Origin of the sequence: Micromonospora sp. NPDC049175 (genome assembly GCF_043197345.1) — a bacterium.
In the GTDB taxonomy this organism is placed as follows: Bacteria; Actinomycetota; Actinomycetes; order Mycobacteriales; family Micromonosporaceae; genus Micromonospora.
In genome coordinates, this window is the sequence record NZ_JBICSY010000002.1 from 946038 (window position 1) to 1407410 (window position 461373).

Consider the following 461373-nt stretch of genomic DNA (forward strand, 5'->3'; position numbering starts at 1 on the left):
GAGTTGACGCCGCTCGCCGACTACCTGGGCAGCGTGCTGCGCAGGTTGCGCGCGCTGCCGCCACTCGACCTCGACCTCACCCAGGCGCACGGCAACGTCCTCGCCGAGGACGTCGTCGCGCCGCACGCCTTCCCGGCCTTCGACCAGGCTGCCGTGGACGGCTACGCGGCCCGCTGGGAGGACATTTCCGGAGGGGGCCGGGGCCCGAGTTACGTCCCGGCCCCCTCCGGCACGCCCGGCGGGCGGACCATCCGGCTCAACGTCGTCGGCGATCTGGGGGCGGCGAGCTGGCGGCCGGTGCGACTCACCCCGGGCTCGTGCTTCTCGGTGGCCGCCGGGGCGCCGCTGCCGGTCGCCGCCGACGTGGTGGTCCCGGTCGAGTGGACCGACCAGGGCATGGCCGCGGTGGAGATCTTCCGCACCCCCAAGCGGGGGTACGGGGTCCGCCGCGCCGGTGCGGAACTGCCCGCCGGCACCCTGCTCGCCCGCGCCGGCACGTACGTCTCCCCGGCCCTGGTCGCGGTCTTCGCCGCCACCGGCATCGGGCACGTGGTGGTCCGGCCCAGCCCACGGGTGGTCATCGTGGCCACCGGCGACGAACTTGTCGACGTGGGTCGGGGCAGTCAGCCGGGGCAGGTGGTGGACGCCAACTCGCACGCGCTGACCGCGGCGGCGGCCGAGGTGGGCGCACTGGCGTACCGGGTGGGGATCTGCGACGACGACCCGGAGGGGCTGCGCGGGCTGCTGGAGGACCAGACCCTGCGCGCCGACCTCATCATCACCACCGGGGGCACCGGCACCGGCCCCGGAGACATGGTGCGCCGGATCCTGTCCCGCCGCGAGGGTGGCCGGGTCGGGCCGGTCACGTTCACCGACGTGGCGCTCTATCCCGGCACCGCGCTCGGGTTCGGCACGGTCGGCGCCGAGGAGGTGCCGGTGGTCTGCCTGCCCGGCGACCCGGGTGCCGCGTTGATCGGGTTCGAGGTGCTGGCTCGTCCCGCCATCCAACTGCTCGCCGGCGCCGAGCCGGTTTTCCGCCCCAGCGTGCGGGCGCACCTGCTGGAGACCGTTTCGTCCCCGGCGGGGTTGCGTGAGTTCCGGCCGGCGCACGTCGCCGAGCGGCGCGGGGGCGGATACACGGTGCAGCCGCTCAGCGGTGGGCCGTTCACCCTCTCCGGGCTGGCCGAGGCGAACGGCCTGCTGGTGCTCGGTGAGCGGGTCAACACGGCCGCGGCCGGGTCCACCGTGGATGTCCTGCTGCTGGACCGCCGCCGGTGACGGTGTCCCGGCCGGACGGTTGTCGGGTCCTGGCGGGTCCACTTGCGCGCGTCACCGCCGCGCGCGGGAGACTGTAGGGGTGAGTCTCTTCGGACCCCCGCGGGCACCGGGCTGGCCGGTGGAGCTGGCGGACGGCCCGGTGTTGTTGCGGCCCTACCGGCGCTCCGACGCGGCGCCGTGGTCGGAGATCCGGCGGGCCAACCGGGCCTGGTTGGCGCCCTGGGAGTCGTCGCTGCCCGGCGGTTGGGACGAACTGAACTCACCTGCCGCGTTCCGCTGGGTGCTGCGTGACCAGCGGCGCTCGGCCCGCGAGGGTGACGGGATGCCCTTCGCGGTCTGCCTGCGCGAGGCCAACCGGGACCGGCTGGTCGGGCACATCAACGTGGGCAGCATCGTGCGACGGGCGCTCTGCTCCGGCTACGTCGGCTACTGGGTGGACGCCCGGGTCGCCGGCCAGGGCGTGATCCCGACGGCGCTCGCGCTCGCCGTGGACCACGCGTTCGGCCCGGGTGGGCTGCACCGGGTGGAGGTCAACATCCGTCCGGAGAATCGGCCGTCGCGGCGGGTGGTGGAGAAGTTGGGTTTCCGCGAGGAGTCGTACCACGTGCGCTACATGCACATCGACGGCGCGTGGCGTGACCACATCGGATACGCGCTGACGAGTGAGGAGATCGCCGCCGAGGGCGGTCTGCTGGCCCGCTGGCACCGGGTACGCGCCTCCGCACGCTGAGAGGCTGTCCCACGGACGGGATCGGCGCGGCGCGACGGCTTCCTGGTCGGCGCGCCGTAACCTCAAGTAACTGCAAGTTGCGGCGAGCGCTCTCCGGCCGGACGATCCACGCACCTAGGCGCGATCGGTGGAAGATCCTGCGGTGGGGTGGCGGTTGCTCCGAATTCGGTGACGGGAGGGGTGAGGGTGCCGACCTCGGTGCTCCTCGCCGTCCTCGCCGCCGCCGGCCTGCTCGCCCTGGCCCCGGCGTTGGTTCGCCGGTACGACGCCACCGAGCGGCTGGTGGCGGAGCGGGCGCAGTCGACGGCGCGGGTGCTCCAGCGCCGCCGGCGACGCCGTACTGTCCCGGGACGGCGTCCGGTCCACCCGCCGCGCTCACTCGTCGTCACGCTCAGTGAGGATGCGACTACCGGAACGTTGACCGCGCCGGTTTCCGCGCCTCCGGCCGGCCGCCGCTCCGGTCGCCTGCGCGCCGTGCCACCCGCACCGAAGCGGTCCCGCCGCCGCCCGCCGTCCCGTCGTCAGCACACCCCGGCCGTGTACCGGCGTCGCCGGGTGCTCGCCGCCCTACTGCTGCTCAACGTCGTCGAGCTGATCGGCGTGCTGTTCGCCAGCCCCGGCTTCTGGATCGGGTTCGCGGTCACCTTCCTGCTCCTGGCCGTGTACGTCGTCCACCTGCGCGGTCGCGCCCTCGCGGGACGCCGTCGCCGCCGCGCCCGAGCCCGGGAGGCCGCCTGGCTGGCCGCCCGGCAGGCCGAGGTGCGCCGCGAACAGGCCCGTCGCGCCGCGGCCCGTCGGGAGGCGCAGCGCCGCCTGGCCGCCCAGCGCGAGGGGGTACGCCGAGCCGCCATGGGCCTGGACCGCCCCGGAGACCTCCCAGCGGCGGTCAACGGGGGCTCGGTCTCGTACCGGCGGGCCGGCGGGCTACGCGGCCGCCCCTACGAGGCCGGCCGAGGCGCCTGACCCTCGGCGTCCCGTGCCGGCCGGCGGCTTGATCGACTCGGTTTCCCGGAAGGTGGGGTGTCGCGGCGTCCCGGATGCCCCGGTTTCCCGGAAGCCGAGTGGATCTCCGGGCCCGGTGGAGCGCCGTACCGGGGGCGGATTCGCGGTACGGGCCGGCGACCTGTTAGCCTTGCTGCCGGCCCGCCCGGTGTTAGCCGGGTGGGACCGAAGCCGGTTCGCCGGCGGGGGGCTGTGGCGCAGACTGGTAGCGCACCTCGTTCGCATCGAGGGGGTCAGGGGTTCAAATCCCCTCAGCTCCACCACGAAACAGCAGGTCAGGGCGGGTTCTCGGATGATCGAGAGCTCGCCCTTCGCTGTTTGTCCGTTTCGGCCACCGGCACGCGGCAGGCCCCTGTCGCGCTGGACCTTGCCCCTGGGGTAAGCCCCAGCATCGTCGGTGCCGGGCACAGCCGGCGTGAGCCGACTGGAGGTCAGGGGCATGGGAGCGCCGACGACGACGGCGGCAACCGACAGCGCCGGGGGACGCCGACCAGGCGCGTATCTGGTGGACCGGCGGCCGCTGGGCATCCCCGCGTACCGGCGGCTGTGGGTCGCGTCGTTGATCGCCGCGGTGGGTGGTTCGTTCGGTGTGCTGGCCATCCCCACGCAACTGTTCACGTTGACCGGATCGTCCACGTCCGTTGGCGTCTCGGCGGCGGTGTCGCTGGCCGCGCTCGTGGTCTCGGCGTTGTGGTGTGGCGCCCTCGCCGACGTCACGGACCGGCGTCGACTGCTCCTCGTCGCACACGGGTGCCTGGCTCTGACGTACGCGGGGCTGTGGGCGCAGGCGGCGCTGGACCTGCGGTCGGTGCCGGTGTTGATGGGACTTGTCGCCTGCCAGGGCCTCAGCTACGGCGCGGTCATGGTGACGATGGGGGCGGCGGTGCCGCGCGTGGTGCCGGCCGATCTGCTGGCCGCCGCGAACGGATTGAGCTCGCTGGTCCGGTATACCGGGTCGATCGTGGGCCCGCTGCTGGCCGGGGTGCTGATCCCGGTGCTGGGACTCGGTGCGTTGTACCTGTTGGACGCGCTGGCGCTGGTGGTTGTCCTGTGGTCCGTGTTCCGGCTGCCCCGGCTCCCGCCGCGATCACCGGCACCAACGCCTGCCGCGAGCGCCGTGCCACGTCGGTCGACGGTCGGCCAACTGCTGGACGGCTTCCGGTATCTCTTCTCCCGGCCGCTGCTGGTCGGGCTGATCGGGGTGGACCTGGCGGCGATGGTGTTCGGGGCACCCTGGGCGCTCTACCCGGAGCTTGCCCAGCGCGAGTTCGGCGGCCCGGCCGGGGGTGGGTTCGCGCTCGGTGTGCTGTACGCCAGCTACCCGGCAGGTGTGTTCGCGGTCGGGATGGTGTCGGGCGTGTTCACCCGTGCGCGGCGGCACGGCGTGCTGATGGTGTCCGCGGCTGTCGCCTGGGGCGTGACAGTCGTCCTGCTGGGGCTCGCGCCCGGGCTTTGGGTCGCCGTCGCGGCGCTGCTGGTGGGCGGTGGCGTGAACTTCGTGCTCAGCATGTTTCGGCGGGCCATCAGCCAGGCGAGTACCGACGACACGCTGCGCGGCAGGATCGAGGGCTCGATGATCGTCGTCACGATGGGCGGCCCACAGGTCGGCAACCTCCTGCATGGTGTGACGGGTGCGGCGTGGGGACCGCGCCTGGCGATTTCGGTGGGAGGGGTGCTCACCATCCTGTCCGTGGCAGGCATCGTCCGGGCGGTGCCGCAACTGTGGCGGTACGACGCGGCGGCCGACAGCTAACTGAACCGCTCGGTCGTCACGGGTATCAGACCGTGCCGTCGCAGGACTGTCGTCAGGTCGGACAGGGTCGAACCCACCGCGTCGTCGGCGGCGGCGCCCAGCAGGACTGTCACGTCGAGGGCCCAGGCGCGGGTGTGGCCGACCCGCCGTAGCTCCCAGCCGAACCGGTCGCCGCCCCTCTCCAGGTGACCGCTCGCGCTCGTGGCGTCGACAGGCGTGCGCCAGCTCGCCCGGAGGCTCGTCACCTGGTCCGGGTGGAGGTCCTTGGCGAAGAGGACGCGGTAGACGCGCCGCTCGTGCCAGCCGTCCGGCGGCTGTGCGGGGCCGAGCCGCAGCGGCGCGGCGGTCGCGATCGGCTGGTGGGCGAGGAAGTACGAGCGCAGCACCGTCTCGTCGGGCAGTTGCCCGCCACCGAGGGCACGGTAGTGTCCCTCGGCCTCGGCGCGAGAGGTGGGGAGCACCCGGGCCACCATGTCCGGGTCGGTGCGGATGCTTCGGCTGAGGGCCGCGGAACTCCACCAGCCGGCGGCTGGCGTCCAGCCCGCGCTGTCCAGACCCGTGCTGACGTGGTCGCGTTCCCGGGTGAACTCCTCGACGACGAGCCCCGCGACCGCGCGTGTCGTGTCGGGGTCGTCGGGTCGAGGCAGGACCAGGTGATAGTCCAGCGAGGACGGTGACTGGTGCACCGTGGTGACCGCCGGACGAGGCGCGGCGCGCACGAGGTTGGCAGCCATCGGTGACATCTTTCGTCGTGCTTCCGTCGCGGACCCGGCAACCGTAGCGCCTGGCGGCCGGGTGGTGCCCGGCCGCCAGGCCGGACGGGTCAGGAGCGGGTGAGCCTGACGGTCGAGGTGTCGGTCACGAAGACGTACTCGTCGTGCGGGGTGTCGTAGCCGATGGCCCGGGTGATGGCCTCGGCCAGACCCTTGCCGAACGGGGTGGTGCCGGTCGGGACGGCCGCGGCCGTCCACGGGGTTGGGCTGCCCGGGGTGCAGGCCACCCCGGTGGAGAAGACGCCCCGAACAATCACCTTCCTGACGATCTGGGTGACCGTCCCGTCCAGCGTCACCGAGACGGGCTTGTTGCAGGTCACCGTGCCGTGCAGGACCGCGTTGCCGTTCACCCGGTGGGCGATGCCGTCGGTCGCCACGGCGAGGGCGAGCTCCAGCCGCTCGGGTGGCGGCGGGTTGGCGATGTGCACCTCGCCGCGAGCAGCCGCCGTCGCGCCGTTGCAGTACTGCTCGAAGGTGGCGTCCAAGGTCTGCACGTACCCGTTGAAGCCGAACACCGCGTTGCTGATCGTGAAGGTGCCGGTCGCATCGTCGCAGCCCCGCCCGTTGCCGGACAGGTCGAGGCCGGGGCCCGCCCCGTTGTACGGGTATCGGTTCGTCGTCTCGTAGGTGCCGGGAACCAGAGCCGCGCTGCCGGGTGCGTCGAAGGTGAGGGACCACTGGTCGCCGTTGTAACCGCTGATGCTGACCGTCACGCGGCTGTTGTCGCGTGGGCTGTCCGCCGTGAGTTGGTCGCTGTCGTCGGTGGAGTACGAGTAGGAGCCGCCGCCGGTGATGTAGTCACCGGGGTCGCCGCTGAAGGAGACCGAACCGGATTCCACGGTCTGCGCCTGTGCGGGTGCCGCCAGGGCCATCCCGCCCGACACACCGACGATCGACAGGGCGGCCGCGAGTGCCGCCGTACGCCAGGATCCTTGCATCCCCGTTCCTCTCTGAAGCGTGACAGCCGTACGGGCGGTTGCCCGACGGTTACTGTCAGCTCATTACGGCACGGATTGATGGTCATAATCGGCCGGTGCGACAAGCCGTACAAAGAGGAGTGTCCGCCACCAGTCGTGGCGTACGACCCGAATCCGGCCAGAGGCCACGTGACCTGGGCACCGTAGGCCAGCCCGATTTTTTTGTTGTCTTTTCTCCGGCACGCCGCAACCGGGCGACCCGCTCGAGGGTGACTCAAGTAGTAATCGGCGCCCGGGATCAGCCGGGCTCACACGGGGAGTGAAGATGACTCACACCGCTCGACGCACGCTGGCCGGCCTCACCGCCGCCGGCCTGCTGACCACCGCTCTCGGCGTCGCTGTCTCCGCACCGGCGACCGCCGCGCCCAGGGGCACCGCCCTGGACACCTGCACGATCAGCACACTGCCGTACCCGACCGACACCTACCGGGCCGACGCGTACGTCATCGACCCGTCCGGCCGCTACATCGCCGGCGACGGGCTGCGCAAGACGGAGAGCGGCAACCAGTACCTGCTGCTGTTCTGGGACCGGAATCGGCTCACCGAGGTCGAGGCGCCGAGCATGGCGACCCCCGTCGACGTCAACGCGGACGGCGTCGTGATCGGCAACGGCTGGGGCAACAGCGGCCAGCCGTGGCGGTACCGCGACGGCAGGATCGAGCAACTGCCACTGGTGCCGTCCGCCTACGGCCTCTTCGTCACCGCCATCAACAAGGCCGGCGACATCGTCGGCCTCGGTAGTGACACCGACACCGGGGAGTACTTCGCGGTGCGCTGGCCGGCGGCGCGGCCGGGCACGGTCGAGGTGCTCGACGCCCCGGCCAATGCCCAGCCGACCGGAATCACCGACAACGGGACCATCGTCGTCACCGCCGGTGAGTTTGGCTCTTGGACCGGTTGGGTCCGCCGGCCGAACGGCCGGTACGACGCACTCACGGTCCCCGGCGCCCAGACGGCCCAGGTCAACGCGGCGACGGGTCACTGGGCGATCGGCCACGTCGACCTGCCGGACAGCCCCTGGGTCGCGGTGCGGTGGAACCTCCGGGACGGCTCGTACACGACGCTCGACCAGCAGTTGCCGTTGTTGGATGACGTCAACGCCAAGGGCGTCGTCGTGGGCGGCGACCGGGTCGGGCGCGGTACCACCTCCCGGGAGCTGCCGGGAGGCGGCGACGGGGTGGGCATCGGCGCGCGCTCCATCTCCGACACCGGCACCATCGTCGGATTCCGCAACGGGGAGCGACTCACCCCGGTGCGCTGGACGGGCTGCTGACCCGGCCGGCAACGGCACCTGATCGTCACTGAGGCGGGCGAGCATCCGAACCGGATGCTCGCCCGCTTCGCGTGCGGCGGTGGGGGCGTTACGAGGTCCAGGAGCCGGTGGCTCCGATCGCGTTGGCGCTTGTGTGGTCGGGCCGGTTGGTGCCGATGACGACCGCCACGATGCCGCCCGCGCAGCAGAGCAGGGTGAGCACCGCCGCGCTGACCGCGACGACCACGGCCGTCGTCTTGGCGGCGTTCGTCCGCTCGGTCGCGGGTGGGACGAGCGGATAACCCGGCATGCCCGTCACCGGGAACGCGCCGCCAGCTGTCGGGTACGCGGCGCCGGAGAACGGTGGCTGCGGTGTCGCCGCGAACGGATGGGTGGGCGCCGCGTTCGGCTGCTGGCGATGGTGCGGCCCGACGGAGGGCTGGGGGTGGGTCACCGTACTCCTTGACGCCTCGGTACGTGCGGTTCGAGAACTCCATCGACGCTACCGTGCGTGGCCGACGGCCCGGCCGTCGCGCCGGATCGTGCCGACGAAGCGCCCCTCCGGCCAGCGTGGACGGTGACGGCCGGGCGAAGCGCCACCATGGACTGCCGGCCCACTTGTCGCGGTGGGTGACCTCGCAGGTCAGCGGAGGGGCAGCACGGCGGCGGTGCGGACCAACCCGTCGGCGACCACGAAACGTCCGCCTATCGAGGCCGGCGGGTCGTCGATCTCGGCCTCGTCCACGCGGGCCGGCGCGATCCGGGCCGTGAACGTGCCCGCGTCCGGATCGATGTCGAGCCGGGCGTCGTGGAAATCCAACCAGCTCCCGACGACCGGATGCCAGACCTTGTAGACGGTCTCCTTGGCACTGAACAGCACGATCGGCCAGAGGATGTCGCCGGGCAGCCGCGCCACGTCGGCCTCCTCCTCGGGCAGCAGCACGAGTCGGCGTACTCCCGGGCTGATCTCGCGGTGCTGCTCGGCGTCCATGCCGACGGACCGGATGTCGGTGGCGTGCGCCGCCGCTGCGGCGCAGTAGCCGTCGGTGTGCGTGATGCTGCCGACCACCCCCGCCGGCCAGATCGGCGCGCGGTCGGCGGCGGCCGGCACGGCGGTGGGTGGCAGGCCAAGCCCGGTCAGTGCCCGGCGGGCGCAGACCCGCCCGGCGGTGAAGTCCCTCCGACGGGTCGGTACGGCCCGTTCGCTGAGGCACGCCCGCTCGGCAGCGAGCAGCTCGCCGACCCAGTCGTCCGGCCCGGCGACGGCGACCGCGACCGTCGCCGGCAACAGGTCACGCATCGCGCTGGCTTACCCGCCGGTAGGAATGACGCATCGGGTCAACAGTCAAATTTCCGACTCCCACAACCGGAGAAGGTACCGCAAGGATGTAACACCGGAGGGCCGCGCATCGCCCTCTCTGATGGCTCCGGGGGGACCACCATCGAACCCTGGCCGGGCACCGCTGCTGGCCAGACCCGTGGACATCTGGAAGGACGTGCGATGACCGACAGTGCCGAACGGTCGGGGGTGCGAGCCGATGATCACGCCCCGAAGACCCCCTGCTGGAGCTGCGTATCGTGCGGTGACGAGTGGCCCTGTGCGACGAAACGCAGCCGGTTGTTGGCCGAGTACGGCAGCGACCGGGCAATGCTCAGCGTCTATCTGGGTTCCTGCCTCGCCGCCGCCACGGAGGATCTGCGTACCGCCCCGGTGATGTCTCTCCAGGACCGTTTCATCGGCTGGCTGCCCCGCGGCCCTCGACGCGGCTGAACCGCTGGTGGCCCCACCGTCGGGCGGGGCCACCAGCGGGGCCGGGCGTCGTTCAGCGGCGCCGGGGCCGCCGGGTCATCGTGAAACCCAGCACGCCGGCCACCGCGGCGAGCACGCCGCCGATGCCGGTCCAGACCCAACGCGAGCCGAGGTCCGGCAACCAGTCCGCGAGCGGGTCGCTCTCGTCGTCGGCAGCCGGCTCGTCCGGGGGTACGGCGGTGAGCACCGTGCCCGCCTTGGTGTTCGGCACCAGCGGTGCGGCCAACTCGCCGTCGTCGGCCGAGGCGCCCCGATCGGCGATCGTGCCAACCAGCAGGTCCACGTCGATCGGCGCGCCCAGATCCGGCTCCGGCAGGTCGATCACCGAGAGCCGGACGACGTACGTGCCGGGCAGCGGGTCGGCCGACCAGGGCTCGGCCCACGGCCGTACCTCGCGCAGCGTGCAGCCGAGCGCCACGTTCGTCGCCGCGGCGTCCACGGTCGGGGTCTGCGCCCCCGCCGTGCACGCCTGACGCCGACGCAGCCCGTCGAAGACGTCGACCGTCCAGGTGGATGCTCCGCTGCGCCCCTTCGGGAAGGTGACGGTGGCGCTGATCTCCTGCACCTGACCGGCGGTAGCCGGGAACGACCAGTAGAGGTGGTCGCCGATCGAGGCGTCCACCCGCACCGGTTGTCCGGCGGCGATCGGGGTGGCGCTGAGGAACGACGTGCCGGCCCGGTTCACCGGCGTGGCTCCGGGGGAGGGGCTCGGCGCGGCGACGGCCGCGGCCGGGAGCAGCGCGGCCCCGCCGGCGGCGAGCAGCGCCGCCAGCGAACGCGACAGTGGGGTACGCATCAGTTCTCCCTCCAGGTGGCGACCCACCAGCGGCTGAGTAGGCCGACGAGCAGCCCGGTGAGCAACCCGGCGATGGTGAGCAGGGCGAGCAGGACCCAGCCCCGGCCGAGGTCCGGTCCGTTGGGCGTGGGCGCGGCGGCGACCACGTCGATGGTCAACTCCACGGGCATGCCCGGAGTCGCCGCGGTGCCGGGTCGCGGGGCGAACGAGTTGCTCACCACCAGGCAGACGGTGGTGGGCTCGACGACCGGGTTGGCGCTCTCCTCGGCTCTCGGTGCGTCCTCGTCGTCGGCGGTGGCGGACCAGCGCAGCCCGGCGGAGAGCACGTCGGCTCGCCCGCTGCCGGCGTCCGCGCCCCGGACCAGTTCCCGGCCGTCCGCCGCGGTGGCCCGCAGCAGCACCCCGTAGTCCCGGTTGACCGCCCGGTCCAGCGCCATGCTCACCGACGCCCGCAGCTCCTGCCCGGGGCGTACCGGCACCCGGTAGTAGCGGTGCTCGGAGAACGCCTCCCGGTCGGCGTAGACGCCGGGGGCGAGCAGTGGCGCCGAGGCGCAGGCGTTCGCGCCGCCGACGACCGTCGGCGCCCGGGTGTTGGTGGCGCCGGCCCGCTCGACGAGCTGCTTGATCCGGCCGGTCAGCTCCTCGGCGCTCTGGGCGGCGGTGTAGGTGCCGCCGGTCGCGCTGGCGATGCAGAGCAGTTGCCGGCGGACCTTCTCGTCGGGGGCCAGGCCGAGGGTGTCGACGACCAGGCTGGTGCCCTGGGCGGCCAACTCGCGGGCCACCTCGCACGGGTCCGGCGGGGCGCAGGTGTCCTCCCCGTCGGTGATCAGCACGATCCGTCGGGTGGTGGCCCCGGTGCCCAGGTCCTGTGCGGCCGAGCGCAGTGCGAGGCCGACAGGTGTGAACCCGGTCGGTCGCAGCGTCGCCACCGCGGCCTTGGCCGCGGAGCGGTCCACCGGACCGACCGGGACGATCTGCTGGGTGTCCTGGCAGCCGACCTTCTTGTCCTTGCCGTGGTAGGTCGCGCCGAGCACCCGGATGCCGAGCTGGGTGTCCTCCGGCAGGGCGTCCACCACCTCGTTGAAGGCCTGCTGGGCGACCGAGATCCGGCTGCGTCCGTCGATGTCGGCGGCGCGCATCGAGCCGCTGACGTCGAGCACGAGCTCGACCCGGGGAGGCTCGGGCACCTGCTCCTCGTCGGCCTGCGCCGGGACCGGCCCGGCCAGCGCGGTGGTCGCCAACAGTCCGAGAAGGACAGCCGCCGATCGTTTGAAGTTGATCACGGTCCGCAGTGTAGTGAGATCCACTTTGGATGATCACTGGGGTTGGTGCGGGTTTCCGGCCTGCCGTTCCCGGCCGAGTCGACGAGCACCGCTGGTCGGCCGCCTTCGTGCGCTGGGTCCACGCCAGGTCATCCTCGGTCAACTGCTCGATGGCAAGCATCGGTTCGGCCGCCATCGGTCGGAAATCTGACTTAAGTTGACCCGTTGTGCCGGTGGTGCACGGTGGTTAAGCTCTTCATGCGCGCCCCAATCGCCCGCTTCCCCCGTGGCAGGCGATCGGGGCGCGCGTCTATGTCAGAAGGGCCCGCACGCTTCGGCGTGCGGGCCCTTCTCCGTCGCGCTGTGCGGCGCGTCGCCTGTCGGTGCTTATATCCACCGGCCGTCGAGCCACATTCGGGACAACCAGTCCGAATACGCGATGCTCTTGCCGACGAAGATCGGGTAGAAGTACGCGAAGCAGAGCGCCACCAGCAGCACGTACGCCCCGGCCGCGATGCCGCCCACGAACCGGCGCTCGTAACTCGGGTCGCCGGGCACCAACGGCGCCACCGTGCCCACCTCACTCCCGGCGGGGGCGATCAGCGCGCCGAGCACGTACACCACGGCCAGCACCAGGAAGGGCAGCGCCGGCGCGGCGTAGAACGAGAACATCGTCCGGCCGTCGAGGGCGAACCAGAACCACGGCAGCAGCCCGGCGGCCACGGTGAGCAGGATCGCGCCGGCCCGCCAGTCGCGACGGGCCACGCCCAGCCAGGCCAGCGCCGCCAGGGCGGGCAGGAACGACCACCAGAGCAACGGGGTGCCCAGCAGCAGGATCTCCGAGGCCCAGTTGGTGCCGTCGCCGGCCCAGTGGAACGCCACCGGGCGGCCGAGCAGCAGCCACTGCCACGGCCACGACTGGTACTTGTGCGCGTCGTCGAGCTGGGCGTGGAAGCCGTACGCCGCCTTGTGGTACTCGAAGAGGTTGATCAGCGGGCCGATCACCGGGCGGTCACTGAGGTGGGCGGCCGGGTAGGCGGACGCGAGCCGGTAGTAGCCGTCATCGGTGATCAGCCAACCCGACCAGGTGGCGAGATAGGTGCCGATCATGAGCACGCCGGCCAGCAGCAGCCAGGGCAGCTCGTCGAGCAGGGCGTCCCGCCAGGGCCGGCGGGCCCCCGCCGAGCGGCGGACGCCGACCTCCCAGAGGACGACGAGCAGCGCGAAGGCCGGGACGAAATACAGTGCGCTCCACTTCACCGCGCAGGCGCAGCCGATCAGCACCCCGGCGGCCAGCCGCCACCACGGCCAGGTGCGCCAACCGGTCGGCGGTCGGCCGGCCCGACCCGGCTGACTCGGGTCGAGCCCGTCGTCCAGGGCCCGCGCCCAGCGGCGACGGCGGGCGTCCCGATCGAGCACCAACGCGCCGAACGCGGCCAGCACGAAGAAGAGCAGGAAGATGTCGAGCAGGGCCGCCCGGGACAGCACCAGGTGGAAGCCGTCCAGGGCGAGCAGCAGGCCGGCGGCGCAGCCGAGCACCGTCGAGTGGAACATCCGCCGACCGATGCGCACCAGCAGCAACACCGACAGCGTGCCGATCACGGCCGCCGAGAACCGCCAGCCGAACTCCGGCGCGGTGGTCATCAGGTGCCCGGGGACCGAGACCTTCGAGTCGGCGTCCTGATAGCCGAACGCCCACTCGCCGAGGCCGATCAGCCACTTGCCCAGCGGCGGGTGCACGACGTACGACGGGCCGTTGTCCTTGTAGTTCCATTCGACGCCCCGGCTGATCAGCCCGTAGCCGTCCTTGGCGTAGTACGTCTCGTCGAAGATCTTGCCCTTGATGTCGGAGAGCCCGACGAAGCGCAGGATCGCCGCGATGGCCACGACCACAGCCGTGGCCGCCCAGGAGAACCGGTCCAGTTGGCTTTCGACGGTGGCGAACCGTCGTCGGACCTGGGCGGGCGCGCCGCCCGCACCGGCGGGCGGCGCCGTCGGCTCCTGGTGGGGGCTGGGCTCGCCCGTCACCTCGACCATCTTGGCAGGATCGGCGCTCGGGCTCTGCGCAGTCGACGCACTCGTCACCCGGCGATCGTAGGCTGCCAAGGTGCTCGGTGGCGCCCGTCGTCCCCGATACCGGTACTCGCTGTCGATGAAGGAGACGAATTCGTGGGTGAAATGTCCGAAGCTGGGCGCCTGATCCTGCTCGGTGCCCCGCTCGGCAACCCCGCCGACGCCTCGGCCCGACTCCGGGAGGTGCTGAGCACCGCCGACGTCGTCGCGGCCGAGGACACTCGCCGGCTCACCCGGCTGGCCCGCGATCTCGACATCACCGTCGGCGGTCGCATCGTCTCCTACTTCGAGGGCAACGAGGAGCGGCGTACGCCCGAGCTGGTCGAGGTGATCCTCGGCGGGTACGTGGTGGCCCTGGTCACCGACGGGGGGATGCCGAGCGTCTCCGACCCCGGCTACCGGCTGGTCCGGGCCGCGTTGGACGTCGGGGCGCCGGTCACCGTCGCCCCCGGACCGAGCGCCGTCACCACCGCGCTGGCGGTGTCCGGGCTGCCCTGCGACAGGTTCTGCTTCGAGGGCTTCCTGCCCCGCACCCCGGGCGCCCGCCGATCCCGGCTGCGCGCCCTCGCCGCCGAGGAGCGCACGCTCGTCTTCTTCGAGGCCCCGCACCGGATCGGCGCGGCGCTCACCGACCTGGCCGACACGTTCGGCGCGGATCGTCCGGCCGCGCTCTGCCGCGAGCTCACCAAGACCTACGAGGAGGTGCTCCGGCGTCCCCTCGGCGAGTTGGCCCGGTGGGCCGCCGAGGGCGACCCGCGCGGCGAGATCACCCTGGTGGTGGCCGGGGCGCCGGTGACCGCTCCGGAGCGCCCCGACGACGACACCCTGCGCGCGGCGGTCGCCGAGCGGGAGGCCGGCGGCCGGTCCCGCCGCGACGCCATCACCGACGTCGCCACCGAGTACGCGCTGCGCCGCCGGGACGTCTACACGATCGTGCACAGCTGACCGAAGCCGCGCTGCGGCGCACCGGACGGCGGGTTCACCAGGCGGCGGCCAGGAAGCCGACGGTGATCAGCACCGGGCCGGTGACGGCGACCGCCACGGCCCAGCGGCGGTGCCGGCGGCCGGGCAGCCGGGCCGACCCGGTCCACCGCACGATGCCGGCGACGCAGCCCAGCACCACAAGCAGGCCGGGCAGCCAGCGCAGGTGCTGGACCACCCCGGTGTCCGCGTACGCGGTGCCGCCGTCGGGGCCAGTCATCCGCGCCGGTAGCGGTGTGCCGGTCGCGTCCGCGCCGGCGGGCACGCCGCTGACCCGTACCCCGTGCGCGACGAACCGCCCGTCCTGCGCCGTGAAGATCCCTCGGCACCGCTGGGTGAGCCCGCTGCCGGTGCACTCGGCGATCACCACGGTGCCCGCCCGCGCGTGCCCGACCGCCAGCCAGAACGGGCCGGCGCTGACCCAGGCGAAGAAGGCCGTGACCAGGGCCAGCGCCACAAGCGCGGCGAGCCCGGGCAGGGGATCGGGAGGTGGGACGGCACGGCTCGGAACGCGGCGGCCCGCCGCTCGTGAGCCGCGGTCGCGCTCCGGCGACGGGTCCTCCCGGACCGGGGTGCCGTCCCAGTGCACCTCCTCGATCGGCGCCCAGAAGGCGCCGTCGTCGTCCGGTCGGTCACCGCCGGGCGGGTGGCCCCGCTGCCTGCCGCTCTGCTGCCGGACGGGCACCCGACTCGGCACCGCGTCCACCGGCGCCCCGGTCGTCGGCTCCACCTCGACGGCCTCCGCGCCGACCGGCGGGACCGGCGGGCCGGGTCGGGCCGGGCTGGGCGCGGGCGCCGCCGGGGTCGGACGGACGGGGGTGGGCCGGGCCGGTGCGGCGGCGAGACTCGCGGGGTCGTCGCGCCTCGGCGCGACCGCCCGTCCGGACGGCGCGGGCCGCTGGTCCGCCGGCCGGTCGGCGGCAGGGCCCGGTCGTGGGGCCGGGCTCGGTCGCGCCGCGAAACCCGGGTCGAGGCCCGGCACCGGCCGAGGCTGGGGCGCGACCCCGGCTTCGCGGGGCGCGGCCGGGTCGGGATCGCCGCCGACCGTCGGGCCGGTGGGACGGTCCTCGCGGTCCCGTGCCGCTCGTCTGCCAGTCACGAGGTTCATTGCACACCGCTCGGGAGGGCGGATCGGGCAGTTGAGCCGCGTGTCGGCGACAAATCGGACCATTGGGCGGGTGGTCGGTCCGGTCCGCCGGCCCGGCACCCCCTATTGGTTCGCGGTCGCCCCGGCCGGGTCACTAGGCTTGCTGCTCATGAGTCACGTTCTCGCGGCAGTGGCCTGGCCGTACGCCAACGGCCCCCGCCACATCGGCCACGTCTCCGGTTTCGGCGTTCCCTCCGACGTCTTCGCCCGGTACATGCGGATGGCCGGCCACGACGTGCTCATGGTCTCCGGCACCGACGAGCACGGCACCCCGATCCAGGTGCAGGCCGACGCCGACGGGGTGACCCCGCGCGAGCTGGCCGACCGGTACAACAGGGTGATCGTCGAGGACCTGCACGGCCTCGGCCTCTCCTACGACCTGTTCACCCGCACCACCACCCGCAATCACTACGCGGTGGTGCAGGAGCTGTTCGAGGGGATGTACCGCAACGGCTACATCGTGCCGAAGACCACCATGGGCGCGATCTCGCCGTCCACCGGGCGCACCCTGCCCGACCGCTACATCGAGGGCACCTGCCCGATCTGCGGGTACGACAGCGCGCGCGGCGACCAGTGTGACAACTGCGGCAACCAGCTCGACCCGATCGACCTGATCGACCCGAAGTCGCGGATCAACGGGGAGACCCCGAAGTTCGTCGAGACCGAGCACTTCTTCCTGGACCTGCCGGCCCTGGCCGAGGTGCTGCGGCAGTGGCTGGACACCCGGGACGGGTGGCGGCCAAACGTGCTGCGCTTCTCCCGCAACCTGCTCGACGACCTCCAGCCCCGGGCGATCACCCGGGACCTGGAGTGGGGCGTGCCGATCCCGCTGGACGGCTGGCGGGACCGGTCCGACAAGCGGATCTACGTCTGGTTCGACGCGGTGATCGGCTACCTGTCCGCCTCCATCGAGTGGGCCCGCCGCTCCGGCGACCCGCAGGCGTGGCGCAAGTGGTGGTCGACCGACGGGGAGGGCAAGGACTCCCGCTCCTACTACTTCATGGGCAAGGACAACATCGTCTTCCACTCGGTGATCTGGCCGGCGCTGCTCTCCGGATACTCCGGCGAGGGCTCCCGCGACGGTGAGCCGGGCGAGCTGGGCCGGCTCAACCTGCCCACCGAGGTGGTCTCCAGCGAATACCTGACCATGGAGGGGCGCAAGTTCTCCTCGTCCCGCAAGGTGGTCATCTACGTTCGCGACTTCCTGGAGCGCTACGACGCCGACGCGCTGCGCTACTTCATCGCCGCCGCCGGCCCGGAGAGCAACGACACCGACTTCACCTGGGCCGAGTTCCTCCGCCGCAACAACGACGAGCTGGTCGCCGGCTGGGGCAACCTGGTCAACAGGTGCGTCTCGATGGCGGCGAAGAACTTCGGGGCGATCCCGCCGGTCGACCCGGCCGGGCTCACCGAGGCCGACGAGGCGCTGCTCGCGGTGGCCCGCGCCGGCTTCGCGGGAGTCGGCGACCTGATCGGCCGGCACCGGCAGAAGCAGGCCATCGGCGAGGCCATGAAGGTGGTCGCCGAGGCCAACAAGTACCTCTCCGAGCAGGCGCCCTGGAAGCTCAAGGCCGAGGCGGACAAGCCCCGGATGGGCACCATCCTGCACGTCGCCCTCCAGGTGATCAGCGACGCCAACACGCTGCTCACCCCGTTCCTGCCGCACTCCGCGCAGCAGGTGCACGAGCTGCTCGGTGGCACCGGCGTGCACGCGCCGATGCCGGTCATCGAGCAGGTCGACGACCTGGACGGCGGTCCGGCGTACCCGGTGCTGACCGGGGACTACACGGTCGGCGCGCGCTGGGAGTCGGTGTCGATCGAGGCGGGCCGGCCGCTGGCCACGCCGAAGCCGGTGTTCCGCAAGCTCGACCCGTCGATCGTCGACGAGGAGCTGGCCCGGCTGGCCGACTGAACCGCTCGACACCCCGGGCGGCGGGGCATCCCGCCGCCCGGGACCGTCACATCGCGTACCGGGCGTCCATCACCTGGTCGTCGGTCACCTCGGCACCCGGCGCCCACGCCTCGTAGACCCCCCGTTCGTGGCACTGCGCGCCGGTCGCGACCACCGCGTCCGGGTTCGGGTAGCGCAGCCGCACCCGCAACCAGCCGGCCTCCTCCCGCAGCACCAGGCACGGCACGCCGCGCCACTGGGCGAACCGGACCCGGCGGGCCACCGCGCTCACCGGGTAACGGGCCGCCCGGGTCATCGCCAGCACCCGGAACCCGCCGGGCAGGTCGGCCACCGCCTCGTACTCGGTGTCGCCGTACCAGCCGACAAGCTGGGTGGAGCGCGGCGCGTCGGCGTTCGGCACATACTCCTGGTCCGGGGAGAGGCCGGGCACCGCGGCCAGCAGGTGTCGCCACTGCGGGCCCACCATCCGCAGCCACGCGCGCTGCTCGGCCTGGTAGGTGTAGAGCACCACCTCCACCCCCTCCGGCGGGTAGGCGATCAGGGCGGCGTTCGCCGGCATCGGCAGGTCGGCGAAGTCGCGGGTGACGAACTCCGGGATGAGCTGACCGTTGCTCGGCACGAAGCCCGTGCCCAGCACCGGCGCGCCGAGCCGGTCGCGGGATCCCAGCGCGGTCAGGCCGCGGTGTGCCTCGCCCACCGGCACGTCGTAGTCACCCGGGTCGGACGCCCGCCAGCGCAACGCGTACGCCACCTCCGGACCGTCCCTGCTGACCTCCCCGTCGGTACGCAGCACCGTCGTCGTCGCCGGCGTCCGCAGATGCGCCACGTCGTGCTCGCGGTAGCAGAAGCCGTGCGGCAACCAGCCTCGTACGTACCCGGCGAGCTGCTGGGCGGAGAGCATCTTCACCATCCGGGTGCCCCGCCGGACCACCGCCGACGCGCGTGCCATCGTCAGCGTCGGGTCCGCGGCGGCGGCGGCCGGCTGCTGACTGAGCTGGTGCAGGTACGCCCAACCCCGCTCGCGGTGCGCCGGCACCATCAGCGGCGTCTCCGGCTCGTCGGCCGGCTCCGTGGCCCCGTGCACCGCGGTCACCTCGCTGACGTGCACGAACCGGTGCCACGGCAGCGCGCTGCCCGGTCGGGGCGCCCACTCGAAGCCGGCCACCTCGTCGGCGCTGAACAGCTCGTACGCGGCGCCCCGGGCGATCTCCTCGGCCGGGTAGACACCCCCGCCGAACGCCACGCGCAGCCCGGTGCGTTCGTCGGCCGCGCCGCTCGCGTGGCGTCTCACGCCGCTGCCTCGCTGCGCTCGGCAGCGGCGTGAGACGCCACGCTGCCGCACCTGATGGTTCGCTCGCTGCGCTCGCTCACGCCACCGCCTCGCTGCGCTCGGCAGCGGCGTGAGACGCCGCGCTGCTGTGCCTCATGGTTCGCTCGCTGCGCTCGCTCACGCGGCGACGGTAGAGTCGCGCGGCGTAGCCGAGGTGAACGTCGGGTGGCGGGCAGATGGACAGGCCCGGTGTGTGATGCTGTCGCTGATGAGCGAGCCCACTGAATCCCGTCGAGAGCGTGCCGCCCGGCGGGCCGGAGAGTTTCCGCCCGCCCCCGAGCCGCTGCCCCGGCCGGTGCTGGACAGCCACACCCACCTGGACATCACGGTCAGCGAGGCCGGCGTGCCCGGCGGCGGGCCGGCCGACGACCCGGTTGCCGTGGCGATCGCGTTGGCCACCACTGTCGGCGTGGACCGGCTGGTCCAGGTGGGGGTCGACGTCGCCTCCTCGCGGTGGGGCGCGGACACCGCCGACAAGTATCCCGCCGTGCTGGCCACCGTGGCGCTGCACCCCAACGAGGCGCCTCGCCTCGACGACCTCGACGAGGCGCTGCGGGAGATCGAGTCCCTCGCCGCCCGCGACCGGGTCCGGGGGATCGGCGAGACCGGCATGGACTTCTTCCGGACCGGCGACGAGGGGCGTGCCGCGCAGGAGGCCAGCTTCCGGGCGCACATCGCCATCGCCAAGCGTTACGACAAGGCGCTCGTCATCCACGACCGGGACGCCCACGCCGACGTGCTGCGAATCCTCGACGACGAGGGTGCCCCGGACACGGTCGTGCTGCACTGCTTCTCCGGCGACGCCGAGTTCGCCCGCGAGTGCGTCCGCCGCGGCTACCTGCTCAGCTTCGCCGGCACCGTCACCTTCGGCAGCGCCACCGCGTTGCGCGAGGCCGCCGCGCTCACCCCGCTGGACCAGTTGCTGGTGGAGACCGACGCCCCGTACCTCACGCCGACGCCGCACCGGGGACGGCCGAACGCCTCGTACCTGATCCCGGTCACCGTCCGCGCGCTCGCCGCGACCACCGGCAGTGACCTGGACGAGTTGTGCGCGGCCATCTCCGCCACCGGCGACCGGGCCTTCGGCCCGTGGTGAGCCCGGCCCGCCGGTCGGCGCCGACCCCGTCGTTACGCTGCCAGCCATGACCGGTCTCCTCGGCCCGGCGGAGATCCGGGAACTCGCCGCCCGGCTGGGTGTCGCGCCCACCAAGAAGCTGGGCCAGAACTTCGTGCACGACCCGAACACCGTCCGCCGGATCGTCACCGCCGCCGGGCTGACCCCCGACGACGTGGCCCTGGAGGTCGGCCCCGGGCTCGGTTCGTTGACCCTGGGGCTGCTGCCGGTCGCCGGGCACGTGCACGCCGTGGAGATCGACCCGGTGCTCGCCGGGGCGCTGCCGGAGACCGTCGCCCGGCACGCCGGCGCGGACGCCGGCCGGCTCACCGTGCACCGCGCCGACGCGCTGCGCGTCGACGCCGCCGAGCTGGCCGACCCGCCGCCGACCGCGCTGGTGGCGAACCTGCCCTACAACGTGGCGGTGCCCGTGGTGCTGCACCTGCTCGCCGTGCTGCCCACCCTGCGGCACGGGCTGGTGATGGTGCAGAAGGAGGTCGCCGACCGGCTGGTCGCCGGCCCCGGCTCCAAGGTGTACGGCATCCCGTCGGTAAAGCTCGCCTGGTACGCCCAGGCCCGAGGTGCCGGGCGGGTGCCGCCGAACGTGTTCTGGCCGGTGCCGAACGTCGACTCCGGTCTGGTCGCCTTCAGCTGCCGCCAACCGCCCCGCGCCGACGTACCCCGGGAGCAGGTCTTCGCCGTTGTCGACGCGGCGTTCGCGCAGCGCCGCAAGACGCTGCGCGCCGCCCTGGCCGGCTGGGCCGGCGGCCCGGACCGGGCCGCCGCCGCCCTCACCGCGGCCGGCGTCGACCCCGGCGCCCGGGGGGAGTCGCTGACCGTCGAGCAGTTCGCCGCCATCGCCGCGTCGGCTCCGACCGGTACGCGTACCGCGAAGTAGGCTGACGCCGTGCCCGCCGAGGAGGTGTACGAGTGACCGCGCAGCCGATCGAGCCCGCCGCCCACGGGATGTGGACCCCGGATCCCGTCCGGCAGCGGCTGGCCAACCACACCATCGAGGACGTGCTGGCCCTGCCCGACGACGCCCCCCGCGTCGAGCTACGTGACGGAGTCCTCGTCGTGGTCCCTTCCCCCACCTATGACCACCAGAACATCAGCAGCCTGCTCTGGATGTGGCTGCGACAGCACGCCCCGCTGGATCTGTCGCCAGCTACCGCCATCGGAGTGGCGATCAACCACCGCAACACCCTTGAGCCGGACGTGGTGCTGTTGCGCCGCCCCCTCGTTGGCACCAGCCACTACTTCGATGCTGAGCAGGTCATGCTGGCCGTCGAGGTTGTCTCGCCCGGCACCCGACGGCGGGACCGGCTGGAGAAGCCGGCCGACTACGCCGATGCCGGGATTCCGCACTACTGGCGGATCGAGCAGAATCCGGTGCACGTGTACGCGTACGACCTGGTCGACGGCCGCTACGAGCTGGCCGCCGACTCTGCCGAGGAGCTGATCGTGGCCAAGCCGTTCGACATCCGCCTGCGCGTGCGGGACATCACCCCGTGACCGAGGCCTGGCGACCGGACGGCGAGGACGAGCGGCGTGGGGCCATCGGGCCGGTGAAGGTCCGGGTGCCCGCGAAGGTCAATCTGCACCTCGGGGTGGGCCCGCTGCGCCGCGACGGCTACCACGAGTTGAACACCGTCTACCACGCCATCTCGATCTACGACGAGTTGACGGCCCGCCGGGGCGACACGCTCGCCCTGACCATGGAGGGCGAGGGCACCGGTGAGCTGGCGCTCGACGACAGCAACCTGGTGATCCGCGCCGCGCACGCTCTCGCCGGGTACGCCGGGGTGCTGCCGCACGCCCGACTGCACCTGCGCAAGCAGATCCCGCTCGCCGGTGGGCTGGCCGGTGGCAGCGCCGACGCGGCTGCCGCCCTGGTGGCCTGCGACGCGCTCTGGGGCACCGGGCTGTCCCGCGACGAGTTGGCCGGGATCGCCGCCGACCTGGGCTCCGACGTGCCGTTCCTGATCTACGGCGGCACCGCGCTGGGCACCGGCCGGGGCGAGGCGATCAGCCCGGTGCTGGTCCGCCCCACCTCCTGGCACTGGGTGGTGGCGATCGCCGACGTCGGCCTGTCCACCCCGGCCGCGTACCGGGAGTTGGATCGGCTCCGCGACACCGGCGCCGCCGGTGCCCCGTTGGGCAGCACCGACGGGCTGCTGGGCGCGCTGCGCCAGCGCGACCCCCGGGTGCTGGCCCGGACGCTCGGCAACGACCTCCAGGACGCCGCGCTGGCCATGCGCCCGGCGCTCGCCGACACGCTCAAGGCCGGTGAGGCGGCCGGTGCGCTCACCGGCATCGTCTCCGGTTCCGGGCCCACCTGCGTGTTCCTCGCCGCCGACGCGGCCGACGCGGAGCGGATCGCCGCCGAGCTGACCGCTGCCGGCGTGTGCCGCCAGGCGCGGGTCGCGCACGGTCCGGTCGCCGGCGCCCGCGTCGGCTGACGCGCGTCCCGGCGGCCGCGCGGCGCGGGCAGCGCGGGCATCCGCGTACCCTTGGGTCAGGCGTCCAGGTGCCCGCCGGCACCCGGACGCCTTGATCATGAAGGGTGGAACGTGGCGAACATCGTCAATCTGGACCGGGTGTCCAAGGGGTATGGCGCGGCAGGGCGGCTGCTCACGGACGTCTCGCTCGGCCTGGACGACGCCGACCGGATCGGCGTGGTCGGCCTCAACGGCGCCGGGAAGTCCACCCTGCTGCGGCTTCTCACCAAGCAGGAGGACCCCGACGACGGCCGGGTGACCCACCGCCGTGACCTCCGCGTGCTCTGGCTGCCGCAGCAGCTCACCCTCGCGCCCGACGCCACCGTCCGGGATGTCGTGCTCGGCACCGCCTGGCTCAACGAGGGCATGGGCGCCGAGCACGAGTGGGCCGGCGACGCAGGTGTCCGGGGCATCCTCGACGGCCTCGGCATGCCGCACCTCGGCCTCGACCAGCCGGTCGGCCCGATGTCCGGTGGCGAACGGCGGCGGGTGGCTCTCGCCGCGCTGCTCGTCCGCGACTCCGACCTGCTCATTCTCGACGAGCCCACAAACCACCTCGACGTCGGCGGTGTCGACTGGCTGGCCCGGCACCTGGTGGGGCGCAAGGGCTCGCTGGTCGTGGTCACCCACGACAGGTGGTTCCTCGACGCGGTCTGCACCAACACCTGGGAGGTCGCCGACCAGACCGTCCGCGCCTACGAGGGTGGTTTCGCCGCCTGGACCCTCGCCCGCGCCGAGCGCGAACGCGTCGCCGCCGCGACCGAGGCCCGCCGGCAGAACCTGCTCCGCAAGGAGATCGCCTGGCTGCGCCGTGGGCCGCCGGCCCGGACCTCCAAGCCCCAGTTCCGCATCGACGCCGCGAACGCGCTGATCGCCGACGTGCCACCGGCGCGCGACACCATGTCCCTGCAGCGCATGGCCACCTCCCGGCTCGGCAAGCAGGTGTACGACCTGGAGAACGTCGAGCTGCACGCCGGCCCGAAGGAGATCCTGCGCGACGTCACCTGGCTGGTCGGCCCGGGTGACCGGATCGCCATCCTCGGCGCCAACGGCGCCGGCAAGACCACGCTGCTGCGGATGCTCGCCGGCATCACCCGCCCCGACGGTGGTCGCCTCGGCACCGGCTCGACGGTGCGGCCCGCGTTCCTGTCGCAGGAGCTCACCGAGCTGCCCGGGCACCTGCGGGTGCTCGAAGCCGTCGAGGAGGTCGCCCGTCGGGTGCAGCTCGGCGACCGGGAGGTCTCCGCCGCGCAGCTCGCCGAGGTGTTCGGCTTCGACGACCGCCGGCTCTGGACCCCGGTCAGCGACCTCTCCGGTGGGGAGCGCCGCCGGTTGCAGATGCTGCGGTTGCTCGCCGGCGAGCCCAACGTCCTGCTCTTCGACGAGCCCACGAACGACCTGGACACCGACACCCTCGCCGCGCTGGAGGACCTGCTCGACTCGTGGCCCGGCACGATCATCGTGGCGAGTCACGACCGTTACCTCATCGAGCGGGTCACCGACACCGCGTACGGGATGTTCGGCGACGGCCGGCTGGTGCACCTGCCGGGCGGTGTCGACGAGTACCTCGCCCGGACCGCGGAGCGGGCCGGCTTCTCCCGGGCGGGCGTCACCTCGTCCTCCGCGCCCGCCGCTTCCTCGGGAGGCGGGATGTCCGCCGCCGAGGTCCGCCAGGCCCGCAAGGAGTTGACCCGACTGGAACGGCAGCTCGGCAAGCTCGACCAGCGCGAGACCACCCTGCTCGACCAGCTCGCGGCGGACGCCACCGACTATGCGCGGGTCGCCGACCTGGACGCTCAGCTCAAGGATCTGCGCGCCGAGCGGGAGCGGATCGAGGAGACCTGGATGACGCTCGCCGAGGAGCTTCCGGAGAGCTGACCGGGCCGGACGCACGGGCCCGGGGGCCGTGTGCGGCGTCACACCGCCACATGCGGGACAATCGTCGGCGACACCTACCCCACGGCGTTGGAGACTCAGACATGGCCCACACCCCCGTCAACCACCCCGCGCGGCCGATCTACCGGGCGATCGGCGGGCTGACCGGTCTGTACCTGGTGGTCTTCGGCGTGCTCGGCATCATCGCGAGCACCGGCAACGAGATCCTCGCCCAGGACGACACCCGGGTCCTCGGTCAGGGCACGAACCTCGGCTTCTCGCTGATCAGCGTGCTGCTCGGGATCGTCGTGCTGGTCGGCACCGCGCTCGGCCGCAACATCGACGTGGCGATCAACCAGTGGATGTCGTACGCCCTGATGGTGGTCAGCCTGGCCAGCCTCGCCTTCATCCGGACCGACGCCAACATCCTCAACTTCAGCATCGTCACCGTCATCGTCGTGATGGCCGTCGCCCTGGTGCTGCTCATGGTCGGGATGTACGGCAAGGTCGGGTCGGAGGACGAGGCGGAGGCTTTCCAGAAGGCTCGGCTCGTGCTCTGAGTTTGCTTTTGCTTGCGGTTGTGGTTTTCGCCGGAGCCCGAGTTTGGTCGCGGTAGTGGTTTTCGCCGGAGCCCGAGCTTGGTCGCGGTAGTGGTTTTCGCCGGAGCCCGAGCTGCTCCGGGCGGTCAGGCTTGATCCCTGCGCAGCTCGGGCTCCGGCGAAAACCTGACCTGGTCCAGCCTTCGGCGGACCCCTTCGGCTTTGGGGTTCTTCGGACAGTTGGCTCCTACCTGGGCGACAATCCTCCTGAAATGGTCTAACTCAGGTGGATGGGGTCAGGGGTATGCCGCACTTTCCGGTTAACCATCCGGCACGGCCGCTCTACCGGGTCCTCTCCGGTCTGATCGGCGTCTACATCCTGGTGTTCGGCGTCTGGGGCGTCGCCGAGACGATCGGCGACCCACTCTTCGACCGAAGCAGCACCTGGGCCCTCGGCCTGCGGACCAACCTGGCCTTCTCACTCGCCTCGGTGGTCTTCGGCGTCGTCCTGATCATCGGGGCGTCCCGGCGCACGAACCTCGGCCACTACATGAATCTCACGGCCGGTGTGGTGTTCCTGGTGACCAGCATCCTGATGATGTCGGTGCTGCAGACCGGGGCGAACTTCCTCAACTTCTCGATGTCGACAGTGGTCGTGTCGATGCTGTTCGGCCTGATCCTGCTCGGCACCGGCCTGTACGACAAGGTCGGCCCGGCGGAACACGCCGAGGCGGAGCTGGCGAACCGTAAACACCCGGTGGCCGACGTGCACCGCGGCTGACGAACGGTCAGGAACGCCGGGCGGTGATCAACGTCGGCTTCGCCTCCAGGTGCGACAGCCCGTTCCAGGCCAGGTTGACGAGGTGCGCCGCCACCGTCTCCTTGCGCGGCTTGCGCACCTCCAGCCACCAGCGGCCGGTCAGTGCCACCATGCCGACGAGCGCCTGCGAGTACAGCTCGGCAAGCTTCGGGTCGTACCCCCGGCTCTTGTACTCGGCGCCCAGGATGTGCTCGACCTGGTGTGCGACGTCGTTCATCACGCTGCTGAAGTTGGCCGTGCCGGACATCAGCGGCGACTCGCGGACCAGCACCCGGAAACCGCTGGTCTCCTCCTCGATGTAGGTCAGCAGGGCCAGCGCCGCCTGCTCCAGCAACTCCCGCGGGTGCCCGGCGGTCAACGCCGTGGTGATCCGGTCCAGCAGGGCCCGGACCTCCCGGTCCACCACCACCGCGTAGAGCCCTTCCTTGCCGCCGAAGTGCTCGTAGACGACAGGCTTGGAGACCTTGGCGCGGGCCGCCACCTCCTCGATGGAGGTGGCGTCGAAACCGCGCTCGGCGAAGAGCTGCCGACCGGTCGCGATCAACTGCTCGCGTCGCTGAGCCGCCGACATGCGGATTCGGGAGGTGGGTTTGGGCTTGGGCGTCGGGACCGGCGGTGTCACCCGCCGGCCGCCGACACCGTCACTGACCTCAGGCATGTCGCCGCCTCGCTGGCGCTCGGTGACGCCCTGCCGTGGAATGGTGCCTCCGCTGTGCCCGTTCACGTCGTCGCCTCACTGGCCGGCGGTCCGACCGCTCTGCCGCCCGTCCGACCGTACCCGGATCGGGCCCGGCCCCCGTCTGCCGAGCCGTCCGGTCCCCCGCGTGGCTCGATCATCCGGCCATCCTGCCAGGCGGCAACCCGGCGTACCGCCCGCTTTTAGTGGGGTGCGACGGGCTTCACCAGCTTGGCGGCGAGTCGTTCCGGCTTTGGCCAGCGCACCTGCGTCGCCGCGCCGGTCTTCTCGAACAACCAGATCACCCGCGCCGAGATGTCCACCTGGCCGCGCAGCACGCCGTGCCGGGCGCTGGTCGGGTCGGCGTGGTGCAGGTTGTGCCAGCTCTCGCCGAACGACAGGATCGCCAGCGGCCAGAAGTTCGACGCGCGGTCGCCCTGGCGCATCGCGAACGGACGCTCGCCGTAGACGTGGCAGACCGAGTTGATCGCCCAGGTGACGTGGTGCAGCAGGCCGATCCGGACCAGCCCAGCCCAGAAGAACGCGGTGAGCGCACCCTGCCAGGACCAGGTCACCAGGCCGCCGATCAGCGCCGGGCCGAGCAGCGAGATGACCACCAGCACCGGGAAGAGCCGGTCGACCCGGCTGATGTCCCGGTCGGCGATGAGGTCCGGGGCGAAACGCTCCCGGTTGGACAGCTCCCGGCGGAACAGCCAGCCCACGTGCGCGTGGAACAGCCCCCGGGTCAACGCCCAGAAGCTGGTGCCGAAGCGCCAGGGGGAGTGGGGGTCACCCTCCAGGTCGGAGAACGCGTGGTGGCGCCTGTGGTCGGCGACCCACTGGATGATCTCGCCCTGCACCGCGAGTGACCCCGCGACCGCGAGCGTCACGCGCAGCCAGCGCTTGGCCTTGAACGAGCCGTGCGTGAAGTAGCGGTGGAAGCCGACGGTGATGCCGAGCCCGGAGACGACGTACCAGACCAGGCCGATGACCACGTCGCTCCAGCCCAGCCAGCCACCCCAGGCCACCGGCACGGCGACCAGCAGGGCGACGAAGGGGATCACCACGAAGGCCCAGAGGGCGGCCAGGATGCCGGTGGCCTGACTGCCGTCGGTGAGTGGTTTGGGACCGTTGGCGGCCGGGTTCGGATCGAGCAGGGTGGTGGACATGAGACCTCGCAGGGGGGACGGGGGAATCACGAAGCTACGCCTACGTCACCGTAACTTACGGCACCGTAGATCGCACGGGGAAGTTTCGAACCCTCCTCGCGTAGCCAACCAAAGCCCCAGGTGAGAAGCCCTACAAAGGCGAACCAGGCAGCCCACGCGAGGGCCCATCCCCCGCGCGTTGATCATGGAGTTGTCCGCGCGTGTTGTCGGCGTGTCGGGCGACAACTCCATGATCACCGGGGTGGTGGCAGGCGGGGGCCTGCGCTGGGATGCGCTGGGCGCCGGTGGGGGCTGAGTTGATCTGTGCTTGCGTCGGCGGGGATGAGCGATGGCGTCCGGTGGCGGGGGCGCTAAGGTGTAGCGGCGGGTATTCGTCACCCGCGCGACGTCCTCGCGTCGCTGATCGGCCGTGGTGTAATTGGCAACACCCGGGTCTTTGGTACCCGTATTTCAGGTTCGAACCCTGGCGGCCGAGCTGCCCACGTACGTCCGTTTTCGGCTGGGGTGGGGGTAAGAGGGAGAGGTGCCAGGCCTCGCGGTTAGCATGGCCGCGGAAGTGTCCGCCGTCCCGACGGGAGCCACGTCGTGCCCGAGCCCCACCTTCGTACCGTCGTCGTGCTCGCCGCCGGTGAGGGCAAGCGGATGAAGTCGACACTGCCCAAGGTGCTGCACCCCCTGCTCGGTCGGACGCTGCTCGGTCACGTGCTGAGCGCCGCCGCGCCGTTGGCCGCGGACCGGACCGTCGTCGTGGTGGGGCACGGCGCCGACCAGGTTCGGGGGCACCTGACCGAGATCGCGCCCGACAGCACGCCCGTGCTCCAGGCCGAACAGCTCGGCACCGGACACGCCGTGCGGATCGCGCTGGACGCCGTCCCGGACGGCGTCGGGACGGTTGTGGTGATCAACGGGGACGTGCCGCTGCTGCGGCCCGAGACGGTCGGCGCGCTCGTGACAGCGCACGAGGAGGCGGCTGCGGCCGCCACCGTGCTGGCCGCCGAGGTGCCCGACCCGACCGGGCTCGGGCGGATCGTCCGGGACGCCGACGGCCGCCTGGAGCAGATCGTCGAGGAGCGCGACGCCGACGCGACGCAGCGCGCGATCCGAGAGATCAACGCCGGCATCTACGCGTTCGACGCGGTGCGGCTGCGCGAGGCGCTGAGCAAGCTCTCCACCGACAACGACCAGGGCGAGGAGTACCTGACCGACGTCTTCGGCCTGCTCCGTTCCGCGGGTGAGCCGGTCGCCGTGCACATGGCCGTCGACCACGTCGAGACGTTGGGCTGCAACGACCGGGTGGAGTTGGCGGCGCTGCGCCGGCTGCTGCGCGACCGGGTCAACGAGGCGTGGATGCGTACCGGGGTGAGCCTGCTCGACCCCGTGACCACGTGGATCGACGTGACAGTGGCGCTGGATCGCGACGCGGTGATCGACCAGAACACCCAGTTGCGCGGCGCGACGGTGGTCGGTGCGGGAGCGTCGGTCGGGCCGGACGTCACGCTTGTCGACACGATCGTCGGCCCCGACGCGTCAGTGGTCCGCAGCCACGCCGTCGGCGCCGACGTCGGCGCGGGCGCCAGCGTCGGGCCGTACGCGTACCTGCGGCCCGCCGCGCGGCTCGCCGCCAAGGCGAAGGTCGGCACGTTCGTCGAGGTGAAGAACTCCGAGATCGGCGCCGGCTCGAAGGTGCCGCACCTGACCTACGTGGGTGACGCGACCATCGGCGAGCAGACCAACATCGGCGCGGCGTCGATCTTCGTGAACTACGACGGGGTCAACAAGCACCGCACGGTGATCGGCAGTCACGCCCGGACGGGCGCGGACAACATGTTCGTGGCGCCGGTCGAGGTGGGCGACGGCGCGTACACGGCGGCCGGCTCGGTGATCGTGGACGACGTGCCGGCGGGCGCGATGGGTGTCGCCCGGGCGCGCCAGCGCAACATCGAGGGCTGGGTGGTGAAGCGGCGGGCCGGTACGCCGGCGGCCGAGGCCGCGCAGCGGGCCGGCGACGCGAAGGGTGCGTCGGAGATGGCCGGCGCCGCAAGCGACAGTGAGGCAATGCACGGCGTGGCCGAGACGGTGGGCGGCACATCCGGCGCGGGAGATACTGCAACCGAATAGTCCCCGACCCACCACCACCGGTTCGGGTACCGCCGACATAACGGGAGCAGACGGGCCCATGGGCAGCATCGTCGCCGAAAACCGCAAAAGCCTGATGCTCTTTTCCGGACGTGGCTTTCCGGAGTTGGCCAAGGAGATCGGTGAGGTGCTCGGCGTCGCGCCGACCCCGGCCGACGCCTACGAGTTCGCCAACGGCGAGATCTTCGTACGGTTCAGGGACTCGGTACGTGGATCGGACGCCTTCGTGGTGCAGTCCGTCACGCACGGGGTGAACACCTGGGTCATGGAGACCCTGATCATGGTGGATGCGCTGAAGCGGGGGTCGGCCAAGCGGATCACCGTGGTGCTGCCGTTCTACCCGTACGCGCGACAGGACAAGAAGCACCGCGGTCGGGAGCCGATCTCGGCCCGTCTCGTGGCGGACCTGTTGAAGACCGCCGGCGCGAACCGCATCCTCACCGTCGACCTGCACACCGCGCAGATCCAGGGCTTCTTCGACGGCCCGGTCGACCACCTCTTCGCCATGGACATCCTGGCCGAGTACGTGGAGCACAAGTACGCGGGCCGACCGATGACAGTGGTGGCACCGGATTCCGGCCGGGTACGGGTGGCCGAGCGGTGGACCGACCGGCTGGGCGGTTGCCCGCTGGCGTTCATCCACAAGACCCGTGACCCGATGAAGCCGAACCAGGTCGTGGCCAACCGGGTGGTCGGCGAGGTGGAGGGCCGGGTCTGTCTGATCGTCGACGACATGATCGACACCGGTGGCACGATCGCCAAGGCCGCGGACATCCTCAAGGAGTCGGGCGCGGCGGAGATCGTTGTCGCGTCCACCCACGCGCTGCTGTCCGATCCGGCGACGGAGCGCCTGAAGAACAGCTCGATCAGCGAGATCGTGGTGACCAACACGTTGCCGCTCCCGCCGGAGAAGCAGCTGGACAAGCTCACCGTGCTGTCGATCGCGCCGCTGCTGGCGCGGGCGATCCGGGAGGTCTTCGACGACGGCTCGGTGACCACCCTCTTCGGCGGCCTGAGCTGAGCGCGGCCTGAGCTGAGCGCGGCTTGAGCCCCGTTTCCGCCAGTCGACACGCCGGTGGGTCACCGGACTGACAAACTGGGGGAAACGGGGCTGGCGCGCTGGCGGGAACACCGTCGGCGCGGCGGCTCGGAGCTGTGACCGGGGACTGCCGGAAACCCTGGAAACAGCTCGGGTAGACTGGTGCGGTTGCCACGGCGAGGGTGCCCGGCGGGCCGCTGAAAAGCGCCGCACGGAGGCACCGTCATCGACGCGGTGCTCCGGGCAGTCGTTCATGACGCATGAGCCCCAGCGAGCCCCTCGCCCCAGCACCGCCAGACGACAAGCCGCCGCAGCGAAAAGCATCAGGAGTTTCCCCGTGTCCGAGGTAAAGATCAGCGCCGAGCCCCGCACCGAGTTCGGCAAGGGTGGTGCCCGCCGTACCCGCCGGGCCGGCTTGGTGCCCGCCGTGCTTTACGGCCACGGCGAGAAGCCCAAGCACATCGCGCTGCCGTCGCGGGAGTTCGCCGCCGCGATCCGTAAGGGCGGCGCCAACCAGCTCTTCGCGATCGACATCACCGACGGCACCCAGGTGCTGGCGCTGCCGAAGGCGATCCAGCGGGACCCGATCCGGGACACCTTCGAGCACGTCGACCTGATCCTGGTCCGCCGGGGCGAGAAGGTCACCGTCGACGTTCCGGTGCAGCTGACCGGCGAGGCCGCCCGCGACACCCTGATCGTGCACGACCACGACACCCTCTCGGTGACCGCCGACGCCACAAAGGTTCCGGACCACCTCGAGGCGTCGATCGAGGGCCTGGAGGCGGGCAGCCAGGTGACCGCCGCCGACGTCGAGCTGCCGTCCGGCGTCGAGCTGGTCGCCGACTCGGAGCTGACCGTCGCATCGGTGACCGCTGCCCCGACCGCCGAGCAGCTTGAGGCGACGCTGCCCGAGGTCGAGGCGGCCACCGACGAGGCTGAGGCCGAGGTTGGCGAGACCACCGAGGGCTCCGAGGGTGCGGACACCGCCGAGGGCGGAGAGACCACCGAGGCGCGTACCGAGGCCTGATCGGTTCGTACTCTGCGACAGGCGCTCCCGACGTTCGGGAGCGCCTGTCGGCGTATCGGGTGGGATGAGCGTCGGAAGGGACGGGTCGTGACGGACGAGGTGGCGGGGCCGTGGCTGGTGGTCGGCCTGGGCAACCCGGGTCGGGAGTACGCCGGGAACCGGCACAACGTCGGGTTCATGGTGGTCGACCTGCTGGCCGGGCGACTGGGCGCGCGGTTCGGCCGGCACAAGCGGGCGGTGGCCGAGGTGGCCGAGGCGCGACTGGGATTCGGTGGGCCGAAGCTGGTGCTGGCGAAGCCACTGACGTACATGAACCTCTCCGGTGGCCCGGTGGCCTCTCTGGCCCAGTTCTACAAGGTGCCGACGAGCCAGGTGATCGCGGTGCACGACGAGTTGGACATCGACTTCGGCCAGGTGCGGATCAAGTTCGGCGGCGGCGAGGGCGGGCACAACGGCCTGCGCTCGATGTCGAAGTCGTTGGGCACGAAGGACTACGCTCGGGTCCGGTTCGGCGTCGGTCGACCGCCGGGGCGGCAGGATCCGGCGGATTACGTGCTGTCGGATTTCGGCACGGCAGAGCGCAAGGAAGTGGATTTCCTGGTCGACCGGGCTGCTGACGTGGTGGAGTCGGTGATCGTCAAGGGCGTGGAGCCGACGCAGAACCTCTACCACGGGGGCTGAGCCGGGCGAGGCGTACCGGATCGGAAACGGTTGGCCGGTAGTCTGCGCCTTTCGGCGTGCCGCGACCGGCGACGTGGTCGCGGCGAATCGGTCCGTGCGGGCACGGGTCGCGGCGAGGCGACAGGAGCGGGCAGATGACCAGTCCTCCGATGATCGACGGCGCGTTCGCCCGATGGTTGGCGTCCCGGGCCGGGCAGGCGCTGCTCGACCTGCGCGCCGAGATGGGCTTCGCGGACGGTGGCGCGCTGAAGTCGGCCGGGGACAAGGTGTCGCACGACCTGATCCGCACGGAGTTGGCGAAGTGGCGGCCGGGCGACGCGGTGCTCTCCGAGGAGGACGAGGGATCGCGGTTGGCCTGGGCGGCGGAGGTGAACGCCGGGGCGGTGTCGCGGTTGACCTCGGACCGAGTGTGGATCATCGATCCGCTGGACGGCACCCGCGAGTTCTCCGAGGAGGGCCGCTCGGACTGGGCGGTGCACGTGGCGCTCTGGGCGCGCAGCGCGCCGAGCCCACACGGGCTGGTCGCCGGGGCGGTGGGGCTGCCGGCGCAGCACCGGGTGCTGGGCACGGACTACCCGCCGGCGTACCCGCCGATGACTGTGGAGGCCGCGACGGCCGGCGTGCGGAAGATCCGCCTGGCGGCCAGCCGGAGCCGACCGCCCGTCTTCCTGACCGACCTGGCCGAGGACGTCGGCGCGCATCTGGTGCCGATGGGCTCGGCCGGCGCGAAGATCGCCGCCGTGGTCACCGGCGAGGTCGACGCGTACATCCACGCCGGCGGGCAGTACGAGTGGGATTCGGCGGCGCCGGTTGCTGTGGCGACGGCCACCGGACTGCACGCTTCCCGGATCGATGGATCTGCGCTGAAATACAACGAGGCGGATCCGCGCCTGCCGGACCTGCTGGTCTGTCGCAAGGATCTCGCCAGCCGGTTGCTTGCAGCGTTGCAGAGACATTCCGGGTAGCCTGAGCGCACTTTCTTGACATGTCCGACCGGAAAGGTCTGGAAATCGGATGAGCGAGCGAATCGAGCCGGTGTCATGACCACCCCCGCCGCCTACCGGGTCTCCCACCTGGACGCCCTGGAGGCGGAGAGCATCTTCGTGATGCGCGAGGTGGTCGCCGAGATGGAACGCCCGGTGCTGCTCTTCTCCGGCGGCAAGGATTCGATCGTCATGCTGCGGTTGGCGCAGAAGGCGTTCGCCCCGGCCAGCATTCCCTTCCCCGTCATGCACGTCGACACCGGGCACAACTTCCCCGAGGTGCTGGAATACCGCGACCAGCGGGTCGCCGAGCTGGGGTTGCAACTCGTGGTCGCGAGCGTGCCGGAGGCGCTGGCCAGCGGCATGGTCCGGGAGTCCGGCGACGGGATGCGCAACCGGATCCAGACGCCGGTGCTGCTGGACGCGGTGGAGAAACACCGCTTCGACGCGCTGTTCGGCGGCGCGCGCCGCGACGAGGAGAAGGCGCGGGCCAAGGAGCGGGTGTTCAGCTTCCGCGACGAGTTCGGCCAGTGGGACCCGAAGAACCAGCGACCGGAGCTGTGGTCGCTCTACAACGGCCGCCACCACCCGGGCGAGTCGATCCGGATCTTCCCGCTGTCCAACTGGACCGAGCTGGACGTCTGGCACTACATCGCCCGGGAACGCATTCCGCTGCCCTCGATCTACTACGCGCACGAGCGCGAGGTGATCGAGCGCGACGGCATGGTCTACGCGGTGAACGAGTTCTTCCGCCCCCGCGCGGGTGAGGAGCGGTTCAAGGCGCAGGTGCGCTACCGCACCGTTGGCGACGCCTCCTGCACCGCGGCGGTCCGCTCCGACGCGGACACCGTGGAGAAGGTCATCGAGGAGGTGGCGGCCACCCGGATCACCGAGCGCGGCGCCACCCGCGGTGACGACCGGGTCAGCGAGGCCGCCATGGAGGACCGCAAGCGGGAGGGCTACTTCTGATGAGCACCGAGATCATGGCCCCGGCCGCCGAGGCGCGGGCGATGGACCTGCTGCGCTTCGCCACGGCCGGCAGCGTGGACGACGGCAAGTCGACACTGATCGGCCGGCTGCTCTACGACACCAAGTCGCTCTTCACCGACCAGTTGGCCGCGGTAGAGGCGGTCAGCGCGGCCCGCGGTGACGAGTACACGAACCTGGCACTGCTCACCGACGGTCTGCGGGCCGAGCGGGAGCAGGGCATCACCATCGACGTGGCGTACCGGTACTTCGCCACCCCGCGCCGCAAGTTCATCATCGCCGACACCCCCGGGCACATCCAGTACACCCGCAACATGGTCACCGGGGCGTCCACCGCCGACCTCGCGTTGATCCTGGTGGACGCGCGCAAGGGCCTGGTCGAGCAGTCCCGCCGGCACGCGTTCCTGTGCTCGCTGCTGCGGGTGCCGCACCTGGTCCTCTGTGTCAACAAGATGGACCTGGTGGACTGGTCGCAGGAGGTCTACGAGCAGATCGCCGACGAGTTCACCGCGTTCGCCGCGAAGCTCGACGCACCGGACCTGACAGTGGTGCCGATCTCCGCGCTGCGCGGCGACAACATCGTCGCCCGCTCGGAGAACATGCCCTGGTACGAGGGCCCGTCGCTGCTGCACCACCTGGAGCGGGTGCACATCGCGAGCGACCGCAACCTGGTCGACGTCCGGTTCCCGGTGCAGTACGTGATCCGGCCGCAGTCCACCACTGTCACCGACTACCGCGGCTACGCCGGTCAGGTGGCCTCCGGGGTGCTCAAGCCGGGCGACGAGGTGATGGTGCTGCCGTCCGGCTTCACCAGTCGGATCTCCGCCGTGGAGACCGCCGACGGGCCGGTGCCGGAGGCGTTCCCGCCGATGTCGGTGACGGTACGGCTGGCCGACGAGATCGACATCTCCCGGGGTGACCTGATCTGCCGGCCGAACAACGCGCCGGCGGTGGCCCAGGACATCGAGGCGATGGTCTGCTGGATGGACGAGACGGCCCCACTGCGGGTCGGTGGCCGCTACGCGATCAAGCACACCACCCGGTCGGCACGGGCGATCGTGCGGGGGTTGCACTACCGGTTGGACATCAACTCGCTGCACCGCGACGAGTCGGCCGACGAGCTGCGGCTCAACGAGATCGGCCGGGTGCGGCTGCGGACGACGGTGCCGCTGCTCGCCGACGAGTACCGCCGCAACCGCACCACCGGAGGCTTCGTCATCATCGACGAGACCACGAACCGCACGGTAGGCGCCGCCATGATCGTCGAGGCCACCTGACCCGAGGTCCGGCCCGCCGCCCCGCCGGCGGCCCGCCGCGCGTCGGTCCTCCGGCCGCCGGCAAGATCGCGCCGCCCCGCCGCCAGCCTGCCGCCGCCCGCCGGCCGCCGGCAAGATCGCGCTCGATCCACGAAGTAGTGGCCTCGCCCGTTGGGCGAGGCCACTACTTCCATGTTCGAGCACGATCACCCCGACCCATCTCCCGACGGGGTGGGGGGTCAGGGCAGGCGGGTGGCGCCGGGGGAGGGGAGGACCGTCAGGGTGCCGGGGGCCGTGAAACCTCGCTCGGCGTAGGCGGCCTCGACGGCGGCGGCGGTCTCGTCGGCGCGGTCGGCCTCGATCAGGGCCAGGACACAGCCGCCGAAGCCGCCGCCGGTCATCCGGGCGCCGAGCGCGCCGGCCGCCAACGCCGCCTCGACCGCCGTGTCGATCTCCGGCACGGTGATCTCGAAGTCGTCGCGCATGGAGACGTGCGACGCGGTGAGCAGCGGGCCGATGTCGCGGACCCGGGCCGCGCGCAGCAGCGCCACCGTGTCCAGTACGCGTTGGTCCTCGGTGACCACGTGCCGGACCCGTCGCCGAGTCTCCTCGTCGTCGAGCTGGGCCAGCGCGGTGTCGAGCTGGTCGACACCCACGTCCCGCAGCGCGGCGACGCCGAGCGCGGCGGCCCCGGCCTCGCAGGAGCGGCGGCGGGCCGCGTACTCACCGTCGGCGTGCCGGTGCGGCGCCCGACTGTCGATGACAAGCACCGCCAGACCGGCGGCGTCCAGGTCGAACGGGATCTGCTCGACCGACTCGTCGCGGCAGTCCAGGAAGAGGGCGTGCCCGGCACGGCAGCGGATCACCGCGGACTGGTCCATGATCCCCGTCGGGGCGCCCACGTAGACGTTCTCCGCCCGCTGCGCCAGCCGGGGCTGGAGCTCCGCGGGCAACTCCAGCCCACCCAGGTCGAGCAGGGCAGCCAGCACGGCCGACTCCAACGCGGCCGAGGAGGAGAGCCCGGAGCCCAGCGGCACGTCGGAGGCGATCGCCAGCCGTGCGCCCGGAACCGGATGGCCGGCCTCGCGCAGCGCCCAGACCACCCCGGCGACGTACGCGCCCCAGCCGGTCACCCGGCCGGCCTCGGCGACGTCGTCCGCCCCGAAGGTGATCGTCTCGTCGGACAGCTCGGACCAGACCGTCCACTGCTCCGCGTCCTGCCGGTCGGCGGCGACGACGGTCCGCAACGGCAGCGCGAAGGGCAGCACGAACCCTTCGTTGTAGTCGGTGTGCTCGCCGATCAGGTTGACCCGGCCGGGAGCCGCCCAGCGGCCGGCGGCCTGGCCGCCGTACCGCGTGGTGAAGCCGGCGGCGGCCCGGTCGGCGACGGCACGCGTGGGGTCGGTCACGGCTGCTGCTCCAGGATGTGCGTGCGGTAGAAGGCCCAGGCGTCGCCGACCATGTCGTGCAGGGTCGGCTTCTGCGGCACCCAGCCCAACTCGTCGCGGGCCAACGCGGAGGAGGCGACCAACTCGGCCGGGTCACCCTCGCGGCGCGGGGCCACCTCGACGGGCAGGTGGTGCCCGGTGACCTCGCGGACCACGTCGGCGACCTGGCGGTTGGTGAAGCCGTTGCCGTTGCCCAGGTTGTAGATCCGGTGTTGGCCGCTGGTGGCCGCGTCCAGCGCCAGCAGGTGCGCGCGGGCCAGGTCGGCGACGTGGATGTAGTCGCGGACGCAGGTGCCGTCCAGGGTGGGGTAGTCGTCGCCGAAGAGCTGGAGCTTCTCCCGCCGGCCGGCGGCGACCTCGAGCGCGATCGGGATCAGGTGCGTCTCCGGGTCGTGCCGTTCGCCGAGCGCGACGTCGCCGTCGAGATGGGCGCCCGCCACGTTGAAGTAGCGCAGCGACACGGCGGCCAGCCCGTGCGCGATCGTCTCGGAGGTGAGCACCATGTCGGCGGCGAGCTTCGTGGCGCCGTACGTGTTCGTGGGCGCCTTGACCGCGGTCTCCGGAATCGGCAGCTCGGTGGGGTTGCCGTAGACGGCCGCGGTGGAGGAGAAGACCATGCGGGGCACCCCGGCGGCCCGGACCGCGTCGATCAGGGCGAGCGTGCCGACCGTGTTGTTCTGCCAGTACAGCTCCGGCTTGACCATCGACTCGCCGGCGGCGATCAGGGCCGCGAAGTGCAGCACCCCGTCGAAGCCGGCGTCGGGGGTGAGGACGCGGGCGGCGTCGTGGATGGACGCCTCGACGTGGGTCGCGTCCGGGGCGAGTGACTCGCGGTGCCCGGTGCGCAGGTCGTCGAGGACGACCACCTGGTGACCCGCGTCGAGCAGCATCCGGGTCACTACGCTGCCGATGAAGCCGGCGCCCCCGGTGACGAGCAGTTTCACGTCGTTTGCCTCCTGCCTGGCCCGCCCGGGACGTGGCCTTCGCTGATCACCCTAGGGTGGCGGCCGGTGCCCGAACCGACGGCACCGCCAACCTCATTCCATCATAAACTCTCATGATTAAACAGAGCCGAACATGTCGGGTACGCTCCGCCCGATTCCCGGTGCGGCGAGCAATCGGTGTCTACCATCTCTGTCATGCGGGAAGCGGCCCGTACCGGGCTCCGGCGACGCGTGCGGGTGCGACCCCGCCGCGACCCCGGGCCGCTCGCCCGAGCCGTGGCCCGCGTGCTGGTCCGCACCGCCGACGGCGCTTCCCGACTCGTCACCGACCTGCTCGGAGCCGGTCCGGCGGCCGGCCGGGAGCGCATCACCGAGGCCGAGTTGCGGGACCTGGTGGCGGCGAACACGCTGCTCGACCCGGACGAGCGGCGGATCATCGACGAGGTCCTGGTGGCCGGCGCCAGCCTGATCCGCGAGGTGATGATGCCGCGCACCGAGGTCGTCTTCCTCCCGGCGCGGCTCACCATCACCGAGGCTGCCCGGCTGGTCCGCGCCGAGACGCACACCCGCTACCCGGTCACCGACGGCACCCACGACGACGTGGTCGGCTTCGTGCACCTCCGGGACGTGCTGCTGCGCCCGGACGCCGATCCGTGTGCCACCGTCGGCGAACTGGCCCGGGAGGTGAAGCGACTTCCCGGTAGCAAGCGGGTGTTACCCGCGCTGACCGAGATGCGCCGGGAGGGCCAGCACCTGGCGGTGGTGGTCGACGAGTACGGCGGCACCGCCGGCATCGTCACGCTGGAGGACCTCATCGAGGAGTTGATCGGCGAGATCCGCGACGAGTACGACACCCCGCCGGACCCGGTGCACGCCGGCCTGCCGGCCGTGGTGGACGGCCGCCTCAACCTCGCCGACTTCGCCGAACGGACCGGGGTGGCGCTGCCCGTCGGGCCGTACGAGACGGTCGGCGGGTTCGTGATGGCCGCGCTGGGTCGGCTTCCGGTGACCGGCGACGAGGTGCCGGTGCCCGGTGAGCCGGCCGACGTCGGCGGGCCGGATCCGGCCGACCCGCCGGAGGGCTGGCTGCTGCGGGTCCTCGCGCTGGACGGCCGTCGGGTGGCGCGGCTCGCGGTCTCCGCCGTCCGCGTGCCGGACCAGCGCCGCGAGCAGGACACCGAGCAGCGCCGCGAGCAGGACACCGGGCAGCGCCGCGAGCAGGACACCGAGCAGCGCCGCGAGCACGGTGTCGGGTCGGCGCGGGAGACGGTGGCCGGGCAGCGCCGTGGGTCGCTTGCCGGGCCGACGCGACGGGTCGGTCCGGGCGCGCCACCCGAGGTCAGCGCCCCGACACCGGCGGGCCGTGGCCGACCCGCCGGCCCGTCATGACGGACCCGCTTGCTTGCTGACAGAATTATCGCCATGTCCGACGTTCCCGCCCGTCCCCGCGTCTTCTCCGGCATCCAGCCGACGGCCGACTCGTTCCATCTCGGCAACTATCTGGGCGCGGTGCGGCACTGGGTGGCGTTGCAGGACACCCACGACGCGTTCTACTGCGTGGTGGACCTGCACGCCATCACCGCGGGGCACGACCCGGCGCTGTTGCGGCAGCGGACGCGGGTGGCCGCCGCCCAGCTCTTCGCGGTCGGGCTCGACCCGGACCGCAGCACCCTGTTCGTGCAGTCGCAGGTGCCCGAGCACCCGCAGCTGGCCTGGGTGCTCGGCTGCATCACCGGCTTCGGCGAGGCCAGCCGGATGACCCAGTTCAAGGACAAGTCGCAGAAGCAGGGCAACGAGCGGGCCAGCGTCGGGCTGTTCACCTACCCGGTCCTGCAGGCCGCCGACATCCTGCTCTACCAGGCAAACGCGGTGCCGGTCGGCGAGGACCAGCGCCAGCACCTGGAGCTGTCCCGGGATCTGGCCCAGCGGTTCAACTCGCTGTTCGGCCCGACGTTCACGGTGCCCGCGCCGCACATCGTCAAGGACACCGCGAAGATCACCGACCTTCAGGACCCGACGGCGAAGATGTCCAAGTCGTCGTCCTCGCCGGCCGGCATCATCGACCTGCTGGAGGATCCGGCCCGGTCCGCGAAGAAGATCCGGTCGGCGGTGACGGACACCGGTCGGGAGATCGTCTTCGACGCCGAGACGAAGCCGGGCGTGTCCAATCTGCTGACCATCTACTCGGCGCTCAGTGGCCGCGGGATCGACGACTTGGTGGCCGCGTTCGCGGGCCGCGGCTACGGCGACCTGAAGAAGGAGCTGGCCGAGGTGGTGGCGGAGTTCGTCCGTCCGGTCCAGGAGCGCACCCGCGCCTACCTCGACGACCCGGCGCAGTTGGACAAGCTGCTCGCCGCCGGCGCGGAGAAGGCCCGCGCGGTGGCGGCGGCGACCCTGAAGTCCACGTACGAGCGGGTCGGGTTCTTCCCGCCCGTGCGCGGCGAGTAGCTCCGCGGGACAGGTGAACGGGTCGGTGGCCGGAGGGGCGGCGCGAAGCGTGGATCGCAGTGGCGGGGTGCCGCCGACCGGCGACACCATCCAGATCGGCATCGCTGTGGACATTCCCGAGCCCTGGGGTGCCCAGCTCACCCGGCGGCGGGTCGAGGCCGGCGACTCGCTCGCGGTGCCCGCACACGTGACGTTGCTCGGGCCCACCGAGATCCGGTCGGCCAGCCTGCCCGCCGTCGAGCGGCACCTGGCCGACGTCGCCGCCACACACCTGCCGTTCGCGCTGCACCTGCGGGGCACCGGCACGTTCCGTCCGGTCACCCAGGTCGTGTTCGTCGCGGTGGCCGCCGGCATCAGCGAGTGTGAGTTGCTGGCCGCCGCCATCACCGCGACGCCGGACCTTCACCGCAAGACCCGCTTCCCGTACCATCCGCACGTCACCGTGGCGCAGGACGTGGCACCGGAGACCCTGGACCGGGTGTACGAGGATCTGGCCGACTTCTCAGCGATGTTCGAGGTCGACGCGTTCACCCTCTTCTCACACAGCGGAGAGGCTCGGTGGCAGCCGCGTCGGGACTTCCGCCTCGGCGCCTGACCCGTCGGCGACGCGCCGGTAGGTGCGCATCGGCAGCCGGTTGCCACGACGGCGGTGGGAGATCGGCGAGGATGATCGCGTGAACGTGATCGGCTGGATCGAAGCGGGCATCGACCGCTGGGTGAGCGCCGCGCGCCACCGGTCGGGGCTCTTCGATCACGTGTGGCGCGCCGGCGCCCTGTACGGGGAGGTGCTGGCCGGGCGGCTGGCCGCCGCGATCGCCTACTACGGCTTCTTCGCGGTGTTCGCCCTCGCCCTTGTCGCGTTCTCCATCTTCGGCGCGATCCTGGAGGACAACGACGACGTCAGCGCCGCGGCAGCCGACTTCCTCAAGGAGAACTTGCCCTTCCTGGACGCCGAGCAGATCGCCAACTCCAGCGGCACGGTCGGTGTGGTCGGCCTGGTCATCCTGGTCTTCACCGGCATCGGCTGGGTGGAGGCCATCCGGTCCTCACAGCGGCTGATGTACCACCTCAACCAGCAGCCGGGAAATCTGGTGATCCGGCGGTTGGTCGACCTGGGCGTGATGATCGGCATCTTCGTGCTGCTCGGCGTCTCGGTCGCGGCGGTGGACGCGCTGGAGTCGTTCCTGCGCTTCCTGTTGCGCAGTACCGGGTCGGTGGGTCTCACCACGGTCAGCGCGGTGCTCAGCGTGCTCGTCAACGCGGTCCTCGCCACCGCGTTGCTGCTCGCGGTGCCCCGGCTGCGGATGAGCCGGTCCCGGCTGCGCCCGGTGGTGCTGCTGGTGGCGGTCGGCATCACCCTGCTGAACACGGTGGGGCGGTACTACGTGGTGCGTACCGAGCGTAATCCGGCGTACACGGTGGTGGCCGGTGCCGTCGGTCTGCTGCTCTACCTCTATCTGCTCAACCAACTCGTGCTGTTCGGCGCCGCGCTCCTCGCCACCAGCAGGAACGGGCGGGTGGTGGACCTGGCCGAGGCCGCCGCCCCGGCGGGCGTGGTCGACGAGGACACCGATCCCGGTACGCCAGGTGGCGCGAGTTGAGGACGGAAGGTGTGCGGATGCTGATCTCGGTCGACCCGGACTCGTCGGTGCCCCCGTACGAGCAGGTCAGGGGGCAGCTCGCCGAGCTGATCGGCGACGGTCGGCTGCCGGTCGGGTGCCGACTTCCCACCGTCCGGCAGCTCGCCGCCGACCTCAGCCTGGCCGTGAACACGGTGGCTCGGGCGTACCGGGAGTTGGAGGCCGCGGGGCTGCTGGAGACCCGCGGGCGCAACGGCACCTTCGTCGCCCCTGGCCGGGACGACGCCGTCGATCGGCTCCAGCGGACGGCGGCCGGCTACGCGGCCGAGGCGGCGCGGCTCGGCGTACCGCCGGCCACCGCGCTCGCCCTGGTCCGCGCCGCCCTGGATGCCGTCCGCCCCGGCTGACCGCCGCAGGTACCCACCAGACGGGCGGAAACTGAGCCGAAAGGCGTCGGCGCTCGCGTTAGCGGACCATGATGAGCCGGTGGGCGCACTCATGACACTTGACCTGCCGGCCGACTCGCCGCTCCTCGGGCTGCCCTGGATCATCACCTTCGGTCCGCTCGGTGACCTCGACGAGTGGGAGCCGGTCGTCTGCGGGCCGTACGAGCGGCCGCACGCGTTGGCGCTGGCCGAGGCGGTGGTGGCCGAGGAGCAACTCATGGCGGTGGTGGAGCCGTTGCTGCCGGCGCTGTCCGCCGACGAGATCCGTAGTGAGATCGCCGCCGCCCAGGTCGCCGCCGAGGACGAGGCCCGCCAGGTCGAGGGGGCCGATCTGTACGGCGACTTCGAGGACGTGATCGACGAGGAGTTGGACGCCGCCGCCGACGAGGCTGGCCACGGTGCGCCCGCCGAACCGCCGGACGAGGCCGAGGTACGTGCCGGCCTCACCCGGATCGCGGCGCTGCTCACCGCGAAGTGAACCCGGCGGGCGTCAGCGGGTCGGCGGGCCGTCCAGCACGCAGAACTCGTTGCCCTCCGGGTCGGCGAGCACCGTGAACCCCTCGGTCCCGGTCTGCCCGACGTCGACGTGCCGCGCACCGAGGCTCAGCAGCCGTCGGACCTCGGCCTCGGGGTCAGCGTCCGCGACCAGGTCGAGGTGCAGCCGGTTCTTGCCCCGCTTGGCGGTGGCGGAGCCCTGCAACCACACGGTGGGCGCGGCGGCCGACGACTGCTCCGGCGGCCAGAGCTTGGCGCTGCCGTCGTCGCCCTGCTCGACCTCGTAGCCGAGCGCCGCGGACCAGAACGCGACCATCACGTCCAGGTCTTCGACGTCGAGTGTGCACTGCGCGACCCGTACCCCCATGGGTTCACCTCCGTAGTGACGGTGCCCGATGCGGTACCCGCGACGGCGGCCGGCAACACCACCGGCGGCACACGGACACCGGCGCCACGCGGAGCGGACTCCGCGTGGCGCCGGTGACACCTCACCCCCCACCACAAGGGGCCGGTAGCCCAGTCGCCCGTCGGCGCGGGGCACAACGAACGACCAGGTCGAGAGGTTGTTACCCGCTCAGCGCCGTTGTAACCAGACAGCCGCGTCGACGGGCAGCAACCGGCCGGCGTCCGGCCCGGTGAGCGCGTCGCTGGCGACGAGCGGCAGACCGTACCCGTCGATCGGGACCGGTGCGCCGCTGAGGTTGACCACGCAGGTCAGTGCGCTGTCGCCGGCGTCGCGGGCGAAGGCCAGCACGCCCGGCTCGCTCTCCAGCCAGGTGATCCCGTCGGCCTCGTCGGCCAGCGCCGGGTGCTGGTGCCGGATCCGCAGCGCGGTCCGGTACAGCTCCAACGTCGAGTCGGGCACGCCGGTCTGCGCGGTGACGGACAGGGCCCGCCAGGTTGCCGGGGTGGGCAGCCAGCTCAGCTCGCTGCCGGCCGGGCCGAAGCCGTACGGGGCCAGCTCGCCGCTCCACGGGATGGGCACCCGGCAGCCGTCGCGGCTCTCGCCGGTGCGCAGGAACGCCGGGTCCTGGCGCAGCTCGTCCGGAAGGTCGAGGACCTCCGGCAGGCCCAGTTCCTCGCCCTGGTAGAGGTAGGCGCAGCCGGGCAGGGCGAGCATCAGCAGGCTGGCGGCGCGGGCCCGGCGCAGCCCTTCGACGCCGTCGCCGTAACGGGTGACGTGCCGCTGCTTGTCGTGGTTGGACAGCACCCAGGTGGTCGGCGCCCCGACGACGCTCGCCTCGGCCAGAGCCGTGTCGATCACCTTGCGGAACGAGTCGGCCGACCAGGTGGCGTCGAGGAAGTCGAAGCTGAACGCCTGGTGCAACTCGTCCGGGCCGATGTAGCGCGCCAGGCGCTGGGGTGTCTCGGCCCACGCCTCGGCGACCGCCATCCGACCGCCGGGGTAGCTGTCCAGGATGGGCCGCCAGGCGCGGTAGATCTCGTGCACCTCGTCCTGGTCGAAATACGGGAGGCGGCCCTTGCCGAGCAGTTCGACCTGACGCTGGCCGGTGGTCGTCGTGCTGAAGCCGACGTCCGGCAGCCCCTCGGCCTTGATCATGCCGTGCGCCACGTCGACGCGGAATCCGTCCACGCCCCGGTCCAGCCAGAACCGCAGCACGTCCTCGAATTCGGCGCGGACCTCCGGGTGCCGCCAGTTCAGATCCGGTTGCGTGGGGTCGAACAGGTGCAGGTACCACTGGCCGTCCGCGACCCGGGTCCAGGCGGGGCCGCCGAAGATGCTCTCCCAGTCGTTCGGGGGCAGCTCGCCGTGTGTGCCCTGGCCCTCGGCGAAGAGGTAGCGGGCCCGCTCCGCCGAGCCGGGCCCGGCGGCGAGCGCGGCGGTGAACCACGTGTGTGCGTGGGAGGTGTGGTTGGGCACCAGGTCGACGATGATCCGCAGACCGAGGGCGTGCGCGTCGCCGATCATCGCGTCGAAGTCGGCGAGGGTGCCGAACATCGGGTCGACGTCCCGGTAGTCGGCGACGTCGTACCCGCCGTCGATCATCGGGGAGGTGTAGAAGGGTGTCAGCCAGAGCGCGTCCACCCCGAGGTCGCGCAGGTACGGCAGACGTTGCCGGATGCCCTGGAGATCGCCGGTGCCGTCGCCGTCGCTGTCGGCGAAGCTGCGGACGTACACCTGGTAGACGACCGCCGAGCGCCACCAGTTGTGATCATCGGTGCGGGGTGGGGTGGCGGTGCTGATCATCGGAGCAATATGCCGCCCGGCAGCTGCAAGAGTCAAGCAGATCTTGCGTAAGGCAGACGTGCGGCGCTCGGCACGACGGCGGTGGAGCCGCGCACCACCAGCTCCGGGCGGAACAGGTACTCCGAGTGCGGAGCGCCGTACCCGTTGATCTCGTCCACCAGCGCGCGGACGGCGGCCACCGCCATCGCGGCGACCGGCTGCCGCACGGTGGTCAGCGGCGGGTCGGTGAAGGCCATCAGCGGCGAGTCGTCGTAGCCGACCACGGAGACGTCGGCGGGCACGCGGAGGCCGCGTTGGCGGGCCGCCCGGATCGCGCCGAGCGCCATCAGGTCGGAACCGCAGACGACGCCCGTGACACCCCGGTCGAGCAGTCGGCCGGCGGCCGCCTCGCCACCCTCCACACCGAACAGCGACAACTCGGCGAGTGGGTCGAGGTTGGCCTCCGCGACACCGGCGAGTCGGGTCATCGCGGAGCGCCAGCCGGCCACCTTGCGCCGCACCGGAACGAACCGGTCCGGGCCGGTGATCAGGCCGATCCGTCGGTGCCCGAGCGCGACCAGGTGGGCGACGGCCAGTTCGGCGGCCTCCCGGTCGTCACAGGAGACGAAGGGGGCGCCGACGTCCGGCACGTGTCCATTGATCATCACGATCGGCAGCGGTCGGGCGAGCAGCGCCCGGTAGCGGTCGTGGTTGGCGGCGGTGTCGGCGTGCAGACCGGAGACGAAGACGATGCCGGAGACCTGCCGGTCCAGCAGCATCTCCACGTACTCGTCCTCGGTCACGCCGCCGGCGGTCTGGGTGCAGAGCACCGGGGTGAACCCGCTCTGCGCCAGGGTCGACTCGATGACCTGGGCGAAGGCCGGGAAGATCGGGTTGTCCAGCTCCGGCACCACGAGGCCGACCAGCCCGGCGCTGCGCTTGCGCAGCCGGGCCGGGCGCTCGTAGCCGAGCACGTCAAGTGCGGTGAGGACGGCCTGCCGGGTCTCCGCTGCCACGCCGGGGCGGTCGTTGAGCACCCGCGACACCGTGGCCTCGCTGACTCCGGCCTGCTGGGCGATGTCGGACAGTCGAGCGCGCATGGCGGCACTTTAGCCCACCGGCAAGTTCTTGCGAGGCGCTCTGCAAACCATTGCAACTCCGGCAACAAGTTGCCGGCTGCGGCCTCCCTGGCTCGCCGACACGACTCGCGGCCGGGGCCGGCGGTAGCGCCGAGGGGCGCCGACGCGCCGACCGGTCGGACCCCCTACTACAAAGTGTCGTTGATGGGGGAGGATGAGCGACGTGGAAGCGCTGCGACTCATCCTCCTCTATGTCCACCTGATCGGCTTCGCCCTGCTGCTCGGCGGCTCGATCGCCCAATACATCAGTGGCCGGCTGCGGATCAACCCGGCGATGCTCTGGGGGGCGGTGATCCAGTTGCTGACCGGGCTCGGCCTCTCCGCGCCGCTGCGCGACGGCGACGAGCCGGCACCCGCGAAACTTGTGACGAAGTTGGTCATCGCGTTGCTGATCTTCGTCATGGTCTTCTTCTCGCGGAAGCGGGACGTGGTAAATCGCGGTCATTTCCTCGCGATAGTCGGTCTGACCCTGGTCAACGCGGCGGTCGCGGTCTTTTGGCGGTAACGTCCGAGGGGGGCCGCCGCCCCCGGGAAACGGACCTTACGGACGCCTGGACACGCCGTTACCAGCACCAGGAGTGACGTGCCCCACGCAAGGGTTACACCCGGGTAACAGGCGCTCAACAGTCGTGCACGATTGTCGGCCGGTGGGTGGGCGCGGGCGTACGCTCCCGTCCGTAACGTGGGACAGCCGGCGGCACACCGCAGGTCGGCTGATGGGCTGCCACCGCACTAGGCGCGGTGTGCAATGGGAAGGAGACGTCTTGCGCTCGGTGCGTGGGATGCGGATCGCCTCGATCGTCGCGGTGGGTGGGCTCGCGCTCACCGCCGCCGCTTGTGGCGAGGCCCCCAAGGATGACAACAACGCCGGCAGTGGCGCCAAGAAGTTCAGCGCCTGCATGGTGACCGACGTCGGCGGCATCGACGACAAGTCGTTCAACGCCTCGGCCTGGCAGGGTCTGAAGGACGCCAAGGCTGCCAACGACAACATCGACATCAAGTTCGTCGCGTCGAAGGCGGAGGCCGACTACGAGCCGAACCTGACGCAGTACGTCAACCAGAAGTGTGACTTCATCCTGGCGGTCGGTGGCCTGATGGCCAACGCCACCTCGAAGATCGCCAAGGCGAACCCCAACCAGGAGTTCGGCATCGTCGACGCGAACCCGGGTGACGCCAACGTCTACCCGATGCAGTTCGACACCGCCCAGGCCGCGTTCCAGGCCGGTTACCTGGCCGCCGGGATGACCAAGAGCGGCAAGGTTGCCACCTACGGCGCCCTGCCGATCCCGCCGGTCACCATCTTCATGGACGGCTTCGTCGACGGCGTGACGTACTTCAACACCACCAAGAAGAAGAACGTCCAGGCGCTGGGTTGGAACAAGGAGACCCAGAAGGGCTCCTTCACCAACGACTTCGCCAAGCAGGACGAGGGCAAGAAGGTCTCCGACGCGCTGGTCGCCCAGGGCGCGGACATCATCATGCCGGTCGCCGGCGGCTCCGGCCTCGGCACCACCGCCGCGGCCAAGGCCTCGGGCGGCAAGTACAGCACCATCTGGGTGGACGTCGACGGCTGCCAGAGCACCCCGGACTGCTCGGCGATCATCACCACCGTGGTCAAGAACATCCCGGAGGCCGTCAAGGAGGCCGTGGTCAAGGCCGCTGGCGGTGACAAGCTGCCGGCCAAGCCGGGCTTCGTCGGCACCCTGGCCAACAACGGTGTCTCGCTCGCCCCGTACCACGACTTCGACAGCAAGGTCCCGGCCGAGCTGAAGGCGGAGATCGACAAGATCAAGGCCGACATCGCCGCCGGCACCATCACCGTCACCTCGAAGGCCCAGCCGACCAAGTGACAACCGGCCGGCCCCTCCGGTGAGATCATCGGGGGGTCGGCGGGGACAGGTACGACCGACCGGCCGCTCTGGCCCCGCGGGTGACCGTGGGGTCGGAGCGGCCGATCGCGCACCACGTCAACCAGGCCGCTCCGGTCGGTTCGACGGCAGCTAGGCTGCACCATCGCTCGCACTCCAGGAGGTTGCGCTGAGACTCGAACTGCGCGGCATCACCAAGCGGTTCGGTGATCTGGTCGCCAACGACCACATCGACCTGACGGTGGAGCCTGGAGAGATTCACGCCCTGCTCGGCGAGAACGGCGCGGGCAAGTCGACACTGATGAACGTGCTCTACGGGCTCTACCAGCCCGACGAGGGCGAGATCCTGGTCGACGGCGAGCCGCTGAAGCTGAAGGGCCCGTCCGACGCGATCGGCGCCGGGATCGGCATGGTGCACCAGCACTTCATGCTGGTGCCGGTCTTCACCGTCGCCGAAAACATCATGCTCGGCGCCGAGCAGACCAGGGGCGGCATCGCCGGCTTCCTGGACCGGCGTCGGGCCCGGCGCGAGGTCACCGAGGTGTCCGAGCGCTACAACCTGCGGGTCGACCCGGACGCGGTGATCGAGGACCTGCCGGTCGGCATCCAGCAGCGTGTCGAGATCGTCAAGGCGCTCACCCGCGACGTCGACCTGCTCATCCTGGACGAGCCGACCGCCGTGCTCACCCCGCAGGAGACCGAGGAACTGCTGACGGTCATGCGGTCGCTCAAGGCGGCCGGCAAGTCGATCGTCTTCATCACCCACAAGCTTGGCGAGGTCAAGGCCATCGCCGACCGGATCACGGTGATCCGACGCGGAAAGACCGTGGGCACCGCGTCGCCGGAGGCCAGCCGGGACGAGCTGGCGGCACTGATGGTCGGGCGCAACGTCCGGCTGACGGTGGACAAGGTCCCGGCCACTCCCGGTGAGCCCGTGCTGGAGGTGGCCGGGCTCGTCGTCGACGACGACCGGCAGATCCGCGCGGTCGACGGGGTGGACCTGACCGTGCGCGCCGGTGAGGTGCTCGGCGTGGCGGGCGTACAGGGCAACGGTCAGACCGAACTGATCGAGGCGATCATGGGCCTGCGGCCGGTGCTCGCCGGCACGGTCAGCCTGGTCGGCGACCGGATCGACGGCTGGAAGCCCAAGAAGGTGCTCCGGGCGGGCGTCGGCTACGTGCCCGAGGACCGCAGCGTGGACGGCCTGGTCAAGGAGTTCAGCGTCGCGGAGAACCTGGTGCTGGACATCTACGACCGGCCGCCGTTCGGCGCCGGGCTCGCGCTGAAGCCGGACGCGATCGCCGCCTCGGCGAAGGAGCGGATCGAGCAGTTCGACGTCCGCACCTCATCGGCCGACGCGGCGGTGGGCACCCTCTCCGGCGGCAACCAGCAGAAGGTGATCGTGGCCCGGGAGCTGTCCCGGCCGCTGAAGCTCTTCATCGCCGCCCAGCCGACCCGCGGCGTCGACGTCGGGTCGATCGAGTTCATCCACAGCCAGATCATCCGCGAGCGGGACATCGGCACCGCCGTCATGGTGGTCTCCAGCGAACTCGACGAGGTGATCGGGCTGGCCGACCGGATCGCGGTGATGTACCGCGGTCGGATCATCGGCATCGTCGGCCCGGACACCCCGCGTGAGGAGATCGGCCTGTTGATGGCCGGCATCAGCCCGGACGTGGCCCACGAGCGCAACCCGGACGCCGTGCCCAGCGACGGGCCGGCCACCGACGGGAGCCCGGCGAGCGACCCGGGCTCCGCGAGCGAGGACGAGGCATGACCAACCCCCCCAACCCGCAGTCCGGCTCGCCGGACAAGGAGCCGGCGAGCGAGGCGCAGGCCGCGCAGAACACGCTCGGCAACACCGAACGGGCCGAGGTGGCGACGAAGCCAGGCAGCCCGGCGCCGCAGCAGAAGCCGAGTCTGGGCCGGTTGTTCATGGACAACCTCTGGGCGGCGAACACCTTCACGGTGACCCTGCTGTCGCTGGTGTTGGCGATCGTGGTCGGCGCGGTGCTGATGATCGTTTCAGATCCGACGGTGCTGTCCACCTACTCGTACATCACCTCCCGACCGTCCGACGCGATCAACTCCAGCTGGACGCTTGTCAGCGAGGCGTACGCGAACCTGTTCAAGGGCTCGGTCTTCGACCCCGAGGCGTTCTCCGCCTGGGCGGACGGCACCGGTAGCTGGCAGGCAGTTCTCGCGCCGATCTCCGAGACGCTCACCTACGCCGCGCCGCTCGTCTTCACCGGCCTGTCGGTGGCGCTGGCCTTCCGGGGCGGCCTGTTCAACATCGGCGCCCAGGGTCAGGCCACCATCGGCGTGATCATGGCGGCTCTGGCCGGCTTCCTGCTGCCCCTGCCTCCCGGCCTGCACCTGCTGGTGGCGGTGCTGGCCGGCGCGCTGGGCGGGGCGATCTGGGGTTTCATCCCCGGCATCCTCAAGGCCCGCGCCGGCGCGCACGAGGTGATCAACACGATCATGCTCAACTACGTCGCCACGTACTTCCTCACCTGGTTGATCGTGCAGAACGGGGTGCAGGACCCGAACCGTACCGACGCGATCAGCAAGGTGGTGGACACCTCCGCCCAGCTGCCCCGACTGCTCGGCGACAACCTGCGGGTGCACGCCGGCATCCTGCTCGCCGTGCTGGCTACCTGGGCGGTGGCCTGGCTGCTGAACCGCTCGACGCTCGGCTTCGAGCTGCGCGCGGTCGGCGCCAACCCGGACGCCGCCCGCACCGCGGGTATCAGCGTCACGCGGACGTACATCCTGATCATGGTCTTCGCCGGCATCCTGGCGGGTCTCGGCGGCTCGAACATGGTGCTCGGATCGACCGCCAGCGCGTTGACCCCGCTCGTGGTCGCGCAGATCGGCTTCGACGGCATCCTGGTGGCCCTGCTGGGGCGGGTGAAGCCCTGGGGGGTGCTGCTCGCCGCGTTGCTGTTCGGGGCGCTGCAGGCCGGCGGCAACCGGATGCAGTCGTACTCCGGGATCTCGCTTGAGCTGGTGACCGTGCTGCAGGCGCTGATCGTCATCTTCATCGCCGCGCCGGCCCTGGTGAAGGCGATCTTCCAGCTCCGGGCCGCGCGCGCCGCCCGGTTGCAGACGAGCCTGGCGAAGGGCTGGTAACTCATGTCCACCATGGCTGTCCCCGACATCGCCGTCGCCCCGGTCGACGAGGGCTTCTGGACCCGGAGCCGCAAGGTCGGCCTCACCCTGCTGGGGCTCGGCCTGCTGGCCGCGGTGCTCTTCGGCGCGCTCGCCACCGACCAGCAGGCCCGGTTCACGCTCAGCGACGACGCCGCCGGCGCCGCACTGGAGATCAACGGCACGATCGGGGCGATCCTGTTCGGGATCATCGCCATCGCCGCCGGTGCGGCCCTGCTCGCCGGGGTGCCGAAGCGGTGGTTCCTCCCCGTGCTCGGGGTGGGGCTTGTCGGCTTCGTGCTGTCGTTCCTCTGCTGGCAGGTCTCCGCCGCGCCGGCCGGGCAGAACTTCATGCCGCTTGTCAACATCATCCGGGGCACGTTCATCCTGGCCCTGCCGTTGATCTTCGGCGCGCTCGCCGGGGTGCTCTGCGAACGCTCCGGTGTGGTCAACGTGGCCATCGAGGGTCAGTTGCTGATGGGGGCCTTCAGCGGCGCGCTCTTCGGCAGCATCTCGGGCAGCGTCTGGGTGGGTCTGGTGGCCGCCGCGATCGGCGGCGCGTTCATCTCGCTGCTGCTGGCCGTGTTCGCCATCCGCTACCTGGTCGACCAGGTCGTCATGGGCATCGTGCTGAACCTGCTCGCGGTGGGCGTCACCGGCTTCCTCTACGAGCGGCTGATGCAGACCGACGCGGCGAAATACAACAGCGCGCCCCGGTTCAGCAACTGGGAGATCCCGCTGCTGAAGGACATCCCGGTGCTCGGGCCGGCGCTGTTCCGCGGCAACATCTTCCTCTACCTCGGCCTGCTGCTGGTCCTGGTGATCCACATCGGGTTGTTCCGGACCCGGTGGGGGCTGCGGACCCGTTCGGTGGGCGAACACCCGATCGCCGCCGACACGCTCGGCGTCAAGGTGCTGCGGGTGCGCTACCGCAACGTGCTGCTGGCCGGTGTGGTCGCCGGCATCGGCGGCGCGTCCTACACGCTGGCGCTCTACTCGTTCACCAAGAACATGATCGGCGGCAAGGGCTTCATCGCGCTTGCCGCACTGATCTTCGGCCGATGGAACCCGACGGGTGCGCTGCTCGCCGCGCTCTTCTTCGGGTTCGCCGACCAACTCGCCACCTACCTGGGCGCGATCAGCAGCTCGATCCCCAGCCAGTTCCTGGCCATGCTGCCCTACCTGGCGACCATCCTGGCGGTCGCCGGCCTGGTCGGTCGGGTCCGGGCACCGGCCGCCGACGGCAAGCCGTACATCAAGGGCTGACCGGCACCGTCTGCCATACCTCTCGTGCCGAAGCCGGGTCGGCCGCCAACGGCGGCCGGCCCGGCTTCCACGGTCAGAGAAGCCCGCTGCGGATCAGCGGGTAGGGCACGTCCTGCCGGCGATCCATCCACCACCCACCCTGGTCGGCGGACCACCAGTAGTAGCCCTCGTCGAGCAGGCCGACCCAGATCGCCAGCAGGTCGGTGAGGGACGCCGTGCGAGCGACGCCGACGTCCTCCGGCTCGGCCGACCAGAGGTGGACGGGCGAGTTGCCGTGCGACGACCGGGCGAGGTCGACGAAGACCAGGTTGGCGTCGAAGGCGAACAACGGCAGCCAGGACGGTCGCCAGTAGCCGTCCCAGTCCCGGTCGTCGGCGGGGTAGTGGGTGCGGCCACACACCCCCAGCATCAGGCTGCGTTCGTCCATCGCCTCGGTCAGGCTGAGGAACTCCCAGCCGCCCGGCCCGACCCGGCTCTCCATGCCCAGGCGGGTCCCTGCCTGTAGGCGACGCACCCCGTCGTGCCAGCCCCACAATCGTCGTACCTCGGCCGGCAGGTGCAGGTCCGACGCCGAAAAGACGGCGGCGAGGTGACCGTCGGATTTTCCGGGGGCGAGCCGTTCGGCGATCGGTGCGCCAATTCGACGCCACTGCGATTCGAGTTGCTCGAGAACTCTGGTCAGGTTCTGGTCAGCGTCAGACACTGTCGCACTGTCGCACGGGTGACCATGCCGGTCGGTGAGGTGTCCCGACCGACCGGCGTTCGTCAGTCCGGGCCTTCCTGTTGTGATCAGAGCGGGTGCGGTGGCGCGGCCGAGTTTCCGAAGGGCGCCCGTGCAGCCGGCCCTGCTCGCTTCTGACCTGGGCTCCTTGGGCAGAATGGTGGCATGACCGACATTGACTGGGCGCGGCTGCGCGCCGCCGCAACCGAGGCGATGCGGCACGCGTACGCGCCGTACTCGACGTTTCCGGTCGGCGCGGCCGCGCTTGTCGACGACGGACGCGTGGTGGTCGGCTGCAACGTGGAGAACGCCGCGTACGGGGTAACGCTGTGCGCCGAGTGCGGGGTGGTCTCCAGCCTGCACGCCACAGGTGGCGGTCGACTCGTCGCGCTGTCCTGCGTCGACGCGACAGGTGAACCGCTGATGCCGTGCGGTCGCTGCCGGCAGTTGCTCTGGGAGCACGGCGGGCCGGAGTGCCTGATCGAGAGCAAGACCCGCCCGCTGCGGATGGCCGAGTTGCTGCCGCACGCCTTCGGTGTGGAGGACCTGGAAGCCGTCACCGGGGAGACGCCGGTGCCTGTGGTGCCCGAGCGGCTGGCCGCCTGGCGTGGGCGCGGCACCGTCTTCGTCCACCCGGACATGTCGGCCGGGCAGCAGGTCTGGACCGCGTACTGGGAGCGGTCGGCCGGCGACGACGTCGGCGCCGAGACCGGGGTGCTGGAGGAGGCCCCGAGCTGGGACGACCCGGCCGAGGCGATCACCTGGGGCCTGGCCCGGACACCGCGCGTGGTGGTGGTCGACGCGACCGGCACCATCTTCTGGGCCGGCGAGGGTGAGCCGCCTTTGGAGATCCCGGTTCGCTGGTCTTGATTGTGGTTGCGGTTGGGGGCGGGGGCCGACCGTGCCCGGCTCCGGGCGGTCAGGCTTGATCCCTCCGCCGGGCACGGTCGGCCCCCGCCCCGACCTGGGCACGGGCCGCCGGTCGGTTCCTCCAAATGACTAGGGAAGATCTTTTGATGAGTGGTTTTGCTGCTGTTGACGTTATTCGGGTCAAGCGGGACGGCGGGGTGCTGTCGGACGCGCAGATCGACTGGGTGGTCGACGCGTACACCCGGGGGGTTGTCGCCGACGAGCAGATGTCGGCGCTGGCGATGGCGATCCTGCTCAACGGCATGACCGGCCCGGAGATCGCCAGGTGGACCGCCGCGATGATCGCCAGCGGTGAGCGGCTGGACCTCTCGGCGGTACGCCGGCCGACCGTCGACAAGCACTCCACCGGCGGCGTCGGCGACAAGATCACGCTGCCGCTCACCCCGCTCGTGGCGGCGTGCGGCGCGGCCGTGCCGCAGCTGAGCGGCCGTGGTCTCGGGCACACCGGCGGCACGCTCGACAAGTTGGAGTCCATCCCGGGCTGGCGGGCCACGGTGAGCAACGACGAGTTCATCGCCCAACTGGACGAGGTCGGCGCGGTGATCTGCGCGGCCGGTGCCGGGCTCGCCCCCGCCGACCGCAAGCTGTACGCCCTGCGCGACGTCACCGGCACCGTGGAGGCGATCCCGCTGATCGCCAGCTCGATCATGAGCAAGAAGATCGCCGAGGGCACCGGCGCGTTGGTCCTCGACGTCAAGGTCGGCTCGGGCGCCTTCATGAAGTCCGTCGACCAGGCCCGCGAGCTGGCCCGCACGATGGTCGAGTTGGGCGGGGCGCACGGAGTTCGGACGGTCGCCCTGCTCACCGACATGTCCACCCCGCTCGGCCTGGCCATCGGCAACGCGGTGGAGGTGACCGAGTCGGTCGAGGTGCTGGCCGGTGGTGGCCCCGCCGACGTGGTGGAGCTGACGCTGGCCCTGGCCCGGGAGATGCTCGACGCGGCCGGCCTGCCGGACGCCGACCCGGCGGCGGCGTTGCGGGACGGCCGGGCGATGGACTCCTGGCGGGCGATGATCCGCGCGCAGGGCGGTGACCCGGACGCGCCGATGCCGACCGCCAACGAGGTCGAGGTGGTCCGCGCCGAGCGGGACGGGCACGTCGCCGCCGTCGACGCGTACGCCATGGGGGTTGCGGCGTGGCGGCTCGGCGCGGGCCGGGCCCGCAAGGAGGACCCGGTGAGCGTGCCCGCCGGGGTGGTGTTGCACAAGCGGCCGGGTGACCCGGTGCGGGCCGGTGACCCCCTCTACGAGCTGCGCGCCGAGGACCCGGCGCGGATTCCGGCGGCGCTTGCCGAGGCCGCCGACGCGGTGCGGATCGCGTCGACCGCCGGGGCGGCGACGCCGCTTGTCATCGAGCGCATCGGCTGAGGCGAACCCGGGGTCGGGGTGCCATGGTGCAGGTCCCCTGGGAGCGCTATTGTCGCAGGCCAAGGGGGGACAACCGGCCTTGAGCCGGCGCGAGCAGACAGGAAGACCCGCCGTGACAGTTGCTGCTCCCGACCCACGCGAGGTGCGCGAGGCGAGCCTGGACGAGCTGTCCCGGCTCGGCCTGCCGCTGCCGCCGGCCCAGTTTCCGCTGGTCTGGGAGCCGGGTGACGCGATCGATCTTCGTCCCACTGTGGAGATCGAGGCGCGGATCGCGGTGCTGCACCTGATCCTGGCGCGCTGCTTCGGGATGCCACCGGAGGCGGCGATGAGCTGGCTGCTCGGCTCGCATCTGGTCGAGATGGTCACGCCCCCGGAGTGGCAGTTCGTGATGGGCGGCAAGGGTGACCACCGCTCGTTCGTGCTGCACCACGACGCGCTCTTCGCGCTGGCCTGGGTGCTCGGCTTGAGCAAGCAGCTCGACCCGACGCTGGCCGTCGACGAGCGGCTGGTCGAGCAGTTGCCGCACATCGCCGAGGGCGAGACGTTCCCGCACTGGCGGACCCGGATCCTCACCGCGCCGCAGCACCCGGCCGACGCGGCCGCCCTGCTCGACCTGCACTACTGCCTGGACTGGGCGTACCTGGAGACCGAGCGCGGTGGTCGGCGTGCCCCGGGCCTGATCGACGCGAACGCGATCGGGCAGCGCCGTTGGGCGCTGGAGTGGGCGGTGATCCTGCGCGGGCCGTACCACGACGAGCCGCCGGGCTGGGAAGAGGTAGACCTCTCCACCTGAGTTCAGCGAGGTCGGTACGCGTCCACCCGGACGGCCACGGTCACCCGGACCGGCTCGGGCAGCGCGGCCAACCGGGCGGTGAGCGCTTCGGGGTCGGTGTGCCACGCGTTCGGGCCCATCCCCACCAGGGTGGCGACCTCCGGCCGGGTCAGGGTCAGCTCCGCCCGGTGCACCGCCGAGCTGACCGCGGTGAAGTGCCCGCCCAGGCTGCCGGTCACCCGGTCGGCCTTGTCCGGGTCCACCCGCAGCAGGCCCAGCGCGCCCACCAGCTCACTGAGGTGGTCGGTGTCGGGTGTGACCACCAGCAGGGTGCCGGCCGGGTCGAGCACCCGGTGGAACTCCGGGCCGTTACGCGGGGCGAAGACGTTCAGCAGCACGGCGGTCGAGGCGTCCGCGAGCGGCAGCCGCTGCCAGGTGTCGGCGAGCGCCGCGGCGGCCCGGGGGTGCGCGCGGGCCGCGCGGCGCAGCGCCGGCTTGGACACGTCCAGGGCCAGACCCACGGCGTCCGGCAGCGCCGCCAGCACCGCGCCGAGGTAGCGGCCCGTGCCGGCGCCGGCATCCACCACCAGGGGGTACGCCCCGACGCCGGGCTCCGGAGTTGGGACCGTGGACGTCGCGGCCGAGGCGCGGAGCCGTGCGACGGCCTCCGTCGCGGCGGCGGCGAGGGCGGCCGAGATGACGTCGTAGTGCCCGGCGGCCTGGAAATCCGCACGGGCCGCGACCATCTCGGCGGTGTCACCGACGTGCGGGGCCCGACCGGTGAGCAGGTTGACGTAGCCCTGGCGGGCGATGTCGAAGCTGTGCCGCCGCGGGCAGCGCAGCGCCCCCGTGTCGGTGGCCTGCCCCAGTGGGTCGCCGCAGACCGGGCAGCGCAGCCGGTCGAGGATGCGGGGGTCCACGTCAGGCCGTCGGGCCGCGTCGCGCGCGGACCCTCACCGTGGTGCTCCCATGCCGCCCAGCTTAGTTCGGGCCGGGTCCGGGCAGGCCTTGCGGACCTGTGCCCGGGGCGGCCGATCGGGGACGACGCGGTTCTACCGCACGTAGCTGCTGGCCTGCGATCCCAGGACGTTCAGGAGGGCCAGCGCCTCGGCGCCGGGCGAACCCGGTGGTGCGGTGAAGAGCACAAGGAACTGGTCGCGGTCGGTGAGGGTGAGTGTGTCGCAGTCGACGGTGATCTCGCCGACGGCCGGGTGGCGGAAGGTCTTGGTGAGCATCGGCGCGGCCTGTACGTCGCGTCGTTCCCAGAGCCGGGCGAAGTCGGGGTTCGTGGCGCGGAGGTCGTCGACGAGGCCGGTGATCTCGGGATCCGTGGGGTAGCGGGCGAGGGTGGCGTGGAGCTGCATCACGACGCTGAGCCGGAGATCGGCGGCGTCGGAGACCCCGAACAACCTCGCGTCGCCCTGCCGCGGCCCGGGGAAGGCTCGGCGGGCGAGGTTGCGGTCCTGGGCGGTGAGTGGGGCGAAGTCCTCCATGAGCGCGGCGGCGAGGTCGTTCCAGGCGAGGACCTCGAACGCGGCGGACATCACGAAACCGGCCGTCTGCGGCAGCCGCTCAAGCAGAGTGAGGACGCTGGGGCGGACGTCGCGCCGGTGCAGTCCGGTACGGCTCGGCGCGGTGCCGGCGAGGACGTGGAGGTGGCCGGACTCGGCGTCGCTGAGCCGCAGCGCGCCGGCGATCCCGGCCAGGACGTCACCCGACGGCCGTGGTGCCCGGCCCTGCTCGAGTCGGACGTAGTACTCGGTGGAGACATGGGCGAGAACCGCCACTTCCTCCCGGCGAAGACCTGGCGTCCGGCGCCGCGGGCCGGACGGGAGGCCGACGTCCTGCGGGCGGAGCCGCTCGCGGCGACTGCGGAGAAACGCCCCGAGTTCCTGCCTGTCCATGCGTCAAGTATGCGCAGGTCGGGGCAACGGAGCCTGGTACAGACTGTGCCTGCATCCGGCCGCGATCCCGTCGGATGGTTGGCTCATGACCGACAACACACACATCGCAGACAACGCACCCGGCGGCCTGCTCACCGGCAAGGTCGTCCTCATCACCGGCGCCAGCCGCGGCATCGGCGCGGCCGCCGCCCGGCTCTTCGCCACGGAGGGCGCGGCCGTCGTGCTCGCCGCCCGCAGCGCCAGCGCCCTGGACACCATCGTGACCGAGATCCGCGCCGGCGGCGGTGTCGCCGACGCGGTCGCCCTGGACCTGTCCGACCGGGCCAGCATCCGTGCCGCCGTCGACCGGGTCGAGCGACTGCACGGTCGGCTCGATGGCGCCTTCAACAACGGCGGGGTCGTGCAGCAGCAGGTCGGCCCGCTCGACACCACGAGCGATGAGGACATCGAGCAACAATTCGCCGTCAACTTCCTCGCCCACTGGACCGCCATGAACGCCGAGGCCGCGCTGATGCGCCGCGGCGGCGGCGGAGCGATCGTCAACACCTCCAGCATCGGCAGCCGCCGCGCGAACCCCGCCCTGCCCGCCTACGGCGCCATGAAGCGCGCTCTCAACAGCATCACCGAGACCGCCGCGGTGACCTGGGCGCCCGAGGGCATCCGGGTCAACGGCATCACCCCCGGCGGCACCCTCACCGAGATGATGCGGGAGTGGGAGGCGATCAGCCCCGGCATCATCGAGGCCAGCAGCGCGGCGACCCCGCTCGGCCGGATGGCCGAGCCCCGCGAGGTCGCCGAGGCGGCCGCGTGGCTGCTCAGCGACCGCGCCTCGATGGTGACCGGCGCGATCCTGCCGGTCGACGGCGGCGCCGGCGCCTGAGCGGAGCGGCCAGGACGCAGGTCGACAGCGGCGGCGCACCGAGGTGAGCGACCTCCTACACCCGGTCACACCCGTCGCTGACTAGGGTCTGAGCATGGTCGCAACTATCCGGTACGAGGACATTGTCAAGGTTCCGAAGGCGCTGCTGCACGACCACCTGGACGGCGGGCTGCGGCCGGCGACGATCGTCGACCTGGCCGCGGAGGTGAGCCACGAGCTGCCCACCACCGATCCCGAGGCGCTCGGACGCTGGTTCGTGGACGCCGCCAACTCCGGCTCCCTGGAGCGCTACCTCGAGACGTTCGCGCACACCGTGGCGGTCATGCAGACCCCATCCGCGCTGCGTCGGGTGGCCCGCGAGTGCGCACTGGACCTGGCCGCCGACGGGGTGGTCTACGCCGAGGTGCGCTTCGCCCCGGAGCAGCACCTGGAGCAGGACCTGACCCTGGACGAGGTCGTCGAGGCGGTGCTGGCCGGGTTCGCCGAGGGCACCGCCCAGGCCGTCGAGGCGGGCCTGACCATCCGGGTGGGCACACTGCTCACCGCGATGCGCCACGCCGCCCGTTCGCAGGAGATCGCGGAGCTGGCCGTGCGGCACCGCGACGCCGGGGTGGTCGGCTTCGACATCGCGGGCGCCGAGGCGGGCTTCCCGCCCACCCGGCACCTGGACGCCTTCGAATACCTGCAACGGGAGAACTTCCACTTCACCATCCACGCCGGCGAGGCCTTCGGTCTGCCGTCGATCTGGCAGGCGATCCAGTGGTGCGGGGCGGACCGGCTCGGCCACGGGGTACGGATCGTCGACGACATCGCCTCCGACGGATCGCTCGGTCGGCTGGCCGCGTACGTGCGGGACAAGCGGATCCCGCTGGAGCTGTGCCCCTCGTCGAACGTGCAGACCGGCGCGGTGGCCTCGATCGCCGACCACCCGATCGGCCTGCTGCGGGACCTGCGGTTCCGGGCCACCGTCAACACCGACAACCGGCTGATGAGCGGCACCTCGATGTCGCGGGAGATGTCGCTGCTGGTGGAGACGTTCGGCTACGGCTGGAAGGAGTTGCAGTGGTTCACCATCAACGCGATGAAGAGCGCCTTCATCCCGTTCGACGAGCGGCTGCGGATCATCGATGAGGTGATCAAGCCGGCGTACGCCGAACTGCTGGCCTGACTCCCGCTCAGCCGTGCGGGTGGCCAGCGAGCAGGCCGGCCACCCGACGCAGCACCTCCCGGGCACGGGCCGACTCCGCGCCCAACCCGGTCTGCCGGCGCAGCACCGCGGGCTCGGCCCGCAGCAGCGCCACGCCGCGCCGGACCAGCACCCGGGGTGCCTTGCGCTGCTCGGACAGGTCGCGGACCAGCCGGCGCAGGAAGGTCGCACCGCGCGGCCGGCGCAGCGCGTACGCTCCGGCGAGCAGTCCGAGGCGACGACACTCCTCCACGATCTCGGCGGCGAAAATCCCTTCGGCCACGAAAAGTGGCGATCCGGCGAGATCAAATGACCGGGTGGCCACCCGTCGATCTGCGCCGATCGCATAAACCGGCACATCGGCTCGACCCTCGCGAGCTAGTCGGGCAATGATTTCCACCGCACTCGGGGCGTCCCAGGACTGCGGTGATTCCCAATCCACCTGGTCGTTTCGTCGCGGCAACGTAGGGTCATCGCCGTCTTTGTAGAAGTCGTCCAAGCAGAGCACCGGCAGGCCGGTTTGCTGCGCTATGTACGACTTTCCGGACCCTGATGGACCGGCGAGCAGGACAACGCGGTGCGGATGTTCCATTACCTTCAGTTACTCCGGCCAGACGGACTGCTATCAAATCGCATCAACATCTCATCACACCTTCGGTAGGTGACAACCTGGGCTTTCTTCTTGTCGACGGGCGTGATGGAATCTCGGGGGTCCGACCCGCCGGGTCGGTCGCTGGGCGTTGCCCGGAGGCAACGCGTTCAAGCTGTAAATCGCGAGGGCGGTGACGTGAGCAAACGGCCAAAGACGGCGGGCTCCTTCCTGTCGCGGCTGCGCCGGCCGGCCAGCCGGCTCCGGGACATGCCGATCTGGTCCAAGCTCGGTCTCATCATGATCGTGCCGACCATCGCCACGGTCGTAGTGGGCACCAGTGGTCTTGTCGACCACGTGGAGACGCTCAACAATGCCAATCGAGCCGGCGACCTGGCCAACCTGTCGAGCTATTCGGGTGACCTGGTCGACGCTTTGCAGGACGAGCGGACCGCCGCCGTGCTGCTGCTCGGCGCGGACGGCACGCAGCCGACAGCGCAGTACCAGGAGGCCTACAACCGGGTGAACTCCCGGGTGGATCAAGAGGCGGGTCCCTACCGGCAGCAGCGCACCGAGGTCGAGGACCTGCCGAGCAGCCTCGAGACACTGCTCGACGGCATCGACCAGAACCTGCAGGACCTGTCCGGCATCCGCAGTCAGGTGTTCAACGGCAAGCTCGCGCTCACCGAGACCGTCCAGGCGTACGAGGGTCTGATCAGCGACCTGCTCGCCATCCGCGACTCGGCCACACAGCTCGCCGGCGACAACGACCTGAGCGACCGGATGCGCGCCGCCGCGGCGGTCGCCCGGGAGAAGGAGTTCCTCGCCGCACGCCGGGTCGTGGTGCACCGCGCGCTGGGCGTGAAGGGCGGTCAGCGCCTGACCCCCGCGCTGCGCACCGACTACATCGCCAGCGGCACCGGCCAGCAGCAGGCGCTGCAGAGCTTCAAGGCCGTCGCCACCCCGGACGACGCGAAGTTCCACGACCAGACGGTCGCGGGCGGCGACCGTCGGGAGGCGCAGAACTACACCGGCTGGATCGACGGCAACACCACTGGCGACATGCGCGGCGCGCCGTTCAAGCCGGACCAGTGGGAGGCCGCCATGACGGCCAACGCCCGGCTGATCCGCACCGTCGAGCGGAAGCTCGACGGTGAGGTGGTCACCGGGGCCAACACCCTCCGCGCGGACGTCCAGCGCCAGGTTTTCCTGGAAACCGGCCTGCTGCTCAGCATGCTGCTCCTGGCCATCCTCTTCGCGTACCTGGTCGCCCGCTCGATGGCCCGCTCGCTGCGTGAGCTGCGCCAGGGCGCGCTGTCCGTCGCCCAGTACGGCCTGCCGCAGGCGGTGGCCCGACTGCGCGACCCGCAGGTCGTCGGGCAGCTCTCCCCGGTGCAACTGGCCAACCAGATCGCCGAGCCGCTACCGGTGCGCAGCAGGGACGAATTCGGTCAGGTGACCGAGGCGTTCAACGCCGTCCACCTGGAAGCCGTCCGGACGGCCGCCGAGCAGGCCGCACTGCGTGCCTCCGTCGCGACCATGTTCGTCAACCTGGCCCGCCGTTCACAGATCCTGGTCGACCGCCTCATCGGGCACCTCGACCGGCTGGAGCGCGGCGAGGAGGACCCGGACCGGCTGGCCGAGCTGTTCCAGCTCGACCACCTGGCCACCCGGATGCGCCGCAACGACGAGAACCTGCTGGTGCTCGCCGGTGCCGACTCCACCCGCGTCCAGCGGGAGCCGGCCGCGCTCATCGACGTGCTGCGCGCCGCGCAGTCCGAGGTCGAGCACTACACCCGCATCGAGTTCGGTGTCATCGACCGCGACATCGAGGTCGCCGCTCACGCGGTAAACGACCTGGTGCACCTCGTGGCGGAGCTGTTCGACAACGCCACCGCGTTCTCGCCGCCCGACTCGCAGGTGATGGTCGAGGCCCGCCGGGTCGGTGACCGCTCCTCGCTCTACGTCGAGGACCGCGGCATCGGCATCAGCGCCGAGCAGTTGCAGGATCTCAACGAGCGGCTCGCGACGCCGCCGCAGGTGGACGTGGCGGTGTCCCGGATGATGGGCCTCGTCGTGGTCGCCCGGCTGGCGTCCCGGCACGGTGTCCGGGTCGAACTGCGCCCCGGATCCGACCGCGGCACGGTCGCCGACGTGACCCTGCCCACCTCGGTGCTGGTGCCCCGTGCGCTCTCCGGCCGGGTGCAGCAGCCGCCGGCACTTCCCGCGGCCGGCGGTCCTCAGCACGGTGCGCCCGCGCCGGTCTTCGGCGCGCTGCCCGCGCTGGGCAACCACCCGCGCTCCAGCGAATCCGGCAACCAGGTCACCCTCGGCGGTCGTCCGTTCGAGCCCGCGACGCGCAACGGTGCCGGCACCCCCGCCAACGCCGGTGCGTACGGTTCGATGCCGGCCTGGTCGGATCTGACCGGTGCGGCCGGAACGAACGGCGTCAACGGCGGCGACGGGTTCACCCCGAGGCCGGCCAACGGCCAGCCGATCGATCCGCTGCCGCAGCGCCGCTCCGGGGACGACACCCCGACCACCGGTCAGCAGCCGTCCATTCCCCGGCAGTTGCCGAGCAGCCCCGAGACGTACCCGTACTCGGCGCCGCCGGTCTCCGCGCAGCCCTACTCCGGCGCGCCGGTCTCCGCCTCGCCGGCCTCGGGTCAGCCGTACTCCGGGCAGCCCTACTCGGGTGCGCCGTACGGCGGTCCGCCGGTGTCCGCGGCCCCGGCCTCCGGTCAGCCGTACGCCGGTCCGCCGGTGTCCGCGTCGCCGGCCTCCGGTCAGCCGTACTCGGGTCAGCCGTTCTCGGTGCCACCCGCCTCCAGCCAGTCGTTCAGCGGGTTCGCGCCCCGATCCGCGCCACCCGCGCAGGCGCCGAGCGTCCCCGCGCCGCCGGCCTGGCCGCCGGTGCCGGGCGGCGACCGGGACGCGGTGACCCCGCCGGTGCCGGAGCGGCTCGCCGCCGCCCTGGACATGACGACGGAGCTGCCGCGGGTGCCGCGACCCGGCGAGCAGCCGGCCGCAGCCCAGCCTCCGGTTCCCGCGCCAGCCCCGACGCCGGCGCCGGCACCGCAGACCCGGCCGACGCCGCAGCAATCCCAGGCGCAGAACCGGCAGCGGTACGCGGACGAGACGATGGAGCTGCCGATCTTCCGGGAGCTGGAGTCGGCCTGGTTCCGCACCCGCCGTCCGGGCTCCGAGGAGTCCGCGGCTGATGCCCAGCCGAGCACGAACGGCGACACCGCGACCCAGCAGTTCGCCACGGTCGAGGCTACCGGTCGGACAGTCCACAAGACACCACCCGGGACGACAGGTAACACGCCGATGGCAGACACTCCGATGTCCGGAGGAGCGCCGCGGGACAACGGCTCCACAGCGAGCGAGGGCACCCGCCCCGGCCTCGCCGAGAGCCTGCCGAACCGCCGGCCCCAGCCGCAGCAGAGCAACGGCTGGCAGACCGCAGCCGACGATGGTTGGCGTGCCGCCTCGGCCGCGGCCGGCGCGGTGCCGGTGAGCGAGACCACCACTACCGGCCTGCCGAAGCGCAAGCCGATGGCGCAGCTCGTGCCGGGTGCGGTGGAAAAGCCCACCACCTCGGTCCAGCGCCGTTCTCCGGAGGCGGTCCGTGGACTGCTCTCCGCCTACCACCGGGGCGTGCAGCGAGGGCGTAGCACCTCGGACAACCCGACCAACCCGGAGGCGACTCCGGGAGGGCAATCCTCGCAGTCTGGCTCAGGCCCGGTGGCCGGGAGCGGGCAGAAGGAGCAAGAAGGATGACAACTACGCAGGATCTTGGTTGGCTGCTGGCCAACTTCGCCGACCGGGTGCCCGGCGTCGCGCATGCGGTCGCCGTCTCGGCGGACGGCCTACTCCTCGCGTCGTCACGGGATCTGCCGCGCGACCGGGCGGATCAGCTTGCCGCGATCTCATCGGGTCTGGTCAGCCTGACCCAGGGTGCAGCCCGCTGCTTCGAGGGAGGGGCGGTGTTGCAGACCGTGGTGGAGATGGACAATGGCTTCCTGTTCCTGATGTCCATCTCCGACGGTTCGTCCTTCGCCGTGCTGGCCGCCCGCAGCTCCGACGTGGGCCAGGTTGGCTACGAGATGGCGCTGCTTGTCGACCGGGTGGGCGACGCCCTGACCCCGCAGCCGCGTGCGGCCGCGGGCATGCTTGGCTGACGCCTCGCCGATCGTGAGGTCGGCACGACTGCAACGACGACAACGACGGGTTTCACCGGTGGGAGCCGGTAGCGGGTACGAAGGAGGTGAGCGGCGAGATGGCCGATCGTGACGAACCAACCGGAGCGCTGGTCCGTCCATACGCCGTGACCCGTGGTCGTACCCGTCCTCGGCTCGACATCGCGCTGGAGGCGCTCGTCGAGACGACGGTGCGCGGCCGGGCCGCTGCCAATGGCAACGGCGGCCAGGGCCGCGAACACCAGTACATCGCCGCGCTGTGTGACGGACGCGTGCAATCGCTCGCAGAGATCGCGGCGCGGATGCAGCTCCCGCTCGGTGTGGCCCGGGTGCTCATCGCCGACATGGCGACGGACGGCCTGGTCGCGGTCCACGAGCCGACCATTTTGGACGACTCCGACGACGCGGTGGGCACTGAACTGCTGGAGAGGGTGCTGAGTGGACTTCGCAGGCTCTGACATGTCGCACCGCCCACCGAACCCGAGTGGGCGCGTGACGTCGGCGAAGATCGTTATCGCCGGTGGATTCGGCGTCGGCAAGACGACGCTGGTCGGCTCGGTCTCGGAGATCACGCCGCTGACCACCGAGGCCATCATGACCTCCGCCGGCGTGGGCGTCGACGACAACCGGCAGGTGCCGGGGAAGACGACGACCACGGTGGCTATGGACTTCGGCCGGATCTCGATCGACCGTGACCTGATTCTGTACCTGTTCGGTACGCCGGGTCAGACCCGGTTCTGGTTCATGTGGGACGAACTGGTCCGGGGCGCCATCGGTGCGGTCGTGCTGGTGGACACCCGCCGGCTGGCCGACTGCTTCGCGGCGATCGACTTCTTCGAGCACCGACGCCTCCCGTACCTGGTGGCGATCAACTGCTTCGACGGGATGCAGTACCACGACCCGCAGGACGTTCGGGACGCCTTGGCGATCTCGAGCGACGTGCCGGTGGTGGCGTGCGACGCCCGTAACCGGGAGTCGACGAAGCACGTGCTGATCTCGCTTGTCGAGTACGTGCTCACCATGCGCCGTACGCGCGCGGTGGCCCCGGCCTGATCGGGCACCGCAGGCCCGGTGGTGGCTCCGGCCGCCACCGGGCGTTTCGCCCTGCCCGTCGTGCTGCTGGTGCCGGCGGGCACCCCACGCCGCCTTCTTGAGCTCTGGCGGATGTCTGCCCCGCTCGGGGAACTGACGTCCGGCCTGGGTCTTCGAGGGGCGGCGTTTTCGCGTCGACGTTCCGTCCCGCCGACACGATCGCGCCCCCAGTCGGCTGACTGGGGGCGCGATTCGCGTGTGGTGGGGGAGCTGCTGACGGTCAGGACTGGTAGCCGGCGGAGCGGTACTCGTACTCCCGGTCGTCGTCCCGGTCGCCGTGGTCGCGGCTGAAGTCCCAGCCACCGGCCGCCTCGCGGCCGGGTCGTCCGCCTACCGCGAAACCGCCGATCTCCTGCCCGCGACGCCAACCGCGGAAGTAGCCCGTGGTGTTCTCCGCGAGGCTCGCCGCATCACGCACTATGCGCAATGGGCGCTCCTCGCGTATCGGGGAACCGGGGACCAGATTGGCCTGTGGCACGCGCTTGGGCAGCCCGGCGTTTGTCGCGGCTCCCACCGCGGGGCGGGCTGCCTGCTCGGCGGCCTGCCAGCCGGTGTCGGCGGTGGTCGACCAGTCCAGGTCGGTCTCCTCGGCCTGCCCCACGAACCAGGCCGACTTGGCCTGCGCGAAGATCAGCAGGTCGCCGTCGCCCTCGTCGGCGACAGGTGGTGGCCGGTGCTCGACCGGAGGCGTTCGGCGCTCCAGCGGAGGCGGCCGGTGCTCCAGCGGAGGCGGCCGGTGCTCCACCGGGGGTGGCGGCCGGTGCTCGGCGGCGCGTGCGGCCGCTCGGCCGTTCCGCGCGGCCTGCTCCCGGTCGACCAACCGCAGCGGCGGCGTCTCCAGGTGCGGGTCCGCCTGTGGGCTGAGCCCCTCACGCAGCGCCCGATCAGCGAGTGGCGGTGGCTCCACCAGGCGCAGCATCGGGGGCTCCTGCGGCAGGTCGTCCGCCAACCAGGGCGGGGTGACCCGACCGTCGGCGCGACCCGGGTCGGTCGGAGGGTCGATGCCGCGGCTGCCGCCGTAGGGATAGGCCGCCGGGTTGTTCGGTGGGCTGTCGGCCGGGTCCTCCGGGTTGTTGACAAGCGGCCAGTTGGCGCGGGAGCCGGGCGGTGCCGACTCCTGACCAGGCCGGGGAGTCGGCACCGGAATGCTGAGATCGGTGGCGCTGAACCCGCCCGTCGGCGGCTCGTCGACCGGGCGTTGCAGGTGACTCGGCCGGGGTTCGCCGTTGGTCTTCGGGCGGGGCGGGATGACCGTACGCTGCCGTTCGGCGCGCGCATTGTTGATCGCGGCGGTGGTCAGCGTCGGCCGGAACGGCTCACCGGCCTCGGCCGGAGGCACCATGCCGCGCTGCGCCGGCGCGATCGGGGTGATCCCGGGCGGCGGAGGCGGCGGCGAGGAGACCGGCCGGTTGGTCGGGCCGTCGATCCGGCTGGGGAGCGGCTCGCTGCGACTGGGCAGCGTGGACGCCGGCGGCCCAGCCATCGCCGCCGGAGTCATCGGCGCGGGTGCGACAGGCGGCGGCGTGACCGGGGCGGGTGCGACAGGCGGCGGCCCGAGCGGACGGGGTGACGCCAACGGCGCGTTACCGGGGACCGGCTCGGGACGGCTGCGCCGACCGACGGCGGGTGCCGGGTCGGCGGCTGGCGTGGGGGGTCGGACCGACCGCAACCCGGCGTTGGTGCCGGCGAGACCGGTCAACCCGGCGTTGGCGCCGGTCAATCCCGCGTTGGCGCCGGTCAACCCGGCGTTGGCACCGGCCAGGCCGGTCAGCTCACCGACCGACTCACCACGGCGGGCAGCGGCCCGGCGCCCAGGCGCCTGGGCGGGCGTGCTGACCCGAGAGCTGAGGGCGCTGACCAGCGCCTCACAGCCCGCGTCGCAGGCTCGTACGGAAGCGACGGCCTGGCGGACCGTCTCGGCCACCGCGGACGTGAGAGCCCGGTTGACCGCCGCGCGGCGCGGCGTCTCGGAGATGGCGACCCGCAGTGCGGTGACCGCCTCGTTGATTTCCTCGGCGTCGGCGACCCCGTCGGCGGCGAGGTGCGCGGCGATCGCATCCGCCGCGACCGACACCTCGCGGCCCCGGGCGACGGTGCCGCCGAGCATGCCCGGCTCGGGCAGCGCGTCCAGCACCGCGAGCGAGACCGGCTCGGCCGGGTCCGGGTACGCCCGCAGGGCCGCCGGGTAGAGCTCACGCAACACCTCACGCAGCGCCACGGCGGCGGAGTGTCGACCGCTGGCCAGGGCGGCGTGCGCGGCGAGCACCTGCTTGTAGCCGGCGAGGTCCCGGGGCGCCGGCAGGGTGACCGCGGAGAGCGCGCCCGCCTGCAACGCACGGGCCAGGCCGACGGCCCGTCGTTCGGCCGGAGGCGACTGCATCTCCTCCAGCGAGTCGTCGTCGGCGAACCGCTCGGCGAAGTCGTCCACCGAGTCGTCGTCGGCAATGGCCAAGGGTCGCCCCGCCGCGCTCAGCAGCGAGGTGACCGTGTGGTCGTCACTGTCGGCGGCGATGGCCGCTCCGCTCGGCCCGCCCGACCGCTCCACGAGCAGCGCGACGAGCTGGGCGTAGCCAGCGGCGTCGTCGCTGATCTCGCAGACATGCAGCAGACGGCCTGCGTCGTCGACCACAGCGGACGTCAGCGTCGAACCGGCGGAGGCCGGTCGGTCAGCCGGATCCGCCGAGGCCAGACCGCAGTAAACGCGCACGAGCGCCACGGCGTCGTCCTCCTCCCGGGACAGGTCTTTCCTCTGCCAGCAACTGATGCTCCCCGGTACGGGTCAGTCGCGCCAGTCCACCACCGCAGAGATCTTGCCGACAATGGTGCGCCAACCCAAACTCGCGGTCTGTGCTCCGATCTTCTTCAGCCGCCGTCGACCCAGGAAAGCACCGATTCCGCCGTTGGCGGTGGCCCGCAGCGCCTCGTCCAGGTCGTCGAGGCTGGAGCCGGCGGAGAGCATGTCCAGGACCGCAGGCAGCCGCAATGCGTACGAGATGTCGCGGGCGATCTCGCCGGCCTCGATCAGCAGGGTCGAATCCCAGGTGTCGTGGCCACCGCGCAGGTTCTCCACGACCAGGTCGAGTTCGTAGTTGTCCTCGTCCAGTGGAACGATATCGGCCGGCTCCACCCGTTCGGCCAATTCATTCCAGCTGTCCAGTTGGGACAGATCGTTTGGCGCGCCGGACCGGATGAAACTGACCAACGACTCGGGGGTCTTGAACAGCAGCAGCTTGCCCCGGTGGCTGAGGAAGACCGGCACCTCCTCGTCGTCCGCCTCGTCCGGGACGTCCTCGTCCGCCTCGTCGCCCTCGGCCTCGTCCTCGGCCTTGCCGTCGGCGCGGCGGCGCGTCGACTCGTCCTCGTCGCTCTCGGCGAACTCCTCGGCCAGGTCCTCGTCGAGGATGACGACCGTCTCGTCGTCCTCCTCCTCGACGACCTGGCGGCGGGCGAGGAACGGGTCGTCCTGGTCGCGTTCGGTCACATCGGTCGGGGTCAGCGCGCTGGCCGGCCGGTACGCCCGCAGCGTGAAACCGGTGCCAGCGGGCAGGGAGATCTCCACCGGATCGATGCGCAGCTCGTCCCAGAGCGACCTGTCGATCGAAGCCGACGGGCCGTCGGTCTCCGCGGCCTCCTCTGGCTCGGCCGCGTTCGTGGTGTCGTCGAGCTCGGGCTCGTCGGCGTCGGGCCGTTGGGGCGACTGGCGGGCCACGCTGACCTCCGTGTGCTTCGGGTTGCCCACCCGCCGGGGTCTCTGTCCGACGAGTGACTCTGGGCACATACCCTAGTCGGCGGCGCTGGGTGACCGATGCCCGCACCCCGGTGGCCGGTTGGCGCACGGGTTCGACCTGCTGGTGGCCGACGCTGGCGAACGGGCCGCTCGACAAGTAGCGTAGCTACGTATGAAGGCCCAGTCGTTGCACGGCCATCTCGACGCCCTGCTGCTCGCCGTGCTGGAGCAGGGCGAGCAGCACGGCTACGCCATCATCGAGGCGCTGCGGGAGCGCAGTGATGGCAGCCTGGATCTGCCCACCGGCACCATCTATCCCGCGCTCCGTCGCCTGGAACGCGCGGGGCACGTGGCGAGCACCTGGAGCACTGTCAACGGTCGGGAGCGGCGGACGTACCAGCTCACCGACTCCGGCCGCCGCGCGCTGGCCGGAGAGCGCGCCGGTTGGCACGAGTTCCAACTGACGGTCGGCCGGTTCCTCGACCCCGGCAGCCCGCCCACCCCGGCCTGACCCGGCCGGACCGTGCCCGCCCGCGCCCGCCCGCGAGCGGGCGTGCACGACGCGGGGTCAGCGCCGACACGGCTGGCGCGGGGCAGCAGGGCGGCGTGGGTCAGCGGGCGATGGCCAGCAGCCAGCCGCGCGTCGCGCGGGTCAGCGAGAAGTACGCGCCGCCCACCAACACCCCGCCGATGATCATCGGTGGCCAGCTCAGCGCCGCGTCCCAGAGGTTGAGGGACCAGGTGAAGAGGGCGCATCCGGTCACCATGGCGAGGGCCAGCAGGCCGGTCAGGCCGGCGCCCACCGCGCGTTGCGCCATGACCAGCCCCGGTCGTGCCGAACGGGCGCTCGCCGCCACCACGAGCAGACCGGCCACCGCGAGCAGCAGCGTGCTCATCCAGATCAGGTCGACCGAGTCGGAGAGCAGCAGGTAACCGGCCGGCGGGCGAGGGCCGTCACTCCAGCTCGCCCCACGCCAGGTCAGGTCGCCGGCGGCCATCCCCACCCCGGCGACGGCCAGCATCCGCAGGGACAGGCCCCGCAGCGCGCCCACCGCCAGCTCGGCCTGCCAGGAGGGGAGCAACTGCGCCGGTGAGCCGAACTCGACCACCGCGCGGCGCTGCGCCTCCGTGGGCGGCACACCGCTCTCCTGGTACGCCTCGACGGCGTCCAGCAGCCCGTGCCGGGCCTCGATCAGCAGGTCGGACTTGAGTCGCGCCGGCCCCTGCAACCGGGCGGCCAGGTCCCGCAGGTGCTCGTCGACCAACACATCCTCACAGCGCGGCATGCCACCACCCTGCCACGGACTCCGGAGCCCCGACGTCGGGGAGAACCCTGGTCCGTCCCCGAGCCAGGTCAGGGCGCGAGCGCCAGGTAACCCCGTTCGGCAGCCGCCTGGAGCAGCCACTGGTCGCGGTACCAGCCGTCGGTGGCGACAAGCTCGGCGTGCCGACCGCGCTGGGTCACCCGACCGCCGTCGAGGACGACGATCTCGTCCAGCTCGGCGAGCCCGCTGAGACGGTGGGTGATCAGCAGCACCGAGTGCCCGGTAGGGGTGGCGGCGAGGGCGGACGCGAGCACCGCGTCCGCGGCGGCCGGGTCCAGCCCTTCGGTGGGCTCGTCGAGCACCAGCACCGGCGGCGCGGCGAGCAGGGCCCGAGCGAGCGCCAGCCGCTGCCGTTGGCCGCCGGAGAGCTGCCCGCCCTCCTCGCCGACGAGCGTGTCCCAGCCTGCCGGCTGGGCGCGTACCCACTCCAACAGGCCGGCCGCCGCGGTGGCCGCGGTCAGCTCGTCCTCGCCGGCTCCGGCCCGTCCGAGCAGCAGGTTCTCCCGCACCGTGGCATGGAAGACGTACGCCTCGGCGAGCAGCCCGCCGACCGCGCGGGGCAGGGCCTCCTCGGCGTACGCCGACAGGTCTCGACCGTTGAGGGTGACCCGGCCGGACACCGGCCGGACGGTGCCGGTCAGCACGGCGGCCAGGGTGCTCTTGCCGGCGCCGCTCGGGCCGACCACCGCGATCCTCCGCCCGGCCGGCAGGTCCAGGCTGATGCCGTCCAGGGCGGGGGCCGCGCCGGCCCGGTACCGCACGGTCACGTCGTCGAAGCGCAGCTCCGCCGGGCCGGTCAGGTCGGTGCTGCCGTCCGTGGCCGGGCGGGCCGGCGGGCCGGCGTCGAGCAGGGTGGCCACCCGGGCCAGGCCGGGCCGCAGTTGTGTCCACTGTCGGGCCGCCCCGACAAGCGCCAGGGTCACCTCGACGGCGGCCAGCGCGCCGACGGCCAGGACGCCCACCAGCACGCCGGGTACGTCGGCGGACAGCGCGGCCAGCACCACCGCCGCGGCGGTCGACCCGGCGGTCAGCACCCCGGCCGCGTCCACGGCGAACCCGGTGGCGGCCAGCCGGCGTTCGAGTCGGGCCAGCCGTCGGGCGCGCTCCTCGGCGGCGTGCAGCGCGCCGCCGGTCGCGCCGAACGCGGCCAGGTCGGCGGCGCCGTGGGTGAGGTCGATCGCGTCGGTGGCCAGCGCGCCGCGCAGCGGGGCCACCTCGGCCGAGCTGCGGCGGGTGACCGCCGTGGCCAGCGCGGGCAGCGCCCCGCCGGCGACCAGCAGCCCGACGGCGAGCGCTCCGGCGGCCGGCGGCGAGATCAGCGCGGCCCCGGCGACCGCCAGGACACCGACCAGGGCCGCCGCCGAGCCCGGGACCAGCACTCGCAGCAGCAGGTCCTGGACCGCCTCGACGTCGGAGACCAGCCGACTGAGCACGTCTCCCGAGCGGTGTACGGCGTCGCGACGGGCCGCGAGGGTGGCGAAGACCTGGGCCCGGAGGTCGGTGATCATGCGGAGCACCGCGTCGTGCCCGGCGAGCCGTTCGGTGTAACGCAACACGCCCCGACTGATCGCCAGCGCCCGGACCGCGACGATCGCCACGGTGAGCCGGTCCAGTGGGGGTTGACCGGCGGCGCTCATCAACAGCCAGGTGGCCGTGGCCATCAGGGCCAGCCCGGCGAACTCGGTGGCGGCCGCGAGCAGCCCGGCACCGACCAGGCGGCCCAGGTACGGCCGGGCCAGCCGCAGCACGGCCCGTTCGGCGCCGACCCGCCCCTGCGGTGCCGCGGCGACCGGCCCCGCGCCTGCCAGGCCTGCGCCTGCCGGCCCCGGGTCGACCGGCCCCGGGTCGACCGGCCCCGGGTCGACCGGCCGTGGGTCGACCGGCCCCGGGTCGACCGGCCGTGGGTCGACCGGCCCCGGGTCGACCGGCCGTGGGTCGACCGGGCCCGACCCGTTTGCCGCGCTCATCGGGGTGCCTTTCCGGTCGGTTCGGGCGTCAGCTCGGTGACCCGACCGTCCTCGACGCGCAGGATCCGGTCGGCGTCGGCGAGCAGCGCCGGCCGGTGTGCGACAAGCACCGCGGTCCGGCCGGCGACCAGACGGCGGGTGGCGTCGAGCACCACCGTCTCGGCGGCCGTGTCCAGGCGGGCGGTGGGCTCGTCGAGCAGCACCACAGGTGCGGCGCGCAGGAAGGCTCGGGCCAGGGCGACCCGCTGCCGCTGCCCGCTGGACAGTCCGTGACCGCGTTCGCCGAGCAGGGTGTCCAGACCGTCGGGCAGACCGGCCACCACGTCGTCCAGGGCGGCGTCGCGCACCGCTGCGGCCAGTACGTCGGGCGGGGTGTCCGGAGCGCCGAGCCGGATGTTGTCGGCAAGCGAGGCGGCGAAGAGGTGGGCCCGCTGCGGCACCCAGGCGAGTTGCCGGCGCCAGGCGTCCGGGTCGGCGCTGGCGAGGTCGACCCCGTCCACGGTGACCCGGCCACTTGTCGGCGTCACGAAGCCGAGCAGCAGGCCGAGCAGTGTGCTCTTCCCGGCGCCGCTGGGCCCGATGACGGCGATCCGTTCGCCGGGCCGGATGGTCAGGGTCACGTCCCGCAGCGCGGTGGTCCGCTCGTACGCCACGGTCACCCCCTCGAACCGGATCTCGCGCCGCGCGTCCGGGGTGGTGGCGCCCTCGGCGGCGCGGGGTGCGAGGGGCGCGGCCGAGATGGTCAGCGCCTCGTCCAGCGCGGCGAGCCCCTCCATGCTGGCGTGGAAGCGGCTGCCGGCGGACCGCAGCGGCAGGTACGCCTCCGGGGTGAGCAGCAGCACCAGCAGCGCGGTCTGCAGGGCCAGCCCGCCGCCGAGCAGTCGGATGCCGACCGGCACCGCGACCAGGGCCACCGAGAGGGTGGCGACGAGTTCCAGCACGAGCGCGGAGAGGAAAGCGATGCGCAGCGTCTTCATGGTGGCGACGCGGTGTCCGTCGGCCATCCGGCGTACCACGTCGGTCTGTGCCCGGGCCCGTCCGAACGCGCGCAGGGTGGGTAGCCCGGCGACCATGTCCAGGAAGTGACCGCCGAGCAGCGACAGCCGCCGCCACTGCCGTTCGGTGGCGGCCTGCGCCTGCCAGCCGAGCAGTGCGCCGAAGACCGGGATCAGCGGCAGGGTCAGCGCGATGATCACCGCCGAGCTCCAGTCGGCGAAGACGACCCGGGCCAGCACCGCCAGCGGCACCGTCACGCTCAGCACCAACTGCGGCAGGTACCCGGTGAAGTAGGCGTCCAGCGCGTCCAACCCGCGCCCGGCCAGGGTGGCGAGCTGACCGGCGCGCTGACCGGCCACCCAGCCGGGGCCGTGCCGGCCCACCGCGCCGAGCAGGTCGGCCCGCAGCGTCGCCTTGACCGTGGCGGCCACCCGCGCGGAGACCGTGCCCTGCGCCCAGACCAACGCCGAGCGGGCGGCGACAGCGAGCACGAAGCCGGCCAGCGCCTGTCGATCGAGTCGTCCGTCGACGGCGGTGGCCAGCACGGCCGCGAGTGCCGTGGCCTGCGCCACGATCAACCCGGCGGCGAGCACACCCAGCAGCCCGAGCACGGCAAGATCGCGCCGGGCCGCAGGGACCCGGCGCAGCAGACGCCTGTCGAACGGGCGGCGGCTCACCAGTACACCGGTGCCCTACCGTCGGTTCGTCCTCGGAAAACCCACCAGCACATCGCCTGGAAGCCTAGTAGGGCCGGAAGCAGCGGCAGCGCCACCCAGCCGAGCAGCCGCAGGGTCGGTGCGCTGGCGGCGGCGTCGGCCACCGCGAGCGAGGCGCCCGGGTCGGTCGTGGACACCAGCACGTAGGGCCAGAGGGCGGCGCCGACGAGCACCACCGGCAGCGCCAGGGCCGCGCCGGTGGCGACCAGAGCCCACCCCGGCCGCCGCCGCCCCAGCGCCGCGCGGGCCACCAGCAACGCCGCCACCAGGAGCACCGGCAGGAGTACGGCCAGCGCCGGCCGCTGGACCGCGTCGCGTACCCGGGCGGAGGGCAGGCCCACGACGGTGGCCAGCGCGACAGCGGTGAGCGCCACCGGCACCAGCCGGCGGGCCGTGCGGCCGACCACGGCGGCCTCGGCGGCCGGCAGTCGCAGGGTGAGGAATGTCGCACCGTGCACCGCGACCAGGGCGACCATGGCCAGCCCGGCGGCGGCGGCGAACGGGGTGGCGAGGTGCGACACACCGGCGACGTGCCCGTCGGCCTGACGGGGTACGCCCTGGAGCAGCGCGGCGAGCACCACACCCCAGCCCAGTGCGGCGAGCGCGCTGCCGATCGTCACGATGCGGTCCCAGCGGGCGCGGATCCGCTCGTCGGCGTGCCGGCTGCGCAGTTGCACACCTGCGGTGACCAGGATGACGCCGACCAGGGCACCGGCGACGGCCGGATAGCAGCCGGAAAGCAGCTCACCCTCCAGCACGGGAAACGCGCCGAACAGGATGCCCACGGCGGCCACCAGCCACACCTCGTTGCCGAGGAAGAACGGGCCGAGCGCGGTGAGCGAGGCCCGCCGCCCGGCGGGACTTCCGCCGCGTGCGAGCAGCAGGCCGACGCCGTAGTCGTAGCCGGCGAGCACCAGGTAGCTGGCGAAGAAGAGGCCGAGCAGGGCGTACCAGGCGAGGTCCACGGTCTTCTCCTCAGGTCCTCAGACGAGTGCGGGTTCGGGACGGGCCGGCTCGTCGGGCGGTGTCGGCGGGCGGCCGAGCGCCGGGTCGAGCGCGCCGCGTTTCGCGTACCGGGCGAGCAGCCGCCAGTTGGTGACGGCGAGGGCGCCCAGCAGCAGGCTGAAGCCGACGAGCGAGGCCAGCATCACCGGCGCGCCGACCGGGGAGACCGCCTGCTCGGTGGGGAGCAGCCCGTACGCCACCCAGGGCTGCCGGCCGACCTCCCGGGAGATCCAGCCGAGGATCACCGCGACGAACGGCAGCGGCAGGGCCAGCAGGATCAGCCACAGCGGGAAGCGCAGCCGGATGATCCAGTCGCGGAAGAGCAGGGGCAACAGCAACCAGAGGCAGCCGAGGGTGAGCCCGGTCAGGATCATGAAGCCGAGCCCGACGCTGGCCAGCACCGGCGGGGTGTAGTCGCCGGGGCCGAAGCGCGCGGTCCACTCGGCGATCAGCGCCTGGGCCTCCGGCCCGTCGCCACCGAACTTGGTCGGCTGCACGCTGCCGACCGGGCCGAACTGGGCGAAACCGAAGCCCTGCACCATGCTGATCGCCAACGCCGAGGTGACCAGGCCGATCCGCAGCGACGTGCGGAAGAGCGCGAAGTCCGGGGTACGCCGGATCAGGTGCCACGCGCTGACCGCCGCCATCAGCATCCCGCCGATCAGCAACGCGGCCGACACCACGTGCCCGAACGCCATCCCGAGACTGGGGTTGGTGAGGAGCGCGCCGAAGTCGGTGAGGTGGGCGATCCCGTCGCGGACCTCGTAGCCGACCGGGTTCTGCAACCAGGAGTTGGCCACCATGATCCAGAAGGCCGACGCGTACGCGGTGATCGCCACGCCCCACAGCAGGGCGAGGTGGACCCCCTTGCGGAGCCGGTGCCAGCCGAAGATCCACATCCCGAGGAACGTGGACTCCAGGAAGAACGCCACAAGCGTCTCCAGGGCCAGCGGCGCGCCGAAGACGTTGCCGACGTAGCGCGACAGGCCACTCCAGTTCAGCCCGAACTGGAACTCCATCACGATGCCGGTGGCGATGCCGAGCACGTAATTGATCACGTAGAGCTGGCCCCAGTAACGGGTCAGCCGCTCCCACTTCGGGTTGCCGGTGAGGACCCAGGCGGTCTGCATCCCGACCAGCAGGGTGGCCAGCCCGAGCGTGACGACCACGAACAGGAAGTGGATCGAGGTGGTGGTGGCGAACTGCAGGCGGGCGAGGAGCAGGGTGTCCATGGCCGGCTCTCCGTAGTGTTGGCTCCCTTGTCGTAGCCACCCTACACGTAGTTTCTCTACACGTCTGTCTACTACGCGACGTCGTAGGTAAGTCTACGACATCGCGTAGTAGTTAAGGGTGTCGGCACGATCGCGCTGCCCGACAGGGCGGCGGGCGCGGCGGGCGGGCACGATGGCGACGCGGTGGTGGGCGGGTTTGTGCTGGTCGGGCGGGTGGCGGGTCGCCGGACGGCGTGGCGGTGGGGGCGGGGTCGTGCTGGCCGGACGAGGGCGCGGCGGCCGGGCTGTCGCTCGTGCTGATGGCGGCAGGGGGTCGTGCTGACCGCGCAAGATCGCGCTCGATCCAGGTTGTAGTGGCCTCGTTCAGCCGCGGATGCCACTCGATCCTGGATCGAGCGCGATCTTCAGATCGGGAGGCGGCGCGGCGCGCGGGGACGCGTGCGAGCGCGCGGGCACGGGTCCGTGGGGGGTGCCTGGGGGTGCGCGGGGTGCGTGGGCGCTGGGGTTAGCTCAGGAAGAGCGTGACCGGGAGGGCGACGAGCGTGGTGGCGACCGCGAGGGCGGTGGCGCCGAGCACCCGGGGTGGGCGGTCGCTGACCAGGAGGCGCTGGACCCGTACATCAAGATCGCGGTCGCCCATGCCCAGCGCACCCGCCGGGGTGATGCGGTGGCCAGCGGCGGCGAACCGGCGCAGCGCTCCCGCCAACGGCGCCTCGGCGTGCAGCTCGCGGGCCTTGTCGTCGGCTCGCATCTCGACCAGCAGGGCGACCCGCTCGTGCGCGTCGCGGACCCAGGCGAACCACGGCAACGCGCGGCACAGCGCGGTGAACGGCAGCAGCACCAGGTCGTGCCGTTCGTGGGCATGCGCGCGCTCGTGACTGAGCACGGCGGCCAGCTCGGCCCGATCCAGCAGGCTCAGCGTGCCGGCGCTGACCACCACCTGCGGTTTCACCCCCGGCAGGCAGTACGCGGCGGCACTCGGATGGTCCAGCACCAGCGCGCCGGGGGCGGCCGGATCGTCCCGGGCGACAAGGGAGAGCAGGTCCCGGTGCCGGCGCTGGGCGCGCACGGTGCCGTGGATGCTGCGCACGGTCGTGGTGACCAACACCGCGCCGATGCCGAAGCCCACCCCGACGCCGGCCAGGTGGAAGGTGCTCATCCCGGCCGGCAGTGTGCCGTGGCCGAGGTCGTTGGCGAGGGCGAGCAGTGCGCTTCCGGTCGGCAGGTCGTACGTGCTCAGGCCGAGCGCCATCGGCAGACCCATCGCGGTGAGGCCCAGCGCCAACCCGACGGCCTGCCAGCAGATGATCGCCACTCGGGGGCTGCGCCACGTCCAGGTGGAGCGGGCCAGCACCTGAGCCGTCAGATAGCAGGCCAGCATGGTGGCGGCGAAGTGCACGGCGTAGGCCATGGCGCGCGCCCTACCGCTCCGCTGTCTCGCCGGCAGGTCGCCGGCCCGCCGGCCCGTCCACCCGATCGGTCAGTTCGCCGCCCGACCCGGTCAGGCTCGGCCCGTCTGGCCCGGCGACACCCGTGCCTGTGGTGTCCGGCCCGGTCAGGCCGGCCTCGCTGCCCAGCGCCGCGCGCAGCACCTCGGCCTCGGTGCCGGTGACCGAGCGGGCGAAGCGCACCAGCGCGGCGTCCCGGCTGCCACCCAGGTCGAGGGCGTCGAGCATGAGCTGGGCGATGTGCGCCTCGCGGCTGGCCGCTGGCCGGTATCGCCAGGCCCGACCCTCGCGCTCGCGCGACACCATGCCCTTGCCGGCGAGTCGGTCCAGCACGGTCATCACCGTCGTGTACGCCAGCTCACGGCCGTCGAGCGCGTCGGCCACCTCGCGCACGGTCACACCATCCGACGTGCCGGGGACCACGTCCCACAACACGTCCATCACCGCACGCTCAAGATCGCCCAACCGAGTCACAGCCCAATCCTACCCCCGGTAGTAGACCCCCCACCCACCCCGGACCCCACCCCCTTGCCCCGGACCCCACCCTCTTGCCCCGGACCCCCACCCACCCCGGAACCCCCACCCACCCCGGACCCCACCCTCCTGCCCCGGACCCCCGCCCTCTTGCCCCGACCCCGCCCTCTTGCCCCGACCCCGCCCTCTTGCCCCGGGCCCCGCCCTCCTGTCCCCGACCCCGCCCTCTTGCCCCGGACCCGGCCCACCCCCGGGGTGATCATGAGGTTGGCCGGCCTCAATGAGGCCAGCTGCCCGGCTAACCCCATGATCACCGGCCGAGGTCGCCGAGAGGGTGCAAGATCCGCACAAGAACAGGGATGTTGCTGCCTCCAGCGCCCCGGAGGCAGCAACATCCCTGAAGTTGCGCAGATCTTGGCCGCGACGGCGGCACGGTGGGTAGGTGGATCTTGGGTGGTCGGAGGGATGGCAGCGGGGCGGCGGGGCCACCCCGCTGGTCGGCAACTCGGCGTCAGGCAGGAGTCGCGAGACGAACCCCCGTACGAACCCGGCCCACGTCAGGTTTTCCGGGGGAGCCCGCCCACGCAGGGATCAAGCCTGACCGCCCGGAGTGGGCGGGCTCCCCCGGAAAACCCAAAGGCCGCGCAAACCCAAAGGCCGCGCAAACCCAAAGGCCGCGCAAACCCAAAGGCCGCGCAAACCCAAAGGCCGCGCAAACCCAAAGGCCGAGAACCGAATCACACCCCCTTGGGGTGCCACACCGTCTTCGTCTCCAGCAGAACTGTCATCCGAGCCAGACCCGGGTCGGCCGACCAGTCGTGGTCGGCCGGGGCCGGTCGGAGCACCCGCTTGAGGTTCTCCGCGGCCTTGACCTCCAGCTCGGTGGCGAGCGCGGTGTCGGTCACCCCGGTCAGGTCGATGGCGTTGACGTCCATGTGGGCCGCCAGCGCCGGCGCGGTTTCGGTGATCGCGCCGGTGAGGATGTTGACCACCCCGCCGGGCAGGTCGGAGGTGGCCAGCACCTCGGCCAGCGTCACCGCCGCCAGTGGCTCCGACGGTGACGCCGCCACCACCACCGTGTTTCCGCTGACGATCGCCGGGGCGATGACGCTGACCAGGCCGAGCAGCGCCGGGCGCTCGGGGGCGACCACCGCGACCACGCCTGTCGGCTCCGGGGCGGAGAGGTTGAAGTACGGGCCGGCGACCGGGTTGGCCCCGCCGTACACCTGGGCGAGTTTGTCGGCCCAGCCGGCGTACCAGACCCAGCGGTCCACCGCGGCGTCCACCTCGTCGCCGGGGATGCCCAGGGCGACGAACTGTTCGCGGCGGCCCTCCAGCATCTCGGCGGCCCGGTAGAGGATCTGACCCCTGTTGTACGCGGTCGCGCCGGCCCAGCCCTTCACGGCGGCGCGGGCGGCGACCACCGCGTCCCGGGCGTCCTTGCGGGAGGCCAGTGACACATTCGAGGACTGCACGAGATACGACCGTCCCGACTCGCTGCGCGGGAACTTCCCGCCGATGAAGAGCTTGTACGTCTTGCGTACCGCGACCCGCTCAGACATTGAGGTAGCCCTCCAGCCCGTGCCGGCCGCCCTCGCGACCGTAACCCGACTCCTTGTAGCCACCGAACGGCGAGGTGGGGTCGAACTTGTTGAACGTGTTGGCCCAGACGACGCCGGCGCGCAGCCGGTCGGCCATCCACAGGATCCGGGAGCCCTTGTCGGTCCAGATCCCGGCCGACAGCCCGTACGGCGTGTTGTTGGCCTTCTCCACGGCCTCGGCCGGGGTGCGGAAGGTGAGCACCGACAGCACCGGACCGAAGATCTCCTCGCGGGCGATGCGGTGGGCCTGGGTGACGCCTGTGAAGATCGTCGGCGCGAACCAGAAGCCCCGGTCGGGCAGCTCGCACGGCGGTGACCAGCGGTCGGCGCCCTCGGCGGAGCCGGCGTCGGACAGCTCGCGGATCCGCTCCAACTGGGCCGCCGAGTTGATCGCGCCGACGTCGGTGTTCTTGTCCAGTGGGTCGCCGACCCGGAGTTGGGCCATTCGCCGCTTCAGCGACTCCAGCACCCGGTCGGCCACGTTCTCCTGGACCAGCAGTCGGGAGCCGGCGCAGCAGACGTGCCCCTGGTTGAAGAAGATGCCGTTGACGATGCCCTCGACGGCCTGGTCGATCGGCGCGTCGTCGAAGACGATGTTGGCGGCCTTGCCACCCAGCTCCAGGGTGAGCTTCTTGCGGGTGCCGGCGACGGAGCGGGCGATGGCCCGGCCGACCTCGGTGGAGCCGGTGAAGGCGACCTTGTCGACGCCGGGGTGCTCGACCAGGTCGCGGCCGGTGTCGCCGGCCCCGGTGACGATGTTGACCACGCCGGCCGGCAGGTCGGCCTGCTGGCAGATCTCGGCGAAGAGCAGGGCGGTCAGCGGGGTGGTCTCGGCGGGCTTCAGCACCACCGTGTTGCCCGCGGCGAGCGCCGGGGCGATCTTCCAGGCCAGCATGAGCAGCGGGAAGTTCCACGGGATGACCTGCGCGGCCACGCCGATCGGCTGCGGGTTCGGCCCGAAGCCGGCATGACCCAGCTTGTCGGCCCAGCCCGCGTAGTAGAAGAAGTGCGCGGCGACAAGCGGCAGGTCGACGTCGCGGGACTCGCGGATCGGCTTGCCGTTGTCGAGTGATTCGAGGACGGCCAGTTCGCGGGAGCGTTCCTGGACGAGCCGGGCGATGCGGTACAGGTACTTCGCCCGGTCGCGGCCCGGCATCGGACCCCAGACCTTGTCGTACGCCTTGCGGGCGGCGCGTACCGCGCGCTCCACGTCGGCAGTGCCGGCCTCGGCGATCTCGGCCAGCACCTCCTCGGAGGCGGGGTTGATCGACTTGAAGCTGCCGCCGTCGGTCGGGTCGACGAACGTGCCGTCGATGAACAGCCCGTACGAGGGCTTGAGGTCCACCACCGAGCGGGACTCGGGGGCGGGGGCGTATTCGAACATCGGCTATCAGTCCAGGGTGAAGTAGGTATGGCAGAGATCATAACTAGATCTACCTGCGTCGGCGTAGATCACTCTGACTCCTTGGGGCGCATGTGGGGCACATCGCGCCCGAAGACATCATCGATCGCCTGCCTCGACCGGTCGTCATCGTCCGGCCAAAGGTGACTGTACGTGTTCAGAGTCAGGGTCGCGTCTCGGTGGCCCAGGCGCTCGGCAACGACCTTCGGATTCAGCCCGGCCCGGATGAGCAGGCTGGCGAAGAAGTGCCGCAGGTCATGCTGCGTCGTCTCAGGCAGCCCGACCTGCTCGCGTGCCGGCCGCCACACCGACTCATTGAAGGTGTTCCGGTTGAGCGGCCGTCCTGCGTCGTCGACGAACACGAACCGGGCCATCCGCGTGACCGGCTTCGGCCCGGTGACGTCTAGGACCTCGACCGCCACGGGTGGGTACGCCGCGAGGTGAGCGTCCAGGACCTCGAACATGGCCTTCCCGAGCGGCACAGTCCGGTAGCTGTGCCGGTTCTTCAGCGGGCACACCACCACGCCGCCGCCGGTCGCCGGCTGTAGCTGCCGCTCGACCGTGAGCGTCTTCTCCGTGCGGTCGATGTCGCCGACCTCCACCCCGAAGACCTCGCCCTGGCGCAGCCCCGTTCCGGCGTCGAACTCGACCAGGGCGCGGTATCGCGGCTTCACAGCTCCGGCCAGTGCGGCGACCTCGTCGGTAGTGAGCGGTACGACCTTGACGCGAGGCAGCTCCGGGAGGGTGATGTCCTCGCACGGATCGAACTTGATCAGCCGGTCGCGCTTCGCTGCCGAGTAGATCGACCGGACCGTGCGGAACACCGTCTCGATCGAACTGGGCGACAATGCCGGGGACAGGCCGGTGATGAACGCCTGCATCGTGCTGTGCCTGATCGAGGTCATCTGCCGGCCGCCGATCGCCGGGTAGACGTGCTTGAACAGCAGCGACTTCTTTCGCGCTGCGGTGTTCGGTCGGTGCTGCTGGGCCGCCCGCCAATCTTCGGCGTACTGCTGAAACGTGATCTTTCCGGCCTTCGGGTCGATGTAGCTGCCATCGTTGAGCGAGTGCTCGACCTCGGCCCGGAACCGGTCGGCGTCAGCCTTCCGGGCGAACGACTTCTTGCGGTCCGCACCGGCCTCGTCGCGCCAGCGGACCAGCCAGGGTTTCGGCCGGTCGTCGGTGCGCCTCTTAACGCTCGCCATCGGCGCTCTCGCCCGTCGCCACAACACGCCAGGCGCCGCCGAACTCGTCGGGCGGCGCCAGTTCCGAGGGCGGCACCTCTTCAAAGTAGGAGCGCATGTCGCCCATGGGCAGTTGGCCACGCACCCAGGCCCGTACCACGGCGGGGTACGGCGCGGATCCACCGAGCACCGGATCGGGGCTGCCTGGGCCGTTCGGCACCACCTGATACGGCGTCTTGTCATCGACACCGACCGGCGGGACCAGCAGGTGCACCGGAGCGACGCTGAGGACGAACGAGAGCGCGAGCAACTCCTCCACGGTGACGGTGGCGCGGCGCCCCAGCTCCAGGCTGGCGACGATCGAGCGATCCCACGGGATGCCGGCCTTCTTCATCTCCTGCGCCAGGTGGGCGGCCGACCAACCTCGTTTCTTCCGAAGCTCCTTCATCCTCTCGGCGATCACTCGGTGGGGGGTCAGGGAGGACGGTTGCGTCATGAGCACACATTAGCAGTGCGCTGGACACACGGATAGCTACGTGCCATAGTGCGATCACTACGTAAATCCTGCGCGATGGGAGCGCTGAGAATGAGTGATCGACGCACACTCGCCAACACTGGCCAGGTGGCTGCCTTCCTCGGTGTGCCGCCCAGGACCGTCGAAGACTGGCGCCGCCAGCGCACCGGGCCTCGGTACTCCCACGTGGGCCGGCATGTTCGGTACCGGTGGGCTGACGTCGAGAAGTGGCTCGACGATCAGGCGAAGGTGGCCGCCTGAGATGACCCAGACACACAGCCGCCCCGCGGGCAACGGGGCGGCGGCAGAGCAGGTCGGCGAGACCAGTAGCGATGCTACGCGTCCGGCTGACGTTCCGCACGCCCGCGCCTACGCCGCGCCACCGTGCCGCGGTCGGTCCCTCTGGCTGGTCGTCGTGCTGACGTGCCCGCACTGCTCAACCAGCCACTCACACCGCGTCGGCGAGGTCGCCCGGCTGCTGTCCAACCGCGTCCGCAAGGCGTGCCCGGTCACCGGCCAGTGGTACCGGCTCGGCCCCGTCCAGCGCCGCAGGAACGCAAGGAGCCGAGCGTGACACCCGCTATCGACCGTGTCCTGGACGCGCTGCGCGACACCACCGGCCTGGTCCGCCAGTCCGGTGGTCAGTGGCAGGCGCGTTGCCCGGCGCACGAGGATCGGAACCCGAGCCTGTCCGTCCGGGCGATCGAGGGGTCGGTGCTGCTGCACTGCCACGCCGGCTGCGACACCCTCGACGTGCTGGCCGCGCTCGACATGACGCCGCGCGACCTCTACGACGAGCCCAGCGGCAACGAGCTGGCCCGCTACCAGTACACCGACGCCGCCGGCAGGCCCACCCGCACCGTGCACCGGCTCGACGGCAAGCGGTTCACGCAGTCCGGCGACAAGCGGGTGCCCGAGCTCTACCGGCTGCCCCGGGTCGTCGAGGCCGTCAACGCCGGTCGCGTGGTCTACCTGGTCGAGGGCGAGAAGGACGTTCACGCGGTCGAGTCGCTGGGCGAGGTGGCGACCACCGCTCCGATGGGTGCTGCCAACTTCGGCGAGGTTGACGTCTCCCCGCTGCGCGGCGCCCAGGTCGTCGCCGTCGTCGACCGCGACGCCGCCGGCCAGAAGTGGGCCGCCCAGGTCGTCGACCGGCTGAACGGCTACGCCGGCCAACTGCGGCTGGTCGAGGCTGCGACGGGCAAGGATGCCGCCGACCACATCGCCGCCGGGCACACGCTCGACGAGCTGCGGTCGGTGGACGTGGACGAGCCCTGGCCTACCCCGATTCGTGTTGACGAAATTGACAGAACTCAGCTCCCGGAGGGTGCCGACCGCTACCCGGCGCCGCTCTGGGCGTTCGTGGATGCCGTCACCGAGGCGCTACAGGTGCCCCGCGAGATGCTGTTCCTGCTCGTTCTGTCAGTTTTGTCAACGGCTTCCGGGGCTCGCTGGCGGGTGCGCGTCGCGCCTGACTGGACCGAGACGCTGGCTCTGTACGTCGTGGCCATCATGGAGTCGGGCGAGCGGAAGTCGGCCAGCATCAAGGCCGCCGGCGGTCCGCTGTACCGGTTCGAGGCGGCGGTGCGGGCCGAGCGTGGGCCGATCATCGCCGAGAAACGGGCACTGCGCGACCTGCGCACCGCCGACGTCGAGCGGCTGAAGCGGGAAGCCCTGAAGGGCAAGGTCGACGAGGCCGAGTACATCAAGGCCGTTCAGGCGCTCGACGAGGCCGACGTGCCCGCGGTGCCGCAGCTGCTCGCCGACGACGTCACCCCCGAGAAGCTCGGTGGGTTGATGTCCGAGCAGGGCGGCCGGATGGGCGTCATGTCCGCTGAGGGTGGCGTCTTCGCCATCCTGGCCGGTCGCTACAGCGGCGGACAGCCGAACATCGACCTGTTCCTGAAGTCGCACGCTGGTGACCCGACCCGCGTGGACCGGACCAGCCGGCCACCGCTGGACATCCCCGAGCCATTCCTCGCCGTCGGGCTGACCATCCAGCCGGCGATCCTCGAAGGGTTGGCCGAGACTCGCGTCTTCCGAGGCTCCGGTCTGCTGGCGCGGTTCCTGTACGCCCTGCCCCGGACCATCATGGGCCGGCGCAACCTCGACCCGTCGCCCGTGCCGGTCGACGTCGCCGAGGCGTACGACCGGGCCGTCCAGCGCATCGCTGAGGTGGCGTGGGGGACGGACTACGTCGCCGAGATGACCCTCGACGCGGACGCCGCCGCCGTGCTGCGCGCCTACCGGGAGGAGCACGAGCCCCGCCTCGATCCCGAGTATGGGGACCTGGCCCACGTCGCCGACTGGGGCAGCAAGCTGCCCGGCCACCTGGTGCGTATCGCGGCACTGTTCACCCTGTTCACCAACCCGCACGCTTCGCTGGTCACCGGCGAAGCGATGGCGGCGGCGGTCGAGCTGGAGCCGTACCTCGTCGACCACGCCAAGACGGCGTTCGACACCATCGGCGGCCGACGGGCGAAGGGTGCCCGTCCCGCCAAGATGCTGGCCTGGATCCGGCGTCACGGGATCGAGCGGTTCACCATCCGCGACGCGCTGCGGGGTGTTCAGGGTCAGGTGTGGGCCACCGACGCCGACGCGGTCCGCGAAGTCGTGGCCGACCTGGAGGACTTCGGGTGGGTGCGCCGCGCACCGGAGCCGAAGCGGGCCGGGCGGGGGCGGCCCAGCGAGCGGTACGACGTCAACCCGGCCGCGCACCGCTCGCGCCGCAGCACCCCCGATCGTGCTGACAGAAATGACAAAACCCCGGCCGAACGGCCCTCCACCCCGGTTTCCGTCATTTCTGTCACGCCGATCAGGGGGGTCACCAACGAGCAGAGGCCGCCGGCCCCTCGCGTCCCGACTCGCGAAGAGGAGTGGTCGGCATGAGCCTGCCCGAGCTGATCAGCCAGGCGCACGCCGCCGGCTTGCGCATCCACACCGACGACGGGGTGAAGCTCACGATCCGCGGGCCGCAGGCCGCCGGGGATCTCGCCCGCGCGCTGCTCGACCGCAAGCCCGAGGTACTGGCCGAACTCGCCAAGAGCCCCGGCGCCGGGCACTGGCTCGTCGCGAGCCGCGCTCTCGGGCGGCCCGTTCCGGTGGCTGCGCCGTACCCGCACACCTGCAACGCCGTCGTCACCGGCACGACCTCGGGCCGGCCAGTGCGCCTCGACCGACGGGACTGCGTTGCCTGCCAGGCCGACCCTGCGGCGCCGGACGATGCCCCGGCGCCGGCCCTCGGCCAGGCCGCGCGGCTGGCACCCATCACCCAGCCCGCTCAGCCCTGCGCCGCCGGGGTCACCCCGTGTGGTGTCGAGCCGGCGCGGCTCTACCCGTGCGGGTGGCGCTGCGACCAGCACGCGCCCGAGCGCGCTCAACCGACCCCCGCTGCCGTAACGGCGGTGCCTCCGGCCTCCGTGGTGCCCAGCGCCACGCCGGATCGCCCGGCACCGCTGCCAACCCCGCCGGTGAAGCTCTCGGCCGTCCTGCCGGCCGACTGGACGGATCTCTTCGCCCTCGACGCACCGCGGCTCGACCCGCCGGTCTGCGAGAAGTGCGGCACCCCGAAGGTGCCCGACGCGGAGATGGCCTACTTCCGGCTCTGCCCGTCATGCACCTCCGGGTCGCTGCGCCCAGCCAATCTGGTCGACCACCTGACCCGCCTGCTCCCCGAGCAGCCCACCCAGCAGTGCCCGCACTGCGGCAACGCCAAGGAGTCCGTGCCGCCGGCCGGCTTCTGGTACGCGTGCCGCGCCTGCAACCCCCAGACCTTCCACCGCGACTGAGGAGCACGACGTGATCAGGACGAAAGGCAACTACCGCGCTGCGTACAAGGACACCAGCGGCCCACGCCCCTTCTGGACCCACCGGAAGGTTGAGGCCTGGGACGACAGCGGCATGGCCCTGGTGGTGAACGAGAAGCAGGGCAGGCTGGCCAGGGCCGACGAGTGGACCAACTTCGCGGGCGTGACTGTCGACGATGACTCCGTTGTCGCCGCAGTGCCGGGCGGGGGCTGGCTGGTCGAGTGGACCGCAGACGACGGCACGACTCACACCGAGCCGCTCCTCGCGTGGGCCGTGAACAGCTCGGGCTGGGCAACCCCGATCGACGGCTCTACCGACGGGCTCGCCATGCCGCTGGAAGACGACACGCGGGGCTGGCGGCTCATCCCGCCGACCGCTCCGGGCGTGGCCCAGTGACCCCCACGCTGGCCCTGGAGCGACTGATGCTGCATCCCGACTTTGAGCGGCTCATCGCGCAGGCCCGCCAGAGCCCCCCGACCGCGTTGACCGACCAGCTCGATGCCGCCACCCGCGATGCCTCCACAGTCACCGACCTGGTTGCTGCGTGTGCCGGTGACTACGCTCCCGGCGCCAGTGCACCCCGCGACCTTCCCGGGTGGCTGCGCCTCGGTCTGCTCGACACCCTCGTTCAGTGGGCCGAGGGCAAGGCGTCCACCTGTCGGCACAGTCCGAGCCCTCACCGCCCGGAGCCGGTGCTCGCCGCAGCGTGGAAACCGGGCGTCGTGAGCTGCGTCCGGTGCGCCCACCTGTGGGCGACCAGCCGCGCAGCCAACCGCACATGCGACTCCTGCGGCCGGTTGTGTGCCGGCCCTGATCGCGGTGACGGGGTCTACCCGGGCATGCTCCGGTTCGGTGCGCTGATCTTCCAGTACGGCACCTGCGGCGACTGCCGGCCCTCCACGGCCAGCGGAAACGGTCTCAGCGCCACGCTGCCAGCCGAACAGGACGCTCCGGGGGGTACGGGAAGGGCCAAACCGCGAGGCGGGAGAGGACGCAGGCGCGGGAAGGGCGGTCGGCGGTGAGCACCTGGCGCCCGCTCGCGGCCCCCGGCCCGGTCAGCGCCGAAACCCTCTCTGCCGCCCGGGGTGCCGCTCTCGCGGCCCTGGCCGCGCCCACCGCTGCCGCAGGGCACCACGCCGCCCGGGTGGAGCTGGGTGCGCTCAGCGTCGACGAGCTGCTCGACGTGGCCGCCGTCCTCGCCGGCATGTCCGGTCGGCCCTGCGACACCCTGCTCACCGTCGAGGAGTGGCTGTCGATGGCGGTCGACCCGTGACGCAACCCCTCACCGGCGGGTGGCTGCTCATCGCCCCTGACGACGCCTGCCGGCTCGCGCAGCTCGTCCGGGCCGGCGCGCTGACGTTCCGCCACCGCCGGAACCTCACCACCGGCGAGGGTGCCCTGCTCATGGTCGTTGAGCAGGCCGCCTACGCGGCCCGCAGTTCCGCCATGGGAACCCCGGCTGTTATGGCAGTGGTTGCTCCCGCAGCGTCAACGGTGACGTCCGGCGAAGCGGCCCGGACGCTGCGGGTCAGCGACAGCTACGTCCGCCGGCTCTGCCGCACCGGGGCTCTCGAAGCCCAGCGCAGCGGAACCGAATGGCACATCGACCCCGACAGCCTGGCCGCGTACGCACTCACGAGAGGCGAGACAGCATGAGCACCTACCAGGGACCGTGGAGCCCCAGCGAGCATCCCGCCGACTGGGCGTACCGGACCGGCCGGGTCACCGCCGAGTCCCGGGAGACGTGGCGCGCCATCTACGACAACGACCCCGACGAGGCCGGACGGACGATCGCCGAGCTGTTCCCCGTCCTCGCCGACCCGACCATGGCGAGACTGATCGCCGTCTCGGCCGAGCAGGAGCGGCGCGAGCAGGCACTCGACGACACCGAGTTTGCCGGCCTGTTCCCGCCCACCGTGCACAACGGCGTCGACGACCTGGACGAGTTCCCCGGACTCTTCCCGCCGCGGCGCCGCTGAAGGCAGGCCGGGGTGCAGCAGCGTCAACGTCACCCGAGGTCGACGGTCGGATCTTCCGTCGACAGCGAGCCGGGGCCGAAGGGCGAGAGCGTGACTCCTTTCCGCGCACCGACCGTCCTGCGCGCCACCCCAACGGCCAGCCCACACCGCCCCCTGACGGACAGGAGACAGCCCATGGACACCGACACCACCACCGCCCGGTACGTGGTCATCGCGGCGTACGTGACGGCCCGAGTCGGCAGCAGCGTCATCCCGCACTGGCAGGGACAGGCCGCCGAGTGGACCTCGGTCGGGTTCATGCGCGACACCACGCTGCCCGAGGACGTGCACCCCGAGGACGTCGAGCGCCTGCTCCGCAAGGGCATGGTCCGGGCGGCCACCGAGCCCAACGAGCAGGGCGACGACGCCGCGTGATCGCCGCAATTCCTATCCAGTCAGGGGAATTGACCACGAAGAGTGACGAGAGTGACGTAACGCTCCGTCACGACGAGGCCCGAAAAAATCCAGACCTGAGCAAACCCGGACCACTGGGGCAGGTCGCTAGCTGTCTGGGCAGTTCCTACATCCCAAGATCGTCACAGACCGTAACACCCATTGCTGCCGGTAACTGCCGGTCATCGTCGCAGGAGGTGCCATGCCGAACCCGCCGAAGTTCGACCCGCAGCGCGGTACACGCGGCCGGGGTGGCGTCGCGCTCCCCGCTGGCGGCCGACATGGCGACCCTCCACCGTGGCCGCTGCCTGGTCGCCAGTCGCTTGACGAGCGCCGGGCCTGGGAGCAGCTGTGGGCGACCCCGCAAGCCGTCGCGTGGGAGCAACTGCGCTGGACGCGAACGGTCGCCCGGTACTGCCGGGTGATGATCGCCGCTGAGCAGCCGGACGCCTCGGCCGCGTTACTCGCGCAGGCCACGGTTCTGGAGGACCGCCTGGGCCTGACGCCGAAGTCCATGCGGTTGCTGCTGTGGCATGTGGCCGCCGACGAGGTGGGCGAGCGCCGGCAGGTGCCACGGGACGTGCGGGGTCGCATCCGCGCGCTCGGCAAGGAGGCCTGAACCACAGCCCCTCAGCCCGGCACCGGCCAGCGGTGCCCGATCGGCCAGATCCGCGCCGTATGCCAGCAGGCCGCCGGCGCCAACCAGTGAAGGAGTTGACAGTGACTAGCTTTGACCTTCGGTGTGGACGGAGAGACGACCATGGCTGATCCGTTGTTCATCGATGCGAGCGGGGGTGCGCCCTCCTACACCGCGGCGAAGATGCGGCAGGGGCTGGCCTTGGCGCTGATGTACGACGGCCGGGCGCTCGGAGCCCGCTCTGGCGTGCGGGCGGGTGGCACGGGCCTCACTGCGTCCCTGGCCAGCTCGACGATCACCGTGCAGCCCGGCGTGGGCTGCATCGACCCGGGCCTGTCGACTCCGCAGGGCCCGTACTGGGTGGCGATCCCCGCAGCGGAGACGCACACGCTCGCCGCGGCCGACGCCAGCAACCCCCGCAAGGACATCGTGATCCTGCGGGTCTACGACCACACCGAGGATTCCAGTGGGCTGCGCCTGGCCCGCACCGAGTACATCGCAGGGGTGGCGAACCCTTCACCGGTCAGGCCGACGCTGCTGCCGGGGATGCTCCGGCTGGCGACGATCGACGTGCCGAAGGTCGGCAGCGGCAGCGCGGTCGTCACCAACGATGCGCCCTACACCGTGGCGGCCGGCGGCATCCTGCCGGTGCGCGCGGCCGGTGACATCGCGGCCGGGGTGGCGGGCCGGTGTCGGTACCGCCTCGACACGGGAGTGCTGGAGCAGGACACGGGCACGGTGTGGCGCAGGGTTGACTGGGGCACGGCGTGGGGTCGGGTCACTGGTGAGCGGTACATCGCCGGTGCGACTGCGCAACTGGCGATCAACTCCGCCGCCGAGTCGTACGCCAACGTTGACCCCGGACCGGCCGCCACGATCGCGGGTCGCTCGTATCAAATCAACGTGATCTTGCGGGTCAAGGTTGGCACCGTTGGCGACTACATCTTCCGCATCCGCGACACCAACCTGAGCGGGTCGGTCCGCGGCTACCGAGCCGTGTATTTCCCGAACACCACCAGCACCTACGAGGTGGAGCTGACCGGCTACTACGACGCCGTGGCGGGCGGCACTGTGCAGTGGCAGGTGACCACGGCCGGCGCCGGCTCGGTGACCGTGTACGCCGGTGATGGCGCGGCTACCGCCATCTCCGAGGTGCTCGACGTCGGCTCGACCCCACTCACGAACATCTCGTGACCGGCGCCGCCTGATCGCTCTGCGGTGGACGGCAGCAGCACGAGGAACGGCCCGCCGGGGCGTGATCCTGGCGGGCCGTTCGGTGTGCTGGTTCACCGGGTCCAGGACACGAACCGCTCGTGCAGCTCCTTGGCCGGGGTGTCCGGCATCTCGACGAGGGCGGCGTCCAGCAGCGACGCCAGGTACATCGACAGGCTGACCCGGTTGTCGCCGTACGTCTCGGCGAGACGAACGCGCGCGGGATCGCACGGCCACGGGGTTTCGCAGGTCCCGCAGTCCCACGTCGGCCGGGTGGGTAGGTGCTCACCCTCCAGGCGCTCGCCGAGCGCGTTGACCGACCGCTGTGCCAGGTTGGCCCATGCCACCCGGGCCGTAGTGGGTTCCTCGGACATCACCGCATGTCCCCCTCTCGCCTCAGGAGCGGAGGCGGCCGGTCCGTCCGACACGGCCACCCCTGCCCTCCCTGGCGGGCCGGCGCCGATGGTCGCGAACGCCGTCCCGTGCACGGGACGTTACGGAGCGTCGCGAATGGGGAGGAAGCTCAACGCTGTCCGGGAACAGGTGGCGGACAGGTCACGCGGTGGCGGACACCAGTGCCTGCCGGTACTCCTGCGTCCACTCCGCGTCGCGCTGGTCAGCGGGCAGGCCGGCGAGCCCTGCCCGCAGGTTGTCCACCGCGGCGACCCGGTCGCCGAGTGCCAGGTACGCCAACCCGAGGCCCATCCGGCTGAACGTCGGCGACAGCCAGTACGCGGTAGCCGGCGGTGCGGCCGACTCAGCGGCGGTAGTGAGGTCGCTGGCCTCACCGAGCAGCCGCACGGCGGCGGGTTGGTCGCCCAGCAGCGCGTACCCGTGCGCGGCCTGGACGGCGTCCCCGATCCGCTGCAACAGCGACGCGTCCGGTGTGTGGTACGCGGCCAGGAAGTAGCGGACGATGCCCCTCGGGTTGCCACGCTGGCGCTCCAGGTAGCCGCGGAAGTTCAGCGCCTGCGCGGCCAGCGGCCCGGAGGCGACCGCGTCGGCCTGGGCGGTCGCCTCGTCGAGCACCCTCACCGCGTCGGCGTCGTTGCGGGCCTCCGCGTGCAGCCAGCCCACGAACTGGGTCCACTCGGCGGCCACGGTGTGCAGCTCGGCGGCGGCCGGGCCTCGGGCTGCAGTGGCGAGGGACTGCACGCTGCGCCACTGCGGCACCGACCAGGGCAGCATCATCGGCGCGGGCAGGACGTCGTCGAGGCGACGTTGCGCGGCCAGCACGTCCGCGAGCAGGTGCACGCTGGCCGCGTCGAGGCGGGTCGGGTGCGCGATCACGTGGGCGAGCCGCTGAGCGTCGTCGGGAGTCGTCACCGCGGGCGCGTCGGCGACCAGGGCGACCAGGGCGCCGCCACCGCCAAGGAGGTTGTCGAGCTGCGCGGCCACCTCGACCGTTGGCCGCGTGCGCGCACTCTCCAAGTCACACAGGTAGCTCTTGCTGAAGTGACCCAGCCTGGCCAGGTCGCGCAGCGACAACCCGCGCTCGCTGCGTAGGCGGGCGAGGGCAGCGGGGAACCGTGGGTCAACGATGGTGCGGATGCGGGCTGGCATGGTGTGCTCCCGGTAGAGGACGGGGGCGGGCAACCGGCCTCTACCCCGGCAGCCCGCCACTTCGGACGGTACACCGACCAGGGACAGCGAACGGCCCGCCAGGATCACCCCCGGCGGGCCGTTCGTCGTGCTGGGCTACTTGGCGCCGGCCCACTCGGTGAGGTCGGTGCGGGCGTACAGGTCGGCGTTGCCCCGACTCCCTCGCGGCTCGGGCACCTTCCCGACGCGCCGTTGCATCCGCTTCTTGGCTGCCTCGTACGACCAGGGCAGCACCCCGGCGTCGATGGCGTCCCGCAAGGTCATCATGTCCCCGTCCCCAGGGACATCCCTGCTCAGGCCGTTATCAGGGTCTGCCGGGGACGTGGCGAGGGCGCGTGCCTGTGCGGTCGTCAGGTAGGCCACCTGGACCTCGGTGGCCTGTCCACCGATGACGATCTGCCACCGGCCCAGCGTCCGCGATGCCCGCGGCATGGACGCCTCAGGTACGAGCATTTTCCAGTTGTTCGCCGTGTACCGCGCCAGGCAGCGGATGCCGAAGTTCTCCCGCGCTTCCGGGCCGCCGATAGCCCGCGCGGTGAGCATCTGCGCGATTGCCAGAACGTTGACCTTCGCCGAGCGGCCCATGAACAGCAGGTCGGCGAGAGCGGCGATGGCCGGCGACCGCTTCGGCTCGCCCTTCTCCCGCACCTCGATCCAGTAGTTCGCCAACTGCCCGATGGTGGCGTTGAGTTCCTCGCAGATGACGAGGTCCCGGGGTCCCGGGTCCCAGTCCTCTTCCTCGTGCATGGCCAGGGTGTTCCGCTCGTCCGCCAGGGCGGCCTTCCGCAGGATCGCGTCGTGCATCTGGTCGGGCCGGGCGCAGTAGTCGACGCCAGGCTGCCCGAGGGCCCAGCGGTGCGAGCCCTTCCGGTCGAGGATGGTTACCCGGCCGCCTCGGGCGAGCACCTGCACGGCGATCAGTTGGGCCAGCACCGACTTCCCGGCGCCCGAGCCGGCGCTGACGGCGATGTGCGGCGAGTCCTCGCGTAGGGAGATGACGACGGGCTTGTCGCCCGCGCCCTGCCCGATGTAGAACTCCCAGTCGGGCAGCTTCGGGAAGTGCGCGGCGACCTGGTCGTGGCCGACCTTCGCCGGGGGCCGCTTGCGGACGGTCCACCGGGCGCGGACCTTCGGGCCGATCTGGTGCCACGACTCGACGAGGTCAGCTACGGGAATCTTGCTGCCGATGATCGACGACACGAGCTGCCTCTGTTCCTTCGTCAGGTACGGGGAGTCGATCAGCACCTCGATACGCGGGCCCAGCTCCTCACCGGGGCGGCGGAACACCTCCAGCCGCGACGTGAGCGGCCGGGCCTGCCGCTGGACGGCCCACAGACCGCGCTGTGCCCGTTCGGGCAGCCACCGAAGCACCGGCTCGATGCGCTCGCCGTAGAGCAGCCTGACGGCTTCCTCGGCCGGTGAGAGCGGCTTCGCCAGGCGCGGGGTGAGGTTGCCCAGCGACGGGTCAACGTGGAGTTGTACGCCGGTCTGTAGCCCGAGCGGCGGGATGATCGCGGCGAGGGTCGGCGCGATGTACTCGCGGTGAAACCGCCGCTGCACGAGGCGCTGCCGGCCCCGCCACGCCGCGGCGAGCCCGAGCAGGGACGCTCCGGTGAGGGTCTGCTCGGGCAGGGCCACGGCCACCCCGGCGGCGGTGGGCATCCCGAGGCGGAACGCCTGACGCTGCCAGCCGGCGAGGCGGCCGGCGCCACGGTGGCGATACGGGTAGCCGTCACGCCCGGACAGCGGCCGACCGGCCAGGAATCGGTAGGTCAGGCGCAGAGCGATCCGCCGGCGGTGCAGTCGGCGGACCAGGCGTTCGATGTCATCTGCCATGCTGATCTTTCCTCCTTCGTGGGGGAAGCGGTGCCCGGCCGGGCTGGCAGGCTGTGGGCCGGGCACCGCGCTTGGTTCGGGTCAGTAGCCGTGCCGCCGCAGGGCCTCGTAGGCGGCGGTCTGGTCGGCCGGCGCAGCGGCGCGAAATGCGCGCTCGAACTTGGTCTTGGCGGCGTCGAACTCGGGGCTGTCGATGTCGCGGTCGGCGGCGTCGGTCTCGGCCATGCCGAGCTTGAGCAGGTTCCTCACCACGTCCCGGTTGATCGGCGGTGCGGGCTTCGGCTTGCTGCTGAACAGGCCCATGGCTGGGCTCCCTTCGGTCAGACGGAGATGATCAGGGCGGCGACGAACAGCCACCCGATGTGCCAGGACTGGTCGAGGGCGTACGCCCCGGTGCCGAGCGACGGGTTGTCGTCCCGGTCAGCGCGGGGGGTGCCGAGCTTCCAGAACACCGCCGAGCCGGTGGCCAGGGCCAGCCGGAACAGCGGGGTGCGCCGGTCGGCGATGTAGTGGCTGGCCAGGTTGACGGCCATGCCGAGCACCATCGGGGCCAGCGCCGGCTGCCACCCGGTCACTGCGGCGAGCAGCGCCAGGGCGACGAGCTGCGTCGCGCCATAGGTGACGACGTGCTTGGCGCAGTTCCACTGCCCGATCCACCCGGCGCGCCCCTTGTGGTCGGCCTGGTGCTGCGTCTGGATCCAGTGGTCGGCGACCTGGTGAGCGGCGTAGAGGGCCACGAACACCGCCGCGAACGTCCCGGTCATCAGCTCTGCCCTGCCTTCTGCTGCTGGGCGGCCGACGCCTTGCGGTGCTTGATCGCGGCGTCGCTGAACATGGGCGGTGCGGCCTTCTGCGCCCGACGGGACAGGTCGGCCATCTGCTCGTCCGTGATCGTGTTCGGCACGGTGGTCATCGCTTGGCGTCCTCTCGCACGAGGTGGCCCAGCGCGGCGCCGATGCCGAGCACGACCACCGGCAGGCACGCCACGACCGTCGTGATCTGCCACGGCGCTCCGGTCGTCGGGGTGGCGATCAGGTGATAGGTGATCTGCGCTCCAGCGCCCAGCGACAGCGCGATGAGCGCGGACGTCATGGCGAACTTGCGGGTTTTGCCCGAGGTTCGCCCGGACAGCCACACGTACAGGGCGTACGCCGCGTAGGTCTCCATGCCGATCGGCAGGGTGATCGCCGTGTCGATCGTGACCAGCGGGCCGCCGTCGCGGGTGAACCCGGGGAGCAGGTCCACCGGCCCGAACCCGGTGAGCTTGCCCAGTTCCACCCAGCCCGCCCACACGGCCACGAACGCCGGCAGCATGAGCAGCCACACCGGCCATACGGCGAGCGGCTTGTCCTTCTTGGGCTCGCCCTCCGTGCCCGGGTGACTGACCGGCGCGACCTGCTCGATCGGCTCGGCAACCACCGGCGTAACGACGGGGGTCGGAACCGGCTCGACCACCGGCACGGACTCGGGTACGCAGTGGGTGCAGCCGTTGGTGCTGCCGATGCACATCGGCGGCAGCGGGTCCGGGCCGATCGGCTCCGCGTAGTCCCACGGGTCGACGGCCGGCGCGCCGTGCCGCTGGAGCAGCTCCCGCGCCAACTCCCGGTGGTAGTCGGGCGCGGTCGGGTCCACCTCGATCCGCCGGGCCGCGGCGACCAGGTCGGCGTCCGACGCGCCACCAGTGCCGCCCCGAACCAGGTTGTAGGTCGTGGTGTCCCGGGCCATGATCTCCCGCGCTCGCTCGGCGATCAGGAGGTCGCGCAGCTCCCCGGCCTTCGGTGCACCGATCCGGAACCGGCGCATCAGCTCGTTACGGGCCGGCACCTCGCCCAACTCCTTGGCGATCTCCCGGGCGGCCGGCAGCAGCTCGTCGACGGGCTGCGGGTACTTCGTGCCATTGGCGGCGGGGGCGGTCATCGGTTCTCTCCCAGGATCTCGGCGAGCAGGTCACGGTGGGCGGCGAACACGGTGCCGCCGTGGATGCTGGCCAGGTGGTTGACCAGGTCGGCGTACGTGTCGGCCGGCACCCACTCGGCTCGGCGGGCGTCGTCCATGCCCTTGACGCGCGGCAGGTCGCCCATGCACTTGGTGAGGTTGAAGCGGACAGGGGTGGTGACCATCCACGCCTCGTCGGAGGCGCGCGGGTCGGGCACGTACCGGGCGGGCAACACCTCGTGGTGCTCCCGGGCCGGGTCGATGGTCAGGCCCGTTTCCTCGGCCAGCTCCCGCACAGCGGCGGCCAGAGCCGTCTCGCCCGGGTCGACGTGACCGCCGGGCAGCGCCCACCCGCGATCGTCGTCGCGCTCGACCATGACCAGCCACCGCCACCCGCGCGGAGTGACCGCCGTGACGATCGCGTCGGCCGCCTGCGCCTCGCCCCAGTGGCCCAGCTCGTTGCGCCCGTACCGGATGCCGGTCGGCGCGTACGGGTTGACCGGTCGGCCGTCAACGAGGGGGAACGGGATCGCGGCGGCGGCACGCCGGGTGGCCCAGTCGATGCGGGTGGGGTCCATCTCCGGATCCGCCCAGGACGCCCCAGCGGCGATCCCGTCGATCACGCTCGGGTGGGTGTAGGTGCGGGCGGTCATCGGGCGTCTCCCTTCGTGCAGACCTTCTTGTGGGCTTCCATGGCCCGGGTCAACGCGGCCTGAGAGGTGCCGTCAGGCACGATCAGCAGCCCGCACGCCTTGCACGTCCAGAGCGTCATCGGGCCATCTCCCGGGCTCGCTGGGTGGCCTGCCGCCGGGCCTCGGCGTTGGCCACCTGGAGGTGACCGACCACGCGCGCCTCACGGGCAGCGCGGGGGTTGTCGCGCAGCACCAGGTGGCGGGCGATGACGAACACGGTGGTGGGGACGGCCACGCCGCCGCCCACGATCAGCAGCAGCAGCTCGTACTCGTTCATGACTGGTCACTCCCAACGCGCTCGATCATGTCCGCGACCGTGTTCACGAGCAGCGACGCACGCTCGACCGAGAACGTGATGACCTCGCGGGGCTCGACGTTCACCGCCGGCTGCTGGTCGTCGCGCCACACGGCGATGTGGATGGTGGGTCGGCCGATGGACTCCGGCTTGACGAGCTGCACGGTGATCCGCTCGTCGACGTAGAAGTAGCGAGAGCCGTGCGACCCGGTCCCCTGAGCGGTGACGGTGCACTCGCTCGGGTAGCACCACCTCGGGTGCACGATGGGCCGGCGCATCAGCGGGCCGCCCAGCTCGTCGACACGCACATGCCGCCGGCGCCGGCCTCGTTGCTGGCGCAGGGCTGGCTGGTGTGGTTGTGGGCGAACGCGAGGACGGCCAGGGCCGCGCACACCAGGACGGTGCGCGCGACCAGGCGGTCAACCATGCCGCGCATCAGCGGGTCACCTTCAGCGAGCCGGGCCCCGCGCAGTTGCGGGTGCCGCACGAAGCGGGTCGCGCGGCGTTGCCCCAGACGGTGACGTAGCAGCCGCAGGGCATCAGCACCGTGCGGGACTCGCTACGGCCGCTCATCGGGCGGCCCGAGCGGCACGCACACCGGCGAGGATCGACAGGGCCAGGCGCTCGGCCTCGTCCAGGGTCAGCTTCGCCCCGTACTCGTCGGTGTCGCCGGTGGACAGGTAGATCGACGTCTCCTCGACGTCGTCGTCGATCGGCGAGTGGAACTCCTGGAGCTGCACGAACAGGCGGCGGCGCTCACCGATCGACGAGCCATCGGCGACCTGGTCGTCGACCAGCGTCCGGCTGTGGGAGAACTCGCCCGAGGCGAACTCGTCATCGAACGTGCAGTTTCCCGAGCACCACGCGACCGAGCAGCGGACCAGCGGGCGACCGAGGAAGTTGGTCAGCCCCTCGACACTCTCGGGGATCCGGACCAGCCGCGTCACGCCGGTCGTCCAGCAGAGCAGGTTGTTGCGGGCGTCGACCGCCTGGTCGACCGTGATGCCCAGGTCGGCGGCAACCTCGTCGTACGTGGCGTGCTGGTCGGCCGCGAGCAGGGCCTCCACGCTGCGACCGGCCGCGAGCGACGCTGCGGCGGCGGGCTGGGTGTTCAGGTGCGCCAGCAGCGCCCGGCTGATCCGGGCCTCACTGGTGCCGAAGCACACCGCCAACTGCTTGTCGCTCATCGGCTGCGCGGAGGTGCGGGCCAGCTCCCACGCCCGGCGGCCGAGCGTCAGCAGCTCGTCGTCAGCTCCCGTCGTAACGACGGTGCCTGCCCGCTGGGTCGGGATGTCGGCGCGACCGGCGTACGCCCGGTTCATCGGGAAGCGGGCCGCCCGGACCTCCTGCTCAGCGACACCGAGCCGGAGAGCGACCTCCGCGTCGGTGAGCGGCTGAACGTACGTGCTGTCCAGCTCCTGGATCCGCTGGGCCAGGTCGGCGCGGATCAGGGCCAGATCGGTGGTGGTGGCGCCGTCGAGCCGGTGCTCCGACGGGACGGATGCGGATGCAAGAATCTTCACGGGTCGCCTCCTACTAGGCGATCAAGGGCCGGGATCACAGGAGCGCCAACTCCTGCCCGGCCCGTCTTTAGTTGTGCGTTGAACACACAATAACTGTGTGGGACGTCCAGCACAACCACTGAGAGCAATCTGGGGCGCATTCGGGGCGCACGACAGCACGGAGCACCCCGTAGTAACCCGGGGTGCTCCGTAGTGTTTCGCCTGGTCAGAGGCGCTATGTGGGCCGTTCTCGCAGGTCGGCGAGAACGGCCGCTCAGTCCAGGGTGAAGTAGTCGGGACCGGAGTAGACGCCGGTCGTCAGCTTGGTGCGCTGCATCAGCAGGTCGTTGAGCAGGCTGGACGCGCCGAAGCGGAACCAGTCCGGGTCGAGCCAGTCCGGGCCGACGGTCTCGTTGACCATCACCAGGTACTTGATGGCGTCCTTGGTGGTCTTGATGCCACCGGCGGGCTTCACGCCCACCTGCCGCCCGGTCGCCTCGCGGAAGTCGCGGACCGCTTCCAGCATCACGAGCGTCACCGGCATCGTCGCCGCGACCGGCACCTTGCCGGTGGAGGTCTTGATGAAGTCGCCGCCGGCCAGCATGGCCAGCCAGGAGGCCCGCCGCACGTTGTCGTAGGTGGCCAGCTCGCCGGTCTCCAGGATCACCTTGAGGTGGGCGTCGCCGCAGGCCTCCTTGGTGGCCACGATCTCGTCGTAGACCTCGGAGTACCGCCCGGCCAGGAACGCGCCCCGGTTGATCACCATGTCGATCTCGTCGGCGCCGGCCGTCACGGCGGCCCGGGTGTCGGCGAGCTTGATCTCCAGCGGCGCCTGGCCGGACGGAAATGCCGTCGCCACGCTGGCCAGGTGCACGATGCCGGGTCCGGCCGGCGCCGAGCCGTCCGCCTCGACCGGTCCGCCGGCTGGCCGTCCGGCCCCGGCGGCGCTGCCGCGCAGCACCTCGGCGACGTACGGGACCATCGCCGGGTAGACGCACACGGCGCCGACGTGCGGGCAGGTCGGGTCGGCCGGGTCGGGGCGCAGCGCCTTCGCGGCGAGCGCGCGCACCTTGCCGGGGGTGTCCGCGCCCTCCAGGGTGGTCAGGTCGACCATCCGGATCGCCAGGTCGATCGCCTGGGCCTTGGCGGTGGTCTTGATGGATCGGGTGCCGAGCTGTGCCGCCCGCTGCTCCGCGCCGACCTGGTCCACGCCCGGTAGGCCGTGCAGGAAGGTCCGCAGAGCGGTCTCGGATCGTCCCAGCTCGGAGAGCTCCGACCGGGCCGACGTCGTTGTCGCCGTCATGCCCCGAAGTCTACGCACCGGAACGCCAAGTGATCTTGCTCACAGCGGGCCGCCGGACGTGAGCGGCGTCGCTGGTCCGACCGCACCCGCACCGGCGTGCCGTACGGACCGGTAGGTTGAGCGATCGTGGACGTACACGTCATTGACCACCCGCTGGCCCAGTCGAGACTGACCGCCATGCGGGACGCGCGCACCGATTCCTCGACGTTCCGGGCCGCGCTGCACGAACTGACCACCATGCTGGTGTACGAGGCGGCGCGCACCTTCCCCGTCGAGCGGTACGCGGTGCAGACGCCGGTCACCGGCACCGAGGGCACCCGGCTGGCCAACCCGCCGCTGCTGGTCCCGGTGCTGCGGGCCGGCCTGGGCATGGCGGACGCCGCGCTCGGCCTGCTGCCGGAGTCCTCGATGGGCTTCGTCGGCCTGGCCCGCGACGAGGAGACCTACGAGCCGCGCGCGTACATGGAGTCGCTGCCCCGCGACCTGGCCGGGCTGCCGGTGCTGGTGCTGGACCCGATGTTGGCCACCGGTGGCTCGCTGGAGCACTCCTGTCGGCTGCTGGCCGACCGCGGCTGCACCGACATCACGGTCGTCTGCGTGCTCGCCGCACCGGTCGGCATCGAGCGGCTGGAACGCTCCGGTCTGCCGTTGCGCCTGGTCACGGCCTCGATCGACGAGGGGCTCAACGACCGCATGTTCATCGTCCCCGGGCTCGGGGACGCCGGCGACCGCCAGTTCGGCGGCATGCCCCGGTTCTGAGGGCGGCACAACCGGTCGGTGCCGGGTTCGGCGGGTCCGTGCGCGGTGTGCACGGACCCGCTACCGTCTCCGGCCATGACTTGTGTTGCGCTCGCCGAGGAGTTGCTGCTCCTCGCCTACGACGACACGACCGGCAAGGCGACCATGCCCCGAATCAGCCTGGACCTGGGCATGGCCGCCGCGGTGCTGGTCGAGCTGGCCCTGGCCGGCCGGATCGCGTACGCCGACGGATCGTTGGCAGTGATCGACCCGACGCCCACCGGCGAGCCGGTCGCCGACGAGGTGCTGGGCCGGGTCGCGGCCGACACCCCGCACAGCCCGGCTTCCTGGGTGCAGCGCCTGCGGCACGGCCTGCGGGACCGGATTCTCGGCGACCTGTGCAGCCAGGGTGTGGTCCGCGACGTCGACGAGACCGAGTTGGGCTTCATCCACGTGCACCGCTACCCGGTCGTGGACGCCACCGTGGAGGCGGAGACCCGGCAGCGGCTGGCCGAGGCGCTGACCGGCGCGGCGGCCCCGGACGAGCGGACCGCCGCGCTGGCCACCCTGGTCGTGGTGCTGCGGATGGAGGCCGCGCTCGGGGTGGACGGCGAGACCGCCGCCGACGCGCGCCGCCGGCTGGAGGAGATCGCCACCGGCGCCGGCTTCTCCGGCGAGGTGAGCACCGACGACTCGGTGGTCCGTCCCTCGGTCGGCCTGGTCGTCGCCGCCCTGGGCCGGGCCGTCGACCAGGCCCTCGGCCCCCGCCGCTGACCCCCGCCGGTCACAGCCCCAGAGCTGTGGCGATCTCGCCGCGCAGGGCGGCGACCGCCTGCGCCGCCCTGCCGCGGGCCGTCCGGACGTCACCGTCCACGACCGGCTCCACCACCTCGAGGTACGCCTTGAGCTTCGGCTCGGTCCCGGACGGGCGGATCACCACCCGGGCCACCCCGGTACGCAGGATCACCACGTCCGCCTCGGGTAGCAGGTCCCGGACGCTGTCGACCGGGTGCCCGAGCAGGGTGGTCGGGGTGTCCGCCCGGATCCGGGCCATCGCGTCGGTGATCACCTGGAGGTCGTCCACCCGGGCGGAGAGCTGGTCGGTGTGGTGTACGCCGAATTCGGCGGCCAACTCGTCCAGCCGGTCGGTCAACGTACGGCCCTGCGTCTTCAGGCCGGCGGCCAGCTCGGCCACGGTCAGCGCGGCGGTGATGCCGTCCTTGTCCCGGACGTGCTCGGGCGCCACGCAGTAGCCGAGCGCCTCCTCGTAGCCGAAGACAAGCGGTGCGCTGCCGCCGCCGGCCCGGACGATCCACTTGAAACCGGTGAGCGTCTCGTCGTACGGCAGGCCCCGGGCCGCGCACATCGCCCGCAGCAGTGACGACGACACGATCGTGGTGGCGTAGAGCCCGGTCACCCCACGGCGCATCAGGTGGTCGGCGAGCAGTACGCCCACCTCGTCGCCGCGCAGCATCCGCCAGGCCTGCCCGCCGTCCGCGCTGTCGCGGACGACCACCGCGCAGCGGTCGGCGTCCGGGTCGTTGGCGATGGCGAGGTCCGCGCCCGTGGAGTCGGCCAGCGCGATCAACCGGTCCACCGCCCCCGGCTCCTCCGGGTTGGGAAACGACACAGTCGGAAACGCCGGGTCCGGCTCGGCCTGGTCGGGCACCACACCGGGCACCGGGAAACCGGCGCTGGCGAAGGCCGCGGTGAGCACCGCCGCGCCCACCCCGTGCAGCGGGGTGTACGCCACGGTCAGGTCCCGGGGCCCGTCCGGGTCGATCACGGCGGTGGCCCGTTCCACGTACGAGGCGGCCAGGTCGTCACCGAGCACCTGCCCGGGTGGGCCCAGCGGCACCTGGGTCAGCGGGCCGACCGCCCGGATGGCCGCCTCGATACCGGCGTCGGCGGGCGGCACGATCTGCGCGCCGGCACCCAGCTCACCGCCCAGCTCCGCGCCGAGGTAGACCTTGTAGCCGTTGTCCTGGGGTGGGTTGTGGCTGGCCGTGACCATCACTCCGGCGACCCCGCCGAGTTGGCGCACCGCGTACGCCAGCACCGGGGTGGGCAGGGGGCGGGGCAGCAGCAGCGCCGGGCGGCCCGCCCCGGTGGCCACCTGGGCGGTGCGCTCGGCGAACTGCCGGGAGCCGTGCCGGGCGTCGTACCCGATCACCAGGGGACCGGTGCCACCCTGGGCCGCGAGCCAGCCGACCAGGCCGGCAGCGGCCTGGGTGACCACGGCGAGGTTCATGCCGTTCGGGCCGGCACGCAGCGGGCCGCGCAGGCCCGCCGTGCCGAAGGTCAGCGGACCGGCGAACCGGTCGGCCAGCTCCGGGGCGCTCGCCGGCAGCCGGTCGAGCACCGCCGTCAGCTCGTCCCGGCTGGCCGGGTCGGGGTCGTCGGCCAGCCAGCGCTGGGCTTGCTCGCGAATGTCGTCGATGTCAGTGGTGTCCGCCGCCATGCCTCTTGATAGCACGGCGGCGGATCACCGCTGGCGGTTCCCTCGGCTCAGCCTGTCCCGGTGAGCTTGAACGTCCTGGCCATCTCGTCGAAGATCGGCTTGCTCGCCGCGAACTTGGCGTCCGTCGAGGTGAGGTAGAACGAGTACGCCTTGCCGCCCTCGGCCACGCCACGCCAGACGCCGTGCCGCATGACGTCGCCCTCGCCGCAGGTGTACTCGAATTCGGCGGCCGGCTTGCTGTCCAGTTCCGTCGCAGTGGCGTTGAGCTGCTGGTACGGCTTGACGCAGGAGGTGCTCCTGGTCTGGAGGCCGTTCGCCGCCGTCTCCGCCCAGCGGTTGGAGTCGGTCGACCACTTCTCGGTGATGATGCGGACCTTGCGGCCGCTGTCCTCCGGGTCGATGTAGTCGGTGTACGTGCCGCCGGTGGCCTTCTTCCACCCCTTCGGCACCATGACCTGGATGCCGCGGGCCGCGTGCTGCTCCATCTCGACGGTGGGAGCCGCCGGGGCGGACGCGGGTGGCTGCGCCGCCGGGCTGTTCGGCGAGGGGTCGTCGCCGCTGGTGAGGGCCACCACGGTGAGCAGCAGCACGACGGCCAACCCGCCGGCCGCGGCGAGCTGCACCTTGCGGGGCCAAGCCTTCACCGTGCCGACGAGCTGACCACCTGTGGCGCGGACCCTGCCGAGAGCGCCGCCGGCCGGCGCGGCGGGCGAGGTGGCCCAGGGCTGGCCGGTGCCGGGCACCGACCACTGGTTGCCACCGCCGTAGGTGCCGCCGATGCGTTGGGTTGCCTCCGGCGCGCCGCCGTATCCGACCTGCTGGGTGGCGTCGGCCGAGTTGCCGTAGCTGACCCGCTGGGTGGCGTCCGGGTGCCCGCCGGCGTCCACCCGCTGAGTGGTGTCGGCGCTGCCACCGTAGGTGCGCCCGGAGGACGGCTGGCCCGGGCCGGGCATCGCGCCGGTGGGCGTGTGCAACGGGCCGGCCAACGCGTCGGCGCTCGTCTCGTCGAACCCGGTGGCACCGGCCGGGGTGGCCGGCTGGGGGCGCTCGCCCCGACGCAGCGAGGCCAGCCGGTCGGTCAGGGACTCGTTCGGGGCCAGCATCGCCGGGCCACCGATCTGGTGGTCCGGCTTCGGCTCCGGCGGGGGCGGCGGCGGGAGAACCGGCACCGGGCGTTGCTGCACCGGCACCACCGCGTACGGGTCGGTGACCGAGTGCACCGCGGTGGCGGTGCTGCCGAGCGGGCCGGCGAGCAGCTCGCGCAACATGGCCCGGGAGGTGTGCACGTCCAGTCGCCGGGCCGGGTCCTTCTCCAGCAGGCCCATCAGCACGCGGGTCAGCGGGCCGCTGCGCTGCGGCGGGGCCGGCGGGTCCTCGACCACCGCGTGCATGGTCTCGATCGGGTCACCCTTGTCGAACGGGGGTCGCCCCTCCACCGCCGTGTAGAGCGTCACACCCAGCGAGAAGAGGTCGCTCGGCGGGCCGAACTCCTGGCCCATGGCCCGCTCGGGCGAGATGAAGTGCGGCGACCCGAGCACCATGCCGGGGGTGGTGAGCTGCACGTCGGTGGGCATCCGAGCGACACCGAAGTCGGTGAGCACACACCGCCCGTCGGAGCAGATCAGCACGTTTGCCGGTTTGACGTCGCGGTGCAGCACGCCGATCGCGTGCGCCACCTCCAACGCGCCGAGCAGCGCTATGCCGATCTTGGCGACGGCGCGGGGCGCGACCGGCCCGTCCTCGATCACCATGTCGGCGAGGCTGCGGGCGTCCAGCAGCTCCATCACGATCCACGGCCGACCGGCCTCGGTGACCACGTCGTACACCTGCACCACCGCCGGGTGCTGAATGGCGGCGGCGGCGCGCGCCTCGCGCAGGGTGCGTTCGTACATGGCGTCGCGGTCGCTGGGGGCCAGCCCCGGAGGCAGGACGACCTCCTTCACCGCCACGTCGCGGCGCAGCAGGGTGTCGGTGGCACGCCACACCGTGCCCATGCCGCCGTTGCCCACCGAGGACCGCAGCGCGTACCGGTCACCGATGGTGGTGCCGGGTGCTGCGCGGCCGTTGGCGGGACTGACGGGTCCGCCGCTCCACGTCGGGATCTGAGTCACAGAAAAGCCACCGGGGGAAATCGAGGGGGGCTGGGACACAACTCCCCTATCTTGCTGGTTCCGACGCCCGATGCGAAAGCCGACGCGACGGACGTTTGTCGAACTCGACAGAAAGTGCCTCGTCGTTCACCTCCTGTCGACGGCTCGGAACGGGCTGTGCGGTATCCCTCACCCGACGACGCGCCGGCGCGTCCTACCATCCGGGGATGAACCAACGGCGGTCAAGCGAGTCCGATTTTCCGATCAAGGGCGTCTACACGGGCGCGGACCTTCCGGAGGACCTGGACTCCCGGCTGGGCGCCCCCGGCGAGTTTCCGTACACCCGGGGGGTCTACCCCACCATGTACACCTCCCGTCCGTGGACCATGCGTCAGTACGCCGGCTTCGGCACCGCCACCGAGTCCAACGCGCGGTACCACCAGCTGTTGCGGGCCGGCACGATGGGCCTCTCGGTCGCGTTCGACCTGCCGACCCAGATGGGCTACGACTCCGACGAGCCGATCGCGCACGGCGAGGTCGGCAAGGTGGGCGTCGCCATCGACTCCATCGAGGACATGCGGCTGCTCTTCGCCGACATCCCGCTGGACAAGGTCTCCACCTCGATGACCATCAACGCGCCCGGCTCGGTGCTGCTGCTGCTCTACCAGCTCGTCGCCGAGGAGAACGGGGTGCCCGGCGCGGCGCTCAACGGCACGATCCAGAACGACATCCTCAAGGAGTACATCGCCCGGGGGACGTACATCTTCCCGCCGAAGCCGTCGCTGCGCCTGGTCGCGGACACGTTCGCGTACTGCCGCAAGGAGGTGCCGAAGTGGAACACCATCTCCATCTCCGGCTACCACATGGCCGAGGCCGGCGCGACACCCGTGCAGGAGATCGCGTTCACCCTGGCCAACGGCGTGGAGTACGTGCGGGCGGCGCTGGCCGCCGGGCTCGCGGTGGACGACTTCGCGCCCCGGCTGTCGTTCTTCTTCGTGGCCCGCACCACACTGCTCGAGGAGGTGGCGAAGTTCCGCGCCGCCCGGCGGATCTGGGCCCGACTCATGCACGACGACTTCGGCGCGAAGGATCCGAAGTCGATGATGTTGCGTTTCCACACCCAGACCGCGGGCGTGCAGCTCACCGCGCAGCAGCCGGAGGTCAACCTGGTCCGGGTGGCGGTGCAGGGGCTGGGCGCGGTGCTCGGCGGCACGCAGTCGCTGCACACCAACAGCTTCGACGAGGCGATCGCGCTGCCCACCGAGAAGGCGGCCCGGCTCGCGCTGCGTACCCAGCAGGTGCTGGCGTACGAGACGGACCTGACCGCCACCGTCGACCCGTTCGCCGGGTCGTACGTGGTGGAGGCGATGACCGCCGAGATCGAGGCCGCCGCCCTCGAGTTGATGGAGCGGGTGGCCGATCACGGCTCGGCGGTGGACGCGATCGAGGCCGGGTTCCAGAAGCGGGAGATCGAGCAGTCCGCGTACCGGATCGCGCAGGAGATCGACTCGGGTGAGCGGGTGGTGGTCGGGCTCAACCGGTTCGCCGTGGACGAGGAGGAGCCGTACGAGCCGCTGCGCGTCGACCCGACGATCGAGGCGGCCCAGGCCGAGCGGCTGGCGCGGCTGCGCGCCGAGCGGGACGGCGCGGCCGTGACGCAGGCCCTCGCCGACCTGCGGACCGCCGCGGAGGGCTCGGACAACGTGCTCTACCCGATGAAGGAGGCGCTGCGGGCCCGGGCCACCGTGGGTGAGGTGTGCGGGACGCTGCGCGAGGTGTGGGGGCTGTACCGGCCCACCGATCGCTTCTGAGCGTCCCGGTCGCGGTGTGTCCGTCGCGCTGGGCGGGTACCGGGTGGAGGACCGCTGACGCACACGGTGTGCGCCCGTGGCGGACGGCTCCGTGTGAGCGTCCATCCGGCTCGTCGCGGAGTGTGGTCGGCTAATTGTCGGAGTGTCAGTTCATCACCCCGACTAATGCGACAATTTGCACCAGGATCCGCGCGTGTTCCGCCGGATTCTGAGCCCCGCGATCGGTTACGCGTTGTAGGAGGTGAGGGGCGGATGTCAGCGTTCGACAGCGATCTACCTGCTATCCCACACATCTCCGAGCGCTCCGAACAGGGCATATCTGACGCTGCGCGATCTGATCACTACCGTAACGAGGTTGCGCAGCGTCACCGTCGGAGGTCTAGGCTGTCTGCTGTCCCCGATGATCCATCCATCTCTAGTGATCGAGAATTCGACGTGACGAGTGCGTTGACGTTGCCCACGGGTGGCCAGCTGGCGTCCTGGCTGGAGACGCCGCCCGGGTCCCAGCCGCTGCCGGGTGAACTGGACCACCTCCTCGCCCTCCGGGTTCCGGGGCTGATCGCTACGCGCCGTCACCTCCACTCGCACCCTGAGCTCTCCGGCAACGAGTTCGAGACGGCCGCCCTGATCGCCCGGGAACTCTCGCTGGCCGGGCTCAACCCGCGCCTGCTGCCCAAGGGCAACGGTGTGATCTGTGACGTCAACGGCCGGCCGGACGGCCCCGTGGTCGCGCTGCGCGCCGACATCGACGCCCTGCCCCTCGACGACCTCAAGGACGTGCCCTACCGGTCGACCGTCGAGGGCGTCTGCCACGCCTGCGGGCACGACGTGCACACCACGATCCTGCTGGGCGTCGGCATGCTGCTGGCCCAGCTCGCCGACCTCGGTGAGCTGGACGGGCGGGTCCGACTCATCTTCCAGCCGGCCGAGGAGATCCTGCCCTGCGGCTCGCTGGAGGTCATCGAGGCCGGCGGCCTGGACGACGTGGTGCAGATCTTCGCGCTGCACTGCGACCCGAACCTGCCGGTGGGGCGGGTCGGCCTGCGGGTCGGTCCGATCACCGCGGCCGCCGACAACGTCACCGTCCGGCTCTCCGGCCCGGGTGGGCACACCGCCCGGCCGCACCTGACCGTCGACCTGGTCGACGCGCTCGGCCGGTTGGTCACCGAGGTGCCCGCCCTGGTCAGCCGCCGGGTGCCGGCCAACAGTGGTCTGCTGCTGGTCTTCGGCCACGCCTCGGCCGGCACCCGCTACAACGTCATCCCCTCCGAGGCGAGCGCCTCCGGCACCCTGCGGGTGATGGACCGCGACACCTGGGAGCAGGCACCCAAGATCGTCGCTCAGGTGGTCCGGGACGTGATCGCGCCGACCGGCGCCACCGTCGACCTGGAATACCTGCGCGGCCGGCCGCCGGTCAGCAACGACGCCCGGGCCATCCAGGTGCTGACCGCGGCCACCGCCGCCGCGCTCGGCCCGGAAGGGATCGCCGAGACGCCGCAGAGCATGGGCGGCGAGGACTTCTCCTGGTATCTGGAGTACGTCCCCGGCGCCCTCGCCCGGCTTGGCGTGGGCCGCTCGGGTCCCAACGTCGACCTGCACCGGGCAAGCTTCGACGTGGACGAGCGGGCGATCCCCGCGGGCGTCCGCGTCATGGTGCAGACCGCGCTGCGGGCACTGGCGGCGGCGCGCTGACTCCAGCGGTCGAGATCGGGGCCTTCCTCCGCCGGCGCAGCACCAGCAGCAGCGCCGCCACCGGTACGCCGAACGCCACCAGCCACGGCAGCAGCGCCCCCAGCACGGTGAGCAGGACGGTCAACGAGGCGACGAACGCCTTCCAGCCGCCCTTGAGCCCGACCAGGAAGCCGCTCTCGTCCTTCTCCTCGGTGACCTTCGCCGCCGGCCCGACAAGTGTCACGGTGATCGTGGAGAGGGCGGTCAGGTCGGCCAGTCGCCGCTTCTTGGCCTCCAACGACGCCAGGTCGGCCTCGCGGCGACCCAACTCGTTCTCCAACGACACCAGGTCGCTGATCGAGCTGGCGCGGGCCAGCAACCGGCGGGCGCTCTCCACCCGGGCCCGCTGAGTGGTGATCCGCGCGTCGAGGTCGACGATCGCCTCGGTGGCGTCCTCGGTGCTGATCTCGCGGCTCTGCTGGCGGCCGCGCCTCGCGATCTCGTCCACCACGGCTGTGAACTTCTCCGCCGGCACCCGCAACTGCAACTCGGCCACCGCGTCGGCGTCGGCACTGCGCCGCTGGTCCCCGCCGATGAAGCCACCCGCGCGGGTGACCAGTGCGCTCACCTCCCGGGCTTCGGCGTCCACATCGTCCACCTGCACCCGCATCGCACCGGTGTAGATGATGGCCCGCTGGTCGACGCGCAGGTCCGGCGCCCCGGTGCCGGCCTGCTGGGGTGCCCCGACCCCACCCTTCTGTGGTTCCCCGGGTTTGGCGGCCTCGGGTGCTGCCGCCGCGTTGTCCCGCTGAGCGGCGTCGCCGTTGGCCACCGCGGGGGCGACCGAGTCCGCGGTCCCGCTGTCGTCGGCCCCGCAGCCGGTCAACGCCAGCGCCGCCGCCAGTGCGGTCACCGCCAGCAGTCTGCCGCGGTGTCGTACCACCTGTCCGTCCATCCCCGCTCCCTCGTCGTCGTCCGGTGTGGCGATAGCTCGGACGCGGCGCACACGTCGGCTGGTTCCGGCAGACTGCGCTGAGGACATCACGATTCGATAATCGAGGAGTCACGATGCGGCTCACCAAGTACGCCCACTCCTGCCTCCGGGTGGAACACGACGGGGGAGTGCTCGTCGTCGACCCCGGGGTGTTCAGCGACTCCGCGACGGCGTTGGACGGCGCGGACGCGGTGCTGATCACCCACCTGCACGCCGATCACCTCGACCTGGCCGCGGTGCGCCGGCAACTCGACAGGCAGCCGTTCCCGATCTACGGACCCGCCTCGCTCGCCGAGACCCTGGGCGACGCGGCCGAGGCGTTGCGCCCGGTCACCCCCGGTGAGTCGTTCACCGCCGCCGGGGTCGCCGTCCGGGCGTACGGGGGGCGACACGCCGTGATCCACCCCGACATCCCGGTGGTGGACAACCTCGGCTACCTGATCAACGACGTGGTCTACCACCCGGGCGACTCCCTGGTGGTGCCCGACGAGACACCCGTCGACACGCTCTTCGCGCCGATCCACGCCCCCTGGTCGAAGTTCTCCGAGGTGCTCGACTTCATCCGCGCGGTCGCGCCCCGGCGGGCGTACGCCCTGCACGACGGCCTGCTCAACGACAACGGCCTGCGGGTGCTGAACGGGCAGTACACCGCGCTGTCCGGCACCGAGTACCAGCGGCTGGAGCCCGGTAGCCGGGTGGACGTCTGAGGCGATGCCCGGCCCCTCAGCGGAGCTGGTGCAGCAGCTCTACCGCATCCCACCGGACCGGTTCGTGGCCGCCCGGGACGCCGCCGTGGCCGAGGCGCGCCGTGCCGGCGATCCGGGCGCCGCCCGACAGTTGGCCCGGCTACGTCGCCCGACGGTGGCGGCCTGGCTGGTGAACCTGCTCGCCATCACACGTCCGGAGTTGGTCGCCGACCTGGTCCAGTTGGCCGACGCGCTGCGGACGGCCCAGCGGGAGCTGCGCGGGCCCCGACTGCGGGAGTTGTCCGCGCAGCGCCGGGCGGTGGTCGGCGCCCTGGTCGCCGAGGTCCGCAAGCTCGCCGCGGCGGAGCCGGACGCGCCACCGGCCGGTCGGCTGCCGCTGGCCGAGGTGGAGTCGACACTGAACGCGGCGTTCTCCGACGTCGAGGTCGCCGAGCAGGTCCGGGCGGGCCGCCTGCTCCGGGCGGCCAGCTACGCCGGTTTCGGTGAGGTGCCCCGGCCGCAACTCAGGTTGGTCACCGCCGACGACGAGGAGCCCGAGGAGGAGCGCCCGGCCCGTCGACCGGGTGCCCAGCGAGGTCGTCCCGAGGCGGTGCCCCGCCCGGATCGGGCCGCGGAGCGCGCCGAGCAGGCCGAGCGGACGGCGCAGCGGGCCGCCCGTGCCGAGCGGGACCGGCAACGTCGCGCCCTGGACCGGGAGCTGGCCCAGGCTCGGAAAGACCAGCAACGCGCGGAGGCCGAGCTGGCCGAGGCGGCCGGACAGGAACGGGACGATGCCGCCGTACTCGATGGGATCGAGGCCGAACTGGCCGAGCTGGAGCGGCGGCGGGCGGTCGCCGAGCAGGATCTCAGCCGGGCCAAACTCGCGCGGCGGGCCGCCGAACGGGCGGTCACCGTGGCGCGGCGGCGCGCGGGCGAGGTGGAGGCGGCGGTGGAGGCGTTGGCGGCCGAAGAGGGGAATGCGGACGCCGGCGGTGGCGCGGCAGACTGACAATCGATGGACGACGACGAGTGTGCGGGCCGTCCAGGGCGGGTGCCCCCGGATCGGGGCCTTGCCGTGGTCGACGGATCGGGTTGCCCGAGAGGGTCACTCGGATGACACCGGAGCAGGTCGCTGCCGCCAGCAAGCCGGTCGTGCTCGACCTCGGCGACGCGTTCACCCGGGACCCGGGCACGCTGCGCCGTGCCCGGCTGCTCGGCATCTCCGGCTGGGCGTTCTACATAAGTGGCCGGGCCGGCGCGCTCGGCGACGTGCGGGCCGAGACGGCCGCCGCGGCGCTCGGGTTCATCGCGCCGGACGCGGTCGCCGACGGGTGGGATGCCGCCGCCCGGATCGTCTCGCCGGTCGAGGTGGCCGCAGCGAGCCTCGCCGAGTGTTGCCGGTGGGGCGCGCAGCGGCTCGACGCCCTGCCCGCCACCGAACGCCTGGCGGTGCTCGTCGAGCGGGCGGTGGTGGCGGCGGACGCCAGCGCCATGCCGCTCTTCGCCGCGTGGCGGGCCATGCCGCTGCCGGATCTCTCCGCCGGGGCCCGCAGTGCGGCCGGGCTGCGACTGCTCCGGGAACACTTCACCGGCGCCTACCTGCTGGCGGTACGCGCCGCCGGGATGACCCCGCTGGAGGCCGTGCTGTCCGGGCCGGAGGGGGAGGCCGGGGCGGTGGCCTGCGGCTGGCCGCCGCCCTACCCGCCGATCGGGCCGCTGGTGCGCCGGCGACTCTGGGCGGAGGCGGTGACCAACCGTCTCGTCGCGCCGGCGTTCACGGCCCTCGGCCCGGCTGCCGGCATCGAGCTTGTCGAGTTGCTGCACCGCACCCGGGCCGACCTCGCCGCCGGTGTGTGATTGCCGACCCCGGTCGCACCCGACCCGCGGTCCGGTGCGCGGCGGTAGCAGACTGGGGAGGTGCGATACGCGCTGCTACGCCGACGCGGTGCCGGTGGGGCGGGAGCGCAACTCGGTGACGTAGTCGTCCGGGGCGCCCGCCTTCTCGGCGGCGTTCGCGATCTCGGAGAGATACCACGAGGTCGGCAGGCCGCCCTCGTACCCGTTGAAGACGTAGATCCACGCGGTCACGTCGCCGTCGAGGGTGGAGACCCGGACGTGCAGCTTGCGGTACGTGCCGGCGGTCACTCCCTCGATCTCGTCGAGCTGGCCGGCGTCGTACGGGTGGATGTCGTAGAGCGCGACGAAGACCCGGTCACCGGGCGACTCGACGAGGGTGCTCACCGCGCCCTCCCAGCCGATCACGTCCGCCCCGGCGAAGGTCAGCCGCCAGCCTTCCAGCCAGCCGGTGCCCACCATCGGCGAATGCGGACAGTAGGCGCGCATCCGGGCAGGGTCGAGATTTGAGCCGTAGGCGGCGTGATGACGCACGGCGATGACGATAGCCCGACGGACGGGTGGGGGAGAATACGACAGTGCGTGTCGAATGCGCTCGGGAGAACAAAGTCACTGTGAAATTGGACGAAGGGCGAACGCTGTGAGCCGGATCGTGATCATCGGTGGGGGGCCGGCCGGGTACGAGGCGGCCCTGGTCGCCGCCCAACTGGACGCCGATGTCACAGTCGTGGAGGCCGACGGTGCCGGTGGGGCCTGCGTGCTCTCCGACTGCGTACCGTCGAAGACCTTCATCGCCAGCTCGCAGGTGGTGACCGGTTACCGGGACACCGAGGAGTTCGGGGTGCACTCGGACGGCCTGGAGGCGGTCACCGTCGACGCGCGGGCCGTGCACGAGCGGGTCAAGCGTCTGGCGTTGGCGCAGTCCGCCGACATCCACGCCAAGCTGCTCAAGGCCGGCGTCACATTCGTGGCCGGCACCGCCCGGCTCGGCGAGGACGCCCTCGGGCACACCCACCGGGTCGTCGTGACGCCCGCCGACGGCACGGAGGAATATTCCATCGCGGCGACCACGGTGCTGGTGGCCACCGGCTCGACACCCCGCCAGTTGCCCACCGCCGTACCGGACGGTGAGCGCATCCTGACCTGGCGTCAGGTGTACGACCTGCCGGAGCTGCCCGAGCACCTGATCGTGGTCGGCTCGGGTGTCACCGGAGCGGAGTTCGCGAGCGCGTACCTGGCCATGGGGGTCCAGGTCACCCTGGTGTCCAGCCGGGACCGGGTGATGCCGCACGAGGACGCCGACGCCGCGTCGGCGATCGAGCGGGTGTTCCGCAACCGGGGCATGGAGATCCTCAACAACTCCCGGGCCGACGCGGTCCGGCGTACCGCCGACGGCGTCGAGGTGGAACTGTCCGACGGCCGCCGGGTCACCGGCTCGCACGCGCTGATCACCGTCGGGTCGATCCCGAACACGGCGAACCTGGGCCTGACCGAGTACGGCGTCGAGCTGGGCCGGGGCGGCTACGTCACTGTCGACCGGGCCTCCCGGACCAACGTGCCCGGCATCTACGCCGCCGGTGACTGCACCGGGGTGCTGCTGCTGGCAAGTGTCGCCGCGATGCAGGGCCGGATCGCCATGTGGCACGCGCTCGGCGAGGCGGTGCGTCCGCTGCGGCTGCGTACCGTCGCGGCGAACGTCTTCACCGACCCGGAGCTGGCCACCGTTGGCGTCTCGCAGGACGAGGTGGACGCGGGCAAGACCCCGGCCCGGCAGGTGATGCTGCCGTTGTCCGGCAACGCCCGGGCGAAGATGGACGATCTCTCCGACGGTTTCGTGAAGCTGTTCTGCCGGCCGGCCAGCGGCCAGGTGATCGGCGGTGTGGTGGTCGCGCCGAAGGCCAGCGAGCTGATCCTGCCCATCACCATGGCCGTGGAGAACAACCTGACGGTCAACGAGCTGGCCCAGACCATCACCATCTACCCGAGCCTCTCCGGCTCCATCACGGAAGCGGCCCGCCAGCTCATGCTCCACGAGCTGGAGTAGCTCCCGCCCCCGCCCCCTCGGGTCGATCATGGAGTGGTGGTGGCGGGTTCACACCGTCACGTCCCTCTCGCGGGGCACCACGACTCCATGATCGACGGCTCGGGTCTGGGTGACCGCCACCGTGGCGAGGACCGCTACCTCGGTGAGGATGAGCAGGCGTTCGGCCAGGCCGATGAGCGCCCGGTCGCCGGGGTAGGCGGACCAGACCATGGCCGCCGCCAGGGCCAGGCTGAGCAGGACGAGGGTGCGCAGCGTCCGGGCCGCGGTGGCCAGATCCGGCCGGCGGGCGAGCAGCCAGCCGCCGACCGGCAGCGCCAGGAAGGCGACGACCGAGGCGTACCGGTGCAGGTAGGCCGACGTGGTCATGGCGGTGCCCGGCTCGTTCGTCGGCACCAGCGCGGCCAGCAGCAGCCCGCCCACCCACGCGCCGAGCAGCACCTCGGCGGTCCCGGCGCGCGGTCGGGGTGGGCCGGTGCGGCGCAGCCCCCACAGCAGCGCCACCGTGGCGAGCGCCAGCACCACCATGGCGACGTCGATGACACCGCCCCGGTCGGAGACCGCGAAGTCGCTGACGGTCAGCGCCCACGGGTTGAGGTCGTTGTTGACTTCGAGGTGACCGATCACGGTGAGCAGGGCCGCCAGGGCGATCCCGCCGAGAGCCAGCAGGCCGGTGTTCCGGGTAACGGGCATGCCTCAGCCTGTCGCCGAGGGCACCCGAACCGGATCCGGGAAGCCCACCGACATCGCCCCGAGGGACCACCCCTAGAGGTACGCCAGTCGCGGGCAATCTTGCGGGGCCGACGGGCCGACACTCAGTCGATGGGGACGTCTACCGCGGCGGCGCGGGCATGGCGGGCGCTGACCAGAGTCATCGCCCATCCCGCTGCGGCGAAGCCGGCCGCGGCGGCGGTGGCGATGATGGCCAGCCGCCACGCCGACTCGGTGAGCGCGGTGCCGCCGAGGTGCCCCACCAGCGCGCCGTAGGTGGCCCAGCCCAGCGCGGCGACGGCCTCGTAGAGCACGAACAGCCGGTACGGGTAACGGCTGCGGCCGGCCGAGAAGCAGGCCGCCATCCGGCCGCCGGGCACGAACCGGCAGAGCAGGATGACGAGCGGTCCGGGTTGGCGGAGCCCCTGCGTCACCCGACTGGCCATCCGGCGGGCCCGGCTCAGCTCGGCGTGCCGGGGTGGCCGTCGGTCCGGTGCGACCCGTCCGAGCAGGTAGCAGGCCAGGTCCCCGGCGAAGACACCGAGTGCGCCGACGGCGATGGTGACCGGCAGGTTGAGCCCGCCGTAGACGGTGAGCGCCCCACTGGTGATCATGATGATCTGGGTGGGGATCACCGGAACGAAGGCGTCCGCGATCAGCAGGGCGAGCAGCACCAGGTACGCCCACGTCGGCGATGCGACGTCAGTCAGTAGTTCGGGCACGCCTGCCACCTCGCCGAATGCGGCCGATTGGGTGTCTTGAGCCTGACGGCGTGTCCGGCGTCACCGAGGACGGGCCCGGCCCGTCGTGACGGTCGACACGACGGGGGCCACCCAGGTACAACGAGGTCAACCGATCCCGGGTGACGGGTTCGCCGCCCGTCCCACCCGTCCGGTACCGGTCGGCGGATCGGCGTACGTCGGCGTACCGTTGACGGGCGCGGCCCATGCCCGTCGGGTCCCCCGTTCCTGACGATTCGGGCCGCCAGGGCCGCCGGCGGGTCCCGCGCCGGCGGCCCACCTCTCTGCTCGCCGCCGTAAATCCGGGTGCGTCCCCGGTTGCCCCGCGAGTACGGTCGCCGTATGCGCAGCGCGGTAGTGGTGACCACGACGCCGGGAATCCCCGGCGTGCCGCTCTGACGTAACCACAGTCGACCAGGCCCCGGGGCGATCCGCCCCCGAGGGCCGCGCGCCGAACGGGTCCCAGGTCGCCTCCGGGTCGTACCCGATCCAGGAGCCCGACATGATCGACCACCGTAGGCTCGGCCGTGAGCTGGACCTCTTCGTCTCCGATCCGCTGGCCGGCGCCGGCCTGCCGATCTGGCTGCCGGCCGGCGCCGCCGCCCGGCATGCCGTCGAGGAGTACGTCCGGGAGTTGGAGCGCGTCTCCGGCCACCAGCACGTCTACTCGCCCCCGCTGGGCAAGCGCGAACTCTTCGAGCTCTCCGGGCACCTCGGCTACTTCGCCGACGACATGTTTCCGCCGATGCGGCTGAGCGCCGACGACGAGTTCGTGCTCCGCCCCGCCCTCTGCCCGCACCACGCCCTGGTCTTCCGGGCCCGGGGCCGCTCCTACCGGGAGCTGCCGTTGCGGATCGCGGAGCTGGGCGGCATGTACCGCTCGGAGCGCTCCGGGGTGCTCGGCGGGCTGGCCCGGGTACGGGCCATCTCGCTCAACGACGCGCACACCTTCTGCGCCCCCGAGCAGGTGGGCGGGGAGGTCGTCGAGATCCTCCGGCTGATCCGCGCCGCGCACGCCGCGCTCGGCGTCCGCCCGGCGGGCTTCCGGCTCTCGTTGCGCGGGCCGGGGGAGAAGTACGTCGGCGACGACGCGCAGTGGGCGCACGCGGAGGAGCTGCTCCGGGGCGCGCTGGCCGGGGTGGAGTACGTCGAGGCGCCCGGCGAGGCCGCCTTCTACGGCCCGAAGATCGACATTCAGATCGTCGACGCGGCCGGCCGGGAGTCGACCATCTCCACCATCCAGCTCGACTTCGACAAGCCGGAACGGTTCGACCTGTCGTACACCGACTCGGACGGCAGCCGGCGTCGACCGGTGCTGGTGCACCGCAGCCTGGTCGGCAGCATGGAGCGGCTCTTCGCGTACCTGATCGAGGTGCACGAGGGAGCCTTCCCGGCCTGGTACGCGCCTGTCCAACTGGTGCTGCTGCCGGTCGACGACGGGCAGGCCGACGCGGCGGCCGACCTGGCCCGCCGGGCCGTCGACGCCGGCCTGCGGGTCGAGGTGGACGGCACCGGTTCGTTGGGTGCCCGGATCCGGGACGCGGCCCGCCGTCGCGTCCCGTACCTCGGGGTGTTGGGTGCCCGGGAGGCGGCCGACGGGCGCCTCGCGTTGCGCCTGCGCGGCGGCCGGGCCCTGGACCCGATGCCCGCCGACGCGGCGCTGGCCCTGATCGGCGGGCAGGTCGCCGCCCGCGCCACCGAGCTGCTCCCGGCGGGCTGACCCACCCGCCGAGCCGGGGTGGGTCGCCACCGGTCGCGTGGCGCGCACGGCGGCGACCCGCCTCTCAGACCGACGCCGGCTGGGCGGCGGGGTCGGCCGGTTCCTCGTCGGTCACCCCGCCGGTGAACTGGGAACGGTAGAGCCGGTGGTACGCGCCGTGGGCGGCGAGCAGTTGCTCGTGGGTGCCCTGCTCGACGATCCGGCCGTCCTCCATCATCAGGATCAGGTCGGCGTCGCGGATGGTGGACAGCCGGTGCGCGATGACGAAGCTGGTCCGGTCCGAACGCAGCGCGGCCATCGCCCGTTGCAGCAGCACCTCGGTGCGGGTGTCCACCGAGCTGGTGGCCTCGTCCAGGATCAGCAGCGACGGCTCGGCGAGGAACGCGCGGGCGATGGTGATGAGCTGCTTCTCGCCGGCGCTGACGTTGCTGCCCTCCTCGTCGATGACCGTGTCGTAGCCGTCCGGCAGGCTGCGTACGAACCGGTCCACGAACGTGGCCCGAGCCGCGGCGAGGATCTCCTCCTCGGTGGCGTCCGGCCGCCCGTAGGCGATGTTGTCGCGGATGGTGCCGCCGAAGAGCCAGGTGTCCTGCAGCACCATGCCGATCCGGCCGCGCAGGTCGTCGCGGCGCAACGTCGTGATGTCCACCCCGTCGAGCGTGATCCGGCCGGCGTCCAGCTCGTAGAAGCGCATGACCAGGTTGACGAGTGTGGTCTTGCCGGCGCCGGTCGGGCCGACGATCGCCACCGTGTGCCCCGGCTCGGCGACCAGCGACAGGTCGTCGATCAGCGGCTTGTCCGGCTCGTAGCGGAACGAGACGTGCTCGAACTCGACCCGCCCGTGCGGGTCGGTGACCCGGGCCGGCTCGACCGGGTCGGGGGTCTGCTCGTCGGCGTCGAGCACCGCGAAGACGCGCTCGGCCGAGGCCACCCCGGACTGGAGCAGGTTGGCCATCGAGGCCAGTTGGGTGAGCGGCTGGGTGAACTGCCGGGAGTACTGGATGAACGCCTGCACGTCGCCCAGGCTCATCGTGCCGGAGGCGACCCGCAGCCCACCGACCACGGCGATCGCCACGTAGCTCAGGTTTCCGATGAACATCATCGACGGCATGATGATCCCGGAGACGAACTGCGCCCCGAAGCTCGCCCGGAACAGCTCCTCGTTCTTCGCGTGGAACGAGGCCTCCACCTCACGCTGCCGGCCGAAGACCTTCACCAGCTCATGACCGGTGTACGCCTCCTCGATCTGGCTGTTCAACTCGCCGGTGTGGGTCCACTGGGCGATGAACTGCTTCTGTGAGCGCTTGGCGATGCGCTGGGTGACGAGCACCGACAGTGGCACCGCGACCAGGGCCACCAGGGCCAGCAGCGGTGAGATCCAGAACATCGCGGCCAGCACGCCGATGACGGTCAGCAGCGAGGTGAGCAGCTGGCTCAGCGTCTGCTGGAGGCTCGTCGAGATGTTGTCGATGTCGTTGGTGACCCGACTGAGCAGCTCGCCACGGGGCTGCCTGTCGAAGTACGGCAGCGGCAGCCGGTTGAGCTTCTCCTCCACCTCGGCGCGCAGCCGCAGCACGGTGCGCTGGACCACCCCGTTGAGCAGCCAGCCCTGCCACCAGGCCAGCACGCTCGCGGCCAGGTAGAGCCCGAGCGCCAGCAGCAGCACCCACCCCAGGGCGGTGAAGTCGATGCCCACGCCGGGCACCACGTCCATCCGGGAAAGCATGTCGGCGTAACTGTTGTTGCCGCGGGCCCGTTCCGCGGCGGCGGCCTGCTCGACGGTGGTGCCGGCGGGCAGGGCCCGGCCGATCACCCCCGTGAAGATCAGGTCGGTGGCGTGGCCGAGGATCTTCGGACCGGCCACGCTGAACCCGACGCTCACCACGGCCAACGTGATGATCGCGGCCAGGTGCAGTCGGTGCGAACGCAGTCGGCCGAGCAACCGGCGGGCGGACGGCCCGAAGTTCATCGACTTCTCGGCGGGCATCCCGGCACTCATCCACGGCGGACCACCGCCCGGACGGCCGGGCGGCAGCCGCTTCGGCGTCACCGCGCCGCCGCCGGGCGGCGACGCGTCCCCTCCCGGCGTCCGCTCGTCGCCGGCCGGCTTCTGACTGGGTACGGCCGCGGTCCGCGGCTCGTCGCGCTCGCTCACGCCGCCACCTCCGTCGTCTGCTGGGACGCCACGATCTCGGCGTACGTCGGGCAGGTCTCCAACAGTTCCGCGTGTCGTCCCACTCCGACGACCCCTCCGTTCTCCAGAACGATGATCTGGTCGGCGTCGATGATCGTGGACACCCGCTGGGCCACGATCACCATCGCGGACTGCGCGGTGATCGGCCGCAGGGCGGCTCTGAGTCGCGCGTCGGTGCCCAGGTCGAGCGCCGAGAACGAGTCGTCGAAGAGGTAGATCTCGGGTTGCCGGACCAGCGCCCGCGCGATGGCCAGGCGTTGCCGCTGCCCACCGGAGACGGTGGTGCCGCCCTGGGCGATCGGTGCCTCCAGGCCGCCGGGCATCTGGGCCACGAAGTCCCGGGCCTGGGCGATCTCCAGTGCCGCCCACAGCTCCTCGTCGGTGGCGTCCGGATTGCCGTAGCGCAGGTTGCTGGCGACCGTCCCGGTGAACAGGTACGGCCGCTGCGGCACCAGGCCGATCCGCCGCCACAGCTCGTCCGGCGCCAGCTCACGCACGTCCACCCCGTCGACGAGCACCGCGCCGGCGGTGACGTCGACCAGGCGGGGAATCAGCGACAGCAGGGTCGTCTTGCCGGCGCCGGTGCTGCCGATGATCGCCGTGGTGGTGCCCGGTGTGGCCCGGAAGGAGATGTCGCGCAGCACCGGCTCGACCGCGCCGGGGTACTGGAAGCGCACCCCGCGCAGCTCCAACTCGGCCCGGGTGGCCAGCTCGCTGACCGGCTCGGCGGCGGGGACCACCGAGGAGTCGGTGTCCAGCACCTCGACGATCCGCTCGGCGCAGACCGCGGCCCGGGGCACCATCATCAGCATGAAGGTGGCCATCATCACGGCCATCAGGATCTGCATCAGGTACTGCAGGAAGGCGGTGAGCGCGCCGATCTCGATCGCGCCCGAGTCGACCCGCTGCGCGCCGAACCAGAGGACCGCCACGCTTGACACGTTCAGCACCAGCATGACCACCGGGAAGATCAGCGCCAGCAGCCGGCCGGTCCGCAGCGCGGTGGCGGTCAGGTCGGCGTTGGCGACGCCGAACCGGTCCGTCTCGTACGGCTCGCGGACGAACGCGCGGACGACCCGGATGCCGGTGATCTGCTCGCGCAGCACCCGGTTGACCGTGTCGATGCGGGTCTGCATCAGCCGGAAGCCCGGCACCATCCGGCGGATGATCGCGCCGAGCGTGATGGCCAGGACCGGCACGCTGACAAGCATCAGCCAGGAGAGCCCGACGTCCTCGCGCAGCGCCATCACCACGCCGCCAACGCTCATGATCGGGGCGGCGACCAGCATGGTGCAGCTCATCAGGACGAGCATCTGCACCTGTTGCACGTCGTTCGTGTTGCGGGTGATCAGCGAGGGTGCTCCGAATCGGGCCACCTCGCGGGCGGAGAAGCGGTTGACGTGCCCGAACAGCTTGGCCCGGACGTCCCGGCCGAAGCCCATCGCGGTCCGCGCGCCCAGGTAGACCGCGGCGGTCGCACAGACGATCTGGATCAGGCTGACCAGCAGCATCCAGCCGCCGGTGTGCACGATGTAGTCGGTGTCGCCCCGCGCCACGCCCTTGTCGATGATGTCGGCGTTGAGGCTGGGCAGGTAGAGCGAGGCCATGGTGCCCACGAACTGGAGCAGCACCACCGCCAGCAACGGTCGTTTGTAGGTGCGCAGTTGGCCGCGCAACAGTCGGATCAGCACGCCGGGTCCTTCGGATCGGTAGGGCGGCCGGTCATCCGCGGGTCGTCCCCGCTGCCGATGACCTCTAGCAGGAACTCCCGGATCACCTGGGCCTTCACCGGGTCGGCGTCGACCGAGGTGATGGGGCGTCCGGAGTGGATCATGGCGGTGAGTGTCGCCACCCGTTCCCGGCCGGCGGGGGTGATGGCGAGTCGAATGCTGCGCCTGTCGCTGTCGTCGCGCTGCCGCTCGACCAACCCGTCCCGGGCCAGCGTGTCCACGATGCCGGTCAGGGTCGCCGGGCGGACGAAGCCCATCTCGGCGACCTCACGGTGCGGCAGCTCGCCGTGTCGGGCGAGTGTCATCAGGGTCACCATGCCGGCATGGGTGAGCCCGTGCTCCTCGGCGAGGTAGCGGTTCCACCGCTGTTCGACGAGGTGCCCGGCCACCAGTAGGAGGCGGCCGAGCGGCACGTCCTGGAGGGTCACGAGGTCCACGAGAAGCACCTTAGCCACCTGATAGTCAGGGGCCAAACGAAATAATCGCGGCCGTGACCACGAACACGATCTGCAGGACCGTACGCTGGGCGAGCGGTGTCACCGGACGTCCGGCGAGGGTGAGCTTCCGGCGGGCGGCCGACACGTTGGCGGGAAACATGGCGAGCATGAGCAGGCCCAGCCCGGCCGCGGCCGGCCGTGCTGTCGCCGGGATCAGCAGCCCGACGGCGCCGACGAGTTCGAGGACACCGGTGAGGGTGACCAGCAGATCCGGCCGGGGTAGTCGTGGCGGGACCATCGCGATCAGGTCGGCGCGGCGCGGACCGACGAAGTGCGCGACGCCGGTCAGCACGAACAGCAGGGCCAGCCCGACCCGCAGTGCGGGATGCCAACCATCCAGCGCGGAGATGCCGGCCAGGCCGGCCAGTCGGGCCAGCGCGGTGCCGACGATCAGGGCGATCAGGGGTGCCATCGGAAACCTCCTCGAGCAATCTTGTCGCTGGCAAGATTGCCCGTCGGGGTGGCATCTTGTCAACGACAAGATAGAGTTCGGGCATGACCGAGACGCGCGGCTACCACCACGGCGACCTCCGTCGCGCCCTGCTCGCCGCCGCGCTCGACGCGATCGAGGAGGACGGGCAGGCCACGCTGAGCCTGCGCGACCTGGCCCGTCGGGCCGGTGTCTCGCACGCCGCACCCGCGCACCACTTCGGCGACAAGGCCGGCCTGCGCACCGCGCTCGCCACCCAGGGCTTCGACCTGCTGGCCCAGGAGTTGGCGGCGGCGGGTGACGACCTGCTGGCCGCCGGGGTCGCGTACGTCGACTTCGCCGTCCGACACCGTGCGCACTTCGAGGTGATGTTCCGGCCGGAGCTGTACCGGGCCGACGACCCCGAGCTGATCGCGGCACGGGAGCGCGCCGGCGCGGCACTGCGGTCCCAGGTGGCAACACTGCCCTCCGGCGACACGCCCGCCGACACCGACCGGGACGCGCTCGCCGCCTGGTCGATCGCGCACGGCTTCGCGACCCTCTGGCTGGCCGGCGCTCTCCCCGACCGAGTGGGCGACAACCCCCGGGACGCGGCCCGCGAAGTCCTGAGCCGCCTAGCGCGCGAACCGTTCCAGCCGGACCAGCCGATCGCCGGAAAATGATCACCCACCGAGGGCTCATCGCGCATGATTCCCTCGCTCGCCCCGAGAAACGACAGCCGCTCTGCTCCCGGCATCGGCTCCGGCAGCCACCGGGCGGGCGCCGAGGCGCCCGCCCGTCCGAGCAAGATCAGAGTGTTTGACCGACTCGGTCGACGATGGCGAGAGCCAGCACGGCCGACGATCCCGCCGACCCACCCACCCCGAGGAAGGCGTAGGTCTCGGGATGGAAGACCAGCACGATCTGTCCCGGGCCGCCCGTCGAGGACCAGGTGATCCCGATACCCGATCGGCCCGCGCCGTCCTTGGCGTGCTCCACAGCCCGCAGGCCCGGCGTCGTCGCCGCCGCCTCGTAGAGCGCCGCACGTGATCGGGGGCGTAGGTAGCCCTCGCCGAGGTAGTAGAGGAGGTCCTTGCCGGCAGCATTGGCGTCACCCGGTCCACCGCTGCGATTCTTCGTCAGGAAGGCCCGCATGGCGGCGGCGTCGGTGGGCATGTCGGCACGGTAGGCGGGCGTTGGAGTGCACCGCTCGGTCTCGCCCGGCACCACCTGGTTGCCCCTGGTCACCGCGGACCTTCCGTTCCGGCAGCCGGGCAGGATGGTCTCCGTGCGGCCACCGGTAGCGGTCTCGATGATCAGACCGTCCCGGACTCCGTCCACCGACTGCCAACTTTCCCGGATTTCCGGACCCTGCTGGCTGCGTGAGTAGACAAACTGATGTGGCCGGGGATTGACGTCGGGCAGCTCCAGCGCAGCGGCCGCCGCGTTCCGGAGAACCTGGGCCGCATCGGCCCGGGCGGCCGGGGTGCTGCCACCGAGCCGGTCCGGGGCAAGGACCAGTACGGCAGCCAGCGACGCAGCTACGCTGGCCGCCGCCACCCCGCTGAGCACGAGCCGCCAAACGGGCTGCCGCGAGCGAGGAGGCGCCGGAAGTACGACCGTCGTCACGGGTACGGAGGCCAGGGTGGTCATCGCGGTCGTCAGCCGGGTACGGGCCGGCTCCAACCGCTCGATCGTCGGCAGCCCGGTCTCGCCACCGAGTTGCTGGAGCAGCCGCATCTCATCCATTGCGCAGTGCCTCCTTGATAGTGCCGGCCGGTTCGCCGCCCAACCGCTCACGGAGCAGCCGGCGGGCTCGGTTGAGTCGTGATCGCACGGTGCCGACCGGAATCGTCAGAGCGGCGGCAACCTCGTCGTAGGTCAGGTCCTCCCACGCGACCAGCAGCAACACGTCGCGGTCTCCGTCGGAGAGCACGGCCAACGCGTCCACAAGGAGTCGACGTAGCGATTGCGCGGTCACCACATTGGTGACCCGGTCGGCGTGCTCCGTCTCGCTCGTCGGGGGGACGTACGCCTGCCGTAGCCGGTACTCCCGTTCCTCATTGCGCCAGTGTTGGCTGACGATGTTGGCTGCGATTCCATACAGCCATGGCCGGGCGTTCGCGTGGGTGACGTCGAATCGATCCCGACGACGAAATCCCGCGAGAAACGTCTCAGCAACCAGGTCGTCCGCCACCGGCCCGCCGAGACGACGGGCCAGGTAACGATGGATGTGCGGCGCGTGTCGGTCGAAGATGACCGAGAAGATCTCCGGTTCCTGCACGGACCGGGCGATAATCGCTCCGTCCGCCATCGCACCGACATCGACATCTTTTGCTCGCCGCAGGTGCTTCATATAAAGCCTTTCGCGGAGCGGGATGGGTCACCTGTTATCCGCGTCCGGCGGCCAAACGGTTCATGGGCGGCGCGAGCAGCGCCGGCACGGCGGCGGCCGATGCCGCTCGCCGCGCAGCTCCTCGGCACGCCCGCCCGGGCGTCGTTCATAAAATGGTGGTGGGTTCGCCCCTTGCCGCCCGTCGAACAAGGCGGCGCAACTCCATCGTGACGCAGGCGGGGCCGGGGTCACCAGCTCGTGGGCAGGGGCATTCCTTCGGTGAAGCCGGCGGCGCTCTGCACGCCGACGATCGCCCGCTCGTGGAACTGCGTCAGGTTTCGTGCGCCGGCGTAGGTGAAGGCGCTGCGAACACCGGCGATGATCTCGTCGATCAGGTCCTCGACGCCGGGTCGGACCGGGTCCAGGTACATCCGAGCCGAGGAGATGCCCTCCTCGAACACCGCCTTGCGAGCCCGGTCGTACGGGCTGTCGTCGGCGGTACGGGCACTGACGGCCCGAGCCGAGGCCATCCCGAAGCTCTCCTTGTAGCGCCGGCCGTCCGGCTCGGTGTACAGGTCGCCGGGAGACTCGTAGGTGCCGGCGAACCACGAGCCGATCATCACGTTCGACGCCCCGGCGGCGAGCGCGAGCGCCACGTCCCGGGGGTGCCGCACCCCGCCGTCGGCCCAGACGTGCCGGCCCAGTTGCCGGGCTGCGGCCGCGCAGTCGAGTACGGCGGAGAACTGCGGCCGACCCACGCCGGTCATCATCCGGGTGGTGCACATCGCGCCCGGCCCGACGCCGACCTTGATGATGTCCGCACCCGCCTCGACGAGGTCACGTACTCCCTCAGCGGTGACCACGTTGCCGGCCGCGACGGGGACCCCCGGGTCCAGCTTGCGGACCGCCTGGAGCGCGGAGATCATCCGCGACTGGTGGCCGTGTGCGGTGTCCACGACAAGCGTGTCCACCCCCGCCTCCAGCAGCGCGGCGGCCTTGCCGGTCACGTCGCCGTTGATCCCGACGGCCGCCGCGATGCGCAGCCGGCCCCGGTCGTCCACGGCCGGCGTGTAGAGGGTGGCGCGCAGCGCGCCCTGGCGGGTCAGCACCCCGACCAGCCGACCGTCGGCGTCCACCACCGGTGCGAGTCGACGACGGCCCGCGGAGAGCAGGTCGAAGCCGGTACGCGGGTCGGCGTCCGCCGGGACGGTGTGCAGCTCGGTGGACATCACGTGACGGAGCTGGGCGAACCGATCCACTCCCGTGGTGTCGGCCTCGGTGACCACGCCCAACGGCCGGCCGGCGTCGTCGACCACGATCACCGCGGCGTGCGAGCGCTTGGGCAGCAGGTGGATGGCGTCACCCACGGTCTCCGTCGGGCCCAGGGTGATGGGCGTGTCGTAGACCAGGTGCCGCTGCTTGACCCAGGCGACGACATTCGCCACCACCTCGATCGGGATGTCCTGCGGGATCACCGTGATCGCGCCTCGGCGGGCCACCGTCTCGGCCATCCGCCGGCCGGCGACCGCTGTCATGTTGGACACCACGAGCGGGATGGTGGTGCCGGTGCCGTCACCGGTGGACAGGTCGACGTCGAGCCGGGAGCCCAGGTCGGAGCGGGCCGGCGCCATGAAGACGTCGGTATAGGTCAGGTCGTGCGCGGGGGCCGCGCCGTGAAGGAACCGCACCCGGCCATCATTCCCGGCCAGGGCCGTCCGCGCCCGCCTCGGTGCCGCAAACCACCCCCGCCGGCAGGACGAAGTAGCAGGACCCGGGTCAAAGCCCGTCAGGCGATGGTGCAGATGGGAGCACCGGCGGTGAGCACCGCGCCGACCTCGGCGGTGAGCCCGCTCACCGTGCCCGACTTGTGGGCGTGCAGCGGCTGCTCCATCTTCATCGCCTCCAGCACCACCACCAGGTCCCCCTCGGCCACGGTGTCGCCGTCGGCTACCGCGATCTTGACGATGGTGCCCTGCATGGGTGAGGTGAGCGCGTCGCCGCTGACCGGCGTGCCCCCCTTGGCCGCGCCGCCGCGTCGTCCCGGCTTACGGGTGGCGGGTGCCGCGGTGGTCGTACTCCCGCCGAAGCCGGCGGGGAGGCTGACCTCCAGGCGCTTGCCGCCCACCTCGACCACGACGGTGTCGCGCTCGGCCGGCGCCTCGGCGGCGCCGGCGGCGGCGGCGAACGGCGGCACGGTGTTGTGGAACTCCGTCTCGATCCACCGGGTGTGCACGGTGAACGGTTCGGCGGTGAACGCCTCGTCCCGCACGACCAGCCGGTGGAACGGCAGCGCGGTGGCCATCCCGTCGACGACCATCTCGTCAAGCGCGCGGCGGGCGCGCTCCAGCGCCTCGGTGCGCGTCTCACCGGTGATGATCACCTTGGCCAGCAGCGAGTCGAAGTTGCCGCCGATCACGTCGCCGGCCGAGATGCCGGTGTCCACCCGGACGCCCGGGCCGGTGGGCAGGCGCAACGTGGTGACGGTGCCCGGCGCGGGCAGGAAGTTTCGGCCGGGGTCCTCGCCGTTGATCCGGAACTCGATGGCGTGCCCGCGCGGCGTCGGGTCCTCGGTGCTGCGCAGCTTCTCGCCGTCGGCGATCCGGAACTGCTCGCGGACCAGGTCGATGCCGGCGGTCTCCTCGGTGACCGGGTGCTCGACCTGGAGCCGGGTGTTGACCTCCAGGAAGGAGATGGTGCCGTCCCTGCCGACCAGGTATTCGACAGTGCCGGCGCCGTGGTAGCCGGCCTCCCGGCAGATCGCCTTGGCACTCTCGTGGATCTGTGCCCGCTGGGCGTCGGTGAGGAACGGCGCGGGGGCCTCCTCCACGAGCTTCTGGTGGCGACGTTGCAGCGAGCAGTCCCGGGTGCCCACCACGATCACGTTGCCGTGCTGGTCGGCGAGGACCTGCGCCTCGACGTGGCGGGGCTGGTCCAGGTAGCGCTCGACGAAGCACTCGCCCCGGCCGAACGCCGCGACCGCCTCCCGGGTGGCCGACTCGAAGAGCTGGGGGATCTCCTCCATCGTCCGGGCGACCTTGAGGCCGCGGCCGCCGCCGCCGAAGGCAGCCTTGATGGCGACCGGCAGGCCGTGGTCGACGGCGAACGCCATCACCTCGTCCGGGCTGGCCACCGGGTCCGGCGTGCCGGGGACCAGCGGAGCGCCGGCGCGCTGGGCGATGTGCCGGGCGGTCACCTTGTCGCCCAGGTCGCGGATCGCCTGCGGGGTGGGGCCGATCCAGGTCAGCCCGGCGTCGACGACCGCCTGGGCGAAGTCGGCGTTCTCGGACAGAAAGCCATAACCCGGGTGTACGGCGTCCGCGCCGGCCCGCGCGGCGACGTCGAGCAGCTTGTCGATGCGCAGGTACGTCTCGGTCGCGCTGTCCCCGCCGAGCGCGTACGCCTCGTCCGCGAGGGTGGTGTGCAGGGCGTCCCGGTCGGAGTCCGCGTACACGGCGACGCTGCCCAGGCCGGCGTCGCGGCACGCACGGATCACCCGGACGGCGATCTCGCCGCGGTTGGCGATGAATACCTTGCGCACCTTCGTGGCTCCTCCCCGGCAGGTTACTGACGGGGAGTGTATCGGCCGCCCCGGTCACCCTAACGATCGCTCAGCGTGGAATGCGGCACGCACCATAGTCAAACTTGGCTATTACGCTTGTGCGGTGTCTGCGACTCGAATGATGATCCTCGGTCTGGTGCGGTGGATGCAGCCCGTGCACGGCTACGACGTACGCCGCGAGCTGTTGAGCTGGAGCGCCGACAAGTGGGCGAACGTGCAGCCCGGCTCGATCTACCACGCGTTGCGCAAGCTCACCGAGGAAGGGCTGCTCCGGGCCGTCGCCACCGAGCAGGTCGGAGCCCGCCCGGCTCGGACCACCTACGAGGTGACCGCAAAGGGTGAGGACGAGTTCGAGACGCTGCTGCGCAACCTCTGGTGGAACCTCGGCGAACAGTCCGACCCCTTCGCGGTGGCCTTCTCCTTCCTGCCCGCCATGCCGCGCGCCGAGGCCGCGGCGGCCCTGCGCAATCGGGCCAATCTGCTGCGCGCCGGTGTCGAGTCGATGCGTGCCTCGTTGGAGTCGGACTGGGTGCGTAACCGCAAGCCGGTGCACGTGGGTTGGATGTTCGAGCTGTGGGCGGCGCGGGCGGAGGCGGAGATGGGGTGGTGTGAGCGGATCGCGGAGCGGATCGACTCCGGAGTGTCGTACCTGCCTGCTGAGCTGGAGAGCGCCGAGGGTTGGTCGGGTTTCAGGGACCGTCGGGAGTCGGCGCCGCCGAAGCAAGCGGAATAATCAACGTTGACTAAAAAAGCTATATCGCGTTAGCCTGCTGGCGGCACTGCGGGGGAGTGCGCCGTCCGGCGTCGTCCCCACTCGACGGCCGGCGCGGCCGGCCCGAACGACCAGGAGCAGAAATGATCGAGACCAGGGGGCTACGGAAGTCGTTCCGCTCCCGCGCGGGTCGAGAGACGAAGACGGTGGACGCCGTGCGGGGCGTCGACCTCAAGGTCGCCGAGGGCGAGATCTTCGGCTTCCTCGGCCCGAACGGCGCCGGCAAGACCACCACGCTGCGGATGCTCGCGACGCTCATCGAGCCGGACGGTGGCGACGCCACCATCGCGGGCGCCGACCTGCGCAAGGACCCGGCCGAGGTGCGCCGCCGGATCGGGTACGTCCCGCAGGGCGGCAGCACCTGGGACGAGTCCACCGCCCGCGAGGAGCTGGTGCTGCACGCCCGCATGTATGGCATCGGCAAGGCCGACGCGCAGCGGCGCGCCGTCCGCGCCCTGGACGCCTTCCAACTCACCGAGTACGCCGACCGCGCGTGCAAGACCTACTCCGGCGGCCAGCGTCGGCGGGTCGAGATCGCGCTCGGCATCATCCACGAGCCGAAGATCGTCTTCCTGGACGAGCCGACCACCGGCCTCGACCCGCAGAGCCGCGCGCACATGTGGGACGAGATCCGGCGGCTGCGCGGCGACGGCATGACCGTCTTCATCACCACGCACTACCTGGACGAGGCCGACGCGCTCTGCGACCGGATCGCGATCATGGACAACGGCGAGGTCGTGGCCGAGGGCACCCCGGCCGAGTTGAAGCGCGAGATCTCCGGCGACGTGGTGCTTGTCGGTCTCGACCTGGCCGCCACCCCGCAGGCCGCCCAGGTGCTCGACGGCGAGTCGTACGTCAACAAGCTGGAGGCCATCGACGAGGGCGGGCTGCGCCTCTACGTCGACGAGGGTGCCATCGCCATTCCGCAGGTGCTGCGCAGGCTCGACCACGCCGGGCTGGAGTTGCGCTCGATCGAGCTGCACCGACCCAGCCTGGACGACGTCTTCCTCACCAAGACCGGTCGCTCGCTGCGCGAGTCCTGACAACCCGGAGATCACTCATGAAATTCGCCCGTGACACCTGGCTGATCTTCCAACGCCAGACCCAACTCCTGCTGCGCAACCCGGTCTGGGTCTTCGTCGGCGTGTTCCAGCCGGTCATGTACCTGCTGCTGTTCGCCCCGCTGCTCAAGCCGGCACTGAACGCGCCCACCCAGGCCGCCGCCTACAAGATCTTCGTACCCGGCCTGTTGGTGCTGCTGGCGATCTTCGGCGGGCTGTTCCAGGGCTTCGGCCTGATCGCCGAACTGCGCGCCGGTGTCATCGAACGCTCCCGGGTCACCCCGATCAGCCGGCTCGCCCTGCTGCTCGGCCGCTCGCTGCGTGACGTCGTGTCGCTCGTCGTGCAGGCGATCATCATCACCCTGCTGGCGCTCCTGTTCGACCTGCGGGTGTTCATCGGGGACCTGCTGCTGGCGTACCTGATGCTCGCCCTGATCGCCCTCATGACCTCGGCCGTCTCCTACGGCGTCGCCCTCAAGGTCAAGAGCGAGGACGCGCTGGCTCCCCTGATGAACACGGTGGCGCAGCCGGTGCTGTTGCTGTCCGGCATCCTGCTGCCGCTCACCTTCGCGCCCGGCTGGTTGCAGGGCATCGCCAACTGGAACCCGTTCTCCTGGGCGGTCGACGGCACCCGGGCGCTGTTCGCCGGCGACCTGGCCAGCGACAAGGTCTGGCAGGGCCTCGGCATCACCACGGTGCTCGCCGCGCTTGGCGTCTACTGGGCCGCTCGCCAGTTCGCCCGCAGCGTCCGCTGACGCGAGCTGCCGGCCCGGCGTGATCGGCGCATGGTCGTGGCTTGATCGACTCGGGTTACTGGAAGTCGGGGTGTCCTACCGGTGAGGATGCCGCGACTTCCAGGAACCCGAGTCGATCAGTGTGACCGACGGGCGTCGCCGGTCAACGCACCCGGGCGAGGGTGAGGCCGTCCGCGATCGGCAGCATCACCGGGTCCACCCGTACGTCGGCCAACACCTCATCATTGAAGGCGGCGATCGCCCGGTCGCCCTCGTTCTGCGGCGCCACGATCCGTCCGCCGCGCAGGACGTTGTCGACAGCGATCACGCCACCGGGCCGCATCCGGGGCACCAACTCAGCCCAGTAGACCGGGTAGCCCGTCTTGTCGGCGTCGATGAACGCGAAGTCCAGGTAGCGCTCGTGCGGCAACTCCCGCAATGTCTCCCCGGCCGGGCCGATGCGCAGCTCGATCCGGTCCTGCACGCCGGCCCGCTCCCAGTAACGCCGGGCGATGCCGGTGAACTCCTCGGAGATGTCGAAGCAGGTCAGCCGCCCGCCCTCGGGCAACCCGCGGGCGATCGCCAGCGACGAGAGCCCGGTGAACGTGCCGACCTCGACGGCCTGCCGTACGTCGAGCAGCCGTGTCAGAAACGTCAGAAAGGCGGCCTGCTCCGGTGCCACCTGCATGGTGGCGTGCTCCGGCAGCACCGACCGGGTCTCCTCGGCCAGGTCACGAATGATTTCGTCCGGCGGGGAGCCGTGGGCGACCAGGTAGGAGTGCAGCTCGTCAGTCAGCGGGATCGACTTGGTGGTCATGACCGGACGTTACCGAGTGGCTCGACCGACTGGCCTCCCGGCGCGACCTTCGTCCACAGGTCGGTGATCTGTAGGTCGAGTTCCGCGAGGAGACGGCGCAGCAGCGGCATCGACAACCCCACCACAGTCCCCGGGTCACCCTCGATCCGCTCCACGAACGGCCCACCCAACCCGTCGATCGTGAACGCGCCGGCCACCGCCAGCGGCTCACCACTCGCCACGTACGCGGCGATCTCGTCATCACTGATGTCCGCGAAGTGGACAGTGGTCGAGGCGACCGCCTCCGCGCGCCGCCCGGCGGAAACATCGATCAGGCAGTGCCCGCTGTGCAGGACGCCGCTGCGCCCCCGCATCCGCAGCCAACGCCCGGTGGCGTCCGCCGCGTCCGTGGGCTTGCCGAGGATCTCCCCGTCGAAGGCGAGCACGGAGTCACAGCCGATCACCAACGTCCGCTGGCCGGCGTCCGGACTCAGCCGGGTCAACACCGCCTGCGCCTTGAGGCGCGCCAACTCCAGGCACAACTCCTCAGCCCGCTCGGTCACCACCAACGACTCGTCCACCCCACTGACCAGCACATCCGGCTCAATTCCGGCAGCCTGGAGGGACTTACGACGGGCAGGGCTCGCTGAGGCGAGCACGAGGCGGAGCGGCAGGGTCTCAGACACCCACCCGACGTTACCGGTCAACCATCCCCACAACGACCTCCCGCCACGCACCCGTCCCGACGTCGTCCCGGGCGTGCTCGACCTCCGTCGACCGAGCGCCCAGCCTGATCAACTCGCCGATGCTGAAACCGCGGTATCCCACCGCCTCGGACACCGCAACATCAAGGAACCCGAGTCGATCGCCACATCGCGGACCGATCAGCGACTAATCCTGGGCGGCGGGTCATCCCCGCGCCGACGCCGCCGCGCCACCACCGCCCACCCAACCCCCACAGCCAAGATCACCCCAAGGGTGGCCAGGCCACGCGCCGTCGCGCCACCGTCACCCGGCTGAGCATCGGTCGTCGTCGGGCCAGCACCGGCCGGCGCGCTCACAGATTCAAACCCCAGCGGCGGTACGTCCGCCGTCAGCGCCGCCACCAGATCGATCACGCCATAGCCGTACTCGTCGTCACGCCCAGGCGGGCCCTTGTCGATCGCCGTTGCCGTCAGCCGGTGCGCCACCTCCCGCGCCGGCAGGTACGGGTACTTGGACCGAATCAACGCCGCCGCCCCCGCCACAATCGCCGTGGCGTCAGAGGTTCCAGTGCCCTTGCGGTACTTGCCATCGATGCTCGTGCTGTAGATATCGACAGCTGGCGCAACCACGTCAATCTCAGGGCCGGTAACGGAGATAGCAGCGCGATTCCCATCTCGATCGACCCCGCCGACAGCGATCACCTCTGGATAGCGTGCGGGATAGCCGACTGCCTGGTTCCAAGGCGCATTTCCGGCGGCAGCAACAACTACGATATCAGACTGTGATGCCATCCTGATTGCTTGTTGTAGACGAGAGTTTGCGCCGCCCGAAATTGAAATACTAATAACGTCGGCCCCACTGCTGATGGCATATTCAATGGCGGCCGTTAATGATTCCGAGTCGTCTTTATTGTCAGGTGAAGAGCAGTAGATTGGCAGGATCTTAGCCTGAGGAGCGATGCCGAGGGTGCCCGATTCGCCCTCGCCGTGGGCAGCGATAAGGCCGGCCATTCCCGTGCCGTGGCCATCTTTATCGGTTAGGCCATCGCTGCTACCCCCCGGAATTACGTCAATTCCCGCAAGAAGGCTGCCATTCAGATCCGGATGTTGATCGACGCCGCTGTCAGGAAGTGCAACCTTAATGCCATAGCCCTGGCTGACCTTGTGCGCCTCCGCAACTTTCAGAGAGCTTAAATGCCATTGCCTCGGATTTGCATATTCGCCAGGCAGGTGAAAGTTGGGCGCTAAGGCCCCGCCCGAAACGCTCAGAACCGCGAGGAGCGCGATGCTGATTTGTGATCTCACCGGGGAAGGCCGAGGGCCGGGCCAGGATCGATTGGGCCGTCATCGTCAGGAGGAAGTACCACTGGGGGAACTCCTTCCTCTGTTTTCCAAGGAAAATCTGCGTCCCATCGCGTGGGTTTTACGTCGCCATCATTGGGATTCCGTCGGCCAGGTCGCGTAGGGGCGCCGCTGCTGGTCCAATTGGCCCCATTTCCAGGAGCGCCGCCAAGAGGTGTTGCCCCACTCCCGCCGCCGAGTGCCCGCGGAGCACTAGGCCGTGATCCCGCCCCTCCGGTTGGTGCTGTGCCAGCGCTGCCACCTCCGATGACCCCCCCAATGGGATTGACGCGACGCGGGGAAGGCGACCCATTGCTCGGTTGGCCGACGCCTAGTCCCGGTGCTCCGCCAATGAGTCCGCTTGGCGGCATTGGCTTGGGTGTCGCCATTGGAGTAGTCCCAATCCCTCTAGACTCCGAGGGCTTCGGCCGATCAGTCGCTCCCCGTTTATCAGCCGACGGTCCAACGACTCGCGGCCCGGCGGTTATGTGACCAAGGTTGGCTGGCATCCCTGGGCTGGGCTGGTTGGTATGCGGTAACTGCTGAGGCCGCGGCAAGTCCTGGGCTGGCGTGGTCACTGTGCTTGACCCGCCAAGTACAGGCCCTATTCCGGTTGCATTTGGCACTCGCTCGGTTCGGCGGTTACTCGACGGGTGGCCTATTGGTGAAATTTGCCCTGTTGGCCGAAGGGGGGTCGCAATAATGGGAGGGATTATTGGAGCTGTTTCTGCTGTGGTAGCAGTGACCTTCTCGTCAACGCGAAAGGAGGGCACCACGGGTGGTTTTTGGAGGGTTGCTTGGGCTTGTTGGAGTTCGCCGCTGAGGCTGAACATCGCCGCTCGTGCCTGAGTGTTGAGCCGCTCCAGGTCCGCGTCGGTGACCGGCGCTTTCGTAACCCGATTGCCCATCACCGCCTTCGGGTCGGCGGCCATCGACTCGAACGCCTGCTTCTGTTGGGACTTGGTCGCGTACTCCTCGTGGATCTTGCGGAGCGCGGCGCGGGTGGTGCCGATGGCCTGGGTGGCGGCGGAGAGTGCGGTGTAGTTCGCGGCGGCGGCGTTGTGGGTGCGCTGCACCTTGTCGATCAGCTCGTCGAGTTCGGCCAGGTAGGTGCTGGAGGCGGCGCTGGTTTCGGGTGGCCACGCCTCGGCGAGCCCGCGCCGGTATTCCTGGAGGCGGCTGAGGTGGGTCTGCGCCAGGTCGCAGACCTTGCGCCAGCCGGCGACCTGCTTCCAGTGGTTGTCGGTCTCGTGGTCCTGGAGGCAGGCCCACATGCTGTTGACGTCCATCAGTTGCCAGTCGGTGAGGCCGGAGGTGCGGCCGGTGCCCCGTTCGATCATGGCAGCACCACCGGCCCTTCGGCGTCGGGGCCGGTCGGGTCGGTCAGCATGGGTGTCGGGCCGCCGGGCAGCATGCTGGTCGGGTCGGCGAGGGCCTGTCGCACGTCCACCACGCGGGCGGCGGTGAAGGCGTCGCTGTCGGCGTATCTGGTGGCGACCTGGTCGGCGGCGGCGGCCAGGTGGCCGGTGGCGCCGCGGACGGCGTAGACCATGTCGGCGGTGGCCTGTTGCGTCTCGTGGTGCGCGTGCAGGAACGTGACCAACTCGACGAAGGCGTCGCACGGGTTGGGCAGCCGCGCGGACATGTCCTCGGCGATGTATGGAAGGTGCGGCGCGTAGTTGCTCTCGACCTCGGCGGCGAGCCGGTCGGCGAACTCTCTGAGCTGGCTGATGTCGGCCTCGATGCCGCCGTAGCCGCGCAGCCAGGGCGCTGGCCGGTCCTCTTCGGGGATCACGGGTCCTCCCTAGCTGTCACGACACCGTCTCCCTGAGTGAGGGTAACGGCTGCACGCGCCCCTGGCAGCCCCCGCCGGAGGGTCGGGTCAGCGAGGCAGGCCGGCGGTGCGCCACCCACCGGGACTGACCGGCCGAGCGCTGCGCGCCCAGACGGACGTGGTCGTCGGCGTGGGCGCGGCGGCGGGGCGGGTTCGCACGATGATCGCCCCTACCAGGGCGGCCAACTCCTCCGCGGTGGGCACGCCCCGGACGACCCGGAACAGCGGCTCTTCGGCAGACATGACGCCAGGGTACGCGGCGCGAAGTTGCGGGAAGCGCACAGTGGCGTGCCGGCGGTGTGAGCGTCGGCGGGTCCGGGTACCGTCTCAGCGATGTCGAACGCGCTTCCCCAACTTGTCGCTGACCGATACCGGCTTCTGACGCCGCTCGGCCAGGGTGGCATGGGCAGGGTGTGGAAGGCGCGCGACGAGGTGCTGCACCGGGACGTCGCCATCAAGGAACTGGTGCCGCCGCCGGGTCTCACCGACGAGGAGCGCCGGGAGATGCGCGAGCGCTCCCTGCGGGAGGCGCGGGCCATCGCCCGGCTCAACCACGCGAACGTCGTCCGCATCTTCGACGTGCTGCGCACCGATGGTGATCCGTGGATCGTCATGGAGTACGTGGCGTCGAGGTCGTTGCAGGACACTCTCGCCGAGGACGGCCCCGTGTCGGTGGCCCGCACTGTGGAGATCGGTCTCGGCGTGCTGGGCGCGCTCAGTGCCGCGCACAAGGCGGGCGTCATGCACCGCGACGTCAAGCCCGGCAACGTGCTGCTGGGCGAGGACGGCCGGGTGGTGCTGACCGACTTCGGTCTCGCCACTATCCCGGGCGACCCCAACGTGACCCGCACCGGGATGGTGCTGGGCTCACCCGCGTACATCTCGCCGGAGCGGGCCCGAGACGGCACCGCCGGCCCGGAGGCGGACCTGTGGTCGTTGGGCGCGACGCTCTACGCGGCGGTCGAGGGCAAGTCGCCGTACGCGCGGCCGTCGGCGATCGGCACCCTCGCGGCGCTGGCGACCGAGCCGATTCCGCCGCCGAAGAACGCCGGTCCGCTCAAGGCCGTGCTCAACGGCCTGCTCCGTAAGGATCCGCACGAGCGGATCACCGCCGAGGTGGCGGAACGCCTGTTGCGCCGCGCCGGTGGCAAGCGTGCGCGCGGGATCTCGCTGCTGGATGGCGTACGCCGGCCGGGGCCGAACGGCCCGCGCGAGCCGCGCCCGCCGCACGTCCCCGCCCCGCGGCCGGCCGAGAGTGCCGACCGGCCGGTGTCGCCGCCGCCGGCCGCCGCCGCGACCTCGGTTGTCGCAGCTGCGAGTCCCGCCGCCGATGCCACGCCGACGACAGTCGTTCCCTCCGGCGAGCACTCCGACCCGACCGCACCGGTGCCAGCCGACCCGACGGCGGCGGTCCCGGCCGAGCCGACCGCCACGATCGACCGCCCGTCCGATGCCGACCCGACCGCGAAGGTCACGGCCGCACCCGACACGAGCGGCGACGGTACGACGCACACCGGCGACAGCACGGCGACCATCGACGACGAACCGACTGTGGTCGACGGCCCGCCGGTGGCGCCGGAGCAGCGCAAGCCGACGACGCCGACGTCGCTCATGCCGCCGCTGAGCCCGGCCGGGCGTGCGGCGGTCCCGCCGTCGGACGGCACGAAGCCGAACAACACTCGCCGCAACGTGCTGATCGGGGCGCTTGTGGCCCTGCTGCTGATCGGCCTCGTGGTGATCGTGCCGATGCTCACCAAGGGCGACGACGACGAGACCCCGCAGGCCGGCCCGACGACCGGTGCGGCCGCGACGTCGGCGCCGGCGCAGTCCTCGGCTCCGGCGGCGCCTCCGCCCACCACGGGCGCACCGAGTGCGTCGCCCTCGGCCACGCCGTCGACCGACCCGAACGCGCTGCCGGCGGGCTGGAAGCTGCACGAGGGGCCGATCTTCTCCATCCCGCTTCCACCCGGCTGGAGCGGCCGTCAGACCAGCAAGGACACCTTCGTCTTCAACCAGTCCGGCGGGCCTGGCAAGTTGCTGGTCCAGTGGACCCCCACCCCGGAGAAGGACGCGGTCGCCGACTGGAAGGAGCAGGAACCGTACCGCAAGAGCCTGGTCAAGAACTACCAGTTGGTGGGCAGCATCAAGGGCTGCGACTGGTACCGGACCTGCGCCGACTGGGAGTGGCTGGAGACCCGGGACGGCACCCGCATCCACGTGCGCAACCGGGGCTTCGTAACCGCCACCAACCGGGGTTACGCCATCCGATGGGAGATCGCGGAGAAGGACTGGCAGGCCAACCTCGCCAACTTCGACCAGATCGTCAAGGGCTTCAAGCCCGATCGGATCAACTGACAGGCGTTCCGCACCTGCGCGAACCTGTCTCGCATGTTCTTGCGTCGTTCGGGGTATCTGATCTCCAACGACGGAGGGAGGTGCGACATGGGTTACCGATACAGGAACGCCCGGCCCCGGCTGGCACTGTGGATGCTCGTCGCACTCGGCGATGTGGCACTGCTGCTGATCAGCGTTGGTCTTCCGGTACTCGTCGCGCTGTTCGGCGTCGTTGCCATCACCGCTGGTGCGGTGGGCGTCCGGCGACTCAGCCGGCGGGACGCGCTGGTCCGCGAGGATGCTCCGGTGATGGTGCCGGTGTTGAGCCGACGGCGGGTCTGACCCGTACCCGGTGGGTGGCGGCAGCCGGACCGATTGTCAACCGTGTGGTGACCGTCGATCCCGCTGCCGCCAACGGCCCGATCAGGTGTTGTTGGCCAGCGCGATCAGTCGACTGCGGTCACCGTTCCAGTAGTTGCGGTCCACGTTGCCGCTGATCCCGGAGACGACGCCGGTGCTCGTGTACTGCCAGAAACTCCACACCGGCGCGCCGGCCGGCAGGGTGCCGGGAGCGCTCGACCAGCGGGCCAGCCAGAGCGGGTGGTTCGCCCACGGGCCGGTCCAGCTTCCGGTGCACTGGTTCCACCAGCTCGTGGTGGTGTAGATGACGGCGTACCGGCCGGTGCGGGACCGGTAGGTGTTCAGGAAGTCCTGCACCCAGTTGCGCATTCCGGTCGTGCTGAGCCCGTAGCAGTAGCCGCCGCTGTACGGGTTGGCCTCGATGTCCAGCGCCGCCGGCAGGGTGCGACTGTCCGCCGACCAGGCGCCGCCGTTGGAGGCCAGGTAGTTGGCCTGGGTCGAGCCGGCGGAGATGTTGGGCCGGGCGAAGTGGTACGCCCCGCGGATCACCCCGGCGTTGTACGAGTTGACGTAGTTGGCGTTGAAGTTCGGGTCCTTGAAGGTGGTGCCCTCGGTTGCCTTGATGAAGGCGAACTGGATGCCCGCGTTGCGGACGCTTGTCCAGTTGATGCTGCCCTGGTAGCGGGACACGTCGATGCCGGGTGTGGTGGCGGCGGCCGCCGGTCCGGCGGTCGCGACCAGGGCCGCCGCCGCGGTGGCGAGGACGGTGAGGCCGGCCGCGAACGCGCGGCGCAGCGATGACGAGGTACGGGCCATGAGTGCCTCCAAGGACGTCGCTCTATCGACAACCATCTTTGGAGGTAAGTGCCCTAGATCACAAGGGTGACTGAAAAAAGCTTCATCGACGAGCGTCGGTCGCACAGGTGACCGGAGCGGAACGAATCAGCCCAGAGTGGCCGGGTCGAGCTGCCAGCGGAACGGCTCGGCGACGGTCAACGTCTCGCCGGGCTTGGCCACCTGGTCCTCGACGTAGTGCCCACCGTCGAGCCGGTAGAGCCGCAGCGAGTGACCGTCGCCGTCCTGCTCGACCAGCAGGTACCAGGGGATTCGCGCGATGGCGTAGAGCTGCATCGTGACCAGCCGGTCGGCGGCGGCGTTGCCGGGCGAGACGATTTCGCCGACGAGCACCACCCGGTCGGGGTCGAGGAAAGTGCCATCGTCGTCGACATCGGTCACAACGAGGTCCGGAATGACGACTCGATCGATGCCGAGCCGGACGTTTATCGCGTCGTAGACCGACAGGCCGTGGAGGTCTGCCGCTGCTTCGATGCTGTTCGCCAGTCGGCGCGACACCCGCTGGTGCCGTCGGCTCGGGGCAGGGCTCACCAGAAGGCTCCCGTCGAGCAGTTCGATCCGGTTAGGCGTTTCGCCCAAGGCGAAGTAGTCGGCCTCGGTCCACAGGCCGATGTGCGGCTCCAGGGGCGCTGCGCTCACCCGCGTTCACCTCCCGCTCGACTCGCCACCCGATCAGTCTCCCAGGATACGAGTCGGTGCTCCGGAAGCGACACGGAACGCCGCCGGTAGGCTCGCGCCCCATGATGTCGATCGACGGGCTGGGCGAGATGTGGGACACGCTGTTCGGCGCTCAGCCGGACCCGCCCCCGCTGCTGGTGCTGATCACCGCTGCCGTCGCGCTTGTGGTGGTGTCCACCCGGCTGCCGTGGCGGATCGCCCGCAACGCCATCACCATCGCCCACGAGGGTGGGCACGCGATTGTCGCCCTGCTCACCGGCCGCAAGCTGCGCGGCATCCGGCTGCACTCGGACACGTCGGGGCTCACGCTCTCCGCCGGCCGTCCCACCGGGCCGGGCATGATCCTCACCCTGCTCGCCGGATATGTCGCCCCGCCGCTGGTCGGGCTCGCCGGTGCCTGGCTGCTCGGCGGCAACCGGATCACCCTGCTGCTCTGGGTGGCCGTGGTGCTGCTGCTGGCCATGCTCGTCATGATCCGCAACGTCTTCGGGGTGGTGTCGCTGCTGGTCACCGGCGCACTTGTGTTCGCCGTCTCGTGGTACGCCACGCCGCAGGTGCAGGCCGCGTTCGCGTACGTCGGGGTGTGGTTCCTGCTGCTCGGCGGGGTGCGACCTGTGGTGGAGCTGCAACGGCTGCGGTCGCGGGGCCGGATGCCCGCCTCCGACGCCGACCAGCTCGCCGGGCTCACCCCGTTCCCGCCGCTCTTCTGGGTGGCCTTCTTCGCCCTGGTCAACCTGGCCGCCCTGGTCGCCGGTGCCCTCCTGCTGACCGGCCCCATCCTCACCAGCGCCGGCCTCACGGTCTGATCCAGCGGGCAGAATGAGGCCATGCGATACGTGATCATCGGGGCGGGTGCGGTCGGTGGGACCATCGGCGTACGGCTGGCCCAGGCCGATCGGGACGTGACAGTGGTTGCCCGTGGTGCACACCTGGCTGCGATCCGGGCGCGCGGGTTGACCCTGCGGCAGCCCGACGGCGAGGTCACCGCCCGGCTCGCCGCCGTGGACGGGCCGGACGACCAGCCGCTGCCGGCGGACACGGTGCTGATCCTCACCGTCAAGTCGCAGGACACCGCCGGAGCGCTGGCCGCCTGGGTGGACGCGCCGGTGGCCGGCGGTGGCACGGCGGGCGAGCGGCTGCCGCTGGTGACCGCGCAGAACGGTGTGGCGAACGAGCGGGCCGCGCTGCGGCTCTTCGCCGACGTGCACCCGGTCTGCGTCTGGCTGCCGGCCACCCACCTGGACCCGGGCGTGGTGGTGGCGAACGGCTACCCACATCCGGGGATGCTCCACATCGGGCGATACCCGGAGGGCGCCGACGACACCGACCGGGCGATCGCCGCCGATCTGAGCGCCGCCGGGTTCGTCGCGCCGGTCCGTGCGGACGTGCTGCGCTGGAAGTACGGCAAGCTGCTCAGCAATCTCGGCAACGGTCTCCAGGCGTTGCTCGGCCGGGACATCCCGGACGTGTTTGTCGAGCGGGTACGCGCCGAGGGCGTCGCCGCGCTCGCCGCCGCCGGGATCGCGCACACCTCGCCGGCGGAGGAGAAGGCCGAACGCGGTGACCTGGTGCAGCAGCGCCCGGTCGACGGTGCGGCCCGTTCCGGTGGCTCCACCTGGCAGAGTCTGGCCCGGGGCACCGGTTCGACCGAGGTCGACCACCTCAACGGTGAGATCGCGCTGCTCGGCCGGCTGCACGGCGTACCGACGCCGGTGAACGTCGCGGTCCAGCGGGCTGTCCGCCGGGCGGTCCGGGAGCGGATCGGGGCCGGCGGGTTCCCGCTCGCCGAACTGGAGAAGATGATTCCCTGATCTCGGCAACCGACGACCCGACCCGGCGCGTGTTCCCTGCGACCGACACGGGGAGGTAGCGGGTGCCGGACAGCGACGGGTTCGACGAGTTCTACACGGGGAGCCGGCAACGGCTGCTCGGGTTCGTCTATGCCCTGACCGGCGACCGGGTCGAGGCTCAGGACGCCGTGCAGGAGGCGTACATCCGGGCGTGGCAGCGCTGGTCGACGGTCCGGGGGTACGACGACCCGGAGGCGTGGGTGCGGGTGGTGGCCAGCCGGGTCGCGGTCAGCCGGTGGCGCAGCCTGCGCAGTCGTGCCCGCGCGTACCTGCGGCACGGGGCCACCGAGACCGTTCCCGGCCCGGGCACCGACACCGTCGAGGTGGTCGCCGCCATGCGCCGGCTGCCCGAGGAGCAACGCGTCGCCATCGCCCTCTACTACCTGGTCGGCATGCCGGTCGCCGACGTGGCGCGGGAAACCGCGGCCCCGGTGGGCACCGTCAAGGCCCGCCTCTCCCGGGGGCGCGCCGCGCTCGCCGGTCTGCTCGCCGTCTCTGATCTGGAGGAGGCCACCGATGCGTGATGACCTGCCGTTCGTCGAGCAGATCCACAGTGACCTGCGGGATGTCCGGTGGCCGGCCCCGGAGGAGATCCGCTCCCGGGCCCGCCGTCGCAGCCAGCGCAGGATCGTGGTGGCCACCGTCGTGCTGGCGTTTGCCGGGCTCTCCGCGGTGGCGGTCGCCGCGCCGAGGAAGTCGCCGTCGCCGGCCCTGCCGGCCGCCGCGCCCTCGGCCGCGCCGACCCGGCACGAGATCACCACCGACGCTCTGTTGCCGCCAGCCGAGCTGTCGCAGCAGGTCGAGGTGCAGCTCAGCGACTCCGGGCTCGGTGAGCCGGTCCAACTGGATCACCAGCTCGACTACTGCCGGACGAGCCAGGGGCGCTCGGACGGCCGGAAGATGTCCATCCTGTCCCGCTCGCAGACCCTGGTGCACACGCAGTCTCCGAGCGTTGCCACGCAAAGCAAGGGCGTGTTGACGCAGGATCTCTTCCGAATGGTGCCCGAAGCGGCCACGCAGCTCTTCGCCGAACTGGACGAGTTGGTCGCACCCTGCGCCGAGTGGCGCAGCGTCGGGCAGGTGAAGACGGCGGAGGGCATCCGCACGATGGAGGCGGTCCACCGGTGGGCGGTGGTGCAGCGGGGCTTCGCCGGGGACGACGCCGCCATCCTGCGGGACTCGCTCACCGCCCCCCGGGACGTCCAGACCGGGCAGCCGCTCGCCGACGATCCGTCGCCCATTCTGGTGGCGGTCGTCCGGGTCGGCGACACCGTCTCGGTGCTCCGCCCCTGGGCGGGGGGCACCGAGGCGGACCTCGTGCGGCTCGCCGTGGCGGCGGCGGCCCGGATGTGCGCCGCCGCCAACCCGTCCTGCTGACCCCCGGTCCGCGGAGCGGCCTCAGAGCGGGATGTTGCCGTGCTTCTTCGGCGGCAGGGTCTCCCGCTTGGTACGCAGCACGCGCAGCGCCCGGACGATCTGGGTGCGCGTCTCGTGCGGGGCGATCACCGAGTCGATGTAGCCGCGCTCGGCGGCCACGTACGGGTTGGCCAGGGTGTCCTCGTACTCGGCGATCTTCTCGGCGCGGACCGCCGCCGGGTCCTCCGCGCCGGCCAGCTCGGAGCGGTAGAGGATGTTCACCGCGCCCTGTGCGCCCATCACCGCGATCTGGGCGGTCGGCCACGCGAAGTTCAGGTCCGCGCCCAGGTGCTTGGAACCCATCACGTCGTACGCCCCGCCGTACGCCTTGCGGGTGATCACGGTGACCTTGGGGACGGTGGCCTCGGCGTACGCGTAGATGAGCTTGGCGCCCCGGCGGATGATGCCGTCCCACTCCTGGCCGGTGCCGGGCAGGAAGCCGGGCACGTCCACGAAGGTCAGCACCGGGATGTTGAACGCGTCGCAGGTGCGCACGAACCGGGCGGCCTTCTCCGAGGCGGCGATGTCCAGGGTGCCGGCGAAGTGCATCGGCTGGTTGGCGACGACGCCCACCGGGCGGCCCTCCACCCGGCCGTAGCCGACCACGATGTTCTGCGCGTAGAGCGGCTGGACCTCCAGGAACTCCCCGTCGTCGAGGACGTGCTCGATCACCCGGTGGATGTCGTACGGCTGGTTGGCCGAGTCCGGGATCAGCGTGTCCAACTGCCGGTCCTCGTCGCTGATCTCCAACGAAGCCGGTGCGTCGAAGACCACTGGCTCGTCGAGGTTGTTCGACGGCAGGTACGACAGCAGCGCCTTGACGTAGTCGACCGCGTCGTCTTCGTCGCTGGCGAGGTAGTGCGCGTTGCCGCTGCGGGTGTTGTGCGTGCGGGCCCCGCCCAGCTCCTCCATGCCGACGTCCTCGCCGGTCACCGTCTTGATCACGTCCGGTCCGGTGATGAACATGTGCGAGGTCTGGTCGACCATCACGGTGAAGTCGGTGACCGCCGGGGAGTAGACCGCGCCGCCCGCACAGGGCCCCACGACCAGGGAGATCTGCGGGATCACGCCGGAGGCCCGCACGTTGCGGAAGAAGATCTCGCCGTAGAGGCCGAGCGAGACCACACCCTCCTGGATGCGGGCGCCGCCGGAGTCGTTGATGCCGACCACCGGGCAGCCGATCTTCATGGCCAGATCCATCACCTTGACGATCTTCTCGCCGAAGACCTCGCCGAGCGAACCACCGAAGACCGTGAAGTCCTGCGCGAACACGCACACCTGCCGGCCGTCGACAGTGCCGTAGCCGGTGACCACACCGTCGCCGTACGGGCGGTTGCGCTCCAGCCCGAAGGCCGTGGACCGGTGCCGGGCCAGCTCGTCGAGTTCGACGAAGGAACCCTCGTCGAGCAGCATGTCGATCCGCTCACGGGCGGTCTTCTTGCCGCGCGCGTGCTGCTTCTCGACCGCGCGGGCCGACCCGGCGTGCACCGCCTCGTCGACCCGGCGCTCCAGGTCCGCCAGCTTGCCCGCGGTGCTGTGGATGTTGGTCCCGGTCTCGGTAGTCACCCAGGGAATATAACGATGGTTCAGGTCGGTGCCGCTGTGCAGTACCCCTCAGTGTCGACGCCACCACCGCCGTAGGCTGGCGGAATGTCGGGCTCCCCGTACACCGATCTGGACCGCCCGCCGCTGTCGGCGGCCCGGTTGCGCCGCGCGCTGGTCGCGCCGAACGGGCCGTGGGCCCGACTGGAACTGCGCGCCGAGACCGGCTCCACGAACGCCGACGTGGCCGAGGCGGCCCGGGCCGGCGAACCCGAGGGTCTGGTCGTGGTGGCCGAGCGGCAGACCGCCGGGCGTGGCCGGCGCGGCCGGGTCTGGCAGTCGCCACCCCGGGCCGGCATCGCGACAAGCGTGCTGCTGCGGCCCGGTGTGGCCGTGCCGGACCGCGACTGGCGGCCCGCGCCACCCACCGGGTACGGGTGGCTGCCGTTGCTGGCCGGCGTGGCGCTGGTCGAGGCGGTGGCCCGGCTGGCCGAGCTGGACGCCACCCTGAAGTGGCCCAACGACCTGCTGATCGACGGCGCGAAGTGCGCGGGTGTGTTGGCCGAGGCGGTGCCCGGACGTTCACCGGACCAACCGCCGGCCATCGTGCTGGGCATCGGGCTCAACGTGACGCTGCGCGCCGACGAGCTGCCGGTGAATCCGACCGGGCTGCCGGCCACCTCGTTGCAGTTGGCCGGTGCCACGGCGACAGACCGGGACCCGCTGTTGCGGGCGCTGCTGCGGGCGGTCGCCGACTGGTACGACAGGTGGCGCTCGGCGGGTGGCGACGCGGTGGCCAGCGGCCTGCGCGACGCCTACCTGGCGGCGTGCGCGACGATCGACCGTGAGGTACGCGTCCTGCTCCCCGACGGCGAGACTCTCACCGGCACCGCCACCGGAGTCGACCCGGACGGCCAACTGATGGTCACGACAGCTACCGGAGCGCGCACCCTGGCCGCCGGGGACGTCCTGCACCTCCGCTGACCGCCCTCCCCGCGATCGTGCGGTGCCGGTCGGGCCAGATCGGGTGCGCGCCGCGCGACGACGACCGAGAGTGCAAGATCGCGGAGAGCGGTGGGGGCCGCGTGGCGGATGTCGGCGTGGGGCTTGTGGGGTTTACCGTCGGCGCGTCCCGAAAATGGCGATGGAGGTTGTCGTGGCGTTTCCTGAAGACGTGCTCACCGCGGACGAGCATGTCGTGCTCCATCTGCACCCGCACTGGAAGGCGCTGATCCGGCCGATCCTGGTGCTGGTGCTGGCCATCGCCGCGGTGGTGGTCGGTGTGCTCCTGCTGCCCGAGGGTGGTGGCGGTTCGGTCGCGCTGGCCGTGATCGGAGTGATCGCCATGGTCGGGGTGCTCTGGCTCGGGCTGTGGCCGTTCCTGGTCTGGCGCACCACGCACTACCTGTTCACAAACGAGCGAGTCCTGCTACAGCAGGGTGTCTTCTCCCGCGACCGGCGGGACCTCCCGCTCGCCCGGGTCAACGACCACTCGATGAACCAGCGGTTCGTCGAGCGCCTGCTCGGCTGCGGCACGCTCACCATCGAGTCGGCAGGTGAACGCGGTCAGTCGGTGCTTGCCGACGTGCCGGACGTCGGAAAGGTGCAGACCACCCTGTACGAGTTGGTCGAGGCACAGCACGACAAGCACTCGCTGGGCGATGGCGAGATGCGCGACATGCTCGCCGACATGCAGGACGGCAAGCCGCTGCGGGACACCACGACCTGATCCGGGTCGACTGCGGTCGGGGCCCGCCTCGGCCGCAGTCCGTCGAGGCGGGGTCAGTCGGTCGGTTCGGCCCGCGACGGGCCGTCTCCGGGGCTGATCTCGGCCGAGCCGGCGTCGGGCGGACCACCCGCCGGCTGGCCGGCGTCGGACGATCCGCTCCCGGTCGGGTCAGCCCCGGTCGGGCGCGCCTCGGTCGGTTCGGCCTCGGTCGCTTCGACCCCGCCTGGGCCGGCCCCGCCTGGGCCGGTCTCGGTCGGTTCGGCCCCGCCTGGGCCGGCCTCGGTCGGTTCGGCCTCGGTCGGTCGGACGGCGAACCAGCCACGGAAGCGGGTCCGCAGCACCTCCTGCTCGGGCCGGTCGTCCGGGCCGAGACGCAGCATGGTGCCGGTGAGGCTGACGGTGCCGAGCCCCGGGCGGGCGGTCGACGGTCGGGCGCCCATCACGTCGACCCGGACGGCGAGCCGGTCGCCGGCGCGCACGGGGGCGAGCCAGCGCAGCTCTTCCAGGCCGGGGGACGCGTCCGCGGCCGCCCGGGACAGCAGGTGGTCGACGTACGCGCGCATGAACAGGCTGACCGTGTAGAACCCGCTGGCGATCAGTCCGCCGTGCCGGCTGGCACCGGCCAGGTCGGCATCGACGTGGTACCACTGCGGGTCGAAACGGCGGGCGAAGGCGACCATCTCGTCGCCGTCCACGGTGACCACACCGAGGTCGACGGTGAGCCCCGGGACAAGATCCTCGAAGAACAGCTCGGCGGGTTGCCCGGTGCCGGAGCGAGCGTCGGGCGTCGTCACCGGCGGGGAGCGCGGCGAGTGCTGACCTGCAACTCCGCGGCGAGTTCCGCGTCCAGGTCCGCGGCGGGGCTGACGCTCAACCGGGGGCGGCCCTGGGGCGGCGCGCCGGGCGGTGGTTCGGCGCGTCGCGCGGCCTCCGCCTCCTCCAGCTCCGAGACGGATTCGGCCAGCTCGGCGACCGGGTCCATCTCCGCCATGGTGTCCCACTCGTCGCGTGGAATGTCGTGCCAGGTGGGCTCGGTCTTCGCCTCGTCGTCATCGGTGACGGGCTGGAAGACGAAGGTCCGGTACGACCAGAACCGGAACAGCGTGGCCAGCAGGACGCCCGCGGTCTTGGCCACGTTCAGTGCCAGCAGGCCGTGGACGCCGAGGCCGTACTTGGCCGCCGCCACGGCACCCAACTCGATGATCAGGCCAGCCCCGTTGAACAGGAAGAACAGGACGTACTCCCGGCGCATCGCCGATTTCGGGCGATCCCGGTACGTCCAGTGCCGATTCATGAAGTACGACGTGATCGTGGCGACGACGGTCGCAATCACCGTCGCCTTCAACTGACCATTGACGAAAACGGTCAGTGCAAGGGCGTTGAACACCGCGTAATTGATGACGGTGTTGATGCCACCGACGATGCCGAACTTGAGCGCCTCGTGGATGAACTTCTGCCAGCGCTCAGGCAGCAGGCGGACAAGACGCATGCGAAACACCTTAGGGCAGTCGGTGCGGCCGGCGATCACCGGCCGAACGAGGTGGGCGGCAGGTCACGCCCCGTGATCACGGTCGGGATCCACCTGCGGAAGGGTCGGGGTTCCCGCTTCGACGAAGACGAACCGCCGGTACGACCAGAATCGAAACAGCGTGGCGAAGCCCGTGCCGACGATGTAGCTGGCGAGGTTGTCCGCCAGGCGGGTCTGGAACACCGCCGGCCAGATGGCTCCCAGCCCGTAGTGGCTGAGCGCGAGGCAGGCCACCGTGATGCCGAGACCGACCGCGTTGAAGAAGAAGAACAGCGCGTACTCGCGGGCCGCGTTGTTGCGCTGGCGGTGCCGCCAGGTCCAGAACCGGTTGCCCACGAAGGCGACGGAGGCCGCGATCACTGTCGAGATCGTCTTCGCCGTCACCTGTTCGACGTCCTGCTGACTCAACAGGTAGTTGAAGAGCGTGAAGTCGACGAGGAAGGCGAAACCACCCACCGTGGCGAATTTGCCCATCTCGCGGATCAGGTGACCGAAGCGGTCGAGGAGTATGCCGACGAGACCCCGTCGGGTCTGCCGGGGACCCGGTTGTTCCCCGGTCATCGTGGCGGCCACGAAGGCAGCCTACCGGCTCTGGACCAGTCAGCGGGGTAGCTACGGCAAGCGGGCGTGGTCGCCCGTCGCTACTGATCACCGTGTGCGAAACCGTCGTACGCAGCGTAACCAAATGGGAGGACTGACGCGCCTCGGAACGGGAATCCACGCACCGGTCGGCGGGGCAGGTCCACGGCCCCACCGCGACAAGCGTCCGCCGGGGCGCACAACAAGATTTGCGTGAAACTGCGCGGGAAAGCGGGTATCAGATCGTGATGCCGCAGCGTGGCCGTAGCTTGTGCAGTTCTTCACAACCTGTCCCACTGACTCGGAAGGCTGCCCGGTTTACGCTGAGGCCAATCCCAGGTTTCCACGAAGGCGACGCATCGCGCCGCCGAGTCTCGTGCATCCCATAGATCGGTCAGCGTCGACCACAAGGAGATGTGTCATGGTTGCTCCGGCTGTTGTGCGGGGTATTGATCAGGCCCCGACGTCCCATCCGAAACTGCTCGCCTGGGTCCGTGAGGTCGCGGAACTGACCACCCCCGACCGGGTCGTCTGGGTGGACGGGTCCGACGAGGAGTGGCGCCGCCTCACCGACGAGCTGGTCGAAGCCGGCACGCTGATCCGGCTGAACCCGGAGAAGAAGCCCAACTCGTTCTACGCGCGTACCGACCCGACGGACGTCGCCCGGGTCGAGGAACGCACCTACATCTGCTCCGTCGACGAGGCGGACGCCGGCCCCACCAACAACTGGATGGCGCCGCCGGAGATGAAGCGGACCATGACCGAGTTGTACCGCGGCTCGATGCGGGGCCGGACCATGTACGTCATCCCGTTCGTCATGGGCCCGGTCGAGGCCGAGTCCCCGATGTTCGGTGTCGAGATCACGGACAGCCCCTACGTGGTCGCCTCCATGCGCATCATGACGCGGATGGGCACCCGTGTCCTCGAGGCGCTGGGCGACGACGCGGACTTCGTGCACGCGTTGCACTCGATCGGCGCCCCGCTCGCCCCTGGCCAGCAGGACGTCGCCTGGCCGTGCAACGAGACCAAGTACATCTCGCACTTCCCGGAGACCCGGGAGATCTGGTCGTACGGCTCCGGTTACGGCGGCAACTCGCTGCTCGGCAAGAAGTGCTACTCGTTGCGGATCGCCAGCGTGATGGGTCGCGACGAGGGCTGGCTCGCCGAGCACATGCTGATCCTCAAGATCACCTCGCCGGAGGGCAAGGTCCACCACATCGCCGGCGCGTTCCCCTCGGCCTGCGGTAAGACCAACCTGGCGATGGTGGAGCCGACCATCCCCGGTTGGAAGGTCGAGACCATCGGCGACGACATCGCCTGGATGCGGTTCGGCCCGGACGGCCGCCTCTACGCGGTCAACCCGGAGTACGGCCTGTTCGGTGTCGCGCCCGGCACCGACTGGAAGACGAACGCCAACGCCATGCGCACCCTGGACCGGGGCAACTCCGTCTTCACGAACGTCGGCCTCACCGATGACGGCGACGTCTGGTGGGAGGGCATGGGTGAGCCGCCGGCGCACCTGATCGACTGGAAGGGCAACGACTGGACGCCGGAGAGCGAGGGCCTCTCCTCGCACGCGAACAGCCGGTTCTGCACCCCGATCACCCAGTGCCCGATTCTCGCCGACGAGTACTTCGACCCCAACGGCGTGCCGATCGACGCGATCCTCTTCGGTGGCCGTCGTAAGGACACCATCCCGTTGGTGACCGAGGCCCGCGACTGGGTGCACGGCGTCTACATGGGTGCCACGCTCTCGTCGGAGACGACGGCCGCCGCGTCCGGCGCGGTCGGCGTGGTCCGCCGGGACCCGATGGCGATGCTGCCGTTCATCGGCTACCACGCGGGCGACTACTTCCGGCACTGGATCGAGATGGGCAAGGGCACCGACGGCGACGAGGCGAAGCTGCCGAAGATCTACTACGTCAACTGGTTCCGCAAGGACCCGGACGGCTCGTTCCTCTGGCCCGGCTTCGGGGAGAACTCCCGGGTGCTCAAGTGGGTCGTCGAGCGGATCGAGGGCACGGCCGACGCGGTCGAGACCCCCGTGGGCATGGTGCCGACGCCCGAGTCGCTGGACGTCGAGGGCCTGGACATGACCCCGGAGGACGTCCGGATCGCGCTCAAGGTCGACCCGGACGAGTGGCGCAACGAGCTGCCGATGATCACCGAGTGGTTCGAGAAGTTCGGTGACAAGCTGCCCGGCGTGCTCTGGGCCGAGTTGGACGCGTTGCGCGCCCGCCTGGACGCCGTCCAGCCGCAGCGCTAGGTGTGAAGAGCGCCCCGCGTGGGCAACATCGGATCCCATGAGGACGGCCGCCGAGACCCAGGTCCGGCGGCCGTCCGCCGTCCGGGTGCTCACCATCCTGCTCGCGACGACGGCGGCGGCCACCGTCGTGGTCGAGCTGCTCAATTGGTGGTACGCCCCGGAGCAGGGCTTCGGGTTGGCCGTGCGGACCGGCTGGGCGATGCTGCGCTCGCTCGGCTTCCTGCTGCTGATCGGGCACGTTCGCCGGGGCCGGACGGTGGCCCGCCCGTTCGGGCTGATCCTCGCGGTCACCACGGTTTTCGCGGTCGGCCGGTTGATCGTGCCCCGGCAGGGGGTGCCACCGCTGCCCGGCCTGCTCGGCTTCGCCGTGCTCACCGCGCTCTGCGCCGCGGTGGTCTGGCTGCTGTACCGCTCGTCGGCGCTGGCCGGGCACCTGGTCCGGCACCGACCCCGGCTGGTCCTCGACCGTGCTGGTTTCTCCTGGCGGGAAACCCCGCCGCGCCGGCCGGAGGCGAACGCCTGGCTGTTGACCAGCCGGGTGGCGGCGTTCACCTACAGCCCACTGATGCTGGTGCCGGCCCTGGTGGCCGGCGGCTCCATCCTGGACGGCCGGCTGACCGCGCTACCCGCCGTGGTGTTCTGGTTCGGGGCCGGCATCACGGCCAGCTACGCGGTGTTGTTCTGCACCGCGTTCCTGATGCGCGGCAAGGACTGGGCACGCGGCCTGCTGGTCGGCGTCACACTTGTCGTGCTCGCCGTGGATCTGCCGCTGTGCTGGTGGCTGCTGGGCGTGGACGGCCTGGTCCGCGACGGCGCACCGCTGCTCGCCGCGGCCGGGCTCACCCTCTACGGCCTGCGCCGCGCGTCCCGCGCGGACGACGTCGACCCCGGCTGACGGCAGCACCACCCGCGCCCGGGCGGCTCGCAGCCTCCGTCTCTGGCCAGGTAGTCACAGCCGCTGTAGAGCTGCCCCAGAGGTGGGGCAGGTCTACAGGCGGTTGGACAGGTGGGCGGCCTCCGCAGCGCTGATGTCTCCCGGCATGGGTGGCCTGCTATTCGTCACGCCTGGACTGCTGGTGCCTGCCACGGCAGGAGATCGCCTTTCTGACGGCAGGAAGTCAGCGTCGTGCGGGTGCGGCACGCACGAGCGGGCAGGGGGCAGGATGGCGGGTGGCGTCGGTCACAACGGTCGGCGTGGGAGGCGCAGGTGGATCGTCGGGCGGTGCGGGAACGGCACGGCCGCGCCGCGTTGGTCGGAGGGAGGCGCGGTGAGCGACGAGTTCGACGTGGTGGTGGTGGGAGCGGGGCCGGCCGGGGCGGCCGCGGCGTTGACGGCACGCCGGGCGGGCGCGAGCGTGCTGCTGCTGGACCGGGCCGACTTTCCCCGGGACAAGGCGTGTGGTGACGGGATCGCCGCGCACTCGGTGGACGTGCTCGCCGAGCTGGGGGTGACCGAGGCGGTGGCGGGCTACGCGCCGCTTCCCGCGTTGCGGATGATCGCGCCGGGTGGTGGCGCCGTGGCGCGGGCGCTGCCCCGACCCGCGTACACGGTGCCCCGGGAGGTCTTCGACGCGCGGCTGGTGGCGGCGGCCGTGGCGGCCGGCGCGCAGTTGCGCCGGCACACCGTGCGCCGGGTCGAGCCGCGCGCCGACCGGGTGGTGCTCGACGGGGAGGTGTCCGGCCGGGTGGTGGTGGGCGCCGACGGCGCCGCTTCGGTGGTGCGTCGGGCGCTCGGGCACCCGCAGAATCCCGACCGGCACCTGGCGCTTGCCATCCGGGGGTACGCGCCGGCCCTGCCCGGCCCGTCCGAGCAGCTCATCGTCACCTCGAAGGCGCGCTGGCCGGCGTACGCCTGGTCGTTTCCGATCGGCGACGGTCGGGCGAACGTCGGGTACGGGGAGGTGCTGCGCGGTGAGCCGTTGAGCCGGGCCTACCTGCTGGACCGGCTGGCCGCGCTGCTGCCCGGCACCGACCTGGACACGGTGACCGCGTTGCGCGCCCATCACCTGCCGCTGTCCACCCACCGGCCGACACCGGGCCGTGGCCGCACGTTGCTGGCCGGGGACGCGCTGTCACTGATCAATCCGTTCACCGGGGAGGGAATCTTCTACGCCCTGCTCTCCGGTGCGCTCGCCGGCACGGCGGCGGCCCAGTCTCCCGAAGCGGCAGCCAGCCGCTACGCGCACGGGTTGCGCCGCCGCCTCGGCACCCACCTGCGGCACAGTTCGGTCGCGGCCTGGTTGGCGCGACGCCGCCGGGTGGTGGACGCGGCGGTCCGGGCGGCCCGGCGGGACGACCGGGTGTTCTACGACGTGGTCGAGCTGGGACTGGGTGACGGACGGCTCACCGCCCGTACGCTGGCGATGATCGGCATCGGTCTGCCGGGCCGGGATGGGGCTCCGAGGCGGTGATCTGACCGAAGGGTCGCTACGCTGCTAGGTGATGACGCTGCGGGACCTTATCTACTCCGTGTACGAGCGCCGGCTCACGGCGAAGCTCGCGGGTAAGCCGGTGCCCCGGCACGTCGGGGTGATGTGCGACGGCAACCGCCGCTGGGCGAGGGAGATGGGCTTCGTCGACCCGAACGACGGGCACCGGGTCGGCGCGGCGAAGATCAAGCATGTCCTCGGCTGGTGTGACCAGGCCGGCATCGGGCACGTGACCCTCTACCTGCTGGCCACCGACAACCTGCGCCGACCGGCAAGTGAGCTGGACCCCCTCCTCAAGATCATTGAGGATCTGGTGGTGGAGTTGTCGGAGGAGGGCAACCCCTGGCGGTTGCGCATCGTCGGCGCGCTCGACCTGCTCCCGGCGCAGACCGCGGCGGCGCTCAAGGGCGCCGAGGAACGCACCCGCGAGCGCACCGGCGGCGCGGAGGTCAACATCGCGGTGGGCTACGGCGGTCGTCGGGAGATCACCGACGCGGTCCGCTCGCTGCTGTTGGAGCACGCCGCCTCCGGCGGCACGATCGAGGAGTTGGCCGAGGTGCTGGACGTCGAGCACATCGCCGAGCACCTCTACACCCGTGGCCAGCCCGACCCCGACCTGGTCATCCGCACCAGCGGGGAGCAGCGGCTGTCCGGCTTCATGCTCTGGCAGTCCGCGCACTCGGAGTTCTACTTCTGCGAACTCAACTGGCCGGATTTCCGGCACATCGACTTCCTGCGCGCCCTGCGCTCGTACGCGACGAGACAACGCCGCTACGGCGCCTGAGCCGGCGGCGGGCGACGCCTCTGTCGCCGCGCGGCCGGGTCAGGGCAGGTGGGTCAGCGCCTGGGTGAGGAAGTCGCCCAGGGCGGCCGGTGACTCGATCGTCAGGTCCGCGGCGTTGGCCACCTCGTGGCCGGTCTCCGGGTTGGCCACGGCCACGCAGATGCCGAGGAAGTCCGGATCGGCGGCGGCGCGGGCGCGCAGCGCGGCGAAGGCCTTGATGTCCGAGACGTCGTCACCGAAATACCAGGCCCCGGTGGCGCCCTTGATCGCCTCGCCGATCACCATGCCCTTGTCCCGGTCGACAGGGGGTTTGAGCTCCAGCACCATCCGCCCGGCCTGCACGCGCAGCCCCAGTCGGTCGGCCTGCGCCTGCCCCCACTGCTGCACGGTGGAGCCGAGCTGCGGGGCGGTACGCCAGTGCAGGGCGACGGAGAGCCGCTTGTATTCCACAAGCGTGCCGGGTGGCAGCTCGGCCCGGGCGAGGTCGGCCAGCTCCACCATTGTCGGCACCCAGGGCAGCGCGGCCGGCTCGGTGACGGTCTCCCCGCCGGAGTGGCTGTGCTCCAGCCCGTAGAGGCCGTAGAGGTCCACGCCGGTGAGCCCGCCGAGCTGATCCCGAAGGAACTCGACGGGCCGGGCGGAGACGATCGCGACCCGCTGCACGACCGGGGCCAGGGCCTCGATCGCGGCCAACGCCTTGGGCGCCGGGCGTACCGCGGTCGGATCGTCGTCGACGGGCGCGAGTGTGCCGTCGAAGTCGAAGAAGAGCACGGTCCCGGCCGCCCGGCTGGCGGTGGTCCGCCAGGCCTGGTCGGCGTTCAACGGGGTTCTCGGCTGGTGGTTGCCCAGATTCAACGGCGGCACGCGCGTCAGCGTACCCCGGCGATGAAGGCTCATTCCTGGCCGAGCGGACCCGTTGCGGGTGGGCGATCAGCGTTCGGCGGCTCCCCGTCCACGCCGGCCGAACGGCACCACCGCCGCGTCCTGGCCGTGGCTCAGGAGGTAGCCCTCCACAAACCCGGTGTTGCGATCGCCGGTGTGGTTCTCGATCTCGTTGAGTCGTGCCACCAGGAATTCGGTGAGCGCGCTGATCCGGTCGTTCATGCGCTCGTGCAGTTCGGCGACGACGGCCAGGACGACCGCGGTGCCGGCGGCGATCAGCACGAAGAGGTTGACGAGCAGCGGAAGCTGCCCGCCGTCGACCGCGAGGGTCACCGCGTTGCCGGTCGCCCACAGTGTCATCGACACCGTCGCGACCACGACTGCCAACCACTTCAGGGTCATGGACAGACCCCTCCTTTGTCCCGCAGGGCTGGGTTCGGCCTTGTCCCGTCCCCCCGCCGATGACGAGCCCAAGCAGTACGAGTAGGGACGCTAGCGTGCCCGTTCCGGCCCCGGAGGCAAACGAATAAACCTGACCAGGCGTTCTTTCGCCATCTGAGGAACTACCCTGCTTGATTGCCTCTATTTCGGACATCGACCGGCAACGTTGGGCGGTATGCGAGATATCTGATGGTTTCCCGGATGTGGAACTTCTCCGCGTCCGACACGTTCGGATCGACCAGGCGGCGGAGCAGGGCCTCCACGTCCGGGTCCATCGGAGGGGCGGGCTGGCCGCCGCGGGGGCCGGCCGCGGTGCGGTCCCAGCCGAGCGCGGCGAAGGCGGCCGCCGGATTCAGACCCAGGCCCTCGCAGAAGGCGACCACCCGTTCGGCCTCCGGGTCGCTGGCCCAGTCGCCCCGGACCCACCTGTTGATGGTCTGCCGGGAGACCCCGGTGCGCCGGGACACCTCGGTGCCGCTCCAGGCTCGGGTCGCTCGTGCCTCGTCCAGGGCGCGGCGGACGAAGGTGGCGAAGGCGATCTTCCGCGCATTGGCCGTCTCGGTCACCCCGTGACCGTACGGCCAGCCGCTGGCGAGCGCGCGCCCCGGCTCGCCACTGTCACGCCTACGTGACGGGATCTTCGGATTTCCGGTAAACGAGTCAGTGCCACTGTTGAGGGGTGTCACGCGGGCAGAATAGATGCCCGTAGTGGCGAGCGTAAGCGGACGAAAAGCTGATACTGTCACGCCCATGGGACAATCTACGGTGTGTCACGTGCATGAGACGATTGGTGCTCACATGCGTCACGCCCCCGGTTCGGAGGGGGTGTGGTGACCGAGCTCGCCACCCGCGCCCAGGCCTTCGGGCTGATCGCCGAGGGGGTGGCCGCGGGGCTGACCGCCCCCTGGCGCCTCTACCTCGCCCGAGGCTGCCGCTACCTGTCGCTGAGCGTCGGCGACCGCGCCGAGTGGAACGCCTGGCGTACCCATCTCGGCTGCCCGGAGCTGAGCGTCCGGGTCTACGACGCCGGCGGCGAGATCCGCCGCTCCTCGGTGGCCGAGATCGTGCTGGACGGCTGCCGGATCAGCGTCGAGCTGGTCGAGGAGGTCAGCACCGACGACCTGGACCGGCTGCTCGTCGCCGATCCCACCACGATCGAGCCGGAGGAGCGATGACCGGGCGTCCGAGCCGGGCCGGGGCCGCCCGATGAGCCCGTTCCTCGCGGTGTTCCTCGTCCTGGTGCTCGGCGCGACGAGCTACGCGGCCGGCCGGTTGCACGGGCAGCTCAGCTACCGCATCGGCTACCGCTTCGGCTACCGGCAGGGCTACTTCGACGGTGACCGGGGCGCCTGGAACCGGCGTCGCCGCGACGCCCAGGCCGCGATCGCCTCCGCCCTGTCGGTGTCCCCGGCAGAGGTCGTCCGCTCGGCCAGCACCGTCGCCCGCGCCGGCACCACGTACACCGGCTCGTCGTTCAGCGCGCCGGCCGCCCCGATCACCGGGCGGCACCCGACCGGCACGCTCGTTCGGCGTACCGGTTGAGGTCGGTCGGCGGGCGTGGGCCCGCCGACCGGCACCACCGACGCGGTGCGTCGTCCGCGGCGGACACGCACCGTCGGGGTCACGTCAGACCGGTGACGGTGGCCCCAACCCGGCCGGGGTGCGCGCAGGGGGCATGCATCCCGGCCGGTTCCGCCGCCCCCGCCGCCGGCCTTCCCGGTGGTGCGGGGCCCCGCGAAGCCGTGTTCACACGCCCGTCTAGGTAGATCCACGTTCGCCCCCTAGCCGGGAGGGTCCGGCGGGGCTAGCGTCTAGCTATGGCACGGGGTTCTCCCGGGCCAGCCGGTCCGCCCGGATCTGCGACCTCGCGCATGGGGTTCCGCATCCGACCCCGTGTCCCCGGGCACCGGAGGAGGCGGAACACGGGTGGCGGGTGCCCATCCGTCGGAGCAGGCCTGTGACGACTCGCCGTACCACCGCCGGTGCCGACCAGACCCCGGCCGCGACTGCCACGACCCGCCGTGCCACCAGGAGCCGCCGTACGGCGGCCGCCGCGCCGGCCGACCCGAAGGAGCCACGACCAGCCGGCCAGGCCTTTGTCCTGGACACGTCCGTGTTGCTCTCCGACCCGGCGGCGTTCCACCGGTTCGCGGAGCACGAGGTGGTGCTGCCTCTGGTGGTCATCACCGAACTGGAAGGCAAGCGGCACCATCCGGAGCTGGGCTGGTTCGCCCGGCAGTCGCTGCGGATGTTGGACGACCTACGGGTCCGGCATGGCCGACTCGACCGACCGGTGCCCGCCAACGACGTCGGTGGCACCCTGCGAGTGGAGCTCAACCACACCGACGACGGCGTGCTGCCGCCCGGTTTCCGGACCGAGAGCAACGACGCCCGGATCCTGTCCGTCGCGCTCAACCTCGCCGCCGAGGGGCGGGAGGTCACCCTGGTCAGCAAGGACATGCCGCTGCGGGTCAAGGCGGCCTCGGTGGGCCTGCGCGCCGACGAGTACCGGCACGGCCAGGCCAGTGACCCGACCTGGACGGGCATGTCCGAGCTGGACCTGACCGACGAGCAGATCGGGTCGCTGTACGCCGGCGAGACGCTCGACCTCGACGAGGCGGCCGGTCTGCCCTGCCACACCGGCCTGGTGTTGCACTCGGGGCGGGGCTCCGCGCTCGGCCGGGTGCTGCCGGACAAGTCGGTCCGGCTGGTGCGGGGCGACCGCGAGGCGTTCGGCCTGCACGGCCGCTCCGCCGAGCAGCGCATCGCGCTCGACCTGCTGCTCGACGAGGCGATCGGGATCGTCTCGCTGGGCGGCCGGGCCGGCACCGGCAAGTCGGCGTTGGCGCTCTGCGCCGGGCTGGAGGCGGTGATGGAGCGCCGCCGGCACAAGAAGGTGATCGTGTTCCGCCCGCTGTACGCCGTCGGCGGCCAGGAGCTGGGCTACCTGCCCGGCTCGGAGTCGGAGAAGATGTCGCCGTGGGCCCAGGCGGTCTTCGACACGCTCGGCGCGGTGGTGCACGAGAACGTGCTGGAGGAGGTCACCTCGCGGGGCATCCTGGAGGTGCTGCCGCTCACCCACATCCGGGGGCGCAGCCTGCACGACGCGTACGTGATCGTGGACGAGGCGCAGTCGCTGGAGCGTGGGGTGCTGTTGACGGTGCTGTCCCGCATCGGGCAGGGATCCCGGGTGGTGCTCACGCACGACGTGGCCCAGCGGGACAACCTGCGGGTGGGCCGGCACGACGGCGTGACCGCGGTCATCGAGGCGCTCAAGGGTCACCCGCTCTTCGCCCACGTCACACTCAGCCGGTCGGAGCGGTCGCCGATCGCCGCGATGGTCACGGATCTCCTGGAGGACATCCCGATCTGATGATGTTATGCGGGCTTTTGTCCGCATATTTTATGTGGCACAGATCACAAACAGCGTGGTTGGTTTCCCATCAGCCTCACTGTGCGCAATCGTGTCCCACGAGCGTCCACACACCATGGGCATCGTCGGCTGTCGAACGTCGCGAGACGGGCGATATCGGCGGCGGTCGGTGCGTCGGCGCGACCGGCAAACGGTCGGGGCGCTCGTGGCACGGTTGACGGTCCATTGCTGGCCCGCGCCGCGCCGCGTCCATGCCCCCGACGAAGGGACCGCTTCGTGAGTCGGCTGTGGAGCCGGTTGGGTGCCCGTACGGCTGCTGTGGCACTGCTCTCCGTGGGCGTTGCCGGCGGCTTCTACCTGGGCGAAGACCGGGAAACCCAGCAACAGGGGCTGACCGAGCAGGTCAGCCGCGAGGTCGACCAGGCCGACCTCGCGTACCAGCGCGAGCGGCAGTCCGCCCACCAGGTGCAGTTCTCCAAGCAGCGGGCCGCCGAATACCAGGCCAAGCTGCGGGCGGCGCAGGCCGCGAAGGAGGCCGCCGAACGCGCCCGCCGGGCCGAGGCCGCCGCGGCGTCCCGCAAGCGCGAGCGCGAGGCCGCGAACGCGCCCGCCAAGCCGTACGACGGGCCGATCCCGGCGTCCTGCGAGGAGTTCAGCGGCAACCGCAAGACCGGCTGCGCCCTGATGATCAGCTCGGGCTTCGGCATCTCCGAGTTCCCCTGCCTGGAGAAGCTCTGGACCAAGGAGAGCGGCTGGAACCACAAGGCCGCCAACAACTCGTCCGGCGCGTACGGCATTCCGCAGGCCCTGCCCGGCAGCAAGATGGGTACGGTCGCCGCCGACTGGCGGACCAACCCGGCCACCCAGATCACGTGGGGGCTGGGCTACATCAAGGGCCGGTACAAGTCGCCCTGCGGCGCCTGGACGTTCTTCCAGAACAACAACCACTACTGACGGCTTCCGAAGGCGGGGCCGGGTGGATCTCCACTCGCCCCGCCTTCGCGCGTACTCCGGACGGGACGCGAGTGGCGGTCGGCCGCTTTTGCTGATAGCAGTTGTCAGGTGACCCTGCACCCGTCAAGCGGCGACCCCTTCCGGTTCGGCACCGAGGCGTTCTACGCCTCGCTCGGCCGGGCGTTCGTCGCCATGTGCGCGGTGGTCCCGTTCCTCTTCCTCATCGAGGCCGTCGACCAGGGGCTCGCGTTCGGCCTCGACGCCAACGCCGGCATCATCCCGCAGCGCATCGAAGGGCTGGACGGGGTCTTCTTCTCCCCGTTCCTGCACCACGGCTTCGACCACCTCTACAGCAACAGCATCCCGCTGATCCTGCTGGGCACGTTCGTCCTGGCGGCCGGCGCCCGCCGCTTCCTCTGGTCGACCCTGGTCATCATCCTGGTCAGCGGGCTCGGCGTCTGGTTCACCGGATCGCCCAACTCGGTGGTGGTCGGCGCGAGCGGCGTCATCTTCGGCTACCTGGGCATCCTGCTCACCCGGGGCATCGTCGAACGCAGCTGGTGGAACTTCGCGGTCTTCCTGTTGGTCGGCCTGCTCTACGGCTGGCAACTCGTCGGCATCCTCCCCACCGACGAGCGGATCTCCTGGCAGGGCCACCTGTTCGGCCTGCTCGGCGGGGTGGTGGCGGCGATCCTGTTCCGCCGCCGACGCCCGGCGGTGGACGGGCCGGACTACTCGGGGTCCACGCTGAGCATGCCCTGACCAATTCCCCGGCGCGCCCCTGAGACGTGCTTGCCGGACCGCCGCCACCCGCCTACGGTCGAGATCAGCAAGCGTTGATCCGTAAGCGGAAAGCGACGGTACGCCATGCGTGAGGTCGATGTCGCCGTGATCGGGGCCGGTCCGGCCGGTCTCTTCGCCGCGTACTACGCCGGGTTCCGGGGGCTGTCCGTGGCGGTGATCGACGCGCTGCCCGAGCCCGGCGGTCAGGTCACCGCCATGTACCCGGAAAAGTTGATCCTCGACGTGGCCGGCTTTCCCGCCGTCAAGGGCCGGGACCTGGTGGCCAACCTTGTCGCACAGGCCGCCCCGTTCGATCCGCAGTACCTGCTCAACACCCGTGCCGAGAAACTCTCGTACGCCGACGACCGCCCGGTGCTCGGCCTGGCCGGGGGAGAGCAGCTCGGCTGCGGGGCGGTCGTGGTCACCGGTGGGCTCGGCAGCTTCAGCCCGCGTCCGCTGCCGTGCGCCGACGGCGCTCCCGGCACCGGGATCGTCTACTTCGTCACCGAGCCGACCGAACTGGCCGACCGGGACGTGCTGATCGTCGGTGGTGGCGACTCCGCCTTCGACTGGGCGTTGACGCTGCAACCACTTGCCCGTTCGGTGACCCTGGTGCACCGTCGGGAGAAGTTCCGGGCGCACGCCTCGACGGTCGCCCGAGTGCTGTCCCTGCCGGTGCGGGTGGTGGTCAACGCCGAGGTCAGCCGGCTGATCGGGGATGGCGCGGTGACCGCCGCCGAGGTGACCGTACGCGGTGGTGCCACCGAGACGCTGCCGGTGGACACCGTGGTCGCCGCGCTGGGCTTCACCGCCGACCTGGGCCCGCTCGCCGAGTGGGGGCTGCGTCTGGACCGCCGGCACATCCTGGTGGACAGCGCGATGGCCACAAACCTGCCGCGGGTCTTCGCGGCGGGCGACATCACCGAATACCCGGGCAAGGTGCGGCTGATCGCCACCGGCTTCGGCGAGGCGGCGACGGCTGTCAACAACGCGGCCGTGGCCATCGACCCGAGCGCGCACCTCTTCCCGGGGCACTCCTCCGACGCCGGTTGATGGTCGATATCGGACCCAGACCGACCTGAGTCCGGATCGAGACGGGTCGACCGGACCCTGAGGTGATGACGGGTTCCGAGACACCGCGAGATGGCGCACCCACCACGCTGTCCTGGCTCTGCCATCCCGCCACCGTGATCGCCCTGGTCCTGCTGCTGGTCAACGACCACGTGCTGAAGGCGACCTTCCCCGGCCCGGTGACCGGGAAGCTGAGCGACGTGGCCGGCCTGGTGCTCGCCCCACCGCTGGTCGCGGTCCTGCTGACCCTCCTGGTGCCGCGGTTGCCAGCCCGGGCCGCCGCGCTGGCCGGTCTGGTCGCGGTGGGCGCCGGCTTCGCGCTCGTCAAATCCAGCGGGTACGCCGCCGAGCTGGCCTCGTCGGCCTGGACCGTGCTGGCCGGGCCGTCGCTGGTCCGGGCCGACCGGACCGACCTGCTGACCCTGCCGGCGCTCGGCCTGGCGTGGTGGAGTTGGACCCGGTCGCGCCGCCGGCCGGTGCGCCAACGGACGGCCCGGGTGGTCCGGCTGCTCGTGGTGCTACCGCCAGCGGTGCTGGCGGTGGCCGCGACCAGCCCGGTCTACTATCCGTACGCAGTGGCCACCGCCGTGGTCGACGGTCACCCGGCGATCTCGGTCGGCACCGGCTACAGCACGTCGGACTGGCCGGCGGATCCGTTGGACGGGCAGTGGGCGGTCAGCGAGGACGGCTCGACCCCCTGGCGGCAGGCCACGGAGGATGAGCAGCGGCAACTGTCCCGCCAGGAGTTCGGGCAGCAGCAGGCGTGCGCTTCGAATGAGCCCCGGCGTTGCTACCGGATCGTCACCGGGCACCTACGCGTCGAGGAGAGTGACGACGCCGGCGCGACCTGGCGGGTGGCCTGGGAGGTGCCTGACGGGCAGCGGGAGGAGTTGGCCCGCCGGTCGCCGAACCCGGGCGATGTCCCGCGCCACTTCGCCTCCCGCGATCTCGTCGTCTATCCCCATGCCGGGGGTGGTCACGAGGTGCTGGTCGCCAACGGGCGGGACGGGTTTCTCCGCCGCCTGCCCGACGGTGGGTGGCAGCGCGTCGGGTTCCTCTTCGAGGAGGGGCAGTCCGGCACGTCGTGGGACGGACCGCCCCGACTGGACGGTGGCGGCCCCGGCGACCGCGAGATGGACCTGTTGCTCGCCGTCGCGCTGGCGCTGACTCTCGGCTGCGCGGTCACTGCGCTCGCCGGTCATCTCGCGATCCGCCGTGGTGGAGGTCCGCGCTGGTGGGGGGTCGTCAGCAGTGCGTCGATGCTGGTCGCGGGGATCGTGTTGGCCGCGGCCTGGGGGCGCGACGACGACACCCTGGCGTTCATGGCCGTGCCGTTCGTGCTGGCGGTGGGCGTCCTCACCACGGTGGCCATGATCGTTCGAGCCTCCTACCAGGGCGCTCTGCGGAGCTGGATCGGCCGGGTGCTCACCGGGTTCCTGCTCACCGTGCTCCTGGCTGGCCTGCCGCTCGTCGGTTGGCTGTACGGCACCCCGTCGCGGACCCGGTTCGCGGTGGCGCTCGCCCTGCTGGCCACGGTGCCGGGCGTGCTGCTGGCCACCCGGATCGCGCGGCTGGTGGACCCGGCCCGCGGGTTCGAGCGCCGGTACCCACCGCGCCCGCCCTATCCGCCATACGGGCCCTATCCGCCGCACGGGCCCTATCCGCCTGCGTCATACCCGGCTCGCCCGCCGACGGTGCCTGATCCGCCGTACCCGTCGCAATCACCGCCGCGGTGAACCTCCGACAGGCGGCTGGCCCCTTTGCGGGCGGTTGGTCAGCGGCGGGCCGCTAGGTCAGCGGGCGGGCCGGTGGCGCCAGCGCGGCGATCAGCACCGCCACCATTGTCAGCGCCGCCCCGAGCAGGGTGTTCACACCGGGGTGCGAGGCCGCCGTGGGCAGCACCAGGTCCAGCAGGACCGCCCCCACGATCTGGCCGGCGATGGTGGCCAGGCCCAGCAGCAGCACCCCGGTGAACCGCACGATCGCGGCGGCGATCGCGATGAACACGATGCCGATCGGGCCACCCACGTAGAGCCACGGCTCGCTCGGCAGGTGGCCGGTCGGCCAACCGCGTACCGCGACGTCGATGGCGAACGCGACGAGCAGGGTGGCGGTGCCGACGACGAAGTTGACGAGTGTCGCGGTCAACGCGCTGTCGGCCGCCGCCCGGACCCGCCCGTTGACCGCCTGCTGCCAGGCGGTGCCCACCCCGGCGACCAGCGGCAGCAGCGCCAGCGCCAGCGTGCCCGGACTGCCGAGCCGGTCGCCGACCGCCAGGCCGACCGCGAGCACGGTGAGCACCGCGCCGGCCAGCCGTTGCCGGGTCACCGGCTGCCGGCCGGTCGGGCCGATGCCGGCCCGGTCCACGGCGAGGCTGCTGCCGGACTGGCCGGCGACCACGGCCACGGTGAAGACCGCCACGCCCAACGTGCCGATGGTGAGGCCCTGACACGCCACCAGGAACGCCCCGCACATGCCACCGAGGCACTGCCACGGCCGCAGCGTGCCCGTCGCGAGCGCGCGCCGTACCCCGACCAGGCCACGCCGCCCGGTCGCGGTGGCGGGCACCAGCACCAGGAGCACCAGCAGGCCGAGGCCGAACGAGACGACCGCGGCGGCGAAGCCGTCGTTGAGGCGTACCCCCAACTCGCCGTTGATGCGCGACTGCACCGCCACCGCGAGCCCGGCGACGGACGCCAGCGCGACGCCGCCGATGCGGCGGGCGGCCGACAGGACCTGCGGTGTCTCCGTGTTGGCGGTTGTCACTCCTGCTCGGCCAGCGGACGACCGTCGAAGTCGACAGCGGAGTAGAGCGCCAGCTTCTCCAGCCGGTGGTACGAGTCGATCACCCGGATCGTGCCGCTCTTCGACCGCATCACGATCGACTGCGTGTACGCGCCGCCGGCCCGGTACCGCACCCCGCGCAGCAGATCCCCGGAGGTGACCCCGGTCGCCACGAAGAAGCAGTTGTCGCCGGTGACCAGGTCATCGGTGCCGAGCACCCGGTCCAGGTCGTGCCCGGCGGCGAGCGCCTTCTCCCGTTCCTGCTCGTCGCGCGGCCAGAGCTTGGCCTGCATCGCACCGCCCATGCACTTCAGGGCGCACGCGGAGATGATGCCCTCCGGGGTGCCGCCGATGCCCATCAGCACGTCGACCTCCGACTCGCCCCGCGCGGCCGCGATGGAGCCCGCGATGTCACCGTCGGAGATGAACCGGATGCCCGCCCCGGTCCGGCGGATCTGTGCCACCAGGTCCTCGTGGCGGCTCCGGTCCAGCACACAGACCGTCACCTCGGAGACGTCGGTGCCCTTGACCTTGGCGATCCGCCGCACGTTCTCGGCGACACCGGCGTTGATGTCGATCACGTCGGCGTACGCCGGCCCGACGGCGAGCTTCTCCATGTAGAAGACGGCGCTGGGGTCGAACATCGCACCCCGCTCGGAGACGGCGAGGACCGCGACCGCGTTCGGCATTCCCTTGCTCATCAGGGTGGTGCCGTCGACCGGGTCGACGGCGACGTCCACCTCCGGGCCGGTGCCGTCGCCGACGTGTTCGCCGTTGAAGAGCATCGGGGCGTTGTCCTTCTCGCCCTCGCCGATCACCACCACGCCACGCATCTGGATCGAGTTGATCAGCTTGCGCATGGCGTCGACGGCCGCGCCGTCGCCGCCCTCCTTGTCGCCTCGGCCCACCCACCGACCGGCCGCCATCGCGGCGGCCTCGGTGACCCGGACCAGGTCGAGGGCGAGGTTTCGGTCGAGATCCTGTGGGATCCGCGTCCTGGTGTTGGTCATGACGGCTGCTCCTCCTCGCGACGGTGCGGGGACGACCGGCGGCGGGGCGGTCCCCACTGCCGGCTCTGTCGCTGATCCTCACACGATGGCCGACCGGGCGTTGGCGCGGGGCGGTGATGGCCTGGATACCGCCGGTCGGGCGGCTGCGAAGATAAGGGGGTGGAACCCGCACAGCCAGCCGACCGCGTACCCGCCGACCGCACGCCACCCGACGGTCAGCCGCCGGTCGACGTCCCAGTCGCCGCCGGTGGTGAGCCCACCGGCGACGATCCGACGCCACCGCCGCGGGCGAAGCCCGCCAAGTCCGAGCGGTCGCCGAAGGACATGGCGATCTCGTTGCTGGTGCTGCTCGTCCCGATCGCGCTGCTGCTGGCGTTCTACCGGGGCTTTCTCGGTGGTGACCAGGCCACGACCGTCGATCCGGCCCCGGCCATCGAGCAGGCCCGGTCGGCGAACGTGTTTCCGGTGAGCCAGCCGGAGGGACTCGGCTCCGGCTGGTCGACGGTCAGCGCCCGCTACCAGACGGTCGACGGCGGTGCGAACCTGCGTATCGGCTACCTCACCCCGGAGGGGCGGGGCGTCCAACTCCTCCAGAGCAGCGTGCCGGCCGAGCGGCTGCTCCCCGCCGAGCTGACCGACCAGGGCCAGCCCCAGGGCCCGACCGAGCTGGCCGGGCGGACCTGGCAGCTCTACGCGGCCCGGGGCAACCAGCAGGCGCTGGTCCTGCTGGAACCGACCCGCACGGTGATCGTCGTCGGCGATGCCCGGGACAACGAACTACGCGAGTTGGCCGGCTCGCTGCACTGAACGGACAGAAGGGCGATTGTCCGACCCGACAACAGGGAACAGAGAGGGAGTGATCCGGGCGCGCTGCTCGGCCCGGATCGCGCGGCGCGGCCGACGGTGCTGCCGCGTCGCCCGGTTTCCGGCGCCGCCCAGGTCGTCGGGTGACCCTCTTGGGAGACACGTATGACTGTCCGACGACTCGGCGCCGGCCTGGTAGCCGCCGCTCTGATCACGCCCGCCCTGGCCGCCTGCGGCGACGGTACGACAGGCACCGCCGGATCGACCGCGACCCCGACGGTGACCGCGTCCGCCACGGCCAGCGCGTCCGGCGCCCCGGTGGCAGGCGACGCCAAGCAGGCCCTGCTCGACTCGACCAAGGAGATCAGCAGCGGCAACTTCCGGTTCACCCTCGCGGGTGCCGGCTCCACGGCCGAGGGCCAGGTGCACCAACCGAGCCAGAGCGCGGAGATGAAGATCGCGGTCGGTGGTCCCTCGTCCGACCTGGCGATGAAGCTCGACGTGATCCACTTCAAGCCGGACAGCTGGGTGAAGCTGGAGCTGACCGGCTCGACCGCCAACAGCCTGCCCACCATCAAGCAGCTCAACCTCGGCAAGTACCAGCACCTGGACCAGGCCCGGATCAAGGGCAACCGCAGCCTCGGCTTCGACTTCGACAAGGTCGACCCGGCCGGCAGCGCGGTGCTGACCCAGGGCATCACCGAGGTCCGCAGCACCGGCACCGGCGCGTACGCGGGCACCATCGACGTCACCAAGGCCGCCGAGGCGGGTTCGCTGAACGCCGCCACGATCGCCGCGCTGGGCACCCAGGCGAAGACGGTTCCGTTCACCGCGAAGGTGGACCCGCAGGGCCGGCTCAGTGAGCTGGTGCTGCAGTTGCCGGCCGCCGGGCAGACCGCCGCCCAGGAGATCAAGATGACGTACTCCGACTACGGCGCCGCCGCGGCCGCGCAGAAGCCGCCGGCGGCCCAGGTCGTCGAGGCGCCGGCCGAGCTGTACAGCCTGTTCAACTGACGCGTCCACGTGGGGCGGCTCCGGCCGCCCCACCGGCGGTCGGTCAGGAAGCGGGCTCCTGCCGGGCGGCGTCGATCCGCGCCCGCGCCCCGTCCAGCCAGCGTTGACAGATCACCGCCAGGGCCTCGCCGCGCTCCCACAGCGCCAGCGACTCCTCCAGTGACGTGCCGCCGGCCTCCAGTCGCTCGACCACCGAGGCCAGCTCCGCGCGGGCCTGCTCGTAACTGAGCCGTTCGTCCGGCCCGGCCTTCGTGTCGTCAGTCATCGCACCCATCTCAGCACACCGCTCGCCCGGTCACCGCGTCGCCACTCAGCCGTCGACGGTGGCGGCCAGTTCGCCGTCGGCCAGCCGTACCCGCAACGGGTCGCCCTTGCCGACGTCGGACGCCGCGCGGACCACGTGGCCGTCGGCGCGCTGCACGATCGCGTACCCCCGGTCCAGGGTGGCGGCGGGGGAGAGCGCGCGCAGCCGGGCGAGGGTGTGGCGCAGGTCGTCGTCGGCGGCGACGAGCCGGTGCTCCAGGCAGCGGCCGGCCCGCTGGCGCAGCGCGGTCAGGTCGGTCGCCCGATGCTCCACCATCACCTGCGGCCGGGCCAGCACCGGCCGGGAGCGGAGCCCGTCGAGCCGGTGCGTCTCCCGGTCGACCAGGTTGCGCACCGCCCGTTCCAGGCGGTGCCGGGCCTGGCCGATGAGGCGTACCTCCTCGGTGAGGTCGGGGACGACCCGCTTGGCCGCGTCGGTGGGGGTGGAGGCGCGGACGTCGGCGACGTAGTCGATCAGCGGCGCGTCCGTCTCGTGACCGATCGCGCTGACCACCGGAGTACGGCAGCCGAACACGGCGCGGCAGAGCGCCTCGTCGGAGAAGGGCAGCAGGTCCTCGATGCCGCCGCCGCCCCGGGCGATGATGATCACGTCGATGCTCGGGTCGGCGTCCAGCACCCGGAGCGCGTCGACGATCTGCGGCACCGCCGACGGCCCCTGCACGGCCACGTTCACCGTGCGGAACTCCACCGCCGGCCAGCGTCGCCGGGCGTTCGTCAGCACGTCCCGCTCCGCCGCCGACGCGCGCCCGGTGATGAGCCCGATCCGGCCGGGCAGGAACGGCAGTCGGCGCTTGCGGGCGCGGTCGAAGAGCCCCTCGGCGGCCAGCAGCTTCTTGAGTTTCTCCAGCCGGGCCAGCAACTCCCCGAGCCCCACCTGGCGGATCTCGTCGGCGCGCAGGCTCAGCGTGCCCCGGGCGGCGTAGAACTCCGGCTTGGCGTGCAGCACCACCCGGGCGCCCTCGCGCAGCTCCGGCGCCCCGGAGTCCAGCACGTCCCGGTTCGTGGTGACGGTCAGGCTCAGGTCGGCCGACGGGTCACGCAGGGTGAGGAAGACCGTGCTGGCCCCGGGACGGCGGCTGATCTGCGCGACCTGCCCGTCCACCCACACCCAGCCGAGCTTGGCGATCCAGGCCCCCACCTTCTGGCTGACCACCCGCACCGGCCAAGGCTCCTCGGCGCTGCTACGAGCCCCCTCACTCACCGCCCACCCCCGCTCACCCGCTCACCCACCCATTCACCCGCCCGCCCACCCTACGGACCCCCACGGCCTGCCCCGTTGATCATGAGGTTATTGCCCCTGGTGTCGGCGTGTCGCAGCGATAACCTCATGATCAACGGATCACGGGGTTGGTGGTCTTGGGGGGGACGGCACGTACGATGGGGTCGTGACTGAGGCTGAGGCGACTCCCCGGACCGGCAAGCGCGTGCTCCTGGCGAAGCCCCGCGGTTACTGCGCTGGTGTCGACCGCGCCGTGCAGACCGTCGAGGAAGCACTGAAGCTCTACGGCGCCCCGATCTACGTGCGCAAGCAGATCGTGCACAACAAGCACGTGGTGCAGACGCTGGAGGCCCAGGGCGCGATCTTCGTGGAGGAGAACGAGGAGGTCCCGGAGGGGTCCACCGTCATCTTCTCCGCGCACGGCGTCGCCCCCGAGGTCTACGAGCAGGCCAGGCAGCGCTCGCTGAAGGCGATCGACGCGACCTGCCCACTTGTCACCAAGGTGCACCACGAGGCGAAGCGGTTCGCCGCCGAGGACTACGACATCCTGCTCATCGGCCACGAGGGGCACGAAGAGGTCATCGGCACCGCCGGTGAGGCTCCCGCGCACATCCAACTCGTCGACGGCCCGGACGGCGCCGACAAGATCACCGTACGGGATCCGGAGAAGGTCGTCTGGCTCTCCCAGACCACGCTCTCGGTCGACGAGACGCTGGAGACGGTGGCCCGGCTCAAGCAGCGACTGCCGCTGTTGCAGTCCCCGCCCAGCGACGACATCTGCTACGCCACCTCCAACCGGCAGCACGTGGTCAAGGAGATCGCCGCCGACTGCGACGTGGTGATCGTGGTCGGCTCGACCAACTCCTCCAACTCGGTCCGACTGGTCGAGGTCGCCCTGGACGCGGGCGCGCGCGCCGGCCATCTCGTCGACTTCGCCCACGAGATCGACGACGCCTGGCTGGAGGGGGCCACCACGGTCGGCCTGACCTCCGGCGCGAGCGTCCCGGACGACCTGGTCCAGGAGGTGCTCGCCTACCTCGCGGCGCGGGGCTTCGCCGACGTCGAGGAGATCACCACCGCCAACGAGCGGCTCACGTTCTCCCTCCCGCAGGAGCTGAGGCGGGACATGAAGGCCGCGGCGGCGCGCGGCTGAGCACGGGAACGAACTCGACCCGGCGTACGTCAGATTCGGCATGAGGACCTTTCGGCTCACCGTCTCCGCGCTGACCATCTGCGTGGCGCTGAGCGCCTGCGCCAGCGAGGACGCCGGACCCGGCAACCCCCCGCCGATGCCGACCGGCACGGTGACCAGCCAGCCCACGCCGGACCCGAGCGGCACGCCGTCGATCGTCGACCCCGCGCCGACCAGCACGCCGTCGGTCGTCGACCCCGCGCCGACCGGGATGCCGTCAGGCCCGAAGCCGGGCGGCCCGAGCACGCCTCCGGGGGTCGGCGCCACCACCCTGAGCGGCACGGTGCAGAGCGGTGTGGAGCCCAACTGCGTCCTGCTCGACGGCTACCTGCTGCTCGGGGGGCCGCGGAACGTGCTGACCCCGGGCGCGCGGGTGGAGGTCACCGGCCGGGCCGAGCCCGGCATGATGACCACCTGCCAGCAGGGCACCCCGTTCGTCGTGTCGAACGCCACCCCGTCCTGACCGGCCGAGCTAGCGGGTCGCGACCTCGTCGTCGGCCGGATCGACCAACTCGGGCGCCTGCGGCTGGCGGGGCGTCAACTCGACCTGCGCGGGCGCGGCCAACTCCTCGTCCGACACGCCCAACTCGGCGAGCTTGCGCGCGCTGACCAGCACCCGGGCCTCCAACGAGCCGACCGCCCGGTTGTACGCGGTCACCGCCCCGGCCAGCGACGACCCGAGCTTGCCCACGTGGTCGCCCAGGGTGGAGAGCCGACCGTACAGCTCCCGGGCGAGGGTGTGCACCGCCAGCGCGTTACGGGCCAGAGCCTCCTGCCGCCACGAGTAGGCGACGGTGCGGAGCAGGGCGACGAGCGTGGCCGGCGTGGCCAGCACCACGTTGCGGGTGAAGGCGTGCTCCAGCAGGGTCGGGTCACGCTGGAGCGCGACGTCGAGGAACGGATCGGCGGGGACGAACAGCACCACGAACTCGGGCGAGTTGTCGAACGCCGACCAGTACGACTTGGCGGCCAGGGCATCCACATGCCCCCGCAGGTGCCGGGCGTGCGCGTCGAGGTGGGTGTCGCGGCCACGCTCGTCACGGGACTCCATGGCCGTCAGGTACGCGTCGAACGGCGCCTTGGCGTCCACCACCACGGATCGGCCGCCGTGCAGCCGAACCACCAGATCCGGTCGGACGACCTGCTGGTCGGTGGCGGCGGTGACCTGCTCGGAGAAGTCGCAGTGCTCCAACATTCCGGCCGCCTCGACGATCCGGCGCAACTGGTGCTCGCCCCACCGGCCCCGCACCTGCGGCGCGCGCAGCGCCGCCACCAGTTGTTTGGTCTCGGTGCGCAGCTCACCCGAGACGGCGGTCATCGACCGGACCTGTTCGCGCAGCTCGGCGTACGCGTCGACCCGGTCGTGCTCCAGCTCGGCCACCCGCTGCTCGTAGCGGCGCAGGGTGTCGTGCAGCGGCGCGACCGCCCGGGCCACCGCCTCCTGGGACTGCGCGGTGGCCTCGTAACCCAACGCCCGCATCGACTGCTCCAGCCGGCCCTCGCCCTCCCGGGTGGCGGCCAGCGTGGCATCGAGGCGGGCGATGTCGGCCGCCGAGCGGGACCGGGCCGCGAGCCAACCCACCGCCCCGCCGGCACCGAGGCACACGATCACCAGGAGCAGCGTCGAGACGTCCATCACCGGAGCTTGCCAGACCGGTACGACGTGCGAGCCGGGGGTACGTTCGATGACATGGAACTTGTGTTGTGCCTCGCCGTGGTGGTGGTCGGCGCGTTGGGTGCCGCGGCGCTCGTCCGCGCCCAGGCCGGCGCTCGGCAGCGCACCGCGCTCGGCGACGCTCGCGCGGAAGCGCAGCGGTGGTACGAGCGCCTCGGTGGCCAGTTGATGAACCTGAGCGGCGACGAGCCAGCGGTACGCCAGGCGCTGGCCGATGCCGGTGAGCGGTACAACGCGGCCGGCTCGCAGTTGGAGCAGGCGCGTACGCCGCACCAGTTCGGGCTGGCCCGGGAGACCGCGCTGGAGGGGCTGGCGTACATCCGGGCGGCGCGTACCGCGCTGGGCATCGACCCGGGCCCGGAGGTGCCGACGCTTGCCGCCGCGCGCGGCGTCGGGCAGCTCACCAAGGAGCGCGAGGTCGACGTGCAGGGGCAGACCTTCCGGGCTGGTCCGCAACCCGGCCGGGAAACGCCCTACTACTACCCCGGTGGGCGTTACCAGGGCCGGCCGGTGCCCGCCGGTTGGTATTCGACGCCGTGGTGGAAGACGGCGCTGGGCGCCGGCGCCGGTGTGCTCGGCGGCATCCTGATCGCCGACGCGCTGTTCTCGCCGGCCTTCGCCGACCCCGGGTACGGCTACGACGCCGGCTACCAGGAGGGCTTCGGCGACGGCGTCGACCAAGGCAACGGCGACGGTGGCGACCAGGGCGGCGACTTCGGCGGCGGCGACCAGGGCGGCGACTACGCCGGCGGCGACTACGCCGGCGGTGACTACGCCGGCGGCGACTTCGGCGGCGGCGGGGACTTCGGCGGCGGCGGGGACTTCGGCGGCGACTTCGGTGGCGGCGACTTCGGTGGCGGCGACTTCTGACAGTCGTTCACACCTGCGGAAACGGGCCCCGGTCGCAGCGACCGGGGCCCGTTCTCGTACCTGTTGATCAGCCGGTGTTGCGCATTCCGGCGGCGATGCCGTTGACCGTGGTGAGCAGTGCCCGCTCCAGGGCGGTGCCGTCGCTCGGGGCGCGTCGGCCGCCCGGGGCGGTGGCGATCGCCCGTCCGGCGGCGCCGGACTCCCGGTACTGCCGCAGCAGCGCCACCTGGAGATGGTGCAGCGGCTCCAGATAGGTGTCACGGACGGCGAGGGTGCGCTGGAGCACCGGCGAGTTTTCCAGCAGGGCGGGCGAGGCGGTCACCGCCAGCACCTCCCGCTTGGTCAGCTCGTACTCCTGCTCGATCTGTTCGAAGATCGGGTGCAGCTTCTTCGGGACCAGGGTCTCGACGTACCGGCGGGCGATGCTCAGGTCGGTCTTGGTCACCATCATCTCGACGTTCGACAGGAACGTGCGGAAGAAGTGCCAGTTGCGGTGCATCTCGGCGAGCACGTCCGCCAGGCCGGCCTCGCGGGCGGCGGCCAGACCGGAGCCCACGCCGAACCAACCCGGCACGATCTGCCGGGTCTGCGTCCACCCGAACACCCACGGAATGGCCCGCAGACCGGACAGCCCCGCGCCGGTGTTCGGACGCTTCGCCGGCCGGGAGCCGATGTTGAGCGCGCCGAGCAACTCGGTGGGCGTGGACGCCCAGAAGTACGCCGGCAGGTCCGGGTCCTCGACGAGCGACCGGTAGGACCGGTACGCCGACTCGGAGACCACGTCCATGGTGGCGTCCCAGCGTTCCAACATCTCGGCCGGTTGCCGGGGCGCGGTGTGCAGCAGGGTCGCCTGGAGCACCGCGGCGAGGGTGAGTTCCAGGTTTTCCCGGGCCAGGGACGGCAGGGTGTACTTGTCGGAGATGACCTCACCCTGCTCGGTCACCTTGATCGCGCCGTCCAGCGTGCCGTACGGCTGGGCCAGGATCGCCTCGTGCGTCGGCCCGCCGCCGCGCCCGACCGTGCCGCCCCGGCCGTGGAACAGCCGCAGGTGCACCCCGTGTCGGGCGGCCACGTCACGCAGCGCGCGCTGCGCCCGGTGGATCGACCACTGGCTGGTGGTGATCCCGGCTTCCTTGTTGGAGTCGGAGTAACCGAGCATGACTTCCTGTACGTCGCCTCGGGCGCTCACGAGTGCCCGGTACGCGGGCAGCGACAGCAGGTCGTCGAGGAGTTCGCCGCCGGCGTTCAGCTCGGCCGGGGTCTCCAGCAGCGGCACGAACCCGATCCGCGCCCGCCCGCTGTGCACGTCCACGAGACCTGCCTCGCGGGCCAGCACCACCGCGGCCAGCACGTCGTCGACGCCCATGGTCATCGAGATGATGTACGACTCGATCACCTCGGTGCCGAACCGGTCCTGGGCCTCGCGGATCGTGCCGAACACGTCGAACGTCTTGCGGGCGCTCTCGGTCAGCGGCGTGTCCAGTGTGGACAGCGGTCGACGGCCGGTCAGCTCGTCGGCCAGCAGCTTGGTGCGCTCCAACCGGCTCAACGCCGGATAGTCGGACACCTCGCCGACGGCCCCGTAGAGCTGGGTGAGCACCTCGTGGTGCTTCTCGGCGTGCTCCCGGACATCCATGGTGGCCAGGTGCAGGCCGAACGCGGAGACCGTACGGATGGTGGAGGCCAGCCGGCCGACGGCGGTGAGCTGCCCGGAGTTGCGGGCCAGCGAGGCGCGCAGCAGGTCCAGGTCGGCGATCAGCTCGGCGGAGCCCTGGTAGTCCCGGCCGGGCACGTGGGCGGTGCCCTGGCGCAACCGCTGCCGGGTGTTGGCGAGCTTCGCCTTCACGCAGCGCGCCTTGAGCCGGTACGGCTCCTCGGCGTTGACCCGTCGGAACCGCGTCGCCACCTCGGGCAGTGCGTCCAGGTCGGCGGCGAGGCTGGCGGAGAGATCGAGCGACACCCCGCGCAGCCGACGCGAGACCGAGACCTCGTTGATCAGGTGGTCCATCGCCTTCTCGGTGGCCGCGATGCCGTGTTCGTGCTGAATGGTCAGCACCTCGCGGGTGACCGCCGGGGTGACGAACGGGTTGCCGTCGCGGTCGCCGCCGATCCAGGTGCCGAAGCTCAGCGGCCGGGCCGTCGGCGAGGTCTCCACGCCGAGGGTGCGCAGCGTGTCGGCCAGGTCGTCGAGCACCTGCGGGGCGGCCTCGGCGTACAGGTCGCGCAGGTAGTAGATGGCGTTGCGGGCCTCGTCGGTCGGGTCCGGCCGGTCCAGGCGCAGCTCGTCGGTCTGCCACATCAGGTCCAGCAGCTCGGCCAGGCGACGGTTGGCCGGGCCCTCGTCGCTGGCGCCGTAGAGGATCGCGTTCGCGGTCTCGGTGTCCAACTCGTCGGCGATCGCGCGCAGCTTGGACAGGATCGAGCGGCGGGCCGCCTCGGTCGGGTGGGCGGTGAAGACGGGGCGCACCGCCAGCCGGCGTGCCGCGTTCGCGATCTCCTCGGCCGGCACGCCGCGCTCGGCGATCATCTTGGCCGCCTGGTCCAGCCAGCCGCCCTGCACCGCGCGACGGCGGCGCAGGTCCCGTGCACGGTGCACCTGCTCGGTGATGTTGGCGAGGTGGAAGTAGGTGGAGAAGGCGCGGGCCAGCTTGGTGCCGGTGGTCACGTCGAGCCCGCCGAGGCGTTGGGCGGCCGCGGGGGCGTCGGTGCGGACCTGGGCGCGGATCTCCTCGACGAGGTCGAGCAGCGGCCGACCCTCCTGGCGGGCCAGTGTCTGCCCGAGCAGGGTGCCGAGCCGGCGGATGTCGGCACGCAGCGCGGCGTCGGGGCCGTCGTGGTCGTGCTGGTCAGTCACGGTGCGCTCCCTCACGTGGATACGAAGGACAGCGCTGTCCGACTTACTGGATGGTATCCGCGCGCACCGGGTGTCCGGAGGGCCCCCTGGTGATCCACTGTCTTCGAGGTGGTGTTTTCGGGCGTGATCTCAGCCACCGTGACGGGCGGATCCGGGGCCGTCGGGGGCTGATCCGGGGTCGGGACGGGGCGAGTCGGGGCCGGCGGTGGTGGCCCGGCGACCCCGCACCAGGCTCGCGCTGACCAGGCCGAGCGCGCCGAGGACCGCCCAGAGGGTGAGGGCGATCGCCGGCCAGCCGGCCGATCGCCAGTGGAAGTAGACGGCGGCCTTGGTCAGGTCGTTCGCGAGCCCCGGGATGTTCCAGCGGTGCATGCCGCGCAACAGGCCGGGCAGGAACTCGGGCGCGTAGATGCCGCCGGAGCCCGGGTTGCCGAGCACCACCAGGAGCAGGATGACGAGCGCGGTGCCCGCGACACCGAGCCAGCCCTGGATGGCGCTGGCGAACAGCGCGGCGGCGAAGACGGCAAGCGCGCCGATGGCGGCGATCGTCGGTAGTTCGTGGTGCCAGATGTCCAGCACCGGCCCGACCACTACCGCGCCGGCGATGCCGAGCAGCGCGCTGTAGACGGCCAGGGCGGCGATGCGCAGCCCGGCCCGCCGCGCCGTACGCGGGGTGGTGCCGGCGGATATCCCCAGCACCGTCGAGGCGAGGTAGCCGCCGAGCACGTACCCGACGTTCAGGTAGAAGGGCACCACCCCGCGCGGGTCGGACGAGGTGACCGGCACCTTGTCGACGATCTGTAGCGGGGTGCCGGTGCGGGTGGCGGCGGTGGTGAGCACCTCCCGGATCGCGCTCGTGGCGGAGGGGCCGGAGGCGCTGGCGACGGTGAGGAGCAGGCCGTTGTCGGGGCCGGTGCTGAGCACCGCGTACACGGCGCGGCTGAGCAGGCCGTCCTCGGCGGAGCGGGCGTCGTCGTACCCGATGGGGGTGATGATCGTGGTCTGGCCTCGGATGGCGTCGAGCGTCGCCTGGGCGCGCTGGTCGCCGTTGGCGACACCGACCGGCAGGTCGCGCGGGGTGGGCTGGTGCAGCGCACCGACGTAGGCGGCGATGAACGCGGTGGCCAACGCGAGGGTGCCGAGCAGCAGCCCGATGCTGCGCGGTGCCCAGTCCCGGGCTCGACCCTGCGGGATTCCGTCCATATTGCCAGCGTATGACCCGGTTCGTCATTCGCCGGGCGAAAACCGATTGGCTGGTCGGATAGCTTCTGATCATGGTGTCGCTGCGCTATCCGCCCAAACCACGGCCGGGCGACCGGGTCGCGGTCGTCTCGCCGTCCGCCGGCCTGCCGGCGATCTTCCCCCACGTGTACGAGTTGGGGCTGCGCCGGCTGCGCGAGGAGTTCGGACTGGAGCCGGTGGAGTATCCGACCACCCGGGTCCTGGGGGCCGACCCGCGCGACCGGGCCCGCGACCTGACCGCCGCCTTCGCCGACCCGAGCGTCACTGCCGTGCTCGCCACGGTCGGCGGGAACGACCTGATCACGGTCACCCCGCACCTCGACGACGACGTGGTGCGGGCCAACCCGAAGCCCTACTTCGGCTACTCCGACAACACGAACGTGCTCAACCACCTCTACCGCCTGGGCATCGTCGCCTATCACGGCGGGTCGGTGCTCGTGCACCTCGGCCGGCCGGGCGCGCCGCACCCGCTGACCTTCGACTCGCTGCGCGCGGCCCTGTTCGGCACCGACTGGTACGAGTTGACGCCCGCCCACGAATGGGGTGACCGGCCGAACCCGTGGACCGAGCCCGAGACGCTGGCGTACGAGCCGGAGATGCTGCCCGGCGAGGGCTGGCGCTGGCAGGGCCCACAGCGGGCGGTGCGGGGACGCACCTGGGGCGGCAACCTGGAGATCCTGCACTGGCTGCTGGCCACCGACCGGGTGCCCACGGTCGCCGAGTTGGCCGGATCCGTGCTCGTCGTCGAGACCTCGCAGGAGATGCCCGCCGCGCAGGAGGTGTTCCGGATCGTGCGGAACATGGGGGAGCGGGGGCTGCTCGCTGCCTTCCCGGCGATCGTCGTCGGTCGCCCGAAGGCGTGGGATTTCGACAAACCGCTGTCGGTGCCCGAACGGTCGGCGTGGGGCGAGGCCCAGCGGGAGGCGATCACCCGCGCCCTCACTCCGTACAACCCGGACGCGGTGGTGGTCTTCGACGTCGACCTCGGTCACACCGACCCACAGTTGATCATCCCGTACGGCGGCGAGATCCTTGTCGACGCCGTCGATCGCCGGATCTCGGTGCGCTACTGACGAGACCCGGGCGTGCCGTACGCACCGGCGGGGAGGTGCCACCTCCCCGCCGGTGCGTGCCCGTCGGCGTCAGTCGGTCGGGCAGAACACCGATCGCAGCGCGGCCAGGAAACCCGCGCTCGCCGGAGCCGCCGACAGCCCACGTGCGTCGGCGTCGATGTCGTAGACGTTGGCGGCCAGGACGAGTTGTCGGGAGTTGTCGAGGCTCGTCGCCGTGAGGCTGGTGAAGCCCGGCCCGCCGCCGTCGGTCGTCCACACCGTGGTCGGGCCTCCGGCGCAGGGGAGCGTCCTCCGCTGCACGCCCAGCCCGTACCCGTCCGACCCGTCGTCCGTCGCCACAAGCGTCTCCAACTCACGCTGCTGCGCCGGCGCGAGCAGCCGCCCGCCGAACAGCGCCCGGTGGAACCGTGCCAGGTCCCCCGTCGTCGAGATCATCGCGCCGGCGGTCCAGTCGTACGACGGGCTGAACCGGGTCACATCTCGCCCGGCCAGGTCGTAACCGTGCAGGTGCCGGCCGTGGATCTCCGGGTCGGTGACCGGGAACGAGGTCTGGCTCAGGCCCAGCGGGCCGATGATCCGTCGCCGCACCTCGCTCGCCGCGTCCCGGCCGGTGACCGCCTCGATGATCAGACCGGCGAGCAGGTAGTTCGTGTTGGAGTAGGCCCACGAGGCGCCCGGGGCGAAGTCCGGGCGGTGGGCCACCGCGAGGGCGATCACCGCGCGGGGCGAGATGACCCGGTCCCAGTCGTGCTCGTCGAGGTACGGCGCCCAGAAGCTTCGTTCGCCGGTCGGATCCCAGATGCCGCTCGTGTGGTTGAGCAACTGCCGGACGGTGATCGTCGAACCGTCGTTGCCATTACCCCGGACGACCCCGGGCAGCCACCGCTCGACCGGATCGTCGAGGGTCAGCCGTCCCTCGCCCACCAGTTGCAGCAGCACCGTCGACACGAACGCCTTGGTGTTGCTGGCGATCCGGAACCTGTCGTCCGGCCGGGCCCGCGCACCGGTGGCCCGGTCGGCCACTCCCGCGGCCACCTGCCACCGTCGGCCGTCCACCCGGCCGTACGCCACCGCGCCCGGGAAGCCGTCCCCGACCAGCTGGTCGAGCGCGGCGGCCATCGCCTGGCGTTCCGCCCCGGGCTGGCCGGCACCGGCCGGCAGGGGTGGGACGGCGAGAGTGGCGACCAACGAGCCGACCGACACCACAACGGTCCACAACGGACGCATCATGACCTGCTCCTATCGACGATCCAACGTCTGTCCCCGTCGACCCTGCCGAAGCGCGTGCCGCAGGAGAATGCGGATCTCCCGCCGGCCGGGTGGGGTTAACCCGACAGATCACGACGGGCTGGCCGGCTGGGCGGGCAGCTCGTGCCGCCGGCATGCTGAGCCGGCACCCGGTGCCGGCCCGCGTCCGGCACGATGTCGTCCGGTGTGGCGTCGTCCGGTGCGGTGCGGTGCGGTGCGGTGCGGTGCGGTGTCGTCCGGCAGGTCGGGAGGATCAGATGACGCGTCTCCGGCAGCTCCGCAATCAGGTCGCGTACGTGCTGGTGGGCCTGCCGCTGGCGGTCGTCGGCCTCGCGTACGCCGGTCTCACGGTCGTGGTCGGCGGCATGTTGTCGCTGACGCTGCTCGGCCTGCCACTGCTGTCCACCGGCGTCCTCGGCGCTCGCGGCTGGGGCCGGCTGCACCGTGCTCTCGCCAGCACGACGCTCGGCCTGCGGGTCGCCCCTCCACGCCCGGTCCGCCGAAGGCCCGGCCCGGTGGGGTACGTCCGGACCGGTCTGGGCGACGCCACCGGCTGGCGGGCGATGGCCTACCTGATCGTGAAGCTGCCGCTGGCCCTGCTCGCGGCGGCGGTGGTCGCGGTCTTCCTCTGCTACCCGGTGTTCCTGCTCAGCCATCCCCTCTGGTGGCGGTTCGTCCGGCCGGTCAACACCGACAGCCTGGGCCGGCCGCACCGCGCCGCCCTGCAACTCGGCGACTTCTTCTTCGACACCTGGCCCCGGTCGTTCCTGCTGGCCGGGATCGGTGCCGGGCTGCTTCTCGCCGGTCCCTGGCTGCTGCGCGCCGTCCTGTTCCTCGACGCGCTGCTGATCCGTGGCCTGCTCGGCCCGACCAGCCTGGACGACCGGGTGGACAACCTCGAACGGACCCGGGCCCTGGCCGTCGACGACGCCGCCGCGCTGCTGCGCCGCATCGAGCGCGACCTGCACGACGGCACCCAGGCGCAACTTGTCGCCCTGGCCATGGAGCTGGGGATGGCCAAGGAGAAGCTCGCCGACGGAGCCGGGCCGGAAGCCAGGGCGCTCGTGGAGACCGCGCACCGGGACGCGAAGACCGCCATCACCGACCTTCGGGACCTGGCCCGGGGCATCCACCCGCCCATGCTCGACAACGGGCTGGAGGCGGCGCTGGCCACCCTGGTGGCCCGGGGCGCCGTACCCGTGGGCTTGCGTGTCACCTTGACCGAACGACCGTCGCCGGCCGTGGAGACGATCGTCTACTACTGCGTCGCCGAGCTGCTCACAAACGTCGTCAAACACTCCACGGCCCGGCGGGCGACCGTCGAGGTACACCACGAGGGCGGTCTGCTGCGGGTACGGGTCTCCGACGACGGTGCTGGAGGAGCCAGGATCAGGTCCGCGGCTCACGCGCTACCCGGCGGCGGGTTGGCCGGCCTGCGCGACCGGGCCCGTACCGTGGACGGCACGATGCGGATAGACAGCCCGCCCGGCGGGCCGACAGTTGTCACTGTGGACCTCCCGGTGCGGCCGTGACCGGGCTGCGAGTGGTCCTCGCCGAGGACTCCGGGATCCTGCGCGACGGGCTCACCTACCTGCTCACCGACCGGGGGCACCGCGTGCTCGCCGCGGTGGCCGACCCGGAGGCGCTGCGGGCGGCCGTCGACGAGCACCGGCCGGACATCGCGGTGATCGACATCCGGATGCCGCCGACGTACACCGACGAAGGGCTCCGCGCCGCGCTCGCCGTCCGCGCGGATCATCCCGGCACGCCGGTGCTGCTCTTCTCCCAGTACGTGGAGACCAGGTACGCGGCGCAGTTGCTCGCCGGAGGCGCCGGGGGCGTCGGCTACCTGCTCAAGGACCGGGTGGCCGAGGTCGGCGAGTTCGTCGACGCGCTCACCCGGGTCGCGGGCGGGGCGACAGTGCTCGACCCGGAGGTCGTGACGCAACTACTCGGGGCGGCCCGGGGTGTCGAAGAGCTGGCCGGCCTCTCCGAGCGGGAACGCGGCGTACTGGCCCTGATGGCCCAGGGACGCTCGAACGTGGCGATCGCCGCGGCGCTGTTCCTCAGCGTGGGAGCGGTGGAGAAGCACATCACGAGCATCTTCGGCAAGCTCGGCCTGCCCCCGTCCGAGAGCGACCACCGTCGGGTCATCGCGGTCCTCCGCCACCTCCGGTCCGGGTCCTGACCAGTCGCTTCAGCGATGCTCCCGTGGAGCCAGCGCCGCACGCCGCGTTCCGTCTGCGGAGCTGACTGCTCCGACGCAACCTCCGGCGATCTTGCAGTTTCTGTCGTCGATCTGGGCGGATATGCCACTTGTGTCGGGACAGAAAGTGCAAGATCGCGGGGTGGAGGTGCGGGGAGAAGTCAGTGGGTTACGAGGGCGAAGGCGCGCACCGGGAAGGTGCCCATGCCGGCCACCCTCGGTGGGGCCGCCGTGAACCGGAATCCGCTTGGCGGCAGAGCGTCCAGGCCGGTCAGGTGCTCCACGATCGGGATGCCGGCGGCGAGCAGTGTGCTGTGCGCGGGGCGTACGCCGCCGGCCGTCGGACCCATGTCGTCGATGTTGATCGAGTCGATGCCGACAAGCGCGGCGCCAGCGTCGGCAAGCGCCTGGGCGGCGTCCCCGGTCAGGTACGGCGCTTCCGGGTCCCCGTACCGCTCGGTGCCGAAGTGCACGTCCCACCCCGTGTGCAGCAGCACCGCGCACCCGGCCACCTCGTACGGCGCCAGCATCAGTCGGTCCACGGCCCGCGTGCCGGCCGGCACGCGCACCACCACACCGGGCAGGTCGGCGAGGCGGCTCAGTGACACCCCGGCCAGATCGTCGCCGCCGGCCCAGCGGTGGGCGGGAGTGTCCAGGTACGTGCCGGTGTTGGCGATCATGTCGATCCGGGCCACGTGGAACTCGGTGCCGGGCGCGTAGTTCGCCCGGGACGCCGCGAAGGTCAACCAGTCACTGATCCGCGGCGCCGGCCAGCCCGGCAGCGTGATCATCCCGTCGCTGATCACGTGGCTCAACTCGACCAGCCGACGATCGGAGCCGGACTCCTCGACGGCGACGCCCCGGCCACCCTTGTGCGGCTCCTCGATGATCGTCTTCGCGCTGATCCGGACCTCGGCGACCATCAGCAGCCCGAGGTGCCGGACGAACAACGCCGCCAGGTCGTCGTCGCTGATCTCCGGCCCCGGAATGTCCAGCCGGAACTCCTCGGTGCGCAGCCCGCCGCCGTTGGCGAAACTCACCTGCGCGTCGAACTGTGCCCGCCACTGCCGCATCACAAAACCCGATCACAAACACCATCCATCGGTCAAGATCGCTGCTGCTGCTGCTGCTGCTGCTGCTGCTGCTGCTGCTGCTGCTGCTGCTGCTGCCGCTGCTGCCGCTGCCGCCGCTGCCGCCGCTGCTGCCTACTGGCCCGGTGCGGCCCCGGTCGGCGGCCCTCCGACGCGCCTCGCGCGCGGGGTTCGCACGTCCCGGTGGGGCAAGATCGTGCTCGATCCAGGAAAGAGTGGTATCCCTCGGCTTTGAGGCCACTAAATCCTGGATCGAGCACGATCTTGATGCGTCGTGCGGACCAGCGGCAGCGGCAGCGGCCCTCGCAGGCGGTCACATGGTGCGCTCGCCAGCAAGATCCGCACAACATCGGGGAAACTGCTGCCTCCGATGAGCCGGAAGCAGCAGTTTCGGGGAAGTTGCGCCGATCTTGGGGCGGGCGTGAGGGTGGGGGCGTAGCTGAGCACGAGGCGCCTGGTGGTGCGCGGGGGTGCGCGGGGGTGCGCGGGGGTGCGCGGGGGTGCGCGGGGGTGCGCGGGAGTGCGCGGGAGTGCGCGGGAGTGCGCGGGGCGCGAGGGTGGCGCGCGGGAGTGCGCGGGAGTGCGCGGGAGTGCGCGGGTGGCGCGCGGGGCGCGGGTGCGGTGGCGCTGCTGCGGGGTGGCGCGTGAGGCGAGTTGTCGCACGTGGCGCGGGAGGTGCGGGTGGCGCGGGAGCGCGGGGGACGGGGGTGGCGCGGGGGCGCGGGAGGCGCGACGCGGCGTGGACCTTCGCGGAAGGGGGTGTGTGTCGGTGGACGGGGATAGGCTTGTGTCAGGCACCCCCCGTCCGGCTGGACGAGGGGCCGCCGTCGTGTGCGTCGACTCCCCAGGAAGGTTTCCCTTGCTCACCGGTCTGTTCTCCGCCGCCCTGGCCGACCCGGCTCTGGCCCGGGCGCGTGACCTGGCGCGCTCCGGTGCCGCCCAGGTCGACGGCCTCGACATCACCGCCCCCGCCGCGCTGCGCCCGTTCGCGGTCGCGGCGGTCGCGGCCGACACCGACGGGGCCGGGCGACCCGTGCTGGCGGTGACCGCCACCACCCGCGAGGCCGACGACCTGGCCGCCGCGCTGGGCGGGCTGCTGCCGGCGGATCAGGTGGTGGTCTTCCCCTCCTGGGAGACGCTGCCGCACGAGCGGCTTTCCCCGCGCTCGGACACCGTGGGTCGGCGGCTGGCCGTGTTGCGCCGGCTGGCGCACCCGGAGTCGACCGACGCGCACGGCGGCACCGGGCCGCTGCGGGTGGTCGTGGCCCCGGTCCGTTCGCTGCTCCAGCCGCAGCTCAAGGGGCTCGGTGACCTGGAGCCGGTGCAGCTCGCCGCCGGCGAGGAGGCCGACCTGGAGGAGGTCGCCCACCGCCTTGTCGACATGGCGTACGCCCGGGTCGACCTGGTCACCAAGCGCGGCGAGTTCGCGGTACGCGGCGGCATCCTGGACGTTTTCCCGCCGACCGACGAGCACCCGTCCCGGGTCGAGTTCTGGGGCGACGAGGTGGAGGAGATCCGCACCTTCGCCGTTGCCGACCAGCGGACCATCGAGCAGGTTCCGCTGCTCTGGGCGCCGCCGTGCCGTGAGTTGCTGCTCACCCCCGAGGTCCGCGACCGGGCCGCCGCGCTCGCCGAGCAGCACCCCGAGTTGGCCGAGATCCTGGACAAGCTGGCCGAGGGCATCCCCGTGGAGGGGATGGAGTCCCTTGCCCCGGTGTTGGTCGGCCCCGACTCGCTGGAGTTGGTGCTGGACGCCATGCCGCCCGGCACCCACGTGCTGCTCTGCGATCCGGAGCGGATCCGCACGAGGGCGCACGATCTGGTGCGTACCTCGGAGGAGTTCTTGCAGGCCAGTTGGGCCGCCGCCGCGGTCGGCGGCCAGGCCCCGGTGGACGTCGGCGCCGCCGCCTTCCGGACCCTCGGTGAGGTGCGTGCCACCGCCGGCCAGCTCGGCCAGCCGTGGTGGACGCTGTCCCCGTTCGGTCTCACGGAAGGGGAGACCGCCGAGGCGCGGCAGCCCTGGGAGGACGCGCCGGAGCAGGCCGCCGTCACCCCGGACGACGCCATCGCGGTGACCCTGTCCGCCCAGCCGGCGCCGCTCTATCACGGGGAGACCTCGCGGGTGGTCGAGGACCTCAAGCGCTGGGCCGGCGAGGGTTGGTCGATCGCGCTGGTCTTCGAGGGGCACGGCCCCGCCCAGCGGGCGGTGGAGGTGTTGCGCGACGCCGGCCTGGGCGCCCGGTTTACCGAGGAGGTGCCGACCGCGCCCGTCCCCGGCGAGCTGGTGGTGACCTGTGGCGCGCTGAGCAGCGGGTTCGTCGACGAGGCGTCCCGCTTCGTGCTGCTCACCGGCAACGACGTGACTGGTGGTCGGGGCACCTCGACGCGGGACATGCGCAAGATGCCGAGTCGGCGGCGCAACACCATCGACCCGCTGGAGCTGAAGGCCGGCGACCACGTGGTGCACGAGCAGCACGGCATCGGCCGCTACGTCGAGCTGGTGCAGCGCACCGTCAACGGCGCCAGCCGGGAATACCTGGTGATCGAGTACGCGGCCAGCAAGCGGGGTCAGCCCGGCGACCGCCTGTTCGTGCCGACCGACCAACTCGACCAGCTCTCCCGCTACGTGGGCGGCGAGCAGCCGACCCTGCACAAGATGGGCGGCTCGGACTGGCAGAAGTCCAAGGCCCGGGCCCGCAAGGCGGTCCGGGAGATCGCCGCGCAGCTCATCCAGCTGTACGCCGCCCGCAAGGCGTCCAAGGGCCACTCGTTCGGCCCGGACACCCCGTGGCAGCGCGAGCTGGAGGACGCCTTCCCCTGGCAGGAGACGCCGGACCAGCTCGCCGCGATCGACGAGGTCAAGCGGGACATGGAGCAGACCGTCCCGATGGACCGGCTGATCTGCGGCGACGTCGGCTACGGCAAGACCGAGATCGCGGTACGGGCGGCGTTCAAGGCCGTGCAGGACGGCAAGCAGGTGGCGGTGCTGGTGCCGACGACGCTGCTGGTGCAGCAGCACTACAACACGTTCGCCGAGCGGATGAGCCAGTTCCCGGTGCAGATCCGGCAGTTGTCGCGGTTCCAGACCCCGAAGGAGACCGAGCGGACGCTGGAGATGGTCGCCGACGGCACCGTCGACATCGTCATCGGCACCCACCGGCTGCTGCAGACGGCCACCCGGTTCAAGCAGCTCGGGCTGGTGATCGTCGACGAGGAGCAGCGCTTCGGCGTCGAGCACAAGGAACACCTGAAGACGCTGCGCGCCTCCGTCGACGTGCTGAGCATGTCGGCCACCCCGATCCCACGGACCCTGGAGATGGCGATCACCGGCATCCGGGAGATGTCCACGATCGCCACCCCGCCGGAGGAGCGGCACCCGGTGCTCACCTTCGTGGGCGCGCAGGACGACCGGCAGGTGGCGGCGTCCATCCACCGCGAGTTGCTCCGCGACGGGCAGGTCTTCTACCTGCACAACCGGGTCGAGTCGATCGACCGGGCGGCGCGCCGGCTGCGGGAGCTGGTGCCTGAGGCGCGGGTCGCGGTGGCGCACGGCCAGATGGGCGAGGACGCCCTGGAGAAGGTCATGGTCGGCTTCTGGGAGAAGGAGTTCGACGTCCTGGTCTGCACCACGATCGTCGAGTCGGGCATCGACATCCCGAACGCCAACACGCTGATCGTGGAGCGGGCCGACCTGCTCGGCCTGGCCCAGCTCCACCAGATCCGGGGCCGGGTCGGCCGGGGCCGCGAGCGGGCGTACGCGTACTTCCTCTACCCGCCGGAGAAGCCGCTCACCGAGCACGCCCACGAGCGGCTGGCGACCATCGCCCAGCACACCGAGTTGGGCGCCGGCATGTACGTGGCGATGAAGGACCTGGAGATCCGGGGCGCCGGCAACCTGCTCGGCGGCGAGCAGTCCGGGCACATCGAGGGTGTCGGCTTCGACCTGTACGTGCGGATGGTCGGCGAGGCGGTCTCCGCGTTCAAGGGTGAGCGGTCGGAGGACGAGCCCGACGTCAAGATCGACCTGCCGATCGACGCGCACCTGCCGCACGACTACGTGAGCGTGGAACGGCTGCGCCTGGAGATGTACCGCAAGCTCGCCGAGGCACGGGACTCCGACCGGCTGACCGAGGTGGTCGCCGAGATGACCGACAGGTACGGCGAGCCGCCGGCACCGGTGCAGAACCTGGTGGAGGTGGCCCGGTTCCGCCTGCTGGCCCGCCGCTACGGCCTCACCGACGTGTCCATGCAGGGCAAGCACGTGCGGTTCGGTCCGCTGCCGTTGCCGGATTCGAAGCAGATGCGGCTCAAGCGCTACCACCCGGACGCCGTCTACAAGCTGGCCACCGACCAGGTGAGCGTGCCCCGGCCGAGCACCCGTCGGGTCGGCGGGGAGTCACTGCGGGACCAGGCGCTGTTGCAGTGGTGCGCGCAGTTGCTCTCCGATGTGCTGGGTGCCCCCGCCCCGCTCGCCGTCGCGGCGGGGTGAGGTGGGGGCGGCCGGGACGCGTGGGGCCGGGGTGAGGTGGGGGCCGTTCCAGCACGGACGAGGGCATGAGAGAGTGACGGGCATGCGTGCTCGCCGTGTGATCGCCGCCGCCAGCGTCGCGGCCCTGGGTGTCCTTTCCCTCACCGCCTGCGGCAGGTCCGCGCCGGACGTCGCCGCGTACGTCGGTGACACCACCTATTCGCTGGAGCGGGTCGACGCGATCTACGCCGATGTGCAGGCGAAGTACGGCGATGCGGTCCGGCAGCAGGCGGCCCAGGCGGGTGCGTCGCCGTCGCCGGAGCAGTTGCGCTCCACGGTCACCCGTCAGGACGTGGTCGACCTGCTCGTCAGCCTGGATCTGGCCAAGCGGGTGGTGAAGGCCAAGAACGTGCAGGTGCCCGACGAGATCACCCCGCAGCAGCTCGAAGAGGGCCTGCGGGTGCCGGCCACCACCGAGTACGCCCAGCTCTTCGCCGAGTGGGTCGACCTGTCAGGTGTCCTCAGCCAGCAGCTTCCGCCGGCCGATCTGAGCGACGACTCGATGATGGCCGTCTACGACGCCCTGGTGGAGGTCGAGGCGATCCCGGCCGGGATGTCGACGGCGAACGTCCGTCAGGCGTTCGGCGACGGCGGTTTCGTCCGCAGCGCCACCGCCCTCGGCGTCGCGCTGGGTGAGGAGGCGGACCGGGTCGACGTCTCGATCAACCCGCGCTTCCGGGCGGTCGGGGTGCCGTCGATGGTGAACAAGGGCCAGCAGGTGTTCGTCTACTCGCTGCCGTTCATCGACGAGGACGGCCCGGTCACCGACATCTCCACCCCGGAGGCGGTGCCGTCGACCGGTTCCCCGAGCGCCGAGGGCCCAGCACCGGACCAGGGCACGGCCAGCTGAGCATGACGGCACGGATCGTCCTCCTGGTCACCTCACCCCGGCTGCCGGCCGGCCTGTTGACCTCCGCGGCCTGGGACGTCGTACGCCAGCACCGGGTGTTGACCGGCGCGGAGAGCGAGTTGGCGACGGCCGTGCGCCAGGCGGGCGCCGAGGTGACCGTGGTGGACGGTCCGGCGACGCAGCCGTTGCTGGACGCGGTGGCCGAGCACGGCACTGTGGTGTGGTTGGCCGGCCCCGCGGGCGACGAGGCGTTGGCTCGGGAGTTGGGTCTGCGGTTGGCCCGGCAGCCCGGGTTGGCCGAGATGGAGCTGATGTACGGCTCGTGGGACCCGCCGGGCGCCCGGCTGCTCGACGCGGTGGCCGTGCTGGACCGACTCGCCTCGCCGGGTGGCGACCCGTGGAAGAGGGCGCAGACGCACCGCAGCCTCGCGGGTTATCTGCTGGAGGAGAGCTACGAGGCGTACGACGCGATAAGCGCCGACGACACCGACGCTCTGCGCGAGGAGTTGGGTGACGTCCTGTTGCAGGTGGTCCTGCACGCCCGGCTCGCCGAGGAGTTGCCCGAGGACGAGCGGTGGACCATCGACGACGTGGCGGGTGGCCTGGTCGACAAGATGATCCGGCGCAATCCGCACGTCTTCGCCGGGGCGGAGGCGGGCACGCTCGAGGAGATCACCGAGAACTGGGAGCGGATCAAGCGGGCGGAGAAGGCACGGAATTCGGTGCTGGACGGGGTGGCCCTGAGCCAGCCCGCACTGGCCCTGGCCGCGCAGATCCTGGACCGCGCCGCCCGTGCCGGCCGAGCGGTTCCGCCACCACTCGCTGACACCCTGGTGGACCCCGAGGCGCGCCTCGGCGCCAGCCTCCTGGCAACTGTCGCGGCGGCTCGCGAGGCGAATATCGATCCGGAAGCAGCCCTCCGCCGCGCCACCCTCGCCCACGCCCAGTCCATCCGCGCCGCCGAACCCCCACCCCCAGACCCTCGTTGATCATGAGGTTATTGCCGCTACACGCCGATGCGGATGGCAATAACCTCATGATCGGCGGGACGGGTGGCGGTGCAGGTGGCGGTCGGTAGGGTGGGTTGGGTGGAAGCCTTTGGGGTGCTGGCTGAGCGGGTTGTCGAGGCGTTGCTGGAGTCGCGGCCGGGGGTTGCCACCTCGGCCGGGGACCACCGGTTTGACGATCGGCTACCGGACCTGTCCGCCGATGCCGTGGCCGCCGACCGGTTGATGCTCTCCGACGCGGCCAACGCACTGTCCGAGCTGGACCCAGACTCGCTCGACGTCGACGCGCAGGTCGACCATGCGCTGCTCAGCTCGTTCGTGGATCGGGAGCTGTTCGAGCTGACCGAGATCCGGTCGCACGAGTGGGACCCGCTGGTGCACAATCCCGGCCCGCTGCTGCATGCGCTACTGGCCCGCCCGTACGCCCCCGCGGACGTCCGGCTGACCAGCCTCGCCGGCCGGCTCGCCGCCGTACCGGACGCCCTCGCCACCGCCCGCGCGACGCTGCGGGACATGCCCCGGATCCACGCCGAGACGGCGGTCGGGCAGTTCACCGGCACGGCCGCGCTGATCCGCGACGAGCTGCCGGCACTGCTCGCCCAGGCGCCGAGCACCCTCGACCGGGTCGAGCCGGCGGCCACCGCGGCGATCGCCGCGATCGAGGAGTTCGTCGCCTGGCTGCGCGCCGGCCTGGCCGCCGACGCCGCCCCGGGCCGTGACCCGCGACTGGGCCGACGCCGCTGGGAGGCCCGCCTCTGGCACACCCTCGACACCGAGCTGAGCGCCGCCGAGATCCAGCGCCGCGCCTGGGCCAACCTGGACCGGGTCACCGCCGAGATCCGCGAGGCGGCCGTCGAGCTGGTCGGTGGTCCCGCCGACGACGCGGCCGTACGCCGGGCACTCGACCTGCTCGCCGCCGAGCACCCGAACGACGGGACCATCGTCGACCTGGCCGGCGTCACGCTGGACGAGGCCACCGACTTCGTCCGCGCGCACGACCTGGTCACCCTCGTCGACGACAGGTGCGTGATCCAGGAGATGCCGGAGTTCGCCCGGGGCGTCGCGGTGGCCTACTGCGACTCGCCCGGTCCGCTGGAGACCGCGTCCGTGCCCACGTTCTACTGCATCGCGCCCACCCCGTCGGACTGGTCGGCGCAGCGGGTCGAGTCGTTCTACCGCGAATACAACGACCACATGATCCGCAACCTGACCGTGCACGAGGCGATGCCGGGGCACTTCCTGCAGCTCGCCCACGCCCGCCGCTACGTCGGCGCGACCCGGGTCCGGGCCCTGGCCGAGTCCGGCCCGTTCATCGAGGGCTGGGCGGTGTACGCGGAGGAGGTGATGACGGGGCTTGGCTTCGGTGGCCTCCCGGTGCGGTTGCAGCAGCTCAAGATGCAGCTCCGGATGACCATCAACGCGCTGCTCGACCAGTTGGTGCACGCCGAGGATCTGCCCGAGGCCGAGGCGATGGCGCTGATGACCGAACGCGGCTTCCAGGAGGAGGGCGAGGCGGCCGGCAAGTGGCGCCGGGCGCTGCTCACCTCCACCCAGCTCTCCACCTACTTCGTCGGGTACAGCGAGGTGGCCGAGATCGCCGCGGCCCGCCCGGACGGGGTGTCGGTCCGCGACTGGCACGACGCGATGCTCGCGCACGACTGCCCGCCCCCGCGCCACCTCCGCACCCTGCTGGAGATCTGAGCCAGGCCTCAGGGGGTCGGTCACCAGGGCGTGTGTCGAAGCCCCTGGCCGGCCTGCGGCGGGCTCGACCGAGGACTGTGACACACGCCCTATCCGCCGGGGCGGCGGTCCACGACACCGGCGCCGGCGGGCGGGTCGAACGCGCCCGTGTCGACGGTCGCGGAGTAACCGCTCAGCGCCAGGTCCATCGGCTTACCGTCGACCGGCCCGGTGAAGCTGCCGAGTACGCCCTCGGTGGTCACGCAGGCGGTGAAGTCGCCTGCCGACGAGCCCTGCACCTCGACGCAGGCGGCGTGGTGCCCGGCGACTGTGGTGTCGCTCTGCCTGATGACCGCCTGCGGGTCGAGCGCGGCGGCGGTCAGCAGCCCGACCACGACGGGTGGGGTGGCGAGGCCCTGCTTGTTGGCCTCGCCGAAGAGCGTCACCGTGGGCTTGCTGCCCGGGGTGGGCGGGGCGAGCACCGTGCACTCGGGGCGGGCGCCTGTCGTCGTACACCTGGTGATGGCGTCCGGGGTGACGGTGAGTCGCCCGCCCGGGTAGGTGTACGCGGACCGGGCCGGATCCTGCGCCTGCACGATCGCGGCGCTCTGGCCGCCCGGGAGTTGGTAGTCAGCGGAGTAGGTCAACTCCAGCGCACGGTCGAGGCGGGCGGCGAGGTCGTTGACGAGTTCCGAGCGACCCATGGCGACTCCGGCGTCCTCGAATGTCTGACAGCCGGTGACCGTGAGCGACGCGATGACCGACACGGCGAGCATGCGGAGGGTGGTCGAGGCGGCGGGCATGACGACCAGCCTGGTGGATCTGGTCCGCGCAGCGCAAACCCGTTGCCGGTTGACGCCCGGAAATCCGGGAATGTCCGTCAGTGTGGGGCGACTCGGGTGCGCGGGCGACGCCGTGCCCGTTCGCGCGGCCCGATACGCTGCGTTCAACACCTGCCTCAGCCGCACCGTCGCGGCCCACCCACGGACCGGATCACAACAACGAGGAGCGACTTAGTGGCAACCATCGAGGGAATCGTCGCCCGGGAGATTCTCGACTCGCGGGGCAACCCCACGGTCGAGGTCGAGGTCGGCCTGGACGACGGCACGGTCGCCCGCGCCGCCGTGCCCTCCGGCGCCTCCACCGGCGCCTTCGAGGCGATCGAGCTGCGCGACGGTGACGCCGACCGCTACCAGGGCAAGGGCGTGGAGAAGGCGGTCTCCAACGTCGAGGACAAGATCGTCGACCAGATCATCGGGTACGAGGCCAGCGAGCAGCGGCTGATCGACCAGAAGATGCTCGACATCGACGGCACCGACAGCAAGTCGGAGCTGGGCGCGAACGCCATCCTCGGGGTCTCCCTGGCGGTGGCGAAGGCCGCTGCCGGCAGCGCCGAGCTGAGCCTGTTCCGTTACCTGGGCGGCCCCAACGCCCACCTCCTGCCGGTGCCGATGATGAACATCCTCAACGGTGGCGCGCACGCCGACTCGAACGTCGACATCCAGGAGTTCATGGTCGCGCCGATCGGCGCGCCGACCTTCCGTGAGGCGCTGCGCTCGGGCGCGGAGGTCTACCACGCGCTCAAGTCGGTGCTGAAGAAGAAGGGCCTGTCGACCGGGCTCGGCGACGAGGGTGGCTTCGCGCCGAACCTGCCGACGAACGCGGCGGCCCTGGACCTGATCGCCGAGGCGGTCGAGAAGGCCGGTTACCGGCTCGGCACCGACATCGTGTTCGCGCTCGACGTGGCGGCCACCGAGTTCTTCGACAACGGCACCTACACCTTCGAGGGTGCCGCGAAGTCCGCCGAGGAGATGAGCAACTACTACACGAAGCTGGCCGGCGACTACCCGATCGTGTCGATCGAGGACCCGCTGGCGGAGGACGACTGGAGTGGCTGGCAGACGCTTACCGCCTCGATCGGCGACCGGGTGCAGATCGTCGGTGACGACCTGTTCGTGACCAACCCGCAGCGCATCGCCCGGGGCATCGCGGAGAAGTCGGCGAACGCGGTCCTGGTCAAGGTCAACCAGATCGGTTCGCTCACCGAGACCCTGGACGCGGTGGACCTGGCTCACCGGGCCGGCTTCAAGTGCATGATGAGCCACCGTTCCGGCGAGACCGAGGACACCACGATCGCCGACCTGGCGGTGGCCACCGGCTGCGGTCAGATCAAGACCGGCGCGCCGGCCCGCTCGGACCGCGTCGCGAAGTACAACCAGTTGCTCCGGATCGAGGAGGAGTTGGCCGACGCGGCGCGCTACGCCGGCGCCGGCGCGTTCCCGCGCTACCGTTCGGCCTGAGCGCACGAAGCCTCGGGGGAGGGGTGTGACGATGCAGCAGCGCCGCACACCGGGTGGTCAACGTCCCGCCCGCCGGCCGGGTCAGTCCGGTCGGTCGGGTGGTGGCCGGACCAACCGGGGATCGGTCCGCGAGACCGGCGTACGCGCCGAGCCGCGCGGCACCGCTGGTCGGGCTCCGGGCGCGGCCCGGGGCGCCGAGGGCGTCCGCTCCGCGAATCGTCCGGCCGCCGCTCGGCGTACCGCCGCCGGTGGCGCCGTCAAGCGGCTCACCGCACCCCACCCCCGTCGCTTCACCGGTCGGGCCACCGTGCTGTTCGCGGTCCTGATCGCGCTCGCGCTGGCCTACACCTACCCGGTCCGGGTCTACCTGGACCAGCAGGCCGACATCGAGCGGATGGAGGCGGCCCAGGCCGTGCAGGAGGCGGAGATCGCCAAACTCGCCGCCGAGGCCGCCAACTGGCAGGACGACGAGTACATCAAGACGCAGGCTCGGGAGCGGTTCTTCATGGGTCCGCCGGGCGAGAAGATGATGGTGGTGCTGCACGACGCGGAGGGCGCCGCCCGGGACGCCGGGAAGTCGGCCGGCGCGGCCGCCCCGGCCGGACCATCGACCTGGTACGACACGCTCTGGTCGAGCGTGCAGGCGGCGGACAGCCAACAGCCGGGCAAATGATCCACCGACCAGCACACCAGGAGAGATGGCACCGTGACTGTCGTACCACCGTCGGAGCCGGCGGCGGACTCCGTACCCCTGCCGCAGCGTGAGCCGGCCACCGAGGCGGACCTGGCCGCGGTCGGCGCGCAGCTCGGCCGCACGCCCCGGGGCACCCGGGCGGTGGCACACCGCTGCCCGTGCGGACTCCCGGACGTGGTGGAGACGACTCCCCGTCTCGCCGACGGCACGCCGTTCCCCACGCTCTACTACCTGACCTGCCCCCGGGCCACTGCGGCGTGCAGCCGGCTGGAGTCGGCGGGGCTGATGAAGGAGATGGCGGACCGGCTGGCGACGGATCCCGAGTTGGCCGCCCACTACCGTGCCGCGCACGAGGACTACCTTGCCCGCCGCGAGGCCATCGGCGAGGTGTCGGAGATCGCCGGAATCTCGGCGGGTGGGATGCCGGGCCGGGTGAAGTGCCTGCACGTGCACCTGGGGCACGCGCTGGGCGCCGGCCCCGGGGTGAACCCGTTCGGTGACGAGACGTTGGAGCTGGTCGAGCCCTGGTGGACGGCGGGCCCGTGCGTGGACGTCGCGGCGGGCGAATGAGCGCGCCGGCCGGGTCCTCGGCGCCCGAGAGTCAGATCCTGGTGCGGCGGGCGCGCACCGGGGACGTGCGCGGCATCCGGCGGCTGGTCGACACCTACACGAACGACCGGCGGCTGCTGAGCAAGGCGACAGTCACCCTCTACGAGCAGGTGCAGGAGTTCCGGGTGGCGGTCCGCCCCGCCGACGGCGCCGTGGTCGGTTGCGGCGCGCTGCACGTCATGTGGGAGGACCTGGCCGAGATCCGTACGGTCGCGGTGGATCCGGTCTGTCGGGGCCGGCGGATCGGGCACCGGCTGGTGGGCGAGCTGATCGACGCCGCCCGGGAGTTGGGGGTGGCACGGATCTTCGTGCTCACCTTCGAGACGCGGTTCTTCGGCGCGTTCGGTTTCCAGGAGATCGACGGCGCTCCGGTGCCCCAACAGGTGTACGAGCAGTTGCTGCGCTCGTACGACGAGGGTGTCGCGGAGTTCCTGGACCTGGAGCGGGTCAAGCCGAACACGCTTGGCAACACCCGGATGCTGCTGCGCCTGTAGGTCAGGCGCCCTTGCGGGGGTGCGCCGCGAAGAACTCCCACATCAGGTCGGTGGCCGACAGCCCCGCGGAGGAGGCGGCGAGCGACCCGGTCGTCGCCCCCGGCCAACTGTGACCCATCTCGGGCAGGGTGTAGACGCTCACCTCGCTGCCGTCCGCGCAGCTCGCCACCGTGTGCGTCACGCCCGGCACCCCGGACGCCTTCGGCCTCGGCCGGCAGGACAGCCGCTGCTGCCAGGTCTCCATGCCGGTCTGGAACGTCGAGGCCTGCCGGTCCTGGCCGCCGATGAAGGTGATCACGGACACCGGGCTCTTCGGCACGTAACTCTCGGCCGTGGTCAGTTTTCCGCTGTACCCACCGCTCACCACCCCGATCGCGGCGAACTTGCCGGTGCTCTCCACCGCCGCCCGGAAGCTCATGTCGCCGCCGTTCGAGATGCCGGTGAGGAAGACCCGATTCGGGTCCGCGTGCCAGGTCTGCACCAGGTGGTCGGTGAGGGCGGTGAGAAAACCGACGTCGTCCGCGCTGCCGCAGCAGACCAGCCCGTTGAAGCCGCCGCCCTCCCCGTCGGGGTACGCCACCAGCACGTTGTCCTTGTCGGCCTTCGCGTCCAGGCCGGCCAGCTCCTGCACGCCGGTGGCGCTACCGGGATAGAAGTGCAGCGCGATGACGAGCGCGGGTGACCGGCCCGGGTCGTACCCGGGTGGTGCGTGCAGCAGGTAGGTGCGCTCCTGGCCGTTGTGGTTCAGGGTGAGGTCGTGGTCACCCGCGGTCGGAGTTTCGGTGGACGCGGAGGGCGGGGCCGGCGAAGGCCGCCCCCGCTCACCGCAGGCCGGAGCCACGACAATGAGGCAGAGCCCCGTTAACACCGCCATCATTCGCCGCACGTCGGCCACCCCCCCGTAGACCCGCCGCCCACTCTGGATGTGGCTCGCTGGTGGATCAACCCTTTCGGCCCTGGGCGAAGGGAGGCAGTCTGTCCCTCATGCTTCGTCTCCAGCTCGGGCCGGCCGACCTGTGCCGGGTGCGGTTCGCCGATCGGCTGCATCCGGTGGGCATCGCACTGCTGGCCGGTCAGTGGCTGCGGGACCCGACGGTCGCGGCGTTGGCGCCGGCACTCGCCGAGCGCGCGGCGGCGGTCGAGCGTACGGGCGCCGCGCGGGCCGCCACCGCGACGCTGCGGCACCTGCTTCCCGCCCGGGGGCGGCTGCCGGATTTCGTCACCCCGTGGTCCGGCAATCAGTCGGTCGAGGCCGGCCTGGAGGCGATCCGGGCCACTCCGGCACAGCGGATCCGTGCCGAGGCCACCGCCTCGTACGCGCAGACGGCCGTCACCCCGCTGCGGCGGCGGTTCGCGGCTGCCGACCCGGAGGTGTTGGACCTGTTCGGCGGGGCCGTCCGCACCTGGTTCGACGCGGTCCTGGCCCCGCTCTGGTCCGATCTGACCGCCGCGTACGGCCAGCAGGTGACCTGTGCCAGCCAACGGCTGGCGCAGCACGGTCTGGATGGCCTCTTCGCGGGGTTGCACCCGGAGATCCGGTGGCGGCAGCCGGTGCTGGAGGTGCGGACGTGGTGGAGCGGGAACCTGTCCGGCACCGGCCACGGGCTGATCCTGCTGCCCTCCCCGTTGGCCGGACCCCGTCCGCGGGTGCTGGTACAGCCAGATCGCCCGATCCTGCTCGTCTACCCGACGGTGCTGCCCACACTCGGGGCCACCACCGGGGGTGATTCCCTCGGTCGGCTGCTCGGCGCCACCCGGGCGCTGGTGCTGCGTCGACTGGCGGTCGACGGCGGGATGACCACCACCGTGCTGTCCCAGGCCGTCGGGATCAGTCTCTCCTCGGCCTCGGAGCACGCCACCGCGCTGCGGTCGGCCGGCCTGGTGGCCAGCGAGCGGGAGGGTGGGGCGGTTCGGCATCACCTGACCGCGCTCGGCGCGGAGTTGTCGAGCGGCTCGTCCGGCGGCTCGACCGCCCGGCAAGCTGCGGGGCGCCGGCCCGTCCTGCCGTAAGGTTGCTGCCGTGACGACGCGTGTGGCGGCCATCGACTGCGGGACCAACTCGATCCGACTGCTTGTCGCCGACCTGCCCGAGGAGTCCACCGGGTCGCCGGCACCGCTTGTCGACCTGACCCGGCGGATGGAGATCGTCCGGCTCGGCCAGGGTGTCGACCGCACCGGCCGGTTGGCGCCGGAGGCGATCGAACGGACCCGGGTGGCGCTGGCGTCGTACGCGGCGGACATCGAGAAGCTGGGCGCGGAGCGGGTGCGCATGTGCGCCACCTCGGCCTCCCGGGACGCCGCAAACGCCGACGACTTCACCGAGATGGTGCGGGGCACCCTCGGTGTCGCGCCCGAGGTCGTCACCGGCGACGAGGAGGCCCGGCTGTCGTTCACCGGCGCGGTACGCGGCCTGCCGGCCGACGCGAAGGAGCCGTTCCTGGTCGTCGACATCGGCGGCGGTTCCACCGAGTTCGTGGTCGGTGACCGCGCCACGGGGGTGCGCGCGGCGATCTCGGTGGACATCGGCTGTGTCCGGATGACCGAGCGGCACCTGCCCGGCGACCCGCCGACGTCCGAGCAGGTCGCGGCGGCGGAGGCCGACATCGCCGCCGCCGTGGACCGGGCGCTCGCCGTGGTGCCCGGCCGCGAGGCGGCCACCCTGGTCGGCCTCGCCGGGTCGGTCACCACAGTTGTCGCCATCGCGCAGGACCTGCGGGAGTACGACCCGGAGCGCATCCACCACGCCCGGGTGTCGTACGAGGCGGTGGCCCAGGTGACAGCCGACCTGCTGGGCCAGACCCGTGCGCAGCGGTTGGCGATCCCGGTGATGCACCCGGGCCGGGCCGACGTGATCGGCGCTGGTGCGCTGGTGCTCCGCGTGATCATGGAGCGGGCCGGGATGCCGTCGGTGGTCGCCTCGGAGCACGACATCCTCGACGGCATCGCCTGGAGCCTCCAGCAAACCTCCGCGCGCTAGGCGTTGGTCGACTCGCCTTCCCTAAAGGCGCGGCGTCCGGGTCGTTGGTCGACTCGCCTTCCCTGAAGGCGCGGCATCCGGGTCGTGTTGATGCCCCGCCTTCCTGAAAACCGAGTCGATCATGGGTACGCCTGTCCCTCGGCGCCCGTACCCCTCGGGCGTGTCGGGGCGAAAGCGTTGACGCTACTTCGCATTACACAGTAGTGTGCATTGCGTGGACACCACACAGTTGCTGAAGGGCGTGCTCGACATGGCCGTCCTGGCCGTGCTCCGAGAGGAGGACGGCTACGGTTACGACATCCTGCGCCGGTTGCGGGAGGCCGGCCTGGAAGAGGTCGGCGACGCCTCGGTCTACGGGACTCTGCGCCGCCTCTTCGCCGCCGGCCTGCTCACCACCTACGTCGTGCCGAGCGAATCCGGGCCGCACCGCAAGTACTACTCACTCAACGCCGCGGGGCGTGACCAGCTGACCCGCTCCGGCAAGCTCTGGCGCTCGTTCGCCACCACAATGGACAGTCTGCTCGACGATCGGGGGATGGCGGCATGACCGTCGCGGAGCAGGAGATCACCGACTATGTGGCGCGGGTCCGGGCAGCTCTGGCCGACCTGCCGCCCACGCAACGCGACGAGCTGATCGAGGATCTCGCCGACCATCTCAGCGAGGTGGCCGCGGAGGCCGAGGGCACCCTCGTCGAGCGGCTGGGCGAGCCCGAGACGTACGCGGCCGAGCTGCGCGCCGCGGCCGGCGCCGCCCCGGGCGGCAGTGGGCGCAATCTCGACCAGCGCGTCGCGGCCGCGATGGCCCGGCTCCGCGGCCGGCTGAGCGCGATCGACACCCGCCTCGGACCACCCCTGGGGTATGCGCACGCCAGCGATTTCCTCCGCCTGCTGCGCCCGGCCTGGTGGGTGTTGCGCGGCTATCTGGCCGCGATGCTGCTGAGCACGATCAGCACCGGCGGTGACGCTTACGGGCTGCTGCCTCGGTTTGGTGGCGAGTTGCTCGCGGGCATGGTCATGCTCGTCGGCCTCGTGCTCGCCTCGATCTGGCTCGGTCGCCGCTCCGCGCAGTTGACCCGCTGGCCGCGTTCGGCGCTGCAGGTCGGCAGCGCGGTGCTGGTGATCTTCGCGCTCGGCGCCCTGGTCAATCTCGAGGACCGGATCGACCGTGGCTACTACTACGACCAGACCTCGGTCGACAGCCAGTACAGCCAGGTCCGGGACGTCTTCGTCTACGACAGCGAGGGCCGGTTGGTGGAGAACGCCCGGCTCTTCGACCAGGACGGCAATCCGATCCGCCTCGGCTACCCGGACTGTGACGGTCCGGTCAACGAGTACGGCGCCCCGTTGCTGCGCCCGTACCCGTACTGCCTGGGCCGGGCGCCCTTCGGCCCTCGCGCTCCGGCCGGGCCCAACCCGATCCTGACGCCGGTCGCGCCCAACTCGTCGCCGGCGGAGCCGACCGGCACGCCACCGGCCGGGCCGACCAGCACGCCACCGGCCGGGCCGACCAGCACGCCGACGCCGAGCGGAACGGCGTCCGACGCGCCCTCGGCAGGCCCGCCCGCGACACCGGCCGGCACGCCGAGCCCCACCCCGACGAGCTGAGCCACGGTGTGAACTGGATCATGCGGGCCAGGGTGGGAAATAACTGAACGGACGAGGCGGGCGGGACGACACCGGAAATCAATGATCGTTACGGTGTCGTCTGCTCATCAACCCCTCGGAAGGAACCCCCGTGCCAGAGCAGGTCGCAACGCCCCCCGCCTCCGATGGTGCACCAGCTGAGCCGGCCGTCGAGGCGCCGCAGCCGACCGTCGAGACGCCCCGGTCGGCCGAGCCGAAGGCGGGGGTGTCGCGTCCCGCCGAGCCGAAGTCGACCGAGTCGGAGCTGACCAAGCCGCGTCCGACCGGGTCCGAGTCGACCGAGTCGGGTCTGACCGAGTCGAAGGCGGCCGAGTCGGGTCCGACCGGCTCCGAGCCGGCCGAGCCCAAGTCGGCCGAGTCGCGTCCGGCTGAGCCGAAGTCGACCGAGCCGGAGTCGGGCGAGTCGCCTCCGGCTGAGCCCGAGTCGACCGAGTCGGAGTCGGGCGAGTCGGTTCCGGCCGAGCCGAAGTCGACCGAGCCGCGTCCGACCGGGTCGGACTCGGGCGAGCCGGAGTCGGCCGAGCTGAAGTCCGCCGAGTCGGACTCGGCCGATCCGGAGGTGAAGAAGTCTGGTGCGAAGAAGGCCCTCGGCATCGCCGGCGCGATCCTCGCGGTGCTCGTCGTGGCCGGCCTGAAGTTCGGTGTCGTCTCGGCGATCGGCAACCTCATCAACAAGGACGAGACGGCTGCCGCGAAGGCCGGCGACTGCATCGCCAAGCTGCCCGAGGTCACCGGCACCAAGCAGGAGAAGGTCACGGACGCCCGGATCGTCGAGTGCACCTCCACCGAGGCGGTGTACAACGTGGTCGGTCGGGTCGACAACCAGACCGAGGCCCAGGCCAGGGCCGACACCGCGTGCGAGCAGTACTTCAAGCCGGACGAGGAGGGGTACATCTACTCCAGCATCCTGCCCGGCAAGACGGGCTACGTGCTCTGCCTGACCAAGAAGGCCTGACCACGGAGGCCTGACCAGGAAGGCCTGACCAAGAAGGCCTGATTACAGCGGTAGATCGGCATCGACGGCGGCGGGAGTCCATCCCGCCGCCGTCGGCGTACCCCGGGTCGCCGGCCGGCAAACGGGAGGTGAATGCCACTGTTCCGGCGTCTTCCCGGCGACGGCGCGGCATGGCAGGCTACCGGCACTAGGACCACTGGGCGACCAGCCAACGATGACTGACCGCTAGGAGGACGGCCCATGGGCGAAATGGTGACCTACCGCAGCAACGGGGGTACGAGCGAGGGGTATCTCGCGATACCCGCCAGTGGCATGGCCAGCCCCGCCGTCATCGTCATCCAGGAGTGGTGGGGCCTGGTCCCGCACATCCGGTCGGTTGCGGAGCGGTTCGCCGAGGCCGGCTTCGTCGCTCTGGCCCCGGATTTCTACCACGGTGAGACGACAAGCGAGCCGGACGAGGCGCAGCGGCTGCTGATGGCGATGCGGATGGACGAGGCGGCGAAGGACATCGCCGGCGCGGCCGACTATCTCGCCGGTCGGCCGGAGGTGACCGGTAAGGTCGGTGCCGTGGGCTTCTGCGCCGGTGGCAGCCTTGCTCTGTGGTCCGCCACCGTCTCCGAGCGGATCGTCGCGACAGCCGGTTTCTATCCGGTGCTGCCGTGGGAGTCGATGCGCCCCGACTGGGCCGACTACGCCGGCAAGGCCGCGGTCGTGCACTGCTCCGAAGAGGACGGCACCTCGGCCGCCGAGGGCGTACAGACCGCCCGCCGGGCCATCGAGGAGGCCGGCGGCGACTGCCACCTCTACGACTATCCGGGCACCTCGCACGCCTTCTTCAACGACGACCGGCCGGAGGCGTTCGACCAGCGCGCCGCCGCCAGCGCCTGGGCCCGCACCCTGGAACTCTTCCGGGCCAAGCTTGGCTGAGTCGCGTACCCCCGATCAGGTGGTCGCCCGCGCAGCGCGGGCGACCGACCTGGCCGACCTGGACGCGGCGGTGAGCGACTGTTTTGCCTGCCCGCGGTTGGTGCGGTGGCGGGAGGAGGTGGCCCGCACCCGCCGGGCTGCCTTCCGCGACCAGGAGTACTGGGGTCGCCCGGTGCCGGGCTTCGGCACCGGGGACGCCCGGATCGCCATTCTCGGGCTGGCCCCCGCCGCGCACGGCGGCAACCGCACCGGCCGGATCTTCACAGGTGACCGGTCCGGTGACGTGTTGTTCGCCGCGCTGCACCGGGCCGGGCTGGCCAACCAGCCGACAAGCGTCGCCGCCGACGACGGGCTCACCCTGCGGGACCTGCGGATCTTCTCGGCCGTCCGATGTGCGCCTCCGGACAACAAGCCGACCCCGCCGGAGCGGGACAACTGCGCCCCCTGGCTGCACCGCGAGGTCACGCTGATCCAGCCCACGCTGCGTGTCGTCGTCGCGCTCGGCGCGTTCGCCTGGGCCTCGTGGTGGCCGGTGCTTCGCCAGGTGTACGGGCAGCGCCCGCCCAGCCCGCGACCGGCGTTCGGTCATGGGGCACACTGGTCCGGCACAGCCGCTCCGGACTTGCTGGGCTGCTACCACGTCAGCCAGCAGAACACCTTCACCGGGCGGCTGACACCAAAGATGCTGGACGACGTCTTCGACCAGGCTAAGTACCTGGCCGGGGTGGACTGAGACACGCGGTGGGGTGGTGGCGATGACGGACGGAACACGCGCCCCCGCCCCGTCGCAGGCCGCCGAGCCGGGGGTGTTGCGCCCGGCGCTCGGTCTGCTCCGCCGGTGGTGGCCGGTCGCCGCGGTCGCCGCTCTGCTCGCCGGTGCCGCGCTGGCGTCCGCGCACTCGTCGATCGGGGCCAGCCGGATCCCGCCGGCCGCGGACAACGTCCCGTGGGTGCCCGAATACCCGACCGCCGAGCCGTCGCCGTCCATTCCGATCGAGCCGCGTACTGCCGGTGAGGCCACCCAGGCGCACATACCGCAGTGGATCACCACCGTGGCGATGGCGCTGCTCGGGCTGACCATTCTCGCCGCCCTCGGTTACCTGTCCTGGATTCTGATCCGGGGCGTACTGCGCCGCACCACCCGGGCCCTGCCGGCGCAGCGGTCCCGGCGTACCGCCGAGGGCACCGCCCGCGAGGTGGTCGCCGCCCTCGACGCCGGCCTGGTGGAGCTGGACGACCGGGACACCGACCCGCGGGTGGCGGTGATCGCCTGCTGGGTACGCCTGGAGGAGGCCGCCGCCGCGGCCGGTGTGCCACGGCTCGCCGGGGACACCCCCACCGACCTGGTCAGCCGGCTGCTGCGGGGTGACCCGGAGGCCGGCGTCCCGGCGATCGTCAGCACCGACGTGCTGGCCGAGTTCGCGCACGTCTACCGGGAGGCCCGCTACGCCACCCGCCCGGTCGACGAACGCACCCGCGACCAGGCTCGCGCCGCACTTCGTCGGCTGCGCGGAGAGCTCACGGCGGTGACCCCATGAGCAGCACCAGCATCGACGACCTGCTCGGGTCCGAGGAGGAGGCGGCGCCGAGGGGCCCGCAGGAGTCCCGATCCCGGGTCGGCCCGGTGGTACGCGCCCTCGCGTGGGCCGCCGCGGTCGTCGCGGTGCTGCTCGTCGGCCTCCGCGCGGTCGGCCTGCAGGTCTCGCTGCCCGTCCTCGTCGCCGGGGTGCTCGCCGTGGCGGCGGTCCGGCGGGTCACCGCCCTGCTCGCGCCGCCACCTCCGTCGCCGGCGGGTGGCCGGGCCGGGACGGGCGAGGAAGACGGCAGCTACAACTGGGGTGCCCGGGACGCGTTGCGCACCGCGATCAATCGCTGGGAGTGGCCGCTCGACTGGTCCACGACCCGACCCGAACGTTTCACCGGGGTGGTCCTGCCCCGGATCGCCGAGCTGGCCGACGAGCGGATGCGCCTCAAGCACGGCGTCACCCGCGAGTCGGACCCGGCCCGCGCCCGTGTCCTGCTGGGTGACCGGCTGTGGACGTTCCTGGAGACCCCGCCTCGCCGCACCCCGTCGCCACGCGACCTCGCGGTGATCGTCGCCGAACTGGAGAAGATCTGATGAACGACGTGGACCGGAGCATTGCCCCCGCCGAGGTCGGCCACCTGGCTCGGGCGGTCCTGGACGCCGTCGGCACCGTCGTGGTCGGCAAGCGGGACGCGTTGGAGCTGGTCCTCGCCGGCATCCTGGCGGGCGGTCACGTGCTGCTCGAAGATCTGCCGGGGCTGGGCAAGACGCTCACCGCTCGCTCGTTCGCCCAGGCGCTGGGCCTGGACTTCCGCCGGTTGCAGTTCACCCCCGACCTGCTCCCCGCCGACGTCACCGGCTCGTTCCTCTACGACCAGCGCAACGGCGACTTCACCTTCCGGGCCGGGCCGGTCTTCACGAACCTGCTGCTCGCCGACGAGATCAACCGGACGCCGCCGAAGACGCAGTCCGCGCTGCTGGAGGCCATGCAGGAGAAGCAGGTTTCGGTGGAGGGGGTGACCTACAAGCTGGACGAGCCGTTCCACGTGCTGGCCACCGCCAACCCCATCGAGTACGAGGGCACGTACCCGCTGCCCGAGGCGCAACTGGACCGGTTCCTGCTGCGGGTCTCCTTCGGTTACCCGCAGCACGAGGAGGAGTGGGAGGTGCTCCGCCGCCGGATGAGCCGTCGCCGTGAGGAGGCGGACATCAAGGCGGTGGTCGACGCCGCCACGCTGCGGGCCATGCAGGCCGCCCTGGAGGACGTGGTGGTGGAGGACTCCATCGGCCGCTACATCGTCTCCCTCACCGCGGCCACCCGGGAGCACCCGTCGGTGCTGGTCGGTGCCTCCCCGCGGGGATCGCTGGCGCTGCTGCTGCTGGCCCGGGTCCGCGCGGTGTTCGGCGGACGCGACTACGTGGTGCCGGAGGACGTCAAGGAGGTCGCGGCTCCCGCCCTGGCCCACCGGATCACCCTGCGCCCGGAGATGTGGCTGCGCCGGGTCGACCCGGCGTTCGTGGTCGGCGAGGTGCTGGAGGCCACCCCCGCCCCGGCGAGCGGCGCGCTGCCCAGCTACGCCGCGGGCGGGCCTCGGCACTGATGACCGGACCGACCGAGCCGATGGCCACCGAGCCGGAACCGGCCGCCGGCTGGGCACCCACCCGGGCGCTCGGCCGGGCGGTGCTGCTCGCCGGCCTGCTGCTGGTGGCGGGTGTGCTGCTGGGGCGTGTCGACCTGATCGTGCTGGCCGCCCCGTTCGCGCTGGGCACCGCGTACGCGCTGCGCCGCCGGCCCACGGCGCTGCCGCAGGTGTGGATCACCCAGGGTGCGGACGGGCCGCTTGTCGAGGGCGGCGACCTGACGGCGGCGGTGAGCGTCGGCAATCCGGACACGGTCGACTACGACCTGGTGGTGGTGCGTTCCCGCGTGTCGCCGTGGCTGCGCATCGACCGGGTCGGCTTCGCCCAGGACGGGGACGTGCCCGAGGTGCCGCCCGCCGCCGCGACGCCGGCCAGCGGCGGGGCTCCGGCCAACGGCAGGGGCCGTTCCCTCGCCGACCGGCCGTTCGTGACCGCAGTGCCGACCGGGACGGTGGCGGACCTGGAACTGGCCGGCCACGCCATGCGCTGGGGCCGGCATCCGGTGGGACCGGCCGGTGCCCGGGTCGCCACTGCGGGCGGCCTGCTGGTCTCCCGTGCGGTGCTCACCGAGCCGGTCCGGGTGCGGGTGTACCCGCGTACCGAGCCGTTCGAGGCCGTCGAGGCCATGCCCCGCGCCGCCGGGCTCGTCGGGGCGCACCACTCCCGCCGGCCCGGCGAGGGCGGCGAGTTGGCCGGGGTACGGATCTTCGCCCCGGGGGACCGGCTGCGCCGCATCGACTGGCGGGTGTCGTTGCGCGCCCGGCAGTTGCACGTGGCGGCGACGCTCTCCGACCGCGACGCGGAGGTGGTGGTGCTGCTCGACGTGCTCGCCGAGGCGGGCCGCTCCGGCGGGGTGAGCGGCGCGGCCTCGGTGCTGGACACCACGGTCCGGGCCACGGCCGCGATCGCCGAGCACTACCTGCACCGCGGCGACCGGGTCTCCCTGCTGGAGTACGGGCCGGGAGCTCGCCGGCTGCGTCCGGCCGCCGGGCGGCGGCAGTACCTGACCGTTCTGGAGTGGCTGCTCGACGTGCACGTCCACCCGTCCTCGCACGAGCCGTACGACCAGGTTTTCGGCCCGCAACTGCTCTCCTCGGACGCGCTGGTGGTGGTGTTGACCCCGCTGCTGGACGAACGGTCGGCACAGATGCTCGCCCGGCTGGCCCGCGCCGGGCGGTTCGTGGTGGCCGTCGACACACTGCCGACCGACCTTTCCGCGCCGAAGAACCTGGGCTGGGCCGAGGTGGCGTACCGGCTGTGGCGTCTGGATCGAGACGTCATGATCGGGCAGCTCCGGGAGCACGGCGTACCCGTGGTGCGCTGGGCCGGCGCCGGCAGTCTGGACCAGGTGTTGCGGGACGTGGCCCGGTTGGCGACGGCTCCGAGGGTGGGTGGCAGATGATCGACGCGGTGACCGGGCGGGTGCGGACCGCACAGAGGGCGGTGGCCCGCATCAGCGTCGCCCCGCTGCTGGTTCGGGCCGGGATCTTCGCCGTCGTGTTTGCCGGGTTCGCCCTGGCCTTCCCCGCCGAGGTGTTTTCCGGCCGCCCCCTCCTCTTTCTGGCGGTCGCCGCCCTGTTTCCCGCGTTCGGCCCGCGTCGGGTCTGGGCGGTCTTCACGGCGTTGGTCACGGTCGGCGGTTGGCTGCTCGCCACCGACGGGTACGGCCGCCCGGTCGCCCTCTGGCGGCTGCTCGCCGTCGCCGCCCTGCTCTACCTGGCGCACACCCTCTGCGCGCTTGCCGCGCTGTTGCCTTACGACGCGGTGGTGGACCCCGCGCTGATCAGCCGGTGGTTGCTGCGGGCGGGCGGCGTTCTGCTGGGCACCGCGGTGCTCGGGGTGCTGTTGTTGCAGGCCGCGGGCATGGGTGGCGAGGCCGGATACCAGTGGGTGACCCTGCTGGGGTTGCTGCTGGCCGTGGGGACGGCGGCGTTGCTGGGCTGGCTGCTGCGACGGCGGTGACCGCTGCGACCGGAGGGTTACGCAGGTCACACGGGTTGTGCTCCGTCACAGATGGGGGCCGCGAGCGGCATTACCTGAGCCGGCCGGGGAAAGATAGACAACGTGAATCCGAAGCGGATCCTTGTGGTGGGTGCCGGGCACGTCGGTCTGTACGCGGCGCTGCGCCTGTCGAAGAAGCTCAGCTCCCGTGAGGCTGAGGTCATGGTGGTGGACCCCCAACCGCACATGACCTATCAGCCGTTCCTGCCCGAGGCCGCGGCGGGCAACATCTCCCCACGGCACTCCGTGGTGCCGCTGCGCCGGGAGTTGAAGCGGTGCAAGATGGTGGCCGGCACGGTCACGCGGATCGAGCACGACCGCAAGGTGGCCACCGTTCAGCCGATCAGCGGCCCGGCCCGGGAGATCCCGTACGACCACGTGGTCGTGGCCCCGGGCTCGGTCTCCCGCACCCTGCCGATTCCCGGCCTGCACGAGCAGGGCATCGGGTTCAAGACCATCGGCGAGGCGATCTACCTGCGCAACCACGTCCTGGACCGGCTCGACGTGGCGGCCGCCACGGCGGATGCCGACGTCCGCCGTTCGGCGCTGACCTTCACCTTCGTCGGCGGTGGGTACGCCGGCATCGAGGCGCTCGCCGAGATGGAGGACATGGCTCGCGACGCCCTGCGCTACTACCCGGAGCTGAACCAGGACGAGGTGCGCTGGGTGCTTGTCGAGGCGACCCAGCGGGTGCTGCCCGAGGTCGACCGGGACATGGGTGCCTACACCGTCCAGCAGCTGATGAAGCGCAACATGGACATCCGGCTGGACACCCGGCTCGAGTCCTGCGTCGACGGGGTGGTCAAGCTCTCCGACGGGGACAGCTTCCGGTCCGACACCATCGTGTGGACGGCGGGTGTGAAGCCGTCGCCGATGCTGGACGCGACCGACTTCCCCCGCGACGACCGTCGCCGGATCACCTGCCTGCCCACGCTTCAGGTGGTCGACGGTGACCAGGTGGTCGAGGGCGCGTGGAGCGCCGGCGACTGCGCCGCTGTGCCGGACCTCACCAAGGAGCCGGGCAACTTCTGCTCGCCGAGCGCGCAGCACGCGGTGCGCCAGGCCGCCCGGATGGCCGACAACATCACGGCCGTCATCCGGGGCCGCGAGCCGGTCAACTACAAGCACAAGCACGTCGGCAGCGTCGCGAGCCTCGGTCTGCACAAGGGCGTCGCCCAGGTGTACGGGATCAAGATGACCGGCTGGCCGGCGTGGGTCATGCACCGGACGTACCACATGAGCCGGATCCCGTCGTTCAACCGCAAGGTCCGGGTGGTGGTGGACTGGTCCCTGGCGTTCTTCCTCAAGCGTGAGGTGGTCGCCCTGGGGCAGCTGCACGACCCGCGCGAGGAGTTCGTCGAGGCGTCCCAGCCGGTCGGTGCCCCCCGCGTCTGACCCAGAGACACCCAAGAGGGCCCCTGCTCACCGGTTCCGGCGAGCAGGGGCCCTTCTCCGTGCGACGGCGGTGGTCAGACCCGCCAGATCCAGGCGTCGGCCAGCCGGGTCGCGGGGCCGTAGAGCTGCTCCAGGATGATGCGCAGGCTCTCCACGTGGGGGGCGTCGTCGGCCAGCACCACGCAGGAGGCACCCCAGAAGTCCGCGTCCCAGGCGGCCTGCTGGCGCTGCTCGTCGCCGATGGTCGGCTGGCCGCCCCGCCGGGCGACGTCCGCCAGCAGAGCGGAAGTGGGCTGCTTGAAGGTGCCCATCGCCGCGGTGCCGCGCCTCCCGTACGGGCCGATGAAGAACCCCTCGGGCAGGCTGAAGGCGGCGTCGGCGGCGGTGGCCCAGCGCATCGGCCCGGGTTCCTTGGGCGTGGGCAGCGGCACCGGAACCAACACCCCACCCGGGCGTACGCACTCCCGCCAGTGGCCGCCGGTGATGAACTCCGGCACGGCGGGCCGAGCGATGGTCGGCAGGGGAGTCGGGAAGATCGGCAGCAGCGCCGCGCCGACGGCAAGTGGCACCAGCCGTCGGGCCCGACCGGTGCCGCGCAGAGCCCTGTCGACAGCGAGCACGAGCAGTGTCGCGACGATCGGCAGCAACGCCAGCGCGAACCGCATCGGCAACGCCCCGTCCACCACCGGGAGTCCGCCGATCAGGGCGTACGGGCCGGGTAGCGCGGTCCTGGTGCCATCGAGCACCACCTCGGGGCCGAGCGAGAGCGTACCCATCACGAGGCCCGCCACGACGCAGGCGAGGACCAGCCGACGTCGCCCGACCCAGATCGCGCAGGCCATGGTGACCAGCAGGAGGGGCCAGCCGAGGAAGGTGTTGTACTCGGCGGGACCTGTGGTCAGCCGGGCCGCCTCGACGCTGCCGGCCACCGACAGCGGGGAGAGCGCCCACCAACTGCCCAGATCGGCCGAGAAGTACGCCGGGGTGAACATGCCGTCGGCAACCCCCTGCGGGCCGGCGAACTGGAACCACAGCGGATAGCCGAGCACCAGCAGGGAGAGCCCGGCGGCGATGGCCAGCCCACGGGCGAAGCCGGGCAGCGCCCGCCGGGCCAGGTCCCGATCCGCCACGGCGTAGCTGACCGCCATCACCAGCAGCGTGGCGGCGGCGAGGAAGAGCACCTCCTCGCCGATGAAGACCTGCGCGCTGACCGCGCCGGCCAGCCCGGCCGCCGAGGTGATCATCCGTCGGCGGTCCGGCCCGCCGGGTCGGACCCGTCCGGTCTCGTCGGGGGTCACCGGGCCCGGGTCGGCCGCCCGCAGCAGCCGGACCACCAGCCAGACGATCACCGGCACCAGCCACTGGGCGGTCATGTGCAGGTGGCTGTTGGTCTGCGAGACCATGCCGGGGCCGAACCCGCACAGGCCACCGCCGAGCGCCGCGGCGAGCCGGCGGGCGCGCAGCATCCGATGGAACAGCAGGTACCAGGCGACAGCGGTGCCGGCGAGGTTGGCGGCGGCGAGCAGCGCGAAGCTGACCGGTGCGCCCAGCAGCAGGGTGACCGGCGCGAAGACGACGCCGAGCGCGATCACCGTGGTGTTGGCCATCAGGTTGACGCCGTCGGGCGCGTTGAGCCGGTCGGTACGCAGGTCGAAATCCCCGAGCAGCGCGCGGGCGTCGACCGCCAGGAACCATTCGTAGAGGGTCTGGTCCTCCGGGTTGAGCGCCAGGGTGCGGCCGGCCGGATCGGGCCACATGCCGTGGGTGAGCCAGCCGGCGAGCGCGACGCAGACCAGAGCGACAAGCAGATCCGCCCGGTGTCGGCGGACGGCTTCCAGCAGGCGGGTGACCCGAGGCCGGCGGTCGACCCGTTGGGCGAGGCGGAAGACCTGCTCAGGGGCGGCGTCGGGGGCCGTGGGGGCTGCGCTGCTCACGGGATCGACCCTAATGTGGCCAGCCCTGCTGGGTACGTCGAGACGCCGCTAACCGGTTACGGTGACACTGCACAGCGCGTGTCGACGCGCCGGTGCCACCCGCCCGGGTGGTGGAAAGGCAGACACGGCCGCCTTAAAAGCGGCTGCCGCAAGGCGTGCGGGTTCGACCCCCGCCCCGGGCACCCCCCTCAGCTCGACACATTCTCATTCGTGATCACCAGGACTTGGCTGCGCCGTTTACTCTTGGAGGGCACGTTCACGTGCAACGACCCCCTGAGGGAGGCCAGACAGTGAAGACCTCGAACCCGGTGCTCGCCCGGCTCGGCCAGGCGGCCGAGCGGGAGCGTTCCGCCGGGTACGCCCCGGCCGGGCCGTACGGACAGCCCGGCATTCCCCAGCAGTACCCGTCCCAGGCCGGTTACCCGGCCGCGCCGCCCACCGTGGCGCCGATGACCGTCGACGACGTCGTCGTCAAGACCGTCGCTCTCCTCGGCATCCTCGGCATCACCGCCGCGGCAGCCTGGGTGCTCGTGCCCGACGCGCTCGTCGGCACCGCCTGGATCGGCGCGGCAGTGGTCGGGCTGGTCCTCGGTTTGATCATCTCGTTCTCCCGGATGGCCAACCCGGCCCTCGTCATCGCGTACGCGGTCGTCGAGGGTGTGTTCGTCGGCATGGTCAGCAAGGCGTTCGAGTCGCTCTACGACGGCATCGTGCTCCAGGCGGCGGTGGCCAGCTTCGGCATCTTCTTCCTGATGGCGATGCTCTACCGGGCGAAGGTCATCCGGGCCACCCCGGCGTTCGTCAAGGGCATGATCGCGGCGATGGTCGGCCTCTTCGCCGTCATGATGATCAACCTGGTGCTGGCGCTGTTCGGCGTCAACACCGGCCTGCGCGACGGCAGCCCGTTGGCCATCGGCTTCAGCCTGGTCTGCATCGTGGTCGCCTCGCTGAGCTTCGTGCTCAGCTTCAAGGAGATCGAGGACGGCGTCCGGATGGGCCTGCCGCAGCGCTACTCCTGGGTGGCCGCGTTCGGCATCCTGGTCAGCCTGGTCTGGCTCTACATCGAGATCCTGCGCCTGCTGAGCTACTTCCAGGGCGACGACTGACCTCGTCCGCACTGCCGACCGGCGCCCGCTCCCGCTTCGGCGGGGGCGGGCGCCGTCGTCGGCGGCGTTTCCCCGCCGCCGCCGGTCCGTCCGGGGCAGAGTGACTGCGAGGGCGTGACACGAGCCCTGGGGGTACGCGGGCCAAGGAGGCGGCGGTGCGCAGCAACAACCCGGTGCTCAACCGGCTGGACGAGACCGGCCGGGTGGAGTCCCGGGTGCTCGGCGCCCGCGACGTCGAGCCGATGACCGTCGACGACGTGGTGACCCGTACCGTCGGGTTGTTGCTGGTCACCGGTGTGGCGGCGGCGGTGTCCTGGGCGGTGGTCCCGGACGCGGCCTGGCTCGGCGCCGCGCTGGCCGGCAGCGCGCTCGCCTCGATCGCGTTGGTCCTGGTCATCTCGTTGCGGGGCATCACCAATCCGGTGCCGATCGTCGGCTACGCGGTGCTCCAGGGCCTGCTGCTCGGGGTGGCGAGTCGCACCTTCGAGCAGGTCTACCCGGGCATCGTGGTGCAGGCGGTGGCCGGCACGTTCGGCGTCTTCCTCGGCATGGCGGCGCTCTACCGGGCCCGGGTGATCCGGGCGACGCCCCGGCTGGCCCGCCTGGTGATCGGGACGCTGCTCGGGATCGCCGTGCTCAGCGTGGTCAACCTGGTGTCATATCTGATCTCCGGCCGGCCGGGTCTGGCGGTCTACAGCGTCAGTGGGCAGGTGGGCTGGCTGCCGTACGCCTTCTCGGTGGTGGCCATCATCGCCGGTGCGTTCAGTTTCATCCTGGACTTCGACCTCGTCGAGCGCTCGGTGCGCGACGGTCGACCCCGCCGGTACGCGTGGCTGAGCGCGTTCGGCCTGCTCACCGGCCTGGTGTTCCTCTACTGGCAGCTGCTGCGGCTGCTCAGCTACCTGCGCCGCTGACTCGGCCCTACGCGGCCCCGGCGCGGCCTTGCGCGGCCCCGGCCCGCCTCTGCGCGGCTCGGCCGCATGATCGACTCGGTTTTCGTGAGGTCGGGGTGTCCGGGCCGCAGGGATGCCGCGGCTTCCGGGAACCCGAGTCGATCTCGGGCGGTGCGCCCGCCGGCCGTAGACTCGGTGGCGATGAGCGCAACGGAGTTGGACCAGGCTGTGCGGTTGCTGGTCCGTCAGGTCGAGCACTGGCAGCAGCCGCGCTGGGCGGCGGTCGCGACCACCGGCAACGTACCCCGCGCCGACCTGGTGCACAGGTTGGTGCAGGAGGTGGCCAACCTGGCCGCCGACGCCGAGGGTGAACCGCGCCGGCTCGTGCCCCGCCTGGACAACGACCTGGCGCTGCCCGATCAGTTGCGGGTGGTGACGGCCGACCTGCGGGCCACCGGGGTCGACGACGAGGTGCTGGCACGGGTCGCCGCCGAGGTGACGGCGACCCGCAGCGCGCTCTGAGGCCCACCCCGCGAGCTTTGAGGCCCGCCCCGCGACCCCGTGGGCCGGGCCGGGCGGTCAGCTCAGTTGAGCCGTTCGAGCACCATGGCCATGCCCTGGCCACCGCCCACGCACATGGTCTCCAGGCCGATGGTCTTGTCGTGCCACTCCAGGGCGTTGAGCAGGGTGCCGGTGATCCGGGCGCCGGTCATACCGAACGGGTGGCCGACCGCGATCGCGCCGCCCATCACGTTCAGCTTCTCCTCCGGGATGCCCAGCTCGCGGTAGGAGGGAATGACCTGCGCCGCGAAGGCCTCGTTGATCTCGACGAGGTCGACGTCGTCGATTGTCATGCCGGCCCGGCGCAGCGCCTGCCGGGACGCCTCGACCGGCCCGAGGCCCATGATCTCCGGCGACAGGGCTGTCACACCTGTGGAGACGATCCGGGCCAACGGGGTCAGCCCCAACTCCTCGGCCCGCTGGGCGCTCATCACCACGACGGCTGCCGCGCCGTCGTTGAGCGGGCAGCAGTTGCCCGCGGTGATCCGACCATCCGGACGGAACACCGGCTTCAGACCGGCGACCGCGTCCAGGGTGACGCCGGCCCGGGGGCCGTCGTCGGTGCTCACCACGGTGCCGTTCGGCGTGGTGACCGGGGTGATCTCCCGGGCCCAGAAACCGTCGGCGATGGCCTTCTCGGCGAGGTTCTGGCTGCGTACGCCGAACTCGTCCATGTCGGCGCGCGTCACGTCGTACACCTGGGCCAGGTTTTCCGCGGTCTGCCCCATGGTCAGGTAGATGTCGGGCAGCTCACCGGCCTCGCGCGGGTCGGTCCACGCCTCGGCGCCGCCCTGCGCGCGGCGCTTCGAGCGCTCGCTGGCTGCCCCGAAGCGCGGGTTCTCCCAACCGCCGCCGACAAGCGCCTGCGCCTCGGGCGGCAGCCCGTCGGAGCTGCCCCGGGCATAGCGGGAGACCATCTCCACACCCGCGGAGACGAACACGTCACCCTCGCCGGCCCGGATCGCGTGCATCGCCATCCGGGTGGTCTGCAACGACGAGGCGCAGTAGCGGGTCAGGGTGGCACCGGGCACAGTGTCCAGACCGAGCAGGGTGGACACCACCCGGGCCATGTTGAAGCCCTGCTCGCCCCCGGGCAGGCCGCACCCGAGGTAGAGGTCGTCGATGGTGGTCGGGTCGAGCGCGGGGACCTTGTCCAGTGCGGCCTGGACGATTGTCGCGGCGAGGTCGTCGCTGCGGACGTCGCGCAGGGACCCCTTGTGCGCCCGGCCGATGGGGGAGCGGGCGGTGGCGACGATGACGGCGTCGCGGGACGACTCAATCGGCATGAGCCAACGTTAACCCGTCAGTAACATGGCGCGGAAGGAGCCGGCGCGGCGGGAAATGTCACCCTGGCCGGGGACGATCTAGCGCCGGGTCGCGACAGTCGCCGCGGCGACGACGGCGGGCAGCAGCGCGTGCGCCCACACTCGGTAGCCGTCGGCGGAGGGGTGGAAACCGTCGTGGCAGAGCGTCCCCGCGTCGGCCCGGAACACCGGCCCGGTCTCGGTGGCGAGGTCGACCACCGAGCCACCCGCGTCCAGCACGGCGGCGGTCTGCGCGCGAGCCATCCGACGCCCGGACCAGCCGATCACCTGGCGCAGTGGCGGTGCGATGGCACGCACCGCGCCGAGGTCGGGGCAGGTGCCCACCACCACCTCGACCCGCGCCTCCCGCAGCCGGTGCACCGCGGCGGCGAGATAGGCCGCCGCGTCGGAGGGGCGGCGCAGCCCGGTGGCGTCGTTCGCGCCGATCAGGATCAGCGCCACGTCGGGCCGTTCACCGAGCAGGGCTCGGGCCACCTGGGTGGCGAGGTCCGTCGAGCGGGAACCGGAGACGCCGACGCTGGACAGGTGCACGCGCCGACCGGTCGGGCCCTCGGCGAGCAGGTTGGCCAACTGTCCGCCGATGGTGTCGTCGAGACGGTCGACGCCCACACCGAGCGCCGACGAGTCGCCGAGCAGCACGAGCCGCAGCGGCGGAGCGCCCGCCCGGCCGATCGTGGCCCGCAGGGCCAGCCCCAGCTCCGGTTGGGCGTAGCGCCGGTGCCGGGCGACGAACGCCTCACCGGCCAGGACGGCCGCGCCGCCCACGGTGCCGGCGAGCAGCGAGAACGCCGCCGCCCGGCCCAGTCGGCCGGCGAGGCCGGCGGTGATGCCCCGCTCGCTGCGCTCGTTCATGCCAGTCCCTCCACTGTCGAGGCGTCCGGGGCGGATCCGTGCTGCGGCACCGCGCCGACACCGAAGAACGCCCGGCGGCGCAACTGCGCCCACCGGCCGGCCGGCCCCCGGTCGCGGCCCCGGACCTGGGTGCCGCTGACCTCGGTGCCGGCGTGCCGGGCCGCCTCCGCAGCGGCCTCCGGCAGCGACCGTACGCCCTCTCCCCACGTCGGTGTGGCCCGTCGTTCCTGCCCTGCGCCGAGCGCGGACAGCATGGTCGGCAGGAGCGCGGCGGCGGCCATCGCGTACCCCTCGGCGGAGGGATGGAACCGGTCCCACGCGAACATCCGGGTCGGCTCCGCCGCGAACCGGGGGCCGAGGAGATCACCGAGGGAGACCGTCCAACCGCCCGCCTCCACCACGGCGACCGTCTGGGCCGCGGCGAGTTGGCGGCTCCACCGGTGCGCCAGCCACCGCAGCGGGGGCTGGATCGGGCGGATCGCACCCAGGTCGGGGCAGGTGCCGACGACCGCTTCGCACCCGGCGTCACGCAGCGTGTGCACCGCCTCGACCAGGTAGCGAACCGCCAGCCCACGCGGGGTCCGGTTGGTGATGTCATTGCCGCCGATGAGGATCACCGCGATGTCGGGTCGGCACTCCAGGGCCGCCTCGACCTGGTGGCGCAGCGCCGCGGAGATGGCACCGACCACCGCGAAGCGGTGCAGTTGCACAGGCCGGTGCAGTCGACGGGACAGGCCGGTGGCGAGCAGCGCCCCGGGCGTCTCCCGACGGCGGTGCACCCCGTAGCCGGCGGCCGACGAGTCGCCGAGCACGACCATGGTCAGGGCCGGACCGGGGAACTTCGCGCCGTAGATCCCGTCGATGCGCGGCGGCGGCGCCTCGGCCATCGGGATGGTGCGCCGGGCCTGCCGGGCCTGACCGAGCAGCACCCCGCCGGTCGCCACCGCGGCCGCCGCGGTGGCGCCTGTCCCGATCGCCGCCAGGCGGGCGAACCGCAAGGTCTGCCGCCAGCGCTCACCGGGTACGACGGAATCAGCCACCCCCATACCGCGACATTATCGCGCCGCCCCGACATGCCGCTGTCGTCGTGACGGCACCCGAGTGCCTGGAAACCGACGCGACGGGGTATCCGTAGGGCGGAGGCCGGCGGACTTGCGCCGACCCGCCACGCTGATCCGGCGGAGAGGAGCGCGACGATGGGGAAGACACTGAAGCGCAGCGCGGCCTTCGCGGCCCTGGCGCGGGCACTGACGGCAGGGGCACGCGGGGGGCCGTCGCTGGGCACCCGGCTGGCCGCCCTGCCCCGGATGATCCGGGCCACCACCAAGGGGGAGTACGACGGCGGCCTTCGGCTGGCCCTGATGACGGCGGCGACGGCGTACATCGTCTCGCCCATCGACCTGCTCCCGGAGATCCCGCTGGCGATCTTCGGGCTGGCCGACGACGCGGTCATGATCACGTGGTTGGCGGGCAGCGTGCTCGCCGAGACCGACCGCTTCCTCCAGTGGGAGGCGGGGCGCAGCTCGGTCATCCCCGGGGGCCTGGTGCCCTGACGACACGTACGCTGGACGGCGAGGAAACGTCTGCCCGGCCGCCGTTGCCGGCGCCGCAACGAAGGGCACACCGTGCAGTTCTACGACAACGTCGTCGACATGATCGGCAACACCCCGCTGGTCCGTCTGCGTAACGTCACCGCGGGCATCCAGGCCACCGTGCTGGCCAAGGTGGAGTACGTCAACCCGGGCGGCTCGGTCAAGGACCGGATCGCGCTGCGGATGGTGGAGGACGCCGAGGCCGCCGGCCTGCTCAAGCCCGGCGGCACCATCGTCGAGCCGACAAGCGGCAACACAGGTGTCGGGCTGGCCCTGGTGGCCCAGCTCAAGGGCTACAAGTGTGTCTTCGTCTGCCCCGACAAGGTCAGCCAGGACAAGCAGGACGTGCTCCGGGCGTACGGCGCCGAGGTGGTGGTCTGCCCGACCGCTGTCGCCCCGGAGGACCCCCGCTCGTACTACAACGTCTCCGACCGGCTGACCCGCGAGATCCCCGGCGCCTGGAAGCCCGACCAGTACAGCAACCCGGCCAACCCGCGCTCGCACTACGAGACCACCGGCCCGGAGCTGTGGAAGCAGACCGAGGGCGGGCTCACCCACTTCGTGACGGGCGTCGGCACCGGCGGCACCATCTCCGGCATCGGCCAGTACCTCAAGGAGGCCTCCGAGGGCCGGGTCCGGATCATCGGGGCCGACCCGGAGGGTTCGGTCTACTCCGGCGGCACCGGCCGTCCGTACCTGGTGGAGGGCGTCGGCGAGGACTTCTGGCCGGAGACGTACGACAGGGGTGTCGCCGACGAGATCGTCGAGGTCTCCGACAAGGCGTCCTTCGAGATGACCCGGCGGCTGGCCCGCGAGGAGGGGCTGCTGGTCGGCGGCTCCTGCGGGATGGCGGTGGTCGCCGCGCTGGAGGTCGCCCGCAGGGCCGGCCCGGACGACGTGGTGGTGGTGCTGCTACCGGACGGCGGCCGGGGCTACCTTTCCAAGATCTTCAACGACTCGTGGATGGCCCGGTACGGCTTCCTCGACAACTCGGGCGCCGAGCCGACGGTGGCCGACGCGCTGGCCAGCAAGCCGGGCGGGCTGCCCGAGCTGGTGCACGTGCACCCCACCGAGACGGTTCGCGACGCCATCGACTACATGCGCGAGTACGGCGTCTCCCAACTGCCGGTGCTCAAGGCCGAGCCGCCGGTGGTGACAGGTGAGGTGGCCGGCTCGATCGCCGAGCGGGACCTGCTCGACGCGCTCTTCACCGGCCAGGCCCACCTGCACGACACGATCGAGCGGCACATGGGCGACCCGCTGCCGATGATCGGTGGCGGCCAGCCGGTCAGCGAGGCGGTCGGCCTGCTGGAGAAGTCCGACGCCGCCCTGGTCCTGGTCGACGGCAAGCCCAAGGGCGTCCTCACCCGCCAGGACCTCCTGTCCCACCTGGGCGCCCACTAGCCCAGCCCCAACCCCGCCCCAACCCCGCCCCAACCCCGCCCCGCCCTCCCCCGTTGCCCCGTCGATCTTGCACTTTCTGTCCCCGCATATGCCGCATCAACGACATACGCACGACAGAAAGTGCAAGATCGACGCGGGGCAGGGCGGGGGCAGGGCAGGGTGGGACAGGGCTAGAGGGGGCGGGTGTAGCGGAGTTGGCGGGTCGGTGCTGATCCGATCGCCTCGTCCCGTTCGGTGCCCGTCGGGGTCCAACCGCCGCGCTCGTAGAAGGCGCGGGCGTGCGCGTTCTCCCGCAACACCCAGAGCACCGCGCGCCGCCAACCACGTGCCCGCATGGCCTCCAACGTGTCGACCATGAGCGTGCGACCGGTGCCCCGGCCCTGTTCGGCAGGGTCGAGATGGATCGCGTTGAGCAGCCCGGTGGCGGGGTCGTCCTCGTCGTCCGGACCCAGGTAGCTGAACCCGACAAGCGCCCCGGCCCGTTCGGCCACTGTCATCCGGTGGTTGTCCCGCTCCCACTGCCACCGCTCCGCCCAGTACCGCCCCATCGCCTCCGGCGTCGGGTCGGCCAACGCCTCGGCCGGCAGGAAGGCGGAGTACGCGGCGATCCGGGAGCGCTGGTGCAGGGCTCCCACCGCCATCATGTCGCGAGCGGTCGCGGGGCGGAGCGAGACGGTCATCCGGCCGAGGCTACCCGGCGGGGTGGGAGCTGCACCGTGGTCAGGTCCTCGGCGATGATCAGGTCGCCGTCGAAGTGCGCGCGGGCCTCGTCGTGGAACCGGCGCGGGTCCGGGTAGCGCTGGGAGAAGTGGGTGAGCACGAGCCGGCGTACCCCGGACTCGGTCGCCACCTGGGCGGCCTGCGCCGCGGTCAGGTGGCCGACCTCGGCGGCGAGCGCGGCCTCCGACTCCAGGAAGGTCGACTCGATGACCAGCAGGTCGGCGTGCTCGGCGAGGGCGTACACCCCGTCGCAGAGGCCGGTGTCCATCACGAACGCGAACCGCTGCCCCGGCCGGGGAACGCTCACCTCGTCACGGGTGACGCGACGCCCGTCGAGGTCCAGGTGCCCGACGCGGATCAGCTCGCCGACCGCCGGCCCACTGATGCCGTACGCGGACAGCCGCTCCGGCAGCATCCGGTGGCCGTCCGGCTCGACCAGGCGATAGCCGTACGTCTCGATGGGGTGCCGCAGCCGGCGTGCCTCCAGGGTGCCGCAGCCCAGGGTGATCCGCTGCCCGTCCTCCTCGATCGGGGTGACCTGAAGTTCGGCGGTCTCGTGGAAGGAGGTGGCGTGCCGCAGCCGGGCGAAGTATTCGGCGCCGCCGGCCGGGAAGTGCACGGCGACCGGGTGCGGCACCCGGTCCAGGGAGAGTCGCTGGATGGTGCCGGGCAGGCCGAGGCAGTGGTCGCCGTGGAAGTGGGTGACGCAGATGCGGGTCAGGTCGGTGGCCGTGACCGTGGTGTGGAGGAACTGGCGTTGGGTGCCCTCGCCCGGGTCGAAGAGGATCACCTCGTCGTCCCAGCGCAGCACGTACCCGTTGTGGTTGCGCTGACGGGTCGGCGCCTGGCTGGCCGTTCCGAGGATCACCAGCTCGCGCATGGACATCGCCGCTCCCCGGAGATGGAGCGACCCCCGGGGCGCTCCGCGCTGGTGCGCGGGCCGGCTGGACTTGGCCGGCACCCCGGGGGTCGGGTGGCTGTCGTGGATTCGCCGCACCGCTGCCACACGGTCTCGACGATGGTGCTGGTGCCCGCCTCGCGGCGGACCGATCACTGTCGAGGACAGCGGCTAGCTGACAGCCACCTCACGAGTCCGATTGCTATACAAGTCTGGACCACCTCCTTTCACGTGTACGGCCACGTTATCGAGTCTCCGGCGGGGTCGGCAACGGATTTCGATCACAGGGTCAGATGGGAATGCCCGGCCGCCTGTCATCCGGCTCAGGGGTGGTCGTCAGGACGAGTCACGTCGCGGAGTCGGCTGCACGTGCCGCGAGGCTCACCGCGCAGCCGGCGGCCAGCGCGAAGCTGAAGCGGCCAGCCGCAGCGAAGGCGATACTGCTGATCTTGAACTGATGAGGCGGCACCAGGTTGTACGGCGCGGCGGGGAGCGAGGCGAAGGTCAGGAAAACGCTCTCCCCACGTACGACGAACGGCACGAGGCAACCAGATCGACGGCCAGAGCTGAATCAGCACGTCCCGGTTGATGTAGTGGTGGAGGTCGTCCAGGCCAGCGGCTTCGTTCAGGACCGTCCGGGAAAGATCCACTACTCCGGCGGTGGGACCGCAGAGTTGTTCGGAGCTAGGGTGCCGGCCGTAGGTGCGTCCGCGCGCAGCGTTCCCGATGATCACCGACGACTTCGGCAATCTCGCCGGGTGTCGTGGCTGCGTCTATCCGTAGCGCCCGCCAGCATTTGCCGCACGTAACTCGGCCTGTGACGACGATGTTCCACGTCGACACCTCTGACTCGACTGGCACCCGCACCGGCTGATCGCCCTCTGCCCGCGCACTGAACATCGCTACCCCCTGCCGAGTGAGGGGCGCCCGCATGATCGACGGGACCTGCGGACGCCCCTTGGGTGCAGCGACGGGCACCGATCCCAGATCCACTACCCACCGCGCAGGAATGACAGTAGTGCCAGTAGTGCCAGTAAGGCAATGGGTGTAAGTAGTCCCTGCCACGGGTAGGCGCAGCCTGTGCGCGTGCCGATACCCCACACCGCGCACGAGATCGAAGCCGATTTGCTACGGCGCATCGGCGCTGGCGAGTTTCCGCGCGGCCAGCGCCTCCCGACGTACGACGCGCTGGCCGATGAGTATGGCTCGGCCCGGCGCACAGTGGCGCGCGCCGTTGAAGGGCTGAAGGCGCGGGGGATCGTGGTTGGCGTCCGAGGGTCGGGCGTGTACGTCGCGGAGACGTAGCAAACGCACGGCGGCCGGCCGGTGGGGCCCGGACTATCGTTGGCCGATGGCAGGCGAAACGCGCGCAGAGCGGTTGACGCTCATTTCCGAGGTGAGCCTGGGCGGCGGCGCGCCGCTGGTTCTGCGGTGGCCCGTGCTTGTCCAGCCGGGGCAGCGCTACTGGCTCGACGCGGCCGATTCCGCGCTCATTGTGGAAGATGCGGCCGGTGTCAGATCCTCGTCTCCGTGTGCGTACGAGACCGGTCCAGGCGCACGGCGCGGACGGGCATGCCGGGGCGAGCAGGGACAGTCGGCGGGTGGGGCAGCGCTGTTGTTGGCGACCATTGAGCCCAACACCGAACAAGGCCACCGGGTCCCGACCCGGTGGCCTTGCCCGTCAACGCAATGGCGGTCAGCCGCCGACGCGGGCCACGCCGACCGGGCAACTCAGCCCGTTCGACTCCGCCTGCCGGCTACCTCTAGAGATCCGGCTGGCCCTCGCGCACGTGAACGTGCGCGAGGCCCGGAGAAAAGGAGGCGACGTGGTCGGGTGAGCCGTGACTCTTCTTGGTGTCATGAAACCTGCCCTCGCGCACCGCGAAGTCGTAACAGCCATCGCCGACCTGGTATTCGGCGAGGATGCCTGTGATCCCGTGGCGGGCGATCCATTCAAGCGCTGCGACCTTGTCGTCGAAGACGCCGGAGGCGAAGCGCGCCGCATCGCCGTGAAAGATCCACACCCGCCGCGCGTCGTCGCCTGATCCGCCATTGACCATTCCGTCATCGTCGCACTTGCGCTCAGAGCGCGCTGTCGACCTTGGCCACGCCCACCGGGCAGGTCATGCCGTTCGGGCCGTGGTTGCAGTAGCCGTTCGGGTTCTTCGTCGGTGCGAGGTACTGCTGGTGGTAGTCCTCGGCGAAGAAATAGTTGCCCAGCGGAGCGATCTCGGTGGTGATCTCACCCTTGCCGGCCCGGCTCACGATCGGCTGGAACGCGTCCCGGGACGACTCGGCGATGGTCCGCTGCTCGTCGGTGGTCGTGTAGATCGCCGAGCGGTACTGGGTGCCCACGTCGTTGCCCTGGCGCATGCCCTGGGTCGGGTCGTGGTTCTCCCAGAAGACCTTCAGCAGGTCCTCATAGTTGATCTTGCTGGGGTCGTACACCACCTGGACGACCTCGGCGTGCCCGGTCCGGCCGGAACACGTCTCCTCGTACGTCGGGTTCTTGGTGATGCCACCCGCGTACCCGGCGGAGGTGGTGTAGACGCCCGGCAGCGTCCAGAACAGCCGCTCGGCTCCCCAGAAACAGCCCATGCCGAAGACCGCGACCTGCAGGCCCTCCGGGAACGGGCCCTTCAGCGGGGTGCCCAGCACCTCGTGGCGGTCGGCGACCGGCATGGCGATCGGACGGCCCGGCAGGGCCTGGTCGGGCGAAACCATCTCAGCGTTCATACGGCGCAAAAACACGTGGGGATCTCCTCTCGTACCTCTCCCAGCGTGTAACACCCGCGGGTCCACCTTCCTTACCCGCGCCGGTGTGACTCAGGCCCCGCCCGGGAGTGCGGCGGCAACCCGTTCCGCGTAGGTCCCGGCCTCGGCGTCGTCCTCGTAGCGGGTACGCGGCCAGAAGAAGCCCCGCAGCCCGTCCCCCTTGGTCCGTGGGACCACGTGGGTGTGCAGGTGCGGGACGGACTGGGACACCTTGTTGTTCATGGCCACGAACGTCCCACCGGCCCCCAGACCGGTCTCCACGGCCACCGCCAGGCGCTGGACCAGCGCGAAGTAGCCGGGCAGCAGGTCCGCCGGCAACTCGGCAAGGGTCACCAGGTGGACTCGGGGCACCACGAGCACATGCCCCTTGAACACCGGCCGGGTGTCCAGGAACGCCACCCCGTCCGGGGTGTCGGCCACCCGGAACGCCGGCACCTCACCCGCCACGATCCCGCAGAACACGCAACCACTCACCGGTTCAGGCTATGCCGGGGCGGACGGACCACGGCGCCCCCCACGCACGCATCGACTGTGATAGTCATAGACAAGTCTGGATAAGCACACGGGGGGAAGACGTGCTGTCGCGACAGCGACGCCCGGCCGGTCGGCCGAGGCGGGCTGCCGCGTGGACGGCGTCCGCAGATTCCTCGTGTCGACCTGACGACCCCGGCTGTCCGGGTCCCGTTCGTCGAACCTCGAAAGGACGCACCTTGCTCATCAGAAGACGCCCGACCCTGGCCCTGGCCGCCCTGACCGTCGGGCTGCTGGCCGCCGCGATCTCGACTCCCGCCCAGGCGGCTCCCGCGCAGACGGCCACCCCGCTGTCGCTGCCGGGGGTGGCCGACGTGGTGTCGGCCGGTGACCGGGTCTTCGTCAGTGGTGGCTACTCCTCGACCGAGGTCGTGGTGACCAGCGCGACGGGCACCGTGGTCGGCACCCTGTCGGGGCTGCCCGGCCCCAGCGACCTGCTGCTCAGCGCCGACCGGCAGACGCTCTACGTGGCGCTGCCCAGCGCCAACGCCATCGCCGCCTTCAACACCGGGTCGCTTGTCGAGTCGGCCCGGTACGACACCGGCGCGGGGGAGTGCCCGTCGTCACTCGCGTTGACCGGGCGCTACCTGTGGTTCGGCTACGGCTGCGACCAGTGGGGCGGCAACATCGGCCGGATCGACCTGGGCCGCCAGCCGGCCCTGGTGACCACCGGGGTGGCCACCGGCCAGGACTTCTACGACGCCCCGCTGCTGACCGCCGCCAGCCAGAACCGTTCGGTGTTGCTGGCCGGGCAGCCCGGGTTGAGTCCCGCGTCGGTGTACGCGTACACGATCGGCGCCGGGGGCGCACTGAGCGCACCCCGGGAGAACGACTTCATGGCGGTCGGCAGCAACCTGCGAGACGTCGCGCTCGACCCCACCGGCACCACCGTCTTCACCGCTTCCGGCTCCCCGTACAAGGTGCAGGCGTTCCCGTTCGCCGACATCAGCACCCCGTCGGCGACCTACGACACCGGCGCGTACCCGAGTGCGGTCGAGGTGTCCCGCGACGGCACCAAGGTCGCCGGCGGAGCGGACGCCTCCTACGACCCGGACGTGTTCCTCTTCCGGGCCGACGGCACCGAGCTGGCCCACTTCGAGCTGAACGACGAGCTCAGTCCGGGCGCGCTGGCCTGGGCGCCCAACGGAGCCCGGGTCTACGCGGTGTCCTACGACTGGACCGGGGTCCGCCCGGTCACCCTGCACGTCCTGCCCGTTCCGGCCGGCTGACCGGCCCGCCGGCGGATCGTCGGCGTTTGCGGGGCCGGGCCAGACGGTCCGGCCCCGCCCGGGAGCGCGGGTTCCGTGCCAGCCCTCTGCGTCGGGGCACTAGCCTCACCAGAATGACCCACGGCTTCGACACGCTCGCGATCCACGCCGGCCAGGACCCCGAGGCGCGGACCGGCGCGGTGATTCCACCGATCTACCAGACCAGCACGTACGCCCAGGACGCCGTCGGCGCGCCCCGGCTCGGCTACGAGTACAGCCGCTCCGGTAACCCGACCCGGGACGCGCTCCAGGAGTGCCTGGCAGCGCTGGAGGGTGGGCCGGTGGGGCTCGCCTTCGCCAGCGGTCTGGCGGCGGAGGACGCCCTGCTGCGGACCGTCTGCCAGCCGGGCGACCACGTGGTGATCCCGGACGACGCCTACGGCGGCACGTACCGGCTGTTCGCCCGGGTCGCCCAGCGCTGGGGCCTGGAGTTCACCCCGGCGAAGGTCTCCGACCCGGCGGCGATCCGGGCGGCGATGCGGCCCGGCCGCACGAAGATCGTCTGGCTGGAGACGCCGACCAACCCGCTGCTGGGCATCGCCGACATCGCCGCCCTGGCCGCCGTGGCACACGACGCGGACGCGCTGTTGGTGGTGGACAACACCTTCGCCTCGCCGTACCTGCAACAGCCGATCGCGTTCGGCGCGGACGTGGTGGTGCACTCCACCACCAAGTACGTCGGCGGGCACTCCGACGTGGTCGGTGGCGCCCTGGTCGTCGCGGACGCCGCGCTCGGTGAGGAGTTGCGCTACCACCAGAACGCGATGGGCGCGATCAACGGCCCCTTCGACGCCTGGCTCACCCTGCGCGGCATCAAGACCCTCGGCGTACGCATGGACCGGCACTGTGACAACGCCGAGCGGCTGGCCGCGTACCTCGACGGGCACGCCAAGGTGGCCGAGGTGCTCTACCCCGGGCTGCCGTCGCACCCCGGTCACGAGATCGCCGCCAAGCAGATGCGCCGGTTCGGCGGCATGATCTCGTTCCGTGCCGCAGGTGGTGAGGAGCACGCCGTGGACATCTGCAACCGCGCCAAGCTCTTCGTGCTCGCCGAGTCGCTGGGAGGCGTGGAGTCCCTGATCGAGCACCCGGGTCGGATGACACACGCAAGTGCTGCCGGCTCGCCGCTTGAAGTTCCCGGCGATCTCGTGCGACTGTCTGTCGGCATCGAGACGGTCGACGACCTACTCGCCGATCTGGAGCAGGCGCTGGGCTGACCGCTGGGGAGGATGGCCGTGCAGGACATCATGGCGACCTGGGTCGGGGCGACCGCCAAGCAGATCGCCCGGGGCGTACGCCGAGGTGACGTGTCGGCCACCCAGGTCGTCGCCGACCACCTTGAGTACATCGCCCGTGCCGACCGCGAGCTGGCCGCGTTCCGCGTCGTCCGCGGCGGTGAGGCGATCACCGAGGCGGAGAAGGTCGACGAGCAGGAGGACCTGGCCAACCTGCCACTGGCCGGGGTGCCGGTGGCGGTCAAGGAGAACACTCCGGTCGCCGGCCTGCCCACCTGGAACGGGTCGGCGGCGGCACGCAGCGACGTCGCGGAGGCCGACCACGAGGTGGTGCGCCGGTTGCGCGGCGCCGGCGCGGTGATCCTCGGTGTGACCCGGATGCCGGAGCTGGGGCTGTGGGCGGTCACCGACGACGACCACGCGGTGACCCGCAATCCGTGGGACAGCACGCGTACCCCCGGTGGGTCCTCCGGTGGCGCGGCCGCCGCGGTGGCCGCCGGGCTGGTGCCGATCGCGCACGCGAACGACGGTCTCGGCTCGATCCGGATCCCGGCGGCCTGTTGCGGGCTGGTCGGGCTCAAGCCGGGTCGGGGTGTGGTCCCGTGCCAGCTCGGCGCGGACGACTGGTTCGGCCTCACCGAGCACGGCATGCTGACCAGCACGGTCGCCGACGCGGCGGTGGGCTTCTCGGTGCTCGCCGGCCGGCGGGCCGAGAAGCTGGTTCCGCCGCAACGGCTGCGGGTGGGTGTCTCGCTGCGCTCCCCGGTGCGGGGTGTCGCAGCGGACGCCCCCAACCGGGACGCGGTCGCCGCCGCCGGTCGGCTCCTCGCCGCCGCCGGGCACGACACCGTGCCGGCCGATCCGGTCTACCCCACCGCGCTGGGCCTGCAGGGCATCGCCACCTGGCTCGCCGCCGCCGCCACCGACGTGCGGGCCGCCGGGTTGGACCGCCGGGGTCTGCAACGGCGTACCCGTCGGCACGTCGCCCTGGGCGAGTGGGCGCAGCGTCGCGGTTACGTGCGGGAGGCGGACCGGGCCGCGTGGCGGCAACGGTCTGTCGACTTCTTCACCGACCACTCGGTCGATCTGCTGCTCACCCCGGCGCTGGCCAGCGCGCCACCGGAGGCGGCGCGCTGGTCCGACAGGTCCTGGCGGGCGAACATGACAGCCAACATCCGGTACGCCCCGTTCGCCGCGCCGTGGAACATCGCCGGCCTGCCGGCGATCGTGGTGCCGGTCGGCCGCCGCCCGGACGGTCTGCCGGTCGCCGTGCAGATCGTCGGTCCGCCGGGCTCGGAGCTGCTGCTGCTCGGTGTGGCCGGCCAGTTCGAGATGGCCGCACCGTGGGCGCGGCACGCTCCCGGTTACCCCCGGGTCGGTCTCGGGGCCCCGGAGGTCCAGTCCCGGGGCTGATCCACTCGGGTCCCGTGGAATCGCGCTGTCGAGGCACCGTTGGTACCCCGGTATCAGGGGTGTCGAGTGGATCACCGTCACCCACGCCGGTGTCGCCGCAGAGGGCTCCCCAGCCGGGTGGCACGATCGGGGCATGACGGAACTGGTCGGTCTCGACGACGTGCGGGCTGCACGGGAACTGCTCGCCGGTGTCATCCGGACCACCCCGCTGGAGCCCTCCCGCCCGCTCACCGCTGCGCTGGGCGGGCCGACCTGGCTCAAGTGCGAGAACGTGCAGCGCGCCGGCTCGTACAAGGTGCGCGGCGCGTACGTGCGGATCTCCCGGTTGTCGGCGGCGGAGCGGGAGCGCGGCGTGGTCGCGGCGAGCGCGGGCAACCACGCGCAGGGCGTGGCCCTCGCCGCGGGCCTGGTCGGCACGCACGCCACAGTCTTCATGCCGGTCAACGCGCCGCTGCCGAAGGTGGCCGCCACCAAGGGGTACGGCGCGCAGGTCGAGTTCGCGGGCAACACCGTCGACGAGTCACTTGTCGCCGCGCAGACCTACGCCGAGCGCACCGGAGCGGTGCTGATCCACCCGTTCGACCACCCGGACGTCATCGCCGGCCAGGGCACGGTGGCGCTGGAGATCCTCGAACAGTGCCCGGACGTGAAGACGATCATCACCGGGGTCGGTGGCGGCGGCCTCATCTCGGGCATGGCGGTCGCCGCGAAGGCGCTGCGACCGGACGTCCGGATCATCGGCGTCCAGGCGGCCGGTGCGGCGGCGTTTCCTCCCTCGCTGGTGGCCGGGGAGCCGGTCCGGCTTCCGGCGTTCTTCACCATCGCCGACGGCATCGCTGTCGGTCGGCCCGGGGAGATCACCTTCAACCACGTGCGCAAGCTCGTCGACGAGATCGTCACGGTCTCCGAGGAGGACATCTCCCGGGCGCTGTTGATGCTGCTGGAGCGCGGTAAGCAGGTGGTCGAGCCGGCCGGGGCGGTCGGCGTCGCCGCACTGCTGGCCGGCGTGGTCGAGGTGGAGACGCCTGTGGTCGCGGTGCTCTCCGGCGGCAACATCGACCCGCTGCTGATGCTCCGGGTGATCGAGCACGGTCTGGCCGCCGCAGGGCGCTACCTGCGGGTGACGGTGCGCTGCTCGGACCGGCCGGGACAACTGGCGTCGCTGCTCACCCAGATCGCCGAGCACCGGGCCAACGTGGTGGACGTGGAGCACCAGCGCGCCAACCCGCACCTCAGTCTCGGCGAGGTGGAGGTGGCGCTGTCGGTGGAGACCCGGGGCGTGGAGCACTCGGACACGCTGATCAGCGCCCTGCGGGCCAGCGGCTACCAGGTGGTCTTCGCCGCCGAGGCGTGACACCTGTGGGTGCCACGCCTCGGGGCGGTGCGTCTGAGCTGCGGTGGAGCTGGCGTCTGAGCTGCGGTGGAGCCGGCGGCGTCAGCCGGAGAAGGGCTCGAAACTGACCACTGTCACCTTGATGTCGGCGCCGCTGGGTGCCGTGTAGGTGCAGGTCTGCCCGGGCCGACCGCCCAGGATCGCCTTGCCGAGCGCGGACTCGGGGCTGTAGACGGTCAGGTCGGTGGTGGCCGCGATCTCCCGAGAGCCGAGCAGGAAGGTCTCGGTGTCGTCGGCGTCGTCGTCGAAGTAGATCGTCACGACCATGCCGGGCGACACCGCGTCCGCGGTCGGCGCCTCGCCGACCTTCGCGGTGCGCAGCAGCTCCTGCAGGTAGCGGATGCGTCCCTCGGCCTTGCCCTGCTCCTCGCGGGCGGCGTGGTAACCGCCGTTTTCCCGCAGGTCGCCCTCCTCGCGCCGAGCGTTGATCTCGGCGGCGATCGCCGGACGGTTGGCGATGTGCTCGTCGAGCTCGGCCTGGAGGCGGTCGTGCGCGTCCTGGGACAGCCAGGTGGCGGGCGCCTCGTTGCCAGTGGACACAGGCGTTCTCCTCAGTTGTGCGTGGCTGGCTGACAGGTGAACTACCAAGTTACCAGTGCGGTACGACACAGCGTGTCGGCCATCACCGCGGGTGTCCGGATCCGACACCCCGGGTAGGCGCCCTCCGAGGCCTGTCGCTGAGGCTGTTGTGGCAGCTCAGGCCGGGGGTCGGCAGCGCAGAACCTCGCCGATGAACGGCCGCGCGGTGGTGGTCAGGCGGTGCCGGGTCGTGACGTGCCGGTCGCCGGGCTGGGCGGTGACGGTGATCTGGTCACGGGCCACCTCGGCGCCCGCGCGGTCCCGGGCGCGCAGCACGCAGACCGCCGAGCCGCCCGCCGGCACGGTCACCCGAAAGTCGACAAGCACCTGAGTGTCCGTGATGTCGGTGTAGGTGATCACCTGGGCGTCGTAGACCGGATCGCCGTACTGTCGGTAGAGCCGCACCGAGATCACGGTAAGCGTCGCCACGAGCGCCAGCAGCACCAGCGCGGCGAGCAGGCTGCGACGGCGTTCGCCCCCAGGCGCCCGGCGACGGCCGTAACGTCCGGCGGGGAAAACCGGAGCGCCTGGCGAAATTGTGGCGTGCGTCTCGGTCACCGGCGGGTATCTCCTGGCGTTGTTGTCGGCGGCATCGGCAAGAATGACAGAGTCCATCCTCCCACCCGGTCCAGCGGCAGGAATGGCAGGTCATGCCCTGCGGTGCTGGCCGGCGACAGGGTGCGGTGAGCAACGATCCCCGGCAGGTCAGCCGGTCGAGCCCGGTCGGGTCCACCGGCCGGCACAGACGAGGAGTGCCGAAGTTGGCAGAGCAGCTGCGACTCATGGCCGTGCACGCGCACCCCGACGACGAGTCGAGCAAGGGTGCGGCGACCATGGCCAAGTACGTCGCCGAGGGCGTGGACGTCCTGGTGGTGACGTGCACCGGCGGGGAGCGCGGCAGCGTGCTCAACCCCAAGCTCGACCGCCCCGACGTCTGGGCCAACATCGGCGAGATCCGCCGCGCCGAGATGGACGCCGCGCGGGCGATCCTCGGCGTCGATCAGGCCTGGCTCGGCTTCGTCGACTCCGGGCTGCCCGAGGGCGACCCGCTGCCGCCGCTGCCCGAGGGCTGTTTCGCCCTGCAGGACGTCGAGGTGGCCGCCGGCCCGCTGGTGCGGCTGATGCGCGAGTTCCGTCCGCACGTCGTGACCACGTACGACGAGGAGGGCGGCTACCCGCACCCGGACCACATCATGTGCCACAAGGTGAGCATGGCCGCGTTCGAGGCCGCCGGTGACCCGGAGCGCTACCCGGAGCTGGGCGCGCCCTGGCAGCCGCTGAAGCTCTACTACGACATCGGCTTCTCCAAGGCCAAGATCATGGCGCTGCACGAGGGCATGTTGGCCGCGGGCAAGGAGTCGCCCTACGAGGAGTGGCTCAAGCGCTGGGAGGACCGGCCCGACAAGGGCCCACGGATCACCACGCGGGTGGAGTGCTCCGAGTTCTTCCCGGTCCGCGACGACGCGCTGCGCGCCCACGCCACCCAGGTCGACCCGGACGGCTTCTGGTTCCACGTGCCGATGGAGTTGCAGCGCCATGCCTGGCCGACGGAGGACTTCGAGCTGGCCCGATCCATGGTCGACAGCCCGCTGCCCGAGTCCGATCTCTTCGCGGGAGTGCGCGAGACGGCGCACGCGCGCTGATTCCGGGCAGGGCTACCCTGGTTACCAACCGCACATCGGAGGAACGCCATGCTGACCGCTGCCCAGGTGCTCGCGGAGAACAACTTCGGTGACACCCGCACGGGTGGTCTGGCCGGGCCGATGGGCCTCTTCCTCATCCTGCTGCTGGCCGCCGCGACCATCCTGCTGATCCGCAACATGAACGCTCGGCTGCGCCGCCTGCCGGACCGGTTCCCGCAGCAGGCGGGGCCGGTCGACCCGACCAGGGCCGACGCTTCAGTCGTCGATCCGACAGACGGGACCGCGGGGCGCGATTCATCCACTGCCGGCCCCAATGGGCACCAGCAGCACCGGAACGGGTAGCCAGCGCGTGAATCACGCCGAACCGGGTGGTCGCCCCCTGTTGCGGCCACCCGGTTTGGCTTAGCCTTCCGCCGGGGGACCAAAAGTCCCCGAGCCGTGTGCGGGAGGGGGCGCCGATGACCAACACAGCACCGGCCGCCCGCCGCAACATCGGTCGGTCGGCTGACGGGGGAGGTCGATGACCTCCGGTCCGGCCGGCGACTCGTTCGACCGGCTCGGGGCGCGCGGCACACCGGGCCGCCTGCTCGTGCTCACCGCCGCCGTCACCCTGACCGCCCTGGTCGCCTCCGCGGTCGGGTTGACCCTTCCCGCTAGGCTGCCGGCCGACGACCCCCTCGGCGGGCCGGCCCGATTCGGCATCGCGGTCGGCGTGCTCGCTCTCGCCCAGCTCGCCCGGCTGCGGTTCCGGTCGGCCGCGGGCATGGTCAGCATCACCTGGGGCGAGGCGGCGTTGATCGTCTGCCTGCACCTGACGCCGGCCGGCTGGCTGCCGTCCGCCACACTGCTCGGCACCGGCCTGGCCTGGACGATGCTCTCACTGCACACCGACCGCCGCCCGGCCCTGGAGATCGTTCGGATCGCCGCGTCGCTGGCCGCCGCCACGGCACTCGCCGTCTCCGTGGCCACCGCGCTCGGGCAGCCGTTGCTCGCCCCGCCCACCCCGACGCTGGCGTTGGCCGTGATCGCCGGGTCGGTGACCTACCTCCTGGTGACGGCCTGGCTGGGTGGGGTGACGCTGGGCCTGCGGCACGGGCTGCCGATCGGGCCTCCGCTGCTCGCCGCGCTGCGTGGCAAGTTGCTGATGTTCGTCGGCAACGTCGCGGTCGGGCTCGTCGTCGTCGCCCTGCTGGAGCTCGACCCACGGTGGTTGCTGCTGCTCCCACCACTGCTGTGGCTGCTGCAACAGACCTACCGCTACCGGCTGCGCTCCGATCAGGAGCGCCGCAGTTGGCGAGCGTTCGCCGAAGCCACCGCGGCCCTCAACCAGCTCGACGAACGAGGTGTGGCAAGCGCGGCGGTCACTGGGGCGCTGACGCTGTTCAACGCCGAACTGGTGGACGTCGACGTCGCTCGGCCCGACGGCCGGTGGCACCGCTACCGGGGAGACGCCACCGGCCAGCTCGTCGACCGGGAGACCGACCCACCGGACCACTCGGAGCCGGACGAGCACGAGCTGAGCCGGGCACTGTCGGTCGGCGCCGCTCCGGTCGGTCGGCTGCGGGTCCGGTTTCCCCGCTCCGCCCCACCCAACGCCCGGGAACGCGACGCGGTGGCCGCGTTCGGTGACGCCCTCGCCGCCGCGCTGCACGACGCCGCGACCCACCGGGAGCTGCGGCTGGTCACCGCCCGTTCCTCGTACGAGGCGGTGCACGACCCGCTCACCGGGCTGGCGAACCGGGCGGCGATGCTCGGCAAGGGCGATCAGTCGCTGCGACAACTCGCGCACGATCACCCGGTGGCGCTGCTGCTGCTGGACATCAACCAGTTCAAGGAAGTCAACGACACCCTCGGTCACGCCGCGGGCGACCAACTGCTGCGACTGACCGCGAACCGGCTCAGCGCGCTGGCCCGCCCCGGCGACCTGCTCGGCCGCCTCGGCGGCGACGAGTTCGCCCTGCTGCTCACCGCGGTCCCGGTGCTCGGTGACCGGGCCGCCCCGATGGCCCACGCACTGCGTCAGGCCCGCGAGATCGCGGAGCGACTGGCCGCGCCGACCGAGGTGGCCGGCGTCCGGATGTCGATCGAGGTTTCCGTCGGGGTGGTGGTGGCCGACGCCGGCACCGCCGACCTGACCGAGCTGCTGCGCCGGGCCGACATCGCCATGTACCAGGCCAAGGAGGGCGGCGGCAACGTCGCCTCGTACGACGGCACCCGCGACGCGGCCAGCACCGATCAGCTTGCCCTGCTGGCCGAGCTACGCGAGGCGCTGAAGGTCGACGACCAGTTGGTGCTGGCGTTGCAACCGGCTGTCGACCTGGCAACCGGCGGGCCCACCGGGGTGGAGGCGCTGATCCGCTGGCGGCATCCCCGGCGCGGGTGGCTGACCCCGGCCGACTTCATCCGTCCGGTGGAAAACAGCGAGCAGCTCGGCACCTTCACCCGCTACGTGCTGGACAAGGCCCTCGGCGTGGCCGCCGGTTGGGCCCGGGAAGGGCTCGACGTCCCCATCTCGGTCAACCTGTCGGCGCGCAGCCTGCTCGACCCCCGGTTGCCGGCGGAGATCGCCGAGGCGCTGCGCCGCCACCAGGTGCCGCCGCACCGACTGGTCCTGGAGATCACCGAGACGGTGGTGATGAGTGAGCTGGAGATCATCGACGAGGTGCTGGCCACGCTCCGGTCGATGGGCGTGCAGCTCGCGGTCGACGACTTCGGCACCGGCTTCTCGTCGCTGACCTTCCTCACCCGGATCGCGGTGGACGAGCTGAAGGTGGACCGGTCGTTCGTGATCCGGATGACGGACTCGCCGGAGGCCGCCGCGATCGTACGGACGACCGTGGGGCTCGCCCACGAGCTGGGGCTGCGCGTGGTCGCCGAGGGGGTGGAGACCGCCGAGCAGCGGCTGGCCCTGGCCGAGCTGGGTTGCACCTCCGCGCAGGGCTACCACTTCTTCAAGCCGATGCCGGCCGACAAGATCGGCGCGGTGCTCGGGTCGCTGCGCGACTCGGCGGAGTCGAACGTGTTCCGGCTGCGCGCCGATGGCGCCTCCTGACCGTCTCCGGTGGAGCCCGCGCGGTCCGAGCCGGGGCTGGCTATGGTCGTCAGGTGAACCGACTCGTCGACGCCACCAGCCCGTACCTGCTCCAGCACGCCGACAACCCGGTCGACTGGTGGCCCTGGTCGGACGAGGCGTTCGCCGAGGCGAAACGGCGGGACGTCCCGGTGCTCATCTCGGTGGGCTACGCGGCCTGCCACTGGTGTCACGTGATGGCCCACGAGTCGTTCGAGAACGAGCAGGTCGCGGCCCTGTTGAACGACAACTTCGTGTCGATCAAGGTGGATCGTGAGGAGCGCCCGGACGTGGACGCGGTCTACATGACCGCGACCCAGGCGATGACCGGCCAGGGCGGCTGGCCGATGACCGTCTTCGCCACCCCGGACGGCACACCGTTCTTCTGCGGCACCTACTTCCCGCGCCCGAACTTCACGCAGTTGCTCCAGTCGGTCACCACCGCCTGGCGGGAGCAGCGCGAAGCGGTGCTGGGCCAGGGGGCCGCGGTGGTCGAGGCGATCGGCGGCGCACAGGCCGTCGGCGGCCCCACCGCCCCGCTGGACGCGCCGCTGCTCGACGCCGCGGCCGGCAGGCTGGCCACCGAGTACGACGCGACGAACGGCGGCTTCGGCGGCGCCCCGAAGTTTCCACCGCACATGAACCTGCTTTTCCTGCTGCGCCACCACCAGCGCACCGGCGACCCGCGCAGCCTGGAGATCACCAGGCACACCGCCGAGGCGATGGCCCGTGGTGGCATCTACGACCAGCTCGCCAGCGGCTTCGCCCGCTACTCGGTGGACGCGCACTGGACGGTGCCGCACTTCGAGAAGATGCTCTACGACAACGCGTTGCTGCTGCGGCTCTACACCCAGCTGTGGCGGCTCACCGGTGATTCGCTGGCCCGCCGGGTGGCCCGGGACACCGCCCGCTTCCTCGCCGACGAGCTGCACCGCCCGGGGGAGGGCTTCGCGTCGGCGCTGGACGCCGACACCGAGGGCGTCGAGGGGCTCACCTACGCCTGGACGCCCGCGCAGCTCGTCGAGGCGCTGGGCGAGGAGGACGGCCGGTTCGCCGCCGACCTGTTCACGGTGACCGACGAGGGCACTTTCGAAAAGGGCATGAGCGTGCTCAGGCTTGCCCGGGACGTCGACGACGCCGCCCCCGAGGTCCGGGCCCGCTGGCAGCAGGTGGTCGGGCGACTGCTCGGTGCCCGGGACACCCGGCCGCAGCCGGCCCGCGACGACAAGGTGGTGGCCGCCTGGAACGGCCTGGCGATCACCGCCATCGTCGAGTTCCTCCAGGTGGCCGCTTTGTACGCGTCCCCGCGGGATGAGGACGCCAACCTGATGGACGGCGTGACGATCGTCGCCGACGGCGCGATGCGCGACGCCGCCGAGCACCTGGCCACCGTGCACCTGGTGGACGGCCGGCTGCGCCGGGTCTCCCGGGACGGCAGGGTCGGTGAGCCGGCGGGCGTCCTGGAGGACTACGGCTGTGTGGCCGAGGCCTTCTGCGCGCTGCACCAGCTCACCGGCGAGGGACGCTGGCTCACGCTGGCCGGCGAGTTGCTGGACACGGCGTTGGCGCACTTCGCCGCGCCCGGTGGGGCCTTCTACGACACCGCCGACGACGCGGAACGGCTCGTCGCCCGACCGGCCGACCCGACCGACAACGCCACCCCGTCCGGCCGGTCGGCGTTGATCGCCGGGCTGGTGGCGTACTCGGCGTTGACCGGGGAGACGCGCTACCGGGAGGCCGCCGAGGCGGCGCTCGCCACTGTCGCGCCGATCGTCGGGCAGCACCCGCGGTTCACCGGGTACGCGGCAATGGTCGGTGAGGCGTTGCTCTCCGGACCGTACGAGATCGCCGTGGTGACCGACGACCCGGCTGGCGATCCCCTGGTGGCCGCGGCCCGACGGCACGCCCCGCCCGGGGCTGTTGTCGTCGCGGGACAACCGGACCAGCCCGGGGTGCCGCTGCTCGCGGACCGTCCGCTTGTCGACGGACGGTCCGCCGCGTACGTCTGCCGGGGGTTCGTCTGCCAGCGGCCCGTCACCTCGGTGGAGGATCTGGTCGCCGAGTTGGGCTGAGCGCACAGTAGTTGCCTACGCCGCATGCCGGGTGGCCCCGGCGGCGCTTCCAGGGCGGGCCGCCGGCCCACCGGGTGGGCGTGCCGAGGGCCCGGATAGGCTGGCCGCGCTATGGATTCCCGTACCGGTCTGCCTGTTGTCGGCATGGTGGGTGGCGGCCAATTGGCCCGAATGACCCACCAGGCCGCGATCGCCCTCGGCCAGTCACTGCGTGTGCTCGCGACCGCCCCCGACGACGGCGCGGCGCTCGTCGCCGCCGACGTCCAGTACGGCGATCACACCGACCTGGCCGCCCTGCGCACCTTCGCCAAGGGCTGCGACGTCGTCACCTTCGACCACGAGCACGTGCCCTCGGAGCACATCCGCACGCTGGCGGCGGAAGGGGTGACCCTCTATCCGCCGGCGGACGCGCTGCTGCACGCCCAGGACAAGCAGGTCATGCGGGAACGCCTGACCGAGCTGGGCGCGCCCAACCCGGCGTGGCGGCCGGTCGGCGAGCCCGCCGACCTGGTCGGCTTCGGCGAGCAGGTCGGCTGGCCGGTGGTGCTCAAGGCGGCGCGCGGTGGCTACGACGGTCGGGGCGTCTGGATGGTCGACGACGCCACCCAGGCCGCGGAGTTGGCGGCCACGCTGCTCGCCGGTGGCACCCGGCTGATCGTGGAGGAGCGGGTGCCGTTGCGCCGGGAGTTGGCCGTGCAGGTCGCCCGGTCGCCGTTCGGTCAGGTGGCCGCGTACCCGGTGGTGGAGACCGTGCAGCGGGACGGCATCAACGTGGAGGTGCTGGCCCCGGCGCCCGGCCTGGACGAGGAGTTGGCGGTCGCCGCCCAGCAACTCGCCATCGACCTGGCCACCGCGCTCGGGGTGATCGGCCTGCTGGCCGTCGAGCTGTTCGAGGTGCGCGACGACGCCGGCCGGCCGGCGATCGTGGTCAACGAGTTGGCGATGCGCCCGCACAACTCCGGGCACTGGACCATCGAGGGTGCCCGGACCTCGCAGTTCGAGCAGCACCTGCGGGCGGTGCTGGACTACCCGATGGGCGACACCTCGCTCACCGCGCCGGTGGTGGTGATGGCGAACGTGCTCGGCGGAGAGCCGGGCGGCATGTCGATCGACGAGCGGCTGCACCACCTCTTCGCCGCCGAGCCGGGCGCCAAGGTGCACCTCTACGGCAAGCAGGTGCGGCCCGGCCGGAAGGTCGGGCACGTCACGGTGCTCGGTGACGACCTGGACGACGTACGGGCGCGGGCCGCACGGGCCGCGCGCTGGCTGCGTGAGGGGCACGAGTGAGTCCCTCAGCCGAGAAGGAGACCCCGGTGAGCACTGTCGGTCTGATCATGGGCAGCGACTCGGACTGGCCGACCATGAAGGCCGCCGCCGAGGTGTTGGACGACTTCGGTGTGGCGTACGAGGTGCGGGTCATCTCGGCGCACCGCACTCCGGTCGCGATGATCGAGTACGGCCGCGACGCCGCCGACCGGGGGCTGAAGGTGATCATCGCCGGGGCCGGTGGTGCCGCCGCGCTGCCCGGCATGGTCGCCTCGGTGACGCCGCTGCCGGTGATCGGTGTGCCGGTGCCGCTGAAGCACCTCGACGGCATGGACTCGTTGCTGTCCATCGTGCAGATGCCGGCCGGGATCCCGGTCGCCACCGTGTCGATCGGCAACGCCCGCAACGCCGGCCTGCTGGCCGTCCGCATCCTCGGCGCGGCCGACGAGACGCTACGCGCCAGCATGACGACCTACCAGCAGAACCTGGAAAAGCTGGTGGCGGACAAGGAAGCCGCCCTCCGGGCAACCCTGTCCTAACCGTACCCCCGGCGATCTTGCACTTTCGGTTGTTACTTCGTGGCATTTACGCCTTGTGCCGCGACAGAAAGTGCAAGATCGCGTGAGGGGTCGCCTGGGGCCTTGGATCTATCTCATGCCTCGCAGGGCTGTCTGGAGGCGTTCCTGGGTGCGGCGTCGGCGCTCGTTGCTCGCGCCGAGCACGAGCAGCAGGATGCCCACCGGGATGAGCGCCAGCCACGGGCCGAGGCTGACAAGCGCGTGGATCGCGGCGATCGCCGTGACCGACGCGCCGACGATCACCGGCGCCTGCTGCCGGCTGGACGATCCGAAGATCAACACCGCCACCGCGCCGAGGAGCAGCAGCATCTGCCGGACCGTGCTGGACTCGGTGGCGAGCACGATCGCCAGCGTCGGCACGAAGGCGGCGAACAGTGCCGGCCCGTACGCCATCCAACTGCTCAGGTCCGGTCGGTGGCGCAGCTCCAGGACCCCGACGAGCAGGGCCAGCGCGGCGAACGGCAGCGTGTACGCCTCGGGCAGCGCCACGTCGGCGACCCGCATCAGGATCCACCACGCGGTGATCTCGCAGACCACCACGGCCCAGAACAGGATCCGGCGTTCCACCGGCCGACGGCCGGGCCGGGTCGCCGCCACGCCGAGGACCGCACCCCAGGCGGCCAGCAGGGCGGCGATGTGTCGCGGCGAGTCGAAGGCGAGGGCCAACGCGATAAGCGCGGCGGCGTAACCGGTCCATTCCACGGTGGACGCCTCCCGCTGCGCCTCCGGACGGCGCAGCCGGGGCAGGGTCGCGGCGAGCACCTGCAGGACCGCCCCGACCGCGAGCACCCCGAACGCGGACCAGACCGCGGCCAGCCCGGCGACCAGGCCCACGGTGAGGACGAAGAGCTGCGCCATGAGCGAGGCGAAGAGCCAGCCGAGGATGCGCGCCCGCTGGGTGGTGCCGAACAGCGCCCCCACCGCACCCACCCCGACACCGCTGCCGAGGGTGAACAGGGTCATCTGCCGGTCGGCCAGGCTGCCGGCGAGCCCGGCGCTGCCACCGGCCAGACCCATGACGAACACCAGCACCCGGGCCAGCCGCAGCGAGCGGGCCCGCTCGGCCAGCGGCGGCGGTGGGGTCAGCGCGAGCCCGAGCATCGCGATGGTGAAGACGGCGAGCGCGGCGACGGTGCTGGCGGGCCAGCCCCGGCCCAACGCGATGGGCGCGATCAGCAGGGTGACGGCTGCCCCGGGCAGCACCACCGGCACGGCCCGGGACCGTCGGCCACCGCTGAACCCGGTGGCGGCCAACGCGGCGGTCGCGGTGAGCAGCAACGCCGTCAGCACGTGCGTCGGATTGACCACATCCGGCGGCGGGGTGAGCAGCTCCGGCGGCGGGCCCTGCCAGATCCGGGTCAGGGTGCGGTGTGGCTCGACAAGCGCGGTGACGAGCGCCGGCGCGATCGAGGCGAGGGCCAGGGCGGTCGGCAGGGCCGCCGCGGCCAGTGCGCCGGCAGCCGGGTTGACCCGCCACCGGCGCCGTTCCGGGTCGTCCGGCAGCCGCCGTAGCGCGCCGTCGAGCCGTACCGCCCAGCGCCGGACCGGCTGGGCCGAGCCGGTGGGCGGCACGGTGGCCGCTCGGATCAGCTCGGCCAGCACGCCGAGCAGGGCGGCGGCGGCAGCGTAGACGCCCGCGGGGAGGCCGGTGGGGATGGCGGCGAGGGCGCTGATGCTGGCCCCGCCGACCACCGCGACGCTGACCCAGGGCAGATATTGCGGCACCTGCCGGCGGACCGCTGCCACGGCGGCCAGGCCGAGGCTGGACGCGGCCAGCGCGGCGGTCAGCACCACCTGCGCCGAGTTCTCGAATTCGGCGGCCAGCGCCGCCACCGCACCGGGAAGGGCCAGCAGCGCGGCACCGATCGCCGCACCACCGATCTGCGCCAGGTGCGGTGGCATCCCCTCGGTGTCGATGTCGGCCACCTGGGGGCCGGCCAGGACGCGGGCCAGCGTCGCCACCACCACGCCGATCAGCGCGATGCTGACCAGGGCCAGTGCCGTCGTCCAGGGCCGGACCAGGCCGGCTCCGGCGGCGTGCAGCGCGACCACCCCGGCCACCGTCGCCCGGGACAACCCGACGCGCGCCTCCTCGGTGGCCACCGCGGCCATCCCGTAGATGGTGGCGACCATTCCGCCGACCAGGACCGGCGACCACCAGGCCAGGTCGAAAGCGGCAGGCGCGCCGATCGTGGCGAGCACCACGGCCCCGCCGGACACGTCCCACCGCCAGGGCGGCGGGAGCAGGATGCCGGCGGCGAGGGCCAACAGCGCCAGCGCCACAGGGGCCTGCCAGGTGGCCCCGCCGACGGGCGACGCCGGCCAGCCGCTCAGGTCGCCCTGCCAGATCGGGCCGGGGGTGGCCAGCACGCCGACGCCACCGCGCAGCGCCGACCAACCGGCGAGGACGCCGATGAGGAGACCGCCGGCGGCGAGGCCGAGAATTGGTCCGCGGCGCCACTCCTCCGGCATGGTGCGTGCTCCCACGGCGACCACCAGGACCAGGGCAGCGGCCATCGCCAACTGCCCGCCCGGGGCGAGCACCGCTCCGATCCGCACCAGCGTGGCGATCAGGGCTGTGGTGACCGCCGCGGCGGCCAGGTCCGAGCCGTCGAGGGTAAGGTCGGCGCGACGGCCGGCGTCGATGGAGGGGGCCAGGAACAGCAGCACCGCGGCGACCAGCAGTAACGCGCCCACCCAGGCGTCGGCGACGGTCGCGCCGGGCGCCCCGAACGCGGCGGCGGTGACGAGCAACGCGCCCAGCCCGGTGCCGACCGACAGCGGTGCGGGGATGCGCCGCTGGGAGACCTGCACCACGGCGGCGTAGCCGAGGGTCACGCAGACCGCCAGGAAGCTGGCCGCCAGGACCGGAACGGTCACCTCCCGGAGGCTGGCCGGGGTCGGGGTCGGGTCGGTGGGCACGGTGGCGGCCACGAACGCGGCCACCGCCCCGGGCAGCGCGAACGCCGCGCCTCCGGCGGCCCAGGCGGTGACCGTGTCGGAGGCGGCCGAGGCGATCCGGACCCGGGGTGCCAGCGCGACAAGCGTGCCGGCCGCGAACAGGGTGAGCAGGACCGCGGCGGTGAGCGTGGGGCGCGACAGGCTGGCACCGGCGCCGAGCAGACCCACCACGGCCGCCCCGATGGCGTGCGCCGCTGCCGCTCGGTGGGTGCGGGCGGAGAGCCCGATGACCCCGATGCCGACCGCGGTGATCACCATCGGCCAGGGTGCCGCGGCCCAACCGAGACCGAGCGAGGCCGGTACGGCGAGCGCGGTCAGCGCCGCGCCGGCGACCGCGAACTCCCGGCGGATCTCCGAGGGCAGGGCCAGCACCGCCGCGATGGTGAGCAGGAGAGCGGCACCCGCGAGCTGCCAGGTGGTCGGGCCCACCGCGGCGGCCAGCTCGGCCGGGAACCTGTCGAGGTCGGCACCCCAGGCGGGCAGTGCCGCCCGGACCGGCGCCAACCCGGCCCGGAGCGCGCCACCGGCGACCACCAGCCCACTGACGGTCAGCGCCACCGCCGAGGCGAGCTGCGGGCCGCGTCGGGCCGCCTCGGGGACCGCGCGCACGGCCAGCCCGGTCACCGTGATGACCGCCGCGATCAGCAGCAGTGCCCGACCCGGGAAGGCCACCGAGGCGATGCGACTCAGCGCGCCGATCACGGCCAGCGTCACGATGCCTGCCGCGACGTCGGGCAGCGGCGGGCGACGCAGCACCAGCGCGCCGGCCAGCCCGATCGCGGCGGCCAGCAGCAGCACCACCCCGGCGCCGGTCGCGGTCGGCACGGTCTGCGCCCGGAGCAGGGCGGTGACCGCGTACGCCAGGGCGACCGCGACCGCCACCGCGTGCAGCACCCAGGTCAACTCGCCGAGCCCGGGAACCGGGCGGGCCGGCCGGTTGTCGGCGGAATCCGCGCCGGCGTCGATCAGCTCGGCGGCCTCCTCCGGGTCGCCCTCCGGTCGGGTCTCGGCGCTGCGCTGGCGTGGTGCCGACGTGGCGCCCGACGGTGGCGGGTCCTGCCGGGCGGGGCGTTCCAGGGCCACCCCGGAGCGGGCCAGCCAGAGGTCGACGAGGGCGACCAGGGCCAGCACCAGCGCCCAGCCGCCCGGCCCGGTGATCTGGTCGTACGCCAACAGCGGCAGCACCGGCTGCGCGGCGAGCACGGTGGCGAAGCGGGGTGCGCGTAGACCGGTCCAGCCGGCGTACCCGAGGGCGACCGCGGCGGTGACCGCGAAGAGCGCACCGGCGAAGACCGTGCCGGAGGCGCCGCCGGCGCCGATCCGGTCGACGGCCCAGAGGGCGTTGCCGGCGAGCGGCACCAGCAGCAGGCCGACCGCGGCGATGGTCTCGGCGGTGGAGGTGAGCCCGCGCCGGGCCAGCACCGGTGGGGCGAGCAGCATCAGCACCGTGGCCAGGAGCAGGATGCCGAGCCGGGCCAGCGCGTCCATCGAGCTGGTGGCGACCGCGGCGAAGACCACCGCGGCCACCGCGAGCAGCAACGCGCCCAGCCCGAGGGGGATGTTCTGGACCTCGCGCGACGAGGCTTCCGGGGGATGGGCCGGATCGTCCGCGTCCAGCCAGCTTGGCCGCGGCGGAGGCGGCGGCGGGTCCTCGGGCGCGGTCGGGGCGCCCTGGCGGGGGACCCGGGGCGGCGCGGACGTGCCGGCGGCCGACGGCCGCCGGCCGGGGCGGCGGCGTAGCACCCGGCGGGGCCGGGTGGCCTGCTTGAGTCGCTCCTCGCCGGCGTGGGCGAGGATGTCCCGCTGGAAGAGCGCGGCCTGCATCTTCGCGGCGATCTGCCGCTGCTCGCGGGCGATGGCGGCGTCGCGCGCCTTCATCTCCGCGATCGAACGCTCGATGTCCGCGAGGTGCTCGACCCACTGCGGCTGGTCGGCCCCGCAGTGTGGGCAGTGGACGGCCGGCTTGATCTCCCGGCCGCACGAGGAGCATTGAAAGTTCGCCACGACACCCCTCCACCCGCACTGTGGACTTCTACTGTCGCAGCATGCCCAAAGCTGGCCCGGATTTCGACTCTTGTCGGCGGGTCCGGGGCAAACAACGACACCGGCCGGCCATCGAGACGTTCGATGGCCGGCCGGTGGGGTGGTCCGATCAGGGGCGGCCCATGCCCCGGTACTCCCAGCCGGCCTGGGTCCAGAGCGTCGAGTCCAGACAGTTTCGGCCGTCGACCACCTTGCGACCGTTCACCAACTCGCCGAGGGCGACCGGGTCGGCGTTGCGGAAGTCGGCCCACTCGGTGAGGACGCAGACCAGGTCCGCGCCGGTGACCGCCTCGTTGATGCCGGCCTCGTAGATCAGCTCCGGCACCGCGCGGCGGGCGTTCTCGGTGCCCTGCGGGTCGTACACGTGCACCTCGGCGCCGGCCTTGTGCAGCAGTGCGGCGACGGCGAGCGCCGGGGCGTCGCGGACGTCGTCGGTGTTGGGTTTGAAGGTCGCGCCGAGCACGGCGATCCGGGTGCCGGAGAAGTCCGGGCCGGCCGGACCGGAGCGGCGGCCGAGCAGCTCCGAGGCCAGGTGCAGCACCCGGGTACGACGGCGCAGGTTGATCAGGTCGACCTCGTGCAGGAACCGCAGCGCCTCGCCAGCGCCCAGCTCCTGGGCGCGGGCCTGGAAGGCCCGGATGTCCTTGGGCAGGCAGGCGCCGCCGAAGCCGAGGCCGGCCTGGAGGAACCGGTTGCCGATCCGTGGGTCGTAGCCGATCGCGCGGGCGAGTTGGGTGACGTCGCCACCGGAGGCCTCGCAGACCTCGGCCATCGCGTTGATGAAGGAGATCTTGGTGGCCAGGAAGGCGTTCGCGGCGACCTTTACCAGCTCGGCGGTGGCGAAGTCGGTGACCACCAGGGGCACCTCGCGGTCCTCGGTGGCGGCCAGGTCGAACACGCCCTTGTGCGCGGCGTAGAGCATGCCGTTGGCCCACTCGCTCTTCACGCCGACCACGATCCGGTTGGGGCGCAGGACGTCGTCGACGGCGAAGCCCTCCTGGAGGAACTCGGGGCTCCACGCCACCTCGACGCCCAGGTCGTGCGGGGTGTGCTTGCCGACGAGCTGCTCCACCCACTCGGCGGTGCCGACCGGGACGGTGGACTTGCCGACGATCAGCGCCTTGCGGGTGAGGTGCTGCGCGAGGCCGGTGACCGACGCCTCGACGTACGACAGGTCGGCGCCCATCCCGTCGGCCCGCTGGGGGGTGCCGACGCAGATGAAGTGCACGTCACCGAAGTCGGCGGTCTCGGCGATGTCGGTGCTGAACCGGAGGCGGCCGGCGGCGAGGTTGCGCCGCAGCAGCTCGTCGAGGCCGGGCTCGTGGATCGGCACCTGACCGGAGTTCAACATCGCGATCTTGTCGGCGTCGACATCGAATCCGAGCACGTCGTAGCCCAGTTCGGCGTAGCAGATGGCGTACGTCGCACCGAGGTAGCCGGTCCCCAGGAACGTCACCCGCGGGCGAGGCGCGCCCGAGGGCGGCGTCACCGCCGCGATGGCGGGGGTCGGCTGGATGGTGGGGTAGGGGATCGTCACGCCTGTCTTCTCCGCTCGCACTGGCGGCGCGTCGTCGCGCCGCAATCCGCTGCGGCGCCTGGCGGGGCACCGGAGGGGTGGCTCACTGTTGTCCTCCATCATTGCCCAGCGGCGTGGGTGCACCCTCATGCCCATACCTACGCGCCGGTAACATCACCTGAACTGCAGTCGCTAGTCTTCAGTCTGCGCGGTCGGCGGTCAGGAGTCGTCACAGACTGCGCATGATAGCGGTGAAGGGAAGGGGCCCAACATGGCCGCAGGCGAGTTGTTCGACGTCTACCGGTTGCCCGAGGAGCACGAGGCGATCCGGGAGGCGGTGCGTGCCGTCTGCGCGGCGAAGGTCGCCCCGCACGCCGCCGAGGCCGACGAGACCGGGGAGTTTCCCAAGGCGTCCTACGACGCGCTGCGGGCCGCCGACTTCCACGCCCCGCACATCCCCGAGGAGTACGGCGGCGCGGGCGCCGACGCGCTGGCCACCGCCATCGTGATCGAGGAGGTGGCCCGCGCCTGCGCGTCCTCCTCGCTGATCCCGGCGGTGAACAAACTCGGCACGATGCCGCTGTTGTTGTCCGGTTCCGAGGAGCTCAAGCGCCGCTACCTGACGCCCGTCGCGGCCGGGGACGCCATGTTCTCGTACTGCCTCTCCGAGCCGGAGGCGGGCAGCGACGCCGCGTCGATGACGACCCGGGCCGTGCGTGACGGGGATCACTGGGTGCTCAACGGCGTGAAGCGGTGGATCACCAACGCGGGCGTCTCCGACTTCTACACCGTTTTCGCCGTCACCGACCCGACTGCCCGCTCCCGGGGCATCTCGGCCTTCGTGGTGGAGAAGTCCGATGCCGGTGTGAGCTTCGGCGCACCGGAGAAGAAGCTCGGCATCAAGGGCTCGCCCACCCGCGAGGTCTACCTCGACAACGTGCGGATCCCCGCCGACCGGATGATCGGCGCGGAGGGCACCGGCTTCGCCACCGCGATGAAGACCCTGGACCACACCCGGGTCACCATCGCCGCGCAGGCCGTCGGGATCGCGCAGGGCGCGCTCGACTACGCCAAGGGGTACGTGGCCGAGCGTCGCCAGTTCGGCAAGGCGGTCGCCGAGTTTCAGGGCATCCAGTTCATGCTCGCCGACATGGGCATGAAGCTGGAGGCGGCCCGGCAGCTCACGTACGCGGCCGCCGGCAAGTCGGAGCGCGGCGACGCCGATCTCACCTACTTCGGCGCGGCGGCCAAGTGCTTCGCCTCGGACGCCGCCATGGAGATCACCACGGACGCGGTGCAGTTGCTCGGCGGCTACGGCTACACGCGGGACTACCCCGTCGAGCGGATGATGCGCGACGCCAAGATCACCCAGATCTACGAGGGCACCAACCAGGTGCAGCGGATCGTCATGGCGCGGCAGCTCCTGAAGGACTGATCGAGGCTTTTAGCAGATCAGGGCGGGTGTAAGCGGGTCGATCGGTATGGCCACGCAACGTGGCTGAGTGATTCAGGAGGGGTGCCCGCTCGATCGAGGAACGTAGCTGACTGCCGACCGATCGGTATGTTGCGTCGAGTAGTGAGTGCGCGGTGTCGGTTGGGCCGAGCGGAGCCTCGCGGCCAGCCATTGGCGGACGGTGGTCGACGGCGTTGGCGTGGGGGTTGCGCTCGGCTGCGAGATGCCAGGCTCGGGCCAGGGTCTGTGCCCTCGGACCGGCTCCGGATCGGGCGGGGGCGGCCCGACCCGGCTGCGGACCGGCGGGGCTATCCGAGCTGGACCAGGAGGCAGCCCAGCACCAGCAGGGTCAGACCGGTCAACCGGGCCGTGCTGAGCGGCCGGCGGGGCAGCCGGAAGACGCCGTACTGGTCGATCAGGGCAGAGGCGAGCTGCTGGCCGGTAACGGTGAGGGCGACAGTGGTGGCCGCGCCGATCTCGGGGATCAACATGAACGTGGCCACCACGTAGGCGGCGGCACAGGCGCCACCGAGCCAGCCCCACCAGGGCACCGTCCGCAGGTTGCCCAGGTCGGGGTGGGGCGTCCGGCGGGTGGCCAGCAGCACCAGCAGCACGATCAGGATGGTCAGGGTGGCGACGATGAAACTGACCAGGCCCACGGCGAGCGGCTCGTCGAGGTCGGCCCGGAGCTTGGCGTTGACCGCCCCCTGGATCGGCAGGACCGCACCGGCGACGAGACCGAGCAGCAGCCAGCCCGTCCGGGCCAGGGCCGGCGGGGCGCCCGATCCGGCCTGCCGCGCCGCTGCCTTTTGGCCCCGCACGATGGCGGTGATGCCGGCGAGCACCGCGAGCGCGCCCAGCACGATCACCACCGACGGTGGCTTCTTCGACACCCCGAGCAGGCCGAAGAGGTCGAGCCCCAGCGAGGCGAACATCTGCCCGGTCACGAAGAGGCCGACCGTCAGCAGCGCACCGAGCCGGGGGAAAAGCAGGATGCCGCTGGTGATGTAGAGCGGACTGGCCAGACCACCGAGCAGATGCCACCAGGTGGCATCGGGAAGCGTGCCCAGCGCGTTCTGCGCGCCGAACACGGTGCCGATGATCAGCAACAGGACCGCAGCCGCGCTGAGCTGCACGGTCGACGCGCCGTACGGCGTGCCGACCGCCTTGTTGAGCTGCAGGTTGACCGAGGTCTGCACGGCCAGCAGGCAGCCCACCAGCAGGGCTGACGCGAGAAGTAGGTAATGCATGAAACCACCTTGAGCAGCTAAGCGGACAACCTGTCCGATTAGCATAGACGAACCCCTGTTGAAATTGGGACGCTCGTCCGGATCGTTCGTGACCAGGTAGGGTCATGCCATGGCGGGCTCAGCGACGGACGGTCCCGGTGTGCCAGATCGTCAGATCGACCAGCCAGGCTCCTCCGAGCTCCATCGGCTGTTGGCCGACCTGGATGCCTCGGGTGCGCCCGCGCCCCGCGCCAGGGAGCGCGCCGACGCCGTCCGCAACCGGGAGCGCGTCCTGCAGTCGGCCCGACGCCTGTTCCGGGAGCGCGATCCGCGCACCGTGACCATGGAGGACCTGGCCCGTGCCGCCGGGGTGGGTAGGGCGACCCTCTACCGGCGCTACCGCGACCCGGCAGCGGTCGCCGTCGCCCTGCTCGACGAGCACGAGTGTCGACTCCAGGAACGAGTCATCCGGGGCGAGCCGCCACTCGGACCCGGTGCCCCGCCGGAGCAGCGGCTCAGCGCCTTCTACGCCGCCATGGTCGAGCTGCTGGAGGAGCATCTTCCGCTGGCCCTGGGCGGCGAGACTGGCGCCGCTCGGTTCCGCACTGGTGCCTACGGCTTCTGGCACCTGCACGTCCGCATCCTGCTGGTCGCGGCCGGAGCGCCCGACCCGGAAACCCTGGCGGACGCCCTGCTGGCGCCACTGGCACCCGAGCTCTACCAGCACCAGCGACGGGAACGCGGCCTCACCCCGGAGCGGATCATCCGCTCGCTCGACGGGCTGGCCGGTGCGGTGCTCGCCCGGGTCACCCCGGACGGCGGCCACCACGCCAACGCCCACCACGCCAACGCCCACGGCCACCACCGGCCCGCCTCGGCCGGCTGAGGTCGGGGCCACCGGCCGCGACCCGGCTCAGGATCTGAACGCCGGGGTGTTCGCGCAGCCAGGCGGCGAGGGTGTCGGCGGTGCGGTCGGGCAGGACGTCGATCGGCCGGCGAATATGCATGTCCATCAGGACGGTGGCGTACCGGTGCCCACGGCGTTGGGCGAAGTCGTCCACGCCCGGCACCGTCGGCGTCACCGGTGGCGGGCCGGGCATCCGCTGGATCATCCGGATCAACGTCATCCGGGCCACCGACACCGCCAACCGGGTGCCTGGTCGACAGCCCAACGCCACCGCGACTGACAGGGGTCGAAAGGCTCAGCTCAGCCGATGCGGCCGACGCCGCCGAACAGGTAGACCTCCGGCTCGTCGGACTCGGGGTGGGGGCGCCAGCGCGAGCACGTAACGACGCCGGGCTCCAGCAGATCCAACCCGTCGAAGAAGCGTTCGAGTTCCGTCTTCGTCCTGGCGCGGATCGGCGTGCCGCCGCGCTCGGTGGTTTCCCGCATCACGCGCAGCATCGGCTCGCCGTGGATCTCCGCGGTGGAGTGGGTGAGCACCAGGTGGCTACCGGTGGGCAGTGCCTGCACCAGTTGCGCGACGGAGCCGTACGCCACGTCGTCGTCGATGAGGTGGTTGACGACGCCGAGGAGCATGAGCCCGATCGGCTGCGAGAAGTCGAGCGTCTGCCGCGCGGACGCGAGGATCGTGTCCGGCTGCCGCAGATCGGCTTCGACGTAGTCGCAGCTGCCTTCGGGCGCGCTGGTCAGGAGCGCACGCGCATGTGCCATGACGAGCGGGTCGTTGTCGATGTAGACCACCCGGCAGTGCGGGTCGAGGGACTGCGCGACCTCGTGGGTGTTGTCCGCCGAGGGGAGGCCGGTGCCGACGTCGAGGAACTGACGGATGCCGGCATCCTCGACGAGGAACCGGACCACGCGCTTGAGGAACGCGCGCTCGGACTTCGCCCCGATGGGGATGTCCGGGATGTGTGCGATCACCTCGTCGCCGGCGGTCCGGTCGACCGCGAAGTTGTCCTTGCCGCCGAGCCAGTAGTTCCAGATCCGCGCCGAGTGCGGAACCGTGGTGTCCAATCTGGAGCCTGACGGGAACTCCCGGTCCTCAGTCATGAGGGCATTCTTCCGCACGGAAGGCTCGGCGACGCAAGTGGGGCGGCGGTCCGAAGGCCTGGCGGACTCCAATCGGGTGCCCAGGTAAGGCAACTGCGTGAGGGCCAGTAGCCGGCCCGGTTCACCCCTTCCGGAGCGCGGCGTCGCCGGTGGTTGGGGCGACCACCGATCCTCTACCGTGGGGCTGCGGCGTCGGAGTGCAGGCCGGTGCCGAGGGTGGCAACTTGTGATGGTTCGCAGGCGGCCGTGCCGGATGTGCGGCCGGTGCCGGCGGCGGCCGGATCACGAGCGGGCCGAACTCGTCGAGCGAACACCCGCTGCGAAAACTGGCTTCAGCGGCGTGCCGGGCGGCAAACTCGATTCTCACTGTGCGTGAGCACAGCCTCCGCCCCCTGTTACTGTCCGGGTCGGCGTCGTCGAGGAGCGCCGGTCGGCGGTGGCATCTCGTCGCGCTCAGTAGGTGAAGCGGCCGTAGCGACCGCGGAGGAACAGCAGGGGCTGCCCGTCCGTCCGACCGTGCAGGTGGTGCACCCGCAGCACGACTATGACGTGGTCGCCGGCGTCATGTTCGGCTTCCACCGTGCCCTCTATCCAGGCCACCACGCCGGCCAGTATCGGCGCGCCACCGGGGGACAGCTCCCAGTCGAGGTCCCGGAAGCGGTCCACCCGGGAGGCGGCCATGCGTTCGCAGACGGCCTGCTGTTCGACGCAGAGGATGTTCACGCAGAGTCGGTCGGCGGCGCGCATGATCGGCCAACTCCCGCTGTCCCGGCTGACGCAGAAGGAGACCAGCGGCGGGCGTAGCGAGACGGACGCGAACGAGTTCACGGTCAGGCCGACCGGCCGGTTGGATGCGGGATCGAGGGCCGTCACCGTCGTGACGCCTGTGCCGAAGTGGCCCAGAACGTGCCGGAACTGGTCGGGTTCAACCGTTGGCGCGGGTGGGTTCACGAGTCTGTCCTCCGTTCCGGTCGCCGCCGGCCCGCGATCGACCGGGGGCGGGCGCGGAGTGATCGACCGGTTGACCGAAATGAATGCAATCAACGTCGGCGACATTGGGTTTGGCCAGCATGAATGCCGGTAACGCGGCGAAGAGTTCGAAGGTGGTCCGGAATTGTCGGCGTCGAGGTCGGTTCATGCTTGAAGCGTCCGCGATGATAACGGACTTCGGCCTCGGTGTGGGAGATGGCTACTTTCCGTGATGCGGGTCTACGGATTGTTCCCAGGTGTTCGAACGAGGGCGTCGCGTAGTCGGAAAATTGCAGGTCATGGCCGTGTTGGGACCGCTTTGTGGCGTGCCGGCGCCGACGGTCTCCGCGATGCGCAACGGCACCGTTGTTTCACTCTAGGTAATCTTAGGTGGTACTATTTCGCCATTTTTCTATCCAGGCAAAGTCGGCCGCTCCACCCGATTGCTGTGACCTGGATCACTATTGTGCTCGGTGCTGTCTTGGTAATGTGGCGCGGGACTACCGCGCGGAGACATTGTCATCCGTGATGCCCTTGCTCATTGTCGCTAGCGCATTCAGGGGGAATGTGTTGCCAGCAGAATGTTCGCGAGCGGTGCCGTCACTCGTCGAGCGCTGGGTCCAGAGCCGACCGGATAGCCCGGCCATTCTTGACCCGACCTGTGCAGAAGCGACGAGCTACGCGCAATTGTGGCGGTCCTCCGGCGCGCTGGCCGCCCACCTTCGCCGGCTGGGCGTAGGCCGGGGCGAGGTGGTCGCCCTCTCCCTGCCGCGCGGTCGGTCGTTGATCGTGGCGATGCTCGCGGTGGCGCGTGCCGGCGCGGCATACCTGCCGGTCGACTCCGCGGCACCTGTGGACCGGGTGCGCCGGACGCTTGACACGGCGGGCGTCTCCGTCGTGATCGCCGATCAGGACGAGCCGTGGCTCGGTGCCGCCCGGCGTGTCGACCCGGCGGCAGCCGACGATCCGACTGCGCCCGGCCCGGTTCCGGACCTGATCGACGCGGACGACCCGATCTACGTCATGTTCACGTCCGGTTCGACCGGCGAGCCGAAGGGGGTCGTGGTTCCACACCGGGCGGTGGGTCGGCTGGTGGTCGAGCCGCTGTTCTGCACCGTCGCGCCCGGTGATCGCGTGGCCCACACCTCGAATCCGGCATTCGACGCCAGCACCTTCGAGGTCTGGGGCGCGCTCGCCGCCGGCGGCTGCGTGGTGCCCCTGCCCGCGGTGACGGACCTGCCCCTCGAGGAGTGGACGACGCATCTGGACGACCTGTCGGTCGATGTGCTGTTCCTGACCACCTCGTTGTTCCACCTGATCGCCCGGGAACGTCCGGCCGCGCTGCGCAGCGTCGGCACCGTCCTCGTCGGCGGTGAGCAGCTCGACCTGTCCGTCGTACGGCGGTTGCTCGCCGGCTCGCCGCCCGCACGGCTGGTCAACGGGTACGGCCCGACCGAGACCACCACTTTCGCCGCGTTCCACGACTGCACCCCGGAGAGCCTGGCCGGCCGCGACCGCGTCCCGGTGGGCCGTCCCCTCCAGCACACCAGCCTGCAGGTGCTCGGCCCGGACCTCACCGAGGTCCCGCCGGGCGAGGTCGGCGAGCTGTACATCGGTGGTCCCGGCGTCGCCCTGGGCTACCTGGGCCGTCCCGACCTGACCGCCGAGCGGTTCGTCACCCGGCCGGGCACCGACGAGCGCCTCTACCGCTCCGGCGACCTGGCCCGCCAGCTTCCCGGTGGTGTCTTCGAGGTGCTGGGCCGGCGTGATCGGCAGGTGAAGGTGCGTGGCTTCCGCATCGAGCTGGACGAGATCGAGCTGGCCGTCACCGCCACCGGCCTGGCCGACGCGGCGTACGCCGAGAAACTCGGCGACGGGCCGCAGGCGCTGCTCGCGGTGGCTGTCGTGCCGGCGGCCGAGGAACTGGATCTCACCGAGTTGGCCCGGCGGTTGGCCGAGCAGGTTCCCGACTACATGGTGCCCTCCCGGTGGGTCCCGCTCGACCGACGACCGCCGATCGGCCCGACCGGCAAGGTGGACCGGGCCGCGATCGCCCGGCTGTTGGCGGAGTCCGGTCCGGACGCCGCCGCCTCCGGTCCGGCCGGGCCGGAGGTCGCCGTCGGGCCGGAGGCCGATCCGGTGACCGCCGCCCTGCGGGTGATCTGGCGGGACGTGGTCGGCAGCGAGCCCACCCCGACCCGCAACTTCCTGGAGATGGGCGGCAACTCCATCATGGCGGTCCAGCTCGCCGGGCGGGTCCAGGACCGCCTCGGCGTTCGATCCGAGCCGCACGACGTGCTGCTGGCCGACTCGTTCGCCCACCTCGCCGACCAGATCAGGGTCGCGCTCGAGCGCACTCACTGATCGGCCATCCGGAGCACGCGGACGTGCGGAGCCGGTCGCTGTGGCGACCTCGGCGAGCGCAGGTAACGGGAGGAACACGAATGGACACCCGAGCGCCCCGGTCGGTGCCCGAGACCGGCATCCCACCGGCCAGCGGCCCGCAGACCGACCGTCCGGAGTGCGGCCCGCTGTCCTTCGCGCAGGAGCGGTTGTGGCTGATCGACGCCGCCGCCCCCGACGCGGCCACCTACCTCGTTCCCGTGCTGCTGCGCTGGCAGGGCCCTGTCGACCTGGCGGTGCTCGGTGCCGCGCTGACCGCGGTGACGGCCCGGCACGACATCCTGCGGACCGGCTACCGGCTGCGCGGCGACGAGCCGGAGCAGTTCGTCGGCCCGGCGGCCGACGTGGCGGTCCGAGTCGTTCGGGCCCCCGGCAGGTCCTGGGCCGACGTCGAGGACGAGGTACGCCAACTCTGCGCGGCGCCGCTCGACCTCTCCACCGGCCAGGTGCTGCGCTGCGCCGCGTTCACGGGCCTCACCGGCGGCGACGCGGTGCTGCTGGTCCTGCACCACATCGCCTTCGACGGCTGGTCGATGGGGCGGCTCTGCGCCGACCTCGCGACGGCGTACGCGGCCGGCGTCGACGGCCGGCAGCCTGACCTGCCCGCCGTTCCGGCCCGCTTCGTCGAGCTGGCGCGGCGCGACCGGGAGGCCGGGCACCGGCCCGACGCGCGCGCCGCGGTGGCGGAGCGGGCGGCGGAACTCCTCGCCGCCGGGCCCGGACTCACCCTGGCGGGTGCGCTGCCCGGCGCATCGGGGCGCGCGGTGGTGCGGGCGGGCGACGAGGTGGTTACCGCCCTCCCGGCAGGGCTGTGGGACCGCGTCACCGAACTGGCCGCCGAACACCGCCTCACACCGTTCGTGCTGTTCGGCACCGGGTTCCAGGTGTTGCTGGGCCTCTGGTCCGGGCGTGACAGCTTCCGGTACGGGGTGATCGCCGCCAACCGGCCCGGTCCCGAGGCCGACGACGTGGTCGGCTTCTTCGCCAACACCGTGCCGCTGCGGGCCCGGTTGGGCGAGGCGGACGACTTCGCGCAGTTGTGTGCCCAGGCGCGGGGCGAGGCGTTCCGCACCCTGCTCTACCAACGCCTGCCGTTTCACCAGCTCACCGCCGCGGCGCGTACCGAGCTGGTCGAGGTCGCCTTCGCCCTGCAGAACTTCCCCGTGCCCGGCCCGGAGGTGCCGGTGCGCTGGGCGCTGCCCGAGGTGCTGCCCAACGGCACCGCCAAGTTCGACCTGATGCTCACCGTCGAGGAGCGGGCCGACGGGTGGTACGCCCGCTGGGAGTACGACCTGGCCCGCTATCCCCGGACGGTGGTGGCGGCGCTGGCCGAGGCGTACCTCGGGTTGCTCGGGGCCGTGACGGAGCGGTTTTCCGTACCCCTGGCGGAGCTGGTCCGGTTCGGTCCGGACCCGGCCTGGACGACGACGGCGCCGGCACCCGCGACAGCGGTGCCCGCGACGGCCACGGTGGTGCCGGTGCCGGAAGCGGCGGTGCGCCGGGCCGCCGAGTGTTTCGCCACGGCGCTGACCGACCTCGTCGAGGAGCCTGCGGAGGTGATCGTGGCCGGGCTGACCCCGGCGACCGACTTCTTCGCCATGGGCGGCCACTCCCTGCTCGTCGTCACCATGCTGCGCCGGATCGAACGACAGGACGGCACTGTCCTGTCGGCGCGGGAGTTCCTGGCCGACCCGACGGTGGCCGGGCTGGCCCGGCTGCTCGTGGCTCCGCCCCGGGTGGCCGTCGCGACGCCGGCGGGAAGCGATGGCAGGCAGGTCACCAGCCCGGCGCAGCAACGCTTCTGGTCCATCGACCGCCTGCCGTGGCTGCGGCAGGCGTACCTGGTCCCCACAGTGGTGGACTTCGTCGGTGAGGTCGACGTCGAGCGGCTGCGCGCCGCCGTCGAGACCGTGCTCGCCCGGCATCCGGCGCTGCGGGCCCGCTTCGAGCTCGACCGTCGACAGCGGCGGGTCTACTACCGCACCGACGGCCCCGCCGGTGCAGTCACCGTGGTGGACGCCGCGGGTTGGACCGACGAGCAGGTACGCGAGGCGGTGGCGGAGTGGAGCTGGGCCGGCTTCGACCTGGCGCGTGCCGCCCCTGCCCGGGCGCATCTGCTGGACCGGGGCGGGCGGGACGTCATCCTCGTCGTCGTCGTCCACCACATCGTCTTCGACGGCTGGTCGCGGCATCTGCTGATGCGACAGATCGCGGCGGCGTACCGGGGCGAGGGGCTGCCCGAGCCGGTGGCCGAGACCGGCCACACCGACCCCGACGACACCGCGCGGGGCGATACCCGGGCGGTGGTGCAGGCGCTCGCCGGTGCGCCGGTGGACGTGGTCCTGCCGTACGACAGGGGCCGGAGCGACACCCAGGAGACCCGGGCGGGCCGACTGACGTACGACCTCGACCCGACCCGCGCCGACCGGTTGCGCAAGGTCGCGGCGGACGCCGGCTGCACCATGTTCATGGTCTCGGCCGCACTGCTGGCGGTGGCGCTGGCCCGCGTCGGCGGCCAGCGGGACTTCCTGTTCGCCTTCCCCTGGTCGCAGCGGACGGGGGCACGCAGCGCCGACGCGGTGGGTCTGTTCATCGACACGCTCGTGCTGCGTGCCGACGCCAGTGGCGAGCCGACCTGGCAGGAGCTGCTGGCCCGGGTGCGGGAGGCGGCAAATCTCAGCTTCCGGCACTCCGCGGCGCCGTTCGACGCGGTCGCCGCCGCGTTGCATCCCGACCGCGACCTCGGTCGACCGCCGGTGACGCCGGTCTACCTCAGCGCCGAGGACGGGGAGCTGTCGGCCCCGGACCTCGGGCCGGACGTCGCCGCCACGATCCGCCCGCTCGATCCACTGCACCTCAAGTACGAGATCGAACTTTCGGTCCTCGATCGCCGGCAGGACCTGCGGTGGGAGTTGCTGTACTCCACCGCCCTGTTCGACCCCGTCACCGCACAAGCCGTTCTGCGCGCGGTCATCACCGCGGCGGACGACGTCATCCGGCAGCCCACCGCTCGACCACTGGAGGGACATTGACCACCCTGACGGAGGAGCAACTGTTCGATCGGGTCAGGGCCGCCTGGGCCGAGGTACTCGACGTCGACGAACCGGAGCGCCTCGACCCGGACCAGAACTTCCTGGAGGCCGGCGGCAGTTCGCTGCTGCTCATCATGCTCTGGGAGGACCTGCACCAGCTCACCGAGCGGTCGTTGCGGGTGTCCGACCTGTTCCAGCACGCCACGATCCGGGCGCAGGCCAGGCTGCTGGCCGGCGTCGGCGAGGAGGCGCGGCCACAGGTGACCGGCGCCAGCCAGCGCCGCGCCCTGCTCGGCCGGGCCCGTACGGCGGAGGTGCCTCGCCCGTCATGACCGAGATATCCGACACGGACATCGCCGTCGTGGGGACGGCCTGCCGCTTCCCCGACGCGTGGAACCCCGAGCAGTACTGGCGCAACGTCGACACCGGCGTGGTGTCCATGCGGGAACTGACCGACGAACAACTGCGCGCGGCCGGCCACAGCGAGGAGGAAACGCGCCAGCCGGGCTTCGTCCGGGTCGGCGCGACCCTGCCGGGGGTGGCCGACTTCGCCGCCGACTTCTTCGGGTACGCCCCCCGGGAGGTCGACGCCATCGACCCGCAGCAGCGCATCTTCCTGGAGTCCTGCTGGGAGGCGCTGGAGTCGGCGGGGCTGGCACCGGGCGCGGACCGCCTGGTGACAGGTGTCTTCGCCAGCAGCGCCGCCGGCAACTACTCCGCCGCGGTCTTCGCCGCCAAGGTCCGTGACCACGGGCTGGCGGCAGCGATCGGCGACCTCGACCTCACCGTCGGGGGGCAGGCCGACTTCATGACCTCGCGGACGGCCTACAAGCTCGGCCTGCGCGGGCCGTCCGTCAGCGTCCAGACGGGCTGCTCCTCGTCGTTGTACGCGGTGCACTACGGCATGCTGAGCCTGCTCGCCGGGGAGTGCGACGTGGTGCTCGCCGGTGGCGCGACAGTCGTGGAGCCGCTGCTCGGCTACCAGCCGATCCCCGGGGCCTGGGTCTCCGAGGACGGCTACATCCGGTCCTTCGACGCGAGCAGCAGCGGCACCACGTACGGCTCCGGGGTCGGAGTGGTGGTCCTGCGCCGGCTCGCCGACGCGCTCGCCGACGGTAACCCCGTGCTGGCCGTGCTGCGCGGCTCGGCGGTCGGCAACGACGGCGGCGCACGCCTCGGCTACGCCGCCCCGAACCTCGACGGGGTGGCCGACGTGATCGCGGCGGCGCTGTCGGTCGCGGGCGTCTCCGCCGACGCGGTCCGGTACGTCGAGGCCCACGGCACCGGTACGCCGCTGGGCGACCACATCGAGCTGCTGGCCCTGACCGAGGCGTTTCGGCGCAGCACCGACGACGTGGGCTACTGCGGCCTCGGCTCGGTGATGTCCAACATCGGGCACCTCGGTCCGGCCGCCGGCATCGCCGGTTTGATCAAGGCGGTCCACGTGGCCGGCACCGGCTCGCTGCCCCCGCACCCGACGTTCGACGTGGCCCGCGACCCGGCGGAGCTGGAGAAGAGCCCGTTCTTCGTCAGCACCACCCGCCGCGAGTGTCCCGACCCGGAGCGCCTGGTGCTGGTCAACTCGATGGGCGTGGGCGGCACCAACGCCACACTTGTGGTGGCCGCCCCGCCCGCGGTGATCCGGCCGGCCGCGCCGCCGGCCCCCGTCGTCCGGCTGAACGTCTCCGCCCGCAACCGGGTCGAGCTGGACCACCTGTGCCGGGCGCTGGCCGACCGGCTGGACAGCGACCCCGCGCAGGCGGCGGACGTCGCGTACACCCTGCGGGTCGGGCGGGCGGTCTTCGACGAGCGGCGGGTGGTGACCGCGCCGGCCGACCGGCTCGCGGCGGCGCTGCGGTTGCCCCGCCCACCTGCCGTCCGCACGGTCCGGGCCGCTCGCCGCACCGCCGTCATCGTGGCGGGGGAGCAGGCGACGCCCGCGAGGCTTGCCGCGCTGCGGGCCGCGCTGCCCGGCTCGGCCGTGGTCGACCGGCTCGACCTGGCCGGGGACCGCTACGCGGTGGTGCTGGAGGGTGCCGGTGGCGAACCAGGCCTGGCCGACTCGCGGGGGGTCCTGGTGCCCGCCGGGGACGACGGCTGGGATGAGGCGTTGAGCACCGCCTGGCTGCACGGTGTGCCGGTCGACTGGGAGGCGGTCGGCGGCGACCGGGGGCGGCGGCTTCGCCTGCCGACGTACCCGTTCCAGCGCAAGCGGTACTGGCCACTGGACCACCTCGACGTGTTCCGCCGGCAGCCGGCACCCGTGCCCGTCGGTGCGCAGCGGGCGACGGCGGGGGACTCGATCGAGGAGAGCATCGTCGGCGTCTGGGGGGAGCTGTTCGACCGTGGGGACGTCGGGCTGGACGACGAGTTCGGCGCACTGGGCGGCACGTCGCTGCTGTCGGTGCAGATGGTGCTGCGGATCCAGCAGCAGTACGGCGTACTGATCAACCTGCACCGAGCCGGCGGCAGCCGGGCCACGGTGCGCCGGCTCGCCGAGATCGTCCGGGCCGGCGTCACCCCCGACCGGCAGAGCGCGGCCGACCGGGACGGCGAGCTGATCGACGCGGACCTGGCGTTGTCGATCGGACCGATGGCGGAGCGCCGGGCACCGGGCCGGGACGTGCTGCTCACCGGGGCCGCAGGCTATCTCGGTGCCTTCCTCCTGCACGAGTTGCAGCGCGCCGGCCGACGCGTCCACTGCGTGGTGCGGGCGTCGGACGAGCGGGCGGGCATGCGGCGGTTGCGCGAGACCGCCGCGCGGTTGGCCCTGCCGGAGCCGGACCCCGACCTGGTCCGGGTCGTCCCGGCGGACCTGCGGGCCTTCGCCGGCACGGGTGCCGTGGACCTCGACGGCGAGCTTGCCGACCAGGTCGGGCACGTGCTGCACTGCGCGGCCCGGGTGGTCTTCACCGAGCCGTACCGGACGCTGCGGGAGGACAACGTCCTGCCGATGGCGGGCCTGCTGAACTGGATGTGCCGGCACGGCATCCGCGACTTCAGCTACGTGTCGACGCTGGCCGCGACCGGCGCGGGGTCGGGCACGGCGGGCACCCGGCTGGAGACCCGCAAGCAGCCCCTGCACTCCGACCTCGGCGGCTACGGGGTCAGCAAGTGGGTCGGCGAGCGGTTGTTGGAGAAGGCCGAGGAGGCCGGCGTACGCGGCCGGGTGTTCCGGCCCGGTCTGATCATGTCGGCCCGGGACACCGGTGCCTGCAACAACAAGGACCTGGTCTGGCGGATGCTCGCCAGTGGCCTCGCCGTCGGCGCCCACCCCACCGACGAGCGCGCCGAACCGGTCTCCCCGGTCGACGTGATCGCCCGGGCGATCGTGTCCCTGGCGCTGTCGCCGTCCTCGGTCGGCAGGGTCTACCACCTGGCCGACGAGCGCTCCGTCAGCACCCGGGAGCTGTTCGACATGCTCGGCCGGGCCGGCCTGACGACCGAGCCGTTGCCGTTGCCGCAGTGGCAACGGCGGGTGGCCGAACGGGCGCTGGACGGCGGCAGCGAGGTCATGTCGGCCGTGGCCCTCTACGAGCTGGAGGGGCACGAGTTGGCCGAGGACGACGTGCAGGTCCGGGGCTGGCAGCCCTGGCTGCGCAAGCAGGGCCTCTCCGCCGCCATCACCCCCGAGCAGCTGCGCCAGGGCCTGGTCTTCCTGGCCGAACGCCACGAGGAGTTCGCCGCGCTCCTGCCCGAGCTTGCCCGGGGGCGGGGCGAGAACGTCAACGCGATCGAGGAGCGGGTATGAAGCAGCGACATGTCGCAGTCCTGGGCGCGGGAGTGATGGGCAGCGGCATCGCCGCCCTCGCGGTCGGGAACGGCCTGCCGGTCACCCTGGTCGACGTCGACCCGGCCGTGCTGGAACGGGCCCGGGGCGAGGTCACCAGCCACCTGAGGCTGGCCCGGCTGATGGGGGCGCAGACCGGGACGGACGTGGCGGAGCTGCGTACCACAGTGGAACTCGGCCAGGTCGCCGACGCCGACGTGGTCGTCGAGGCCGTCACCGAACTCGCCGACGTCAAGGCCAAGGTGCTCGCCGAGGTCTCCGCGCTCATCGGCCCGGAGACGCTGGTGCTCACCAACACCTCGGCCATCCCGGTGGACGAGCTGGCCGGGGCGGTCGAGCACCCCGAGCGCACCGTCGGCGCCCACTTCATGAACCCGCCGTACCTGATCAAGACGGTGGAGGTGATTCGCGGGCCGCGCAGTTCCGCCGCCGCGCTGGCCGTGGCCCGGGACTTCCTGTCCAGCATGGGCCGGGAGGTCGTGGTGGTCGGGGACGGGCCGGGATTCGTGATCAACCGGGTGCTGCAGCGGATGATCAACGAGGCGGCCCGCATCGCGGACGAGGGGCTCGCCACGCCGGAGGAGATCGACAGGCTCTTCACCGGCTGCCTCGGGCACCGCACCGGGCCGCTGGCCACGGCAGACCTGATCGGCCTGGACAACGTCGTCGACTCGCTGCGGGTGCTCCGCGATCGCACGGGCGACCAGGGTTACGAGCCATCCGCGCTGCTGCTGGCCAAGGTCGCCGACGGTGACTTCGGGCGCAAGACCGGGCGTGGCTTCTACGAGCACAGGGGGATCAAGTGAGCTCATCCACCGCCAACCAGCACACCCTCAGCCCGGCATCGATCCGCGGCCAGCTCACCGCCTTCCTGGAGCGGCAGACCAAACGGGACATCGAGCCGGACCTCGACATCTTCGCCGCCGGCCTGGTCTCGTCGCTGTTCGCGCTGGAGCTGGTGGTGCACATCGAGTCGACGTTCGACGTCACCATCGGCGGCCCCGACCTCCGGCTGGACAACTTCCGGACTGTCGACCGGATGACCGAGCTGGTCCTGCGACTGCGTGGGGAGTCCGATGACTGAGCGGTGGTCCGAGGCGGCGGCGCTGGTCGCCGCCGCCGTCGGCGATCGCGCGGAGACCTGGGACCGCACCGGCCGGATTCCGCTGGAGACCCTGCGCGAGCTGGGCACCAAGGGGGTGCTCTGCGCGCAGATCCCCCAGGAGTACGGCGGCCTCGGCCTGTCCAGCCTGGACAACGGCGAGCTGACCGCCGCCACCGGGGCCCGGTGCAGCTCGCTGCGGAGCGTCCTCACCTCTCAGGGCATGGCGGCGTGGACCGTCCTGCGCCTCGGCTCGGCCGCCCAACGGCGTACCCACCTGGCCGCGTTGACAAGTGGCAGCCTCGCTGGGGTCGCCTTCAGCGAGCCGCAGGCGGGCAGCGACCTCTCCGCGATGAGCACCCGGATCAGCGAGGACGGCTCCGGCCTCAGGATCGACGGGCGGAAGGTGTGGATCACCGTTGGCGCCTACGCCGACCTGCTGGTGGTCTTCGGCCGGTTCGGCGACGATGCGGCGGCGGTGCTGGTGCCGACGGACGCGCCGGGCGTGCGCGTCGAGCGGGTGGCCGACCCGCTCGGCTGCCGGGCCGCCGGCCACGCCGACGTCCACTTCGACGGGGTGCGCCTGCCGAGGGACGCGGTGCTGGGCGGGGCGGCCATGCCACTGGGCCTGATCGCCACCACGGCACTGACGTACGGCCGGGTCTCGGTGGCCTGGGGTTGTGTGGGGATCCTCCGCAGTTGCCTGGCCGAAGCCGCCCGGCACGCCGGCTCCCGGGCCCAGGGCGGGGCCACGCTCTCGTCCCACCAGCTCGTGCGGCGTCACCTGGCGGAGTTGACGGTCGCCGAGCAGGCCGCGACCAGGCTGTGCGAGCACGTCAGCAGGTGTTGGGACGCCCGCACGCCCGACCTGGTCATGGCCGCCGTGCTGGCCAAGCACTTCGCCGCGACCCGGGCCGCGGAGGGGGCGAGCACGGCGGTGCAGGTCCTCGCGTCCGCCGGCAGTCGCGACGGGCACCCGGTGGCCCGCGCGTACCGGGACGCCAAGCTGATGGAGCTCATCGAGGGGAGCAACGAGATGTCCCAGCTGATGCTGGCCGACCACGCGCTGGCGGTCTGGTCATGACGGTGGGCATCGGTGCGATCCGCTGCGTCCTGCCGGAGGATTTCACAGCCGTCGCCGCGCTGCCCGAGGTCGACTCGCTGCGGACCGAGGAGCGCGAGTTCGTCGCCACCTGCGGGATCGACCGCGTCGGCGTGTTCGCGGACGCCCCGACCACTGACTTCGCCGTCCAGGCCTGCCAGGAGCTGGGCAAGGCGACGCCGCTGGACCCGGATGTGCTGATCATGGTGGGGTCGCGAGCGCCGGACGTCCTGCTCGGTTCCGACGCGGGGCGGTTGCAGCTGCACGGCGGCTTCGACCGCGCCTTCGCCTTCACGCTCGACAGCCTCGGCTGCACCGGCTCCAGCGCCGCCTGGGCGCTGGCCCGGGACCTCCTGGTCGCTGACCCGACCCGGCAGAGCGTGCTGATCGCGCACGCCAGCCGCCCCACGGGCGTGGACCGGGTGCGCTTCCCGGTGACGGTCATCGGCGACGGCGCGTACGCGATGACAATCGTCCGGGACGGCCGACCGGCCCTGGTGGCGCACCAGCAGGAGAGTGACGGCACGTTCCACGACCTGTTCCAGGTGGACTACAAGCAATCCCCCTGGTACGAGTGGCGCGAGGAGTGCAAGTCACCCGACCAGTACCGGTTCGAGCTGGCGCTGCACAGCCGGCAGCGGCTCGGCCGGATCGTCGAAACCGTCCTCGCCGACGCCGGGATCACCAAGGCCGAGGTCGCCGCCACGCTGATGCAGAACGTGACGGCGAGCGCCTACGGCTTCTACGAATCCCTGCTCGGGCTGCCCATCCACCCGGTCTGCCAGCGGCAGCTGACCGAGTACGGCCACCTCGGCGCGATGGATGTCGTGCTCAACCTGGACCGGCTGCTCGCCGACGGCGACGTCAAGCCCGGCGACCACGTCCTGGTTCTCAACAACAGCCCCGTGGCGGCCTGGGCGGCCACGGTCTGGCAGATCTGACGAAGGGAACGACCGTGAGCCAGACACCGCCGACGGTGAAGTGTCTCGTGTGGGACCTGGACAACACCCTGTGGCGCGGCACTCTGCTGGAGGACGGAGAAGCGACCCTGCCGGACGAGGTGCGGGAAACCATCGTCGCCCTGGACGCCCGCGGGATCCTGCTGTCGGTCGCCAGCCGCAACGACCACGAGCACGCGTGGGGCCGGCTGGAGGAACTCGGCCTGGCCGACTACTTCGTGGTCCCCCAGATCGGGTGGGGACGCAAGCCCGACTCCATCCGGGCGATCGCCGACGAGTTGCAGTTCGCCCTGAACACGATCGCCTTCATCGACGACCAGCCGGCCGAGCTCGCCGAGATCAACCACCAGCTGCCCGAGGTCCGGTGCTACCGGGCCGACCAGGCCGGGGCGCTGACCGGCCTGCCCGAATTCAGCCCGGCGGCGGTCACCGTGGACTCCCGCCGACGCCGGCAGATGTACCAGGCGAAGTTCCGCCGCGACACCGCGAGGGAGGGCTTCCAGGGCCCAGACGAGGAATTCCTGCGCAGCCTGGAGCTGGAGATGGTCATCGACCGGGCACGGGACGAGGACATCTCCCGCCTGGAGGAACTCACCCTGCGCACCAGCCAGATGAACGCCACCGGCGTCCACTACTCCGACGCCACCCTGCGTGGCCTGCTCGACGATCCGCACCACGAGGTGCTGGTGGTCAGCATGACCGACAGGTTCGGCCCGCACGGGGCGGTCGGGGTGGTGCTGCTGGCACGCCACCCCGGGGTCTGGCACCTGAAGTTGCTCGCCACCTCCTGCCGGGTGGTGTCCTTCGGGGCCGGCGCGATCATCCTGCGGTGGATCGGTGACCAGGCCGCGCGGGCCGGCGTACACCTGGCCGCGGACTTCCGGCCGACGAACCGCAACCGGATCATGGAGGTCGCCTACCGGTTCGCCGGCTTCGCCGACGACGGGTGCGCGTGCCTCGCCGAGGTGGGCCTGGCGACGGAGGACGGGGTGCAACTGCTGCACCTGCGTCCCGAGCGCACCTGCGCAGCGACCTCGCTGCGGTTGCGCGCCCCGGCGCTGAGCGAGCCCGACACCCGGCTGCGGGACTGGTCGGAGGTGGTGCCGGCATGACCGGTGAGACCCTCTACGAGCTGTTCGCCGCCTCCGCCACCCGTGCGCCGGACGCGGTCGCCGTGGAGCTGGAGAGCGGCCCGCTCTCCTACGCGGACCTGCACCGCTGCGCCCTCGGGCTGGCCGAGAGCATCGTCGCCCGGCACGGCGGCGTGCCGGCCCGGGTGGCGCTGCTCGCCCAGCGCAGCGTCACCGCCTTCGCCGGCTACCTTGCCGCGCAGCGCCTCGGCGCGGCGGTGACCCCCCTGAACCCGGGCTACCCGGTGCTGCGCAACCGGCGGGTGTGCGACCTCGCCCGCGTGGACGTGCTGGTCGCCGACGAATCCGGCGCGCCGCAGCTCGACGGCGGTCTCGGCGACGCCGCCCCGACGGTGTTGGCGCTCGACGACGACCGGGTCCGCGCGCTCGCCGGCACCGGTGCCGGTCTGGCCGACCACCACGGGGTCCCGGACGATGTGGCCTACGTCCTGTTCACCTCCGGGTCGACCGGGCGGCCCAAGGGGGTGCCGATCCCGCAGCGCGCGGCGGTGGCGTACGTCCGCCACAACGTCGCCCGCTTCGCCGTCGGCCCGGGGGCGCGGGTGTCGCACACCTTCGATCTCACCTTCGACCCGTCGGTGTTCGACCTCTTCGTGACCTGGGCCGGTGGCGCGACCCTGGCCGTGCCCCGCCGCGCGGAGCTGCTCAACCCGGTGGACTACCTACGGGACCGGCGGATCACGCACTGGTTCTCCGTGCCGTCGGTGGTCTCGGTCGGCGACGAACTGGGCACCCTGCCCACCGGGCAGGTCACCGACCTGCGATACAGCATCTTCATCGGCGAACCGCTCACCTACCGGCAGGCCGAGCGGTGGCAGGAGATCGCCCCCGGGGCCGTGGTCACGAACGTGTACGGCCCGACCGAGCTGACCGTGGCCTGCACCGAGTTCCGCCTGGACCTCGACCCGCTGCGATGGCCGGTGACCTCCAACGACACCGTGCCGATCGGACCGGTCTACGACTTCCTCGACCACGTGATCGTCGGTGCGGACGGCCGCGCCGCCGACGAGGGCGAGCTGTGTGTACGGGGGGTACAGAGGTTCGTCGGATATCTGGACTCCGGCGATGATGTCGGCCGATTCCTGACGTATGGTGCCGACGGTGCCGAACCGTACGAGGGCGGTGGCCTCAGCGACGAGCACTACTACCGGACCGGGGACCGGGTGCGGATCGAGGACGGCAATCTCGTCCACCTCGGCCGGTTGGACAACCAGGTGAAGGTTCGCGGATACCGGATCGAGCTCGGCGAGGTCGAGGCGGCGCTGCGCCGGCACGACGGCGTGACCCAGGCCGTCGTCGTCGCGGTCAACCGAACAGGAGAGACGGAATTGGTCGGCTTCTACACGGGCGATGAGGTGCCGCAGCTGCGTCGCTGGCTGCGCCAGCAGGTGCCGCTGCACATGGTGCCCCGGGTGCTCACCCACCTGCCCGCCCTGCCGCTGAACGCCAACGGCAAGATCGACCGGGGGGCGCTGCGGGACTCGGTGGCAGAACTGGCGACGGCGGGCCCGGCGTGACGGCGGCCGCCCGGCTGCGTGCCGCCACGGCGGACCTCGTCCCACCCGCCGGTGTGGTGCGGGTGGTGTCGCTGAGCAACCTCTCCAAGACCGCCGCGCACGGCATCATCATGTCGGTAAGCGTGCTCTACTTCACCACGTCGATCGGCATCTCGGCCACCAGGGTCGGCCTGGCGCTGACCATCGGGGCGGCGGTCGGCATGCTGGTCGCGGTGCCGGCTGGTCACGCGGCCGACATCTTCGGGCCGCGCAACGCCACAGTGCTCGCCATGCTGGCCCTCGGGCTGGTCACCTGCGGCTACGCCTTCGTCACCAGCTTCTGGTGGTTGACCGCCGTCGCCTGCCTGGTGCTGGCCGGCGAGTCCGCCACCGATGCGTCCCGGGGAGCGCTTGTCGCTGGCGTGGTGCCGCCGGAGGAACGGGTCCGGGCCTGGTCGTACTTCCGGGCCGTGGCCAACCTGGGCGTCACCCTCGGCGCGGTGATCGGTGGGATCGGGCTCTACCTCGACTCCCAGGATGGCTACCGGACGCTGCTGCTCCTCGCGGGTGTGCTGTTCGCGGTCGCCGGCCTGGCCTACCTGCGAGTGCCGGCCGTGCCGCCGACCCGCGACACCGAGGCGCGGCCCAGCCTCGTCGTGCTGCGGGACCGGCCCTACGCGGCGTTCGTCGTGCTCAACGCGCTGCTGGTGATGAACGGGCCGTTGCTGACGGTGGCGCTGCCCATCTGGATCGCGCAACGCACCGAGGCCCCCACCGCGATCTACCCCGTCATCCTCGTGATCAACACGATCTGCGTGGTGCTGCTACAGGTACGGGTCAGCCGGGGAGCGGAGCGCCTCGACGGTGGCGCCCGGGCCTGGCAGCGGGCCGGCCTGGTGCTCGCCGCCTGCTGCGTGCTCTTCGCCCTCGCCGGTGGCCTGCCCCTCTGGGCCGCGGCGGCGGCCCTGCTCGCCGGCGCCCTCGTGCACGTGCTCGGCGAGATGCTGCACAGCTCCGGAGCCTGGTCGTTGGCGTACGGGCTGGCCCCCGAGGGCAGCCACGGCCAGTACCAGGGCCTGTTCGGCATGTCCACGCAACTCGGCTCCACCATCACCCCGTTCGCCGCGACAGTGCTCATCATCGGTCTCGGCTGGCCCGGCTGGCTCATCTTCGGCGCGGTCATGTGCGCCGCCGGCCTGCTCGCTCCCGCCGTGGTGCGCGCGGCGCAGAAGGACCCGACCCGCAGCGGCGTTGCGGCGGCGGACGAGCCGGCGACGGTGCCCGACACCAGGTCCGCGGCGGACGAGCCGACGACGGTGGCCGGCGATCCCCTCTCATCCGACAGGAGCTGACCGGATGGACTTCAGCCTCTTCTACTTCGCCAACGACAGCCGCCTCGGGCAGAGCGACAGGTACCGCGTACTGCTGGAGGGCGCGCGCTTCGCCGACGCCCACGACTTCGCCGCTGTCTGGACCCCGGAACGGCACTTCCACCCGTTCGGCGGCCTGTACCCGAACCCCTCTGTCACAAGCGCCGCCGTCGCCGCGGTGACCAGCCGGGTGGCGATCCGCGCGGGCAGCGTCGTCGCGCCGCTGCACCACCCGCTGCGCATCGCCGAGGAGTGGGCCATGGTGGACAACCTCTCCAACGGCCGGGTCGGCGTCTCCCTCGCCTCGGGCTGGCACGCGGCCGACTTCGTGCTCCGGCCGGAGACCTACGCCGACCGCCGCGCCCTCCTGGCGGAGTACGCCGAACAGGTCCGGGCGCTGTGGCGGGGCGAGTCGATCACCGCCACCGACGGGGTCGGGGAGACCCGGCAGGTACGCGTGTTTCCGCCGCCGGTGCAGGCGGAGCTGCCGATCTGGCTGACCAGCGGCGGCGCGGTGGAGACCTTCCGCACCGCCGGTCAGCTCGGCGCGGGCCTGCTGACCCACCTGCTCGGCCAGGACCTCGACGAGCTGGCCGGGAAGATCGCCGTGTACCGGGAGGCCGTCGCCGCCCGGCCCGGCGACTGGCCCGGTCACGTGGCCCTCATGGTGCACACTCACCTCGGCGACGACGAGGACGAGACGCGGGACCTCGTACGCCCCGCGTTGAGTGACTACATCCGCAGTTCGCTGCACCTGATCCTCGGGTCCCGGATGGACGGCAAGCGCGGCATCGACCCCGCCCGACTGCCCCCGGACGAGCTGGACTTCCTGGTCGAGCGGTCGTTCCAGCGATACTTCGACGAGGGGGGTCTGCTGGGCACCGTGGACAAGGCGTACGGGGTGGCGAGCCGGCTGCGGGAGATCGGGGTGGACGAGGTGGCCTGCCTGATCGACTTCGGGCTGCCGGACAAGACGGTGTTGGCCGGGCTGGACCAGCTCAACGAGCTCCGGTTGCGGTTCGCCACTGCCTCCCGCTGACCGACATGGCCGCACGGGGGCGACCGAAGGCCGAGCTGATCCTCTCCGAGCGCGAGCGCCGGACGCTCGAGGAGTGGGCGGCATGGACAAGCGGGGATCGCCTCGCCCTGCGCGCACGGATCGTGCTGGCCAGTGCCGAGGGGCTGTCCAACAAGGATGTCGCCACGAAGGTGGAGGTGGGGCCGCACACGGCGGGCAAGTGGCGGGCCCGCTTCGTCGACAGGCGGCTCTCCGGTCTGCGCGACGAGCCGCGCCCAGGAGCCGGCCGGCGGATCACCGCGGCGCAGATCGACGCGGTGGTGACCTGGACGCTCCAGACGGCACCACCGGCCGGGGCCGGGCTCTGGTCGACACGAGCCATGGCGGCGGTGGCGGGCCTCAACCAGACCGCTGTCTCCCGGCTCTGGCGGGCGGCGGGCCTGCGGCCCCACCAGGTGGCCACCTGGCGGCTCTTCCAGGATCCATGCTTCGCGGAGGCGGTCCGTTCGGTGGCCGGGCTGCGGATCGCGGCCGGTGACCGGATTCTCGCGCTGGCGGCGGAGCGAGGCCGGCCTGGGCCGGACCCCGGCCGGGACCAGGCTGGGCCGGGCCCCGGCCGACGCTCCCTCGCCACCCGGGCCGGCGGCGATCCCCGGTGCCAGCGCCTGCTCGACGTGATCCGCGCGATGCCCCTGACTCCGGCCGCCCTGACCCCGGGCGCGGTCCCCGAGAGGATTCTCGACTTCTTCTCCGCACTCGACGCGCGGGTGCCGCGGGAATGGGACGTGCACGTCGCCTGGGCCGGGCAGAGCGCCCACGAACATCCGGAAGTCCGTACCTGGCTGCGCCCCCGCCCTCGGTTCCAGCTGCATCCGGTGCCGGCGGCGGAGAGCTGGCACCGGCTGCTGCAACGGTGGGTGGGGCGGCTCGACCGGCCCGGTGACCTGGACGGGCTGGCGACCGTGCTGGGCGCCTGGTCCGGCGAGCCGGTCGAATGGTTCCCGTCGTCTCCGGAGGCAGGAGGCGTCTGACCGCCGGTGCCGGGCGGGTGCTGAGCCGGCGCAGCCGCGCCGCAGCCGAGCCGGCGCAGCCGCGGCGCAGCGGACCCGGCTCAGTTACGGCGCAGCGCGGTCACGCCCCAGGAGAAGCCCATCCCGCTGCTCGCCACCAGCACCACGTCACCCGGCGAGAGCGATCCCTCGTCCATGAGTTGACCGAGGGCGATGAACGGGTCCGAGCCGCCCATGTGCCCGTAGCGGTGGTAGTTGAACACCGATCGTTGCGCGGCGATGCCCAACGCCTCGAGAACCCGTTCGTGCATGGTGCGGTCGCCCTGGTTGATGAGGAAGTAGCGCACGTCGGCCGGGGCCAGGTCCAGTGTCGACAGTGTCTCGTTGGTCAGCTCCACGAAGTTGCGCAGGTACGCGTCGCCAAGCCCTCTGCGGCGGCCCCGCCGACGCATCACGATGCGGTCGTCCTCGATGTCGCCGGAGTAGTAGTCGGCCCACGCCGGATCCGTGCGCATCTGCGAGTGCAGCAACTCGAGCGGCCCGTCGTGGCCGACGAGGACGGCGGCGGGAGCGTCGCCGAAGTTGAACAGTGCCTTCGACTCGGGGTCGTGGTAGTCGACAAGCTGGCTCAGTCGGTCTCCGATGAGGACCAGCGCGTGCCTGGCTCGCCCGAGGCTGACCTTGTCGGCCGCGAGCTGCACGGCCGTCATCGCCGCGTTGCAGAAGTTGGACACCTCGAAGCAGTGTGCCCGTTCGATGCCCAGTTCGGCGGCGACCCTCGCCCCCGGTGACCAGAACGGCCGGTCCCACTCGCCGGAGCCGGCGTAGAGCACCAGGTCGACGTCGGCCGGCGGGACGCCGCTGCGTTTGAGCACCGCGCGGGCGGCCTCCGCGGCGAGCTCCCAGGCGGTCTCGTGCTCGTCCAGGACGGGGAAACGCTCGGCGTGGGTGATCTCCAGGATCTCGGCCAGGGCCAACCCGGAAGCCTGCTGCATGTCCCGTACGTCGGCGTGCCCGGAGGGCAGCCGCACCTCGAAGTCGACGATTGCCGCCACGCCACACTCCTCCCGCTCAACCCGCCGGACGGGTGGACCCTTCGGCGAGGGTCCTGATGATCGCGCTCACGTCCTCGTCACCCAGGCGGGCGTCGCGGCCCTCGGCCAGGGTCCGTTGAGCCGCCGCGATCACGCCATCGGGGCGGGCGCCGGCCTCCAGTGCCAGGCGCAGGTCCTTCTCGGCGTGCCCCAGTGCGAAGAGCGTCGGCTGGTGGGAGGCGGCCAGGCGGGGACGCATCACCCCGGTGATCGGAGCCAGCGTGGTGCGGCTGAGCGCGTCGAAGGCGGTCTCCCGGGCGATGCCCAGCCGGGCGGCCAGGCCCAGCGCCTCGCCGAGGAGCACGGCCGAGTTGATGGTGGCGACGTTGACCACGAGCTTGACGGCGGCCCCGTCGCCCAGGGCGCCAACGTGTTCCACGGTGCCCAGCTCGGACAGCACCGGCGCGCAGCGGGCCACGTCCTCCGCCGACCCGCCGACGAAGATGTGCAACGCGCCGCTCTGCGCCTGGGGGACGCTGCCCAGCACCGGCGCGTCGACGAGCGACACCTCCGCGGGCAGCCGCTTGCGCAGCTCGGCCACCGCGTCCGGCCCGATGGTGGACATCTCGACCAGGGTGGTGCCCGGGTCGAGGGTGAGCCCGTCGAGAAGACCGAGCACCGCGCCGGGTTCGCTGAGCATCGTGATCACGAGCTGCCGGCCGACGACCGCCTCCTGGGCGCTGGCGGCACCATGGGCGCCGGCGGCGAGGGCCTCCTCCGCCCGGCCGGCGGTCCGGTTCCAGACGGCGACGTCGTGACCCGCGCGGGCCAGCCGGATCGCCATGGGCAGGCCCATCCGGCCGAGCCCGAGGAATGCGATTCGGAGCTGCATTGAAGAAGTGTAACCGTCGAGCTGACGTTGGGACAACGCGGCAATTACTACAACTACTTGTGACTCACCGATTCAAGCCGGGGAATGGCGTTCACCACTGATTGTGGTAACGTCCCCGGCGTCCGTAGGTTGACGAAGGTGTTTCTCCGGATCCCGGTGCGAGGTAGCAGACAATGCAGATGAGACTGGTGAACCCGAGCGGAGCGCCCGCCCCGGCAGGGCCCTACTCGCAGGTCGCCGAGGTGCGCCTCGGCGACACCACGTTGCTCGTCCTCTCCGGTCAGGTCGCCCTCGACGACGACAACCGCGAGATCGTCGGGCCGGGCGACATGACGGCGCAGGCCGAGCGCACCCTGGAGATCATCGGTCAGTTGCTCGCCGCGCACGGCGCGACCTTCGCCGATGTGATCAACATCCGGACCTACCTCACCGACATGGCCCACCGCGCCGAGTACGCGGCGGTGCGCGGGAAGTACTTCACCGGTGATCTTCCGACCAGCACGACCGTCGAGGTGTCGAAGCTGTTCCGCGACGAGGCGCTGATCGAGATCGAGGTCACCGCCGTCGTCGGCGCCAATTGAGCGGTGGAGCTTCGAATGCGCGTGGATCGCACCGTCAGCCCGGAGTTCCAGCGCGCCGTCGCCGGCATTCGGGTTCCGGAGATGGGCACCGACGTGGTGGCCCCGCTGCTGGTCAACCTGGTCCACCTGCTGCGGCCGGCCCGGGTGATCGAGGTGGGCATGGGTTACACCACCCCGTTCCTCGTCGCGGCGCTCGCCGACGTGCGCGAGCAGGTCGCCGCCGAGGCCCGCGGGCTCGCCGCGAAGACCGGGCGGCACCTCACCGGTGGCCTGCACGACGAGTGGCTCAACGAGGAACCGGCGCTGGCCGCGCCGGCCTTCCACCTCCGCCCGTACGATCCCCGCCTGGTCGCCGTCGACGATCTGTCCAACCCGTTCTCCTCCGCCAGTCGGGTGCTCGAGGTGCTTCGGGAGATGTCCGTCGACGAATTGGTCACCGTGGTCAACTCCGACGTTCGGGAGTGCGCCGACAAACTGCCGGCCGACTACGACGTCATCGACCTCGCCTGGGTCGACGCCTGGGAGTGTCTCTATTTCTTCGAGCACTTCTGGGAGCGCATCAACCCGGACGGCGGCGTGTTGTTGATGCATTACCTCATGACCTATCCGGAGGGTGAGGCAATTCTGCGCTACCTGCGTCGGTTTCAGCAGTCGAATCCAGGAGAACTGGAGATGGTCAATCTGCTGGAGTCGCACAAGCTGACGCAGAACAGTGTGACGATGCTCCGCCGGACGAGCGGGGTCAGCCGCCTCGACTACGGCGCCTCCGGCGGCACCGTGAAATACTCGGCGGCGCTGCGAGAGGCCGCCGAGGAACAGGCCCGGCTCTTCTGACCGGCCTCGGGTGGTGCGAGGGGAACTCCCTCTGATCGAGGGCCGAGAGCTCCGGCGGTCACGGCCCGGTGAGCCCGGGGACCGCGTCGGCGTGCACACCGGTCCAGGCCAGCCGTCCGTCCGGCGACACCACGAAGAGCGCCGGAAAGCCGCGGATCCCGAACGCGTGCCGGAGCGACTCGTCGGTGTCCACGACGATCCGCGTGGCGGGGGCCAGCCCGGTCAGGAAGTCGGCGGAGGCGGTCGGCCCGGAGACCACGGCCACGGTTCGGTCCGGGCCGCCGGGCCAGCGGGCGGCGACGCGGCCGAAGGCCTTGCGTTCCCTGCGGCACCTGGTGCAGGTGGGCGAGAAGAATGCGACCAACGTGTCCGCGTCGTGCCCGACGAAGTCGTGCACTGTTTCGCCACGCGGTAGCGCCTGCGCGGGCACCCCGCGCTCCTCCACGTCGGCGAGCAGTTCGGCGTGGTAGCGCAGTCGGCGGACGAGTGCCACGTTCAACGCGGTGTTGAAGGCACACACCAGCGCGAGCACGACGACGACGGTGACGAGGACACTCATGCGGGCCTCACAGGCGTGCGGTGAACACGGAGGTGATGTCGTTCAAGCGGATGACGACCGCCGCGAGCAGCGACGCGGCGACGACGCAGACCAGTGGGCCGGCGAAGCCCGTGTCGCCGGTCCCGGTGACCGCCAGCGTGCTGCCCGCGCCCAGGGCGGCGACGACGAGCAGCAGCGCGTTGCGCATCAGCCCGGTCCGGCGGGTGGTGACCGCCGCGCCGAAACACCCGCAGGCGACCGTCGAATCAGCGCCGGGCAACCGGGCCAGCCGCCACGAGAACAGCGCCAGCAGCACGATCGCCGCCGCGGCCGCCCACGGCGCGGTGCTCGCGGGAATCGAGCCTGCGGCCACCGCTGTCTCGCCGGCGACGACCAGGAGCGCGAGCACGTCGGCGCGGCGATCCCGCGAGCCGGTAAGCGTGCGGGTGGCGTGCCGGAACCGCGTGACGGCGGCGACGCCGGAGACCTTGGCGAGCACCGACACGGCGAACACCATGGCCAGCGTGCCGCGGCAGACCCAGGAGAGGTGCAGCAGCGTGGTGGTCATCCCACCGGGCCTCCGTCGTACGAGACGGTCAGCAGGGGGATGTGGAAGCCGGCCGGGTACGGTTCGTCAACCGCGGCGCCCTCGGCCTCCACCCACGCGTGCGCGCCGAACGGTGGGTGCCTGCGGACCCCGACCACCCAGGTCGGCCACGTGCCGCGCAGACGGCAGAGCAGCGCCGTGGTGATCGACCGGGGCAGGCAGCCCAGCGGGCCCGCGCAGAACGCGCTGTTCGCCACGGTGTCCCGGCGCGCGGCGGCGGCCTCGGCGACGGTCGCGGGCCGGGCGCCGCGGCTCGCCTGGCGCAGCACCCGGCAGATCTGCGCTGGCGAACGCCGAGCCAGCACCCGCGCGAGGACCACAACGGTCAGCACGACAAGCCGTCGCCCCAGCCGGCTCGGCCGGTAGTCGAGGACCTGTTGGGTGGTCATGTCGTGGCAATCAGACCGGCGGACCGCAGGGCGGCGAGGAACTCCGGCACGTCGGCGGCCATCGCCTCGCGATCACCCTCGAACTCGGCGGCGAGGCGGTCGGCCACCTTCGCCATCTCGGCGTCCTCGAGGATCGAGGCGAGTGCGGTGGTGGCGCTCGCGTTCAACGTCCAGTACTCGCCGGATGCGGAGTCCAGCAGCACCCCGCCGTACTCGGTGGGTGTCCAGCAGACGTGGGCGGGCAGGGTCCAGCTCATCGGCTGTGCTCTCCGTTTCCGGGAGTTGTCTCCTCGTGGGCGCGCAACCACGTCTCGGCGGCCAGCGTCTGGTCGAGATCGTAGAAAGTGCGGTCGTCCGGGTGCTCCAGCGCGGCGCGCAGGGCCGGGCCGTCGATCAGGCCCCGCTCGGCCAACCGCGATCCTTGCGCCAGGTCGAGCAGCGTGGAGCGGTGCCGCTCGGCGCCCCGCAGCGCGGAGATCGAGGTGTCGGCCTTCGTGGATCGCTGCCGTAGCGACTCGGGTAGGACGTCGCGCATGGCCCGGACGATCAGCGGCTTGTACTGCCGGGGCGAGGCCACGTCGGCGGTACGTACGCTCAGACCTGCCTCGACCACCTGATCGTCGAAGTAGGGCAGCGCCGTGGTGACGCCGACACGACGGGAGGCCTGCGCGAGATGCCGCCCGGCGGACGCCCCGGCGTACAACCCGGCCAGTCGGCCGTGCAGCCCGCGGTCGTCCTGCAGAGGTGTCGCGGCGGCGGCGTGGTCCCGCAGGATCCGGCGCACGGTCGCGTGGGCGTCAGGCGTGGTCCAGGAAGCCAGGCGGACCGGTGGCCCCCAGCTCAGCAGCGGGCCGTTGAACCCGGTGCCCTCGGCGGCGAGGGTGTGGACGAGCGAGCCGAACCACCTGCCGTACGAGCGCCTGTCGAGCACCGCCCGCAGGGTCGCGCCGCGTCCCCAGCGATAGGCCGAGCGCAGTGTCCGCAGGTGGCGCAGGGCGAGGCGGGGCTGCGTACGCAGGAGGGTGAGCTGCAGGGCCGGGTCGGCCGTCAGCAGTTCGTCGCCGCCGAAGCCGGTGAGGCGGACGAGGGCGCCGTGGTCGGCGGCCCGGCGCGAGGCGGCCAGAAACCCGGCGCGGTATATCACCGCCGCGGTGGGCTCGTCGAAACGGTCGGCGGGCTCGTGCAGATCGGTGTACGGCAGCGGGTACGCGTCGTCGGCGATCACCTCGTGGGTCACCTTGCCGATCTCGCGGGCGGCCAGTTGGGCCCAGGGCAGGTCGTCGTCGAGTGGGTCGGGGCTGACGCAGGTCAGGCCGATCACGTGCCGGCCCTGCCCGGCGGCGAGCGCACAGAGCGAGGTCGAGTCCATGCCGCTCAGATCGCTGGCGACGACGTCGTGGAGGCCGCCCCGGACCGTGACGGCAGCAGCGAGCGCCTGGCGCAGGCGGGCGGCAGCGGTCTCGAGGTCGAGCGAGGGCTCGGGCGGCTGCCACCGTTGCCTGGTGCGCGGTGCTGCCGTGCGGTCGAGGACGAGCCGTTCGTCCGGCCGTACGGCGAGAATGCCCCGCCATACCGGCTGCCACATCAGCGGCCACGGCGAGAACGGGGTCAGCAGCCGCAGCGCCAGAGCCTCGTCGTCCAGGTCGGCCCCGGTCAGCGCGGCCAGCACGTCGGCGCGATCCGAGGCCAGGGCCAGCCCACCGGCACAGTGGTAGTAGACGCGTCGGTAGCCGGAGAGACTGCCGTGCACGGCGACGCCGCCGGGCGTCGAGGCGAGCACGTGGAAGCTGCCCGGCTGGTCGCGCAGGCTCGCGCAGAGATCCTCGGAGTCGGTCGCACCACCCGCGAGCCGGAGCAGGTCCTCGGTGGAGAGCCGGTGCTCGCCGAGCACGGCGAGACGGTTCGGGCCGAGTTCGGCCGTCACCGCCTCGCCGGCCTCCCAGCGACCCACCAGCCAAGGGCGACCGGACGCGTGAGTGATCGTCTGCGGTACGCCGCCGAGCCGCTCCAGAAGCCGCACGGCTGACCGTGCGGCATCGGTGTCCGGCACCATCACGAACCACGACACTCGCGACGCCAGATCTGGCACCTGCGCCATGATCGCCCCTTAGGCTTGGTGAGTCCGTGGGATCAGTTGCAAACGGCCCTCGGCTTTTGTGTGACGAAGGACTCGCGGCAGTTGGTGAAGAGGCTTCCCGCGGTCTTGCGGGCGAACGAGCCGCCCTTGGTCAGCGTCGGGCGCTGGTACGACTTCTTGGCCATCTCGATGCGCTCCCTTTCCGGTTGTGTGACTCGGACCGACCCAGGCCGCTCTCACCACGGATCATCAAGCGAGCCTGCGTCTGCGGCCCAAGTCTCGGGTCGCCCTCTATATCCGTTCGATACCGCGGCAGCCGGAGCCTCCAGCCCGAGGAGCAACTGGGTCTGGGCCAGACGGCGGTACAGGTCGTCACTGTCGATCAGGCTCTGGTGCGTGCCGACCGCGCGTATCCGCCCGGCCTCGAGCACCACGATGCGGTCGGCCTCGATCACCGTGGACAGCCGGTGCGCGGCCATCAGCACGGTCGTGGTCCGGGCCACGTGGGCGGTCAGATCGCGCAGCACCTGTTCGTTCACCGCGTCCAGTTGCGAGGTCGGCTCGTCGAGCAGCAGCAGGCTTGGCCTGCGCAGGAGCGCCCGTGCGATGGCGACCCGCTGGCGTTCGCCGCCGGACAGCGTCACCCCGCGGTGCCCGATGGGCGTGTCGACGCCCTGCGGCAACCTGCGGACGAGCGTCGTCAGCATGGTCTGATCGAGGACGTCGTCGATCCAGTCGTCCGAGGCGTCCGGGGTCCCGAGCAGCAGATTGTCGCGCAGGGTTCCGAAGAGCACCGGGGCATCCTGTTCGACGTATCCGATCCGGGCCCGCAGCTCGCGCAGCGGCCACCGCCGGATGTCGCGGTCGCCGACCTCGACGTGGCCGGAGGTCGGGTCCTGGAAACGCTCGACCAGCGCGAGGAGCGTGCTCTTGCCGGCGCCGGACGGGCCGACAAGTGCGGTCAGGCCGGTGGCGGGAATCCGCAGGGTCACGTCGGTGAGCACGTCCGGATCCTCCGGGCGGTGGCGCAACGACACACTGTGGAACGCCACCGACACCGGTTGTGTCGCTTCGGCGTTCGGCTCGGCCTGCTCGTCCGGATCCTCGGCGGGAAGTCGTACGACCGCGTCGATCCGGCCGACCGCGGCCAGCCCGGTCTGCAACCCGGTCACCCCGCCGGCCAACTGGGACACCGGCCCGGCCAGGTAGAAGAGATAGAGCAGAAAGGCGACGAGGGACGACACGGTCAGGTCACCGGCGGCGACCCGGGCGCCACCGACGCCGAGCACGATGACGAACGCCAGTTGCACGGCGAGGCCGGTGGTGACGCCGGCCGCGGAGACCCAACGCGCCGCCCGCCGGCCGTGCTGCCAGGCCTGGGTTGCCGCACGGTGCGCCGTCGCGGTCTGCTGCCGTTCGGCGCCGTTGGCCTTGACCGTGCGAAACGCGCCGAGTGCCCGTTCCAGCACCGCGCCGAGCCTGCCCACCGCCGCCTGAGTCCGTTCGCTGACGTCGCGTATCCGCCCGGCGAGCAGCGCCGTGACGCCGAGTAGCAGCGCCAGGACCAGGGCCACCACGCCGAGCAGAACGAGGTCCAGGCGGGCCATCAGCACGATCGCGCCGCCGATCTGGAACACGCCGGTGACGAGATCGACGATGTTCGTGGTGGCCGCGGCGCGTAGTTGGGTGGTGTCGCCGGTGACCCGGGACAGCAGGTCGCCGGGTTCGGCGCGGTCCATCACGCCGACGCGCAGGCGCAGCAGCCGGTCGATCAGGCGGCGGCGGGCGTCGAGCACCACGCTCTCGGCCGTGGCCTCCAGCAGGTACATGCCACCGGCGCCGATCAGCGCGCCGGCCACCAGGAGGGCAGCGAGCAGGAGCATCGGCTCAGCGAACGACGTGCCGCCGGTCACCCCGTCGAGAAGGCGCTTGACCGCCAGTGGCTGGGCCAGGTTGACCAGGCCACCGACAAACATCAGACCAGCTCCGGCCGCGAGACCGCGGCGGTGCGGTCGCAGGTAGCCGAGGAGCAGCCGCATCGGAGCGCGAGCAAGGCTGGGCATAGGGGGTCCTACCGAAGTGTCCGTGGGTCGCGCGGGCGTCTGTCGGCGAGACCGAGGGAAGCATTCGGCAGGCGTCCATATTTTTTCTATCTTCTCGCTGCCGGACGCGTGCCGCCCAGCGCCGGGGCAGGGTGGGTAGCAATTTACTAATGAGTGCGCCAACCCAACCCGAGTTGCCCGAATTGCCCGGCGCGCGGTGGCGGATCCAGTATCGAGTGAAGCATCCGGACGGGTGTAGTACATCGGGTGCGGTGTATGGTACGTTGCGCTTGCTGGGCATTCCGATTGCGACCTTGCCTGCTGGCATGCGCTTAGTGGATGAGACTTTAGTCGACCCCCCGATTGCGATTAACCGACACCCATTCGACGCGGCTCGCGTTGACGGATGACGGACTCGACGCCAATGTCGAGCGGTCAGGGGCGGAAATGGCCACGATTAATACTTTCAACTGGGTCCCAGCGTAAATCGACGCTGCAGTCTAATTGTATTTGCTCAAGAATCATACGGGGGCTATGCCTCGGCGTAATGCCGAAGGTGGAGGTGGTGCTGTGAGTGAGCTGCAGTTTCGTGTGTTAGGACCGGTGGAGGTGTGGCGTGACGGACATCGCGTCATGTCGTCCGGGTCGAAGATCGCGACCGTTGTCGCCGCCCTTCTGCTGGCGCGGGGAAAGGTGGTGCCGCACGCGGAGTTGAGTTCTCTGCTGTGGGGCTGGAAACCGCCGGCGACAGCCGACGCGCAGATCTACACCTACGTGTCACGCTTACGCAAGAGCCTCTGCTCCGAAGTCAGGATTGTGCGCGAGCACGCGGGCTACGTGCTCGACATTGGCGATTCATTCGTTGACCTGTTCGCTTTCGAGAATCTGGCCGCGCGGGGTGCCGAGAGGTTGGCCGAGGGCAATCGCGCGGCTGCGGTGATTGATTTACAGAATGCTGTTTCGCTGTGGCGCGGGCCGGCTTTGGCGAACGTGACCGAGGCACTGGCGGAGCGGCATCGGCCCTGGTTGGACGAGGCGTACACGCTTGCGTGTGAGCGCAAGGCCACGGTCGAGCTCGACCTGGGCGTCAGCCTCGGGCTCATCCCAGAACTCACCGAACTGGTGGCGCGTTATCCGCTACGCGAGCAGTTCCGAGCCCAACTGGTGCTCGCGCTGCACCGTACGGGCCGCCGCTCCGAGGCTCTGGTCGCCTACGACCAGGCACGCCGGGAGCTTTCCGAGCAGTTGGGGGTGAGCCCGGGCGAGGCGCTCACCCGAGCCCACCAAGAGGTTCTGATCAGCGACGCGCCCGCGGCGCTGATCCCGGCGCATCCGGAACCACTGAGCGTCGTCGCGGGGCCGGCCCCGGTGACGCTGCCACCGGACGAGCCGTACTTCGTTGGCCGGACGAACGAACTGGCCGCGCTGGAGAAGCTGCTCACCGCCGACCGGGCCACGATCAACGGCCCCCGCCAGGTCGTGCTCACCGGTGCTGTCGGCACCGGCAAGACCGCGCTCGCGGTGCGGGCCGCCCACCGATGCGCCGACGCGTTCGTCGGCGGCACCGCGTACGCCTCGCTCACCGACGCGAACGGCGCACCGCTGCCCGCGCCCGCGGTGCTCAAACGCCTGCTGTACGGGTTGGGGTGGAGCGTCGAACCGGCCTGGAGCGCCGAGGAACTTGCTCTGCGGTTCCGTGCCGTGACCGCGCGCCGCCCGGTGTTGATCATCCTTGACGACGTCGGGACGGACACCGACCTCAGCGCGTTCACCCCGAACCATTCGTCCGCGACGGTGTTGCTGATCAGCCGCTCGCACCTGATGGTCGCCGGCTGGCGGGACGCGATCTCCCTCAAACCGATGGGGATGGTCGAGGGCATGGTGCTGCTCGCCGCGATGGGCGGAGAGGAGCGCATCCTCGCCGACCTGGCCGCGGCCCGGGCCGTCGTCGAGTTCTGCGACGCGCTGCCGGCCGTGTTACGGGTCTGCGGCGCCCGGCTGGCCGCCCGTCCACTGTGGCCCGTACGCCGGCTCGCGCATCGCCTCGCCGACCCGGCGCGCCGTCTCGACGAGCTGTCCCTCGGTGACGAGTCGCTGCGTCGGCACCTGCTGTCGGCCTTCCGGTCGCTGCCGGACACGGCCCGGCGCAGCCTGTCGATGCTCGAGGATGTCGGCCCGGACCCGTTCACCGCGACCTCCCTGCGCCTGCCGGGCATCCCGAAGGCCGAGGCCGAGCAGGTTCTCGACATGCTGGTCGAGGCCCGGCTCGTCGAGGAGGTGGCCGTCAACGAACTCGGCGGCGGCCAGTTCCAGATGACCGGGTTGATGCGGCTGCTCGCCTTGGCGACGGCCCGCGCCGCGAGCTGACCACCGGGCGGGAGCCAGCCGAGGTGCCCGGGGTGGCCCTCTCCGTCAGTCGGCGGCGAGCCGTCGCATCAGCACCGCGTGCCCGCGTCCCGATTCGGTGAAGCCGAGCCTGCGGTACAGCGCCAGCGCCGGGTGGTTGGTGTCGCTCACCTGGAGTCGCAACCGGCGGTAGCCCGATGACCGGGCCTGGTGCAGGGCCCGCACGATCATCGCGGTGGCCAGGCCGTGGCGGCGCCAGGGCTGTCGGGTGCCGAGGCAGTGCAGCAGCGCGGTCGGCTCGTCCGTGCCCTCGTCGGCGAGCGCGAACAGGAAGGCCGCGACCGGGTTGTCCGCCCGGCCCTCCTCGGCGAGCAGCAGGCAGGAGAGGTCCGGCAGGAACCGCGGGTGCGCGACGGCATGCTGCGGCCACGTGCGCTGGTCCGGCCGGACCGCCGCCGGGCTGTCCGCGTAGGCCTCGTTGTGGGCCAGCCGGGTGAGTTCCTCGTACCGCGCGTCGACGGGCTCCAGCACCAGACCGGGCGGCAACGCCACGGTGGGCGGCGACTCCGGCACCGCCAGGACGAGGTCGCGTTCGTGCCGGGCGGGCGTGAAGCCCTCCTCGACAAGCAGCCGGTGCCCGGCCTCGTCGTTCTCGGCGCACCGGGTACCGAGCACGGCCGCCCGCGCCGTTCCGCCGGTCCGCCGCAACCGCTCGGCCCGTTCGACGAGCCACCGGTGCAGCTCCGTGCGGACGTCGCCCCGCAGGTCGGGATGGGCCACGGCGGTCAACCGGAGCCGACGTACGCCATCGACCTCCCCCATGTCGGCGACCTCCGCGTACGCGGCGACGGTTCCGTCGTCGGCCACGCCGACAAGCGTGTGCCGAGCAAGGTCGGGCCCGAGAGTCGCCAGCCGCAGGTGGACGCCCTCGGGGCGTTGATCGAGGCCGACGGGCGCGCTCGCCTCGGCCCGTCGAAAGAGAGCCGCCAGCGGCTCCGCGTCGTCCAGGGTGGCCGACATCCAATTGAGGATCTTCATCGATGGGCATCCTATCCAGGTGGGGCCCAGGATGGGATCGACCGCGGGCCATCGACCGAACGCCCGAGGACATCGAGTGTCTAGGATCTCCTTCATGCCCGGATACCGCGACTTTCAGTCAGGCCTGAGATTCCTGCCGACGCTGGTCATCGCCCCCGACGGTAGCCAGATCGCCTACGTCGACGACCGAAACGGCCAGTTCAACCTGGTCACGCAGTCACTGTCGGACGGCGCCACGCGTCGGCTGACCGCCAACACCGACTCGACGGTCCGCAGGGTTGCCTGGCACCCCGGCGGCGAATGGCTGTTGTACCTGGCCGATGACCACGGGGATGAGAAGACGCAACTGCACCGGATTGCCGCCGACGGCGGGGACCCGGTGCGGCTCACCGACGTGCCGGACGTGCAGTTCTCCGCGGCCGAAGGCGATCCGTTCTCCCCCGACGGCAGGTTCGTCGCGTACTGCGGCAACGATCGGACCCCCGCCGACCAGGACGTGCTGGTCCTCGACGTGGCGTCCGCCGAGGTGCGCCGGGTGTACGCGGGCGGTGGCAGGACGTTTCCCGGCTACTGGTCTCCCGACGGGACCAGGCTCACCGTCGCCGAGTGGCGGACCACGAACAGTGACCACCTCGTGTACGTGGCGTCCCTGGACGGCGCCGAGCCCCGTTCGCTGACGTCGCGCGACGGTGTGGCGACGTACTGGTTGGGGCCGTGGCTGCCGGACGGCAGCGGCTTCCTGGTCATGTCGAACTTCGAACGGGAGTTCACCGGTCTGGCCGTGATGGACGCGGACACCGGCGCCCTCACCTGGCTGGACACGCCGGACTGGGAGGTGCAGGAGGTCGCCCTCTCCGCTGACGGGCGGGTGCTGGTCTGGAACGTCAACGTCGACGGCTTCTGCCAACTGCGCGGTCGTGACCTCGGCACCGGCGCCGACATCCGGATGCCGGAACTGCCCGCCGGGGCGGCGACCGGCCTCACCGTCTCGGCCGACGGGCGCTTCGTCGTGCTGCGATTCTCGACGGCGACCCAGCCGTGGAACATCCTCCTGATCGAACTCGACACCGGCGAACTCCGGTGGCTCAGCGACGCTCGGCCGGTCGCGGCCGACGCTGCCACCTTCGTCGCGCCGACGTTGGTCCGCTATCCAGCCGGCGACGGCCGCCAGATCCCCGGCTTCCTCTACCGTCCCGAGGGTCAGGAGTCGGCCGGTGTCCTGATCTCGGTGCACGGTGGTCCGGCCTGGCAGGAACTGCCGGTCTACATGTACGACGGCTTCTACCAGTACCTGCTCGCGCACGGTGTCGGCGTCTTCGCCCCGAACATCCGCGGTTCTCTCGGCTATGGCCGTGCCTACTCGGACCTGGTGAACCGTGACTGGGGAGGCGGAGATCTGACGGACCTCGCCGACGCGGTGGCCTTCCTGCGAAGCCAGGAGTGGGTCGATCCGGCCCGCATCGGGATCATGGGCGCGTCGTACGGTGGCTTCGCGGTCCTGTCCTGCCTCAGCCGGCTGCCGGAGCTGGACTGGGCCGCAGGCGTCGACCTGTACGGGCCGAGCAACCTCGTCACCCTGGCGAAGGCCTCGCCTCCGACGTGGCGTTCGCTGGTGGCCGCGGTGATCGGTGACCCGGAAGCGGATGCGGACCGGCTGATGGCCCGCTCACCGGTCACCCACGCGGACCAGATCCGGGCGCCCTTGCTGGTCATCCAGGGGGCCAACGATCCCCGGGTGCCCCAGCACGAGAGCGATCAGATCGTGCAGCGGCTGCGGTCGCGTGGGGTGGAGGTGCGGTACGAGATCTTCGCGGACGAGGGGCACGGCCTGCTCCGCCGGGACAACCAGGCCAAGGCCTTCGCGGACGCGGGCGAGTTTCTGGTCAAGCATCTCGGTCACTGACGCCGGCTCGGTCGGCCGACGGCACGCCCACAGGTGAGGCGCGACCGTCGGCCGACCGGGTCATCCGACCTGGCCCCCGACCACGTGCTCAGACTGGCCGACGCGCGGAGGCTCGTTGGGCCTCGGTGCAGCTGCTCAGCGCTCCGGCGCGCACCAGTCGCAGCTCACCGAACCGTCGACTCGGGGATTCGTCCCCGTCGCCGACGTCGAGGCCATCTGCGGAGCGGAGACGGACAGGGCCACGGCGAAAACAGCTGCCACGGCAGCGATGTGCTTCCTCAAAACTGCTCTCCAATGCCGATCACCAAATGGACGGCAGAATCCTAGCGTCTATGTCATCGACCGTGGGGCCCATTGATGCCCGACAGGTCATCCATCGTCGCCAAAGAGATCACGAACAGTCCGCAGCACAAACGATTCCACGATCGAGGGCGTCGGCTGCTGGATCAGCCGCAGCGCCTCGTCGAGCGACGCCCGCGCCTGCGGGATGCGACCCGCCCGATGGTGGCAGATGCCAAGTCCGCGCAGCACCTGGGCCTGCCCGTGCCGGTCGCCGAGGACTGCGGTGATCTGCAGGACGTGGTCGAACAGTGGGGCCGCCTGCTCGTGAGCGCCCGCCGCCAGTAGGCACATACCCTGCCAGAACAGCGCTTGCCCGCGTGCCATCGGCGCGGGACCGATCGTGTCGTACAGCGCGAGGGACTTGTCCAGGTGCACCTTGGCGCCGTCCCGATCACCGAGATCCAGGTAGGCCTGCCCCATGCCCCGCAGGACGAAGGCGGCACCGCCCACGTCGGTGTCCCGCAGACCCTCAAGCGCCAACGAGTACCGATCCAACGCCCCGTCCGGCTGGCCCCGGAAACGCATCACCATGGCGAGGTACGCATCCACCACCGCCACGCCGTGGACGTCGCTGATGTCGTCGAATAGTCGCCTGGCATGTGTGAGGTAATCGTCGGCCTTGTCGATTTTCTGGCGGTCGAGGCTCAACATCCCCAACCGGTAGGAAATAGCCGCCTGCCCCCGAATGTCGTTCCCCGCGACCGCGCTCTCCCAGGCGACATCGAGGACGCGTTGCCAGTCGTCGTACTGCCGGCGCAACGGAAACAGCGGGGACACCGTGCAGGCGAGATCCCAGGCGGTTTCGGCGAGCCCGTCGCGGGCCGCTCGGTTGATGATCGACACGATGGTGGGGCGTTCCACGTCGAACCAGCCGAGCAGATCGGTCGCCGACGAGCCGACGAGAACCTCGTCGACCTCCCACCGTGGCGTCCCGCCCTGGATGGTGAGGCTGAGCCCGCCGTACAGCGTGTGGATGAGCCGCTCGATGATGCTCAGCGCGGCGCCGAAGGCCCGGCCACGTGCCGCGCTCAGCTCGCCGGGAGCGGCCTCCGGCAACGCCCGCTCCCGGGCGAAGAGGCGCACGAGGTCGTGCAGGCGGTAGCGCGGCTGACCGGACGAGTAGTGGCCGGCGAAGTCCAGCAGTTGGGCATCGATGAGCTGTTCCAGCAGCTCCTGTGCGGTGTCGGCAGTGGTGTCCAGCAGCGCGGCGGCGAGCCAGTCGCTGACCTCGGCGACCTCGATGTCGCCGAGACGGCGCAGCAGCGTCCGCGCCGCCGGGCTCAGCACCTGGTAGCTGAGTGCCAGGCTGGCGCGGACGTCGAGGTGACCGTGCGAGAGCCGGTCCAACCGGCTGCGCTCGTCGTCGAGCATCTGGACGAGCCGGTCGACGGTCCAGTGTGGTTTGGCGGCCAGCTTCGCACCGACGATCCGGATCGCCAGCGGCAGGTACGCGCAACGGCTGAGCAGGGCGGTGGCGGATGCCCCGTCGAGCATCCGGCCCGGGCCGGCGATCCGGGTCAGCAGGAGCGCGGAATCCGCCGCGTCCATCACCTTGAGCGCCACGGTCTGTGCGCCGAGGATGGCGCCCAGCCGGGCGCGGCTGGTGACCAGGACGCCGCACGACGTGCTGCCGGGGATGAGGGCTGACAACTGGTCGTCGGCGGCGGCGTTGTCCAACAGGAGCAGCAGCCGCCGATCCGCGAGCAGATCCCGATAGAGGTCCGTCCGCTCGTCCAGGGTCGCGGGCAGGTGGAGCCCGTCGACGCCGAGCGCACGAAGGAACCGACCCAGCACCTCGAACGGCGCCAGGCCCCGATCGCTGTCCGCGCCACGCAGGTTGACGTAGAGCTGTCCGTCCGGAAAGGAGCCGACCAGCCGGTGCGCGACGTGGATGGAGAACGCGGTCTTGCCGACACCGGCAGGCCCGGACACCACCGCGATCCGGGCGCCGGCGCCCGGACGTAGCAGGATCTTCTCGATCCTGGCCAGCTCGGACTGCCGCCCGGAGAAGTCGGCGATGTCAGCGGGAAGGTGCCGCGGCGTGCTGAGTTGGAACCCGGCCCGGGAGCTTCGTCGCTGCCCGTCCGGAGGGGGCGGCGACTGGGTGGAGGCGACAGCCGCCCGGCTGCCGTCGGTGTCCGCCGGGCCATCGGCGCCCCGCAGTACGGCGAGGTGGATCGCCTGTATCTCGGCCGACGGGTCGGTGCCCAGTTCGTCTCGCAACCACCGCCGCCACCTGTCGAACGACGTCAGCGCCTCGGGGCCTCGTCCCGACCGGGCCAGGGCCTGGATCATCTGACCGACCAGCCGTTCCCGGGTGGGATGCCTGCCGGCCAACTCGACGACGTCGTCGACGATGTCGCGGTGGTTGCCGAGCCGGAGCTCGACGTCGAAGAGGTCCTCGTTCGCGGTCAGGCGCAACGCTTCCAAGCCCTGGGCCAGGTCCGCCTGCCCCTCGGCCGGCAGCCATCCGCCGAGGACCGGCCCGCGCCAGAGGGCCAACGCCGACCGGAGGATCGACCGTGCCTCGTCGTCGGAGCCCCGCGTCCGCTGGTCGCTGACCAGGTTGCGGAAGAGTTGGGCATCGACCTGCTCGGGTGACACCCGCAGGCGGTAGCCACCACCCGTGGTGTCCAGCAGAACCGCTGGATCGGGGTCCACGGCCAGGTCGAGGATCGCACGAATCTCGGACAGCCGGGTCTGCAACACCGCGCGTGCCCGCTTGGGCGGCTCCTCACCCCACAGTAGATCGATCAATCGGTCGCCGGTGACCAGTTGGTTCGCCTCCAGCGCGAGGATCCCCAGGAGCACTCGCTGCTGACGCCGAGCGAACTGGAGCGGAACCCCACGGTTCCACACCTCGACCGGGCCCAGGACCCGAAGCTCCACCACGACCTTCCCGATTCCCACGGCTGTCGATCTGACGAGTTCCGGCGTTGGGAAGAATACGGGAAGGATTCGGCATGGGTGGTCCGTGATTCTTCTTTCGACCGACACGGGGGTGTGGTTGGCCGGCGTTCAGCACATCGATTCACGACGCCGACCGGTCGACAGGTTGAGGGACGACGGGGGCGTGCGAAAAAGTGGAACAACCTTTACTGGTTGTTGAGATACGCCAGCACGGCGAGGACACGCCGGTGATCATCATCGGACGGGGGCAGGCCGAGCTTGGTGAAGATGCTGCTGACATTCTTGTCGATGGTCTTCTCGGCGAGGTGAAGCACGGCAGCGACCGCAGAATTCGTACGCCCCTCGGCGACGAGCGCGAGCACGTCGTGCTCGCGAGGCGTGAGGGAGTCGAGCGGCGAACTGGCCGGGGCGGCGTTGAGGACGCGGGACACGACCTGCGGGTCCATCACCGTGCCGCCGGAACTGACCTGGTAGAGCGCCATCATGAACTGGTCGGCGTCCATCACCCGGTCCTTCAGCAGGTAGCCGACGCCGCCAAGGTCGTCCGCGAGCAGCTCCACGGCGTACAGGGGCTCGACGTACTGGGACAGGATGACGACCGGCAGGCCGGGGACGCGTCGCCGGGCCTCGATCGCCGCCTTGAGCCCCTCGTCGGTGAAGGTCGGCGGCATGCGGACGTCCACAACCGCGACGTCTGGTCTGGTCGCCTCGACCGCACGCAGCAGTTCGTCGGAATCGCCGACGGCGCCGACAGTTTCGCAGCCGTACGCCTGCAGCAGCCGGGTGAGTCCGTCGCGCAGCAGGAAATGGTCGTCGGCGATCAACACCCGCAGGGGGGTCTCCATGTTCATGGCTCCAGGCTACGAGTCGCGATGGCCGGTTCCGTGCGGCACCACGAGGGGGAGCAGGTCACGTGACGGCTATCGAGGTCCGGGATCTACACAAGAGTTATGGCACCCATAGCGTTCTGCGCGGCGTGAGCTTCACCGCGGATGCGGGCTCCGTGCTCTGCATCCTCGGGCCGAACGGGGCGGGCAAGACAACGACAATCGACATCCTCACCACACGGCGACTACCGGATTCGGGCACGGTGCGCATGCTCGGTCGGGACGTGGTGCGTGAGCGGGACGCCGTCGTCCGGGACATCGCGGTGGCGCAGCAGGAGGCGGCGGTCGACACGTTCCTGACCGGCCGCGAGAACCTGGTCCTCTGTGGCCGGATGATGCGTCTCGGCAAGGCCGACGCGCTTCGGCGCGCCGACGAGCTGCTCACCCAGTTCGGTCTGACCGAGGCGGCGCGCCGGCCGGCCGGGGAGTATTCGGGCGGCATGCGGCGCCGGTTGGATCTGGCGATGTGTCTGCCGGCGTCACCCAAGGTGATCTTCTTGGACGAGCCGACGACCGGGCTCGACACGCCGAGTCGGGCCAAGCTCTGGGCCGCGGTCAACGAGCTGGCCGCTGCCGGGACCACGATCGTGCTCTCCACCCAGTACCTGGAGGAGGCCGATGCGCTCGCCGACCAGATCGTGATCATCAATCGCGGTGTGGTGGTGGCGTCCGGCAACCCCCGCCAGCTCAAGCAGCAGGTTGGCGACGAGCGGGTGGAGGTCCAGGTGGAGCGACCGGCGGTCGCCGCCGCGACCGCGGCGCTGCGTGCGGCCGGATGCCGCGACGTCGCGCTGGACGAGCACGAGGCCCTCATCTCGGTACGGGTGGACGGCGGCGTCGCCGGACTGCTGCTGGTCGCCGAGGTGCTGCACCGCGCGCAGGTGACGGTCGGTGGTCTCGCACTGCGGCAACCCACAATGGATGAGGTCTTTCTGGCGCTCACCGGCAGGAACGAGGAAAGGGCGCGGAATGGCACTCGCATCGCCGGTTGAGCGCAGGGACGGCCTCCGGGTGGTCCTCGCGGACATCGGGGCGTTGACCGGTCGGCAGGCGCTCCGCACGATGCGCTCGCCCGGCAAGTTCATCGGTATCGCCATGAACCCGGTCGTCATGATCCTGGCGCTCGGCCTGATCTTCGTGAAGGCGATCAGGGTGCCCGAGGGTGTCGACTACCGGGCCTACATCGTCGCGGGCGTCGCCGTCCAGGTCGGGCTCTCCTGCATCGGACCGACCGCGATCAGTGTGGCGCTCGACCAGCGTTCCGGGATGGTACGGCGGCTGCGGACGATGCCACCGCCGGCCATGTCGCCCCTGATCGCACAGAAGATCGCGGATCTGGCGGCGGCTGTCGCGGCGCTGATCCTGGTCAGTCTGATCGGCGTGCTGCTCGGCTGGCGGCCCTCGGGCAGCCTCGGTGACATCGCGCTCGCGTACCTCCAGTTGATCCTCTTCTACGCGGCGACCATCGCGGTCGGCATCGTGCTGGGGCTGGTCTTCTCGGACCCGGAGACGATCGAGCCGATCGGGGCGGTGTCGCTTGTCATCTTCTCCTTCGTCTCGAACGCGTTCCTCAGCCCGGACGTCATGCCGGGACCGATCCGCGTGATCGCGGAGTGGAACCCGGTGAGCATGGTCGCGACGACCTGCCGTCGGCTCTGGGGTACCGCCGTCCCTTCCGACGGGTCCTTCCCGATGGAGCACTCCCTCTCGCTGTCGCTGCTCATCAGCACCGGGCTCATCGTCGTCTGTCTCGGCCTCGGCGCGCGGATCCTGCGCCGGGCCGCCCGATGAGTACGACCACTCCCCGCCCCACCGGACCCAGGAACGGGCAATGAAACCTGACAACATCAGCACGCGTATCGCTCGCGTCAGCGCGCGGCATCCTGTTCTCGCCATCCTCGTCTGGGTCCTCGTCATCGGGGCCTGCGTCGGCGCGTCAGCGGCGACCGGCATGCGGAGCGCCACCTCGGCCGAACTCGCCGTCGGCGACGCCGGCCAGGCGGCTCGGCTGATGCAGGAGGCCGGCCTGGAGGAGCCCGCGACCGAGTACGTTCTCATCGCCGGCGGCGCCGCGGCCGACCGGACGAGCGCCGCCACCCGGGTCACCGCCGAACTGGGCGGGATCGCGGACGTGGCAGCGGTCGCCGGTGCCGTGCCGTCGCAACAGCGTACGGACCTGCTGATGGTGCCGGTCGTGCTCAGGGGTGACCCGCAGACGGCGTACGAGCGGGTGGAGTCCACCCGGTCCGCCGTCGAGCGGGTGGCGAAGGAGTTCCCCGCCCTCTCCGTCGAGCAGACCGGCTCGGCATCGATCAGCGCCGGCCTCAACGAGCAGCTCGCCAACGACTTCGCGTCCGCCGAGATCCTCAGCATCCCGGTGACGCTGCTGGTGCTGCTGCTGGTCTTCGGCGCGTTCGTGGCGGCGGTCATCCCACTTGTGCTCGCGCTGACCTTCGTGGCCGGCTCGGTCGGGCTCAGCGCGCTCGTCTCGCACCTGATCCCGGACTCGGGCACCACCTCGAACGTCATCCTGCTTGTCGGTATGGCGGTCGGCGTCGACTACTCGCTGTTCTACGTGAAGCGCGAGCGCGAGGAGCGGCACGCCCGGCCGGACGGCGGAGACTCGGTGGAGATCGCGGCCGCGACCTCCGGACACGCCGTGGTCTTCTCCGGCATCGCCGTCATCGTCTCCATGTGCGGGCTCTACCTGGTCGGCGACCCGTCCTTCAACTCGCTTGCCTCGGCGGCGGTCATCGTCGTCGCGGTCGCCGTCGGCGGCTCGCTGACCGTGCTCCCGGCGTTGCTGGTGATTCTCCGCCGCGTGCTGGACCGCCCCCGGGTGCCGTTCATCTGGCGGATCACGAACAAGCGGACCGAGGCCGCGCCGAGGCTCTGGCCCGCCGTGCTCAAGCCGAGTCTCCGGCGACCGCTCAGCACGCTGATCGTCGTGACGCTCGGCCTGATCGCGCTCGGCCTGCCCGGCCTGCAGCTGTCGCTCGCCGCCCAGCGCGTCGAGGACCTTCCCGCCGGCATCCCGGCCGTCGCGGCGTACGAGAAGCTCTCCGCCGGATTCCCCTCGGTGGGCGCCCAGTTCGAGGTCGTGGTGCGGACCGCCGGGCGGGCCGACTGGGTCGCCGACGGGCTGCGCGGCCTGGCCGAGAAGGCCCGGACGGCCGGCCTGGTCAGCGGCGACGACGCGGTCTCCGAGGTGCGGACCTCGGCCGACGGGCGCACCTCGGTGATCGCGCTGACCGTCAACCACGCGGATGGCAGCACGGCGGCCAGGGACGCGCTGACGGCGCTGCGGGGCACGTACGTGCCGGCGCTGACCGCGCAGCACGACGGCGTGACGGCCGTCGTGGGTGGCCAGACCGCTGCGGACCACGACTACGACCGCAACATGCAGGACAAGCTGCCGATGGTCGTCGGTTTCGTGCTGCTCTTCAGCCTGATCGTCATGGCGATCACGTTCCGCTCACTCGTGATCGGCGTGGTGACGCTCGTGATGAACCTGATGTCGACGGCCGCGGCGTTCGGTGTGCTGGTGCTGGTCTTCCAGAACTCCTGGGCCGACTCGCTCCTCGACTACCGGTCGACCGGAACGATCATCTCCTGGGTTCCGCTGTTCCTCTTCGTGATCCTCGTGGGGCTCTCGATGGACTACCACGTGTTCGTGCTGCACCGCGTCTACGAGGAGGCCCGAAACCGCGTCCCGCTCCGCGACGCGGTCGTCACGGGCATCGTGCACTCGGCGGGCGTCGTCACCGCGGCCGCGCTCGCCATGGCCGCGGTCTTCTCCGTCTTCGCCACGCTGAGCTTCAACGAGTTCAAGCAGCTCGCGATCGGCCTCGGAGTCGCCGTCCTGTTGGACGCGTTCGTCATCCGCGCGTTCCTGCTGCCGTCGACGCTGCTGGTGCTCGGCCGGGCCGCGTGGTGGCCGGGACCACTCTCACGCCGCCGGAACGACACCGGCGTGCCGCCGTTCGCGCCGGCCGCCGACACCGCCGACGAACCCGCGCCGGTCTCCACCTGAACCGGCGCCACCTCAGAAAGAAGCAGACTGACATGCTGAACTTCGACGTGGTGCCGGGCCGCGCGGTGCGCGACATCCTGGCCGAGCGTAAGACGGTGCTGGAGATCGTGCGTGAGGCGTACCTCGCGCACGGCGCCGGGCGGACCAACAACCCGGATTCCTACTTCCTGCGCTTCGACGACAAGCCCGCCGACCGCATCATCGCGCTGCCTGCCCGAACCGCCGTCGCCGACGCGGACATCGCCGGCATCAAGTGGATCGCCAGCTTTCCGGAGAACGTCGAGCAGGGGCTGCCGCGGGCGTCGGCGGTGCTGGTGCTCAACGACATGGCCCACGGCTACCCGTACGCGCTGCTCGAAGCCGCCGGGATCAGCGCGGCTCGGACCGCGGCGAGCATCGCGCTGGCGGCTGCCGCGGCGCAGGCCACCCACCCCGGCGACGGCACCGTCGGTTTCTTCGGGGCGGGCGTGATCGCGCGGACGATCCTCGTCTACCTGGCCGAAGCCGGAGTCGACGTGCGGAACGTCCTCGTCTGTGACCCGCACCCGGGCTCGGCGGCGTCGCTTGTCGCGTACGCGGAAAGCCTGGGGATGGCCGGTCGGGCCGTGCCGGCGGCGGAGGCACTGGCGGCGGGCACTGTCGTGACCGCGACCAACACCGGGACTCCGCACCTGGACCGCGCCCCGGAGCCCGGCCAGGTCTACCTCAACGTCTCACTGCGGGACTTCACCCCCGAGGTGATCATCGCGGCGCAGAACGTCGTGGACGACGTGGACCACTGTCTCAAGGCGAACACCTCCCCGCACCTGGCCGAACAGCGGCTCGGGCATCGGGAGTTCATCACCGGGACCATCCCGGGTCTGCTCGCGGGCGAGTTCCGCCTCGACCCGGCACGCGGCGTCGTGATCTCACCGTTCGGGCTGGGCGTGCTGGACCTGGCCGTCGGCCACTGGGTGCACGGAACCGCGGTCGCGAGTGGCACGAGCATCAGGATCGCCGGTTTCTTCGGCGAAGAGCAGCGCTGGTAGGCCAACTCCATCCTTCTCGGAAGGCCCCACTGTGACCATCATCGACAATCCCGTCGAGTTCAACGTCGACTCGCTCTTCGTTGACCTCACCGCGGTCCTTGGACGTACCGTTCTCCTCAAGTGCGAGGGCCTCAACTTCGCTGGGTCGATCAAGCTGAAAACCGCCCGCTACATGGTTGAGGAGCTGGAGCGCAGCGGTGAGCTGCACGCCGGCCGACACCTTATCGAGTCCTCGTCGGGCAACCTCGGCGTCGCCCTCTCCGTCATCGCGGCGAGTTCCGGGTACCGGTTCACCTGCGTGACCGACGCCCGGTGCAACCCCTCCACCCTGGCGTTCATGCGGTCCATGGGCGCCGAGGTGCACATCATCGACGAGCCCACCCCGCACGGCGGCTTCCTCGGCGCGCGGATCGACCACATCCGTGAGCTGTGCGCCGACGACAGCAGCTACCTGTGGCTCAACCAGTACGCCAACCCGCGGAACTGGCAGGCCCACCACCAGACCACCGGCCCGGAGATCTTTTCCGAGTTCCCCGACGTCGACGTCCTGTTCATCGGGGCGGGCACCACCGGCACCATCGCCGGTGTCGCCCGGTATGCCGCGGACCACCATCCGCGTACCCGGGTCGTCGGCATCGACAGCTACGGCTCGGTGAACTTCGGCGGACCTCCCGGCACCCGGTTCATCCCGGGTCTCGGCTCCAGCCTGGACCCGCAGATGCTGGACCGGTCACTGCTCTCGGACACCGTGATGGTGGCCGAGGAGGAGACCGTCCGCGCCTGCCGCCGGCTCGCCGCGCGGGGCTTCCTCTTCGGCGGCTCCACCGGAACCGTGGTGGCCGGCGCCGACCGCTGGCTCGCCGAGCACGACCCCGAGGGCCGGCTCACGAGCGTTGCGCTCGCCCCCGACATGGGCCTGCATTATCTGTCCACTGTGTACGACCAGACGTGGGTGGCCACCACGTTCCCGGCCCTGGACCAGCCCGTGCAAGTCGTCGAGGAGATGGCCGGATGACCACACCCACCGCACTACCGTTGACCAGCACCCAGTACGGCATGTGGCTGGCCGAGCGAGCCGCGCCGGGCAACCCCGCGATGATCGTCGGCGGCCTCGTCGAGATGCATGGCGCGATCGATCTCGACCGGCTGCGCGCCGCGGTGCACCGCACCATCCACGAGGCCGACGCGCTGCACGTCGGGTTCGAGCTGCGCGACGGCGTTCCCGTGCAGGTGCCGCACTCGCGGGACGACTGGGTACTCGAGGAGTTCGACCTCTCGGGGCGTACCGACGAGGAACCGGACGCGTGGCACCACGAGCGGCTGCGTACCGGGATGGAGCTGGACCGGCAGACGTTCCGGGCGAGCATCGCGAGGCTCGGCCCGGACCACCACCACTTCTACTTCGAGGCGCACCACGCCGCATTCGACGGTTACTCCGGTGGGCTCATCGGCCGCCGGATCGTCGAGATCTACAACGAGCTCGGCGGTGCGGAGCCGAAGCCGGCGTACACCCCGCTCGCCGGGGTGGTCGCCTACGACGAGGAGTACCTGAACTCGGAGCGGCACGACCGGGACGCCGCGTTCTGGGCGGAGATGGCCGCCGACGCCCCGGCGCTGACCCTCTTCGGCGACGCCGAATGGGAGACGCCCGACGGTGAGCTGCGGATCACCCGCAGCATCGGCGCGGAGGCGGCGGCCGCGCTGCGGCTCCGGGCCCGGGAGCTGAAGATCACCTGGCCGGCGCTCGCCGTGGCGGCCATGGCCCTGCACACCGCCCGCGCGACCGGACGCCGGGAGTTCCTGCTGACCATGGCGGTGGCCCGCCGGGCCGGCGACGCGGTCCGCAACTCCCCGGCGATGTATGCCAACTTCCTGCCGTTGGCCGTCCGCCTGAACCCGTGGGAGGACACCGCGACCCTGGTCCGCCGGATCTCCGCGGATGTCAAGGCGCTGCTGCGTCACCAGCGCTTCCCCGTCGGCGGCGTCCGGCGGGCGTTGAACCTGTCGTCCGCCGACCGGCGTCCGCTCGGCCCGGTGGTGAACGTGCTCGGTTACGGCGGTGACCTGCTCATGGAGGGTGCGACAGCCGAGATCCGCGACGTCTCCACCGGACCTGTGGACGACGTCCAGGTCGCCTTCCACGACCGGGCCGACGGTTCGATCGACGTGCACTGGAACGTCAACCCCCGGATGTACGACCGCCAGCAGGCCGAGGCCCACGTGCACGCCCTGCTGGCCGTGCTCGACGCACTGCGTACCGATGACGGTCCCCGCGACCTCGCCGCGGGTACCGTCGCCGCTTTGGTCGGGCCGGAGCGGCCGACCGGCGGCACGGACCTGCTGACCGCCCTGCGCGACACCGCCGTGGGGGCCCCGGACCGGCCGGCGGTCAGCGACGGGGTGGTCGCCCACGACTACGGGGCCCTCGCGGCCGCCGTCGCCGCCGCGGCGGGTGGCCTGCGGGACCACGGGATCGGCGCCGGTGACCTCGTCGCCGTGGTCGCCCGCCCGACCGTGGAGACCCTCGTCGCGATTCTCGCGGTCTGGGCCCGAGGCGCCGCCTACCTGCCGATCGACGAGAACGCTCCGGCCGAGCGCAACGTAGGGCTGGTCCTCGACGCCGCCCCGGCTTGCCTCCTGGTCCCCGCGGAGCTGATCGGCGGCGCGCTGGCCGCCACTGTCGCCGCGACCGTGCCCGTGCACGGCGTCGGGGAGTTGGACAGCACGACGCCGATCGTCGACATCGCGCGGCACCGGCACGGCCGAAGCCTCGCCTACGTCATCTACACCTCCGGCTCGACCGGCCGGCCCAAGGCGGCGATGGTCGACTGGGTGGGCATGCACAACCACCTGCTGGCCAAGGTCGAAGACCTCGGCCTCGGCCCGGTGGACGTCACGGTCCTGAACGCGCCGATGACCTTCGACATCTCGGTGTGGCAGATGATGGCCCCGCTGCTCTCCGGAGGCACCGTCCGGATGGTCCCGCGCGCGGTGGCAACCCGTCCGGACGCGCTGCTCGACGTCGTCACCCGGGAGGCGGTCACCGTTCTGGAGGTGGTGCCGTCGCTGCTGCGCGCCATCCTCGACGAGTGGGCCGACGGCGCGGACCTGCCGGTGCCACACGGGCTGCGCTGGATGGTCGCGACCGGCGAGGAGCTTCCCGCGGACCTCTGCGGGCGTTGGCTCGCGTCGGTGCCGTCGGTCCCGCTCGTCAACGCGTACGGGCCGACCGAGTGCTCCGACGACGTGACCCACGCGTTCATCGACGGCCCGCTTGACGATTGCCGTGCGCCGATCGGTCGCGCCCTGCGCAACACCCGCCTCTACGTCCTCGACGAGTTCCTGCGACCGGTCTCTCCCGGCGGACGCGGCGAGCTGTACGTCGGTGGCGTCGGCGTCGGCCCCGGCTACCTCGGCCTGGGTGCCCGCACCGCCGCGACCTTCCTGCCCGACCCGTTCGCGGCGCGGTCGGGGGAGCGCATGTACCGCACCGGTGACCTGGTGCTGCGCCGCGCCGACGGCGCCCTGGAGTTCCTCCACCGGCTCGACGCGCAGGTCAAGGTCCGGGGGCACCGGATCGAGCTTGGCGAGATCGAGTCGGCGCTGCGCCGCGTACCCGGGATCACGGACTGCGCGGTCGCGGTGACCGGCAGCGGAGCCGTCCGGCGGCTCTGCGGTTACCTGGTGGGTGTCGCGGATCCGGCGCTGGTCCGCGACGAGGTGGCCCGGCAGTTGCCCGAGTACATGGTCCCGGAGGCATGGGTCCGGCTCGACGCGCTGCCGCTCACCCGCAACGGCAAGGTCGACCGCCGGGCGTTGCCCGAGCCGGAGTACGCCGTAGACGACGAGGAGCGGTCCGACTCCGAGGCCGTGGGCCTGGTCGCCGCGGTCATGGCGGACATCCTCGGCCTCGATCGGGTCAATCCGCGGCAGAGCTTCTTCGAGCTCGGCGGAAACTCGCTGCTGGCCACCCGGCTGGTGACCCGGCTACAGGGCCGGCTCGGCCTGGCGGTGACGCTGGAGCAGCTCTTCGACGACCCGACACCCGCCGCGCTCGCCGCGGCCGGGCCGGCGGGCGCGATCGAACCACCTCCGCCGCCGGCGGTGCCCGCCGGCGACGATGCCGTGGCGTCCTCCGGCCAGCGCCGGCTGTGGACGCTCGAGCAGCTCGACCCCGACGAGGTCGCCTACCAGATCCCGGTGCTCCTGCGGTTCGCCGAGCCGGTGGACCCGGTGTCGCTCGACGCCGCGCTGCGTGACCTGGTCGAGCGGCACGACGTGCTGCGCACCCGGCTCCTGATGGACGGCGACGGCCTGCGTCAGCGGGTCGTGCCGATCGACGGGCCGCTGCTCACCCAGGAGACCGTCCCGGAGGGCCGGCTGGACGAGGTGGTGCGGCGGCGCGTCGCGCGACCCATCCGGCTCGACCGGGACCTGCCGATCGACGCCGTGCTGCTGCGTCAGGCCGGTGCCGACGCGCTGCTCGTCACACTGCACCACGCCGCCTGCGACGGCTGGTCCCTGCGGATGCTCTTCGACGACCTGCGCACCGCGTTGGAGGCCCGCCGGGACGGGCGGGCACCGAGCTGGGCCATCGTCGAACCCACGTACCGCGACTTCGCCACCTGGCAGAAGACGGTGACGCAGGAGCCGGGGGACTGGCTGAGCGCCCGGACCGCCTACTGGGAGCGGACGCTGGCAGGGCTGGCGCCCTCGCCGGGCTGGGACCGAGCCGTGAGCGGACCCGCCCCGACGGGGCCGCGCGCCGCCGGGACCGTCGACTTCCGGCTGCCCGCCGAGCTGCGTACCGCCCTGCACCGGGTCTGCCGGGACCAGGTCGTCACCCCGTTCATGGTGCTGCACGCCGCCCTCGGCGTGGTGCTCGCCGAGCTGACCGGCAACCGCGACCAGGTGATCGGCACCGCCGTGCACGGGCGGCCCGACCCGGTCTGGGAGCAGGTCGTCGGGTTCTTCACCAACACGGTCGTGCTGCGCACGGACCTCTCCGGGCGGCCGAGCTGGCGGGAGCTGCTCTCCCGGGTGCGCCAGGCGGACCTGCGCGCTCTGGAACACGGCGACCTGCCGTACGAGGTGGTGAACGCCATCTCCCGCCGGGTCTCGGACGCCGGCCCCGACCTGATCAAGGTGGTGCTGGCGTACCAGGACCGGGTGCCGCGCACCTGGCCCGGCGCGACGGTCGAGGTGCTACCGACCGGGCAGGCCCGGTTCGACCTCGCGCTGGAGTTCGACGACGCCGCGGGGGCCGACGGCGAGCCGGAGCTGCGCTGCCGCGTCGAGTACGCGACGGCGGCGCTCTCCGCGGAACGGGTGGATCAGATCGTCGCCGGTCTCCGGCGCGCCCTGACCGCGCTCACCGCCGACCCGGACCGACGCGCGGCGGCCGGCCCTGTCGGTACCGAGCTGGAAGCCCTGCTGACGCTGGGCCGGGGCGGCGTGGCCACGGGCCCGAACGGCACGGTGCTGGATCTGCTCGCCGAGGTCGTGGCGGCCCACCCGGACGCGCCGGCCCTGCTCTTCGGCGACACCGTGCTCACCCATCGGGAGTTGGACGACATCACCTCCCGCTGGGCGCGCGTCCTGATCGGACGCGGTCTCGGGCCGGACGACACGGTGGCGGTCGTCGTGCCCCGCTCGGCGGAGACCATCGTCGCGCTGTTGGCGGTACTCAAGGCCGGCGCGGCGTACCTGCCGATCGACACGGACAACCCGGCGGAGCGGGTGCGCGTGCTGTGCGCGGACGCGGGGGCCGCCGCCTGCCTGGTCACCCGGGCGAGCGCGGATCTGCCCGGCGACCGGCCGGGCGTCGTGGTCCTCGACGAGGAGCCGTTCCGCGGATTCGCCGCGGCGCAGCCCACTGATCCCGTCCGCGACGACGAGCGCCGCCGCCCGCTGCTCCCGGAGCACCCGGCGTACGTCATCTTCACCTCGGGATCGACGGGTCGCCCCAAGGGCGTGCTCGTGCCGCACCGCGGCCTGCGGACACTGCTCGACAACCAGCGCGAGGTCTTCGGCGTCGGCGCCGGGCTGCGCGTGGTGCAGTTCGCTTCCATCGGCTTCGACGCCGCGACCTGGGAGTCCCTCACCGCGCTGGCGTGTGCCGGGCTGCTGCTGGTGCCCGACGCCGAGGAGCGTACGCCTGGCGAACCGCTCGCCGAGTTCGTGCGGCGGCACCGGGCGACGCTGCTCTGCGTGCCGCCGACAGTGCTGACCGCGTTCCCGGCCGGCACGGTGCTCACCCCCGGCATGTACGTGGTGGCGGCGGGGGAGCGCTGCACACGTGAGCTCACCGAGCGCTGGGCGCCGGACCATCACATGATCAACGCGTACGGCCCGACGGAGACCTCCGTCTGCGCGTCGATGACCGGCGCGCTGACGCCCGGGACGGAGCCGACGATCGGGCGGCCGATCAGCGGAGCCCGGCTCCGCGTCCTCGACGACGACCTGAACCTGGTCGGCCCGGGAGTCCCGGGTGAGCTCTACGTCTCCGGTCCCCTGGTGGCCCGCGAGTACGTGGGCCGTCCGGACCTGACCGCGACCCGGTTCGTCGCCGACCCGTACGAGCCCGGTCGACGGATGTATCGGACCGGCGACCGGGTCCGGTGGACCGCCGACGGCCAGCTCGACTACCTCGGCCGTACGGACGACCAGGTGAAGATCCGGGGCTTCCGGATCGAGCCCGGTGAGGTGCGCGCCGCGATCCTGGGGGTGCCCGGCATCGCCGACGCCGTCGTCGTGGTCCGCGAGGACCGTCCGGGCGACCGCCGCCTGGTCGGTTACGTGATCCCGGAGTCGGGCCTGCGGATCAGTACGGCCGAGGTGCGGTCCCGGCTCGCCGTCGACCTTCCGGCCCACCTGGTGCCGCAGGCCGTCGTGGAGGTGCGGGAGTTCCCGCGCACCCTCAACGGCAAGCTCGACACGTCCCGCCTCCCCGCCCCCCGCTACGACGCGGAGGCGCCCGCCCGTGCCGGTGGCGACCCGGTCGCCCAGGCGCTTGGCGAGGTCCTCGCCGACGTGCTCGGGCTCGACGCGGTCGGCGCGGACGGTGACTTCCTGCTGCTCGGCGGCGACAGCATCCTGGCGGTCACGGCGGTCGCCAGGGCCCGCGAGCGCGGGCTGACCGTCACCGCGCGGCAGGTCCTCGAACTGCGGACACCCGCCGCGCTCGCCGCCACGGCGAGCGTCGCGGTCCCGGCGGACGCCCCCGCCGAGCACGCGGGGACGTTCGCGCCGTTGCCGGTCGCCAGGTGGCTGCTCGGCCGCACCACGGCGATCGGCGAGTTCAGCCAGTCGGTGCTGGTCCGGCTCGACGCCCCGGCGGCGACGGAGACCGTCCGAGCGGCCCTGCATCGCCTCGCCGCCCGTCACCCGATGCTCTCCGCGTCGCTCACCGACGACGGGCTGCGGGTGCCGCCGCCCGGCACCGGAGCGGGCCCGGCCCTGGCGTCGTCACCGGCCACCGGCGACGACGCGAGCATGGCGGACGTCGAGACCTGGCCGGTGGCGCGCCTCGACCCGTGGGCCGGCCGGATGGTGCGGGCCGTCCTCTGGGAGGACGCGCCCGGCAGCACCGCGCTCGTCGGGCTTCAGGTGCACCACCTCGTCGTGGACGGGGTGTCGTGGCGGATCCTGCTCGACGGTCTCGGCGAGGAACTGCGCGGCGGCTTCGGACCGGACCCGGTCCCGGGCGGTACGGCGTACCGGCGCTGGGCGGGCATCGTCCAGGACCAGGCCGCCTCACCCGAGCGGCGGGGCGAGCTGGACGCGTGGCTCTCCCGGTTGCGGGCGGCCCCCGGGCCGCTCGGCGGTGCACCGCTCGACCAGGACCGCGACGTCTTCGGCTCGGCGCGCCGCGCCGCGCACGACGTCCCCCCGCAGATCACCCGCGCCCTGCTCGCGGCGGACGGCACCGAGATCTCGCACGTCCTGCTCGCCGGGTACGTCGTCGCGCTCGCCGCCTGGCGGCAGCGCCGAGACGCCACCGCCGACGTGCTGTTGCGCGTCGAGGGCCACGGGCGCGAGGACATCGCGGCGGGCGTCGACCTGTCCGGAACCGTCGGTTGGTTCACCACCGAGTGGCCGGCACGGTTCGATCTGGCCGGTCTGGACCTGGCGGCCCTGCTCGCCGGTTCCGCGCCGGAAACGGCGGCCGAGCTGATCGCCCGGGTCGCGTACCAGATGCGGCACGCGGCGGACCACGGGATCGGGTACGGCATGCTGCGCTACGCCGACCCGGAGACGGCGGCCCGGATGGCGGAGCTGCCCGAGCCGGAGATCGGCTTCAACTACCTGGGCCGGGCCGACACCGCGCGTCCCGGCAGCGGGCTGCGGCCGCTCGGCGCGGGCGGAGCCGGGCACACGGACCCGGCGATGCCCCTGCACCACGTGCTGGAGCTGGAGGCCCTCGTGGTGGAGCGGGTCGGTGGGCCCGCTCTGGTCACCCGCTGGCTCTGGGCGCCGGCGCTGCTCACCGCCGAGGACGCCGGACAGCTATGCGAGCTGTTCGAGCAGGCACTGGCCGCCCTCACCGGCGTCACCGCGGCCACGGCGCGGGCCACCGAGCTGACACCTGACGACCTGCTCCTACTCGACCAGGAAACGGCCTCGCTGGACGAGCTCGCCGACGCGCTTGGCCTCTCCTGAACACCCTTGACGGAAGGACTTTGACATGAACCCGTTCGACGATGAGGCCGGCACGTTCCTGGTGCTGGTGAACAGCGAGGAGCAGCACTCGATCTGGCCGTCCTTCGCCGAGGTGCCGGCCGGCTGGCGGGTCGCGCTCGACACCACCACCCGGGCGGAGGCGCTCAGTTACATCGAGCAGCACTGGACCGACCTGCGCCCCTTGAGCATCCGTTGAGCGGCTCCGCGATCGCCGAGATCCTGCCGCTCTCCCCGCTCGCGCAGGGTCTCCTCTTCCACGCCGACCTCACCGAGGACGTCGACCTCTACGCGATCCAGGTGACCGTGGACCTGCGCGGCAACCTGGACGCCGACCGGCTGCGCGCCGCGGTCCAGACGACAATCGAGCGGCACGAGACGCTGCGCGCGTCATTCCGGCGCGACCGTGGGGGCCATCCGGTCCAGGTCATCGCGACGAGCGCCGAGGCGCCGTGGCGGGAGGTTGGCATCGGGCCGGACGACGCCGACGCCGCGCTGCTGGCGTTGGCCGACGAGGAGCGGCTGCGCCCGTTCGACACCGCCGTGGCGCCGCTGCTGCGCTGCCTGTTGGTCTCGCGCGGGCCCGACCGGCACCGCCTCGTGCTCACCCTGCACCACCTCCTGGTCGACGGCTGGTCGGTGCCGGTGCTGCTGCGCGACCTGCTCGCCGCGTACGCCGGGCACTCGGCCGCGCTGCCCCGGACCGGCCGCTACCGCGACCACCTGCGGGCACTCAAGGCGCAGGACCCCGAGGCGGCCCGTGCGGCGTGGCGGCGCTCGCTGGCCCCGCTCACCGAACCGTCCACCCTGGCGGCCGGCGAGCTGCGTTCGCCGACCCGAATGCCCGTCGACATCCAGTTGCCCATCTCGGCGGAGCGGATGGCCGAGATCGAGCGCTGGGGGCGCGCGCACGGGCTCACCCTCAACACGATCGTCCAGGGCGCCTGGGCGGTCCTGCTCGGCGCGCTGCTGGACCGACGGGTGGTCGTGTTCGGCGCCACCGTCTCCGGCCGTCGCCCCGAGCTGCCCGGCTTCGACCAGATGGTCGGCCTGTTCATCAACACGGTGCCCGTCGTGGTCGAGCTGGACCCGGCTGCCACGCTGAGGTCGACGTTCGCCACCCTCCAGGCCGGCGGCCGTGACCTCACGCCCTACCAGCACCTCGGCCTCGCCGAGATCCAGGAGATCGCGGGCCTCGGCCCGCTCTTCGACAGTGTGCTCCTCTTCGAGAACTACCCGCTGGGTGTCGTCGACGACAGCGCGTTGCGCGCCGCCGGACTGACGATCGAGGGGGTGTCCGGCCGGGACTCCACGCACTACCCACTGACCGTGGTCGTCGTCCCCGGGCAGGGCATCCGGCTCCATGTCGCGCCGGAGAAGCTGGACCGCGACACCGTGGTGCACTGGGCGGACCGCCTCGCCGCGTTCCTCGACGCCGTTCCCGGCGCCGCGAACCGTCGACTCTCCGAGTTGGACACGTTGACCGGTGCGGAGCGCCGGGCGCTGACCAGTACGGGGACCAACGACGAGGGTGCGCCGACGGCCGCGCTGGTGCCCGAGCTGATCGCCGACTCCGTACGACGGCACGCCGGCCGCCCCGCCGTCAGCGACGGGGACGGTGACTACACGTACGCGCAGTTCGCGGCGGCGACCGCGCGCCTGGCTCGGGAGCTGATCGCCCAGGGGGTGGGCCCCGAGGCGGTGGTGGGCATCGCCTGCGGTCGACGCCGAGACCTCGTCGTCGCCGCGGCCGCCGTGGGTGCGGCCGGCGGCACCTACCTTCCTCTCGACCTGGACTATCCCGCCGACCGGATCGGGTACGTGCTGGGCCAGACCCGTCCCGCGCTGCTGATCGTCGACCGTGCTGCCGCGGACGCGGGGGTCCCCGGAGCCGACGGCGTTCCGCTGCTTGTCATCGACGATCCGGAGACCCGCGCGGCGCTGGCGGCCCGCCCGGACGAGTGGCCGGGGGACGCCGACCGGCTCGCGCCGCTGCGCGCGGACCATGCCGCGTACGTGATCTACACCTCCGGGTCGACAGGCCTGCCCAAGGGCGTTGTCGTCTCGTACGGCGCGATCGCGAACCTGTTGCAGGACATGAACGCACGCAGTGGCCTCGGACCGGACGACCGGCTGCTCGCGGTCACCACGTTCGCGTTCGACATCGCCGGGCTCGAACTTCTCGGCCCCCTGCTGGTGGGAGCCGAGATCGTGGTCGCGACCGGCGACGACGTCCGCGACGTGGACCGTCTCGCCGAGTTGCTGCTGCGTCGTGAGATCACCGTCATGCAGGCGACACCGTCGCTCTGGCACACGCTCGCCGCCGAGCGCCCGGACGGGCTCACCGGCCTGACCGTGCTCACCGGCGGTGAGGCCATCTCCGAGCAACTCGCCACGACGCTCGCCGTCAAGGCCGGACGTGTGCTCAACGTGTACGGGCCGACCGAGACCACCGTCTGGTCCACCGCCGACGAGATCGTGGCCGACGGCGGTGCGCCCCGCATCGGCCTGCCGATCTGGCGTACCCGGACGTACGTGCTGGACCGTTCGCTGCGCCGGGTCGGCACGGGCGTGGCCGGCGAGCTCTACATCGCCGGCGACGGGGTGGCCCGCGGCTACCAGGGCAACACGTCGCTGACGTCGGCCCGGTTCGTCGCGGACCCGTACGGGCCGCCCGGCAGCCGGATGTACCGGACCGGTGACGTCTGCGAGGTCGCCCCGGACGGGCGGATCCGTTATCTCGGTCGCTCCGACAACCAGGTCAAGATCCGGGGTCACCGGATCGAGCTGGGGGAGATCGAGGCGCTGCTGCTGGCCGAGCCGGCCGTCGGCGCCGCCGTCGCGCACGCCGTGCGGGACGCGGACGACAACCAGGTGCTCGTCGCGTACGTGGTGCCCGCCGCGGGACCGCTCGATCGGGCCGCACTGACGGCGGTGCTCGCCCAGGGGCTGCCCGCGTACATGCGGCCGAGCGAGCTGGTCGAGCTGGCCGAGCTGCCGCTGACCGCGAACGGCAAGGTGGACCGTCGGGCGCTGGAGGCGCTCGGTGGGGTGCGGGACACACCGGCCACCCTCACCACCGAGCGCTGGGATCCGGTGCTCGACCTGGTCCAGCAGCAGTTCGGGGAGGTGCTCGGTCGCGTCGACGTCCCCGCCGACCTCGACTTCTTCGCCGGCGGAGGGCAGTCGCTGACCGCCACCCGGTTGATCAGCCGGCTGCGCCGCGCGTTCGACCGGCCACTGCCGCTGCGGCTGCTCTTCGAGAACCCCACCCCCCGGACCCTCGCCCGTGCCATCGGCTCGGACGAGGCCACCGGTGAACCGATCCGACCGTTGGGCGGCGACCGGGGGCCCCTCTCCCCGGCCCAGTTCCGGCTCTGGCTGCTCGACCAGCTCGGTGGGGATCGCAGCGCGTACCACGTGCCCCTGCTGGTCACGCTCGCCGGCCCGGTCGACGTGGCCGCGCTCGGCGGCGCGTTCGACGACCTGCTCGACCGGCACGAAATCCTGCGGACCGTCTACGTATCCACCGCCGACGGCGCCGAGCAGGTCGTGCTCCCCTCGACGCCCGGCCGGGTGCCGGTGCGGAAGCTCACCGACCCGCAGGCGGCCGCCGCGGTGCCGTTCGACCTGACGACCGAGGTGCCGATCCGGGCGTATCTCGGCGCGCCGGAGGACGGCCGGTCGCAGTTGTTGCTGCTGGTCATGCACCATGTCGCGGTCGACGCCGGATCCTTCACACCGCTGCTGCGTGACCTGATGACCGGCTACCGGGCCCGCCGGGACGGCGACCCGGCCGTGCTGCCGCCGCTGCCGTTGCAGTTCAAGGACGTGGCGGCCGCCGAGCTGACCCGGGACCGCGGCGTGGGCCTGGACCGTTGGCGGGCCCTGCTCGCGGGCCTCCCACCGGAGTTGGCCCTGCCGTACGACCGGCCGCGACCGGACACCGAAACCCACCGGGGCGGCCTGGTCAGCGTGGCCGTTCCCGCCGAGGTGCTCGGTCGGGCCCGCGCGACGGCCGCGTCCGCGCAGGCCACCCTCTTCATGATGCTGCAGGCCACCGTCGCGGTGCTCTACCGCGCACTGGGCGCCGGCTCGGACATCCCGCTCGGCGTCGCCGTGCACGGCCGCCAGGACGACACCACCGACGACCTGGTCGGCATGTTCGTCAACACCGTCGTGCTCCGCACCGACCTGCGCGGGGTCACGACCGTGCCGGCCCTGCTCGCCCGGGTACGCCAGGCGGACCTCGCCTCCTTCGCCGTGCAGGACGTCCCCTTCGAGGACGTCGTGGAGGCACTCGCGCCGGAGCGGGTCACCAACAGGCATCCGCTGTTCCAGACCATGCTGGGACTGACCGTCGACGAGCGGCCCGCCGACCCGGACATTCTCGAACTCGGCGGTCTGCACACCGGGACCGCCAAGTTCGACGTGTCGTTCGAGTTCGTCGAGCGCCGCGACGCCGCCGGCGACACCCTGGACCTGCATCTCGAGTACGCGGCGGACCTCTTCGACCGGGAGACCGCCGAGCTGCTGGCCCGCCGCGCGGTGCTGCTGCTGGACCGGCTCACCACCGAACCCACGCTGGCCAGGGTCGACGCCCTCTTCGCCGAGGAGAGCGCCCAACTGCTCGCCCGTGGGGCGGGCGACGAGGATGCCGCCGACGTGGACCTCTTCGCCCGGCTCGCCCGTACCGCCGCCGACGAGCCGGCGCGGGTGGGCGTCGTCGACGAGCAGGCCGGCACCACCCTGGACTACCGGGACCTGGAGGTGTGCGGCGCGCTGGTCGCGGCCAGCCTGGCCGAGGCCGGCGTGCCCCGGGGCGGTTCCGTGCTGCTGATCGCCGAGCCCGGCGCGGCGGCGATCACCGGGATCCTCGGTGTCTGGCGGGCCGGTGCGTCGTACACACCCGTGGACCCCGCCGCGCCGACGGCACGATCGGCGGGCACGCTCATCGAATCGGGTGCGGCGGCGATCCTCTGCGCGCCCGAGTACGAGGAGACCGCCCGTACCCTGGCCGCTGGCACCGTACCCGTGGTGGTGCACCCCGCCCCGGACGGCAGCCCCGCGACCGTGCCCATGGAGATTTCGCCGGCCGTGCCGGGGGCGCTGGCGTACACGCTGTTCACCTCCGGCTCGACCGGCAAGCCCAAGGGCGCGGTCGTCGCGTGGTCCGGCATGATCAACCATCTGTTGGCCAAGGTCGTGGACCTCGACCTCGACGACACGGACGTCACAGTCCACAACGCGGCCCTGACGTTCGACATCTCCGTGTGGCAGATGTTCGCCGGCCTGCTCACCGGCGGCCGGATCGTCGTGCCCGCCCGCGCGCGCGTCGCCGACCCGGAGGCGTTGCTCGACGACGCGGTGCGGCACGACGTGACGGTGCTGGAGGTCGTGCCGTCGCTGCTCGCCCCGATGCTCGACTCCTGGGACGCGGGCCTGACCCCGCCACCGCTCGACCGGCTGCGGTGGCTCGTCGTCACCGGCGAGGCCCTTCCCGGGCGGCACGTCTCGCGGTGGCTCGCCCGGTACCCGGGGATCCCGGTCGTCAACGCGTACGGTCCGACCGAGTGCTCCGACGACGTCACCCACGCGGTGCTGCGCGAGGCGGATCCACTCGACCGGGCGTCGGCCCCGATCGGCGTCCCCATCCGCAACACGCAGTTGTACGTGCTCGACGAACAGCTGCGACTCTGCCCACCGGGCATCGTCGGCGAGCTGTACGTCGGTGGTGCCGGAGTCGGCGTCGGTTACATCGGCAACCCTCGCCTCACCGCGACCAGCTTCGTCGCGTCCCCCTTCGCTGCCGGCAGCCGGATCTACCGCACCGGCGACAACGTGAGCTGGCGACCCGACGGTCAGCTCGAGTTCCGCGAACGCCGCGATCACCAGGTCAAGGTGCGCGGGCACCGGATCGAGCTGGGTGAGATCGAGGCCGCGGTCCGTGCGCAGGCCGGGGTGCGTGACGTCGTGGTCACCGCGCCGCAGGACGAGCGCGGGGCGAACACCCTCGTCGCCTACGTCGCCGGCCCGGTCGAGGCCGGGGCCCTGCGCGCGGGCGTGGCGGCCCTCCTGCCCGCGTACATGGTGCCGGCGGCGTGGGTGGTGCTGGACCGGCTTCCCCTCACGCCGAACGGCAAGGTGGACCGTCAGGCACTCCCCGCACCCGCCACGGTCGCCGCCGAGCGGTCCGGACGACCGCCGCGCGGTCCGGTGGAGGAGGCGTTCTGCCGGGCCTTCGCCGACGTCATAGGCGTTTCCGAGATTGGTGCCGACGAGGACTTCTTCGCCGTGGGTGGCGACAGCATCCGCGCGGTCCGGGCGGTCTCCGCCGTCCGGGCGCTCGGCTACGCCGTCGCCCCGGCGCAGGTCTTCGTCCACCGCACCGCGGAGGCGCTGGCGCTCGCGCTCGCGGTGTCCACGGTGGAGGCCGACGACGACGGCATCGGCGAGGTGCCGCTGCCCCCCGCGGTACGCCTGCTGCGTGAACGGGTCGGCTCGGTGGAGGCGTTCAGCCAGATCACGGTGCTGACCACGCCGCCGGGACAGGACCCGGCCGCGTTGGAGGGCGCGGTCGACGCGCTCATCGCCCGGCACGACGCGTTGCGGATGCGCCTCACCGACACCGGTTCCGGGTGGCGTCTGACCGTGCCGCCCGTCGGGGCGGAGGCCACCTCGTGCACCCGTGTGGTGCGGTTGCCGGCGACCGAGGCCGGGCAGGTGCCCGCCGTGGTGGCCACCCTCGCGGCCGAGGCGCGTCGGGGCCTGGATCCGGCCGCAGGCCGGCTGGTGCAGGTCCGCTACCTGGATCTGGGGGCGGACGTGCCGGGGCGGCTGGTCCTGGCCGTGCATCACCTCGCCGTGGACCGGATGTCGTGGGAGATCCTCGTCCCGCAGTTGGTCCGGCTCTGGGCCGGCGACGACGCTGGCGTGTCCGGTGTGCTCACCAGCTACCGCCGCTGGGCGAGTGAGCTGCGGGAGCAGGCGCCGCGGCACACCGCGGAGCTGCCGATGTGGCGGGAGATCGCCTCCGCCGCGCCGGGTGGCCTGGTCGACGGGGAGATGGATCCGCTTCGCGACCACCGTGGCACCACCCGGACCCGCTGGACGCGGCTCACCCCGGAGGGGACCGCGGCGGCACTCTCCGCCGCCGGGGCGCTCGGCACCGGAATGGAAGCGGTGCTGCTGGGGGTGCTCGGTCTGGCCGTCGCCGAGGTACGCGAACCCGGCCCGGTGCTTGTCGAGCTGGAGTCACACGGGCGTACGTCGCTGCACGGCACCGTCGATGTGAGCGGCACGGTCGGATGGTTCACCAGCAGCTTCCCGCTGCGCCTGGACCCGCCCGCCGCGACGGGCACGCCGACAGAGCGGTTGCGGGACGCGATCCGGGACGCCGCCGCCCGGCGCGGCAGCGTGCCACACGAAGGTCTGGGCTGGCAGCTGTTGGCCGGGGCTGGTGTGCACCGGGTGCGGCCGCAGATCTCGGTCAACTACCTGGGCGCGACAGGTGCGACGGACGAATTCGCGGCCGGCTGGTCTCTCGCTCCCGAGCGGGTCGAGAACCTGGCCGACGAGGTGGCCGCGGATCTGCCGCAGCCGTTCGTGCTGGCCGTCGACGCCTCCCTGGAGGGCACCGAACTCGTCGTGCGCTGGGAGTTCGCCCAGCGACTGGTCGGCGAGGAGGTCGGCACGGCGCTCCTGCGTTCGTTCACGGCGTGGTGGGAAACCCTGACCGAGGTGACGGTCGAGGCGGCCGACGACGCGTTCGCACCGCTCGTCGTGCTTCAGGAGGGTGACTCGCGTCCGCCGCTGATCACCGTGCACGGCGGCGTCGGGCTGGCCTGGCCGTACCTGGCGCTCTCGCCGCACCTGGATCCCGCGCAGCGGGTCCTGGGGCTCCAGGCGGACCCGGACGCCGCCCCCGCCGCCTCGGTGTCCGAACTGGCGGCCCGGTACGTCAAGCGGATCCGCGCGGTGGCGCCGTCGGGCCCCTACCGGCTGCTCGGCTGGTCGTTCGGGGGCTACGTGGCACACGAGATGGCCGTGCAGTTGCAGGCTGCGGGGGAGACCGTCGATCGTCTCGCGGTGCTCGACATCTATCCGGCGCACGGTTTCGACGACACCGAGGACGATCGCGGCCTGCTCGCTCATCTGCTCGCGGAAGGTGGGTACGACCCGACCGACCCGGAGATCGCGGCGCTTGTCGACGTGCTCGACGTGGACGGGATCTGCGCGCTCGCCCGTCGGCGCGGCGGGGTGCTGGGGGAGTTCTCCCCGCGACGACTGCGGGCGATGCTCGCGACCATCCGCCACCACGGCGCGCTGGGAGCCGCGTTCACGCCGGGCCGGTACGACGGTCCGCTGCTGCTGGTGGCGGCCGAGGCGGACGAGCCCGCGAGCCGTGGCCCGGTCGACGGCCTCTGGGCACCCCACGTCACGGGCGCCATCCGGGTCCTGCCGGTTGCGGCCCGTCACGACGACCTGATGAGGGCGGACGTGGTGACCGCGTACGGCGCGGACCTCCTGGCTGGCTGGGGAGCGGACGTTTGAGGCGCGGCGGGGCCGGGCTGCCGGCCCCGCCGCAGCGCGCCGATCGTCCGGAGCAGGCTGGCCACCAGCGGATACGCCAGCAACAGGCCGGCCACGACCGCCACCTCGGGCGCGCTGGTCAGCAGCAACCGGGGGTCCAGCGGATAGCCCTGCACGAGCGCGCCGCCGCCGTACACCAGCCCGACGGTGGCTGCGGCGGCCACCACGACCGCACCCACGATGCCCAGCAGTGCCCGTCGCGCCGAGTTGCGGCGGCAGCCCCGGGCCCGGCCGCGCGCCAACCGCACCGCACGGAGCAGCATCAGCAGCGCCACGAGCGCGGCGACACCGTCCACGATCAGGTAACGGCTCCAGAAGCCACCGGCACCCGTCGCGGGCTCCTCGCCCGACAGGACGGCCAGCCCGGCCGTGTACGCGGCCGCGTTGTCCAGGAGGAACGAGTTCTGGGCGGTCAGCACGACCAGGCCGGTGTCCCGCTCCGGCAGCAGACCGAAGTCGTTGTGGAAGCCCGTCACGTCACCCTCATGCGCGACGAGCGGCGTACCCCCGGCCGTGCCGGTGGCGAGACCGAGGCCGTACCCGTCGGTGTGCGGTGCGGCCGCGCCCGCCGGTGTGCTGGTCGCGGTCCGTTGCATAAGCGCCAGCAGGTCCGCCGAGATGACCCGCTTTCCCCGCAACGTGCCGTCGCCGAGCTGCATCCGCAGGTAGTGACCCATGTCCTCGGCCGTGGAGACCAGGTATCCGTCCGGCAGCGCGCCGGGGAACGAGGCGGCCTCACGGCGCACCGCCAGGCCGAACCAGGGCACCGTGCCGCGCACGAGACCCGCCTCGCGGGCCGCGTCGACAGACGTGTAGGTGTGGCTCATCCCGAGTGGCCGCAAGACCTCGGCCTCCAGGTAATCCCCGAATGGCCGCCCCGAGACCTCCTGCACGAGCAGACCCAGCGTCGCGAAGTTGAGGTTGCAGTACTGGAAGCGCTCACCGGGCGCGGACGAGGGGCGCACCATCGCGATGCCCCGGACCCGTTCCTCCAGGGAACGCCCGGTGTCCTGCAGGTCGGCGACGCCCGCCGAGGTGGGCAGCCCGCTCGTCTGATCGAGCAGTTGACGCACCGTCGGCACGCCGCCCGCCCCCGCCGTCCGGAACCAGGGCAGGTGCTCCGTGACCGGCGCGTCGAGTCGTACCGCACCCCGGTCCACGAGTTGCAGCACGGCGAGCGCGGTGAACGACTTACTGATCGAGCCGAGCACGAACGGCGTGTCGGCCGTGACGCCGGCTCCGTATCCGCCGGTGACGACCTGGTCTCCCTCGACCACCGCGTACGCGGCGGCGGGCACCTTCCCGGCGGCCAGGCGGTCCGTGACGGCCGCGGTGACCGTCTCGGTGAGCGGTCGGTGGACGGTCGGGGCCGCGACGGCCGGGGCGACGGGTGACGCGAGGGTGAGCGCCACCGCCCCGACGGCGAGAGTGCGGGCGATCATCAGCGTTCCTCCCTGGTGCCGGTCGGTTGACGTGTTCCATGTTTCCGCGCGCCACGGGGGTGGGTCTGCCGTGCCCGACCCCGTTCCGGACCGGGTGCCAGCACCCATGCCCACCGCCTCTGCGCGTGGTTCAATGGCCGCGATCAGCACGAATGGAGGATCTTCATCGTGACCCCGCGGGAAGACCGTGCCCCGGCCCGGATCGCGTCGGGGCTGCTCGCCGTCCGCCAGGGCACCTGGCGTGCGGCCTGTTCGGCAGCCGCAGTGCTGCTCGCCGCAGTCGCCGTGATCGTCGCCTGCCTGGTGCTTGTCGGCGTCGGCGTCTACCTGATGCCACCGGTCCTGGCCGGCCTCCGCGCCCTCGCCAACGCCGCCCGCCGCCGCATCGGCGTCGCCGAGATCCCGCAACCCGCGGGCCCTGCCTCCGGCTGGTCCGCGGGCCTCACCGCGTGCCGCCGGGCGTTCCGCGCCCCGGCCACCAGGCGCGACCTGATCTGGGCCGCCGGTGACTGGCCGGTGGGCGTCACCCTCGGCCTGCTCCCCGCTCTCCTGCTCGCCGGTGGCCTCTGGGGCCTCTCGGCCCCGCTGACCTGGCGCTGGGCCACCGAGGCCTGGGACGGCTCCTGGTTTCTGTTCGTCCCCCTGATCAGCGACGTCACCGCGGCCCTGGCTGCGGTGGTCGGCGTTGCCCTGCTCGCGGCCGGGCTGGTCTTCGCGCCCTGGTTGGGCCGGCTCTCGGACGCCTGGGCGGCCCGCCTGCTCGGCCCGTCGACAGTCACCCGACTCACCGAGCGGGTCGAACACCTGGCCACCACCCGCGCCGACACCCTCGACGCCCAGCAGTCCGAGATCCGCCGGATCGAACGCGACCTGCACGACGGCGCCCAGGCACGGCTGATGGCCATGGGCATGACGCTCAAGATGATGGAACGCTCACTGGAACGCGACCCCGAGGCGGCCCGCACGCTGCTCGGCCAGGCCCAGGAAGACTCCCGCAAGGCCATGCAGGAGCTCCGCGATCTGGTGCACGGCATCCACCCCCCGATCCTGGCCGACCGGGGCCTGGTCGACGCGGTCCGGGCGCTCGCCCTGGAATGCCAGGTCCCGACCCAGGTCGAGTCCACACTGACCGGCAGACTCGAACCCCCGATCGAGTCGGCTCTCTACTTCACCGTCGCCGAACTGCTCACAAACGTGGTCAAGCACGCCGCCGCCACGGCCGTTCAGGTCACCCTCGCCACCACGCCCGCCGGCATCCGGGTGACGGTCGCCGACAGCGGGCGCGGCGGAGCGGACCTGTCCCGCGGCACCGGCATCGCCGGCGTTCGCCGCCGTCTTGCCGCCTTCGACGGCACCCTCACCGTCGACAGCCCCACCGGCGGCCCCACCCGGATCGACATCTTCCTCCCGATGGCCGCATCGTGAGGGAGGCAGGCGGGGTCGCATCGACGGGGTGTTACTGGTCCAGGGCGGCTTCGCTGGCGGGCCGCAGGGGGCAGCCCCGCAGGGTGTACGCGAGCAGACCGGCCACCGCCAGGGTGCTGGCGCAGACCGTGGCGGCGGTGGTGCCGGCGGGTTGGATCAGCCAGCCGGCGACCTGGATCCGCAGGTCCCCGCTGGGGTCCATGAGGGGCAGGGCCGCGATGAGGGTCCAGGTCAGCGGTGCGATCCACGACATGGCGGCACCGAAGAGGGCGGCGCCGAGGGCGGTGAGGCCGAGGAGCCCCGCGGTGTTGCGCAGCAGCAGGGCGAACGGTTCGTAGCGCGCGTCGGTGACCGTGCTGAGGGTCAGCAGGGCGGTGATCGTGGCGCCGGCGAGGAGCAGGTGCCCGGCGCGTCGGAGCGGCCAGTTGACCGCCGCGGTGCGGTCGAGGGCGTCGTCGGCGCCGCCGAGGGTGGTGCCGACCGCGACCACCGCCAGCATGATGACGAGGCTGGCCGTGCGGATGTTGATCGTCGTCGAGTCGGTGTAGGCCAGCGACAGGGCCCACACCAACGCGATGAGCGCGGTCGCGGTGGTCAGCGCGAGGGGGACCCGGCGGGAGCGTAGGTGGAGCTGGAGCCACCTCACGGCTGGGCCTGGGGCAGGACCGCCGTGAGGCCGTCGCCCTGGCAGTCCAGCGCCGCCTCGCGTGCCGCCGCCATCCGACGCCGTTGCTCGGCCTCCGGGAGACTGACCAGCGCCTGGTACGCGCCCACCAGCAGCTCCATCTCCGCGGGGTCCCAGCCCGGCGGGGCCGGTGGTCGACCGGTCAGCCAGGCGGCGGCGACGATCCGGGCCCGGTACTCGTCGCCCAGAACCGGCCGGTCGGCGCACTCCTGCTGCCAGGCGGCCTCGAGCAGGGACGGCAGGAAGTAGTCGCCGGACAGGTCGGCGCGTCCGAGGCGGTCGATCGAGGGCGTGTCGAAGACGACCGTGTCGGCCGAGTGTCGTGCCGGTGCCGTGCTCCGATCCAGCCGTGCCCAGAAGGTGACCTGCTGGGTCTGCACCGCCCGCACGGGTGCGTTGGGCAGCTTGGCCGCCATCATGGCGAGAGCCTGGCGGGCGGGGCCGACGACGTCCGGCAACAGCTCGGCGTGCACCCGTGTCACGCACACCTGCGGGCCGGCGTTGTCACAGACCAGCTCGATGGCGACCGGGTCGACGACCGCGGCGCCGCGCGTACCGCCGACGGGCAGGAGCGGTACGGCCACCGCGGCGCCGAGCACCGCCGGGAGTACGGCCAACGCGACGGCGCGACGGCGGGCCATGCCCAGCAGCAGCAGTCCGGTGACGGCGAGTGCCACCAGCCACAGTGTCTGGAGCGCGCTGACCCGCGGCAAGATCGTCTGGAAGTCGTCGAGTTCGTTGATGACCGGGACGAGCAGCAGCGCCGAGGGTTCGGGTCGGATGACCGCCGCGTCGAGTTCGGGCTGCCGCACGAACTCGGGGACGAGCCCGAGCACGGCGAACCCGGCCACCGCGACGACGGGTGCGGTGATCACCCGGGGCACCGCCCGGCCGGCGGCCATGCCCAGCCAGCCGGCGGCGATCAGTGCCGGCACACCGACGGCGGCGACGACGATGGTGGCGCCCGGGAAGTAGCCCGCCGTCGGCACCACCCATCCGGCCGCGACCAGACACACAACCGTGTACGCGACCACCACCGTGATCGCGAGCGCGCTGGCGGTCACCGTGGTGCGGTGCCACCGGGGTCGGGCGGTGCTGGTGAACAACTCGCCGACCCGGTGACGGGCGTCGCGTCGACCCAGCCACGCCCCACCGGCGAGCGCCAGCGGCAGCAGCACCACGAGTATCGACCGGGCGATGACCGCCAGTTGCATCCACCGGCCGGCGAAGAACTGGGTGGACGTGAGCAGCAACGGCACGCCGGTCACCAGCAACAGCAGCGCGACGCCCAGCGCCGCCGACCGGCGTAGCTCGATGCGCAGGATTCGTCCGGTCATGCCGGCACCCGCCCACGGTCGGAGCGCAGCAGCGCCGAGTAGCCACGTTCGGTGGCGCTGTCGCCCGCGTCGCCCGCGCCACCCTGCTCGGCCAGTTGTCCGGTGGTGCCCTGCCACACCAGGCGGCCCTCGTTGACGAGCACCACGTCGGTGCAGGCCACCGCGACGTCCTCGACCAGGTGGGTGGAGACGAGCACGCAGCTGTCCAGGCCGATCTCGCGCAGCAGCTCGCGGAAGTCGAGGCGCTGCTCCGGGTCCAGGCCGACGGTCGGCTCGTCGAGCAGCAGCACCTCCGGGTCGTTGACGATGGCCTGGGCGATGCCGGCGCGGCGCAGCATGCCGCCGGAGAGCGTCTTCATCCGCGAGTCGGCGCGGTCGGCGAGACCGACCCGTTCGACGGCCCGTTGCACCGCGCCCGGGATGACCGCCTTCGGCATCTCCTTGAGCCAGGCCAGGTATTCGACGAACTCCCGGACGGTGAAGCGCGGGTAGAAGCCGAAGTGCTGCGGCAGGTATCCGAGGCCACGGCGGACCCGACGGAGGTCCGCCTTGGCGGTGATGTCCTCGCCGAGCAGGCTCAGTCGGCCACCGGCGGGCTGCACCACGGTGGCGAGGGCTCGCATCAACGTCGTCTTGCCGGCGCCGTTGGGACCGAGCAACCCGTGCACGCCGGTGCCCAACGCCAGGCTCAGTCCGTTGACCGCCAGGTGCCGTCCGGCTCGCACCTGCAACTTCTCGGCGTGCACGGCCCACGGATGCGTGGACGGTCTGGTCTCCGCCGCACTGACCATACGCATCATTACTTCTCCATTCGGTAGTGATTCGTGTTGTCGTGTCCGGTCAGGACGTCCGGGGGAGTCCTCCGAGCGGACGTCGTCGGGCCCGGACGAGCACCACGGCCACCAGCGCCACGGTGCCGACGGCCCACCAGGGCGAGCTGCTGTCCGCGAGGACGGCCGGGAGTCGGCCGCCGGCCAGGCTCGGTGCCACCACACCCGCGGACCAGGTGAGGGCAAGTACGGCGGCGGCCCGGTCCACCCCCACCAGCCCGCCCAGCGCCAACGCGCCGGCGGTGAAGCCCAGCGCCGGCAACAGCCAGAGACTCGGGGAGTGTCCGGTGCCCCAGCCGGCCACGGCCAACACCGGGATGACGGCCACCAGGACCGCCAGCGTGCGGCGCAGCAGCAGCGCCAACCCGGTACGCGGCATGGTGGCCAGCAGTTCCCAGGCCGGATCGAGTCGCCGGCTCCACAGCGCGGCCACCGGCAGCAGCGGTGCCATCGGTGCGACGAGCAGCACCAGCGACGGCAGGCTGTGGAAGGTCCGCTCGAACAGCACCGCGACGAGCATCAGGCCGGCGGCGGTGGCCAGCCACGGCAGGACGCGGGCGGCGACCCCGGTACGCCGCAGCCGCCGCCGGCGTACCGGTTGCGGGCCGCTGGCGATCCCGGTGGCGATGCCGTCGGCCACCCGGTCCAGCAGGTCGCGGGTGGCGGGATCGGTCACGTCGGCGAGGACGGCCCGGCAGGCGGCGCAGGACTCCAGGTGCGCCTCGACCGCCCAGGTGGTCGTGTCGTCGACGCCGAGACCGCCGGAGGCGTACTCGGAGATCATGGTTTCGGTGGGATGAGTGGTCATGACAGCGCCTCCCGCAGCGCGATCCGGGCCCGCCGCGCGCGGGTCTTCACGGTTCCTTCGGGCATGCCGAGCAGCAGCGAGGTCTCCCGCACGGTCAACCCGTCGAGGACCATCGCGCGCAGCACCTGACGCAGCTCCGCCGGCAGCGCCTGCAGGGCCCGCTCCAGGTTGGCGTCCAATCCACCGGCGAGCGCCTCTTCCTCGGCCGCCGGAGACACGGTGTCGTAGGTCTGCACCGACGGGATCCGTTCCCGTCGGGCCCGGTGACGGAACGCGTCGACGAGCCGGTGCGCGGCGATCGTCCACAACCAACCCACCGCGCTGCCGGAGCCCGAGGACTGCGCCTGGCTGCCGGCCGACCGCCACACCGCCAGGTACGTCTCCTGCAGCACCTCGGCCACCACGTCCTCGTCGGCGCACCGCCGACGCAGCCGGGTGGTCAGCCACGGGGCGGTACGCCGGTACAGTGCGTCGAAGGCACGCCGGTCGCCGCGGGCGACGCGGCGGAGCAACTCACCCTCGTCCAGTCCGTCCAGACTTCGTCTCACGACAGGCAAGACGACGCGACCCTCCCCTCCGGTTCTGACCTGACAGTGACCGCCGTCACATTCTGGCCGCGTTCGGGTCGGGCCGACGCGGCGTGACACCCCCCACAGCGGGAACGTCCTCCGGGTTCCGGGCGTTGCCGACACACGCCCGGGCAGTTGCGGACGCGCTGACGCCGTGACGACGTACAAGCTTCCGCAGAGAGATCGAGATGATGAAACAGTTGGTGGACCAGACCGGACCGGACACCCCTGCGGCACCACCGGACACCCCCGCCGAGGTGCTGCCCGGTGACCTGATGACCAACTGTCAGCGTGTGCAACTCGTCCTCGTGCTGGGTGCGTTGATCGCCATCGGGCCGCTGACCATCGACATGTACCTGCCCGCGCTGCCCGCCATCACGGCAGGGTTGCAGACCACCGAGACCGCCGTGCAGTTGACGCTCACCGGCACGCTTGTCGGCCTCGCGCTGGGCCAGTTGCTGATCGGGCCGCTCTCCGACGTGGTCGGGCGGCGGGTGCCGCTGCTGGCCGGGCTGGCCGCGCACATCGTGGCCTCCGTCCTGTGCGTCTTCGCACCCAACATCGAGGTGCTCGGCGGGCTGCGCGTCCTCCAGGGGCTCGGTGTCGCCGCCGCCACCGTGGTCGCGACGGCAGTGGTCCGCGACCTGTTCAGCGGCGCCTCGTTCGCCCGGATCTTCTCCCGGCTGATGCTCGTCATGGGCCTGGCGCCCATCCTCGCGCCGACGCTCGGCAGTGGCCTGCTGAGCTGGACCGACTGGCGGGGCGTCTTCGCGGCGTTGGCGGTGCTGGGCGCGCTGCTGATCGTCGTGGCCGCGCTCCGGCTCCCGGAGACCCTCCCGGTGGCGCGTCGCCGGCACGGAGGGATCGGTGCGACCCTGCGCGACTACCGGGGGCTGCTCAACGACCGGGCGTTCGTCGGGCTGGTGCTCGTCGCCGGGCTGGCGATGGCGGCCCTGTTCGCGTACGTCTCGGGATCGTCGTTCGTGCTCCAGCAGGAGTACGGCCTCGACGAGCAGCAGTTCGGCATCGCGTTCGGGGCCGGCGCGGTGGGCCTGATCGGGGCCACCCAGTTCAACGTGCGGCTGCTGCGCCGCTACACCCCGCAGCAGATCCTGGTCAGCGCCCTGATCGCCGGAACGGCGGCGGGCCTGCTGCTCGTCCTGTTCGCGGCGACCGGCATCGGTGGCCTGGGCACCCTGCTCGCCTCGCTGTGGCTGGTCCTGGCCGCCGCCGGCCTCGCCCTGCCGAACGCGCCGGCGCTGGCCATGAGCCGGCACAGCGAGGCCGCCGGCACCGCCGCGGCGCTGCTCGGCGCCGTGCAGTTCGGTGTCGGCGCGCTCTCGGCGCCACTCGCGGGCCTGTTCGGCACCGGGAGCGTACCGATGGCGATCGTCATCGCGGGCGGCATGGCCGCCGCGCTTGTCGTCATGGTCCTCGTCGTGCCCCGCGCCGGCGTCGGCACGGTAGACCCGGACCTGGCGGTCGCCCTGCACTAGAAGAAGGAGGGCGGGCCGGTTGCCCGGCCCGCCCGACGATCAGCGAATCTCCGTGGTGTTGTCCTCCGGGCGCGGCTGGCCGCGCGGTGGGGCGGACCACGGCGACTCGCCACCCACCCGGCGCGGCAACGGCTCGGTCGGTGTCGGCTCGGTCGGGTAACCCAGAGTGAGCGGCGCGGTGTCGCGTTCCGCGGGTGTGGGGGACGGCCAGTCGGTGAGCGTGAAGTCGTCGTCGCGGGGGCCGGCGCCCGGCGTGGGCACCGGCGCCACGGCCGGCTCGGCGGCCGGGCGCGGCCACTGCCGCCAACGCTGCAGGCTGAAGGTCGCCATCAGCAGCAGCAGGCCGATCAGGAAGAGTGTGCCGTTCTCCACGGGCAGCCGCAGCGGCAACGGGTCGCCGGCCACCTTCCACCCGTGCGGGATCGCGTCGCGTACCGCGAAGGGCGCCGTCAACATCCCGATGTACGGGGTGACCAGCAGCAATCCGGCCACCAGCGGACCGAGCGGCGAGAAGCGCAGCGTGCCGAGCAGGCCCAGCAGGACGCCGCCGACACCGAGGTACACGGCTGGCTCGATCAGGTTGGCGGTGTTGAACGTGCCGGTCTCCACCCAGCGGTCGACCGTCCGGCTCGACCCGTCCTGCCCCAGTGTGACGAGCACCCAGGTGATGGGCGCCACCACCAGCCCGGCGAGGAAGCTCCAGAGATGTCGCATCCGCGCACCGTACCGTTTTCGACATGACTGAGCACCTCTCCGCCGCTCCGATCGGCAAGCCGACGTCGTACTCGCGCGTCACTCTCAGCAAGATCATGACTGCGGTGGACGTGAACCTCTACGGCACCGTGCACGGCGGGGTTCTGATGAAGTTCGTCGACGACGTCGCGGGTGCCGCTGCCGCCCGGCACAGCGGCGGAACGGCAGTGACCGCGGCGATCGACGAGATCGTCTTCTCCGAGGCGGTCCGGGTCGGCGATCTGGTGCACGCGCACGCGCAGGTGAACTGGACCGGTCAGACCTCGATGGAGGTGGGCGTGCGGGTGGTCGCCGAGCGGTGGGACTCGGCCGAGGACGCTCCGGTCCGGGTGGCCACCGCGTACCTGGTCTTCGTCGGCGTGGACGTCGGCGGGGCCCCTCGGGTGGTCCGTCCGGTGCTGCCGGAGACGGCGGAGGACGAGCGCCGGTACAAGGAGGCCGAGATACGTCGCGCGCACCGCCTCGCCCGCCGCCGCGCTATCCAGGCCCACCGCGCCGGCTGACACGCGGCCACACAGGTCGGGACCGGGGCATGTGGGACGGGCACGCATCGGATGCCGTACCCGGTGCGCAGAATGGCGCTTCGAGGTAGGGCAAGATGGCGCCACGGCCCAGGCACAGAGTCGTGCCGGGCCAGGGGAGGGTGGAGCAGTGGGTGACATGCTGTGGACGCCGCCGGCGGACGTGCGGGAACGGTCCCGGATCGGTGGCTACCTGCGCTGGCTGCGGGAGCACCGCGGGTTGGACTTCGCCGACTACGACGCGCTGTGGCGCTGGTCCACCACCGACCTGGACGGGTTCTGGCGCTCGATCTGGGACCATTTCGAGGTCGTCGCGCACACCCCGCCGACCGCCACCCTGGCCGAGCGGCACATGCCCGGCGCCAGGTGGTTCCCCGGTGCCACGCTCAACTACGCGGAGAACGTGCTGCGGATGCCGGGACGCGCCGACGACGACCCGGTGGTGATCGCGCACGGGCAGACCCGCGCGCCGGTCACGCTGACCGCCGGGGAGTTGCGCGAGCAGGTCCGCCGGGTGTCGGCCGGGCTGCGCCGGCTCGGCGTCACCGCCGGTGACCGCGTGGCGGCGTACGCCCCGAATATCGGCGAGACGTACGTCCTCCTGCTGGCCACCGCCAGCCTGGGCGCGATCTTCTCGTCCTGCGCGCCGGAGTTCGGCACCCGCAGCGTCACCGACCGCTGGCAGCAGATCGAACCGACAGTGCTCGTCGCCGTGGACGGCTACCGGTACGGCGACAAGGCGGTGGACCGCCGCGCGGAGGTCGCCGCGATCCGGGCCGCCCTGCCGTCGCTGCGGCACACCGTCGGCATCGGCTACCTCGACCCGTCCGCCGTGGCACCGGACGCGCTGGGCTGGGACGAGCTGGCCGCGCCCACCGACGAGCCGTTGACGTTCACGCCGGTGCCGTTCGACCACCCGCTGTACGTGCTCTACTCCTCGGGCACCACCGGGCTGCCCAAGCCGATCGTGCACGGTCACGGCGGCATCCTGCTGGAGCACCTGAAGATGCTCGCCCTGCACCACGACCTGGGCCCGGCCGACAGGTTCTTCTGGTTCACCACCACCGGCTGGATGATGTGGAACTTCCTGGTCTCCGGCCCCGCGGTGGGCGCGACGATCGTGCTCTTCGACGGCAACCCGGCGGTCCGGGCGGAACCCGGCCGGCCGGCTGAGCCCGACCTCGGTGGGCTGTGGCGGCTGGCGGCGGAGACCGGCACCACGTACTTCGGCACCTCGGCGCCGTTCCTGCTGGCCTGCCGCAAGGCCCAACTGGTGCCCCGCGAGGTCGCCGACCTGTCCGCGCTGCGCGGCGTCGGCTCGACAGGTGCGCCGCTGCCCGCCGAGGGCTTCCACTGGGTGTACGAGACGGTGAGCGACCGGGCGCAGCTCCAGTCGCTCTCCGGCGGCACCGACGTGTGCACCGGCTTCGTGGGCGGGGTGCCGCTCCTGCCGGTGTACGCCGGCGAGATCGCCTGCCGGGCGCTGGGCGCGAAGGTGGAGGCACGGTCGGCCGACGGCACCCCGGTGCTCGGCGAGCTGGGCGAGCTGGTGATCACCGAGCCGATGCCGAGCATGCCCGTGGGTTTCTGGAACGACCCGGACGGCGTGCGTTACTCCGAGGCGTACTTCGACGTCTACCCGGGCGTCTGGCGGCACGGGGACTGGATCACCATCAACGAGCGGGGCGGTTGCGTGATCACCGGCCGCTCCGATGCCACCCTCAACCGGGGCGGGGTGCGGTTGGGCACCGCCGAGTTCTACTCGGTCGTCGAGGGCTTGGACGAGGTGGTCGACTCGGTCGTCGTACACCTGGAGGACGACGAGGGCGGCGCCGGTGAGCTGCTGCTCTTCGTGGTGCTCGCCGATGGTCTGGCACTCGACGACGACCTGCGGAAGACGATCTGCCGCGAGCTGCGCACCGCCCTGTCGCCCCGGCACGTACCCGACGAGATCCACCAGGTACGCGCGGTGCCCCGCACCCTGTCGGCGAAGAAGCTGGAGGTCCCGGTCAAGAAGATCCTGACCGGCACCCCTGTCGACCAGGCAGCGGCCAAGGGCGCCCTGGCCAACCCCGAGTCCCTCACGGCCTTCGCCGCCCTGGCCCAACGCCGAGCCACGACCTGACCCGTCCCGTCCCGTCCCGTCCCGTCCCGTCCCGCGCCGGGCCTGGCCTGGCCTGGCCTGGCCACCCCACGCGATCTTGCACTTTCTGTCCCAGCATAAGGGGCATTTCCACGCGTTCTGGCGACAGAAAGTGCAAGATCGGCGGGGCTGGGCTGGGCGGGGCGGGGCGGGGTTGGGCGGGGCGGGGTTGGGCAGGGCGGGGCGGGGTTGGGGTTGGGGTTACGGGAGGGTTTGGGTGACCTTCTCCGTCGTGTGGCGGCTCGTCAGGCGGGTTGGGTCGAGGTTGGCGCAGAGGACCACTGTCGCGGCCCGGGTCAGGGGAGCCAGCAGCCAGTCGACCGGGTCCGGGTAGCGGGCGGCGTCGACGAGGACCCGCGCGCCGGGCTCGATGCCCAACTCCGCGGCGCGGGCCTCGGCTCGGGCCAGCAGGTGCTCGTCGGTGGGGCCCGGCCCCGGCTGCGGGTTGAAGTGGTCACCGTGCCGGCGTACCTCGACCACGTAGTCGGCGAACCCCGGTGGCACCTGCCGCAGCGGGGCGGCCATCGGGGCCAGCCCGAGGGCGTACCGCTCGTCGGCCGACCAGGACTGCGCCTCGTCGAACCGGTCGGCGGCGGCGAAGAGCACGTCGACGTCGCCGGGCGTGTCGATGACGCTCAATTTGGCCGACCAGCAGCCCAGCAGCACCGCGGCGGTCTGCCAGTGCGGCGGCAGCAGCACCCCGGCCCTGGTGCCCGGCGCCAGGCCGACCTCGTCGACGAGAAGGTTCGCGGTCTTCGCCACCCAGTTCGCCAGGGTGGCGCCGGAGAGTTCGGTGCGGTCACCACTGGCATCGTCGTACCAGGTGAGGAGCGGTCGGGTCGGGTCGGTCGCGATCGCGTCGGCGAAGACCCGGGCAATGTTGTCGGCCATCGGCGCGAACTTTACGCCCCTGCGGGCCGTACTCGATGACGATGACAAGTCGGCGTACCGTCGGGTCGCAGTCAGCGTCGGCCCCGCGCTCCGGCGTAGGCTTGACCCCCGGAGTGTTGTTCCCCACAGACCCGCCAGTGCAAGGAGTCGCCCCGTGACCGCCGGTCGCCCGCCCCGCGTGCTCATCGACGCCACGAGTGTCCCCGCCGACCGTGGTGGCGTCGGTCGATACGTCGATGGTCTGCTCGGTGCCCTCGGCAAGGTGTGCGGGTCGGGGGTGGAGCTGGCGGTGGTCAGCCTCCGCACCGACCTGGAGCGTTACACCCGGATGCTGCCCGGCGCGGAGATCATCCCCGCCCCGGCCGCCGTGGCGCACCGCCCGGCCCGGCTCGCGTGGGAGCAGACCGGCCTGCCGCTGCTCGCCCAGCAGGTGAGCGCCGACGTGCTGCACTCACCCTTCTACACCTGCCCGCTGCGGGCCGGGTGTCCGGTCACGGTCACCGTGCACGACGCGACGTTCTTCACCGAGCCGGAGCACTACGACAAGTCCCGCCGCACGTTCTTCCGCAGCGCCATCAAGACCTCGCTGCGCCGCGCCAACCGGGTGATCGTGCCCAGCAAGGCCACCCGGGACGAGCTGATCCGGCTGCTCGACGCCGATCCGACACGGATCGACGTGGCCTACCACGGTGTCGACCAGGCGGCCTTCCACGCCCCGACCGAGGAGGAGAAGGCCCGCGTCCGCGCCCGGCTGGGGCTCGGCAACAGCAGCTATGTCGCCTTCCTCGGCGCCAAGGAGCCGCGCAAGAACGTGCCCAACCTGATCCGTGGTTGGGCGCGCGCGGTGTCCGACCGGGCCGAGCCGCCGGCCCTCGTGATCGCCGGTGGGCAGGGGCACGACGACGACATCGACCGGGCGGTGGCCGAGGTCCCGTCGCACCTGCGCCTGCTGCGCCCCGGCTACCTGCGCTACGCCGACCTGCCCGGCTTCCTCGGTGGCGCACTTGTCGCCGCCTATCCGTCCTACGGCGAGGGGTTCGGGCTGCCGATCCTGGAGGCCATGGCGTGCGCCGCCCCGGTGCTGACCACGCCCCGGCTCTCGCTGCCCGAGGTGGGCGGCGACGCGGTCGCGTACACCTCGGAGGACGCGGAGCAGATCGGCACCGACCTGGCCGCGCTGCTCGACGACGAGCAGCGGCGGCTGTCGCTGGCGAAGGCGGGTTTCGACAGGGCCAAGGAGTTCACCTGGGAGTCCAGCGCCGAGGTGCACATCGCCGCGTGGAGTCGCGCCCGTTCCTGACCCCGGGCCGCTGGTGGTGACCCGTGCCACTGCCAGCAGGTACGTCGGGCATGATGTGCGGATGCTTTATGCGGTCATTCCGGCAGGTGGCAGCGGCACGAGGTTGTGGCCGTTGTCCCGCGCCGGCCACCCCAAGTTCCTCCACCCCCTGACCGGCACCAGCTCCTCGCTGCTGCAGGCGACCGTGGAGCGGCTCGCGCCGCTGACCACACCGGACCGGACCCTGGTGGTCACCGGCGCCGCGCACGTCGCGGCGGTGGCCCGGCAGCTGACCGGTCTGCCGGAGGAGAACATCCTGGTCGAGCCGTCCCCCCGGGACTCCTGCGCGGCGATCGCGCTGGCCGCCGCGGTGATCGCGGTACGCGATCCGGAGGCGGTGATGGGCAGCTTCGCGGCCGACCACCTGATCGGCGACCCGGGGAGCTGGGTGCGCACGGTCCAGGAGGCGGTCCGGGGGGCCGAGCAGGGGATGCTGATGACGGTCGGGATCACCCCGACCCGTCCGGAGACCGGCTACGGCTACCTGGAGACCGGCGAGGAGACCGACGGCGCTCCCTGGCGGCCGGTGACCGAGTTCAAGGAGAAGCCGGGCGCCGAGGTCGCCGAGGCGTACGTCCGTTCCGGCCGGCACCTGTGGAACGCGAGCATGTTCGTGTGGCGGGTGGATGTCTTCCTCGCCGAGCTGGCCCGCCAGCAGCCGGCGTTGCACGCCGGCGTCGCCGCGATCGCCGCCGCCTGGGGCACCCCCGAGCAGGACGAGGTGCTCGGGGCGATCTGGCCGACCCTGCCGAAGATCTCCGTCGACTACGCGGTGATGGAGGGCGCGGCCACCGCGGGTCGGGTGGCGACCGTGCCGGGCGACTTCGGGTGGAACGACGTCGGCGACTTCCACACCCTGGGTGAGGTGCTGCCGGCCGACGAGGCGGGCAACGTGGTGCTCGGCACCGACGCCAAGCCCGGGGTGCTCCTGCGGGACAGCGCCAACCTGGTGGTGGTGCCGCAGTCCGGTCGGTTGGTGGCGGTCCTCGGGCTGCGCGACCTGATCGTGGTGGACACCCCGGACGCGGTGCTGGTCTGCCCGCGCGACCGCGCCCAGGGCGTCAAGGCCCTGGTCGACGAGCTCAAGGCGCGCGGCGAAGAGGGCTACGTCTGAGAGCCGCGAGGGCCGGCGCGACGAGTTGCACCGTCCCGCCGGCCAACGGCTCGGGCAGGTCGTCGGGCGAAAACCAGCCCAGCTCCTCGGCCTCGTCGCTGACCTGCTCCACCGCGCCGGGCGGCGCGACCACGGCGAACCGGACGTCGTAGTGGCGTGAGCCGCCCTGGCAGAGCACCTCGTGCACGTCGATGTCGATCGGCACCGGGTCGATGCGCAGGCCGGCGATCCCGGACTCCTCGGTGGCCTCGCGAAGCGCGGCGGCCACCAGGGTCTGGTCGACCGGCTCGCAGTGCCCGCCGAGCTGCACCCAACGAGCGAACTTGACGTGCAGGCAGAGCAGCACCCGCGAGCCGGTGGCGTCCAGCACCAGCGTGCTCGCGGTGATGTGCCCGGGGCGGTGTTGTCGGCTCATCGCGATCGGTCCGGCCGCGAGCAGGGCGAGGGACCGGTCCCGCGCGGTGGCGGCGGCCGGGCTGGTCGGCTGCCAGCCTTCGAGCAGCGAGATCGCGTCGGCGTGCAGTGGCGCGTACGCCTCGGGGTCGGTCGGGTGGGCGGTGATCGGGGTGTCGGGCACCCCGACACTGTACGAGCGCGCGCTCCGTACGCTGGCCCGGTGAACCTGCGACTCGTCGAATTCGTGGTATCCGGCAACGAGGCAAGCGATCTGCTGCCGGTGCGGTCGGCCGCGCTGCTGCGCGCGTACGGCGCCCGGCGGGGCTTCTGGACGGTGCTGGACGAGGGGCCGGTGGAGCGCTGCCTGGCGTTGCTCCTGCAGGGAGATGACGGCGAGTGGACGGCCCGGCACGTGCTGGCGGACGCCGGCGCGGAGAACGGGCGTACCGAGGATGGTGAGGCGCTCGCCCAGCACGACGGCTGGGTGTACGTCTTCGGCTCCCACTTCGGCTCGAAGGCCGGCCCGCTGCGTCCCCGGCGCGCCTTCGTGGCCCGCTTCCGGGAGGACGACGCGGCGGCCGGGCCGGTGTCGGTGCACGTGGTGCGCAACTCGTTCCGGCTGCACCGGGCGGTGAACGACGCCCTCGCCGGGTCGCCGCTGACCCTGTTGCCGCCGGGGGACCGGGTGCGGGCGCGGTTCATCGTGGAGACGCTGGCGCGGGGGACCGCCCGGGAGAAGCGCTGGGTGAGCCGGCTGGCCGCGGACGACCTACCGGTGAACGTGGAGGCAGCCGCCTTCACCCCGGCCGGGACGGTGCTGCTCGGGCTGCGGTTCCCGGTCACCGACGCCGGTGAGCCGATCCTGGTGGAGGTCGCCGGTGTGCCGGGCATGTTCGCGGCCGAGCCGGCGTGGCCGGTGGCGTTGCGCGCGTACGCGTTGACCGGGGTCACCCCGCCGGGAAAGCTGACCGGGTTCCGTGCGATCACCCCGACGCCGGACGGCGGGTACGCGGCCGTGATCGGCTCGATCGACGCGCTGGGCAAGGGGTCGGTGCTGCTCGACGACCACCCGGGCGGCGGTGAGGTCACGTCTCGGCACGTCCGCTTCCGACTCCCGGCCCCCGCGTCCGACGACGTGTGCCGGTTGGTCGGGGAGCCGGTGCGGGACCTGGCGCCGTTCCACCACGTGGAGGGGCTGGCCGAGCTGGACGGGCGACCGTTCTACGTCACGGACGAGGATCACCGGGTCGCGCTCTGGGTTGGTTGAGCCGAGCGGGTGCGGCGGTGGGGCTGGATGACCGGACGGCACCTCTGCGGAGCAAGGGCCGCAGACCCTCGTGGTGCCGCCCGATCGCCGGGGCCTCCCCAGACCCGGTGCCCTGAGCCGGCGCGTCGAGGACACGCCGGCGCGGTGTTCGGGCTCTGGAAGCATGTCGAAACGCTTCCGCGACGTCGAGGTTTTTCAGTCCTGGCTTAAAGATGGAGATTAGTGCCGTCCGGGTAGAGTCAAACCGTCACCCGGCATCCCCCTGCTGGCGACACTGGAGCGCTCCATGCTGAAGATCCACTTTTCCGGGGAGGACATCCTCCGGACCCGGGTGGCGCCGGCGGCGGACCCGGTCTGGGAGTTGGTCCTCAGCCTGCACGCGTTGCAGAGCCGCAACCGCGACCCGTTGACGGCGCACTGGCGGCGCACCGTGTCTCGAGGGCTGCGTCAGGACGTCGCCTCCGATCAGCTCAGGTTACTCTTCGCGTTGAGCCCGCCACGCGGCTACTTCCCGGACTTTCTCACCCCGTACGCCAGCGTCGACGGTTTCGAGGCCGGGCTGGACGCGCTCCGCAGCACCCCGACCGGGCTGCTGCAACGAGACCTGAGGGTCCTCGCCACCGAGAACCGGCTGCCACCCTCGGCCGCCGCGCTGGCCCGCGGTGAGGTGACGGTGCTGCACCACCTCACCGATTCGATGGTTCACTACCGGTCGTTGGCGATCAACCCGTACTGGAGCCGGATCCAGTCGGCGGTCGAGGCGGACCGGGCGCACCGGGCCAGGGCGCTCCTCGACGGTGGTGCCGAGGGCCTGCTCACCAGCCTCCGGCCGGCCATGCGCTGGGACGGCGGGGTGTTGGAGGTCCGCAACTATCCCCACAGCCGGGAGCTGCACCTGGACGGTCGGGGGCTGCTGCTGGTGCCGTCGTTCTTCTGTGCGGACACACCGGTCGCCCTGCTCGACCCGGCCCTGCCGCCGGTGCTCGTCTACCGGGTGGACCGGCTGGGCGGGCTGGCATCGGTCGACGGCACCGGGGCGGCCCGGTCCGTTGCCCCCCGCGACTCGCTCGCCGCGCTGCTGGGCCGCACCAGGGCGGCGGTGTTGCAGGCCAGCGACGACGGCTGCACCACCGGCGAGGTCGCCCGCCGGCTCAACATCTCACCGGCGGCGGCGAGCCAACACGCCACGGTGCTGCGCAACGCCGGCCTGCTGGTCAGTCACCGGGACCGCAACAGCGTGCTGCACACGCTGACCCCGCTCGGCCGAGCCATGCTGGACGCCTGACCCGCCACAGGTCACCGCGCGAGCACGCCGGGCCGCCTGGGACGGGCGACCCGGCCGTGTCTCACAGCGCGAGAGCCGCTCGCCTGGGCAGGCGACCCCACGGTGTCTCAGAGCGCGAGGGCCGCGCTCGCCGGGCTGCCGGGTGGTGGCGGCAACAGGGTCGACCCGACGCCCTGGGCGGCCAGGGCGACACGCAGTCGGTGCAGGTCGGCGCCGAAGCGAACCAGGCCGATCGGGTCGACGGGTGTCGGGGCCGAGCCGAGCAGCAGGGTGGCCCCGTCCGGCCAGCCGGGCATCTCGGCGACAAGTCCGGCGCGTACCTCGGCCTCGTCGACAAGTGTGAAGACCGTGCCGGGGGCGACCACCCCGGCGATCGCGTCGATCGCCCGTCGTACCGCGGTCAGGTCGGCCGGGGTGGGGCCGGGACCGTCGGCCAGGGTGGCGGCGTCGGCGAGCCCGGCGGCGCGGGCCTCGGCGGTGCCGAGCGCGAAGAGGTCCTGTGCCGCGTCGCGGATCAGCGCCCGCGCGCCACCGGCGTCGTCCGGGGTGGTGGCGGCGAGGTAGCCCCGCACGACCGCGACGGGGACCTGATCGCACTTGCCCTTGATCAGCTCGCCGGCGGCGGCCAGCTCGTCCACCACTGCCATCTGGGTCAACTGAAGCTCGTTGCCGTACGGATCCACCTCGCCCCGGTGATCGCGGATGGCCGACATCCCGGCCACGCCCAGCGCCACGTCGGTGAGCCCGTTGCGCCAGGGGCGGCCCATGGTGTCGCTGATGACCACGGCCACGTCCAGGTCGTAGCGCTCCCGCAGCGCGTCACGAAGCGCCCGTGCCGACGCGTCCGGGTCGACCGGCAGCAGCACGAGCTGCGTCTTGTCCACGTTCGACGCGTCGATCCCCGCGGAGGCCATCACGAAACCGTGATGGGTCTGCACGATCCGGGTCGGCCCCCGGCTGGCGACCACCCGGGCGGTCTCCGCGGCCAGGATCTCGTCCCGTGCGGCCAGCCGCTCGGGCCCGTCCGCCGGGACGTCCACAAGCCGTCCCTCGGACTTCGAGACGATCTTGCTGGTCACCACGAGCACGTCCCCGTCGCGCAGCCACGGCGCGGCGGTGGCGATCATCGCCGCCAGGTCGTCACCCTCGGTCACATGGCCGATGCCGAGCACCGGCAGGATCTCCAGCCTCACGTCAACTCCACCGCGGCGCGGACCATGGCCGCCGTCGCCGCCTCGTCGGTCATCCGCAGCGGCATCGCGCGGACCGTCACCCCGGGCACCACAGTGCCGGCGTCCTCGTCGGCCACCAGCCAACCGTCCAGCAGGCCGCCGTCCGACCGGCCCCCGTAGAGGCGGCCCACCCCGGCGGCGCTGCACTCGACACCCAGCACGGCGAGACAGCGGTCGGCCATCCCGCGCACCGGCGCGCCGCCGATGATCGGTGCGACACCCACCACCGGCGCCGGGCCGCCCGCCACCGCCTCCCGAAGCCCCGGTACGGCCAGCACCGGCGCGACGCTCACCACCGGGTTGCTGGGAGCGACCAACACCAGGTCGGCAGAGCCGATCGCGTCGAGCACCCCGGCTGCCGGCTTCGCCGTCTCCGCGCCGACGAAGACGAAACGGTGGGTGCGGATGTCGGCCCGGTGTCGGACCCACCACTCCTGGAAGTGGATCGCCCGCTGCCCCTGCTCGTCCTCCACCACCGCGTGGGTCTCCAGGCGGTCGTCGGTCGCCGGCAGCAGGCGTACGCCCGGCTGCCACCGGGTGGACAGCGCCTCGGTGACCGCGCTCAACGGGTAACCGCCGTTGAGCATTGTGGTGCGGACCAGGTGGGTGGCGATGTCCTTGTCGCCGAGGCCGAACCAGTCCGGCTGCGCCCCGTACGCGGCCAACTCACCCTTGACCGTCCAGCTCTCGCCGACCCGACCCCAGCCCCGCTCCGGGTCCGCGCCGCCGCCGAGCGTGTACATGACGCTGTCCAGGTCGGGGCAGATCTTCAACCCGTGTAGCCACAGGTCGTCGCCGACGTTGACCACGGCGGTCACCTCCGCGCCCACTTCGCGGGCGTACGCCCGGACGCCGAGCAGGAACCGGGCGCCGCCGATGCCGCCGGTCAGAACCACGATGTGCATGACGACCATCCTCGCGCACGTGATGCCTCCGATCCGCCGGTGGCCCACGAGACTAGGCTCACGTGCGCCCTGTCCGCTCATGCCCCGAGGGGGAGCTCGTGACCAGCCCCGCTGAGCCCGCGTCCGCCGACGCGGCGCAGGCCCGTCAGCTGACCAAGCCACTACGCGAACTCGCCGCGCTCGCGTTGCTCGGCGCCAACGCCGTGTTCCTCTTCGTGGGCCTGCTCCGGTGGATCGCCCCGGACGGCTCCTTCACCGATCGTTCGGGCAGCGCCTTCGAGACGTTCGTCGGGCTGGAAGCGGTGGGTCTCCCGCTGCTGGCCGTGCTGCTGGCCACGCACATCTCACCGGTGGTGCCGAAGGCCAAGCTGATCACGCAGGTGGCCCTCGGCGAGTACGGGGTCAGCGCGATCTTCGGCACGCTGACCCTGCTGATCTGGACGGTGGGCCAGCTGGCCGAGGCCGAGGTGCTCGACGCGCTCCTCGGTGTGCTCACCCGGTTCGCCTGGATGGTGATCTTCGCGGTCGCCGCCTGGGTCGTCTACACCATCTGGCGTGCCCACTACTACGTGCCGCGGCCCAAGCCGCAGCCGGGCGTCTACGGCCAACCGCAGCAGCCGGGTTGGCAGCAGCAGGGTGGCTGGCCGACCCCGGGGCAGCCCGGTGGCCAGCCGCAGGGCGGGTGGCCCGCTCCGGGCCAGCCCGGCGGTTACCCGGCGGATCAGTTCGCCGGGCAGTACGCCCAGCCGTCCCCGCCGTTCCAGGCCCCGCAGTCGGCCCCGCCGCACCCGCAGTCCGCGCCGCCGTTCCAGGGCGCCCCGCAGTCGGCCCCGCCGCACCCGCAGTCCGCGCCGCCGTTCCAGGGCGCCCCGCAGTCGGCTCCGCCGTTCCAGGCTGCCCCGCAGTCGGCCCCACCGTTCCAGGCTGCTCCGCAGTCCGCCCCGCCGTTTCCGCAGTCCGCCCCGCCGGTAAACCCCGCGCCGTCGGCCCCGGCCGGGCCGCCGTTCGGGCAGCCGCCGTCGGCCGACCCCACGCAGGCCATCCCGCGCCAGTCCGCCGACCCGACGCAGGCGATTCCCCGCCCTGCCGACTCGGCCGCCGCCGACCCGACGCAGGCGATTCCCCGCCCTGCCGACTCGGCCGCCGCCGACCCGACGCAGGCGATCTCCCGCCCCGCCAACCCGGACGACGACGACCGTACCCAGCACATCAAGCCCGACCAGCCCCGCTGACTCGACCTCCGGGTGGCTCCATGATCAGGTGATGGAAAGTAGGTCGGCAGCGTTCCGGCCACCTACTTTTCGTCACCTGATCATCGTGTTGGCGGATCGCACGAGGTGCCGGCCAGGGAGATCACTGGCACCGTCACCCCGCCGGAGCGTCGCCGACCCAGCCGAGGTGGGCCGTTTCTCACGGTGCGGGCCGGGACTGGCAGGGCGGGCTCGCGCTGCGCATAGGCTGAGCGGATGGTTGATCGCACCCAATCTGGCCCGAGTGACGCTAGCGTGCGGCGGGCCCTGGGCCGGGCCGCGACCGGGCGGGCGCTGGATCTCGACGAGGCGACCGCCCTGCTGTCGGCCCGGGGGGACGCCCTCGCCGAACTGCTCCGGGTGGCCGGTGGGATCCGCGACGCCGGTCTTCGCGACGCCGGGCGGCCGGGCGTGGTCACGTACTCGAAGAAGGTTTTCATCCCCCTGACCCGGCTGTGTCGGGACCGCTGCCACTACTGCACGTTCGCCACCGTGCCGCACCGGCTGCCGGCGCCGTTCCTGGACCGCGACGAGGTGCTCGCCATCGCGCGGGCCGGCGCCGCCCAGGGCTGCAAGGAGGCCCTCTTCACGCTCGGTGATCGCCCGGAGGAGCGCTGGCCGGCGGCCCGGAGCTGGCTCGACGAGCGCGGCTACGACTCCACCCTGGACTATCTGCGGGCCTGCGCGGTGGCCGTGCTGGAGGAGACCGGGCTGCTGCCGCACCTCAACCCCGGCGTGCTGTCCTGGTCGGAGCTGCAACGGCTCAAGCCGGTCGCCCCGAGCATGGGCATGATGTTGGAGACCACCGCGACCCGGCTCTGGTCCGAGCCGGGTGGCCCGCACTACGGCTCACCGGACAAGGAACCGGCGGTCCGGCTACGCGTGCTCGACGACGCCGGCCGGGTCGGGGTGCCGTTCACCACGGGCATCCTGATCGGCATCGGCGAGACGCCGGCCGAGCGGGTGGACGCGCTCTTCGCGATCCGCCGCGCCCACCGGGAGTACGGCCACCTCCAGGAGGTGATTGTGCAGAACTTCCGGGCCAAGCCGGACACGGCGATGCGCGGCATGCCCGACGCGGAGCTGCACGACCTGGCGGCCACGGTGGCGGTGGCCCGGCTGCTGCTCGGCCCGAAGGCCCGGATCCAGGCCCCGCCGAACCTCATCGCCGGCGAGTACGACCTGCTGCTGCGCGCCGGCATCGACGACTGGGGTGGCGTCTCGCCGCTCACCCCGGACCACGTCAACCCGGAACGCCCGTGGCCGCAGATCGAGGAGTTGGCCCGGCACAGCGAGCTGGCCGGGTTCACGCTGCGGGAGCGGCTGACCATCTACCCGGAGTACGTGCGCGCCGGTGACCCGTGGCTCGACCCCCGGCTGCTGCCGCACGTCAACGCGCTGGCCGACCCGGCGACGGGCATGGCGGTCGAGTCGGCCCGGCCGCAGGGCCGTCCCTGGCAGGAGCCGGAGGAGGTGTTCGGCGGGCGTGTCGACCTGCACGAGACCATCGACACCACCGGCCGCACCGACGACCGGCGCGGCGACTTCGACAGCGTCTACGGCGACTGGTCGGAGGTCGCCGGCAAGGTCACCCCCGAGGCGGCGGCGCGCCGGGCGGGCGTACCCCAGGTGTCGGCCGGGAGCGGCGCGGACCGTGACCTGGCGGCCGGGTTGCGGCTGGCAGCCGACGACCCGGCGGCGCTGCTCGATCCCCGGCACACCGACGCCGCGCTGGCGCTGTTCGGCGCGGACGGGCCGGCGCTCGACGCGCTGTGCCGGCTCGCCGACGACGTCCGCCGCGACGCGGTCGGCGACGACGTCACCTACGTGGTCAACCGCAACATCAACTTCAGCAACGTCTGCTACGTGGGCTGCCGGTTCTGCGCCTTCGCGCAGCGTGAGCGGGACGCCGACGCGTACCGGCTCTCCGTCGACCAGGTCGCCGACCGGGCCGAGCAGGCGTGGGCCGCCGGCGCCAGTGAGGTGTGCCTCCAGGGCGGCATCGACCCGAAGATGCCGGTCACCGGGTACGCCGACATCGTGCGCGCGATCAAGGCCCGGGTGCCGGAGATGCACGTGCACGCGTTCTCGCCCATGGAGATCGTCACCGCCGCCGCGAAGGCGGGCGTGCCGGTGCGCGAGTGGTTGACGCAGTTGCGCGAGGCCGGGCTGGACACCATCCCGGGCACCGCCGCGGAGATCCTCGACGACGACGTGCGGTGGGTGTTGACCAAGGGCAAGCTCCCGGCCGCCGCCTGGGTCGACGTGGTCAGCACGGCCCACGAGCTGGGCATCCGGTCCAGCTCCACGATGATGTACGGCCACGTCGACCACCCCGGGCAGTGGCTGGGGCACTTCCGGGTGCTGGCCGGGGTGCAGGACCGCACCGGCGGGTTCACCGAGTTCGTGGCCCTGCCGTTCGTGCACACGAACGCCCCGATCTACCTGGCCGGCATCGCCCGCCCCGGGCCCACGTGGCGGGAGAACCGGGTGGTGCACGCCATGTCCCGGCTGTTGCTGCACGGTCGGATCGACAACATCCAGTGCTCCTGGGTGAAGCTCGGCGACGAGGGCACCGTGGCGATGCTCCAGGGTGGATGCAACGACCTGGGCGGCACGCTGATGGAGGAGACCATCTCCCGGATGGCCGGTTCCGACAACGGATCCGCGCGTACCGAGGAGCAGTTGCGGGCCATCGCCGAGGCCGCCGGACGACCGGCGCGCAAGCGGTCGACTGCGTACGGTCACGTTCGACCCTGACGTCGAACCTTTCCCCGCCGCCGGCCGTACCACGCGATGCCGGCGGCGGTCGCGGCCAGGATCGCCGCCGGTGTCCCCTCAGGGGCCCGGCGGCGTCGATGGACGGCGCCGGACCCGTCCGTCCCCGCGGGCGCGTTCGCGCCGCCGCCGGAAAGGTTGCCCATGACCAGTGATCAGCGGAAGCGGCAGTGGCCGCGACTGACCCGCCGGCAGACGTTGACCGCCGCGGCCAGCGCCACTCTCGGCGCCGCCGCGCTCACCGTGCCGGGCCTGTCGGCCGCGCAGAACGCCCCCGGCGCGGCCGGACGTCCCGACGAACCGATCGTCGTGCATCTCCGTGATGCCAAATCCGGAACGATGGACGTCTTCGTCGGCGATGCCCGGATCGAGGTACGCGACCGCGGCCTGGCGGACCGGCTGCGGCGCGCCGCCCGGCGCTGACCCGGCACTCCGCACTGCCATCCTGTCCCCGCCCAGTGAGGTTGGTCCGCCATGTCTTCCCACCGCGAGGCCCCGGAGATAGCCAAGGATCCGGTCGCCGACAGCTCCGACCTGTACGCGTTCGTCAGCCCCGACAAGCCCGACACGGTGACGGTGATCGCCAACTACGTCCCGTTGCAGCTGCCCTCCGGGGGACCGAACTTCTTCGAGTTCGGTGACGACGTGCGCTACGAGATCCATATCGACAACGACGGCGACGGTCGTCCGGATGTCACCTACCGGTTCGAATTCACCACCGAGATCACCAATCCGAACAGCTTTCTCTACAACACCGGCACGATCGAGTCGCTGGACAGCAAGAACTGGAACCGACGGCAGTTCTACAGCCTGACCCGGGTGTCCGACGGCCGGGAGCACCGGTTGGCACACAAGCTGCCCTGCCCGCCGTGCAATGTCGGACCGCTGTCCACCCCGAAGTACGCGGACCTGGTGCGGCAGGCGACCTACTCGCTCTCCACCGGGGAGCGGGTCTTCGCCGGTCAGCGCGCGGACGGCTTCTTCGTCGACCTGGGCGCGATCTTCGACCTCGGCACGTTGCGGCCGTTCCAGCAGCTGCACGTCGCCGGCAAGAAGATCTTCAAGGCGGAGGGAGAGCCGGTAAACGCCACCGACCGGATGAACGTGCACAGCATCGCCGTGCAGGTGCCGCTGAAGCAGGTACGCCGCCGCGCCAACCGCTACGGCGCCGGTGACCAGGCGTCGGTGATCGGGGTGTGGACGTCGGCGTCGCGCCGGCAGGTGCGGGTGCTCGGCGACCGGGGCGGCGCGGACACCTCGACCGGGCCGTTCACCCAGGTCTCCCGGCTGGGCAATCCGCTGTTCAACGAGGTCATCGTGCCGATGTCCAAGAAGGACCTGTGGAACTCGCTGCCACCGTCGGAGGACAAGCGGTTCGCGCGGTTCGTCGAGCAACCCGAGTTGGCCGCCCTGCTGCCGGCGCTCTACCCGGACGTGTTCCCGAATCTGGACCGGCTCACCAAGGCGAAGAAGGCCCGTGCGGACCTGGTGGCGATCCTGCTCACCGGCGTACCCGCCGGTCTGATCGACGGCTTCACCAACGCCACCGGCGACGTGCAGGCCGACATGCTGCGGCTGAACACCGCGATCCCACCGACACCCAAGCCGGACCGGTTCGGAGTGCTCGGTGGTGACCTGGCCGGATTCCCGAACGGGCGGCGCGTCGGCGACGACGTGGTGAGCATCGCGCTGCGGGCGATCGCCGGGGTGACCGTGCCGCTGGTGGACAAGACGTTCCGCCCCGACGCGGCGGCCGCCGCTGTCACTCCCGGCCTGAGCGCCGCCGACGTGACCGCGCCGTTCCTCGGAAACTTCCCCTACCTGGGTACGCCGTACGACGGGTTCAACAACCCGCCGGCGGGGTCCTGACCTTCGGCGGGGAGCAGCGGATGCACGAGCACGCGTACGGGCCGTCCGAGACGGGAAGCGTCGTTCTCGATCTGGGCGGCGACACCGGTGCCCTGATCGTCTACACGAGCCGGGATCTGCACGGTCGAGAGATCGAGATCAGCCGGGACGACGATCGGCGGGTCCACTCCGCCGTACGAGAGCGCAGGGTGCAGGACGGCTCGTTCCACAGCGCGGTCTACCCGGATCTGCCCGGCGGGATTTATACCGTCTGGTGGGACGGCAGCACGCCAGTCGGCACGGTTTCTGTCCACGGTGGAGGGATTGCCGAATTCGTGTGGCCCACCAGCGGTTTCGGGGCCGCCAGCTGACCTTCGAACACCGGTTTCGCGCAGCGCCCCGTCCACATTGTGGACGGGGCGCATGTGCTGCCCCCAGCTTGACGGGCGGTCTGCGCCGCGCCGCGTTAACCTGTCCCCCACCAAGATCAGCTTTGGGGGTGTGGGTGTCTGACGCTGTCCCGCCGGCGACTCGTCGGGGGAGCGCCACGGCAGAAAAGTCGGGCAACTCGCCGGAGAGGGCGTTACTCGGCCGGGGTCTGAATCGATAGGGCAGGTTGCGAGGCTGGACGGCCCCAGTGGCCGTCCGGGGGTGTCGGGAGGGCGACTCCATTATCAAGTTTGGCTTGACGGCGCACGCATTACACGCGTGTAATTTGAATGGGGTTGTTCGCACGGAACGCAACAAAACGGGACCGGACGGACAAGCACGCCTTTCGCGTGGGGGGTTGCAGCGGCGATGACGCCGGTGCGCGACAAGGAGGCATTTGATGGACGGCCAGCTTGAGGTGGCCGACCTGCTCGGAAACGCGCCGGAGTGGCAGGAGCGGGCACTGTGCTCGCAGACCGACCCCGAAGCGTTCTTCCCCGAGAAGGGCGGCTCAACCCGCGAGGCGAAGCGGATCTGCTCGCGGTGCGAGGTCAAGACCGAATGCCTCGAATACGCTCTCGGTCACGACGAGCGGTTCGGCATCTGGGGTGGGCTCTCCGAGCGGGAGCGGCGCAAGTTGAAGCGGCGGGCCGCCTGAGCGGTACGAGGTTGGAGCGGCGGGCCGCGTGAGCGGTACGAGGTTGGAGCGGCGGGCCGCGTGAGCGGTACGAGGTAGGGGCGGCGGGCCGCGTCAGCGGTGCCGAGGTTGGGGCGGTGGGGGCCGCCCGACCTAACCGTGCGGAGCCTGGCTCAGGCCCTTTCGTCGGGACCTCGTTCAGGCCCTTTCGTCGGGGTCTGGTTCAGGCCAGTTCGTCGGGGTCGACCCCGAGCAGGTTTGCCACCTGTTCGATGATCACGTCGTGCACGAGGTCGGCGAGGTCCTCACGGTCCATCGCCCGGAACTCCAGGGGTCGCCGGTACAGCACGATCCGCGGCGGCACCTCCTGTCGGCCCGGGCGGCCCGGCAGCAGTCGGGCCAGCGGGACCTCGCCGTCCTCCAGCACATCGGAGTCGTAGACGTTCAGGTCCGGCGGAACGTCCTCGACCGCGAACTCGACCCCGGCCAGTTCCTTGGCGAACCGACGTTCCAGCGTCTCCACGGTGTCCAGGACCAGGTCGTCGAAGACCTCGGCCTTGGTCCGCGCCAGCGGCACGGTGGCCGGCACCAACCGCCCGCGCAGGCCGCGACCGTGCCGGTCACGATGCACACGCCGGCCGGGGCCGGGGCGGCGGTGTTCCGGGCTCGTCATGAGGCAAAGGGTAGCGCCCGTGCCGGGCTGGCCAGCGGCACCGCCGCTCCCGTGGCGCGGCGCGCCCAGTGCGGCCAACTGTGATCACCGTGACGGGCGTGTCGCAACGCGAAGCGATGCGCCGGACCCGGTAATGGAGATACCCTGCCGCACGTGAGGTCACCACGGCGCTGCTCCCGTAACGGCTGCCCCCGGCAAGCGGTCGCCACATTGACCTATGTCTACAACGAGTCGACAGCGGTGGTGGGGCCGCTGGCGGCGTTCGCCGAGCCGCACACGTACGACCTGTGTGAGCCGCACGCCCGCAGCCTGACCGCACCGCGTGGCTGGGACGTGGTCCGGCACGAGGGTGAGTTCGAGCCGCCGCCACCCACCACCGACGACCTGGTCGCGCTCGCCGAGGCGGTCCGCGAAGCCGCCCGCCCGGCCCCCCGCCCCCCGGAGCCCGACCCGAAGCACCACGAGAACCCCCACCAAACGGGCCGCCGAGGCCACCTCCGCGTAATCCCCCCCAACCACTAACCCACCCCACCCCACCCCACCCCACCCCCCGCCCGCGTTGATCATGGGGTTATCGCCATCCCGCTCGGCGTGTCGTGGCAATAACCTCATGATCAACGCGCGGAGCGGCAGGTCTGTCGGCCCCGCTGGCGGGGCGCTGCCTCGATCGACTCCGGGTTGCTGATGTCGGGGTGTCGGCGGCGGGTTGATGCCGCGATATCGGTGATGTTGAGTGGATCAAGCTGGGCGAACGTCGAGTGGATCTGGCTGAGGGCAGCGAGTGGATCCTGCTGAGCGTGGTTGGTGCCTCTACGGGTGGTGACGCGTTGGCCCCGATGCTTTGCTGGTGCTGCCGGTTTGTCATCGTGTCAGTCGTCCACGGCACCGACCCTGAGGAAAACTGATGCGTGTCCCCCTCCGGCCCCTCTCCCGGCGTGGACTGCTCACCGGCGCCCTCGGTTCGGCCGCTCTGGTCGCCACCGGCGGCGGCCTTGCCGGTTGCGGCACCAAGGGCGCCCAACAGACCGAGGCTGGCTGCGTCAGCGAGGATCTCTCCGGCACCGAGAAGAAGCTTCGGTTCTCCAACTGGCCGCAGTACCTTGACGTGGACGAGGAGAACGAGTCCAAGCGACCCAGCCTGGACGAGTTCGTAAGGAAGACCGGCATCCAGGTCACCTACACCGAGGACATCAACGACAACAACGAGTTCTTCGGCAAGGTGCGGAACCAGCTCGCGGCCTGTCAGAGCACCGACCGGGACATCATCGTGCTGAGCGACTGGATGGCGGCCCGGATGAGCCGGCTCGGCTGGATCCAGAGACTCGACCCGGCGAAGATCCCGAACGTGCGGGCCAACCTGCTCCCACCGCTGCTCAACCGCTCCTTCGACACCGACAACCAGCTCTCCATCCCGTGGCAGTCCGGCCTCGCCGGCCTGGCGTACAACGGCAGGGTCACCAAGGAGCTGCGTACGGTCGACGAACTGCTGACCCGCCCCGACCTCAAGGGCCGGGTGACCGCGCTCAGCGAGATGCGCGACACCATGGGCCTGCTGCTCGGCGCGGCCGGGCACGACCCGTCGAACTTCACCACCGCCCAGTTCGACGACGCGCTCGACAAACTCAAGAAGGCCGTCGACTCGGGGCAGATCCGCAGGTTCACCGGCAACGACTACGCACCCGACCTCGCCAAGGGCGACATCGCCGCCTGCATCGGCTGGTCCGGGGACGTCATCCAACTCTCCGGCGCGGACGAGAGGGTGCGGTTCGTCGCGCCCGACTCCGGCGTGATGCTCTACAGCGACAACATGATGGTCCCCAACCGGGCCACCCACAAGGCGAACGCCGAGCAGCTCATCGACTACTACTACGAGCCGGCCGTCGCCGCGAGGCTCGCCGCGTTCGTCAACTACATCTGCCCGGTGAAGGGCGCTCAGGCCGAGATGGAGAAGATCGACCCCGAGCTGGCGGCCAACCCGCTGATCTTCCCGGACGAGGCTCTGCTGTCGAAGTCCACGATGTTCATGGCTCTGGACGAGAAGCAGGAACAGGAGTACGAGGGCAAGTTCCAGCAGGTCATCGGGGCGTGACGGGGATGGCACGCGAGACACCCGCCGACGACCTGCGCCTGGTCGGCCTCACCAAGCGGTTCGGCACGTCCACCGCGGTCGACGACCTCACCCGGACCGTCGGGGCGGGCTCGTTCTTCGCGCTGCTCGGCCCGTCCGGCTGCGGCAAGACCACCACGCTGCGCATGGTCGCCGGGCTGGAGGAGCCGACAAGCGGCCAGGTGTTGCTCGGTGATCGCGACATCACCCGACTGCGACCGTACAAGCGGCCCATCAACACCGTCTTCCAGAGCTACGCGCTCTTTCCGCACCTCACGGTCTTCGAGAACGTGGCCTTCGGGCTGCGTCGACGCGGCATCCGCTCGGTCGACGGCGAGGTCCGGCGGATGCTGTCGCTGGTGCAGCTCGACGGCTACGGCAGCCGCCGGCCGGCCCAGCTCTCCGGCGGCCAGCAGCAACGGGTCGCGCTTGCCCGCGCGCTCGTCAACCGGCCGCGGGTCCTCCTGCTCGACGAGCCGCTGGGTGCCCTGGACCTGAAGCTGCGCCGGCAGATGCAGATCGAGCTGAAGCGGATCCAGACCGAGGTCGGCATCACCTTCGTGCACGTCACCCACGACCAGGAGGAGGCCCTGACCATGGCCGACACCGTCGCGGTGATGCACGACGGACGGATCGAGCAACAGGGCACGCCGGCCGACCTCTACGAGCTTCCCGCCACCGCGTTCGTGGCGAACTTCCTCGGCCAGTCCAACCTGCTCGCCGGCGACGCCACAGGCGTCAGCGGCGACGACGTCGCGGTGACGGCGCACGGCAGCCGCTTCTCGGTGCCCGCCGGCCGGGCCCGGTCCGACCACGGTCCGGTCCACCTGGGGGTACGCCCGGAGAAGCTGATTCTGGTCGGCTCCGCCGACCAGGTGCCCGCTGGGCATCAGCACGTCACCGGTGTGGTCACCGACGCGTCCTACCTGGGGGTCAGCACGCAGTACCTGCTGCGTACCGGCTGGGGCGCCGAGCTGTCGGTCTTCGCGGCCAACAGCGGGACGTCGACGCCGGTGGCGGTCGGCGGCGAGGCCGTGGCGTACTGGGATCCGCGGCACGCGTTCCTGCTGCCCCGCGCCCCGGGGGGCGCCGACCGGACGTCGTCGGTGCGCGACGAGCCGGTCGGCACGTCGTCGTGACCCTCCCGTCGCCGACACGAGCGGGGCAGGCGTCGCCGGCAGCCCGGTCCGGGTGGCGTCGGCTCCTGCCGTACCTCCTGGTGTTGCCCGGGGTGGCCTGGCTGTTCGTCTTCTTCGGTGTGCCGCTGGTGCAGCTCGCGGCGGCCAGCCTGTACGACCCCGGCGGCTCGCTCTCCACCGGGTACGCGATGGCCTGGGCGTTCGGTAACTACCCGGACGTGGTGCAGGCGTACTGGCCGCAGTTGCTGCGCTCGTTCGGCTACGCCGGGCTGGCCCTGGTGTTGGCGCTGCTGCTGGGCTACCCGCTGGCGTACGCGATCGCGCAGAAGGCCGGGCGGTGGAAGAACCTGCTGCTGGTGTGCGTGGTCGCGCCGATGTTCACCAGCTTCCTGGTCCGGACGCTGGCCTGGAAGACCATCCTGTCGGACAACGGCGCGCTCGTCGGTCTGCTGCGCGACGTGCACCTGCTCGCACCGCAGGGTCGGCTGCTGGCCACGCCGTTCGCGGTGGTGCTCGGCCTGACGTACAACTTCCTGCCGTTCCTGGTGCTGCCGCTGTACGCGAGCCTGGAGCGGCTCGACCACCGGTTGCTGGAGGCGGCCGGCGACCTGTACGCGAGCGGAGCGCAGGCGTTCCGCCGGGTGACCCTGCCGCTGTCCCGGCCCGGCCTGGTCGCCGGAGCGCTGCTGTTCTTCATCCCGGCCAGCGGCGACTACATCAACGCCGAACTGCTCGGCACCCCCAACGAGTACATGATCGGCAACGTCGTCGACTCGGCGTTCCTGGTCCGGTTGGACTACCCGCAGGGTGCCGCGCTGTCGTTCCTGCTGATGGCGGCGATCCTCGCGGTGGTCTTCGCCCATCTGCGCCGGGCCGGCACGGAGGAGGTGTGGTGAGCGCGCGGAGTACGGCGCGGCGGAGCCCCGCGGTCGCGAACGGAAGGCGGCTCTGATGAGGGTGTCGCGGTGGTTGGCGGACCGCTGGGTGCTGATCGTGGCGCTGCTGGTGCTCGGCTACCTGGCGCTGCCGATCCTGGTGGTGGCCGGTCTGTCGTTCAACCGGCCGTCGAGCCGGCTGTCGTACGACTTCAACGAGTTCACCCTGGACAACTGGCGGCGGCCGTGCGCCACGTCGGACATGTGTGACGCGGTGCTGCGGAGCGTACAGATCGGTTTCCTCGCCACAGTGGTCGCCACCGTGCTCGGCACCCTGCTGGCGTTCGCGTTGGTCCGGCACCGCCTTCGCGGCCGGTCCGGAGTCAACGCGCTGATCTTCCTGTCGATGGCCACCCCGGAGCTGGTGATGGGCACGTCGCTGTTGGCGCTCTTCGTGTCCGCCGGGGTGCCGCAGGGCTTCTGGAGCATCGTGATCGCGCACGTGACGTTCTGCGTGTCGTTCGTGGTGGTCACCGTGAAGGCGCGGCTGGCCGGCATGGACCGGCGGCTGGAGGAGGCCGCCATGGATCTCTACGCCAACGAGTGGCAGACCTTCCGGAGGATCACCCTGCCGTTGGTGCTGCCCGGCATCGTGGCCGCAGCGTTGCTGGCCTTCTCGCTCAGCTTCGACGACTTCATCGTCACGAACTTCAACGCCGGCACCACTGTCACGTTCCCGATGTACGTCTGGGGCGCTGCCCAGCGGGGCATCCCACCGCAGGTGAACGTCATCGGCACAGCGATGTTCGCAATCGCGCTGATACTGACCGGGCTAGGTGCGCTGCGGGCTCGCCGCCCCACAACCTGACCCACCCCCCCACCCACCCACCCACCCACCCACCCACCTCTTCGCGCGATCTTGCACTTTCTGTGCTCCCATACTTCTTCTATCGGGCATTTCGTCAACAGAAAGTGCAAGATCGAGAGGGTGTGAGGGGTGGGGTAGCACGGGGGCGGGTGGGGTGGGGTTTATCCACAGGGGCAATTGTTTTCCACAGGTGGGCGCTGGTGGGCTTACCTGGGGGCGGGCGTCAGTCAGCCTGAATATGTGGCAACTCAGTTGTGGCGTACTGACGGGCTCATGCAGAAGCTCACGATGGGGCGGATCCGTAGCCAGCTCGATCGTGAGGAACTGTTGCGAGTGCGTCGGGGGGTTTACGCCGACCAACCCTGCGGCGACGATGACGAACTGCGTGCCCTGCTGCTCCGCCTGCCCGAAGGGGCCATGCTGGCCAGGCAGAGTGCCGCACGCCGGCACGGCTTCGGTGTGCTCCGGGATGACCTGATCCACATCCAGTTGCCCGCAGGGGTGTCGAAGCCCCGTCTGCCCGGGGTCGTCGTACACCGGACGGTCCTATCCACCCGGCCAGCCCTCGTCAAAGGGATGCCGTGCGTGCCGGCGGCCCGTTGCGCGGTCGACCTGGCGCGCGCCGTTCGGCGGCTCGACGCCCTGCCGGTACTCGATGCCGCGCTCCGCTCCGGTGTGGTCAGCCAGGACGATCTGCTGGCGGAGGTCTCGGTTCACGCTGCGCTGCGTGGTGTCCAACAGGCTCGGAACCTCGTATCGCTCGCCGACGGCCGGGCGGAGTGCCGGCAGGAGAGCCAACTGCGACTGATTCTGCTCGATGCGGGGCTGCCGCCTCCCGAGCCGCAGCTATGGGTGACCGATCGACACGGCGGCCGTCGCTACCGGTTGGATCTGGCCTATCGCGAGCGTCGGGTCGGCATCGAGTACGACGGACTGTCGCATCTGGACCGTGATCGACTCCGGTACGACCGGGAGCGGGTCAACTGGCTGGATGCAGCGGGCTGGCGGATGCGCTACTTCACCGACCGTGACCTCTACCGCCGCCCCCAATACATCAGCGCCACCATCCGCGCAGCCCTCTCGTAACCCTCCCGCCCCTCCCAGCCCGCCCCTCCCCGCCCGCCCCTCCCAGCCCGCCCCTCCCCGCCCAGCCCTCCCAGCCCCTCCCACCCCTCCTGCGCGATCTTGCACTTTCTGTGCCGACAATGGCCATAAATAAGACATCTGGGCAACACAAAGTGCAAGATCGGCGGACCGGATTGCGGGCGGGGCACGGCGGGGCGCAGGGAGGTGTGGCTTGGGTCACTTAGGTTGCTGGCGGCGTGGTTGTTGGGGACGGACGGACTCGGACGGCGCGGACGGGGAGGAAGCCGGCGGGGTCTGGCTTGCGGTGGTTTGACCGCTGGACGTTCGCGTGGAGGATGGCTGCGGCGGGTGCTTACAGAACCCTTAACCCGGGCCTGCGACGGTATGCCGGGGCAGGCCGAACTCGGGGGAGCGGAAAACGTGCGGGTGCTGGTGGCGGACGACGAGCGGTTGTTGGCGGACATGGTGGCCGAAGGGCTGCGCCGCCTGTCGATGGCCGTCGACGTCTGCTACGACGGCGACGGCGCGCTGGAGCGGATCGGGGTGCACCGCTACGACGTCGCGGTGCTGGACCGGGACATGCCGGGGCACACCGGCGACGAGGTGTGCCGCAGCATCGCCGAGTCACAGGTCGGCACCCGGGTGCTGCTGCTCACCGCGGCGGCCGGTATCCGGGACCGGGTGGAGGGTCTCGGTCTCGGTGCGGACGACTACCTGACCAAGCCGTTCGCCTTCGCCGAGTTGGTGGCCCGGGTGCAGGCCCTCGGTCGACGGTCCACCCCGGCGCTGCCGCCGGTGCTCAGCCAGGACGGCCTGACGCTTGACGTGGGCCGGCACGTGGCTACCCGCGACGGCCGGCCGCTCACCCTGAGCCCGAAGGAGTTCGCCGTGCTGCACGTGCTGCTGCGCGCCGAAGGGCAGGTGGTCAGCGCCGAGGAGTTGTTGGAGCAGGCCTGGGACGAGTTCGCCGACCCGTTCACCAACGCGGTACGGGTCACCGTGATGACCCTCCGGAAGAAGCTCGGCGATCCGACGATCATCCACACGGTTCCCAAGGCCGGCTACCGGATCGGCGGTACGGCGTGACCTGGACGCCGCGACGTCGGGTGCTGCTCGTGGGCCTGTTGGCACTGCTGGCCGGGCCGGTGCTGCCGACGATGGGCAAGTGGCTGACCGAGGTGACCTGGGAATGGGGGCAGCAGTTCTGCGACGTGCCGCTGCCCGGGCTCAGCACGGTGTGTGCCGAGGTGCGGCCGGGGGCGTTCGTGCTGCCCCTGGTGGCCGTCCTGCTCGTGACCGTGGCGGTCCTGGTGGCGCTCTGGTTCGGCGCGGTGTGGTGCCTGCGCCCGGTGCGTGACCTGGCCGGGCCGATCGGGCACGTCGGGCCGCAGAACCTCGGTCACCGGATCCGCCCTCGGGGGCGCGACGAGTTGGCCCGGCTGTCCCGGGCGATCGACGAGATGATGGAACGCATCTCCGCCGGGTACGAGGGGCAGCGGCGGTTCGCCGCGAACGCCTCGCACGAGCTGCGTACCCCGCTGGCGGTGCAGCGGACGCTCATCGAGGTCGGCATGGCTCGGGCGCTCTCCGCCGAGCAGTTGGAGCTGCTGACCGCCCAACTGTTGGAGACCAACGAGCGCAACGAACGGCTGATCGAGGGCCTGCTCGCGCTCAGCGAGAGTGACCAGGGTCTGCGCTCGCGGATACCGCAGCGCCTCGACGCGATCGTCGAGGCGGTGCTCGCCGGGTACCAGGACCGCGCCCGGGAGGCCGAGGTCACCATCGACACCTATCTCGCGCCCCGGGTCGTGGTCGGCGAGCGGGTGCTGCTGGAGCGCCTGGTCAGCAACCTGGTGGAGAACGGGATCAAGTACAACCGGCGGGGCGGCTCGCTGACCGTCGCGGTGAGCGGGGTGCCCGCGCTGTCCGTGGTCAACACCGGTCAGCCCGTACCGGCCGAGGCGGTGGCCGGTCTCTTCGAGCCGTTCCGCCGGCTCGCCCGGGACCGCACCTCGCAGGGCGGAGGCGCCGGTCTGGGACTGGCCATCGCCCGCTCGATCACCCAGGCGCACGACGGGATCATCGCGGCCCGGCCCGCCGAGCACGGGGGCCTCCGGGTCGACGTCCAACTACCCACTGTGACCTAACGCTTCACCACCGTTTCCCGGGTCCGCGTACCTGCGGCTCCGACCCGTGGTGTGCCCGAAAGGAGAAACCGATGTCACGCACCGTTGCCCAGGTCCGGGCCGACGTGGAGGAGGCCGCCCACTGGCTCACCGGCCGCGTGGTCCGGACACCCGTGCTCCGGTCCCCGGTTATCGACGGGCTGGCCGGGGCGCGCGTCCTGTTCAAGGCGGAGAACCTCCAGGACGGCGGCTCGTACAAGATGCGCGGAGCGCTGCGGGCGGTGGGCCGGCTCGCCGCGGCCGGCCACACCGGGGTGATCGCGCAGAGCACCGGCAACCACGCGGTGGCGGTGGCGTTGGCAGCCCGGCAGCACGGGATCGCGGCGACTGTCGTGCTGCCCGTCGACGCGGCACCGACGAAGGTCGACCGGGCCCGCGCGGCGGGGGCGCGTGTGGTGTTCGCCGGCACCGACGTCGAGGAACGGGTGGCGGTCGCCAACGGGCTGCACGACGAGAGCGGTCACCCGGTCGTCGACGCGTACGACCACCCGGACGTGATCGCCGGGCAGGGCACCGCCAGCCTCGAACTGATCGAGGAGGCCGAGCGCGCCGGCACACCGTTGGACACGCTCGTCGTACCGGTGGGTGGTGGTGGCGGGGTCGCGGGCGCCTGCCTGGCCGCCGCCGGCAGGGGCATCGAGGTGTACGGCGTGGAACCGGTCGGCTGTGACTCGCTCGCCCGCAGCCTGGCGGCCGGTACGCGCGTCCCGGTCACGCCGGTGCCCACGATCGCGGACGGGTTGCGGCCGTCCTGCGTGGGTGAGCTGCCGTTCGCGATCGTGCGGAACGCGCTGCGCGGCGTCGTCCGGGTCGACGACGACGAGATCGGGGCGGCGTTCCGGCTGATCCTGACGGAGCTGAGGGTGCTCGCCGAGCCGTCCGGGGCGGCCGGCCTGGCCGGTGCGCTCCGCCTCGCCCCCGGAGCTGGTCGGCAGCGGACGGTCGGGGTGGTGCTGACCGGTGGGAACGTGGAGCCGGCGCTGGTGGCCCGGTTGCTGGCCCCGCCGCCCGCCGAGCTGCCGACAGCGGAAGCGGTGGCGGCGTGAGCGCGCCGACGCGGATCGGAATCCTGTTCGGTGGACCGTCGGCGGAGCACGAGGTGTCCTGCGCGTCCGCGCTCGGGGTGGCCCGGGCGCTGGGCGGCGGCGGTTACCGCACGCTCGCCATCGGCGTCACCCGCAGCGGCGGTTTTCGGCTGATGCCCGACGCGCTGCTGGCGGAGTTGCGGGACCGGCCGGCGGGCGAGCGGGCCATCGACGACCGCCTGCTGGTGACCGGCCCGGCCGTCGAGTTGCGGGCCGGTCCGCGTCCGGGCGTCGTGCAGGTGTGCGCGGGCAACGCACCCGGCGCGGTGCACGCCGAACTGGACGTGGTCTTCCCGGTGCTGCACGGCCCGTTCGGTGAGGACGGCGTGGTGCAGGGCCTGCTGGAGTCACTGAACGTGCCGTACGTCGGGTGCGGCATCCTCGCCTCCGCGGTGGGCATGAACAAGGTGGCGATGAAGCGGGCGCTGCGTGCTGAGGGCATCCCGGTCACCCCGTACGTGGCGTTCGACGCGCACACCTACCGGGCGGCCGACGACCCGGAGAAGCTGGTCGTCGGGTTGCGCCGGCCGCTCTACGTGAAACCCGCGAACATGGGCTCGTCGATCGGCATCACCCGGGTCGGTGAGGGCGACGACCTGGCCGCAGCCGTGCAGGAGGCGCTTCGCCACGACCAGCTCGTCATGGTCGAGCAGGGGGTCACCGGCCGGGAGTTGGAGTGCGCGGTGCTCGGTGGCTGGCGTCCCGAGGCGTCGGCGGTGGGCGAGGTGCGGGTCGCCGGTGGCTGGTTCGACTACCAGCAGAAGTACTTCGGCGACGCCGACCCGATGATCGTCCCCGCCGTGCTGCCGGACGAGGTGACCGCGCGGGTCCGCGAGCTGTCGCTGCGCGCGTTCGCCGCGATCGGCGGCTGGGGTCTGGCCAGAGTGGACTTCTTCTACGACGAGGGGAGCGGTGAGCTGTACGTCAACGAACTGAACACCATGCCCGGATTCACCGCCCACTCGATGTATCCGAAGGTGTGGGCGGCCGTCGGTGTCGGGTACCGGGAGGTGGTGGACCGGCTCGTCGAGTTGGGCCGTACCCGGCATGCGGAACGGGCCGCGATCACCGGGGGGAGCGTCCGATGATCCTGTTGTCCGACCCCCGGGTGGCGGCGGTGCGCAGCGCCGACGACGGCGACCCCCTGCTGGACCTGCGGAAGCTGCCGGACCTGCGGCTCGACGGCCGCGCGGCCGACCCCGCCGGGGCGTACGCCCGACTGCGCGCCGCGGTGGTGGACCGCCTGCTGGCCGCGCAGCGTGCCCTGCCGGCCGGGATGCGCCTGCTCGTGGTCGAGGGTTACCGGCCGTACCGGGCGCAGTTGGCCATCTTCACCGGCTACCGGGACGAGCTGCGCCGACGACACCCGGACTGGTCCCCGCAGCGGCTGCACCGGGAGACCACCAAGTTCGTCTCGCCGGTCGAGGTGGCCCCGCACAGCACCGGCGGGGCGGTGGACCTGACGCTGTGCACCGACGACGGTGTGGAACTCGACCTCGGCACGGCCATCGACGCGACCCCGGAGGACAGCGACGACGCCTGTTTCACCGACGCGCCCACGATCTCCGCCACGGCCCGACGGCACCGGCAGATCCTGGTGGACGCCCTCGGCGGCGCCGGGATGGTGAACTACCCGACCGAGTGGTGGCACTGGTCGTACGGCGACCGCTACTGGGCGCTGATCACCGGGGCGCCGTGCACCCGGTACGGGCCGGTGGACCTGGCCGCCGCACGATCGGTGCCCGTTCCGGCTGAACGGTAGGGCGCTCCCGTCCGTACCAGGGGAGGAAGGACACCACCGAGGACGGGAATGACGGCGATGAGGGTGCAGCGCAGGCACGTGCTGGCAGCGACCGTGGCGGTGCTCGCCGCGGCGGGTGTGGCGGTGGGGACGAACCTCGGCTTCGCCGACACCGCCCCGGCACGGTCGAGCGTCTGCTCCGGCTCGGTCACCTTCTCTGCGGAGGGCGGTGCGCCGGCGGCGACAAGCGACCGTTTCCCGGTGGGCACCCGGCTGCGGGTCACCAACCTGGACAACAACCGGGCGGCCACGGTGACGGTGACCGGCCCGTCGGGCAGTTGTGTGCTGCTCAACGCGGCAGCCATGGAGCTGGTCCGGGAGCCGGGCAAGAACGTGATCCGCCGCAACGTGGTGGAGCGGTTGGACGGTGGGGCGCCGCCGGCCGGGCAGTCGACAGCCGGCACGATCCGCCCCGGTGCGGCGTCCCCCGGAGCGCCGGGTACGGCTCCCCGGTCGGCGTGCTCCGGGTCGATCACCTTCTTCGCCGAGGGTGGCGCGCCGGCGGCGACCAGCGGCCAGTTCCCGGTGGGTACGCGGCTGCGGGTGACAAATCTGGACAACAACCGGGCGACCACGGTGACGGTGACCGGCCCGTCGGGCAGTTGTGTGCTGCTCAACTCCGCCGCGATGGACCAGATCCGGGAGCCCGGCAAGAACCTCGTCCGCCGCAACACGGTCGAGGTGCTCCGCTGAGGTAGCCGCCTCAGTCGGACTGCCAGGTGCCGTCGTCGCGGACCCGGGCGGGGGCGCGGCCGAGCAGCAGCGTGGTCAGTGCCGCGTCGATGGTGTCGCCGAGGAACCACTCGCCGGCCTGATCGAGGGCGAAGACCCGGCCGCGCTCGTCCACCGCCAGGATGCTGTCCTGTTGTTCGGTGCCGATCGGGAAGAGTCGTACGCCCAGCACCGCCCCGAAGTCCGCGAGGGTGTCGGCGGTGTGCGCGATGGTGTGCGGGCGGATGTCGAACCGGGAGATCCACACCTGCTCGCCCCGACCGCGTCGGGCACCGACCAGGCTGGGAAACGCGGTGAGCGCCTCGACGGCGGCGGGGAAGACCACGTGCTGGTGGGTCGCCCCCCGTACCGCGGTGACGTCCCGGACGGCGGCGGCAGCCATGATCTGGTCCCCGATGTGCGGTCGCCAACCGGCCGCCACCAGCGCGTTGGCGACCTCCGCCGGGAAGCGGCCAGGATCAGGGTCGGGCTCGGCCGGGGCGTGCCAGGTCTCGGTGTACGCCCGAGCGGACTCCGGCAGGACGTTGGCGCGCACCAGGAACGTGATGCACGAGTCGCAGGGCAGGTCGGCGGGGCCGCCGGCCGGGTCACCCGGCTCCCGGACCCGGAAGATCTCGAACCGGGCATCCGCCAGCAGTGCCGCCGCCTCGGCCCGACCCATCGGCGCGATGCCCTCGGCAGCGCGGCGGTGGTCGTACTCGTGCAGCACGTCGGAGACCACGATCAGCTCGGCGTGGGCCTCGCCCCCGCGGACCAGGTCGCCCGGAGGTAACTGGTCGAGGTAGGTGCGGACCAGCGGGTGATGGTTCAGCGGGACGTCCGCCCTGGTGCCCTGGGCCGTCCAGATCCGCCCTTCGAGGGTCAGGTGGGCGGTGGTGTTCGGGGTGGCGATCCGATGGATCTCCCGGACCAGCAGACTCGACGGGTCGACGGTGCGGGGAGCGGTCGGCCCGGCCGGCTGACTGCGGCGGTACAGATCCGCCACCATCTCGCTCGGCACCCGCGGCCAGGTGGTGACCCTGCCGGTCTGTTTGTCGATGACAGTCGTCGGCAGGTCCCCGGGGACCGTGCGTGCCTCGATGGGGACGACGGACGTGATGACGAAGCCGAGGTCGAACTCGTCGACCATCGCGGTGCACTCGTGGCCGAGGCGCTGCGAGTCGCGGCGGGCCCAGGTGGCGGCGAGCTGCTCGGCCTGTTGACGGTCGATCACGCACTGAAACTACCGGACTACACGGATCGATGGCAGCCGGTATGGTGCTGCTCTACCGACGGTGACGGGAGGGGCGGCGGTGAGCGAACACGTGGACCGGCACGCCAACCGCGAGCTACGGGCCCGATTCGACGACGTGTACGGGCAGTACCAGCAGCTCAGGTCCGGTTTGGACAGTCTGCAGACGCGCCTCGCCGAGCTGCGGGTGACCCGGCGGTCGGCCGACGGTCAGGTGACGGCCACCGTGGGCGCCCAGGGCCAGTTGATCGAGGTCGAGCTGACGCCGGCCGTCTACCGCGAGCGGGACGCCGGTGCGCTCGGCCGAAAAATCACCGAAACGATCCGGGCCGCCGCGACCGACGCCGCAGACGCCACCCGCGACCTCGTCGCCGAGGTCATGCCGGCCGGCTCCGGGTCGGCGGACTTCCTGCGCACCGGGGACTACGCCACGTTGCTCGGCCGGGCCGACACCGTTCTCGGCAGGGGTCTGGGGCAGCCATGACCGACGGACAGCTCTGGCTCGATCCGCCCCGGACCCGTCGCGGCGGTGCCGACCTGGCGCTCGCTGGTGAGGCGGTAACGGCCCGTCGAGCGGCGGAAGGCGGTGCGATCGAGGCTGCCAGCGACGCCCGGCCGTGGGGTCGCGACGACATCGGCGCCGCGTTCGAGCGCAACTACCGCGGGTTCGAGCAGACCGTGCTGCGGGCCTGGGCGGGCGCCGGGTACCGGCTCACCGAGTTGGGCAGCGACGTGGTCCGCGCCGTCGATGCGAGCGTGCAGACCGACGGGGACAGCGCCGCCCGGCTCGGTCGGGCCGCCGACAGGCGCTGACGGCCGGCGACCGCGATGAGTGTGCTGCCGAGCCCGATCCCGCACCCGCTGGACCACGCACCCTGGGACGTGCCGGGCTGGATCTACGAGGCCCTCGACTGGGTGGTCGGTGTGCAGTGGCCGGAGGGCAACGAACGGGCCGTCTGGGACCTCGCCGACAGGTGGTACGCGGTTGCCGGCGTCCTCTCCGGCCCGTACACCGATGCCGCCACCGCCGCCGCCGAGGTGCGCGACGGGTACGGCGGCGTCGGGGCGGTCGACGCGGCCTTCGAGGCGGCCTGGCGGGGGATCGCCGAGGGGGCGGACGCCCCGTTGCCCGTGCTGCTCGCGGTCACCGCCGATCTGGGCCGGCTGGTCGAGGAGTGCGGCTGCGACATCGAGGGCGCCAAGCTGGAGGTCTGGATCGAGCTGGGCATCCTCGTCGTCGAGCTGCTCTCGGTGGCGGTCGCGGCGGTGCTCACCGCCGGTGCGGCAAGCCCGGCGGCCGGTGCGGCCATCACCGCGACCCGGCTGCTGGTCCAACAGATCTTCAAGCGGCTGATGGGCCAACTCGCGGGCAAATCCCTCAAACACGGCCTCAAGGAGGCCGGCGAGCGGGCGGCCAAGGAGGTCGCCCGGGATGGCGTGCGCGGTTTCACCAGGCGGGCCGCCCGGGAAGGGGTGGAGGAAGCCGCCGAGGAGGCCGGGGTCACCCTGGCCACCCAGGCGTACCAGAACTCCACCGGGCGGGCCCACGGCCTGGACCTGACCGACCTCGGCGCGTCGGCGGTCGGTGGCCTCGCCGGTGGGGCGGCGGCGCCGCTGGCCGGTCTGGGCCGGCGTGCGACCGGGCGGGTGGCGCGCGTCGGGGAGCACCTGGGGCGGGAGATGACCGGCGAGGTGCTCGCCGACAGCGCCGCGAGCCTGGCCACCGGTCAGGGCCTGACCTCCATGGAGGACGTGGCACGCGCCGCCGCGTCCGGTGCCACCGGTTCGGCCACCGGACAGACCGACCACGCGTTACGCGCCCGGCTCGACGCGCAGGCAAACGCCCTCACCGGGGCGTCTTTCACGGGCCCTTCCCTGCCTCCCGTGGCACCGGTCGCCGGCGATCCGTCCGCCTCGGGGGCGCTCCCTTCGGCCTCGGGGGCGCTCCCATCCGCATCGGGGGCGTTCCCGGCCGAGGCTTCGGCGGGTATGGCCGGGGCGGGCTCGTCCGCGGTGGGCGCGGGTGCGGCGGCTTCGAGTGGCCTGGCCTCGGCTCCGGGCGTTCCGGTGCAGGCGACGCCCTTCGCGGCCACGTCGTCACCGGATCCCGTGCTGCCGTCACGTGCCGACCCGCCGGGCGTGCCCGCGACTCAGGCGACGGCACTGCCGCCCGCCACCGCGTCCGACCTGCACGTCACGCCCGATGTGGACGGTGTCGACCGTTCGCCACGCCCGCCCGAGCCGATGTCGTCGGCGGACGGACCGCTCCTCCGGGAGGCCAGCGCCACACCCCCGCTCACGGCCGATCCGACGCCGCCGGCGGCGGCCACCGAGCCGAGGCCGTCCCCGGTGGCAGCCCCCGGGGTCTCGTCGTCGGTCGCTCCCGGGCTGCCGTCGGCGGTTGCTCCCGGGCTCTCACCGGTGGTCGCTCCCGTGCCGTCGGCGGTTGTTCCCGGGGTCTCGCCGGTGGCGGCTCCCGGGGTCCCGCCGGTGGTCGCTCCCGGGCTCTCGTCCGTGGCCGCACCCGTGGCCCCGACCTTCGGGCCGGCCGGCGGGTCGGCCACCGCGCCGGGCCACGTCGGCAACCCACCGCACACCACCGCCTCCGGCCCGGTCGCCTGGCCGCCGTCGACGGCCACGCCAGCGCCGCCGACCACCGCCGGCCCGACACCCCCGGTCACCGTCGCCATCCCCATGGCGGGACCAACGCACGCCCCGGCGCGGGAGCGGCGCGGGGTTGATCATCCGGCCCGGGGCACGGCGTCAGTTCCCGTCGACGTCGTGGCGTTCGGCGATCCGGTGACGTCCACGACCGAGACCATCGACTGGTACGCCGCGCAGTGGGCCGCCGAGGCGGAAGCCGCCGAGCGGCGGCGCTACCAGGGCCACTACCAGACGCAGCGGACCGGGTTCGAGCGCAATCGCCGCCAGGCCGAGGCCACCCGACTGCGCGCCCGGGCCGCCGAGCACGATCGCCGGGCCATCGAGTACGCCACCTACGCCCGCCAACTGCACCAGGCTGGTCACCGACAGTGGGCCGACGGCTGGCAGCGGGCCGCGAACGACGAGACACGCGCGTACGCCCAGTGGCGTGACCTGGCGGAGGCGGTGCTGGCCGGCACCACGGCGCCCCCGGTCGTGGACATCGAAGCGAACTCCTTCGAACACGCCAACAGGGACGTCGGCGCGCTCGCGCTCGGGGCGGTGGAGACCTCCGGTCCGTCCCGCCTCACCGGCGACGACATACCTCCGCCGATCGACGACTCGCGGCCGTACGGACGGCCAGGAGGACTGCGTCCGCCGCTCGCCCTGCACCAGGTCGACGTCGAACGGCAGATGCCCCGCGAGCCGGACGGCACCGTCACACGCACCGCCGACCCCCGCCGGGGCGGCTGGTTCCGGCTGCTGAACGACGGAGGTCCCACGGCCGACGCCACCCGGGGCATCAACTGCCTGGACTGCACGCTGTCGATGTTCGAAACCTGGGTGCACGGGCGGCCGCGGGTGTCGGCGCCGCGTACCTTCGACGGCTACCTGGACGGGGACATCAGGCGCCCGATCCGTGGCGAGGCAGGCGGCCCGGGCCGGGTCGAGGACGCGACGGGTGGGCGCTTCCAACAACTCCTCGCCCCACCATCCGGGCAACGACCAGACACCGAACAGGCGCGGCAGGCCGCCGACCGGGGCTACCGCAACCTGCACGACCAACTGTTGTTGGGCGGCCACGGCAGCTACGCGTTCCTGGTCACCGAGTGGCCGCACGGCGGTTCGCACGCGTGGGTGGCGCTCAACCAGAACGGCACGGTGCTCTACGTGGACCCGCAGAACGCGGTGGTCCGCGACCGGCCGCTGTATCCCGACGTCGTCGGCATCGACGCGCTGGTGCTCAGCGGTGACGGCCGGCCGATGCCGCTCGGCGGCCTACCCCGGGGCCGGTTCAGCGAGCGGCCCGACCTGCCCGACCACCCTTCGGCAGACGACGACGGCGGCCACGGTGACCCGTACATCAACCGGATGTATCTCCTGCTGGACGGCCCAGGTTCGGCGAGTGCCGGCGACGGTGGGTCGACCCGCATCGAGGCCGTCGAGGAGACCGTTGCGGTAGAGGGGGGTGACCGCGGCTGGCGGGCCGCCGCGCCCCTGTTACCCGCGGATGAATCTGGCCGCCAACTGGACCCGAGGGACTGCGAGTTTCTCGGCATCACACCCGATGCCGTGCTGGACTGGGCCGACAGGTCGGCGCCCCTTGGCGCTACCCGTGAACAGTTCGCACAGATGACGGCCGAGCTTTTCGACGCGTTGCGGGAGGATGGCTTGGACCTGTCAATTATCGACATTCGGCTTCAGGGCTCATCGGCTCACTTCTTCTCGGGTGCCCATAAGCAGATGCCGACGGAGTCCGATCTGGAAGACGATTCGGAGGCGTTGGCTCGTCTGAAGGGCTGGTCGCAGGGCGCCTCGCTTCCACTGCGTCGGCCGTTCGATTCGATGTACCGGCTGGGCCTGGAAGAGCCGAGCGACTATGACTTTCAGATTTCGTCGGATGAGATGGTCGAGCGGGCGCAACAACACGCGGCCGAGAAATATCCTGGGCTTCGTGTAGTCAACGCGAGGTACGGGTTCGTGACGAGAAAGGTGGCACGTGAGTGCTTTCCTCGCCTGTTTGCCTGGGCTGAGCGGCACACCGATGCTTTGGGCCGCGACGTGGTGCCAGCAATCTTCCCCGGTTCCGGCCCGCCGGATCGGGCCGGAACCGGGGTGTCGTCCCACTTCCGGGATTCGGACTGGATTGTTAGGAAAGTGAATGTCGGCTAGTTGGGTGGTTGCTCTGCACGGGCACGTGGACCGGAGTGTTCTGGGCCGTCTGCGGGCAGCGCTCGGTCTGAGTGCGGTGGGGCGTCTCGGCGACGACTGGGACGAGTTGTTCGGCGAGACCAACCGGACGATCGTGGGGGTACCGGCGACCGTCGAGCTCTGGCGCGACGTGGACAGCCAGGGATGGCGCCTTGACATCGAGCTCCTAGCAGATCCGGATGACTCGGACGTGCAGGATCTGCTGACTGCGGTCCGGGCGGAGGTTGAGGCGGCGGGCGTGCAGGTCGCTTCGATCGCTCGTCGCCGATAAATGGCAGGCTCGACGCAGTCGATTCGAATGTGCGCCCGGGATTGGTGGCCATCAGGTGGACCGCACGCTTACCTACTACGCGGTCTATCGGAGCGATGAGAACCGAGTGCCAGCGGGGCTGTTTGTGCTCGACGCGGGCAGAGGTGAGGCGCTGCTCTGGGACCACCGGTGCGGGTGGTGGGCCTACGACCCCAACCTGGTCGTGCGCTTCCTCGACGACTACCAGAATATCGACCGCTACGACAATGTCGACCGAGCCGAAGCCGAGCGGATCGCCCCGATCGTGACGGGATCACCGGGGCTGCCGGATGAGGCGGCCTTCCGCCTGATGCTCGTCAACGGCGCTGCCGGTCTTGATGTGGGGCGACCGGCGCAGTCCGGGGCTGCGGATCCGGCTGGAGATCGGTGAGGATGGTGAAGTACACGGGGCGTAGTGAGCCTTGGGACCTGCGGAGTTGATCGGCAAGAGGAGCGGTCAGTGATGACCGAAGGGTTGGACGCTCGGTTGGTACGGGCGCAGGAGTGTTACAACCTGGCGGTCTTCCTTCTTCGCTCGGGCCCGAGAGTTGGCCACCACAGCGGGGGATCAACTGACGCTGTCGTACGTACTGCGGCACCTCTGCTTCGGAGAGCGGGCCGCCGGTCGCGTCGACGCGGCGCGGGAGTTGCTGACCGAGTCGACCCGGCTGCGCCGGGACCTCGATTTCACTCCGGGAGTCGCGGCCAACCTGATTGGTCTGGCGGCCCTCTCGACCGACGACGGCGATCGGGAGACTGCCCGTGCGCTGCTCGACGAGGCGGCTGGGCTCGCGGCCGAAAGCGGCGCGCGTGGGGTTGCCAAGTGGATCGAAGAGGCCCGCGACGGTTTGGGCCTTACCTGACGGTGGGGTTGCCGCTGTCGTGCGAAGTGGACAGCGTCTGTGGAAGCTGACCGGGTCGAATAGCATCGACGGATGGCGAGTTCCGACCCGCAGAGCGGCAAGTCCAACCTCTGGGCCTGGCCGGTTGGCATCCTGATCGGCTTGGCGATCGGCATCCCCTCGTTCGGCTCGACCGGGGGCGTGGCCTTCGGAGTGGCCCTCGGCATAGCCTTCGCGATCGCTTTCGGCGCGACGAAGGGGCGAACCGACGACGACCCTGCGAAGGGTGGCCCGGACGGTGGTGCCGCCGCCGGGGACGGCGCCGAAGGTCCCCGACGAGGGTGATCGACTCGGGTTCGGTGATGTCGGGGCATTCGCCGCGCCGGGACAGCCCGACATCAATGACGTCGAGTGGATCATCGCCGACGCCGACGCCGACGCCGACGCCGACGCCGACGCCGACACCGACGCCAGTTGCCGCGGCCACGACGGCTGCGGTGGGTGACTCGGTGGGGCCGGGCAGTGTTGCCGAGGCGGTGGCCGTACAGGAGCAGTTGCGGCCGTTGGTCGACCTGGTCGGGCCGGGGCCGAGCGCGCCGGAGACGGTGGCCGGCCTGGACGTCGCGTACTCGCAGGGCGGTGACCTGCTGGCGGCGGCCGTGACGGTGCTGGATGCCCGGACGTTGGTGGTGGTGGACTCGGCGGTAAGTGTGGGGCGGCCGGCGTTCGGCTATGTGCCCGGGCTGTTCGCCTTCCGTGAGTTGCCGGCGCTGCTCAGCGCGCTGGACCGCCTGGCCACGGTCCCGGATCTGCTGGTGTGCGACGGGCACGGGCTGGCGCACCCGCGTCGGTTCGGGCTCGCCTGCCACCTCGGGGTGGTCACCGGTCTGCCGGCGATCGGGGTGGGCAAGACGCCGCTGATCGGGACGTGGGATCCGCCGGCCACCGAGCGGGGTGCCTGGTCGCCGTTGCGGGACGGCGGTGACGTCGTCGGCCGGGTGCTTCGGACCCGGGACGGCGTGAAGCCAGTCTTCGTCAGCGTCGGCCATCGGATGAGCCTGGAGAACGCGACCGCGCAGGTGCTCGCGCTGACCCCGCGGTTCCGACTACCGGAGAGCACCCGCACCGCCGACCGACTCTGCCGCGACGCCCTCGCCCGCGCCGAGCACCCGCACTGACCGCCGGGGACACCCCACCTGCCCGGACCGAGAGCCCCCGACTGCCCGGACCTGGCTCACCGCCCGGACCTGGCTCACCGCCCGGACCTGGCTCACCGCCCGGACCTGGCCCAACGCCTGGACCCGGCCACCTGCCCGGACCCGGCCCCCCACCTGCTCGCGCCGTGAGAGATCGACTCGGGTTCGGCGAGGTCGGGGCATCCGAGGCGGTGGGATAGCCCGATTCCAAGAAAGTAGAGTGGATCATGGCTGGCCGGGCGCTGCGCTCACGTCGAGTGGATCATGGTCAGGACGGCGTCTTGCCTCGACCGGAATCGCACCAGGAGCAGGTCGGCGGGCCGGGTCGCAAACCGTAACGCGGCACACATCCGGGCCGCTCTATGACCGGCGGGGTGGAGGGGGCGGTAGTAGCCTGACCCGCGGACCCCACCCGGGGAGAACGGCGAGGTGATCATGACGGTGCGTCGACGCGCGGCTCGGCTCGCGGCGGTCTGCGGTCTGGTGGGCGGCCTGGTGATGCTCGGCGCGTCGCCCGCGCTTGCCGACGACGACTCGGTCCGGGTGGGTGCGGCCAGCAGCTTCGCCGCCGGTGGTTCCGCGCAGGGGGTGAACGTGGCGGTGCGAAAGCGCACCGAGGGCTGCGTCCTGCTGCGTACCGCGCTGGTTCTCAGCCTTGAGGGTCTCCAGCCGAGCCAGGCGAAGGTCGAGGTCAACGCGGGTGGGCAATGGTTCCCCGTGGCCCTGGCCGGCGGTGGCGGCAACGTGGGGACCGCCCAGACGTCGCCGTTGAAGCCGACCCTGTGCAAGGGCAAGGGCATCACCGTGCGGTACCGGGTCACCTTCGGTGCGGACGCCCCGGGCGGCCGGCTCGTGGTGACCGGCGCGGGTGTCAGCGCGGCCGGTCAGGAGGTCGGCCGGGGCAGCGACACGGCGCGGGTGACAGGTGCGCGGGTTACCCCGTCGCCGACGCCGTCGAAGAAGGCGTCGCCCACCCCGAGTCCGACCGAGGTCGCGACAGTCGACGACGCCGTGACTCCGGCGGCGCTCGGCGACGTGTCCGGCACGCCGCAGGCCTCGACGGACGCCGCGGCCTCGTCCGGTGGCACATCGCCGGTGATGATCTTCGGCATCGTCATGGTGGCGGTCGGGTTGCTGCTCATCGTGCTGCTGTTCCGTCGCTCGCGCCAGGATCGCCGGCCGTCCGACGATCCGACCGGCACGCTGCCGGGCAACCCCGGCGGCACCACCTACCGGGCCGGCGGCGGGCCACCGGCCGCGCCCGGTCGCCCAGGCCAGGTGTACGGCCAGCAGCCGCCGTCCGCCAGTCCCGGTCCCATGCCGCCCCCGCACCCTGCCGCCGGTCCAGGTGCCGCGCCGCCGCCCCCGTACCCGCCTGCCGGTCCGGGCGCCGCGCCGTCCCCGTACCCGCCTGCCGGTCCGGGCGTCATGCCGTCCCCGTACCCGGGTGCGGTGCCGCCCCCGTCCCCGCCTGCCGGTCCGGGTGCCGTGCCGTCCCCGCGCCCGGCCGCCGGTGGCGTCTACGGCGCCCGACCCGCAGCCGGTGCGCCCCCGGAGGCGACGCAGCCGATGCCGGAAGCGCCGGAATCGCGACCGCTGCCCGGGGATCCGCCCCCCGACGATGGCGGGCGCACCGTGATCATGCCCCGGCTCCCCGGCTGAGCGGGGCTCGGCCCGGACCCTCCGTTACGCTCAGGCTCGGTGTCTACCTGCGGCGAAGGAGTGGAACACGTGTCTGATCTGTCCCAGATTGTGAAGGCTTATGACGTCCGAGGGACGGTGCCGGACCAGTGGGACGAAAGGGCCGCCGAGGCGCTGGGAGCCGCGTTCACCCAGCTGCTCAACTCCACCGAGGAGCCGGGTGACGCGGTGGTCGTCGGGTATGACATGCGCGCCACCTCGCCCGGTCTGGCTGCCGCGTTCGCCGCCGGCGTACGGGCCGAGGGTCGCTCGGTCATCGAGATCGGGCTCGCCTCCACCGATCTGCTCTACTTCGCGTCCGGCTCGCTCGACCTGCCCGGCGCGATGTTCACCGCCAGTCACAACCCTGCCCAGTACAACGGCATCAAGATGTGCCGCTCCGGCGCTCGCCCGATCGGCCAGGAGAGCGGTCTGGCGGAGATCCGGGAACGGGCCCAGGCGCTGCTGGACTCGGGCGAAGCCCGTCCGGCCGGTGCGCCGACCCGGCCGGCGGAGCGGCGTGACCTGCTTCCCGACTATGCCGGCTACCTGCGCAAGCTTGTCGACCTCTCGGGCATCCGGCCGTTGAAGGTCGTCGTCGACGCCGGCAACGGGATGGGCGGCTTCACCGTCCCCACCGTGCTGGGCGACACCGTCCTGTCGCCGCTGCCGTTGGAGATCGTGCCGCTCTACTTCGAGCTGGACGGCACCTTCCCCAATCACGAGGCCAACCCACTGGATCCGGCGAACCTGGTCGACCTCCAGCGCGCGGTGGTGGAGCACGGGGCGGACATCGGGCTGGCCTTCGACGGCGACGCCGACAGGTGCTTCGTGGTGGACGAGCGTGGCGAGCCGGTCTCACCGTCGGCGATCACCGCCCTCGTGGCCGCGCGCGAGTTGGCCAAGCACCCCGGTTCCACGGTGATCCACGGCCTGATCACCTCCAGCGCGGTCGCGGAGATCATTCGCGAGCACGGTGGGAAGCCTGTCGTCGCCCGGGTCGGGCACTCCTTCATCAAGGCGGAGATGGCCCGGACCAATGCCGTCTTCGGCGGCGAGCACTCCGCGCACTACTACTTCCGGGACTTCTGGTTCGCCGACACCGGGATGCTCGCGGCGATGCACACCCTGGCCGCGCTTGGCGAGCAGTCGCTGCCGCTGTCCGTGCTGGCCGGGGAGTACGAGCGGTACATCGCCTCCGGCGAGATCAACTCGACGGTGGCCGACCAGGCGGCGGCGGTGGCCGAGGTGCGGGCCGCGTACCCCGACGCGGTGGCCGACGAGATGGACGGGCTCACCCTGCGGTTCCCCGACGGCGCGTGGTTCAACCTGCGCGCCTCCAACACGGAGCCGCTGCTGCGGCTCAACGTCGAGGCGCCCACCCGCGAGCGGATGGTCTCGCTCCGGGACGACGTGCTCGACCGCGTTCGCCGATAAGATCGCCTGCGCCGGTCGGCACCGCCGCCGGTAAGCCGCACACGTGGAAGGAGCCGTGCCATGGCCCTGGATCCGCAGTTGCTCGAGATTCTTGCCTGTCCGGACACGCACCACGCCCCGCTCACCTACGACGCCGAAGCGCAGACGCTTACCTGCACGGAGTGTGGCCGGATCTTCGAGGTCCGCGACGACGTGCCGGTGCTGCTGCTCGACGAGGCGCGCGGCGGCCCTGGGCAGTCCTCATGATCGACGGTACGGCCGGGGTCAGCGGTCGTCGCGATGCCGACGAGGCCCTGCTCGACAACCCGGAGGCGCTGGCCGAGCGCGACCCGGGCGGCATGCTCCGGCACACGGCGTCGGCCGGTGCGCAGGTGCGCGAGAGCGCCGCACTGGCGGCCGAGGCGAACCTGGCGGTCCTCGCCGACGACGGGCGCCCCCGTGCCGTCGTGATCGCCGGCATCGGCACCGCGGGGCGTACCGGGGATGTGCTGGCCACGGTCGCTGGCCCGCGTTGCCCGGTCCCGATCATCGGGCACCGCAGCGCGGGCGTACCCGGCTGGGTGGGCGCGGCGGACGTGGTGATCGCGGTGAGCGCGTCCGGTCGTAGCCCGGAGGCGCTGGGTGCCGCCGAGGCGGCGCACCGGCGGGGCGCCCGGCTGGTCGCCGTGGGCGCCCCCGACTCGCAGTTGCAGTCGATCGCCGAGCAGGCCCGGGCGCCGTTCATTCCGGTGCCCCGGCGTGCCCCGGCCCGAGCCAGCCTCTGGGCGCTCACCGTGCCGGTCCTGCTCGCGGCCCGTTCGCTCGGGCTCGTGAAGGTCAACGAGGCCGATCTGGCCGAGACCGCGGCCCGGCTCGACGCGGACGCCGACCGCTGCCGCTCCGCCGCGGAGTCCTTCGTCAACCCGGCGAAGTCGCTGGCCCTGGGCCTGGCCGGCTCGATCCCGATCGTCTGGGGTTCGTCCCCGCTGGCCACCGTGGCCGCCCGCCGGTTCGGCGACACCCTGTCGGCAAACGCCCGCTACCCGGTGGTCACCGGGGCGCTCGGCGAGGCCGGGCGGGGTCGCGTCGGGCTGCTCGACGGCGTCTTCGGCGGCCTGGCCGAGGGGGAGCGGGACATCTTCGCCGACCCGGCCGACGACGACGACGGCGATGGCACCCGGCTGCGGCTGGTGCTGCTGCGCGACGGCGGGCTCAACGCCGAGGACGACACCGACGAGCCGCTGGCCGTCGAGGAGCGCCGTGCGGACGCGGTGCAGACCCTCGCCGAGCGCCGTGGCGTGCGGTGCGACGTGGTGACCGCCGAGGGGGGCTCCGCCCTGGAGCGGCTGGCCTCGCTGATCGCGGTCCCGGATTTCGCCTCGATCTACCTTGCCCTGGCCCACGGGTTGGACCCGATGGCCGTTCCGGCCATCACCGAGATGAAGGAGCTGTCGAACCAGTGAACGACCGTAGGGCGGCGCGGCATGCGCGGACCGGTTGGCTTCGTGCGGCGAAGCGGAGCGGTGGCGTGAGCGAGCGCAGCGAGCGAACCAGGTGGCTCAGCAGCGGGGCGTCTCGGGTCGCCACGACGCGAAGCGGAGCGGTGGCATGAGCGCCAACGGTGGGACGAAGGCGATTGTCGCCGCCCTGCTGGCCAACATCGGCATCGCCGTCACCAAGTTCGTCGCGTTCCTGCTCTCCGGGTCGTCGTCGATGCTGGCCGAGGCGGTCCACTCGGTCGCCGACTCCGGCAACCAGGGCCTGCTGCTGCTCGGCGGCAAGCGGGCGAAGCGGGCGGCCACCCCGGAACACCCGTTCGGGTACGGCCGGGAGCGCTACATCTACGCGTTCATCGTGTCCATCGTGCTGTTCAGCATCGGTGGCCTGTTCGCGCTCTACGAGGCGTACCACAAGTGGCACGACGGGGGCGCCATCGAATCCTGGCACTGGCTGCCGGTGGTCGTGCTGGTGTCGGCGATCATCATGGAGTCGTTCTCCTTCCGGACCGCCATCAAGGAGTCCAACCACATCCGGGGCAACCAGTCCTGGGTGCGTTTCATCCGACGCGCCAAGGCGCCGGAGCTGCCGGTCGTGCTCCTGGAGGACTTCGGCGCGCTCGTCGGTCTGGTGTTCGCCCTGTTCGGTGTCAGCATGACGCTGATCACCGGCAACGGTGTGTGGGACGCCGCCGGCACCGCGATGATCGGCATCCTGCTTGTCGTCATCGCCGTGGTGCTGGCCATCGAGACGAAGAGCCTGCTGCTCGGTGAGGGCGCCGAGGCGTCCGAACTGGCCACCATCGAGCGGGCCGTCACCGACGGCCCCGAGGTGGAGCGGATCATCCACATGAAGACGCTCTACCTGGGCCCGGAAGAGCTGATGGTGGCCGCCAAGATCGCCGTTCCGGAGTGGGAGAGCGCCCACGACCTGGCCCGTGGCATCAACGCCGTCGAGGCGCGGATCCGTGCCGCGGTGCCGATCGCCCGGGTGATCTACCTGGAGCCGGACGTCTACAGCGCCGCCGCCGCCGAGGCCGGCACCGGCGCGGCCGCCGACACCGCCGTGCCGCAGGACGCGTCGGGCGAGGCGGCCGAGGCGACCGGGCGGCCCGGGGGCTGACCTGTGGAGCCACTCTACGGACCGATCCGCGACTACGCCTGGGGCTCCCGCTCGGCCATCGCCCTCCTGCAGGGTCGGGTGGTGCCCAGCGCGGGGCCCGAGGCCGAGTTGTGGTTGGGCGCCCACCCGGGCGCCCCGGCCAACGTGGACCGTGCCGGCGAGCGGGTGAGCCTCTGCGACCTGGTGCGGGACGAGCCGGGGCAGTGGCTCGGTCAGCGGGTGTCCGAGCGGTTCGGCAGCCGGCTGCCGTTCCTGCTCAAGGTGCTCGCGGCCGACGCTCCGCTGAGCCTGCAGGCCCACCCGGACGCCGAACAGGCGCGGGCGGGCTACGCGGCGGAGGCCGGGCTTCCCGAGGGGCAGCGCACCTATTCCGACCCGCACCACAAGCCGGAACTGCTGGTCGCGCTCACTCCGTTCGAGGCCTTGTGCGGTTTTCGGGATCCGGCGGAGTCGGCCGAGGCGCTCGCCGCGTTCGGCGTACCGGAGTTGGCGCCGGTTGTCGCCGCGTTGCGGGCCGGGCCGGCGGGACTGCGCACGGCGGTGCGGACGCTGCTCGGCTGGCCGGTCGCCGAGCGCGACGGGTTGCTGGGTGGCGTTCTGGCGGCCTCGGTCGACACCCCGGACGCGGAGTTGGCCCACCGACTGGCCAAGGCGTACCCGGCGGATCCGGGCGTGCTGGTGGCGTTGCTGCTGCACCACGTCCGGCTGGTGCCGGGGGAGGCGATCTGGATGCCCGCCGGCAACCTGCACGCCTACCTGAGCGGCTGTGGCGTGGAGATCATGGCGGCCAGTGACAACGTGCTGCGGGGTGGGCTGACCCCGAAGCGGGTGGACGTCGACGAGTTGCTGCGGGTGCTGCGCTTCGAGGTGCTCGACGCGCCGGTGCGAGCCGCACTGCCGGTGGGCCCGGGTGTGGACTGCTGGCCGGTGCCGGTGGACGATTTCGCGCTGCACCGGGTGCGGGTGGGCGCGGAGGTGCCCTCGGTCACGCTGCCGTTGCCCGGCCCCCGGGTGGTGCTCTGCGCCGGTGGCGCGGTCACCGTGGACGACGGCGCCGGTGCGGTGACGCTGGCGTCCGGTGAGGCGGCGATCGGCACCGCGGCCGGCGAGCCGCTGCGGATCAGTGGCGACGGCGAGGCGTACGTGGCGACCTCCGGATTGCGGTGACAGGCGCCCGCCATCGACGACACAAGTCCGACTTTTCCGGAATAGCTTGACGAAGAGTTGCCCGAGTGTGACTCTATGAGTACGCAGCGTTATCGCGACGACGGTCCGAGAACGTGCGGGGAACCAAACCGGGGGGATGCACGGGGCGGGCGGGACGTGGGCGGGAAAGTCCGTTCACCACCGACCGCCCCGTGCGCTGTCTGCCGACCGTGCCGGACACGTGTCCGAGGCGCGCGTAAGGTGGAGGGTCGGCGCAGACATCGTTCGACAGGAGCTTTCATGACCAGCACCCTCCCGGCGTCCCCCAGCGGTACGCCGTCCGAGGCCCGGCCGAGCACCCTCGCCGAAGGCGACTTCAAGGTGGCGGATCTGTCGCTCGCCGAGTTCGGGCGCAAGGAGATCCAGCTCGCCGAGCACGAGATGCCCGGCCTGATGGCGATTCGCCGGGAGTTCGCCGAGGCGCAGCCGCTGGCCGGCGCGCGGGTGACCGGCTCGCTGCACATGACCATCCAGACCGCCGTCCTGATCGAGACGCTGGTCGCCCTCGGCGCGCAGGTGCGCTGGGCGTCCTGCAACATCTTCTCCACCCAGGACCACGCCGCCGCGGCGATCGTCGTCGGCCCGAACGGCACCCCCGACGCCCCCGCCGGCGTCCCGGTCTACGCCTGGAAGGGCGAGACCCTCCCGGAATACTGGTGGTGCACCGAGCAGGTGCTCGCCTGGCCGGACGGGCAGGGCCCCAACATGATCCTCGACGACGGCGGCGACGCCACCCTGCTCGTGCACAAGGGCGCCGAGTTCGAGAAGGCCGGGGCGGTCCCGGCGGTCGAGTCCGCCGACTCCGAGGAGTACGCGGTCATCCTGGAGGTGCTGCACCGCTCGCTCGCCGAGGACGGCCAGCGCTGGACCCGGATCGCCGCCGGCATCAAGGGCGTGACCGAGGAGACCACCACCGGTGTGCACCGGCTCTACGAGATGCACCGCGCGGGCACCCTGCTCTTCCCGGCCATCAACGTCAACGACTCGGTGACCAAGAGCAAGTTCGACAACAAGTACGGCTGCCGGCACTCGCTCATCGACGGCATCAACCGGGCCACCGACGTGCTGATCGGCGGCAAGATGGCAGTGGTGATGGGCTACGGCGACGTGGGCAAGGGGTGCGCCGAGTCGCTGCGCGGCCAGGGTGCCCGGGTCGTGGTGACCGAGGTCGACCCGATCTGCGCGCTGCAGGCCGCGATGGACGGCTACCAGGTCGCCACCCTGGACGACGTCGTCGAGCAGGCGGACATCTTCATCACCGCCACCGGTTGCTTCGACGTCATCACCAACGAGCACATGGCCCGGATGAAGCACCAGGCCATCGTCGGCAACATCGGCCACTTCGACAACGAGATCGACATGGCCGGTCTGGCCAAGCGTTCCGACGTCGAGCGGGTCAACATCAAGCCGCAGGTCGACCTGTGGCGCTTCGCCGACGGGCACGCCATCATCGTGCTCTCCGAGGGCCGCCTGCTCAACCTGGGCAACGCGACCGGGCACCCGAGCTTCGTGATGTCGAACTCGTTCGCCAACCAGACGATCGCCCAGATCGAGCTGTTCACCAAGACCGAGGAGTACCCGATCGGCGTCTACGTGCTGCCCAAGCACCTGGACGAGAAGGTGGCCCGGCTGCACCTGGGCGCGCTCGGCGCCAAGCTGAGCACGCTGACCAAGGAGCAGGCCGCGTACCTGGGTGTTTCGACCGAGGGTCCGTTCAAGCCGGATCACTACCGCTACTGATCGACGCTCCACAACGACCGGGTCGGCTGTTCGCAGCCGGCCCGGTTCGTCGTCTCCGGCCGGCCTTGGCGGGGTCAGCCCGAGCGGGAGTCGCGGCGGGTGGGGCGGAACCACGTCCAGACGCACCACACCAGCCACGCGAGCGACACGACAGTGGCAAGCGCCCGCAGTCGCAACGCGCTGAGCAGCAGCACCACGGCCAGCACCGCCAGCCACGGCAGGAATCCCTTCACGGCGGGCATCCTTCCACAGCCGAACGGTGGCGTCCCGACGCCGGTCGGACGAGTCGCGAGCGCTGGGCCGAGTGAGCTTGTCGTGAACGACTTGACGAGGCTCCCGGGCAGGGAGCAAGGTATGCCTGCCCTAAGTCAGTTGAGGCGTACCTAACGAACTCGGAGCCCGGATGTTCGCCACCTACCTGATCGGCCTGCGGGAGGGTCTGGAAGCCACCCTGGTGGTCAGCATCCTGGTCGCCTTCCTGCTGAAGTCGCAGCGCCGGGACCGGTTGCCGCAGGTCTGGGCGGGCGTCGGCCTGGCCGTGGCCCTGTCGGTGCTCTTCGGCTGGCTGATCGAGTACACGTCGACCTCGTTGTTCTCCCGCTACGAGGACCGCGAGTTGTTCGAGGCGATCACCTCCGTCGCCGCCGTGGTCTTCGTCACCTGGATGATCTTCTGGATGCGCCGGGCGGCCCGGACCATCGCCGGGGAACTGCGGGGGAAGCTGACCGAGGCGCTCGCCGTCGGCTCGTTCGCGGTCGCCGGCATGGCCTTCCTCGCGGTGATCCGGGAGGGCCTGGAAACCACGCTGATCTTCTACTCGGCCGCCCAGGGTGCGGCCGGTGACAGCGGGCCGCTGCTCGCCCTGATCGGCGGCATCGGCACCGCCGTGGTGCTCGGCGTGCTGCTCTCCGCCAGCGCCCTGCGGATCAACCTGGGCACGTTCTTCACCTGGACCGGCGCGCTGCTGATCCTGGTGGCCGCCGGCATCCTGAAGTACGGCGTACACGACTTCCAGGAGGCCGGTGTCCTGCCCGGCCTGAACGACCTGGCCTTCGACATCACCGGCACGCTCGACCCGACCACCTGGTACGCGGCCCTGCTCGCCGGCATGTTCAACGTGACGCCCGCGCCCACCGTGCTGGAGACGATCGCCTGGATCGGGTACGCCGTGCCGGTCCTCCTGCTCTTCCTGCGGCCGGCCCGCCGCACGCCGGCACCCGCCGCGAAAACCACAGTCACCGAGCGCGGAGCCGACACCGGCGCCGAGGCCGAGGTCGCGGCGGCAACCACGCCGCAGCGTGCCTGACCCCACGAGGAGAGACAGCTCAGATGCGTACCACCCGATTTTTCGCGCTGGCCGCCGTCGGCGTGCTGGCGACGGCCGGTGTGACCGCCTGCTCCGGCGCCGACAAGGACGCCCCGGCCGCGGCCGGCGGTCCGATCGCGGTCAAGGCGACGGACACCGCCTGTGAGGTCGGCACCACGGATGTGGCTGCCGGCACCGCCACCTTCAAGATCACCAACTCCGGCGCCAAGGTGACCGAGTTCTACGTGTACGCCGACGGTGACCGCGTCATGGGCGAGGTGGAGAACATCGCCCCGGGACTGAGCCGTGAGCTGCACGTGGAGTTGCCGGCCGGCACCTACCAGACGGCCTGCAAGCCCGGGATGAGCGGCAAGGGCATCCGGGGCGCGCTCAAGGTCAACGGGTCGGCGCAGCCGCTCACCGCCGACGCCGCCCTGGCCGGCGCGGCCGAGAACTACAAGCGCTACGTCAAGAGCCAGACCGACGCGCTGCTGGACAAGACCGAGGAGTTCGTCACCGCGGTCAAGGCCGGCGACGTGGCGAAGTCCAAGGCGCTCTACCCGGTCGCCCGCACCTACTGGGAGCGGATCGAGCCGGTGGCCGAGATCTTCGGCGACCTCGACCCCAAGATCGATGGCCGCGAGGAGGTCATCGAGGAGGGGATGGAGTTCACCGGCTTCCACCGGATCGAGAAGGACCTCTGGCAGTCGGGCGACATCAGCAAGGACGGTCCGATCGCCGACCGCCTGCTGGTGGACGTCAAGGAGATCGTGACCAAGGCCAACGCCGAGACGCTCTCCCCGCTCCAACTCGCCAACGGTGCCAAGGAACTGCTCGACGAGGTGGCCAGCGGCAAGATCACCGGCGAGGAGGACCGCTACTCGCACACCGACCTGTGGGACTTCGCCGCCAACCTCGAAGGTTCCAAGGCGGCCGTGTCCGCCCTCCGCCCGGCCCTGCAGCAGCGCTCGCCGGAGCTGGTCACGCAGTTGGACACCGAGTTCGCGAACGTCGAGGCGCTGCTCGGCAAGCACCGCGACGGCGACGGGTGGAAGCTGCACACCGCACTGAGCAAGGCCGAGCTCAAGGATCTCTCCGACGGGATCAACGCGCTCGCCGAGCCGATCAGCAAGGTCGCCGCAGCCGTCGCCAAGTGACCGGGACGCAGGGGGAGTCGATGAGTGGGAACAGGTTGACCCGGCGGCGAGCGATCACGCTCGCCGGTGCCGGGGTGGCCGGAGTCGCCGGAGTGGCCGCCGGCGCGGGCGCGCTTGTCAACGGCACCCGCGGCCCGGCGGCGGCCAGCGACCACCCGGCCGGGGCGGTGCCGTTCCACGGCGAGCACCAGGCCGGCATCGTCACCCCGGCCCAGGACCGGCTGCACTTCGTCGCCTTCGACGTGATCACGAAGGATCGCGCCCGGCTGGTCGAGCTGCTCGAGGAGTGGACGGCCGCCGCCGCCCGGATGACCGCGGGGCGGGACGCCGGGGTGCTCGGCGCCGTGGGCGGGATGCCGGAGGCGCCACCCGACGACACCGGCGAGGCGCTCGGCCTGCCCCCGTCGCAGCTCACCCTGACGATCGGCTTCGGGCCGACGCTGTTTCGCGACGCCGACGGCCGGGACCGCTTCGGCATCGCCGACAAGCGGCCCGCCGCCCTTGCCGAGCTGCCGAAGTTCCCCGGCGACGCCCTGCAACCGCAGCTCTCCGGCGGTGACCTCTGCGTGCAGGCGTGCGCCAACGATCCGCAGGTCGCGGTGCACGCGATCCGCAACCTGGCCCGCCTCGGCATGGGCGTGGTGAGCGTCCGCTGGTCGCAGCTCGGCTTCGGGCGTACGTCGTCGACCTCCCGTGACCAGGCCACCGCGCGCAACCTGTTCGGGTTCAAGGACGGCACGGCCAACCTCAAGGCCGAGGACACCGAGCTGCTGCGCGACCAGTTGTGGGTGCAGCCGGGTGACGGGCCGGACTGGATGACGGGCGGCTCGTACCTGGTCACCCGCAAGATCCGGATGCTGGTGGAGACCTGGGACCGGACCTCCCTGGCCGAGCAGGAGGAGATCGTCGGCCGGAGCAAGGGCAGCGGCGCACCCCTCGGGCGGACCGGCGAGTTCGACGAGCCGGACTTCGCCGCGCGCGGCGCGGACGGCAAGCCGGTGATCGCCGAGCACGCGCACGTGACGCTGGCCCACCCGAGCCGGAACGGCGGCGCCCAACTGCTGCGCCGGGGCTACAACTTCGTCGACGGCTCGGACGGCCTCGGCCGGCTCGACGCGGGCCTCTTCTTCATCGCCTACCAGCGCGATCCGCGCCGCCAGTTCGTGCCGATCCAGACCCAGTTGGCGCGGCACGACGTGATGAACGAATACCTGCGGCACGTCTCCAGCGGTGTGTTCGCCTGCCCTCCCGGGGTACGCGACGGCGGGGACCACTGGGGGCGCGCCCTCTTCGGCTGACCGGGGTCAGGTTGGCGACAGCGGGACCCGTCCCGGGCCGCGGTGGCGCCGGGCGGCGTCGAAGGGGGATCATGGTGACAGCCTGGGGCGGAGGGCTCATCCCCCCGCCCGGCACCGCAGCACGTGGCGCCGCCGCCGCGGGGTGCGAGGAGCGATACTTCGGCGGCACACTGCGTTACCGGCGGACGCCGGTCCCACCGAACTGAATGAGGATGCAATATTAATCCCATGAGAGCCCGCGTACTGGTGGTCGACGACGACCCCGCGCTCGCCGAGATGCTCGGCATCGTGTTGCGCAGCGAGGGCTTCCAGCCCTCGTTCGTGGCGGACGGCGAGCGGGCGTTGGCCGCCTTTCGTGACAGCCGTCCCGATATCGTGCTGCTCGACCTGATGCTGCCCGGTATGAGCGGTATCGACGTCGCCCGGTCGATCCGGGCGGAGTCCGGCGTGCCGATCGTCATGCTGACCGCCAAGAGCGACACCGTGGACGTCGTGCTCGGCCTGGAGTCCGGCGCCGACGACTACGTGGTCAAGCCGTTCAAGCCCAAGGAGCTGGTCGCCCGGATGCGGGCCCGCCTGCGCCGGGGCGAGGACGTGGCCCCCGAGATGTTGACCATCGGGCCACCCGACAACCAGATCACCATCGACGTGCCCGCGCACACCGTCAGTCGCAACGACGAGGAGGTGAAGCTGACTCCGCTGGAGTTCGACCTGCTTGTCGCACTCGCCCGCAAGCCGCGTCAGGTCTTCACCCGTGAGGTGCTGCTGGAGCAGGTCTGGGGCTACCGGCACGCGGCAGACACCCGCCTGGTCAACGTGCACGTCCAACGGTTGCGCGCCAAGATCGAACCGGACCCGGAGCGACCGGAAATCATCCTCACCGTGCGGGGCGTGGGATACAAGGCGGGGACCGGATAGCCTGGTCGCACTGTGTCGACCTCGCCGCCCCCGCACTCCCCGAGCACGGCTGCCCGCCGGCCCAGCGCCGGTGGGGAGATCTGGCGCGCGGTGAGCGGCCGGGTCGCCCGGGTGGTGGCCCGCGTGCACCAGACCTGGCGGCGCTCGCTGCAGGTCCGGGTCGTGACCATCACGCTGGTCGCGTCCAGCCTGCTGGTCGGCGGGTTCGCGTTCCTGATCGCTGACAAGATCACCACCATCCTGCTCGACAACGCCCGCAGCGACGTCCGACAGCGGGTGATCACCGGTGCCAGCTACGCGGCCAAGCAGGTCTCCCTCTACGGTCAGCCGCAGGAGGCGCAGCTCCAGGAGACCATCGACGGCACCGTCAACTACCTGGCCGGCGGCGACCCCCAGCAGACCAGCGGGGTGGTGGTGGCGATCACGGCCGACGGCTACCACAACGACATCCAGACCCGCACCGCGCCGTCGGCCAACGTCCAGGCGCTGATCAGCCCGGAGCTGCGGGCCACGATCGCCGACGGCAAGGTGGCCAGCCAGATCCGCACCGGGCGGCTCGCCGGCGAGCCCACCAAATACCTGGTCTACGGCTCGCCGGTGCCCACCCGCTTCGGCCAGATCGAGCTCTACTACCTGGTGCCGTTGACCCGCCAGGACGACACCGCCGCCGACGCCCGAGCCACGGTCGTGGCCACCGGGGTCGCCCTGGTGATCCTGCTCGGGCTGCTCGCGGCGCTTGTCACCCGGCTGGTCGTCAACCCGGTCCGGGTCGCCGCCCGGACCGCCCAGCGACTCTCCGCCGGCCTGCTCGACCAGCGGATGGTGGTCAACGGCGAGGACGACCTCGCGCTGCTCGCCGCCTCCTTCAACCAGATGGCCACAAACCTGCAACGGCAGATCCTGCGCCTGGAGGAGATGTCCCGACTGCAGCGCCGGTTCACCTCCGACGTCTCGCACGAGCTGCGTACCCCGCTGACCACGGTACGGATGGCCGCTGACCTGATCTTCGCCGAGCGCGACGAGTTCGACCCCGCGGTGGCCCGCAGCGCCGAGCTGCTCCAAGCCGAGTTGGACCGCTTCGAGGAGTTGCTCACCGACCTGTTGGAGATCAGCCGCTTCGACGCGGGCTTCGCCATGCTGGACTCCGAGCCGACCGACCTGGTGCCGGTGGTGCACCGGGTGGTGGATCGGCTGGCTGGCCTGGCCGAGCGGGTGGGCGTACCCATCGAACTCGACCTGCCGGGCACGCCGGTGATCGCCGAGGTCGACCCGCGCCGGGTCGAGCGGGTGTTGCGTAACCTGGTCGGCAACGCCGTCGAGCACGGCGAGGCCCGACCGGTGCTGATCACCCTCGGCGTGGACGAGACCGCGGTGGCGATCACCGTCCGCGACCGTGGCGTGGGGCTCAAGGCGGGCGAGGAGAAGTTGGTGTTCAACAGGTTCTGGCGAGCCGACCCGTCGCGGGCGCGGCAGACCGGGGGCACCGGCCTGGGCCTGTCGATCAGCCTGGAGGACGCCCGGCTGCACGGCGGCTGGCTGGAGGCGTGGGGTGCTCCGGGGCAGGGCGCGCAGTTCCGGCTCACGCTGCCGGCCCGTGCGGGCGACCGGCTGACCACCTCGCCGCTGCGACTGGTGCCGGCCGACGCCGCGCTGCCGTTCGGTGGCCCCCGCGACGGTGGTCCGCTGGCCATCGGGCCCGGCACCGGCGGGGCACTGGCGATCGACCCGGCGCCGACCGGGGACGGACAGCGGGCGGAGGTGCGTTCATGAGACGGTCGACTCGGGTCGCGGCGCTCGGTGTGGTGGTGCTGCTGGGCGGTGGCTGCGGCATCCCGGCGGCGTCCGACGTGCGGGTGGACGGCAAGGGCGGGGCCGCGACGGAGGCCGGTGTGGTCAACGGTCCCGGCAGTGACCCGCCGACGCGAACGGCCAGTGGCAGCGTCAACGAGGCGTTCGTCCGCAACTTCCTGTCCGCCGCCGCCGGGGAGCCGGACCGGGCGTACGAGCGGGTCAAGGCGTTCATCGCCCCGGAGAACAAGTCCCGCCTGCAGGAGAAGAAGGGCAGCGAGGTCGCGCTCAACGTGGTCCGGCTGGGGGACGCGGTCTACACCCTCAACAGCGACTCGACCACCACCGTGAAGATCAGCGTGCAGCAGATCGGCGTGCTGCGGGCCAACGGCACCCTGGCACCGCCGGTGGCGACCGAGACGGAGTACGAGTTCGGGATCCGCAGCGCGGCGTTCACCGGCGGCGTCAACGACGAGCGTGCCGGGTTGTACATCTTCGACCCGCCGAACGTGCTGCTGCTCAGCGACGTGGCCCTTCGTCGCTACTACCAGGAGGAGTCGATCTACTTCTGGAGTTCGGACCGCACCCGCCTCGTGCCCGACCAGCGCTACCGGCCGCTCGCGGTGCCGGATGAGCGCCGGGTCAACGAGGTGGTGAAGTGGCTTGTCGGTGGCCCCTCCGACTGGTTGCGCCCGGGTGTCGTCGGGCTGCCCGACCGCACCGAGCTGATCAACAACGCCACCGGCGGCAACGGCCGGTGGGAGGTCAACCTGGACATGTCCGGCGACGACCAGAACGGCATCGACCAGTTGATCACGCAGATCGCCTGGTCGTTGGGGGACCTGCCGGGTGCGCTGGAGCTGAAGATCCGCAACAACTCGCTGCCCCTGCAGGACCTGACCGAGCGACGCAACTCCGACCAGCTCTACCTCAACGCCGAGAGCCCGCAGCGGTTCGGCGTGTACGAGGGCGCCATCCATCCGCTCGACTTCGGCAGCGAACTCAGCGGCGCCGTGCCGCTGGCGCCCGAGGCCAACCGCAACATCGTCTCCGCCGACCTGGCGGTGGCCAAGGGGCAGCGCATCCTCGCCGCGATGGTGGTCACCGGCAGCAGCGACGGCCGACGCCGCCTCGCGGTGGGCGCGGGTGCCGCGCCGATCGCCGGCCTCAACCGCAGCACGTCCGAATACTCGTTGATGAGCCGTCCGGTCTGGTTGCGTACCGTCGACGGACGTCCCGGCCGTGGCCTGGTCGTCGCCGACGGGCAGCTCTACCGCTTCGACGAGGCGGCGCGGATGTATCAGGTGCCCCTCAACCTGCCCGCCGACGTCACCGCGGTGGCTGCCGCGTTGGACGGCCAGCGGGTCGCGCTGATCGCCGGTGGCCGGCTGTACGTCGCCGCGGTGAACCCGGATGGCGGCGGCGTCTCCATCGGCCCGCCCCGGCAGGTGGCCACCTCGCTGACCGCCCTCACCGCCGTCGACTGGGGCAGCGAGGACCAACTGGTGGTGGCGGGGTCCGTCCGTCAGCCGGCGATCTACGAGATCAGCGTCGACGGCGCGCTGGAGACGCCGCTGCGGACCGACCTCGGTGCCAAGGTCAACCACCTGACGGCCTATCCCACGAATCGCACCGTACGGGTGCCCAGCGGGGCCTACATGTACGAGGCGAACGGGGTGGCCTACCGCAGCAGCCCCTTCGAACGGATCGAGCCCGGCCGCGTACGCGACATCGCCCCGGTCCCGGCCGGTGTGCGCCCGAGCAACCCGTCGGCGCCGTTCTTCCTCTACTGACCCGGTGACCTGGTGACCGGCCTCTGGGCGGACCTCGCCGACCTGGTGTTGCCCGCCACCTGCGCGGGTTGTCGGGAGCGCCGGCCCGGCCTGCGCCACGGCGTCTGTCCGGCCTGCGTGGCGGCTCTGGGCGCGCTGCGCCCAGGGGTGGTCCGTCCGACGCCCGCGCCGCCGGGCCTGCCGTCCTGCGTCGCCCTCGGTCCCTACGCCGGCCCGCTGCGCGAGGCTCTGCTGGCGTACAAGGAACACGGCCGGCACGGTCTGGCCCGTCCGCTCGGCGCGCTGCTCGCCGAGGCTGTCGCGGCGGCGGTCGGCGTGGCTCGTCCCGTGGCGCTGGTCCCGGTCCCGGACACGGCGGCGGCGGCCCGATCCCGGTACGGGGACCACCTGGACCGGTTGGCCCGGCACTGCGCGGCCCGGCTCGACCAAGGCGGCTGGACGGCGCGTGTGCATCGGCCGCTGCGGGCGCTGCCCCGGCCCGACTCGCTCAGCCTGGACAGCGCCGGACGCGCGGCTGCGGCCGAGGCCGCCTTCCGACCGCGCGCCACGGCGAGCCGGGGTCGTGCCGCCGGCGCGGCACCGGTCGTGGTGCTGCTCGACGACATCGTCACCACAGGCGTGACCCTGGCCGCCGCGACCCGGGTGCTGAGCGCCACCGGATGGGTGCCGAGTGTCGCCGTGGTGCTCGCGGCGACCCAAAAGAGACACCACTTGTAACAGAGTGTGTTTCCGTTTCACCCATTGGTGTATGAGCTGCGAAAAATCCTGGGCAGTCTCGGCAACTAGGGGTGACTGCCGGGCGAACAGGAGTTAGCGTTTCGCTGTCGGGGGTAGGAGGTCGTTCCACCACCCTCGGCGGTGAGAGGAGGCGTAGCCGTACCAGCCGGTCGACGCCAGCGGGTCCCCCACGGCGCGCGACCGGGTTGCCGGATCGAAGACCATCCGAACAAGGGAGGTCACGTGGACATCGTGGTCAAGGGCCGAAACGTCGAAGTGCCGGACCATTACCGGGTACACGTAGCCGAGAAACTCGCAAAGATCGAACGCTACGATCACAAACTGATTCGCGTCGATGTCGAGCTGTTCCACGAGCGCAATCCGCGCCAGGCCGAGCACTGCCAGCGGGTGGAGATCACCTGCGTTTCCAGGGGCCCGGTGATGCGGGCCGAGGCCTGCACGAACGACTTCTACAGCGCACTCGACGCGGCCATCGCGAAACTCGACACCCGGCTGCGCCGTGCGGCCGACCGCCGCCGCGTACACCGGGGTCGGCACGCGCCGATCTCCGTCGCCGAGGCCACCGCGGGCCTGCCGGTCGCCGACCTGGGCACCAGCGTGCTGAGCGCGCCGCTCGACGGTGCCCGCGCCGGCACCGCCGTCGCGGAGCGGGTCGAGGAAGAGCACGACGACCAGCCGTGGCACATCGCCCGGGAGAAGGTGCACCCGGCGGAGCCGATGACCATCGACGACGCGCTGTTCGAGATGGAACTGGTCGGCCACGACTTCTACCTGTTCCAGGACAAGGAGTCCGGCCGTCCGAGCGTCGTCTACCGCCGGCACGCGTACGACTACGGCATCATCTCCCTCGACACCTGACCACCAGCCGACCCGCGATCACGGGGTTGTGGTGGGCGTTCCCACCGCAGCCCCGTGATCCACGCCTGTGGTCAGCGCCGGTCGGCCGCTCGTCAGCGCCGCCGGTCGGCCGCGAGCAGCGCGAAGGTCAGGTCGTCCAGGCGGGCGCCGGCCAACCCGGGCAGCCGGCCGCGCTGCAGTGCCTCACGCCGAAACCCCACCCGCTCCAACACGCGGTGCGACGCGGTGTTGTCCGGCACCGTGCCGGCGGTCAGCCGGGCGATCCCCACCGGCCCGAACGCCCAGTCCGCCAGCAGTTGGACCGCCCGGGTCGCGTACCCCCGGCCGCGCCAGTCGGGCAGCAACGCGTAGCCGACCGACGCCTCGCCGGCCGCCACGTCGGTGTACGACAGCCCGCAACTGCCCACCGGCTCCCCGCTGGCCACGTCCGTGATCAGTAGTCGGGCGATCTCCCCGGTCAGCCACCCGCTCTCCGCGAGACGACACCGTCGCCCGATCGCCTCCCGCGTCGGCGGCACGGGTGGCGCCTGGTTCGCCACCACCTCGGGTCGGCTGTGCAGCCGGTACATCAGGTCGGCGTCGTCCGGCGCGAGCCGGCGCAGACTCACCACCTGGTCGGTGAGCACCCCGCCGGGCAGGTCGGGCAGCAGCCGAGCGACCGGTCCGGGTGGGTCGTCGGCGAGGCGTACCCAGGCCAGCAGGTCGTGGCGACTCCCCGCGCGGCCCGACCCGGCCGACCGGCGCGAACCCTCGTGGCGGAAGGCGGCGGCCAGCGCGACCCGCTGGCTCGGGCCGTTCTCCGGTTCGGTCAGCAGCTCCAGTCGAGCCGTGCCGGTGGCGAACGCGTGCTCGCTCAGCGCGCGGGTGGCCGCGGCGGCCAGTCCGCGCCCACGCGCCGCCGGCCGCAGCCAGTAGCCGATCTCGGCCTGGCCCCGCGCGGGCACCGGGTTGTTCAGCCCCACCGCGCCGAGCAGCCGGTCGGTGGCCGGGTCCGCGACGGCGTACGCCGCGCCGCCGCCGGTCCAGGCCGCCGGGACGCCGACGTCGATCCACCATCGGGCGTCGGTCCGGGTGTACGGCGTGGGCAGGTTCGACACGAAGCGTTGGGTCAGCGGGTCCGCGCAGCCGTCGACCACGTCGGCGGTGTCCTCGGCCCGAAAGGGACGCAGCCGTACGCCGTGCGCCTCGACGACCTGCCGCAGGGTCATCAGCCCAGGTCCCTGGCGAGCAGCGCGGCCACCCACGCGTCGACCCGTTCGCCCCGGTGCTGCACCCCGCCGCGGGCGGTCCCCTCGAACGTGAAGCCCGCCTTCTCGGCGACCCGCCGGGAGGCGGTGTTTCCCACGTTCGCCTTCCATTCGATCCGGGCCAGGCCCAGCGTGGTGCAGCCCCAGGTGCTGATCGCGACGAGCGCGGCCGGCAGGTACCCCCGGCCACGGAACGCCGGGGCGGTCATGAAGCCGACGTCGGCCACCAGGGCGTCGCTGGGGGAGAGCCGCAGGTCGATCGTGCCCGCGTACCTGTCGTCCGGGTCGGCGACCACGAAGCAGGCGGCCTCGCCCCGAGCCCAGGTGGACTCGGCGTAGACCTGGAACCCCTGTGCGTCGGCCTGCTCGTACGGGTCCGGCACGGTCGTCCAGCGGATGGTCTCCGGGTCCCGGCAGGTCTGTACGACGGCATCCAGGTCCTGCTCCTCAAGCGGCCGGATCCGCAGCTCGACGGCCCCGGCGGTGGTGAACAGGGTGGGCTGTGGGCGGCCGAAGACCGCGGCCCGCCGGGCGGCGAGGGTGCCGGGACCGGCCGGCCCGGTCGCCCCGGGGGCGGGCACCTCGCCGGGCAGCAACGAGCCGATCCAGCCGTCCGCGTCGGACCGCGTCGCCGGGTTGGCCAGCCGCAGCCGGCCGTCGATCCGGAAACCGGCCCGGAGGGCGACCAACCGGGAGGCGTGGTTGCCCACCTCGGCCTGCCAGATCAGCCGGCGCAGCCCGAGGGTGTCGAAGGACCAGCGGGCGACCGCCCGGATGGCCCGGACCGTCACGCCCCGGCCGCGCGCCCACGGGGCGGTCCAGTAACCGATCTCGCCGGTGCCGCCCCGTTCGATGGAGACCAGCCCGCACGAGCCGAGCAGCTCACCCGTCGCCGGGTCGCAGACCGCGAACGGCGCTCCGGTGCCCTCCGCCCAGGCCGTCTCGCTCATCTCGGTGACGAAGCCGAGGGCGTGTTCGGGCCGGTAGGGGCGTGGCACAGTTGTCCAGTACTGAATGTCCGGATCCTGGCACGCCCGGTGTACCGCGTCGGCGTCGGTGCCGCGCCAGGGTCGTAGCAGCACGCCGTCCTCGATGATCTCCACGGGCTCCACCCGAGCATCGTGCCGCACCGTTCGCCGACGGCGTAACCGGATAACGTTCGAGAGGTGCGCAGGACGCGAGTTATGTCGGGTTCGGCGGAGTCGACCACCGCCACCAGTGACCATCGCGCCGATGGAGCGCCTACGATGGTTCGAGACTGTCTAGGGGAGCGTTGATCCGTGTCGATTCTGGAAAAGGTCCTTAACGCGGGCGAGGGCCGCATGGTGCGCCGGCTCAAGGCCATCGCCAATGCCGTCACCTCGATCGAGGACGACTACGTCAACCTCACCGACGAGGAACTGGCCGGCATGACCGAACAGTTCCGCGAGCGGCTCGCCGACGGGGAGACCCTCGACGACCTGCTGCCGGAGGCGTTCGCGGTGGCCCGCGAGGCGGCCGCCCGGGTGCTCGGCCAGCGGCCGTACGACGTCCAGGTGATGGGCGGCGCGGCGCTGCACTTCGGCAACATCGCCGAGATGAAGACCGGTGAGGGCAAGACGCTGACCTCGGTCATGGCCGTCTACCTCAACGCGCTGTCCGGCAAGGGCGTGCACGTGATCACGGTCAACGACTACCTCGCCCAGCGTGACGCGGCGTGGATGGGTCGGGTGCACGAGTTCCTCGGGCTGACCGTCGGCGTGGTGCTGCCCAACCGGCCGGCCACCGAGCACAAGGCCGCCTACGAGTGCGACATCACCTACGGCACCAACAACGAGTTCGGCTTCGACTACCTGCGCGACAACATGGCGTGGTCGAAGGAAGAGCTGGTGCAGCGCGGCCACAACTTCGCCGTGGTCGACGAGGTCGACTCCATCCTGATCGACGAGGCCCGCACCCCGCTGATCATCTCCGGCCCGGCCGAGCACTCGGCCCGCTGGTACGGCGAGTTCGCCGGAGTGGTGGCCCGGCTCCAGCCCGGCACCGACGGCGAGGGCGACTACGAGGTCGACCACTCCAAGCGCACCATCGCGGTGACCGAGCGGGGCGTCGCCAAGGTCGAGGACCGGCTCGGCATCGACAACCTGTACGAGTCGGTGAACACGCCGCTGGTCGGCTACCTCAACAACGCCATCAAGGCCAAGGAGCTCTACAAGCGCGACAAGGACTACATCGTCAGCGACGGCGAGGTCCTGATCGTCGACGAGTTCACCGGTCGCATCCTGCACGGCCGTCGCTACAACGAGGGCATGCACCAGGCGATCGAGGCCAAGGAGGGGGTGGAGATCAAGCAGGAGAACCAGACTCTTGCCACCATCACCCTGCAGAACTACTTCCGCCTCTACGAGAAGCTGTCCGGGATGACCGGTACGGCGCAGACCGAGGCGAGCGAGTTCAACAAGGTCTACAAGGTCGGCGTCGTGACGATCCCGACCCACCGCCCGATGGTCCGCGAGGACCGGCCGGACGTCATCTACAAGACGGAGAAGGCCAAGTTCAACGCCGTCATCGAGGACATCGCCGAGCGGCACCAGCTGGGCCAGCCGGTGCTTGTCGGCACCGTCTCGGTGGAAAACTCCGAGATCCTCTCCCAGCTGCTGCGCCGCCGTGGCATCCCACACAACGTGCTGAACGCCAAGTTCCACGCACGGGAGGCCGAGATCGTCGCCCAGGCCGGGCGTAAGGGCGCGGTCACCGTGGCCACCAACATGGCCGGCCGCGGCACCGACATCCTCCTCGGCGGCAACGCCGAGTTCCTCGCCGCGAACGAGCTGCGCCAGCGCGGCCTCGACCCGCTGGAAAACGAGGAGGAGTACGCCAAGGCGATGGAGGAGGTCCTGCCCACGTGGAAGCAGGCCTGCGACGCCGAGGCGGACGAGGTCTCCGCCGCCGGTGGCCTCTACGTGCTGGGCACCGAGCGGCACGAGTCCCGGCGGATCGACAACCAGCTGCGCGGTCGCGCCGGCCGGCAGGGCGACCCGGGCGAGTCCCGTTTCTACCTGTCCCTGCAGGACGAGCTGATGCGGCGGTTCCGGGCCGGGGCGGTCGAGGCGGTGATGGAGCGCTTCAACATCCCGGAGGACGTGCCCATCGAGTCGAAGATGGTCACCCGGCAGATCAAGAGCGCCCAGGCTCAGATCGAGGGCCAGAACGCCGAGATCCGCAAGAACGTGCTGAAGTACGACGAGGTGCTCAACAAGCAGCGCCAGGTCGTCTACGCCGAGCGGCTCCGCGTGCTCAACGGCGAGGACCTCTCCGACCAGGTGCGCAACATGATCGACGACACCGTCGAGGCGTACGTGCGGGGTGCCACCTCCGACGGCTACGGCGAGGACTGGGATCTCGAGCAGCTCTGGTCCAGCCTGAAGCAGCTCTACCCGGTCGGCGTGACGATCGAGGAGCTGGAGGAGGAGGCCGGCGGCTCGCGAGCCGGCATGGACGCCGACTTCCTCGTCGCCCGCCTCAAGGACGACGCCAACGCCGCGTACGACAGGCGTGAGGAAGAGCTCGGCACCGAGGGGGTGCGTCAGCTCGAGCGGATGGTGCTGCTCCAGGTCATCGACCGCAAGTGGCGCGAGCACCTCTACGAGATGGACTACCTCCAGGAGGGCATCAACCTCCGGGCGTACGCCCAGCGCGACCCGGTGGTGGAATACCAGCGCGAGGGCTTCGACATGTTCGCCACCATGATGGAGGGCATCAAGGAGGAGACGGTCGGCTTCCTCTACAACATCGATGTCCAGGTGACCGAGCCGGAGCCGGAGGCGGGGGCCGACGAGGTCGCGCTTCTCGACAAGCCGGTCGAGATCCGGGCCAAGGGCCTCAACCAGGCACCGCGGCGGCAGGGCCTGCAATACTCCGCGCCCACCATCGACGGTGAGGCCAGCCCGGGCGCTCCCGTGATCGAGCAGGCCGAGCAGCAGGCGCCGGCACTCGGTGTGGGCCGACCGGCCCCGGGCGCTCCGGCCGCACCGGGCCGGACCGCCCCGTCCGCCCCGCAGCGTCCGGCCGCCGGGCTCCGCGGCCCGGCCGTTCCGTCGGCCGCCTCCCGTCGACCGGCTGCGAACCAGGCGGAGGCGAGCAACGGCCCGTCCCGCAACGCGCCGTGCCCGTGTGGCTCGGGCCGTAAGTACAAGCGCTGCCACGGTGCCCCCAACGGCGGCAACTGACCGACCCGACAGCACCTGACCGACGGGTCCCGGCCGACCAGGCCGGGACCCGTTCGGCGTCTCCAACCCTCCCGAATGAGGACGCGTGGGGTCGCGCGGTGTGGGCGGTGTGGGTGTCGCGCGGTGTGGGGGCGCGCCGTGTGGGTTCGCGCGGCGTGGGTTCGCGTGGCGTTGGGGTCGCGCGATCGGCTGTGGTCAGAGGATGTGCAGGGCGGTGCAGAGCCAGCGGCCCCGGCGATGCTCCAGCCGGAGTGCCATCGCCCAGCTCCGACCGCCCGCACCGGTGAGGACGGCCGCTGCCTCCACCGCCGCCTCCCGCGGCTCGCAGACACGCAGCCGGAGCAGCCGGGCCAACGGCCGGCCGGCTCGGCGGCGAGGTGACCCCGCCCGCCCGGAGGTGCGGACCGACTCGGTGAGCAACTCACCCGCTCGGGCCAACTCGGTCAGCAGATCATCTGCTCGGACCGGGTCGAGCAGTGCCCGTACCTGCGCCGGCGAACGGTAGCCGTTGATCACTTCCAGGCAACTGCCGACGAACCGGTGGGCGGCTCGGGTGGCTTCCGGGGCGGTCGCCGGCGGTGCGGGCGTGACCGGGTGGGTGGTGGACCGGCTGGGCGCGGCGCGGAGGGCGGCCCGGCGTTGTGCTGGCCGGATCGGGTCTGGGCGGGTCGCGGCGAACAGGTCGAGGGCGAGCTGACCGTGGGTCGGCGCCGGCCAGTATGACCCGTCGATCTCGTCGACGTATGGCGGGTCGACGGGCGGGACGGGGCGCAGTCGCACGGCTGGCCGGGAGGGTCCCTGTCGCGCCTGGCTCATCCTGCCCCCTTGATCTTGCGTTTGCCTTCGTTTGCCTCCGACACCGTCGAGTCTGGACGACAGAGCGGCATCGGTCAATGGCTGGCGGAGCAACCTGCCCGTCGCGCAACCTGATCCACTCGGTTCTGCCAACAACGCGCTGTCTAAGCCGCCGCGACACCCCAGTTCCGTGATTCGGAGTCGATCACGGCGGCAGACACCCGGCCTTCCCCGAAGCCTGGTCGACCACGGCGGCCGGCTACTCCGGCTCGCGGTCAACCAGGGGGTTGCTCTGCACCCAGTCGGCGGTTTCCTGGTATTTGCGAGTTATGTACTCTTCCAGCCGCGCGCGCTCGACGCGCCACTGACCTCGCCCACCAATCTTGATCGCCGGCAGTTCACCGCTGCGCACCATGTGGTAGACCTGCGAGTCCGACACGTTCAGCTCGGTGGCGACGTCGGAGAGCAACAGGAACCGTGGCTCCACAGGAACTCCCGGGGTTGAGGTCGTTTGGCTTAGTTTGCCACCGACAGCCCGGGCGGCCCAGCAGCCTGGCCGGTCCGACGGGAGGTCGACCGCACGGGAACACGCCGGGCGGGAGCTTCCACCGGCCGGAGTCGGGGTGTATGACGGTCACGGCGTGCGGCATGATCTGCGCCCGTGCCGGCGGACGCCGGCGCGGGACGAGGCGGGGGAGACGACAGGTGACCGATGAACGTGTCCGGGTGTACGTGCCGGCGACCGTACCGATGCTGGCCCGACTGCGCGCGGAAGGGCTTGTCGCCGAGCAGGCGCACGCCGTGACCCCGGCGCTGCGCGAGTGGTACGCCGAGGGTGACGAGGAGGAGTTGGAGTACGTCGCGTTCACCCGGGCCGCCCAGGATGCGCTGCACCTGCTCCGGGCCGATCCGACCGCTCCCCGCCGGCGCGTCGTCGTCTCGGTCGACCTGCCGGCGAGCGCGGTCGGGCGGGGCGACGGTGAGTTGGGTTCCAGCACCGTGACGTTGGCCGAGGCCGTGCCGGTGGGTGCCGTCGCGGCCCTGCACGTGGACGGTGCGGACGCGGTCGAGGAGGTCGCCGCGGCGGCCCAGGTGGTGGCCGAGGCGGCCGCCGGCGATCCCGACGCCCAGTTCACCGTCGACGGCGCGGAGGACCACGAACTGGAGTGGTACGACGTGACGGAGCTGGACCTGCTGCTGCACGCGGCCGGCTGAGCCGGCCGCCGGAAACGCCTGCCGCCCTGCCGAACGCCGGCGGGCACGAGCCGGGCGTCATTCCCCGCCCGGTGTCAGCGGGCCGGATCCGCCTTTGCCGGGTCGGCGTCGAACGCCTCGGCCGGGTCGAACGCCTCGGCCGGGTCCGGCTCGTCGTCCTCCGGGTCGGCCTGGTTCGTGACGGTGTCCGGGTTGTCGGCTGGTTCGTCGTCGTCGGTCTGGGCCGGGCCGAGCGTGCGGCCGAACGCGACAAGCGCGGTCAGCGCCCCCACGAACAGCACCCAGATCCCGTTGTCCACCCGCGAGGTGCCCAGCGAGGTCTGCGCCACCGCGTCCGCCTCACTGAGTGCGCTGGCCAGGTCGAGCAGTGACCGGCCGCCGATCCGGATGATCACCTCGGCGAGCAGCAGCAGCAGTCCCGGCCCGGCGCCGGCGAGCAGGTACGCCGGCCAGCGCAGCGCCGGAGCGGCAGGATCGCGGCGAAGCGCCCGGCGCCGCGCCCAGCTCAGGTAACCGAAGGCGAGCAGCCCGGCGAGCAGCCCCGCGACGAGCGACTCGGTGCGGGACACCCACTTGGCCGCGTCGACCACCGACTGCTGGCTGTCGCCGGCCCCGAAGAGGTCGAACAGCGGGTCCCGGGCCTTGCTGAACGCGACCACGAAGACAAGCGTGCCCAGTGCGGCGGTCACTACCGCGCCGACCGCCGGGGCGGTCCGCGCGGCGGCCACCGCGCCACCGATGATCGCGGCGGCGGCGGTGGTGCCGGCGATCACGTTTGTGATCGAGGTGTCGGAGTAGGTGAGGTTGATGGCAATCGCCGCCGCCAGCCCGACGAGCATTCCGCCGCCGATCGCCCCGGCGAAGCGCAGGGTGGCCCAGTCGCCGTACCGGCGGGCCAGCAGGTTGCCGCCGGCCAGCGCGACGGCCGCCCCGCAGACGAGCGCGGCCGAGATCACGCCGGGCAGGGCGAACGCGGAGAGACTGATCGCGGTCACCCCGGCCGCCGCCGAGCTGATGGCCTGCCGGGTGGACCAGAGCATGGCGGCCAGCCAGCCGAGGGCCAGCAGCGCGAGCACCGCCGCGCCGGGCGCGGGCAGCGGCCGGCTGCTCGGGCTTGCCGCGGCGGGCGCCGGCTCGTGCGACTCCGCGGCCGGGACGCGGCCGGGCTGCTTGGTCATCGTCTCCCCTTCGAGGCGGCAGGTCACCGACCATTCAGGGTACGCGGCTCCGCTGGGCGTTCCGCCGCCGCGCACGACAGCGACACCGGCGGCCCGACCGGTCCCCGCCGAGGCCCAGCCCGGCGCGAAGCGCGGCCGGTGCGAAGCACGGCTCAGCGCGCGGCGCGGGCATGGCTCAGCGCGCGGCGCGGCGGTGTAGAGCACCACCCGACGCGGGGTGAGGTGGTGCGCGGGACGCGTGCGGGTTGCCGTATCGAACCCGGTCGGTCAGACGAACGGGGAGGACCGGTCGGTAAGGGGAGGAGGGGTGGGTCGGTCCTTGGTGGAAGGGCGATGGCGGAGGCAGGGTGCGCAGCCCTTCGTGGGAGAATCACGGGAGGTCCCGCCGCTGCTCGGCCCTCCCGGGTAGCGTCCGGTGTCCGGCCGTCCGGTCGGTGCCCGCGGGTCCGGTTTCGCCACTGCTGTCGAGATCGCCAGGAGCCTTGATGGATGCCGTGTTCTCCGTTCCCGAGCCGCGCAACGAGCCGGTTCGCAACTACGAGCCGGGCAGCCCCGACCGGGACCGGCTCCAGCGGCGGCTGACCGAGCTCGCCGCCGAGCGCATCGACCTGCCGATGACCATCGCCGGTGAGCAGCGGATGGCCGGCGGTGATTCGATCGACGTGGTGCAGCCGCACCGGCACGCGCACGTGCTGGGCGTGACCGCGCACGCCACCCACGACGACGCGCGCGCCGCGGTCAAGGCGGCCAAGGATGCCGCTCCGATGTGGCGCGCGTTGCCCTTCGAGGAGCGGGCAGCGATCTTCCTGCGCGCCGCCGAGTTGCTCGCCGGCCCGTGGCGCGACACCCTCAACGCGGCCACCATGCTCGGCCAGTCGAAGACCGCGATCCAGGCGGAGATCGACGCGGCGTGCGAGTTCATCGACTTCCTGCGGTTCAACGTGCACTTCGCGCGTCGCCTGCTGGAGGAGCAGCCGGCGTCCTCGCCCGGCGTCTGGAACCGCTTCGACCACCGCCCGCTGGAGGGCTTCGTCTACGCGGTCACCCCGTTCAACTTCACCGCCATCGCCGGCAACCTGCCGTCGGCGCCGGCCCTGCTGGGCAACACGGTGGTCTGGAAGCCGGGTCCGACCCAGCAGTTCGCCGCGCACTTCACCATGCGGCTGTTCGAGGCCGCCGGCCTCCCGCCCGGTGTGATCAACATGGTCACCGGTCGGGGCGAGGAGGTCTCCGACGTGGTGCTCGCCGACCCGGACCTGGCCGGCATCCACTTCACCGGCTCGACGAAGGTCTTCCAGCAGTTGTGGCGGACCGTCGGCGACAACATCTCCCGTTACCGGGGCTACCCGCGCCTCGTCGGCGAGACCGGCGGCAAGGACTTCGTGGTCGCGCACACGAGCGCCGACGTGGACGCGCTGCACACCGCGCTGATCCGTGGCGCGTTCGAATACCAGGGCCAGAAGTGCTCGGCGGCCTCGCGGGCGTACGTGCCGCGCTCGATCTGGGAGGGTGGGCTGCGGGACCGGCTGGCCGCCACCACCGACTCGCTCACCTACGGGGACGTGACCGACTTCGGCAACTTCGGCGGCGCGGTGATCGACGACAGGGCGTTCGCCCGGCACACCGCCGCGCTGGAGCTGATCAGCGGCGACGACTCCTGCCGAGTGCTGGCCGGTGGCACCGCCGACGACTCGGTCGGCTACTTCGTCCGGCCGACGCTCTTCGAGTGCGGCGACGCGGCCCACGAGACCTTCACCACGGAGTACTTCGGGCCGATCCTGGGCGTGCACGTGTTCGACGACGCCCGGTTCGACGACGTGGTCGCGCAGGCCGAGTCGATCGCCCCGTACGCGCTGACCGGCTCGGTGTTCGCCACCGACCGCCGGGTGGTCGACGCGGTCGCGGAGCGCATGCGGTACGCGGCGGGCAACTTCTACATCAACGACAAGCCGACCGGCGCGGTGGTCGGGCAGCAGCCGTTCGGCGGCGCCCGGGCCAGTGGCACCAACGACAAGGCGGGCTCCTGGCTCAATCTGGTCCGCTGGGTGTCGCCGCGGACGATCAAGGAGACCTTCGTGCCGCCGACCGACCACACGTACCCCCACATGGGCTGACCTGCGGCGATGACCCGCCGGCGGCGTGCGGCGCCGCCGGTGGGTCGGTCGGGGCTCGTGATCCATCGATAGTCCTCAACGGACAGTCTGCCGCCGACAGTGCACTTAGGAAGTCCTGTTGGGTGGCAAACCGGCAAATCCTGGACGCCGGGTGCGCAAAGTGGCAGCGTAGGGGGCATGGCGGATTCCGGAGTCAACCCTACGGCGGCGGCCCTGCTCGGCCTCCTCCACGAGGGCCCGATGACAGGTGGTCAGTTGATGGCCGCTGCTGAGCGCCGTCTGGCGCCGTACTGGTCGATGACGCGCAGTCAGGTCTACCGCGAGTTGCCGGTGCTGGCCGAGCGGGGTTTCGTGCGGCTCGGGAAGCCGGGGCCGCGGATGAGTCAGCCGTACGCGCTCACCGCCAGCGGGAAACGGACATTTTCCCGCTGGTTGGCCGAGAACCCGGGGCGGGACACCATCCGCAACCCGATAGCGCTGCGGATGGCGTTCGGCAACCTGCACTCCGCCAGCCAGCTCAAGGGCCTGTACGCCTCGGCCAACGAATACCACACCGAGGCCCTCGCCCAGGTCCGCGAGCAGGTGAAGAACGCCAAACGGGATGGGGAGACGTACGACGCCAGCGCGCTGGAGTTCGCCGTCGCCTATCACCGGGCTGCCCTGTCCTGGTTGAAGACCGCTCCGGTCGGGTGATCTCCGCCCGCGTCGCCCGGCGGGTCCGCGCTGCTCGGCGCGGGGTGGCGGAGTGTCGCTTTCGCGCCGGACCGCGGGGCTCGCAAGCTCAATCGTCGTTCGCGCAGTACGCTTACCTGTCGTGACCGCTGCCGATTACGCCGAACAGCTCAAGGAACTCGACGCGACCCTGCGAAACATCGAGGCCGTCCTCAACCTCGACCGACTCTACGAGGACAAGGCGCGCCTGGAGCAGGAGGCCTCGGCCCCCGACCTGTGGGACGACCAGGCCAAGGCTCAGCAGGTGACCTCGCAGCTGTCGTACGTCAACGGCGAGATCAGCAAGCTGGGCAGCCTCCGGTCCGGCCTCGACGACGCCCAGGTGCTGTTGGAGCTGGCCGAGGCCGAGGCCGACCCGGGTGTGCTGACCGAGGTCGAGTCGGAGATCACCGGGTTGACGAAGGCCATCCAGGAGATGGAGGTCCGCACCCTGCTCTCCGGCGAGTACGACTCCCGGGAGGCGCTGATCGCCATCCGCGCGGGCGCCGGTGGCGTGGACGCCGCGGACTTCGCCGAGATGCTGCTGCGGATGTACCTGCGCTGGGCGGAGCGGCACGGCTACCCGACCGAGGTCTACGAGACCTCCTACGCCGAGGAGGCGGGTCTGAAGTCGGCCACCTTCGCGGTCAAGGTGCCCTACGCGTACGGCACGCTCAGCGTCGAGTCGGGCACCCACCGGTTGGTCCGGATCAGCCCGTTCGACAACCAGGGCCGCCGGCAGACCAGCTTCGCGGGCGTCGAGGTCCTGCCGGTCACCGAGCAGACCGACCACATCGACATCCCGGAGAACGAGGTACGCGTCGACGTCTACCGTTCCTCCGGCCCCGGTGGGCAGAGCGTCAACACCACCGACTCGGCGGTCCGGTTGACCCACATCCCGACCGGCATCGTGGTCACCTGTCAGAACGAGAAGTCCCAACTGCAGAACAAGGCCTCCGCGCTGCGGGTGCTCCAGGCCCGACTGCTGGAGCGCAAGCGCCAGGAGGAGCAGGCCAAGCTGGAGGGGCTGAAGGAGAACGCCGCCGGTTCGTGGGGCGACCAGATGCGCTCCTACGTCCTGCACCCGTATCAGATGGTGAAGGATCTCCGAACCGAGCAGGAGACCGGCAATCCGAGCGCGGTGTTCGACGGCGATCTGGACGGTTTCATCGAGGCGGGCATCCGTTGGCGTAAGCAGCGGCAACTCGCCGGCGACGGAGCGTAACGACACGCGGGCGGAACGCGTCGTCGATCTCCAGGTAGAGGCCTGATTCGACGACTCGCGCCGGATCGGCGGGGCGTGGGGCTTGGCTCAGTTGTTACACCGCGTAGACTCACCACCCGTGATTCAGCTTGAGCAAGTGACGAAGACGTACCCGAAGGCGTCCCGGCCTTCGCTCGACAACGTGTCCGTCTCGATCGAGAAGGGCGAGTTCGTCTTCTTCATCGGTCCATCCGGCTCCGGCAAGTCCACAATCATCAAGATGCTGCTGCACGAGGTCGCCCCCAACAAGGGCCGCGTCGTCGTCAACGGCAAGGACGTCACGTCGATGCGTTCCTGGAAGCGACCCCACTTCCGGCGCTCGATCGGCTGTGTCTTCCAGGACTTCCGGCTGCTGCCGAACCGCACCGCGTACGAGAACGTGGCGTTCGCCCTCGAGGTGATCGGCAAGACCAAGGCGGTTGCCCGCCGGGTCGTGCCGGAGGTGCTGGAGCTGGTCGGGCTCGGTGGCAAGGAGCACCGCTACCCGCACGAGCTCTCCGGTGGTGAGCAGCAGCGGGTCGCCGTCGCTCGGGCGTTCGTGAACCGTCCGCTGATCCTGCTGGCGGACGAGCCCACCGGAAACCTGGACCCGGACACCTCGATCGAGATCATGCGCCTGCTGGACCGGATCAACCGCACCGGCACGACCGTCGTGATGGTCACCCACGACTCCAACATCGTCAACCAGATGCGCCGCCGCGTCGTTGAGATCGAGAGCGGTCGTATCGTGCGTGACCAGGCCCGCGGCGTTTACGGGTGAGCCGGCTCTCCACCCCTGCGCAGCCTGACGACGAACACTTCATGCCGGAGACCCGGAGGAAATCCCGATGCGCGTGAAATACGTCCTGTCCGAGGTACTGGTCGGACTGTGGCGCAACGTGACCATGTCCATCGCGATGATCATCACGATGGCGGTCTCGCTGACCATGCTCGGCGCCAGCGGTCTCATGTACCGCCAGGTCGACGACATGAAGGTCACCTACTACAAGAACATCCAAGTCTCGATCTTCTTGAAGCAGGAAGTGAGCGAGCAGGAGCGCACCGACCTCAACGCCAAGCTCGACAGCGACCCCCTGGTCAAGGATGTCGTCTACGTCAACAAGGACGAGGCGTACAAGAAGTTCAAGGTCATGTACCAGGACGCGCCCGACCTGGTGAACGTGGTCAAGCCCGACCAGCTGCCCGAGTCGTTCCGGCTCACGCTCAACAACCCGGAGCAGTACCGGGACATCTACGAGCAGTACAAGAACAGCGCGGGTGTCGACGAGATCATCGACCAGAGTCGACTGCTCGACAAGATTTTCGACATCCTCACCTCGATCCAGAACATCGCCCTGGCTGCCGCCATCGTGATGGCGATCGCCGCCCTGCTGCTGGTCGCGAACACCATCCAGGTCGCCGCGTACAGCAAGCGGCGTGAGGTGGCGGTCATGAAGCTGGTCGGCGCCTCCAACTGGTTCATCCAGGCGCCGTTCGTGCTGGAGGCCGTGGTCGCCGGCCTGATCGGCTCGCTGCTCGGTCTGGTGGCATTGATCGCGGCGAAGTATCTGCTCTTCGACCGCTCGTTGAGCGCGCTGCAGGGCCTGCTCTCGCCGATCTCCTGGAGCGACATCCTTGTCGTCTTCCCGCTGATGGCCGGCGTCGGTGGCCTGATCAGCGCGGGCACCGCCTGGATCACCCTGCGCTTCTACCTGCGGGTCTAGGGTCGTCCCGTCTCCACAAGGACCCTCTCGCCGCCGGAAATAAACGGCGCGGGAGGGTCCTTGTAGTTCCGGTAGCATGATCGGTTGTCCGGCCGAGGTGAGTTCGGCGCGCGGACAGCGGCGGAGAGGGGGTGGCACCGATGCCACGGGAAAAGGGGCGCAAGGTGGTCGCCTCCAACAAGAAGGCACGCCACGACTACGCCATCCTCGACACGTACGAGGCCGGCATGGCGCTGACCGGGACCGAGGTCAAGTCGCTGCGGGCGGGGCGCGCGTCGCTCGTCGACGCGTTCGCCCAGGAGCGGGACGGCGAGCTGTTCCTGCACGCCATGCACATCCCGGAGTACACGCAGGGCACCTGGACCAACCACGAGCCCCGGCGTACCCGCAAGTTGCTGCTCAACCGGGTCGAGATCGACAAGCTCGTCGGCAAGACCCGCGAGGGCGGTCTGACGATCGTCCCGTTGCAGGTCTACTTCTCCGACGGCTGGGCCAAGGTCGAGATCGCCCTGGCCAAGGGCAAGAAGTCGTACGACAAGCGCCAGGACCTCGCCAAGCGGGACGCGGACCGGGAGATCGCCCGGGTGTCGGGTCGACGCGGCAAGGGAATGGACGACTAGTTCATCCTTTTTGTCCGGGTCGGCGTGCCGGCCCGGGGCTCGGGATGAAAGCCGTTGCGGGAGGCGTTAGTCTTGTCAGTGCCACCACATCGGTGGCCTGTCGAGGGGGTGACTGGTTTCGACTTCGTACGCAGCGACAGGGGAAGCGAGCCGAGGAAGCCGACGTCGTCTCGAGAATCGGTCGTCGGAACTTTATAAGCGCCAATAACCAACGCGCTGACTTCGCTCTCGCCGCCTGAGGCGAGTAGCTAAGTCTGTCGGTCTGGGAACGCCTTCGTCCCAGTAGCCGGCATCAGCTAGGAGGCTGGCCAACCGGACCCGGTCGCGGGGTCCGTGCGGCGAGATTAATCAGCGACTGGGCCCGTCACACCAACTTGCTCGCGTGAGCGGTGGGGCCGAGTAGAGGCACAGCGAGCTGCGCTCGGAGAAGCCCTGACAAACCGGCGAAGGACCCGGGTTCGATTCCCGGCACCTCCACCACCTCGAGCGAAGCGCCCCGGCCCACCAGCCGGGGCGCTTCGTCGTGTACGCGGTTCGCCTACGCTGCCCCCTGTGACGAACCAGGAGCTGCGCCTGTCGGTGGGCGCCTCACCCGCGCAGCGCACGTGGGCGGTGGTGGTGGGCGTCTTCGTCACCGCCGTCGCGTCGGCATTCGTGGTGCTGCCGCTGGTCGCCGGCGGGGTGCTGGGCCGGCTGTCCGGCCCGGGTGACCCGTTCTCCTCCTATGAGGAGGCCCGCGACCTGCCGCCGGGGATGCTGCCACCCGCGCTGCGGGACGGCGGCGCGGAACAGGCCGGACCGAGCCCGTTCATCGGGCTCTGCGGCCTGCCGTTCGTCCTGCTCGGCATCTACCTCGTGCTGCGGGTGCTCCGCACGGCCGCCTGGCTGGACGGCAGCCACGTCCGGGTCCGGGGCGCGCTTCGGACCCGCCGCGTCGACCTCGCCACCGCCCGGATCGACGCCACGGAGCTGTCGGATCGGGAGGCGGCGGACGACTTTCCGGTGGATCGGCGACGGGCGCCCGCCATCATCGCGACCGACCGCTCGGATGGTCGCCGAGTCACCGTCGCGTTGCAGGGCATGGGGCTCACCAGCCTGCCCCCGTCCGAGTTGCGCGCGCTTGCCGACGCGATCACGACGGGTCGACCCGTCGACGGTCGGGACGGCGACGCGCACGCCGTCGCCCGCCAACTGCGCCGCCTAGCGGAGCACCCCCAGCTCGGCTGAGCGGCGGTGTCCGCTCCCACTGGGACGCGCGGGACTCCTGGGACCATTGGGACAGATGAGCATCCCCAGGGCCTTTACAGGCCGGTCGGGCGGGCTCACCATCGCGGTATGGGGTAACAGCGCAGCGCGGGAGGTGCCATGGTCACCGGTCCGGTCCAGCAGTCGTCACTCGTCGCCCGGCCGTCCGCCGCACCGCACCACCCCATCGGGCTGCCCGGTGAGCCACGCCCGGCCGGGCTGGCCGGAGACGTCCACGCGTTCGGCCGGGCCGTCACCGTGCCCCCCACCGAGCCGCGCTGGCGGGAAGAGATCCTGCACCGGCTGCGTCCGGTGGGGCACGGGTTCGCCGAACACGTCCGCGCCACCGAGGGCCCGGGTGGCCTCTACCGGGAGCTGCTCACCCAGTCGCCACGGCTGCACCACGGGGTACGGGTGCTGACCCGGGAGCACGCGGGGATCATCGCCGCGATCCTCGCCGTCCAGCGGGTCGCCGAGCGGCCCGAGGTCGACCCCGACGAGCTGCGGCACCGGGCCGGGCACCTGCTGCGGAGGTTGGCCCGGCACCGGCGGCGCGGCGCCGACCTGCTCTGGGAGGCGTACCAGACGGACCTGGGCGGCGAAACCTGAGCAGTCGACCGGGAACCGGGGGGTCGGCGGTGGCGTCGAACCGTACGTGCGTCGACCGGCCCTGCTGCTCGTACTCCCGTTGCTGCTCACGGCGGGCTGCGCCGCGCCGGTTGCAGATCTGCCCGTCGCGCCTCGCTACCCGTCGCCCGGCGGCGAGGCGTTCGAGAAGCGGGCCGCCGAGGTGACCGAGGCGTGGCGACCCGGCCCCGACTGGAGCACGGGGTACGTCCCGCTGGAGGGGCCCACGGTGCTCACCGGTGACCCGCGCTTCACCCCCGACACCGAGGCCGCCTACCTGGCCGGGTGGTACCGCGCGCAGGTCCCGATACCGCCCACCCGGGTCGGCGGCGAGATCCGCTTCCCGGACGGCCGGCTGACGCTGCCGCTGGTCAGCGCCGCCGAGGCGTACCGGCAACTGGACCAGGGTGATCCGCTGCCCTGCCCGGGACGACCCAAGCGGACCGGCCGGCCGACCCCCGGCGGCCCCACAGTCGAACCAGGGCCGGACGGATGGGCCACAAGTAGTGCGACGCAGACGGCCTGTCTCTCGCTCACCGTTACCGGTGTGACGTTCGGTGCCGTGCCGGTCCGTACGAGCCGGGGTACGGCGCAGGTCCCGGCCTGGCTGTTCACCATCAAGGAACTGGCCACCCCGGTGGCCCGGCTCGCCGTCGCGCCGACCGCTGTCACGCCCGTTCCCGAGCCCGCCGCACCCGCCCGTCCGCTGGCCGACGGTCTGGTGGGCGCACAGAACATCCAGGCGGTCGACGACGTCCGGATGACCGTGCGGCTCGGCGTCGGCGCCTGCGACACCGGCATCACGCCGCTGGTGTGGGAACGGCCGGACGTCGTGGTGGTCGGCGGCAGCGTCACCCGGGCCACCGGCAACTGCATCGCCGTGCTCAAGCTGGAACCGGTCGCCGTCACCCTGGGCGCGCCGCTGGGCGCCCGGCCGGTCCTGGACGTCGCCACCGGAGCACCCCTGTCGATCGCCCCACGCTGACCGGGCGGTGCCGGAGCCGCCGGGCCGGTTCAGAGGATGCTGGGCACGTCGGTGCTGATCGGCACCGGCAGCACTGTCGGCCGCTCGGCACGCAGCCCGGTGGCGAGCGCCGCGCCGAGCTCGTCGGGCGTCTGGACCACCTCGGTGGCGCAGCCGTAGCCGGCGGCGATCGCGACGATGTCCAACCCCGGCAGGTCCAGGCCGGGCACCCCGGGAGTGTCCTTCAGCTCGGCGAACGCCTTCAGGATCGCGTACTGCTGATTGACCGGGACGACGACCACGAGCGGCAGTGCGAGACGCGCGGCGGTCCACAGCGCCTGCACGGAGTAGTGGAACGAGCCGTCGCCGATGACCGCCACCACCGGACGACCGCGCCCGGTGTCCCGCTCGGCGAGCGCCACCCCGACCGCGGCCGGCAGACCGTAGCCGAGGCCTCCGCTGGCCATCGTGAAGTACGACGCCGGGCGGCTGATCCGCAACTGCCGGCGCAGTGCGGACAGATTGGACGGTGACTCCTGCACCAGCACGCCGTCCGCCGGCCAGTGCGCGGCCAGCCCGGCGAACAGGGCGTCGGCGCTCAGCGGAGCGGTGATCTCCGGCCGGGTCGGTGCGTCCCGGGGTGCGGGCGGTGGCCGGTCGGCCGGCGGCACCCGGTCCAGCAGCGCGGCGAGGGTCAGCCCCGGGTCGCCGAGCAGACTGTCCCCGACCGGTGCGCGCGCGGCCTCGTCGGGGTCGTCGGTGACGTGCAGCAGCCGGGCGCCGTCCGGCAGGTGCCCACCCGGCACGTACGGGTAGTAGCGGAACACCGGAGCGCCGACGACAAGGACCGTGTCGTGGCCGCGCAGCGCCTCGGCGAGGGGACCGATCGCGTACGGGAGCACCCCGCGGAAGTGCGGGTGGTCCTCCGGGAACACGGCGCGTTCGGGCGCGGGAGCCGACCAGACCGGTGCGGCCAGTCGCTCGGCGAGCGCAACGGCGGTCGGCCAGCTACCGGAGCGGTCCACCCCCGCCCCGTACACCAGCACGGGGTTGTCGCTGCCGGCCAGGACCCGGGCGAACTCGTCGAGCCGTTGCGGGTCCGGCGCGAACCGGGTGGCCACCGTTCGCGGCGCGGGCAGCGGGTCGGCCGGCTGGGCCCAGTCGTCCATCGGCAGGGAGAGGAAGACCGGCCCGGCCGGTGGCTGCACCGCCGTCGCGTACGCCCGCAGCACCGCCGCGGGGATGTCCTGCGCCCGGGCCGGCTCGTAGGCCCACTTGACGTACGGCTGCGGCAGTTCGGTGGGCCGGCGGCTGGCCAGTCGAGGTTCGAGCAGCAGCATCTCCCGGGTCTGCTGGCCGGCCGTGACGATCAGCGGCGTCTTGTTGTGCCAGGCGGTGACCAGGTTGCCCATGCCGTTGCCGGTGCCCGGGGCGGTGTGCAGGTTGACGTGGGCGGCTGTCCCGTTGGCCTGGGCGTAGCCGTCGGCCATCGCGACAGCCGTCGCCTCCTGGAGCGCGTGGACGTAGTGGAAGTCGGCGGGGAAGTTCTGCAGGAACGGCTCCTCCGTCGAGCCGGGGTTTCCGAAGACGGTGGTCATGCCGAGGGTGCGGAGCACGTCGTACGTCGCGTCCCGGACCGTTGCCATCGCCACCCGCCTCCGTGTCGCGGGAGGGACGACAGCAGTCGTCCCTCCCGATCAGCCGAATCTATCGGGATGTGACGGACCTTTCGGCTGTTTCCCGCGGGCTCCTCCGGCCAGCCGCGCCCGTGCCTGGTCAGGGCATGGGCACGAACAGCGAGCTGTCTTAACTGTCAGCTCACCTGCCGGTCAGCCCTTAGCCAGCGCCCGGGACGCAGGCTATGGTGCCAGGCATGGCGTTGACAGCACGGCTGATCTCGATGCACCGGGCGGATCCGGCAGATGGCCGATCCGCGGCGCGGGCTCACGGTTGACGGGTGTGTGGGATGCAGGGAGAGGGTCAGGCGATCGGCGGACGAGCGATGGAGTCGATGACCGGGCGGCTACTGGTCGCGACTCCGGCGCTCAAGGACCCGAACTTCGACCGTACGGTGGTGCTGCTTGTCGCCCACGAGCCGGGCGGCGCGCTCGGCGTGGTGCTGAACCGGGCCACCGAGGTGCCGGTCGCCGAGGTGCTCGGTGACTGGAGCGACCTGGCCCGCTACCCGGCGGTGCTCTTCGAGGGCGGTCCGGTGCAGCCCGACTCGGCCATCTGCCTGGCCCGCATGCGGCACCCCATGCGCCGGCTGAAGGGCTTCCACCAGGTCTCCGGAGCGGTCGGCACGATCGACCTCTCGGTCGACCCGGAGCGGTTACGGGAGAGCATCGGGGGCATCCGTGTCTTCGCCGGCTACTCGGGCTGGGGCAGCGGTCAGTTGGAGCAGGAGATCGCGGACGGCTCCTGGTTCGTGCTGGACGGGCTGCCCGGTGACGCCTTCGTCGACCGGCCCGACGATCTGTGGCCGATGGTGTTGCGCCGCCAGGGCGGGATGATGGCGGCGGTCGCGCACTTCCCGCCGGACGTCGCGCTCAACTGACCCGGCCCGGACGGGGGACCCCCGCGAGATGACCATGCGGGCCCGTCTGTGTATAGTTTCCCAGTGCCCGGGCGACCGGGACAACAGCAAGGGGCCGTGGCGCAGCTGGTAGCGCACCACACTGGCAGTGTGGGGGTCAGGGGTTCGAGTCCCCTCGGCTCCACCCTTGTTTGGCAGGTCAGCGCGAAGGGTCCACCGACAGAAGTCGGTGGGCCCTGTTTTTTGGGCTGCCCTGCTCGGATCATCCCGACGAGGGCGTTTCGCAAGGGTGCAGCCGCTCACCGCAGTGGCGTCAGCCACCCCCGCTCCTGGGCCAGCAGGGCGAGTTGGAAGCGGCTGACCGCGCCGGCCGTCTGCATCAGCGAATTGACCTCGCGCCGGATGGTGCGTTCGGTGAGATCCAGTCGCAGGGCGATGGCGGCGTCGGTCAGCCCGGCGGCCAGACACGTCAACACCGTCGCCTGCCGAGCGCCGAGCTGCTGTGCGGGGAGCTCGCGGACACTGGCCTCGCGCCAGAGGGCCTCGAAGACCTCCGCGATGGTGGAGACGTGGGCGCGTTCCTGTAACAGGATCGCGTAGCGACCCGGGTAGCCGGTGCTGACCGACATCAGGGCGATCCGGCGATCCACCAGGAGCAGGGACAGTGGGGTGCAGGGCACGCCACGGATGTCGAGTCGAGGGCGGTGCGGAGCCGACAGGTGGCTGTTCGTCGCGCCGACGACGCGGATCTCGGCGGCCTCGTTCTCGATCAGGTCGAGCGGCATCAGTAATTCCGGCGAGGCGGGCTCGGCGACGATGCTGGCTTCGGTGCGACATTTTCGTAGAAGGGACCGTGCCTCGTGCTGGTAGCGCTTCAGGTCGATCGTCTCACCGCCGTTCTGGCGGCGGACCCGTCGGAATGCCGACGCGAAGTCGTGCAGATATCGGGTCGGTGAGGCCGATCCGCACCCGTTCTGGACTTCGATCATGAGACAACAGAATAGCAGCTCCAAAAGCGTGGTCGTGCCGGCTCTTGGTGGTCCTCGACGGTCTACCGTCGGGTCGCGACACGTACCTCCGCTGCTCATCCTCCTGGCAGGGACGTGTGGTGGCGGCCAGCACGGGACCCTGGGCCGAGCGGCTCCGGTGCGCGTTGATGCGTCGCGATCAGGGAAATATCCAGTATCCCTGGATAGGCTTAATGGCAGAACATGTCGGATATGTTGCTCCTCCGTTACGGCGATGTCCTAATCAGGACAGCCAGTTGACCATGGCCGTTCGGCCATGATGGTCTCTCCTGCAACAGGGGATCGGCATCCGTCAACGTCACTGCCCACTTCGTCAGGGGGTCGGACCGAACGCTCATTCGTCATCGGGCCGATGAACCCTGGCCGGGCGATTTGTGTAGCAGGTCGCAGCGCGCGGCATGTCGGTGATCCTTGCGACGACACCAACGGGGACAATTGCATGAGCGCGCCGGGGAAGATAAAGATTCTTGTCGCCAGTGAACACCCGCCGGTCCGTACCGCCATCGGGCTGTTGCTGAATTCCACGCCAGGAATGTCGGCGGTCGCGGACGCGGCCGACGGAGGTGCCGCCACGATGGTCGCCCGGCGGATCCAACCGAATGTCGTCCTGCTCGACTTCGACTCGGACCCGGGCCACTGCGTCGACACCACGGCGCGTCTGACCAGTGACCCGGCCCTGGGCGGGATCGGCGTGCTCGTCTTCACCGCCCGCAGCGGCCCGGAGCAGTCCATCCGGCTCCTCCGGGCCGGTGCCCGCTCGGTGCTGAGCAAGGAGACCTCGGCCGAGGGGCTGCTGGACGCCATCAGGGTGGTGGCGGCCGGCAGCCTGGTGCTGAGCCCGGATCACGCCGGAGGCGTCCTGAACCATGTCGGTCGCGGCGACGGCGAGACCTGTCCGGCTCTGGCTGGAGAGGTCGGGCTGGGCCTGTTGAGTCTGCGCGAACGCGAGGTCCTGGCACTCGTCGCCCAGGGCTACAACAACACCGAGATCGCGCGGCGACTGCACATCAGTGATCTCACCGCGAAGACCCATGTCAGCCGGATCCGGATCAAGATGGACGCTCGTGATCGGGTGCAACTCGTCCTCCGGGCGTACGCGGCCGGGTTGTCCCTGCGTGCCGCCGCCGAGTACGGCCAGTCGGCGTAGCCCGTACTCCAAAGGAGTACGCGAGGTGTCGACTCCGGTACGACGACAGTCGCGCCGCACGTCCCTAACGTTCTGTGCACACCGGATCACCGCCGAAGCCGACGACCACAGCGGGGCGGGCCGGGACGGGGGAACCAGTGCCACCACTCGTCAGGGCGGCCGTGCACGCCACTCGTTCCCGGTTCGATTCGCCTGGTGTCCGTTGTGCTGAGGCGCGCGACGAGAGGAAGAGTAGTTGCGAAACAAGCGTAAGACGGTAGTCACCGCGCTCCTGGCCTCCGCCATGGTGCTCGGCTCGCTCCCCGCCTATGCGGCGGAGAGCACACCGACCGGCAGCTCTACCTTCGCGGTAGGTGTCGATCGGGAGCAGGCCGCTGCCGCGGAGGGCGAGCGGATCTTCCGCGCGATCTACAGCGGCGCGGGCGACCAGAAGCTGCGGATTCCGCGGATCGCCGCGCCCGAGGCCGCTGTCGAGCCGCACGGCAAGGCGTGGAACGAGCTGGTCCAGGAGGTCTCCCGCACCGAGCCGGGATATCTGGCCGAGTTCGGCCGGCAGATGCGTTCCGGTGACCCGTACCTGGTCAGCGAGGCGCTCGCCGGCGGGCAGGCGCGGATCGAGACGGCCATCAAGAAGCTGTACCCGACCGCGAGCACCAAGCAGACCGACAGCGACATGGGCGCGAACTGCACCGTCGGTGCGGTCGCCTGTGCCGTGGTGGTGGTCGTGGCATCGACCGGCGGCGCGGTCCTCAACTACGTCGCCGCCGTCAACGTCGTCGCGGTCGTCAACGCTGGGACCTGGGTGAACGGGTTCTGGGGCATTGCCAGGCCGGACGAGAACAGCCCGGGTGGCGAGGCGTTCATCTCCGACCTGACCGTCCGACTGGCCGACTGACGCACTCTGAACAAGGAAGTCAGTGATTCCTGTGAGTATTCACGAACAGGACACGGGGCGGGCGGAGCTGGATCAGCTCCGCCCCCTCCCCGGTCTCAGCATCCGATCCGGGCAAGACGTCGCGCTGACCGTGCTCTGGTTGACCGTCTGCCTCGCGATCGTGGCGATGGCGGGACTGAGTCGCCTCTCCGAGTCCGCCATCGGGCGTGAGGTGCCCTACGGCATCTCGACCGGCTTCCTCCAGGGCTTCCCGCAGGGTTGGTCCTTCTTCACCAAGGACCCGCGCTCCGAGCAGGTGCAGGGCTACACCCGGGAGGCGCCGGGCCGGTGGCAGGCCATTGACCACGGCCACAACAGCGGGGTGGACAGCGCCTTCGGGATCAGCCGGAAGACCCGGGCCCACGGGCTCGAACTGGCCTTCATGACCAAGGCGCTGGACCAGAATCTGCCCAAGCTGACCGAATGCCGCAGCAGGGAGGCGCTGGACTGCCTGGAGGCCGCCGCCACCAGCCCGGTTGCCACCGTCCGAAACCCCTCACCCAACCCGATCTACTGCGGAACGGTGGGCCTGGTCATGTACAAGCCGACCTCGTTCGAGTGGCGAGACTTCCCGACCGGCAACGCCAAGGTGAAGGTCGTGACCCTGCGGAGTGAATGCGAGGGCGAGTGATGAGGCTGCTCCAACGGCAGGTCAGGTCCGATTTCCTGTGGATCGACCCGTGGGGTTGGGCGTACGTGCTGATGCGGAACCTCACCGCCCTCGGCACTGTGCTGACGCTGTCGTTCAACGGCCCGGAGGTCCTGTTCCACCCTCGCATCGACGCCGAGCAGCCACCCGTCTGCGTGGAGCCGCTCGGCGGCGCGAGCATGTTCTGTCAGGGGTCTCCGGAAGTCTGGCGGTACGTCGGCATCGCGATCCTGCTCGTGGTGCTCTCCGGTTGGCGGCCGCGGCTGCTCGCCCTCCCGCACGTCTGGGTGACCTGGAGCGTCTCCTTCTCCATCTCCCTGCCCGAGGGCGGTGACCAGGTAGCCAGCAACATGGCGCTCCTGCTGCTCCCGCTCGCGCTCGCGGACGGCCGGCGGTGGATCTGGCGGGTCGACCCGGACCGTAGGGCCCGGCTGCTGGCCAATCCGGTGCTGGACTTCCGCACGCTCTTCGGTCTCTCGGTGGTCGTACTCGTCCGCCTCCAGGCGTGCGTGATCTACCTGGACGCCGCGGTCTCCAAGTTCCGGGTGACGGAATGGCAGGACGGCACGGCGATCTACTACTGGTTCCGGGATCCGCTCTTCGTCCCGGGTGACATCCGCGACGACATCGCGTTCGCCATCACCTCGACCCCGGTGGGCACCGCTCTGATCACCTGGGGAGGGCTGGCGCTCGAACTCTCGCTGGCGGCGGCCATCTTCGCGGGTCGGCGGAGCCGGCGGGTCCTGCTCGTCCTGGGCCTGGCGTTCCACGGGATGATCGCGATCGTCTTCGGCCTGGTCACCTTCTGGGTCGCGATGGCGGCGCTGCTGGTCATGTACCTGGGCTTCGACCACGACTTTCCTGGCCTGCGGCGAAGGGCGGCCCAGGTCGGCGCCGTGCTCGGGCGGCTGGCCCGCCGAGCGCGCCGCCGTCCCGATCGGCCGGTGCCCACGTCGCCGGCGCCGGTGCAGGCCCGTCCCGACGCCGAACTCGACGACCTGGTGGGGGTCGGGGCCGACGGCAACCGGGGCGTGAACCGCGAGCCGCACGACGCGAGTGGACCGGGCTCGCCCGTCGGCGCGAATAGCACCTAATTGGGAGAGATTGTACAATGACGTTAACTGATGCAGCAGGAGGTGCACGTTGCTGGCCGGAGCATTCATTTCTGTGGTTTACGCATTCCTCGGGTGGCTCGTCGCCTTCAGCGCCAGGGCTTCCCTGCGGCCGTCGGTGAACATGTACCGCAGCCCCGGGGTACGGACCGCCGCGACCATGAAGTCGACCGAGCACTGGTACGCGGCACACCGTCGGGTCGAACGTCCGCTCTACCGGACCGGGATCCTGTTGGCCGTCCTGTCCCCGCTGCCGGTCCTCCTCGGTGCGGCCTTCGGTGATCCGCCGGTGATCGCGGCGGTTCTGGTGCTCGCCGTGCTGGTCGTGCCCTACCTGCTCTACCTGGGCTACGTGGGCAACCGCGCCGCGGTCGCGGTGGACGATGGGCGTTGAGCGATCGGCCCGACGACGAGGCCGGCCGGCGGCACCCGCTGGCCGGCCTCGTCATCGATCCGATGATCACGGGTGACCCGGGTGAGGCTCGACAGCGAGGGCCGTCGGGTGCGTACCGACGTGGTGGTGGTCGGCGCCGGCCCGAACGGGCTCGCCGCTGCCCTGGTGATGGCGGGGGCGGGCCTCCGGGTGGAGGTGTACGAAGCCGCGGCGACCGTGGGCGGCGGCGCGCGAACGCGGGAACTGACGCTGCCGGGCTACCAGCACGACGTCTGCTCGGCGGTCCATCCGATGGCGCTGGCCTCGCCCTTCTTCCGGGCCTTCGACCTGGCGGAGCACGGTGTGAAGCTGCTGCACCCGGAGGTCTCCTACGCTCATCCGCTGGACGGCGGACGCGCCGGCCTCGCCTGGCGGGACCTGGCGCGGACGGTCCACGGTCTGGGGCGTGACGGGCCGGCGTGGCGTAGCCTGCTCGGTCCCCTGGTGCGGGACTGGAGCGACCTGGCCGACGTGGTCATGTCGGACCTTCGAAGCCCTCCAACCCACCCCCGGACGGCCGCTCGACTGGCGGTGCGACTGATCCGCCGGCTGGTGGCCCGGGGGCCCCTGGACTTCTCCGACGACCTGGCCCCAGCGATGTTGACAGGCGTGAACGCCCACGCCATCGCGCCGGCCCGCGGCGTCGGCGCTACCGCGGTGGGCGTGGTGCTGGCCGCGCTCGCCCACGCGGTGGGCTGGCCGGTGCCCGAGGGCGGCAGCCAGCGCATCGTCGACGCCCTCGCCGCCGAACTTCGCCGTCGGGGCGGCCGCATCACCACGGACGCCCCGATCCACGACCTCGCGCAGCTTCCGCCGGCCCGCGCGGTCCTCCTCGACGTGACGCCGGCTGCCCTGCTACGCCTCGCGGGCCGGCGACTGCCCTCCGGGTACGCCCGGAGCCTGCGCGCGTACCGGCGCGGTGGGGCCGCGTGCAAGGTGGACTTCGCGTTGGCGGGCCCGGTGCCCTGGCTGGCGCCCGGCTGTGCGCGGGCCGGCACCCTGCACCTCGCCGGCACCCGTGAGGAGGTCGTCGCCGCCGAGGCAGCGGTCGCCGCCGGCCGGCACGCCGCCCGCCCGTTCGTGCTCGCGGCCCAGCCCGGGGTTGTCGACCCGTCCCGGGCGCCGAGCGGTCGGCAGGTGCTCTGGACGTACGCGCACGTGCCGAACGGGTCGCCGCGTGACGTCCGGGAACAGGTCAAGGACCAGGTGGAACGCTTCGCCCCGGGCTTCCGGGACCTGATCCTGGCCGAACACGTGATCACCGCCGACCGGTGGGAGTCGTACAACCCGAACTACCTCGGCGGTGACATCTCCGGTGGGGCCACCACCGCGTGGCAACTGCTGGCGCGGCCGGTGCCCCGGTGGGACCCGTACCGGACCCCGCTGCCCGGCGTCTACCTCTGCTCGGCGTCCACCCCGCCCGGCCAGGCGGTACACGGGATGTGCGGGGTGCACGCCGCCCGCCGGGCGCTGCGGGACAGGTTCGGTGTCCGCGAAGACCCGTTGGCTCTCGTGGCCGGCCGATCGCCGGTGGCCGGACCGTAGGCGCTACCGAACGGCAGGTCAGCCCGCGGCGGCCCGTGGTGGAATCGTCGGTAGGCGGACCGTGAAGGTCGCCCCGGCGCCGGGCCGGCTGTCGGTGGAGATCGTGCCGCCGTGGCTGGTCACCACCTCGCGTAGGAGGGCCAGGCCCAGACCGAAGCGCCGGTCCTTGGCTCCGGCGCCGCGGTGGAAGCGGTCGAAGAGGCGTGCCGCGTCGGCGGGGTCGAAGCCGGCGCCGCTGTCCGTGACCACCAGGTCCGCGCCGCGACGGGACGTACGCAGGGCCACGTCGATGCGGCCGCCGGTCGGGGTGTGGGTGAGGGCGTTGGCGAGCAACTCGCCGACCATGCGGCGCAGGGCCGAGGCGATGCCGGGGACGAGGACCGGAGCGTCCGGGACGGTCAGGTGTAGCTGGACGCCCTGCTCCGCGGCGCGGTCCGCCTCGCAGTCGACGGCCTGCGCGGCGAGCAGGGCCAGGTTGACGGGCTCGGAGGGCTGCCGGTCAGCCGGTGTGGCGGCGAGGCGGGCGGAGAGCAGGAGCTCGTCGACGATCTCGCCGAGGCGGCGGGTGGTCTCGATCAGGCGGTCGTAGTCGGCGTGGTCGGCGCCGGCGCGGCGGGCCAGGATCTGGGCGCGGGTGTGGACCTGGGCGATGGGGGTGCGCAACTCGTGGCTGGCGTCGGCGACGAACCGGCGTTGCCGGCCGAGCGCCTCGGCGAGCGGCGCCACGGCTCGCCGGCCCACGGTGATGCCCGTGAGCACTGCCGCGGCGAGACCGACGATCGCGGCGAGGAGGAAGGCGGCGAGCAGGTGACGCCGGTCGGAGAGCTGGAAACGGGCGTCGAACACCGCTTGCACGACGCCCGTGCCGCGGGGCTGGGTGCGGACGTAGTAGGTGGTGCCGTTGCGCTCGACCTTGTCGCTGCGGACCTGGTGGTCGAGGGCCACCGCGTCGATGGCGGACCGCAGCGGGAAGCCGGCAGGGGGCGGGTTCCGGCCCGAGTCGGTACGGCCGCCGTCGTGCAGGATGATCCAGCTGCAGCCCGGCGGCCCGGCGATGGTGCCGTGGACCGCGCCGTAGTCGAGCTCTCGTTCGATCTGCTCGTGTTGGTTGCGCAGCAGCGCGGCGTAGGAGATGGCGGCGCCCAGGGCGAGCAGCGCCGTCATGGCGAGGCCGACCAGCAGACTGACCCGGGCCCTGGCCCGGCGCAGCATGGTGTCCTCGAAGCTCACAGGGTGCCCAGTCGGTAGCCCAGGCCGTGCACGGTCCGGATCACCGCGCGGCCGAGCTTGCGGCGCAGGTAGTAGACGTACGTGTCGACGAGCGACGCTGCGGCCGCCTCGTCGAAGACCCGGCTGCGCAGCTCGGATCGGGAGTGGACGGTGTGCGGTCGGGCCGCGAGGACCCGCAGCAGCTCGAACTCGCGCGCGGACAGGGCGACTCGGGTGCCGTCGGGGAGGACGGCGTCACGGACGGAGAGGTCGAGCTGGCCCGACCCGAGCCGCAGCACCTCGGTGGACTCGCTGGTCCGGCGGCAGAGGGCTCGGATGCGGGCGCTCAACTCGTCCAGGTCGAAGGGCTTCGTGAGGTAGTCGTCGGCGCCCGCGTCGAGGCCGGCGATCCGGTCCTCGACGGTGCCGAGCGCGGTCAGCAGCAGCGCCCGGGCGACCACCGCGCGGGAGCGCAGCCGGACGACCAGGTCCAGTCCGTCGAGGGCGGGCAGGAGTCGGTCGATCACCATGACGTCGTACGGCCGGGTGAGCCCGAGGTGCAGGCCGCGCTGGCCGTCGGGGGCCTGGTCGACGACGTATCCCTCGCCGGTGAGTGTCTCGGCCACCATGCCGCGTAGCTCCGAGTCGTCCTCGACGAGCAGGAGTCGGGTCATACGGTGATCGTGACATAGATGAGGATCGTTGTCTGTAGAATTTGTCTCCTCAAACAAACATTCTACGGGGTTCCGGCGGGCACGAGTGACGGTGTGGGGGCGGGGACGCGTGCCTCGCGTCGCTCGATCCAGGTGAGCAGCGGCGTCGTCATGAGTGTCGTGACGAGCGCGACCACCACCAGCACGGTGAAGAGCGACGGGTTCACGATGCCCGCCTCCAGTCCCACGTTCAGGGCGATCAACTGCATCAGGCCCCGGGCGTTCATGAGGGCGCCGACGCGCAGCGCGACCCTGTTCGGCTCACCGCGCATCCGGGCCGCGGCCCAGCAGGCGCCGAACTTGCCGACGATCGCCACGGCCACGCACGCGGCGGCGAAGCCGAGGACGGCCGGGTTGCCCAGCAGCGCGAACTCGGTGCGCAGCCCGGAGAAGGTGAAGAACAGCGGCAGGAACACCGTCGCGGCGATCGGCGTCAGCGTGTCGACCACCTTGTCGGTCTGCGGGGAGTGCGGCATCACCACGCCGACCGCGAAGGCGCCGAAGACCGCGTAGAGCCCGATCTCGTCGGTGTACCAGGCGACGAGGAAGAGCAGCGCCACGGTGCCGAGCAGCCGCGCGCGGTCGCCCGGGAGCGCCATGACGAAGCCGGTCACCCGCCGCCCACCCAGCCACAGCGCCACCCCGAACAGCAGCGCGCCACCCGCGCAGACCAGGATCGGGCCGACGGAGCCCGAGGAGACCGCCAGCACCCCGGCCAGCATGATCCACGCGACCATGTCGTCGATCGCGCCGCTGGCCAGGGCGAGCGACCCGTGGCGGGTGCCGGTCAGGCCGCGCTCGGTGATGATCCGGGCGAGCATCGGGAAGGCAGTGATCGCCAGCGCCACGCCGACGAACGCCGCGGACACCCCGAGCGAGACGCCATCCGTGCGGATCGGGACGAAGCCCGCCATGCCCAGGACCAGCAGGATCCCCAGCACCAGCGGGGCGCCGACACCCGCGAGCGACACCGCTCCCGCCGTGCCCGCGAGCCGGGTCACCCGGTGCGAGGTGAAGGCGTACCCGGCCTGGAACATGAACAGCACCAGGCCCACCTGGCCCACCACGTACAGGATCGGCAGCAGCGGCGTGGGGAAGAGCGCGGCCTGCGCGCCCGGCCAGAGCAGGCCGAGCAGCGACGGGCCGAGCAGCACCCCGGCGAGCATCTCGCTCACGACGGGAGGCTGGCCCACCTTGCCGAGCAGCCAGGAGACCAGCTTGCAGAAGAGCAGAATGACCGCGACCGCGATGAAGAACCGCGGGGCGAGTTCGCTGGGGGTCACGCGCTGGCCTCCTCGAAGAAAGTGGTGCACAACTTCTGCCGTCGGGCGTCGACGACCATCCAGGTGCCGCAGACCAGTTGCGTGACCGAGCGCCCCACGTCGAAGACCCGGTCCCGTTGGCGCATGAGGGTGAGCCGGTGGCGGCCGGGACCGGGAAGACCCCGGGGCGTCAGGTACGCGGGACCGCGACTCGGCAGCGAGCGGGTGTGCGCCGCCGACGAGCTGACCGCGAAGCGCCGCAGCACCTCCCGGGTCGCCGCGCGCAGTTGGACGGGGGCCGAGCCGCGCGCCGGACAGGCCCGGTTGGCGGTGACGCCGTACGGGATGAAGTGGGCGTCCTGCCGGCGCACCGACAGCCAGCGGTCCGGGTCGAACTCGTCGTCGGCGGCGGGACCGGTGCGCTGATAGGCCCGGTAGTTGAACAGGAGCACGCTTCCGGTGGGCAGGACGTGATCGCCCACCGTGATGGGGCCGGAGGTGATCCGGTGCGCGATGCCGAAGAGCGGGTAGACCCGGAGCGTCTCGTCGATGATCCGGTCGAGCGACCCGTCCGACGTGTCCGTGACCGACCCGGCGCACAGCAGGATGTGCGCCATGGCCTCGGACATCTGCACCACGGCCGTGTTGAAGAACGCGCCCTGGAGGTACCAGGCGGTCTCCAGGGGGGTGAAGGGCGGCGGCAGCACGACCGGGCACGTCCCCGCCTCGATCCGGTCCAGCAGGTAGCGGGTCAGGCGAAGCCGCCGGGACAGGTGCCGCAGACCCATCCCCTTGAGGGCGGTCACCACGTCGTCCGCGTTCGCCACGACGAGATCGCGGACGTCGCGCGGGCAGGGTGCGCCGAACACCAGCTCGTACGAGACCTCGGCCCAGATCGGCATCATCAGGTCGCGGAGCCGCACGTGGCTGATCCGGCCGGCCGGGAGCGCGTCGAGGATCCGCCGGGTCGCGGCCGTCGCCAGCTCGTCGGAGCGGGCGTGCGGGACGGCCAGCACGCGCCGGGTCGTCCGCGCGACGGTCCGGTACCGCTCACCGGGCTCGAGGTGCTCCTGGTGCATCTGCGGACCGGGCGCGAGCCAGTACCAGAAGAGGTCCGACAGGCCGGCCCCGCGGCTGCGCCCGTCGGCGGCCGGATCGCTGTAGACCCGCTCGAAGTCCTCCGGCCCGACAAGCGGCCCGGGGACCGGAATGCCCTCGGCCCCGTTGACCCGCTCGAAGATCCACTCCCGGAGGTGGACGACCGCCTTCACCGGGTCGCCACCTGGTCGGGCGTCAGATCGGCCGGTCGCCGCGCTCCGGCCAGGGCGAGGGCCTGATCCAGCTCGGTGGCGAGTCGTTCGAGAGCCTCCCGTACGCCCACCGCCCCGCCCGCCGCGAGCGCCCGCACCACCGGACGTCCCACCAGCACCGCCCCCGCCCCGAGCGCCAGCGCGATCAGCACGTCTGCGCCGCAACGCACACCCCCGTCGAGCAGCACCGGGATCTGTCCGTCCACTGCCGCCACGACCGCGGGCAGCGCGTCGAGTGTGGGAATCGTCCCGTCGAGCTGTCGTCCACCGTGGTTGGACACGACCACGCCGGCGGCGCCGTGCTCGACGGCGAGGCGGGCATCCGCGGGATGCAGGACGCCCTTGAGCAGGATCGGCAGTCCCGTGACGCCGCGCAGCCACGCGATCCGGTCCCAGCCCGCCGTCGCGTCCATCGCGATCGGGCGCACCCGGCCCGTCGCGTCGCGCATGTTCTCGCAGGCGTAGCCGGGCGGCAGGTCCGTGAAGCCATTGCGCCTGTCACGCTCGCGCCTCCCGAACACCGGGGAGTCCACTGTCACCACGAGCGCGCGGCAGCCCGCCGACTCGGCGCGCTTGACCACGTACTCGGTGAAGTCGAGGTCGGGTTGCGGGTACAGCTGGAACCACAGCGTCCCGCCCGCCGCCGCGATCTCCTCGACCGGTTGGGTGGCGGCCATGCTGACCACCATCGCCGTGCCGGCCGCCGCGGCCCCCCACGCGGTAGCCGCCTCGCCGTGGGGGTGCGCGAGCCGGTGGAAGGCCGTCGGAGCGACCAGGACCGGCGCGGCGAGCGACGTGCCGGCCACGGTGGCCCGCAGGTCCCGCTCGCCCGTCGCCCGCAGCACCCGTGGCACGATCCACCGTCGCTCGAAGGCCCGCTCGTTGGCGGCCAGGGTGCGCTCCCGCCCGGCCCCGCCCTCGAAGAAGTCCTGGTGAACCGGGTCCATGTCAGCCCTCGGCGCCGGCGAGGCAGCGACCGAGAAACTCCTGCAACGGCCGCACGTGGACCTCCGGCCGGTCCCACTGGTTCTCCAGGTTCTCGGCGAGGTGGTGCGTGCTGACCAGGTGGCCCTGCCGGTGGTAACGGACGACCGGGTGCAGGTACGCCGCGTCGTGCGCCTGCCCCACGACGTCCTGGGCCACCCGGGTCACGGTGATGTCGAACGGGTCGACCTGGTCGTGGTCGGGCCCGTACTCGAGGGTGATCACGAACGCCTGGTCGTAGTCGTGCTCGGCGGTGCGCAGGCCGGTCGACACGAAGTAGTCCACCGGCACCTCCTCGTGGTAGCGGGCCTCGGATCCGGCGACGGTGAGCACGTCGGCGAGGAACCCGAACTGCTGCCACAGGGCCGAGGTGCGGTTGACCCGCGCGATGACGGCCGCGGTCAGGGCCGCCGGCTCGACGGCGAGCGTGTCGGACGGCCATTCCGTGGCGTCGTAGCGGCGAGAGAGGATCCGGTGCAACGCGCGTACGGCGTAGCGGAAACCGTGCACGAAACCGCTCGTGGACTTCTTGAAGTCGCGTTCCTGCGAGATGGTCCCGGCGAAGAACAGCCCCGGGACGTTCACCGACTCCCATGCTTCGGTCTGGGCCGGGAACCGGTCTCTGATCGCGAGCCGCGGCCGGGCCGAAGGGTCGAAGATCGAGTCGTCGAAACGGAATCCCGTGCACGCCAACACCCGGTCGTAGTGCAGTTCCTTCACGACCTCGTTCGCCCGGGAGAAGCTGAACCGGACCTTGTAGCCCGTGCCGTCGCGCTCGATGCTCTTGATGCTGCCGTCGAGGATCGCGTTCGCCGACTTGAGCTGGTATGTGTCGAGGAAGTTGTTGTTCACCGCGCGCAGGTGCCCGACGTAGTGGGTGCGCCACGCCATCCGGACCGAGCTGGGCCCCGCGAGGTGGATCAGCGTGGTGGTCTCCATGAGGTTCTCGGCGGTCTCGAAGGCGGAGTTGCCCTTGCCGATGATCAGCACCTTCTGGTCGAGATAGTCGCGTGGCTCGACGCTCATCACGTCGTACCCCTCGGCCAGGTCGAATCCGGCGATGTCCGGCCGGTACGTCTTCGAGACGCCGGTGGCGACGATCACCGCGCGGGCCTCCCAGCGCCGGTCGCCGGCCTCGACGGTGAACACGTCGTCGTGCTTGGCGACACGTGTCACCCGGGTGCCGTACCTGACCTTGACGCCGGTCTTCGCCGCGAAATCCGCGAGGTATCGCACCATCACGTCGGCGTCCGGGAAGTACCGCTCGGTGTACTGCGTGAACAGCAGTGCCGGGTCGTCGGTGAGCAACGAATTCCAGTCGAGCCGCAGATTCAGCTCGGGGTCGTCGGTGCCCGTGCGCGGTTTGTTGATCGAGATGAGTTGGCGGTGCCGCGGATAGGTGGCGAAGAACGCCCCCGGCCCGTCGGCGCCCTCCACCACCAGATAGTCACGCTTACCCTCGGCCTCGAGCAGGGCGGCGAGTTGAAGACCGGCCGGACCGGCCCCGATGATCAGGTAATCAAGCGTCACGGCGCTCACCGTACGAGGTGGAAATCAGAGAGATTTCAAGCTCTTCCAGAATTGCGGCTGCCCTTCGTACGTCGGAGTCGAGCGGCCGGTCCGGATCGATCGGGGTGATCTCCTCCAGGGCCCGGAGGGTGCGGTCACAGCCCGTCGCCGTGGGTCGGCGCGCCCCCACGTGCACCGCCTGGCGCAGCCCGAGCCCGAGCGAGCCGGTGATCAGGCGCAGCAGCTCCGCCTGGTCCAGGGCGCGGAGAGCGGCTTGCGTGCCGAGCGGGATCACGTCCTGGTTGTGCAGGTTGGTGGGGAGGCTCTGCATGCTTGCGGGCACGCAGTCGCGCCTGATCTCGGCGATGAGGGCGGTCGACGCGAGCTGGACACCCTGCAGCCCGTGCTGCTGGCCCGGCCCCGCCGCGAGCATCGGCGGCAGTCCGCCGTTGCGCCCGGGATCCACGAGCAGGTCGAGTTGGCGCTCGGCGAGGTTGCCGACCTGGGCGATCACCATGGTCAGGACGTCGGCGGCGAACGCGGCGGGTTGGCCGAAGAAGTTGCCGCCGTGCACGACCCTGTCATCGGCCGGGAAGAACAACGGGTTGTCGCTGACCCCGTCCAGGTCCGCCGCCACGACGCCGTCGACGTAGCGCAGGGCGTCCTCGGCCGCCCCGAGCAGCTGGGGCGCGCAGCGGATGCTGTACGGCTCCTGCAGCGGTCTCGTACCGGACCCGCGCAGGCCGGCGGAGGTCGCCCGCATCGACGCCCCGACCTCGATGGCGCCCGGGTGCGCGTACGCGGCGAGGAGGGCGGGATCGAGGAACTGCGGATCGCAGCCGAGCAGGTCGGCGAGCAGACAGGTGAGCGTCTGCACCACGCGGTGCGAGGTGCGGACCCGGCCCAGGGCGAGGGCCAGCGCCGCGGTGGTGAGCGACGTGCCGTTCACAAGCGCGAGGGCGTCCCGGCCGTCGAGCGGCAGCGGCTCCAGGCCGGCCTTGGCCAGGGCATCCCCGGCCGGCATCCGGACGCCGTCCAGGTAGGCGTGCCCGCGACCGCGCAGCGCCTGGGCGGCGGCTCCGAGCGGGATCAGGTCACCGCTGGCTCCCACCGAGCCGAGCCGGGGCATCGCCGGTGTGAACGTCGTGCCGAGCATGGCCGCGAGCGCGTCGATCACGTGCGGCGAGACCCCCGACGCGCCCCGGGCCAGGGACCAGGCGCGGACCAGCAGCGTCGCGCGTACGACGTCCGGGGCCAGGTCCGGGCCCTGGCCCGCCCCGAGGTGGGCGAGGGTGTTGTCGGCCTGGTCGCGCTGGTCGGCCCGGCCCGCGTAGCCGACAAGCGCCCCGAAGCCGGTGGTGGCTCCGTAGATCGCCCGGTCGTCGCCGAGCGCCTTGCCGAGGAACGCGCGCCCGGTGGCCACGCGGGTTCGCACCTCGTCGCCGATCACGACAGTGACCGGGCCTGCCGCGACGCGCAGGTCGGCAAGGCGCAGGGGCGCTGCCAAATCCACCTCAATCGTCATGGAAGCGGATGCTAGAGGCCCTTTCTCAGAGCGTTCTGAAATCGCCTCAGTAAATTGCGGCGCATGACGCACGATTGCCTGATCATTGGAGCCGGGCCGGCCGGCCTGCAGCTCGCGGCCCTGCTCGAACGCGACGGTCACGACTACGTGGTGCTGGAGGGCGGCCCCCGGGCAGGCACATTCTTCGAGACCTATCCCCGGCACCGTCAGCTAATCTCGATCAACAAGGTGTGGACCGGGTCGACGAACCCGGAGTTCAATCTGCGGTCGGACTGGAACTCGTTGCTGACCGACGATCCGGGGCTGCTCTTCAAGAACTACAGCACGCGCTACTTTCCGGCCGCCGACGATCTCGTGCGTTATCTCGCCGACGTCGCGCGGGGCCTGAACGTCGTTTACGGCACCCGGGTGACCTCGGTGTCGAAGGCCGGCGACGTGTTCACCGTGCAGGCCGGCGACCACAGGTGGACGGCCCGCAGAGTCGTCGTCGCCACCGGCGTCCCCGCGCTCCACGTGCCGCCGATCGAGGGCGCGGACCTGGCCGAGCGCTACGACACCGTAAGCGTCGAACCCGCCGACTTCGTCAATCAGCGCGTCTTGATCATCGGTAAGGGCAATTCGGCCTTCGAGACCGCGGACGCGCTCGTCGAGACCGCCGCCACGATTCACGTCGCCGGGCCGCACTCCATCAAACTGGCCTGGCAGTCCCATTACGTCGGGCATCTGCGGGCGGTGAACAACAACTTCCTGGACACCTATCAGTTGAAGTCGCAGAACGCCGTCCTGGACGGCACCGTGGAACAGATCAGCAAGCGGGAGGACGGTGGGTTCCGAGTGCTGTTCCGGTACGCCCGGACGGTCGAGAATCTGCGCGAACTCGAGTACGACAGGGTCATCCTCTGCACCGGATTCCGCTTCGACGCGTCCATCTTCGCCGAGTCCGGCCGGCCGGAGCTGGTCATCGACGATCGGTTCCCGGCGCAGACGCCGGCCTTCGAGTCGGTGAACGTCCCAGGCCTCTACTTCGCCGGCACCCTCAGCCAGCAGCGTGACTTCAAGAAGTCCACGAACGGCTTCATCCACGGCTTCCGCTATGCCACCCGCGCACTGCACCACATCCTCCGCGAGCGGCACCACGGGCAGCCCTGGCCGTCCCGGCGGATCGCCTCGACACCGGAGGCGATCGCCGATTCGATAATCGCCCGGATCAACGTGACCTCGGCGCTGTGGCAGCAGTTCGCGGTGCTCGGCGACGTCATCACGGTGGAGGGCGAGACCGCCCGCTACCGCGAGGAGGTGCCGGTCGCCTACCTGCGCGACACGGAGCCGGACGTGTTCGCGTTCCTGGTCACCCTTGAGTACGGCCCCGACCACGACCAGGTCGACCCGTTCGACATCACCGTGCCGCGTCCGGCCGAGAACGACGCGAGCGCCGCGCACGACGCCAGCTATCTCCACCCCGTCGTCCGGGTGCTGCGCGACGGGCAGACAGTCGCCGAGCACCACCTGGCGGAGAACCTGGAAAACCAGTGGGACCTACCGACCGTGCATCGGCAGCCCCTGGAGGTCTTCGTCAAGGGCGTCCTCGCCGATGCCCGCTGACGTCTGGCCGCAGCCCGTCCTCGACCTCCTGGAGTCCGGCGGGGACCGGCCGGTCTTCGAGGACGCGTCGACAGTCACGACCGCGTCGGCGATGGCGGGTCTGGTCCGGCGCGTCGCGGCCGGGCTGCGGTCCCGCGGCGCGGGGCCCGGAGTGGGTGTCACGCTCGACCTGCCGGTCACCGCGGCCGCCTTCGCTGCCACGATGGCCGCCTTCGCCGTCGGGGCGCGGGTGTCCGGGTGGCGTGCCGACCTGAGCCCGGCACAGCTGTCCGGCTCGCTCGTGGTCGACTCGGCCGCGCTGGCCGCGCTCGCCGAGCATCCCGACGACGGGCTGCCGCTCGTCGCGGCGGGACGGCCCGCGGATCCCGCGCGGATCATCTGGACGAGTGGGAGCACGGGGACACCGAAGGGCGTGGTGCAGACCTACGCGGCGATGTCGGCGGCCTGGGTGGCGTACCCGGACCGGTGGCCCCCGGCCATCGCCGACCTGGCCACCCGGTTGCGGCGTTACCTGGTCTTCGGCTCGCTGGCCAGTCAGGTGATGCTGGAGTACGGCGTCCTCGCCCTCGTCGCGGGCGGCACTCTCGTCGTGGCGCCCCGGCCGGTCTTCCCGGCTGCCCTTGTCGCGCACCGGGCCACGGCGAGCGTGATCACCGTCGGCAAGCTGCACCAATTGGTCCGGGACCAGCGCGCCAACCCGGTGGACCTGCGTCACCTGCGGGCGCTGATGGTCTCCGGGTCGCCACTCGCGCCGGGCCGGCTGGCGGAGGCGCTCGACGTGCTGGGTCCGGTGCTCTTCCACGGGTACGGGCAGACCGAGACGTCGATGATCGCGATGGTGACCCCGGCCGAGATGCTCGCCGACGCGGCCACGCTCGCCACCGTCGGTCGTCCGGCCGTGGACGTCCGCGTCCGCGACGGGGAGATCTTCGTCCGCACCCCCGCGCAGGCCTCCTCGTACTGGCAGGACCCGGACGAGTCGGCCGAGGTGTTCGTGGACGGCTGGGTGCGTACGCGTGACCTGGGAAAGCTTGACGCCGACGGATACCTGCGGCTGCTCGGGCGGGCGCGGGACGTGATCATCGTGAACGCGCAGGTGATCCATGCCGGGCCGGTGGAGCGGGCGCTGGCCGCCGATGCGGCGGTCGCCGAGGCGTACGTGGTCGGGGGGCCGGACGAGACGACCGGCGAGGCCGTGCACGCCTTCGTGGTGCCGGCGGCCGGGAGAACGCCCGACCCGGACGTGCTGCGCGCACTCGTGGCCGTGCAGGTGAACGATCTCGCGGCGCCGCGCACCGTCACGGTCATCGACCGAGTCCCGCTCGCGCCCAGCGGCAAACCGGACAAGAGTCAGCTCCTCCGTGGGGGCACAGACCAAACGCCCTGACCGGTGTGACCGGTCAGGGCGTTTGTCGACTTTATGTCCGTTAAGGGCGGGGTCAGCCCTGGCGGCTCTTCCACTGCGGGTTGGCGCGGTTCACCACGACCACCCGGCCACGACGGCGGACCACCACCGAACCCGGCTTCTGCTTCAGCGCACGCAACGAGCTACGTACCTTCATGTCTGCCTCCTCGGTTCCAGCGGTTCCGAGTATCGAAACGCCGCACCCAGCCCGGAGATTCCCGCCGCCGTGGTGCCCCCACCCGGGGCCACCTCGCCGATCGCGGCGCGGCCCGCCCCCGACCGGAAACGGTGACCAGGTGCCGACGTCGAACCTTTGCCGTCCGCCGGCCGTACCAGTGGGCGGGAGGTCAACCTCATGACCGTACGCCGGCTCCTCGCCACGGTGCTCGTCGCTGCCGCGACCGTGCCACTGGCCGCCACACCCGCCGCCGCGCACGGCGCCCCGACCGACCCGATCAGCCGGGCGGCGGCCTGCGGACCCGAGGGCCGGTACGCGACCACCGCCGCCTGCCAGGCCGCCGTCGAAGCGGGCGCGGCAGTCCGGGAATGGGACAACGTGCGGGTCGCCGCGATCAACGGGCGAGACCGGGAACGGATCCCGGACGGCGAGCTGTGCAGCGGCGGGCTGTCCGCGTACCGGGGGCTGGACCTGCCCCGCACCGACTGGCCGGCCACCGACCTGACGGCGGGCGCGACGTTCACCTTCCGGTACCGGACCACGATCGAGCACCGGGGCACCTTCCGGCTCTACGTCACCAGGCCCGGGTACGACCCCAAAGCCCCGCTGACCTGGTCGGACCTCGAAACACGTCCGTTTCTGACGCTTACCGACCCGCGGGTGCGGGCCGGGGCGTACCAGTTGCCGGGTCGACTGCCGACGGGCCGTACGGGTCGACACCTGATCTACACGATCTGGCAGAACTCGACCACCCCGGACACCTACTACTCCTGCTCGGACGTGGTGTTCCGCGACGCCAGGGCCAAGGCCACCCCGACGAGGGCCGCGGCGAAGGCGGGCGCTGCCGCGCCGCGTACCGCCGCGAGCCGGCCGGCCGCCACCGACCCGGCGGTGGCGGCGGCGGCCGACCCGGGCGTGCCGGTGGCGTCGGTGACCGACCTCGGCGCGCGCTGGCCGGTGCTGGCGGGCGCCGCCGTCGTGCTGCTCCTGGTGCTGCTTGTCGGCGCGGGGCGGCGACGCCGCACCCCCGCGGCCCCGGTCGGCCGTCAGTGCGAGGTACGCAACCACCGCGTCGGGCGGCGCCGGATCTGGTGACCCGGCCCGCCCGCGCGGGTCAGCGCAGCAGACCGTCGATCTCGGCCAACTCCTCGGCGGTGAAGTCGAGGTTGTCCAGCGCGGCGATGTTCGTCTCCAACTGCCCGACGCTGCTCGCCCCGATGATCAGGCTGGTCATCCGGGGATCACGCAGCGCCCAGGCGAGCGCGAGCTGGGCGAGGGACTGGCCGCGCCGCTCGGCGACCGCCCCGAGCCCCCGGATGGTGGCCATCTTCTCGTCGCTGAGGTCGCTCTCGTTGAGGAAGACACTCGTGCGCACCCGCGAGTCGGCCGGGATGCCGCCCAGGTAACGGTCGGTCAGCAGCCCCTGGGCCAGCGGGCTGTACGCGATGCAACCCGCCCCGACCTGCTCCAGCGTGTCGAGCAGGCCGTCGGACTCGGTCCAGCGGTTGAGCATCGAGTACGACGGCTGGTTGATCAGCAGCGGCGTACCCAGGTCGCGCAGGATCGCGGCGGCCCGTGCGGTCTGCTCGGAGTTGTAGTTCGAGATGCCCACGTAGAGCGCCTTGCCGGAGCGGACGACGGCGTCCAGCGCGCCCATCGTCTCTTCCAGCGGGGTGTCCGGGTCGAACCGGTGCGAGTAGAAGATGTCGACGTAGTCGAGCCCCATCCGGCCCAGCGACTGGTCCAGCGACGAGATCAGGTTCTTGCGCGAGCCCCACTCACCGTACGGGCCGGGCCACATCAGGTAGCCGGCCTTGCTGGAGATGACCAACTCGTCGCGGTACGCCCGCAGGTCGGTGGCGAGCAGCCGACCGAAGTTCTCCTCCGCCGAGCCGGGCGGCGGCCCGTAGTTGTTGGCCAGGTCGAAGTGGGTGACCCCCAGGTCGAAGGCCCGCCTGACGATGTCGCGCTGCCTGTCGAACGGGCGGTCCGGGCCGAAGTTGTGCCACAGCCCGAGGGACACGGCGGGCAGTCGCAGGCCACTGCGTCCGCTGCGCCGGTAGGTCATGGTGTCGTAGCGGTCATCCGCGGCGAGGTAGGTCACGATCATGAGCCTAACTCCGGGCTGCGGTACCCCGGATCAGGCGTGCGAATCAGGACAGCGGGGTAGTTTCGACGCCATGCGGTTCATCGCCCTCGACACTCCCAAACCGTTGTCCAGGATCGGGTTGGGCACCTGGCAGTTCGGCTCCCGGGAGTGGGGCTACGGCCCGGACTTCGACAGGCGGGCGGCGCAGATCGTCCGGCGGGCCGTCGAGCTGGGCGTGACGGTCTTCGACACCGCCGAGGTCTACGGGTTCGGGCGCAGCGAGCGGATCCTCGGCGCGGCGCTCGGCGACGACCGGCCGAAGGTGGTGGTCGCCAGCAAGATCTTTCCCGTGCTGCCGGTGGCCGCTGTGGTGCAGCAGCGGGCGGTCGCCTCGGCGGCCCGGCTCGGCGTCACGAGCATCGACCTCTACCAGGTGCACCAACCCCACCCGCTCGTCGCCGACCACACCACCATGCGCGGCATGCGGGTGTTGCAGGACGTCGGGCTGATCGGCGAGGTCGGGGTGAGCAACTACGGGCTGCGCCGCTGGCAGGTCGCCGAGGCGGCGCTCGGCCGGCGGGTGCTCAGCAACCAGGTCCGCTACAGCATGCTGGACCGCGCGCCCGAGCAGGACCTGCTGCCGTACGCGCGGCAGGCCGGGCGGGTGGTCATCGCGTACAGCCCGCTGGCGCAGGGCTTCCTCTCCGGCCGCTACGACGCGAAGAACCCGCCGAGCGGCGCGGTGCGGCGGGCCAACCCGTACTTCCTGCCGGAGAACCTGGAACGCGGCGCGGTCCTGATCGACACCCTGCGCCAGGTGGCCGACGCCCACGACGCCACCCCCAGCCAGATCGCGCTCGCCTACCTGCTGCACCACCCGAACGTGCTCGCCATCCCCGGAGCGTCCGGGGTGGAGCAGATGGAACGCAACGCCGCCGCCGCGGACCTCGACCTCGCCGACGACGAGTACGCGGCGCTGGCCGAAGCCGCCAAACGCTTCCGCCCGGTCACCGGGCTCGCCGCGATGCCGGCGATGCTGCGTGCCCGGTTCGCCAACACCACCGGAAAGTGAGCACAGTGGACGACATCACCGCTCTGATCCTGGACGACCACGCCGCCTTCCGGCGCGGCTTCGCCCGCCTCGACGACGCCCGCGACGAGCAGGAGATGCTCGCCATCTGGGACGCCCTCGCCCTGCACCTGGACATCCACGCCGAGGCGGAGGAGGCCATCCTCTACCCGCACCTGGTCAAGCACGGCGACGACGGCGAGGACGAGACCGCCGACGCGATCGGCGACCACAACAAGATCCGCGACGCCGTCGCCGAGGCGAAGCTGCACCCGGTCGGCTCGGAGCAGTGGTGGGCGGCGGTCGGCACGGCCCGCCGGGAGAACAGCGAACACCTCGCCGAGGAGGAGGACGAGGCACTGCCCGACTTCCGCCGGCACGCCAGCACCGAACTCCGCGCCGAGCTGGGCCAACGTTGGCTCACCTTCTACGGCGAGCACAAGAACGGCCGCAATTTGCCGTTCCGCGACAAGGACCCCCAGCAGTACGTGGCCGACCACCGCTGAGATCTCCCCGGCTTGGGGGAGTCGCCGCAACCGATCCGGGCCGCAGAATGACGGAATGACCTTCCGCGCGGCGCTGGCCCCGCTGGTCGCCGGCACCACCTGGCGACGCGGCGTGTTCCTGCTGCTCGGTGGCGTGCTGGCGCTGCCGTACGGGCTGCTCGTGGTGACCTTCGTCGAACTGCTCGGCGACTCGGCGATCCCCCGCTCCCTTACCTACGCGCTGCTGGTGATCGCGGTGCTGATCGCCGTGGTGCCGCTGCTGCTGGACGGCAGCCGGGCCCTGGAGATCGCCGCCGTGCGGAGGTTGCTCGGCGTCGACCTGCCCGAGCCCGCGCTGGGGCATCGCGGCGACCGGGAGACCCGACTGCGCAGCGCGCTGTGGATCGCCACCCACCTCATCGTCGGCGCGGTGGTGATGATCGCGCTGTTCAGTGCCCTGCCGATGGCGCTGGCCTTCATCGCCCAACAGTTCGGCGTCGACACCGAGTTGACAAGCCAGGAACGGTTCGGGCCGCTGGACGGGCGGGACAGCGGCTGGCTGACCGTGACCGGAGTGGCGATGTTCGTCGGTCTCGGCTACGCCGTCGCGGGGCTCGGCGCGCTTGCCGGTTCGATGGCGCCGGTGCTGCTCGGCCCCGCGCAGGCGGAGCGGATCGCCGCCCTGGAGGCGCAGGCCACCCGGCTCGCCGAACGCAACCGGCTGGCCCGGGAGCTGCACGACTCGATCGGTCACGCGCTGACCGTGGCCACCCTCCAGGCCGGTGCCGCCCGCGAGGTCCTCGACAGCGACCGGGAGTTCGTCCGTCGGGCGCTGACCGCCATCGAGGAGACCGGACGGACCGCGATGGACGAGCTGGACCATGTGCTCGGGGTGCTCCGGGAGGCCGGCACCGGCCAGCCCGTGGTGGCGCCGCAGCGTACCCTCGCCGACCTGGACCGGTTGGTCACCGACGCCCGCGCGGCCGGGCTGGCGGTGCACGCACACCGCGTCGGCGACCCGGCCCGGGTGCCCGCGGTGGTCTCCCGGGAGGGTTATCGGATCGTCCAGGAGGGCCTGACCAACGCCGCCCGCTACGGTGCGGGGCCGGTGACGCTGCGACTGGACCTGCACGCGGGAGCACTGGAACTGGAACTGGTGAACGCGGTGAACCGTCCCGGACGGGCCGACCCGGGCCGCGGCGGTCGAGGACTGGACGGCATGCGGGAACGGGTGCTGCTGCTCGGCGGCCGGATCACCGTGGGCCCCGACGGCGACCGCTGGCTGATCCGGGCCCGTCTGCCCTACGAGGAGGCGACATGACCACCGGGGTGCTGATCGTCGACGACGACGAGTTGATCAGGGTGGGGCTGCGCGCCATCATCGACGCCCAACCCGACCTGCGGGTGCTCGCCGAGGCCGCCGACGGCGCCGAGGTGCCGCCGCTGGTCGCCCGGCACCGGCCGGACGTGGTGCTGATGGACGTGCGGATGCCCAGCATCGACGGCATCCAGGCCACCCGGCACCTGCTGGCCACCTCCGCCGACCCGCCCCGGGTGCTGGTGGTCACCACGTTCGCCAACGACGAGTACGTCTACGAGGCGCTGCGCGCGGGCGCCTCGGGTTTCCTGCTCAAACGGGCCCGACCCGCCGAGGTGGTGGAGGCCGTCCGGGTCGTCGCGGCGGGGGAGTCGCTGCTCTTCCCGGCGGCGATCCGTCAGCTCGTCGGGGCGTACGGGCCGGCCGGCGGCGACCAGCTGCGCGCCGCCCGACTCACCGAGCGGGAGGCCGAGGTGCTGCGGTTGATGACCACCGGCCGGTCCAATCCGGAGATCGCCGCCCACCTGGTGGTCGGGGTGGAGACCGTCAAGACGCACGTTGGCAACGTGCTGGCCAAGCTGGGCGCCCGCGACCGCACCCAGGCGGTCATCGCCGCCTACGAGTCCGGCTTCGTCACCCCGTCGGGCTGAACGGTCCCCCACCCGGGGGAGCGGGTTCACCGCCGGCCGGGAGGGAACCGGCCGGGCATCGGTCGAGGCTGGGAGCATGACGACGATCACTTTCTCCCCGCCCCGAACCGAGTCCCGCTGGCCCGACCGGCTCGCCCCACTGGCCGCCGGTTGGCTCGGCCTGTGGGGCGTACTCGCCCTGCTCAGCCTGCTCACCGGCGCCGGCTACCCCTTCGGCCCGAACGACCCCCAGGGCGGCGACGTCAGTCTGCTCCGCCTCGTGCCGGTGGAGGTGGCCACCCCGCTCTTCGCCGGCGTGCTGCTCACCGCCGCGGTGGCCGCGCTGGCCATGAGTCGCCCGGCGGCACGTCCGTCCGGCCCGCTGCGGGCGCTGCTCGCCGGCTACGGCTGGGCGGTCGCGTTCGTGCTGGTCCTGGTCGTGCCGGACGTCCGAGTGCTGATCGTCCTCGGTTACCTGCCGATCCTGATCGTCGGTGCGCCGTTCGGCTGGCCGCCGATCGACTACTCCGACGTCTTCAACTGGGCGCTGTTCGGCCGGTTCGCGGCGCTGGCCGGCGGGCTGCTGCTGGTCGGGGCGGTGCTCGCCTGGCAGCGCCGTACCGCCGCGGCCTGCGTGGGCTGCGGCCGCGGCCACACCGACCGAGGGTGGACCACCCCGGCCGTCGCCACCCGTTGGGGCCGGTGGGCCGCCGGCATCGCCGCGGCCATCCCGTTGACGTACGCGCTGACCCGGTTCGCCTGGGCGGCCGGCATCCCGCTCGGCATCTCCCGCGAGTTCCTGACCGAGATGCAGGACACCGGGCTGGTCTGGGCCGGGTTCGGGCTGGCCGCCTTCGCCACCGTCGGCGCGATCCTCACCCTCGGTCTGGTGCAGCGCTGGGGCGAGCGGTTCCCGCGCTGGATGGCCGGCCTCGCCGGTCGCCGGGTGCCGGTGAAGCTGGCCGTGGTGCCGGCCAGCCTGGTCGCCATCTCCGTGACCGCGGCTTCACTGGGGCTGCTCAGCAATCCCGAGTTCTGGCGGCTGACCGGCGGGCTCAGCCTCACCGGGGCGCCGATGCTGCTCTGGCCGCTGTGGGGCGTGGCGCTCGGCGCGGCCACCTACGCGTACCACCTGCGCCGGCGCGGCGCCTGCCGGCGCTGCGGCCGGCGGTGAGGGTGGGAGTGGGGGTGCCCCCTGATGCCCGGGGCGCCCCTGCGAATGTGAGCTAGCGTGGGTCGGGTGACTGCGCCTAACCCGGTAATCCCGGTTCCACCGGCCGACCTGCCCGGCACGCTCGGCGCGCTGCGGGCAGCCGGTCACCGATACCGCACCGTCAAGCAGGAACTCCGCGACAACCTCCTCGCCCGGATGCGTTCCGGCGAGACCCGTTTTCCCGGCATCGTCGGCTACGACGACAGCGTGCTGCCCGAGGTCGAGCGGGCCCTGCTCGCCGGCCACGACATGGTGCTGCTCGGTGAGCGGGGCCAGGGCAAGACCCGACTGATCCGCTCGCTCGGCGCGCTGCTCGACGAGTGGACCCCGGTCATCGTGGGCTCGGTGCTCAACGAGCACCCCCTGCACCCGCTCACCCCCGCGTCCCGCGCCCAGGTCGTCGAGGCCGGCGACGACCTGCCGATCGGCTGGCTGCACCGCTCGATGCGCTACGGCGAGAAGCTCGCCACCCCGGACACCAGCGTCGGCGACCTGATCGGTGACGTCGACCCGATCCGGATCGCCCAGGGCCGCACCCTCGGCGACCCGGAGACCATCCACTTCGGGCTGGTGCCGCGCACCAACCGGGGCATCTTCGCCGTCAACGAGCTGCCCGACCTGGCCGAACGCATCCAGGTGGCGCTGCTCAACGTCCTGGAGGAACGCGACATCCAGGTCCGTGGCTACCAACTGCGGCTGCCGCTGGACCTGCTCCTGGTGGCCAGCGCCAACCCGGACGACTACACCAACCGGGGCCGGATCATCACTCCCCTCAAGGACCGGTTCGGTGCGGAGATCCGTACCCACTACCCGGTCGACCTGGAGTTGGAGCTGGCGTTGATCCGGCAGGAGGCCGACCTGGTCGCCGCCGTGCCGGAGCACGTCCTGGAGGTGCTGGCCCGCTTCGCCCGCGCGGTCCGGGAGTCGCCTTCGGTGGACCCGCGCTCGGGTGTCTCCGCCCGGTTCGCCATCGCCGCCGCCGAGACGGTCGCCGGTGCCGCGCTGCGTCGCGCCGGCCTGCTCGCCGGCGCCGGCACACCGGAGGGCCGCCCCGAGGCGGCGGTGGCCCGGGTCGGCGACGCGGTGTCGGTGACCAGCACGTTGCGCGGCAAGGTGGAGTTCGAGTCCGGCGAGGAGGGGCGGGAGATCGAGATCCTCGCCCACCTGCTGCGGACCGCGACCGCCGAGACGTTCCGGGCGCACCTGGCCGGGCTGGACCTGTCCGGGTTCACGGCGCTTGTCGAGGACGGCGCGGCGATCGAGACCGGCGAGCTGGTCAGCGCGACGGAGCTGCTGCGCCAGGTCGGCACCGTACCCGGGCTGGCGAAGGTGCTCGACCGGCTCGGCCTGGGCGACGCGCCCACCCCGGAGGAGGCCGCCGCCGCCGTCGAGTTCGTGCTCGAAGGGCTGCACCTGACCCGCCGGCTGGGCAAGGACGTCACCGACTCGGGGCGCACCGTCTACGGCGGCCGGGGCTGACCATGGCCGGCAACCGGTTCCGGTACGGGCAGTGGACCGGCGGGCCCGACCCGCTGGCACCCCCGTACGACGTACGCGAAGCTGTCGACGAGGTCGGCGCCGAGGTGCTGGCCGGCGGCAGCCTGCGGGAGGCGCTGCGGGATCTGCTGCGCCGTGGTCCGCAGGGGCGGGGCGGGCTGGACGACCTGGCCGCCCGCGCTCGGCGACTCCGCCGGGAGGCGCTCCGCCGGGGCGACCTGGACGGCGCGGTGACCAGGGCACGGGCCCTGCTCGACCAGGCGCTCGCCGCCGAGCGGGACGAGTTGCGGGGCCGCGACGACGACGGCGCGCGGTTCGCCGAGTCGGTGCTCGACAATCTGCCCCGCTCGACGGCACGGGCGGTGGAGGAGCTGTCCGGCTACCAGTGGGCCAGCGAGGACGCCCGCCGGTCGTACCAGCAGATCCTCGACCAGCTCCGCGACGACGTGCTCGGTCAGCGCTTCGCCGGCCTGCGCGACGCGGTACGGGCGTCCGCCGACCCGGCCGCCCAGCAGCGGCTGGCCGAGATGATGGGCGACCTGAACGACCTGCTGGCCCGGCACGGCCGCGCGGAGGACACCACCGACGCGTTCGCCGAGTTCATGCGCCGACACGGCGACTTCTTCCCGGAGCAGCCGGAGACCGTCGACGAGCTGATCGACGTGTTGGCCCGCCGCTCGGCGGCCGGCGAGCGGCTGATGAACTCGCTCTCCGACCGGCAGCGCGCCGAGCTGGCCGGGCTGATGCAGCAGTCGCTCGGCGACCGCCTCGCGGGGGAGTTGTCGGCGCTCGACGCCAACCTGCGGGCGCTGCGCCCGGATCTGCGCTGGGGGCGCGGCGAGCGGGTCCGGGGCGACCAGCCGCTGGGCTACGCCGACGCGGCGGGCGCGCTGGGTGAGATCGGTGAGCTGGACGACCTGCTGGACCAACTCGACCAGGAACACCCCGGGGCCACGCTCGACGACGTGGACGTCGACGCGGTCGCCCGCACGCTGGGCCGGGAGGCGGCCGACGAGGTGCGCCGGCTGCGGGACCTGGAACGGGAGCTACGCCGGCAGGGCTGGGTGAGCCGGGACGCGGAGGGGCTCACGCTGAGCCCGAAGGCGCTGCGCCGGCTGGGCGGGACCGCGCTGCGACGGGTCTTCGCCGACCTGACCGCCGGGCCGCGCGGGCAGCACGACCTGCGTTCGGCGGGGGCGGCCGGCGAGGTCAGCGGTGGGTCCAGACCCTGGGAGTACGGCGACGAGCAGCCGTTGGACGTGGTCCGGACGCTGACCCGGGCGGTCCGCCGGGCCGGGCCGACGGTGCCGGTGCAGCTCGCGGTGGACGACTTCGAGGTGGTGGAGACCGAGAGGCGGGCCTCGGCGGCGGTGGTGCTCTGCGTCGACCTGTCGTACTCGATGATCTCGCAGGGTCGTTGGGGGCCGATGAAGCAGACGGCGCTGGCGCTGGCGCACCTGATGGAGACGCGTTTCCCGCAGGACGCCCTGCAGATCGTGGGCTTCGGCCGGGAGGCGATGACGCTGACCCAGCAGGAGTTGGCCGCCGTCGAGCCGGACGGGGAGCAGGGCACGAACCTCCAGCACGCGCTGCGGTTGGCCGGTCGACACCTGCGCCGGCATCCGGACGCCGAGCCGGTGGTCCTGGTGGTCACCGACGGCGAGCCGACCGCCCACCTGGATCCGGACGACGGGGAGGCGCTGTTCCACTGGCCGCCGCTGCCGGAGACGATCGAGGCGACGGTCCGTGAGGTGGACCGGCTGAGCCGTTACGGCGCCACGCTCAACCTGTTCATGCTCGGCGACGACCCGGGCCTGCGGCGGTTCGTCGACGCGGTGGCCCGCCGCAGCCGTGGCCGCATGTTCACGCCCGACACCGACGACCTCGGCGAGTACGTGGTCAGCGACTACCTCCGCTCCCGCCAATCCCGCCGCTAACGTCCCGCCGGGCAGGTTGACTGGGGGCATGGAGAGTGGAGGGCTGCGCCAGGCCTACGACGGGGTGTTCGTCGAGCTTGACGCGGGGGAGTTCGGGGCGGCCCCGGAGGGGCAGCTCAGCGCCGAGCAGATCGTCGCGCACCTGGTCGCCAACGACGAGTTGATGATCCAGGCCACCGAGGCGCTGCTGGCCGGGTCGCCGTTCGCCTACTACGAGCTGGAAGAGGACATCCACCGGCCACAGCTCGACGCGTTGGTCGCCGAGCAGGGCGGTCTGCGCGGGCTGACCGCCCTGCTGCACGGCACCAGCGACCGGTTGTGCGGGCTTGTCGACCAGCTCGGCCTGGCGGCGGAGACCCCGGTCGAGACCCACCTGCGGGAGGGCTTCGACCTCGTCGTGGACGAGTCGCTGCCCTGGTCCCGCACCCTCGACCTGCACACGAGGGTCCACCTGCCCAAGCACCAGGCCCAACTGCACGTCCTCCGCGCCTGAGCGACGCCGCCCACCCCAACCTCTCCGCCGATCTTGCACTTTCTGTCCCGACGAAAGTTGCATAACGGGTCAAGTCAACGACAGTAAGTGCAAGATCGCGGGGTGGGGGCGGGGGTCAGGTCTTGGCCAGGGCTGGGCGGGGGTGGAAGGTGCGGCGGTAGGCGGAGGGCGCCACACCAATGCGTTGGTGGAGTTGCTGGCGCAGGGCGGCGGTGGTGCCGAAACCCGCGCGGTGCGCGATCTGGTCGACGGTGAGGTCGGTCGTCTCCAGCAGCAGTCGCGCGTGATCGGTGCGCTGTTGCAGCAGCCACTGCGCCGGGCTCAGGCCGGTCTCCGACCGGAAGCGTCGGGTGAAGGTGCGTACGCTCATCCGCGCCTGCTCGGCCAGGTCCCGCAGGGCGATCGGCTCGTGCAGCCGCTGCCGTGCCCACTCCCGCGCTCCCGCGGTGCTGGACTCGGTGACCTTCGGCACCGGCCGTTCGATGTACTGCGCCTGGCCGCCGTCGCGCCACGGCGGCATCACACAGCGGCGGGCCGCCCGGTTGGCCACCTCGCTGCCGTGGTCGAGGCGGATGACGTGCAGGCAGAGGTCGATGCCGGCGGCGACTCCGGCCGAGGTGAGCACCCGGTCGTCGACGATGAAGAGCACGCCCGGGTCGAGGTCCACCCCGCCGTGCAGGCGACGAAACTGCTCCGTGAACGCCCAGTGGGTGGTCGCCCGACGCCCGTCGAGCAGCCCGGCGGCAGCCAGCACGAACGCCCCGGTGCAGATCGACATGATCCGGGCGCCCCGCTCGTACGCCGCCCGTAGCGCCGAGGCCACCTCCGGCTCGACGGTGCCCGAGGTCAGCACACCGCTGGCGTGGATGCCGGGGACGATCACCGTGTCGGCGGTGTCGAGCAACTCCAGACCGTGGTCGGGCAGCACCTGGAAGCCGCCCGTGCTGCGGACCGGCCGCCCGCCCGGGGTGCACACCCGGACGTCGTAGAAGTGTGTGTCGTCGGCGGCCCGGGCGGTGCTGAAGACCTGCGACGGGGTGCCGAGGTCCAGGCCGACCACCTGGTCGAGGGCGAGGACGGCGATCCGGTGCGGGCGAGGCGTCATGGCCCGATTATTGCGCATGATGGCTTTCCGGCCACTCGTCGGGGCGCGAGGCCCCGCCCAGACTTGTCGCGTGATGAAAAACCGCCGCCCGCATCCCGCCTGGCTGGTCGCCGCCGTCGCCTTCGTGGCGCTGGTCGGCGCGGCCGGCTTCCGCGCCACCCCGTCGGTGCTGCTGCACCCGCTGCACGAGGAGTTCGGCTGGCCCCTGGCCACCATCTCCGCCGCCGTCTCGGTGAACCTGCTGCTCTACGGGCTCACCGCGCCGTTCGCCGCCGCCCTGATGGACCGGTTCGGCATCCGCCGGGTGGTCTCGGTGGCCCTGCTGCTGGTCGCCGCCGGCAGTGGGTTGACGGTCTTCATGAGCGCCAGCTGGCAGCTGCTGCTCTGTTGGGGTGTGCTGGTCGGACTGGGCACCGGGTCGATGGCGCTGGCGTTCGTGGCCACCATCACCGGGCGCTGGTTCGTGCGCCGGAGGGGCCTCGTCACCGGAGTGCTGACCGCCGGTGGGGCGGCCGGACAACTGGTGTTCCTGCCACTTGTCGCCATCCTGGTCCGCGACCACGGCTGGCGTAGCGCCGCGCTCGTCGTGGCGGGCGCCGCGCTGGCGGTCGTACCCCTCGTGGTGTGGTTGCTGCGCGAGCACCCGGCGGATCTCGGGCTGCCTGCCTACGGGGCGACCGAGGTCGTCGAGGCGCCGCCGGCGACCGGCGGCGCGGCGGCCCGGGCGCTGGGAGCGCTGGCGACGGCGGCCCGGACCCGCGCGTTCTGGCTGCTGGCCGGCGGGTTCGCGATCTGCGGAGCCACCACGAACGGCCTCGTGGGTACGCACTTCGTGCCGGCCGCGCACGACCACGGCATGCCCCAGACCACCGCGGCCGGGCTGCTCGCCCTGGTCGGGCTCTTCGACATCGTCGGGACCATCGCCTCCGGCTGGCTCACCGACCGGGTGGACAGCCGGTTGCTGCTCGGCATGTACTACGCGCTGCGCGGGGCGTCGCTGCTGGTCCTGCCGAGCCTCTTCGCCGGCACCGCCAAACCGAGCATGCTGGTGTTCATCATCTTCTACGGCCTGGACTGGGTGGCGACCGTGCCGCCGACGGTGGCGTTGTGCCGGGAGTACTTCGGATCCGCCGGGGCCGTGGTGTTCGGCTGGGTGTTCGCCGCCCACCAGTTCGGCGCGGCGCTCGCCGCGACAGGCGCGGGGCTGGTGCGGGACCAGCTCGGTGACTACGCGACGGCCTGGTACGTGGCCGGTGCGCTGTCGATCGGCGCCGCCGGCCTGTCGTTGCTGCTGCGGCGCCGGCCGGGACAGCCGGTGTCGGCGGCCGTGCTGGCCGCCGCGACCGCACCGAAGGCGTGGAGCTTCCGGGGCTGAGCTGCCGCGCGACGGCCGGTCAGCCCACGATCCACTGCTGGGCCGGTCGGCCGTCGCAGGGGCGCTGCCGGATGTCGTCGCCGGCCTCGACGCCCTCCTCGTCGGCCTGGGCGCACTTGCCGCTGTGCACGGCGACCAGCAGCACCGGGCCGGTGCCGGTGGGACTCAGCCGCCACTGCTGGTTGGCCTGGCCGTGGCAGGGAAACTGCATCAGCCGGGTGCCGTCGTCGCGACTGCCGCCCTCGACGTCGAGGCACTGACCGTGCGCGACGTTCGCCACTGTCACCGCGTCCGCCCCGGCCGGGTTGACCACCCACTGCTGCTCCGGGCCGCCGGTGCAGGTCGCCAACTCGGCCGCCGCCTCCCGCCCGTCGCCGTCGAGCCCCAGGCAGAGCCCCGAGGCGGCCTTGAACACCCGGGGACCGGTCGGCGGGGCCGGCGGGACCGCCGGGGTCGGCGACGGCGCGGCCGGCGCGCTCGGGCTCGGCTCGGCCGCCGCGCCGGTGGGCTGCGCGTCGGTGGACGGCGCGCCGACCGTCGCCGGCACGGTCGGCTCGTCGTCACCGTCGAGCAGCCCGGTGGCGAAGACCACCCCGAGGAGTACGCCGACCAGCCCGACCGCCAGCGCCACCCGCAGCAGCGGATCGGCCAGTGGACCGGATCGTGCCGCCCGTCGGCGGCCGCCGTAGACGGTGCCGGCGGGGTCGGGGCGTTCCTCGGGCGCGGACATACGCGCCATCCTCACCCACCGCCGTCAACCAGTGCCAGTCGGTGCGGCGGTGGGTGACCCCTGTCGACGGGCTCAGCGGGTGGGTTGCGGGTCGGTGACGTCGGCCACGGTGGCGTCGAGAGCCGTGATCGCGGTGTCGGCGTCGATCGCGATGGCGAGGCCCCGCTCCCCGGCGCCCAACGTGATCTCCCGACCGCGCAGTCGCTCGTCGGCGACCACCGGCCAGGCCGTGCTCGCGCCGAACGGGGTGATGGTGCCGCGCTCGTAGCCGGTCGCGGCCAGCGCGCCGGCGGCGTCCGGCATGGAGAGTCGGTGCACTCCGAGCAGGGTGCGCAGCTTGGGCCAGGAGATGACCCGGTCGCCGGGGGTGAGCACGAACAAGTGATCGTCCACACTCCGGCGGACCACGATCGTCTTGACGACATCGGGGACGGCCACGCCCCGGACCGCGGCGGCCTCCGCGAGGCTGCCCACCGCACCATGGCTGACCAGCCGATATGTGAGGCCGGCGGCGTCCAGGGCGGTGATCGCGGGCGATGGCATGCCCGCCACGGTAACCGCCTGGCCCGCCACCGGACGGGAAACCGCCACGGCCCACATCCCACGGATTCCCAGGTACGAGCGTAAGGTGATCACATGCGCGCTGAGCGTGTGGATCACCCCATTGACCATGATCAAGCGGTGGACACGCTGCGACGGTCGTACGCCGCGGTGCCCACGGGCGAGCCTGTCCGGCTGGCCAAACGCACCTCCAACCTGTTCCGCCCCCGGTCCGCGCCCCGGACTCCGGGGCTCGACGTGAGCGGCCTCAACGGCGTGTTGTCGGTCGACCCGACCGGGCGCACCGCCGACGTGCAGGGCATGTGCACCTACGAGGACCTGGTCGACGCGACGCTGCCGCACGGGCTGATGCCGCTCGTGGTGCCGCAGTTGCGCACCATCACGCTGGGCGGCGCGGTGACCGGCCTCGGGATCGAGTCCACCTCGTTCCGCAACGGCCTGCCGCACGAGTCGGTGCGGGAGCTGGACGTGCTCACCGGCTCCGGCGAGATCGTCACCGCCCGGCCCGACGGGGAGCACGCCGACCTGTTCGCCGCGTTCCCCAACTCGCTGGGCAGCCTCGGTTACGCGACCCGGCTGCGCATCGAGTTGCAACCGGTCGGCCGCTACGTGGCGTTGCGCAACGTCCGGTTCACCGACCTGGAGGCGCTCACCGACGCGATCGCCGAGGTGACCGCGACCCGGTCGTGGGCCGGTCAGCCGGTCGACGCGATGGACGGGGTGATGTTCAGCCCCGGTGAGGCGTACCTGGTGTTCGCCACGTTCACCGACGCCGCCGACCCGCCCAGCGACTACACCGGTCAGGAGATCTACTACCGGTCCCTGCGCCGGCGCACCCGGGATGTGCTCACCGCGTACGACTATCTCTGGCGCTGGGACACCGACTGGTTCTGGTGCTCGGCGGCGTTCGGCGCGCAGCATCCGGTCGTCCGCCGTTTCTGGCCGTCGCGGTACCGGCGCAGCGACTTCTACCACCGACTGGTGCGGCTGGAACACCGACACCAGGTGGCGGCCCGGATCGACCGACTGCGCGGGCAGCCGGCCCGGGAACGGGTCGTGCAGGACGTGGAGATCCCGCTGGACCGTACCGCCGACTTCCTGCGCTGGTTCGCCGGCGCGGTGGGGATGAACCCGGTGTGGCTGTGCCCGCTGCGGCTGCGCGAGCCGGCGGGCGCCGGTTCGGCGCGGTCCTGGCCGCTGTATCCACTCCGGCCAGGGCAGGACTACGTCAACATTGGGTTCTGGGGGAGCGTGCCGATCGCGCCGGGCGCCGCCGACGGCGACGTCAACCGCACGATCGAACGCAGGGTGTCGGAGTCGGGCGGCCACAAGTCGCTCTACTCCGACGCGTACTACGACCGGGACGCCTTCGATCGCCTGTACGGCGGCGACACGTGGCGGGCGGTGAAAGACCGCTACGACCCGGACCACCGGCTGACGGGACTGTACGAAAAGGCGGTAGCACGAGCATGAGCCTGACCGACAGAGATCAGGGGGCGGCGAGCGTCCCGGCCACCCCGCCGGCGGGGGGCCGGCACACGGGTCCGACCGTGGCGGATGTCATCCGCGCGGTCACCGCCGGGCCGTTGCCGGTGCGGATCAGCGGGTACGACGGCAGTTCCGTCGGCCCGTCCGACGCGGGCATCACCCTGGCGATCCGTTCCGAGCGGGGTTTGTCCTACCTGCTCACCGCTCCGGGCGACCTGGGCATGGCCCGGGCCTACGTCAGTGGTGACCTGGCGTTGCACGGGGTGCACCCGGGTGACCCGTACGAGGCGTTGCGGGTGCTCAAGGACGAGCTGCGGCTGCGCCCACCGTCGCTGGCCGAGGGGCTGGCGCTGGTCCGAGGGTTGGGCTGGGAGCGGCTGATGCCTCCGCCGGCTCCGCCGCAGGAGGCGCAGCCGCGGTGGAAGCGGGTGATGAACGGGCTGCGGCACTCGCGGGTGCGCGACAGCACGGCGATCTCGCACCACTACGACGTCTCCAACGCCTTCTACGAGAAGGTGCTCGGCCCGTCGATGACGTACACCTGTGCGGTCTTCCGGTCTCCGGACGACACGCTGGAGCAGGCCCAGGCGGCGAAGTACGACCTGGTCGCCGGCAAGCTGGCGCTGAAGAAGGGGATGCGGCTGCTGGATGTGGGCTGCGGCTGGGGTGGCATGGTGCGCCACGCCGCCCGCGAGTACGGCGTGAAGGCGCTCGGGGTGACCCTGTCGAAGGCGCAGGCGGAGTGGGCGCAGGCGGCGATCGAGCGGGAGGGGCTGACCGGGCTGGCCGAGGTGCGGCACCTGGACTACCGGGACGCGCCGGCCGAGCAGTTCGACGCCATCTCCTCGATCGGGCTGACCGAGCACATCGGGGTGCGTAACTACCCGACCTACTTCGGGGCGCTGCGGTCCCGGCTGCGGGCGGGGGGTCGGCTGCTCAACCACACCATCACGCGCGCGGACAACCGGGCGCCGCACCGCTCCGGCGCGTTCATCGACAGGTACGTCTTCCCGGACGGCGAGTTGGCCGGCCCGGGTCGGCTGATCAGCGAGGTGCACGACGCCGGGTTGGAGGTGCACCACGAGGAGAACCTGCGCCAGCACTACGCGCTGACGCTCGCGGCCTGGTGCCGCAACCTGGTGGAGCACTGGGACTTCTGCGTCTCGGAGGTGGGTTCGGGCACCGCCCGGGTGTGGGGGCTCTACATGGCCGGTTCCCGGATGGCGTTCGAGCGCAACGGCATCCAGCTGCACCAGGTGCTGGCCACGCACAACGGCCCGGACGGGGTGAACGGCTACCCGTTGCGGCCGGACTGGTTGCCCTGATCACCTGCTGACAGTTGCCTGAAGCCGCGTCGAGAAAGTCGGCGCGGCTTCTCGCGAACCGATTGACAAACAAATTTTGTACGTACAAACTGATTTTGCCATGAGAGACGTCCTGTACCTGGAGCAGATCGAGCAGGCCGAAGTCCTGCTCAAGCCGCAGCGCGTCGAGGTGCTGCGGCAACTCGCCGAACCGCGTACCTGCACCGAGGTCGCGGCCCGACTCGACCAGACGCCACAGCGCGTCTACTACCACGTCAAGCAGCTCGTCGCGGCCGGCCTCGTCGAGCTGGTGAACGAACGCAAGGTCCGCGGCATCACCGAGGGCATCTACCAGGCGGCCGCCCGGTCGTACTGGCTGTCCCCGCGCCTCGTCGGCCGGATCGGCCTGCGCCGGGCCCGCGACGAGCTGAGCCTGGGCTACCTGCTCGATCTGATGGAGGAGGTCCAGGCCGACATCGCCGGCCTGGACCGGGCGGCGCCCGAGCTGCCCTCGATCGGGGTCTCCGGCGAGATCCGGGTCCCCGCCGAGCAGCGCCAGCAGTTCCTGCACGACCTGCAAACCGCACTTCAGGATCTGTTCACCCGCTACGGCGGCAGCGAAGGCGACGCCTTCAAGCTGGCCGTCGCCTGCTATCCGAAAGGGAACGACAATGAGTGAGCCGTTGAAGGTCCAGGCCCGCCTCTCCGCGCCCGTCGGGCGTGTCCGCGCGGCCCTGACCGACCCGGCCGAGCTGCGTCTCTGGCTGGCCGAGCACGCCGAGGTCGAGCTGCCCCAGCGGTACGAGTTCTGGGGCCGCTACACGCCCGAGGGTGACGCCCCGCACCAGAAGCTGCTGCACGCCGACGACGACACGCTGCGCTTCGGCTGGCTGCTCGACGGGGTGGAGACCACCACCGAGCTCCAGCTCACCGCCGAGAGCCCGGACAGCACGGTGCTCACGTTGACGCAGAGCCACTTCGACTTCGCCGAGGCGATGAGCGGCTCCAGCATCCGGGGCGTGCTCCAGACGTACTGGGCGCTGTCCATCGCCAACCTGGCCGCCCACCTGGAGGGCAAGCCACTGCTGCCCCGCACCGACTTCACCTCCGCCGACCTGCGCGGCGAGCTGGTCATCGCCGCCCCCGCCGACAAGGTGTGGGAATCACTCACCGACTCCGACCAGGCCAGCGCCTGGTTCGGCTACCCCATCGGCATCGAGCCCTGGGTCGGCGGCCGGTACGCCATGGGCGGCTTCGAGACCGGTTACGCCGCCAAGGTCGTCGACCTGGAGCCCGGTCGCCGGATGTCCGTCGACTGGGGTCCGGTCGGCGTCACGAGCTGGGAGCTGGCCGAGTCCGGTGGCCGGACCACGCTGACGTTCGTGCAGAGCGGCTTCGACGAGGCCAAGCCGCCGTACGGGGCCTGGAGTGGGTCGGTTGCCGGGCTGTTCGAGCTGCGCCGCTTCCACGAGGTGCCGAACTGGCAGCCGATCTGGATCGCCGAGGAGGTCCCCGGCCTGGAGCCCGCACCGGCCAACTGACCCACCGACACCCGCCGCGAGCGCCGACCCAGCAGAGGTCGACGCTCGCGGCGCGTTCGTCAGCGCTGCGGGGTGACTTTTCGCGTTGGGGTGGGTACTGCCGGGCGATGTTCTTCATCTTTGGTCTGCGTACCAAGGTCGACCGCTCCGGTGTGGTGCAACAGGTCTGCCGCCACTGCGGCAACCACGCCGCACAGGTGATCACCCGCCGTTCGACGAAATTTACCCTCTTCTTCATCCCGCTCATTCCGATCCGGACCCGGTACGCGCAGCAGTGCACGTTCTGCGGTGCGCAGTACGAGATCTCCCGGTCCGACGCCGAGCGCCTCCCGGTCGGCTGAGCCCGCCATGGATCGCTTCCTGTGCTGGTTGATCGGCCGACCGACGTCACCGGCCGACGTGGCGGTACACACCGCCGCCCGTCCGCCCTGCACCCCCGGCCGGCGCAGACGCCGTCGCGCACGCCGCCCCGTGGCCGGCACCGCGCTGCCCCGCTCACCCTGGAACCGCTCCGGCGGTCGCGGGTGATCGTCGAGGCGGCCGTCGGCGGGGTGGTGCCACCACTCTCGGTCCCTGTAGAGCTGCCCCACCTGCGGGGCAGGTCTACAGGGGGCAGACAAGGGAGGCCCGGGCCTCAGACCCGGCCCAGTTGTGGCGTCGAGCCCGGGGTTTGCCGGGCCCGGCATGGCTCGACCGGCGCGGGCGGCCGGCTCTGGCGGCGTACCTGGGCGCTGGTTAGGCTTTCGGGGTTTGCCGTGGACCGGTCCTCCTGAGGGTGCACGCACGACGAAGCCGGAGCGACCGTGTCCCGTCAGGACGTGAAGCAGGCTGTGGGGAAGCTCAACCCCGCCGGTGTGATCTTCGCGGCTGGGGTCATCCTCGTGGAGGCGTGCTGGCTGTTCGCCGCCCTGCCCGGGGCCGCGCTGGTCAGTGACGTCGGCGCGCTGCTGGTGGCCGGTTGGGCGACGGTGGCGTGCGTCGGCGTGGCCCGTCGACATCCCGCGCCGCTGCGCAGGTTCTGGATGCTGCTCGCCGTCACCATGGCGCTCGCCGCGCTGGGCCGGGCCATCTGGACGGTGCAGCGTCTCGCCGGCGGCGACCTGCCGCACACACCTGTGGTCGGGGTGGTCTTCACCGTCGGCATCCTCACCGGCACGGCCGCGCTGCTCAGTTCGCCGTCCGCGCCACGGAGCGCGGTGGGGCGGGCCCGCACGTTGCTGGACGGGGTGATCGTCGCCCTGGCCCTGGTGCCGATCGCCTGGGTGCTGGTGTTTCGGGGGGTCGCCGCCTCCGAGTTGGCCGACCCGGCGAAAACGCTGGGGCTGCTCTACCCGATGTTCGACCTGATGCAGCTCACCATCCTGGTCGCGGTGGCGGGGCCGGTCCGGCCGATGTGGCGGCCGATGAGTCTGCTCGCGGCGAGCCTCACCCTGCGGGTCGTCGCCGACGTCGTCTACGTCTCGCTCGTCGTGCGCGCCGACTACGCCGCCGGTCACCCGATCGACCTGTGCTGGCCGGTGAGTTACCTGCTGATCGGCCTGGCCAGCCACAAGCCGCCGCCGCCGGACTGCGACGGCACCGACGACGCCGCCGAGTCGCCGCTGCCGCCCTGGTGGCGGGTGGCGTTGCCGTACCTGCCGGTGGGTGGAGCGATCGTCGCGGTGGTGCTGGCCCGCCGACCCACCGGCCAGACCCCGCAACTGATCTTCGTGACCATGATGGTTCTGCTCGGGGCCCTCGCCGTGCGGCAGGGGTTGGCCGCCAACGAGAACCTGAGGCTCGTGGTCCGGCTGCGCCGCCTCGCGTACGGGGACCAGCTCACCGGGCTGCCCAACCGGTTGCTGTTCAACAGGCGACTGCGGCTGGCCCTGCGAGACGGCCGGCCGGCGGCCGTGCTGCTGCTCGACCTGGACGGGTTCAAGCAGGTGAACGACCGTTTCGGGCATGCCACCGGCGACACCCTGTTGACCGGACTGGCGGCCCGGATGCGGGCTGTCGTGGCCGACGACGGCATCATCGCCCGGCTCGGCGGGGACGAGTTCGCGGTGCTTGTGGCCGGCGACCGGCAGGTCTCCCCCGAGCGGCTCGCCGAGCGGCTGCTGGACGCGCTGCGACCCTCCGACGGTGACGACGACGTCGGGGTGCACCCGTCGGCGAGCATCGGCATCGCCGAGTTCGGCCCGCAGCACGCCTCGCACACCGATCTGCTGCGCGACGCCGACATCGCCATGTACGCGGCCAAGGCGGCGGGGAAGTCCGCGTACCGGACGTGCACCTCGGCGCTGCGCGAGTCGGCCGTGTCGCGTGCCGAGCTGATCGCCGACCTGCGCCGCGCCGTCGACGAGGATCAACTGTGTCTCGAGTTCCAACCCATCGTCGACCTGGCCACCGGCGCGGTGCGCAGTGCCGAGGCGCTGGTGCGGTGGCGGCACCCCCGGCTGGGGATGCTGCCGCCGGCGCGGTTCCTGCCGCTGGCCGAGGAGACCGGGCTGATCCTGCCGATCGACAGGTGGGTGATCCACGAGGCGTGCCGGGCCGCGGCGACCTGGCGGGACCGGGCGCCGGACGCGACGGTGGCGGTGAACATCGCCGCGGCGCACCTGCGCCGTCCAGACCTGATCGCCACGGTCACCGCTGCCACGAGTGCCGCCGGGCTGGCGCCTCGGGCGTTGACCCTGGAGTTGACCGAGTCGGCGCTCATCGAGGGCACCGAGGCGGTGTTGGAGCGGCTGCACCAGTTGCGCGAGTTGGGCATCAAGATCGCTATCGACGACTTCGGTACGGGCTACTCGTCGCTGAGCTATCTGCACCGCATCCCGGCGACCGAGTTGAAGATCGACAGGTCGTTCGTGGCCCGGCTCGGGTCGGACGAACGCGCGTACGCCACCGTGGAGATGGTCACCCGGCTGGCCGGCGCGTTCGACCTGACAGTCGTCGCCGAGGGGGTGGAGACCGAGCGTCAGCACGAGGCGGTCGCCGCGATCGGCTGCCCACGCGGTCAGGGCTATCTGTACGGGCGGCCGGACGCACCCGCGATGGTGGGCCAGAATCAGGGCTTGACCCTGACGTAACGGCAGGCGGGAGCCTGGTTTCCGGAAGGGAGGGAAACCATGGCGTACACGGTGGGTCAGGTGGCGAAGCTCGCCGGCGTGACGGTGCGGACGTTGCACCACTACGACGAGATCGGCTTGCTCTCGCCCAGCGGGCGGACCCTCGCGGGTTACCGCCGCTACGACGACGCGGACCTGCAACGGCTGCAACTCGTCCTGTACTACCGGGAGTTGGGTTTCCCGCTTGAGGAGATCACCGCGATCATCGACGACCCGGCGGCCGACCCGGCCGCGCACCTGCGCCGCCAGCACGAACTGCTGACCGGACGGGTGAAGCGGTTGCAGGAGATGGTCACGGCGATCGAGTTCGCGATGGAGGCGAGCAAGTTGAACATCCAACTCACCCCGGAGGAGCGGTTCGAGGTCTTCGGTGACGTCGACCCGGAGGAGCACCAGGCCGAGGCGGAGCAGCGGTGGGGTGGCACCGAGGCGTACCGGGAGTCGAACCGGCGGGTCTCCCGCTACACGAAGGCCGACTGGCTGCGGTACAAGGCGGAGAACGAGGACTGGGGCCGGCGGATCGTCGCGGTGTTGGCCTCGGGCGTGCCGGCGGACAGTCCGGAGGCGATGGACCTGGCCGAGGAGCACCGGCAGCTCATCGGCAGCTGGTTCTACGAGTGCACGTACGAGGGGCACACCGGGTTGGCCGACATGTACCTGGCCGACGAGCGGTTCACCGCGTACTACGAGAACATCGCTCCGGGGTTGGCCGTGTACCTGAACGAGGCCATCCACGCCAACGCGATCAGCCGCGCCTGATCGGCCGGAGGCCGGCGGTCGGCGTCGCACCCGGGGCAGCGGTGCGGTGCGGTCCGGCTAGTCTGGCCGGACCGCCACCGCCCCGGGGGAGAAGACCGTGCAGAAGCCGAAGCTGATCGTCGCCGGTGCCGTCCTCGCGGTGGCGGTCGCCGCGGGGGTGTGGGCGCTGGTGGCCACCGGCGACGAGCCCGACGCGGGTCGCCCGGCGGCGTCGGCGGGCCCGACCGATCCGGCCGGTGTGCTGACGGCCGCCGCCGCGAAGGTCGACCAGCGGACCTACAAGCTGACGTTGAGCACCGGCGGGACAGCCGGCGGCGACGGCACTGTGGTGCTCTGGGACCCGACGACGAAGCGGGGCCTGGAGACCACCTCGCTCAAGGTGCCCAGCGGCGAGGTGAAGATCGAACGGCTCACCACCGGGCCGGACGTCTACGTGCGGGTCAGCGCCCCGGACCGCCGCGTCCCGGTGTGGGACAGCAAGACCTGGTGGCACGTCGGGGCGCCGGGTTCGCCGCCCGCCCAACAGGGCTTGGACAACACCAAGCTGGCCGGCACGCTCAGCACGGCGATGGCCGTCCGGCAGACCGGGGAACGGGAGTACGCCGGCACGCTGGACCTGCGGGAGAGCAGCGCGGTGCTCGGCACCGGGGTCGGCGGAAGGCTCGGCGACCGGGCCGGTGCGGTGCCGTTCACGGCGGCCGTCGACGAGCAGGGCCGGTTGGTCCGCTACCGCATCGAGCTGGCCCGGGAGCAGTCGGAGACCGCCCAGCTCGAACTGACGTACTCGGACTTCGGGTTGGCGGTGTCGGCGGATCCGCCGGCGGCCAACCTGGTCGGCGAGGATCCGCCGGCGAACATCCCCGGCGCCTGATCGCCGGTCACTCCTCGACCGCGCCGGCGGTGGGGGTGACCAGGAAGTCGTAGACGGTGCGGGCCATCCGGCGGACCGTCTCGTCGCCGCTGGCCATCGGCCCGGCGGTGAGGAACGCGACGGCGGTCTCGGTGCCGGGGATCAGGTAGTAGCCGACGTCGTGGGAGGCGTCCGGCAGGTCACCGGTCTTGTGGGCCACCGGCACCCCGGGTGGCAGCGCCGCCGGGATCTTGGTGTTGAGGGTCTGCTCCCGCATGAACCCGATCATCAGGTCGCGGGACGCGGCAGTGAGGATCTCGCCGTCCCAGACCGCGCCGAGCAGGGACACCACGTCGTCCGGGCTCGTGTAGTTCTCCTCGCCGCGTTGCGCCGCCGCGCTGTCGAGCATCCGGCGGGCCAGGATTGTCGATCGCTGGTTCATCGAGTCGATGAGCGCGTTGACCGGGGCGAACCCGCCGAGGTAGGTGATCAGCACGTTCGCGGCGACGTTGTCGCTGTACGTGATCAGGTATTGGGCGAGCCGACGCAGGGTGACCACCTGCGGGAACGTCTCGAACTGGAGCTGGCCGGTGCCGCCGACGACGTCCTGCGGGGTGACCAGCACGCCGTCGTCCAGGGCCACCTGTCCACAGTCGACGCGGCGGAGCAGCTCGACGAGGATCCACAGTTTGATCACGCTGGCGGCCTTGGGGCGCAGCGCGCCGTTGACGGCGATCTGCTGGTCGCCGTACCGGCCGGACAGGTCGCGCACGGCGACACCGGCCGGGTTGAGGCTCGCGTCGGCGACCACCCGGGCGAGCTGCCCGCTGAGCGGGAACAGCCGGGCGCCCGCGACCGGGTCGGTGGGCGGCTGCGGGCTGGTGACCACCACTCCGGTCAGCTCGACCGGCGGCCGGTGTCGTTGGATCACCTCGAGCGTGCCCTCGCCGCGCCCGGTCAACGGCACCCGGTAGCGGTAGGCCGTGCCGCCGACGACGACCGCGCCGCTGGCCACTCCGGCGGCGACACGCATGCCCGGGTCGGCGACCCGACCGGTGTCACCGTCGCAGGCCCGGTAGCGCACGGTGTGCCCGAGCGAGTCCACCGCGAACACCCCGCCGGGAAACGACAACCAGGAGACCTCGCTCGTCGGCGCCCGCTCCGGCGTCGGCTCGATACCTGGCTCGTGGCCCTGCCCGCCGCCCTGCTCGCCCGCGTACCCCGGTCGCGCCGGGTCCGCGCCGGGCCCGGTGCCGTCCGCGGTGGCCGGCCCGGTCGTGGCCAGCACGGCGATCGCGACCGCCGCCGCCAGCCCTTTCCGAGGTACGCGGGCAGCGGCACCGAGCAGGGAAGATGAACGCCTCTTGTCGCTTTTTCTCACGTTTGTACGATATGAAGCGTCGGGGGCGGGTGGGGTCGGCGGGACTGGTGTCACCCATCCGGGCGGCGACGTCCCGGCGAGCGGCAGGACACACGGGTATAGAAATGATTCAGCGGTATCGAACCCCGTAGCCCCACCGACCCCGGGAGGTCCCCCTTGTTGATCATCGCAGGCAGTTTGCAGGTCGAACCGGCCACCCGCGAGGCGTACCTGTCCGACGCCGAGCAGGTCATCGCGCAGGCACGCGCCGCCGCCGGCTGCCTCGACTTCCTGCTCGCGGCCGACCCGCTGGAGCCCGGCCGGATCCACGTCTACGAACGCTGGGAGTCCGCGGAGCAGTTGGCGGCCTTCCGTGGCTCCGGGCCGAGTGACGCGCAGGAGGCGGCCATCCTCGACGCCGACGTGCGGCGCTACCTGATCGCCGGCGTCGAGGCACCCTGACCCGGCCGGTCTGTCACATCGGAGCTCCCGTCGCGGGCTCGGGTTCCGCGGGCAGGCCGGGCGCCAGCCGGCGGATCGAGGCGAACGTGGGCGTCAGCGCGTCGAACAGCTCGGCGAAGAGCGGCAGCAGTGCCGCGTACGTGGCGGCAGCAGCCGCGTCGGGGCGGATCGTCTCCTCGATCCGGACGAGGTCGGCGGCGACGTCGATGCTGGGGATCAGCCCGAGCGCCTGCATGCCGAGCAGCGCCGCACCGAAGCTGGACCCCTCGTGCGCGGCCGGGAAACTCACCGGCAGGCCGAGCACGTCGGCGAGCATCTGCCGCCACAGGCCGCTGCGGGCGAAGCCGCCACCGGCACGGATCTCGCGGACCTCGTTGCCGGCCGCCCGCACCGAGCTGAGCACAAGTGCGAGCTGCTGGCAGACCCCCTCCAGCGCGGCGCGGACCAGGTGCTCGCGGCGGTGGCTGTGGGTCAACCCCACGTACGCGCCGCGCGGCAGCGCGCTCCAGTGTGGTGCCCGCTCGCTGTGCAGGTACGGCAGCATGATGAGCCCGCCCGAGCCGACCGGCGCGCGGGCCGCCAGGGCGACCAGGTCCTCTTCGGAGTGCTCGCCCAGATCCGGGGCGAGCGCCTCGCCGGCCCACTTGAGGACGATGCCGCCGTTGTTTATCGCACCGCCGACCGCCCAGCGGTGCTCGGTCAGCGCGTAGCAGAACACACCGCCCAGCGGGTCCACGCCGGGCCGCTCCACCATCACGCGCATCGCGCCGCTGGTGCCGATCGAGCAGGCCACCATGCCGGGGTGCACCGCCCCCAGGCCCAGGTTGGCGAGTGGCCCGTCGCCGGCGCCGACCACCACCGGGGTGCGCTCCGGCAGGCCGGTGGTGGCCGCGGCCTGCGGGGTGAGGCCGGGCAGCACGGCGGTAGTGGCGACCAGTTGGGGAAGCTGCTCCTCGGTGATGCCGGCGATGGTCAGCGCCTCGCCGTCCCACTCGAGTCGGTGGATGTCCAGCAGGCCGCTGGCCGAGGCGATCGAGTGGTCGGTGACCAGCGCGTCGCAGAGCCGCAGCAGCACCCAGTCCTTGATGCCCACCCAGTGCGCGACGCGCTCGAACAGTTTCGGCTCCTGCTCGGCGAACCAGAGCAGCTTGGGCAGCGGCGACATCGGGTGCATCGGCGTGCCGGTGCGCCGGTGCAGGGCCAGCCCGGACGGGACCGCCCGTAACCGTTCGGCCTGCAGGGTGGCGCGGGAGTCGGCCCAGGTCACCGACGGGGTGAGCGGGTTTCCGTCCGGGTCGAGCGCGATCAGGCTGTGCATGGCCGAGCTGAACGACAGGCCGGCCACCGGCTGGACCAACTCGGCCACCACCACGCTCACCGACTTGAGCACCGCGTCGAGGATGAGGTGCGGATCCTGCTCGGCGTAGCCGGGCTGCGGGTCGTTCAGCGGATAGCCGACCGAGTGGCTGCCGAGCTGCCGCCCGTCGGTGTCGTACGCGACGGCCTTGGTGCTCGTGGTGCCGATGTCGACGCCGATGACCACTCCCGGCCGGGTGTCCTGCGGCAAGACGCTCACCCCCTTCGCGCGGCGGTGCGGCGGCGACGCCACCCGGCTGCGGCTGACGTTACCGAGACGGCGACCGCCCTCGCGCGACACTCGCACAGGACAACCGCCGACGCGGCAGTATCGGCCTATCGTCCAGTTTCCTCCATCGATCGGGTATTTAGGCCCGTTCTGGCGTGTCCGGGTGCCCCGCCGCGCCTGTTGAACGAGGAGACACCCAGATTGGTGGCCTACGCGGCGAAGGAGTCGGCGTGGCAAAGACTGATTCAACGGGTTCTACCTGGCGGTACCGGTGGGCGCACCGGCAGAACGTGCGGCGGGTCAGCACGTACCGGGGCGCCGAGACGGCCTGGCGGCGTCGTGACGACGAGTTGCGGCGACTGCGCGCTCTCGCCGTCGACTTCCAGGGCTCCGCCGCCGCCGGCGACGGCCTGCCCCTGGAGTTGGCCGCCGACGAGGTGGTGCTCTGGGTGCTGCCCGCCGCGCAACTTGTCGAGGTGCGGCACACCCCGGTGCTGCCCGCTCCGGACCTCACCGTCGCCGTGCCGGCCGGGCCGCTGCGCCCCCGCCGCCCGGACGGCGTACGCGTCACCGACGCCGGCATGGCCGTGATCACCAGCCGCCGCCTGGTGCTGCTCGGCGGACGCGGCCGGCGCGACTGGGCGTACGGCCGGATGACCGGCCTGGCCCACGACCCCGCGTCGCCGGTCACGCTGATCCAGGTGCTGGACCGGCGGTCGACCGCCGGGCTGCTGCTGCCCACCGACGCGGCGCCGGACTTCCGGTTCAAGCTGACCCTGGCCTTCGCCGACGCGATCGAACAGCGGGCCGCGGTGCTCGCCCAGCTCGACGAGCTGATCGCCGAGCACGCCCAGCTCAAGCCGTTCCGGCCGGCCGCGGCGACCCCGGCGCAGGCCCGGCTCACGTCGTTCGTCCCCGGTGGACGCCGGACCATCGCGGTCGCTGCCGCCCTGGCGCTGCTGGTGCCGGCGGCGCTCATCGAGTCGGATCCGTCCGACCCGACCGGCGGCCCGGAGGTCGCCGCCGCCGCCACTCCGAGCGGGGAGCCCGCGCTGATCCGCCCGGCTGCCCCGCCGCCCGCCCGCGCCACGCCACCCCCGCCGCCGCCGACGAAGTCGCCACGCCCGGCACCCCGCACGACCGGCGACCCGCTCTGCGGAGCGCCGGAAAACCCGCTGGGGTACGGCTTCTGCGGCGGCACCCGGATCCGTCGGCCCGCCGCCGAGGTGTGCGACTGGTTCGACTGCGTGCCGCAGTTCTGGGCCGGACGCGGTTACCTCGTGCAGTGCCACGACGGTTCGGTAAGCCTGGCCGGCGGCAGCGGCAAGGCCTGCGCCGCGCACGGCAGCGTGCGGCGAACCATCACCAAGTGACCGATTTGGGGTTTGAAGTCCGCTTCGTTCCGCCACAATTGGCACGTGGAGATCAGGTCTGACGATGGCGCGCGGGTGCGGATACGCCCCGTCGGCTACCAGCCTGGCATCGACCCGCCCGACGACCCCGACCGGGTCGCGCCCGGCTGGCACGACTGGCTGCTCGTCGAGGTGGACGCCCGCACCGCCGACGGCCAGACCTGGTCGCACCACTACCCGAGCCTGATGGTCGAGGAAGCCCGAGCGCTCGGCGGCTGGCTGCGCGGGCAGGCCACCTCGGCGCTCGAATCGAACGCTCCGCCGGCGATGGTCAGCTTCACCGAACCCAACCTGGCCCTCCGCGCCCGGGTGCTCCGCCGCCGCCGGCTGGAGCTGATCGTGGAGTTCTCCGCCGAGTCGCTGCCGCCGTGGATGCGCCGCCCGTCCGGCGCGATCTACCCGCTGATCCTCACCGTCTCGGCGGACGCCCTCGCCGCCGCCGCCGAACAGTGGGCCGAGCACTGCGTGGCGTACCCGCCGCGGATCCGGTCGAGGTTCCCCGCCGAGGACCCCCGGTCGGTGCACCACCCGCGCCGCGCCGGCTGAACCGCCCACCACGCCCGGTCCTTGTGGAGCCGGTGCCGCCCCTGCTCTGATGTGCGGTTATGGGGGTTGAGCAGGTCCACCGCACGGTGGAGGCGGTATGGCGCATCGAATCCGGGCGGGTCGTCGCCGCCCTGGCCGGGCTGGTCCGCGACGTCGGCTGGGCCGAGGAGTTGGCCCAGGACGCCCTGGTCGCCGCGCTGGAGCAGTGGCCGCGGGACGGCGTACCGGCCAACCCGGGCGCGTGGCTGACCACCGTCGGCAAACGGCGGGCGATCGACGCGCTGCGCCGGCGGAGCCTGCTCCAGCGCCGGGTGGCCGACCTCGGGCGCGACCTCGACGACGACCAGTTCACCCCCGACTTCGACGCCGCGTTCGAGGACCGCATCGACGACGACCTGCTGCGGCTGGTGTTCACCGCCTGCCACCCGCTGCTGGCGCCGCAGGCGCGCGCGGCACTGACCCTGCGGGTGCTGGGCGGGTTGAGGACCGACGAGATCGCCCGCGCGTTCCTGGTCGCGGAGACCACCGTCGCGCAGCGCATCACCCGGGCCAAGAGGACGCTCGCCGAGGCGAAGGTGCCGTTCGAGGTGCCCGGTGTGGCCGAGCGTGGCGAACGGCTCGCCTCCGTGCTGGAGGTCATCTACCTGATCTTCAACGAGGGTTACTCCGCGACGGCCGGCGACGACTGGATGCGCCCGGCGCTCTGCGCGGAGGCGCTGCGGCTGGCCCGCCTCGTCCAGGAGTTGATGCCCGAGGAGCCGGAGGTGCACGGGCTGGCCGCGCTGCTGGAGATCCAGGCGTCGCGTACCGCCGCCCGGGTCGACGCCGACGGCGAGCCGATCCTGCTGTTGGAGCAGGACCGGGCGCGCTGGGACCGGCTGCTGATCCGCCGGGGCCTCACCGCCCTGGACCGGGCACGGGCGGCGAACGGTACGGCCGGCCCGTACACCCTCCAGGCGGAGATCGCGGCCTGCCACGCCCGCGCGGCCACCCCGCGGGAGACCGACTGGGCGCGCATCGCCGCCGGATACGCCGAGTTGGCCCGGGTCGTACCGTCGCCGGTCGTGGAGCTGAACCGGGCCGTCGCGGTCTCCTTCGCCGACGGCCCGGCCGCCGGTCTGGAACTGGCCCGGGCGTTGGCCGACGAGCCGGCGCTGGCCGGCTACCACCTGCTGCCCAGCGTGCTCGGTGACCTGCTGGCCAAGCTGGGCCGCCACGACGAGGCGCGCGCCGAGTTCGAACGGGCCGCCGACCTGACCGGCAACGAACGCGAACGCGCGCTGCTCCGCGCCCGCGCGGCCGACTGCGCCCGTGGGATCACGCCAAACCGTTGAAGAATTCTTCGACTGTCCTGTCGTATCCCGCCCCGGCCGCTCGACGCGTCAGCGAAAGCCGGCTCGCACCGGCAAGCGGGACCGGCGATCGGCCGGCACAGACAAGGAGAGCGACATGACGACGACGGCGAAGGTGACAAGCGCGGGGTCCGCGGTGGCGGGCGTCGACTCCCGGCGTACGACGACCAGGGCACTGTTGGCCGGCGGAGCCGCCGCCGGCCCGCTGTTCGTGGTGGTGGCAGCCGCCCAGGTGCTCACCCGCGACGGGTTCGACCTGAGCCGGCAGCCGCTCAGCCTGCTGGCCCTGGGCGACCTGGGCTGGATCCAGACCGCCAACTTCGTGCTCACCGGGCTGCTGGCCCTGGCCGGCGCGGTCGGGCTGCGCCGGACGCTGCGGGGTGAGCCGGGCGGGACGTGGGGGCCGGCGTTGATCGCCGTGCACGGCCTCGGCCTGGTCATCGCCGGCGTGCTGGTCTCCGACCCCAGCATGGGCTGGCCGGCCGGTGCGCCGGAGGGCGCACCCGACACGATGAGCTGGCACGCCGCCGGTCACGGGGTTGGCGCGGGGCTGGCCTTCGGCTCGCTGCCCATCGCCTGCCTGGTCTTCGCCCGCACCTGGTGGCGGGCCGGGCAGCGCGGCCGGGCCGCCTACTCGCTGGGCAGCGCGGTGGCCGTCGTCGCGATCCTGGCCTGGCCCGACCAGGGCACCCTCAGCATCCGGATGGCGCTCGCCTGCCTCGTCACCTTCGGCTGGCTCACCGCGCTCTGCGCCCGACCGAGCACCCGCTGACCGTCATTCACCGATCACGAGAGGACCACACCGATGCGCTACATGATGATGCACAAGCTCGACGAGAACCTGCCCGGAGCGTTCAACCCGAGCCCGGAGTTCATGGCCCGGATGGAAGGTTTCATGAAGGAGGTCGCGCAGGCCGGGATCCTGGTCGCCGCCGAGGGGCTCTGCCCGACCGTCACCGACGCCACCCGGATCACGGTGAGCGGCGGCACGACCACCGTCACCGACGGGCCGTTCACCGAGACCAAGGAACTGATCGCCGGGTTCGCGCTCGTGGACGTGCGGTCCCACGAGGAGGCCGTGCACTGGGGGCGACGGTTCACCGACGTCTTCGCCGAGACGATCGGCGAGGTCGAGGTGGACGTCCGCCGGGTCTACGAGGCTCCGGAGGCCGGCCAGCCGGGCTGACCCCTCGTCGCGCCGCCGCCCGGGTCACCCGGGCGGCGGTCCGACGTCCACTCCCGGCCGGGGCATGGGTAGGGTGATCGTCGTCAGCAACGAGAAGGAGGTGAGCCCGGTGACCACGCGACGTCAACCCTGGGCGCTCTTCTCGGCCGTCCCCCTCAGCTGACCACTCGCGTCGGGGAGTGCGCCCTCCTTTTCCGGAGGACACATGTCCATCTTTCCGTTCCGCATCGACGTACCCGATGCGGTCCTCGACGACCTGCGGGCCCGACTGGCCCGTACCCGCTTCACCGACCGCAGCGGCCACCAGCCGTGGCAGGGTGGCGTCGACCCCGACTACCTGCGGGACCTGGTGTCCTACTGGCACGACGGGTTCGACTGGCGAGCACGCGAGGCCGCGCTGAACGCGTACCCCCAGCACCTGGCAGATGTCGGCGGCCGGAAGCTGCACTACCTGCACGTCCGGGCGGCGCGCCCGGCCGGCACGCCCACGCCGTTGCCGTTGCTGCTCAGCCACGGCTGGCCGAGCAGCTTCGTCGAGATGCTGCCCCTTGTCGATCGCCTGACCGATCCGGACCGACCCGGGGGCGCGTTCGACGTGGTGGTGCCCTCGCTGCCGGGCTTCGGCTTCTCGGCGGTCCCGGACGAGCCGGTGACCCGGGCGCTCCTTGCCCGGACGCTGCACGAGCTGATGACCGACGTGCTCGGCTACCAGCGGTACGGCGCCTTCGGCGGCGACGTCGGGGGCGTGGTGACCGGTTGGCTCGGTGCCCTGTACCCGGAGCAGGTCGCCGGCATCCACCTGATCCATCCGCCGTTCCCGGCCAGCTTCGACGCCCGTCCGCTGTCGGCGGCCGAGCAGGCGTACCTGGACGCCGAGGCCGCGTACGACGAGACCGACGGCGGCTACAGCGCCATCATGGGCACCCGACCGGACACCCTCGCGGCGGCCCTTGCCGACTCACCGGCCGGGTTGGCGGCCTGGCTCGTCGACAAGTACCGGGACTGGACCGACAACCACGGGGACCTGGCCAACAGTGTCGACCGGGACACCCTGCTCACCATCATCACGCTCTACTGGGTGACCGGCTCGATCGGCTCGTCGTTCCGGCAGTACGCCGACTTCGACCACAACACCCCACGACCCATGATCAAAGTGCCGGCGGCGTTCACGGTGAGCACCGAGCCCTCGCAGGCCAACTTCCCGCGCGAGATCGCCGAGCGGGCCTGCACCGACATCCGGCACTGGAGCGAACCGGGCCGGGGCGGGCACTTCCTGCCGCTGGAGGAGCCGGACCTGTTGGCCGATGAGCTGAGGCGCTTCTTCACCTCGCTGCGCGGGTGATGTCCGGCGGCGGAGCCGCGCCCACCATGGCCGGCTCCGCCGCCTGGCCTCGATCGTGCCCGCCAAATGCTTATTACATCAAATCAGTTTGATGTAATGTGGAGCTGTGCTGTCAGAGAAGGCCGACACCATCGCACCGCCCGGGTTCGTGACCGCCGTCGGGCACCCGGTGCGGTGGCGGCTGATCAGCGAGTTGGCCCACAGTGACCTCGCCGTGCACGAGCTGACGGCGCTGCTCGGCCAACCTCAGAACCTCGTCTCCTACCACCTCGGCAAACTGCGCAAGGCCGAGGTGGTGACCGCGCGGCGCAGCAGCGCCGACGGCCGCGACACCTACTATTCGCTCGCCCTGGCCCGCTGCGGCGACCTGCTGTCCGGCATCGGCGCCGCCCTGCACCCCGGGCTGCGGCTCACTCCGCCCACGCCGGCCACCGCGGTGACCGGACGAGTGCTGTTCCTCTGCACCGGCAACAGTTCACGTTCGCAGATGGCCGAAGCGCTGCTGCGAGAACGCACCGCCGGTGCCGTGGCGGCCTACAGCGCCGGAAGTCGACCCAAGCCGGTCCATCCGCACGCCACAACCGCCATGGCGGCGCGCGGCATCGACCTGACCGGGGCGCTGCCCCAACACGTGGACGCGTTCACCGGTCAGCGGTTCGACGTCGTGATCACCCTGTGTGACCGGGTCAAGGAAGTCTGCCCCGAGTTTTTCGACAATCCACGGCTCGTGCACTGGAGCATCCCGGACCCGGCCGCCGATCCCGACGGGCTGCCCGCCTTCGAGCGGGTCGCCGACGACCTCGCCGAACGCATCGGTTTCCTGCTGCACGCGTTCTCCGCCGACGAGAGAAGGCATCATGACCAGCCCCGTCGATGACAACACCGTGAGCGTGCGCTACCTCGTCGATGACGTCGCCGCCGCCATCGACTTCTACACCACCCACCTCGGCTTCACGTCGACCAGCACGTTCCTGCCCGCGTTCGCCGACGTCCGACGCGGCAACCTGCGGCTACTGCTGTCCGGCCCGGCCAGCTCCGCGGGCCGGTCCATGCCGGACGGACGCCGTCCCCACCCCGGCGGCTGGAACCGCATCCACCTGATCGTCGCCGACATCCACGCGGAGGTTGCCCGGCTGCACGCCGCCGGGGTCGACTTCCGCAGCGACGTCATCGCGGGTCCGGGTGGCCAGCAGATCGTCCTGGACGACCCGGCCGGCAACCCCGTCGAACTGTTCGAGCCCGCCCCTGCCTGACCTGTCCGTCAATTCTCTCCTTTCGGGCGCAACGGGATGCATCGATCGTGGTCGCGTTCCCTGTCACGTACGTGAGCGGTTGTACCGCGTGTGACCGTGACCTCTGTGGCCTGCGCCCCCTGGCGGCTCGCCTGGGCCGAGCGCGAGAACGAGCGCCGGCAGCGCGCGTACCGCGCCGCCACCGACGCCTGGCTGCGCCGCGACGACCACCTGGCCCGGCTCCGCATCGAGGCTGCCGGCTTCCTCGGGTGTACGCAGCCCCGCACCGGCCTGCCGGTCGACCTCGACCACGACGAACTCGTCTTCCGCGTCGTTCCCGTCGCCACGCTCGTCGAGGCCGAGGCGCGGCACGTCCCCGGCCTGCCCAGCCCGGGTCCCTGCGACTTCGCCGACACCGTTCCCGCGGCGCTGCCAGCGGGTCTGCGGGTGCTCGACACCGGGATGGCCGTCGTGACGAGCCACCGCGTGGCCTTCGCCGGCCGCGAGCACCGACGCGAGTGGCGGTACGCGGACCTGGTCGGCCCCGCCCATCACCCCGACGTGCCGCTCACCCTGCTGCCCGACCACGGTCGCGGATCCGCCGAGTCTGCGCGGCCCAGACTCTCCGGGCTGCTGGTCCCGGCCACCGCCGTGGTGAACTTCCGCTTCTATCTCACCCTCGCGGCCACCGCCGATCGCGCCGCCGTCACCGCGCAGGTCGACGCCCTACTGGCCGCCCACCGGCACGCCCGGCCCGCGCCTCCGGTGGTGGCGGCACCCGACGACGCGCCATCGACGGCGATACGCCCCGACCGCCGGGCCCTCGCCGTCGCCGCCGTCGCGACTGTGGTGTTCACGACGCTGGCCCCCGGCACTGTGGGACCACAGCAGGTCGCCCCTCTGCGACGGGCGGAAGCGGCGACCATCGCGAGGGGTGCGCCGATCGTGCGGAACACCCCGCCGCGTACACCTTCTGTCCTGGCGGCGGCGAACCCGAGCACGCGCGCCCGTCCGGTACGGCCTCCGGTGGCCGGTCGGCTGCGGCCCGCCGCGCCGGTCCCGTCCGCCGCTGTGCTGGCTGCGCCGGTCCCCACCACCGCGCCGGTACCCACCACCGCGCCGGTGCCGTTCGCCGGGCCGGTGCCGTCCAGCGCTCCCGCCCCGTCGGCCAGCGCGACGCCGACGCCCACTCCGACGCCGACCGACCTGCCCACGGCGGCCTGGCCGGGCTCACCGTCGCCGACCGCGACGCCCGACCCCGTGCTGGTGACGGCGTGCCTGGATCCCCTGCTGCCGCTTGTGGACCGGCTGCTCTGCCCGCCGACCGGACCGTGATCCAGGGCCGTTGCCGTCTCGTGTCCGCGGCCGGTCCTCGTTGCCTTCGCCGCTGCGGTCGGGTCGGGTTTCGTTGCCTTCGCTGCTGCCGTCGCTCGGTCTTCGTCGCCGTCGCGGTCAGGTCAGGTCGTGGCGCCGAAGTCGGGGAGGGTGAGGGAGCCGTCCGGGCCGAGGGTGAAGCCGGGGTTCCAGGCGATCTCCCAGACGTGACCGTCCGGGTCGGCGAAGTAGCCGGCGTAGCCGCCGTAGAACGTCTCCCGCGCCGGCTGGGTCAGTTCGGCGCCGGCCTTGCCCGCGGTGGCCATCACCTCGTCGACCTCCGCCCGGGAGCGGACGTTCTGGGCCAGCGTCATGCCGCCGAAGCCGCCGGTGTCCGGGTTGGGCACGCCCGCGTCGGCGGCCAGCTTGTCCCGGCTCCACAGCACCAGGGCCAGGCCGCCGGCCTGGAAGAAGACCGTCTCCTCGACCTCCTGGCCCGACCACCCCAGGTGCTCGTAGAAGGCCTTGGCCCGCGCCAGGTCGGAGACGCCGAGGGTGATCAGACTGATCCGCTGCTCCATCCTCGTAACCTAACGCTCCGATCACTCCCAGGGCGCGGCAGACAGTAGACCAGATCAATCCGAGGAATCTACACTCTTCTCTGTTAACGCTCACACTCGTCCCAGTGCTGAGGCAGTAACGCCATGCCGATGTCACGATCGGCGCCCGCCGGGTGAACACCCCGGCAGCCGGCGGCTGCTCGGTCCGGCCGGCCCCGTTCCCAGACGGTTGCCGGCCGCCCGTGGCGGCCCCACCGGCCGGCCCATGCCCTCGGCCAGCTCGACCAACCCAGGGAGACAGCTATGCGAACGAGGGCACGATGGCTCGCAACGCTCGCCGCGCTCGGTGTCGTCATCGCCGGAGTGGTGACACCCACCGGGCCGGCCAACGCGGAATCCAACGGCGGGGTACGGGTGATGCCGCTCGGCGACTCCATCACCGAGGGCACCCAGGTGCCGGGCGGTTACCGCATCGGGCTCTGGCAGCGCCTCGCCAGCGGCCGGTACACGGTGGACTTCGTCGGATCGCAGTTCAACGGGCCGGCCAGCCTGGGTGACCACGACCACCAGGGACATCCCGGCTGGCGCATCGACCAGATCGACGCCAACATCGTCGGCTGGCTGAACACCCAACGACCGCAGACCGTCCTGCTGCACATCGGCACCAACGACATCCTGCAGAACTACAACGTGGAGCACCGCGCCGAACCGGCTCTCCACCCTGATCGACAAGATCACCGCCACCGCGCCCACCGCCGAGGTGTTCGTGGCGCAGCTCATCCCGCTCTCCAACAGCGGCCAGGAGGCGGCCAACCGCACCTTCAACGCGGCGATCCCCGGCATCGTGCAGAGCAAGGTGAGCGCCGGCAAGCGGGTGCACCTGGTCGACATGCACAGCGCCCTCACCACCGCCGACCTGATCGACGGCGTCCACCCCACCGCCGGTGGCTACGACAAGATGGCCGCCCGCTGGTACAGCGCGCTGCAGTCGGTGCCCGGAAGCATCGGCAACCCGGGCAGCGGCGGCGGACAGACCACAGCGATCGTGGGCACCCGGTCCGGCAGGTGCGTCGACGTCCCCGGCTACTCCACCACGAACAGCACCCAGCTGAACCTGTGGGACTGCCACGGCGGCACGAACCAGCAGTGGACGTACACGTCCAGCAAGACGCTCACCGTCTACGGCAACAAGTGCCTCGACGCCGCCGGCAACAGCACCGCGCCGGGCACCCAGGTCACCATCTACGACTGCCACGGCGGGACGAACCAGCAGTGGAACGTCAACGCGAACGGCACCATCACCGGCGTGCAGTCCGGCCTCTGCCTGGACCCGTACAACCAGGGCACCGCCAACGGCACGAAGCTCGTCCTCTGGACCTGTACCGGCCAGGCCAACCAGCAGTGGAGCCGGCGATGAAGCAGCCAACACGATGGCTGACGGCCGCGCTCGCGGTGGTCCTCGGCCTGGCGATGGCGACAACGACGCGGGACGCGGCCGCCGCCGACAGCCCGTACCAACGGGGTCCGGATCCGACCCCGGCCAGCGTCGTCGCCACCCGCGGCCCGTTCGCCACCACGCAGGCGGCGGTGCCCGCGGGCAACGGCTTCAACGGCGGGTACGTCTACTACCCGACCGACACCAGCCAGGGCACCTGGGGCGCGGTCGCGATCGTGCCCGGCTATTCCGCACTCTTCGCCAACGAGGAAGCCTGGATGGGCCCCTGGCTGGCGTCCTTCGGGTTCGTGGTGATCGGCATCGAAACCAACAGCCGCACCGACGGCGCCGACGCCCGCGCCACCCAACTGCTCGCCGCACTGGACTACCTCACCCGCACCAGCCCGATCCGCAACCGGGTCGACGCCAACCGGCTGGGCGTCATGGGCCACTCGGCGGGCGGTGCCGGCACCCTCCTCGCCGCCCTCCGGAGGCCGACCCTGAAGGCGGCGGTCGGCCTCGCACCCGGTACGCCCGGCAACAACCTGAACATGTCCACCACCCAGGTCCCCACCATGCTCCTGTCGGGACAGAACGACGGCACTGTCACGCCCTCGTACGTGCAGGGCATCTACAACACGCTGCCCGCCGGCGTGGAACATGCCTGGGCGGAACTGGCCGGCAACGACCACCTCTCGTTCACCAGGCCGAACGCCACCGAGATGCGACTCCTGATCCCGTGGCTCAAGACGTTCCTGGACAACGACACCCGCTACACCCAGTTCCTCTGCCCCCTGGCGAACAGCACGGGTGTCTCGCGGTACAACGCCACCTGCCCCCTGGTGCCGCCGGACGGCCCACCGGCACCGCCCACGTCCGCACCGCCCACCACGGGTACGCCGACCACGCCGCCACCCTCCGGGGCCGCCTGCACCGCGACCTACCGCACCGTCAACACGTGGTCCGGCGGCTTCCAGGGTGAGGTGACAGTGACCGCCGGCACCACCGCCATCAACGGATGGACCGTCAGGTGGGAGCTGAACAACGGCCAGCGCATCGACCAGGTCTGGAACGGCACCCTGAGCACCAGCGGCTCAACCGCGACGGTCCGCAACGTCTCCTACAACGGCTCGCTCGCCTCCGGTGCCACGACGAGCTTCGGCTTCCTCGCCTCGGGTACGCCAGCCACCACCTCACCGACCTGCGTCAGCCCCTGACCAGCCATAGGCCGTGAAGCTGCGGCCTGGAACGGGAGCCACCAGTTGACCGCCGCGCACCTCGACCCAGCGTCGAGGTGCGCGGCGCGACGACGCATTCCTCCAGGCGCCGTCGCCAAGAGGGGCCCTGGCGTCTCGGCGAGAGGTCGACGCCAAGCCGATTGGCGACACGCGTCCAGAGGAAGCTCTCGGACAAACGCGCAACCCATAGCATCGATGCTATGGGTTGGGCTAGCTGGCGCTGGAACCAGAGGTTCGAGACTGGCTGGAGGAATTGCCAACGGCCGACTTCGCCAGAGCGGCGTTCTACGACGCGCGTTCGAGCGGTGCGTGGCAGAGCGGCACATCGTGAACGAGGGGGCAGAGCGATGAATGATCGCCTGGATTGGAACGACCTGCGTGAGCGCCGCATGGCGGAGCCGGGGGCGGCCGAAACCTACGAGGCCACCCGGATCGCCTTCGAGCTTGGTGAAGAGGTGCGCCACCTTCGGGAGGGGCATGGTTGGAGCCAAAGCCAGTTGGCGCGAGCCGCCGGCATGACCCAGTCCGCGGTGGCCCGCTTCGAGGCAGGTGGCACCGTGCCGACTCTGCCGGTCCTGGAACGCCTCGCGCGCGCCCTGGACAGGAGGCTCGACGTCAGGTTCACGCCGAACGCGGACGCCGCCTGACCGGGCAGGGTTCAGCGGCGATCGTCCGCGCGGTGGCGTACACGTCGGCGGGCAGGGCATGGTCGAGCTGCCAGAGGACGCGCATGGGCCGGTCGCCGGTGTGACTCCCCTCGCGCAGCGAGCCCGGGTCGGTCATCCCGTCTGCCCACCGTGGACGGCTGCGGTAGGGCGGGCCGAGCGGTGCGGGACAGCGCCAGCAGGGAGCCCGGTACTAAAATTTCGCCTTGCCGTCAGCATGCGGCTGGCCGACACGGGGAGGTGTCATGCGGCGTCGCCAACTGCTGGCGTCCGGGGTGTTCGCGGCGATCGGGCTCAGTGCTGAGGGGCTGTTGAGAGCTGCCCCGGCCGCCGCCGAGCCAGCCTTGCTGAAGAGCGTCGGCGTCCAGCTGCCGGTGGACGACCTGCGGGCGATCGAGCTCGACGAAGCGCGCGGCCGCCTGTACATCGCACAGGGGGTTGGTGGCGCACTGCCGCTGGTGGTGACCGATCTCGACGGCCGCCTGCTGTCCCGGGTCACCGCGGTCGCTGACATTTCCGACCTCGTCCTCAGTGCCGACGGACGCTTCCTGTACGCGGCCCAGGGCTTCAACCGGATCATCGCGTTGGATGCCGCCACGCTCACCATCGTCGCCAGCTATCCCGCACCCGTCGGCGCCCACCTGTACACGGTCGAACCGACTGGCGAGAAGGTCGTCGGCGGGTTCATCGACGCCGGTATCGGCTCCGGCGGTCTGCTGGTCTGGTCCGCGCCCGGAACCTCGCCGGTGGTCTACACCGCGGGTCCCAACTACCATCCGATCATCGACGCCAGCCCCGGCGCGCCCGGTCTCCTCGTCGCCGGCGACACCGGATACTCGCCCGTCACCACGTATGTCATCGATGTCTCCGGTGACAGCCCGACGATCGTCGCACAGCGGGACTACACCGGCAGCAACCTCATCGACTACGCCGTGAGCCCGGACGGCACCGAAGTGGTGGAGACGGTGGGCAGCCCGTACGAGCACCACTCGTACCGGCTGCCGGATCTCGCCGACGCCAACGTCTATCCGAGCGGCGTCTATCCGAAGGACGCCGCCTGGTCCGGGGACGGCTCGACCGTCGCCATCGGCCGCGCCTTGACCGCCTCCGGTGACGCCGATGTCTACCTCTACGCCAAGGGCAGCACGGTCCCGACGTACGCCGTCGACTTCCGCAGCGACGACAACCTCTGGGCGGGCACGCTGCTGGTGAACCGGGACGGCACCCGGGCCTGGGCGGTCACCTCGACCGATCCCTACCAGGAAACTCAGCTGCTGCACTCCTTCGGGCCGGCGCACCCGCCGACGCCGCCGGTCACCGACCTGGCCGTCACCGCCCAGCTCGGGGGCGGCAAGGACAAGCAGACCGCGCAGCTCACCGTGACGTGGAGTTCGCCCATCGGTGACGACAACTACTGGTGGATCACCGCGTCGACCAACGGCGGGGGCGAGCGGGAGTTCTGGCGCGACAAGCTGGACGCCACCGGCAGATACACCCTCACCTACTCGCTGCCGCGCGGCACCACCACCTTCACGGTCCGGTACCGCGACTACTACCAGTTCTACCCGGACGGCTACGCCACCGCGACGCTGCAACGATGAGCGCGCCAGCGACAGCGCGGGCCAGTTCGGCCGCCGGCCCTGGCCGGTAGGGCAACTCCGGCCCCGGAATTCCCTCGCGGCTACGCCCTGCTGTCGCAGACCGGCACTCTTCAGGCCGGCAAGCCGCACTCGCGGCCCGGACGTAGCTGCCTGGGCTGCCGAGCCTCGTGTTGTCCCGACATCTGAAACTCGCACCACCCTCGACGGCCAAGCATCCGAAAAGGATTGGCGGGCGACTGTAGTCTGCACAGCGGGTAGCGAAGACCACCCGGAAGAGTGATGGGGTGCGCGCCCTGGGCGCTCCAGGCCCAGACGACTGTGGTGTCGAACGCACGGGGGGAACCATGTTCGAGCGGCTGGGCAGATTCGTTGTGGGCAGAGCGTGGTGGGTGATTGCCGGGTGGGTGGTGGTGGCGGCAGCCATCATCCTCACCACACCATCGCTCGGCGACATCACCTCAGCGGATCAGGAAAGCTTCCTGCCCCGCTCGTACGAGTCCGTGCAGGCCACCGAACTCGGGCAGAAGGTGTTTCCACAGCAGGCCACCGCGACCGCGGTCATCGTGGTCAAGCGCGCCGACGGGCAGAAGCTGACGCCAGCGGACGAGTCGACGGTGGGCAAGCTCGCCCAGGCGCTCAAGGCCAAGAACATCCCGCACACGTCTGGCTACCAGACCGGTCCGCCAGCAGTGGCACCGGACAGGTCGGTGCAGATCGTCAACGTCGGGCTCGACGCCCCCACCCCCGACGACCCGACGCTGCTCGACGCCGTCCGCGATCTGCGAGCGGACATCGGCCCGGAGTTGGCGAACAGTGGACTGACCGCGGGCGTGGCCGGCGACGTGGCGAGCTTCGTCGACAACGAGGACACCTTCAACAACGCCTTCGCCGTGGTTGGCATCGCGACGATCATCCTGATCATCGGACTGATCCTGGTCATCTTCCGCAGCCCCATCGCCGCGCTGCTGCCCGTGGTGGTCGTCGGCGTCGTCCTGAGCATCACGACGGGTCTCGTCGCCGCCGCCGGCAAGGCATTCGACCTCAGTGTCAGTCAGGACCTCCAGACGATCCTGCTGATCGTGCTGTTCGGCATCGGCACCGACTACATCCTGTTCCTGCTCTTCCGCTACCGGGAACGGCTGCGCGCAGGCGACGACAAGCGCACCGCGATGATCGTCACCGTCCAGCGGGTCGGCGAGGTCATCACCTCGGCCGCCGGAGCGGTAATCGTCGCGTTCCTCGTGCTGCTCCTCGCCTCCCTGGGCTTCTTCGGCTCGCTCGGCCCGGCGCTCGCGATCGCGGTCGGCGTCATGCTCGTCACCTCGCTCACCCTCGTCCCGGCGGTCGTCTCGCTGCTCGGCCGGTACGTCTTCTGGCCGTCGAAGGCCTGGCAGCGTACGCCCAAGGCCACCATCTCGCACCGGCTCGGCAGCACGGTCGGGCGCCGGCCGGCACTCGTCGCGGCGATCTCCGGCATCATCCTGGTCGCGCTCGCCGCAGGCGTGCTGAGCTACAAGGCCGACTACGACTTCAGCGCCGGCTTCCCGCAGGACACCGAGTCGGCGAAGGCCGCGCAGGACCTCCAGCGCGGGTTCGCCGCCGGTGCGCTCGCCCCCACCGAGGTCTACCTGACCACCAGTAACGGGTCGCAGCTGACCGAGCAGCAGGTCAACGACTTCGCCGCGGCCGTAGCGAAAGCCCCGGGTGTGGGCCAGGCACAGCCGCCGGAGCGCAGCACCGACCCGAGTGTGGCCCGGGTCAACCTGCTGCTCAACGAGAACCCGGTCTCCAACGAGGCGATCACCCTCGTCCGCGAGGACCTGCGCGATGCCGTGCACGCGTCGGCGCCGCCCGGCACCCGGGCGCTGGTGGGCGGGACCACCGCGATCTTCGCGGACATCAACTCGGCGAACAACCGCGACCTGTCGGTGATCCTGCCGGTCGCAGCCGGCCTGATCGCGCTCATCCTCGCGCTGCTGCTGCGCAGCCTGGTCGCGCCGATCTATCTGGTGATCGCGGTGCTGCTCAACTTCGCCGCCACACTGGGCGCGACCGTCTACCTCTTCCAAGGGATTCAGGGCGAGCCCGGTGTCACCTTCCAGTTGCCGATCATCCTCTACCTCTTCGTGGTGGCGATCGGGACCGACTACAACATCCTGATGATCGCCCGACTACGCGAGGAAGCGCGGGAGGGCAACGCACCACACGAGGCCGCCGCCATCGGTGTGCAACACGCCGGCCCAACCGTCGCGGCAGCCGGACTGATCCTGGCCGGCACGTTCGCGGTGCTGCTGCTCGCGCCGATCTCCTTCCTTCAGCAGATGGGCTTCGCGGTGGCGATCGGCATCGTGCTGTCGGCGTTCGTCATGTCGATGTTCTTCGTCCCGGCGCTGACCGCGCTGATCGGGCACAAGGCGTGGTGGCCGGGCCACGGGGACGAGCGGCCGGCCGGCGGGCGACACGCCCGCGCCGTCGACCAACCGAGCTAGTCGCAATGGGCCAGCAGGAGGCGAGTCAATTCGACACCGCTGTCCCTGACCCACGACAGGAGCAGCACTAGGCGGCGATCGTGCGGGCGGTGGCGTAGACGTCGGCGGGCAGGGCGTGGTGGAGCCGCCAGAGAATCCGCATGGGCCGGTCGCCGGTGTGCGACTCGTACGTCATGGTGCCGGCGTACAGGTACGCCGGAGCGCCCAGGTCCCGGTCGGGGACCCGGGTCTCCCGGACGAACAGGTGCACTGCCGAACCGCCCGTTCTGTAACGCTGCCCGGTCGCCGACGCCGCCGAGGTGGTGCTCTGCGACTCCCACTGGAACAGGGTCTCGGTGACGGCCCGGTCGGCGTACATGGTGGTGGGGGAGTAGTGCGCCTCCGACTTGACCAGGGTGACGAAGAACAGGTCGGCTCGGGCATCGGGCAGCCATTTCACGCCCTCGCGCAGCGAGCCCGGGTTGGTCATCCCGAAGGCGGCGCATGCCTCGTTGCGGCTGTACCGGGCGTGCACCCGCAGCGGCACCGCACCCGGGGCGGCGGTCGGCGTGACCCGGTGGATGCGGTCCCGCAGCACCTCGGCCACCTGCCGCAATTCGGCACAGCGCGCCGGGTCCTTCCACAGCCGCGTCAACCGCTCGTCCCGCGTCGCCAGTGGCGCGGTTGGCCCCCACAGGCTGAAGTGCAGCATGTCCAGCAGGCGGCCGTTCCCCTCGTACACCTGCTGACCTGGCGCGGGCGGTCCGGCCGCGACACGGGTCAGCAGCTCCAGCCGGTCGACGTCGTCGGTGTGCAGCATGCGACCGATGGCCCGGCCCAACTCCCGGTCATCCTCGCCGGGCGCGGACGTGTCGATGCCGGCGAGCCGCCGCAGCCCGGTCCAGCCGCCGATGCTGGCCGAGCGGTACACGTCCTCGATCTCCAGGCCGGTCTCGCGCAGGAACGTCGCCAGGCTGACGTCACCGAGTTGCCGCAGCTCGGACAGCAGGCCGGCCTTCGAGGTGGGCAGCGCGCTCTTCAGGTTGGCGAGCACGACCTCCTTCGCCACCCGGTCCAGCTCGACGTGGCAACCGCTCGGCAGGCTCGGGAAGTCGTCGCGGACCGCCTCGGTGATCGCCCGCCGGCTCACCCCGGTCAGGGCACGCCACCGCCTGTCGAAGCGGAAGTTGGCGTGCTGCCCGCCGATGAAGTCGAGCACGGTCAGGCAGGGCTTGTCGTCGTCGAGGCGCAGGCCACGGCCGAGCTGTTGCAGGAAGATCGTGGCGCTCTCGGTGGGCCGCAACATCAGGATCGTGTCGACCATCGGCAGGTCGACGCCCTCGTTGAACAGGTCCACGGTGAAGAGCACCCGCAACTTGCCGGCCTTGAAGTCCCGCAACAGCCCCTGCCGCGTCGCGCGGTCCACTCCCGACGTCACCGCCGCCGCCTCGACGCCGTGCTGCCGGAACCAGTCGGCCATGAACTCCGCGTGCCCGATGCTCACGCAGAATCCGAGCGCCCGCATCCGCCTGACGTCCACCTTGTCGCCGACCGCACGCAGCACCGACCGTGCCCGAGCGTGGTTGCCGGTGTAGAGGACGTTGAGTTCCGCCAGGTCGTAACCCTGCCCGCGCTTCCAGGTGACCTGCGACAGGTCAACGTCGTCGTGCAGCCCGAAATACTGGAACGGCGCCAGTAACTGCCGCTCCAACGCGTCCCACAGGTGCAGCTCAACGGCCGCGCGCCCGTCGAACCACCGGCGCACGTCGCCGCCGTCGGCCCGGTCGGGGGTCGCCGTCAGACCCAGGAGTACGCGGGGACGCAGGCGCTCCAACAACCGCGTGTACGTCGGAGCTTCCGCGTGGTGGAACTCGTCGACGATCACCATGTCGTACGCCTCGGGGTCGACCTCCCGCCGATGCAGCGACTGGATGGAGGCGAAGACGTGCTTCCAGCCGTTCGGCCTGTCGCCCGCGACGAGCGTCTCACCGAAGCTGCCGTCCCCCATGACCTGCCGGAACGTCGACAGGCTCTGCCGCAGGATCTGCTCCTGATGAGCGACGAAGAGCAGCGAGTCTGCCCTGCCCGCCTTGTGCAGTCGGCGGTAGTCGAGCGCGGCGACGACTGTCTTGCCGGTGCCGGTCGCCATCACCACCAGGTTGCGCCAACGCCCGTGCACCAGCCGTTCGGCGTCCAGGTCGGCCAGGATCTCGGCCTGGTACGGGTACGGGCGCACGTCCAGGTTCGAGATCTCGGTGGGTGCCTGGTCGCGGCGCTCCCCGCTCAACGCGTGACGTAGGCGCTCGGCGTCCCTGGTCGCGTCGTACGTCTCGAACGCCGGGTCGTTCCAGTAGTCCTCGAAGGTCGCCGTGAACGTGTCGATGACGTGTGGCTGCTCGATGTTCGAGATGCGGACGTTCCACTCCACGCCATCCACGAGCGCGGTCTTCGACAGGTTCGACGAGCCGACGTACGCGGTGGTGGTGCCGTTGGCCCGGCGGAACAGCCACGCCTTGGCGTGCAGCCTTGTCGTCCTCGTCTCGTACGACACCTTGATCTCGGCGCCGAGTTCCTTCAGCCGGTCGAGTGCTCGCTGATCGGTGGCGCCGAGGTAGGTCGTGGTGATGACGCGGACCGTGCCGCCACGGGCGATCAGCTCGCGGATGGCCGGCTCGACGATGCGCAGGCCGTACCACTTGATGAACGCGCAGAGCAGATCGACGCTCTCGGCGGAGGCCATCTCGTGGTTGACCTCGTGGCCGATGCGCGGCTGGTGACGGCCGTTGACCAGCAGCGCGCCGGTGGAGAGGGGAGTGGTGGGGCGCTGCGGGAAGGTGGGCTCCGCAGGTGGGATGGGCGGGGCGGCGATGGCGTGGAGCAGGTGCTTGGCGTCCGTCACCTGGTCCTGATCGGTTGCCGCCTTCGGGCTGAGGGCGGCGATGGCGTCGGCGATCTGGTTCGCCATCTCGACCTGGTGGTGGAGCTTGTCGTCGCCGTTGGGGACGGCTTGGAGGGCGCGGGCGGCCAGGGTCGCGAGGTGGCGGGCGAGGGTGTGGTGGGCGTCGGCGGGGTCGAGTTTGTGGTGCTGGATCAGGGCGGGGTCGACGTGTCGGAGGCGATCGGCCAGCTCACGAGTGATCAAATGCTCGTAGACGCCCCGCTCAAGATCCGTCATCACGGCACGGTAGCTCTCTCTGCGGTTGTACTGCCGCTCGCCGCGCTGTGGAAGCTGACGTCGGGCTGTCGTTCGCACCCTTCGGTGGG

General features: G+C 71.7%; 413 protein-coding genes, 4 tRNA genes, 1 other RNA gene and 3 pseudogenes (2 of these 421 running past the window's edge). 265 read left to right on the forward strand and 156 right to left on the reverse strand.

The window, feature by feature from the left end; genetic code table 11:
- The 5 genes from glp to ACGFH8_RS11435 all read left to right on the forward strand — a co-directional run.
- Positions 1–1278, forward strand: the 3' portion of a protein-coding gene (gene glp, locus ACGFH8_RS11415) for a gephyrin-like molybdotransferase Glp (RefSeq protein ID WP_393366151.1). 36 nt of this gene lie to the left of the window's left edge; 1278 of the gene's 1314 nt are visible here — the last part of the coding sequence; its start codon lies beyond the left edge, outside the window; it ends in the stop codon at positions 1276–1278.
- 79 nt (positions 1279–1357) lie between these two features.
- Complete coding sequence (locus ACGFH8_RS11420; protein WP_393366153.1) at positions 1358–2008, forward strand: GNAT family N-acetyltransferase; 651 nt, start codon at positions 1358–1360, stop codon at positions 2006–2008.
- Between the two features lie 180 nt (positions 2009–2188).
- Positions 2189–2971, forward strand: coding sequence for a hypothetical protein (locus ACGFH8_RS11425; RefSeq protein WP_393366155.1), 783 nt, complete (start codon positions 2189–2191; stop codon positions 2969–2971).
- 225 nt (positions 2972–3196) lie between these two features.
- A tRNA-Ala gene (locus ACGFH8_RS11430) sits at positions 3197–3273 on the forward strand.
- A 176-nt stretch (positions 3274–3449) separates the two neighbouring features.
- Positions 3450–4763 carry an MFS transporter gene (locus ACGFH8_RS11435; RefSeq protein ID WP_393366157.1) on the forward strand — a complete coding sequence of 438 codons (1314 nt, stop codon included), beginning with the start codon at positions 3450–3452 and terminating at the stop codon, positions 4761–4763.
- On the opposite strand, the gene ACGFH8_RS11440 is transcribed toward ACGFH8_RS11435, so the two are convergent.
- Positions 4760–5497: a hypothetical protein gene (locus ACGFH8_RS11440; RefSeq protein WP_393366159.1), complete on the reverse strand. Its 738-nt coding sequence runs from the start codon at positions 5495–5497 to the stop codon at positions 4760–4762. The genes ACGFH8_RS11435 and ACGFH8_RS11440 overlap by 4 nt on opposite strands.
- Positions 5498–5586: 89 nt before the next feature.
- Positions 5587–6474, reverse strand: coding sequence for a hypothetical protein (locus ACGFH8_RS11445; RefSeq protein ID WP_393366161.1), 888 nt, complete (start codon positions 6472–6474; stop codon positions 5587–5589).
- Positions 6475–6778: 304 nt separating this feature from the next.
- Here ACGFH8_RS11445 and ACGFH8_RS11450 point away from each other — a divergent pair, with 304 nt between their 5' ends.
- Complete coding sequence (locus tag ACGFH8_RS11450; protein WP_393366163.1) at positions 6779–7786, forward strand: hypothetical protein; 1008 nt, start codon at positions 6779–6781, stop codon at positions 7784–7786.
- Positions 7787–7874: 88 nt separating this feature from the next.
- Here the strand turns inward: ACGFH8_RS11450 and ACGFH8_RS11455 are convergent, their stop codons facing one another.
- Together ACGFH8_RS11455 and ACGFH8_RS11460 are read right to left on the reverse strand one after the other, a co-directional pair.
- A complete protein-coding gene (locus ACGFH8_RS11455) occupies positions 7875–8219 on the reverse strand; it encodes a hypothetical protein (protein ID WP_393366165.1) in 345 nt (114 codons plus the stop codon).
- Between the two features lie 189 nt (positions 8220–8408).
- Positions 8409–9065 (reverse strand): 4'-phosphopantetheinyl transferase, encoded by a 657-nt coding sequence (locus tag ACGFH8_RS11460; protein WP_393366167.1) that lies wholly within the window; start codon positions 9063–9065, stop codon positions 8409–8411.
- A 201-nt stretch (positions 9066–9266) separates the two neighbouring features.
- Between ACGFH8_RS11460 and ACGFH8_RS11465 the strand changes: the two genes are divergently transcribed.
- Positions 9267–9536: a hypothetical protein gene (locus tag ACGFH8_RS11465; protein WP_393366169.1), complete on the forward strand. Its 270-nt coding sequence runs from the start codon at positions 9267–9269 to the stop codon at positions 9534–9536.
- A 52-nt stretch (positions 9537–9588) separates the two neighbouring features.
- On the opposite strand, the gene ACGFH8_RS11470 is transcribed toward ACGFH8_RS11465, so the two are convergent.
- From ACGFH8_RS11470 to ACGFH8_RS11480, 3 genes are all read right to left on the reverse strand, one after another.
- Positions 9589–10371 (reverse strand): peptidase, encoded by a 783-nt coding sequence (locus tag ACGFH8_RS11470; RefSeq protein WP_393366171.1) that lies wholly within the window; start codon positions 10369–10371, stop codon positions 9589–9591.
- A complete protein-coding gene (locus ACGFH8_RS11475; protein ID WP_393366173.1) occupies positions 10371–11654 on the reverse strand; it encodes a VWA domain-containing protein in 1284 nt (427 codons plus the stop codon). Before ACGFH8_RS11475 ends, ACGFH8_RS11470 begins: the two co-directional genes overlap by 1 nt.
- A gap of 366 nt (positions 11655–12020) precedes the next feature.
- A complete protein-coding gene (locus ACGFH8_RS11480) occupies positions 12021–13670 on the reverse strand; it encodes a dolichyl-phosphate-mannose--protein mannosyltransferase (RefSeq protein ID WP_393366175.1) in 1650 nt (549 codons plus the stop codon).
- A gap of 141 nt (positions 13671–13811) precedes the next feature.
- Here ACGFH8_RS11480 and rsmI point away from each other — a divergent pair, with 141 nt between their 5' ends.
- Positions 13812–14651 (forward strand): 16S rRNA (cytidine(1402)-2'-O)-methyltransferase, encoded by an 840-nt coding sequence (gene rsmI, locus ACGFH8_RS11485; protein ID WP_393367077.1) that lies wholly within the window; start codon positions 13812–13814, stop codon positions 14649–14651.
- Between the two features lie 34 nt (positions 14652–14685).
- Here rsmI and ACGFH8_RS11490 read toward each other — a convergent pair whose 3' ends face one another.
- Complete coding sequence (locus ACGFH8_RS11490; protein ID WP_393366177.1) at positions 14686–15786, reverse strand: hypothetical protein; 1101 nt, start codon at positions 15784–15786, stop codon at positions 14686–14688.
- 157 nt (positions 15787–15943) lie between these two features.
- Between ACGFH8_RS11490 and metG the strand changes: the two genes are divergently transcribed.
- Positions 15944–17746, forward strand: coding sequence for a methionine--tRNA ligase (gene metG / locus ACGFH8_RS11495; protein WP_393366179.1), 1803 nt, complete (start codon positions 15944–15946; stop codon positions 17744–17746).
- A gap of 46 nt (positions 17747–17792) precedes the next feature.
- Here metG and ACGFH8_RS11500 read toward each other — a convergent pair whose 3' ends face one another.
- Positions 17793–19037 carry a hypothetical protein gene (locus ACGFH8_RS11500; RefSeq protein WP_393366181.1) on the reverse strand — a complete coding sequence of 415 codons (1245 nt, stop codon included), beginning with the start codon at positions 19035–19037 and terminating at the stop codon, positions 17793–17795.
- Positions 19038–19272: 235 nt separating this feature from the next.
- Between ACGFH8_RS11500 and ACGFH8_RS11505 the strand changes: the two genes are divergently transcribed.
- The 7 genes from ACGFH8_RS11505 to ACGFH8_RS11535 all read left to right on the forward strand — a co-directional run bounded on the left by ACGFH8_RS11505 (position 19273) and on the right by ACGFH8_RS11535 (position 25886).
- A complete protein-coding gene (locus ACGFH8_RS11505; RefSeq protein WP_393366183.1) occupies positions 19273–20172 on the forward strand; it encodes a TatD family hydrolase in 900 nt (299 codons plus the stop codon).
- Between the two features lie 46 nt (positions 20173–20218).
- Entirely contained in the window at positions 20219–21088 is an 870-nt protein-coding gene (gene rsmA / locus ACGFH8_RS11510; RefSeq protein ID WP_393366185.1) for a 16S rRNA (adenine(1518)-N(6)/adenine(1519)-N(6))-dimethyltransferase RsmA, read from the forward strand.
- A gap of 32 nt (positions 21089–21120) precedes the next feature.
- Complete coding sequence (locus tag ACGFH8_RS11515) at positions 21121–21705, forward strand: Uma2 family endonuclease (protein ID WP_393366187.1); 585 nt, start codon at positions 21121–21123, stop codon at positions 21703–21705.
- Positions 21702–22652: a 4-(cytidine 5'-diphospho)-2-C-methyl-D-erythritol kinase gene (locus ACGFH8_RS11520; RefSeq protein ID WP_393366188.1), complete on the forward strand. Its 951-nt coding sequence runs from the start codon at positions 21702–21704 to the stop codon at positions 22650–22652. The genes ACGFH8_RS11515 and ACGFH8_RS11520 overlap by 4 nt, the downstream gene beginning before the upstream one ends.
- Positions 22653–22763: 111 nt before the next feature.
- Positions 22764–24569: an ABC-F family ATP-binding cassette domain-containing protein gene (locus ACGFH8_RS11525; RefSeq protein WP_393366190.1), complete on the forward strand. Its 1806-nt coding sequence runs from the start codon at positions 22764–22766 to the stop codon at positions 24567–24569.
- Between the two features lie 101 nt (positions 24570–24670).
- A complete protein-coding gene (locus ACGFH8_RS11530; protein ID WP_393366192.1) occupies positions 24671–25126 on the forward strand; it encodes a DUF4383 domain-containing protein in 456 nt (151 codons plus the stop codon).
- 283 nt (positions 25127–25409) lie between these two features.
- Complete coding sequence (locus ACGFH8_RS11535) at positions 25410–25886, forward strand: DUF4383 domain-containing protein (protein WP_357075661.1); 477 nt, start codon at positions 25410–25412, stop codon at positions 25884–25886.
- A 7-nt stretch (positions 25887–25893) separates the two neighbouring features.
- Here ACGFH8_RS11535 and ACGFH8_RS11540 read toward each other — a convergent pair whose 3' ends face one another.
- Both ACGFH8_RS11540 and ACGFH8_RS11545 read right to left on the reverse strand, forming a co-directional pair.
- The gene (locus ACGFH8_RS11540) at positions 25894–26583 is read right to left on the reverse strand and encodes a TetR family transcriptional regulator (RefSeq protein ID WP_393366194.1); all 690 of its coding nucleotides are present in this window, start codon (positions 26581–26583) and stop codon (positions 25894–25896) included.
- A gap of 221 nt (positions 26584–26804) precedes the next feature.
- The gene (locus tag ACGFH8_RS11545) at positions 26805–27770 is read right to left on the reverse strand and encodes an acyl-CoA desaturase (RefSeq protein WP_393366196.1); all 966 of its coding nucleotides are present in this window, start codon (positions 27768–27770) and stop codon (positions 26805–26807) included.
- Positions 27771–28173: 403 nt separating this feature from the next.
- Between ACGFH8_RS11545 and ACGFH8_RS11550 the strand changes: the two genes are divergently transcribed.
- The 8 genes from ACGFH8_RS11550 to ACGFH8_RS11585 all read left to right on the forward strand — a co-directional run bounded on the left by ACGFH8_RS11550 (position 28174) and on the right by ACGFH8_RS11585 (position 35900).
- Positions 28174–28245, forward strand: a tRNA-Gln gene (locus ACGFH8_RS11550).
- 110 nt (positions 28246–28355) lie between these two features.
- Positions 28356–29888, forward strand: a complete 1533-nt coding sequence (glmU, locus tag ACGFH8_RS11555) for a bifunctional UDP-N-acetylglucosamine diphosphorylase/glucosamine-1-phosphate N-acetyltransferase GlmU (RefSeq protein ID WP_393366198.1) — start codon at positions 28356–28358, stop codon at positions 29886–29888.
- A gap of 58 nt (positions 29889–29946) precedes the next feature.
- Complete coding sequence (locus ACGFH8_RS11560) at positions 29947–30927, forward strand: ribose-phosphate diphosphokinase (protein WP_393366200.1); 981 nt, start codon at positions 29947–29949, stop codon at positions 30925–30927.
- 355 nt (positions 30928–31282) lie between these two features.
- On the forward strand, positions 31283–31972 hold the full coding sequence (locus ACGFH8_RS11565) for a 50S ribosomal protein L25/general stress protein Ctc (protein WP_393366202.1): 690 nt from the start codon (positions 31283–31285) through the stop codon (positions 31970–31972).
- An 87-nt stretch (positions 31973–32059) separates the two neighbouring features.
- Positions 32060–32653: an aminoacyl-tRNA hydrolase gene (gene pth, locus ACGFH8_RS11570; protein WP_393366204.1), complete on the forward strand. Its 594-nt coding sequence runs from the start codon at positions 32060–32062 to the stop codon at positions 32651–32653.
- A 134-nt stretch (positions 32654–32787) separates the two neighbouring features.
- Positions 32788–33618, forward strand: coding sequence for an inositol monophosphatase family protein (locus tag ACGFH8_RS11575; RefSeq protein WP_393366206.1), 831 nt, complete (start codon positions 32788–32790; stop codon positions 33616–33618).
- 75 nt (positions 33619–33693) lie between these two features.
- On the forward strand, positions 33694–34605 hold the full coding sequence (gene cysD / locus ACGFH8_RS11580; protein ID WP_357241383.1) for a sulfate adenylyltransferase subunit CysD: 912 nt from the start codon (positions 33694–33696) through the stop codon (positions 34603–34605).
- Positions 34605–35900 (forward strand): sulfate adenylyltransferase subunit 1, encoded by a 1296-nt coding sequence (locus ACGFH8_RS11585; protein WP_393366208.1) that lies wholly within the window; start codon positions 34605–34607, stop codon positions 35898–35900. The genes cysD and ACGFH8_RS11585 overlap by 1 nt, the downstream gene beginning before the upstream one ends.
- Positions 35901–36118: 218 nt before the next feature.
- Here ACGFH8_RS11585 and galK read toward each other — a convergent pair whose 3' ends face one another.
- Both galK and galE read right to left on the reverse strand, forming a co-directional pair.
- Positions 36119–37288 (reverse strand): galactokinase, encoded by a 1170-nt coding sequence (gene galK / locus ACGFH8_RS11590; protein ID WP_393366210.1) that lies wholly within the window; start codon positions 37286–37288, stop codon positions 36119–36121.
- Positions 37285–38271, reverse strand: a complete 987-nt coding sequence (gene galE / locus ACGFH8_RS11595) for a UDP-glucose 4-epimerase GalE (RefSeq protein ID WP_393366212.1) — start codon at positions 38269–38271, stop codon at positions 37285–37287. Before galE ends, galK begins: the two co-directional genes overlap by 4 nt.
- A gap of 195 nt (positions 38272–38466) precedes the next feature.
- Between galE and ACGFH8_RS11600 the strand changes: the two are divergent.
- The 6 genes and pseudogenes from ACGFH8_RS11600 to ACGFH8_RS11625 form a co-directional block, all read left to right on the forward strand.
- Positions 38467–39471: pseudogene (locus tag ACGFH8_RS11600) on the forward strand (hemolysin family protein); the annotation flags it as partial.
- Between the two features lie 222 nt (positions 39472–39693).
- Positions 39694–40719 (forward strand): tryptophan--tRNA ligase, encoded by a 1026-nt coding sequence (trpS, locus tag ACGFH8_RS11605; RefSeq protein WP_393366214.1) that lies wholly within the window; start codon positions 39694–39696, stop codon positions 40717–40719.
- A 13-nt stretch (positions 40720–40732) separates the two neighbouring features.
- Positions 40733–41314 carry a 2'-5' RNA ligase family protein gene (locus ACGFH8_RS11610; protein ID WP_393366216.1) on the forward strand — a complete coding sequence of 194 codons (582 nt, stop codon included), beginning with the start codon at positions 40733–40735 and terminating at the stop codon, positions 41312–41314.
- Between the two features lie 79 nt (positions 41315–41393).
- Positions 41394–42320, forward strand: a complete 927-nt coding sequence (locus ACGFH8_RS11615) for a YihY/virulence factor BrkB family protein (RefSeq protein ID WP_393366218.1) — start codon at positions 41394–41396, stop codon at positions 42318–42320.
- Positions 42321–42337: 17 nt separating this feature from the next.
- The gene (locus ACGFH8_RS11620; RefSeq protein ID WP_393366221.1) at positions 42338–42706 is read left to right on the forward strand and encodes a GntR family transcriptional regulator; all 369 of its coding nucleotides are present in this window, start codon (positions 42338–42340) and stop codon (positions 42704–42706) included.
- A 79-nt stretch (positions 42707–42785) separates the two neighbouring features.
- Positions 42786–43223, forward strand: coding sequence for a hypothetical protein (locus ACGFH8_RS11625; protein ID WP_393366222.1), 438 nt, complete (start codon positions 42786–42788; stop codon positions 43221–43223).
- Positions 43224–43235: 12 nt separating this feature from the next.
- Here the strand turns inward: ACGFH8_RS11625 and ACGFH8_RS11630 are convergent, their stop codons facing one another.
- The 3 genes from ACGFH8_RS11630 to ACGFH8_RS11640 form a co-directional block, all read right to left on the reverse strand.
- Positions 43236–43607: a VOC family protein gene (locus ACGFH8_RS11630; RefSeq protein ID WP_393366225.1), complete on the reverse strand. Its 372-nt coding sequence runs from the start codon at positions 43605–43607 to the stop codon at positions 43236–43238.
- A gap of 207 nt (positions 43608–43814) precedes the next feature.
- Positions 43815–45449: a glycoside hydrolase family 13 protein gene (locus tag ACGFH8_RS11635; RefSeq protein WP_393366226.1), complete on the reverse strand. Its 1635-nt coding sequence runs from the start codon at positions 45447–45449 to the stop codon at positions 43815–43817.
- Positions 45450–45481: 32 nt separating this feature from the next.
- Complete coding sequence (locus tag ACGFH8_RS11640) at positions 45482–46528, reverse strand: LacI family DNA-binding transcriptional regulator (RefSeq protein WP_393366228.1); 1047 nt, start codon at positions 46526–46528, stop codon at positions 45482–45484.
- 202 nt (positions 46529–46730) lie between these two features.
- On the opposite strand from ACGFH8_RS11640, the gene ACGFH8_RS11645 reads away from it, so the two are divergent.
- The 5 genes from ACGFH8_RS11645 (at position 46731) to ACGFH8_RS11665 (ending at position 52851) form a co-directional block, all read left to right on the forward strand.
- The gene (locus tag ACGFH8_RS11645; RefSeq protein ID WP_355031947.1) at positions 46731–47072 is read left to right on the forward strand and encodes a hypothetical protein; all 342 of its coding nucleotides are present in this window, start codon (positions 46731–46733) and stop codon (positions 47070–47072) included.
- A 277-nt stretch (positions 47073–47349) separates the two neighbouring features.
- Positions 47350–48417, forward strand: coding sequence for a BMP family protein (locus ACGFH8_RS11650; protein ID WP_393367079.1), 1068 nt, complete (start codon positions 47350–47352; stop codon positions 48415–48417).
- Between the two features lie 247 nt (positions 48418–48664).
- A complete protein-coding gene (locus ACGFH8_RS11655; protein WP_393367080.1) occupies positions 48665–50212 on the forward strand; it encodes an ABC transporter ATP-binding protein in 1548 nt (515 codons plus the stop codon).
- Entirely contained in the window at positions 50209–51567 is a 1359-nt protein-coding gene (locus tag ACGFH8_RS11660; protein WP_393366230.1) for an ABC transporter permease, read from the forward strand. Before ACGFH8_RS11655 ends, ACGFH8_RS11660 begins: the two co-directional genes overlap by 4 nt.
- A gap of 3 nt (positions 51568–51570) precedes the next feature.
- Positions 51571–52851: an ABC transporter permease gene (locus ACGFH8_RS11665; RefSeq protein WP_357241422.1), complete on the forward strand. Its 1281-nt coding sequence runs from the start codon at positions 51571–51573 to the stop codon at positions 52849–52851.
- Positions 52852–52924: 73 nt separating this feature from the next.
- On the opposite strand, the gene ACGFH8_RS11670 is transcribed toward ACGFH8_RS11665, so the two are convergent.
- Complete coding sequence (locus tag ACGFH8_RS11670; RefSeq protein WP_393366232.1) at positions 52925–53554, reverse strand: SMI1/KNR4 family protein; 630 nt, start codon at positions 53552–53554, stop codon at positions 52925–52927.
- 183 nt (positions 53555–53737) lie between these two features.
- Here ACGFH8_RS11670 and ACGFH8_RS11675 point away from each other — a divergent pair, with 183 nt between their 5' ends.
- From ACGFH8_RS11675 to ACGFH8_RS11685, 3 genes are all read left to right on the forward strand, one after another.
- Entirely contained in the window at positions 53738–54442 is a 705-nt protein-coding gene (locus ACGFH8_RS11675; RefSeq protein ID WP_393366234.1) for a cytidine deaminase, read from the forward strand.
- A gap of 146 nt (positions 54443–54588) precedes the next feature.
- Positions 54589–55869, forward strand: coding sequence for a thymidine phosphorylase (locus ACGFH8_RS11680; RefSeq protein ID WP_393366236.1), 1281 nt, complete (start codon positions 54589–54591; stop codon positions 55867–55869).
- 112 nt (positions 55870–55981) lie between these two features.
- Positions 55982–56662 (forward strand): DUF4272 domain-containing protein, encoded by a 681-nt coding sequence (locus ACGFH8_RS11685; RefSeq protein WP_393366238.1) that lies wholly within the window; start codon positions 55982–55984, stop codon positions 56660–56662.
- A 2-nt stretch (positions 56663–56664) separates the two neighbouring features.
- Here ACGFH8_RS11685 and ACGFH8_RS11690 read toward each other — a convergent pair whose 3' ends face one another.
- Both ACGFH8_RS11690 and ACGFH8_RS11695 read right to left on the reverse strand, forming a co-directional pair.
- The gene (locus tag ACGFH8_RS11690) at positions 56665–57561 is read right to left on the reverse strand and encodes a putative RNA methyltransferase (protein ID WP_393366240.1); all 897 of its coding nucleotides are present in this window, start codon (positions 57559–57561) and stop codon (positions 56665–56667) included.
- Between the two features lie 132 nt (positions 57562–57693).
- Positions 57694–58545, reverse strand: coding sequence for a helix-turn-helix transcriptional regulator (locus ACGFH8_RS11695; RefSeq protein WP_393366242.1), 852 nt, complete (start codon positions 58543–58545; stop codon positions 57694–57696).
- An 85-nt stretch (positions 58546–58630) separates the two neighbouring features.
- On the opposite strand from ACGFH8_RS11695, the gene ACGFH8_RS11700 reads away from it, so the two are divergent.
- Entirely contained in the window at positions 58631–59425 is a 795-nt protein-coding gene (locus ACGFH8_RS11700) for an SDR family NAD(P)-dependent oxidoreductase (protein ID WP_393366244.1), read from the forward strand.
- A 94-nt stretch (positions 59426–59519) separates the two neighbouring features.
- On the forward strand, positions 59520–60593 hold the full coding sequence (locus tag ACGFH8_RS11705) for an adenosine deaminase (protein ID WP_393366246.1): 1074 nt from the start codon (positions 59520–59522) through the stop codon (positions 60591–60593).
- A 7-nt stretch (positions 60594–60600) separates the two neighbouring features.
- Here ACGFH8_RS11705 and ACGFH8_RS11710 read toward each other — a convergent pair whose 3' ends face one another.
- A complete protein-coding gene (locus ACGFH8_RS11710; RefSeq protein WP_393366248.1) occupies positions 60601–60894 on the reverse strand; it encodes a hypothetical protein in 294 nt (97 codons plus the stop codon).
- Between the two features lie 504 nt (positions 60895–61398).
- On the opposite strand from ACGFH8_RS11710, the gene ACGFH8_RS11715 reads away from it, so the two are divergent.
- The 4 genes from ACGFH8_RS11715 to ACGFH8_RS11730 all read left to right on the forward strand — a co-directional run bounded on the left by ACGFH8_RS11715 (position 61399) and on the right by ACGFH8_RS11730 (position 66455).
- The gene (locus ACGFH8_RS11715; protein ID WP_393366250.1) at positions 61399–64983 is read left to right on the forward strand and encodes a nitrate- and nitrite sensing domain-containing protein; all 3585 of its coding nucleotides are present in this window, start codon (positions 61399–61401) and stop codon (positions 64981–64983) included.
- Positions 64980–65384 (forward strand): roadblock/LC7 domain-containing protein, encoded by a 405-nt coding sequence (locus ACGFH8_RS11720; RefSeq protein WP_030329023.1) that lies wholly within the window; start codon positions 64980–64982, stop codon positions 65382–65384. The genes ACGFH8_RS11715 and ACGFH8_RS11720 overlap by 4 nt, the downstream gene beginning before the upstream one ends.
- Before the next feature lie 98 nt (positions 65385–65482).
- Positions 65483–65860, forward strand: coding sequence for a DUF742 domain-containing protein (locus ACGFH8_RS11725; RefSeq protein ID WP_030329021.1), 378 nt, complete (start codon positions 65483–65485; stop codon positions 65858–65860).
- Between the two features lies 1 nt (position 65861).
- A complete protein-coding gene (locus tag ACGFH8_RS11730; protein ID WP_357814297.1) occupies positions 65862–66455 on the forward strand; it encodes an ATP/GTP-binding protein in 594 nt (197 codons plus the stop codon).
- A 259-nt stretch (positions 66456–66714) separates the two neighbouring features.
- Here the strand turns inward: ACGFH8_RS11730 and ACGFH8_RS11735 are convergent, their stop codons facing one another.
- Together ACGFH8_RS11735 and ACGFH8_RS11740 are read right to left on the reverse strand one after the other, a co-directional pair.
- The gene (locus ACGFH8_RS11735) at positions 66715–69234 is read right to left on the reverse strand and encodes a transposase (RefSeq protein WP_393367082.1); all 2520 of its coding nucleotides are present in this window, start codon (positions 69232–69234) and stop codon (positions 66715–66717) included.
- Between the two features lie 39 nt (positions 69235–69273).
- On the reverse strand, positions 69274–70233 hold the full coding sequence (locus ACGFH8_RS11740) for a DNA primase (RefSeq protein ID WP_393366252.1): 960 nt from the start codon (positions 70231–70233) through the stop codon (positions 69274–69276).
- Between the two features lie 160 nt (positions 70234–70393).
- Between ACGFH8_RS11740 and ACGFH8_RS11745 the strand changes: the two genes are divergently transcribed.
- Positions 70394–70732, forward strand: coding sequence for a PadR family transcriptional regulator (locus ACGFH8_RS11745; RefSeq protein ID WP_393366254.1), 339 nt, complete (start codon positions 70394–70396; stop codon positions 70730–70732).
- Positions 70733–70832: 100 nt separating this feature from the next.
- Here ACGFH8_RS11745 and ACGFH8_RS11750 read toward each other — a convergent pair whose 3' ends face one another.
- The 11 genes from ACGFH8_RS11750 to ACGFH8_RS11800 all read right to left on the reverse strand — a co-directional run bounded on the left by ACGFH8_RS11750 (position 70833) and on the right by ACGFH8_RS11800 (position 84067).
- Complete coding sequence (locus ACGFH8_RS11750) at positions 70833–71507, reverse strand: permease prefix domain 1-containing protein (RefSeq protein WP_393366255.1); 675 nt, start codon at positions 71505–71507, stop codon at positions 70833–70835.
- 68 nt (positions 71508–71575) lie between these two features.
- Positions 71576–73513 carry a thiol reductant ABC exporter subunit CydC gene (cydC, locus tag ACGFH8_RS11755; protein WP_393366257.1) on the reverse strand — a complete coding sequence of 646 codons (1938 nt, stop codon included), beginning with the start codon at positions 73511–73513 and terminating at the stop codon, positions 71576–71578.
- Positions 73510–75186, reverse strand: a complete 1677-nt coding sequence (cydD, locus tag ACGFH8_RS11760; protein ID WP_393366259.1) for a thiol reductant ABC exporter subunit CydD — start codon at positions 75184–75186, stop codon at positions 73510–73512. Before cydD ends, cydC begins: the two co-directional genes overlap by 4 nt.
- Positions 75183–76190, reverse strand: a complete 1008-nt coding sequence (locus ACGFH8_RS11765; protein WP_393366261.1) for a cytochrome d ubiquinol oxidase subunit II — start codon at positions 76188–76190, stop codon at positions 75183–75185. The genes cydD and ACGFH8_RS11765 overlap by 4 nt, the downstream gene beginning before the upstream one ends.
- An 18-nt stretch (positions 76191–76208) precedes the next feature.
- Complete coding sequence (locus tag ACGFH8_RS11770) at positions 76209–77462, reverse strand: cytochrome ubiquinol oxidase subunit I (RefSeq protein ID WP_393366263.1); 1254 nt, start codon at positions 77460–77462, stop codon at positions 76209–76211.
- Positions 77463–77967: 505 nt separating this feature from the next.
- Positions 77968–78873: a M56 family metallopeptidase gene (locus ACGFH8_RS11775; RefSeq protein ID WP_393366265.1), complete on the reverse strand. Its 906-nt coding sequence runs from the start codon at positions 78871–78873 to the stop codon at positions 77968–77970.
- 10 nt (positions 78874–78883) lie between these two features.
- The gene (locus ACGFH8_RS11780) at positions 78884–79384 is read right to left on the reverse strand and encodes a BlaI/MecI/CopY family transcriptional regulator (RefSeq protein WP_393366267.1); all 501 of its coding nucleotides are present in this window, start codon (positions 79382–79384) and stop codon (positions 78884–78886) included.
- A gap of 737 nt (positions 79385–80121) precedes the next feature.
- Positions 80122–80946: an aldehyde dehydrogenase family protein gene (locus ACGFH8_RS11785; RefSeq protein ID WP_393366269.1), complete on the reverse strand. Its 825-nt coding sequence runs from the start codon at positions 80944–80946 to the stop codon at positions 80122–80124.
- Complete coding sequence (locus tag ACGFH8_RS11790; protein ID WP_393366271.1) at positions 80939–82369, reverse strand: aldehyde dehydrogenase family protein; 1431 nt, start codon at positions 82367–82369, stop codon at positions 80939–80941. Before ACGFH8_RS11790 ends, ACGFH8_RS11785 begins: the two co-directional genes overlap by 8 nt.
- Positions 82370–82437: 68 nt before the next feature.
- Positions 82438–83592, reverse strand: coding sequence for a tyrosine-type recombinase/integrase (locus ACGFH8_RS11795; RefSeq protein WP_393366272.1), 1155 nt, complete (start codon positions 83590–83592; stop codon positions 82438–82440).
- Positions 83579–84067, reverse strand: a complete 489-nt coding sequence (locus tag ACGFH8_RS11800; RefSeq protein ID WP_393366274.1) for a helix-turn-helix domain-containing protein — start codon at positions 84065–84067, stop codon at positions 83579–83581. Before ACGFH8_RS11800 ends, ACGFH8_RS11795 begins: the two co-directional genes overlap by 14 nt.
- 90 nt (positions 84068–84157) lie before the next feature.
- Here ACGFH8_RS11800 and ACGFH8_RS11805 point away from each other — a divergent pair, with 90 nt between their 5' ends.
- The 10 genes from ACGFH8_RS11805 to ACGFH8_RS11850 all read left to right on the forward strand — a co-directional run bounded on the left by ACGFH8_RS11805 (position 84158) and on the right by ACGFH8_RS11850 (position 92134).
- Entirely contained in the window at positions 84158–84346 is a 189-nt protein-coding gene (locus ACGFH8_RS11805) for a helix-turn-helix transcriptional regulator (protein WP_393366275.1), read from the forward strand.
- Between the two features lie 309 nt (positions 84347–84655).
- On the forward strand, positions 84656–86974 hold the full coding sequence (locus tag ACGFH8_RS11810; protein ID WP_393366276.1) for a DUF3987 domain-containing protein: 2319 nt from the start codon (positions 84656–84658) through the stop codon (positions 86972–86974).
- Complete coding sequence (locus ACGFH8_RS11815; RefSeq protein WP_393366278.1) at positions 86971–87873, forward strand: hypothetical protein; 903 nt, start codon at positions 86971–86973, stop codon at positions 87871–87873. The genes ACGFH8_RS11810 and ACGFH8_RS11815 overlap by 4 nt, the downstream gene beginning before the upstream one ends.
- A 10-nt stretch (positions 87874–87883) precedes the next feature.
- On the forward strand, positions 87884–88288 hold the full coding sequence (locus ACGFH8_RS11820; protein ID WP_393366280.1) for a hypothetical protein: 405 nt from the start codon (positions 87884–87886) through the stop codon (positions 88286–88288).
- Between the two features lie 622 nt (positions 88289–88910).
- Positions 88911–89165, forward strand: a complete 255-nt coding sequence (locus ACGFH8_RS11825; RefSeq protein ID WP_393366282.1) for a hypothetical protein — start codon at positions 88911–88913, stop codon at positions 89163–89165.
- Positions 89162–89548, forward strand: coding sequence for a helix-turn-helix domain-containing protein (locus ACGFH8_RS11830; protein ID WP_393366283.1), 387 nt, complete (start codon positions 89162–89164; stop codon positions 89546–89548). The genes ACGFH8_RS11825 and ACGFH8_RS11830 overlap by 4 nt, the downstream gene beginning before the upstream one ends.
- The gene (locus ACGFH8_RS11835; protein ID WP_393366285.1) at positions 89545–89871 is read left to right on the forward strand and encodes a hypothetical protein; all 327 of its coding nucleotides are present in this window, start codon (positions 89545–89547) and stop codon (positions 89869–89871) included. Before ACGFH8_RS11830 ends, ACGFH8_RS11835 begins: the two co-directional genes overlap by 4 nt.
- Positions 89872–90045: 174 nt before the next feature.
- Entirely contained in the window at positions 90046–90285 is a 240-nt protein-coding gene (locus tag ACGFH8_RS11840; RefSeq protein WP_393366287.1) for a hypothetical protein, read from the forward strand.
- Positions 90286–90505: 220 nt separating this feature from the next.
- Complete coding sequence (locus ACGFH8_RS11845) at positions 90506–90922, forward strand: hypothetical protein (protein ID WP_393366289.1); 417 nt, start codon at positions 90506–90508, stop codon at positions 90920–90922.
- 141 nt (positions 90923–91063) lie between these two features.
- The gene (locus ACGFH8_RS11850; protein ID WP_393366290.1) at positions 91064–92134 is read left to right on the forward strand and encodes a hypothetical protein; all 1071 of its coding nucleotides are present in this window, start codon (positions 91064–91066) and stop codon (positions 92132–92134) included.
- A 92-nt stretch (positions 92135–92226) separates the two neighbouring features.
- Here the strand turns inward: ACGFH8_RS11850 and ACGFH8_RS11855 are convergent, their stop codons facing one another.
- The 15 genes from ACGFH8_RS11855 to deoC all read right to left on the reverse strand — a co-directional run bounded on the left by ACGFH8_RS11855 (position 92227) and on the right by deoC (position 101317).
- Positions 92227–92526: a hypothetical protein gene (locus ACGFH8_RS11855; protein WP_393366292.1), complete on the reverse strand. Its 300-nt coding sequence runs from the start codon at positions 92524–92526 to the stop codon at positions 92227–92229.
- Between the two features lie 181 nt (positions 92527–92707).
- Complete coding sequence (locus tag ACGFH8_RS11860; RefSeq protein ID WP_393366293.1) at positions 92708–93715, reverse strand: multiprotein-bridging factor 1 family protein; 1008 nt, start codon at positions 93713–93715, stop codon at positions 92708–92710.
- Positions 93716–93850: 135 nt separating this feature from the next.
- A complete protein-coding gene (locus tag ACGFH8_RS11865; protein ID WP_393366295.1) occupies positions 93851–95590 on the reverse strand; it encodes a helicase HerA domain-containing protein in 1740 nt (579 codons plus the stop codon).
- An 81-nt stretch (positions 95591–95671) separates the two neighbouring features.
- Positions 95672–95893, reverse strand: coding sequence for a hypothetical protein (locus ACGFH8_RS11870; RefSeq protein WP_357368536.1), 222 nt, complete (start codon positions 95891–95893; stop codon positions 95672–95674).
- Positions 95894–95910: 17 nt separating this feature from the next.
- Positions 95911–96354 (reverse strand): DUF3307 domain-containing protein, encoded by a 444-nt coding sequence (locus tag ACGFH8_RS11875; RefSeq protein WP_393366297.1) that lies wholly within the window; start codon positions 96352–96354, stop codon positions 95911–95913.
- Positions 96354–96503, reverse strand: a complete 150-nt coding sequence (locus ACGFH8_RS11880; RefSeq protein ID WP_393366299.1) for a hypothetical protein — start codon at positions 96501–96503, stop codon at positions 96354–96356. The genes ACGFH8_RS11875 and ACGFH8_RS11880 overlap by 1 nt, the downstream gene beginning before the upstream one ends.
- Entirely contained in the window at positions 96500–97507 is a 1008-nt protein-coding gene (locus ACGFH8_RS11885) for an ABC transporter permease (protein ID WP_393366301.1), read from the reverse strand. Before ACGFH8_RS11885 ends, ACGFH8_RS11880 begins: the two co-directional genes overlap by 4 nt.
- Entirely contained in the window at positions 97504–98178 is a 675-nt protein-coding gene (locus ACGFH8_RS11890) for an NUDIX domain-containing protein (protein WP_393366302.1), read from the reverse strand. The genes ACGFH8_RS11885 and ACGFH8_RS11890 overlap by 4 nt, the downstream gene beginning before the upstream one ends.
- On the reverse strand, positions 98175–98297 hold the full coding sequence (locus ACGFH8_RS11895; protein WP_393366304.1) for a hypothetical protein: 123 nt from the start codon (positions 98295–98297) through the stop codon (positions 98175–98177). Before ACGFH8_RS11895 ends, ACGFH8_RS11890 begins: the two co-directional genes overlap by 4 nt.
- A complete protein-coding gene (locus tag ACGFH8_RS11900; protein ID WP_393366306.1) occupies positions 98294–98494 on the reverse strand; it encodes a hypothetical protein in 201 nt (66 codons plus the stop codon). Before ACGFH8_RS11900 ends, ACGFH8_RS11895 begins: the two co-directional genes overlap by 4 nt.
- Positions 98491–98790: a hypothetical protein gene (locus ACGFH8_RS11905; protein ID WP_393366308.1), complete on the reverse strand. Its 300-nt coding sequence runs from the start codon at positions 98788–98790 to the stop codon at positions 98491–98493. The genes ACGFH8_RS11900 and ACGFH8_RS11905 overlap by 4 nt, the downstream gene beginning before the upstream one ends.
- Positions 98790–98948 (reverse strand): hypothetical protein, encoded by a 159-nt coding sequence (locus ACGFH8_RS11910; protein WP_393366309.1) that lies wholly within the window; start codon positions 98946–98948, stop codon positions 98790–98792. Before ACGFH8_RS11910 ends, ACGFH8_RS11905 begins: the two co-directional genes overlap by 1 nt.
- Positions 98948–99085 carry a hypothetical protein gene (locus ACGFH8_RS11915; protein ID WP_393366310.1) on the reverse strand — a complete coding sequence of 46 codons (138 nt, stop codon included), beginning with the start codon at positions 99083–99085 and terminating at the stop codon, positions 98948–98950. The genes ACGFH8_RS11910 and ACGFH8_RS11915 overlap by 1 nt, the downstream gene beginning before the upstream one ends.
- Complete coding sequence (locus ACGFH8_RS11920) at positions 99082–100035, reverse strand: hypothetical protein (RefSeq protein WP_393366312.1); 954 nt, start codon at positions 100033–100035, stop codon at positions 99082–99084. Before ACGFH8_RS11920 ends, ACGFH8_RS11915 begins: the two co-directional genes overlap by 4 nt.
- 253 nt (positions 100036–100288) lie before the next feature.
- Positions 100289–101317 carry a deoxyribose-phosphate aldolase gene (deoC, locus tag ACGFH8_RS11925; protein WP_393366314.1) on the reverse strand — a complete coding sequence of 343 codons (1029 nt, stop codon included), beginning with the start codon at positions 101315–101317 and terminating at the stop codon, positions 100289–100291.
- A 126-nt stretch (positions 101318–101443) separates the two neighbouring features.
- On the opposite strand from deoC, the gene upp reads away from it, so the two are divergent.
- Together upp and ACGFH8_RS11935 are read left to right on the forward strand one after the other, a co-directional pair.
- On the forward strand, positions 101444–102076 hold the full coding sequence (upp, locus tag ACGFH8_RS11930; protein WP_393366316.1) for a uracil phosphoribosyltransferase: 633 nt from the start codon (positions 101444–101446) through the stop codon (positions 102074–102076).
- Positions 102077–102151: 75 nt separating this feature from the next.
- On the forward strand, positions 102152–102829 hold the full coding sequence (locus ACGFH8_RS11935) for a GPP34 family phosphoprotein (protein WP_393366318.1): 678 nt from the start codon (positions 102152–102154) through the stop codon (positions 102827–102829).
- A 10-nt stretch (positions 102830–102839) separates the two neighbouring features.
- Here ACGFH8_RS11935 and ACGFH8_RS11940 read toward each other — a convergent pair whose 3' ends face one another.
- Positions 102840–104516 (reverse strand): phospho-sugar mutase, encoded by a 1677-nt coding sequence (locus tag ACGFH8_RS11940; RefSeq protein WP_393366320.1) that lies wholly within the window; start codon positions 104514–104516, stop codon positions 102840–102842.
- Between the two features lie 47 nt (positions 104517–104563).
- The gene (locus tag ACGFH8_RS11945) at positions 104564–106627 is read right to left on the reverse strand and encodes a serine/threonine-protein kinase (RefSeq protein ID WP_393366322.1); all 2064 of its coding nucleotides are present in this window, start codon (positions 106625–106627) and stop codon (positions 104564–104566) included.
- A 206-nt stretch (positions 106628–106833) separates the two neighbouring features.
- Here ACGFH8_RS11945 and ACGFH8_RS11950 point away from each other — a divergent pair, with 206 nt between their 5' ends.
- Positions 106834–108417, forward strand: a complete 1584-nt coding sequence (locus ACGFH8_RS11950) for a methylmalonyl-CoA mutase (protein ID WP_393366324.1) — start codon at positions 106834–106836, stop codon at positions 108415–108417.
- 435 nt (positions 108418–108852) lie between these two features.
- Positions 108853–110109, forward strand: a complete 1257-nt coding sequence (locus tag ACGFH8_RS11955) for an amidohydrolase (RefSeq protein ID WP_393366326.1) — start codon at positions 108853–108855, stop codon at positions 110107–110109.
- Here the strand turns inward: ACGFH8_RS11955 and ACGFH8_RS11960 are convergent.
- Positions 110066–111043 (reverse strand): DUF4349 domain-containing protein, encoded by a 978-nt coding sequence (locus tag ACGFH8_RS11960; protein WP_393366328.1) that lies wholly within the window; start codon positions 111041–111043, stop codon positions 110066–110068. The two genes, ACGFH8_RS11955 and ACGFH8_RS11960, sit on opposite strands and share 44 nt — an antisense overlap.
- Before the next feature lie 113 nt (positions 111044–111156).
- On the opposite strand from ACGFH8_RS11960, the gene ACGFH8_RS11965 reads away from it, so the two are divergent.
- The 3 genes from ACGFH8_RS11965 to ACGFH8_RS11975 all read left to right on the forward strand — a co-directional run bounded on the left by ACGFH8_RS11965 (position 111157) and on the right by ACGFH8_RS11975 (position 113625).
- A complete protein-coding gene (locus ACGFH8_RS11965; RefSeq protein WP_393366330.1) occupies positions 111157–111789 on the forward strand; it encodes an MBL fold metallo-hydrolase in 633 nt (210 codons plus the stop codon).
- Between the two features lie 4 nt (positions 111790–111793).
- Positions 111794–112777, forward strand: a complete 984-nt coding sequence (locus ACGFH8_RS11970) for a hypothetical protein (RefSeq protein ID WP_393366332.1) — start codon at positions 111794–111796, stop codon at positions 112775–112777.
- A 104-nt stretch (positions 112778–112881) separates the two neighbouring features.
- The gene (locus tag ACGFH8_RS11975) at positions 112882–113625 is read left to right on the forward strand and encodes a hypothetical protein (protein WP_393366333.1); all 744 of its coding nucleotides are present in this window, start codon (positions 112882–112884) and stop codon (positions 113623–113625) included.
- Between the two features lie 75 nt (positions 113626–113700).
- Here the strand turns inward: ACGFH8_RS11975 and ACGFH8_RS11980 are convergent, their stop codons facing one another.
- Positions 113701–114156, reverse strand: a complete 456-nt coding sequence (locus tag ACGFH8_RS11980) for a gamma-glutamylcyclotransferase (protein ID WP_130407236.1) — start codon at positions 114154–114156, stop codon at positions 113701–113703.
- A 106-nt stretch (positions 114157–114262) separates the two neighbouring features.
- Between ACGFH8_RS11980 and ACGFH8_RS11985 the strand changes: the two genes are divergently transcribed.
- Positions 114263–115666, forward strand: a complete 1404-nt coding sequence (locus tag ACGFH8_RS11985) for an NAD(P)H-quinone dehydrogenase (protein ID WP_393366335.1) — start codon at positions 114263–114265, stop codon at positions 115664–115666.
- A gap of 48 nt (positions 115667–115714) precedes the next feature.
- Here the strand turns inward: ACGFH8_RS11985 and ACGFH8_RS11990 are convergent, their stop codons facing one another.
- Positions 115715–116356: a DUF998 domain-containing protein gene (locus tag ACGFH8_RS11990; RefSeq protein WP_393366337.1), complete on the reverse strand. Its 642-nt coding sequence runs from the start codon at positions 116354–116356 to the stop codon at positions 115715–115717.
- A 122-nt stretch (positions 116357–116478) separates the two neighbouring features.
- Entirely contained in the window at positions 116479–117096 is a 618-nt protein-coding gene (locus ACGFH8_RS11995) for a DedA family protein (protein WP_393366339.1), read from the reverse strand.
- A gap of 520 nt (positions 117097–117616) precedes the next feature.
- On the opposite strand from ACGFH8_RS11995, the gene thrS reads away from it, so the two are divergent.
- Entirely contained in the window at positions 117617–118834 is a 1218-nt protein-coding gene (thrS, locus tag ACGFH8_RS12000; protein WP_393366340.1) for a threonine--tRNA ligase, read from the forward strand.
- A gap of 64 nt (positions 118835–118898) precedes the next feature.
- Here the strand turns inward: thrS and ACGFH8_RS12005 are convergent, their stop codons facing one another.
- From ACGFH8_RS12005 to ACGFH8_RS12020, 4 genes are read right to left on the reverse strand one after another with little or no spacing between them, the layout of a single operon-like run.
- Complete coding sequence (locus ACGFH8_RS12005; RefSeq protein ID WP_393366342.1) at positions 118899–120989, reverse strand: ABC transporter ATP-binding protein; 2091 nt, start codon at positions 120987–120989, stop codon at positions 118899–118901.
- Positions 120986–122719 carry an ABC transporter ATP-binding protein gene (locus tag ACGFH8_RS12010; protein WP_393366344.1) on the reverse strand — a complete coding sequence of 578 codons (1734 nt, stop codon included), beginning with the start codon at positions 122717–122719 and terminating at the stop codon, positions 120986–120988. The genes ACGFH8_RS12005 and ACGFH8_RS12010 overlap by 4 nt, the downstream gene beginning before the upstream one ends.
- Complete coding sequence (locus ACGFH8_RS12015; protein ID WP_393366346.1) at positions 122713–123195, reverse strand: MarR family winged helix-turn-helix transcriptional regulator; 483 nt, start codon at positions 123193–123195, stop codon at positions 122713–122715. The genes ACGFH8_RS12010 and ACGFH8_RS12015 overlap by 7 nt, the downstream gene beginning before the upstream one ends.
- 25 nt (positions 123196–123220) lie before the next feature.
- Positions 123221–123667 carry a DoxX family membrane protein gene (locus ACGFH8_RS12020; protein WP_393366348.1) on the reverse strand — a complete coding sequence of 149 codons (447 nt, stop codon included), beginning with the start codon at positions 123665–123667 and terminating at the stop codon, positions 123221–123223.
- Positions 123668–123750: 83 nt separating this feature from the next.
- On the opposite strand from ACGFH8_RS12020, the gene ACGFH8_RS12025 reads away from it, so the two are divergent.
- Entirely contained in the window at positions 123751–124347 is a 597-nt protein-coding gene (locus ACGFH8_RS12025) for a WHG domain-containing protein (protein WP_393366350.1), read from the forward strand.
- A gap of 127 nt (positions 124348–124474) precedes the next feature.
- On the opposite strand, the gene ACGFH8_RS12030 is transcribed toward ACGFH8_RS12025, so the two are convergent.
- The 4 genes from ACGFH8_RS12030 to ACGFH8_RS12045 all read right to left on the reverse strand — a co-directional run bounded on the left by ACGFH8_RS12030 (position 124475) and on the right by ACGFH8_RS12045 (position 129537).
- On the reverse strand, positions 124475–125413 hold the full coding sequence (locus ACGFH8_RS12030; RefSeq protein WP_393366352.1) for a CU044_5270 family protein: 939 nt from the start codon (positions 125411–125413) through the stop codon (positions 124475–124477).
- Positions 125406–126020 carry an RNA polymerase sigma factor gene (locus ACGFH8_RS12035; RefSeq protein ID WP_393366354.1) on the reverse strand — a complete coding sequence of 205 codons (615 nt, stop codon included), beginning with the start codon at positions 126018–126020 and terminating at the stop codon, positions 125406–125408. The genes ACGFH8_RS12030 and ACGFH8_RS12035 overlap by 8 nt, the downstream gene beginning before the upstream one ends.
- A gap of 227 nt (positions 126021–126247) precedes the next feature.
- Positions 126248–127687, reverse strand: a complete 1440-nt coding sequence (locus ACGFH8_RS12040) for a GuaB1 family IMP dehydrogenase-related protein (RefSeq protein ID WP_393366356.1) — start codon at positions 127685–127687, stop codon at positions 126248–126250.
- Between the two features lie 98 nt (positions 127688–127785).
- Positions 127786–129537: an acetyl/propionyl/methylcrotonyl-CoA carboxylase subunit alpha gene (locus ACGFH8_RS12045; RefSeq protein WP_393366358.1), complete on the reverse strand. Its 1752-nt coding sequence runs from the start codon at positions 129535–129537 to the stop codon at positions 127786–127788.
- Between the two features lie 139 nt (positions 129538–129676).
- Here ACGFH8_RS12045 and ACGFH8_RS12050 point away from each other — a divergent pair, with 139 nt between their 5' ends.
- From ACGFH8_RS12050 to ACGFH8_RS12060, 3 genes are all read left to right on the forward strand, one after another.
- Positions 129677–130291, forward strand: coding sequence for a PadR family transcriptional regulator (locus tag ACGFH8_RS12050; RefSeq protein WP_393367084.1), 615 nt, complete (start codon positions 129677–129679; stop codon positions 130289–130291).
- A 122-nt stretch (positions 130292–130413) separates the two neighbouring features.
- Positions 130414–131373 (forward strand): ATP-binding cassette domain-containing protein, encoded by a 960-nt coding sequence (locus ACGFH8_RS12055; protein ID WP_393366360.1) that lies wholly within the window; start codon positions 130414–130416, stop codon positions 131371–131373.
- 17 nt (positions 131374–131390) lie between these two features.
- On the forward strand, positions 131391–132146 hold the full coding sequence (locus ACGFH8_RS12060) for an ABC transporter permease (protein ID WP_393366362.1): 756 nt from the start codon (positions 131391–131393) through the stop codon (positions 132144–132146).
- A 142-nt stretch (positions 132147–132288) separates the two neighbouring features.
- Here ACGFH8_RS12060 and ACGFH8_RS12065 read toward each other — a convergent pair whose 3' ends face one another.
- From ACGFH8_RS12065 to ACGFH8_RS12085, 5 genes are all read right to left on the reverse strand, one after another.
- On the reverse strand, positions 132289–132942 hold the full coding sequence (locus ACGFH8_RS12065; protein ID WP_393366364.1) for an O-methyltransferase: 654 nt from the start codon (positions 132940–132942) through the stop codon (positions 132289–132291).
- Positions 132939–133607, reverse strand: coding sequence for a Maf family protein (locus ACGFH8_RS12070; RefSeq protein ID WP_393366365.1), 669 nt, complete (start codon positions 133605–133607; stop codon positions 132939–132941). The genes ACGFH8_RS12065 and ACGFH8_RS12070 overlap by 4 nt, the downstream gene beginning before the upstream one ends.
- 198 nt (positions 133608–133805) lie before the next feature.
- Positions 133806–134930 (reverse strand): type VII secretion-associated serine protease mycosin, encoded by a 1125-nt coding sequence (gene mycP / locus ACGFH8_RS12075; protein ID WP_393366367.1) that lies wholly within the window; start codon positions 134928–134930, stop codon positions 133806–133808.
- A gap of 1372 nt (positions 134931–136302) precedes the next feature.
- Positions 136303–136761 carry a hypothetical protein gene (locus ACGFH8_RS12080; protein WP_393366369.1) on the reverse strand — a complete coding sequence of 153 codons (459 nt, stop codon included), beginning with the start codon at positions 136759–136761 and terminating at the stop codon, positions 136303–136305.
- Positions 136762–136848: 87 nt separating this feature from the next.
- The gene (locus ACGFH8_RS12085; RefSeq protein WP_393366371.1) at positions 136849–137043 is read right to left on the reverse strand and encodes an acyl-CoA carboxylase subunit epsilon; all 195 of its coding nucleotides are present in this window, start codon (positions 137041–137043) and stop codon (positions 136849–136851) included.
- Positions 137044–137133: 90 nt separating this feature from the next.
- On the opposite strand from ACGFH8_RS12085, the gene ACGFH8_RS12090 reads away from it, so the two are divergent.
- Positions 137134–139155 (forward strand): protein kinase, encoded by a 2022-nt coding sequence (locus tag ACGFH8_RS12090; RefSeq protein WP_393366373.1) that lies wholly within the window; start codon positions 137134–137136, stop codon positions 139153–139155.
- 87 nt (positions 139156–139242) lie between these two features.
- Complete coding sequence (locus ACGFH8_RS12095; RefSeq protein ID WP_393366375.1) at positions 139243–139476, forward strand: hypothetical protein; 234 nt, start codon at positions 139243–139245, stop codon at positions 139474–139476.
- An 81-nt stretch (positions 139477–139557) separates the two neighbouring features.
- Here ACGFH8_RS12095 and ACGFH8_RS12100 read toward each other — a convergent pair whose 3' ends face one another.
- Positions 139558–140310: a GH25 family lysozyme gene (locus tag ACGFH8_RS12100; RefSeq protein WP_393366377.1), complete on the reverse strand. Its 753-nt coding sequence runs from the start codon at positions 140308–140310 to the stop codon at positions 139558–139560.
- A 126-nt stretch (positions 140311–140436) separates the two neighbouring features.
- Complete coding sequence (locus tag ACGFH8_RS12105; protein ID WP_393366379.1) at positions 140437–140988, reverse strand: Uma2 family endonuclease; 552 nt, start codon at positions 140986–140988, stop codon at positions 140437–140439.
- 101 nt (positions 140989–141089) lie between these two features.
- On the opposite strand from ACGFH8_RS12105, the gene ACGFH8_RS12110 reads away from it, so the two are divergent.
- From ACGFH8_RS12110 to ACGFH8_RS12125, 4 genes are all read left to right on the forward strand, one after another.
- Entirely contained in the window at positions 141090–141833 is a 744-nt protein-coding gene (locus ACGFH8_RS12110) for a M50 family metallopeptidase (RefSeq protein ID WP_393366380.1), read from the forward strand.
- Between the two features lie 21 nt (positions 141834–141854).
- Entirely contained in the window at positions 141855–142838 is a 984-nt protein-coding gene (locus ACGFH8_RS12115) for a ketopantoate reductase family protein (protein ID WP_393366382.1), read from the forward strand.
- A gap of 62 nt (positions 142839–142900) precedes the next feature.
- Positions 142901–143401 carry a sigma factor-like helix-turn-helix DNA-binding protein gene (locus ACGFH8_RS12120; RefSeq protein ID WP_393366384.1) on the forward strand — a complete coding sequence of 167 codons (501 nt, stop codon included), beginning with the start codon at positions 142901–142903 and terminating at the stop codon, positions 143399–143401.
- Positions 143394–144254, forward strand: coding sequence for a hypothetical protein (locus tag ACGFH8_RS12125; RefSeq protein WP_393366386.1), 861 nt, complete (start codon positions 143394–143396; stop codon positions 144252–144254). The genes ACGFH8_RS12120 and ACGFH8_RS12125 overlap by 8 nt, the downstream gene beginning before the upstream one ends.
- 21 nt (positions 144255–144275) lie before the next feature.
- Here the strand turns inward: ACGFH8_RS12125 and ACGFH8_RS12130 are convergent, their stop codons facing one another.
- On the reverse strand, positions 144276–145859 hold the full coding sequence (locus ACGFH8_RS12130; protein ID WP_393366388.1) for an acyl-CoA carboxylase subunit beta: 1584 nt from the start codon (positions 145857–145859) through the stop codon (positions 144276–144278).
- An 84-nt stretch (positions 145860–145943) separates the two neighbouring features.
- Here ACGFH8_RS12130 and ACGFH8_RS12135 point away from each other — a divergent pair, with 84 nt between their 5' ends.
- Entirely contained in the window at positions 145944–146819 is an 876-nt protein-coding gene (locus tag ACGFH8_RS12135; protein WP_393366389.1) for a biotin--[acetyl-CoA-carboxylase] ligase, read from the forward strand.
- A 172-nt stretch (positions 146820–146991) separates the two neighbouring features.
- Positions 146992–147564, forward strand: a complete 573-nt coding sequence (locus ACGFH8_RS12140; protein ID WP_393366391.1) for a PH domain-containing protein — start codon at positions 146992–146994, stop codon at positions 147562–147564.
- A 53-nt stretch (positions 147565–147617) separates the two neighbouring features.
- On the opposite strand, the gene ACGFH8_RS12145 is transcribed toward ACGFH8_RS12140, so the two are convergent.
- The 4 genes and pseudogenes from ACGFH8_RS12145 to ACGFH8_RS12160 all read right to left on the reverse strand — a co-directional run.
- On the reverse strand, positions 147618–148358 hold the full coding sequence (locus ACGFH8_RS12145) for a MaoC/PaaZ C-terminal domain-containing protein (RefSeq protein WP_393366393.1): 741 nt from the start codon (positions 148356–148358) through the stop codon (positions 147618–147620).
- Positions 148355–149053, reverse strand: coding sequence for a GtrA family protein (locus ACGFH8_RS12150; protein ID WP_393366395.1), 699 nt, complete (start codon positions 149051–149053; stop codon positions 148355–148357). Before ACGFH8_RS12150 ends, ACGFH8_RS12145 begins: the two co-directional genes overlap by 4 nt.
- A 63-nt stretch (positions 149054–149116) precedes the next feature.
- Positions 149117–149653 carry a GtrA family protein gene (locus ACGFH8_RS12155; RefSeq protein WP_393367085.1) on the reverse strand — a complete coding sequence of 179 codons (537 nt, stop codon included), beginning with the start codon at positions 149651–149653 and terminating at the stop codon, positions 149117–149119.
- Between the two features lie 216 nt (positions 149654–149869).
- Positions 149870–149956, reverse strand: a pseudogene (locus ACGFH8_RS12160) (GtrA family protein); the annotation flags it as partial.
- 136 nt (positions 149957–150092) lie between these two features.
- On the opposite strand from ACGFH8_RS12160, the gene ACGFH8_RS12165 reads away from it, so the two are divergent.
- From ACGFH8_RS12165 to ACGFH8_RS12180, 4 genes are all read left to right on the forward strand, one after another.
- Positions 150093–151937, forward strand: coding sequence for a phosphoenolpyruvate carboxykinase (GTP) (locus ACGFH8_RS12165; protein WP_393366396.1), 1845 nt, complete (start codon positions 150093–150095; stop codon positions 151935–151937).
- Between the two features lie 37 nt (positions 151938–151974).
- Positions 151975–152832 carry a hypothetical protein gene (locus ACGFH8_RS12170; protein WP_393366398.1) on the forward strand — a complete coding sequence of 286 codons (858 nt, stop codon included), beginning with the start codon at positions 151975–151977 and terminating at the stop codon, positions 152830–152832.
- 373 nt (positions 152833–153205) lie between these two features.
- On the forward strand, positions 153206–154348 hold the full coding sequence (locus ACGFH8_RS12175) for an NAD(P)/FAD-dependent oxidoreductase (RefSeq protein WP_393366400.1): 1143 nt from the start codon (positions 153206–153208) through the stop codon (positions 154346–154348).
- 31 nt (positions 154349–154379) lie between these two features.
- Complete coding sequence (locus ACGFH8_RS12180) at positions 154380–155150, forward strand: isoprenyl transferase (RefSeq protein WP_393366402.1); 771 nt, start codon at positions 154380–154382, stop codon at positions 155148–155150.
- 39 nt (positions 155151–155189) lie between these two features.
- Here the strand turns inward: ACGFH8_RS12180 and otsB are convergent, their stop codons facing one another.
- The 3 genes from otsB to ACGFH8_RS12195 form a co-directional block, all read right to left on the reverse strand.
- On the reverse strand, positions 155190–156014 hold the full coding sequence (gene otsB, locus ACGFH8_RS12185; protein ID WP_393366404.1) for a trehalose-phosphatase: 825 nt from the start codon (positions 156012–156014) through the stop codon (positions 155190–155192).
- 66 nt (positions 156015–156080) lie between these two features.
- Positions 156081–156434: a hypothetical protein gene (locus tag ACGFH8_RS12190; RefSeq protein WP_393366406.1), complete on the reverse strand. Its 354-nt coding sequence runs from the start codon at positions 156432–156434 to the stop codon at positions 156081–156083.
- Positions 156435–156595: 161 nt separating this feature from the next.
- Positions 156596–157039: an XRE family transcriptional regulator gene (locus ACGFH8_RS12195; protein ID WP_357241648.1), complete on the reverse strand. Its 444-nt coding sequence runs from the start codon at positions 157037–157039 to the stop codon at positions 156596–156598.
- Positions 157040–157303: 264 nt separating this feature from the next.
- Here ACGFH8_RS12195 and ACGFH8_RS12200 point away from each other — a divergent pair, with 264 nt between their 5' ends.
- From ACGFH8_RS12200 to ACGFH8_RS12230, 7 genes are all read left to right on the forward strand, one after another.
- Entirely contained in the window at positions 157304–157648 is a 345-nt protein-coding gene (locus ACGFH8_RS12200; RefSeq protein WP_354995764.1) for a hypothetical protein, read from the forward strand.
- A 31-nt stretch (positions 157649–157679) separates the two neighbouring features.
- Positions 157680–158015 (forward strand): hypothetical protein, encoded by a 336-nt coding sequence (locus ACGFH8_RS12205; RefSeq protein WP_393366408.1) that lies wholly within the window; start codon positions 157680–157682, stop codon positions 158013–158015.
- A 415-nt stretch (positions 158016–158430) separates the two neighbouring features.
- Positions 158431–159846 (forward strand): PhoH family protein, encoded by a 1416-nt coding sequence (locus ACGFH8_RS12210; RefSeq protein ID WP_393366410.1) that lies wholly within the window; start codon positions 158431–158433, stop codon positions 159844–159846.
- Positions 159847–160122: 276 nt separating this feature from the next.
- Complete coding sequence (locus tag ACGFH8_RS12215) at positions 160123–160800, forward strand: lytic transglycosylase domain-containing protein (RefSeq protein ID WP_393366412.1); 678 nt, start codon at positions 160123–160125, stop codon at positions 160798–160800.
- Between the two features lie 108 nt (positions 160801–160908).
- Entirely contained in the window at positions 160909–161562 is a 654-nt protein-coding gene (locus ACGFH8_RS12220; RefSeq protein ID WP_393366414.1) for a rhomboid family intramembrane serine protease, read from the forward strand.
- 105 nt (positions 161563–161667) lie between these two features.
- Positions 161668–162636: an NAD(P)/FAD-dependent oxidoreductase gene (locus ACGFH8_RS12225; RefSeq protein ID WP_393366415.1), complete on the forward strand. Its 969-nt coding sequence runs from the start codon at positions 161668–161670 to the stop codon at positions 162634–162636.
- A gap of 65 nt (positions 162637–162701) precedes the next feature.
- Positions 162702–164390: a hypothetical protein gene (locus tag ACGFH8_RS12230; RefSeq protein ID WP_393366417.1), complete on the forward strand. Its 1689-nt coding sequence runs from the start codon at positions 162702–162704 to the stop codon at positions 164388–164390.
- Between the two features lie 52 nt (positions 164391–164442).
- On the opposite strand, the gene ACGFH8_RS12235 is transcribed toward ACGFH8_RS12230, so the two are convergent.
- Together ACGFH8_RS12235 and glpX are read right to left on the reverse strand one after the other, a co-directional pair.
- On the reverse strand, positions 164443–165387 hold the full coding sequence (locus tag ACGFH8_RS12235) for a DMT family transporter (RefSeq protein ID WP_393367087.1): 945 nt from the start codon (positions 165385–165387) through the stop codon (positions 164443–164445).
- Positions 165388–165416: 29 nt separating this feature from the next.
- On the reverse strand, positions 165417–166448 hold the full coding sequence (gene glpX, locus ACGFH8_RS12240) for a class II fructose-bisphosphatase (protein WP_393366419.1): 1032 nt from the start codon (positions 166446–166448) through the stop codon (positions 165417–165419).
- Positions 166449–166607: 159 nt separating this feature from the next.
- On the opposite strand from glpX, the gene ACGFH8_RS12245 reads away from it, so the two are divergent.
- Positions 166608–167255 carry a DUF4245 domain-containing protein gene (locus ACGFH8_RS12245; RefSeq protein WP_393366421.1) on the forward strand — a complete coding sequence of 216 codons (648 nt, stop codon included), beginning with the start codon at positions 166608–166610 and terminating at the stop codon, positions 167253–167255.
- 162 nt (positions 167256–167417) lie between these two features.
- On the forward strand, positions 167418–168266 hold the full coding sequence (locus tag ACGFH8_RS12250) for a hypothetical protein (protein WP_393366423.1): 849 nt from the start codon (positions 167418–167420) through the stop codon (positions 168264–168266).
- A gap of 43 nt (positions 168267–168309) precedes the next feature.
- On the opposite strand, the gene ACGFH8_RS12255 is transcribed toward ACGFH8_RS12250, so the two are convergent.
- Both ACGFH8_RS12255 and xseA read right to left on the reverse strand, forming a co-directional pair.
- Positions 168310–168531: an exodeoxyribonuclease VII small subunit gene (locus tag ACGFH8_RS12255; RefSeq protein WP_030328827.1), complete on the reverse strand. Its 222-nt coding sequence runs from the start codon at positions 168529–168531 to the stop codon at positions 168310–168312.
- 45 nt (positions 168532–168576) lie between these two features.
- A complete protein-coding gene (gene xseA / locus ACGFH8_RS12260; RefSeq protein ID WP_393366425.1) occupies positions 168577–169791 on the reverse strand; it encodes an exodeoxyribonuclease VII large subunit in 1215 nt (404 codons plus the stop codon).
- Between the two features lie 184 nt (positions 169792–169975).
- Between xseA and ACGFH8_RS12265 the strand changes: the two genes are divergently transcribed.
- Complete coding sequence (locus ACGFH8_RS12265) at positions 169976–170962, forward strand: 4-hydroxy-3-methylbut-2-enyl diphosphate reductase (RefSeq protein ID WP_393366427.1); 987 nt, start codon at positions 169976–169978, stop codon at positions 170960–170962.
- Between the two features lie 40 nt (positions 170963–171002).
- On the forward strand, positions 171003–171464 hold the full coding sequence (locus ACGFH8_RS12270; protein ID WP_393366428.1) for a hypothetical protein: 462 nt from the start codon (positions 171003–171005) through the stop codon (positions 171462–171464).
- Positions 171465–171473: 9 nt separating this feature from the next.
- Here the strand turns inward: ACGFH8_RS12270 and ACGFH8_RS12275 are convergent, their stop codons facing one another.
- The gene (locus ACGFH8_RS12275; protein WP_393366429.1) at positions 171474–172637 is read right to left on the reverse strand and encodes a DNA recombination protein RmuC; all 1164 of its coding nucleotides are present in this window, start codon (positions 172635–172637) and stop codon (positions 171474–171476) included.
- A 54-nt stretch (positions 172638–172691) separates the two neighbouring features.
- On the opposite strand from ACGFH8_RS12275, the gene ACGFH8_RS12280 reads away from it, so the two are divergent.
- On the forward strand, positions 172692–173546 hold the full coding sequence (locus tag ACGFH8_RS12280) for a hypothetical protein (protein ID WP_393366431.1): 855 nt from the start codon (positions 172692–172694) through the stop codon (positions 173544–173546).
- A gap of 67 nt (positions 173547–173613) precedes the next feature.
- On the opposite strand, the gene ppc is transcribed toward ACGFH8_RS12280, so the two are convergent.
- Together ppc and ACGFH8_RS12290 are read right to left on the reverse strand one after the other, a co-directional pair.
- Positions 173614–176400 carry a phosphoenolpyruvate carboxylase gene (ppc, locus tag ACGFH8_RS12285; protein ID WP_393366432.1) on the reverse strand — a complete coding sequence of 929 codons (2787 nt, stop codon included), beginning with the start codon at positions 176398–176400 and terminating at the stop codon, positions 173614–173616.
- Positions 176401–176529: 129 nt separating this feature from the next.
- Complete coding sequence (locus ACGFH8_RS12290; RefSeq protein WP_393366434.1) at positions 176530–177603, reverse strand: hypothetical protein; 1074 nt, start codon at positions 177601–177603, stop codon at positions 176530–176532.
- A gap of 71 nt (positions 177604–177674) precedes the next feature.
- Here ACGFH8_RS12290 and ACGFH8_RS12295 point away from each other — a divergent pair, with 71 nt between their 5' ends.
- The gene (locus tag ACGFH8_RS12295; protein ID WP_393366435.1) at positions 177675–178715 is read left to right on the forward strand and encodes a S66 peptidase family protein; all 1041 of its coding nucleotides are present in this window, start codon (positions 177675–177677) and stop codon (positions 178713–178715) included.
- Positions 178716–178784: 69 nt separating this feature from the next.
- On the opposite strand, the gene ACGFH8_RS12300 is transcribed toward ACGFH8_RS12295, so the two are convergent.
- On the reverse strand, positions 178785–179945 hold the full coding sequence (locus tag ACGFH8_RS12300; protein WP_393366436.1) for a serine hydrolase domain-containing protein: 1161 nt from the start codon (positions 179943–179945) through the stop codon (positions 178785–178787).
- Between the two features lie 275 nt (positions 179946–180220).
- On the opposite strand from ACGFH8_RS12300, the gene ACGFH8_RS12305 reads away from it, so the two are divergent.
- Positions 180221–181495, forward strand: coding sequence for a sensor histidine kinase (locus tag ACGFH8_RS12305; RefSeq protein WP_393366438.1), 1275 nt, complete (start codon positions 180221–180223; stop codon positions 181493–181495).
- 5 nt (positions 181496–181500) lie between these two features.
- On the forward strand, positions 181501–182151 hold the full coding sequence (locus tag ACGFH8_RS12310) for a response regulator transcription factor (protein WP_393367088.1): 651 nt from the start codon (positions 181501–181503) through the stop codon (positions 182149–182151).
- Positions 182152–182330: 179 nt separating this feature from the next.
- Here the strand turns inward: ACGFH8_RS12310 and ACGFH8_RS12315 are convergent, their stop codons facing one another.
- Positions 182331–183242, reverse strand: coding sequence for a cyclase family protein (locus tag ACGFH8_RS12315; RefSeq protein WP_393366440.1), 912 nt, complete (start codon positions 183240–183242; stop codon positions 182331–182333).
- On the opposite strand from ACGFH8_RS12315, the gene ACGFH8_RS12320 reads away from it, so the two are divergent.
- The 5 genes from ACGFH8_RS12320 (at position 183224) to ACGFH8_RS12340 (ending at position 191346) form a co-directional block, all read left to right on the forward strand.
- Positions 183224–183634, forward strand: coding sequence for a hypothetical protein (locus ACGFH8_RS12320; RefSeq protein WP_393366442.1), 411 nt, complete (start codon positions 183224–183226; stop codon positions 183632–183634). The two genes, ACGFH8_RS12315 and ACGFH8_RS12320, sit on opposite strands and share 19 nt — an antisense overlap.
- Positions 183635–184119: 485 nt before the next feature.
- Positions 184120–187749: a transcription-repair coupling factor gene (mfd, locus tag ACGFH8_RS12325; RefSeq protein ID WP_393366443.1), complete on the forward strand. Its 3630-nt coding sequence runs from the start codon at positions 184120–184122 to the stop codon at positions 187747–187749.
- 82 nt (positions 187750–187831) lie between these two features.
- Positions 187832–188638, forward strand: coding sequence for a hypothetical protein (locus ACGFH8_RS12330; protein ID WP_393366445.1), 807 nt, complete (start codon positions 187832–187834; stop codon positions 188636–188638).
- Positions 188639–188640: 2 nt separating this feature from the next.
- A complete protein-coding gene (locus tag ACGFH8_RS12335; protein WP_393366446.1) occupies positions 188641–189627 on the forward strand; it encodes a nucleoside triphosphate pyrophosphohydrolase in 987 nt (328 codons plus the stop codon).
- Positions 189628–189726: 99 nt separating this feature from the next.
- Positions 189727–191346 carry a DUF885 domain-containing protein gene (locus ACGFH8_RS12340; protein WP_393366448.1) on the forward strand — a complete coding sequence of 540 codons (1620 nt, stop codon included), beginning with the start codon at positions 189727–189729 and terminating at the stop codon, positions 191344–191346.
- An 89-nt stretch (positions 191347–191435) separates the two neighbouring features.
- Here the strand turns inward: ACGFH8_RS12340 and ACGFH8_RS12345 are convergent, their stop codons facing one another.
- Positions 191436–192128, reverse strand: a complete 693-nt coding sequence (locus tag ACGFH8_RS12345; protein WP_393366449.1) for a hypothetical protein — start codon at positions 192126–192128, stop codon at positions 191436–191438.
- Positions 192129–192341: 213 nt separating this feature from the next.
- Between ACGFH8_RS12345 and eno the strand changes: the two genes are divergently transcribed.
- The 4 genes from eno to ACGFH8_RS12365 are packed head-to-tail and all read left to right on the forward strand — an operon-like array spanning position 192342 to position 195422.
- A complete protein-coding gene (gene eno / locus ACGFH8_RS12350; RefSeq protein WP_184181511.1) occupies positions 192342–193625 on the forward strand; it encodes a phosphopyruvate hydratase in 1284 nt (427 codons plus the stop codon).
- 31 nt (positions 193626–193656) lie between these two features.
- Positions 193657–194298, forward strand: coding sequence for a septum formation initiator family protein (locus ACGFH8_RS12355; protein ID WP_393366451.1), 642 nt, complete (start codon positions 193657–193659; stop codon positions 194296–194298).
- A 33-nt stretch (positions 194299–194331) separates the two neighbouring features.
- On the forward strand, positions 194332–194889 hold the full coding sequence (locus tag ACGFH8_RS12360) for a DUF501 domain-containing protein (protein ID WP_393366453.1): 558 nt from the start codon (positions 194332–194334) through the stop codon (positions 194887–194889).
- Entirely contained in the window at positions 194886–195422 is a 537-nt protein-coding gene (locus ACGFH8_RS12365) for an amino-acid N-acetyltransferase (RefSeq protein WP_393366454.1), read from the forward strand. The genes ACGFH8_RS12360 and ACGFH8_RS12365 overlap by 4 nt, the downstream gene beginning before the upstream one ends.
- Position 195423: 1 nt before the next feature.
- Here the strand turns inward: ACGFH8_RS12365 and ACGFH8_RS12370 are convergent, their stop codons facing one another.
- Complete coding sequence (locus tag ACGFH8_RS12370) at positions 195424–196299, reverse strand: alpha/beta hydrolase family esterase (protein WP_393367090.1); 876 nt, start codon at positions 196297–196299, stop codon at positions 195424–195426.
- 107 nt (positions 196300–196406) lie between these two features.
- Between ACGFH8_RS12370 and ACGFH8_RS12375 the strand changes: the two genes are divergently transcribed.
- From ACGFH8_RS12375 to ACGFH8_RS12435, 13 genes are all read left to right on the forward strand, one after another.
- On the forward strand, positions 196407–197432 hold the full coding sequence (locus ACGFH8_RS12375; protein WP_393366456.1) for an ArsR/SmtB family transcription factor: 1026 nt from the start codon (positions 196407–196409) through the stop codon (positions 197430–197432).
- A gap of 22 nt (positions 197433–197454) precedes the next feature.
- A complete protein-coding gene (locus ACGFH8_RS12380; protein WP_393367092.1) occupies positions 197455–198399 on the forward strand; it encodes an exopolyphosphatase in 945 nt (314 codons plus the stop codon).
- Positions 198400–198613: 214 nt separating this feature from the next.
- Complete coding sequence (locus tag ACGFH8_RS12385; RefSeq protein ID WP_030328782.1) at positions 198614–198946, forward strand: PadR family transcriptional regulator; 333 nt, start codon at positions 198614–198616, stop codon at positions 198944–198946.
- On the forward strand, positions 198943–200004 hold the full coding sequence (locus ACGFH8_RS12390) for an HAAS signaling domain-containing protein (protein WP_393366458.1): 1062 nt from the start codon (positions 198943–198945) through the stop codon (positions 200002–200004). Before ACGFH8_RS12385 ends, ACGFH8_RS12390 begins: the two co-directional genes overlap by 4 nt.
- A gap of 130 nt (positions 200005–200134) precedes the next feature.
- On the forward strand, positions 200135–200998 hold the full coding sequence (locus ACGFH8_RS12395) for a hypothetical protein (protein WP_393366459.1): 864 nt from the start codon (positions 200135–200137) through the stop codon (positions 200996–200998).
- A gap of 240 nt (positions 200999–201238) precedes the next feature.
- Positions 201239–201925 (forward strand): dienelactone hydrolase family protein, encoded by a 687-nt coding sequence (locus ACGFH8_RS12400; protein ID WP_393366460.1) that lies wholly within the window; start codon positions 201239–201241, stop codon positions 201923–201925.
- 19 nt (positions 201926–201944) lie between these two features.
- On the forward strand, positions 201945–202658 hold the full coding sequence (locus ACGFH8_RS12405; RefSeq protein WP_393366461.1) for a uracil-DNA glycosylase: 714 nt from the start codon (positions 201945–201947) through the stop codon (positions 202656–202658).
- Positions 202659–202680: 22 nt separating this feature from the next.
- The gene (locus tag ACGFH8_RS12410) at positions 202681–203463 is read left to right on the forward strand and encodes a DUF4129 domain-containing protein (protein WP_393366463.1); all 783 of its coding nucleotides are present in this window, start codon (positions 202681–202683) and stop codon (positions 203461–203463) included.
- Positions 203460–204044, forward strand: coding sequence for a hypothetical protein (locus ACGFH8_RS12415; RefSeq protein ID WP_393366465.1), 585 nt, complete (start codon positions 203460–203462; stop codon positions 204042–204044). The genes ACGFH8_RS12410 and ACGFH8_RS12415 overlap by 4 nt, the downstream gene beginning before the upstream one ends.
- Positions 204044–205051, forward strand: a complete 1008-nt coding sequence (locus tag ACGFH8_RS12420; protein WP_238644181.1) for a MoxR family ATPase — start codon at positions 204044–204046, stop codon at positions 205049–205051. Before ACGFH8_RS12415 ends, ACGFH8_RS12420 begins: the two co-directional genes overlap by 1 nt.
- Positions 205051–206493, forward strand: coding sequence for a DUF58 domain-containing protein (locus ACGFH8_RS12425; protein ID WP_393366468.1), 1443 nt, complete (start codon positions 205051–205053; stop codon positions 206491–206493). Before ACGFH8_RS12420 ends, ACGFH8_RS12425 begins: the two co-directional genes overlap by 1 nt.
- Positions 206493–207053 (forward strand): hypothetical protein, encoded by a 561-nt coding sequence (locus ACGFH8_RS12430; protein WP_393367093.1) that lies wholly within the window; start codon positions 206493–206495, stop codon positions 207051–207053. The genes ACGFH8_RS12425 and ACGFH8_RS12430 overlap by 1 nt, the downstream gene beginning before the upstream one ends.
- Positions 207054–207155: 102 nt before the next feature.
- Complete coding sequence (locus ACGFH8_RS12435) at positions 207156–208487, forward strand: NAD(P)/FAD-dependent oxidoreductase (protein WP_393366470.1); 1332 nt, start codon at positions 207156–207158, stop codon at positions 208485–208487.
- Positions 208488–208561: 74 nt separating this feature from the next.
- Here ACGFH8_RS12435 and ACGFH8_RS12440 read toward each other — a convergent pair whose 3' ends face one another.
- Complete coding sequence (locus ACGFH8_RS12440; protein ID WP_393366472.1) at positions 208562–210421, reverse strand: hypothetical protein; 1860 nt, start codon at positions 210419–210421, stop codon at positions 208562–208564.
- A 101-nt stretch (positions 210422–210522) separates the two neighbouring features.
- Here ACGFH8_RS12440 and ACGFH8_RS12445 point away from each other — a divergent pair.
- The 4 genes from ACGFH8_RS12445 to ACGFH8_RS12460 all read left to right on the forward strand — a co-directional run bounded on the left by ACGFH8_RS12445 (position 210523) and on the right by ACGFH8_RS12460 (position 212942).
- Positions 210523–210603, forward strand: a tRNA-Leu gene (locus ACGFH8_RS12445).
- A gap of 108 nt (positions 210604–210711) precedes the next feature.
- Positions 210712–211527, forward strand: coding sequence for a Bax inhibitor-1/YccA family protein (locus ACGFH8_RS12450; RefSeq protein WP_393366473.1), 816 nt, complete (start codon positions 210712–210714; stop codon positions 211525–211527).
- A 155-nt stretch (positions 211528–211682) separates the two neighbouring features.
- Positions 211683–212441 carry a Bax inhibitor-1/YccA family protein gene (locus ACGFH8_RS12455; protein ID WP_393366475.1) on the forward strand — a complete coding sequence of 253 codons (759 nt, stop codon included), beginning with the start codon at positions 211683–211685 and terminating at the stop codon, positions 212439–212441.
- Positions 212442–212621: 180 nt separating this feature from the next.
- Entirely contained in the window at positions 212622–212942 is a 321-nt protein-coding gene (locus ACGFH8_RS12460; protein ID WP_393366477.1) for a hypothetical protein, read from the forward strand.
- Between the two features lie 62 nt (positions 212943–213004).
- Here the strand turns inward: ACGFH8_RS12460 and ACGFH8_RS12465 are convergent, their stop codons facing one another.
- The 3 genes from ACGFH8_RS12465 to ACGFH8_RS12475 all read right to left on the reverse strand — a co-directional run bounded on the left by ACGFH8_RS12465 (position 213005) and on the right by ACGFH8_RS12475 (position 216204).
- A complete protein-coding gene (locus ACGFH8_RS12465) occupies positions 213005–214267 on the reverse strand; it encodes an acetyl-CoA C-acetyltransferase (protein WP_393366479.1) in 1263 nt (420 codons plus the stop codon).
- A 78-nt stretch (positions 214268–214345) separates the two neighbouring features.
- Entirely contained in the window at positions 214346–215158 is an 813-nt protein-coding gene (locus ACGFH8_RS12470; protein WP_393366481.1) for an SGNH/GDSL hydrolase family protein, read from the reverse strand.
- Positions 215155–216204, reverse strand: a complete 1050-nt coding sequence (locus ACGFH8_RS12475) for an SGNH/GDSL hydrolase family protein (protein WP_393366483.1) — start codon at positions 216202–216204, stop codon at positions 215155–215157. Before ACGFH8_RS12475 ends, ACGFH8_RS12470 begins: the two co-directional genes overlap by 4 nt.
- A gap of 150 nt (positions 216205–216354) precedes the next feature.
- Here ACGFH8_RS12475 and ACGFH8_RS12480 point away from each other — a divergent pair, with 150 nt between their 5' ends.
- Both ACGFH8_RS12480 and ACGFH8_RS12485 read left to right on the forward strand, forming a co-directional pair.
- Positions 216355–216711: a YkvA family protein gene (locus tag ACGFH8_RS12480; RefSeq protein ID WP_393366484.1), complete on the forward strand. Its 357-nt coding sequence runs from the start codon at positions 216355–216357 to the stop codon at positions 216709–216711.
- Positions 216712–216783: 72 nt separating this feature from the next.
- Entirely contained in the window at positions 216784–218154 is a 1371-nt protein-coding gene (locus tag ACGFH8_RS12485) for a cystathionine beta-synthase (RefSeq protein ID WP_393366486.1), read from the forward strand.
- A 170-nt stretch (positions 218155–218324) separates the two neighbouring features.
- Here ACGFH8_RS12485 and ACGFH8_RS12490 read toward each other — a convergent pair whose 3' ends face one another.
- The 3 genes from ACGFH8_RS12490 to ACGFH8_RS12500 all read right to left on the reverse strand — a co-directional run bounded on the left by ACGFH8_RS12490 (position 218325) and on the right by ACGFH8_RS12500 (position 220313).
- Positions 218325–218834: a GNAT family N-acetyltransferase gene (locus tag ACGFH8_RS12490; protein WP_393366487.1), complete on the reverse strand. Its 510-nt coding sequence runs from the start codon at positions 218832–218834 to the stop codon at positions 218325–218327.
- The gene (locus ACGFH8_RS12495; RefSeq protein ID WP_393366488.1) at positions 218831–219760 is read right to left on the reverse strand and encodes a ribonuclease Z; all 930 of its coding nucleotides are present in this window, start codon (positions 219758–219760) and stop codon (positions 218831–218833) included. Before ACGFH8_RS12495 ends, ACGFH8_RS12490 begins: the two co-directional genes overlap by 4 nt.
- Positions 219761–220118: 358 nt before the next feature.
- On the reverse strand, positions 220119–220313 hold the full coding sequence (locus ACGFH8_RS12500) for a hypothetical protein (protein WP_393366489.1): 195 nt from the start codon (positions 220311–220313) through the stop codon (positions 220119–220121).
- Positions 220314–220858: 545 nt separating this feature from the next.
- Here ACGFH8_RS12500 and ACGFH8_RS12505 point away from each other — a divergent pair.
- A complete protein-coding gene (locus ACGFH8_RS12505) occupies positions 220859–221077 on the forward strand; it encodes a GntR family transcriptional regulator (protein WP_244236286.1) in 219 nt (72 codons plus the stop codon).
- Between the two features lie 458 nt (positions 221078–221535).
- On the opposite strand, the gene ACGFH8_RS12510 is transcribed toward ACGFH8_RS12505, so the two are convergent.
- The 3 genes from ACGFH8_RS12510 to ACGFH8_RS12520 all read right to left on the reverse strand — a co-directional run bounded on the left by ACGFH8_RS12510 (position 221536) and on the right by ACGFH8_RS12520 (position 223021).
- Positions 221536–221832, reverse strand: a complete 297-nt coding sequence (locus tag ACGFH8_RS12510) for a hypothetical protein (RefSeq protein ID WP_393366492.1) — start codon at positions 221830–221832, stop codon at positions 221536–221538.
- Positions 221833–221854: 22 nt separating this feature from the next.
- Positions 221855–222523 (reverse strand): peptide-methionine (S)-S-oxide reductase MsrA, encoded by a 669-nt coding sequence (msrA, locus tag ACGFH8_RS12515; RefSeq protein WP_393366493.1) that lies wholly within the window; start codon positions 222521–222523, stop codon positions 221855–221857.
- 75 nt (positions 222524–222598) lie between these two features.
- On the reverse strand, positions 222599–223021 hold the full coding sequence (locus ACGFH8_RS12520; protein ID WP_393366495.1) for an HIT family protein: 423 nt from the start codon (positions 223019–223021) through the stop codon (positions 222599–222601).
- 236 nt (positions 223022–223257) lie between these two features.
- Between ACGFH8_RS12520 and ACGFH8_RS12525 the strand changes: the two genes are divergently transcribed.
- From ACGFH8_RS12525 to ilvA, 4 genes are all read left to right on the forward strand, one after another.
- A complete protein-coding gene (locus ACGFH8_RS12525) occupies positions 223258–224307 on the forward strand; it encodes a hypothetical protein (RefSeq protein WP_393366496.1) in 1050 nt (349 codons plus the stop codon).
- A 113-nt stretch (positions 224308–224420) separates the two neighbouring features.
- Positions 224421–225563: a cystathionine gamma-synthase gene (locus ACGFH8_RS12530; RefSeq protein ID WP_393366497.1), complete on the forward strand. Its 1143-nt coding sequence runs from the start codon at positions 224421–224423 to the stop codon at positions 225561–225563.
- A 12-nt stretch (positions 225564–225575) separates the two neighbouring features.
- Entirely contained in the window at positions 225576–226994 is a 1419-nt protein-coding gene (locus ACGFH8_RS12535; protein WP_393366499.1) for an amidase, read from the forward strand.
- 133 nt (positions 226995–227127) lie between these two features.
- Positions 227128–228348 (forward strand): threonine ammonia-lyase, encoded by a 1221-nt coding sequence (ilvA, locus tag ACGFH8_RS12540; RefSeq protein ID WP_393366500.1) that lies wholly within the window; start codon positions 227128–227130, stop codon positions 228346–228348.
- Between the two features lie 81 nt (positions 228349–228429).
- Here the strand turns inward: ilvA and greA are convergent, their stop codons facing one another.
- Entirely contained in the window at positions 228430–228927 is a 498-nt protein-coding gene (gene greA, locus ACGFH8_RS12545; RefSeq protein WP_099850624.1) for a transcription elongation factor GreA, read from the reverse strand.
- 156 nt (positions 228928–229083) lie between these two features.
- Positions 229084–229524, reverse strand: a complete 441-nt coding sequence (locus ACGFH8_RS12550; protein WP_393367095.1) for a DUF4307 domain-containing protein — start codon at positions 229522–229524, stop codon at positions 229084–229086.
- Between the two features lie 203 nt (positions 229525–229727).
- Between ACGFH8_RS12550 and mca the strand changes: the two genes are divergently transcribed.
- The 6 genes from mca (at position 229728) to purE (ending at position 237556) form a co-directional block, all read left to right on the forward strand.
- Complete coding sequence (mca, locus tag ACGFH8_RS12555) at positions 229728–230609, forward strand: mycothiol conjugate amidase Mca (RefSeq protein WP_393366501.1); 882 nt, start codon at positions 229728–229730, stop codon at positions 230607–230609.
- Positions 230610–230657: 48 nt separating this feature from the next.
- Positions 230658–230951 carry a hypothetical protein gene (locus ACGFH8_RS12560; RefSeq protein WP_393366503.1) on the forward strand — a complete coding sequence of 98 codons (294 nt, stop codon included), beginning with the start codon at positions 230658–230660 and terminating at the stop codon, positions 230949–230951.
- Between the two features lie 178 nt (positions 230952–231129).
- A complete protein-coding gene (locus ACGFH8_RS12565) occupies positions 231130–233661 on the forward strand; it encodes a putative bifunctional diguanylate cyclase/phosphodiesterase (RefSeq protein WP_393366505.1) in 2532 nt (843 codons plus the stop codon).
- A 53-nt stretch (positions 233662–233714) separates the two neighbouring features.
- Positions 233715–235751 carry a thioredoxin domain-containing protein gene (locus ACGFH8_RS12570; RefSeq protein ID WP_393366507.1) on the forward strand — a complete coding sequence of 679 codons (2037 nt, stop codon included), beginning with the start codon at positions 233715–233717 and terminating at the stop codon, positions 235749–235751.
- 111 nt (positions 235752–235862) lie between these two features.
- Positions 235863–237038 carry a 5-(carboxyamino)imidazole ribonucleotide synthase gene (locus tag ACGFH8_RS12575; RefSeq protein ID WP_393366509.1) on the forward strand — a complete coding sequence of 392 codons (1176 nt, stop codon included), beginning with the start codon at positions 235863–235865 and terminating at the stop codon, positions 237036–237038.
- 26 nt (positions 237039–237064) lie between these two features.
- A complete protein-coding gene (gene purE, locus ACGFH8_RS12580; RefSeq protein WP_393366511.1) occupies positions 237065–237556 on the forward strand; it encodes a 5-(carboxyamino)imidazole ribonucleotide mutase in 492 nt (163 codons plus the stop codon).
- 108 nt (positions 237557–237664) lie between these two features.
- Here purE and ACGFH8_RS12585 read toward each other — a convergent pair whose 3' ends face one another.
- Positions 237665–242560, reverse strand: a complete 4896-nt coding sequence (locus ACGFH8_RS12585; protein WP_393366513.1) for an SCO7613 C-terminal domain-containing membrane protein — start codon at positions 242558–242560, stop codon at positions 237665–237667.
- 148 nt (positions 242561–242708) lie between these two features.
- Positions 242709–244136 carry a UDP-glucose dehydrogenase family protein gene (locus ACGFH8_RS12590; RefSeq protein ID WP_393366515.1) on the reverse strand — a complete coding sequence of 476 codons (1428 nt, stop codon included), beginning with the start codon at positions 244134–244136 and terminating at the stop codon, positions 242709–242711.
- Between the two features lie 250 nt (positions 244137–244386).
- Here ACGFH8_RS12590 and ACGFH8_RS12595 point away from each other — a divergent pair, with 250 nt between their 5' ends.
- A complete protein-coding gene (locus ACGFH8_RS12595; protein WP_393366517.1) occupies positions 244387–245550 on the forward strand; it encodes an acyl-CoA dehydrogenase family protein in 1164 nt (387 codons plus the stop codon).
- Positions 245551–245876: 326 nt separating this feature from the next.
- Here the strand turns inward: ACGFH8_RS12595 and ACGFH8_RS12600 are convergent, their stop codons facing one another.
- The gene (locus tag ACGFH8_RS12600; RefSeq protein WP_393366519.1) at positions 245877–246818 is read right to left on the reverse strand and encodes a DMT family transporter; all 942 of its coding nucleotides are present in this window, start codon (positions 246816–246818) and stop codon (positions 245877–245879) included.
- Positions 246819–246957: 139 nt separating this feature from the next.
- Between ACGFH8_RS12600 and ACGFH8_RS12605 the strand changes: the two genes are divergently transcribed.
- Positions 246958–247683, forward strand: a complete 726-nt coding sequence (locus ACGFH8_RS12605; RefSeq protein WP_393366521.1) for a TetR/AcrR family transcriptional regulator — start codon at positions 246958–246960, stop codon at positions 247681–247683.
- On the opposite strand, the gene ACGFH8_RS12610 is transcribed toward ACGFH8_RS12605, so the two are convergent.
- The 3 genes from ACGFH8_RS12610 to ACGFH8_RS12620 all read right to left on the reverse strand — a co-directional run bounded on the left by ACGFH8_RS12610 (position 247604) and on the right by ACGFH8_RS12620 (position 249762).
- Positions 247604–247924, reverse strand: a complete 321-nt coding sequence (locus tag ACGFH8_RS12610; protein ID WP_393366523.1) for a transposase — start codon at positions 247922–247924, stop codon at positions 247604–247606. The genes ACGFH8_RS12605 and ACGFH8_RS12610 overlap by 80 nt on opposite strands.
- 80 nt (positions 247925–248004) lie before the next feature.
- Complete coding sequence (locus ACGFH8_RS12615; RefSeq protein ID WP_393366525.1) at positions 248005–248811, reverse strand: SAM-dependent methyltransferase; 807 nt, start codon at positions 248809–248811, stop codon at positions 248005–248007.
- Positions 248812–249264: 453 nt separating this feature from the next.
- Positions 249265–249762 carry a flavin reductase family protein gene (locus ACGFH8_RS12620; protein ID WP_393366526.1) on the reverse strand — a complete coding sequence of 166 codons (498 nt, stop codon included), beginning with the start codon at positions 249760–249762 and terminating at the stop codon, positions 249265–249267.
- A gap of 546 nt (positions 249763–250308) precedes the next feature.
- Here ACGFH8_RS12620 and ACGFH8_RS12625 point away from each other — a divergent pair.
- From ACGFH8_RS12625 to ACGFH8_RS12685, 13 genes are all read left to right on the forward strand, one after another.
- Positions 250309–252144, forward strand: coding sequence for a non-ribosomal peptide synthetase (locus tag ACGFH8_RS12625; RefSeq protein ID WP_393367097.1), 1836 nt, complete (start codon positions 250309–250311; stop codon positions 252142–252144).
- An 80-nt stretch (positions 252145–252224) separates the two neighbouring features.
- Positions 252225–255215 (forward strand): condensation domain-containing protein, encoded by a 2991-nt coding sequence (locus ACGFH8_RS12630; protein ID WP_393366528.1) that lies wholly within the window; start codon positions 252225–252227, stop codon positions 255213–255215.
- On the forward strand, positions 255212–255547 hold the full coding sequence (locus ACGFH8_RS12635) for an acyl carrier protein (protein WP_393366530.1): 336 nt from the start codon (positions 255212–255214) through the stop codon (positions 255545–255547). Before ACGFH8_RS12630 ends, ACGFH8_RS12635 begins: the two co-directional genes overlap by 4 nt.
- Positions 255544–258966 carry a thioester reductase domain-containing protein gene (locus ACGFH8_RS12640; RefSeq protein ID WP_393366532.1) on the forward strand — a complete coding sequence of 1141 codons (3423 nt, stop codon included), beginning with the start codon at positions 255544–255546 and terminating at the stop codon, positions 258964–258966. Before ACGFH8_RS12635 ends, ACGFH8_RS12640 begins: the two co-directional genes overlap by 4 nt.
- Entirely contained in the window at positions 258963–259811 is an 849-nt protein-coding gene (locus tag ACGFH8_RS12645) for a 3-hydroxyacyl-CoA dehydrogenase family protein (RefSeq protein ID WP_393366534.1), read from the forward strand. Before ACGFH8_RS12640 ends, ACGFH8_RS12645 begins: the two co-directional genes overlap by 4 nt.
- On the forward strand, positions 259808–260089 hold the full coding sequence (locus tag ACGFH8_RS12650) for an acyl carrier protein (RefSeq protein WP_393366535.1): 282 nt from the start codon (positions 259808–259810) through the stop codon (positions 260087–260089). The genes ACGFH8_RS12645 and ACGFH8_RS12650 overlap by 4 nt, the downstream gene beginning before the upstream one ends.
- The gene (locus tag ACGFH8_RS12655) at positions 260082–261191 is read left to right on the forward strand and encodes an acyl-CoA dehydrogenase family protein (protein WP_393366537.1); all 1110 of its coding nucleotides are present in this window, start codon (positions 260082–260084) and stop codon (positions 261189–261191) included. The genes ACGFH8_RS12650 and ACGFH8_RS12655 overlap by 8 nt, the downstream gene beginning before the upstream one ends.
- Positions 261188–262150 (forward strand): 3-oxoacyl-[acyl-carrier-protein] synthase III C-terminal domain-containing protein, encoded by a 963-nt coding sequence (locus ACGFH8_RS12660; RefSeq protein WP_393366539.1) that lies wholly within the window; start codon positions 261188–261190, stop codon positions 262148–262150. The genes ACGFH8_RS12655 and ACGFH8_RS12660 overlap by 4 nt, the downstream gene beginning before the upstream one ends.
- A gap of 14 nt (positions 262151–262164) precedes the next feature.
- The gene (locus tag ACGFH8_RS12665) at positions 262165–263280 is read left to right on the forward strand and encodes an HAD-IIIC family phosphatase (protein ID WP_393366541.1); all 1116 of its coding nucleotides are present in this window, start codon (positions 262165–262167) and stop codon (positions 263278–263280) included.
- Positions 263277–264836 (forward strand): AMP-binding protein, encoded by a 1560-nt coding sequence (locus ACGFH8_RS12670; protein ID WP_393366543.1) that lies wholly within the window; start codon positions 263277–263279, stop codon positions 264834–264836. The genes ACGFH8_RS12665 and ACGFH8_RS12670 overlap by 4 nt, the downstream gene beginning before the upstream one ends.
- Positions 264833–266167, forward strand: a complete 1335-nt coding sequence (locus ACGFH8_RS12675) for an MFS transporter (protein ID WP_393366545.1) — start codon at positions 264833–264835, stop codon at positions 266165–266167. Before ACGFH8_RS12670 ends, ACGFH8_RS12675 begins: the two co-directional genes overlap by 4 nt.
- Positions 266168–266171: 4 nt before the next feature.
- Positions 266172–267224, forward strand: coding sequence for a MupA/Atu3671 family FMN-dependent luciferase-like monooxygenase (locus ACGFH8_RS12680; protein WP_393366547.1), 1053 nt, complete (start codon positions 266172–266174; stop codon positions 267222–267224).
- A 5-nt stretch (positions 267225–267229) separates the two neighbouring features.
- Positions 267230–268234, forward strand: coding sequence for a helix-turn-helix domain-containing protein (locus ACGFH8_RS12685; RefSeq protein WP_393366549.1), 1005 nt, complete (start codon positions 267230–267232; stop codon positions 268232–268234).
- An 80-nt stretch (positions 268235–268314) separates the two neighbouring features.
- On the opposite strand, the gene ACGFH8_RS12690 is transcribed toward ACGFH8_RS12685, so the two are convergent.
- Both ACGFH8_RS12690 and ACGFH8_RS12695 read right to left on the reverse strand, forming a co-directional pair.
- Complete coding sequence (locus tag ACGFH8_RS12690) at positions 268315–269268, reverse strand: 3-oxoacyl-ACP synthase III family protein (protein WP_393366551.1); 954 nt, start codon at positions 269266–269268, stop codon at positions 268315–268317.
- Positions 269269–269284: 16 nt separating this feature from the next.
- Positions 269285–270139, reverse strand: coding sequence for an NAD(P)-dependent oxidoreductase (locus ACGFH8_RS12695; RefSeq protein ID WP_393366553.1), 855 nt, complete (start codon positions 270137–270139; stop codon positions 269285–269287).
- A gap of 173 nt (positions 270140–270312) precedes the next feature.
- Between ACGFH8_RS12695 and ACGFH8_RS12700 the strand changes: the two genes are divergently transcribed.
- Together ACGFH8_RS12700 and ACGFH8_RS12705 are read left to right on the forward strand one after the other, a co-directional pair.
- Positions 270313–270720, forward strand: coding sequence for a RidA family protein (locus tag ACGFH8_RS12700; protein WP_393366555.1), 408 nt, complete (start codon positions 270313–270315; stop codon positions 270718–270720).
- A 15-nt stretch (positions 270721–270735) separates the two neighbouring features.
- Positions 270736–271554 (forward strand): hypothetical protein, encoded by an 819-nt coding sequence (locus tag ACGFH8_RS12705; protein WP_393366557.1) that lies wholly within the window; start codon positions 270736–270738, stop codon positions 271552–271554.
- Positions 271555–271612: 58 nt separating this feature from the next.
- On the opposite strand, the gene ACGFH8_RS12710 is transcribed toward ACGFH8_RS12705, so the two are convergent.
- Genes ACGFH8_RS12710 through ACGFH8_RS12740 form a run of 7 tightly spaced genes read right to left on the reverse strand, consistent with a single transcriptional unit; the run spans position 271613 to position 277228 of the window.
- Positions 271613–272113 (reverse strand): TlpA family protein disulfide reductase, encoded by a 501-nt coding sequence (locus ACGFH8_RS12710; protein WP_393366559.1) that lies wholly within the window; start codon positions 272111–272113, stop codon positions 271613–271615.
- Positions 272114–272120: 7 nt separating this feature from the next.
- Positions 272121–272660 carry a MauE/DoxX family redox-associated membrane protein gene (locus ACGFH8_RS12715; RefSeq protein WP_393366561.1) on the reverse strand — a complete coding sequence of 180 codons (540 nt, stop codon included), beginning with the start codon at positions 272658–272660 and terminating at the stop codon, positions 272121–272123.
- Positions 272657–273088, reverse strand: coding sequence for a lasso peptide biosynthesis B2 protein (locus ACGFH8_RS12720; RefSeq protein WP_393366563.1), 432 nt, complete (start codon positions 273086–273088; stop codon positions 272657–272659). Before ACGFH8_RS12720 ends, ACGFH8_RS12715 begins: the two co-directional genes overlap by 4 nt.
- The gene (locus tag ACGFH8_RS12725) at positions 273085–273345 is read right to left on the reverse strand and encodes a lasso peptide biosynthesis PqqD family chaperone (RefSeq protein ID WP_393366565.1); all 261 of its coding nucleotides are present in this window, start codon (positions 273343–273345) and stop codon (positions 273085–273087) included. The genes ACGFH8_RS12720 and ACGFH8_RS12725 overlap by 4 nt, the downstream gene beginning before the upstream one ends.
- Positions 273342–275186: an asparagine synthase-related protein gene (locus ACGFH8_RS12730; RefSeq protein ID WP_393366567.1), complete on the reverse strand. Its 1845-nt coding sequence runs from the start codon at positions 275184–275186 to the stop codon at positions 273342–273344. The genes ACGFH8_RS12725 and ACGFH8_RS12730 overlap by 4 nt, the downstream gene beginning before the upstream one ends.
- Before the next feature lie 32 nt (positions 275187–275218).
- Positions 275219–275350, reverse strand: coding sequence for a keywimysin-related RiPP (locus ACGFH8_RS12735; protein ID WP_393366569.1), 132 nt, complete (start codon positions 275348–275350; stop codon positions 275219–275221).
- Between the two features lie 51 nt (positions 275351–275401).
- Positions 275402–277228: an ABC transporter ATP-binding protein gene (locus ACGFH8_RS12740; RefSeq protein WP_393366570.1), complete on the reverse strand. Its 1827-nt coding sequence runs from the start codon at positions 277226–277228 to the stop codon at positions 275402–275404.
- A gap of 549 nt (positions 277229–277777) precedes the next feature.
- On the opposite strand from ACGFH8_RS12740, the gene ACGFH8_RS12745 reads away from it, so the two are divergent.
- Positions 277778–279574: a BTAD domain-containing putative transcriptional regulator gene (locus tag ACGFH8_RS12745; RefSeq protein WP_393366572.1), complete on the forward strand. Its 1797-nt coding sequence runs from the start codon at positions 277778–277780 to the stop codon at positions 279572–279574.
- Between the two features lie 45 nt (positions 279575–279619).
- Here the strand turns inward: ACGFH8_RS12745 and ACGFH8_RS12750 are convergent, their stop codons facing one another.
- Complete coding sequence (locus ACGFH8_RS12750) at positions 279620–280591, reverse strand: GNAT family N-acetyltransferase (protein WP_393366574.1); 972 nt, start codon at positions 280589–280591, stop codon at positions 279620–279622.
- Positions 280592–280685: 94 nt separating this feature from the next.
- Between ACGFH8_RS12750 and ACGFH8_RS12755 the strand changes: the two genes are divergently transcribed.
- On the forward strand, positions 280686–282494 hold the full coding sequence (locus ACGFH8_RS12755) for a S9 family peptidase (RefSeq protein WP_393366576.1): 1809 nt from the start codon (positions 280686–280688) through the stop codon (positions 282492–282494).
- 369 nt (positions 282495–282863) lie between these two features.
- On the opposite strand, the gene ACGFH8_RS12760 is transcribed toward ACGFH8_RS12755, so the two are convergent.
- Both ACGFH8_RS12760 and ACGFH8_RS12765 read right to left on the reverse strand, forming a co-directional pair.
- Positions 282864–285725 (reverse strand): BTAD domain-containing putative transcriptional regulator, encoded by a 2862-nt coding sequence (locus ACGFH8_RS12760; RefSeq protein WP_393366578.1) that lies wholly within the window; start codon positions 285723–285725, stop codon positions 282864–282866.
- Between the two features lie 206 nt (positions 285726–285931).
- A complete protein-coding gene (locus tag ACGFH8_RS12765) occupies positions 285932–286579 on the reverse strand; it encodes a response regulator (protein WP_393367099.1) in 648 nt (215 codons plus the stop codon).
- Positions 286580–286722: 143 nt separating this feature from the next.
- On the opposite strand from ACGFH8_RS12765, the gene ACGFH8_RS12770 reads away from it, so the two are divergent.
- The 8 genes from ACGFH8_RS12770 to ACGFH8_RS12805 are packed head-to-tail and all read left to right on the forward strand — an operon-like array spanning position 286723 to position 308926.
- Positions 286723–287625 (forward strand): ATP-binding cassette domain-containing protein, encoded by a 903-nt coding sequence (locus ACGFH8_RS12770; protein ID WP_393366580.1) that lies wholly within the window; start codon positions 286723–286725, stop codon positions 287623–287625.
- A complete protein-coding gene (locus ACGFH8_RS12775; RefSeq protein WP_393366582.1) occupies positions 287603–288424 on the forward strand; it encodes an ABC transporter permease in 822 nt (273 codons plus the stop codon). Before ACGFH8_RS12770 ends, ACGFH8_RS12775 begins: the two co-directional genes overlap by 23 nt.
- Before the next feature lie 40 nt (positions 288425–288464).
- Positions 288465–290666 carry an MMPL family transporter gene (locus ACGFH8_RS12780; protein ID WP_393366584.1) on the forward strand — a complete coding sequence of 734 codons (2202 nt, stop codon included), beginning with the start codon at positions 288465–288467 and terminating at the stop codon, positions 290664–290666.
- A gap of 32 nt (positions 290667–290698) precedes the next feature.
- A complete protein-coding gene (gene sbnB / locus ACGFH8_RS12785) occupies positions 290699–291694 on the forward strand; it encodes a 2,3-diaminopropionate biosynthesis protein SbnB (protein WP_393366586.1) in 996 nt (331 codons plus the stop codon).
- A 31-nt stretch (positions 291695–291725) separates the two neighbouring features.
- Complete coding sequence (gene sbnA, locus ACGFH8_RS12790; RefSeq protein ID WP_393366588.1) at positions 291726–292709, forward strand: 2,3-diaminopropionate biosynthesis protein SbnA; 984 nt, start codon at positions 291726–291728, stop codon at positions 292707–292709.
- The gene (locus ACGFH8_RS12795; RefSeq protein WP_393366590.1) at positions 292706–300355 is read left to right on the forward strand and encodes an amino acid adenylation domain-containing protein; all 7650 of its coding nucleotides are present in this window, start codon (positions 292706–292708) and stop codon (positions 300353–300355) included. Before sbnA ends, ACGFH8_RS12795 begins: the two co-directional genes overlap by 4 nt.
- A gap of 25 nt (positions 300356–300380) precedes the next feature.
- Positions 300381–300572, forward strand: coding sequence for an MbtH family protein (locus tag ACGFH8_RS12800; RefSeq protein ID WP_393366592.1), 192 nt, complete (start codon positions 300381–300383; stop codon positions 300570–300572).
- Complete coding sequence (locus tag ACGFH8_RS12805; protein ID WP_393366594.1) at positions 300569–308926, forward strand: amino acid adenylation domain-containing protein; 8358 nt, start codon at positions 300569–300571, stop codon at positions 308924–308926. The genes ACGFH8_RS12800 and ACGFH8_RS12805 overlap by 4 nt, the downstream gene beginning before the upstream one ends.
- On the opposite strand, the gene ACGFH8_RS12810 is transcribed toward ACGFH8_RS12805, so the two are convergent.
- A complete protein-coding gene (locus ACGFH8_RS12810) occupies positions 308848–310407 on the reverse strand; it encodes a serine hydrolase domain-containing protein (protein WP_393366596.1) in 1560 nt (519 codons plus the stop codon). The genes ACGFH8_RS12805 and ACGFH8_RS12810 overlap by 79 nt on opposite strands.
- A 168-nt stretch (positions 310408–310575) precedes the next feature.
- Here ACGFH8_RS12810 and ACGFH8_RS12815 point away from each other — a divergent pair, with 168 nt between their 5' ends.
- Positions 310576–311832, forward strand: a complete 1257-nt coding sequence (locus tag ACGFH8_RS12815) for a sensor histidine kinase (protein ID WP_393366598.1) — start codon at positions 310576–310578, stop codon at positions 311830–311832.
- Positions 311833–311863: 31 nt separating this feature from the next.
- On the opposite strand, the gene ACGFH8_RS12820 is transcribed toward ACGFH8_RS12815, so the two are convergent.
- The 5 genes from ACGFH8_RS12820 to ACGFH8_RS12840 are packed head-to-tail and all read right to left on the reverse strand — an operon-like array spanning position 311864 to position 316040.
- A complete protein-coding gene (locus tag ACGFH8_RS12820; protein WP_393366599.1) occupies positions 311864–312478 on the reverse strand; it encodes a hypothetical protein in 615 nt (204 codons plus the stop codon).
- Positions 312475–313854: a hypothetical protein gene (locus tag ACGFH8_RS12825; protein WP_393366601.1), complete on the reverse strand. Its 1380-nt coding sequence runs from the start codon at positions 313852–313854 to the stop codon at positions 312475–312477. The genes ACGFH8_RS12820 and ACGFH8_RS12825 overlap by 4 nt, the downstream gene beginning before the upstream one ends.
- Entirely contained in the window at positions 313851–314654 is an 804-nt protein-coding gene (locus ACGFH8_RS12830) for an ABC transporter ATP-binding protein (protein ID WP_393366603.1), read from the reverse strand. The genes ACGFH8_RS12825 and ACGFH8_RS12830 overlap by 4 nt, the downstream gene beginning before the upstream one ends.
- A gap of 40 nt (positions 314655–314694) precedes the next feature.
- The gene (locus tag ACGFH8_RS12835) at positions 314695–315492 is read right to left on the reverse strand and encodes a zf-HC2 domain-containing protein (RefSeq protein ID WP_393366604.1); all 798 of its coding nucleotides are present in this window, start codon (positions 315490–315492) and stop codon (positions 314695–314697) included.
- Positions 315489–316040 (reverse strand): RNA polymerase sigma factor, encoded by a 552-nt coding sequence (locus ACGFH8_RS12840; RefSeq protein WP_393366606.1) that lies wholly within the window; start codon positions 316038–316040, stop codon positions 315489–315491. The genes ACGFH8_RS12835 and ACGFH8_RS12840 overlap by 4 nt, the downstream gene beginning before the upstream one ends.
- A 212-nt stretch (positions 316041–316252) precedes the next feature.
- On the opposite strand from ACGFH8_RS12840, the gene ACGFH8_RS12845 reads away from it, so the two are divergent.
- On the forward strand, positions 316253–317557 hold the full coding sequence (locus tag ACGFH8_RS12845; RefSeq protein WP_393367101.1) for a multidrug effflux MFS transporter: 1305 nt from the start codon (positions 316253–316255) through the stop codon (positions 317555–317557).
- A 39-nt stretch (positions 317558–317596) separates the two neighbouring features.
- Here ACGFH8_RS12845 and ACGFH8_RS12850 read toward each other — a convergent pair whose 3' ends face one another.
- The gene (locus tag ACGFH8_RS12850; RefSeq protein ID WP_393366608.1) at positions 317597–318271 is read right to left on the reverse strand and encodes a hypothetical protein; all 675 of its coding nucleotides are present in this window, start codon (positions 318269–318271) and stop codon (positions 317597–317599) included.
- Between the two features lie 23 nt (positions 318272–318294).
- Here ACGFH8_RS12850 and ACGFH8_RS12855 point away from each other — a divergent pair, with 23 nt between their 5' ends.
- Positions 318295–318813 (forward strand): acyl-CoA thioesterase, encoded by a 519-nt coding sequence (locus tag ACGFH8_RS12855; protein WP_204943434.1) that lies wholly within the window; start codon positions 318295–318297, stop codon positions 318811–318813.
- Between the two features lie 148 nt (positions 318814–318961).
- Positions 318962–320956, forward strand: a complete 1995-nt coding sequence (locus ACGFH8_RS12860; protein WP_393366610.1) for an acetoacetate--CoA ligase — start codon at positions 318962–318964, stop codon at positions 320954–320956.
- A gap of 219 nt (positions 320957–321175) precedes the next feature.
- On the opposite strand, the gene ACGFH8_RS12865 is transcribed toward ACGFH8_RS12860, so the two are convergent.
- Positions 321176–321865 (reverse strand): TIGR03089 family protein, encoded by a 690-nt coding sequence (locus tag ACGFH8_RS12865; RefSeq protein WP_393366612.1) that lies wholly within the window; start codon positions 321863–321865, stop codon positions 321176–321178.
- Positions 321866–322019: 154 nt separating this feature from the next.
- Here ACGFH8_RS12865 and ACGFH8_RS12870 point away from each other — a divergent pair, with 154 nt between their 5' ends.
- Both ACGFH8_RS12870 and ACGFH8_RS12875 read left to right on the forward strand, forming a co-directional pair.
- Positions 322020–323165, forward strand: coding sequence for a glycosyltransferase family 4 protein (locus tag ACGFH8_RS12870; protein WP_393366613.1), 1146 nt, complete (start codon positions 322020–322022; stop codon positions 323163–323165).
- 61 nt (positions 323166–323226) lie between these two features.
- Positions 323227–324318 carry a mannose-1-phosphate guanylyltransferase gene (locus tag ACGFH8_RS12875; protein WP_393366615.1) on the forward strand — a complete coding sequence of 364 codons (1092 nt, stop codon included), beginning with the start codon at positions 323227–323229 and terminating at the stop codon, positions 324316–324318.
- Here ACGFH8_RS12875 and ACGFH8_RS12880 read toward each other — a convergent pair.
- Positions 324287–324880, reverse strand: coding sequence for an NUDIX hydrolase (locus ACGFH8_RS12880; RefSeq protein WP_393367103.1), 594 nt, complete (start codon positions 324878–324880; stop codon positions 324287–324289). The genes ACGFH8_RS12875 and ACGFH8_RS12880 overlap by 32 nt on opposite strands.
- A gap of 54 nt (positions 324881–324934) precedes the next feature.
- On the opposite strand from ACGFH8_RS12880, the gene ACGFH8_RS12885 reads away from it, so the two are divergent.
- A complete protein-coding gene (locus tag ACGFH8_RS12885) occupies positions 324935–325981 on the forward strand; it encodes a hypothetical protein (protein WP_393366616.1) in 1047 nt (348 codons plus the stop codon).
- A 286-nt stretch (positions 325982–326267) separates the two neighbouring features.
- Positions 326268–327266 (forward strand): winged helix-turn-helix domain-containing protein, encoded by a 999-nt coding sequence (locus tag ACGFH8_RS12890; RefSeq protein ID WP_393366618.1) that lies wholly within the window; start codon positions 326268–326270, stop codon positions 327264–327266.
- 107 nt (positions 327267–327373) lie between these two features.
- Here the strand turns inward: ACGFH8_RS12890 and ACGFH8_RS12895 are convergent, their stop codons facing one another.
- Both ACGFH8_RS12895 and cofD read right to left on the reverse strand, forming a co-directional pair.
- Positions 327374–328459, reverse strand: coding sequence for a coenzyme F420-0:L-glutamate ligase (locus ACGFH8_RS12895; RefSeq protein ID WP_393366620.1), 1086 nt, complete (start codon positions 328457–328459; stop codon positions 327374–327376).
- The gene (cofD, locus tag ACGFH8_RS12900) at positions 328456–329403 is read right to left on the reverse strand and encodes a 2-phospho-L-lactate transferase (protein WP_393366622.1); all 948 of its coding nucleotides are present in this window, start codon (positions 329401–329403) and stop codon (positions 328456–328458) included. Before cofD ends, ACGFH8_RS12895 begins: the two co-directional genes overlap by 4 nt.
- A 98-nt stretch (positions 329404–329501) precedes the next feature.
- On the opposite strand from cofD, the gene ACGFH8_RS12905 reads away from it, so the two are divergent.
- From ACGFH8_RS12905 to ACGFH8_RS12930, 6 genes are all read left to right on the forward strand, one after another.
- Positions 329502–330635, forward strand: a complete 1134-nt coding sequence (locus ACGFH8_RS12905) for a hypothetical protein (protein WP_393366624.1) — start codon at positions 329502–329504, stop codon at positions 330633–330635.
- Between the two features lie 234 nt (positions 330636–330869).
- Positions 330870–333413 carry a bifunctional FO biosynthesis protein CofGH gene (locus ACGFH8_RS12910; RefSeq protein ID WP_393366625.1) on the forward strand — a complete coding sequence of 848 codons (2544 nt, stop codon included), beginning with the start codon at positions 330870–330872 and terminating at the stop codon, positions 333411–333413.
- Positions 333414–333575: 162 nt separating this feature from the next.
- Entirely contained in the window at positions 333576–333854 is a 279-nt protein-coding gene (locus ACGFH8_RS12915; protein ID WP_393366627.1) for a hypothetical protein, read from the forward strand.
- A gap of 51 nt (positions 333855–333905) precedes the next feature.
- The gene (locus ACGFH8_RS12920) at positions 333906–335300 is read left to right on the forward strand and encodes a DUF4331 domain-containing protein (RefSeq protein ID WP_393366629.1); all 1395 of its coding nucleotides are present in this window, start codon (positions 333906–333908) and stop codon (positions 335298–335300) included.
- A gap of 20 nt (positions 335301–335320) precedes the next feature.
- Positions 335321–335650, forward strand: a complete 330-nt coding sequence (locus ACGFH8_RS12925) for a phospholipase (RefSeq protein WP_393366631.1) — start codon at positions 335321–335323, stop codon at positions 335648–335650.
- A gap of 458 nt (positions 335651–336108) precedes the next feature.
- On the forward strand, positions 336109–336366 hold the full coding sequence (locus ACGFH8_RS12930; protein ID WP_007455784.1) for a WhiB family transcriptional regulator: 258 nt from the start codon (positions 336109–336111) through the stop codon (positions 336364–336366).
- Between the two features lie 202 nt (positions 336367–336568).
- On the opposite strand, the gene ACGFH8_RS12935 is transcribed toward ACGFH8_RS12930, so the two are convergent.
- Complete coding sequence (locus ACGFH8_RS12935; protein WP_110562108.1) at positions 336569–337018, reverse strand: metallopeptidase family protein; 450 nt, start codon at positions 337016–337018, stop codon at positions 336569–336571.
- 153 nt (positions 337019–337171) lie between these two features.
- Here ACGFH8_RS12935 and ACGFH8_RS12940 point away from each other — a divergent pair, with 153 nt between their 5' ends.
- From ACGFH8_RS12940 to ACGFH8_RS12995, 12 genes are all read left to right on the forward strand, one after another.
- Complete coding sequence (locus tag ACGFH8_RS12940) at positions 337172–337540, forward strand: DUF3499 domain-containing protein (RefSeq protein WP_393366633.1); 369 nt, start codon at positions 337172–337174, stop codon at positions 337538–337540.
- Between the two features lie 382 nt (positions 337541–337922).
- A complete protein-coding gene (locus ACGFH8_RS12945; RefSeq protein ID WP_393366635.1) occupies positions 337923–339107 on the forward strand; it encodes an extracellular solute-binding protein in 1185 nt (394 codons plus the stop codon).
- 5 nt (positions 339108–339112) lie between these two features.
- Positions 339113–340264 (forward strand): ABC transporter ATP-binding protein, encoded by a 1152-nt coding sequence (locus ACGFH8_RS12950; RefSeq protein WP_393366637.1) that lies wholly within the window; start codon positions 339113–339115, stop codon positions 340262–340264.
- Positions 340261–341160, forward strand: coding sequence for an ABC transporter permease (locus tag ACGFH8_RS12955; RefSeq protein WP_393366639.1), 900 nt, complete (start codon positions 340261–340263; stop codon positions 341158–341160). Before ACGFH8_RS12950 ends, ACGFH8_RS12955 begins: the two co-directional genes overlap by 4 nt.
- A 55-nt stretch (positions 341161–341215) precedes the next feature.
- Positions 341216–342007, forward strand: a complete 792-nt coding sequence (locus tag ACGFH8_RS12960; protein WP_393366641.1) for an ABC transporter permease — start codon at positions 341216–341218, stop codon at positions 342005–342007.
- Between the two features lie 273 nt (positions 342008–342280).
- Positions 342281–343093 (forward strand): endonuclease domain-containing protein, encoded by an 813-nt coding sequence (locus ACGFH8_RS12965; RefSeq protein WP_393366643.1) that lies wholly within the window; start codon positions 342281–342283, stop codon positions 343091–343093.
- 420 nt (positions 343094–343513) lie between these two features.
- On the forward strand, positions 343514–344179 hold the full coding sequence (locus tag ACGFH8_RS12970) for a response regulator transcription factor (RefSeq protein ID WP_393366645.1): 666 nt from the start codon (positions 343514–343516) through the stop codon (positions 344177–344179).
- A complete protein-coding gene (locus tag ACGFH8_RS12975; protein WP_393366647.1) occupies positions 344176–345240 on the forward strand; it encodes a sensor histidine kinase in 1065 nt (354 codons plus the stop codon). The genes ACGFH8_RS12970 and ACGFH8_RS12975 overlap by 4 nt, the downstream gene beginning before the upstream one ends.
- Positions 345241–345311: 71 nt before the next feature.
- Complete coding sequence (locus ACGFH8_RS12980) at positions 345312–346325, forward strand: threonine/serine dehydratase (RefSeq protein WP_393366649.1); 1014 nt, start codon at positions 345312–345314, stop codon at positions 346323–346325.
- Entirely contained in the window at positions 346322–347452 is a 1131-nt protein-coding gene (locus tag ACGFH8_RS12985) for a D-alanine--D-alanine ligase family protein (RefSeq protein WP_393366651.1), read from the forward strand. The genes ACGFH8_RS12980 and ACGFH8_RS12985 overlap by 4 nt, the downstream gene beginning before the upstream one ends.
- Positions 347449–348126 (forward strand): M15 family metallopeptidase, encoded by a 678-nt coding sequence (locus ACGFH8_RS12990; protein WP_393366653.1) that lies wholly within the window; start codon positions 347449–347451, stop codon positions 348124–348126. Before ACGFH8_RS12985 ends, ACGFH8_RS12990 begins: the two co-directional genes overlap by 4 nt.
- Positions 348127–348174: 48 nt before the next feature.
- Positions 348175–348858, forward strand: coding sequence for a hypothetical protein (locus ACGFH8_RS12995; protein WP_393366655.1), 684 nt, complete (start codon positions 348175–348177; stop codon positions 348856–348858).
- Positions 348859–348868: 10 nt separating this feature from the next.
- On the opposite strand, the gene ACGFH8_RS13000 is transcribed toward ACGFH8_RS12995, so the two are convergent.
- Positions 348869–350110, reverse strand: coding sequence for an SUKH-3 domain-containing protein (locus ACGFH8_RS13000; protein ID WP_393366656.1), 1242 nt, complete (start codon positions 350108–350110; stop codon positions 348869–348871).
- Between the two features lie 79 nt (positions 350111–350189).
- On the opposite strand from ACGFH8_RS13000, the gene ACGFH8_RS13005 reads away from it, so the two are divergent.
- The 15 genes from ACGFH8_RS13005 (at position 350190) to ahcY (ending at position 365970) form a co-directional block, all read left to right on the forward strand.
- A complete protein-coding gene (locus ACGFH8_RS13005; RefSeq protein WP_393366658.1) occupies positions 350190–350612 on the forward strand; it encodes a YbaB/EbfC family nucleoid-associated protein in 423 nt (140 codons plus the stop codon).
- Positions 350609–350941 carry a hypothetical protein gene (locus tag ACGFH8_RS13010; protein ID WP_393366660.1) on the forward strand — a complete coding sequence of 111 codons (333 nt, stop codon included), beginning with the start codon at positions 350609–350611 and terminating at the stop codon, positions 350939–350941. The genes ACGFH8_RS13005 and ACGFH8_RS13010 overlap by 4 nt, the downstream gene beginning before the upstream one ends.
- Positions 350942–350956: 15 nt before the next feature.
- Positions 350957–354943 (forward strand): toxin glutamine deamidase domain-containing protein, encoded by a 3987-nt coding sequence (locus ACGFH8_RS13015; RefSeq protein ID WP_393366662.1) that lies wholly within the window; start codon positions 350957–350959, stop codon positions 354941–354943.
- A gap of 4 nt (positions 354944–354947) precedes the next feature.
- Entirely contained in the window at positions 354948–355253 is a 306-nt protein-coding gene (locus ACGFH8_RS13020) for a hypothetical protein (RefSeq protein ID WP_393366664.1), read from the forward strand.
- A 55-nt stretch (positions 355254–355308) separates the two neighbouring features.
- Entirely contained in the window at positions 355309–355662 is a 354-nt protein-coding gene (locus tag ACGFH8_RS13025) for a hypothetical protein (RefSeq protein WP_393366665.1), read from the forward strand.
- Positions 355663–355819: 157 nt separating this feature from the next.
- Positions 355820–356134: a hypothetical protein gene (locus ACGFH8_RS13030; RefSeq protein ID WP_393366666.1), complete on the forward strand. Its 315-nt coding sequence runs from the start codon at positions 355820–355822 to the stop codon at positions 356132–356134.
- A gap of 265 nt (positions 356135–356399) precedes the next feature.
- The gene (locus ACGFH8_RS13035) at positions 356400–356618 is read left to right on the forward strand and encodes a hypothetical protein (RefSeq protein ID WP_393366667.1); all 219 of its coding nucleotides are present in this window, start codon (positions 356400–356402) and stop codon (positions 356616–356618) included.
- Positions 356611–357291 (forward strand): endonuclease V, encoded by a 681-nt coding sequence (locus ACGFH8_RS13040; protein ID WP_393366669.1) that lies wholly within the window; start codon positions 356611–356613, stop codon positions 357289–357291. Before ACGFH8_RS13035 ends, ACGFH8_RS13040 begins: the two co-directional genes overlap by 8 nt.
- A gap of 453 nt (positions 357292–357744) precedes the next feature.
- Positions 357745–358971, forward strand: a complete 1227-nt coding sequence (locus ACGFH8_RS13045) for a hypothetical protein (protein WP_393366670.1) — start codon at positions 357745–357747, stop codon at positions 358969–358971.
- A gap of 69 nt (positions 358972–359040) precedes the next feature.
- Positions 359041–360426 (forward strand): phosphomannomutase/phosphoglucomutase, encoded by a 1386-nt coding sequence (locus ACGFH8_RS13050; RefSeq protein WP_393366671.1) that lies wholly within the window; start codon positions 359041–359043, stop codon positions 360424–360426.
- Positions 360427–360486: 60 nt separating this feature from the next.
- Positions 360487–360672, forward strand: a complete 186-nt coding sequence (locus ACGFH8_RS13055) for a Trm112 family protein (protein WP_091394023.1) — start codon at positions 360487–360489, stop codon at positions 360670–360672.
- On the forward strand, positions 360669–361868 hold the full coding sequence (locus ACGFH8_RS13060; protein WP_393366673.1) for an SIS domain-containing protein: 1200 nt from the start codon (positions 360669–360671) through the stop codon (positions 361866–361868). Before ACGFH8_RS13055 ends, ACGFH8_RS13060 begins: the two co-directional genes overlap by 4 nt.
- 145 nt (positions 361869–362013) lie before the next feature.
- Positions 362014–363024, forward strand: coding sequence for a cation diffusion facilitator family transporter (locus tag ACGFH8_RS13065; protein WP_393366674.1), 1011 nt, complete (start codon positions 362014–362016; stop codon positions 363022–363024).
- Positions 363025–363027: 3 nt separating this feature from the next.
- Positions 363028–364191, forward strand: a complete 1164-nt coding sequence (manA, locus tag ACGFH8_RS13070; RefSeq protein ID WP_393366676.1) for a mannose-6-phosphate isomerase, class I — start codon at positions 363028–363030, stop codon at positions 364189–364191.
- Between the two features lie 279 nt (positions 364192–364470).
- Entirely contained in the window at positions 364471–365970 is a 1500-nt protein-coding gene (gene ahcY / locus ACGFH8_RS13075) for an adenosylhomocysteinase (RefSeq protein ID WP_393366678.1), read from the forward strand.
- Between the two features lie 74 nt (positions 365971–366044).
- Here the strand turns inward: ahcY and ACGFH8_RS13080 are convergent, their stop codons facing one another.
- Positions 366045–366203 carry a hypothetical protein gene (locus ACGFH8_RS13080; RefSeq protein ID WP_393366679.1) on the reverse strand — a complete coding sequence of 53 codons (159 nt, stop codon included), beginning with the start codon at positions 366201–366203 and terminating at the stop codon, positions 366045–366047.
- A 170-nt stretch (positions 366204–366373) separates the two neighbouring features.
- Between ACGFH8_RS13080 and efeU the strand changes: the two genes are divergently transcribed.
- From efeU to hpf, 8 genes are all read left to right on the forward strand, one after another.
- A complete protein-coding gene (gene efeU, locus ACGFH8_RS13085) occupies positions 366374–367276 on the forward strand; it encodes an iron uptake transporter permease EfeU (protein WP_393366681.1) in 903 nt (300 codons plus the stop codon).
- Positions 367277–367299: 23 nt separating this feature from the next.
- On the forward strand, positions 367300–368433 hold the full coding sequence (gene efeO, locus ACGFH8_RS13090; protein WP_393366683.1) for an iron uptake system protein EfeO: 1134 nt from the start codon (positions 367300–367302) through the stop codon (positions 368431–368433).
- Between the two features lie 20 nt (positions 368434–368453).
- Complete coding sequence (gene efeB, locus ACGFH8_RS13095; RefSeq protein ID WP_393366685.1) at positions 368454–369731, forward strand: iron uptake transporter deferrochelatase/peroxidase subunit; 1278 nt, start codon at positions 368454–368456, stop codon at positions 369729–369731.
- Between the two features lie 228 nt (positions 369732–369959).
- Complete coding sequence (mtrA, locus tag ACGFH8_RS13100) at positions 369960–370649, forward strand: MtrAB system response regulator MtrA (protein WP_110564421.1); 690 nt, start codon at positions 369960–369962, stop codon at positions 370647–370649.
- Between the two features lie 12 nt (positions 370650–370661).
- Entirely contained in the window at positions 370662–372419 is a 1758-nt protein-coding gene (gene mtrB, locus ACGFH8_RS13105) for an MtrAB system histidine kinase MtrB (RefSeq protein WP_393366687.1), read from the forward strand.
- A complete protein-coding gene (locus tag ACGFH8_RS13110; protein WP_393366689.1) occupies positions 372416–374230 on the forward strand; it encodes an LpqB family beta-propeller domain-containing protein in 1815 nt (604 codons plus the stop codon). Before mtrB ends, ACGFH8_RS13110 begins: the two co-directional genes overlap by 4 nt.
- A gap of 12 nt (positions 374231–374242) precedes the next feature.
- Entirely contained in the window at positions 374243–374947 is a 705-nt protein-coding gene (locus tag ACGFH8_RS13115) for a ComF family protein (RefSeq protein ID WP_393366691.1), read from the forward strand.
- 243 nt (positions 374948–375190) lie between these two features.
- Positions 375191–375826 (forward strand): ribosome hibernation-promoting factor, HPF/YfiA family, encoded by a 636-nt coding sequence (gene hpf, locus ACGFH8_RS13120; protein WP_393366693.1) that lies wholly within the window; start codon positions 375191–375193, stop codon positions 375824–375826.
- Positions 375827–375918: 92 nt separating this feature from the next.
- On the opposite strand, the gene ACGFH8_RS13125 is transcribed toward hpf, so the two are convergent.
- A complete protein-coding gene (locus ACGFH8_RS13125; RefSeq protein ID WP_393366695.1) occupies positions 375919–377034 on the reverse strand; it encodes a GNAT family N-acetyltransferase in 1116 nt (371 codons plus the stop codon).
- Positions 377034–378185, reverse strand: coding sequence for a GNAT family N-acetyltransferase (locus tag ACGFH8_RS13130; RefSeq protein ID WP_393366697.1), 1152 nt, complete (start codon positions 378183–378185; stop codon positions 377034–377036). The genes ACGFH8_RS13125 and ACGFH8_RS13130 overlap by 1 nt, the downstream gene beginning before the upstream one ends.
- Before the next feature lie 168 nt (positions 378186–378353).
- Here ACGFH8_RS13130 and secA point away from each other — a divergent pair, with 168 nt between their 5' ends.
- Positions 378354–381281, forward strand: a complete 2928-nt coding sequence (gene secA / locus ACGFH8_RS13135) for a preprotein translocase subunit SecA (protein WP_393366698.1) — start codon at positions 378354–378356, stop codon at positions 381279–381281.
- 195 nt (positions 381282–381476) lie between these two features.
- Here secA and ACGFH8_RS13140 read toward each other — a convergent pair whose 3' ends face one another.
- Positions 381477–382097, reverse strand: coding sequence for an Rv3235 family protein (locus ACGFH8_RS13140; RefSeq protein WP_393366700.1), 621 nt, complete (start codon positions 382095–382097; stop codon positions 381477–381479).
- A 238-nt stretch (positions 382098–382335) separates the two neighbouring features.
- Positions 382336–382563: a helix-turn-helix domain-containing protein gene (locus ACGFH8_RS13145; RefSeq protein ID WP_393366701.1), complete on the reverse strand. Its 228-nt coding sequence runs from the start codon at positions 382561–382563 to the stop codon at positions 382336–382338.
- Positions 382564–382781: 218 nt separating this feature from the next.
- Here ACGFH8_RS13145 and ACGFH8_RS13150 point away from each other — a divergent pair, with 218 nt between their 5' ends.
- Positions 382782–383291, forward strand: a complete 510-nt coding sequence (locus ACGFH8_RS13150; protein ID WP_393366703.1) for a DUF6912 family protein — start codon at positions 382782–382784, stop codon at positions 383289–383291.
- Between the two features lie 74 nt (positions 383292–383365).
- On the opposite strand, the gene ACGFH8_RS13155 is transcribed toward ACGFH8_RS13150, so the two are convergent.
- Complete coding sequence (locus ACGFH8_RS13155; RefSeq protein WP_393366705.1) at positions 383366–384469, reverse strand: hypothetical protein; 1104 nt, start codon at positions 384467–384469, stop codon at positions 383366–383368.
- A 485-nt stretch (positions 384470–384954) separates the two neighbouring features.
- Here ACGFH8_RS13155 and pruA point away from each other — a divergent pair, with 485 nt between their 5' ends.
- The 10 genes from pruA to ACGFH8_RS13205 all read left to right on the forward strand — a co-directional run bounded on the left by pruA (position 384955) and on the right by ACGFH8_RS13205 (position 393738).
- A complete protein-coding gene (gene pruA, locus ACGFH8_RS13160; protein WP_393366707.1) occupies positions 384955–386583 on the forward strand; it encodes an L-glutamate gamma-semialdehyde dehydrogenase in 1629 nt (542 codons plus the stop codon).
- Between the two features lie 177 nt (positions 386584–386760).
- Positions 386761–387276, forward strand: coding sequence for a PadR family transcriptional regulator (locus ACGFH8_RS13165; RefSeq protein ID WP_099850731.1), 516 nt, complete (start codon positions 386761–386763; stop codon positions 387274–387276).
- 121 nt (positions 387277–387397) lie between these two features.
- Positions 387398–388519, forward strand: a complete 1122-nt coding sequence (gene prfB, locus ACGFH8_RS13170) for a peptide chain release factor 2 (RefSeq protein WP_393366709.1) — start codon at positions 387398–387400, stop codon at positions 388517–388519.
- A gap of 118 nt (positions 388520–388637) precedes the next feature.
- Entirely contained in the window at positions 388638–389318 is a 681-nt protein-coding gene (gene ftsE / locus ACGFH8_RS13175; protein ID WP_030331491.1) for a cell division ATP-binding protein FtsE, read from the forward strand.
- 67 nt (positions 389319–389385) lie between these two features.
- Positions 389386–390261, forward strand: a complete 876-nt coding sequence (gene ftsX, locus ACGFH8_RS13180; RefSeq protein ID WP_393366710.1) for a permease-like cell division protein FtsX — start codon at positions 389386–389388, stop codon at positions 390259–390261.
- Positions 390262–390401: 140 nt separating this feature from the next.
- On the forward strand, positions 390402–390881 hold the full coding sequence (gene smpB, locus ACGFH8_RS13185) for an SsrA-binding protein SmpB (RefSeq protein WP_393366712.1): 480 nt from the start codon (positions 390402–390404) through the stop codon (positions 390879–390881).
- Between the two features lie 104 nt (positions 390882–390985).
- Positions 390986–391361, forward strand: a transfer-messenger RNA (tmRNA) gene (gene ssrA / locus ACGFH8_RS13190).
- A 72-nt stretch (positions 391362–391433) separates the two neighbouring features.
- On the forward strand, positions 391434–392108 hold the full coding sequence (locus ACGFH8_RS13195; protein ID WP_393366714.1) for a hypothetical protein: 675 nt from the start codon (positions 391434–391436) through the stop codon (positions 392106–392108).
- 138 nt (positions 392109–392246) lie between these two features.
- The gene (locus ACGFH8_RS13200) at positions 392247–392735 is read left to right on the forward strand and encodes a hypothetical protein (RefSeq protein WP_393366716.1); all 489 of its coding nucleotides are present in this window, start codon (positions 392247–392249) and stop codon (positions 392733–392735) included.
- A gap of 46 nt (positions 392736–392781) precedes the next feature.
- Entirely contained in the window at positions 392782–393738 is a 957-nt protein-coding gene (locus ACGFH8_RS13205) for a hypothetical protein (protein WP_393366718.1), read from the forward strand.
- Between the two features lie 29 nt (positions 393739–393767).
- On the opposite strand, the gene mdlC is transcribed toward ACGFH8_RS13205, so the two are convergent.
- On the reverse strand, positions 393768–395363 hold the full coding sequence (gene mdlC, locus ACGFH8_RS13210) for a benzoylformate decarboxylase (RefSeq protein WP_393366720.1): 1596 nt from the start codon (positions 395361–395363) through the stop codon (positions 393768–393770).
- A 320-nt stretch (positions 395364–395683) separates the two neighbouring features.
- On the opposite strand from mdlC, the gene ACGFH8_RS13215 reads away from it, so the two are divergent.
- Together ACGFH8_RS13215 and ACGFH8_RS13220 are read left to right on the forward strand one after the other, a co-directional pair.
- The gene (locus ACGFH8_RS13215; RefSeq protein WP_357098712.1) at positions 395684–396274 is read left to right on the forward strand and encodes a YqgE/AlgH family protein; all 591 of its coding nucleotides are present in this window, start codon (positions 395684–395686) and stop codon (positions 396272–396274) included.
- Between the two features lie 90 nt (positions 396275–396364).
- A tRNA-Ala gene (locus tag ACGFH8_RS13220) sits at positions 396365–396437 on the forward strand.
- Between the two features lie 115 nt (positions 396438–396552).
- Here ACGFH8_RS13220 and ACGFH8_RS13225 read toward each other — a convergent pair.
- A complete protein-coding gene (locus ACGFH8_RS13225) occupies positions 396553–397242 on the reverse strand; it encodes a LuxR C-terminal-related transcriptional regulator (protein WP_393366722.1) in 690 nt (229 codons plus the stop codon).
- A gap of 478 nt (positions 397243–397720) precedes the next feature.
- Here ACGFH8_RS13225 and ACGFH8_RS13230 point away from each other — a divergent pair, with 478 nt between their 5' ends.
- From ACGFH8_RS13230 to ACGFH8_RS13255, 6 genes are all read left to right on the forward strand, one after another.
- Positions 397721–398428: a LuxR C-terminal-related transcriptional regulator gene (locus tag ACGFH8_RS13230; RefSeq protein WP_393366724.1), complete on the forward strand. Its 708-nt coding sequence runs from the start codon at positions 397721–397723 to the stop codon at positions 398426–398428.
- Positions 398429–398663: 235 nt separating this feature from the next.
- A complete protein-coding gene (locus ACGFH8_RS13235) occupies positions 398664–399323 on the forward strand; it encodes a hypothetical protein (RefSeq protein ID WP_393366726.1) in 660 nt (219 codons plus the stop codon).
- Between the two features lie 31 nt (positions 399324–399354).
- The gene (locus tag ACGFH8_RS13240; RefSeq protein ID WP_393366727.1) at positions 399355–399993 is read left to right on the forward strand and encodes an SdpA family antimicrobial peptide system protein; all 639 of its coding nucleotides are present in this window, start codon (positions 399355–399357) and stop codon (positions 399991–399993) included.
- Positions 399993–401105, forward strand: coding sequence for a sporulation-delaying protein SdpB family protein (locus ACGFH8_RS13245; RefSeq protein WP_393366729.1), 1113 nt, complete (start codon positions 399993–399995; stop codon positions 401103–401105). The genes ACGFH8_RS13240 and ACGFH8_RS13245 overlap by 1 nt, the downstream gene beginning before the upstream one ends.
- Positions 401106–401178: 73 nt before the next feature.
- The gene (locus ACGFH8_RS13250; RefSeq protein ID WP_393366731.1) at positions 401179–401517 is read left to right on the forward strand and encodes an SdpI family protein; all 339 of its coding nucleotides are present in this window, start codon (positions 401179–401181) and stop codon (positions 401515–401517) included.
- A gap of 81 nt (positions 401518–401598) precedes the next feature.
- Positions 401599–403101: a phytoene desaturase family protein gene (locus ACGFH8_RS13255; RefSeq protein WP_393366733.1), complete on the forward strand. Its 1503-nt coding sequence runs from the start codon at positions 401599–401601 to the stop codon at positions 403099–403101.
- 18 nt (positions 403102–403119) lie between these two features.
- On the opposite strand, the gene ACGFH8_RS13260 is transcribed toward ACGFH8_RS13255, so the two are convergent.
- From ACGFH8_RS13260 to ACGFH8_RS13290, 7 genes are all read right to left on the reverse strand, one after another.
- Positions 403120–404331: a sensor histidine kinase gene (locus ACGFH8_RS13260; protein WP_393366735.1), complete on the reverse strand. Its 1212-nt coding sequence runs from the start codon at positions 404329–404331 to the stop codon at positions 403120–403122.
- Positions 404328–404984, reverse strand: a complete 657-nt coding sequence (locus ACGFH8_RS13265) for a response regulator transcription factor (protein WP_393366737.1) — start codon at positions 404982–404984, stop codon at positions 404328–404330. The genes ACGFH8_RS13260 and ACGFH8_RS13265 overlap by 4 nt, the downstream gene beginning before the upstream one ends.
- 62 nt (positions 404985–405046) lie before the next feature.
- Positions 405047–406306: a cation:proton antiporter gene (locus ACGFH8_RS13270; RefSeq protein WP_393366739.1), complete on the reverse strand. Its 1260-nt coding sequence runs from the start codon at positions 406304–406306 to the stop codon at positions 405047–405049.
- Complete coding sequence (locus ACGFH8_RS13275) at positions 406303–407556, reverse strand: cytochrome P450 (protein ID WP_393366740.1); 1254 nt, start codon at positions 407554–407556, stop codon at positions 406303–406305. The genes ACGFH8_RS13270 and ACGFH8_RS13275 overlap by 4 nt, the downstream gene beginning before the upstream one ends.
- Entirely contained in the window at positions 407553–408542 is a 990-nt protein-coding gene (locus ACGFH8_RS13280; RefSeq protein WP_393366742.1) for an alpha-hydroxy acid oxidase, read from the reverse strand. Before ACGFH8_RS13280 ends, ACGFH8_RS13275 begins: the two co-directional genes overlap by 4 nt.
- A 1-nt stretch (position 408543) precedes the next feature.
- Complete coding sequence (locus ACGFH8_RS13285; protein WP_393366744.1) at positions 408544–410109, reverse strand: FAD-dependent oxidoreductase; 1566 nt, start codon at positions 410107–410109, stop codon at positions 408544–408546.
- Complete coding sequence (locus ACGFH8_RS13290) at positions 410099–411613, reverse strand: aromatic amino acid ammonia-lyase (protein WP_393366746.1); 1515 nt, start codon at positions 411611–411613, stop codon at positions 410099–410101. The genes ACGFH8_RS13285 and ACGFH8_RS13290 overlap by 11 nt, the downstream gene beginning before the upstream one ends.
- Before the next feature lie 63 nt (positions 411614–411676).
- On the opposite strand from ACGFH8_RS13290, the gene ACGFH8_RS13295 reads away from it, so the two are divergent.
- On the forward strand, positions 411677–413215 hold the full coding sequence (locus ACGFH8_RS13295) for an NAD(P)-binding domain-containing protein (RefSeq protein ID WP_393366747.1): 1539 nt from the start codon (positions 411677–411679) through the stop codon (positions 413213–413215).
- Positions 413205–414602, forward strand: a complete 1398-nt coding sequence (locus ACGFH8_RS13300) for a class I adenylate-forming enzyme family protein (RefSeq protein WP_393366749.1) — start codon at positions 413205–413207, stop codon at positions 414600–414602. The genes ACGFH8_RS13295 and ACGFH8_RS13300 overlap by 11 nt, the downstream gene beginning before the upstream one ends.
- A gap of 52 nt (positions 414603–414654) precedes the next feature.
- Here ACGFH8_RS13300 and ACGFH8_RS13305 read toward each other — a convergent pair whose 3' ends face one another.
- A complete protein-coding gene (locus tag ACGFH8_RS13305; protein ID WP_030490864.1) occupies positions 414655–414777 on the reverse strand; it encodes a 50S ribosomal protein L36 in 123 nt (40 codons plus the stop codon).
- Positions 414778–414975: 198 nt separating this feature from the next.
- On the opposite strand from ACGFH8_RS13305, the gene ACGFH8_RS13310 reads away from it, so the two are divergent.
- Positions 414976–415893 carry a lytic polysaccharide monooxygenase gene (locus ACGFH8_RS13310; RefSeq protein WP_393366751.1) on the forward strand — a complete coding sequence of 306 codons (918 nt, stop codon included), beginning with the start codon at positions 414976–414978 and terminating at the stop codon, positions 415891–415893.
- 19 nt (positions 415894–415912) lie between these two features.
- On the opposite strand, the gene mgrA is transcribed toward ACGFH8_RS13310, so the two are convergent.
- Positions 415913–416908: an L-glyceraldehyde 3-phosphate reductase gene (gene mgrA / locus ACGFH8_RS13315; RefSeq protein WP_393366753.1), complete on the reverse strand. Its 996-nt coding sequence runs from the start codon at positions 416906–416908 to the stop codon at positions 415913–415915.
- A 70-nt stretch (positions 416909–416978) separates the two neighbouring features.
- Between mgrA and ACGFH8_RS13320 the strand changes: the two genes are divergently transcribed.
- From ACGFH8_RS13320 to ACGFH8_RS13355, 8 genes are all read left to right on the forward strand, one after another.
- On the forward strand, positions 416979–417959 hold the full coding sequence (locus tag ACGFH8_RS13320; RefSeq protein WP_393366754.1) for an aldo/keto reductase: 981 nt from the start codon (positions 416979–416981) through the stop codon (positions 417957–417959).
- Positions 417956–418462: a hemerythrin domain-containing protein gene (locus ACGFH8_RS13325; protein ID WP_393366756.1), complete on the forward strand. Its 507-nt coding sequence runs from the start codon at positions 417956–417958 to the stop codon at positions 418460–418462. The genes ACGFH8_RS13320 and ACGFH8_RS13325 overlap by 4 nt, the downstream gene beginning before the upstream one ends.
- A 55-nt stretch (positions 418463–418517) precedes the next feature.
- Complete coding sequence (locus ACGFH8_RS13330) at positions 418518–419762, forward strand: histidine kinase (protein WP_393366758.1); 1245 nt, start codon at positions 418518–418520, stop codon at positions 419760–419762.
- Entirely contained in the window at positions 419759–420409 is a 651-nt protein-coding gene (locus ACGFH8_RS13335) for a response regulator transcription factor (RefSeq protein WP_357376412.1), read from the forward strand. The genes ACGFH8_RS13330 and ACGFH8_RS13335 overlap by 4 nt, the downstream gene beginning before the upstream one ends.
- 76 nt (positions 420410–420485) lie before the next feature.
- Positions 420486–421562 carry a hypothetical protein gene (locus ACGFH8_RS13340; protein ID WP_393366760.1) on the forward strand — a complete coding sequence of 359 codons (1077 nt, stop codon included), beginning with the start codon at positions 420486–420488 and terminating at the stop codon, positions 421560–421562.
- Positions 421563–421619: 57 nt separating this feature from the next.
- A complete protein-coding gene (locus ACGFH8_RS13345) occupies positions 421620–423080 on the forward strand; it encodes a sigma 54-interacting transcriptional regulator (RefSeq protein WP_393366762.1) in 1461 nt (486 codons plus the stop codon).
- A gap of 2 nt (positions 423081–423082) precedes the next feature.
- Positions 423083–425035 carry a VWA domain-containing protein gene (locus ACGFH8_RS13350; protein ID WP_393366764.1) on the forward strand — a complete coding sequence of 651 codons (1953 nt, stop codon included), beginning with the start codon at positions 423083–423085 and terminating at the stop codon, positions 425033–425035.
- A gap of 28 nt (positions 425036–425063) precedes the next feature.
- Positions 425064–425528 (forward strand): hypothetical protein, encoded by a 465-nt coding sequence (locus tag ACGFH8_RS13355; protein ID WP_393366766.1) that lies wholly within the window; start codon positions 425064–425066, stop codon positions 425526–425528.
- A 115-nt stretch (positions 425529–425643) separates the two neighbouring features.
- Here ACGFH8_RS13355 and ACGFH8_RS13360 read toward each other — a convergent pair whose 3' ends face one another.
- Positions 425644–426651, reverse strand: coding sequence for a GlxA family transcriptional regulator (locus ACGFH8_RS13360; protein WP_393366767.1), 1008 nt, complete (start codon positions 426649–426651; stop codon positions 425644–425646).
- 55 nt (positions 426652–426706) lie between these two features.
- Here ACGFH8_RS13360 and ACGFH8_RS13365 point away from each other — a divergent pair, with 55 nt between their 5' ends.
- Entirely contained in the window at positions 426707–428008 is a 1302-nt protein-coding gene (locus ACGFH8_RS13365; RefSeq protein ID WP_393367105.1) for an MFS transporter, read from the forward strand.
- Between the two features lie 19 nt (positions 428009–428027).
- On the opposite strand, the gene ACGFH8_RS13370 is transcribed toward ACGFH8_RS13365, so the two are convergent.
- Together ACGFH8_RS13370 and ACGFH8_RS13375 are read right to left on the reverse strand one after the other, a co-directional pair.
- Positions 428028–428738, reverse strand: a complete 711-nt coding sequence (locus ACGFH8_RS13370; RefSeq protein WP_393366769.1) for an RICIN domain-containing protein — start codon at positions 428736–428738, stop codon at positions 428028–428030.
- Between the two features lie 72 nt (positions 428739–428810).
- Positions 428811–429281: an aminoacyl-tRNA deacylase gene (locus ACGFH8_RS13375; protein WP_393366770.1), complete on the reverse strand. Its 471-nt coding sequence runs from the start codon at positions 429279–429281 to the stop codon at positions 428811–428813.
- 93 nt (positions 429282–429374) lie between these two features.
- On the opposite strand from ACGFH8_RS13375, the gene ACGFH8_RS13380 reads away from it, so the two are divergent.
- The 8 genes from ACGFH8_RS13380 (at position 429375) to ACGFH8_RS13415 (ending at position 438372) form a co-directional block, all read left to right on the forward strand.
- The gene (locus ACGFH8_RS13380) at positions 429375–430772 is read left to right on the forward strand and encodes an FAD-binding oxidoreductase (protein ID WP_393366772.1); all 1398 of its coding nucleotides are present in this window, start codon (positions 429375–429377) and stop codon (positions 430770–430772) included.
- Positions 430769–432112 carry a class I SAM-dependent methyltransferase gene (locus tag ACGFH8_RS13385; RefSeq protein WP_393366773.1) on the forward strand — a complete coding sequence of 448 codons (1344 nt, stop codon included), beginning with the start codon at positions 430769–430771 and terminating at the stop codon, positions 432110–432112. The genes ACGFH8_RS13380 and ACGFH8_RS13385 overlap by 4 nt, the downstream gene beginning before the upstream one ends.
- A 100-nt stretch (positions 432113–432212) precedes the next feature.
- Positions 432213–432770 carry a helix-turn-helix domain-containing protein gene (locus ACGFH8_RS13390; protein WP_030490876.1) on the forward strand — a complete coding sequence of 186 codons (558 nt, stop codon included), beginning with the start codon at positions 432213–432215 and terminating at the stop codon, positions 432768–432770.
- Positions 432763–433632, forward strand: coding sequence for an SRPBCC family protein (locus tag ACGFH8_RS13395; RefSeq protein ID WP_393366776.1), 870 nt, complete (start codon positions 432763–432765; stop codon positions 433630–433632). The genes ACGFH8_RS13390 and ACGFH8_RS13395 overlap by 8 nt, the downstream gene beginning before the upstream one ends.
- Positions 433633–433739: 107 nt before the next feature.
- Positions 433740–433973 carry a zinc-ribbon domain-containing protein gene (locus ACGFH8_RS13400; protein ID WP_393366778.1) on the forward strand — a complete coding sequence of 78 codons (234 nt, stop codon included), beginning with the start codon at positions 433740–433742 and terminating at the stop codon, positions 433971–433973.
- Between the two features lie 477 nt (positions 433974–434450).
- Positions 434451–436703, forward strand: a complete 2253-nt coding sequence (locus ACGFH8_RS13405; RefSeq protein WP_393366780.1) for a putative bifunctional diguanylate cyclase/phosphodiesterase — start codon at positions 434451–434453, stop codon at positions 436701–436703.
- Positions 436704–436742: 39 nt separating this feature from the next.
- Positions 436743–437501 (forward strand): MerR family transcriptional regulator, encoded by a 759-nt coding sequence (locus ACGFH8_RS13410; RefSeq protein WP_393366782.1) that lies wholly within the window; start codon positions 436743–436745, stop codon positions 437499–437501.
- A gap of 97 nt (positions 437502–437598) precedes the next feature.
- On the forward strand, positions 437599–438372 hold the full coding sequence (locus tag ACGFH8_RS13415; RefSeq protein WP_393366783.1) for a hypothetical protein: 774 nt from the start codon (positions 437599–437601) through the stop codon (positions 438370–438372).
- A 7-nt stretch (positions 438373–438379) separates the two neighbouring features.
- Here ACGFH8_RS13415 and ACGFH8_RS13420 read toward each other — a convergent pair whose 3' ends face one another.
- A complete protein-coding gene (locus ACGFH8_RS13420) occupies positions 438380–439732 on the reverse strand; it encodes a serine hydrolase (RefSeq protein WP_393366785.1) in 1353 nt (450 codons plus the stop codon).
- Positions 439733–439888: 156 nt separating this feature from the next.
- Here ACGFH8_RS13420 and ACGFH8_RS13425 point away from each other — a divergent pair, with 156 nt between their 5' ends.
- Positions 439889–440173 (forward strand): putative quinol monooxygenase, encoded by a 285-nt coding sequence (locus tag ACGFH8_RS13425; RefSeq protein ID WP_393366787.1) that lies wholly within the window; start codon positions 439889–439891, stop codon positions 440171–440173.
- Between the two features lie 13 nt (positions 440174–440186).
- Here ACGFH8_RS13425 and ACGFH8_RS13430 read toward each other — a convergent pair whose 3' ends face one another.
- Positions 440187–441740: a gluconokinase gene (locus ACGFH8_RS13430; RefSeq protein ID WP_393366789.1), complete on the reverse strand. Its 1554-nt coding sequence runs from the start codon at positions 441738–441740 to the stop codon at positions 440187–440189.
- Between the two features lie 248 nt (positions 441741–441988).
- Between ACGFH8_RS13430 and ACGFH8_RS13435 the strand changes: the two genes are divergently transcribed.
- From ACGFH8_RS13435 to ACGFH8_RS13475, 9 genes are all read left to right on the forward strand, one after another.
- Positions 441989–443131, forward strand: coding sequence for a hypothetical protein (locus ACGFH8_RS13435; RefSeq protein ID WP_393366791.1), 1143 nt, complete (start codon positions 441989–441991; stop codon positions 443129–443131).
- Positions 443132–443176: 45 nt separating this feature from the next.
- Positions 443177–443716 (forward strand): hypothetical protein, encoded by a 540-nt coding sequence (locus tag ACGFH8_RS13440; RefSeq protein ID WP_393366792.1) that lies wholly within the window; start codon positions 443177–443179, stop codon positions 443714–443716.
- Between the two features lie 59 nt (positions 443717–443775).
- On the forward strand, positions 443776–445050 hold the full coding sequence (locus ACGFH8_RS13445) for an RNA polymerase sigma factor (protein WP_393366794.1): 1275 nt from the start codon (positions 443776–443778) through the stop codon (positions 445048–445050).
- A 115-nt stretch (positions 445051–445165) separates the two neighbouring features.
- Positions 445166–445840: a DUF998 domain-containing protein gene (locus tag ACGFH8_RS13450; RefSeq protein ID WP_393366796.1), complete on the forward strand. Its 675-nt coding sequence runs from the start codon at positions 445166–445168 to the stop codon at positions 445838–445840.
- A gap of 33 nt (positions 445841–445873) precedes the next feature.
- On the forward strand, positions 445874–446254 hold the full coding sequence (locus ACGFH8_RS13455; RefSeq protein WP_393366798.1) for a YciI family protein: 381 nt from the start codon (positions 445874–445876) through the stop codon (positions 446252–446254).
- A gap of 205 nt (positions 446255–446459) precedes the next feature.
- On the forward strand, positions 446460–447596 hold the full coding sequence (locus ACGFH8_RS13460) for an epoxide hydrolase family protein (RefSeq protein WP_393366799.1): 1137 nt from the start codon (positions 446460–446462) through the stop codon (positions 447594–447596).
- Between the two features lie 106 nt (positions 447597–447702).
- On the forward strand, positions 447703–448473 hold the full coding sequence (locus ACGFH8_RS13465) for an ArsR family transcriptional regulator (protein WP_393366801.1): 771 nt from the start codon (positions 447703–447705) through the stop codon (positions 448471–448473).
- Positions 448454–448849 carry a VOC family protein gene (locus tag ACGFH8_RS13470; protein ID WP_393366803.1) on the forward strand — a complete coding sequence of 132 codons (396 nt, stop codon included), beginning with the start codon at positions 448454–448456 and terminating at the stop codon, positions 448847–448849. The genes ACGFH8_RS13465 and ACGFH8_RS13470 overlap by 20 nt, the downstream gene beginning before the upstream one ends.
- Positions 448850–448945: 96 nt before the next feature.
- Positions 448946–450163, forward strand: coding sequence for a hypothetical protein (locus tag ACGFH8_RS13475; RefSeq protein ID WP_393366804.1), 1218 nt, complete (start codon positions 448946–448948; stop codon positions 450161–450163).
- A gap of 122 nt (positions 450164–450285) precedes the next feature.
- On the opposite strand, the gene ACGFH8_RS13480 is transcribed toward ACGFH8_RS13475, so the two are convergent.
- Entirely contained in the window at positions 450286–450723 is a 438-nt protein-coding gene (locus tag ACGFH8_RS13480; protein WP_393366806.1) for a VOC family protein, read from the reverse strand.
- 282 nt (positions 450724–451005) lie between these two features.
- Here ACGFH8_RS13480 and ACGFH8_RS13485 point away from each other — a divergent pair.
- The 5 genes and pseudogenes from ACGFH8_RS13485 to ACGFH8_RS13505 all read left to right on the forward strand — a co-directional run bounded on the left by ACGFH8_RS13485 (position 451006) and on the right by ACGFH8_RS13505 (position 458130).
- Positions 451006–452119, forward strand: a pseudogene (locus tag ACGFH8_RS13485) (RICIN domain-containing protein).
- On the forward strand, positions 452116–453354 hold the full coding sequence (locus ACGFH8_RS13490) for a cellulose binding domain-containing protein (RefSeq protein ID WP_393366808.1): 1239 nt from the start codon (positions 452116–452118) through the stop codon (positions 453352–453354). Before ACGFH8_RS13485 ends, ACGFH8_RS13490 begins: the two are co-directional and overlap by 4 nt.
- A gap of 368 nt (positions 453355–453722) precedes the next feature.
- Positions 453723–454022 (forward strand): helix-turn-helix transcriptional regulator, encoded by a 300-nt coding sequence (locus tag ACGFH8_RS13495; RefSeq protein WP_357071943.1) that lies wholly within the window; start codon positions 453723–453725, stop codon positions 454020–454022.
- Positions 454023–454285: 263 nt separating this feature from the next.
- The gene (locus ACGFH8_RS13500; protein WP_393366810.1) at positions 454286–455641 is read left to right on the forward strand and encodes a hypothetical protein; all 1356 of its coding nucleotides are present in this window, start codon (positions 454286–454288) and stop codon (positions 455639–455641) included.
- A 410-nt stretch (positions 455642–456051) separates the two neighbouring features.
- Complete coding sequence (locus tag ACGFH8_RS13505; RefSeq protein ID WP_393366812.1) at positions 456052–458130, forward strand: MMPL family transporter; 2079 nt, start codon at positions 456052–456054, stop codon at positions 458128–458130.
- A 67-nt stretch (positions 458131–458197) separates the two neighbouring features.
- Here the strand turns inward: ACGFH8_RS13505 and ACGFH8_RS13510 are convergent, their stop codons facing one another.
- The gene (locus tag ACGFH8_RS13510) at positions 458198–461284 is read right to left on the reverse strand and encodes a DUF3427 domain-containing protein (protein ID WP_393366813.1); all 3087 of its coding nucleotides are present in this window, start codon (positions 461282–461284) and stop codon (positions 458198–458200) included.
- A protein-coding gene (locus ACGFH8_RS13515) for a macro domain-containing protein (RefSeq protein WP_393366815.1) crosses the window boundary here: on the reverse strand, positions 461271–461373 show its final stretch. The gene runs 440 nt beyond the window's last position; 103 of the gene's 543 nt are visible here — the last part of the coding sequence; its start codon lies beyond the right edge, outside the window; it ends in the stop codon at positions 461271–461273. Before ACGFH8_RS13515 ends, ACGFH8_RS13510 begins: the two co-directional genes overlap by 14 nt.

What these genes read in the sequence shown, in the direction of transcription:
- ACGFH8_RS12890 (WP_393366618.1), top strand. Translation starts at nt 326,268, where the DNA reads ATGCTGAAGATCCACTTTTCCGGGGAGGACATCCTCCGGACCCGGGTG.
- ACGFH8_RS12375 (WP_393366456.1), top strand. Translation starts at nt 196,407, where the DNA reads ATGCTTCGTCTCCAGCTCGGGCCGGCCGACCTGTGCCGGGTGCGGTTC.
- ACGFH8_RS11940 (WP_393366320.1), bottom strand. Translation starts at nt 104,516, where the DNA reads ATGGCGGCGGACACCACTGACATCGACGACATTCGCGAGCAAGCCCAG.
- ACGFH8_RS13445 (WP_393366794.1), top strand. Translation starts at nt 443,776, where the DNA reads ATGGGGGTTGAGCAGGTCCACCGCACGGTGGAGGCGGTATGGCGCATC.
- ACGFH8_RS12390 (WP_393366458.1), top strand. Translation starts at nt 198,943, where the DNA reads ATGACCGTCGCGGAGCAGGAGATCACCGACTATGTGGCGCGGGTCCGG.
- ACGFH8_RS12695 (WP_393366553.1), bottom strand. Translation starts at nt 270,139, where the DNA reads ATGCAGCTCCGAATCGCATTCCTCGGGCTCGGCCGGATGGGCCTGCCC.
- ACGFH8_RS12100 (WP_393366377.1), bottom strand. Translation starts at nt 140,310, where the DNA reads ATGGCCCGTACCTCGTCATCGCTGCGCCGCGCGTTCGCGGCCGGCCTC.
- ACGFH8_RS11505 (WP_393366183.1), top strand. Translation starts at nt 19,273, where the DNA reads ATGCTGTCGCTGATGAGCGAGCCCACTGAATCCCGTCGAGAGCGTGCC.
- ACGFH8_RS12400 (WP_393366460.1), top strand. Translation starts at nt 201,239, where the DNA reads ATGGGCGAAATGGTGACCTACCGCAGCAACGGGGGTACGAGCGAGGGG.
- ACGFH8_RS11785 (WP_393366269.1), bottom strand. Translation starts at nt 80,946, where the DNA reads ATGTCTGAGCGGGTCGCGGTACGCAAGACGTACAAGCTCTTCATCGGC.
- ACGFH8_RS12795 (WP_393366590.1), top strand. Translation starts at nt 292,706, where the DNA reads ATGACCACACCCACCGCACTACCGTTGACCAGCACCCAGTACGGCATG.
- ACGFH8_RS11695 (WP_393366242.1), bottom strand. Translation starts at nt 58,545, where the DNA reads ATGGACAGGCAGGAACTCGGGGCGTTTCTCCGCAGTCGCCGCGAGCGG.
- cydC (WP_393366257.1), bottom strand. Translation starts at nt 73,513, where the DNA reads ATGAGCGCGGCAAACGGGTCGGGCCCGGTCGACCCACGGCCGGTCGAC.
- ACGFH8_RS12740 (WP_393366570.1), bottom strand. Translation starts at nt 277,228, where the DNA reads ATGCCCAGCCTTGCTCGCGCTCCGATGCGGCTGCTCCTCGGCTACCTG.
- ACGFH8_RS11815 (WP_393366278.1), top strand. Translation starts at nt 86,971, where the DNA reads ATGAGCCTGCCCGAGCTGATCAGCCAGGCGCACGCCGCCGGCTTGCGC.
- ACGFH8_RS12855 (WP_204943434.1), top strand. Translation starts at nt 318,295, where the DNA reads ATGACTGAGCACCTCTCCGCCGCTCCGATCGGCAAGCCGACGTCGTAC.
- ACGFH8_RS12850 (WP_393366608.1), bottom strand. Translation starts at nt 318,271, where the DNA reads ATGCGACATCTCTGGAGCTTCCTCGCCGGGCTGGTGGTGGCGCCCATC.
- ACGFH8_RS13395 (WP_393366776.1), top strand. Translation starts at nt 432,763, where the DNA reads ATGAGTGAGCCGTTGAAGGTCCAGGCCCGCCTCTCCGCGCCCGTCGGG.
- ACGFH8_RS12035 (WP_393366354.1), bottom strand. Translation starts at nt 126,020, where the DNA reads ATGAAGCACCTGCGGCGAGCAAAAGATGTCGATGTCGGTGCGATGGCG.
- ACGFH8_RS12830 (WP_393366603.1), bottom strand. Translation starts at nt 314,654, where the DNA reads ATGATGCGTATGGTCAGTGCGGCGGAGACCAGACCGTCCACGCATCCG.
- ACGFH8_RS11480 (WP_393366175.1), bottom strand. Translation starts at nt 13,670, where the DNA reads ATGGTCGAGGTGACGGGCGAGCCCAGCCCCCACCAGGAGCCGACGGCG.
- ACGFH8_RS12255 (WP_030328827.1), bottom strand. Translation starts at nt 168,531, where the DNA reads ATGACTGACGACACGAAGGCCGGGCCGGACGAACGGCTCAGTTACGAG.
- cofD (WP_393366622.1), bottom strand. Translation starts at nt 329,403, where the DNA reads ATGCACATCGTGGTTCTGACCGGCGGCATCGGCGGCGCCCGGTTCCTG.
- ACGFH8_RS12330 (WP_393366445.1), top strand. Translation starts at nt 187,832, where the DNA reads ATGCGTGCTCGCCGTGTGATCGCCGCCGCCAGCGTCGCGGCCCTGGGT.
- ACGFH8_RS13015 (WP_393366662.1), top strand. Translation starts at nt 350,957, where the DNA reads ATGAGTGTGCTGCCGAGCCCGATCCCGCACCCGCTGGACCACGCACCC.
- ACGFH8_RS12925 (WP_393366631.1), top strand. Translation starts at nt 335,321, where the DNA reads ATGCACGAGCACGCGTACGGGCCGTCCGAGACGGGAAGCGTCGTTCTC.
- ACGFH8_RS12680 (WP_393366547.1), top strand. Translation starts at nt 266,172, where the DNA reads ATGGACTTCAGCCTCTTCTACTTCGCCAACGACAGCCGCCTCGGGCAG.
- ACGFH8_RS13510 (WP_393366813.1), bottom strand. Translation starts at nt 461,284, where the DNA reads ATGACGGATCTTGAGCGGGGCGTCTACGAGCATTTGATCACTCGTGAG.
- ACGFH8_RS12155 (WP_393367085.1), bottom strand. Translation starts at nt 149,653, where the DNA reads ATGACCGGGGAACAACCGGGTCCCCGGCAGACCCGACGGGGTCTCGTC.
- ACGFH8_RS12965 (WP_393366643.1), top strand. Translation starts at nt 342,281, where the DNA reads ATGCAGAAGCTCACGATGGGGCGGATCCGTAGCCAGCTCGATCGTGAG.
- ACGFH8_RS12165 (WP_393366396.1), top strand. Translation starts at nt 150,093, where the DNA reads ATGGTTGCTCCGGCTGTTGTGCGGGGTATTGATCAGGCCCCGACGTCC.
- ACGFH8_RS11640 (WP_393366228.1), bottom strand. Translation starts at nt 46,528, where the DNA reads ATGCGCGCTCGACTGTCCGACATCGCCCAGCAGGCCGGAGTCAGCGAG.
- efeU (WP_393366681.1), top strand. Translation starts at nt 366,374, where the DNA reads ATGTTCGCCACCTACCTGATCGGCCTGCGGGAGGGTCTGGAAGCCACC.
- ACGFH8_RS13480 (WP_393366806.1), bottom strand. Translation starts at nt 450,723, where the DNA reads ATGGAGCAGCGGATCAGTCTGATCACCCTCGGCGTCTCCGACCTGGCG.
- ACGFH8_RS12750 (WP_393366574.1), bottom strand. Translation starts at nt 280,591, where the DNA reads ATGAAGATCCTCAATTGGATGTCGGCCACCCTGGACGACGCGGAGCCG.
- ACGFH8_RS12630 (WP_393366528.1), top strand. Translation starts at nt 252,225, where the DNA reads ATGGACACCCGAGCGCCCCGGTCGGTGCCCGAGACCGGCATCCCACCG.
- ACGFH8_RS13320 (WP_393366754.1), top strand. Translation starts at nt 416,979, where the DNA reads ATGCGGTTCATCGCCCTCGACACTCCCAAACCGTTGTCCAGGATCGGG.
- ACGFH8_RS12920 (WP_393366629.1), top strand. Translation starts at nt 333,906, where the DNA reads ATGTCTTCCCACCGCGAGGCCCCGGAGATAGCCAAGGATCCGGTCGCC.
- ACGFH8_RS13305 (WP_030490864.1), bottom strand. Translation starts at nt 414,777, where the DNA reads ATGAAGGTACGTAGCTCGTTGCGTGCGCTGAAGCAGAAGCCGGGTTCG.
- ACGFH8_RS12415 (WP_393366465.1), top strand. Translation starts at nt 203,460, where the DNA reads ATGAGCAGCACCAGCATCGACGACCTGCTCGGGTCCGAGGAGGAGGCG.
- ahcY (WP_393366678.1), top strand. Translation starts at nt 364,471, where the DNA reads ATGACCAGCACCCTCCCGGCGTCCCCCAGCGGTACGCCGTCCGAGGCC.
- ACGFH8_RS11650 (WP_393367079.1), top strand. Translation starts at nt 47,350, where the DNA reads ATGCGGATCGCCTCGATCGTCGCGGTGGGTGGGCTCGCGCTCACCGCC.
- ACGFH8_RS12660 (WP_393366539.1), top strand. Translation starts at nt 261,188, where the DNA reads ATGACGGTGGGCATCGGTGCGATCCGCTGCGTCCTGCCGGAGGATTTC.
- ACGFH8_RS12300 (WP_393366436.1), bottom strand. Translation starts at nt 179,945, where the DNA reads ATGATGCGTCCGTTGTGGACCGTTGTGGTGTCGGTCGGCTCGTTGGTC.
- ACGFH8_RS13125 (WP_393366695.1), bottom strand. Translation starts at nt 377,034, where the DNA reads ATGACCCTGCGGCAGGTCGTCGAGGCGCACGGCGTACGGCTGCGTCCC.
- ACGFH8_RS12560 (WP_393366503.1), top strand. Translation starts at nt 230,658, where the DNA reads ATGCTGACCGCTGCCCAGGTGCTCGCGGAGAACAACTTCGGTGACACC.
- ACGFH8_RS13215 (WP_357098712.1), top strand. Translation starts at nt 395,684, where the DNA reads ATGCAGGGAGAGGGTCAGGCGATCGGCGGACGAGCGATGGAGTCGATG.
- ACGFH8_RS13295 (WP_393366747.1), top strand. Translation starts at nt 411,677, where the DNA reads ATGACGCACGATTGCCTGATCATTGGAGCCGGGCCGGCCGGCCTGCAG.
- ACGFH8_RS12800 (WP_393366592.1), top strand. Translation starts at nt 300,381, where the DNA reads ATGAACCCGTTCGACGATGAGGCCGGCACGTTCCTGGTGCTGGTGAAC.
- mgrA (WP_393366753.1), bottom strand. Translation starts at nt 416,908, where the DNA reads ATGATCGTGACCTACCTCGCCGCGGATGACCGCTACGACACCATGACC.
- ACGFH8_RS12565 (WP_393366505.1), top strand. Translation starts at nt 231,130, where the DNA reads ATGACCTCCGGTCCGGCCGGCGACTCGTTCGACCGGCTCGGGGCGCGC.
- ACGFH8_RS12945 (WP_393366635.1), top strand. Translation starts at nt 337,923, where the DNA reads ATGCGTGTCCCCCTCCGGCCCCTCTCCCGGCGTGGACTGCTCACCGGC.
- ACGFH8_RS12290 (WP_393366434.1), bottom strand. Translation starts at nt 177,603, where the DNA reads ATGGACGGAATCCCGCAGGGTCGAGCCCGGGACTGGGCACCGCGCAGC.
- deoC (WP_393366314.1), bottom strand. Translation starts at nt 101,317, where the DNA reads ATGACGGCGACAACGACGTCGGCCCGGTCGGAGCTCTCCGAGCTGGGA.
- ACGFH8_RS11585 (WP_393366208.1), top strand. Translation starts at nt 34,605, where the DNA reads ATGAGCACCGAGATCATGGCCCCGGCCGCCGAGGCGCGGGCGATGGAC.
- smpB (WP_393366712.1), top strand. Translation starts at nt 390,402, where the DNA reads ATGCCACGGGAAAAGGGGCGCAAGGTGGTCGCCTCCAACAAGAAGGCA.
- ACGFH8_RS12845 (WP_393367101.1), top strand. Translation starts at nt 316,253, where the DNA reads ATGAAACAGTTGGTGGACCAGACCGGACCGGACACCCCTGCGGCACCA.
- ACGFH8_RS12475 (WP_393366483.1), bottom strand. Translation starts at nt 216,204, where the DNA reads ATGGGGGTGGCTGATTCCGTCGTACCCGGTGAGCGCTGGCGGCAGACC.
- ACGFH8_RS13225 (WP_393366722.1), bottom strand. Translation starts at nt 397,242, where the DNA reads ATGATCGAAGTCCAGAACGGGTGCGGATCGGCCTCACCGACCCGATAT.
- ACGFH8_RS12250 (WP_393366423.1), top strand. Translation starts at nt 167,418, where the DNA reads ATGACTGTCCGACGACTCGGCGCCGGCCTGGTAGCCGCCGCTCTGATC.
- ACGFH8_RS12115 (WP_393366382.1), top strand. Translation starts at nt 141,855, where the DNA reads ATGCGATACGTGATCATCGGGGCGGGTGCGGTCGGTGGGACCATCGGC.
- ACGFH8_RS12670 (WP_393366543.1), top strand. Translation starts at nt 263,277, where the DNA reads ATGACCGGTGAGACCCTCTACGAGCTGTTCGCCGCCTCCGCCACCCGT.
- ACGFH8_RS11895 (WP_393366304.1), bottom strand. Translation starts at nt 98,297, where the DNA reads ATGACGCTCTGGACGTGCAAGGCGTGCGGGCTGCTGATCGTGCCTGAC.
- ACGFH8_RS11445 (WP_393366161.1), bottom strand. Translation starts at nt 6,474, where the DNA reads ATGCAAGGATCCTGGCGTACGGCGGCACTCGCGGCCGCCCTGTCGATC.
- ACGFH8_RS11935 (WP_393366318.1), top strand. Translation starts at nt 102,152, where the DNA reads ATGACTTGTGTTGCGCTCGCCGAGGAGTTGCTGCTCCTCGCCTACGAC.
- ACGFH8_RS13155 (WP_393366705.1), bottom strand. Translation starts at nt 384,469, where the DNA reads ATGACCAAGCAGCCCGGCCGCGTCCCGGCCGCGGAGTCGCACGAGCCG.
- ACGFH8_RS12305 (WP_393366438.1), top strand. Translation starts at nt 180,221, where the DNA reads ATGACGCGTCTCCGGCAGCTCCGCAATCAGGTCGCGTACGTGCTGGTG.
- ACGFH8_RS12150 (WP_393366395.1), bottom strand. Translation starts at nt 149,053, where the DNA reads ATGCGTCTTGTCCGCCTGCTGCCTGAGCGCTGGCAGAAGTTCATCCAC.
- ACGFH8_RS12205 (WP_393366408.1), top strand. Translation starts at nt 157,680, where the DNA reads ATGAGCCCGTTCCTCGCGGTGTTCCTCGTCCTGGTGCTCGGCGCGACG.
- ACGFH8_RS12600 (WP_393366519.1), bottom strand. Translation starts at nt 246,818, where the DNA reads ATGCATTACCTACTTCTCGCGTCAGCCCTGCTGGTGGGCTGCCTGCTG.
- ACGFH8_RS12355 (WP_393366451.1), top strand. Translation starts at nt 193,657, where the DNA reads ATGCAGCAGCGCCGCACACCGGGTGGTCAACGTCCCGCCCGCCGGCCG.
- ACGFH8_RS11775 (WP_393366265.1), bottom strand. Translation starts at nt 78,873, where the DNA reads ATGGCCTACGCCGTGCACTTCGCCGCCACCATGCTGGCCTGCTATCTG.
- ACGFH8_RS12510 (WP_393366492.1), bottom strand. Translation starts at nt 221,832, where the DNA reads ATGGTCAATGGCGGATCAGGCGACGACGCGCGGCGGGTGTGGATCTTT.
- ACGFH8_RS12930 (WP_007455784.1), top strand. Translation starts at nt 336,109, where the DNA reads ATGGACGGCCAGCTTGAGGTGGCCGACCTGCTCGGAAACGCGCCGGAG.
- ACGFH8_RS11855 (WP_393366292.1), bottom strand. Translation starts at nt 92,526, where the DNA reads ATGTCCGAGGAACCCACTACGGCCCGGGTGGCATGGGCCAACCTGGCA.
- ACGFH8_RS12625 (WP_393367097.1), top strand. Translation starts at nt 250,309, where the DNA reads ATGCCCTTGCTCATTGTCGCTAGCGCATTCAGGGGGAATGTGTTGCCA.
- ACGFH8_RS12345 (WP_393366449.1), bottom strand. Translation starts at nt 192,128, where the DNA reads ATGCCCGCCGCCTCGACCACCCTCCGCATGCTCGCCGTGTCGGTCATC.
- ACGFH8_RS11990 (WP_393366337.1), bottom strand. Translation starts at nt 116,356, where the DNA reads ATGCCCGTTACCCGGAACACCGGCCTGCTGGCTCTCGGCGGGATCGCC.
- ACGFH8_RS11530 (WP_393366192.1), top strand. Translation starts at nt 24,671, where the DNA reads ATGGCCCACACCCCCGTCAACCACCCCGCGCGGCCGATCTACCGGGCG.
- ACGFH8_RS12135 (WP_393366389.1), top strand. Translation starts at nt 145,944, where the DNA reads ATGTCGGGCTCCCCGTACACCGATCTGGACCGCCCGCCGCTGTCGGCG.
- ACGFH8_RS13410 (WP_393366782.1), top strand. Translation starts at nt 436,743, where the DNA reads ATGGCGTACACGGTGGGTCAGGTGGCGAAGCTCGCCGGCGTGACGGTG.
- ACGFH8_RS11885 (WP_393366301.1), bottom strand. Translation starts at nt 97,507, where the DNA reads ATGACCGCCCCCGCCGCCAATGGCACGAAGTACCCGCAGCCCGTCGAC.
- ACGFH8_RS11965 (WP_393366330.1), top strand. Translation starts at nt 111,157, where the DNA reads ATGCGGCTCACCAAGTACGCCCACTCCTGCCTCCGGGTGGAACACGAC.
- ACGFH8_RS12610 (WP_393366523.1), bottom strand. Translation starts at nt 247,924, where the DNA reads ATGACGTTGATCCGGATGATCCAGCGGATGCCCGGCCCGCCACCGGTG.
- ACGFH8_RS12270 (WP_393366428.1), top strand. Translation starts at nt 171,003, where the DNA reads ATGAGGACCTTTCGGCTCACCGTCTCCGCGCTGACCATCTGCGTGGCG.
- ACGFH8_RS11845 (WP_393366289.1), top strand. Translation starts at nt 90,506, where the DNA reads ATGCCGAACCCGCCGAAGTTCGACCCGCAGCGCGGTACACGCGGCCGG.
- ACGFH8_RS12780 (WP_393366584.1), top strand. Translation starts at nt 288,465, where the DNA reads ATGAAACCTGACAACATCAGCACGCGTATCGCTCGCGTCAGCGCGCGG.
- ACGFH8_RS12875 (WP_393366615.1), top strand. Translation starts at nt 323,227, where the DNA reads ATGCTTTATGCGGTCATTCCGGCAGGTGGCAGCGGCACGAGGTTGTGG.
- ACGFH8_RS12230 (WP_393366417.1), top strand. Translation starts at nt 162,702, where the DNA reads ATGACGGGTTCCGAGACACCGCGAGATGGCGCACCCACCACGCTGTCC.
- ACGFH8_RS13455 (WP_393366798.1), top strand. Translation starts at nt 445,874, where the DNA reads ATGCGCTACATGATGATGCACAAGCTCGACGAGAACCTGCCCGGAGCG.
- ACGFH8_RS12810 (WP_393366596.1), bottom strand. Translation starts at nt 310,407, where the DNA reads ATGATCGCCCGCACTCTCGCCGTCGGGGCGGTGGCGCTCACCCTCGCG.
- ACGFH8_RS12225 (WP_393366415.1), top strand. Translation starts at nt 161,668, where the DNA reads ATGCGTGAGGTCGATGTCGCCGTGATCGGGGCCGGTCCGGCCGGTCTC.
- ACGFH8_RS13165 (WP_099850731.1), top strand. Translation starts at nt 386,761, where the DNA reads ATGGCGGATTCCGGAGTCAACCCTACGGCGGCGGCCCTGCTCGGCCTC.
- ACGFH8_RS12470 (WP_393366481.1), bottom strand. Translation starts at nt 215,158, where the DNA reads ATGAACGAGCGCAGCGAGCGGGGCATCACCGCCGGCCTCGCCGGCCGA.
- ACGFH8_RS12490 (WP_393366487.1), bottom strand. Translation starts at nt 218,834, where the DNA reads ATGACCGTCTCGCTCCGCCCCGCGACCGCTCGCGACATGATGGCGGTG.
- ACGFH8_RS12535 (WP_393366499.1), top strand. Translation starts at nt 225,576, where the DNA reads ATGGCCGTGCAGGACATCATGGCGACCTGGGTCGGGGCGACCGCCAAG.
- ACGFH8_RS13390 (WP_030490876.1), top strand. Translation starts at nt 432,213, where the DNA reads ATGAGAGACGTCCTGTACCTGGAGCAGATCGAGCAGGCCGAAGTCCTG.
- ACGFH8_RS12055 (WP_393366360.1), top strand. Translation starts at nt 130,414, where the DNA reads ATGATCGAGACCAGGGGGCTACGGAAGTCGTTCCGCTCCCGCGCGGGT.
- ACGFH8_RS12720 (WP_393366563.1), bottom strand. Translation starts at nt 273,088, where the DNA reads ATGACCACCCAACAGGTCCTCGACTACCGGCCGAGCCGGCTGGGGCGA.
- ACGFH8_RS11630 (WP_393366225.1), bottom strand. Translation starts at nt 43,607, where the DNA reads ATGGGGGTACGGGTCGCGCAGTGCACACTCGACGTCGAAGACCTGGAC.
- ACGFH8_RS12060 (WP_393366362.1), top strand. Translation starts at nt 131,391, where the DNA reads ATGAAATTCGCCCGTGACACCTGGCTGATCTTCCAACGCCAGACCCAA.
- ACGFH8_RS11905 (WP_393366308.1), bottom strand. Translation starts at nt 98,790, where the DNA reads ATGCGCCGGCCCATCGTGCACCCGAGGTGGTGCTACCCGAGCGAGTGC.
- ACGFH8_RS12025 (WP_393366350.1), top strand. Translation starts at nt 123,751, where the DNA reads ATGACCGAGACGCGCGGCTACCACCACGGCGACCTCCGTCGCGCCCTG.
- ACGFH8_RS12575 (WP_393366509.1), top strand. Translation starts at nt 235,863, where the DNA reads ATGGATTCCCGTACCGGTCTGCCTGTTGTCGGCATGGTGGGTGGCGGC.
- ACGFH8_RS11620 (WP_393366221.1), top strand. Translation starts at nt 42,338, where the DNA reads ATGCTGATCTCGGTCGACCCGGACTCGTCGGTGCCCCCGTACGAGCAG.
- ACGFH8_RS11575 (WP_393366206.1), top strand. Translation starts at nt 32,788, where the DNA reads ATGACCAGTCCTCCGATGATCGACGGCGCGTTCGCCCGATGGTTGGCG.
- ACGFH8_RS12735 (WP_393366569.1), bottom strand. Translation starts at nt 275,350, where the DNA reads ATGGCCAAGAAGTCGTACCAGCGCCCGACGCTGACCAAGGGCGGCTCG.
- mtrA (WP_110564421.1), top strand. Translation starts at nt 369,960, where the DNA reads ATGAGAGCCCGCGTACTGGTGGTCGACGACGACCCCGCGCTCGCCGAG.
- ACGFH8_RS13055 (WP_091394023.1), top strand. Translation starts at nt 360,487, where the DNA reads ATGGCCCTGGATCCGCAGTTGCTCGAGATTCTTGCCTGTCCGGACACG.
- ACGFH8_RS13495 (WP_357071943.1), top strand. Translation starts at nt 453,723, where the DNA reads ATGAATGATCGCCTGGATTGGAACGACCTGCGTGAGCGCCGCATGGCG.
- ACGFH8_RS13385 (WP_393366773.1), top strand. Translation starts at nt 430,769, where the DNA reads ATGAGCCTGACCGACAGAGATCAGGGGGCGGCGAGCGTCCCGGCCACC.
- ACGFH8_RS12420 (WP_238644181.1), top strand. Translation starts at nt 204,044, where the DNA reads ATGAACGACGTGGACCGGAGCATTGCCCCCGCCGAGGTCGGCCACCTG.
- ACGFH8_RS11675 (WP_393366234.1), top strand. Translation starts at nt 53,738, where the DNA reads ATGACCGACATTGACTGGGCGCGGCTGCGCGCCGCCGCAACCGAGGCG.
- ACGFH8_RS11460 (WP_393366167.1), bottom strand. Translation starts at nt 9,065, where the DNA reads ATGCGTGACCTGTTGCCGGCGACGGTCGCGGTCGCCGTCGCCGGGCCG.
- rsmA (WP_393366185.1), top strand. Translation starts at nt 20,219, where the DNA reads ATGACCGGTCTCCTCGGCCCGGCGGAGATCCGGGAACTCGCCGCCCGG.
- ACGFH8_RS13110 (WP_393366689.1), top strand. Translation starts at nt 372,416, where the DNA reads ATGAGACGGTCGACTCGGGTCGCGGCGCTCGGTGTGGTGGTGCTGCTG.
- ACGFH8_RS13335 (WP_357376412.1), top strand. Translation starts at nt 419,759, where the DNA reads ATGACCACCGGGGTGCTGATCGTCGACGACGACGAGTTGATCAGGGTG.
- ACGFH8_RS12090 (WP_393366373.1), top strand. Translation starts at nt 137,134, where the DNA reads ATGTCGAACGCGCTTCCCCAACTTGTCGCTGACCGATACCGGCTTCTG.
- trpS (WP_393366214.1), top strand. Translation starts at nt 39,694, where the DNA reads ATGTCCGACGTTCCCGCCCGTCCCCGCGTCTTCTCCGGCATCCAGCCG.
- ACGFH8_RS13010 (WP_393366660.1), top strand. Translation starts at nt 350,609, where the DNA reads ATGACCGACGGACAGCTCTGGCTCGATCCGCCCCGGACCCGTCGCGGC.
- ACGFH8_RS13310 (WP_393366751.1), top strand. Translation starts at nt 414,976, where the DNA reads ATGACCGTACGCCGGCTCCTCGCCACGGTGCTCGTCGCTGCCGCGACC.
- ACGFH8_RS11540 (WP_393366194.1), bottom strand. Translation starts at nt 26,583, where the DNA reads ATGCCTGAGGTCAGTGACGGTGTCGGCGGCCGGCGGGTGACACCGCCG.
- ACGFH8_RS12595 (WP_393366517.1), top strand. Translation starts at nt 244,387, where the DNA reads ATGGCCGCAGGCGAGTTGTTCGACGTCTACCGGTTGCCCGAGGAGCAC.
- ACGFH8_RS12865 (WP_393366612.1), bottom strand. Translation starts at nt 321,865, where the DNA reads ATGGCCGACAACATTGCCCGGGTCTTCGCCGACGCGATCGCGACCGAC.
- glpX (WP_393366419.1), bottom strand. Translation starts at nt 166,448, where the DNA reads ATGACCAACACCAGGACGCGGATCCCACAGGATCTCGACCGAAACCTC.
- ACGFH8_RS12705 (WP_393366557.1), top strand. Translation starts at nt 270,736, where the DNA reads ATGCGCGTGGATCGCACCGTCAGCCCGGAGTTCCAGCGCGCCGTCGCC.
- ACGFH8_RS11720 (WP_030329023.1), top strand. Translation starts at nt 64,980, where the DNA reads ATGACAACTACGCAGGATCTTGGTTGGCTGCTGGCCAACTTCGCCGAC.
- ACGFH8_RS11915 (WP_393366310.1), bottom strand. Translation starts at nt 99,085, where the DNA reads ATGAGCGGCCGTAGCGAGTCCCGCACGGTGCTGATGCCCTGCGGCTGC.
- ACGFH8_RS11835 (WP_393366285.1), top strand. Translation starts at nt 89,545, where the DNA reads ATGAGCACCTACCAGGGACCGTGGAGCCCCAGCGAGCATCCCGCCGAC.
- ACGFH8_RS12995 (WP_393366655.1), top strand. Translation starts at nt 348,175, where the DNA reads ATGACGGCGATGAGGGTGCAGCGCAGGCACGTGCTGGCAGCGACCGTG.
- ACGFH8_RS12065 (WP_393366364.1), bottom strand. Translation starts at nt 132,942, where the DNA reads ATGACCACCAAGTCGATCCCGCTGACTGACGAGCTGCACTCCTACCTG.
- ACGFH8_RS11950 (WP_393366324.1), top strand. Translation starts at nt 106,834, where the DNA reads ATGAACCAACGGCGGTCAAGCGAGTCCGATTTTCCGATCAAGGGCGTC.
- ACGFH8_RS13045 (WP_393366670.1), top strand. Translation starts at nt 357,745, where the DNA reads ATGACGGTGCGTCGACGCGCGGCTCGGCTCGCGGCGGTCTGCGGTCTG.
- ACGFH8_RS12480 (WP_393366484.1), top strand. Translation starts at nt 216,355, where the DNA reads ATGGGGAAGACACTGAAGCGCAGCGCGGCCTTCGCGGCCCTGGCGCGG.
- ACGFH8_RS11635 (WP_393366226.1), bottom strand. Translation starts at nt 45,449, where the DNA reads ATGATCAGCACCGCCACCCCACCCCGCACCGATGATCACAACTGGTGG.
- ACGFH8_RS11560 (WP_393366200.1), top strand. Translation starts at nt 29,947, where the DNA reads ATGGGCAGCATCGTCGCCGAAAACCGCAAAAGCCTGATGCTCTTTTCC.
- ACGFH8_RS11890 (WP_393366302.1), bottom strand. Translation starts at nt 98,178, where the DNA reads ATGACCGCCCGCACCTACACCCACCCGAGCGTGATCGACGGGATCGCC.
- ACGFH8_RS13060 (WP_393366673.1), top strand. Translation starts at nt 360,669, where the DNA reads ATGATCGACGGTACGGCCGGGGTCAGCGGTCGTCGCGATGCCGACGAG.
- ACGFH8_RS12725 (WP_393366565.1), bottom strand. Translation starts at nt 273,345, where the DNA reads ATGAGCTGGACCCTGCCCGCCCACGTCTGCTGGACACCCACCGAGTAC.
- ACGFH8_RS11795 (WP_393366272.1), bottom strand. Translation starts at nt 83,592, where the DNA reads ATGGCGAGCGTTAAGAGGCGCACCGACGACCGGCCGAAACCCTGGCTG.
- ACGFH8_RS12615 (WP_393366525.1), bottom strand. Translation starts at nt 248,811, where the DNA reads ATGACTGAGGACCGGGAGTTCCCGTCAGGCTCCAGATTGGACACCACG.
- ACGFH8_RS13450 (WP_393366796.1), top strand. Translation starts at nt 445,166, where the DNA reads ATGACGACGACGGCGAAGGTGACAAGCGCGGGGTCCGCGGTGGCGGGC.
- ACGFH8_RS11660 (WP_393366230.1), top strand. Translation starts at nt 50,209, where the DNA reads ATGACCAACCCCCCCAACCCGCAGTCCGGCTCGCCGGACAAGGAGCCG.
- rsmI (WP_393367077.1), top strand. Translation starts at nt 13,812, where the DNA reads ATGTCCGAAGCTGGGCGCCTGATCCTGCTCGGTGCCCCGCTCGGCAAC.
- ACGFH8_RS12730 (WP_393366567.1), bottom strand. Translation starts at nt 275,186, where the DNA reads ATGGCGCAGGTGCCAGATCTGGCGTCGCGAGTGTCGTGGTTCGTGATG.
- ACGFH8_RS11975 (WP_393366333.1), top strand. Translation starts at nt 112,882, where the DNA reads ATGACACCGGAGCAGGTCGCTGCCGCCAGCAAGCCGGTCGTGCTCGAC.
- ACGFH8_RS11440 (WP_393366159.1), bottom strand. Translation starts at nt 5,497, where the DNA reads ATGGCTGCCAACCTCGTGCGCGCCGCGCCTCGTCCGGCGGTCACCACG.
- ACGFH8_RS11840 (WP_393366287.1), top strand. Translation starts at nt 90,046, where the DNA reads ATGGACACCGACACCACCACCGCCCGGTACGTGGTCATCGCGGCGTAC.
- ACGFH8_RS11910 (WP_393366309.1), bottom strand. Translation starts at nt 98,948, where the DNA reads ATGCGCGGCATGGTTGACCGCCTGGTCGCGCGCACCGTCCTGGTGTGC.
- ACGFH8_RS12335 (WP_393366446.1), top strand. Translation starts at nt 188,641, where the DNA reads ATGACGGCACGGATCGTCCTCCTGGTCACCTCACCCCGGCTGCCGGCC.
- mdlC (WP_393366720.1), bottom strand. Translation starts at nt 395,363, where the DNA reads ATGGCAACGGTCCGGGACGCGACGTACGACGTGCTCCGCACCCTCGGC.
- ACGFH8_RS13500 (WP_393366810.1), top strand. Translation starts at nt 454,286, where the DNA reads ATGCGGCGTCGCCAACTGCTGGCGTCCGGGGTGTTCGCGGCGATCGGG.
- sbnB (WP_393366586.1), top strand. Translation starts at nt 290,699, where the DNA reads ATGCTGAACTTCGACGTGGTGCCGGGCCGCGCGGTGCGCGACATCCTG.
- ACGFH8_RS13370 (WP_393366769.1), bottom strand. Translation starts at nt 428,738, where the DNA reads ATGTCCGCGCCCGAGGAACGCCCCGACCCCGCCGGCACCGTCTACGGC.
- ACGFH8_RS11725 (WP_030329021.1), top strand. Translation starts at nt 65,483, where the DNA reads ATGGCCGATCGTGACGAACCAACCGGAGCGCTGGTCCGTCCATACGCC.
- ACGFH8_RS13245 (WP_393366729.1), top strand. Translation starts at nt 399,993, where the DNA reads ATGAGGCTGCTCCAACGGCAGGTCAGGTCCGATTTCCTGTGGATCGAC.
- ACGFH8_RS12655 (WP_393366537.1), top strand. Translation starts at nt 260,082, where the DNA reads ATGACTGAGCGGTGGTCCGAGGCGGCGGCGCTGGTCGCCGCCGCCGTC.
- ACGFH8_RS11665 (WP_357241422.1), top strand. Translation starts at nt 51,571, where the DNA reads ATGTCCACCATGGCTGTCCCCGACATCGCCGTCGCCCCGGTCGACGAG.
- ACGFH8_RS12460 (WP_393366477.1), top strand. Translation starts at nt 212,622, where the DNA reads ATGAGCGCAACGGAGTTGGACCAGGCTGTGCGGTTGCTGGTCCGTCAG.
- ACGFH8_RS11870 (WP_357368536.1), bottom strand. Translation starts at nt 95,893, where the DNA reads ATGGGCCTGTTCAGCAGCAAGCCGAAGCCCGCACCGCCGATCAACCGG.
- ACGFH8_RS11960 (WP_393366328.1), bottom strand. Translation starts at nt 111,043, where the DNA reads ATGGACGGACAGGTGGTACGACACCGCGGCAGACTGCTGGCGGTGACC.
- ACGFH8_RS13400 (WP_393366778.1), top strand. Translation starts at nt 433,740, where the DNA reads ATGTTCTTCATCTTTGGTCTGCGTACCAAGGTCGACCGCTCCGGTGTG.
- ACGFH8_RS11705 (WP_393366246.1), top strand. Translation starts at nt 59,520, where the DNA reads ATGGTCGCAACTATCCGGTACGAGGACATTGTCAAGGTTCCGAAGGCG.
- ACGFH8_RS11450 (WP_393366163.1), top strand. Translation starts at nt 6,779, where the DNA reads ATGACTCACACCGCTCGACGCACGCTGGCCGGCCTCACCGCCGCCGGC.
- pruA (WP_393366707.1), top strand. Translation starts at nt 384,955, where the DNA reads ATGGATGCCGTGTTCTCCGTTCCCGAGCCGCGCAACGAGCCGGTTCGC.
- ACGFH8_RS12465 (WP_393366479.1), bottom strand. Translation starts at nt 214,267, where the DNA reads ATGCCGATTGAGTCGTCCCGCGACGCCGTCATCGTCGCCACCGCCCGC.
- ACGFH8_RS12085 (WP_393366371.1), bottom strand. Translation starts at nt 137,043, where the DNA reads ATGTCTGCCGAAGAGCCGCTGTTCCGGGTCGTCCGGGGCGTGCCCACC.
- ACGFH8_RS12775 (WP_393366582.1), top strand. Translation starts at nt 287,603, where the DNA reads ATGGCACTCGCATCGCCGGTTGAGCGCAGGGACGGCCTCCGGGTGGTC.
- ACGFH8_RS13280 (WP_393366742.1), bottom strand. Translation starts at nt 408,542, where the DNA reads ATGGACCCGGTTCACCAGGACTTCTTCGAGGGCGGGGCCGGGCGGGAG.
- ACGFH8_RS11865 (WP_393366295.1), bottom strand. Translation starts at nt 95,590, where the DNA reads ATGGCAGATGACATCGAACGCCTGGTCCGCCGACTGCACCGCCGGCGG.
- ACGFH8_RS12095 (WP_393366375.1), top strand. Translation starts at nt 139,243, where the DNA reads ATGGGTTACCGATACAGGAACGCCCGGCCCCGGCTGGCACTGTGGATG.
- thrS (WP_393366340.1), top strand. Translation starts at nt 117,617, where the DNA reads ATGATCGACCACCGTAGGCTCGGCCGTGAGCTGGACCTCTTCGTCTCC.
- ACGFH8_RS13380 (WP_393366772.1), top strand. Translation starts at nt 429,375, where the DNA reads ATGCGCGCTGAGCGTGTGGATCACCCCATTGACCATGATCAAGCGGTG.
- ACGFH8_RS13200 (WP_393366716.1), top strand. Translation starts at nt 392,247, where the DNA reads ATGGTCACCGGTCCGGTCCAGCAGTCGTCACTCGTCGCCCGGCCGTCC.
- ACGFH8_RS11805 (WP_393366275.1), top strand. Translation starts at nt 84,158, where the DNA reads ATGAGTGATCGACGCACACTCGCCAACACTGGCCAGGTGGCTGCCTTC.
- ACGFH8_RS11770 (WP_393366263.1), bottom strand. Translation starts at nt 77,462, where the DNA reads ATGGACACCCTGCTCCTCGCCCGCCTGCAGTTCGCCACCACCACCTCG.
- ACGFH8_RS12960 (WP_393366641.1), top strand. Translation starts at nt 341,216, where the DNA reads ATGAGGGTGTCGCGGTGGTTGGCGGACCGCTGGGTGCTGATCGTGGCG.
- ACGFH8_RS13265 (WP_393366737.1), bottom strand. Translation starts at nt 404,984, where the DNA reads ATGACCCGACTCCTGCTCGTCGAGGACGACTCGGAGCTACGCGGCATG.
- ACGFH8_RS12295 (WP_393366435.1), top strand. Translation starts at nt 177,675, where the DNA reads ATGGTGTCGCTGCGCTATCCGCCCAAACCACGGCCGGGCGACCGGGTC.
- ACGFH8_RS11860 (WP_393366293.1), bottom strand. Translation starts at nt 93,715, where the DNA reads ATGCCAGCCCGCATCCGCACCATCGTTGACCCACGGTTCCCCGCTGCC.
- ACGFH8_RS12990 (WP_393366653.1), top strand. Translation starts at nt 347,449, where the DNA reads ATGATCCTGTTGTCCGACCCCCGGGTGGCGGCGGTGCGCAGCGCCGAC.
- ACGFH8_RS12640 (WP_393366532.1), top strand. Translation starts at nt 255,544, where the DNA reads ATGACCGAGATATCCGACACGGACATCGCCGTCGTGGGGACGGCCTGC.
- ACGFH8_RS11900 (WP_393366306.1), bottom strand. Translation starts at nt 98,494, where the DNA reads ATGAACGAGTACGAGCTGCTGCTGCTGATCGTGGGCGGCGGCGTGGCC.
- ACGFH8_RS12030 (WP_393366352.1), bottom strand. Translation starts at nt 125,413, where the DNA reads ATGGATGAGATGCGGCTGCTCCAGCAACTCGGTGGCGAGACCGGGCTG.
- ACGFH8_RS11970 (WP_393366332.1), top strand. Translation starts at nt 111,794, where the DNA reads ATGCCCGGCCCCTCAGCGGAGCTGGTGCAGCAGCTCTACCGCATCCCA.
- ilvA (WP_393366500.1), top strand. Translation starts at nt 227,128, where the DNA reads ATGACGGAACTGGTCGGTCTCGACGACGTGCGGGCTGCACGGGAACTG.
- ftsX (WP_393366710.1), top strand. Translation starts at nt 389,386, where the DNA reads ATGCGCGTGAAATACGTCCTGTCCGAGGTACTGGTCGGACTGTGGCGC.
- ACGFH8_RS12710 (WP_393366559.1), bottom strand. Translation starts at nt 272,113, where the DNA reads ATGAGTGTCCTCGTCACCGTCGTCGTCGTGCTCGCGCTGGTGTGTGCC.
- ACGFH8_RS13065 (WP_393366674.1), top strand. Translation starts at nt 362,014, where the DNA reads ATGAGCGCCAACGGTGGGACGAAGGCGATTGTCGCCGCCCTGCTGGCC.
- ACGFH8_RS12910 (WP_393366625.1), top strand. Translation starts at nt 330,870, where the DNA reads ATGGTTGATCGCACCCAATCTGGCCCGAGTGACGCTAGCGTGCGGCGG.
- ACGFH8_RS12170 (WP_393366398.1), top strand. Translation starts at nt 151,975, where the DNA reads ATGAGGACGGCCGCCGAGACCCAGGTCCGGCGGCCGTCCGCCGTCCGG.
- ACGFH8_RS13470 (WP_393366803.1), top strand. Translation starts at nt 448,454, where the DNA reads ATGACCAGCCCCGTCGATGACAACACCGTGAGCGTGCGCTACCTCGTC.
- ACGFH8_RS11700 (WP_393366244.1), top strand. Translation starts at nt 58,631, where the DNA reads ATGACCGACAACACACACATCGCAGACAACGCACCCGGCGGCCTGCTC.
- ACGFH8_RS12755 (WP_393366576.1), top strand. Translation starts at nt 280,686, where the DNA reads ATGCCCGGATACCGCGACTTTCAGTCAGGCCTGAGATTCCTGCCGACG.
- ACGFH8_RS12050 (WP_393367084.1), top strand. Translation starts at nt 129,677, where the DNA reads ATGATGATCCTCGGTCTGGTGCGGTGGATGCAGCCCGTGCACGGCTAC.
- ACGFH8_RS11730 (WP_357814297.1), top strand. Translation starts at nt 65,862, where the DNA reads ATGTCGCACCGCCCACCGAACCCGAGTGGGCGCGTGACGTCGGCGAAG.
- ACGFH8_RS12495 (WP_393366488.1), bottom strand. Translation starts at nt 219,760, where the DNA reads ATGTCCATGCGCGAGCTGGTGATCCTCGGAACGGCCAGCCAGGCGCCG.
- ACGFH8_RS12425 (WP_393366468.1), top strand. Translation starts at nt 205,051, where the DNA reads ATGACCGGACCGACCGAGCCGATGGCCACCGAGCCGGAACCGGCCGCC.
- ACGFH8_RS12935 (WP_110562108.1), bottom strand. Translation starts at nt 337,018, where the DNA reads ATGACGAGCCCGGAACACCGCCGCCCCGGCCCCGGCCGGCGTGTGCAT.
- ACGFH8_RS11545 (WP_393366196.1), bottom strand. Translation starts at nt 27,770, where the DNA reads ATGTCCACCACCCTGCTCGATCCGAACCCGGCCGCCAACGGTCCCAAA.
- ACGFH8_RS11880 (WP_393366299.1), bottom strand. Translation starts at nt 96,503, where the DNA reads ATGACCACCGTGCCGAACACGATCACGGACGAGCAGATGGCCGACCTG.
- ACGFH8_RS11850 (WP_393366290.1), top strand. Translation starts at nt 91,064, where the DNA reads ATGGCTGATCCGTTGTTCATCGATGCGAGCGGGGGTGCGCCCTCCTAC.
- ACGFH8_RS13360 (WP_393366767.1), bottom strand. Translation starts at nt 426,651, where the DNA reads ATGCGCAATAATCGGGCCATGACGCCTCGCCCGCACCGGATCGCCGTC.
- ACGFH8_RS13230 (WP_393366724.1), top strand. Translation starts at nt 397,721, where the DNA reads ATGAGCGCGCCGGGGAAGATAAAGATTCTTGTCGCCAGTGAACACCCG.
- ACGFH8_RS13490 (WP_393366808.1), top strand. Translation starts at nt 452,116, where the DNA reads ATGAAGCAGCCAACACGATGGCTGACGGCCGCGCTCGCGGTGGTCCTC.
- efeB (WP_393366685.1), top strand. Translation starts at nt 368,454, where the DNA reads ATGAGTGGGAACAGGTTGACCCGGCGGCGAGCGATCACGCTCGCCGGT.
- ACGFH8_RS12700 (WP_393366555.1), top strand. Translation starts at nt 270,313, where the DNA reads ATGCAGATGAGACTGGTGAACCCGAGCGGAGCGCCCGCCCCGGCAGGG.
- ACGFH8_RS12125 (WP_393366386.1), top strand. Translation starts at nt 143,394, where the DNA reads ATGCGTGATGACCTGCCGTTCGTCGAGCAGATCCACAGTGACCTGCGG.
- ACGFH8_RS13350 (WP_393366764.1), top strand. Translation starts at nt 423,083, where the DNA reads ATGGCCGGCAACCGGTTCCGGTACGGGCAGTGGACCGGCGGGCCCGAC.
- ACGFH8_RS11790 (WP_393366271.1), bottom strand. Translation starts at nt 82,369, where the DNA reads ATGTTCGAATACGCCCCCGCCCCCGAGTCCCGCTCGGTGGTGGACCTC.
- ACGFH8_RS12835 (WP_393366604.1), bottom strand. Translation starts at nt 315,492, where the DNA reads ATGACCACTCATCCCACCGAAACCATGATCTCCGAGTACGCCTCCGGC.
- ACGFH8_RS13330 (WP_393366758.1), top strand. Translation starts at nt 418,518, where the DNA reads ATGACCTTCCGCGCGGCGCTGGCCCCGCTGGTCGCCGGCACCACCTGG.
- ACGFH8_RS12980 (WP_393366649.1), top strand. Translation starts at nt 345,312, where the DNA reads ATGTCACGCACCGTTGCCCAGGTCCGGGCCGACGTGGAGGAGGCCGCC.
- ACGFH8_RS12950 (WP_393366637.1), top strand. Translation starts at nt 339,113, where the DNA reads ATGGCACGCGAGACACCCGCCGACGACCTGCGCCTGGTCGGCCTCACC.
- ACGFH8_RS13290 (WP_393366746.1), bottom strand. Translation starts at nt 411,613, where the DNA reads ATGACGATTGAGGTGGATTTGGCAGCGCCCCTGCGCCTTGCCGACCTG.
- ACGFH8_RS11470 (WP_393366171.1), bottom strand. Translation starts at nt 10,371, where the DNA reads ATGCGTACCCCACTGTCGCGTTCGCTGGCGGCGCTGCTCGCCGCCGGC.
- ACGFH8_RS13375 (WP_393366770.1), bottom strand. Translation starts at nt 429,281, where the DNA reads ATGCCATCGCCCGCGATCACCGCCCTGGACGCCGCCGGCCTCACATAT.
- ACGFH8_RS12020 (WP_393366348.1), bottom strand. Translation starts at nt 123,667, where the DNA reads ATGGCACCCCTGATCGCCCTGATCGTCGGCACCGCGCTGGCCCGACTG.
- ACGFH8_RS11745 (WP_393366254.1), top strand. Translation starts at nt 70,394, where the DNA reads ATGAAGGCCCAGTCGTTGCACGGCCATCTCGACGCCCTGCTGCTCGCC.
- ACGFH8_RS12315 (WP_393366440.1), bottom strand. Translation starts at nt 183,242, where the DNA reads ATGCGGCAGTGGCGGGCACAGTTCGACGCGCAGGTGAGTTTCGCCAAC.
- ACGFH8_RS13300 (WP_393366749.1), top strand. Translation starts at nt 413,205, where the DNA reads ATGCCCGCTGACGTCTGGCCGCAGCCCGTCCTCGACCTCCTGGAGTCC.
- ACGFH8_RS11535 (WP_357075661.1), top strand. Translation starts at nt 25,410, where the DNA reads ATGCCGCACTTTCCGGTTAACCATCCGGCACGGCCGCTCTACCGGGTC.
- ACGFH8_RS12530 (WP_393366497.1), top strand. Translation starts at nt 224,421, where the DNA reads ATGACCCACGGCTTCGACACGCTCGCGATCCACGCCGGCCAGGACCCC.
- ACGFH8_RS12685 (WP_393366549.1), top strand. Translation starts at nt 267,230, where the DNA reads ATGGCCGCACGGGGGCGACCGAAGGCCGAGCTGATCCTCTCCGAGCGC.
- ACGFH8_RS12280 (WP_393366431.1), top strand. Translation starts at nt 172,692, where the DNA reads ATGGAACTTGTGTTGTGCCTCGCCGTGGTGGTGGTCGGCGCGTTGGGT.
- ACGFH8_RS11435 (WP_393366157.1), top strand. Translation starts at nt 3,450, where the DNA reads ATGGGAGCGCCGACGACGACGGCGGCAACCGACAGCGCCGGGGGACGC.
- ACGFH8_RS13355 (WP_393366766.1), top strand. Translation starts at nt 425,064, where the DNA reads ATGGAGAGTGGAGGGCTGCGCCAGGCCTACGACGGGGTGTTCGTCGAG.
- ACGFH8_RS11800 (WP_393366274.1), bottom strand. Translation starts at nt 84,067, where the DNA reads ATGACGCAACCGTCCTCCCTGACCCCCCACCGAGTGATCGCCGAGAGG.
- ACGFH8_RS12915 (WP_393366627.1), top strand. Translation starts at nt 333,576, where the DNA reads ATGACCAGTGATCAGCGGAAGCGGCAGTGGCCGCGACTGACCCGCCGG.
- ACGFH8_RS11465 (WP_393366169.1), top strand. Translation starts at nt 9,267, where the DNA reads ATGACCGACAGTGCCGAACGGTCGGGGGTGCGAGCCGATGATCACGCC.
- ACGFH8_RS13140 (WP_393366700.1), bottom strand. Translation starts at nt 382,097, where the DNA reads ATGAGCCAGGCGCGACAGGGACCCTCCCGGCCAGCCGTGCGACTGCGC.
- ACGFH8_RS11680 (WP_393366236.1), top strand. Translation starts at nt 54,589, where the DNA reads ATGAGTGGTTTTGCTGCTGTTGACGTTATTCGGGTCAAGCGGGACGGC.
- ACGFH8_RS12190 (WP_393366406.1), bottom strand. Translation starts at nt 156,434, where the DNA reads ATGACCCTGAAGTGGTTGGCAGTCGTGGTCGCGACGGTGTCGATGACA.
- ACGFH8_RS12715 (WP_393366561.1), bottom strand. Translation starts at nt 272,660, where the DNA reads ATGACCACCACGCTGCTGCACCTCTCCTGGGTCTGCCGCGGCACGCTG.
- ACGFH8_RS11875 (WP_393366297.1), bottom strand. Translation starts at nt 96,354, where the DNA reads ATGACCGGGACGTTCGCGGCGGTGTTCGTGGCCCTCTACGCCGCTCAC.
- ACGFH8_RS12645 (WP_393366534.1), top strand. Translation starts at nt 258,963, where the DNA reads ATGAAGCAGCGACATGTCGCAGTCCTGGGCGCGGGAGTGATGGGCAGC.
- ACGFH8_RS12825 (WP_393366601.1), bottom strand. Translation starts at nt 313,854, where the DNA reads ATGACCGGACGAATCCTGCGCATCGAGCTACGCCGGTCGGCGGCGCTG.
- efeO (WP_393366683.1), top strand. Translation starts at nt 367,300, where the DNA reads ATGCGTACCACCCGATTTTTCGCGCTGGCCGCCGTCGGCGTGCTGGCG.
- metG (WP_393366179.1), top strand. Translation starts at nt 15,944, where the DNA reads ATGAGTCACGTTCTCGCGGCAGTGGCCTGGCCGTACGCCAACGGCCCC.
- ACGFH8_RS12275 (WP_393366429.1), bottom strand. Translation starts at nt 172,637, where the DNA reads ATGGACGTCTCGACGCTGCTCCTGGTGATCGTGTGCCTCGGTGCCGGC.
- ACGFH8_RS12180 (WP_393366402.1), top strand. Translation starts at nt 154,380, where the DNA reads ATGACGCTGCGGGACCTTATCTACTCCGTGTACGAGCGCCGGCTCACG.
- ACGFH8_RS13340 (WP_393366760.1), top strand. Translation starts at nt 420,486, where the DNA reads ATGACGACGATCACTTTCTCCCCGCCCCGAACCGAGTCCCGCTGGCCC.
- ACGFH8_RS13365 (WP_393367105.1), top strand. Translation starts at nt 426,707, where the DNA reads ATGAAAAACCGCCGCCCGCATCCCGCCTGGCTGGTCGCCGCCGTCGCC.
- ACGFH8_RS12370 (WP_393367090.1), bottom strand. Translation starts at nt 196,299, where the DNA reads ATGATGGCGGTGTTAACGGGGCTCTGCCTCATTGTCGTGGCTCCGGCC.
- cysD (WP_357241383.1), top strand. Translation starts at nt 33,694, where the DNA reads ATGACCACCCCCGCCGCCTACCGGGTCTCCCACCTGGACGCCCTGGAG.
- ACGFH8_RS12110 (WP_393366380.1), top strand. Translation starts at nt 141,090, where the DNA reads ATGATGTCGATCGACGGGCTGGGCGAGATGTGGGACACGCTGTTCGGC.
- ACGFH8_RS12365 (WP_393366454.1), top strand. Translation starts at nt 194,886, where the DNA reads ATGAGCGCGCCGGCCGGGTCCTCGGCGCCCGAGAGTCAGATCCTGGTG.
- ACGFH8_RS11750 (WP_393366255.1), bottom strand. Translation starts at nt 71,507, where the DNA reads ATGCCGCGCTGTGAGGATGTGTTGGTCGACGAGCACCTGCGGGACCTG.
- ACGFH8_RS12410 (WP_393366463.1), top strand. Translation starts at nt 202,681, where the DNA reads ATGACGGACGGAACACGCGCCCCCGCCCCGTCGCAGGCCGCCGAGCCG.
- ACGFH8_RS13460 (WP_393366799.1), top strand. Translation starts at nt 446,460, where the DNA reads ATGTCCATCTTTCCGTTCCGCATCGACGTACCCGATGCGGTCCTCGAC.